375 protein-coding genes, 7 tRNA genes and 2 pseudogenes (1 of these 384 only partly in view) are annotated in these 461,373 nt (G+C 36.0%); 196 read left to right on the top strand and 188 right to left on the bottom strand.

What is annotated here, in order from left to right:
• Window positions 1-2,740, top strand: partial view of a PAS domain S-box protein gene (locus ABD692_RS04075; RefSeq protein WP_344765156.1) — the 3' portion only. The gene continues 1,736 nt to the left of window position 1, outside the view; only the last 2,740 of its 4,476 coding nucleotides appear in the window; its start codon lies off the left edge, out of view; the stop codon is at window positions 2,738-2,740.
• Entirely contained in the window at window positions 2,737-3,132 is a 396-nt protein-coding gene (locus tag ABD692_RS04070; RefSeq protein ID WP_344765154.1) for a response regulator, read from the top strand. The genes ABD692_RS04075 and ABD692_RS04070 overlap by 4 nt, the downstream gene beginning before the upstream one ends.
• A gap of 138 nt (window positions 3,133-3,270) precedes the next feature.
• Here ABD692_RS04070 and ABD692_RS04065 read toward each other — a convergent pair whose 3' ends face one another.
• A complete protein-coding gene (locus ABD692_RS04065) occupies window positions 3,271-3,444 on the bottom strand; it encodes a hypothetical protein (RefSeq protein WP_344765153.1) in 174 nt (57 codons plus the stop codon).
• 575 nt (window positions 3,445-4,019) lie between these two features.
• Window positions 4,020-5,090, bottom strand: a complete 1,071-nt coding sequence (locus ABD692_RS04060) for a fatty acid desaturase family protein (RefSeq protein ID WP_344765151.1) — start codon at window positions 5,088-5,090, stop codon at window positions 4,020-4,022.
• 963 nt (window positions 5,091-6,053) lie between these two features.
• On the opposite strand from ABD692_RS04060, the gene ABD692_RS04055 reads away from it, so the two are divergent.
• Together ABD692_RS04055 and ABD692_RS04050 are read left to right on the top strand one after the other, a co-directional pair.
• A complete protein-coding gene (locus tag ABD692_RS04055) occupies window positions 6,054-7,109 on the top strand; it encodes a chemotaxis protein CheB (RefSeq protein WP_344765149.1) in 1,056 nt (351 codons plus the stop codon).
• A gap of 55 nt (window positions 7,110-7,164) precedes the next feature.
• Window positions 7,165-12,372 carry a CheR family methyltransferase gene (locus ABD692_RS04050; protein ID WP_344765147.1) on the top strand — a complete coding sequence of 1,736 codons (5,208 nt, stop codon included), beginning with the start codon at window positions 7,165-7,167 and terminating at the stop codon, window positions 12,370-12,372.
• Between the two features lie 385 nt (window positions 12,373-12,757).
• Here ABD692_RS04050 and ABD692_RS04045 read toward each other — a convergent pair whose 3' ends face one another.
• Window positions 12,758-13,213, bottom strand: a complete 456-nt coding sequence (locus ABD692_RS04045) for a hypothetical protein (protein WP_344765145.1) — start codon at window positions 13,211-13,213, stop codon at window positions 12,758-12,760.
• Between the two features lie 12 nt (window positions 13,214-13,225).
• Complete coding sequence (locus tag ABD692_RS04040; protein ID WP_344765143.1) at window positions 13,226-13,582, bottom strand: response regulator; 357 nt, start codon at window positions 13,580-13,582, stop codon at window positions 13,226-13,228.
• Window positions 13,583-13,916: 334 nt separating this feature from the next.
• Between ABD692_RS04040 and ABD692_RS04035 the strand changes: the two genes are divergently transcribed.
• Together ABD692_RS04035 and ABD692_RS04030 are read left to right on the top strand one after the other, a co-directional pair.
• A complete protein-coding gene (locus ABD692_RS04035; RefSeq protein ID WP_344765141.1) occupies window positions 13,917-14,627 on the top strand; it encodes a response regulator in 711 nt (236 codons plus the stop codon).
• A gap of 1,437 nt (window positions 14,628-16,064) precedes the next feature.
• Entirely contained in the window at window positions 16,065-16,508 is a 444-nt protein-coding gene (locus tag ABD692_RS04030; RefSeq protein WP_344765139.1) for an SgcJ/EcaC family oxidoreductase, read from the top strand.
• Between the two features lie 207 nt (window positions 16,509-16,715).
• On the opposite strand, the gene ABD692_RS20915 is transcribed toward ABD692_RS04030, so the two are convergent.
• Complete coding sequence (locus tag ABD692_RS20915) at window positions 16,716-16,847, bottom strand: AAA family ATPase (RefSeq protein ID WP_425567321.1); 132 nt, start codon at window positions 16,845-16,847, stop codon at window positions 16,716-16,718.
• Between the two features lie 285 nt (window positions 16,848-17,132).
• Window positions 17,133-17,588: a DoxX family protein gene (locus ABD692_RS04025; RefSeq protein ID WP_344765137.1), complete on the bottom strand. Its 456-nt coding sequence runs from the start codon at window positions 17,586-17,588 to the stop codon at window positions 17,133-17,135.
• A 314-nt stretch (window positions 17,589-17,902) separates the two neighbouring features.
• Here ABD692_RS04025 and ABD692_RS04020 point away from each other — a divergent pair, with 314 nt between their 5' ends.
• From ABD692_RS04020 to ABD692_RS04005, 4 genes are all read left to right on the top strand, one after another.
• On the top strand, window positions 17,903-19,087 hold the full coding sequence (locus ABD692_RS04020; RefSeq protein ID WP_344765135.1) for a helix-turn-helix domain-containing protein: 1,185 nt from the start codon (window positions 17,903-17,905) through the stop codon (window positions 19,085-19,087).
• 225 nt (window positions 19,088-19,312) lie between these two features.
• Window positions 19,313-34,015, top strand: a complete 14,703-nt coding sequence (locus tag ABD692_RS04015; protein WP_344765133.1) for a DUF7507 domain-containing protein — start codon at window positions 19,313-19,315, stop codon at window positions 34,013-34,015.
• Between the two features lie 63 nt (window positions 34,016-34,078).
• Entirely contained in the window at window positions 34,079-35,050 is a 972-nt protein-coding gene (locus ABD692_RS04010) for a PorP/SprF family type IX secretion system membrane protein (RefSeq protein WP_344765131.1), read from the top strand.
• 33 nt (window positions 35,051-35,083) lie between these two features.
• On the top strand, window positions 35,084-37,030 hold the full coding sequence (locus ABD692_RS04005; RefSeq protein WP_344765129.1) for an OmpA family protein: 1,947 nt from the start codon (window positions 35,084-35,086) through the stop codon (window positions 37,028-37,030).
• A gap of 148 nt (window positions 37,031-37,178) precedes the next feature.
• Here ABD692_RS04005 and ABD692_RS04000 read toward each other — a convergent pair whose 3' ends face one another.
• From ABD692_RS04000 to ABD692_RS03855, 30 genes are all read right to left on the bottom strand, one after another.
• Window positions 37,179-37,799, bottom strand: coding sequence for a Crp/Fnr family transcriptional regulator (locus tag ABD692_RS04000; RefSeq protein ID WP_344765127.1), 621 nt, complete (start codon window positions 37,797-37,799; stop codon window positions 37,179-37,181).
• A gap of 149 nt (window positions 37,800-37,948) precedes the next feature.
• Complete coding sequence (locus ABD692_RS03995) at window positions 37,949-38,980, bottom strand: helix-turn-helix domain-containing protein (protein ID WP_344765125.1); 1,032 nt, start codon at window positions 38,978-38,980, stop codon at window positions 37,949-37,951.
• Window positions 38,981-39,338: 358 nt separating this feature from the next.
• The gene (locus ABD692_RS03990; protein WP_344765123.1) at window positions 39,339-41,063 is read right to left on the bottom strand and encodes a carbamoyltransferase family protein; all 1,725 of its coding nucleotides are present in this window, start codon (window positions 41,061-41,063) and stop codon (window positions 39,339-39,341) included.
• A 92-nt stretch (window positions 41,064-41,155) separates the two neighbouring features.
• Window positions 41,156-41,737, bottom strand: a complete 582-nt coding sequence (xrtY, locus tag ABD692_RS03985) for an exosortase Y (protein ID WP_344765121.1) — start codon at window positions 41,735-41,737, stop codon at window positions 41,156-41,158.
• A 131-nt stretch (window positions 41,738-41,868) separates the two neighbouring features.
• Window positions 41,869-42,723 carry a glycosyltransferase family 2 protein gene (locus tag ABD692_RS03980; RefSeq protein ID WP_344765119.1) on the bottom strand — a complete coding sequence of 285 codons (855 nt, stop codon included), beginning with the start codon at window positions 42,721-42,723 and terminating at the stop codon, window positions 41,869-41,871.
• A gap of 356 nt (window positions 42,724-43,079) precedes the next feature.
• Complete coding sequence (locus ABD692_RS03975) at window positions 43,080-44,375, bottom strand: XrtY-associated glycosyltransferase XYAG1 (RefSeq protein WP_344765117.1); 1,296 nt, start codon at window positions 44,373-44,375, stop codon at window positions 43,080-43,082.
• A complete protein-coding gene (locus ABD692_RS03970) occupies window positions 44,372-45,769 on the bottom strand; it encodes a hypothetical protein (protein WP_344765115.1) in 1,398 nt (465 codons plus the stop codon). The genes ABD692_RS03975 and ABD692_RS03970 overlap by 4 nt, the downstream gene beginning before the upstream one ends.
• A gap of 105 nt (window positions 45,770-45,874) precedes the next feature.
• Window positions 45,875-46,849, bottom strand: a complete 975-nt coding sequence (locus tag ABD692_RS03965; RefSeq protein WP_344765113.1) for a glycosyltransferase family A protein — start codon at window positions 46,847-46,849, stop codon at window positions 45,875-45,877.
• A 241-nt stretch (window positions 46,850-47,090) separates the two neighbouring features.
• Window positions 47,091-48,281, bottom strand: coding sequence for a glycosyltransferase family 4 protein (locus ABD692_RS03960; protein WP_344765111.1), 1,191 nt, complete (start codon window positions 48,279-48,281; stop codon window positions 47,091-47,093).
• Window positions 48,281-49,168 (bottom strand): FkbM family methyltransferase, encoded by an 888-nt coding sequence (locus ABD692_RS03955; RefSeq protein ID WP_344765109.1) that lies wholly within the window; start codon window positions 49,166-49,168, stop codon window positions 48,281-48,283. Before ABD692_RS03955 ends, ABD692_RS03960 begins: the two co-directional genes overlap by 1 nt.
• Window positions 49,169-49,259: 91 nt before the next feature.
• A complete protein-coding gene (locus ABD692_RS03950; protein WP_344765107.1) occupies window positions 49,260-50,528 on the bottom strand; it encodes a glycosyltransferase family protein in 1,269 nt (422 codons plus the stop codon).
• A gap of 5 nt (window positions 50,529-50,533) precedes the next feature.
• Complete coding sequence (locus ABD692_RS03945) at window positions 50,534-51,763, bottom strand: glycosyltransferase (RefSeq protein WP_344765105.1); 1,230 nt, start codon at window positions 51,761-51,763, stop codon at window positions 50,534-50,536.
• Complete coding sequence (wecB, locus tag ABD692_RS03940; RefSeq protein ID WP_344765103.1) at window positions 51,760-52,842, bottom strand: non-hydrolyzing UDP-N-acetylglucosamine 2-epimerase; 1,083 nt, start codon at window positions 52,840-52,842, stop codon at window positions 51,760-51,762. The genes ABD692_RS03945 and wecB overlap by 4 nt, the downstream gene beginning before the upstream one ends.
• A 25-nt stretch (window positions 52,843-52,867) precedes the next feature.
• The gene (locus ABD692_RS03935; protein ID WP_344765101.1) at window positions 52,868-53,821 is read right to left on the bottom strand and encodes a glycosyltransferase family 2 protein; all 954 of its coding nucleotides are present in this window, start codon (window positions 53,819-53,821) and stop codon (window positions 52,868-52,870) included.
• On the bottom strand, window positions 53,794-54,765 hold the full coding sequence (locus ABD692_RS03930) for a hypothetical protein (protein ID WP_344765099.1): 972 nt from the start codon (window positions 54,763-54,765) through the stop codon (window positions 53,794-53,796). Before ABD692_RS03930 ends, ABD692_RS03935 begins: the two co-directional genes overlap by 28 nt.
• A 1-nt stretch (window position 54,766) precedes the next feature.
• Window positions 54,767-55,894 (bottom strand): glycosyltransferase family protein, encoded by a 1,128-nt coding sequence (locus ABD692_RS03925; protein WP_344765098.1) that lies wholly within the window; start codon window positions 55,892-55,894, stop codon window positions 54,767-54,769.
• Window positions 55,895-55,899: 5 nt separating this feature from the next.
• Entirely contained in the window at window positions 55,900-56,868 is a 969-nt protein-coding gene (locus tag ABD692_RS03920) for a hypothetical protein (RefSeq protein WP_344765096.1), read from the bottom strand.
• The gene (locus ABD692_RS03915; RefSeq protein ID WP_344765094.1) at window positions 56,865-57,722 is read right to left on the bottom strand and encodes a glycosyltransferase family 2 protein; all 858 of its coding nucleotides are present in this window, start codon (window positions 57,720-57,722) and stop codon (window positions 56,865-56,867) included. The genes ABD692_RS03920 and ABD692_RS03915 overlap by 4 nt, the downstream gene beginning before the upstream one ends.
• Window positions 57,700-58,650 carry a glycosyltransferase family 2 protein gene (locus ABD692_RS03910; protein ID WP_344765092.1) on the bottom strand — a complete coding sequence of 317 codons (951 nt, stop codon included), beginning with the start codon at window positions 58,648-58,650 and terminating at the stop codon, window positions 57,700-57,702. The genes ABD692_RS03915 and ABD692_RS03910 overlap by 23 nt, the downstream gene beginning before the upstream one ends.
• 95 nt (window positions 58,651-58,745) lie before the next feature.
• Window positions 58,746-59,552 carry a glycosyltransferase family 2 protein gene (locus ABD692_RS03905; RefSeq protein WP_344765090.1) on the bottom strand — a complete coding sequence of 269 codons (807 nt, stop codon included), beginning with the start codon at window positions 59,550-59,552 and terminating at the stop codon, window positions 58,746-58,748.
• Window positions 59,549-60,265: a class I SAM-dependent methyltransferase gene (locus tag ABD692_RS03900; RefSeq protein WP_344765088.1), complete on the bottom strand. Its 717-nt coding sequence runs from the start codon at window positions 60,263-60,265 to the stop codon at window positions 59,549-59,551. Before ABD692_RS03900 ends, ABD692_RS03905 begins: the two co-directional genes overlap by 4 nt.
• Window positions 60,262-61,530 carry an ABC transporter ATP-binding protein gene (locus ABD692_RS03895; RefSeq protein WP_344765086.1) on the bottom strand — a complete coding sequence of 423 codons (1,269 nt, stop codon included), beginning with the start codon at window positions 61,528-61,530 and terminating at the stop codon, window positions 60,262-60,264. Before ABD692_RS03895 ends, ABD692_RS03900 begins: the two co-directional genes overlap by 4 nt.
• A 160-nt stretch (window positions 61,531-61,690) precedes the next feature.
• Window positions 61,691-61,855 (bottom strand): four helix bundle protein, encoded by a 165-nt coding sequence (locus ABD692_RS03890; RefSeq protein WP_344765412.1) that lies wholly within the window; start codon window positions 61,853-61,855, stop codon window positions 61,691-61,693.
• A 201-nt stretch (window positions 61,856-62,056) separates the two neighbouring features.
• Complete coding sequence (locus tag ABD692_RS03885) at window positions 62,057-62,914, bottom strand: ABC transporter permease (protein WP_344765084.1); 858 nt, start codon at window positions 62,912-62,914, stop codon at window positions 62,057-62,059.
• A complete protein-coding gene (locus ABD692_RS03880; protein ID WP_344765082.1) occupies window positions 62,904-63,038 on the bottom strand; it encodes a hypothetical protein in 135 nt (44 codons plus the stop codon). The genes ABD692_RS03885 and ABD692_RS03880 overlap by 11 nt, the downstream gene beginning before the upstream one ends.
• A 487-nt stretch (window positions 63,039-63,525) precedes the next feature.
• Complete coding sequence (locus ABD692_RS03875; RefSeq protein WP_344765080.1) at window positions 63,526-64,647, bottom strand: glycosyltransferase family 4 protein; 1,122 nt, start codon at window positions 64,645-64,647, stop codon at window positions 63,526-63,528.
• Window positions 64,648-64,883: 236 nt separating this feature from the next.
• Complete coding sequence (asnB, locus tag ABD692_RS03870) at window positions 64,884-66,683, bottom strand: asparagine synthase (glutamine-hydrolyzing) (RefSeq protein ID WP_344765078.1); 1,800 nt, start codon at window positions 66,681-66,683, stop codon at window positions 64,884-64,886.
• 466 nt (window positions 66,684-67,149) lie between these two features.
• The gene (locus ABD692_RS03865) at window positions 67,150-67,650 is read right to left on the bottom strand and encodes a UpxY family transcription antiterminator (protein ID WP_344765076.1); all 501 of its coding nucleotides are present in this window, start codon (window positions 67,648-67,650) and stop codon (window positions 67,150-67,152) included.
• Between the two features lie 502 nt (window positions 67,651-68,152).
• A complete protein-coding gene (locus tag ABD692_RS03860) occupies window positions 68,153-70,552 on the bottom strand; it encodes a GumC family protein (RefSeq protein WP_344765074.1) in 2,400 nt (799 codons plus the stop codon).
• A 301-nt stretch (window positions 70,553-70,853) separates the two neighbouring features.
• Window positions 70,854-71,669: a polysaccharide biosynthesis/export family protein gene (locus ABD692_RS03855; RefSeq protein ID WP_344765072.1), complete on the bottom strand. Its 816-nt coding sequence runs from the start codon at window positions 71,667-71,669 to the stop codon at window positions 70,854-70,856.
• A 1,116-nt stretch (window positions 71,670-72,785) separates the two neighbouring features.
• Between ABD692_RS03855 and ABD692_RS03850 the strand changes: the two genes are divergently transcribed.
• From ABD692_RS03850 to pgk, 10 genes and pseudogenes are all read left to right on the top strand, one after another.
• The gene (locus ABD692_RS03850) at window positions 72,786-73,184 is read left to right on the top strand and encodes a hypothetical protein (RefSeq protein ID WP_344765070.1); all 399 of its coding nucleotides are present in this window, start codon (window positions 72,786-72,788) and stop codon (window positions 73,182-73,184) included.
• A gap of 2,353 nt (window positions 73,185-75,537) precedes the next feature.
• Entirely contained in the window at window positions 75,538-76,050 is a 513-nt protein-coding gene (locus ABD692_RS03845; RefSeq protein WP_344765068.1) for a hypothetical protein, read from the top strand.
• Between the two features lie 124 nt (window positions 76,051-76,174).
• Complete coding sequence (locus tag ABD692_RS03840) at window positions 76,175-77,095, top strand: glycosyltransferase family 2 protein (protein ID WP_344765066.1); 921 nt, start codon at window positions 76,175-76,177, stop codon at window positions 77,093-77,095.
• 111 nt (window positions 77,096-77,206) lie between these two features.
• Window positions 77,207-77,473: a nucleotidyltransferase family protein gene (locus ABD692_RS03835; RefSeq protein ID WP_344765064.1), complete on the top strand. Its 267-nt coding sequence runs from the start codon at window positions 77,207-77,209 to the stop codon at window positions 77,471-77,473.
• A 116-nt stretch (window positions 77,474-77,589) separates the two neighbouring features.
• Window positions 77,590-77,775 carry a HepT-like ribonuclease domain-containing protein gene (locus ABD692_RS20910; RefSeq protein ID WP_425567318.1) on the top strand — a complete coding sequence of 62 codons (186 nt, stop codon included), beginning with the start codon at window positions 77,590-77,592 and terminating at the stop codon, window positions 77,773-77,775.
• Between the two features lie 181 nt (window positions 77,776-77,956).
• Window positions 77,957-79,051: an MraY family glycosyltransferase gene (locus ABD692_RS03830; protein ID WP_344765062.1), complete on the top strand. Its 1,095-nt coding sequence runs from the start codon at window positions 77,957-77,959 to the stop codon at window positions 79,049-79,051.
• A gap of 101 nt (window positions 79,052-79,152) precedes the next feature.
• Window positions 79,153-80,148 carry a type I glyceraldehyde-3-phosphate dehydrogenase gene (gene gap, locus ABD692_RS03825; RefSeq protein WP_344765060.1) on the top strand — a complete coding sequence of 332 codons (996 nt, stop codon included), beginning with the start codon at window positions 79,153-79,155 and terminating at the stop codon, window positions 80,146-80,148.
• Window positions 80,149-80,213: 65 nt separating this feature from the next.
• Window positions 80,214-80,651: a GNAT family N-acetyltransferase gene (locus ABD692_RS03820; protein ID WP_344765058.1), complete on the top strand. Its 438-nt coding sequence runs from the start codon at window positions 80,214-80,216 to the stop codon at window positions 80,649-80,651.
• 6 nt (window positions 80,652-80,657) lie between these two features.
• Complete coding sequence (locus ABD692_RS03815; protein WP_344765056.1) at window positions 80,658-81,851, top strand: phosphoglycerate kinase; 1,194 nt, start codon at window positions 80,658-80,660, stop codon at window positions 81,849-81,851.
• 490 nt (window positions 81,852-82,341) lie between these two features.
• A pseudogene (gene pgk / locus ABD692_RS03810) lies at window positions 82,342-82,539 on the top strand (phosphoglycerate kinase); the annotation flags it as partial.
• Between the two features lie 162 nt (window positions 82,540-82,701).
• On the opposite strand, the gene ABD692_RS03805 reads toward pgk, so the two are convergent.
• The 3 genes from ABD692_RS03805 to ABD692_RS03795 form a co-directional block, all read right to left on the bottom strand.
• On the bottom strand, window positions 82,702-82,899 hold the full coding sequence (locus tag ABD692_RS03805; RefSeq protein WP_344765054.1) for a hypothetical protein: 198 nt from the start codon (window positions 82,897-82,899) through the stop codon (window positions 82,702-82,704).
• 147 nt (window positions 82,900-83,046) lie between these two features.
• Complete coding sequence (locus tag ABD692_RS03800; RefSeq protein ID WP_344765052.1) at window positions 83,047-84,225, bottom strand: helix-turn-helix domain-containing protein; 1,179 nt, start codon at window positions 84,223-84,225, stop codon at window positions 83,047-83,049.
• 68 nt (window positions 84,226-84,293) lie between these two features.
• On the bottom strand, window positions 84,294-84,710 hold the full coding sequence (locus tag ABD692_RS03795; protein WP_344765050.1) for a DoxX family protein: 417 nt from the start codon (window positions 84,708-84,710) through the stop codon (window positions 84,294-84,296).
• 192 nt (window positions 84,711-84,902) lie between these two features.
• Here ABD692_RS03795 and ABD692_RS03790 point away from each other — a divergent pair, with 192 nt between their 5' ends.
• The 6 genes from ABD692_RS03790 (at window position 84,903) to ABD692_RS03765 (ending at window position 93,091) form a co-directional block, all read left to right on the top strand.
• Window positions 84,903-85,940, top strand: a complete 1,038-nt coding sequence (locus ABD692_RS03790) for a LacI family DNA-binding transcriptional regulator (protein WP_344765049.1) — start codon at window positions 84,903-84,905, stop codon at window positions 85,938-85,940.
• Window positions 85,933-86,673 (top strand): SDR family NAD(P)-dependent oxidoreductase, encoded by a 741-nt coding sequence (locus ABD692_RS03785; RefSeq protein ID WP_344765047.1) that lies wholly within the window; start codon window positions 85,933-85,935, stop codon window positions 86,671-86,673. The genes ABD692_RS03790 and ABD692_RS03785 overlap by 8 nt, the downstream gene beginning before the upstream one ends.
• A 67-nt stretch (window positions 86,674-86,740) precedes the next feature.
• Entirely contained in the window at window positions 86,741-87,865 is a 1,125-nt protein-coding gene (locus ABD692_RS03780; RefSeq protein ID WP_344765045.1) for an endo-1,4-beta-xylanase, read from the top strand.
• 1 nt (window position 87,866) lies between these two features.
• Window positions 87,867-90,728 (top strand): glycosyl hydrolase 115 family protein, encoded by a 2,862-nt coding sequence (locus tag ABD692_RS03775; protein ID WP_344765043.1) that lies wholly within the window; start codon window positions 87,867-87,869, stop codon window positions 90,726-90,728.
• Between the two features lie 29 nt (window positions 90,729-90,757).
• Window positions 90,758-91,858 (top strand): glycoside hydrolase family 43 protein, encoded by a 1,101-nt coding sequence (locus ABD692_RS03770; protein ID WP_344765042.1) that lies wholly within the window; start codon window positions 90,758-90,760, stop codon window positions 91,856-91,858.
• Between the two features lie 207 nt (window positions 91,859-92,065).
• Window positions 92,066-93,091 carry a LacI family DNA-binding transcriptional regulator gene (locus ABD692_RS03765; RefSeq protein WP_344765041.1) on the top strand — a complete coding sequence of 342 codons (1,026 nt, stop codon included), beginning with the start codon at window positions 92,066-92,068 and terminating at the stop codon, window positions 93,089-93,091.
• Window positions 93,092-93,995: 904 nt separating this feature from the next.
• Here the strand turns inward: ABD692_RS03765 and uxuA are convergent.
• Complete coding sequence (uxuA, locus tag ABD692_RS03760) at window positions 93,996-95,165, bottom strand: mannonate dehydratase (protein ID WP_344765040.1); 1,170 nt, start codon at window positions 95,163-95,165, stop codon at window positions 93,996-93,998.
• A 252-nt stretch (window positions 95,166-95,417) separates the two neighbouring features.
• On the opposite strand from uxuA, the gene ABD692_RS03755 reads away from it, so the two are divergent.
• Genes ABD692_RS03755 through ABD692_RS03745 form a run of 3 tightly spaced genes read left to right on the top strand, consistent with a single transcriptional unit; the run spans window position 95,418 to window position 102,018 of the window.
• Window positions 95,418-98,501, top strand: a complete 3,084-nt coding sequence (locus tag ABD692_RS03755) for a SusC/RagA family TonB-linked outer membrane protein (protein ID WP_344765039.1) — start codon at window positions 95,418-95,420, stop codon at window positions 98,499-98,501.
• Between the two features lie 26 nt (window positions 98,502-98,527).
• Window positions 98,528-100,336: a RagB/SusD family nutrient uptake outer membrane protein gene (locus tag ABD692_RS03750; protein WP_344765037.1), complete on the top strand. Its 1,809-nt coding sequence runs from the start codon at window positions 98,528-98,530 to the stop codon at window positions 100,334-100,336.
• Between the two features lie 23 nt (window positions 100,337-100,359).
• Window positions 100,360-102,018, top strand: a complete 1,659-nt coding sequence (locus ABD692_RS03745; RefSeq protein WP_344765035.1) for an endo-1,4-beta-xylanase — start codon at window positions 100,360-100,362, stop codon at window positions 102,016-102,018.
• Between the two features lie 294 nt (window positions 102,019-102,312).
• On the opposite strand, the gene ABD692_RS03740 is transcribed toward ABD692_RS03745, so the two are convergent.
• A complete protein-coding gene (locus ABD692_RS03740; RefSeq protein WP_344765033.1) occupies window positions 102,313-104,232 on the bottom strand; it encodes a sialate O-acetylesterase in 1,920 nt (639 codons plus the stop codon).
• 7 nt (window positions 104,233-104,239) lie between these two features.
• Entirely contained in the window at window positions 104,240-105,856 is a 1,617-nt protein-coding gene (locus ABD692_RS03735; protein ID WP_344765031.1) for a GH35 family beta-galactosidase, read from the bottom strand.
• A gap of 132 nt (window positions 105,857-105,988) precedes the next feature.
• Here ABD692_RS03735 and ABD692_RS03730 point away from each other — a divergent pair, with 132 nt between their 5' ends.
• From ABD692_RS03730 to ABD692_RS03595, 28 genes are all read left to right on the top strand, one after another.
• Window positions 105,989-107,629, top strand: a complete 1,641-nt coding sequence (locus tag ABD692_RS03730; protein WP_344765029.1) for a glycoside hydrolase family 43 protein — start codon at window positions 105,989-105,991, stop codon at window positions 107,627-107,629.
• Window positions 107,630-107,768: 139 nt separating this feature from the next.
• Window positions 107,769-109,247: a xylulokinase gene (locus tag ABD692_RS03725; RefSeq protein WP_344765028.1), complete on the top strand. Its 1,479-nt coding sequence runs from the start codon at window positions 107,769-107,771 to the stop codon at window positions 109,245-109,247.
• A gap of 17 nt (window positions 109,248-109,264) precedes the next feature.
• The gene (gene xylA, locus ABD692_RS03720; RefSeq protein ID WP_344765026.1) at window positions 109,265-110,596 is read left to right on the top strand and encodes a xylose isomerase; all 1,332 of its coding nucleotides are present in this window, start codon (window positions 109,265-109,267) and stop codon (window positions 110,594-110,596) included.
• A gap of 80 nt (window positions 110,597-110,676) precedes the next feature.
• Window positions 110,677-112,365, top strand: coding sequence for a sodium/sugar symporter (locus ABD692_RS03715; RefSeq protein WP_344765024.1), 1,689 nt, complete (start codon window positions 110,677-110,679; stop codon window positions 112,363-112,365).
• Between the two features lie 486 nt (window positions 112,366-112,851).
• Window positions 112,852-116,304 (top strand): PAS domain-containing protein, encoded by a 3,453-nt coding sequence (locus tag ABD692_RS03710; RefSeq protein ID WP_344765022.1) that lies wholly within the window; start codon window positions 112,852-112,854, stop codon window positions 116,302-116,304.
• Window positions 116,279-116,674 carry a response regulator gene (locus ABD692_RS03705; protein ID WP_344765020.1) on the top strand — a complete coding sequence of 132 codons (396 nt, stop codon included), beginning with the start codon at window positions 116,279-116,281 and terminating at the stop codon, window positions 116,672-116,674. Before ABD692_RS03710 ends, ABD692_RS03705 begins: the two co-directional genes overlap by 26 nt.
• Window positions 116,675-117,061: 387 nt before the next feature.
• Window positions 117,062-117,532 (top strand): division/cell wall cluster transcriptional repressor MraZ, encoded by a 471-nt coding sequence (gene mraZ / locus ABD692_RS03700; protein ID WP_316759743.1) that lies wholly within the window; start codon window positions 117,062-117,064, stop codon window positions 117,530-117,532.
• Window positions 117,522-118,427, top strand: a complete 906-nt coding sequence (rsmH, locus tag ABD692_RS03695; RefSeq protein ID WP_344765017.1) for a 16S rRNA (cytosine(1402)-N(4))-methyltransferase RsmH — start codon at window positions 117,522-117,524, stop codon at window positions 118,425-118,427. Before mraZ ends, rsmH begins: the two co-directional genes overlap by 11 nt.
• On the top strand, window positions 118,424-118,858 hold the full coding sequence (locus ABD692_RS03690) for an FtsL-like putative cell division protein (protein WP_344765015.1): 435 nt from the start codon (window positions 118,424-118,426) through the stop codon (window positions 118,856-118,858). Before rsmH ends, ABD692_RS03690 begins: the two co-directional genes overlap by 4 nt.
• A complete protein-coding gene (locus ABD692_RS03685; protein WP_344765013.1) occupies window positions 118,848-120,950 on the top strand; it encodes a penicillin-binding protein in 2,103 nt (700 codons plus the stop codon). Before ABD692_RS03690 ends, ABD692_RS03685 begins: the two co-directional genes overlap by 11 nt.
• A gap of 80 nt (window positions 120,951-121,030) precedes the next feature.
• Complete coding sequence (locus ABD692_RS03680; protein ID WP_316759731.1) at window positions 121,031-122,488, top strand: UDP-N-acetylmuramoyl-L-alanyl-D-glutamate--2,6-diaminopimelate ligase; 1,458 nt, start codon at window positions 121,031-121,033, stop codon at window positions 122,486-122,488.
• The gene (gene mraY / locus ABD692_RS03675; RefSeq protein ID WP_344765011.1) at window positions 122,488-123,735 is read left to right on the top strand and encodes a phospho-N-acetylmuramoyl-pentapeptide-transferase; all 1,248 of its coding nucleotides are present in this window, start codon (window positions 122,488-122,490) and stop codon (window positions 123,733-123,735) included. Before ABD692_RS03680 ends, mraY begins: the two co-directional genes overlap by 1 nt.
• 67 nt (window positions 123,736-123,802) lie before the next feature.
• Window positions 123,803-125,149: a UDP-N-acetylmuramoyl-L-alanine--D-glutamate ligase gene (murD, locus tag ABD692_RS03670; RefSeq protein ID WP_344765410.1), complete on the top strand. Its 1,347-nt coding sequence runs from the start codon at window positions 123,803-123,805 to the stop codon at window positions 125,147-125,149.
• Between the two features lie 15 nt (window positions 125,150-125,164).
• Entirely contained in the window at window positions 125,165-126,355 is a 1,191-nt protein-coding gene (locus tag ABD692_RS03665) for an FtsW/RodA/SpoVE family cell cycle protein (protein WP_316759725.1), read from the top strand.
• 97 nt (window positions 126,356-126,452) lie between these two features.
• Window positions 126,453-127,556, top strand: coding sequence for an undecaprenyldiphospho-muramoylpentapeptide beta-N-acetylglucosaminyltransferase (murG, locus tag ABD692_RS03660; RefSeq protein ID WP_344765008.1), 1,104 nt, complete (start codon window positions 126,453-126,455; stop codon window positions 127,554-127,556).
• A gap of 97 nt (window positions 127,557-127,653) precedes the next feature.
• Window positions 127,654-129,009: a UDP-N-acetylmuramate--L-alanine ligase gene (gene murC, locus ABD692_RS03655; RefSeq protein ID WP_344765006.1), complete on the top strand. Its 1,356-nt coding sequence runs from the start codon at window positions 127,654-127,656 to the stop codon at window positions 129,007-129,009.
• Window positions 129,002-130,129: a cell division protein FtsQ/DivIB gene (locus ABD692_RS03650; RefSeq protein WP_344765004.1), complete on the top strand. Its 1,128-nt coding sequence runs from the start codon at window positions 129,002-129,004 to the stop codon at window positions 130,127-130,129. The genes murC and ABD692_RS03650 overlap by 8 nt, the downstream gene beginning before the upstream one ends.
• A gap of 46 nt (window positions 130,130-130,175) precedes the next feature.
• Window positions 130,176-131,534, top strand: a complete 1,359-nt coding sequence (gene ftsA / locus ABD692_RS03645; protein ID WP_316759713.1) for a cell division protein FtsA — start codon at window positions 130,176-130,178, stop codon at window positions 131,532-131,534.
• Window positions 131,535-131,663: 129 nt separating this feature from the next.
• On the top strand, window positions 131,664-133,283 hold the full coding sequence (gene ftsZ, locus ABD692_RS03640) for a cell division protein FtsZ (protein WP_316759710.1): 1,620 nt from the start codon (window positions 131,664-131,666) through the stop codon (window positions 133,281-133,283).
• A gap of 166 nt (window positions 133,284-133,449) precedes the next feature.
• On the top strand, window positions 133,450-134,691 hold the full coding sequence (locus ABD692_RS03635; RefSeq protein WP_316759707.1) for an aminotransferase class I/II-fold pyridoxal phosphate-dependent enzyme: 1,242 nt from the start codon (window positions 133,450-133,452) through the stop codon (window positions 134,689-134,691).
• 258 nt (window positions 134,692-134,949) lie between these two features.
• Window positions 134,950-135,126, top strand: a complete 177-nt coding sequence (locus tag ABD692_RS03630; RefSeq protein WP_316759705.1) for a histone H1 — start codon at window positions 134,950-134,952, stop codon at window positions 135,124-135,126.
• Between the two features lie 419 nt (window positions 135,127-135,545).
• Window positions 135,546-135,761, top strand: a complete 216-nt coding sequence (locus ABD692_RS03625; protein ID WP_316759702.1) for a helix-turn-helix transcriptional regulator — start codon at window positions 135,546-135,548, stop codon at window positions 135,759-135,761.
• Window positions 135,758-136,090 carry a HipA N-terminal domain-containing protein gene (locus ABD692_RS03620; RefSeq protein WP_344765000.1) on the top strand — a complete coding sequence of 111 codons (333 nt, stop codon included), beginning with the start codon at window positions 135,758-135,760 and terminating at the stop codon, window positions 136,088-136,090. The genes ABD692_RS03625 and ABD692_RS03620 overlap by 4 nt, the downstream gene beginning before the upstream one ends.
• Window positions 136,080-137,075: a type II toxin-antitoxin system HipA family toxin gene (locus ABD692_RS03615; protein WP_344764998.1), complete on the top strand. Its 996-nt coding sequence runs from the start codon at window positions 136,080-136,082 to the stop codon at window positions 137,073-137,075. The genes ABD692_RS03620 and ABD692_RS03615 overlap by 11 nt, the downstream gene beginning before the upstream one ends.
• A 76-nt stretch (window positions 137,076-137,151) precedes the next feature.
• Window positions 137,152-137,697 (top strand): hypothetical protein, encoded by a 546-nt coding sequence (locus tag ABD692_RS03610; protein ID WP_344764996.1) that lies wholly within the window; start codon window positions 137,152-137,154, stop codon window positions 137,695-137,697.
• 983 nt (window positions 137,698-138,680) lie between these two features.
• The gene (locus tag ABD692_RS03605) at window positions 138,681-141,875 is read left to right on the top strand and encodes a SusC/RagA family TonB-linked outer membrane protein (RefSeq protein ID WP_344764994.1); all 3,195 of its coding nucleotides are present in this window, start codon (window positions 138,681-138,683) and stop codon (window positions 141,873-141,875) included.
• A 27-nt stretch (window positions 141,876-141,902) separates the two neighbouring features.
• Window positions 141,903-143,459, top strand: coding sequence for a RagB/SusD family nutrient uptake outer membrane protein (locus ABD692_RS03600; RefSeq protein ID WP_344764993.1), 1,557 nt, complete (start codon window positions 141,903-141,905; stop codon window positions 143,457-143,459).
• 130 nt (window positions 143,460-143,589) lie between these two features.
• Window positions 143,590-144,759, top strand: a complete 1,170-nt coding sequence (locus tag ABD692_RS03595) for an alpha/beta hydrolase-fold protein (protein WP_344764991.1) — start codon at window positions 143,590-143,592, stop codon at window positions 144,757-144,759.
• Window positions 144,760-144,834: 75 nt separating this feature from the next.
• Here ABD692_RS03595 and dapA read toward each other — a convergent pair whose 3' ends face one another.
• From dapA to ABD692_RS03580, 3 genes are all read right to left on the bottom strand, one after another.
• The gene (gene dapA, locus ABD692_RS03590; RefSeq protein WP_344764989.1) at window positions 144,835-145,713 is read right to left on the bottom strand and encodes a 4-hydroxy-tetrahydrodipicolinate synthase; all 879 of its coding nucleotides are present in this window, start codon (window positions 145,711-145,713) and stop codon (window positions 144,835-144,837) included.
• A 77-nt stretch (window positions 145,714-145,790) separates the two neighbouring features.
• A complete protein-coding gene (gene ligA / locus ABD692_RS03585) occupies window positions 145,791-147,803 on the bottom strand; it encodes an NAD-dependent DNA ligase LigA (protein ID WP_344764988.1) in 2,013 nt (670 codons plus the stop codon).
• A 51-nt stretch (window positions 147,804-147,854) separates the two neighbouring features.
• Window positions 147,855-148,529, bottom strand: a complete 675-nt coding sequence (locus ABD692_RS03580; RefSeq protein ID WP_344764987.1) for an ACP phosphodiesterase — start codon at window positions 148,527-148,529, stop codon at window positions 147,855-147,857.
• A 140-nt stretch (window positions 148,530-148,669) separates the two neighbouring features.
• Here ABD692_RS03580 and tyrS point away from each other — a divergent pair, with 140 nt between their 5' ends.
• A complete protein-coding gene (gene tyrS / locus ABD692_RS03575; RefSeq protein WP_316759674.1) occupies window positions 148,670-149,956 on the top strand; it encodes a tyrosine--tRNA ligase in 1,287 nt (428 codons plus the stop codon).
• A 44-nt stretch (window positions 149,957-150,000) separates the two neighbouring features.
• Here tyrS and ABD692_RS03570 read toward each other — a convergent pair whose 3' ends face one another.
• Genes ABD692_RS03570 through ABD692_RS03560 form a run of 3 tightly spaced genes read right to left on the bottom strand, consistent with a single transcriptional unit; the run spans window position 150,001 to window position 153,652 of the window.
• Entirely contained in the window at window positions 150,001-150,984 is a 984-nt protein-coding gene (locus ABD692_RS03570) for a LuxE/PaaK family acyltransferase (RefSeq protein WP_344764986.1), read from the bottom strand.
• A gap of 19 nt (window positions 150,985-151,003) precedes the next feature.
• Window positions 151,004-151,363: a hypothetical protein gene (locus ABD692_RS03565; protein WP_344764984.1), complete on the bottom strand. Its 360-nt coding sequence runs from the start codon at window positions 151,361-151,363 to the stop codon at window positions 151,004-151,006.
• 6 nt (window positions 151,364-151,369) lie between these two features.
• Window positions 151,370-153,652, bottom strand: coding sequence for a penicillin acylase family protein (locus tag ABD692_RS03560; protein WP_344764982.1), 2,283 nt, complete (start codon window positions 153,650-153,652; stop codon window positions 151,370-151,372).
• A gap of 337 nt (window positions 153,653-153,989) precedes the next feature.
• Between ABD692_RS03560 and ABD692_RS03555 the strand changes: the two genes are divergently transcribed.
• From ABD692_RS03555 to glgB, 5 genes are all read left to right on the top strand, one after another.
• Window positions 153,990-156,923 (top strand): TonB-dependent receptor domain-containing protein, encoded by a 2,934-nt coding sequence (locus tag ABD692_RS03555; protein WP_344764980.1) that lies wholly within the window; start codon window positions 153,990-153,992, stop codon window positions 156,921-156,923.
• A 227-nt stretch (window positions 156,924-157,150) separates the two neighbouring features.
• Window positions 157,151-157,777 (top strand): hypothetical protein, encoded by a 627-nt coding sequence (locus ABD692_RS03550; RefSeq protein ID WP_344764978.1) that lies wholly within the window; start codon window positions 157,151-157,153, stop codon window positions 157,775-157,777.
• 26 nt (window positions 157,778-157,803) lie between these two features.
• Entirely contained in the window at window positions 157,804-158,415 is a 612-nt protein-coding gene (locus tag ABD692_RS03545; protein WP_344764976.1) for a hypothetical protein, read from the top strand.
• Between the two features lie 156 nt (window positions 158,416-158,571).
• Window positions 158,572-161,034, top strand: coding sequence for a glycoside hydrolase family 31 protein (locus tag ABD692_RS03540; protein WP_344764974.1), 2,463 nt, complete (start codon window positions 158,572-158,574; stop codon window positions 161,032-161,034).
• Between the two features lie 63 nt (window positions 161,035-161,097).
• Complete coding sequence (glgB, locus tag ABD692_RS03535) at window positions 161,098-163,062, top strand: 1,4-alpha-glucan branching protein GlgB (RefSeq protein ID WP_344764972.1); 1,965 nt, start codon at window positions 161,098-161,100, stop codon at window positions 163,060-163,062.
• Window positions 163,063-163,195: 133 nt separating this feature from the next.
• Here glgB and ABD692_RS03530 read toward each other — a convergent pair whose 3' ends face one another.
• Window positions 163,196-165,382 carry a TonB-dependent receptor gene (locus tag ABD692_RS03530; RefSeq protein ID WP_344764970.1) on the bottom strand — a complete coding sequence of 729 codons (2,187 nt, stop codon included), beginning with the start codon at window positions 165,380-165,382 and terminating at the stop codon, window positions 163,196-163,198.
• A 58-nt stretch (window positions 165,383-165,440) separates the two neighbouring features.
• Window positions 165,441-165,779 carry a DUF6660 family protein gene (locus ABD692_RS20905; protein WP_425567317.1) on the bottom strand — a complete coding sequence of 113 codons (339 nt, stop codon included), beginning with the start codon at window positions 165,777-165,779 and terminating at the stop codon, window positions 165,441-165,443.
• A gap of 900 nt (window positions 165,780-166,679) precedes the next feature.
• Between ABD692_RS20905 and ABD692_RS03525 the strand changes: the two genes are divergently transcribed.
• Together ABD692_RS03525 and ABD692_RS03520 are read left to right on the top strand one after the other, a co-directional pair.
• Window positions 166,680-172,274: an Ig-like domain-containing protein gene (locus ABD692_RS03525; RefSeq protein ID WP_344764968.1), complete on the top strand. Its 5,595-nt coding sequence runs from the start codon at window positions 166,680-166,682 to the stop codon at window positions 172,272-172,274.
• A 2-nt stretch (window positions 172,275-172,276) separates the two neighbouring features.
• Entirely contained in the window at window positions 172,277-173,266 is a 990-nt protein-coding gene (locus ABD692_RS03520) for a PorP/SprF family type IX secretion system membrane protein (protein WP_344764966.1), read from the top strand.
• A gap of 46 nt (window positions 173,267-173,312) precedes the next feature.
• Here ABD692_RS03520 and ABD692_RS03515 read toward each other — a convergent pair whose 3' ends face one another.
• Window positions 173,313-175,670: a hybrid sensor histidine kinase/response regulator gene (locus ABD692_RS03515; protein ID WP_344765408.1), complete on the bottom strand. Its 2,358-nt coding sequence runs from the start codon at window positions 175,668-175,670 to the stop codon at window positions 173,313-173,315.
• A gap of 475 nt (window positions 175,671-176,145) precedes the next feature.
• On the opposite strand from ABD692_RS03515, the gene ABD692_RS03510 reads away from it, so the two are divergent.
• Window positions 176,146-176,892, top strand: a complete 747-nt coding sequence (locus ABD692_RS03510; protein WP_344764964.1) for a hypothetical protein — start codon at window positions 176,146-176,148, stop codon at window positions 176,890-176,892.
• 25 nt (window positions 176,893-176,917) lie between these two features.
• Entirely contained in the window at window positions 176,918-177,844 is a 927-nt protein-coding gene (locus ABD692_RS03505; RefSeq protein WP_344764962.1) for a hypothetical protein, read from the top strand.
• A 39-nt stretch (window positions 177,845-177,883) separates the two neighbouring features.
• Here the strand turns inward: ABD692_RS03505 and ABD692_RS03500 are convergent, their stop codons facing one another.
• From ABD692_RS03500 to pfkA, 6 genes are all read right to left on the bottom strand, one after another.
• Complete coding sequence (locus ABD692_RS03500; protein WP_344764960.1) at window positions 177,884-178,105, bottom strand: hypothetical protein; 222 nt, start codon at window positions 178,103-178,105, stop codon at window positions 177,884-177,886.
• A gap of 131 nt (window positions 178,106-178,236) precedes the next feature.
• Complete coding sequence (locus tag ABD692_RS03495) at window positions 178,237-178,989, bottom strand: class I SAM-dependent DNA methyltransferase (protein ID WP_344764958.1); 753 nt, start codon at window positions 178,987-178,989, stop codon at window positions 178,237-178,239.
• Window positions 178,990-179,190: 201 nt separating this feature from the next.
• On the bottom strand, window positions 179,191-179,436 hold the full coding sequence (locus tag ABD692_RS03490) for a hypothetical protein (RefSeq protein ID WP_344764956.1): 246 nt from the start codon (window positions 179,434-179,436) through the stop codon (window positions 179,191-179,193).
• Between the two features lie 354 nt (window positions 179,437-179,790).
• Window positions 179,791-180,792, bottom strand: a complete 1,002-nt coding sequence (gap, locus tag ABD692_RS03485; protein ID WP_316759613.1) for a type I glyceraldehyde-3-phosphate dehydrogenase — start codon at window positions 180,790-180,792, stop codon at window positions 179,791-179,793.
• A 9-nt stretch (window positions 180,793-180,801) separates the two neighbouring features.
• A complete protein-coding gene (locus ABD692_RS03480; protein ID WP_316759608.1) occupies window positions 180,802-181,644 on the bottom strand; it encodes a hypothetical protein in 843 nt (280 codons plus the stop codon).
• 3 nt (window positions 181,645-181,647) lie between these two features.
• Window positions 181,648-182,634 carry a 6-phosphofructokinase gene (gene pfkA, locus ABD692_RS03475; protein WP_316759603.1) on the bottom strand — a complete coding sequence of 329 codons (987 nt, stop codon included), beginning with the start codon at window positions 182,632-182,634 and terminating at the stop codon, window positions 181,648-181,650.
• A gap of 110 nt (window positions 182,635-182,744) precedes the next feature.
• On the opposite strand from pfkA, the gene ABD692_RS03470 reads away from it, so the two are divergent.
• On the top strand, window positions 182,745-183,434 hold the full coding sequence (locus ABD692_RS03470) for an NUDIX hydrolase (protein ID WP_316759601.1): 690 nt from the start codon (window positions 182,745-182,747) through the stop codon (window positions 183,432-183,434).
• Between the two features lie 171 nt (window positions 183,435-183,605).
• On the opposite strand, the gene ABD692_RS03465 is transcribed toward ABD692_RS03470, so the two are convergent.
• A complete protein-coding gene (locus tag ABD692_RS03465; protein WP_316759598.1) occupies window positions 183,606-184,466 on the bottom strand; it encodes a BadF/BadG/BcrA/BcrD ATPase family protein in 861 nt (286 codons plus the stop codon).
• A gap of 220 nt (window positions 184,467-184,686) precedes the next feature.
• Here ABD692_RS03465 and ABD692_RS03460 point away from each other — a divergent pair, with 220 nt between their 5' ends.
• The 4 genes from ABD692_RS03460 (at window position 184,687) to ABD692_RS03445 (ending at window position 188,342) form a co-directional block, all read left to right on the top strand.
• Window positions 184,687-185,709, top strand: coding sequence for a threonine aldolase family protein (locus ABD692_RS03460; RefSeq protein WP_316759596.1), 1,023 nt, complete (start codon window positions 184,687-184,689; stop codon window positions 185,707-185,709).
• Between the two features lie 16 nt (window positions 185,710-185,725).
• The gene (accC, locus tag ABD692_RS03455) at window positions 185,726-187,219 is read left to right on the top strand and encodes an acetyl-CoA carboxylase biotin carboxylase subunit (protein ID WP_344764949.1); all 1,494 of its coding nucleotides are present in this window, start codon (window positions 185,726-185,728) and stop codon (window positions 187,217-187,219) included.
• A 9-nt stretch (window positions 187,220-187,228) separates the two neighbouring features.
• Window positions 187,229-187,816 (top strand): riboflavin synthase, encoded by a 588-nt coding sequence (locus ABD692_RS03450; protein WP_316759591.1) that lies wholly within the window; start codon window positions 187,229-187,231, stop codon window positions 187,814-187,816.
• 64 nt (window positions 187,817-187,880) lie between these two features.
• On the top strand, window positions 187,881-188,342 hold the full coding sequence (locus tag ABD692_RS03445; RefSeq protein WP_344764947.1) for a DUF4268 domain-containing protein: 462 nt from the start codon (window positions 187,881-187,883) through the stop codon (window positions 188,340-188,342).
• On the opposite strand, the gene ABD692_RS03440 is transcribed toward ABD692_RS03445, so the two are convergent.
• Window positions 188,339-189,490 (bottom strand): tetratricopeptide repeat protein, encoded by a 1,152-nt coding sequence (locus ABD692_RS03440; RefSeq protein WP_344764946.1) that lies wholly within the window; start codon window positions 189,488-189,490, stop codon window positions 188,339-188,341. The two genes, ABD692_RS03445 and ABD692_RS03440, sit on opposite strands and share 4 nt — an antisense overlap.
• 134 nt (window positions 189,491-189,624) lie before the next feature.
• On the opposite strand from ABD692_RS03440, the gene ABD692_RS03435 reads away from it, so the two are divergent.
• The gene (locus ABD692_RS03435; RefSeq protein ID WP_316759585.1) at window positions 189,625-189,921 is read left to right on the top strand and encodes a hypothetical protein; all 297 of its coding nucleotides are present in this window, start codon (window positions 189,625-189,627) and stop codon (window positions 189,919-189,921) included.
• Window positions 189,922-189,945: 24 nt separating this feature from the next.
• Window positions 189,946-190,536: a porin family protein gene (locus ABD692_RS03430; RefSeq protein ID WP_344764944.1), complete on the top strand. Its 591-nt coding sequence runs from the start codon at window positions 189,946-189,948 to the stop codon at window positions 190,534-190,536.
• A 53-nt stretch (window positions 190,537-190,589) separates the two neighbouring features.
• On the opposite strand, the gene ABD692_RS03425 is transcribed toward ABD692_RS03430, so the two are convergent.
• Window positions 190,590-191,546, bottom strand: coding sequence for a YihY/virulence factor BrkB family protein (locus ABD692_RS03425; protein ID WP_316759580.1), 957 nt, complete (start codon window positions 191,544-191,546; stop codon window positions 190,590-190,592).
• 78 nt (window positions 191,547-191,624) lie between these two features.
• Window positions 191,625-192,023, bottom strand: coding sequence for an META domain-containing protein (locus tag ABD692_RS03420; RefSeq protein ID WP_344764941.1), 399 nt, complete (start codon window positions 192,021-192,023; stop codon window positions 191,625-191,627).
• Window positions 192,024-192,401: 378 nt separating this feature from the next.
• Here ABD692_RS03420 and ABD692_RS03415 point away from each other — a divergent pair, with 378 nt between their 5' ends.
• Window positions 192,402-193,184, top strand: coding sequence for a hypothetical protein (locus ABD692_RS03415; RefSeq protein WP_344764940.1), 783 nt, complete (start codon window positions 192,402-192,404; stop codon window positions 193,182-193,184).
• 5 nt (window positions 193,185-193,189) lie between these two features.
• Here the strand turns inward: ABD692_RS03415 and ABD692_RS03410 are convergent, their stop codons facing one another.
• The 13 genes from ABD692_RS03410 to ABD692_RS03350 all read right to left on the bottom strand — a co-directional run bounded on the left by ABD692_RS03410 (window position 193,190) and on the right by ABD692_RS03350 (window position 203,055).
• Window positions 193,190-193,798 (bottom strand): alpha-ketoglutarate-dependent dioxygenase AlkB family protein, encoded by a 609-nt coding sequence (locus tag ABD692_RS03410; protein WP_344764938.1) that lies wholly within the window; start codon window positions 193,796-193,798, stop codon window positions 193,190-193,192.
• The gene (locus ABD692_RS03405) at window positions 193,774-194,031 is read right to left on the bottom strand and encodes an Ada metal-binding domain-containing protein (protein ID WP_344764936.1); all 258 of its coding nucleotides are present in this window, start codon (window positions 194,029-194,031) and stop codon (window positions 193,774-193,776) included. The genes ABD692_RS03410 and ABD692_RS03405 overlap by 25 nt, the downstream gene beginning before the upstream one ends.
• A gap of 1 nt (window position 194,032) precedes the next feature.
• Window positions 194,033-194,878, bottom strand: coding sequence for a methylated-DNA--[protein]-cysteine S-methyltransferase (locus ABD692_RS03400; protein ID WP_344764934.1), 846 nt, complete (start codon window positions 194,876-194,878; stop codon window positions 194,033-194,035).
• A 78-nt stretch (window positions 194,879-194,956) separates the two neighbouring features.
• Window positions 194,957-195,370, bottom strand: a complete 414-nt coding sequence (locus tag ABD692_RS03395) for a DUF1801 domain-containing protein (protein WP_344764932.1) — start codon at window positions 195,368-195,370, stop codon at window positions 194,957-194,959.
• Window positions 195,367-195,747: an iron chaperone gene (locus ABD692_RS03390; RefSeq protein ID WP_344764931.1), complete on the bottom strand. Its 381-nt coding sequence runs from the start codon at window positions 195,745-195,747 to the stop codon at window positions 195,367-195,369. The genes ABD692_RS03395 and ABD692_RS03390 overlap by 4 nt, the downstream gene beginning before the upstream one ends.
• 314 nt (window positions 195,748-196,061) lie before the next feature.
• Window positions 196,062-196,385 (bottom strand): nucleoside triphosphate pyrophosphohydrolase family protein, encoded by a 324-nt coding sequence (locus tag ABD692_RS03385; RefSeq protein WP_344764930.1) that lies wholly within the window; start codon window positions 196,383-196,385, stop codon window positions 196,062-196,064.
• Window positions 196,386-196,390: 5 nt separating this feature from the next.
• Window positions 196,391-196,945 carry a DNA-3-methyladenine glycosylase I gene (locus tag ABD692_RS03380; RefSeq protein ID WP_344764928.1) on the bottom strand — a complete coding sequence of 185 codons (555 nt, stop codon included), beginning with the start codon at window positions 196,943-196,945 and terminating at the stop codon, window positions 196,391-196,393.
• 2 nt (window positions 196,946-196,947) lie between these two features.
• Window positions 196,948-197,868, bottom strand: a complete 921-nt coding sequence (locus ABD692_RS03375) for a helix-turn-helix domain-containing protein (RefSeq protein WP_344764926.1) — start codon at window positions 197,866-197,868, stop codon at window positions 196,948-196,950.
• Window positions 197,869-197,885: 17 nt separating this feature from the next.
• Window positions 197,886-198,683, bottom strand: a complete 798-nt coding sequence (locus ABD692_RS03370) for an SDR family oxidoreductase (RefSeq protein ID WP_344764924.1) — start codon at window positions 198,681-198,683, stop codon at window positions 197,886-197,888.
• Between the two features lie 159 nt (window positions 198,684-198,842).
• Window positions 198,843-199,121, bottom strand: a complete 279-nt coding sequence (locus tag ABD692_RS03365) for a YdeI/OmpD-associated family protein (RefSeq protein WP_344764922.1) — start codon at window positions 199,119-199,121, stop codon at window positions 198,843-198,845.
• Window positions 199,122-199,169: 48 nt separating this feature from the next.
• Window positions 199,170-199,424 carry a YdeI/OmpD-associated family protein gene (locus ABD692_RS03360; RefSeq protein ID WP_344764920.1) on the bottom strand — a complete coding sequence of 85 codons (255 nt, stop codon included), beginning with the start codon at window positions 199,422-199,424 and terminating at the stop codon, window positions 199,170-199,172.
• 171 nt (window positions 199,425-199,595) lie between these two features.
• Entirely contained in the window at window positions 199,596-201,644 is a 2,049-nt protein-coding gene (locus ABD692_RS03355; protein WP_344764918.1) for a TonB-dependent receptor, read from the bottom strand.
• Between the two features lie 79 nt (window positions 201,645-201,723).
• On the bottom strand, window positions 201,724-203,055 hold the full coding sequence (locus tag ABD692_RS03350) for a PQQ-dependent sugar dehydrogenase (protein WP_344764916.1): 1,332 nt from the start codon (window positions 203,053-203,055) through the stop codon (window positions 201,724-201,726).
• Between the two features lie 238 nt (window positions 203,056-203,293).
• On the opposite strand from ABD692_RS03350, the gene ABD692_RS03345 reads away from it, so the two are divergent.
• On the top strand, window positions 203,294-205,513 hold the full coding sequence (locus ABD692_RS03345) for an NADP-dependent isocitrate dehydrogenase (protein ID WP_344764914.1): 2,220 nt from the start codon (window positions 203,294-203,296) through the stop codon (window positions 205,511-205,513).
• Window positions 205,514-205,694: 181 nt separating this feature from the next.
• On the opposite strand, the gene ABD692_RS03340 is transcribed toward ABD692_RS03345, so the two are convergent.
• Window positions 205,695-205,949 carry a hypothetical protein gene (locus ABD692_RS03340; RefSeq protein WP_344764912.1) on the bottom strand — a complete coding sequence of 85 codons (255 nt, stop codon included), beginning with the start codon at window positions 205,947-205,949 and terminating at the stop codon, window positions 205,695-205,697.
• 188 nt (window positions 205,950-206,137) lie between these two features.
• Between ABD692_RS03340 and ABD692_RS03335 the strand changes: the two genes are divergently transcribed.
• Window positions 206,138-206,545, top strand: a complete 408-nt coding sequence (locus tag ABD692_RS03335; protein WP_344764910.1) for a hypothetical protein — start codon at window positions 206,138-206,140, stop codon at window positions 206,543-206,545.
• Between the two features lie 65 nt (window positions 206,546-206,610).
• Here the strand turns inward: ABD692_RS03335 and ABD692_RS03330 are convergent, their stop codons facing one another.
• Together ABD692_RS03330 and ABD692_RS03325 are read right to left on the bottom strand one after the other, a co-directional pair.
• On the bottom strand, window positions 206,611-208,440 hold the full coding sequence (locus tag ABD692_RS03330; RefSeq protein WP_344764909.1) for a DNA polymerase III subunit gamma/tau: 1,830 nt from the start codon (window positions 208,438-208,440) through the stop codon (window positions 206,611-206,613).
• Window positions 208,441-208,627: 187 nt separating this feature from the next.
• The gene (locus ABD692_RS03325; protein ID WP_316759526.1) at window positions 208,628-209,500 is read right to left on the bottom strand and encodes an AraC family transcriptional regulator; all 873 of its coding nucleotides are present in this window, start codon (window positions 209,498-209,500) and stop codon (window positions 208,628-208,630) included.
• Between the two features lie 172 nt (window positions 209,501-209,672).
• Between ABD692_RS03325 and ABD692_RS03320 the strand changes: the two genes are divergently transcribed.
• A complete protein-coding gene (locus ABD692_RS03320) occupies window positions 209,673-210,266 on the top strand; it encodes a hypothetical protein (protein WP_344764906.1) in 594 nt (197 codons plus the stop codon).
• 82 nt (window positions 210,267-210,348) lie between these two features.
• Here the strand turns inward: ABD692_RS03320 and ABD692_RS03315 are convergent, their stop codons facing one another.
• A complete protein-coding gene (locus tag ABD692_RS03315; protein ID WP_344764904.1) occupies window positions 210,349-210,903 on the bottom strand; it encodes a hypothetical protein in 555 nt (184 codons plus the stop codon).
• A 277-nt stretch (window positions 210,904-211,180) separates the two neighbouring features.
• Between ABD692_RS03315 and rpsF the strand changes: the two genes are divergently transcribed.
• From rpsF to rplI, 3 genes are read left to right on the top strand one after another with little or no spacing between them, the layout of a single operon-like run.
• Window positions 211,181-211,537 (top strand): 30S ribosomal protein S6, encoded by a 357-nt coding sequence (gene rpsF, locus ABD692_RS03310; RefSeq protein ID WP_316759519.1) that lies wholly within the window; start codon window positions 211,181-211,183, stop codon window positions 211,535-211,537.
• Window positions 211,537-211,800 carry a 30S ribosomal protein S18 gene (rpsR, locus tag ABD692_RS03305; RefSeq protein WP_056093004.1) on the top strand — a complete coding sequence of 88 codons (264 nt, stop codon included), beginning with the start codon at window positions 211,537-211,539 and terminating at the stop codon, window positions 211,798-211,800. Before rpsF ends, rpsR begins: the two co-directional genes overlap by 1 nt.
• An 11-nt stretch (window positions 211,801-211,811) precedes the next feature.
• Complete coding sequence (rplI, locus tag ABD692_RS03300) at window positions 211,812-212,255, top strand: 50S ribosomal protein L9 (RefSeq protein ID WP_316759516.1); 444 nt, start codon at window positions 211,812-211,814, stop codon at window positions 212,253-212,255.
• A gap of 102 nt (window positions 212,256-212,357) precedes the next feature.
• On the opposite strand, the gene ABD692_RS03295 is transcribed toward rplI, so the two are convergent.
• Window positions 212,358-213,062, bottom strand: a complete 705-nt coding sequence (locus ABD692_RS03295) for an SDR family oxidoreductase (RefSeq protein WP_344764900.1) — start codon at window positions 213,060-213,062, stop codon at window positions 212,358-212,360.
• Window positions 213,063-213,189: 127 nt separating this feature from the next.
• On the opposite strand from ABD692_RS03295, the gene mtgA reads away from it, so the two are divergent.
• Complete coding sequence (gene mtgA / locus ABD692_RS03290) at window positions 213,190-213,918, top strand: monofunctional biosynthetic peptidoglycan transglycosylase (protein ID WP_344764898.1); 729 nt, start codon at window positions 213,190-213,192, stop codon at window positions 213,916-213,918.
• A 73-nt stretch (window positions 213,919-213,991) separates the two neighbouring features.
• Here mtgA and ABD692_RS03285 read toward each other — a convergent pair whose 3' ends face one another.
• Together ABD692_RS03285 and ABD692_RS03280 are read right to left on the bottom strand one after the other, a co-directional pair.
• Entirely contained in the window at window positions 213,992-216,406 is a 2,415-nt protein-coding gene (locus ABD692_RS03285; RefSeq protein WP_344764897.1) for an AsmA family protein, read from the bottom strand.
• Between the two features lie 97 nt (window positions 216,407-216,503).
• Window positions 216,504-216,983, bottom strand: a complete 480-nt coding sequence (locus tag ABD692_RS03280; protein WP_316759508.1) for an ABC transporter ATPase — start codon at window positions 216,981-216,983, stop codon at window positions 216,504-216,506.
• A gap of 51 nt (window positions 216,984-217,034) precedes the next feature.
• Between ABD692_RS03280 and ABD692_RS03275 the strand changes: the two genes are divergently transcribed.
• The gene (locus tag ABD692_RS03275; protein WP_344764893.1) at window positions 217,035-217,499 is read left to right on the top strand and encodes a hypothetical protein; all 465 of its coding nucleotides are present in this window, start codon (window positions 217,035-217,037) and stop codon (window positions 217,497-217,499) included.
• 58 nt (window positions 217,500-217,557) lie between these two features.
• Here ABD692_RS03275 and ABD692_RS03270 read toward each other — a convergent pair whose 3' ends face one another.
• Window positions 217,558-218,346, bottom strand: a complete 789-nt coding sequence (locus ABD692_RS03270) for a (Fe-S)-binding protein (RefSeq protein WP_316759502.1) — start codon at window positions 218,344-218,346, stop codon at window positions 217,558-217,560.
• Window positions 218,347-218,401: 55 nt separating this feature from the next.
• The gene (locus ABD692_RS03265) at window positions 218,402-219,697 is read right to left on the bottom strand and encodes a 4Fe-4S dicluster domain-containing protein (protein WP_344764890.1); all 1,296 of its coding nucleotides are present in this window, start codon (window positions 219,695-219,697) and stop codon (window positions 218,402-218,404) included.
• Window positions 219,698-219,928: 231 nt separating this feature from the next.
• Here ABD692_RS03265 and ABD692_RS03260 point away from each other — a divergent pair.
• Together ABD692_RS03260 and ABD692_RS03255 are read left to right on the top strand one after the other, a co-directional pair.
• Window positions 219,929-220,001: transfer RNA gene (locus tag ABD692_RS03260), tRNA-Phe, on the top strand.
• A 126-nt stretch (window positions 220,002-220,127) separates the two neighbouring features.
• Window positions 220,128-220,200 (top strand) — tRNA-Phe (locus ABD692_RS03255).
• A gap of 48 nt (window positions 220,201-220,248) precedes the next feature.
• Here the strand turns inward: ABD692_RS03255 and ABD692_RS03250 are convergent.
• Complete coding sequence (locus tag ABD692_RS03250) at window positions 220,249-220,674, bottom strand: SRPBCC domain-containing protein (RefSeq protein WP_316759496.1); 426 nt, start codon at window positions 220,672-220,674, stop codon at window positions 220,249-220,251.
• Window positions 220,675-221,441: 767 nt separating this feature from the next.
• Between ABD692_RS03250 and ABD692_RS03245 the strand changes: the two genes are divergently transcribed.
• Window positions 221,442-223,028 carry a S41 family peptidase gene (locus ABD692_RS03245; protein ID WP_344764887.1) on the top strand — a complete coding sequence of 529 codons (1,587 nt, stop codon included), beginning with the start codon at window positions 221,442-221,444 and terminating at the stop codon, window positions 223,026-223,028.
• Window positions 223,029-223,280: 252 nt separating this feature from the next.
• On the opposite strand, the gene ABD692_RS03240 is transcribed toward ABD692_RS03245, so the two are convergent.
• The 3 genes from ABD692_RS03240 to ABD692_RS03230 all read right to left on the bottom strand — a co-directional run bounded on the left by ABD692_RS03240 (window position 223,281) and on the right by ABD692_RS03230 (window position 225,001).
• On the bottom strand, window positions 223,281-223,880 hold the full coding sequence (locus ABD692_RS03240) for an LEA/WHy family protein (RefSeq protein ID WP_316759492.1): 600 nt from the start codon (window positions 223,878-223,880) through the stop codon (window positions 223,281-223,283).
• A 66-nt stretch (window positions 223,881-223,946) separates the two neighbouring features.
• Window positions 223,947-224,255: a hypothetical protein gene (locus tag ABD692_RS03235; protein ID WP_344764885.1), complete on the bottom strand. Its 309-nt coding sequence runs from the start codon at window positions 224,253-224,255 to the stop codon at window positions 223,947-223,949.
• Window positions 224,256-224,359: 104 nt separating this feature from the next.
• Entirely contained in the window at window positions 224,360-225,001 is a 642-nt protein-coding gene (locus ABD692_RS03230) for a DUF47 domain-containing protein (RefSeq protein ID WP_344764883.1), read from the bottom strand.
• Window positions 225,002-225,101: 100 nt separating this feature from the next.
• Between ABD692_RS03230 and ABD692_RS03225 the strand changes: the two genes are divergently transcribed.
• From ABD692_RS03225 to ABD692_RS03205, 5 genes are all read left to right on the top strand, one after another.
• A complete protein-coding gene (locus ABD692_RS03225) occupies window positions 225,102-225,584 on the top strand; it encodes a GNAT family N-acetyltransferase (protein ID WP_344764881.1) in 483 nt (160 codons plus the stop codon).
• A gap of 205 nt (window positions 225,585-225,789) precedes the next feature.
• A complete protein-coding gene (locus tag ABD692_RS03220; protein WP_344764879.1) occupies window positions 225,790-226,797 on the top strand; it encodes a sensor histidine kinase in 1,008 nt (335 codons plus the stop codon).
• Between the two features lie 2 nt (window positions 226,798-226,799).
• A complete protein-coding gene (locus ABD692_RS03215) occupies window positions 226,800-227,513 on the top strand; it encodes a LytR/AlgR family response regulator transcription factor (protein WP_344764877.1) in 714 nt (237 codons plus the stop codon).
• Window positions 227,514-227,618: 105 nt separating this feature from the next.
• The gene (locus ABD692_RS03210) at window positions 227,619-228,086 is read left to right on the top strand and encodes a nucleoside triphosphate pyrophosphohydrolase family protein (RefSeq protein WP_316759479.1); all 468 of its coding nucleotides are present in this window, start codon (window positions 227,619-227,621) and stop codon (window positions 228,084-228,086) included.
• 150 nt (window positions 228,087-228,236) lie between these two features.
• Complete coding sequence (locus ABD692_RS03205) at window positions 228,237-231,623, top strand: DEAD/DEAH box helicase (protein ID WP_344764875.1); 3,387 nt, start codon at window positions 228,237-228,239, stop codon at window positions 231,621-231,623.
• A gap of 80 nt (window positions 231,624-231,703) precedes the next feature.
• On the opposite strand, the gene ABD692_RS03200 is transcribed toward ABD692_RS03205, so the two are convergent.
• The 5 genes from ABD692_RS03200 to ABD692_RS03180 form a co-directional block, all read right to left on the bottom strand.
• A complete protein-coding gene (locus ABD692_RS03200) occupies window positions 231,704-232,495 on the bottom strand; it encodes an NAD(P)-binding domain-containing protein (protein ID WP_344764873.1) in 792 nt (263 codons plus the stop codon).
• A 196-nt stretch (window positions 232,496-232,691) separates the two neighbouring features.
• On the bottom strand, window positions 232,692-232,928 hold the full coding sequence (locus tag ABD692_RS03195; protein ID WP_344764871.1) for a Rossmann-fold NAD(P)-binding domain-containing protein: 237 nt from the start codon (window positions 232,926-232,928) through the stop codon (window positions 232,692-232,694).
• A 2-nt stretch (window positions 232,929-232,930) separates the two neighbouring features.
• A complete protein-coding gene (locus ABD692_RS03190) occupies window positions 232,931-233,623 on the bottom strand; it encodes an NAD-dependent epimerase/dehydratase family protein (RefSeq protein WP_344764869.1) in 693 nt (230 codons plus the stop codon).
• A 128-nt stretch (window positions 233,624-233,751) separates the two neighbouring features.
• Window positions 233,752-234,351: a Crp/Fnr family transcriptional regulator gene (locus ABD692_RS03185; protein WP_316759469.1), complete on the bottom strand. Its 600-nt coding sequence runs from the start codon at window positions 234,349-234,351 to the stop codon at window positions 233,752-233,754.
• Between the two features lie 62 nt (window positions 234,352-234,413).
• A complete protein-coding gene (locus ABD692_RS03180; RefSeq protein ID WP_316759466.1) occupies window positions 234,414-234,995 on the bottom strand; it encodes a thymidine kinase in 582 nt (193 codons plus the stop codon).
• Window positions 234,996-235,181: 186 nt separating this feature from the next.
• Here ABD692_RS03180 and ABD692_RS03175 point away from each other — a divergent pair, with 186 nt between their 5' ends.
• Complete coding sequence (locus ABD692_RS03175; RefSeq protein ID WP_344764865.1) at window positions 235,182-236,333, top strand: hypothetical protein; 1,152 nt, start codon at window positions 235,182-235,184, stop codon at window positions 236,331-236,333.
• A gap of 79 nt (window positions 236,334-236,412) precedes the next feature.
• On the opposite strand, the gene rodA is transcribed toward ABD692_RS03175, so the two are convergent.
• The 6 genes from rodA to purH form a co-directional block, all read right to left on the bottom strand.
• Window positions 236,413-237,678 (bottom strand): rod shape-determining protein RodA, encoded by a 1,266-nt coding sequence (gene rodA, locus ABD692_RS03170; protein WP_344764863.1) that lies wholly within the window; start codon window positions 237,676-237,678, stop codon window positions 236,413-236,415.
• Window positions 237,675-239,684 carry a penicillin-binding protein 2 gene (mrdA, locus tag ABD692_RS03165; protein ID WP_344764861.1) on the bottom strand — a complete coding sequence of 670 codons (2,010 nt, stop codon included), beginning with the start codon at window positions 239,682-239,684 and terminating at the stop codon, window positions 237,675-237,677. The genes rodA and mrdA overlap by 4 nt, the downstream gene beginning before the upstream one ends.
• A complete protein-coding gene (locus tag ABD692_RS03160) occupies window positions 239,684-240,199 on the bottom strand; it encodes a rod shape-determining protein MreD (protein WP_316759457.1) in 516 nt (171 codons plus the stop codon). Before ABD692_RS03160 ends, mrdA begins: the two co-directional genes overlap by 1 nt.
• On the bottom strand, window positions 240,196-241,032 hold the full coding sequence (gene mreC, locus ABD692_RS03155) for a rod shape-determining protein MreC (protein WP_344764858.1): 837 nt from the start codon (window positions 241,030-241,032) through the stop codon (window positions 240,196-240,198). The genes ABD692_RS03160 and mreC overlap by 4 nt, the downstream gene beginning before the upstream one ends.
• 74 nt (window positions 241,033-241,106) lie before the next feature.
• A complete protein-coding gene (locus tag ABD692_RS03150; protein ID WP_056092903.1) occupies window positions 241,107-242,129 on the bottom strand; it encodes a rod shape-determining protein in 1,023 nt (340 codons plus the stop codon).
• A 490-nt stretch (window positions 242,130-242,619) separates the two neighbouring features.
• Entirely contained in the window at window positions 242,620-244,146 is a 1,527-nt protein-coding gene (purH, locus tag ABD692_RS03145; RefSeq protein ID WP_344765406.1) for a bifunctional phosphoribosylaminoimidazolecarboxamide formyltransferase/IMP cyclohydrolase, read from the bottom strand.
• Between the two features lie 646 nt (window positions 244,147-244,792).
• Here purH and ABD692_RS03140 point away from each other — a divergent pair.
• Genes ABD692_RS03140 through ABD692_RS03130 form a run of 3 tightly spaced genes read left to right on the top strand, consistent with a single transcriptional unit; the run spans window position 244,793 to window position 246,324 of the window.
• Window positions 244,793-245,365 (top strand): dihydrofolate reductase family protein, encoded by a 573-nt coding sequence (locus tag ABD692_RS03140; RefSeq protein WP_344764854.1) that lies wholly within the window; start codon window positions 244,793-244,795, stop codon window positions 245,363-245,365.
• A gap of 25 nt (window positions 245,366-245,390) precedes the next feature.
• Complete coding sequence (locus ABD692_RS03135) at window positions 245,391-245,846, top strand: nuclear transport factor 2 family protein (protein WP_344764852.1); 456 nt, start codon at window positions 245,391-245,393, stop codon at window positions 245,844-245,846.
• A gap of 58 nt (window positions 245,847-245,904) precedes the next feature.
• Window positions 245,905-246,324 (top strand): hypothetical protein, encoded by a 420-nt coding sequence (locus ABD692_RS03130; RefSeq protein ID WP_344764850.1) that lies wholly within the window; start codon window positions 245,905-245,907, stop codon window positions 246,322-246,324.
• Between the two features lie 73 nt (window positions 246,325-246,397).
• On the opposite strand, the gene purN is transcribed toward ABD692_RS03130, so the two are convergent.
• Window positions 246,398-246,976: a phosphoribosylglycinamide formyltransferase gene (gene purN / locus ABD692_RS03125; RefSeq protein WP_316759443.1), complete on the bottom strand. Its 579-nt coding sequence runs from the start codon at window positions 246,974-246,976 to the stop codon at window positions 246,398-246,400.
• A 241-nt stretch (window positions 246,977-247,217) separates the two neighbouring features.
• Between purN and rpsT the strand changes: the two genes are divergently transcribed.
• From rpsT to ABD692_RS03075, 10 genes are all read left to right on the top strand, one after another.
• A complete protein-coding gene (rpsT, locus tag ABD692_RS03120; protein WP_056871313.1) occupies window positions 247,218-247,472 on the top strand; it encodes a 30S ribosomal protein S20 in 255 nt (84 codons plus the stop codon).
• Between the two features lie 70 nt (window positions 247,473-247,542).
• On the top strand, window positions 247,543-248,241 hold the full coding sequence (radC, locus tag ABD692_RS03115; RefSeq protein WP_344764848.1) for a RadC family protein: 699 nt from the start codon (window positions 247,543-247,545) through the stop codon (window positions 248,239-248,241).
• Between the two features lie 73 nt (window positions 248,242-248,314).
• Window positions 248,315-249,151: an endonuclease/exonuclease/phosphatase family protein gene (locus tag ABD692_RS03110; RefSeq protein WP_344764846.1), complete on the top strand. Its 837-nt coding sequence runs from the start codon at window positions 248,315-248,317 to the stop codon at window positions 249,149-249,151.
• A gap of 307 nt (window positions 249,152-249,458) precedes the next feature.
• Complete coding sequence (gene pheT, locus ABD692_RS03105; protein ID WP_344764844.1) at window positions 249,459-251,858, top strand: phenylalanine--tRNA ligase subunit beta; 2,400 nt, start codon at window positions 249,459-249,461, stop codon at window positions 251,856-251,858.
• Window positions 251,859-251,889: 31 nt separating this feature from the next.
• Window positions 251,890-252,180, top strand: coding sequence for a hypothetical protein (locus ABD692_RS03100; RefSeq protein WP_316759433.1), 291 nt, complete (start codon window positions 251,890-251,892; stop codon window positions 252,178-252,180).
• Between the two features lie 33 nt (window positions 252,181-252,213).
• Window positions 252,214-252,504, top strand: coding sequence for a cell division protein ZapA (locus tag ABD692_RS03095; RefSeq protein WP_316759430.1), 291 nt, complete (start codon window positions 252,214-252,216; stop codon window positions 252,502-252,504).
• A gap of 290 nt (window positions 252,505-252,794) precedes the next feature.
• Complete coding sequence (gene rny / locus ABD692_RS03090) at window positions 252,795-254,366, top strand: ribonuclease Y (RefSeq protein WP_344764841.1); 1,572 nt, start codon at window positions 252,795-252,797, stop codon at window positions 254,364-254,366.
• Window positions 254,367-254,968: 602 nt separating this feature from the next.
• On the top strand, window positions 254,969-255,487 hold the full coding sequence (locus tag ABD692_RS03085) for an Mpo1 family 2-hydroxy fatty acid dioxygenase (protein ID WP_344765404.1): 519 nt from the start codon (window positions 254,969-254,971) through the stop codon (window positions 255,485-255,487).
• Window positions 255,488-255,598: 111 nt separating this feature from the next.
• Complete coding sequence (locus tag ABD692_RS03080) at window positions 255,599-258,394, top strand: TonB-dependent receptor (protein ID WP_344764839.1); 2,796 nt, start codon at window positions 255,599-255,601, stop codon at window positions 258,392-258,394.
• A gap of 86 nt (window positions 258,395-258,480) precedes the next feature.
• Complete coding sequence (locus ABD692_RS03075; RefSeq protein WP_344764837.1) at window positions 258,481-259,935, top strand: hypothetical protein; 1,455 nt, start codon at window positions 258,481-258,483, stop codon at window positions 259,933-259,935.
• Window positions 259,936-260,003: 68 nt separating this feature from the next.
• On the opposite strand, the gene ABD692_RS03070 is transcribed toward ABD692_RS03075, so the two are convergent.
• Window positions 260,004-260,300 carry a hypothetical protein gene (locus ABD692_RS03070; RefSeq protein ID WP_344764835.1) on the bottom strand — a complete coding sequence of 99 codons (297 nt, stop codon included), beginning with the start codon at window positions 260,298-260,300 and terminating at the stop codon, window positions 260,004-260,006.
• A gap of 142 nt (window positions 260,301-260,442) precedes the next feature.
• On the opposite strand from ABD692_RS03070, the gene ABD692_RS03065 reads away from it, so the two are divergent.
• A complete protein-coding gene (locus tag ABD692_RS03065; protein WP_316759418.1) occupies window positions 260,443-260,601 on the top strand; it encodes an LPXTG cell wall anchor domain-containing protein in 159 nt (52 codons plus the stop codon).
• A 2-nt stretch (window positions 260,602-260,603) separates the two neighbouring features.
• Here ABD692_RS03065 and ABD692_RS03060 read toward each other — a convergent pair whose 3' ends face one another.
• From ABD692_RS03060 to ABD692_RS03045, 4 genes are all read right to left on the bottom strand, one after another.
• Window positions 260,604-260,879, bottom strand: coding sequence for a hypothetical protein (locus ABD692_RS03060; protein ID WP_316759416.1), 276 nt, complete (start codon window positions 260,877-260,879; stop codon window positions 260,604-260,606).
• 112 nt (window positions 260,880-260,991) lie between these two features.
• Window positions 260,992-262,200 (bottom strand): hypothetical protein, encoded by a 1,209-nt coding sequence (locus ABD692_RS03055; protein WP_344764832.1) that lies wholly within the window; start codon window positions 262,198-262,200, stop codon window positions 260,992-260,994.
• A gap of 114 nt (window positions 262,201-262,314) precedes the next feature.
• Window positions 262,315-263,142, bottom strand: a complete 828-nt coding sequence (locus ABD692_RS03050) for a lysophospholipid acyltransferase family protein (RefSeq protein WP_344764831.1) — start codon at window positions 263,140-263,142, stop codon at window positions 262,315-262,317.
• A gap of 337 nt (window positions 263,143-263,479) precedes the next feature.
• Window positions 263,480-265,231 (bottom strand): bifunctional lysophospholipid acyltransferase family protein/GNAT family N-acetyltransferase, encoded by a 1,752-nt coding sequence (locus ABD692_RS03045; RefSeq protein WP_316759409.1) that lies wholly within the window; start codon window positions 265,229-265,231, stop codon window positions 263,480-263,482.
• A 94-nt stretch (window positions 265,232-265,325) separates the two neighbouring features.
• On the opposite strand from ABD692_RS03045, the gene ABD692_RS03040 reads away from it, so the two are divergent.
• Window positions 265,326-266,225, top strand: coding sequence for a ComEA family DNA-binding protein (locus ABD692_RS03040; protein ID WP_344764828.1), 900 nt, complete (start codon window positions 265,326-265,328; stop codon window positions 266,223-266,225).
• A gap of 212 nt (window positions 266,226-266,437) precedes the next feature.
• A complete protein-coding gene (locus tag ABD692_RS03035) occupies window positions 266,438-267,589 on the top strand; it encodes an acyl-CoA dehydrogenase (protein ID WP_344764826.1) in 1,152 nt (383 codons plus the stop codon).
• A 155-nt stretch (window positions 267,590-267,744) separates the two neighbouring features.
• On the opposite strand, the gene ABD692_RS03030 is transcribed toward ABD692_RS03035, so the two are convergent.
• Window positions 267,745-268,131, bottom strand: a complete 387-nt coding sequence (locus tag ABD692_RS03030) for a hypothetical protein (protein WP_344764824.1) — start codon at window positions 268,129-268,131, stop codon at window positions 267,745-267,747.
• Between the two features lie 517 nt (window positions 268,132-268,648).
• On the opposite strand from ABD692_RS03030, the gene ABD692_RS03025 reads away from it, so the two are divergent.
• The 22 genes from ABD692_RS03025 (at window position 268,649) to ABD692_RS02920 (ending at window position 291,816) form a co-directional block, all read left to right on the top strand.
• Window positions 268,649-271,822 carry a SusC/RagA family TonB-linked outer membrane protein gene (locus tag ABD692_RS03025; RefSeq protein ID WP_344764822.1) on the top strand — a complete coding sequence of 1,058 codons (3,174 nt, stop codon included), beginning with the start codon at window positions 268,649-268,651 and terminating at the stop codon, window positions 271,820-271,822.
• 17 nt (window positions 271,823-271,839) lie between these two features.
• Window positions 271,840-273,291 carry a RagB/SusD family nutrient uptake outer membrane protein gene (locus ABD692_RS03020; protein WP_344764820.1) on the top strand — a complete coding sequence of 484 codons (1,452 nt, stop codon included), beginning with the start codon at window positions 271,840-271,842 and terminating at the stop codon, window positions 273,289-273,291.
• Between the two features lie 174 nt (window positions 273,292-273,465).
• The gene (gene rpsU, locus ABD692_RS03015; RefSeq protein ID WP_231462547.1) at window positions 273,466-273,660 is read left to right on the top strand and encodes a 30S ribosomal protein S21; all 195 of its coding nucleotides are present in this window, start codon (window positions 273,466-273,468) and stop codon (window positions 273,658-273,660) included.
• A 139-nt stretch (window positions 273,661-273,799) separates the two neighbouring features.
• Window positions 273,800-274,684 (top strand): tyrosine-type recombinase/integrase, encoded by an 885-nt coding sequence (locus tag ABD692_RS03010; RefSeq protein ID WP_316759396.1) that lies wholly within the window; start codon window positions 273,800-273,802, stop codon window positions 274,682-274,684.
• 14 nt (window positions 274,685-274,698) lie between these two features.
• Window positions 274,699-275,046, top strand: coding sequence for a ribosome hibernation-promoting factor, HPF/YfiA family (gene hpf / locus ABD692_RS03005; RefSeq protein WP_316759395.1), 348 nt, complete (start codon window positions 274,699-274,701; stop codon window positions 275,044-275,046).
• Between the two features lie 230 nt (window positions 275,047-275,276).
• Window positions 275,277-275,349 (top strand) — tRNA-Thr (locus ABD692_RS03000).
• A gap of 38 nt (window positions 275,350-275,387) precedes the next feature.
• Window positions 275,388-275,470 (top strand) — tRNA-Tyr (locus tag ABD692_RS02995).
• Window positions 275,471-275,548: 78 nt separating this feature from the next.
• A tRNA-Gly gene (locus ABD692_RS02990) sits at window positions 275,549-275,621 on the top strand.
• Between the two features lie 86 nt (window positions 275,622-275,707).
• Window positions 275,708-275,779 (top strand) — tRNA-Thr (locus ABD692_RS02985).
• A gap of 126 nt (window positions 275,780-275,905) precedes the next feature.
• Entirely contained in the window at window positions 275,906-277,093 is a 1,188-nt protein-coding gene (gene tuf, locus ABD692_RS02980) for an elongation factor Tu (protein ID WP_316759394.1), read from the top strand.
• Between the two features lie 56 nt (window positions 277,094-277,149).
• Window positions 277,150-277,223 (top strand) — tRNA-Trp (locus ABD692_RS02975).
• A 91-nt stretch (window positions 277,224-277,314) separates the two neighbouring features.
• A complete protein-coding gene (gene secE, locus ABD692_RS02970) occupies window positions 277,315-277,512 on the top strand; it encodes a preprotein translocase subunit SecE (RefSeq protein WP_316759392.1) in 198 nt (65 codons plus the stop codon).
• Between the two features lie 9 nt (window positions 277,513-277,521).
• A complete protein-coding gene (nusG, locus tag ABD692_RS02965) occupies window positions 277,522-278,061 on the top strand; it encodes a transcription termination/antitermination protein NusG (RefSeq protein ID WP_316759389.1) in 540 nt (179 codons plus the stop codon).
• A gap of 245 nt (window positions 278,062-278,306) precedes the next feature.
• Entirely contained in the window at window positions 278,307-278,750 is a 444-nt protein-coding gene (gene rplK, locus ABD692_RS02960; RefSeq protein WP_132529141.1) for a 50S ribosomal protein L11, read from the top strand.
• Between the two features lie 20 nt (window positions 278,751-278,770).
• Window positions 278,771-279,469 carry a 50S ribosomal protein L1 gene (rplA, locus tag ABD692_RS02955; protein ID WP_316759381.1) on the top strand — a complete coding sequence of 233 codons (699 nt, stop codon included), beginning with the start codon at window positions 278,771-278,773 and terminating at the stop codon, window positions 279,467-279,469.
• Between the two features lie 2 nt (window positions 279,470-279,471).
• On the top strand, window positions 279,472-279,993 hold the full coding sequence (rplJ, locus tag ABD692_RS02950; RefSeq protein ID WP_231462586.1) for a 50S ribosomal protein L10: 522 nt from the start codon (window positions 279,472-279,474) through the stop codon (window positions 279,991-279,993).
• Window positions 279,994-280,058: 65 nt separating this feature from the next.
• Complete coding sequence (rplL, locus tag ABD692_RS02945; RefSeq protein WP_316759378.1) at window positions 280,059-280,433, top strand: 50S ribosomal protein L7/L12; 375 nt, start codon at window positions 280,059-280,061, stop codon at window positions 280,431-280,433.
• A gap of 157 nt (window positions 280,434-280,590) precedes the next feature.
• A complete protein-coding gene (gene rpoB / locus ABD692_RS02940) occupies window positions 280,591-284,394 on the top strand; it encodes a DNA-directed RNA polymerase subunit beta (RefSeq protein ID WP_316759376.1) in 3,804 nt (1,267 codons plus the stop codon).
• Between the two features lie 80 nt (window positions 284,395-284,474).
• The gene (gene rpoC, locus ABD692_RS02935; protein WP_316759373.1) at window positions 284,475-288,761 is read left to right on the top strand and encodes a DNA-directed RNA polymerase subunit beta'; all 4,287 of its coding nucleotides are present in this window, start codon (window positions 284,475-284,477) and stop codon (window positions 288,759-288,761) included.
• Between the two features lie 144 nt (window positions 288,762-288,905).
• Window positions 288,906-289,217 carry a DUF3467 domain-containing protein gene (locus ABD692_RS02930; RefSeq protein WP_316759370.1) on the top strand — a complete coding sequence of 104 codons (312 nt, stop codon included), beginning with the start codon at window positions 288,906-288,908 and terminating at the stop codon, window positions 289,215-289,217.
• Between the two features lie 77 nt (window positions 289,218-289,294).
• A complete protein-coding gene (locus tag ABD692_RS02925) occupies window positions 289,295-290,518 on the top strand; it encodes an OmpP1/FadL family transporter (RefSeq protein WP_316759367.1) in 1,224 nt (407 codons plus the stop codon).
• A gap of 11 nt (window positions 290,519-290,529) precedes the next feature.
• Window positions 290,530-291,816 (top strand): SGNH/GDSL hydrolase family protein, encoded by a 1,287-nt coding sequence (locus ABD692_RS02920; RefSeq protein ID WP_344764809.1) that lies wholly within the window; start codon window positions 290,530-290,532, stop codon window positions 291,814-291,816.
• Between the two features lie 51 nt (window positions 291,817-291,867).
• Here the strand turns inward: ABD692_RS02920 and miaA are convergent, their stop codons facing one another.
• From miaA to ABD692_RS02900, 4 genes are all read right to left on the bottom strand, one after another.
• Entirely contained in the window at window positions 291,868-292,791 is a 924-nt protein-coding gene (miaA, locus tag ABD692_RS02915) for a tRNA (adenosine(37)-N6)-dimethylallyltransferase MiaA (RefSeq protein ID WP_316759362.1), read from the bottom strand.
• Window positions 292,792-292,864: 73 nt separating this feature from the next.
• Complete coding sequence (locus ABD692_RS02910; protein ID WP_316759360.1) at window positions 292,865-293,509, bottom strand: IS1096 element passenger TnpR family protein; 645 nt, start codon at window positions 293,507-293,509, stop codon at window positions 292,865-292,867.
• Window positions 293,510-293,608: 99 nt separating this feature from the next.
• Window positions 293,609-295,063 (bottom strand): CCA tRNA nucleotidyltransferase, encoded by a 1,455-nt coding sequence (locus ABD692_RS02905; RefSeq protein ID WP_316759357.1) that lies wholly within the window; start codon window positions 295,061-295,063, stop codon window positions 293,609-293,611.
• A gap of 90 nt (window positions 295,064-295,153) precedes the next feature.
• On the bottom strand, window positions 295,154-295,720 hold the full coding sequence (locus tag ABD692_RS02900) for an L-threonylcarbamoyladenylate synthase (RefSeq protein ID WP_316759355.1): 567 nt from the start codon (window positions 295,718-295,720) through the stop codon (window positions 295,154-295,156).
• A 196-nt stretch (window positions 295,721-295,916) separates the two neighbouring features.
• On the opposite strand from ABD692_RS02900, the gene ABD692_RS02895 reads away from it, so the two are divergent.
• Window positions 295,917-296,477, top strand: a complete 561-nt coding sequence (locus ABD692_RS02895; protein WP_316759352.1) for a DUF4136 domain-containing protein — start codon at window positions 295,917-295,919, stop codon at window positions 296,475-296,477.
• 10 nt (window positions 296,478-296,487) lie between these two features.
• Here ABD692_RS02895 and ABD692_RS02890 read toward each other — a convergent pair whose 3' ends face one another.
• Entirely contained in the window at window positions 296,488-297,693 is a 1,206-nt protein-coding gene (locus ABD692_RS02890) for a glycosyltransferase family 4 protein (RefSeq protein ID WP_344764803.1), read from the bottom strand.
• A gap of 8 nt (window positions 297,694-297,701) precedes the next feature.
• Window positions 297,702-298,520, bottom strand: coding sequence for a 2,3,4,5-tetrahydropyridine-2,6-dicarboxylate N-succinyltransferase (locus ABD692_RS02885; RefSeq protein WP_344764801.1), 819 nt, complete (start codon window positions 298,518-298,520; stop codon window positions 297,702-297,704).
• 178 nt (window positions 298,521-298,698) lie between these two features.
• On the opposite strand from ABD692_RS02885, the gene ABD692_RS02880 reads away from it, so the two are divergent.
• Window positions 298,699-299,103, top strand: a complete 405-nt coding sequence (locus ABD692_RS02880) for an RNA-binding S4 domain-containing protein (RefSeq protein WP_344764799.1) — start codon at window positions 298,699-298,701, stop codon at window positions 299,101-299,103.
• Here ABD692_RS02880 and ABD692_RS02875 read toward each other — a convergent pair.
• From ABD692_RS02875 to ABD692_RS02865, 3 genes are all read right to left on the bottom strand, one after another.
• Window positions 299,100-299,873 (bottom strand): EcsC family protein, encoded by a 774-nt coding sequence (locus tag ABD692_RS02875; RefSeq protein WP_344764797.1) that lies wholly within the window; start codon window positions 299,871-299,873, stop codon window positions 299,100-299,102. The genes ABD692_RS02880 and ABD692_RS02875 overlap by 4 nt on opposite strands.
• A gap of 89 nt (window positions 299,874-299,962) precedes the next feature.
• On the bottom strand, window positions 299,963-300,445 hold the full coding sequence (locus tag ABD692_RS02870; protein WP_344764795.1) for a nucleoside deaminase: 483 nt from the start codon (window positions 300,443-300,445) through the stop codon (window positions 299,963-299,965).
• Window positions 300,446-300,510: 65 nt separating this feature from the next.
• Window positions 300,511-301,107 (bottom strand): OmpH/Skp family outer membrane protein, encoded by a 597-nt coding sequence (locus ABD692_RS02865; RefSeq protein WP_316759338.1) that lies wholly within the window; start codon window positions 301,105-301,107, stop codon window positions 300,511-300,513.
• Window positions 301,108-301,690: 583 nt separating this feature from the next.
• Here ABD692_RS02865 and gyrB point away from each other — a divergent pair.
• A complete protein-coding gene (gene gyrB / locus ABD692_RS02860) occupies window positions 301,691-303,649 on the top strand; it encodes a DNA topoisomerase (ATP-hydrolyzing) subunit B (RefSeq protein ID WP_316759336.1) in 1,959 nt (652 codons plus the stop codon).
• A gap of 235 nt (window positions 303,650-303,884) precedes the next feature.
• On the opposite strand, the gene ABD692_RS02855 is transcribed toward gyrB, so the two are convergent.
• The 9 genes from ABD692_RS02855 to mdh form a co-directional block, all read right to left on the bottom strand.
• Window positions 303,885-304,811, bottom strand: a complete 927-nt coding sequence (locus ABD692_RS02855; RefSeq protein ID WP_316759333.1) for a bestrophin family protein — start codon at window positions 304,809-304,811, stop codon at window positions 303,885-303,887.
• A gap of 26 nt (window positions 304,812-304,837) precedes the next feature.
• On the bottom strand, window positions 304,838-305,335 hold the full coding sequence (locus tag ABD692_RS02850; RefSeq protein ID WP_316759330.1) for a hypothetical protein: 498 nt from the start codon (window positions 305,333-305,335) through the stop codon (window positions 304,838-304,840).
• A gap of 200 nt (window positions 305,336-305,535) precedes the next feature.
• A complete protein-coding gene (locus ABD692_RS02845) occupies window positions 305,536-306,888 on the bottom strand; it encodes a sensor histidine kinase (RefSeq protein ID WP_316759328.1) in 1,353 nt (450 codons plus the stop codon).
• Window positions 306,888-307,565, bottom strand: coding sequence for a response regulator transcription factor (locus ABD692_RS02840; protein ID WP_344764791.1), 678 nt, complete (start codon window positions 307,563-307,565; stop codon window positions 306,888-306,890). The genes ABD692_RS02845 and ABD692_RS02840 overlap by 1 nt, the downstream gene beginning before the upstream one ends.
• A 174-nt stretch (window positions 307,566-307,739) precedes the next feature.
• Window positions 307,740-308,279, bottom strand: coding sequence for an SRPBCC family protein (locus ABD692_RS02835; protein ID WP_316759324.1), 540 nt, complete (start codon window positions 308,277-308,279; stop codon window positions 307,740-307,742).
• A 58-nt stretch (window positions 308,280-308,337) separates the two neighbouring features.
• Window positions 308,338-308,733: a group III truncated hemoglobin gene (locus tag ABD692_RS02830; protein WP_344764789.1), complete on the bottom strand. Its 396-nt coding sequence runs from the start codon at window positions 308,731-308,733 to the stop codon at window positions 308,338-308,340.
• A complete protein-coding gene (locus ABD692_RS02825) occupies window positions 308,717-309,157 on the bottom strand; it encodes a hypothetical protein (protein ID WP_344764787.1) in 441 nt (146 codons plus the stop codon). The genes ABD692_RS02830 and ABD692_RS02825 overlap by 17 nt, the downstream gene beginning before the upstream one ends.
• 59 nt (window positions 309,158-309,216) lie before the next feature.
• The gene (locus tag ABD692_RS02820) at window positions 309,217-309,642 is read right to left on the bottom strand and encodes an aspartyl protease family protein (protein WP_344764785.1); all 426 of its coding nucleotides are present in this window, start codon (window positions 309,640-309,642) and stop codon (window positions 309,217-309,219) included.
• 146 nt (window positions 309,643-309,788) lie between these two features.
• Window positions 309,789-310,727 (bottom strand): malate dehydrogenase, encoded by a 939-nt coding sequence (gene mdh, locus ABD692_RS02815; protein ID WP_344764783.1) that lies wholly within the window; start codon window positions 310,725-310,727, stop codon window positions 309,789-309,791.
• Window positions 310,728-311,023: 296 nt separating this feature from the next.
• Here mdh and ABD692_RS02810 point away from each other — a divergent pair, with 296 nt between their 5' ends.
• The 8 genes from ABD692_RS02810 (at window position 311,024) to ABD692_RS02775 (ending at window position 322,493) form a co-directional block, all read left to right on the top strand.
• The gene (locus tag ABD692_RS02810) at window positions 311,024-311,476 is read left to right on the top strand and encodes a lipocalin family protein (protein ID WP_344764782.1); all 453 of its coding nucleotides are present in this window, start codon (window positions 311,024-311,026) and stop codon (window positions 311,474-311,476) included.
• Between the two features lie 815 nt (window positions 311,477-312,291).
• Entirely contained in the window at window positions 312,292-316,725 is a 4,434-nt protein-coding gene (gene dnaE / locus ABD692_RS02805; protein WP_344764780.1) for a DNA polymerase III subunit alpha, read from the top strand.
• Between the two features lie 163 nt (window positions 316,726-316,888).
• Complete coding sequence (gene trxA / locus ABD692_RS02800) at window positions 316,889-317,209, top strand: thioredoxin (RefSeq protein WP_109923776.1); 321 nt, start codon at window positions 316,889-316,891, stop codon at window positions 317,207-317,209.
• Between the two features lie 117 nt (window positions 317,210-317,326).
• The gene (locus ABD692_RS02795) at window positions 317,327-318,538 is read left to right on the top strand and encodes a PQQ-dependent sugar dehydrogenase (RefSeq protein WP_344764775.1); all 1,212 of its coding nucleotides are present in this window, start codon (window positions 317,327-317,329) and stop codon (window positions 318,536-318,538) included.
• A gap of 157 nt (window positions 318,539-318,695) precedes the next feature.
• Complete coding sequence (locus tag ABD692_RS02790) at window positions 318,696-319,613, top strand: DUF58 domain-containing protein (RefSeq protein ID WP_344764774.1); 918 nt, start codon at window positions 318,696-318,698, stop codon at window positions 319,611-319,613.
• Between the two features lie 137 nt (window positions 319,614-319,750).
• Window positions 319,751-321,487: a thiamine pyrophosphate-dependent enzyme gene (locus tag ABD692_RS02785; RefSeq protein ID WP_344764772.1), complete on the top strand. Its 1,737-nt coding sequence runs from the start codon at window positions 319,751-319,753 to the stop codon at window positions 321,485-321,487.
• A 21-nt stretch (window positions 321,488-321,508) separates the two neighbouring features.
• Window positions 321,509-321,970: a redoxin domain-containing protein gene (locus tag ABD692_RS02780; RefSeq protein ID WP_344764770.1), complete on the top strand. Its 462-nt coding sequence runs from the start codon at window positions 321,509-321,511 to the stop codon at window positions 321,968-321,970.
• Window positions 321,971-321,974: 4 nt separating this feature from the next.
• The gene (locus ABD692_RS02775; RefSeq protein ID WP_344764768.1) at window positions 321,975-322,493 is read left to right on the top strand and encodes a DsbA family protein; all 519 of its coding nucleotides are present in this window, start codon (window positions 321,975-321,977) and stop codon (window positions 322,491-322,493) included.
• A 276-nt stretch (window positions 322,494-322,769) separates the two neighbouring features.
• Here ABD692_RS02775 and hppD read toward each other — a convergent pair whose 3' ends face one another.
• Complete coding sequence (gene hppD / locus ABD692_RS02770) at window positions 322,770-323,900, bottom strand: 4-hydroxyphenylpyruvate dioxygenase (protein WP_316759289.1); 1,131 nt, start codon at window positions 323,898-323,900, stop codon at window positions 322,770-322,772.
• 89 nt (window positions 323,901-323,989) lie between these two features.
• Entirely contained in the window at window positions 323,990-325,156 is a 1,167-nt protein-coding gene (locus ABD692_RS02765; protein ID WP_316759286.1) for a homogentisate 1,2-dioxygenase, read from the bottom strand.
• Between the two features lie 320 nt (window positions 325,157-325,476).
• On the opposite strand from ABD692_RS02765, the gene ABD692_RS02760 reads away from it, so the two are divergent.
• The 3 genes from ABD692_RS02760 to ABD692_RS02750 all read left to right on the top strand — a co-directional run bounded on the left by ABD692_RS02760 (window position 325,477) and on the right by ABD692_RS02750 (window position 328,265).
• Window positions 325,477-326,472, top strand: coding sequence for a fumarylacetoacetate hydrolase family protein (locus ABD692_RS02760; protein ID WP_344764764.1), 996 nt, complete (start codon window positions 325,477-325,479; stop codon window positions 326,470-326,472).
• Window positions 326,473-326,748: 276 nt separating this feature from the next.
• Window positions 326,749-327,636, top strand: a complete 888-nt coding sequence (locus ABD692_RS02755; protein WP_344764762.1) for a flavin reductase family protein — start codon at window positions 326,749-326,751, stop codon at window positions 327,634-327,636.
• Window positions 327,637-327,656: 20 nt separating this feature from the next.
• On the top strand, window positions 327,657-328,265 hold the full coding sequence (locus ABD692_RS02750; RefSeq protein ID WP_344764760.1) for a YdeI/OmpD-associated family protein: 609 nt from the start codon (window positions 327,657-327,659) through the stop codon (window positions 328,263-328,265).
• Window positions 328,266-328,268: 3 nt separating this feature from the next.
• On the opposite strand, the gene ABD692_RS02745 is transcribed toward ABD692_RS02750, so the two are convergent.
• From ABD692_RS02745 to ABD692_RS02715, 7 genes are all read right to left on the bottom strand, one after another.
• A complete protein-coding gene (locus ABD692_RS02745; protein WP_344764758.1) occupies window positions 328,269-328,817 on the bottom strand; it encodes a C40 family peptidase in 549 nt (182 codons plus the stop codon).
• Window positions 328,818-328,934: 117 nt separating this feature from the next.
• A complete protein-coding gene (locus ABD692_RS02740; protein WP_316759272.1) occupies window positions 328,935-329,309 on the bottom strand; it encodes a DUF4870 domain-containing protein in 375 nt (124 codons plus the stop codon).
• Window positions 329,310-329,382: 73 nt separating this feature from the next.
• The gene (locus tag ABD692_RS02735; RefSeq protein ID WP_344764755.1) at window positions 329,383-330,084 is read right to left on the bottom strand and encodes an SDR family oxidoreductase; all 702 of its coding nucleotides are present in this window, start codon (window positions 330,082-330,084) and stop codon (window positions 329,383-329,385) included.
• A gap of 54 nt (window positions 330,085-330,138) precedes the next feature.
• The gene (locus ABD692_RS02730; protein WP_344764753.1) at window positions 330,139-331,917 is read right to left on the bottom strand and encodes an aromatic amino acid hydroxylase; all 1,779 of its coding nucleotides are present in this window, start codon (window positions 331,915-331,917) and stop codon (window positions 330,139-330,141) included.
• A gap of 483 nt (window positions 331,918-332,400) precedes the next feature.
• Window positions 332,401-332,901: a GtrA family protein gene (locus ABD692_RS02725; RefSeq protein WP_344764751.1), complete on the bottom strand. Its 501-nt coding sequence runs from the start codon at window positions 332,899-332,901 to the stop codon at window positions 332,401-332,403.
• A gap of 102 nt (window positions 332,902-333,003) precedes the next feature.
• A complete protein-coding gene (locus ABD692_RS02720) occupies window positions 333,004-334,524 on the bottom strand; it encodes a catalase (protein WP_344764749.1) in 1,521 nt (506 codons plus the stop codon).
• 132 nt (window positions 334,525-334,656) lie between these two features.
• On the bottom strand, window positions 334,657-335,346 hold the full coding sequence (locus tag ABD692_RS02715; RefSeq protein WP_344764747.1) for a CAP domain-containing protein: 690 nt from the start codon (window positions 335,344-335,346) through the stop codon (window positions 334,657-334,659).
• A 137-nt stretch (window positions 335,347-335,483) separates the two neighbouring features.
• Between ABD692_RS02715 and ABD692_RS02710 the strand changes: the two genes are divergently transcribed.
• Window positions 335,484-336,680, top strand: a complete 1,197-nt coding sequence (locus ABD692_RS02710) for an NlpC/P60 family protein (RefSeq protein WP_344764745.1) — start codon at window positions 335,484-335,486, stop codon at window positions 336,678-336,680.
• A 110-nt stretch (window positions 336,681-336,790) separates the two neighbouring features.
• Here ABD692_RS02710 and ABD692_RS02705 read toward each other — a convergent pair whose 3' ends face one another.
• The 5 genes from ABD692_RS02705 to ABD692_RS02685 all read right to left on the bottom strand — a co-directional run bounded on the left by ABD692_RS02705 (window position 336,791) and on the right by ABD692_RS02685 (window position 341,852).
• A complete protein-coding gene (locus tag ABD692_RS02705; protein ID WP_344764743.1) occupies window positions 336,791-337,555 on the bottom strand; it encodes an SDR family NAD(P)-dependent oxidoreductase in 765 nt (254 codons plus the stop codon).
• 86 nt (window positions 337,556-337,641) lie between these two features.
• Window positions 337,642-338,046 carry a helix-turn-helix domain-containing protein gene (locus ABD692_RS02700; protein WP_316759251.1) on the bottom strand — a complete coding sequence of 135 codons (405 nt, stop codon included), beginning with the start codon at window positions 338,044-338,046 and terminating at the stop codon, window positions 337,642-337,644.
• A 53-nt stretch (window positions 338,047-338,099) separates the two neighbouring features.
• The gene (locus tag ABD692_RS02695) at window positions 338,100-338,945 is read right to left on the bottom strand and encodes a ThuA domain-containing protein (protein WP_344764740.1); all 846 of its coding nucleotides are present in this window, start codon (window positions 338,943-338,945) and stop codon (window positions 338,100-338,102) included.
• Between the two features lie 178 nt (window positions 338,946-339,123).
• Window positions 339,124-339,999 (bottom strand): DUF6252 domain-containing protein, encoded by an 876-nt coding sequence (locus tag ABD692_RS02690; protein WP_344764738.1) that lies wholly within the window; start codon window positions 339,997-339,999, stop codon window positions 339,124-339,126.
• 209 nt (window positions 340,000-340,208) lie between these two features.
• On the bottom strand, window positions 340,209-341,852 hold the full coding sequence (locus tag ABD692_RS02685) for a glycine--tRNA ligase (protein WP_344764736.1): 1,644 nt from the start codon (window positions 341,850-341,852) through the stop codon (window positions 340,209-340,211).
• 331 nt (window positions 341,853-342,183) lie between these two features.
• On the opposite strand from ABD692_RS02685, the gene ABD692_RS02680 reads away from it, so the two are divergent.
• From ABD692_RS02680 to ABD692_RS02640, 9 genes are all read left to right on the top strand, one after another.
• Window positions 342,184-343,104, top strand: a complete 921-nt coding sequence (locus ABD692_RS02680) for a glycerophosphodiester phosphodiesterase family protein (RefSeq protein WP_344764734.1) — start codon at window positions 342,184-342,186, stop codon at window positions 343,102-343,104.
• 54 nt (window positions 343,105-343,158) lie between these two features.
• Complete coding sequence (locus ABD692_RS02675; protein ID WP_344764732.1) at window positions 343,159-343,866, top strand: ATP-binding cassette domain-containing protein; 708 nt, start codon at window positions 343,159-343,161, stop codon at window positions 343,864-343,866.
• 3 nt (window positions 343,867-343,869) lie between these two features.
• Window positions 343,870-344,409, top strand: coding sequence for a porin family protein (locus ABD692_RS02670; protein WP_344764730.1), 540 nt, complete (start codon window positions 343,870-343,872; stop codon window positions 344,407-344,409).
• Window positions 344,410-344,538: 129 nt separating this feature from the next.
• Window positions 344,539-345,267, top strand: a complete 729-nt coding sequence (gene gldF, locus ABD692_RS02665) for a gliding motility-associated ABC transporter permease subunit GldF (protein WP_344764728.1) — start codon at window positions 344,539-344,541, stop codon at window positions 345,265-345,267.
• Window positions 345,264-346,946, top strand: coding sequence for a gliding motility-associated ABC transporter substrate-binding protein GldG (gldG, locus tag ABD692_RS02660; RefSeq protein ID WP_344764726.1), 1,683 nt, complete (start codon window positions 345,264-345,266; stop codon window positions 346,944-346,946). The genes gldF and gldG overlap by 4 nt, the downstream gene beginning before the upstream one ends.
• Window positions 346,947-346,979: 33 nt before the next feature.
• Window positions 346,980-348,104 carry a DNA polymerase III subunit beta gene (gene dnaN / locus ABD692_RS02655; RefSeq protein ID WP_316759227.1) on the top strand — a complete coding sequence of 375 codons (1,125 nt, stop codon included), beginning with the start codon at window positions 346,980-346,982 and terminating at the stop codon, window positions 348,102-348,104.
• An 83-nt stretch (window positions 348,105-348,187) separates the two neighbouring features.
• Window positions 348,188-348,868: a DUF4397 domain-containing protein gene (locus ABD692_RS02650; protein WP_344764724.1), complete on the top strand. Its 681-nt coding sequence runs from the start codon at window positions 348,188-348,190 to the stop codon at window positions 348,866-348,868.
• A 57-nt stretch (window positions 348,869-348,925) separates the two neighbouring features.
• Entirely contained in the window at window positions 348,926-349,618 is a 693-nt protein-coding gene (locus ABD692_RS02645) for a DUF4397 domain-containing protein (RefSeq protein WP_344764722.1), read from the top strand.
• A gap of 74 nt (window positions 349,619-349,692) precedes the next feature.
• On the top strand, window positions 349,693-350,370 hold the full coding sequence (locus tag ABD692_RS02640) for a DedA family protein (protein ID WP_316759218.1): 678 nt from the start codon (window positions 349,693-349,695) through the stop codon (window positions 350,368-350,370).
• Window positions 350,371-350,435: 65 nt separating this feature from the next.
• Here the strand turns inward: ABD692_RS02640 and ABD692_RS02635 are convergent, their stop codons facing one another.
• The 11 genes from ABD692_RS02635 to ABD692_RS02585 all read right to left on the bottom strand — a co-directional run bounded on the left by ABD692_RS02635 (window position 350,436) and on the right by ABD692_RS02585 (window position 364,379).
• Window positions 350,436-351,377: a zinc dependent phospholipase C family protein gene (locus tag ABD692_RS02635; protein ID WP_344764719.1), complete on the bottom strand. Its 942-nt coding sequence runs from the start codon at window positions 351,375-351,377 to the stop codon at window positions 350,436-350,438.
• A gap of 18 nt (window positions 351,378-351,395) precedes the next feature.
• On the bottom strand, window positions 351,396-351,602 hold the full coding sequence (locus ABD692_RS02630) for a VOC family protein (protein ID WP_344764717.1): 207 nt from the start codon (window positions 351,600-351,602) through the stop codon (window positions 351,396-351,398).
• The gene (locus ABD692_RS02625; protein ID WP_344764715.1) at window positions 351,595-351,819 is read right to left on the bottom strand and encodes a VOC family protein; all 225 of its coding nucleotides are present in this window, start codon (window positions 351,817-351,819) and stop codon (window positions 351,595-351,597) included. The genes ABD692_RS02630 and ABD692_RS02625 overlap by 8 nt, the downstream gene beginning before the upstream one ends.
• A 99-nt stretch (window positions 351,820-351,918) precedes the next feature.
• Window positions 351,919-352,371: a DUF1569 domain-containing protein gene (locus ABD692_RS02620; protein ID WP_344764713.1), complete on the bottom strand. Its 453-nt coding sequence runs from the start codon at window positions 352,369-352,371 to the stop codon at window positions 351,919-351,921.
• Window positions 352,372-352,396: 25 nt separating this feature from the next.
• Window positions 352,397-353,629 (bottom strand): hypothetical protein, encoded by a 1,233-nt coding sequence (locus tag ABD692_RS02615; protein WP_344764711.1) that lies wholly within the window; start codon window positions 353,627-353,629, stop codon window positions 352,397-352,399.
• Window positions 353,607-355,982, bottom strand: coding sequence for a DUF2339 domain-containing protein (locus tag ABD692_RS02610; RefSeq protein WP_344764709.1), 2,376 nt, complete (start codon window positions 355,980-355,982; stop codon window positions 353,607-353,609). The genes ABD692_RS02615 and ABD692_RS02610 overlap by 23 nt, the downstream gene beginning before the upstream one ends.
• A gap of 237 nt (window positions 355,983-356,219) precedes the next feature.
• Window positions 356,220-357,251: an Atu2307/SP_0267 family LLM class monooxygenase gene (locus tag ABD692_RS02605; RefSeq protein ID WP_344764707.1), complete on the bottom strand. Its 1,032-nt coding sequence runs from the start codon at window positions 357,249-357,251 to the stop codon at window positions 356,220-356,222.
• 280 nt (window positions 357,252-357,531) lie between these two features.
• Window positions 357,532-359,388 carry a molecular chaperone DnaK gene (dnaK, locus tag ABD692_RS02600; RefSeq protein WP_344764705.1) on the bottom strand — a complete coding sequence of 619 codons (1,857 nt, stop codon included), beginning with the start codon at window positions 359,386-359,388 and terminating at the stop codon, window positions 357,532-357,534.
• 150 nt (window positions 359,389-359,538) lie between these two features.
• Complete coding sequence (secDF, locus tag ABD692_RS02595; protein ID WP_316759200.1) at window positions 359,539-362,517, bottom strand: protein translocase subunit SecDF; 2,979 nt, start codon at window positions 362,515-362,517, stop codon at window positions 359,539-359,541.
• Window positions 362,518-362,966: 449 nt separating this feature from the next.
• Entirely contained in the window at window positions 362,967-363,455 is a 489-nt protein-coding gene (locus ABD692_RS02590) for a dihydrofolate reductase (protein WP_425567320.1), read from the bottom strand.
• A 129-nt stretch (window positions 363,456-363,584) separates the two neighbouring features.
• The gene (locus ABD692_RS02585) at window positions 363,585-364,379 is read right to left on the bottom strand and encodes a thymidylate synthase (protein ID WP_344764701.1); all 795 of its coding nucleotides are present in this window, start codon (window positions 364,377-364,379) and stop codon (window positions 363,585-363,587) included.
• 407 nt (window positions 364,380-364,786) lie between these two features.
• Here ABD692_RS02585 and ispE point away from each other — a divergent pair, with 407 nt between their 5' ends.
• The 5 genes from ispE to ABD692_RS02560 all read left to right on the top strand — a co-directional run bounded on the left by ispE (window position 364,787) and on the right by ABD692_RS02560 (window position 369,115).
• Window positions 364,787-365,590 carry a 4-(cytidine 5'-diphospho)-2-C-methyl-D-erythritol kinase gene (ispE, locus tag ABD692_RS02580; RefSeq protein WP_344764699.1) on the top strand — a complete coding sequence of 268 codons (804 nt, stop codon included), beginning with the start codon at window positions 364,787-364,789 and terminating at the stop codon, window positions 365,588-365,590.
• Between the two features lie 99 nt (window positions 365,591-365,689).
• Window positions 365,690-366,112 carry an OsmC family protein gene (locus ABD692_RS02575; RefSeq protein WP_316759190.1) on the top strand — a complete coding sequence of 141 codons (423 nt, stop codon included), beginning with the start codon at window positions 365,690-365,692 and terminating at the stop codon, window positions 366,110-366,112.
• Between the two features lie 160 nt (window positions 366,113-366,272).
• Window positions 366,273-367,445, top strand: a complete 1,173-nt coding sequence (locus ABD692_RS02570; protein WP_344764697.1) for an O-succinylhomoserine sulfhydrylase — start codon at window positions 366,273-366,275, stop codon at window positions 367,443-367,445.
• Between the two features lie 558 nt (window positions 367,446-368,003).
• Window positions 368,004-368,726 (top strand): pirin family protein, encoded by a 723-nt coding sequence (locus ABD692_RS02565; protein ID WP_344764695.1) that lies wholly within the window; start codon window positions 368,004-368,006, stop codon window positions 368,724-368,726.
• Between the two features lie 92 nt (window positions 368,727-368,818).
• Window positions 368,819-369,115, top strand: coding sequence for a response regulator (locus ABD692_RS02560; RefSeq protein WP_344764693.1), 297 nt, complete (start codon window positions 368,819-368,821; stop codon window positions 369,113-369,115).
• A gap of 59 nt (window positions 369,116-369,174) precedes the next feature.
• Here the strand turns inward: ABD692_RS02560 and ABD692_RS02555 are convergent, their stop codons facing one another.
• From ABD692_RS02555 to tgt, 6 genes are all read right to left on the bottom strand, one after another.
• Entirely contained in the window at window positions 369,175-369,567 is a 393-nt protein-coding gene (locus ABD692_RS02555; protein WP_344764691.1) for a GxxExxY protein, read from the bottom strand.
• A gap of 212 nt (window positions 369,568-369,779) precedes the next feature.
• Window positions 369,780-370,058, bottom strand: a complete 279-nt coding sequence (locus ABD692_RS02550) for a LapA family protein (RefSeq protein ID WP_344764689.1) — start codon at window positions 370,056-370,058, stop codon at window positions 369,780-369,782.
• 3 nt (window positions 370,059-370,061) lie between these two features.
• Window positions 370,062-372,866 (bottom strand): TolB-like translocation protein, encoded by a 2,805-nt coding sequence (locus ABD692_RS02545; protein WP_344764687.1) that lies wholly within the window; start codon window positions 372,864-372,866, stop codon window positions 370,062-370,064.
• 1,284 nt (window positions 372,867-374,150) lie between these two features.
• Window positions 374,151-375,029 (bottom strand): DMT family transporter, encoded by an 879-nt coding sequence (locus ABD692_RS02540; protein ID WP_344764685.1) that lies wholly within the window; start codon window positions 375,027-375,029, stop codon window positions 374,151-374,153.
• A gap of 1 nt (window position 375,030) precedes the next feature.
• The gene (locus ABD692_RS02535; RefSeq protein ID WP_316759168.1) at window positions 375,031-376,134 is read right to left on the bottom strand and encodes an LptF/LptG family permease; all 1,104 of its coding nucleotides are present in this window, start codon (window positions 376,132-376,134) and stop codon (window positions 375,031-375,033) included.
• A 1-nt stretch (window position 376,135) separates the two neighbouring features.
• The gene (tgt, locus tag ABD692_RS02530) at window positions 376,136-377,266 is read right to left on the bottom strand and encodes a tRNA guanosine(34) transglycosylase Tgt (protein ID WP_344764682.1); all 1,131 of its coding nucleotides are present in this window, start codon (window positions 377,264-377,266) and stop codon (window positions 376,136-376,138) included.
• Window positions 377,267-377,400: 134 nt separating this feature from the next.
• Here tgt and ABD692_RS02525 point away from each other — a divergent pair, with 134 nt between their 5' ends.
• Window positions 377,401-378,528 (top strand): glycosyltransferase, encoded by a 1,128-nt coding sequence (locus ABD692_RS02525; RefSeq protein WP_344764680.1) that lies wholly within the window; start codon window positions 377,401-377,403, stop codon window positions 378,526-378,528.
• A gap of 31 nt (window positions 378,529-378,559) precedes the next feature.
• Complete coding sequence (gene rsmG / locus ABD692_RS02520; protein ID WP_316759161.1) at window positions 378,560-379,195, top strand: 16S rRNA (guanine(527)-N(7))-methyltransferase RsmG; 636 nt, start codon at window positions 378,560-378,562, stop codon at window positions 379,193-379,195.
• 18 nt (window positions 379,196-379,213) lie between these two features.
• Here the strand turns inward: rsmG and ABD692_RS02515 are convergent, their stop codons facing one another.
• The 6 genes from ABD692_RS02515 to ABD692_RS02490 all read right to left on the bottom strand — a co-directional run bounded on the left by ABD692_RS02515 (window position 379,214) and on the right by ABD692_RS02490 (window position 389,965).
• Window positions 379,214-380,455: a M56 family metallopeptidase gene (locus tag ABD692_RS02515; RefSeq protein WP_344764677.1), complete on the bottom strand. Its 1,242-nt coding sequence runs from the start codon at window positions 380,453-380,455 to the stop codon at window positions 379,214-379,216.
• A 44-nt stretch (window positions 380,456-380,499) separates the two neighbouring features.
• A complete protein-coding gene (locus ABD692_RS02510) occupies window positions 380,500-381,783 on the bottom strand; it encodes a M56 family metallopeptidase (protein WP_344764675.1) in 1,284 nt (427 codons plus the stop codon).
• On the bottom strand, window positions 381,783-382,154 hold the full coding sequence (locus tag ABD692_RS02505; RefSeq protein WP_316759150.1) for a BlaI/MecI/CopY family transcriptional regulator: 372 nt from the start codon (window positions 382,152-382,154) through the stop codon (window positions 381,783-381,785). The genes ABD692_RS02510 and ABD692_RS02505 overlap by 1 nt, the downstream gene beginning before the upstream one ends.
• 180 nt (window positions 382,155-382,334) lie before the next feature.
• Entirely contained in the window at window positions 382,335-383,285 is a 951-nt protein-coding gene (locus tag ABD692_RS02500) for a M28 family peptidase (RefSeq protein ID WP_344764673.1), read from the bottom strand.
• 246 nt (window positions 383,286-383,531) lie between these two features.
• Window positions 383,532-387,071 (bottom strand): chromosome segregation protein SMC, encoded by a 3,540-nt coding sequence (gene smc / locus ABD692_RS02495; protein ID WP_344764671.1) that lies wholly within the window; start codon window positions 387,069-387,071, stop codon window positions 383,532-383,534.
• Window positions 387,072-387,667: 596 nt separating this feature from the next.
• On the bottom strand, window positions 387,668-389,965 hold the full coding sequence (locus ABD692_RS02490; RefSeq protein WP_316760120.1) for an ATP-dependent helicase: 2,298 nt from the start codon (window positions 389,963-389,965) through the stop codon (window positions 387,668-387,670).
• A 364-nt stretch (window positions 389,966-390,329) separates the two neighbouring features.
• Between ABD692_RS02490 and ABD692_RS02485 the strand changes: the two genes are divergently transcribed.
• Window positions 390,330-390,653 (top strand): DUF493 family protein, encoded by a 324-nt coding sequence (locus ABD692_RS02485; RefSeq protein ID WP_344764669.1) that lies wholly within the window; start codon window positions 390,330-390,332, stop codon window positions 390,651-390,653.
• Between the two features lie 162 nt (window positions 390,654-390,815).
• Here ABD692_RS02485 and ABD692_RS02480 read toward each other — a convergent pair whose 3' ends face one another.
• From ABD692_RS02480 to ABD692_RS02470, 3 genes are read right to left on the bottom strand one after another with little or no spacing between them, the layout of a single operon-like run.
• Window positions 390,816-392,321 (bottom strand): PH domain-containing protein, encoded by a 1,506-nt coding sequence (locus ABD692_RS02480; protein ID WP_344764667.1) that lies wholly within the window; start codon window positions 392,319-392,321, stop codon window positions 390,816-390,818.
• The gene (locus ABD692_RS02475; RefSeq protein WP_344764665.1) at window positions 392,321-392,866 is read right to left on the bottom strand and encodes a PH domain-containing protein; all 546 of its coding nucleotides are present in this window, start codon (window positions 392,864-392,866) and stop codon (window positions 392,321-392,323) included. Before ABD692_RS02475 ends, ABD692_RS02480 begins: the two co-directional genes overlap by 1 nt.
• Before the next feature lie 54 nt (window positions 392,867-392,920).
• Window positions 392,921-393,892 carry an SGNH/GDSL hydrolase family protein gene (locus tag ABD692_RS02470; RefSeq protein WP_344764663.1) on the bottom strand — a complete coding sequence of 324 codons (972 nt, stop codon included), beginning with the start codon at window positions 393,890-393,892 and terminating at the stop codon, window positions 392,921-392,923.
• 258 nt (window positions 393,893-394,150) lie between these two features.
• Between ABD692_RS02470 and ABD692_RS02465 the strand changes: the two genes are divergently transcribed.
• Window positions 394,151-395,521, top strand: a complete 1,371-nt coding sequence (locus tag ABD692_RS02465; RefSeq protein ID WP_344764661.1) for a dipeptidase — start codon at window positions 394,151-394,153, stop codon at window positions 395,519-395,521.
• Between the two features lie 196 nt (window positions 395,522-395,717).
• Window positions 395,718-396,698 (top strand): glycoside hydrolase family 43 protein, encoded by a 981-nt coding sequence (locus tag ABD692_RS02460; RefSeq protein WP_344764659.1) that lies wholly within the window; start codon window positions 395,718-395,720, stop codon window positions 396,696-396,698.
• A gap of 42 nt (window positions 396,699-396,740) precedes the next feature.
• Here ABD692_RS02460 and ABD692_RS02455 read toward each other — a convergent pair whose 3' ends face one another.
• The gene (locus ABD692_RS02455; protein ID WP_316759127.1) at window positions 396,741-397,967 is read right to left on the bottom strand and encodes an MFS transporter; all 1,227 of its coding nucleotides are present in this window, start codon (window positions 397,965-397,967) and stop codon (window positions 396,741-396,743) included.
• Window positions 397,968-398,445: 478 nt separating this feature from the next.
• Between ABD692_RS02455 and ABD692_RS02450 the strand changes: the two genes are divergently transcribed.
• The 5 genes from ABD692_RS02450 (at window position 398,446) to ABD692_RS02430 (ending at window position 401,177) form a co-directional block, all read left to right on the top strand.
• Window positions 398,446-399,129, top strand: a complete 684-nt coding sequence (locus ABD692_RS02450) for an NAD-dependent epimerase/dehydratase family protein (protein ID WP_344764656.1) — start codon at window positions 398,446-398,448, stop codon at window positions 399,127-399,129.
• A gap of 90 nt (window positions 399,130-399,219) precedes the next feature.
• Complete coding sequence (locus ABD692_RS02445) at window positions 399,220-399,438, top strand: bestrophin family protein (RefSeq protein ID WP_344764654.1); 219 nt, start codon at window positions 399,220-399,222, stop codon at window positions 399,436-399,438.
• 5 nt (window positions 399,439-399,443) lie between these two features.
• Complete coding sequence (locus tag ABD692_RS02440; RefSeq protein ID WP_344764651.1) at window positions 399,444-399,773, top strand: hypothetical protein; 330 nt, start codon at window positions 399,444-399,446, stop codon at window positions 399,771-399,773.
• A gap of 14 nt (window positions 399,774-399,787) precedes the next feature.
• Window positions 399,788-400,294: a helix-turn-helix domain-containing protein gene (locus ABD692_RS02435; RefSeq protein ID WP_344764649.1), complete on the top strand. Its 507-nt coding sequence runs from the start codon at window positions 399,788-399,790 to the stop codon at window positions 400,292-400,294.
• A 16-nt stretch (window positions 400,295-400,310) separates the two neighbouring features.
• Window positions 400,311-401,177: a glycoside hydrolase family 25 protein gene (locus ABD692_RS02430; protein ID WP_344764647.1), complete on the top strand. Its 867-nt coding sequence runs from the start codon at window positions 400,311-400,313 to the stop codon at window positions 401,175-401,177.
• Between the two features lie 123 nt (window positions 401,178-401,300).
• On the opposite strand, the gene ABD692_RS02425 is transcribed toward ABD692_RS02430, so the two are convergent.
• Window positions 401,301-402,398, bottom strand: a complete 1,098-nt coding sequence (locus ABD692_RS02425) for a mandelate racemase/muconate lactonizing enzyme family protein (RefSeq protein WP_344764645.1) — start codon at window positions 402,396-402,398, stop codon at window positions 401,301-401,303.
• 218 nt (window positions 402,399-402,616) lie between these two features.
• On the opposite strand from ABD692_RS02425, the gene ABD692_RS02420 reads away from it, so the two are divergent.
• The 3 genes from ABD692_RS02420 (at window position 402,617) to ABD692_RS02410 (ending at window position 406,594) form a co-directional block, all read left to right on the top strand.
• Entirely contained in the window at window positions 402,617-404,638 is a 2,022-nt protein-coding gene (locus ABD692_RS02420) for a thioredoxin domain-containing protein (protein WP_344764642.1), read from the top strand.
• 703 nt (window positions 404,639-405,341) lie between these two features.
• Window positions 405,342-405,848 carry an FKBP-type peptidyl-prolyl cis-trans isomerase gene (locus ABD692_RS02415; protein ID WP_316759108.1) on the top strand — a complete coding sequence of 169 codons (507 nt, stop codon included), beginning with the start codon at window positions 405,342-405,344 and terminating at the stop codon, window positions 405,846-405,848.
• Window positions 405,849-406,015: 167 nt separating this feature from the next.
• Window positions 406,016-406,594 carry a peroxiredoxin family protein gene (locus ABD692_RS02410; RefSeq protein WP_344764639.1) on the top strand — a complete coding sequence of 193 codons (579 nt, stop codon included), beginning with the start codon at window positions 406,016-406,018 and terminating at the stop codon, window positions 406,592-406,594.
• Here the strand turns inward: ABD692_RS02410 and ABD692_RS02405 are convergent.
• From ABD692_RS02405 to ABD692_RS02385, 5 genes are all read right to left on the bottom strand, one after another.
• Complete coding sequence (locus ABD692_RS02405) at window positions 406,591-407,892, bottom strand: hypothetical protein (protein ID WP_344764637.1); 1,302 nt, start codon at window positions 407,890-407,892, stop codon at window positions 406,591-406,593. The genes ABD692_RS02410 and ABD692_RS02405 overlap by 4 nt on opposite strands.
• Window positions 407,885-408,397, bottom strand: a complete 513-nt coding sequence (locus ABD692_RS02400) for an RNA polymerase sigma factor (protein WP_344764635.1) — start codon at window positions 408,395-408,397, stop codon at window positions 407,885-407,887. The genes ABD692_RS02405 and ABD692_RS02400 overlap by 8 nt, the downstream gene beginning before the upstream one ends.
• 206 nt (window positions 408,398-408,603) lie before the next feature.
• Window positions 408,604-409,332, bottom strand: coding sequence for a DUF4397 domain-containing protein (locus ABD692_RS02395; protein ID WP_344764633.1), 729 nt, complete (start codon window positions 409,330-409,332; stop codon window positions 408,604-408,606).
• A 139-nt stretch (window positions 409,333-409,471) separates the two neighbouring features.
• Window positions 409,472-410,128: a hypothetical protein gene (locus tag ABD692_RS02390; protein WP_344764631.1), complete on the bottom strand. Its 657-nt coding sequence runs from the start codon at window positions 410,126-410,128 to the stop codon at window positions 409,472-409,474.
• 79 nt (window positions 410,129-410,207) lie between these two features.
• Window positions 410,208-411,830, bottom strand: coding sequence for an ABC-F family ATP-binding cassette domain-containing protein (locus ABD692_RS02385; protein ID WP_316759095.1), 1,623 nt, complete (start codon window positions 411,828-411,830; stop codon window positions 410,208-410,210).
• A gap of 471 nt (window positions 411,831-412,301) precedes the next feature.
• Here ABD692_RS02385 and ABD692_RS02380 point away from each other — a divergent pair, with 471 nt between their 5' ends.
• The 4 genes from ABD692_RS02380 to ABD692_RS02365 all read left to right on the top strand — a co-directional run bounded on the left by ABD692_RS02380 (window position 412,302) and on the right by ABD692_RS02365 (window position 414,660).
• Window positions 412,302-412,880 carry a hypothetical protein gene (locus ABD692_RS02380; protein ID WP_344764628.1) on the top strand — a complete coding sequence of 193 codons (579 nt, stop codon included), beginning with the start codon at window positions 412,302-412,304 and terminating at the stop codon, window positions 412,878-412,880.
• Window positions 412,881-413,147: 267 nt separating this feature from the next.
• A complete protein-coding gene (locus ABD692_RS02375; RefSeq protein ID WP_316759091.1) occupies window positions 413,148-413,720 on the top strand; it encodes a nitroreductase family protein in 573 nt (190 codons plus the stop codon).
• Window positions 413,721-413,815: 95 nt separating this feature from the next.
• Complete coding sequence (locus ABD692_RS02370) at window positions 413,816-414,160, top strand: DUF1801 domain-containing protein (RefSeq protein ID WP_344764626.1); 345 nt, start codon at window positions 413,816-413,818, stop codon at window positions 414,158-414,160.
• Window positions 414,161-414,207: 47 nt separating this feature from the next.
• Window positions 414,208-414,660 carry a 3-oxoacyl-ACP synthase gene (locus tag ABD692_RS02365; RefSeq protein ID WP_344764623.1) on the top strand — a complete coding sequence of 151 codons (453 nt, stop codon included), beginning with the start codon at window positions 414,208-414,210 and terminating at the stop codon, window positions 414,658-414,660.
• Window positions 414,661-414,696: 36 nt separating this feature from the next.
• Here ABD692_RS02365 and ABD692_RS02360 read toward each other — a convergent pair whose 3' ends face one another.
• The 4 genes from ABD692_RS02360 to ABD692_RS02345 are packed head-to-tail and all read right to left on the bottom strand — an operon-like array spanning window position 414,697 to window position 419,086.
• On the bottom strand, window positions 414,697-415,857 hold the full coding sequence (locus tag ABD692_RS02360; protein WP_344764621.1) for an RsiV family protein: 1,161 nt from the start codon (window positions 415,855-415,857) through the stop codon (window positions 414,697-414,699).
• A gap of 44 nt (window positions 415,858-415,901) precedes the next feature.
• Window positions 415,902-416,792 (bottom strand): polysaccharide deacetylase family protein, encoded by an 891-nt coding sequence (locus ABD692_RS02355; protein WP_344764619.1) that lies wholly within the window; start codon window positions 416,790-416,792, stop codon window positions 415,902-415,904.
• A gap of 11 nt (window positions 416,793-416,803) precedes the next feature.
• Window positions 416,804-418,165 carry a M1 family aminopeptidase gene (locus ABD692_RS02350; RefSeq protein WP_344764617.1) on the bottom strand — a complete coding sequence of 454 codons (1,362 nt, stop codon included), beginning with the start codon at window positions 418,163-418,165 and terminating at the stop codon, window positions 416,804-416,806.
• 45 nt (window positions 418,166-418,210) lie between these two features.
• A complete protein-coding gene (locus ABD692_RS02345) occupies window positions 418,211-419,086 on the bottom strand; it encodes a polysaccharide deacetylase family protein (RefSeq protein ID WP_316759076.1) in 876 nt (291 codons plus the stop codon).
• Between the two features lie 176 nt (window positions 419,087-419,262).
• On the opposite strand from ABD692_RS02345, the gene ABD692_RS02340 reads away from it, so the two are divergent.
• Window positions 419,263-421,770, top strand: a complete 2,508-nt coding sequence (locus tag ABD692_RS02340) for a S9 family peptidase (protein WP_344764613.1) — start codon at window positions 419,263-419,265, stop codon at window positions 421,768-421,770.
• A 93-nt stretch (window positions 421,771-421,863) separates the two neighbouring features.
• Here the strand turns inward: ABD692_RS02340 and arr are convergent, their stop codons facing one another.
• The 4 genes from arr to ABD692_RS02320 all read right to left on the bottom strand — a co-directional run bounded on the left by arr (window position 421,864) and on the right by ABD692_RS02320 (window position 424,689).
• Window positions 421,864-422,292 (bottom strand): NAD(+)--rifampin ADP-ribosyltransferase, encoded by a 429-nt coding sequence (gene arr / locus ABD692_RS02335; RefSeq protein ID WP_344764611.1) that lies wholly within the window; start codon window positions 422,290-422,292, stop codon window positions 421,864-421,866.
• Window positions 422,293-422,427: 135 nt separating this feature from the next.
• Window positions 422,428-422,922 (bottom strand): SRPBCC family protein, encoded by a 495-nt coding sequence (locus ABD692_RS02330; protein WP_316759068.1) that lies wholly within the window; start codon window positions 422,920-422,922, stop codon window positions 422,428-422,430.
• Window positions 422,919-423,239: an ArsR/SmtB family transcription factor gene (locus tag ABD692_RS02325; RefSeq protein ID WP_316759065.1), complete on the bottom strand. Its 321-nt coding sequence runs from the start codon at window positions 423,237-423,239 to the stop codon at window positions 422,919-422,921. Before ABD692_RS02325 ends, ABD692_RS02330 begins: the two co-directional genes overlap by 4 nt.
• 487 nt (window positions 423,240-423,726) lie before the next feature.
• Complete coding sequence (locus tag ABD692_RS02320) at window positions 423,727-424,689, bottom strand: GlxA family transcriptional regulator (protein WP_344764606.1); 963 nt, start codon at window positions 424,687-424,689, stop codon at window positions 423,727-423,729.
• Window positions 424,690-424,828: 139 nt separating this feature from the next.
• On the opposite strand from ABD692_RS02320, the gene ABD692_RS02315 reads away from it, so the two are divergent.
• From ABD692_RS02315 to ABD692_RS02300, 4 genes are all read left to right on the top strand, one after another.
• Window positions 424,829-425,323, top strand: coding sequence for a DinB family protein (locus ABD692_RS02315; RefSeq protein WP_344764604.1), 495 nt, complete (start codon window positions 424,829-424,831; stop codon window positions 425,321-425,323).
• Between the two features lie 66 nt (window positions 425,324-425,389).
• Window positions 425,390-425,767 carry a DoxX family protein gene (locus ABD692_RS02310; RefSeq protein WP_344764602.1) on the top strand — a complete coding sequence of 126 codons (378 nt, stop codon included), beginning with the start codon at window positions 425,390-425,392 and terminating at the stop codon, window positions 425,765-425,767.
• 87 nt (window positions 425,768-425,854) lie between these two features.
• Complete coding sequence (locus ABD692_RS02305; RefSeq protein WP_316759049.1) at window positions 425,855-426,286, top strand: DUF2147 domain-containing protein; 432 nt, start codon at window positions 425,855-425,857, stop codon at window positions 426,284-426,286.
• A gap of 10 nt (window positions 426,287-426,296) precedes the next feature.
• Window positions 426,297-427,310: a WD40/YVTN/BNR-like repeat-containing protein gene (locus ABD692_RS02300; RefSeq protein WP_316759046.1), complete on the top strand. Its 1,014-nt coding sequence runs from the start codon at window positions 426,297-426,299 to the stop codon at window positions 427,308-427,310.
• Between the two features lie 120 nt (window positions 427,311-427,430).
• Here ABD692_RS02300 and ABD692_RS02295 read toward each other — a convergent pair whose 3' ends face one another.
• The 3 genes from ABD692_RS02295 to ABD692_RS02285 form a co-directional block, all read right to left on the bottom strand.
• A complete protein-coding gene (locus ABD692_RS02295) occupies window positions 427,431-429,020 on the bottom strand; it encodes a hypothetical protein (protein WP_344764600.1) in 1,590 nt (529 codons plus the stop codon).
• A gap of 19 nt (window positions 429,021-429,039) precedes the next feature.
• Entirely contained in the window at window positions 429,040-429,891 is an 852-nt protein-coding gene (locus tag ABD692_RS02290) for a dienelactone hydrolase family protein (protein WP_344764598.1), read from the bottom strand.
• Between the two features lie 78 nt (window positions 429,892-429,969).
• Window positions 429,970-430,974, bottom strand: a complete 1,005-nt coding sequence (locus tag ABD692_RS02285; RefSeq protein WP_344764596.1) for a phosphotransferase enzyme family protein — start codon at window positions 430,972-430,974, stop codon at window positions 429,970-429,972.
• 113 nt (window positions 430,975-431,087) lie between these two features.
• Between ABD692_RS02285 and ABD692_RS02280 the strand changes: the two genes are divergently transcribed.
• Window positions 431,088-431,681 carry a 2OG-Fe(II) oxygenase gene (locus tag ABD692_RS02280; RefSeq protein ID WP_316759033.1) on the top strand — a complete coding sequence of 198 codons (594 nt, stop codon included), beginning with the start codon at window positions 431,088-431,090 and terminating at the stop codon, window positions 431,679-431,681.
• Here ABD692_RS02280 and ABD692_RS02275 read toward each other — a convergent pair.
• The 6 genes from ABD692_RS02275 to ABD692_RS02250 form a co-directional block, all read right to left on the bottom strand.
• Complete coding sequence (locus ABD692_RS02275) at window positions 431,678-432,616, bottom strand: helix-turn-helix domain-containing protein (RefSeq protein ID WP_344764594.1); 939 nt, start codon at window positions 432,614-432,616, stop codon at window positions 431,678-431,680. The two genes, ABD692_RS02280 and ABD692_RS02275, sit on opposite strands and share 4 nt — an antisense overlap.
• A 23-nt stretch (window positions 432,617-432,639) precedes the next feature.
• Complete coding sequence (locus ABD692_RS02270; protein WP_316759029.1) at window positions 432,640-433,737, bottom strand: efflux RND transporter periplasmic adaptor subunit; 1,098 nt, start codon at window positions 433,735-433,737, stop codon at window positions 432,640-432,642.
• A 12-nt stretch (window positions 433,738-433,749) separates the two neighbouring features.
• Window positions 433,750-437,034, bottom strand: a complete 3,285-nt coding sequence (locus ABD692_RS02265; RefSeq protein WP_344764591.1) for an efflux RND transporter permease subunit — start codon at window positions 437,032-437,034, stop codon at window positions 433,750-433,752.
• Window positions 437,035-437,047: 13 nt separating this feature from the next.
• On the bottom strand, window positions 437,048-438,436 hold the full coding sequence (locus ABD692_RS02260) for a TolC family protein (protein ID WP_344764589.1): 1,389 nt from the start codon (window positions 438,434-438,436) through the stop codon (window positions 437,048-437,050).
• Between the two features lie 190 nt (window positions 438,437-438,626).
• A complete protein-coding gene (locus ABD692_RS02255; RefSeq protein WP_344764587.1) occupies window positions 438,627-439,052 on the bottom strand; it encodes an SRPBCC family protein in 426 nt (141 codons plus the stop codon).
• A gap of 83 nt (window positions 439,053-439,135) precedes the next feature.
• Complete coding sequence (locus ABD692_RS02250) at window positions 439,136-441,727, bottom strand: PAS domain S-box protein (RefSeq protein ID WP_344764585.1); 2,592 nt, start codon at window positions 441,725-441,727, stop codon at window positions 439,136-439,138.
• Window positions 441,728-441,934: 207 nt separating this feature from the next.
• Between ABD692_RS02250 and ABD692_RS02245 the strand changes: the two genes are divergently transcribed.
• From ABD692_RS02245 to ABD692_RS02185, 13 genes are all read left to right on the top strand, one after another.
• A complete protein-coding gene (locus ABD692_RS02245; RefSeq protein ID WP_344764583.1) occupies window positions 441,935-442,465 on the top strand; it encodes a sigma-70 family RNA polymerase sigma factor in 531 nt (176 codons plus the stop codon).
• Between the two features lie 102 nt (window positions 442,466-442,567).
• Window positions 442,568-443,215 (top strand): hypothetical protein, encoded by a 648-nt coding sequence (locus tag ABD692_RS02240; protein ID WP_344764581.1) that lies wholly within the window; start codon window positions 442,568-442,570, stop codon window positions 443,213-443,215.
• Complete coding sequence (locus ABD692_RS02235; RefSeq protein ID WP_344764579.1) at window positions 443,215-444,447, top strand: DUF4374 domain-containing protein; 1,233 nt, start codon at window positions 443,215-443,217, stop codon at window positions 444,445-444,447. Before ABD692_RS02240 ends, ABD692_RS02235 begins: the two co-directional genes overlap by 1 nt.
• Before the next feature lie 85 nt (window positions 444,448-444,532).
• The gene (locus ABD692_RS02230; RefSeq protein WP_344764577.1) at window positions 444,533-446,926 is read left to right on the top strand and encodes a TonB-dependent receptor; all 2,394 of its coding nucleotides are present in this window, start codon (window positions 444,533-444,535) and stop codon (window positions 446,924-446,926) included.
• Between the two features lie 22 nt (window positions 446,927-446,948).
• Window positions 446,949-448,151 carry a DUF4374 domain-containing protein gene (locus ABD692_RS02225; RefSeq protein ID WP_344764576.1) on the top strand — a complete coding sequence of 401 codons (1,203 nt, stop codon included), beginning with the start codon at window positions 446,949-446,951 and terminating at the stop codon, window positions 448,149-448,151.
• Window positions 448,152-448,187: 36 nt separating this feature from the next.
• Window positions 448,188-449,318 (top strand): PepSY-associated TM helix domain-containing protein, encoded by a 1,131-nt coding sequence (locus ABD692_RS02220; RefSeq protein WP_344764574.1) that lies wholly within the window; start codon window positions 448,188-448,190, stop codon window positions 449,316-449,318.
• A gap of 10 nt (window positions 449,319-449,328) precedes the next feature.
• The gene (locus ABD692_RS02215; protein WP_344764572.1) at window positions 449,329-451,818 is read left to right on the top strand and encodes a TonB-dependent receptor domain-containing protein; all 2,490 of its coding nucleotides are present in this window, start codon (window positions 449,329-449,331) and stop codon (window positions 451,816-451,818) included.
• Between the two features lie 81 nt (window positions 451,819-451,899).
• Window positions 451,900-452,085 (top strand): Sec-independent protein translocase subunit TatA/TatB, encoded by a 186-nt coding sequence (locus tag ABD692_RS02210; protein WP_344764570.1) that lies wholly within the window; start codon window positions 451,900-451,902, stop codon window positions 452,083-452,085.
• Between the two features lie 283 nt (window positions 452,086-452,368).
• On the top strand, window positions 452,369-455,356 hold the full coding sequence (locus tag ABD692_RS02205) for a SusC/RagA family TonB-linked outer membrane protein (protein WP_344764568.1): 2,988 nt from the start codon (window positions 452,369-452,371) through the stop codon (window positions 455,354-455,356).
• Window positions 455,357-455,368: 12 nt separating this feature from the next.
• On the top strand, window positions 455,369-456,958 hold the full coding sequence (locus ABD692_RS02200; RefSeq protein WP_316758993.1) for a RagB/SusD family nutrient uptake outer membrane protein: 1,590 nt from the start codon (window positions 455,369-455,371) through the stop codon (window positions 456,956-456,958).
• Between the two features lie 16 nt (window positions 456,959-456,974).
• Window positions 456,975-458,039: a phosphatidylinositol-specific phospholipase C1-like protein gene (locus ABD692_RS02195; protein WP_344764565.1), complete on the top strand. Its 1,065-nt coding sequence runs from the start codon at window positions 456,975-456,977 to the stop codon at window positions 458,037-458,039.
• 19 nt (window positions 458,040-458,058) lie between these two features.
• Window positions 458,059-459,462, top strand: coding sequence for an alkaline phosphatase (locus ABD692_RS02190; protein ID WP_344764563.1), 1,404 nt, complete (start codon window positions 458,059-458,061; stop codon window positions 459,460-459,462).
• A 61-nt stretch (window positions 459,463-459,523) separates the two neighbouring features.
• Window positions 459,524-460,747 carry a CehA/McbA family metallohydrolase gene (locus ABD692_RS02185; protein ID WP_344764561.1) on the top strand — a complete coding sequence of 408 codons (1,224 nt, stop codon included), beginning with the start codon at window positions 459,524-459,526 and terminating at the stop codon, window positions 460,745-460,747.
• Between the two features lie 55 nt (window positions 460,748-460,802).
• Here the strand turns inward: ABD692_RS02185 and ABD692_RS02180 are convergent, their stop codons facing one another.
• Window positions 460,803-461,033: a hypothetical protein gene (locus ABD692_RS02180; RefSeq protein WP_344764559.1), complete on the bottom strand. Its 231-nt coding sequence runs from the start codon at window positions 461,031-461,033 to the stop codon at window positions 460,803-460,805.
• 154 nt (window positions 461,034-461,187) lie between these two features.
• On the opposite strand from ABD692_RS02180, the pseudogene ABD692_RS02175 reads away from it, so the two are divergent.
• Window positions 461,188-461,301, top strand: a pseudogene (locus ABD692_RS02175) (transposase); the annotation flags it as partial.
• Window positions 461,302-461,373: the final 72 nt, after the last annotated feature.

Raw genomic sequence — 461,373 nt, 5'->3', positions numbered from 1 at the left:
CGCCGGTCAGAAAAAGGTATCTCTGAGCCCATTTCGCTTTCGGCATAATAATGGAAGCTGGAGATGGATCCAGACCGTCATAACCGATCTAAGGCAGACCCCTGCCATAAATGGTTTTGTTGCCAATTCGAGAGATGTCACAGGTATCGTTGAATCTCAAAAAGCATTGGAAGATAGTAACGAGCGGTACCGTTATGTAAGTAAAGCAACCTCGGATGCCATCTGGGATTATGATTTAGCTTCAGGTTCGCTTTTGTGGGGAGATGGATTTTTGAAGATATTTGGTTACTCCAAGGATATGCTGCATTCTGACATCCGGACCTGGATCAGCAGGATTCACCCGGATGATTCGAGGCGGGTGGAGAAAAGACTTAACGCATTCCTTAAATCGGCGGAGACCAATTGGAGAGACGATTATAAGTTTTTAAAAGCTGATGGAGACTATGCCCATGTAGTTGACAAGGGTTTTGTGATCCGGGATAAAGGAGGTTTTGCTTTAAGGATGATCGGTGCCATGCAGGATATTACGATAAGAAAAAAAGAGGAAGCACGCCTGAGGGTGCTCGAATCGGTTGTAACAAATACGATCGATGCGGTCATTATCGCTCAGATTCATCCTTCAGGGAAGGATATGACCCAAATTATTTTTGTCAACAAGGCTTTTGAACAAATGACAGGATACCTTGCCGGAGAAGTTGAGGGACGCAGCCCCTGGTTTTTGCAGGGGTCGGGTTCGGACCGGTCAGAACTTGAAAAGCTGATTAACAGTATCAGAACAAATAAACCCTATCAGGGTACGATTATAAATTATAAGAAAAATGGAGCTGAAATATGGGTGAGTTACTCAGTGACCCCCGTGGCAGACGGGCAAGGGGTTTACACCCATTGGATCGCCATACTGCGCGACTTCACTGAAGAAAAAAACCTAGAACTTAAGCAGTCTCTTTTGGCTGAAATCAATAGTGTTTTTAATAGTGGAAAAGGCTTGAGGGATACACTTTTGGCCGTTTTGTCCAAAATCTCTGAGTTCGGGAAATTTGGTTTTGCAGCGCTCTGGGCAAACGATAGTTCTAGTGAACAGCTTGAACTGGCTGCATCCCTCTTTTATTATCCTCATAAAGAAGAGCAGGTTAAAAGTCATTACCCTTTTGCTGCTGGAGCGTATTACGCGCTACAGATTAAAAATAATGGGAAACAGGGATTTTGGAAATTGACCGATGGGAAAGATGACCTTGTAAGGAACGATATCAGACAGGTCTGGGGCATTCCGCTTTATCACTACAAAACATTTACTGGTGTTCTGCTGCTGGGAACAACCAATGCTTCTGATCTTACCCCTTTATTGCCTGATGATCTTGGCAACCATTTGGGAACAGAAATGCACCGAAAAAAACTTGAACAGGACCTGGAGCATATATTTAACCTGGCGCCCGATATTATTGCGATTACAGATTTTTCAGGGAATTTCAAAAAACTGAATCCGGCTGCATCAAGGTTACTCGGGTTCAGCATGGAAGAACTCCTATCGCGTCCTTTCAGCAGTTTTTTACATCCGGACGAAAAACAGCCACAAGATGAACAGATCTCAAAACTCCGTGAGAGTGGCAAAAGCTATTACATCGAGGAAAGATACTTGACTGCGGACGGCAGAAGCAAATGGCTCGCCTGGACATCTCAGCCACTTAAAGATGAAAGACTTGTTTATTCGGTTGCCAAGGATATTACCGAAAAGAAAGAACTCGAGCAGCTTTTGCTCAACTCAAATAGCCTGGCAAGGATAGGAAGCTGGGAGATCGCTTTTCCTGAAAAAAGGGTAAGCTGGAGCACCATAACCAGAGAGATCATGCATGCCAAGCTTGATTATATTCCCGGCCGGGATATGCCTTTGGGAGAATTCTATCCGCACCATGCGATGGAAATGATGAATGAACGAATTCTTGCCGCTCTTGAGCAGGGTAGTCCATGGGATGAGGTGCATCAACTAAGGACAATATCGGGCGAGCTAAAATGGGTGCGAATTATTGGAAGCTCAGAGTCGATTGATGGCAAATGTCTCCGGATTTTTGGAAGTTTGCAGGATATTGATCTTCAGGTTCGTACAGAAATCTCGGCCAAAGAAGCTCGGGCGGAATTGGAAGAATCGGAGAAAAGATACAGTGAGCTTTTTCATTTAAGCCCGCTACCCATGTGGGTATATGATTTTGAAACTCTGAATTTTCTAGATGTAAATAAAACAGCTATAGCCAGTTACGGCTATAGTAAAAAAGAATTTCTTTCCATGAATATTAGGGATATCAGATCGCCAGAGGAGGTTGAGCAACTTGAAAAAACACTCATAAAAACCCGCAAAAATGAGGGAGTTATTTTTCGCGGAACCTTTAAGCATAGAAAAAAAAATGGAGAAAGCATTCAGGTAGATATCAAGAGTAACACCTTAATTTTTAAGGGAAGGAAGGCAAAAGTTATTATTGCAAGTGATATTACAGAACGCCTTAGGCAGTTTCAGGAAATCGAGCAGAGGAATGAAAAACTCAGGGAGGTTGCCTGGATACAGTCACATAAAGTGAGGGCGCCGCTAGCCAAACTCATGGGCCTTGTGCAGATGTTGTCCGGCAAGACAGACCAGGATCCGGCGGTTAAAAAGATTTTGGATTATATCGATAGCTCGGCCGAAGAACTTGATCAGGTTATAAGAGAGGTTGTATCCAAATCGGAAGAATTAGATAAATCTGGCATATGAGAGGGAAAAAAATACTCATCATAGATGATGATCCCATTATTTTGTTCATGCACCAGGGAATTCTCGAGGATATGGCACCTAATACGCAAATTATTACCCTGGAGAATGGTGCGTTGGCTCAGGATTACATTTTAGGACACTCGGAAGAAGAGTTTCTTTTGCTTTTAGATATTAACATGCCGGTAATGAATGGATGGGAACTGCTGGATTTTCTTTCAGGTTGTAACTTCCATTTAGAGGTATCGGTACTGATTGTCACATCATCTGTTAATAATTCGGATAAAGTTAAAGCGTCACTTTATCCGATGGTCAAGGGTATGTTAATTAAGCCATTAAATTTAAATAGTTTTACACATATTTTAAAGGTAAATGAGGTCAAAAATTTTTTTTGATAAACAACTTTTTATCAGCTGTAGATAATGGTCTTCAATCAATAACATTGTGATAATTTATTTCATGACATAAAAATAGCTCCGATGACTAGACCTAGGGGAGTGTAAACGATATCTTAATATGAACTTAGCACCAGGCTATCTCTTGGCTACTAACTGACTCAACTCCTCACTTGCATTATTTATCATTTTTTGCCTAACATGGTTATAGGTATTCGGACTAGAGAGTGCAGTAATTATATCGTCTGTGCCATCACGTGCAGTTTCCTTGGCAAGCTGATTATAATCTCTAACTAATATATATGAATTCATATCTCCATAACCACGAAGCTCCTTGACTTTTTTCAAGAATTCTTTAAGATCGTTTACCCTTTGTTGCATAATACAAAATTATAAATTTACTAATAAATCATACAGATTTGGCGCTTTGATGCAATTTTTCCACTTCTGATTTTAGACGCTTCATTGATATCCATTCCTTTGACGGCTAATATGCTCATCTACCTGACATAATTTTTTGACAATGTTTTCTTGAAATTCTGTGAATCTGAGTAAACACGGAAAGCTTCTGAGCTCTCATTGGCATTTCGAGAAGCAGGAGTTCGCGAAAGCTTAATTCCAAAATTTCTTCCGAAAGAGTTTTATTGCCAGTTTCCCGTAAAATTGACCCATAAATTGCCGCCCCATACATTTTATACAAATTGTGGACTTCTACATCCCGTACTGTTTGTCCTTTTTCTTTTCTCAACCACATGGGTGTTAAATTTTTGCTGTTGTTGCTCGCTTTGACCACAAATTATTTTGTCATCCAGTTTTAAACTAAAACGGGTTAAGAAAAAATGAATACCATATTCTCCGCATTAAGCATTTACAGTACCAGATTTGAGTTAAGAACTCCCCAGTCTCTTTAAAAGTCGATAGTGTGAACGCAATGCACACAAGAAAGTTTTATTCTCATGATAAGGTATCCCAAATTCTAGCGCGACCTGTTTTATAATAAGGGATATCCTGGGATAATGGACATGACAAACCTTTGGAAATAAATGATGCTCAATTTGACGGTTCAGCCCACCGAGAAAAAATGATGCCAGAACAGACCCCGTAGCAAAATTTGCAGTAGTCCTCATTTGGTGCTCTGCCCAGGCCTGCTTCATATTTCCATCGGCCTGCGGAAGTGGAAAATCCGTACATTCAACCACATGGGCCAGCTGAAAAACCAAGCCCATCGTTATTCCCTGCGCAAGGTGGAGCAGTAAAAATCCAATCAATACCATCCACCAGGAAACATCCATAAAAGCGATCGGCAAAAAGATAAAAACAGTATAATAAAGCACCTTATAAAAAAACAGATTAAAATATTCAATTCTGGGATGCGAGTTTTTCCTGCTGCCTATATTACTCTGGAAAAATTTTTTGTAATCTTTTCTCAGTACCCACGAGAGCGACGCTAAGCCATACAATGGAAATGCATATAGGTGCTGAAACCTTTGATGTGGCTTGCGCTGTTCTTCCCGGCATATGCGTATTAGACCCGGGGCAATTTCAATGTCCTCATCATGACCGGCAATATTGGTGTAGGTGTGGTGGACAATGTTATGTGTAATATTCCAAACATATGGATTGGCTCCGACCAAATGAAAGAGCATGCTCAAAACCTTATTTACTTTTTTGTTGTCAGAAAAGGAACCGTGGATAGCGTCATGACAGATGTTAAAGCCGATAAATGCTGAAACTACCCCTAATAACAGGGTCAGCAGGCAAAGCACATATGTGTTGAAACCCGACAGAAGAATAGTGAAATAAAGTGTCACAAAGGCGGCCAAGAATACGAAAAGCTTTATCCACATCAGCATATTTCCATTTGGGGCAATTCCCCTCTCAGAAAAATCCTCACTTACTCTCTGCCTGACCTCTGAATAAAAATTCGCTCCAACAGGTGCGTGGAATTTGATCTTCATTGAATTCTATTTGTGCAACTTAGCGCTGTTGCATGTTTTAAAAAGTTAGTTAAAAATTAAAAGAAAGCGTAAGCAATCATTCAACTATATGTCTAATCATTATTATTTCTTTTTGTTTGCCATTTGAGTCTTAACGATGAAAGTCAGGTAGTCCGCACACTTTTCCTTTCAGACCTAAAACCTTGGATTTTGTACCTGCCGTCAATAAGTTGGGCTGAGTAAGCGACTGGGAACTGAACATCTGCTGAGAAAAAAAGGGTATAGCGCTTGACAGGGCTGGTCAACTACGTATCTATTTCAAGTATGTCAGGCCGAAACTTACTGCTTGGATTAAAGGTTATGATTAAAAGACATTGTAGACATGAGCAAAACGCAGGCAGTTGCCAATTTTGAATATCCCAAATACAGGCGCAGATTATTAACACAGATCATACGTACGTGAAAATAAACAGGAGTTTTGTCCTGACGACATGTGCCCCTAGGATCATGAACAAATCACGGGCAGTGATACGAACACCAACAGCTAAACCAAACCGAACCCAGCTCCGGGAATCCTGCGCTGATCAGATTGCGGGTTCTGATGCGAATCTTGATAGACTATTTATAACGGACCGATCAATAGGCCTCAAAAATTGTCCATGAGATTAGCATCCCAGGAAATATTTTGTTGTAAATCGCTTTATGAATGCTTTTAAGATATTCTTCCGTTTAAAAGTTATTTTTCCTGAAATCAATTTTCAGCCGCTATTTTCCTAAATCCCAATAATAAATATTAATGTACATATTCCAATGCTCAACACTTCAACGATAATCAGCCTGACTGCTATATTTGGGAAATTAGAACCCATATTGATATTAATCGGAATATAATTCCTATATTCCTGTAGATTTGATGTTTCGGATCCAAACATATCTGATGCAGTAAGCAAGGTCTGGTGTTGATTGTTGTGGACCAGGCAGCTGATGAAAAAATTAAATGATATGATAAAACGCAACATTGTTGTAATCGGTGCATCTGCAGGTGGGTTCGAGGCATTAAAAAAGATCGTCAAGGAGCTGCCGTCCGATTTCCAGGCTTCGATCTTCATCGTATGGCATATGAGTCCGGATGTCAGGGGTATACTTCCCGAAATTTTCAATAAACTCAATTCCATTCATGCTGCAAATGCTTACGATCTGGAAGCCATTGTGCCAAACAGGATCTATGTGGCGCCCCCCGACCACCATCTTTTAGTTGAGGAGGGATTGGTACGGGTCACGCATGGCCCGAAAGAGAATCGTTTTCGACCAGCGGTAGACCCTTTGTTCCGAAGTGCTGCCTATGCTTATGGAAACCGTGTAATTGGCATCATTCTCTCCGGAGGTTTAGATGACGGAACAGCGGGACTTTGGCGCATTAAATCCAGTGGAGGAGTAGCGGTGGTACAGGATCCGGCGGACGCGGAGGTATCCTCAATGCCAGAAAGCGCCATGCGTGAAGTAGATGTGGATTATTGCGTACCGCTTGATGCCATTGCAGAACTACTTGTAAAACTTACGACCCAGGATATCAAGACAGATGGAACAACAATGAGGGACGATAAGACAAGAATCGAAATCAATATAGCTGCGGAAGAGAATGCGTTAGAAAACGGGTCTCTGGATATCGGCTCCCTTTCGCCATATGCCTGCCCAGAGTGTCACGGTGTACTTTCCAGAATAACCGACGGTAAGATTGTCCGTTTTCGGTGCCATACCGGTCATGCATATTCTTCAGATACCCTGATGGCGGCGCTCAGCGAAAAAATCGAAGATAGCCTTTATGGTGCCATTAGGGGGATGGATGAAAGTATTCTGCTCTTAAACCATCTTGGAGACCATTTTGCTGAAAACAACCAGCTCCAACTGGCCGCAATCTATTTCCGAAAAGCAAAAGAGGTGCAAGAAAGGTCAACTGCGATACGTCTTGCTGTTCGCAGTCACGAACACCTGAGCAAAAACAAATTGATGGAAGAAATTGACCAGGATTCCACTGTATAAATCAAATTGTTAGCAGGGATATAAATTAAACTAAAATATATACCATTAAATAAAAATGGGGAAAAGAAACACTAATCCTGCACAACGGGCACTCAACCATGTTGAGCAGTTACAGCAAAAGCCGTCAGAATTTCTTATAATTGGAATAGGGGCCTCGGCCGGAGGCATCCAGGCCCTGCAGGAGTTTTTCCGCCATGTACCGCAAGATTCAGGTATGGCTTACGTAGTTATTCTTCATCTTTCCCCGGATCATGACAGCCAACTGGCTGCGATACTTCAACAGGAAACAGGGATTCCGGTCTCTCAGGTTACCGAAAAAACGGCAATTCAGCCAGATCATATATATGTAGTTCCGCCGGACCGCCACTTAACAATCGAGGCTGAGAATATTTCGGTCTCGCCCAATTTACAGGTAGCAGAGCGCCGAGCGCCTGTGGATATATTCTTTCGCTCCCTTGCGGATAATCACGGGCCAAGGGCAATCAGCGTTATTTTATCCGGTACCGGGGCAAATGGCTCTATGGGGTTGAAACGGATCAAGGAGCGCGGAGGCGCCTGCTTTGTGCAAAATCCGCGCGAGGCAGAGTTCAATGAAATGCCCAGGAATGCGATCGCAACTGAGCTCATCGATGAAGTGCTGAATGTCGGGCAGATCCCTTCGCGCATTATCGCTTACCGTGAAAGTATGGGCGCGGTAAGCATCAGCGAGGAATCTGAAAACAGGCCAGAAACCCCGCAGGAAGCACTCCATGAAATATTTAAACAGCTCCGTATCCGGACGGGACATGATTTTTCCAATTACAAAAGGGCAACTTTGCTCAGGCGCATTGAAAGACGCATCAATGTGCATAACCTGCCGGACTTATCGACTTATTTAGCTTACTTACAGGAGAACCAGGATGAAACGCAGGCGTTGTTAAAAGACCTGCTTATATCTGTTACCAACTTCTTCAGGGACAGCAAGGCATTCGCTTACCTGGAGCAGGAAGTTATCCCCTCGATCTTTCTGGGCAAAACCTCAAGTGATCAGATCAGGATATGGGTGGCCGGATGTGCAACCGGAGAGGAAGCATATTCGCTGGCCATGTTATGTGCCGAAAGATCTTTGAAGATCAATGATGCACCAAAAATACAGATTTTTGCCACCGATATCGACGAGACAGCAATATCCACGGCCAGGGAAGGGCAATATACGCTGAATGATGCAGCCGATGTTTCCCCAGAAAGGCTAAGACAGTTTTTCACTCAGGACGGAGACGTATATCGGGTGCGCAGAGAGATCCGGGAAATGATCCTGTTTGCCAACCATAATTTTCTTAAGGATCCACCCTTTTCAAAACTTGATCTGGTTACATGCCGAAATGTGATGATCTACCTCAACAGTACTGCACAGGAGCGGGTTATAGAAACTTTTCATTTTGCGTTAAGGCCAAAAAAATACTTGTTTCTTGGTAACTCGGAATCTGTAGACGCTGCAAGTGACCACTTTGCCACACACAACCGGGAACACCATGTATTTCAGACAAGGGAAGTTACCCCCAGAAGCTATCCGCTACCCGATTCAGTCCCACAGTTTTTATCGTCAAAAACCAGTCTGATCCAAAGGCCAGAGGAAAGGGCGGACCGGGGGGAACGGATATCGTTTGGTGAACTCCATCAAAGGATGCTCGAGCAGTATGCGCCTCCCTCGGTAGTCATTAACGAAGAATACGAGATTGTTCACATGAGCGAAAGGGCGGGTAAATACTTTGAATTTGCCGGGGGCGAGCCTACTCAAAACCTGTTAAAACTGATACGCCCGGAAATTCGGCTGGAAATACGGGCGACCCTTTATCAGGCTGTACAAAATAAAACAGCCGTAGAACTACAAAACATCAAACTCTCCATCAACGGGCAACATCATTTGCTAAACATCCATGTGCGTCCGGTCATTGCGGAGGGAGATCCCGTGCGGGGATTTATACTTGTTGTTTTTATCCCGGCAGCTGATGGCTTGCAAGAAAGCAATACGCTGATGGTGACCTCTGAAGAACCTATGGCTAGGCAGCTTGAGGAAGAGCTAATCGGACTTAAGACGCAGCTGAGGTCCTCTATAGAACAATATGAATATCAGGCAGAGGAACTTAAGGCTTCCAATGAAGAACTTCAGGCGATGAATGAAGAGCTGCGTTCCGCGGCCGAGGAGCTCGAGACCAGTAAGGAAGAATTGCAGTCCATAAACGAGGAGCTCCGTACGGTCAACCAAGAACTGAAAGTCAAGATCGAGGAAACCAGTATAACAAGCAACAACCTCCAGAATCTGGTCAATTCAGCCAATGTAGGCACAATATTTTTGGACCGCAGTTTTGCCATACGCTTATTTACCCCGGCCGTACTGGATATATTTAATCTGAAATCCGGCGACTACGGCAGGCCAATTACCGATATTACCAATAAGCTGCAATACCATGCTCTGTTACAGGACGCAGAAATGGTGCTCGATAAGCTTAATGTAGTTGAGCGCGAAGTTACCACCAGTGATGGCAGTTTATATCTAATGCGCCTTTTGCCCTATCGAACCTCCGAAGACCGTATCAATGGTGTCGTGATCACCTTTTTTGACATTACCTCCCGCAGGGAATCGGAAGAGGCGCTGAGGATTTCCGAGGAACGCAACCGCCTTTTGATCGAAAGTGCGAAAGACTATGCCATCTTCACCATTGACGCCGAACGAAGGGTGGTGAGCTGGAGCAGCGGTGCGGAGCTGATTCTGGGCTATACTGAATCTGAAATGCTTGGGAAGCTCGAGGATCTGATATTTATCACCGAAGACAGAAATGCAGGTATACCAAAAAAGGAACTGGAGGAGGCTGAAAATGCCGGGCGTGCAGAAAACGAGCGTTGGCACCTGCGAAAAGATGGTTCGAACTTTTGGGGCTCGGGAATTACCCAGCCGTTAAAGGACACTAAAGGGGATACCGTAGGTTATGTCAAGATCATGCGGGATCTGACTATTCAAAGAGGACTGTTGGAGGAACTTCGTATATCAGAGGAGCGTTACCGCATCAATCTGGAAACAGAAGTCGTCGCCAGAACCTCCGAGCTTAAAGAAAGCCAAGAGCAATACGCAACACTGATCAGCAATACCCCGGATGTAATTACCAGGTGGGACAAAAACCTGAAACTGATTTTCGCGAATGCCGCTTTTGAAAAAAAGATGAATAAAGAAATCAAATCTCTTTTGCACAGGACCAATAGTGAAATGGGGCTTCCCGATACCTTTGTTTTATCCTACCTGCAAGATCTTAGACATGCTTTCAAAACAGGAGAAAGGGTGGAGCATTTCAGCTCAGCACAAACTTCCAGTGGCGTATCTTATTTTTACTCCCGATTAACTCCGGAAAAAAATGCAACGGGCGAAATCATAAGTGTATTGGCCATTGAAAGGGATATTACCGACCTTAAAAACTCAGAAATCGAACTTAAGGCAAACAGGGATTTGCTTCAGTCGATTCTGGACAACAGCTTTATCTCCATGTCGGTTCTCAAACCTGTTCGAAATGAAGAAGGAAAGATTATAGATTTTGAAATCATGCTCACCAATCATGAACTGGACAAAGAAACCCGGCGTGATGATCTCGTTGGTAAATTCTACGTGCAGGAATATCCCGGTATCCGTGCCGTAGGATTGTTTGAGTTGATGGAACGAGTTATCGAGACTGGTGTTGCCGAAGGCATGGAATATTTCTATCCGCACGAGGGCTTTGATAAATGGTATTCCTGCATGTTCGTAAAGATGGAAGACACACTGGTCGCAACGAATATGGATATTACCGAACGCAAAGTCGCCGAAGAACATTTGAAAAAATCTGAGGAACAGTTCAGAATGTTCGTAACTGCCAGTTCAGATCTTATCTTTCACATGAACACAGACTGGACCGAGATGTACGCGCTTCAAAGCGATAACTTTTTATCGGACATAAAATCACCAACAACTGAATGGATGCGCCGTTACATTCCTTCGGATGAACAGCAAAAAGTTAAGGCCATCATTAATGAGGCTGTTCTGCACAAACAGCTTTTCGAACTCCAGCACAAGGTATTGTTGTCAGATGGAGCGGTCGGCTGGGCAAACTCAAGAGCGGTTCCGTTACTGGATGACAAGGGGGAAATTATGGAATGGTTTGGCGTGGCTAGCGATATTACTGCACAAAAGGCATTTGAGGAAGAACGTGACAGAAATTATCTGCTCCTTCAGCAATCCGAGGAAGTTGCCTCAACAGGGACATGGGTTTATGATTTGTTGAACAGCAAGTTGAGCTGGTCAGAGGGTATGTACCGCTTGTTCAACGTTGATAAAGAAACTGAAATCGATCCGAAAATTTATTTCGTGAACGCAACCGAGGACAGCAAACGTACCGCCGAACAGCTAGCACTTAAGATAACAGGTGGTGCCGATCCGTTTGAAGAAACCTTGACAATACACGTTCAAGGTGAACAGAAAGTATTGAAGGTCAAAGCGACCGTAATAAGAGGCAGCGATGCAAAGATCACAAAAGTTCTTGGGGTGGATATGGACGTAACGGCGAGTCATCAGGCTGAGGAACGCTTACGTCAGGTTGAGGCCGAACAGCAACTTGAGATTTTCAGGGTCACCTTGCGCACACAGGAAGAAGAGCGCCGAAGAATATCAGAAAGCCTTCATAATGGATTGGGACAGCTGCTTTACAGTACTCGACTTGCCGTAAATTATTTAACTCTGGAAAGTGCCAGCCAAACGCCGGATAGGTTTGCCGAATCAAAGGGGTACACGACTTCCCTGTTATCAGATTCCATAAAGGAAACGCGTCGCATTTCCCATGAGCTGATGCCAACTGTACTGGCCGAATTTGGCCTTAATGCTGCAATAAAGGATGTGTGTGAGCAGCTTACCTCAGAGGTAAGGTTTGACTGTCAGGTGTTGTTAGACAAAGTGAAATTGGACAACTATGTCGAACTTGCCATCTTCCGGACTGTACAGGAGCTTATGGTAAATGTGGTCAAACACGCCCATGCAACCCGGGCCAAAGTGCGCATACTTGCTGAGAGTGATGAGGTACTGATTTCGGTTAAGGATAATGGTCAGGGTATAAATTCTGAGCTGAAGGATAAGCCGGGGATAGGGCTTGCTTCAATACGTAATAAAGCGTATCTGTTAAAGGGGACCGTGCTTTTGAAATCCAGTCCAGGAAAAGGTACCTTGGTTGAAGTAAGACTCCCGCTAAAGTTTGCACAGTCAGAATGATAGCCTTACCCGAACGGCATTCTTCAAGGGTTAAGAATGCCAGGATAATTAAAGGACAATTATGGACTGTAATCTTTAAACGGGTATGTCCATGGATACCCCATTATCAAGATATTAAAAACACGGTTTGATAATTAAGGGCAATCGAAGTTATTTAGACAGCATATTCTTATCGGACAACACTCTTGAAGTGGAATACTTGACATCCACGGCGGCTAGTGACCCGTTGAGGTATTCGATTTTGAAAGTCACAGTGCTTCCTTTCATCGGGATCACACTGGTGTTTGTGCGATGAAAAAGGATATGCTGTTGATTTGAATCCCTTATTAGGCCGATGCCTGCTACTTTGTTATAGGATAAAATGGTACCGTATCTCATGGTTTAGTTAATTTGAATATTTATCTAAATGAAGGGGAATCCACAAATTCTTTTGTGATACCTTCCAATCCTCGGTTTGAAGAGTTTCTATAATTAATGTAGGAACAGTGGTTCTAAGTTTTGAACGGGTGAGTGGCCTTTGCAGAAAGTGATCTCCTCCAACCTGAAAAGCCCTCCATGCAGACTCATTGTCATCCCCTATAAACACCATACACCGAACGCGGTCTCTGAGTTCCCTTGCAATCTCAAAAGCATGTGAGTTACAGGCCCCTGTCCCTAAAAAGACCACATCAACGTTATCATTTTTTGATAGAATTTCGCGAGCACCTCTTACATCGGTCGCCGTACCAGTTAATACAATCCAAGGCAGTTCGGTCAAGTAGCTTTCCATCTCATCCAATGCATAACGATCTCCATCTATAATTAAACAGGTGGTTGTAGTAGAAATATTTAGGTCTTTCATGAAAGAGATATATTAATTAAGCATTGTTTTTATCTTCCGCATAAGCACCATGTAGTCAAATGGCTTGAGCATTAGGTCGTCAGCCTCACAATTTACTAGCAGCGCTTGTGATTCCATCATTGCAGTTATAAGAAGGATGGGGATGTGGCAGGTCTTATGCTGCATTTTTAAAATGTTGGAAAGAATGCGTCCATCCGCGTTGTCCAATAGAATATCCATGATAATGAGTTCGGGTGAAAATCCTTCTATTATTGCTTCGAGCAAATTCGACTGTTGAATGGTGATGACTTCATAGCTTTCTTCCAGCAATATCAGTTCAATTACCTCAGCATTACCCAAATCATTTTCAACCACCAGTATCCTTGCCATTCGCCATATTTTAAACAAACATACCTTAACGCTAGTCGTGAAAAAAGACTTCTGGTCATTTCCCGTATCAAAGGTTGTAATAATAAGTACTCCGTATTCCGATACGCATCTGCACAGCCTTAAATATATAAAAGCCAGGTGTTTAGCAATCATGTACTCATAGCCGAAGACTCATTTAAGCATTCCAGCACAACTTTTTTTTAATATTCTGAATCATAGTGCAGGTATTTACGCCTGATTTATCTGTGATACATACGGGAAATCATATGGTCTAAAAATTTTAAACATAAAAGCTGTATATTTCAACTGTTATAGAAATTACTCTATTGTTAATTTGAGTTGCCAATCCAATGCTCCTGATATGATTGAACTTAGTGAAACAGAAAACATGAAAATTTTAAGAATTATTTTGGCGGAAGATCATGCCGTTGTTCGTCACGGAATTAAAAGGCTGATTGATGAACAGGATGATATGCAGGTTATTGCAGAAGCATCGAATGGACAGCAGGTTTTGGACTTTCTTGCATCGGGAAAAACGGCGGATATAATACTCTCAGATGTAAATATGCCAGAGTTGGATGGTTTCGGGTTGTTCAATAATATTAGAGTTTCCAGCCCAAACATAAAAACCGTGGCACTTTCCATGCTCGATTCAGAGCGGCAGATCAAAAAATGTTTCCTTGCTGGTTGTTCTGCCTATCTGACTAAATCAGCCGAGCCTCAGGAGTTGATCTATGCACTAAGGTGTGTCGGGCAAGGCAAAAAATTCGTGTGCTCCGAGTCGGTAGAGAAATTGGTGCCGTTCAGAAATCAGGAAATGAACCGCGATGAAGAGAATGCTGTAAATCTACCCGACTTTACGGAACGTGAAATGGAAATTCTGGAACTTATAGCTAAAGGGATGACGAATCAGGAAATTGCAGACAAGATATTTTTAAGTAAAAGAACAGTTGAAGGGCATCGTCAAAGTCTTATCGACAAAACTCAATCCAGGAATACAGCAGTTTTAGTTCACTACGCTATGATTCATAGTTTAATCGCATAGCTCAGGTGACAAGAGCGCTATGTGATAGAAAATAAATTCGTTTTGCGTCCTCCCTCGAGATTTTAGACCCACTGACCAAGCGATTCGATGACGAATTGATCAGTTCAGGAAAGTGATCTGCATTAATCGATTATCCTAGTCACCAATATGTTGTGGTGGTCAATTTTGACCGAAATACATAGATTCAAAATTCCGTAATGAGCTGATACATCTGTGCGAAGGCCCTAAATAGTGTCTCACAACCCAAAGGTCTACACTTTTATTCCATTCTTCCTAATTTTTTTTCACTAGTAACAGCTAGGTGAAAAGTCCATTTATACCAGGTATTTATAACCCTCAAATTTATCATTCACTCATTATCAGAAATGAATAAATCGTTTGATTAATGGATGGGTTTATGAATCAGGAGAAATAGTCAAGGTTGGGCAGGACCATCAGGGAGCAGTTTGGATAATTGGAGAAAAACTTTGGCTACACCCCTTAAATTTATTAAAAAACGAGGATATTCAATTAATAGATTTGAAAATCTTGTAGATGTATATAATAATCCTTAAATTACCTAAAATATTAGTTATGAAAAATCTTGTCTTTTTATTATTGCTTTTCGCTTTCATCCCCAGCGTTGCTATAGAGAAATTTAGTATTGATAGTGCCTTGTACTGGGGATTTCAGTGATAGTAGACACCGGATTTCAATCCAAAGTGTGCACCCGGCTGTAGTCCCTGGATCCAGGGAAATTTGATTCAATCTGTACCAAAGATAAAAGTTCATCCGAAATTTCAGCTTTCCGTTTTTAAGTGCAGCGATCCGCTCTGCCAGGTCTTCAGAATAGATTTTAGATCCCTGATTCTCTAAGAGGCCCAATAGGCATCATTCAAAGGGTGCCCAGGTACGAAAAAACAGTCCATCTAAACCAGATCACCTAGTACTATCTACACTTTCTTTTTAAGCGGATTTTAAAGCATCTGCAGCGCGTTTTATTACCCGGATGATAGAAGATTCCGGTAGGCTAAAAATCAAGTTTAAAAACGCTAAAAATCAGCCGACTGCACACTTTAAGCGGTAATCAGTGCACATTTTGGAGCGAAATGAGTGGTCATTTTGGTTAGGAATGAGTGGTCACTTTTCTGATAATCCCCAAGTAAATATCCGTTTTTAGAAACTTCTGTAATCTTTATTCAAGCTTGGTGAAGTTTGGTCTTTCGTCAATTGTACCATATATTAAAAAGGCCTAAACGAATATATATTAAAAGTTTCGGCTTAAATGTAATTGAAAATCCAAAACTATCCATAGTCTAAAAAAATAGAAGGTGTAGAGCGCTTTTAGATCATTTTAAAAAAAAACATTATCTTCAAAAGTTTGGATTTATTATATTTATAGTCAATATCTTAGCTGAAAAAAACTATGAAAAAACTAATGTTATATTTTTAGTCATCTTGAGTATCGACTGCTGGGCACAAACCTCACAAGAAGAAATAAACAAAATCGTTATCAAGCAAGAGTCGGATTGGAACAAAAATGATATGCTTTCCTATGCCAACTCATTTACTGACGATGCAACTCTTATTAACTTTCTAGGCTTGTTCTGGAAAGGAAAAGGCGAGATTATTACCCAATTCAAGCTGATTAATGATTGTTGTATAAAACCAACCCAAATTAAGTTAGACATTGCTGATACACGTTTTATAAACAGCCAGACCGCAATTGTATATATCAAAGAAACTCTGATCGCAAAACAAGACTATGAGGTTCCTGGAAAAATCGTTAAAAAAGGGAGCGTAGATCATAAAATGATTACCGCAGTATTTATTAAGCAAGAGAACATTTGGAAAATACTTTCTATGCAAGTCACCCAAATAGTACCACTTCCTCCTAGATAAAACATTTGCGGCTTGTTTAGTAGCTACTAATGCAACTAATAAGATATGGACTTTCTGAATAGTGAAGGTATCTATTCCGCAAATACTTTTTAAATTTTGATTTTATTTGCATCGATCACGACGAAAAGAAAAAGTATCTAATAAATCAAATCTTCTTGGTCGTATCAGCGAGAAAATAAGATCATATAGTATAAACAGATGTTGATTTTAAACTGAAGGTGGATTAAACAAGTCAAAATAGCGGAATTCAAAGTTAAAAAAAACTAAATCTCCATTCTCCTTTAACTCCTTAGCTAATTGTTTAACTAAAGTCGTCTTTCCAACTTGGCAAGGACCGATAAGAATAGTGCGTAGAGGTTTGATCCAAATGTACTTTTAACGATATAAGATAGTAACTAAAAATTATCCGATATTTTTGAGTTAGTTAAAGGAGTGGAGTAAGTTTTTTGTAATCCAAAATTCTTACTAATCTGGAAATGACGGGAGGGATGCATTTTTATTCTCTAATATTTTTATCTTAAAAACTATTAATGAGTTTTATCAGCGAGTATCCCTCAACAACTACTTCTAAGTGTTGTTGAGGGATATTTTGTTTTGGTACATTATAAACTGATATCTTCCTTTTTAGGATTTCGATGTAGACTTTTGAGGTGTGTTGCTAATTCTTTCTACTGAAAACATGCCATTGCCCTCAATTAAAAAGCAAAATAATCCAATCAGGACTGATAGTGAAAGCCAGAATTCAGCATAGGGGCGAAAAATCCCCCCTGACAGATTTACTAAAAAGGTGGCAACAAGAAGGATAGGTATATTAAGTAAGCAGAAAGTACGGGTGTGGGTGCCAATTGCTATCGCCAGCCCGCCAATGATGTGAAGCAGGATAATTAGGTGAGCAAGTATGCTGATGGAAACGGCGGTTCCTAACTGTTCTCCCCGCATCAAGGTGTTAAAAGCTTCCATGTTTGTCCAAAATGCTACGCCTTTCCAAATCAGTACAATACCTAAAGCAATTCTGAAAAAGTCTAACCAGGCAGGGTGATGACTATCGCCCCAGTCCTGAATTTTTTTAATTAAGCTCATATCCGTCTATATTTTGGTTATAAGCAATATACCTAAAAAAAAATGAAAGGGCAAATCACTTTATATTTACCTACTTGCTTCAACTGTTTTCGATATTATTGATTTAGTTTAACCAAGCTAATGTGAGCAAGTTGCAGGGGGCTAAACATTCACTAATCTTTGTTATTATTTGATGGTTTTGATACCTCAATTGCTGAGTCTCAGTGCAAAGCCTTTTTTGGGACTGTTGACAATTGTCAATATTTTTTATAAAAATAAGCACGATTTAAAAACGAATATTTGTAATTTTGCAGGAAAACCAATCATCCTAAATCTTGCATCCCGTATTTTTATCAGTTGTTGGCTCCATTTTTATACTGGGCTTAGTTATTGTTAAACTATTCCTGTTTGGTCGTGAAAAGAGCTATTTAAATCTTTTACTGACCACCGCTATTGCAGGAATTATGTGGTATGCGTTAATTTACCTGCTAACCAATTCTGGGTATTTGACGCGCTACCCGTTTTTATTCAACAAGGGGTTGCCACTTTACTATTTAATTGGACCATGCTTTTATCTCTATATCAGGGGATCACTTAATCCCGCTCACGTGGCGTTCAAAAAGCAGGATTTGCCCCATTTGATTATAATTATACCGGCAATAATTTCTATCATCCCTTATACGATTGCCAGCCAAGCTCAACAGCAGTGGGTGGTGGATCAGGTCGCACGTGACGTTCGTTTTGCTTTCACAGATAGCAAATATATTGTGGGGGCCTGGCACTGGTTTGCCTTTCCACTTTCCGCTTTCATCTATACAGTGATGCAATTAAAGCTAACTGTTAACACCGCTAAACAAAAAAAACATGATCCAAAGGTGATCAGGTGGATTTATATGTTCACCGCTGTCTGCGGTAGCATTTTTTTGGGTATGATTGCTGTAAATTTAACAGTCTTGGGCAACCTAAATGATACCTATGCTATTTTGCATTCAAGCAAATTGGTTTTAAGCCTGTGTTTGTGTTTGCTTTTCCTGAGTGGTCTGTTTTTTATAAATCCAGCATTTCTTTACGGTTTTGTGCAGGCAAATAAACTGGTGCCAAACGAAACACCAAAACGTAAGCGAAAATCCTTGGAAGAATTTGAAAGCATTCGGGTTAACATGTATGATAATACATTGGTCGTAAGGGTTGAAAATTATATCAATCGAACAGAAGCCTTCAGAAAAACTGGCTTTACTATAAGCGAACTCGCTTCAGCGCTTGAAGTCCCTAACCATAAGCTATCCGATTTGTTTAATAATCACTATCAACTTAATTTTAATACCTATATTAATAATCTCCGGATTGAATACGTGAAAGGAAGATTGGAGTCAGGGGAGTGGAGACAGTTCACGCTCGAAGCGATAGCCCAGGATGCGGGTTTTTCATCCAGAAATACTTTTTTTCTTGCCTTTAAAAAAGTGATGGATACCACCCCATCAAATTATCTTGCCATGCTAAAACAGGCTTCTGTTGCCTGATTTAATGTATTGATTTTCAAAATCAGTACATCTTGCGTAAATGTGCGTACAATAAGAATGAAATAATTGGTGAATTTTTGCGCCGTGTAAATCCACGGGAATGCTCTCTTTTTTTTGGAAGATGTTTACCATTGGGAATTAATTTTCCCCTTGCAGTAGACATTTTCTAATCAATCTGGAACAAACTTTTGGATGAGCTCAGAAAGCCAAACATCCCAATTGTTTATGAATAAACGTTTACTTCTACTTTTTGTTGTGCTGGTCATGCTATGGACCAAAAGTTCTGCACAATTTACCTTATCTGAAAATTTTAAAGGCAGCAATGCGCCAGGAATCAAGCTTGGTAATGACGCTTTGCTCACTTCGGGTAATGCTGATGCAGTCAATCAAGGCTGGCTCCGGCTGACTAATGATGTTGGCGACCAGCGAGGTTATGCTTTCATCGATAAATCTTTCCCTTCAACACTGGGGGTATTGGTCGATTTTGAATATAAAACCTGGCACAATTCCAGCGAAGGTGCGGACGGTATCGTAGTTTTTCTTTTCAACGGTAACATCACACAAACAGATTTCAGAACGGGCGGAAGTGGCGCAGGCCTGGGCTATGCGCCAAGGGGAGACCAAAGTCTTGCCGGATTGAAAGGCGCTTATTTAGGTATAGGTCTGGATGAGTTCGGAAATTTCTCTTCAAATTTTGGTGCAGGAGCGCCCGCAAATACGGGAACTACATATACAGAGAACACACCCAGCGCGGGGTTGACCCTGGGCCGCTATCCCAATAGTATTACCCTTCGTGGAAGCGAATCTGATAAATACAGATTGCTTGCGAAGAATACTTTACCGATAAGCGCAGGAAATACCGTTCAGTATACAACAGGAGGAACGACATCACGGCCTGCAGATGGTACTTTTTATAGACGGGTTCAAATTGAGATTAAACCAAATGCAAATGGGCGCTATGACATCATCGTACGATGGGCAACAACACCAGGAGGTGCCTACACGCAACTTTTCACTTACTCTTTAGTAGATCAGGGCGGGGTAAGCTATGCGCCGCCTTCAACATTAAAGCTTGGATTTGTTTCAGCAACCGGCGGTTCTTTTAACAAGCATGAAATCCGAAACGTCCAGGTTACTACACCTGGAAACTTAAGGGTTAATAAACGTGCAGATAAGGACTTTTTAAGAACGGTATCTACGGGCGATGCTAACAAAGTAACCTATACCATTGATGTTAATAATGATACGCCAACAGCAGTAAATAATGTACAGTTTAAAGATCGATTAACAGATGCTTCAGGTAATCTGATCAGCAATGCCGCATTCACCATTAACAGTATAACCCTATCAGGATTTAAAGCGGGAAGTTCAATACCACTTCCTACGACAAATGAGATTACAGGCTCATTGAATATGGATCCAAATACTACAGGTAAAGTAACTGTGATAGGAACCATTGGATCCATTCCTGCAGGTAATAACCTGGTCAACACGGTAAATATTGTACCGACTGACATTACTGATTTAGATATTGACAATAACACTTTTGTTGTTAATACCCCTGTTCTTGCCGAAAATGTGGATCTCACGATCAGTAAAACATCCGCAAATCCATGTCTTTCATCCACTGGAAATACGTTTACAACAGTAGTATCCAATGTGGGTACCCTTGCAACGACTTCTGGAAATAGTATCGTTGTGACCAAAAGTTACCCTACGAGTTACACTTTTACTCCTGGCACCAATACGGGCTGGACAAGGACCGGTCCAGTATTAACTGGTAGTAACAACGTGTATACTTATACCTATACTGGTGGCGTTCTTAATTCTGGAGCGAGTTCTTCCCCTATATTGTATACGGTTACTGCTCCAGCAGGATCGAGCACCTATGTGGATGATGTACAGGTAAAATACGTAAACTCAGGCGGCGCTAATATTGAAGTTGCAGCGAATCTTAACAATAATACTTCATCAAACACCCTTTCAACGGTCTCCGCAAAACCGGCGGTAACCACGCCAGTGACTTATTGCCTGAATGCTACAGCAACTGCGCTTTCTGCAACCGCTACCAATGGAAACACGTTATTATGGTATAGAACAAAAGGTGGTGTATCATCTGTAAATGCGCCCGTTCCCTCTACCACTGCAGCTGGAAATTCCAGCTATTTTGTAACCCAAACCAATGGAAGTTGCGAGAGTGACTATGCAGAGATTATAGTTACTGTACAGGCAGCAGTAAACGCTGGTAGTATTGGCAGCAATCAAACGATCTGCAATGGCGGTTCAGTTACCGCCTTAACTTCTTCCTCTGTTGGAAGTGGGGGTACAACGGGTTCTACCACTGCCTACAGATGGGATAAATCTGTAGATAATGGGACAACCTGGACAAGTATCCCAGGTGCTACCGGAACTACATATTCGCCTGGTGCACTTAGCCAAACAACCCAATTTAGAAGGGTTTATATCTCTACTTTAAATGGTGTATCTTGTGAGGCGGCAACAATTCCAGTTACCATTACGGTACAAAATGTGGTCGGAGCAGGTTCCATCGGAGCAGATCAGACCATCTGTACAGGCACAATCCCAGCACCTTTGAGTTCAGTTACTGTTGGAACAGGATCGACCGGTTCTACACTAAGCTACAGATGGGAAAGTTCGCTAAATGGCACACAATGGAATGTAATTACTGGCGCAACTGCTGCCAGCTACACTCCAACGGCTGCTTTAACAGCAACTACCCAGTTTAGAAGAGTTACAATTTCTACTCTTAACACTGTTGCTTGTTCTTCTATTCCCTCGAACGTAGTTACGGTAAGCGTTAACTTAAATCCAACTACTGCAATTGCAGGTTCAGATCTAGAACAGTTTAACTCAGGGGTATTTACCATGCAAGGAAATGCACCGACTGTAGGTTCAGGTAGTTGGTCAGTCGTTACCGGAACAGCAACGATTGCAGATCCTGCAGATCGCAATACTACCGTTACCATTGCCCAGAGTACCTCGGCAACATTAAGGTGGACAATTAGTAATGGTCCTTGTGCATCTTCTAGTGATGATGTGCTAATCACCTACACCAAACGTTCGAATTTACAAATCACAAAAACAGTTGATAAAATAAATCCAGTGGTAGGCGACAATGTGACCTTTACGTTGGTCGCTAAAAATAACGGGCCGAGTGATGCAAGCGCTGTAAAAGTTACCGATCTTTTAAAAGCTGGATATACTTTTGTAAGCAGTTCATCTGTAAATTACACCGCATCCAATGGAGAATGGCTGATTGGAACGCTTGCAAATGGCGCTTCTCAAACCCTTACCTTAATTGCCCGGGTTAATGCAAATGCAGCAACTGCTGATTATGCTAACACTGCAAGCATTATAGGGGCAGAAACAGATCCTGATGTAGCCAATAATACATCAACTTTAAATACAATTACCCCGATTCCTTCTGTTGATATCGAGGTAAACAAAACCGCAACTCCAAAACCAGCCATCGCTGGGCAAGCGCTCACCTATAGCATAACCCTAAAAAATAACGGTCCAAGTGCAATTAGAACTTCGGATGTATTTACCCTCACTGAAAACCTTCCGGCAGGATATACCGCAAATAATTTTAGCCCCTCTTCCGGGACTTATAATTCCTCAACTGGTAACTGGAGCGGTTTAGCTTTAGCTAGCGGTCAGCAGGCGACATTAACAATTACTGGAAACGTTGCCCCAACGGCTACAGGAACTTTGAGTAACACTGTTTCGATAGCGGTTCCATCTGGTATTTCAGATCCGAATATCAGCAACAACAGCAAAACCGATAACACAATAATTAGTAGGTTGGTTGATTTAGGAATTACCAAAACCTCTAATCCCAAACCAGTAATTTCTGGCAACAATTTAACATACACGATAACTTTAAGCAATAGCGGGCCATCTGGTTTATTACCTGCTGATATTGTGAAAATCAATGAAAACTTCCCTGCAGGCTATACCGCTTCAACTTTCACCCCATCGACTGGCGTTTTTGATAAAAATACAGGAAACTGGACTGGTTTAACCTTATCTCAAGGCCAAACTGCAACGCTAACCATTGTAGGGGTTGTAGCTGCAAATGCTAGTGGAACATTAAGCAATACAGCAAGTGTTGTCGCGCCATTAGGCACAACCGATAACAACAGCGCAAATAATAGTGCAACCGAAACTACGGCAGTAAGTCGTCAGATTGATTTTGAAATTACCAAAACTGCAACACCAAAACCAGCAGTTGCGGGTGAAACCCTTACCTATACCATCGCAGTAACCAACAAAGGCATTAGCTCGATGAATGCGACTGATGTTTTAAAAGTTGTTGATGCCTTACCAACCGGATTTACTGCTTCAAGCTACAACCCATCAAGCGGAACATACGATTCTGCAACAGGAAACTGGAATGGGTTAAGCTTAACCAGCGGACAAACAGCGAACTTGACTATTACTGGAAAAGTAGAAAGTGCTGCAACTGGATCTCTATCAAATAGAGTTGTGTTGACTCCTCCACAAGGAATAACCGACCCCATTACAAATAATAATGAAGCAACCGATATCACCTCGATTGTATCTAAACCCGTTTTGGCGATTACCAAATCCGGCGCCTCAGGTTTAACTGCAGGATCGGCGGTAAATTACACGCTTAAAATTGTAAACACCGGAAGTAGTGATGCGGTAAATGCGGCTATAAATGATGCTGTTCCAACAGGTGTCGAAAATGTAACCTGGACGGCCACGGCAAACGGAAGTGCAACTGTTGTTTCTGGAGCATCAGGAAGTGGAAATGCAGTTGCGCTGAAGGCCAATATTCCCTCAGGTAATGCAAATAACTTCATCTCGGTTAACATCAACGGAACCTTAAATCCTGCAGCAACGGGAAGCGTAAACAATACCGCTTCTGTTACGCCATCTGAGCCACAAGGTTCTGGAAGCAATTCCGCTGTGAACTCTAATGTAACCAGCTCTTCGGGAATTGTAATTTCTAAGGCAGGCCCTTCATCTGCATCTGCAGGAGATGCCATTAGTTACAGAATCGAAGTTGGAAATAATGGACCAAGTAATGCAACTGCAGTTCAAATCTCGGATAACGTGCCGGCTGGTTTAACCAATGTAAGCTGGACTTCGCAAACCCAAGGAGGCGCAAGCATTACAAGTGGAGTAACAGGCTCTGGAAATTCGATTAATTTGGTTGCCAATGTTCCAGCAGGCGCACAGCACAAAGTAATCTTGAATGTGAGCGGAACGATAAAACCAGATTTCAATGGCGCTTTAACCAATACAGCTGTGGCAACGCCCGGGGAAACTGGCAGCACACCAGTAAGCGCACAAGCGGTTACTAATATTAACAGTAAACCTTTATTTACCATAACAAAAAGCGGCCCGCCTACAGTTACAGCTGGCAATACGATTAGCTATACCATAACGGTTAGAAATACTGGACCTTCAAATAGTACTAGCACATCAATCACCGATAATATCCCAGCGGGAATAACAGGGGTAAGCTGGACAAGTACAGTCACTGATGGATCTGTTAACATTACAACAGGCGCAAACGGAACTGGAAATGCCTTAAGTTTAACAGGGAATTTCAATGCAAATAGTACCGTGCAAATTAATGTAACGGGAAAAGTGAGCTCGGATCTATTGGGTAACATCGTGAACTCGGCTGTTGTAAAACCAGCTGAGGCTGGAGTGGTCCCAGTTACCTCGAACGAGGTGAATACATCTGTTAGTACAAAATCTGGTTTAACCATCGCTAAAAACGGCCCTTCATCTATAGTTTCTGGAACAAATATTATCTATACCATTGAAGTTGGAAATACAGGGCCAAGTGATGCCCTTAGTGCTTCGATTGCAGATTTAATTCCTTCCGAGATATTAAGTCCAAGCTGGACAAGCACATCCCAAGGCACTGCAAGGATATTAAGTGGTGGAACAGGAAGTGGTAATACGCTTCAAACAGTTGCAAATGTACCAGCTGGCGCAGCCAACAAAGTAATTATCACCATAATTGGAAAAGCAAGTCCGTCTTATAACGGGAGCATTACCAACACCGCCAATGTTACTGCAACGGAGCTGAATAGCGCTTCTCCACAATCATCAGTAACCACCTCAATCAATAGAGTTCCTACAGTATCTATTACCAAAAACGGACCATCATCTGTAATTTCGGGTGCAAACATTAGCTATAGTATTGATGTGATAAATACCAGCACAGCTGATGCGCAAAATCTTGAAATCAAGGATTTGGTTTCAACTGAGATTAGTGGGGTAAGTTGGAACGCGGTTGCAGCAGGCTCTTCCAGCATAAATACTTCAGCGTATGGAACTGGAAACAACATCACCTTGAACGGAAATATTCCTGCAGGTGCAGCAAATAAGATAACGCTGAACATTACTGGAAAAGTAAGTGCAGGCTACAGCGGAATTCTAGGTAATACCGCATCGGCAACTCCTGCAGAAACTGGTACGACCGTTAAATCATCATCGGTAAATACAGCGGTACAAAAAATACCAGTATTGGCGATTGAGAAAACAGGGCCAGAAAATATTAGCGCAGGTCAGAATATAAGCTATACCATAAAAGTTAAAAATACGGCAACAGCAAATGCAGATTTAGCTACAATCGCCGATAATGTTCCTGCAGATATTCAAAATGTAACCTGGGGAGCTACAACTAGCGGTTCGGCATCAATTAATGGCGCTGTAAATGGAACAGGGAACACCATTAGTCTGGTTGGAAATATTCCGGCAGGAAGTGGAAACGAGATTTCTATAACCATAAATGGGACAGTAAATCCCTCAGCCAATGCCAATTTAGTCAACACCGCAACGGTAACACCTTCAGAAAATGGCGCATCAGCTAAAACTTCGAACACAATAACTACTCAGGTAAGTAAAACGCCTTCGGTTAGCTTAATTAAAACAGGACCAGCGAGCGCAAAAGCTGGAGAGAGGGTAACTTATATCATTGATGCAGTTAATGCAGGTCCATCTAATGCAAACAGTCTTGCTTTAGCGGATGTAGTACCTGCAACTTTGACCAACGTTTCCTGGACAGCGGTTGCTTCTGGAACTTCCACCCTTACTGCGACCTCGGGCAGTGGAAATGTTAGCTTAAACGGAAACTTAAATGTTGGCAATAGCAATAAAATCCAAATTAGAGTTAGCGGAACAATTCCTGCAAGTCAGTTAAATACAACAATTAACAATATCGCAATGGCAACTCCGGTAGAAACTGGAGTTACCGTTAATTCTAATGCAATTGCTACGGTAATTTCCAATAAGAGCAATATTTCTATTGTGAAATCTGCCCCAGTTTCTATAAATGCTGGAGAAATAGTAAACTACACTTTACTGGTTAAAAATACTGGACCAAGTAATGCAATAGATGCTACAATTGCAGATGCCGTGCCTGCAGATATTCAAAATGTGAGCTGGACTGCAGTTTCTAGCGGGACAGCTAATATAACTTTTGGGGCAAGTGGAACAGGAAATGCGGTAAGCCTGAAAGCTAATCTTCCAGTGGGGGATGCAAATACGATTTTAGTTCAAATTACGGGTAAACTAAACCCTGCTTTTATCGGGACTTCGTTAACCAACACCGCAACGGTGACACCGTCTGAAAATGGAAACCCTGCTGTAAACTCTAACACTGCAACTACGGCAGTAAGTAAACAGGCGGATTTAAGAATTTCTAAAACTGGCCCGTCAAATCTTTTTGCCGGAGAACAGGCAACCTACACCATTACGGTAGAAAATCAAGGTCCTGGGGATGTTGTTGGTGCTATAATCAGCGATTTGCTTCCTGCGGGCATAATCAATGCAAGTTGGACCGTTGCTACTCAAGGAGCTGCAACAGCGAATGTTAACAGCGGAACAGGAAATCTAAATTTATCCGCATCGCTAAAAGCTGGAGGAACAGATAAGGTTGTTGTAACCTTAATTGGAACAGTAGATCCTGGTTATCTGACAGCGAGTTTGAGCAATACCGCTACAGCAACTCCACCAACAGGCGTTACCGATCCAAGTCCCGCAAGCGCTTTTGTTACCACTACAATTGCGCGTAAAGCAAACGTTAGAATTGTAAAATCTGGTCCGGCAAATGCAAAGGCAGGAGAGCAAATTGATTATACATTAAAAATAACCAATCAAGGGCCAAGCAGAGCCATAGGAACGACAATTGTTGATAATTTGCCAACTGGAATCCTACCAGGCTCAATCACCTGGACGGCCACAGCAACTTCTGGCTCAACTGTTAGTACAACATCTGGAACAGGGAATGTAAACTTAACTGCAGATATTGCCCCAACATCGGGCATTATCGAGGTAAAGGTTAAAGCCACAGTTAGTCCTTCTTTAGCTGATGGTGCCTCTATTTCTAATATAGCAACAGCTACAATTGGAGCGGGTATAATCGATCCTGAACTAGCGAACAATACCTCAACTTTTAACACCATAGTAGATAACGATCCGAACTTTACCATTGCAAAATCGGGCCCTGCGAATGCTAATGTTGGCGATCAGATTACCTATACCATTCTGATTAAGAACACCGGCTCTGGAGATATAACTGATGCCTTTATTGTGGATAATGTTCCCGATGATGTTGAGGTTTTAAACTGGAGCGCAACAGTAAATGGTGTTGCTTTAATTAAATCTGGGTCTGCAGCAGCAGGTACAACAAACAATATCTATACTGTCGGTGATATTCCAACTGGAAACAATAGTATTCTAATCACCGTTAACGGAATTATTAAACAAAGCGCAGGCTCATCCTTTACCAATCGCGCGGAGGCAACCTCTGGAGTAGTGAAAGGGAGCTCAGTTACCACAAGCGTAAACCGTTCTACAGATATTGCGGTCATTAAAGCTGGTCCGCAAAGCGTTTCTGCGGGAGAGAATATCACCTATACTGTAAATGTATACAACAATGGTTCGGTGGATATTAATGATCTTATACTTGCTGATAATGTAAACCCTTTGTTAACTGGGGTAAGCTGGTCAGCAACTGCAACGGGATCAGCAAGCGTAAGCTCTACACCTAACGGCCTAGGCAATGCCATTGAGTTAACTGGAAATATCGCAGGGGGACAAGGTAATTTTATCACTTTAACCATAAACGGAAAAGTTCCTTCAAACGCAGTTGTAGGGCCATTAACCAATACCGCAACGGTAACTTTGCCTGCAGGGGTTACCGATTACAATACAGCAAATAATTCATCTTCGGTAAGTACAAATGTAATTGGTACGCCGACTTTAGTATTGCAAAAAACTGGTCCAAGTACAGCTTCTGCTGGCAACCAGATTACCTATAAAATCAAGGTGGAAAATACTGGTCCCAGTGATGCAATAGGGGTAAATATTACCGATGCATTGCAGGCTGAATTAGTGGTAGCATCATGGACAGCCACAAACAATGGTACTTTGGCAACAATTACAGGTGCGGCAAGCGGAACTGGAAATGTGTCTACTGTTGCAAATATCCCCTCAGGTTCTTACCTAATGATAGATATTAACGCAACGATTAATCCTGATTTCTCTGGAACAATTCGAAATGCCGCGAGCGCTAAAATTGGAACGAGTCCTGCAGTTTTATCACCAGAGATTGCGACAGTGGTAACCAAGGTAACCAATTTGACTATTGCAAAATCAGCGCCATCAATTTTAAGCGCAGGTCAGCCAATTGTATATACAATTGAGGTTAGCAATAACGGACCGAGCAATGCTGTAGCTGCAGTACTGACCGATAATATTCCAGCATCGGTTGTCAATCCGAGCTGGTCTAGTACAACCTCTGGCGGCGCAGTAGTTACTGCAAACCCAACTGGAACTGGAAATACCTTGTCACTAACAGCAAACATTCCATCTGGCGGAAAAGTCTTTGTAACCATTAACGGAACCTTGGCGTCAAGTGCAACTGGAAATATTTCTAATACCGCCACGATAACGCCATCGGAAACAGGAAATCTTCCTGTAGTTTCCACTCCAGCAGTTACGGTTATAAAACAGTCACCCAACTTGCTATTGACCAAATCTGCACCAACGGTTTCATCTGGAGGAAGAGAGATTACCTACAGCCTTAAACTTACCAATAGCGGACCATCTGATGCGGTGGGGACAATTTTAACGGATGCTGTACCTAGCGATGTAGTAAACGTGAGCTGGATTAGCGCTGTTGCAAACGGCGCAACGATAACTTCTGGAAGCACAGGGACTGGAAATAACGTTTCGCTAACTGTAAATGTACCAGTAAACGGAACAATTGATGTTACCATTAAAGGAACCATTAATCCACTGTTCAAAAATACATTGGTTAACATAGCAAATGCTTCTCCTTCTGAGCCTGGAGTTCCGCAAGCTCAGAGTACAACTTCTACTTTGGTAAGCCCATCTGTTGATATGGTTATTTCGAAAAGCGGACCAGCAAATGTGTCTGCAGGTGCAACGATAAACTATCAGGTAGTTGTTAGAAATAACGGGCCGAGTACCGCTTTAAATGCAATTATAGCAGATCTTGTTCCAGCAGAAATTAACAACGTGGAGTGGACCGCAACTGCAGAAGGTGCAACTACTATCTTATCTGCACAGCAAGGTACTGGCAATAACATTTCAGTAAATGCAGATTTACCTTCAGCGGCTGGGGATCGTATTGTAATTGATATTAAAGGAACGGTTTCAGCAGCATTTAATGGTAACATTAGTAATGCCGCAAGTGTTACACCAGTAGAAACTGGAAATGCTTTAATTTCTACTCCAGTTATAACTGCAGTCAGCAGACAACCGATCATTAAAATTACCAAAGGTGGTCCAGCAATTTTAAGATCTGGCAACAAAATCAGTTATTTAATTAATGTAGTCAATGAAGGAACTGGGGATGCCCAGAACCTTGCCATAAGTGATACTGCACCAACTGCTCTTAATAACCTAAGTTGGGCAGTTCAAACCCTGGGTACCGCAATAGCTTCAACGGCAAGCGGAACCGGTGACATCAATATCACAGCAGATCTTCCGGCGGGAGCATCAAATGGAATTAATATCTATGTTACAGGAGAAATTCCAGCATTGTTTGATGGAACAATCCTAAATACGGTCACCGCTCAACCTGCAGAAAGTGGAGCTTCCAGCTCAACCTCGTCTGTATCTACAACCGTTTACCGCTCATCTTTAACCTTGGTTAAAACAGCCTTGAACCCGGTGAGCAAAGCAGGTGATGTGATAAATTACGAATTAAGCATAAACAATACAGGCACATCTGTTTTAACCGATTTGGTTATTGATGATGCTGGCGCAGATGCTGGAAGCATTTCGCCAGCAACGATTGCCTCGCTCGCTGCAGGCAGTGTCGTGAAAGTAACGGCTAAACACACGCTTAGTCAGGCAGATGTAGATCGTGGAAGTTTCAGTAACAGCGCAATAGTACTGGCTAAAGCTCCAGATGCATCTGAAGTGCGTGATGTTTCTGGTGGCACTCCAACTGATGATCTTCCGACAATTGTACAGATCACACCAATTCCGGGGGTTACCCTAGTTAAAACGGTTGTGGGTGCAGTACCAAACCAAGCTGGTCAAAGCCTAAATTATAACTTAACGGTTAAAAATACAGGGAATGTTACTTTAAACAACTTAGTAATAACAGATGCTAATGCGCTTGTTGCTGGGAGCCCGATTGCGCAGCTTGCGCCGGGGGTAAGCGCAACCATTACCGCCAGCCACCTTCTTACGCAATCGGATGTTGATGCAGGCACCTATTCCAACTCTGCAGAAGTAACTGCAAGTCCTGCGATTGGCTCAAACATTACAGATAAATCTGGAACGGACGAAAGTAATGATAGCCCTACTGTGAGCGTAATTACGCCAAATGGCGCAATGAGTTTAAGTAAGGTGGCCAATAATACCGGCAGCAAGGCTGGAGATGTGGTTAATTATACTTTAGTAGTTAAAAATATTGGAAACCTAACCTTAGCCAATGTTGTGGTGAATGATATTGGCGCGGATGCCGGTTCTATTTTACCAGCAAGTATTGCTGTTCTAGCGCCAAATGCAGCTGTAACGATAACGGCCCAACATACTTTGACGCAGACAGATGTTGATCAGGGCACTTACAGTAATCAAGCTTCGGTAGTTGCTAGCGATACAAAAGGAAATCAGGTTTCCAACGCTAAGTCTGATGATCCAGGTACCCCGTCGGTAGATGATGCAACGATAGTTACCATTACCCCAATTGGAGCAATAGCGTTAACAAAAGCTGCAGATAACGCTGGTAGTAAAGCTGGAGACGTCATCAATTATACCATCGTGGCAACCAATACGGGTAATGTAACGCTAAATAATGTAGTCATTAGTGATACTGGCGCTGATGCGGGCTCAATTTTACCAGCAAATGTTACAAGTTTATCGCCAAATGCCAGCACAACATTTAAGGCTAAGCATACCTTAACACAAAGTGAAGTTGATAACGGGACATATAGCAATCAGGCTTCCGTTTCTGGAATGAATCCAAAAGGGACGATCATCACTGATCCAAAATCTGATGATCCTAATACCCCGACCTTAGACGATGCTACCGTAGTAAGCATTGCAGCAAATGGTGCAATGAGCTTAACAAAAGTTGCAGACAACACTGGTAGCAAGGCTGGAGATGTGATCAATTATACCATTGCGGTAAAAAATACTGGCAACGTAACTTTAAGTAATGTTGTGGTGAGTGATGCAGGAGCAGATAATGGGTCGATTACCCCAGCAGCTATAGTAACTTTAGCGCCAAATGCAACCGCTACAGTTACCGCTAAGCATACCTTGAGTCAAAATGAAGTGGATAACGGAAGTTACAGTAATCAGGCCTCTGTTTCCGGAACCGATCCTAAAGGAACGGTAATTGGAAATTTAAAATCTGATGATCCAAGTACTGCAGCTCCAGGGGATGCAACCGTGATTGCCATTGGTGCTAATGGATCAATGAGCTTAACTAAAGTGGCCAATAATACAGGCAACAAAGCTGGCGATGTAATCAATTATACCATCTTGGTTAGAAATACTGGAAATGTAACTTTGAGTAATGTTCTGGTAAGTGATAACGGGGCAGATGCTGGTTCGATAACGCCTAGTAGCATAACGAGTTTAGCGCCAAACGCAACTGCAACAGTTACCGCTAAACATACTTTAACGCAGGCGAATGTAGACCAGGGTGTCTACAGCAACCAAGCTTCAGTAGGTGCCACAGATACCAAAGGGAATCAAGTTTCAAATTTGAAATCTGATGATCCAAATACTGTAGCTGTAGATGATGCTACCATAACCGCTATTGCTGCAAGTGGATCGATGAGCTTAACTAAAGTAGCGAACAATACAGGCAATAGAGCAGGGGATATAATTAACTATACCATCGTAGTCACCAACACTGGTAATATAACTTTAAGTAATATTATTGTGAGCGATGCGGGTGCTGATACGGGTTCTATCTTGCCAGCAAATATTGCAACGCTAGCACCAAATGCTAGTGCATCAGTTACTGCTAAACATACCTTAACACAAAGTGAGATTGATAATGGAAGCTTTAGCAACCAGGCCTCAGTTTCTGGAAATAGTCCAAACGGAAGCGTAATCAGTAAGCAAAAATCTGATGATCCAAATACCACTCAGATTGATGATGCAACAACAACGCTAACGGTTTCCAGTCCTGCTATAACGATTGTTAAAACCGCAGTTTTAAGTACAGATGGAAATACAATTACCTACAGTTTCAATATCAAAAACACGGGTAATGTTACTGCATCAGGGGTAACCATCACCGATGCAAAAATTGGTTTGATTAGAAGGTTACCTGCAGCTTTAGCACCAGGAGCATCAATTGTCGAAACTGCTACTTATACCTTAACTCAGGCCGATAAAAATGCAAGATCAGTAAGCAACAGTGCAACTGTCGTAGCACAGGCGCCGAATGGACAGGCGTTTAGTGATATATCTGGAACTGCTGATAATAATGATACACCAACGGTAACCCTTGTGCCAGAAAAAGGCTTAATCTCATTGGTGAAAACGGCAAGTTTTACAGGCAACAAAATCACTTATACATTCACTATCAAAAATGTAGGTAATGTTAGCTTAGATGTAATTCAGCTTACCGATGCCAAGTTAGGCTTGGTCAATAAAGCCATTGCAGTTGCAGGTGGATTATTACCTGGAGCCTCGGTAGTGGCTACAGAGGTGTATACATTAACTCAGGCCGATAAAGATCTGGGAAGTGTAAGCAACACAGCCTCTGTACAGGCAAGTGCACCATCTGGAATTATCGTTCAGGATGTATCTGGAACCGCGGATGGAAACAATACGCCAACAATTATTACTGTACCAAAATCACCAATAGCCTTTGATGACAAAGGTGAAACAAAAGCTAACAGTCCACTGGTTATTGATGTCCTTGGAAATGACGATCCTGGAAATTCAACCTTAGATAAGTCAACTATTGAGATTGTTTCCTCGCCAACACATGGAACTGTGAAAGTTAATGCTGACGGAACGATTACTTATACGCCAAATCCAGGATATACAGGAGCTGATTCATTCCAGTACCGCGTTAAAGATGCCTTTGGCTATTCTACCAACGTCGCGACTGTAACACTTAATTCTAACTTTTTTGAAATAAAGGTTCCTAATTTATTTACACCGAATGGTGATGGAATTAATGATGTTTTTGAAATCAGAGGTTTAAATCAGTACGGCGAAAATCAGCTACAGATTGTAAACAGATGGGGCAATGAAGTTTTTCATGCAACCAATTATCAAAATAACTGGACAGGGGAGGGCTTAAACGAAGGTACATATTACTATCTGTTAAGAGTGAAAAGAATTGGAAGCAATGAATATGAAGTATTGAAAGGTTACATCACTTTAATAAGAGCGTTTAAAAAATAGGATGAATTTTAAGAGAAATCAGATGAGATAATCTGGTTTCTCCTTTATTCAAAAAGATATAAGATGAAGAAACTAATATTTTTAATAGCCGGATTAATATTTTTACTAATTCAGCCTGCATCAGCACAACAGGATGCACAGTTTAGTCAGTATATGTTTAATGGCATTTACATTAACCCTGCTTACGCAGGTTATCGGGAGCAGTTAAACTTACACGCTTTTTACCGCAGTCAGTGGACAGGTATTGAAGGCGCACCAAAAACGATGTCACTGGCTGTAGATGCGATTGCAAATGATGGTAATGTTGGACTGGCATTTCAGGTTTCCAGCGATAAACTGGGAGCTCAGCGTAACCTAGCCGCATATGGCAGTTACGCCTATCGCATCCGAATGAACGCGGATGGTTCTTCCAGAATTGCTTTTGGCATCAGTGCAGGTATGGTACAACTGGGTATTGATGGCGCATTGCTTAACCCAAATGATCCGGAACCATTTCAGCCAGTAGGTATGCAAAGTACTATTGTTCCCGATGCAAGGGCTGGGGTTTATTATTCAGACAATCGTTTTTATGCTGGCTTTAGCGCTGATAATCTGGTTTCTCAATACATTGATATTGATCGATACGCATTTATTCCACAGCCTAAACCTCATTATTACTTAACGGCTGGAATGCTAATCCCCTTATCTATGGATGTGCTGCTTAAACCATCTTTCCTGATCAAGGATGACCGAGGTGGGCCGACAAGTCTGGATTTGAATGCCTTTTTTATTTTGGCTGAAAAATTCTGGATCGGCGGCTCTTACCGCACTGGAGTAAAGCTGTATGATAAATCTTATCTGCAGAAAGAGCTCACAAAGGTTAATTCCGCAGTGGCTGCTTTACAGATTTTCCCATCCCAAACCTTAAGAGTGGGATACGCTTATGATTTTTCAATTGGTCCTTTGCAAGGTTACAGCAGTGGTACCCATGAAATTTCCGTTGGTTACTTCTTTAACCGTAAAAATGCCAGGATGCTAAGTCCAAGGTATTTTTAACCATTGAATAATATTTTAGATACTCGCGTTACTATGAAAAAAGGTTTACACGTAATTCTCTCTACCCTGCTATTGCTTTTATGCACAGCTAGCCTTAAAGCACAGTATGTTTTAAAGGAAGCAGTCAGGCAATATGAATTATTTAATTACAGTAAGGCTGCCGATTTATTTGCACAAGCCTACAAGAAAAAGCCAACGCTTTATGCAGCAGAGCACCTTGCGGCCAGTTATAGTTTTATGAGGGACTTTCCGCAGGCTGAAAAGTGGTATGGCATTGCCGCAAAACTGCCTGGAAGTAAGACTGAAAACACCCTGAAGTATGCAAAAGCATTGCAGCAGAATTCAAAATATACGGAAGCCAAACAGCAATATGAAAGCTATTTCCAGCAGGATGAAAAATTCCCCGCTAATCTTAAAATCAATCATCTCGCTTCCTGTGATTCTGCCCTGGTTTGGATGGCTAATCCTAAAAAGATAACGCTAGAAAATCAGCTTGAGCTGAATAGTATTTCCTCAGACTGGGCAGCTACAAATTACCAGGATGGAATTGTTTTTACTTCAGAGCGGAAAAATGCCATGCTTAGCTCAAAAGGGATAAAACCTTTCTTGAAATTTGATGGGGCCAGATTGCCGGACAGAAAACAATATGGCTGGACTGGGAAGGGTTATTTAAGTTTATTCCTTAAGCGGTCTAACGATAGTGTCAGCTTATTTCCTTTAGAGCTGCCTGAAGGCTACCATATCGGTCCTGCGAGTTTTACCAGTGATGGAAATACCATATTTTTTGCAGTAACCGAAATTCCTTCAGTTATTGAAGATAAGCTTACCACCATTAACATCGGTATCTATAGCTCGAGTAAAAATGCCGAAGGTAAATGGGGTAGGCCAATAGCTTTTCAGCACAATAAAATATCCGAATACAATTTGGGTGATCCTTTTATTTCAGCTGATGGAAACCGCCTATACTTCAGTGCAAACATCCCTGGAGGATTGGGCGGCACGGATATTTATTATGCCGATAAAACAGGTCCTGAAACCTGGTCTGCACCTATAAATTTAAGAATAATCAATAGCGAAGGTAATGAAAGAAGTCCGTTTGTAGATAGCAATGGGGCTTTCTACTTTTCTTCAGACGGCCGGATCGGAATGGGCGGATTAGATGTTTATGAATGGATCAAAAGCGATGGTGATTCTCTTGTGATCCGTAATCTAGGCTATCCCTTAAATTCGGCTCAGGATGATTTTGCTTTCAGTTTAAGCAATGCAGGTTCGCAAGGATATTTGTCTTCTAACCGCGCAGGCGGTAAGGGAAGCGATGACATTTATACTTTTGATAAACGGGCATTACTTGTCTTTAAGCTAAAGGGCAAAGTTTATGATAAAAACACTAACAAGCCGCTCAATGGTGCGATTTTAATTTTGGCCACTCTCAACGGAAAACCGACTAAGGTGGAAACAAACCAACAGGGTAGTTTCAGCTTCGATTTGGATAGTGATACAGATTATAGCCTTATTGCTGAAAAAACACCGTATGCTGCAGCAAATACCAGCTTATCTACAAAGGGCTTAAACAAATCAGCTTCGATAGAAAGAGATCTGTTTCTAGAACTTGTTGGACCGGAGAAAACGATTAGAATTGAAAACATATACTATGATTTTGATCAGTCGGTTATTCGCCCAGATGCAGCTATTGAACTGGATAAGCTCGTACATATTCTTGAGGAAAATCCAGCAATTAAGATCGAACTTGGATCCCATACCGATAGTCGTGGCTCAGATGCCTACAACCAGGTGCTATCTCAAAAACGTGCTGAAGCAGCGGTGGCCTACATCATCTCCAAGGGAATTGATAGTGAGAGAATTCAGGCCAAAGGCTATGGTGAACAACTGTTACTAAATCAATGCAAAAATGGTGTGAAATGCGCCCCAGTTGAGCATCAGTTGAACCGTAGGACAGAGTTTAAAATAATGGAAAAATAGAATATGGTAATTTGTAAATAAAAAAAATCCCAGGCTGATGCTCTATTTAGATGACCTTAAGTCATATTTTCAGATCAGAAAAAACCTGGGATTTTTTGATGTTGTGGGAGCGCGTTAATTTATGAGAAATATTAGATATATAGTAATATCAACAGGCTAGTCTGAGTGACTTATTCCGAATTCTACTCAGGGTTTCTAAACGAATACCAAGATAACTGGAAAGATGGCGAAGCGGGATTCTATTTGTATCCATTGAACTATCCTCCAGTTTTAAATACCGGTCAATTGCAGAAGGTATTCTTGCCAATATCGATCTTTCAGATGCAGCATGTAACTGTTGTTCCAAAAGTTTTCGACTTATTGGGTTTGCCTCAGGATAATGCTGGGCAAGAACATCGATGTTTTCGTAAGGAATACAAATCAGTCTGCAGTCTTCTACCGCTTGAAGATATTCCTTAGAATGGTTAGATGATCCATTTGGCTGGCGAATAGCAGAAATAAGTTCATTTTCAAAACTAAACCAGGTTGTGATGTCTTTTTGCCCTTCTCTTACAAATCCCCTCACCACTCCTTTAAGTACAAAGTAGATTAAATTATTATTATCGATGGGCGAGAGGATGAACTTATTCTTTTTAACATGAATGATCTCACATTTTTCGATATGGTAATTGATGAATTCATTAGATAGGGTATGGAATTGACCAAGGAAATTTATTAACGGTTGGATTAATAGACGATTTTCAGAATCTTTTGTCATGTGGTTCAGCAATGAAAATTTAGAGGACTATCTATTTGAGATTTTAAAAAATTATAAAACCTATCTCAAAATTACCTGTGATTTTTTGTAAACCTACCAAGAGTGCCAGATCTTAACCCCAACGATTCAACGGTTAGACCAAAAAGATGCTTTTCAAGGCGTTAGCTTGTGCTTTTTTGAAAGTAATCAGTAGGTAATACGCCTTTCTCTTTTTTAAAGGCGTTGTAAAAAGTAGCTAAACTTTTGAAGCCTGATTCTTGCGCAATCGCCTCAATTGTGATTCTGCCGCTAACAATTGGGTATTGTTTTAAAAAATGCTGGACGCGGTATCCATTGATCCAGTCCCTGAAGTTTTTTCCAATTTCATTATTCAGCACGTAAGAGCAGTGGTGAATTGGGATATTCAATTTAGTAGCCAGATCGATGATCTGTAAATCAGCTTTGAGATAAAGCTGGTCATTTTCCATGGTATCCTTAATCCTAATTATGTAGGAGGAAAGCTGCTGTTCGGAGAGGTTATTTTTTTTTGGTGAAGAGTTTACTGATTTTTCTCTAAATACTTTGGGTAGGTCAATAACCTGTCCTTCTGTTACTAATTGAAACGAAGCTATTTTTTTCCAATCTGCGGCTACTAACAAATAGCCATAAAACATATTGGGTTTGTGAAGCGCATAGAGTAAAATCCCGAGCAGAACTAAACAATTTATGGCAATAAAAGAAGTATGGTATAGCGGAATATGGAGTGCTTTAATAGCAATTGGCAATAGTCCGATCACCTGAAAAAGTGTTGCTGCACTTAATAAAAAAAATATCCAATCCTTACCAGGGTTATTGATATCCGTCTGCTTTCTGATCCCAGATTTATTTACAGCCAGCCAGCAAAGTGGTAAATAAATTAAAATTAATATTGTTCTGCCCCAGCTATGAAAGTAATTAGGAAATAACCCGCTCTTCGTATTTAAAGTATGGTATCCGTTTTCCGTAAGCTGACTGGCAATTATATGCCAATCTAGTTTAGGTTGTCCTGGCCAGGGAAAAACGTGAATAGCGGCAATCAGGAATGGGATAAAATGAAGCCATTCCCATTTTTTTATTCCTTTTCTATTGTTTAAAAAACCCGTAACATATAAATAGAGACAGGCAGGCGCAATAAAGTATATCGGTGTTAGGCTTTGAAAAAATATGGCTAACACTTTTTGATTACCACTTTTTATAATTATGGAAGTTAAAATCTGGCAGGCACGCGTAAGGAATAAAACTGAGAGCAAGGTGTTATTTGCCTTATTCCCCTTATTTGAAAAAAAAAGGTGAGCTGAAAACAATAACAAAAAAAAGCAGGTTGTGCTAACCAAAAAATTCAGAAAATACATAAGCATTGCTCACAAGGTACATTAGTTTTGTTAAACGATTGTAACTTGTCAATAAAGTTTTCGTGAAAAAAAATATTGATGAATTTCAGTAGGGATATGCGAAGATAGAAAAAAAAGCCTAATGATTTTAAATAGAAAAAGCCGCATTAGCGGCTTTAAAGCGGAGTGTATTTTTTATTTTTTATCTCACAATGATAATGTCTTCCAGAACCAGCATATCCATTTTCGTTCTTAAAAAACAATCCAGGGCTTCTTCTGGCGTATTAACAATAGGTTCGTTTTCGTTAAAAGAGGTGTTTAGTAAAATAGGGGTACCTGTAGCCTGGTAAAAATGGTGTATTAATTTATAATATTTTAAATTGTTTTCGGCCTCCACGGTTTGTAAACGCCCCGTTCCGTCGAGATGTGTAACCGCAGGAATTTCTGCTCTTTTATCTGCCTTAATTAAAAATACCTTTTCCATAAAAGGAACTTCATCATGCTGTTCGAAATAATCGGCAACAAATTCCTTTAAAACAGATGGCGCAAACGGGCGAAAAGATTCTCTTCTTTTGATTTTGCTGTTTAGTAATTCTTTAGCCAGTTCATTTCTGGGATCAGCAAGTATAGAACGATTTCCTAAAGCCCTTGGCCCAAATTCGGCCCTTCCCTGAAACCAGCCTATAACACCATTATTGGTTAAACAATCGGTTATAGTCTTATAGAAATCTGTTTCAACAGGTTTTCGATAGGAGATTTGCCTTTCCTGTAATAATTTCTCTATATAATCATTGTTAAAACAACTTCCAAAGTAACCATTTAACATCGGTTGGTTTCTATGGTGATGGAGCAATTGATTATAAACCCATAACGCAGCACCAATAGCTGTTCCCGCATCATGCCCTGCAGGTGGAATGTAGATATTTTCGAATTTAGTATTTAACTTAATTTTACCATTTGCAACAGAGTTTTGTGCGACACCGCCCGCTATACAAATTGAATTAAGATTGGTGGTACTTTGTAAGTGATTCAGAATGTGAAATATTGTATTTTCAGTTACTTTTTGCACACTTGCTGCAATATCTTTATGCTTCTGAGTAAGCGTTTCATCTATTTTTCTTGAAGGGCCTAGTAAATTAATAAGCTCCTTTGAAAATACAGATTCCATAGATGGTATCCCATCTTCCCAGGCCATTTGCACACCTTTTGTAGTATGGTTATAATATTTAAGGTCGAGTTCAAATAAACCGTTTGACTTAAAATTAACTATTTTCTGAACTTCTTGTTCATAAATAGGTTTGCCGTAAGGAGCCAGCCCCATAACTTTATATTCATCGCCATAATGCGGAAAACCTAAAAACTGGGTTAACGCTGTATAAAATAACCCCAAGGAATGCGGATAATTTACAGAATCGATCACAGTGATTTTGTTATTCTTTCCAGTGGCCGTCATGGTGCTGGTAAAATCACCAAAACCATCAATACTTAAAATAACAGATTCTTCGAAAGGTGAAGCAAAAAAAGCACTCGCCAGGTGCGAACGGTGATGCTCAATATTATGAATTTGTGCTTTTAGTTCATTCGGTTTTAATCCAAAGTGACTAATAAATTCTTCATCAATACTTTTCGCTTTTTGAAGATTTCGCATCCGATCGGCAATATTTTTAATACTCAATCTGTTTTTAACAGCCGTGAAAATTTTTTTACCAAAATTTGCTCTTGGATCTCTTGAAATAGCAATATGATCTACATCTCTGATATTTATTCCAGCTTCATCCAAGCAGAATTGAATAGCCATTGAAGGAAAGCCAGCCCAGTGTTTTATCCGCCTGAAACGTTCTTCTTCTGATGCCGCAATAATTTCACCATCTCTGTAAATGCAGGCGGCCGAATCGCCATGATAAGCGTTAATACCTAATATATACATATTTGGAGGTAGAAGAATTATTTATAAATGGGGAGTAAACGGCCGAAATTAAAAGATTATTAGTGTTTTTAATTTCAGATAAATGGAAATACTTAGTTTTTTATTTTGGTGTTCTTTCTAATCCAGATGTACAGCATAATGAAAATAATGATGTAAACAATTACATTAAAAATTTCATGATGGTATTCGAAGTAGTTTCTCTGCGATTGAAAAGTGCCAAATAAGACACCCAGGCCCGCAATACGGAAAATGTTTAAAACATAAATGCTGATGAGTCCGATAATAAGCATTTTAAAAGTCGACTTCCAGGATGCTGGAAATGATAAAACAAATGCAGCCAGGAAACTCATTACGCCTAATCCCAGGCAAGAATAGTTAATTCGAAGTAATGGACCCGAAACAACCATAACATCCATTTCATTGTAAATGGCATAAAAGCCAAAAAGCTTAATAATCCAAACTGCAGGAATTATTAATGCCGTTTTTAACCCTTGTATATAATCAAAATGCTCAGCGATGCACGCATTATAAAACTTCCCACCAGGACTCATAACACTATTCATGAATAAGTTACCCTGACTAAATAAAATGTAGAGTACAAATAAGGCAATAATGAATTTTATGGCTTTTTTATCAGCCTGTTTCTTAGCTTCTTTTTGCTGGATTTCGTTCATAATCTGTTTGATTTTTTAAAGATATACTAATCTTTTTATTCATCCCAATCTTATTAAATTGTAATAATTTAAAGCTTAATTTTTCTTCTTCCTTGCAAAACATTCTATTTCACTATTCATTTACCCTAAACCTAAACCCTATTCCGTTTCAATTCAGAAATCTTCTTATCAACCAATAACCTAAACCAAAGCCCCTGCAGGTAATGAAAACGAATGCCTGTTTTGCCATCGAGGATACCCATCTTAAAAATCATCCGATAGCTAAAATATAAATATGGTCTTAAGCCTAAGGGTAAATTTCTCCATTGCTTTTTAAACCAGGTCTTTTGTTCATCTGGATTTCCCCATAAATTGGCTTTAAGGGTTTGTGTTCGAAGTTTTTGTTCCCGCTCAATTTCTTCAACAGCAATTAAATCACTATAACGTTCGTGTTTAGCTTTCCAGAATGCAAGATTGTTTTCTTTTAAATTTTCTTCCAATAAATGCCCCTTTTTCCAGATAATGGTTTTTCCACCTGGTATAAATCGATGATCCATATTTTCATTTAAATCTGAATAAGCCATTCCCGTTCTAAACATTTTTAACATATAGATGGGGTAGTAGCCCCCAAAACGAATCCATTTTTCTTGAAAATAGTTTTTGCGGTTAAAATATATACCACTGATATCCGCGAAATCTTCATCTTTAAAGCCTTTAAGTAACTCAAAAAGCTCAGGACTTACAATTTGATCAGCATCTAGGCCAATAGTCCATGGCGTACTAACCTGAAAGTTTTTTAAGGCAAAATCCCACTGTTTGGGATGATTTACAAAGGGGTTGCTCTGAACAACTGCGTTAAACCTTTTAGCTATTTCCAGGGTTTTGTCCGTACTTCCACTATCCAAAATAAATATTTCGGCATTCAAATTTTTAATGGAATTCACTAACCTAGGCAAATGAATTTCTTCATTATATGTGAGAATAATAAAACTGAAATTTTTATTCATCGTTTTTGTTTTTGCTCTGTCATCCTGAGCGGAGTCGAAGGATAAACCATTCATTCAGACCATGTCATGCTGAGCTAAGCCTGCACTGAGCTTGTCGGAGTGTCGAAGCGCTATAATCAAAGCCATTTTTTCTCCGCTTTGTCATCCCGTTTTTGTTTTGTCCTGTCATCCTGAGCGGAGTCGAAGGGTAAACCATTCATTCAGACCATGTCATGCTAAGCTAAGCCTGCACTGAGCTTGTCGAAGTGTGGAAGCGCTTTAATAAATGTTATTTTCTCTCCGCTTTGTCATCCCGTTTTTGTTTTTGCTCTGTCATCCTGAACGTAGTCGAAGGATCAACATTCATTCAGACCATGTCATTCTGAGCGGAGTCGAAGAACCCTGTCGTACAATTCTATATAGCTCCTAACCAAAACCTCGTCATCGAAATCATTTTTAATGAGAATAGGAGCATTACGTTTTATGGTTTCTCTCTTAAGCTTATGATTATAAGCCAAATTAATTTTCTCAGCAATGTCTTTTGGTTTCAGGCTACAAACCCATCCAAGCTCATTAGCTTTTACATAGTCAGCAAGTCCAACATTTTTACTTACAAGCACAGGCGTACCAACACTTAAACTTTCGACAACAACATTGGCAAAGTTTTCATTATAGGAGGGAAGAACCAATAAATCATGATAAGCCATCATGGAAAACTTTTCATCATTGCTAACTTGCCCAATCCATTTAATGCGTTCACCCAGCTTTAGGCTTTCAGCTTTAAGCTTTAAGCTTTTAATATAGTTTTCGTCTCCTGTTCCTGCAATGGTTAAGCGATAGTCGAAATTAACATCTGATAGCGCATCAAATAAAAGTTCTAAACCTTTGATTCGATTTATTCGCGAAAGGAAAATAATTTTAAATTTTTGATTACATTGTTTCTCCTGATCAAACTTAATATTACTTTTTCCAAGACTTACAAGGTTCGAAATTACTATAATATTATTGGCATTGATAAAGTCTACTATTTCTGTCTTTTCTTTATTAGTTGTAGCATGAATTGCACAGTACTTTAGTAATTTTTTTCCTATTAAATGATGGATTATTTTTTTCAGAGTTTTATTGCCAGTACTATAAGTATGAAAATTCAACATACCTCTTGGCGATAATACAACTGGGATATTATACCATTTTGCGACTAAACAACTCAACACAGAAACTAGGTTCCACCAGGCATGGATGTGAATCACGAGTTTATTCGCCTCCTTTGGAGGGGTGCCTATAAGGCGGGGTGGTTCTTGTTCCCCTTTAACGCGTGGCGACTCACCTGGTGAAATAGAAGGAAGCGGATTTTTAAACTGACTTATTTTCTTTCTTAAATCCCACAACAAACCAGGCGAAAAATGACTGTGATCCTTTGTCCACCTCTTAAAATAATTAACCACAACACCATCTACCAATATAGGCTTCCCAACTTTTAACTCTAATTCAGCTTTGCCATTGGCAGTTGTTGTTAAGACCTGAAGTTCTAATTTCGCTTTCCCATTTACATTATCCTGAGAGGAGTCGAAGGACAATAATCTAATTGACTCACACAACATCGAGACTGAAGCGATCGGCCCGCCATAAATATAGGAAGGCTTGTAGGAAGGAGTAATATGCAGGATTTTCAATTTTTTAAATAATTATCCAATCTTTTGATCACGAATTTGTTTAGCAACAAAAAAATTAGAAAAAATGCAATAAGGCTACCTATTAATTTGTCAAGCGCAGTCTCAAATAAATTTATTTGAAAAATTAATGGAACCAAAAAAGCAAATCCCCAGATAAGATTGTAAGATTTTGTAATGATGTATTTGTATACAATACCAATTACCATACCCCAGGCAAACAGTGGAATTAACATCCCTGGAAATCCAAAATCAATATAACTCTCTGTAACATAGCCTAAACTAATTGAAGTTCCCGATTCAACTCCAGCAAATCCTATCCCCGTGTAGATATTTGTTTTTTCGGAATCGTTTATAGCGGTTTTATCTGGAAATAAAATTCGAGGCATAAATACCCTTTTTATTGCATCAAGCCACAATCTTCCATGTTCATGAGGTCGATTAAGTGGGACATATGAAGTTGTAGCTGAGAAAATATCTATGTATGTTATTCTATCTAATAATATAGTAATACCATCTTCATATTTTAGTTTTTCCGAATCACTAGCTAGCTCAAAAAGTTTTTCTAAAGCATTAGCTTTTGAAACTTTAACTACTTGTGCACGCTCCCCCCCTGAAAGAAATGAACGATACTGTGGCTTTACATATTGCCAAATAATAAGTAAATTAAAAAGTAGCGCAATCATTGATGCAAAAAAGAGGTAATTGACGAAAGTGTAAGATTTTTTTACAAAAAGGTATAGTAATAAAGAAGCTATAAAAAACTCTTTAAAAGAGCTAAAATACCCACTTAAACTAAATAGGATCTCGCCAACTAATATTATATAGAACAGGCGTTTGTTCTTTTTAAATACAAAATAGAAAGAAAAAAATATAAAAAATATTGCCCATTTTAAATCCTGAATTTTTACGAAAAACTGTTGTAATCCGGGAATGACATGTGATAATGCTAACAGGACTGGCATTAAAAAGATTGCAAAAGCATATAGAATTACTATTTTCTTTTGATTGTATTTTGCGAGTTGGTATTTAAAATCATCGAAATTTGATTTTGGTATTTTTTGAATGATAAGAAATATTCCGAGAGTTATAACGTATAAAGAAATTAGACCGTAGTAATAAGCAAGATGAATGTTTTGGTAGTAGATAAAGAGTTCTGAAAAATCTTTGTAAATAAAATCTGCATAAAAAACTTTTAGGCAAACCTGTAACCACTGCGTAAGCAATGCAAAAAAAAGTACTGGTGGTTCTCCTTTTCTCCACAAAAGTTTAGCTGCAAAGGGAACAAATAGCGCTGCCATAAATGTTGCAAAGGGGTTTATTGTAAAAAGCGATAACATAAGAATTACCCCAATTGCAATTTTTAAACTTCCTAATTTTATAGAATTTTCAAACAAGTTTTTTCGATCTAAGATTAATACGTATGTTGTTGTATGTAATAAGGTATACTGTCAAAAATATAAAGGACGAATAAGTGGTTGTCTGATTTTTAAGTTTAAATGTTAGCGGTTAAGAATTTTTTTATAGAATCCAATTTCTAGTTTTATTAAACGAAGTATTCTAATTATTAACCATTTAATGAACAACGAATACAGATTGAAATTTTGCTGTAATAGGTTATGTAGCTTTTTTGCTTCGAGTGGCAGCCCCTTGCGTTTTAAGAATATATAGTCGTTATAATAAGATACTTGAGTTTTCCAATTCCACCATCTTAGTGCTTTTATTTGGTCATTTTCAGATAACATAGTTATTATTTGGGAATGGATCGGTATGTCCTCCTTAACTCTTAAATATATACTCTTAAAACTGCGGCTTAATTGTTCCTGATGAATCCTCAGGTAGATTAGTGTAGAGTTATTTTTTCCTATAGAAGATATACTGGCTAAGCGTGTCCATAAATCAAAATCACCACTTACGATCATTTTATCATTAAATATACCAGTTTTCTTTAAAAAAAACCTATTAAGAGTTACGTTAGAAATATTTCCAGGAATACATCCCCACCTTATCGAAATATTTGCATATAGATGTGATGATATAATTTCAGGAGTTCCATCATTTTTTATATCTTTTATCTGTTTACTATCGTTATCGATATATTCAACTCCATGATAACTCATACTTATGAAAGGATATCTATTATGGAACAATTTGCAATTTGTTAAACAATCAGGTTTCATGATGTCATCTTGAGACCAAAGATGTATCAAATTGGTTGAGCTTTTCTCGATTAAGATATTTAAGGTTCCAAATAACCCTTTATTTACTTCGTTTTCTAATATGATAATTTTCCCTGGATTCTCATATGAGATTTTTTTTATTATGGCTAAACTATCATCAGTTGAACAGTCATCACAAACAATAAATTCGAAATTATTTAAGTCTTGCTGGAGTACTGAATATATTGACTCTTTCAAATATCTTGATCCATTGTAAACAGGTAATATTACGGATATTTCAAAACTGTTATTTCGCATTAGATACTGCTCTTCTCATTGGTTAATTTTTGAAGCTGATTTACTTCAAGCATGTTAATCTTTATTTATAACCAAAGATGTCACATATTTGCTTTAAAACACATATATGTAAATAAATTATTGAAATTTTACTCATATTAATTTTATTAGCTTTACGAAAATTAATCAGATTAGCTTAAGCAAAAGTAGTTTGCAGATTCAAAAAAAAAGTTAATGATAAGTTTTAATTAGCAATATTAACCTATCTAATCTTGTTTAACTCCCTAATTAAAGTATTTACTTGTTGATTAAAACACCAACTTGAAATAATTTCTCTGGATTTTTCTCCTAACATCATGCTTTCTCTTGGATTCTTAATAAAGTATGACATCAATTCTCGCAACTCTTTACTTTTTTTGAGTTTAAAAATAAAACCATTAATTCCAGGTTTGACTAAGTCGATAGCACATCCCACTTGATCTGAAACTATTATAGCCTTACCTGCAGCCATAGCCTCATTAACTGCTAAACCCCAAGTTTCGTTCATAGAGGGCAAACAAAAAATATCGCAAGCTTGGTACACAATGGGCATTTGAGTCTGGTTCTGAAATTCTAAGAAATGAACTTGAGAATTGAGATTTCCAACTTGAGATTTGAGCTTATCTTCAAGCACGCCATTACCCACGAAAAGTAAATGAGCTTTTCTTATATTAGAAATAAATCCCTCAGGCTGGTTTCTGTTTTCCTCAACAGCACTAGTAAACTCCTTCAATAACAATTTAGGATTTTTATTAGGTTCTAATTTTCCAGCAAACAAAAATACCAATTCTTGTTGTGGGATGTTTAATTTCTTGCGGAGTTCGGCGGCCTCTGCATTATGATGGATCGCAAATCTGTCATTGTCAATAGCATGCGGTGCAAAGACTAATTGCTCTTCTTTAAGGCCAAATTGTTTGAAATATGCTTTGTTATTTAATCCTACGTAAAAAGCTATATCAACTTGATTATAAATCCAGCGTAAGTAAATGTTTTTTATGATTTTTTTGTACAGTGGCAAGTTGTTTAATAAGGTAGAATCGCCTCTAAACCAAATAGGGATCTTACCTTTAAAGTGGCGCATAACTTGTAAATGACTATGGTAGATGTAACCATATACCAAAATAGCATCAGGTGTAAACGCATCAATTTTTTTAATAATATCAGGATTTACTATACCTTTTCCATGATGAGAGCCAGGATCAGGAGCTATATTCTCTAATAATTCATAGTCGTAATCTTCTAGAAAGGGCAAATCCCAAATGATCTCTTTGCGAAAATCTGGATCATATTTTGGGTCTACACCAGCTATGCCCCAGGTATAAAATACTTTTAATCGACATTGCTTTGCTAGTAACTGGAAAACAGGAAAGTGATATTGGATAGGATGTGTGGTTATAATGGCTAACTTTTTCATTAGAACTCAACTCCTAAAACTTTCACCTTCAGAGCCCTCTCACACCTTATTTTTGCAAAATTAATGTCTTTGATATATATAGTGTTATGTTTTCCAAAATATTCAATTTCAGTAAAAATTCGAGTAAAGGGGTCATATAAGTAGGGAGCAAATCCAACTGTTTTGAGATAATGATGTATATCTTGATCTCTAAAGTTGTATCTTTCCCCACTACCATTAAGTTCTATAATTATAGCTTTTGTAGTTTCGCGATCTAATAATTCTTTACCCCCTTCAATCACTTCTCTTTCAAAACCTTCAACATCTATTTTTAGCAAAATGGGTTCGTAATCAATAAAGTTATCGAGCTGCTCCATTTTCACATTGATGCTGTTTTTCTCAAATTCGTTTTCAGCAATCGCGTGATTTACAGTATCATAATCAACTGTGAATTTCATTTCTCCATTTTGATTTCCTAAAGCTTTGTTATGTAAGGTTACCTTCTTTTGCAGTTGATTAAGTAGTATATTTTTTTCTAAAATAGAAAAGGTGGAAGGGACAGGTTCAAAAGCAATGGATTTAGCACCAATATATCCACTGGCCAAAAGGGTATAAGCTCCAACGTTGGCTCCAATATCACAGAATTTGTCTTCAGTTCTCAAAAAATGAAGTAAGAAGCCCATATCATTAAATTCATGGAGACCAGCATAAATATTCCCCGTTATGCCATGTAATCCTTTCTTTGCATAAAAAAGTACCTTGCCTGCAAAGGTTTTAACAATTAATTTTTTACAAATAGAAGATTGGATTTGCCATATAATGATACGAATAATAGCTGAAATAGGCTTTCTTTTTGAAAGTGGATGGTTAGTGATGAATGAAAATAGCCTTTTGAATTGCTGGTCCATATAAGTTTTTTTAGAATCGAATATTATTTGTATTATAAAATTGTTTAATAACTATTTGTTATGGACTTGAACTGGTGATTTGCGTCAAATATCAAATTTTTTTTAATGCATCTGCTAAAATTTTTGTAGCTGCTTTTGCTGAATATTGCTCTAAATATTCGGCGTTAATGGTATGGGCATTAAAGCCAGATCTGAATGATAAAAATGAGTTCCATTTATTGTCAAAGCTATTGCTAATAGCTAAAAGATCATTTTCACCATTAAAAGCTAACACAATACCAACTCTGCTTTGTTCTATAATTTGACATGCAGTACTATCACTGTGAAGTATGGCAAATATAGGCTTCTGTGACAAAGCTGCTTGATAGACTTTCGAAGGAGTGTAATGTGGCTCGGTACTTCCTAATATAAATGCTCCATCCGCAGCTATTAAATGGGTGAGAACATCTAAATACGGGATACGTTTTGGATATTCAAAAAATACTGTCTGCCACAAATTATATTTTATAGCTAGTTTTTTTATGTTAAAGCCATGGGAATCATTTGGAGATTTACCAGACCCAATAAAGTGAATACGAATATTGCTGAAAGAGTTTGGAGCTTTAGATATCGCCTTCATAACCATTTCCAGGGGCTTAAACGCTTTTGGCAGCATTGCGCCACCGTAAACAAAGTCTAATATTTCATTTTTTTTTTCGAATAAATAAGGCTTCGACTTCGTTTTTTTTAAAATCTTAACGTCATTTTCTTCGCCTCCATATGGCATTGATGCGGTAATAACTTGAGTTTTTAATGCGGTGTTACGTTCAAGTACGCCTTCATAATAGCTGAGGGCTACACCAGTAATTAGACTAGCTTTTTTAACAGCTATTGGCTCTAACCATTCCCCGATTTTCATACTCCACCAGTGTTTGGAAAATTTTTTTTCTGTGCCTGGCCATTGGTGTACCCATGGATCGATGTAATCAATACCGTATTTTATGCCAGTTTTAAAGTGCGCCAAGCGCCCGATTAAAGCCGTGAAGTGGGATGGAATTGTAATGTAAAGAAAATCTATTTGTTCGGTTTCAATCAGTTTAACTACAGCTTTGTAAAGTTGATAAAATGCTCTTACACCTATATCCCCAATTAAACGAAGAGGTTTAGTTGATATCGCTTTCGTTTTTATAATTCTCAGGCTTTGAGGGAGCAAGCTTTCTAAATTGTAATCTAACGCTTCCTCATAGTATCGCTCATGTACCGTAACTATTATCGGCTCCCATCCAAACTCTGGCAAATGCTGGGCAAATAAGCGACTTCTGTGCACAGCTGCTAAATTAGACGGTGGAAAATGCGGAGAAATAATTATTATTTTTTTCAAACCGATTAATTGTGACTTGAGAGTTCAATAATGTTGGCTAATTCGTTTTCCCAAAAACAATCCTTCTCTCTAGCCTTAATAGAATTCATTTTTAAGTTGTTTAATAGTTCTCTATTTTTATGGAGTTTAACGATACATGCAGCAAGTTCATCTGCGTCACCTGGTGTGTATATTAATCCGTTGTGATATTCGTTAATAGTTTCCACAATACCAGCAGTGCTTGAGGTTATGATTGCCAAACCAGCACCAATAAAATCGAATAACTTGTTGGATGAAGTATATTCTTGATTAAGTTCTTTTGGCAACTCTCCTATAATGCCAATGTCATAGTGACTTATAGACTTTACAATTAAAGTAGGATCTGCTGAGGGTAAAAGGTAAATTGAGTTTTCACTCATGAATTCCTTCTTTAGCCTCTCAAGTAGTAGTATGTTACTTTGGTCAATCTCACCCTGTAAATATAAATCACATTTACACCTTGCTTTTAAAACGGCTTCTATAATAATATGCACTCCACGAATATTTCCAATGTTAATTGATTTGCCATGCCAGACTAATTTCAAAGTTTCATTATATTCGTGACCTTGGTTATAGGGTATTTCTTTTTTTATAGGAACATTCCGAACACGATAGATTGGATTAGTCAATTTATATTTTTTTTGCAATGCTGCTAACATCACATTAGTAGTTGCAAAAATTGCGTCAAAATTATTAAAGTGTTTTTGTTCAATAGCCTCAACCCAATCTCTTTTCTCTGATTGAAAAAGTTTATACTGTCCAGTAAAGAACTCTTGAGAGTCAAATATAACTTTTGCATCTGGGTTCAAACTATTTTTTGCTGCGATAGCATGGGGAAGGGTGTCAATTAAGCTTGTAATTATTAGATCAAACTTAATTTTTGGAAATTTACTTAGTAAAAGAGTTTTATTTAATATTCCCTTATTAGGTAGCAACTGTAATTTAAAAAAAGTCCAAACCTTTAAATTTATTATGTGTAACAAGCTACTCAAGAACCATATAATTCTAGATCTAAAACTTGTTTTAGAAACATCTATGATATGAAATCTAATAGATGGATATAATTTCTTTATTTCAACATATAGGTTTTTTTCTTTTTGAATAGTACGAGCAGTGAGAACATGTACTTCGTGCCCAATGCTATCTAAAAAGATTGCAGTTTTTCTTAAGCGTGGTTCCGAAAAAAGTTCATTCGGACAGATAATTAGTGTTTTCATTCTAGTCCAGCTAAAATTTTGGCGATTTTTATACTAGCCATGCCATCACCAAATGGATTAATTACTGTTTTTAATGAGTCAGAGTATTGTTTATCATCAAGTATTTGAATAGTTTTCTCTTTGATTAGTGCTTCATTTGTTCCGACCAAGAAACCTAAACCACAGGTAATTAGTTCGGGCCTTTCGGTTTCTTCTCGAAGAATTAGTACGGGTTTATTAAATTCTGGAGCTTCCTCTTGAATGCCCCCAGAATCTGTCCATATGATATGAGAATTATTAATTAATTCCAACAGTGACAAATAGTTAACAGGTTTAATCAAAGAAACCCTGTCAATTTGGCCTAACTCTTTGTAAACTATATCCATAACATGTGGGTTTGGATGTACTGGCCAGGTTACCCAAACATTTTCATAAATTGAAAGAATATCTCTAATTGCATTACAAATGTGTTTAATGCCCACTTTATGGTTTTCTCTGCGATGAGCTGTTACGAGAATATGAACTTTATTGTCTTCTACTTTAGTTAATAACCTTTTCTTTACGAGTTTTAAAGTGTCAATAATTGTATTGCCTGTTACGTAAATAGTCTCTGCTTTAACTCCATCCTGAATCAAATTTGTTTTCGCATTTTCAGTTGGAGCGAAATTGATATTGGAAATTAGACTAACGGTCCTTCGATTAAATTCTTCAGGGAATGGCGAGTTAATGTTTCTGCTTCTTAAGCCAGCTTCAAGATGGCAAATTTTGATGCTTTTATTAAAAGCAGCTAAAGCAGTACTCATAACTGTTGTAGTATCGCCTTGAATAAGCACAAAATCAGGCTTTAATTCATCGAACAGATGGTCACAAGCAAGTACAATTTTACTTACTATTGAATTTAATGATTGCCCCTCTGTCATAATATTAAGATAGATGTCTGCACTATAATTGAAAAAAGATTCTAATTCAAGTACCATATCTCTATGTTGACCCGTATTTATAACGCTCAACAATATGTTGTCTATTTTCAACAATTCTCTAATTAGAGGATAAACTTTTAAAAACTCTGGCCTAGTGCCATAAACTATTAAGATTCTCATAATTTCTAACAATGAAATCTCCCGATCAAACCTTTAGCCAATGTTTTAGTGTGGTGGTTAGTTTCCATCCAAATAATAGATTTAAAATTTTAGTGATGCCCCCTGCTGGAAATTTAAAATTTGGGCTAGGTAGTTTGGCTAATTCTTCATCTACTCTATTTATGAGCTTTGTATAGCTGGGATAAATTTGATATTTTAGATTTTGCCACATATTAGCGCAACATATTTTTATATTTTCACTGTTTGGATATTTCAATAAAGCTAATTCTATACCGCGCTTTAATGAGTAATAATTAGATAGGTAAAAAAATTCACTTTTTTTGCTAGATAAACCTTCAATACCACTTCGATAGTAAAAATCACTATTACTATAAATAATTCTATCGCAATGAAAAAACAATTCATTAAAGAACTGAAAGTCGTCATTTAAGGTCAAACTTTCGTCCCATAATGGGGTTTGTTCCACTAACTTTCGTGAAAAAAACAATCTTCCTGGCGGTGTGATATGGGCTGCCGTATGCCAGTATGCTAATATCCATTCTTCATAAGTTAGATTAACCTGCATAACGTTTGGATCACTTTTGAACGATGACAAATCATCACGATAAAATCTACCCCAGTTAGCTGCAACAATATCATTTTCAGATTTAATGCATTTTAACTGGCATTCTATAAAATCACTTGGTATCCAGTCATCCGCATCAAAAAATACAATATATTTTCCTGCTGAATTTAAGAAGGAATGATTTCTAGCTGAAGCTGCATTCTTTCTGGGATTTTGAAGTACCGCTAAACGTGTATCTGAATATGATTTTAAAATACTAAGAGTTTTATCAGTTGATCCATCGTCCACTACAATCAACTCTAAATTTCTATAGGTTTGATTAAGTAGGCAATCCATGGTTTGGTTGATGTATTTTTCTGCGTTATAAGCTGGTATGCAGATTGATATTAATGGTTCTTTATAATCTTTTTCCATGCTTTGGTAAAATAACCATATTTTGAAATATCGACATAGTGATGCAAAGCGCCATTCTGAAAATGAATATCCGTAGGACTAGGCCAGACGATATAGTCTGTTCGCGGAAAAACTGTTAGGTTTTTTTGACTAGTTAATAATAGCGAAGTAATGAATTGTTCCATATAATAACTACTGCCATAATTCTCCTCAATATCTTTTATCAATCTTTCAATTTCATCAAAATTTACATTCTTCGTATGGAGTCCATAAAAACCAGCATTAATTTGATGATCAATTGTTTTTTTTGCTATATTTTCTATTTGAGATTGATCATAACCATAACTTCTCATAATATCTTCTATAGCAAAAGCAGAATTTGAATTTCCGTAATTTAAGGTTAACCAATTTAAAAAATCGCTAGGCCTATTTACAAATAGCATATCAGAATCCAAATAAACTTTTAATCCCGGATCATTCTCAGAATGTAAGAAAAACAATTTGTTGAAAAAGAACAATTCAGTAATTTTTTTATTTATATATGGATAATCATTTTTAGGAAATTTATTTTTTACTTTTTCTACAGTTTCATTATAGGTAAAGATTTGTAGCTGAGGAAATTTAGCTTTTAAAAGTTCTATTGTTTTTTTTTTTAAGCTTTTATCATCATACAAGGATATAGAGAAATTTTTTGCTTCTTCATAAGTTAGCCACTTCGAAAAACTATAAATGCAAAAAAGTGTCTGATGAATAAACTTTTCTCCAGTTAAGAAATTTAGCTTGAATTTACCAAAATTATTGAAAGGACTTGAAAAAGCTAACTTATCAAAAGCGTAATTTCGCATTTCAGCTTCTCCATCTAGCATTTCAGTATATTTTATCTTACCACCGTATCTTTTAATAGTATCTCTTTTTTCTATTGGGCGATAATAATATTTGTAAAGTAACTTCCCTAAAAATGACATATTATAGGGTTAAATAGTTGACTAATTGTTTATGAATGTAATCTGGGTTAAACATCGTGCTACTAAATAATTCTATCATATTTAGCGTTTCTGTCGTTGTTATTTTTGTGGCTAAAAGTTCATATAGCTCTTTTTGGTTATACTCTTTTAAATATAATGGCCATTTATTTTTAATGCACCATTTACCTAAAGCAGACTCGATAGGTGCGATTATAATTGTAGGAATGCCCATTCTAGTATATTGAATAAATTTACTTGGAAAACAAGTTTTAATCCAAGGCATTTCTATTAAAAGTTGTGGATATGGAATAATACAAGCTTTGCATGTTGCTATAAGGAAATCATTTGATTCTTTTGCCGTTTCGAATAATGTTTGATAATGTACATTCTTATATGAATAAGAAAGGTATTTAGCGTTATCGTTATTTCCTATAATATAAAAAGGTACTCTAATATGATAAAGAAAAAGTGATACTTTCTCTAAATATGGAATAACCTCATTGTAAACAGATCCAGAGTATGCAATAGCTTTATTCTTTGTTGGAATTGGCAGCTTATCATTTTCTCTTGCATCTTCAGGTATAGGATAAAGAAGTTTCAATTTCTTGCTAAACTGTGGCCAATTATCTATCAAGGCCTCTGATGCAATGAACACAAACCGACTAACTTCTAATATTTTTTTTGAATTTTCAATAGAGATTTTTTTTGATTTGTGGCTATTTAATTCCGATGTGTCATCATGAAAAAAGCTATAAAGTGGCAAACCTGTTTTTATCTGAACAAATGAACAAAATGTAGCCAAAAAATCTCCATAAACGAAGCCAATTAAAGTATCAATTTGGTTATCCTCAATTATTGCTTTAGCATGCAGTTGATAATAGTCGAAAAATCTGATTTTTTGAAGTATACCATATGGCTTGTAAGGGGGATAATACCATTTACGATTTGGTAATAAATGAATTCTAAATACGGAATCTAAATCTTTTTTCCTGTTCGCATAAGAATTTACATCAGTTAAGATATGTATAGTGTGACCTTCGGATATTAATCTTTTAAAGTGCCGATGAAATACCACATCACTTGCATAAGTGTTTATTGGAAGAATTTCTGATATAAAAAGGATGTTCATGAAAACTATATTTTCATTTTAATTTCCCGTGATATTTTGGCTAATAGTCGAGTGATTAGAGAAGGCACCTTCTTTGGAATAGGGTAACTAGAGTTATAATATTTTACAGATTCGTAACTTACGTTGCTATGATAATTGATATCATTTAAATAGTCAAGATATAAAGATTTCATTTCTGGCCGATTTTGAAATGTAAATCTTCCATCAGCTCGAGGCATTAATTGTTCAAGTTTCTTATCGAAACTGCTGAAATGATAGAAAAAGAGATCTTCAGTAGTATTTACTATGAACTTTCCTGCTTCTAAATGAATTGTTCTATCATGAAGATTCCAATATGCTGCATTAAAACCCGGATGATCTATAACCAAAACCTCCTTAAATAGGGAAGGTACTAGATTAAGCCATATTTGATCAGTAAAATATCCTTCCTTTAAATCGATAATGCATTTTTCGTTCAACCTTTCGCACCACCAATGTAGAAATTTTTCAGATATCTCAGATCTTTTTAAGCCTAAGAAACCCAAATTATATATTCCATGATTGAGAAATAAATTTTCCTGTGGGAACAATCCATCAAATGGAACAGGCTTCAGGATATGTGGAGTTAGTAAAATAGACTTTTTTTTCCAGAATTTCTCAAAATTGTTTAATGACTGGTATACTTTGATATCTGGGTCAAAATAATAGATTGTTTGAGCATCAGTGTATTCAAAAAGATAATTAAAGGCGGCACCTTTGATTGCTGTATTAAATTCTACAATATTGTAGTTTTCCAGCTGCCATTGCAAATTCGGTATTTTTAACTGATCGGGTGTCAATATTTTGTCAAAGCCAAGCTGCTCGTAATTTATCTTATTCGATTTTTGGTCTGCAAGAAAAAGGTACACAACGGCTTCTGATTTTTTCTTTATAGAATTCACCAAAACCCTCGCTTTGCTTAAGTAGTTATTTGAACAAATAGTAAATGCAATCATTTCTTAGCCTTTAAAAACATTTTAAAAATAGTTTTCTTATATATTAAGACGCTATATAAGTAAAGACTCTTTAAAAATCTCCCATTCATTAATTGTTGATGGGCTTCTTTCTGGATTTTTATATTTAGTAAATTAAATTTGTGGACTCGATAAGGATGATGCTTAATTACAATGTTATCAAAATCTGATATAAAATTAGCGTCCGCTTGAGAACTTAATCCACCTCCTCGAAATTTTGCAATAATAAGATCAATATAGTGGAATCTAAATTGAGTTGCTAACCTAATATTTAAATCATGATCTGCACATATCTTGTATGATTGATTAAAGGTTTCGGAATTATTAAACATTCGTTTGTTATAAAAAATAGATTGATGACAGATGTTGTTAGAAATAATTTTCTCTATTGAGAAATGACCATCATAAACCTCTCCATCTTTTGCCCATCCTGCGTCTCCAACAACAAGAACGCTTCCGTATATAGCCATATTTCTTGAAGTCTTCAGCAGCTCATAAACATTATCAAATACACGGTTGCCAAACAATTCGTCATCACTACCTAAAAAATAAATCCATTCACCTTTAGCTGTTGTTATCCCCTTATTCATTGCATCATAAACACCTGAATCCATTTCTGAATAAACTTTTATTCGATTATCATTGAAAGAGTTGATACTTTTTAAAGTATCATCATCCGAGATGCAATCTCTTATAATAATCTCATAGTCCTGAAAGGTTTGGTTTAATATACTGGATAGGCATTTTTTTATATGTAGCTCGCTGTTTTTTGTGGGTATAATTACAGTAATGAAAGGATTACTTTTTACCAACTTAATATTTGGATCTGAATACAACGTAGTTAATTTTGAAGCAAAACATAAATGATTTTAAAAGAGGCTCATTGAAGGCTTTAGAAATTATCAAAGCAATTTCAATAAATTTATGCCAAGGAATTCCCTTATAATGCGACTTCAAAACCATAGCTAGATTATTTTTTGACTCGATGTGTATTTCGCTAAGCTTCACGCCATATATGTATTGATCTGCATTATTAAATTTGTTATTAATCCAAGATATGAATTCAAGGTGACCGAAGATTAAACGCGATTTATTTTTCGCGGCATTTGAAGAAATATTTTTACCACTTCTTCTCCACTCAACCCGGGGACCTTCAATTGTGTAAAGTCCTTTCGGATACGAAAAATTAATAGATGTCGCCCAATCACTTGCTTGTCCTTGAATAAAGTTAACAAAACCTCCGAGCTCATTATACTTCTGTTTTTTAAATATATGGTCTGGCATAGAATTTCCTCTTTTCCATTTTAGTATATTTATCGCTAAACTCATTGGGTTCTCTAATTTTGGACTAACTCTTGCTGCTGCAAGAAAGATATCATCTGCATCAATTATAGAGGTGTTGAATCTATACACATCGTAGAAAGAACTGGTAATGCTTAAGGCCTCGTAAAATTTTTCTACACAATTTGAGTCCGCCAAGTCATCGTCTGAAAAAAGCCATATCCATTTTTCATCTCCTGCCAAATTAACGCATCTTTCCCACTGTGCAACTAAGTCTTTCCCACCTAAATTTTTTTCAAACCTATGATAATTCAAGTTGATTCTATCAGCAAACTGATTGCATATTTCTTTCAATGAATAAGGACTGCAGTCATCTCCAACATATAAGTTGAAATTTTTATTTGTTTGAGAACAAATTGAATTTAAAGCCTTCTCAAAATATTCTTGCTTATATGCTGGAATTATAATGGCCAGTTCAATCATTTAATTTGCAAAACTAATATTCGATAACTTTACTCTAACTCTTAGAATTCCTTTTGAAAAATTAATTCTTCCCTTTTTTGACCTTAAAGTATTCACTATTTATAATAATTGAAAATGTTAAGCGATCTATATAAATACTTAAATATACTTCTGAAAGGATGTTGAATGTCATTTGAGTACATTTTAGACTTTGAATAATGGGACGCCAATTCACTAAGTATTTGATTTCCACGTTTACTCATTAGATAATTTATTGTAGCATTATTTTTATCCTCTGAATTTATTTGTGTAATCATCGAATCACTTAATATTCTATATTCATAAAGTTCTTCGTCGATAAAATGAAATTTGAAACCATTGAAGTAGCTATTTAACCAGAAATCCCAATCCTCTACTCCTTGATATGGCATTTTATCATCATAACCTTTATTCTTAAGCCAGACATTTTTTCTAAATACGGCACAGGCATCAATATAATTATGGAAAATTAAGTCGGATCCATTAAATTCTATAGGTTTGAATTTTCTATCGATTGTTACTTCGCCAAAGAAACTTGGTTTTGCATAAACAATATCGTAACTATTTGTATCTAAAAGCTGTATAGCTTTTTTAATATAATCGGCTTTAATTTTATTATCTGCATCTAGAGGCAAAATGTATTTACCTCTCGCTTTTGCTATACCTACATTCCTTGCGGTAGCTAGACCAGCATTTTTTTGCTGAATTATCTGATAATTAAGAACTTTGAGCTCCTCCATTTTATTAATAGTATAAAGGTCTGTGGAGCCATCATCTACAATGATAATTTCAACTGGTTGGTCTTGATAAGTTAAAACACTATCAATGGCCTCTTGTATGTATTGACCATGATTATAACATGGAATGACAACTGTTAGCATCATTGTGTTTTTTTTGCCACAACAACATAATTCATCGTATTAGAATTGTCATTGATCTCATCATCAATTTTCTGAAAAAAAGTATTAACTCCTTTAATCCCTCCAAATAATTGAAAAGATTTACGTAAGAATATTCCTTTTAATCCTTTGATATTATAAACGCTTGGCAATAATGCATGTAAAAATGCTTGTCCAGCTACAGACCATTTACCTCCGTTTGATTTTATTTCTACAATCTCAAAGCCAGCTTTTTCTAAAATGTATTTAAAGCCATGTTTGGTAAATCTAAAGAAGTCATAAGGTTCTTCATGTAACGGCCAGTACATTGGGCCGCTAACAATAAAAATTCCATTTGGCTTCAATAATCTATAAGCTTCATTTACTAAGCCCTGATGATCTTCCACATGCTCTATTGTTTGGGTTGAAATTACTGTTTCAAATAAACTGTTTTCTAAAGGAATTTTATTCGCAGGGCATAAATAATCAACTTTGTTATCACTAGATTGAATAATATCAACGCCTATATATTTACTAATTTTATGCTGTAATTTATTTTCGTAAGGCTTATTGCCACATCCAATATCTAATAAATTACCTAGAGCATACTTTTCAAATGCATCAAATAAATCTCGATGGTAATACTTATAATGTAAATAATATAAATCATCAATTTTTATATCTGTTGTGTTTAAACGGCCAAGCTTCTCTTCTCTCATATAGTTATTTTCTCCCAAATAAAGTCTTCAGTGTATACACAAGTGTCTTTTTGCCAGCCCCATTCGATGACCTTATTGGGCATAACCACTTCGAATTCACAAATTCTATGGACTTCTTCAAACTTGAATTTACCCTTAGTTTCAGCTAAGTGCATTATTAAATAATAGGTATTAGCGTAAAGCTTACATTTGGGGAGTATACAACGCATTTTGTTAACACCACTTTTTCTCAATAGGGGCAATTCTGTATCAAATAAGTAGGTATAAATTATGGGAATTTCCTTTGAATTGCAAATTTGTAATGATACTGACATGCCTTCTATAACCTCAGGCATGTTGATGTCAATATCTATAATTAGATCTTCTCCATTCATGTGAGTACCATCTTTTTCTGATGTTATAACTTCTACTTTCGTAAAAGATGGGCTGTTAGCATTTGGATCTTTGATATAAATACCAACTTCATTTGTATCTGTTTCTAAATATTTCTGAATAGTAGTTTCTGTCTTGTCGTATAAGTTTAATTCACCATTTTTTAGATAAAGTGATTTGGTTGTGAGTGTTGCTACAGCATCCATATTATGGCTCACAAATAATACGGTTCTACCTTCGCCTTTACTGACATCATCCATCTTGCCCAGGCATTTTTTCTGGAATTCTGCATCACCAACCGCCAATACTTCATCAACAATTAAAATTTCAGATTCTAGGTGTGCTGCCACGGCAAAGGCTAAACGAACATACATGCCAGATGAATATTTTTTAACTGGAGTATCCAAGTATCGCTCAATTCCCGCAAAATCTACAATCTCTTCCAATTTCCGCTGTATTTCTTTTTTGCGCATACCTAAGATTGCACCATTAAGAAAAATGTTTTCTCTGCCGCTCAATTCTGGATGAAATCCTGTTCCAATTTCCAATAAACTTGCAATCCTACCTTTTCCAGAGATCTTGCCTGTAGTAGGCGCAGTTACTTTGCTTAATATTTTTAAGAGCGTACTTTTGCCAGCACCATTCCGCCCAATAATGCCAACCGCATCGCCATGTTCAATTTCAAAATTAATATCCTTTAAACTCCAGACTACGTCGCTTTCGCTTTTTGTATTTTGGTTATTGTTTTCGCCTATTCTTAAAAATGGATCTTCTTTGCCTCGCATGCGGGCATACCAGCGTTCCAAATCACGACTGATCGTGCCTGTGCCGATTTGGCCAAGCAGATAGGCTTTAGAGAGGTTTTCTACTTTTATAGCAATGTTATTCGACAAGTTTGTTTAGGATTTGGCGTTTAATTTATTTAAATGTATTAAGTAAGTTGAGATTTTCTCAATGCACTTATTTTAGTCGTTATAATTTCTATTCTAGTTCTTAATGATAAGTATTCTGATTCAGAAATATAATCTAAGTCTATTGCAGCGACCAGATGATTCATTGTTTCAAGTGTAGTGTGTAGGCCATGTTGGTATAATGTGCTTTGTCCTTGGCGGTTATTTTTCCCGAACCTTCAGCTAAAAAAGCCCCAATACTACTTACCGATCTTTTAATCTGACTTGTTAATCCAAAAGTTTCTTCTTTAGGGAATTTTGAAGCCAGTTGATAAATGTCTTTTCTAAATGCTCTCGAAATTTGTCACACTTCCAGTTTTTTAAATGAATAAATGCATAATCTTTATTTAGTTACTGATGAAATAAATAAAGGATGATTTTTATTAAATATTCTATACCTACCAAAACTAACCTACCCCCAAACCCTAACCTCTAATCCCAAAACCCTAATCCCTTAACTCTTCCTAGCCTACACCGTATCCACAAAATTCCGTTCCACCTTCTTAAAAATCACAATTCCAAATAGGAGCAGGGCAGTAGTAACACCAGTTGCATAACCTAAGCTACCCCAGCTAAAACTTCCTTCACCTAAAAATCCATATCTAAAAGTTTCGATAATAGGGGTCATGGGGTTGTACTCAATAATCCATGCGTACTCTGGATATTTCGTTAGCGCCGTTGAGAGCGGATAGATTACAGTCGTGGCATACATTAATAATTGCACACCGAAACCCACCAAGAATGCTAAATCGCGGTATTTAGTCGTCATGGCGGAGATAATCATTCCTGAACCTAAACCCAACAAGGCCATTAATAAAACTACTAAGGGGAAAAGACAAATGGCCCAACTGATGTTAAAATGAGCACCTGTAAAATAGTAATAAGCCATAAGCATAACAAAAAGCAACATTTGCACACCGAAGCGAACCAGGTTGCTAACTACAATGCTCAGCGGCATAATAAATCGTGGGAAATAAACCTTGCCAAAAATACCAGCATTATCTCTAAATACCGTTGATGTCTTAGTTAAACAATCTGCAAAGTAATTCCAGGCCGTTATGCCTGCCATATAAAAAAGTGGTTTTGGTAAACCATCGGTAGAGATGCCTGCAAGGTTACCAAATATAAAAGTGAAAATTATGGTTGTGAAAAGTGGTTGTATAAAAAACCACAGCGGACCGAGAATGGTTTGCTTGTAAAAAGAAACAAAATCTCTTCTAACCAACAAAACCAATAAATCGCGATAAGCCCAAACCTCATTTAATTTTAAATCAAACAAGGAAGCTTTCGCCTCTATAGTCCAGTTATGTTCTTCTTTATGCTCCATTAATAATTTTCAGTTGTTTGTTATGTGTTGCCTGTTTTTTGTCTTTAATTAACCTAACAGCACCATCTATTTCCACCCAGCTAAGCCTTACCACCTCATCTCCGTTCAGCTTTTCGACCGGCATGGCCTAGATTTCGGGATGCAAAAACTAGCCAAACCAATAACTTCGACAGAAATCTAGCGAGCCAGCAATTTTGTGTTTTCACTAGTTTTTAGTTTTTTTATTTGTGTTCAAGCTTGCTTCGCAGGTCTTTTGTTGTCAAAAGAAAAAAGCCGTCTGGACAAGACAATAAACAACGCTTTGACAGTTTCTGAAATTTTCAATTAAAACATTAGCCAATAAATAATGCACCATCTATCTCCACCCAGCTAAGACTTACCACCTCATCTCCGTTCCGCTTTTCGACCGGCATGGACTAGATTTCGGGATGCAAAAACTAGCCTAACCAATAACTTCAAAAGAAATCTAGCGAGCCGGCAATTTTGTGTTTTCACTAGTTTTTAGTTTTTTTATTTGTGTTCAAGCTTGCTCCGCAGGTCTTTTATTGTCAAAAGAAAAAAGCCCGTCTGGCCAAGACAATAAACAACGCTTTGACAGTTTCAACAATTAATCAATTAACCAACGCAACCCTTACACGCTCCTTATATTTTTCATACACGAATGCCGCCAAACACTTTTGTTGTAAATCTATCTTGTTGTAATTCGAATTCACTTCATCAAGTATGACTGTTTTAAGGGCAGCTTTATCATGTGGATTAACCGACTGTCCCAGTGCTCCATTTAAGATTGCATCTGTACTTCCATCCATATTTCCTGTAACCGAACGACAGCCACAAGCTGCAGCTTCAATGAAACTGATTCCAAAACCTTCACCCTTACTTGGCATTACAAAAACATCAGCCAATAAATAATGGGCTTCTATTTCTTCATCTGGAACAAAACCTGTTAAAATTACTCTTTGCTGCAAATGGTTCTTAGCAATTAAGTTTTTTATTCTTTGCGCTTCATTTAAATCAGCCTTACCGCTAAGTATATAAATGATATGCTCAGGAAGTTCAGCGAGTGCTTCAATAACGTGATCATAGCCTTTATACTGTTCATCAGACGATAATCTACTCAGGGTAAATAGAACCCGATTTTCTTCTTTTAGATGATAACGGTTTATTAATTCCTGAGGTTTTTCGAAAGAAATAGGATTATTGAAAAATGGATCGAGGCAATTGTTTATCACCGTTATTTTGTTTGCCTGTAGTTGATGCACCTCTTCAATTTTTAGAGCAGTGTATTTACTTACCGCAATAATTTCAACCTGCTTTCTAATGAAATTCGTTTTCCACTGGCTCAGCTTTTCCCAAATTTCAATACCGTGGGCGAATAAAATAATTCGCTTTTTGGGCTGAAGCTTTTTAATTAGCCAGCCGAAAATTAAAAGGTTTACGTGACTTAAAATGATAACGTCCGAATGCAGTCCGCTTGTTAATGCTTGAATGGCGAAATTGATTCTTCTTCCGTTAAAACCAATATAGGATTTCTGATCAACGTAGTTTAAGTCAGGGCTTTGATCATACATGCTTAACACCTTATAACCGCTTATTTTTCGTCCAGTTAATAAATCTTGTAAAACTTTAGCAAAACTCCTGCAAACCTTTTCAATCCCTCCTGTTAAACTGAAGGTATATAAAGTAAGAAAGAGAATTTTTTTATTTGAAATCAATTTGTTGTCGGTTTCCATTTAACCAATCAATAATACTCTATCTATTTCCACCCAGCTAAGCCCAACCACTAAATATTGTTCTACTTAAATCCAACCTAACAAATTTTTCGGCTGGCATAAATTTACCATAGCTACTGACTTTAAAAGAAAAGTTTTCAGCTGGTTTTTTTTTGCTTCTTTTTGACATCAAAAAGAAAGACGCCTGTCTGGCCAGGACAATAAACTGCCTTCTAAACCCCTCGACAATTCATCATTCAATTGCCATCAACCACCTGATACAACGCCATCATCTTACTCCAATGCAATTTACCACTTCTAAAATCTTCCGTTAAATTTCTAACCTGCTCATTTTCATGGTTAGAAAGCTTATCCAAAAATTCATGATTATTACTCAACCACTTTTGAAAGGGAAAGGTGAAACCCATTTTTGGGCGATCCCATATTTTTTCAGGCAAAGCCTTTAAAAATGCATCAACCAATAAACCTTTAGGTTTTGCGCCTTTATAAACCAAATCGCTTTTTATTTGATGAACAAGTTTAACCAAATCTTTATCTAAGAAGGGTACACGCACTTCGACACCATGTTGCATACTCATCGCATCTGTATCTTTAAGTAGTTGATTTTGCATATAAAGATTATATTCCAGCCAGCCTGCTTGCTCATCGTTTTTTAATTCAGGATCGATATTGCCAATTTTAGCCGTTTGCAATACGGTATCTACCTGTGTTTTCGAACAGTTTAGTAAAGCTGCAATCTCATCCGGTGTATAAAAACCTCTTAAAAAAAGATATTTTCCAACGGTGTTTTTATAGTTTAAATAATAAGCTCTTTTTAGTGCTGGCCTACTAAAGCGTAAACCTAATTTTAGAATGAAACCAGGCAGCTTACTCAATTTTTCAACCAGCCCCATTCTTTTAAATGAAGGATAGCCTCCGAAAAGTTCATCGGCACCAATGCCTGATAAAACCGCCTTTAACCCATTTTCCTTGGCAAAATAAGTTATAAACCAGGAGTTAATTCCATCGGTTGTAGGCTGGTCCATGGCCGATAAAGCAGCCGGGAATTTATCGTTAAATATCGATTCATTGATTGTATATTCCTGATGATTGCTTTTGATTTGTGTGCTGATTAGATCTTGATAAGGCTTTTCTGAATAGCTAGCATCATCAAAGTTAACAGCTAGGGTTTGTAACGAAGATTGGTTTTTAAGAACACTACTCGCCAAAATGCTGATGATACTGCTATCAATCCCACCACTTAAAAAAGCACCAATGGGAGCATCAGAATATAGATGTTGCATAACCGAGTTTTTCAATGCCTTTTTTACCGCAAGAACAGCTTCGTTATAATCGGTAATTTTTGTTTCTCTCGAAGGATTATAATATCGTTTAATTTCGAAAGTCTGGCTGGCGTGCAGCCAAACTAAATAGCTTCCTTTTGGTAGCATTTCGATATCTGAAAAAGTGGTATAAGGCTCAGGAATATGTCCAAATGCCAGGAAGTAAATTTTCCAGTTTACATTTTCCGTAAAATGATAGTCGGTGTGATTAAACGCTCTAACCTCAGAGGCAAAAACCAGTTGTTGATTAGTGCTGCTATAATAAAGGGGCTTTATGCCTGCCGAATCGCGAACCAAATAGGTGTAGTCTAGCTCAGCATCAAAAAGCGAAAAGGCAAACATACCGTTAAGTTTATCAAAACTTTTTGTTCCCCAGGCGGCGTATGCAGCAAGGATAACTTCTGTATCGCTATTGCTATTAAATTCGTAACCGAGATTTAGTAAAGCCGCTTTTAAGTCGCGATAATTATAAATCTCTCCGTTAAAACTGATCACATATCGGTCCTGATCGTAAAACATAGGCTGATGCCCGGCTTTACTAAGGTCAATAAAAGCTAACCTTTGGTGACCAAAGGCAATTCCTTTAACAGCATTAAAATAGAAACCTTCATCGTCAGGGCCACCGTGAGCCATAACATCGCACATTGCCTTTACTTCAGCCTTCAACTGAACCTCAGTTTTAGTTTTGTCTACAATCCCCGCAATGCGACACATTTTTTATCTCAAAATATGTATTTACAAGAACTTGTGACTAATGAACGAATGAACAAAACACAGCTTCGCCCTTTCAGTCACATTTCTTTTAAAAAAATAACTGATTATTATATTTTTTTAGCTTAACCAGGTTTTCCATCTAGTCAGGCCTGCTTACAAAATCTCCGTTCTACTTTAAACCAGCCTAATAATTTTTTTTGGTTTGCACTATTTAGCCTTCCGACTAACTTTGCAAGAAAAATTTTCAACTGGCAATTTTTGTTTCCTTTTGTTGTCAAAAAGAAAGAAGCCCGTCTGGCTAAGACAATATAAAATCTATATCTTTTTCTACCTGGACACAGCTTCGCCCTTTCAGTCACATTCTTTTAAAAAAGTAAACTCATTATTTAAATTCTCCCCACCTCAAAATAATGGTACTCGTAACAAAAAACCAGTCACCAAAAAACGAACAAACTACTAATCCAATCTACATCTTCTCTACAAAAGCCATCGAAGTATTAATCTCAATGGCAACCCCCATATTCCCTAAACGCAAAATTAAGCGGCGTTTATTATGCAGGGCAACTATTTCAGCAAGCATCCCTTTAAATGGACCTGCCTTAATGATCACCTGCTCACCAGCTTTAATATCATATTCCAATACCTCTAATTCTGCATCAGTAGCAAGTAATAACTTTAAGTTTTCAATTTGCTGTTCAGGCATAGAAGCAATATTCCCTGAGAAATAAAGAAACCTGGCAATGCCATTTGTCATTAAAACTTCAGCATACTCCCTGGCCGAAATATACACAAAGACGTAAGATTTAATTAGAGGTTCTTCAACTATTTTTTTTCGATCACTCCATTGCTTAAGTATCTTTTTAAGAGGTAAATAGCACTTTATGTCCTTTTTGAGCAGTTCGTCGTAAGCTTTTTTTTCTGCTCGAGAACGGGTGCAAACAGGATACCACTTATAATTATTGTCCATTTTTCATTATCGGTTTTCGTTTACCGTAGTTCGATGATCGTCTGGGCAGAGTCGTTGTCATTCTGACCAGTAATAGCTATTGTCAGTCTGAGCGGAATCGAAGGCCATAATTAACAATTCAACAACCAACCAATTCACCAATTTTTGTTATTCGCTATCCGTTTTTCAGTTAGACCAATAACCATGAGCCAAATTTACACTAACCAATCGCCCAACAACCAAAATACCTGACAGTACCTTTTCTTATTTCAATATCTAGCTCTTGCAACCAACTAAGCATAGCTTCTAAATCTCCGTTACACTTAAATCCAGCCTAACAAATTTTTCGGTGAGTAACAACAAGCGTCATTACTGCCTTTAAAAGAAAAATTTTCAGCTGGTGATTTTTGTGTTTCACTAGTTCATATTTTTTGATATGTGTTCAAGCTTTCTTCGCAGGTCTTTTGTTCATGCAAAAGAAAGAGCCTTTCCGCGGCGGCAAGCGGAAGACGTCTTAACCAAATTACTTTTTCTTCCAAAACTGCCACCATCTTCTATTCTCATCATCATAATAACCAGAACCCGAATAACCCGAATAATCAGAATAGTAATAAGTACTGTTTCCGCCACCTCTGCTATAGTCGGTTGTGTAATAATTAGAGTAAAGTGCATCATCACCAAAGGCATTAAGAACAATAGCGAGATTACTCAATCCATATTCCCGCGATAAGCGCTCTGGAATATTAGCGGCCCTTTGCTGTGAAACACCCGAGCGGATTACAAAAAGGTTAACATCCGAAGAGCGAATAAGCGGAATCGCATCAGATACTAAGCCTACAGGGGCTGTATCGACCAAAACATAATCATAGTCTTTTTCCAGTTGCCTTAATAAGGCTTTCATCGCTTCCGTGTGTAATAATTCAGAAGGGTTAGGTGGTACTGGACCTGAAGGAATGAAGTCGATATTATGTACCCCATCGTGTGTTAATACATCTTCCAGTTTCGCCTGACCTGAAAGTAACGAGCTCAAGCCTTTTTTGTTATCATTTCCAAATGCACGGTGGAGTTTCGATTTTCGTAAATCGGCTGCAATTAGAACCACTCTTTTCTCGATTAATGCCAGCGTACTAGCGAGATTAACGGTAACGAATGATTTTCCTTCTCCTGAAATTTCAGAAGTAATACAAATAATTTTACTCGCCTTATGGCTAGCCAGAAAACTAAGGTTCGTTCGAACAGACCGAATAGACTCAGCAAATACTGATTTTGGCTTGGATAAAGAAAGTGCCTGTTTGCTATCCTGATCAATAAAATCAGGGAATTTGCGTATAACGCCAATGATAGGTGTGTGCGTTAAGCCTTCAACCGTTTCTTTATCGTAGATATAAGGATTTAGAAAACGTACCAACAAAATCAAACCAAAACCTGATGCTAAGCCAAGCATTAAAGCGGTGCTGTAAGCTTTATTTGAGTTAGGTGAAATGGCGAAGTAAGAAGGATAAGCTGGATTTACAATAGAAGCGGCGGAAACAACGGCTGCGGCATTCATTTCTGCTTCCAGTTTTTTCTCTGATAAATACGATCTTACCTTATTGTTAACCTCAAAATTAGTTTGCAGCTTTACAAAATTCTGTTCTTTAACAGGAATTGTACTCATGCTACGGGTTACACCAGCAATCTGCTGATCAAGGTAGGCGATGGTTTGTTCGTTTTGTCTCAACATTCCATCAACCGAACTTCTTATACTGGCCTTTACATTGGCAATCTGTTGTTCAATTTGTTTTACAGGCTGAGAATCGCTGTTAAACTGACCTAATTTTATTTCGCGGTTAGCTAAAAGTGTATTAAGCTGGTTAACCAATAGTCCTAAGCCAGAATTTATATCGCCTTCTAAATCCAGGCCAATTTCTACTTTTGATTTATTACTGTTTACCTGCTCTTGTAATTGCTTAATGCCCAGTTGTTTCAGTTTAAGTTCAGTTTTCTGCTTCTCAAAGTCAGAAAGTTTCCCAACCGTCATTGAGGTGGATGAGCTCATGTCAACCAGTTTATTTTGCGTTTTGAAATTCGCTAAACTGCTGCCAGATTTACCCGCTTCTGTGTCAATAAAATTTAATTGATTATCAATGAAGTCTACTGTTTGCTTAGCCGAACGCCTGCGTTGGATGATGTCATATTTAACATATTCCTTCATAATCGCATTCAGGATGTCGGCTGCAAAAACTGCATTTCCATCAGTTTGGCTTAAACTCATCACATTAGTAAAGCGGGCAGCTTCACCAATATATAAACCACCCATAGCCCGACCTATAAAATCTTCTTTGCTGTTAAATTTAAACTGATATTTACTATTTGCAGGGATTTTATCTTTAATGCGGAAGATCATGTTGCCGATGCTAATGCGCTGTCCGTATTGATAAACAGTTTTATGCTTATCGTTTTCGGCTAAATATAAATTGAAATGCTGCTCATCTGCAGCCGTCACTTCGTAAAGCGACCGATCAAAATTAACACTGTCTTGTTTTATAATTTCTATAACAAAGGGCACATTTGGATAAAGCTCTGTAGTACGTACGCGACCTTTTAAATAATAACTGATCTTATAATCCAGGGTTTTTACTGCATTTGAAATTACTTCATTACTGCGGATGGTAAAGCTTTCAGCCTGTATTTTATCGGTATAATTGTAATTTTGAGCGGCCATTTGATTGCCTGTACTCACACTCCGATCACTATCCTCGAGTTTTAAAGATGCACCAGTCTGATAGATCGGTGGCGTGTACCATAAATAGAGCCAGGCAATACAAGATGCAATACCAACTGTAGCAGCAATCCAATACCAGCGACTTAAAAAAACCCTGAAGATTTTATAGAAATCGATACTCTGGCTAATGCCTTTTTTTTCTTGAACAGTTTCAGTCAATGTTTTCTGTTTTTATTAATTATTTCTTATCTGTCAGTCTGAGCTTATCGAAGACCGTGGTATTTAATAGCCAATATCAATTTACAATAATCAATTACGCAATTCATAATCTGTAAGTTTTCCGTTTCTCCTTGTTCGTTATCTTTCTTTCAACAATTAACCAATTATCAAATTTCACTAGTGATTTTGTCATTCTGAGTTTTGTCGAAGCCTCATTTAATTAATAATCAATAAAACAATTTCTCCTAACCACTAACTACTAAACTGCTAAACAACTAACCCACTAACCAACCACAAAAAACTACCTCGTCACGGTAAAGATCAGTACCGCTAAATTGACCACAACAAGCAAGGGTTGTAAAAGATTATTATAACTCTGCAGTTTTTCAGTTGTGGCAGAACTTTTCGTCTGCTGTAAAACAATTATATCGTTATTTTGTAGAACGAGTTTCTTACTGGCTAAACTATTAATATCATTCAGGTTAACATAAATAATCTCGGGATTGGCACGATCACCTCGGATAATTTTTAAGGTTTTCGGGTCTGCAGTTTTGGTAATCCCCCCAGCTTCACCAATAATATCAATCAAGGTAGTATTATCTCTTTCCAATAAGAAATTACCTTGTTTACTAAACTCACCCAGCAGGGTAACTTTTAGGTTCACTACACTTAGTTCAATAATTGGGTCGCGGAGCAATTGTTTCGCATAAAGCTCCTGTATTTTAATCGCAGCTTCACGTCTGCTTAATCCTACAACCCCTACTTTGCCGATAGCAGGCAAATTTACTTGCCCATCTAAATCTACAGGGTAGGAGAGCACACTGTTAATAGCGCCGCTGTTGGAACTGGAAGTACTGCTGTTACTGATCGTCGATGCTGTTGCACCAAATTCTTTATTTTGTACGTTTCGAATAGCCAGCCTGTCGTTTATTTTAATCTTATAAAATGCTTCGCTGATACCCTGATCATTAACAACATAAACCTGCTTAATGGTATCGGTTACGATATCGCTCTTTGCATTGAACAAACTACGTTCTTTACGAGCGGCACAGCCGAACAAGCCAATAGTGATAAATAAAAGAACGAATGATTGTATTAAAGGTTTTTTAAACTTCATAATTCTGAAAGACGATGCCACTATATCCAAACAATGTGTATTTACAAAAATAACTCTTAAATATGCTAAAAAAAATGAATTGTACAAAAAACAAACACTTGATTATATATATCAGCAGGTTTGCTTTTGTGCAGCTGGTCCTTTTAATTACGGTCCCGTGAGTTCATCGGCTTCACTCAATATAAACTAGGTCGAAGGACTATTGCGTAATATCTTTTTTGTTTCCCTCAGCACAGCAGCAGAAGCTGTCGTAGAATTATGGGCTAGAAATACATTTAATTAGTATAATTGTAATAAAGACCGGCAACGGTTTCATCCCCTCGTTCTAATTTCCACATTTATTTATGGCATAAATCCATACGATTGCCATCTGGTCAAAACTAAAAGAAATTTTAGGTGAGTGTGCAGCATATATCTGTTTTTATAGAATAATTTTTGATTGTCCTAAATTTCTATTTTTTTACTGTTTCCTTTCTTATGTTGCTTTTCTGTCGAAGCTCAAAATCCAAGTTACTGTTGTTATATTTACAACGTAAATTATATACAAACTCAACTGTTACTTCGGCTAGTCTTACTCCTTAAAGTCAATGGTTAAGTTGTAGTACAGGTAGGCCTCATATTTACCAAAATGATACACCTTCTGTAAGCGGTACAGCTTGGTTAATAGATCGCCTATATGGAGGTAATTAATATGAGATGGCCTTCCGAAAAGATGCCTACACTCCACTTGTCCTTTTAACAAAATATGGTGTTGCATTTTTGATTTTGAGCAGAAAAAATAGCTTATCTCTAAAGAGATGTAATCTTCGTTTTAACTCGTAATCCTAAGTACTTCGGCTGTGCGCCATATATATTGAGTCGAAGTTATCATCCTGAGCGGAGTCAAAGGATGAATGAGTCTTCGCCTCCGCTTAGACTGAAAAGTCTAGGCTCAAGGAAAATGTTGTTGACTTTAATCAACTTAAAAACAGCTCATTGGTGCGGCGCTATTGGTGATTTAAAATATTATGATTATTAATTTTTGAAGTTTTTTAATTCCCAAGATTATGTTTTTGATTATTATCAAAAAAATTAAATTCTGTCTTTTTAAGAGTACAATTCAGTTTATTATTGTGCATGAAGAACTTTAAGTACTTAATTGGTTTTTTATCTTTTGTGTTTAGCAATTATGCAGTCGCTCAAGGATGTGCGTTAAATTATGGAACACCAAATGAATTGATTTACTATGGAGCCTTACCAACAGGAACCAGGAATTTCGGCACACCTATTGCATATAATGATGCTTCAAATACCGCCTATCCAAATGCTTGTCCAAAGTATGATTATCTGAGCGCTTCAACAAATGGGCAGTCTTGTCGTATTAATGGATCATTAGTTGGTAACTACTATATTCCAGCTTCAAGGCTTATTTTCGTGCCCTGCCCCCTAGATGACTATGTCTCGCATCTCATTTTAGCTTTTGGCAGTTTTGGCCTTATGGTTTTAAGACGAAGAAATCTGCTTAATATCACTTAGATATTTTTACATAAATACCATTTATTATAATTTTATTTTCAATTGAATACATTCTGTAAACTCTTACTCTTCAAACTAATTCCACTCTTTTAAATTGTATCTTTTCGTTTTTTCTCATCAAAAATCATAAAAATTGTATTATGATGTAGCTCATATGGTGTAATTATTACACAGTTCTATATTTTTGTGAATGGAAACTGTCCCATTCCAATTCTAATTATGATTACCAAGTGGTTTAAGATTTTCGTCCTTTTATCTTTAGTATCTATTTCGTCCTTTTTTTCAGTTGAATGTAAAGCTTACATAAGTCCTGCTAATATGCCAAAGCTTAACGGAGCAGATTTTACTTATGGATGCTTAGTTAGTGGTCGATTATATTATAGAACAATAGGGACTAATGTTGTTAGTCTTTATCAGAATGATATGAACAAGATTATTGATTATAGATTTCGGTTTGATCCGAATTACTCAGTCCCTTATACGTGTCAAGCAAAAGGGAGTGCTATCAGAGGAAGATTGCCTGGAAACGGTACGACAGATAATAATGCAAGCTCAACAACTGTGGCAGTTGGCTGTACAATTTACTTGGGAACAGATTATTCGATGTCTATAAATGGCGTTAATAGCAATATTAACGAAACGAATCCATATTCATACGTTCCCTGCCCCCTCGATGATTGCATCTGGCTATTAATTCTACCATTAGGCGCCTTCGGGTTTTATTACATGCGAAAACGGAGCATTCTCGCTCTAAATTAGTGTAGGTTTTAGATATATACGCATACTTATTGATCGAAATGGTCTTCGACAGGTTCAGAATGGCGCTTTAAAAAAATATTTAGTTTCCGGTATGCTTCAAATCGTCTTCAACCGTTTCTCTTCCAGATCAATCTGATATAATTGCTGGCGAATCAGTTTTTCATTGATTTAGGGTCGAGGTTAAGTTCGCTTCAATAAAGTCGTTGAATGTTCAGTATCTCTATGAAAACGGCTTTTGTTTTTTCATTCGTATAGTCGTCATCAGCAGCAACTTTTGTTTTTTCTTCCCAGTGCTGTAAAACCCTTTAACATGCATTCGCCCGCAGGGTCGTTATGGTATTTATTTTGCAAAAAACCTGTAAACATGCTGGCGCAAGCCTTTCTTCAGTGCCCGAAAATCTACTTCTTCGTTTTCTGCTGGATAAAATCAAATAATTTGCCTCTGGTGATGAACTAGGGTAGGGTAAGTCCCTGCACCAGGAGTGTAAGCAAAATGGCTACAGAATTGATGAATATCAGATTTCGGTGCGGGAGGTGCAATCATCACTACATAAGAACTGATCATTTGCGCGCAAATTAAAATGGCTGTTACCAGTACCCTGTAACCAATTGTGGTAGATAGAGATATACCTTCCAAACGCAAACCGCCTACGACCTCGGGAGCTTCTAGGCCCATAATGAGGAACACAATGTCGTTTAGGATGAAAACAAAGCTTTCCCAAACGCTGTAAGTTTTAATGCGGCTAGTGCTGTTAAGAAAAACCACTCTTTTAGTCGAGAGGGACAAATCGCCTGCTACTACCGCCCATACACCCGAACTATGAAGCTGTTCGGCTACCCAATAATGCAATAAGGGTAAACTGAACATCAGAGGTCAAGTCGGTTGGTAGGCGTTTACGTGCCTGAACAAATAACCAGCTCAATACCCACACCGCCAACCACTATCTAGGTAAAAGTAAAGGCGGCTTCCTTTAACACAAACTTGCCAGTACCAATGGCCACTAAGGCAAAGCGAAAAATAATTAACGAAGATGTGTAATTTAATAAACTCTCTCCCTCCAGAATGGCCCAAGTTGATTTGGATATTTCTTAAAATAGGCAGGGCTGGGACAAAACTGATTAACAGGCCCGCAGCCACCACCAATATGGGAAAAGCAACTTTTAATTTTGTCGCCCACATTTCTAAAAGTGTAGTAATGGCGACTAGCGCAAGTAAAAAGGGCAATATTCTATGAATTAAACGATGGTTTTAATTAAAAAAAATCTTCGGCCTCAAGTAAATTAATTAATAAAAGCAATACGATACAGCTACTTATTTTACATTTATTTTATGCAGAATATCGTTATTTATAGTGTTTATATTACAAAAATATTAAAGACCTTTCTCATGTTTGGAGTTGTTATCGCTCCATGCTTTCTGAAGAAATTTTAATAATTCTTATTAGCTTTTTATCTATTCATCCTGTTCATTTTTTTTGGCTGACTAATATTTTATCCGCCTTTATCATAAGGAGTTAATGTTGTATTTGAACAAAAAGAACGACTTTTTTTGTTTGTGCTGTCTTTAGATTTGTGATGTCGCTAAAGTATAAATATGAAGGATTTAAAATATATTCTTACTTTTTTTGCCTTAACATTTTTTTTTAAATCAAATGCTGCCATAGGATGTAGGATTTCGGGCGGCTCGGTAATTTACACTAGCTTCTCAGCTTACACATTAGGTGTTGATGTAGGTAGTGGGCTGAGCCTTACTTTAGGAGGAAGAATTTATCAATTAACTCCTATCATAAATTCAAATGTATCGTGTACTATCCCTTGGGCTAAAAATGTAACTCCAATAAACGTTAATGGTTGTATTTACGGTTCTCCAAGTGTAAATATTCCAGGAGTTTCGGCAGTTTGCCTAACATGTAAGTATGGCGATCTAGTAGATTACACATCAACTTTGGAATGTAACCTCGACGATTACAGCCTGCCCTTAGTCGCCGTTTCTGGTATTCTGGGTTTACTGATTCTAAAAAAAATAAACACTAAGCCATTTTTTAGACTAAACCTCATCCCTTTAACTTCCGTCATTATAATAAGTGGATATATTACTGATATATGAAACTTTTTTCCATTCGGGCTATACGGATTAAGTGCCTTAGGTTTGGAAAAGAGTAAAGATCTTCCCGTAAGGATCAAATCACCGTTTTCTAAATCAAAAAAGATAAATCATTGCCTTCAAAAAGATGCGTAAACTTTTCGATCAATATCGTTTGTGTTTGCAGCTGAAGTGTGCTTGTGGCGTGTTTTATTTAGGTTATTACGCCGTCGTAACAACCAATTGCCAGATTGACGATTATATCCCTGCATCTGTTATCTTTACGATTTTAATTGCAATAGGAAGACTTACGAAATTGGGCATGAAAATATCAATCATAACCGTTGTTTATAATGCTGAAGCTTTTCTGAAAGATTGTATTGAATCCATTATCGCACAAACCTATTCCAATATCGAATATATCGTGGTAGATGGTGGTTCAAAGGATGATACGATTTCGATTATTAAGCAGTATAGCGGCTTTATTACACATTTTATCTCCGAAAAAGATGAAGGGCTTTACGATGCAATCAATAAAGGTATAAAATTGGCAACGGGTGATGTAATTGGGATCTTAAATTCAGATGATGTACTTGCTGATCAAAATATTATCCAACAAGTTGTTCGGACTTTTGAGCAGAATAAAAACACAGATGGTGTTTATGGTGATTTGAATTATATTCATCCAACTAAAATGAGGGTTGTAAGGGGCTGGAAATCAAAACAAGCTAATTTTAATGATATTGAAGAAGGCTGGATGCCTGCGCATCCTACTTTGTACCTTAAGAAAATGCTCTTCGAAAAATATGGTAATTATGCCTTAGATATGGGGACTGCGTCAGACTATGATTTAATTCTAAGGTTTTTTCATAAATACAAAATTACTGCAACCTACCTATCCCTTTTAATGGTGAATATGCGTACTGGTGGTGTAAGTAATAAATCGATAAAAAGTCTTTTACTGGGATTGGCGAATGATTATAAAGCTCTTAAAAGAAATAAAATACCGAATGCGATAATTGTTTTGTTTAAAAAAAAGTTTGCAAAGTTAAGTCAGTTTAAGCGATAGGAGTAAGAACCGCTTAACGGGCTTTTTCTTATTGCTAGAATTAAAATAATAGAGTAAATTTGTAAAATGATCAATAAGGTTTCAAATAAGCAAGTTCTTTTTTCTACGCTATTGTCTAATAGTAAGACGATTAAATCATTTAGCGTAGCGAAACTTGGGGTTTTTGGTTCTCTTATTACAGGTAACCAGAAGGATGAAAGTGATGTAGATTTTCTTGTCGAATTTTATCCAAATCAGAAGAGTTATGATAATTACATTGATCTTTCCTACTACCTTGAAGGGCTGCTAGGAAGAAAAGTAGAATTGGTTACACCTCAGTCTTTAAGCAAATATATCGGTCCTCATATCCTAAACCAAACCGAATATGTTGCCATCTAATCTTGAGCTTTTAAATCATATAATAGATGAAATTTCTTTTATAGAGCATTCGTCATAAATAAAAATCGAGATGAAGTAAGTGATGATCCATATTATCTCGGACAATTATTAGAAGTATGGAAATCATTGGTGAAGCTTGTACTAAAGTTGACCTCGATCTCAAATTGCAATATCCACATATTGAATGGAGGAAAATGTCAGACACAAGAAATCGTATAGTTCTTGATTACTATGGAGTGGATTATAATATCGCCTGGAATATTATTATGGATAAACTGCCGGATTTAAATTTTTATATTTAAAAATAATAATGAATAACCTGAATAAATGATCTATTCTTCTATAAAAAGGTGATTTACGGTCCTCAATACTGGAATCAGAAACTGTTTACTTAAAATGCAATTGATTTTAGTCAAATCAGTTACAAACCAACACCCACACTTTAGTTACAATCCTTATATTTGCTAGTAAATCTTCTACAATTTGCTTACAGATTTACTAAATACCAATCCTGTATTTTTTTGCTTAGCGATCTTTCTGCTTGCTGGTGTAACTGTGGTTTTATCTATCCCTTCTATTATTCATACCTCGATTAAATATAATTTGTTTGATACAAATGATATGCATCGAAAAATTCATGGAGATAATATTTCCCGATTAGGCGGCCTGGCTATCGTTGCCAGCTTTACCATTGCCACGTTGCTGTTCTCGACGCTTACGGCATTCGAAGAAGCTAATTTTCTAATCACTTCTTGCATCATTCTGGCCGCATTAGGCTTAAAAGATGATGTCTATGGGAGTAATACCAGCACTAAATTTATTCTTCAACTCATTGTAGCAATTATATTAGTTTTCTTTGGTGGTTTCAGGCTAACCAGTTTATACGGCGTGATGGGTATTGGTGATATGAATCTGATCTGGGGCGGCGTATTCTCGGTAATACTAATTATTTTTCTGAACAATGCCTTTAACTTAATAGATGGTATAGATGGGTTAGCTGCCTCCATAGGAATAATTGCTAACCTGATTTTCGGGATTCTCTTTGCACTGATGGATCAAATACCCTATGCATTTATAGCTTTTGCACTGGCAGGTTCTGTAGCTGGGTTTTTAAAATTTAACTGGAACCCTGCAAAAATATTTATGGGCGATACAGGGGCTTTAATTATAGGACTCGTTACAGCTGCATTGTCGATAAAGTTTATTGAACTGAATAAGTTTTCTGGACAACTAGATCCATTTATTTATTCTGCGCCTGCAATCGCTGTTTCAATTTTAATTGTTCCCATTTTCGATTCGCTCCGCATTTTCACTGTTCGCATATTAAAAGGCAAATCTCCTTTTGATGGAGACAGAAATCACATTCATCATCGTATGGAGCGCTTGGGTATTAAAAATCCAATAATAATTCTTATAACTGCAAGTTTAAATATTGGAATGGTTGCAATGACGGTTATAATGCGGCATCTTGGAAATTTCTTTTTGATTTTTTTTATTATTGGCTTATGTGTTATTTTCGATTTTATCCTTTTCGTTCGTCTTCGAAAAATGGATAATAAGCAAATCATGAAACTCTAGATAAATGCTTCATCTTCTCATTAATCGCTCTATTGTCAAAGGCTTAATTTATCTTCTTCAATCTCAAAATAAACACTAATTTTGCGCTCTAATTTTAATAGATGAGAATTGCAATAAATGGTTTTGGAAGGATAGGAAGAACGTTCTTACGTTTGGCTTTCGCAGAAGGATTTGAAGTGGTGGCCATTAACGATTTGTCTGACCCAAAAACAATGGCACACCTTTTTAAATATGATACCGTTCATGGTGTATTTAAAGGTAAGGTTTCGGCTGTTCCCGATGCTTTGGTTATCGATGATGTTTCAATTCCTGTATTTTCAATTAAACATGCGATTCAATTACCCTGGGCAGCATTAAGAGTTGATATTGTTGTAGATTGTACGGGCAAAAACTTAACTCTGGAAGATGCGGAATGTCATCTTACCTCTGGCGCCAAACAGGTAATTATTTCTGCACCTGCAAACGATGATATTCCAATGGTTGTACTTGGTGTAAATGAAAATGAAATCGACTTAACCAGTAAAGTACTTTCTAATGCAAGTTGTACAACCAATAATATTGCACCAATGATTAAAATTCTGAACGATAACTGGGGAGTGGAAGAAGGTTATATCACAACCATCCATTCTATGACGGGCGATCAGAATCTGCACGATAGTAATCACAAAGATTTGCGTAGGGCAAGAGCAGCCTCAGCTTCAATTATTCCAACTACTACAGGAGCTGCGAAAGCCATTACCCATATTTTTCCCGAACTGGATGGCCGTTTAGGCGGGGCAGGTATCCGAGTTCCAGTATTAAACGGTTCATTAACAGATTTTACCTGTCTATTAAAGAAAAAAACAACCATCGAAGAAATAAATGCGGCCTTTAAAAATGCATCAGAAAACGAGTTTAAGGAGGTTTTGGAATATACTGAAGATCCAATCGTTTCTGTCGATATTATTGATAACCCACATTCTTGTATATTTGACGCGCAACTAACCTCCATAGTAGGCGATTTGGTGAAAGTAGTAGGTTGGTACGATAACGAATTTGGATACAGCAGCCGATTGGTTGACTTAATAAAAAAAATAAGCTTATTAAAAGCTGAATAAAAATAAGCTTTAGCAAATTACGGGAACGTTTGCATAGTTTTGAATATCCCTTTTTAAATGCAATTATGGTAAAATTCATCACCAAAGAAGAAGTACTTCCTTTAAGAAGCCTGGTCTTAAGAAACGGCAAGTCTTTTGAACACTGTCTTTTTGACGGGGATGATGCTTATGATACCTTTCACCTGGGCTATCAGCTGGGTGGTGAAATCCTTTCGATAGCTACTTTTATGCGGAACGATTTTTTTGAGGGCGCAGGAGAGGGCTATCAACTAAGAGGCATGGCTACGCATCCCGATTTCGGGGGAAAAGGTTATGGCGCAGCATTAATTTCTTTTGCGATAGAATATTTAAAAGAATACCAAACCAATTATTTGTGGTGTAATGCCCGATCGACGGCAGCAGCATTTTACAAAAAGATTGGATTTACAACCGAGTCTCCAGAATTTGATATTCCTGGAATCGGTTTCCATTATGAAATGAAATTAAACTTAAATCAAAAATAATAAAGCATGAAAACAGTAGACCAGTTTAACTTTAAAGATAAGAAAGCGCTAATCCGTGTAGATTTCAACGTTCCTTTGGATGATGAATTTAAAATTACGGATGATAAAAGAATGCGTGCTGCACTACCAACGATCCAAAAAATATTAAACGATGGTGGTTCAGTTATTCTGATGTCGCACTTAGGTCGCCCGAAAGATGGACCGACTAACAAATACTCTTTAAAGCATATTCTGGGCGATTTATCTCGCATGCTGGATTTAGAGGTGAAATTTGCAGATGATTGCATTGGCGAATCGGCAGTAAATCAAGCTAAAAACTTATTTCCAGGCCAGGTCTTGTTATTAGAAAACCTTCGTTTCTATAAAGAAGAAGAAAAAGGTGATGTTGCTTTCGCTGAAAAGTTAGCTGCTTTGGGCGATGTTTATGTTAACGATGCTTTCGGTACAGCACACCGTGCACACGCTTCTACAGCCGTAATTGCACAATTTTTCCCTGATGCAAAATACTTTGGTTATTTAATGGCATCTGAATTAGAAAATGCAGAGAAAATATTAAACCATGCCGAACGTCCGTTTACTGCGATTATGGGTGGAGCAAAAGTGTCAGATAAAATTCTTTTGATCGAAAAACTGTTGGATAAAGTAGATAATATCATTATAGGTGGTGGTATGGCTTACACCTTTGCTAAAGCGCTGGGTGGCGAGATTGGTACTTCACTTTTAGAAGCAGATAAGCAAGAACTTTCTTTAGAATTGATCGAAAAAGCGAAAGCAAAAGGTGTGAACTTAATCCTTCCTGTAGATACCGTAATTGCAGATAAATTTGCAAACGATGCAGCTAAAAAAGATGTAGATTCTGGTCAGATTCCTGCAGATTGGATGGGACTTGATATTGGCCCTAAATCCGCAGCTTTATTTGCTGAGGTGATTAAAAACTCTAAAACATTACTTTGGAATGGTCCAATGGGCGTTTTCGAAATGGAAAGCTTCGAAGTTGGAACAAAGGCAGTTGCTGAAGCAGTTGTTGCAGCTACTAAAGATAATGGCGCATTCTCTTTAATTGGTGGTGGAGATTCGGCTGCGGCTATTGCAAAATTCGGAATGGAAGATGCTGTAAGTTATGTTTCTACCGGTGGAGGTGCATTATTAGAATACATGGAAGGTAAAGAATTACCTGGCGTTAAAGCCATTAACGAGTAATTCTGATGTTACTTTTTTAAAAAAAGAATTATATAAAAGAAAGCCTGGATGTGAAAATCACAATTCCAGGCTTTTTTGTTATTAAGAGATCTTCTATTCTATTATTTACCCATAACGCCATAGCCGATAAAATATACATTTTCCCAGGATTTGATTATCGCCTTCACATTGATTTGGAAAAGATATTTAATTAAAATAACAAGATATATTGCCGAGGGTTCAATTTTAGCGGTCTGATTTTTTTTCCAAATTGAAAACCTATTATACTGATCTTCTATTTCTTTAATTTCGTTGACTTCGCTGAAAAATACTTATGAGATGTGAATTTTGATTATAATTATACATATATCGTGAAATAGGTTTATCAAATATAGACGAAAGATATTTGTTGGTTGTGAAAATGATTATAATTTTTGAATTATGCGAGCCTAACTTCCTTGCAAAATATTCAACGATCCTAATCGAATTTATAAATCTACTTCGTATTCGAAAGGGAGTTGCTGAAGCAGTTGTTGGAGCAACTAAAGATAATGGCGCATTCTCTTTAATTGGTGGTGGCGATTCAGCTGCGGCTATTGCAAAATTCGGAATGGAAGATGCTGTAAGTTATGTTTCTACTGGTGGCGGTGCATTATTAGAATATATGGAAGGTAAGGAATTCCCTGGCGTTATAGCCATTAACGAGTAATTCTAGTATTCCTTTCTTAAAAAAAGAATTTATATAAAAGAAAGCCTGGATGTGAATGAATCACAATTCCAGGCTTTTTGTTTAAGTGGGAGCGCGAGTATATTAACCCTTGTTTTTTTATAGCAGAACCAGGATCGCTTTCAATCTTTAATTTAGAAATGGTTAGGATGCGTTTTCAAATTCTTCGAACAACGTTTCCAGAATTGATTTCTCCTGAAAAATAGCGCCACTTGATACTTCGTCAACTGGGCTGAATACAATAAGAGAATTCTGATCACAATCTACAAAATTGGTCAGTTCTGTAAATTTATCCGATGCGATTTTAAAAACCATTATAGTTTTCTTCTTCGAATTAGGCATTTGTTTGGTTTTGTTTTATTAGTTTACTAAGTGGTTATGCTTTCGTAAAATCATATTCGAAGGCATTTTACAAATGTTGAATTTTTCATGCACAATTGATTGGAATGATCAACCAAGAATGTAATGAAATTATAAATCATTACATATTTATGCCTTTTTAAGATCTTTCAGATAGGTAGATGGAGTTTTACCAGTGGATTTCTTAAAAGCTACAAAGAAAGTGTTTCTTGATGAAAAGCCAGCATCAAGTGCTATAGCCTCCAGCGTCAATTGTTTCCAGGCTCCAGAATCTAATCTTTCCTTGATGTAGACAAGGCGGAGGTTATTAATATAGTTGTTGAAATTAAGCTGATAATGGTTATTAAATAAATCTGATAGTTTATGGCTTGGTACATCAAGCTGAGAGGCAAGCTCGCTAAGGGTGAGCCCGTTTTTCCTGAATATCTGTTTTTCAATGATAAATGTTTCCACCTGCTGAACCAAATTTTCGTCGACCATTTTTGCTTTCGTTTTCTCTAAAGCATTAATATCAGATTTATCTTCACTGGTCGAGAGGACTTGGCTTTCCTGTAATCGATCTGTTTTTCTCAATCCAAATATCAGCTCTGGATTAATAAAGAAGCTTAGGCTCAGTAAAAGTAAACAGCAGCAAAGCAATAAAATTATATTGCTCTGGTGAAGTATAAACCAAACCCTGTTCAGGTTTTTTAGTATCAGTACGTTAACGATTAGCATCCCGATAAATATGGTTAAACAGATACTAGAAAATAAATAAACCCAGTTAACAATTTTGGTGTTAGACTTTTTACGTGATGCTGCTCTGGCTAATTTGAATTGCAAACCCGTGTAAATTATAGCCGATATAGGAAAGGTAAACCAGTGCCATGGTTGGACAATATATTTATGCTCTGAGAAGGCAAATTTAACATCTGATGCAATTTTTCTTACAACCTCCAGCTGTGCAGGATAATCGAGTAAATTATAAGGTAAAACGGAAATAACCGCAGGAATAACAATTAAAAAATGAAGTAGATGGGTTTTCCTGAATTTTGCATGCTCAATGCTCAGCGATCCCCTTACATAAATATATAAGCATGGAGCGATGGCATAGTAGAGTGGTAAACCTTTGTTAAATAAAAATGGGTAATTCCTAATGTAACCAGAATTAGTCATCAGAAAAATTAATGCATACCAGGCGATTCCGAAAATGGCGGTAGCCAATAAAAAGTTAAGGTATTTTTTTGAGCCACCGTATAAAGAAAGCTGGATAATTACTAAAGAAAGAATAAATATTGCACCGATAACGGTGAAAAAAAAGGGATGCAAAGTTGGTGTCGTTTAGGGGTTACTAAAATATAAATAATATCTTATCAAAGCAGCCTTTATCACATTGGCTAAGTAATAGTTTTATCAAATTTCTTATCCAGATTTCTTGTGCTTTTTAAAGCCCAGTAAATTAACACTGGTTGAAAAAATAGCCTCGCCAACCTTTTGGCATCTGTGTCTAATCCAAAGGCACTTCTTCTATTTGTATATTGAGCGATATTGCCTGGAAAAACGGCTACAAACGTTGATGCAGCCATTAAGCCCAACAGTTTTTCGTGTTTTTTAGGCGCTAAAATTAATGCGGTGCCGAGTGCAATCTCTCCAAATCCCGAAATTAAAACCGTATCGTCTTTTTTTAAGGGTACCCAATTCGGAACCTGTGCCTGGAACGCTTTTCTGGCAAAACTTAAATGCCCAATTCCTGCAAATATAAGCCCTGCTCCTAAAAGAATTTTTGCCACTCTTTTTAAATTTTCATTTCCCATTTCCATGATGTTTTAAATAATAACAATAAATTTTGAATTATGTTCTTTTTCAATACATCACTTATTAGAGTGTATTATGGATTACAACAATAATGAAAAGCGTAAAACAATATTTATGCAATCGGTTGCAATTTTGAAAATATATCCATACTTTAGGCATACCAAATAGAATAATATCATATTGATTAGTGTATGCAAGATAAGGAAATTACAATTTACGATTTAGCTGAGCGACTGAATATATCTGCAACTACAGTAAGCAGGGGTTTGCAAGATCACCCCGCAATTAATAAAAAAACAAAAAAGAAAATCTTTGATTTAGCTACCGAGCTTGGTTACCGGTCTAATAAATTTGCAAGTAATTTACGCAAGCAGAAAACCAATACAATTGGTGTCATAGTGCCACGGCTAAACAGTTTGTTTATGTCGGCAGTTATTTCAGGTATCGAAAAAATAGTTAATAATTCGGGCTATAACTTAATTATCAGTCAGTCTTTTGAGCAGGAAAAGAAAGAAAAAGCCAATGCTGCAACCATGTTTAACAGCAGAGTTGATGCCTTAATTGTTTCGCTTGCTTCTGACACCCAGGATTTCAGCCATTTTGATAGCTTTAACAAGAAAAACATCCCCATTATATTTTTCGATCGCGTGGCAGAAGAAATTCAATCTACGAAGGTGTTGATTGATAACTTTAAGGCAGGTTATTCGATTACCAAACATTTAATTGAGCAGGGCTGTAAGGAGATTCTTCACATAACAGGTAATATCTCCAGAAATGTATATAGAGACAGATTTGAAGGTTATAAAAAAGCATTAGCAGATCACAAAATCGAGTTTAAGCCGGACCTGTTTATCTCTAATGATTTAACTGAACAGGCCTTACAGGATATTTTTGCGAATGATATTTTTAAAAGGGATAAAATGCCCGATGGCTTATTCATAACCAACGACTCTGCCGCTGCAGTTGCACTAACCATTTTGAAAGATGCTGGTTTTAGTGTACCCAAGGATATTGCAATTGTAGGTTTTAATAATGATTTAATATCTCGGGTTACAGAGCCTGCAATTACGACCGTAAATTACCCTGGAAATGAAATGGGCGAAAACATTGCCCGTATTTTAATCAATCATTTAGATGGAGAAGGAGATTTGAGCTTTACCAGTACAGTCATTTTAAATGCTGAACTAATCCTCAGACCATCATCACAAAGAAATAAAAATAATGAATAAACAAATAGCGGTTGTAACAGGCGGTGGGGCTGGATTAGGCTTGGCCATTACGCAGAAATTGGTAATAGAAGGTATCCAAACCGTGATAATTGGCCGGAATGAAGATAAATTGAAGACAGTAGCCAGGGAGCTTGGTCATTTATGTAGTTATAAAGTTTTCGATTTGCAGAATCTGGCAGCCATACCAGCGCTAATTGATCAGATACATACAGAATTTGGAGCGATTGATATTTTGGTTAATAATGCGGGTATCAATATGAAGAAACCTTTTATTGAAGTAACTGATGAAGACTTCGCGAGCGTAATCCAAACCAATTTAAGTTCGGTATTTGCAATTAGCAGAGAAGTGGTGAAGAAAATGCTGTTTGTAGGTGCTGGAAATATAGTGAATATAAGTTCGATGGCAGCTCAATACGGTATTCCAAAAGTTATTGCCTATTCTGCGGCAAAAACAGGCATTGAAGGCATGACAAGGGCTATGGCAACCGAGCTATCTCCGTTAGGCATTCGTATTAACTGCGTGGCGCCAGGTTTTATCAAAACAGCTATGTCGGCAAAGGCTTTAGATGCCGATCCAGAGCGTAAGAATAAGGTTTTTTCAAGAACACCAATGGGTAAAATGGGCGATCCCGAGGATGTAGCAGAAGCCGTATATTTCTTATGTTCGAATGCTTCCAAATATGTCACGGGTGTAATTATGCCTGTTGATGGGGGAAATTCCATCGGATTTTAGTTTAGTGAATAAATGTTTACGAGTATGAAGCACAAGTTGCTTTATACTCAAAAAATAACCAAATATTATGAGCAGTGGTTCTAGATTTTTAAAATTTATGGCGTCGGTGTGGATTTATTTAATCCTTTCAGGTGTCTTCTATACTGCTCAGGCTCAGCAATTAACTGGTGAACCTGGTTTGGGTAATCAAGGGCTGAAAGATTTTTATAGCAATTATTTTCCAGTTGGCGTAGCCGTTGGTTTGAGAAATCTAAGAGGAGATGAATCGGTATTAATCAAAAAACAGTTTAATAGTTTAACGGCAGAAAATGCAATGAAAATGGCTCCTTTACAACCAAAGGAAGGGGAGTTTTATTGGAAAGCTGCAGATTCGATCGTAAACTTCGCCATTAAAAATGGCATCAAAATACGTGGGCATAACCTTTGCTGGCACCAGCAAACACCCGATTGGATGTTTAAAGATGGTGATAAACAAGTATCTAAAGAAACCTTACTCAAACGTTTAAAAACACACATCAATACAGTTGTTGGTCGTTATAAAGGAATATTTTACGCATGGGATGTAGTGAATGAGGCAATTGACGATAATCCTGCAAATTCCCTGCGGAATTCTAAATGGTTCGAAATCTGTGGAGAAGATTTTATAACTAAGGCTTTTGAGTATGCGCATGAGGCAGATCCTGGAGCAAAACTTTATTATAACGATTACAATAGCGAATTACCCGAAAAACGAGAACGAATTTATAAACTTCTAAAAAGCCTTAAGGATAAAGGTGTACCAATAGATGGCGTGGGCTTACAAGCGCATTGGTCGTTAAAGTCACCAACAGAAGCAGATTTACGCACCGCTATAGAAAGGTATTCAGCGCTGGGTTTAAAAATTCAGTTCACAGAGTTAGATATTTCCATTTATCCATGGGAAAAGGATAGAAGAGCGAAAAGGCCTGGCGAGTCAGATCAATTTACTGCCGATTTGGAAGCCAGACAAGCGGCAAAGTATGCCATGGTTTTTAATGTCTTCAGAGCATATAAAGATGTAATTACCAATGTTACTTTTTGGAATGTTTCCGATCGCCACAGCTGGTTGGATGAATATCCGGTCATGGGAAGAAAAAATTACCCTCTACTTTTTGATGCTAATCTGCAACCAAAAAAAGCTTATTGGGAAGTTATCAATTTTAAAAGCAAATAATATGAAGAAACTTAGCCTGTTAATTCTTTTAGTCAGTTTTAAAGCAATTGCTTTTGCAGCAGGTGCAAATCCATTTGTAACAAAAGTTTATACACCTGGAAGTTTTCCAATTGCGAAAAAAGGCAAAGTTTCATCTATTTTGGTGAGTGGTAATGACTGGCCTGGGGTAATCAGAGCTGCTAAAGATCTTCAGTTAGATATAGAAAAGGTTACAGGTGTTAAGCCAGATTTTGTAGCCGATAAAAAATCGACAATGGCCATTATAGTTGGTACGATTGGAAAAAGTGAAATCATTAATCAACTTATAAGAGCAAATAAAATTGATGTGGCTGGCATTGCAGGGAATTGGGAAAGTACCTTAATTCAGGTGGTAAAGAACCCAGTTGCAGGTATAGATTCGGCGCTGGTTATTGCAGGGAGTGATAAGCGTGGTGCAATCTATGGTATTTACGAGCTCTCTACTCAGATTGGGGTTTCACCTTGGTATTATTGGGCTGATGTTCCCGTAAAAAAAAGTGAAACACTTTATGTTGTTGGTGGTCGACATGTAATTGCATCGCCAGCGGTAAAATACAGAGGCATATTTTTAAATGATGAAGCACCAGCTTTATCGGGTTGGAGCAGAAAGGAATTTGGTGGTTTTAATAGTAAATTTTATGGGAAGGTTTTTGAGTTAATTTTAAGACTAAAAGGCAATTATTTATGGCCTGCAATGTGGGGAAGTGCATTTAATGATGATGATAAAATGAATCCCGTTTTGGCTGATGAGTATGGAATAGTAATCGGTACTTCGCATCACGAACCCTTAACCAGAGCCCACGATGAGTGGAAGCGATACAATGGTGGGAAATGGAATTACGAACAAAATCCAGCGCAGCTAAGAGCGTTTTGGGAAAGTGGCTTAAAGCGGGTGGCGGGTAAAGAGCAGATTATTACCGTTGGTATGCGTGGTGATGGCGATGAGCCTATGACAGAAGGAACAGCAACTGCTTTGCTGGAAAAGATTGTTAAAGATCAACGGGAAATTATAGAAAAAGTTACAGAGAAACCAGCAGCTGAAACGCCACAGCTTTGGGCGCTTTATAAAGAGGTTCAAGCTTATTATGATAAGGGCATGAGAGTACCCGATGATATTACTTTGCTGCTTTGTGATGATAACTGGGGAAACATTAGGAAATTGCCAAAGTTAAACGAAGCACCAAGAAAAGGTGGTTATGGCATTTATTACCATTTTGATTATGTAGGCGATCCTAGAAATTATAAGTGGATTAATACCAACCCCATTCAAAAAGTTTGGGAACAAATGCATTTAGCTTACCAGTACAATGCAAATCAAATCTGGATTGGTAACGTTGGCGATTTGAAGCCTATGGAATTCCCAATTTCATTTTTTCTGGATTACGCATGGGCTCCAGATGCCATTCCTGCAGAAAAACTGAAACAGTACACCATTGATTGGAGTGCTGAACAGTTTGGAGAACAGTTCGCCCCGGAAATTGCTGACATATTGGATCGCTATTCGAAGTATAACGGCAGGATAAAACCCGAACTGCTTTCGGATAGTATTTATAGTTTAATAAATTATAATGAATTTGAAAACGTGGTTTCGGATTATAAAGATCTGGAGCAGAAAACCAGCCTGATTTACAGCCAAATTCAAGCGGACCAAAAAGATGCATTTTACCAATTAGTTATGCACCCGGTAGAGGCCAGCGCAAATTTATACGAACTATATTTTAATGTAGCTAAGAATAAACTTTATGCCAGGCAAGGTCGGTTTTCTGCAAATGCCTTCGCTGATAAAGTGAGTGTGTTGTATAAAAAAGATGAAGCCATAACGCATTATTATAACAAAATCTTGGCAGGTGGTAAGTGGGATCATATGATGGATCAAACTCATATAGGCTATACTTATTGGCAACAGCCTGAAAAAAACAGTATCCCTAAAACCATTACCCTTGCCTATAAAAGTAATTTGAATAAAGCGGAAATGGGTTTATCAATTGAAGGTAGTGATTCATCGTGGACGGGTAAATCAAAAGTTAATTTTACATTGCCTTCTTTCGATTATTATAGCAATAAACCTCACTATTTCGAGCTTTTTAACAAAGCTAAAGGCAGTTTCAGTTATGAAATAAAATCATCAGCATTTGTAAAAATTAAGGAGGTAAAAGGAACTGTAAATGATCAGAAGCGCATTTGGCTGAGTATTGATTGGGACAAAGCTCCTGCAGCAAAATCGCAAGCTTTTGTTACGGTTTCTGCAAGCGATGGTTCTAAAATCACGATGCTGTTAAATGTTGATAACAGACGGTTTGCTGATAAAAATATAAATGCCTTCTTACCAGATAATGGTTATATCGCAATCGAAGCACCTAACTATACCAAGGCTGTTGGCAGTAGACCCATCTTCTGGAAAAACATTCCAAATTATGGAAAAACCTTGGGTGGTATGATGCCAGTACCTGTTACTTCATCTACTCAAAATTTAGACCCCAATACACCACATTTAGAATATGATATTTACCTAAATGAAACTGGAACTTTTGAACTGAATAGTTTCATATCTCCAACCATAGATTTTACAAATGGAGATGGATTGAAATTCGCTGTTTCTGTTAACGATGAAGCCCCTGTTGTGGTAAATATTAGTAGCGATTATAAGACTGAAACGGCCTGGAGAAAATCTGTAGCTGATAATATTAAAATTTTTAAAACACCATTAAAATTTAGTCGGACAGGAAAACATACCTTGAAATATTGGATGATTAGTCCAGGTGTTGTGTTGCAAAAATTAGTTTTAAACCTTGGCGGCTTAAAACCTAGTTTTTTAGGTGCGCCAGAAACTTTTGTATTGAAGTAAAATAATCCATTTATAAATCTGAAAATAAGATGATGAATAATTTTAAAAAACTATCTGGCATAGCAATAATTATGGCTGTTGCTGCAACCAGTTCTTGCCAGCAAAATACTGGAGCTAAAAACGAACTGAAGAATGATATGGTTAAAAAATCGAAATTTCTTAGCGAACCTTTAATTAAAGAAATTTATACGGCTGACCCCTCAGCTCATATTTTTAACGGTAAAATATATATTTATCCTTCTCACGATATAGAATCGGGTACGCCAGAGAACGACAATGGGGATCATTTCGATATGAAAGATTATCATATTTTAAGTATGGATAGTATCAATGGTAAGGTTACCGATCATGGTGTGGCACTTAGTGTTAAAGATATTCCATGGGCAGGAAGGCAACTTTGGGCGCCTGATGTTGCTTTTAAAGATGGTACTTATTACCTGTATTTTCCAGTTAAGGATAAAAATGATATATTCCGTATTGGTGTTGCAACATCAAAGAGCCCAGCTGGTCCTTTTAAGGCAGAACCAAAACCTATAGAAGGTAGTTTTAGTATTGATCCTGCTGTGTTTACGGATACTGATGGCAGTAGTTATATGTATTATGGTGGTATATGGGGAGGCCAGCTTCAACGCTGGAATAATGGGAAGTATGATGCGAACGGCTCTAAAACAGATTCAGGTAAAGAAAATGAGCCTGCATTGACGGCAAAAGTTGTTAAGTTGAGTAAAAATATGCTGGGCTTTGATGAGGCTGTTAAAGATGTTGTAATTTTAGATGCTGCGGGCAAACCACTGTTAACCAAAGATCATGACCGTAGATTTTTTGAAGGCGCCTGGATGCATAAATTTAATGGGAAATATTATTTCACTTATTCTACCGGCGATACTCACTTTCTGGCTTCAGCAATAGGCGATAGCCCTTACGGGCCTTTTAAATATCAGGGTACATTTATGAATCCGGTTCAAGGATGGACAACCCATCATTCTATTGTAGAAGTAAAAGGTAAGTGGTATATTTTTTATCACGATACCCAACTATCAAATAAAACGCATTTGAGAAATGTGAAGGTTACCGAACTGCGCCATAAAGACGACGGCACAATTGCGCTAATCGATCCAATTAATAAATAAAAAAAATCCTGCTCCATTTACAAAACGAGCAGGATTTTTTTTAGAGCACTTTGAGGGTTAACCAGATTTTATTTTAGGAAGAATTCTCTTTTTTGAGCTAAAAAGAATTTCATCATTTCAGGTAAATACTTAAATTGCCGAAACAAGCTGTTAAGTTATATCTAACTTCATTGTCTTATTAGGTAACTTTGCTCATCACATTTAAATTTGAAAAAGAAAACAACCATATACGATATCGCAAAAGAGCTAAACATCACAGTTTCTACTGTATCAAGAGCTTTGAGTGGTTTCCCTGCGATAAGCGATACGACTAAAAAGGCGGTTGTGGAGATGGCTAAAAAACTAAATTATAGTCCAAATAAGCTTGCTTCTGCATTAAAATCTGGTAAAACCCATATTATTGGTGTAATCGTACCAAGTGTAGAGGCGCATTTTTTTGCATCGATTATTCACTGCATTGAAGACGGGCTAAAAGACAGTGGTTACCGGGTAATTATATATCAATCAAACGAATCTGTTGAAAATGAAATTAACGGGGTAAGAACTTTACTTGAAGCTCAGGTTGATGGGATTATGGCTTCTATGTCTCTGGAAACTGAAGACGTTTCACATTTTGCCGAAATTATTAAACAGAATAAACCTTTAATTTTATTTGATCGGGTTAACGTAGATTTAGCCGTACCTACAATAACTTTGGATGATTTTAAAGCAGGTTATCTGGCTACGCAACATTTGATAGACAGAGGTTATAAAAAAATTGCATTTATCACGACTATTCATCAAATTAAAATTTTTAATGACAGGCTTAAAGGTTACAAGGCTTGTTTGCAGGATAATAACTTGCCAGTATTAGATGAGCATATCGTTTTTGGTGGCTTATCCATAAAAGATGGCAGATTTGGTGCAGGTAAACTGATCAGAAGTGAGCATAAGCCAGATGCAATAGTTGCTGGCGATGATTTTACGGCATTGGGTGTAATTAAAAAACTTAAGGAAATTGACGAAACACCACCCGAAATAGGTGTTATTGGTTTTGCTAACGAAGCTTTTTCGGCCTACATAACACCGAATTTATCAACGATAGATCAGCACGCACCGCAAATTGGTTCCGAGTGTGCAAAAATGTTTCTAAAAATGATTCAGCAGGAAAATCCTTATGAAAATATAGAACATATTGTACTTGACCCAACCGTTGTTGCCCGGCAATCTACTGATAAAAATCATCAAGGGTAGCTTTAAAAAACTTCTATAAGCAATTTTACTAGAAATCTTTACTATCTATATTGTTAATTTAATCTTGTGTCGATAAACCAACTGATTTGGTCCCATTGTACTAACCCTTATTAATTTTCAAACAACTAGTACTTTCGATAGCGCTAATGAACGATTTCGTGGGCAATAATATGTTCATGCCGAATCTAGATTCAGCTTGCTAGTCAGAATTCATCACGGCAACAAGTTTATGGCTGAAATTATTGATTTGCGTAGCATAAATTCTTGAAGTGATCATTTCGACATGGAATCTTTTGATCCGTTACACTGCAATCCCCAGCCAGGTTAGGGCATATTTATTGTTTAACTAACCACTACAGTATTTAGGGAAACTGAAGTAGTAAATGCTTCGAATAGGATTTTTTTTTATCCATAGCCAAAACTCATAGTGCAAATATTTAATGCTAATTCGAATAAAATTTACAAACCAATCAAATTTTTAATGCTAATTAAGATTGTTTTACAAATTTTTAATGTTAAATACTCGATCGGATCGTTATAATCTTAAACTAAGCATTACGCATCTTTATAACAGCTTATTGTATATAATCATTTGTGCGATGATGCAAGTCAAATTAGGAAATAATATTTTTAACTTGAGAAAAAGAACTCTTTTGCAGAGCGCCTTTTGTAGAGTTGCTGTCGGTTGATATGATTGGTAATTTGCAATTGCTTCCCGAGGCGTAGATTATGGGGATTGTAATTCTTCGTCACTTTTGGTGAAATAAAGGGGTTCAGTTGCAAGCATGATCCTATAACAAAATCAAAACATCTTTAAAATCAAATTTCCTTCGAGTGATAATTAACTTTTTTTTTATTTCATCAAAAGTGACGAAGAACCAACGACGCTTGAATCTCCAGTTAATTATTTGAAAATACTTTTTTGTATGCCCATTTCTAACCCACGTATCTCTGCAAGGCCTTTTAACCGCCCAATAGCGGAATAGCCAGGATAAGGATTCTTATCTAAATCATCAAGCATTTGGTGTCCATGATCCGGTCGCATCGGTATTGCTCTATTCTCTTTGTGCATTAGTTTAACTGCCTGGGTAACCAAAGTAAACATATCTGCATTTCCTTCTAAATGATTAGCCTCGTAAAAATTCCCTGCATCGTCTCTTTGCGTGCTTCTTAAATGAAGAAAATATATTCTCGAACCTAATCTTTCCATCATGCCAGGTAAATCATTGTCTGGTCTGGCACCGAAAGAACCGCTGCAAAAACAAAGGCCATTTGATTTTGCAGGAACTTGTTCTATAATGAAACGGGCATCTTCTTCGGTACTCATTATTCTTGGTAAACCTAGTATTGGGTAGGGTGGGTCATCAGGATGGATAGCCATTTGCATACCGTTTTCATCGGCTACAGGCGTAATCTCTTGCAGAAAGTGAACCAGGTTCTCTTTTAGGTTACTTCTGGTAATTCCCTTAAAGCCATTAAGCAAGTTTAAAACCTGCTCAGGGGTAAAGCTATCCTTACTGCCTGGTAAGCCCTGTAAGCAATTGCCCATTAACTTCTCCCGCTCTTCAGGGCTAAGCTTTTCAAAATGAGCGGTTGCGTGCTCTACTTCGGTTTTAGAATAATCAGCTTCGGCGTTTGGTCTTTTGAGTAAAAACAAATCAAAAGCAATAAAGGCCGATTTTTCGAAGCGCAGGGCTAATGCACCTGTTTGGGTTTCGAACTTTAAATTTGTTCGCATCCAATCTAAAACGGGCATAAAATTATAAGTAATTACCTTAATGCCACATGAGGCAAGATTGGCTAAACTGATCTTGTAATTTTCTATCCAAGTTTGATACTGGCCTGCTCGTTTTTTAATATCCTCATGAACGGGCAAACTTTCTACAACGCTCCAAAACATTCCGTATTTTGCTATTTCGGCTTTTCTTTTTTCTATTTCAGCTATGGGCCATATTTCACCAACTGGAATATGATGTAGCGCCGTTACAACACCTTGGCAGCCTGCTTGTTTAATGTTGGTTAAGCTTACAATATCTTCTGGTCCATACCAGCGCATGGTCTCAATCATTTTCATAGTAAAAAACTCTATTTATTTAGTTTGTGCAATCGGTACAGCGTAAAAATACACCATTTTTTAGTGTTTTATAAGCGATTGTAAAAATAATTGAAAATATTTTATGCAATCGGTTGCAAATTGATTTTTTATTTCTACATTTATCATAACCAAATATAATTACGCACCATTCTTTGTCTCTAACTAGGCGAACGGGTGCTTAAGATTATTTAAAAACTACGGCTAAAAGCTGTGAATTAAATTGAACCTTTTATGAGAAAACCCAGACAAAAAATCTTTTTGCAGCGTATGGTTGTTCTGCTACTTCTGCTAGGACTAACTCCAACATTGCTGTTCGCACAAAACATTTTAAAGGGGAAGGTTGTAGATGAAAAAAATCTTCCTTTACCAGGTGCAGGCATTAAACTTAAACTTTCAGGTAAAAGCACCTTAACATTAGACGATGGAAGCTTTACCATCAGTGCGCCTACGAATGAAAAGACATTAATTGTGTCTTTTATAGGTTATCCATCGCAAGAAATTGAAATTAAAAATGGTGTGTCGAGTTACAATGTTGTGCTAACTCCAGATTCGAAAAACCTGAATGAAGTTGTTGTAATCGGCTATGGTACTCAGAAACGTAAAGATGTTACGGGCTCTGTTGTATCTTTAAGTGGTGCGGCAATTAAGGAAGTTCCCGTAGCGAATATTCAACAGGCATTGCAAGGTAGAATGGCGGGGGTAGAAGTTCAGTCGGTGGGTACCAGGCCAGGTTCTGGAGCTCAGATTAGAATTCGAGGAGAAAGATCTATTAATGCATCAAACGACCCTTTGTTTGTTGTAGATGGGATACCTTATGGTGGTACATTAAATGATATCAATCCAGATGATATTGCAAGTCTTGATGTTTTGAAAGATGCATCGGCAACTGCAATTTATGGTTCGAGAGGTGCAAACGGGGTGGTTTTAATTACAACAAAGCGAGGAATTGCTGGTGATACAAGAGTTTCATTTAATACTTATTATGGCGTGAGTAAAATTACCGATAAGTATAATGTTTATAATGCAGATCAATATAGAGCACTTCGTGATTATTCTGTTTATAATCAAGATTACCTGGCTGATGAGAAACAGGGTATTGCGACTGGTAGAAATACAGATTGGCAGGAATTACTCTATAAAGATGGTTACATGACTGACAATAATCTGAGCATTTCAGGTGGAAGCGATCAAAGTCAATTTTCTGTTGGCGGAGGTTATTTCAAACAAACTTCGGCTTTGCCAAGTCAGGATTTTACGAGGGCATCATTAAAAGCAACAGGCGATTTCAAAGTAGGTAAACGCGTAAAAATTGGTTTCAATAATTTAACCAATTATAGCATTACTAACGGTTCGCAATTCGGGCTAAATGTGTTTCCGTTGCTGGCTTTGAGTCCGTTAACCTCGCCATACAATACCGATGGAAGTGTAAATATAAAACCATCAGGTAATCTTGATGACTTAAATACAACCTATAACCCACTTATGTTATTATCTAATAATAATCAGTGGGTAGATCGGGTTCGACGTTTCCGTACATTTAATAGTCTTTATGGAGAAGTTCAGATTATTGATGGGCTTAAATATCGCTTAAATGCAGGTTTAGATTTTAATCAGGAAGAAGGAGCGCAATTTAGAGGAACCAACAGTTATTTCAGACCAGGTTTAGGGAATACGGCATCTGTTAATAACGGAACTGGAACAAAGTACTCTTTAGATAATTTACTTACATACGAGAAAACCATAGCACAGAAACATCGTGTTTCGGTTACTGCTTTATTTGGCTTTGAACGAGAACAATACCACAATACATCGGTAAGTAAGGATTCAATTACTGCTGATTTTGTACAGTTTTACAATCTTGGTCAATCATCTGTTGGTCCTGTTGCCATTTTAGGTGGAAGTGAATCTTCAGCAACATTGATTTCCATGATGTTAAGGGCAAATTATGTTTACAATGATAAGTACATGATTACTTTAACAGGTAGAAGAGATGGTTCATCACGTCTTGGTGATGGAAATAAATGGAAGCAATACCCTGCTGTTTCTGCAGGTTGGAGTATTACGAACGAAGATTTTATGAAGAACCAAAAAATTGTTTCGAATTTAAAACTTCGTGCTGGGTTTGGTGTTACCTCAAACCAGGCAGTGCCTGCATATAGTACTTTAGGTGGTGTGGCTTCGAATAGTGTTCGATATAATTATGGGCCATCATCGCAAATTGGTTATTATGTAACTAAAATTGTAGATCCAAAATTGGATTGGGAGTATACGCGGACGACAAATATCGGTTTAGACTTCGGGATATTAAATAACCGTATTACTGGTAGTGTTGATTGGTATACCGCTAAAACAGACAAACTTTTATACGGTGTTCCGCTACCGCCTACATCAGGAATATCAGAACCTTATTTGACCAATATTGGTAACGTAACCAATAAGGGATTAGAGGTAGCCCTATCAAGCCAAAATGTTAAAACCGATGGTGGTTTTTCTTGGAGCACGGATCTGAATTTTTATTTCAATAGAAATAAACTGGTTGCCTTAAATGGTAATATTACTCAGGTAACGAATGCGCAATTATTTGTTGGACAGCCTTTAACTGCGATTTTCGATTATAAAAAATTAGGTATCTGGCAAACAAGTGAAGCAGCCGAGGCGGCAAAATACGGATTTGTTCCAGGTCAGCTTAAATTAGAAGACCACAACGGCGACGGCAAATTAACCGTTGATGATAAATATGTTATCGGTAATGCCCAGGCAAAAATTCAAGGAGGTATAACTAACCGTTTCAATTATAAAGGTTTCGATTTCTCTTTTGTAGTTTATGCTCGTTTTGGTGGTACATTAATAAGTCAGGTGCACCAACCACTTGCGGGCTATTTAACAATTAATGATGGTCGTAGAAATCAATTAGCTGTTGATTATTGGACACCAACAAATCCGACAAATAACTTCCCATCGCCAAATGTTTCAGGAGGACAAATTACTTCAGCTTTAACTAGTGATGCGTGGTCTACTTTAGGTTATTATGATGCCAGCTTCATCAAAGTAAGAAGCATCAACCTTGGTTATTCCCTAAGTAATAAACTTGCGAATAAATTGGGTGCACAAAAAATTAAGGTTTATATAGCTGCACAAAATCCATTCATTTTATATTCTCCATACGTTAAGGCTGGTGGTTTAGATCCAGAAGCTACAGGAACTGGAAACCAGGGTGTTTCAAATCCAGGAAATATATCAAACAGAGCATTAACAATTGGCGCTACAATACCACCAACGAGAACTTTCCTGGCTGGTTTAAATGTTACATTTTAATAAACCTCAGTCATAATATTACAGATATGAAAACAAAATATTTTATACTCGCGGCATTTCTTTCGGTGGTAATTACGCTTGAAGGATGCAAAAAAGCACTAGAAGAAAAACCTTATACAGCCTTTACTACAGAATATTTAAGAACACCTGAAGGCCTGCAGGCTGCCATGACATCTGTATATGCAGGGATGCGTTACGATTTTGGACCAATTGGTGCGGTTCTATTGGCTAACATGGGTACTGATGAATGGACCTTTGGTGATCAGGGGAATTCTGGGCAAACCCTGGAATTGGGTACTTACCAAATTCCACCTACAAATGGTGCTATTTTAACACCATGGAATAGAAATTATTCAAATATTAATCTTTGCAATTTTATTGTAGATAATGCACCGAAAGTAACAATGGATAATGCGGCACGTAATGTTATTGTTGCTGAGGCCAGATATTTGAGAGCACATTATTACTTATTGTTAGTTGAGCAGTTTGGCGCAGTTCCATTAGATTTAGGATCGGGCGATCTGGTTTTTACAGACGTGGCCTATTACGGCTTTAATCGCTTGCCTTTCACTGACATTTTAAAGAAAAACTATCAGGCAATGGTTAACGACCTAACTTTTGCAAGTCAGAACTTGCCAGTTACCAGGCCAACAAATGCCTTTAAGCTGTCGCAAGCTGCTGCTTTACATTTACTTTCGAGGGTTTATCTCTACCGTGGTTATTCTGATGTAAAAGAGGCTACAGATTTCAATAATGCTTATAAAACTGCGATGGAATTAATCAATAATAAAGCAAAATATGGTACTGATTTATTACCAGATTATAGTCAGGTGCATAAACAAGGTAATGATTACAACAAAGAGGTTTTGTATTCAGTAGAACGTTTAGCTTTAAATAATTCGAATAACGAAACTACAAGTCCAGGCACCGAATTTGATGGTAAAGTAAATCTTGCAAACAATTTATTTAATGCCAACTATCAAAATGCGATTACGGTTGGGGGTGTATCACTTATTGATGATCGTCCTTTACAATATGGTCGTCCGTTGAGACAATTGGCTCCAACGCCTTATGTTTTTAATAAGGTTTTTGCAGAGAAGACTAATGATAGCCGTTACGATGCAACTTTTAGGGTGTTATGGCGGGTAGCAACTTTACGCACTGGTGCAGATTTAGAAACCTTTAAAACTAAACTGGCAGGGGTTGGCTTTGCTTTGGGTGATACCGCAATTTATTTGGCGCCAACCGATGCCCGAGCAGCTCAGCTAAAAGCAGCAGGTAAAAAGTATAAGGTTTTGGGTCCATCAGAATTCTGGAGTAATCAAAATAAAACCAATCAGCTTTATCCAAATCTTAAAAAATACGATGACAGTGTTCGTAATAACTTTCAGGATGTTTCTGGTCGCCCGTTTATAGTAGCAAAACTATCAGATGTTTACTTAATGGCGGCAGAAGCTGCATTGCAAGATGGTCATCCTGCAGATGCAGTACCGTTGATTAACGCTTTAAGAGAGAGAGCTGCCTTCCGATCAGGTTTATCGGCAACAGAACTTGCCAGTAGAAAGGTGGCAATGGATATTACATTAGCGCAAATTAACCTTGATTTTATTTTAGATGAACGCACACGAGAACTATGTGGTGAAAGCATTCGCTGGGCTGATTTAGCTGTTCGTAAAAAGTTGGTAGAACGTGTAAAGGCCAATAATCCAGATGGAGCTACTAACATAAAAGATTACCACAATTTAAGGCCCATCCCTCAAAGTCAGATTAATAGTGTTGTCGATCCAACAGGCGATCCGAACCGAAATAAATATCAAAACCCAGGTTATTATTAGTCAAATCATTAGCGTAAATTAAAATGAAAAATAAATTAATTATCCCTGGCTTACTGTTACTAACAGCAGTTGGGATGTATTCTTGCAAAAAAGATATTTATAACGGAGCAAATAGCCTGGTTGAAGATCAATTTACAGACAACGCTGCCCCTTTAAAATCTTTAGTTTCTTTTCCAATAGGTTTAGCTGCAGAATATCCATTATCATCAACCAACTCTTCATATTGGGAAACTATAAAAAGAGAGGCTGGATGGATTACATTTGGCAATGAGCTAAAAAACAATGCAATTGTAAAAGCTGATGGAACTTATGATTTTACAACTGCCGATAACTTCTATAATCTGGCAACTACAGCAGGCATAAAAGTGTTCGGGCATACTTTAGTCTGGCATTCGCAACAAAGAGCCTCTTACTATAATAGTTTAATTGGCGGGGGTGGAAGCGGAACTGGCCCAACAAATTTAGCGGTTAATCCAGGTTTTGAAACAACCACGATAGGTACCACTGCCGAACCAGCCGATGGGTGGCAGGTTTTAAATGGCCCAGGACAATTTGTAAGTACAGCAAGTAATGTGAATACTGGCTCAAAAGCTTTACAGGTTAATGTGCCTGCGGGCGGGCAAAACTATAATACGCAATTGGTTAGCAAAGCGCAGATTGCCGTTACAGCAGGTAAAACATATACGATATCTTTTTACATAAAAGGAGCGAGTGCACAAAGCATCCAATTTGAAATTAGACCTTATTCTGGTGCTACTGCTGGTTCTGTAAATTATCAGGGAGGAAAGGCTGTAACCACTTCTTATACAAAAATTTCTTACGACTATGCTATTCCCGCAGGCGTTACTGCTATGCAATTGGCCTTTGATTTAGGTGGAACGCAAAATACACTTTATCTGGATGATGTTAGTATTACAGATGCATCGATAGTTGCGCCTCCAACTGGTGGCGCTTTGACAACGATTGTAGATAATGCGTTGAAAAAACACATCCAAACGGTTGTAGGTAGGTATGTAGGTAAAATAACAGCCTGGGATGTTATCAATGAGCCTTTCACTGATGCAGGTGAAATCAGAAACAATACCAATACGCCTGTTCCAGCTGGGCGAACTGATATTTTTGTTTGGCAAAATTATCTGGGAAGAGATTATGCGTCAAAATCTTTTACCTACGCAAGAGCCTCTGATCCAAATGCAGATTTATACATGAATGATTATAACCTGGAATCCAGCACGGTGAAACTAGATGCATTTGTAGCCCTGGCTAAAGAGTTAAAAGCTGCAAATACTGGTATTACTGGCGTGGGCACGCAAATGCACTGTAACATCAATACTTCTTACAATATGATTAATGATATGTTTCAGAAATTAGCTGCAACTGGACTGAAGGTTCGTATATCTGAATTAGATGTTAGATTAAACCCATCAGAAAAGGTTGGGGCGGTTGCTACTTTCCCTGCTTTAAGAAATCTTCAGGCGGCGATGTATAATCACGTGGTTAAAGCTTACTATAAATATGTACCAGAAGCACAACGTGGTGGAATTACGGTTTGGGGTGTTACCGATGCCGATAGCTGGATTACAACAAGTTTAGCAAAAAATGATGGGCCTCTGCTATTCGATGGCTCATACAATAAAAAACCAGCTTTTGGAGGTTTTTCTCAAGGCCTCAAAGGTCAGTAATAAAATGGTTAGTTAGTGGTTAAGGCCATTCCGAGTTCGGAATGGCCTTTTTTGTAATCTACAGATGCTTTAACTCATTTTTTAGATGATTGTAAATTCTAACACTAAGATCAACATTACAAAACCATTTTTTTTAAAGTGTCGACAACAAGTGTGGGATCTTATGGTATTATTTGAATCTTTTATTATTAAGTTTTTTAAGGATTACAATTCATAATGATTAAGAACCATTCAAAAAACAAACCAGTTCTTTTTATTGGTGAAACTAATTGGCTTCTCCATCCTATGCGATAATTATTTTATTGAAGCTTCAAAAGGTTCGGTTGGTAAACCGTTTCTGTTGTAAAGGTTTGCCCCTTCAGGATTATCAGCCCAGGCATAACGAACATAAACAGGATTGGCTATTTCTTCACTCCAAACTAAAACTTTGTTATGTTGTATTTCTGCCTTCGCCCACACAAATTTTTTGTCGGCTCCTGCTACAGCAAAGTATTTTAATGCCGAACCTGATTTAATTACTAATCCATCACCAACATTATCAAAGCTCAAAATAAGTTTATTTTTATTCAAAATTAACGACTTAAAGGTTGGTCCGCTTGAAACTGTTTTTTTATCTCCATAAACCAAATGAGCAGCCTGCAGGGCTAATCTTTTACCAATATCCTGTTTATTCAACGGATGAATATCATTCCATTCGCCTAAATCTATTGCCACTGCCATTCCTGTGTTTTTAACACTTAACAAAGCTCGTTGCTGAAACCTTAATTCTGCCCAGTTACTTTCAGAAGGCTTATCCTTAGTTTCCATAAAATTAGGTAACTGAACATAGATAAATGGCAATAATGGCTTTTTCCAGGTTGCTCTCCAATCTGCAATAAGACTCTGCATAAGCTCTACATATTCTTTAGCGTTTCCAGTATTCGCCTCTCCCTGATACCATAATACTCCTTTAATTTTATAGTCTTCTAATGGAGCAATCATTGCATTATAGAGTCCAATAGGTTTCCATCTTATAAATGTTTGCGATGGCGCAGGAACTGATTTTGCGCCTAATTTATACTTCCATTTACCTTTTAAATTGATTGTATCTTGACCCGTAATAAGTTGGTAAGCCTTATCTTCTACAAAACCACCATTGCCCGAATTATTAATTAATTTAACTGTTACGGTATTTTTACCTTCTTTTAAAACGCCTGAATTAAAAAGATACCTTCTTGGCGGATACTGATAGCTGGTAGCGCCAACAAATTCGCCATTAATAAATACAGAATCCGCATCTACAATTCTACCCAATAGTAATTTTGCGGGTTTACCAATCATCGATTTTGGAATAATAATATCCTTTTTAAACCAAACAACACCATTGGTTTTTCCTAAAGAACCATTTGCCCAGTAGCCTGGGATATTCATTTCTGCCCAATCAGAATCTTCAACATTTGCTTTCCAGTTATTCTTTATGCCTAAATCATTTGTATTTAAGTTTTTGTACCACGCATTTGATAAGCTTTGATCATCCGTTTCAATTTGTTTGATAAGCTGATCATCTTTAAATTTTTGTGCTTCTTTATAATAGGCTGGAAATTTTTCGATTGCACTTTCACTAATCCATGCTTGCGCTGGTGAGCCACCCAATGCTGCATTAATAATTCCAATCGGGATGTGGTATTTTTTATTTATATCTAAAGCGAAGAAGTAAGCAGCGGCAGAAAAATCTAAAACTGTTTTTGGATTGGCGGCTTGCCATTTTCCACTTGATAAATCATTTCTTTTTTGTTTGAAATCATATTCATCAGGGACTAAAAATTGCCTGATTTGTGGGTGGTTTGCATTGGCTATTGCCTCTGGATATTGATCAATCAGCCTACCCATTGGCAATTCCATGTTCGATTGGCCACTGCAAAGCCAAACATCACCAAATAAAATATCCTTTAAAACGATTTTGTTACTAGCTGTAAAAATCATTTCGTAAGGCCCGCCAGCTTGTTGTGGCATTAGCTTTATTTCCCAGTTCCCGTTTTTATCTGCTTTTGTATTATACTTTTTTTTGTTGAAATCTAAGCTTATGTTTTCGCTGGCCGCCGCCCAGCCCCAAACTTTAATGGTATCCGATCTTTGTAAAATCATTCCACTACTAATCAGTTTAGGAAGTTTAATTTGAGCAGATCCGTATAAGAAGCTAAAAACTAATAGAGATAATATTGCTGTTTTCTTCATCTGGAGATTATTTATAAGCGTATAGTTTTATTTTTTGAATACTAAAATTACCTTCGGGGATTCTTAAATGCCTGCCTTGATGACTTTGATCGCCATTTAAACGCAAGCCAGGTATCCATTTCCCATCCTTAAAATTACCTTCATCGATTTGCGCAATACCTGCGTTTAGATTAGCAGCTAAGGGTTTGAAAGTTGCCACTATACCAGTTCCAGCTACAATAAATTCATCTGGTGCAAGTTGTATAACCAATCCACCAGTAATCGGCCAGTTATCTTCTTTTGATTTTGGTGACCAGCCCAAATTTAAATCATGCGAGAAAGTTAAAGTATAGTCGCCTAATTTAATTTCCTGCTTGTTATCTGTTTTATCAAATAAAACACCATTTATCGTTCCTTTACCTTGGTTTTGAAGAATTAATGGGCTTAATTTATCTAATAATTTATAAGCGCTAGAAATCTCCATATTCATTTTTTCATCTCCATTTTCGATTGAGAAGGGGGAAAAGCCAACGGCGTTATAGTGACCAATAGCATTGAATGCTTTACCCGCTACGCCTTGTTCAAATTTAATCTCAGGAATAAATAGGGTGTTATTGCCTCTTACATACAAATCATTCCAGTATTTAAAATTAGGATTATAAAAATCGGGAGAAAGCAAGTCGATTTTTGGTGCACCAGCTTTCCAAACGTCAATAATGTGCGGTAACGGACCAGCACTCGGGTATTCTCCGGGTTTAGCTTCTTTTTTATAATTCAAAGCAGCATTTAAATACATTGGTAAATTATAAGCTTGTTTGCCCGCATCTGTTAGTTTGTTAATAAAATCTGCATAATACCACGCCATAAAAATTTCATCAGTGGCTAAACTTTTGCCAAAAACGCTCTCCCATGTACCTGTGGTTTGGTAACCGTTTTTGGCCCAGGCAGCTTTAAATTCTGGCATCAGGTTTTCTTTGTTTAACTTTAGGTAATTGAATAATGGCTGCGGTACAGCTTTATTAAAAGCAGATGTAGCTATTGCACTATGATCTCTGGCATCGGGTAGCATTCCTATTTCATTTTCTACCTGTATCATAATAACAGTTTGCTCTTTGGCATCTATTTTTTTAATGTAGGTCATCAAAGCTCTAAATGCTTTAATATCTGAGGTTAAATTATTTTCAGAGAAAGGACTAAGGATTTCTTGTCCGACACCATTTTTATTTGTAGCTCGTGGAAATCTTTTCTGGTCTTTTTTAACCCAGTATGGCGCATAGCAAGACATGCTGTTTTTCCAGGCGCCAAACCACAGAAATACTAACTTGATGTCGTTTTTTCGGGCATTTTGTATAAGGCTTTCAATTAAGTTGAAATCAAACTTTCCCTCTTCAGGTTCTACTAATTCCCAATAAACTGGTGCTAAAACCGTGTTTAAATTCATGGATTTTAGTTTCGGCCAAATCGGTTGCATATATTCTACAGTCGATGAGCTCGAGTTACCGAGTTCACCTGCTAAAATTAGAAATGGTTTGTCGTTTACATAAAGTTGTTTTACGTTGCCTTGAGTTTTAAAATAGCTTTGCGAAAAAGTTACCGTTGTAGTGAGCAGGCTAAGGCCGAAAATCGATAGCGCCAGTTTTTTCATATTGATTTGGTTAGGGTAAAAATGAGCTTGAAACTTTTACTAAAATAAGAAAAAAAATAGTTTCTGCAATCGGTTGCATTTTTATTTCTTTATTTATATCTTTCCTCTTCTTAACCAAATAAAATTCTTCAAATGAGAAAGTGTTTCACTCTTTTTTTTCTATGTATAGCTATAACCTGTTCTGCACAAATTAATTTGGTTAATCCAATTTTATCTGGTTTTTATCCCGATCCAAGTGTTAAGAAAGTGGGCGATGATTATTATTTAGTTAATTCTACATTTTCATATTTTCCAGGTATACCTGTTTTTCATAGCAAAGACTTAAAAAACTGGAAGCAAATCGGCAATGTTATAGATAGGCCAAGCCAAATGAACTTTTTAGGAGATGGCGTATCGCGGGGCTTATTTGCACCATCTATAAATTTTCATAATGGAACCTATTATGTAACCTGTACGTTAATCGATCGGAAAGGCAATTTTGTAGTAACAGCCAAAAGCCCATCAGGCCCCTGGAGTAATCCAGTTTGGTTGCCAGAAGTTAAAGGAATAGATCCATCTTTGTTTTTTGATACTGATAAAGCATATATTGTTTACAATAGCGATGCACCTGATAATAAGCCGCTTTATAGTGGCCATAGAACAATTCGTGTTTACGAATTTGATCCCATTACCTTAAAAGTTTTAGGTGAAGAAAAACAATTGGTAAATGGGGGAGTAGACATTAGTAAAAAGCCTGTTTGGATCGAAGGACCTCATATTTTTAAACGAGGAGATTGGTATTATCTGTGCGCTGCAGAAGGCGGAACCTCCGTTAATCACTCACAGGTAATTTTAAGGAGCAAGCAGGCAACTGGTCCTTACTTAGCGTATGAAAAGAATCCAATATTAACACAACGAGATTTAGACCCGAAACGTAAAAATCCAGTAACTTCTGCAGGACATGCAGAGCTGGTTGAGGGGCCAGATGGAAATACATACGCTGTCTTTTTAGCCGTTCGCCCTTATGAAGACGATTTTTACAATATTGGGAGAGAAACATTTATTGCTCCCGTTAGATGGGACAATGAATGGCCAATTATCAATCCCGATTTTAAAGAAATTCAACCCGTTTACAAGACATCTATTAAGGAAGTTAAAGAGTTAAACACAATTCCTCAAAGTGGCAATTTTCAATACAGAATCAAATTCGAGGATAAAATTGACCCAGCCCTACTTTTTTTAAGAACCTTAGATAAAAGCTGGTTTAAGCTCAGTAAAGCCGACGGTATAACGATGAATCTTTCACCAGAAACTTGCATGGGGACGGGGAATCCCGCTTTTATAGGGAAACGGCAGCAACATTTAATTTGTAAGGCCTCAACTGAATTAAATTTTACAGCAAGGGCTAAAAACGAAAAGGCGGGTTTATTGATTTATCAAAGTGAATTTAATTTCTATTATCTCTGCAAATCTATCGAAGGTGGCAGGCAGGTATTGCAGATTTTTAAAGGCAACAAGCAAAATAATAATATGTCTTTAATTAAGCAGGTTTATGTTGGAAAAAGCAAGATATATCTTCAAATCGAAGCAGATAAAAGTGTATGTAATTTTTATTATTCAAATAATGCCAAAGATTGGAAATTATTAGCAGGAGGCTTAGATGGGAAGTATTTAAGTACAAAGGTAGCGGGCGGTTTTGTGGGCTCATTGTTTGCCTTGTATGCCACCTCTTCTGGCTTAACATCAGATAATAAGGCAAGCTTTAAGTGGTTGGATTATGCAGGTAAAAATTAGGCTTTTTTTCTTGAATTGATGATTAATAACAATAATTGTCTGTTAGTTACGCATGATTTTTTAATAAAAAATTTGCAGTTTATAAATTAAATCTCATATTTATGCAACCGTTTGCATAACATTATAAAATTTTAACCATATGTATTTATTAGGTATCGATATAGGCACTTCTTCCATTAAGGCATCTGTTGTTGATGCAGTTACGCAAAAGTGTTTAGCTACTGTTCAGTATCCTGATATTGAAACGGAAATTAAATCCATAAAGCCTGGCTGGGCAGAGCAATCTCCAATGGATTGGTGGAGAAATGCACAACAAGCCATTTTAAAGTTAAATGCCCTGGAGTTGTTTAATCCCAAAGAAATCGTTGCAATTGGTATTGCTTATCAAATGCATGGATTAGTTGTGGTAGATAAAGAACAAAATGTATTGCGAGATAGTATAATATGGTGCGATAGCAGGGCTGTTGAATCAGGAGAAGCAGCTTTTGATGCCATTGGGCAAGAGAAATGTTTACATAATTTGCTTAATTCACCTGGTAATTTTACAGCATCGAAACTGGCCTGGGTTAAAAACAACGAACCCGAACTTTACAGTAAAATAGATAAAATTATGCTGCCTGGCGATTTTATTGCAATGAAATTTACTGGGGAGATTACTACAAGTGTTGCTGCGCTCTCCGAAGGAGTTTTTTGGGATTTTAGAAAAAATGAAGTTTCCAAAGATGTTTTAAATTTTTATGGCTTGGATGAAAGTCTAATTCCAGATATAAAACCACTATTTTCTGAGCATGGTCATTTAAGCCCTGGAATTGCCCGATTATTAGGGTTAAAAGAAGGGATTCCAGTAACCTATAAATCAGGAGATCAACCTAATAATGCATTGTCTTTAAATGTACTTAAACCAGGAGAGGTTGCCGCAACTGCAGGAACTTCAGGTGTAATTTATGGCGTTAGTGATGAATTAACATATGATCAGCAATCGCGGGTTAATACTTTTGCTCATGTAAATTATTCAAACGATGCAAAACGAACTGGCGTGTTGCTTTGCATCAACGGAACTGGCAGTATGTATCGTTGGGCTAAATATAATTTTGCGCCAAATCTTTCTTATTCAGAATTAAATCAACTTGCAGCCTTATCGCCAATAGGTAGTAAAGGTATTCGCGTGCTGCCATTTGGCAATGGTGCAGAGCGTATGTTGAATAATAAATATACTGGAGCCCAGTTATTGGGGGTTGATTTAAATTTGCATAATCAATCCGATATTTTCAGGAGCGTTCAAGAAGGAATCGCCTTTTCTTTCCGTTATGGCTTAGATATTTTACGTGAAAACGGGATGCAACCAAAAGTAATCCGAGCTGGGATGGCTAATTTGTTTTTAAGTGATTTGTTCGCCCAGGCTTTTGTAGATGTAACAGGTGTGCCTGTAGAATTATATGAAAATGATGGAAGTGTTGGGGCTGCATTAGGTGCAGGAATTGGCGCTGGTGTTTTTAAAACTGCGGAGGAAGCTTTTGCTGAACATAAAGTATTACGTTACCTCGAGCCTAAAAATTCGAATGATTATGAACCATTGTATGGAGATTGGAAAAATATATTAATTAAAGCATTAAAATAATTACAAAATATAATAAAATGATAAAAGTAATAACAGGAGCTACTGAATTTTTTAAAGGAATTAAACAGATTCAATACGAGGGTTTACAAAGTGATAACCCGCTCGCATTCAGATGGTACGATGCAGATAAAATTGTTGCGGGTAAAACCATGAAAGAACACTTTAAATTTGCCTGTGCTTATTGGCACTCTTTCAACGGGAACGGGGCCGATCCCTTTGGTGGGCCAACTCATATTTTTCCATGGGATGAAAAGAAGGATGCAGTAGAGCGTGCTAAAGATAAAATGGATGCGGCATTTGAATTTATCACTAAAATGCAGCTGCCTTATTATTGTTTTCACGATGTGGATGTTGTGGATTATGGAAATGATATAGCAGAAAACGAACGTAGATTACAGACTTTAGTGGAATATGCTAAAGAAAAACAGGCACAAAGCGACGTGAAGTTACTTTGGGGAACTGCAAATTTGTTTAGTCACGGGCGCTACATGAATGGGGCCTCTACTAATCCAGATTTTCATGTTTTGGCACATGGTGCGGCGCAGGTTAAATCAGCGTTAGATGCAACAATCGCCTTAGGCGGAGAAAATTACGTGTTCTGGGGCGGCAGAGAAGGTTATATGAGCTTACTGAACACCAATATGAAACGGGAGCAGGAGCATTTGGCTAAATTTTTACATACCGCTAAAGATTATGCACGTAAACAGGGTTTCAAAGGAACGTTTTTTATCGAACCTAAGCCTTGCGAGCCTTCTAAACATCAATATGATTATGATGCAGCAACAGTTAAAGGCTTTTTGCAGCAATTCGATTTGTTGGAGGATTTCAAACTGAATCTTGAAGTAAACCATGCAACTTTAGCTGGCCATACTTTTCAGCATGAACTTCAGGTTGCAGTAGATAGCGGTCTGTTAGGCTCAATCGATGCAAATCGCGGTGATTCCCAAAATGGTTGGGATACCGATCAGTTCCCAAATGATATTAATGAGCTAACAGAAGCGATGCTTATTATTTTAGAAGGCGGTGGATTAAAAGGCGGTGGCGTTAATTTCGATGCAAAAATCAGACGTAATTCTACTGATCCTCAAGACTTATTCTATGCTCATGTTGGTGGTATGGATATTTTTGCAAGAGCATTAATCACTGCAGATGCTGTTCTTCAAAAATCAGATTATAAAAAAGTAAGAACAGATCGCTACGCAACTTTTGATAGCGGTAAGGGTGCGGAATTTGAACAAGGCAAACTTACACTCGAAGACTTAAGAAATTATGCAGCAGAAAATGGAGAACCAAAAGTAATCAGCGGTAAGCAGGAATATCTCGAGAATGTTATAAACCGATATATTTAAAAGCTTTGCGGAAAGTTTATATTTGTCTTACAGCTAATCCCTGGCTGTAAGACAAAAAAAATATTTAACCAAATAAATTAATGAAAAATAACATACTCGATACGAAGGATTACATTGTTTTTTTAATCTATTTCGTAATTGTAGCTGCTTACGGGCTTTACATTTACAATAAAAAGAAATCCGCTTCAACTGGTTCTAAAGATTATTTCCTGGCAGAAGGTTCTTTAACATGGTGGGCAATTGGCGCCTCGCTAATCGCGTCGAATATTTCTGCAGAGCAGTTTATTGGAATGAGCGGGTCGGGTTTTAAAATGGGTCTGGCTATAGCAACATACGAGTGGATGGCAGCTGCTACCTTGATTGTGGTTGCGGTATTTTTTATTCCTGTTTATCTAAAAAATAAAATATCGACAATGCCACAGTTTTTGCATCAGCGCTATAATGGCACTGTTGCCATGATAATGGCTGTTTTTTGGCTTTTATTATACGTTGTCGTAAATCTAACCTCAATTTTATATTTAGGTGCTTTAGCCGTTAGCAGTATTTCTGGTTTCAACATCGATTTCTGCATGTACGCCATTGCTGGATTTGCCATTATAATTACACTTGGTGGAATGAAAGTTATCGGTTATACGGATGTTATACAGGTATTCTTCCTGATTTTAGGCGGTCTTGCAACAACATACCTGGCTTTGAATTTGGTTTCTGATCATTATGGAACCAAAGGAATTTTAGAAGGCTACAGCCTGATGACTTCAAAAGCATCGGAGCATTTTCATATGATTTTGAAACCAGACAACGAAAATTATATTGATTTACCTGGTTTAAGTGTGTTAGTAGGTGGTATGTGGATTGTTAATCTGAACTATTGGGGTTGTAATCAATACATCACGCAAAGAGCATTGGGCGCCGATTTAAAAACAGCACGTAGCGGAATATTATTCGCGGCATTTTTAAAATTGCTAATGCCAATAATTGTGGTGTTGCCTGGTATTGCAGCTTATGTATTATATAAAGATGGCGCATTTCAAACGGAAATGCTTCAAGATGGTTCAGTAAACCCTGATAGAGCTTATCCTGTTCTGCTAAACTTATTACCAGCAGGATTAAAAGGTTTATCTTTTGCCGCATTAACGGCAGCTGTTGTTGCATCTTTGGCAGGTAAAGCTAATAGTATCGCGACTATCTTTACTTTGGATATCTATAAGAAAGTGCTTAAAACTGATGCAACAGAAAAGAACCTTGTTTTAACTGGGAAAATAACGATAGTTGTGGCAATGGTTTTAGGTGTGTTAATTGCGCCTCATTTGGGTATCGATAAAAAAGGTGGTTTCCAATATATACAGGAATATACAGGTTTTGTTTCTCCTGGTATTTTTGCGATGTTTATTTTAGGTTTCTTCTGGAAAAAGACAACTTCTAATGCCGCGTTATTTGCTACTATTGGTGGTTTTGGTTTGTCGTTGTTGTTAAAATTCCTGCCTAAATTAACTGATCTTTCCTGGTTATCTGGTATGGGTTTCTCTAAACTTGTAAAACAAGAAAACGGAAGCATGCTCTATGAAATTCCTTTTTTAGATCGGATGGGTTTTGTATTCGTTTTCTGTATAATTGGAATGTACATTATCAGTATGATAGAAAGCAAAAAAGTAGTGAACGATAAAGGCCTCGAGATTGATGTTAAAATGTTTAAAACATCAAGAAGTTTTGCAGTTGGTGCATTAATTATAATTGGTTTAATCGTTGCATTATATAGTGTTTATTGGTAGTAACTAAAGCTCAATTAAGCTTTTTAATATATTCATAGAGCGAGAACTTGCTTGTGATTAAATTTTTAACTTAAAATCGTAATAAGCTCTTAAAAATAAAACCCATACAAATCTAATGATGCGTATGGGTTTTGTTTTTTGTAGCTACATTAAATCCTAATGGCAAGTTGTGTATTGAGTATACATTCTGTTATTAAGGCTAGGTGAATCACTGCTCACTTGTTCAGTATGTTCTCTTCAACTAATTATTGCCGATAGAGTAGCGTTTGCTGACTAAAAATGGATTAATAAACTTTTAAAAATCAAAGGGATAATCTACGGTAAGGATGATGTGTTGTTCATTTTATTCAATAACACCATTAAGTAATCTATATCGGATATTGCTTGGTAATTTCAGCATTCATATTTAATTGATTATTGAATTTTTATTTGATTCATAAGGTCGATTACAAGAAAAACTAAGGATTAATTTTAAAGATATAGTGAATGGGAAATGATACGCAAGATGTTTTTCTGGAACTACCAATTGCTGTAAAGCTCTTGGCTTCCATTACTCAATCCGTTGCATTATTGAGGGTGAATAATTCCAAAATCACTATTGAGGGTACAAATGAACAATTTGTGCAAACGGCTGGATTAACAGCTCTAGATATTAATGGCGTCGATCTGAAGGAGTTTTATAAGACTTCGGATTCTTGCGCTCAAATTTTACGCTCGATCTTTAGTAGCGCAGAGAAAAAAAACTCAACGGAAGAAAGAGTAAGTCTTAATTTGGATAATATTTCAGCTCAATCTTTTTCCTTCTGCGTTAAAAATCAGTTTCTTTATAGTAAGGATGATAGCGTTTTTGTTTTGCACACATTATCGGCGGTTCAGGAAGCTGATGGATTGAAATTAAACAATCTTCCAATTGCAAAGCGTAATTCTGCGCTTCAGGAAGCGGAGAAAAATCTAAGCGCAGAAATTTTGCTGCGAAGTGAAAAACGATTTCGTGCGCTGGTTCATGACGGTTCAGATATGATTGCCATACTAGATGATAAGGCAAATTATACATACGTAAGTAATTCAGTCCGATTTGTTTTGGATTTTGAGCCAGAGATTTTTATCGGGAGTAATGCATTTGACTTTATTCATCCTGATGATATTGAAATTGCCAATTCAGAATTTAGTAATGCGGCGGGAAAACGGAAGTTTTCTTTAAGCCCTTTCAGGTTTCGCCATAACAACGGGAATTGGAGATGGGTGCAGACGGTTATTACGGATTTACGCCAGACTCCAGCTGTGAACGGCTTTGTTGCAAATTCTAGAGATGTTACCGATCTGATCGAAGCCCGAATGGCCCTTGAACGCAGCAACGAAAGGTATCGTTTTGTCGGCAGGGCAACCTCTGATGCGGTCTGGGACTGCGATCTAGTTAATGGCACAATGTTTTGGGGTGAGGGCTTTTTAAAGCTGTTTGGATATACTGATGAAACGCTTAATTCAGATTTGCAGACCTGGGAGTCCAGGATTCATTCCATGGATATTCAAAGAGTTAAACAACAATTGGATAGCTTTCTTTGCTCATCTGGTACCAACTGGAGTGATGACTACCGTTTTTTAAAATCGGATGGAACGTTTGCCTATGTATCTGATAAAGCTTTTGTGATTAGGGATGAATCTGGCGCTCCGTTGAGGCTGATTGGCGCCATGCAGGATATTACTTTAAAAAAACAAGAAGACATCAGACTTCGAATCATGGAATCTGTTGTGACCAATACCATCGATGCAGTTTTAGTGGCGGAGGTCGTTCATGGCGCAGATTTTTTCACTAAGGTTATGTTTGTCAATGCGGCCTTTGAAGAGATGACAGGATATACACTTCAGGAGATTGAGGGAACAAGTCCTTGGTTTTTGCAAGGGATCGATTCAGATCCTTTGGAGTTAGGTAAGTTAGTGGATTGCATTCGAAACAATAGGTCTTATAAAGGTGCGATTGTTAATTATCGAAAAGATGGTACAGCAATATGGGTAAATTATTCAGTGACGCCTGTTGCCGATCAAAAGGGAGAATATACGCACTGGATCGCCATTCTCCGCGATATTACCAAGGAAAAGCAACAGGAACAACAAGCTATGCTTCTATCCAGAATAACCGAGATTTTTAATGAAGATCCAGGTTTGAAAAGTTCAGCTCGTGAGGTGCTTTGCGAGATAGCTGACTTCGGAGATTTTGCCTTTGCTAACCTATGGCTATTGGAAGAGGTTCGTGATAATTTGGAGTTGATTGCAGAGTGCTTTGGTCCAGGTTTTATTAAACCAATCATCGGCCGCCAGTTTTCACAAAGTTTATTACAACAATATGTTGGGCAAATAAAATCGGGCGCAAAGAACGCGGTCTGGAGTGTAAAATCTCCTGATGGAGAAAATAAAAAGTATATAAAAGATCTTTTTGGTTTGCCGCTTTTTCATCATGATAAATTTATAGGTGCATTAATCCTTGGTTCATCAAATGAAGATAAAGTAGCTGCAAAAGCGCTGCCTGAATCATTGGGCAAGCATCTGGGTACCGAACTTCATCGTAAAAAACTGGAACAGGAATTAGATCAGATTTTCAGAGTAGCACCCGATGTAATTGCGATTACAGACTATCAGGGGAACTTCAGAAAACTTAATCCTGCAGCATCAAAAATACTTGGTTACAGCATGGAGGAGCTTTTGTCGCGGCCTGCTATCGATTTCTTGCATCCATTAGAACGCGAACAAACATTAGAACAACTGGATAAGCTCAAAGGGAGCGAAGATTGTTATTATATAGAGGCTCGTTACCTCACCTCATGTGGTAGGAGTAAGTGGCTGGCATGGACCTCTCAGCCAATTGAAAAAGATCAACTCATTTATTCGGTGGCAAAGGATATTACCGAAAAAAAGGAAATGGAAGAGCTGTTATTTCGCTCCAATAGCCTGGCACGTATTGGAAGCTGGGAGATCACAATTCCCGAAAAACGCATTCACTGGTCGGAAATTACCAGAGAGATATTAAAAGTCGGTGCTGATTTCGAGCCTCAGGAGGAAAACCCGCTTGGCGTTTTCTATCCAAAGGAAGCTATTGATAAAATGGACACTCGTATGCAAGATTGTATTCATTTTGGCATCCCCTGGGATGAGGTTTTGCAGGTGACAACCATTTCAGGCGAACTTAAATGGATTAGGAATATCGGAAGTTCAGAAATGGTTAATGGTCAGTGTATAAGGCTTTTTGGAAGTCTTCAGGACATAGATACTCAAAAACGAACCGAGATTTCAGAGATGAGGGTTAAGGCAGATCTTAAAGCCTCAGAAAAACGGTATAGTGAACTTTTTCATCTCAGTCCCCTGCCGATGTGGGTATATGATTTCGAAACGCTGAAATTCTTGGATGTAAATGAAACGGCACTTAGTACTTATGGCTTCTCTAGATCAGAGTTTCTTAAGATGAGCATCATGGATATAAGACCAAAAAGTGAGATTGATAAAGTTCAGAACGTAATAAACGAAACCAGAAAAAGCGGAAAATCGATCTATCAGGGATCCTTCATTCATCAAAAGAAAAATGGTCAATTAATGCACGTGGATTTGAAAAGCAATACGATTATATTTAAAGGTAAAAAGGCAAAGCTTATTGTGGTGAACGATATATCTGAGCGTATTGAATATTTTCATGCTATTGAAAAACGAAATGAACGGTTGCGGGAAATTGCCTGGATTCAATCTCATAAAGTACGGGCGCCACTAGCAAAATTGATGGGCTTGGTTAATATGCTTTCGAGTAAAACTTTTGAGGATGCTGGGGTAACTAAAATATTGGACTATATAGATTCTTCTGCAAATGAACTCGATTCTATTATTCGAGAAGTAACTTCCAAATCAGAGGACGTGGATAGATTAATGACTAATGGAAAAGAAAATTTTGATAATTGATGATGATGAGATCATACTCTTCCTGCATCAGACTATAGCTGAAGACCTCTTTCCAACGATACCCAGTATTAGCTTTAAAAGCGGTAAGCTGGCGTACGATTATATTTTGAAGAATGAAGGCGCTGAGTTCCTACTATTTCTGGATATTAATATGCCTGAGATGAATGGCTGGCAGCTTCTCGATTTATTAGTTGATTTACCTTATAGATCGCAGCTTACCGTTATTATGGTTACCTCTTCGGTAAACAATTCAGACAAATTAAAATCTTACAATTACCCTTTAATAAAAGGATTTTTAACTAAACCTCTACGAATCTCTGATTTGGAGGGGATGAGTATAGATCCCCAGTTTCCCAGTTTCTTCATTTGAGGTTTTGCATCTCAGTCTTTTAACCCCATATAGATGCGTAAATCTACATGGGGTTTCTTTTTTAGATAAATTTATCAGTCATCATTTAATTGTGAGTAAAATTTCACCCAAAGTGCTTCAATTGTGCTTAGATTTGACTCCGCTATAGACTAGGCAATAAATATTTTTTCTTTGTTTATAGGTTTTTAAAAAATTCGGTTTTTTAATCATAACTTGCTTTTTATCAGTATTTAAGCGGTTTTTTTAATTACAGAGACTGATTTTTCTTTCTTCATTTTAAAGGCAAAGTGGGAGAAAGAGTATGTGGAAAACTTTTTTGTGGTAAAAAGTGGTAAAAAGTGGTAGAACTATTTACTTTTACACTACATAAAAAGTGTAAAGACCACTATGTCCAAACTTTTCGGCGAATTTGATTGTAAACTTGATGCTAAGGGGCGCCTTATGGTTCCTGCTATGCTCAAGAAAAAATTGCCTGATGTTGAGCGTGAGGGTCTTATGATTTGCCGTGGTTTTGAGAATAGTTTGATTATTTATCCGATGAAAGTTTGGGAAAAGATGGAGCAGAGATTAGAGGAAGTGAATTATTTTCAAAAAGATGGGCGTGGTTTCTTACGTTCCATGCTTCGTGGTCTTACCGAATTATCTCTTGATGCTGCTGGTCGTGTTTTGCTGCCGAAAACATTATTGGATCATGCAGGTATAACTTCCGAATTAGTATTGGTTGGGCAGTTGGATAAGATTGAGGTTTGGGATAAGGCAACTTACGAAGCTTCGTTTGCTGAAGAGCAGGATGAAGATTTTGCTGAAAAGGCAGAACGTGTTTTAGGTAAACAGAAAGGAGGAGTAGATGGAGAATAATTACCATGTTCCTGTAATGTTGCAGCCTTGTATTGATGGTTTGAATATTAAACCAGATGGGGTTTATGTTGATGTTACTTTTGGCGGCGGCGGTCATTCAAAAGAAATTTTGAAACACCTTGGTCCGAATGGCAGATTGATTGCTTTCGATCAGGACCCAGATTCACAAAGAAATATTCCTGCTGATGATCGTTTTATATTTATTGATCAAAATTTTGGATTTCTAAAAAATAATCTTCGTTTAAAAGGTTTTAAGCAGGTTGATGGGATTCTGGCTGATTTGGGTGTTTCTTCTCATCAGTTTGATGTTCCTGAGCGTGGTTTTTCTATTCGTCATAATGCAGATTTGGATATGCGAATGGATAGAAATGGTTCATTAACGGCGTCCGAAGTTCTAAATACTTATTCGGAAGATAAGCTTCATAAAATTTTCGGAATCTATGGTGAGGTTAAAAATGCTAAATCTTTAGCTCGTGCAGTGGTTACCGCTCGCTTAGAAAAATCATTTACAGATATCGATAGCTTCAAATCGGCGATTTCAGAATATATCCCAAAAGGCAAAGAGAATAAGTATTTAGCGCAGGTTTTCCAGGCATTGCGAATTGAGGTAAATGCAGAAATCAGGGTGCTAGAAGATTTTTTACAGCAAACAGCTGATGTTTTAAAGCCTGGAGGCCATCTAGTTGTAATGTCTTATCATTCTTTGGAAGACAGGCCAGTAAAAAACTTTATGGCTAAAGGCAAATTTCAGGGCGAAGTAGAAAAAGATTTCTTCGGAAATCAGCAAAAGCCATTTAATGTAATTACCCGCAAAGCGATAATTGCCACTGATGAAGAAATTGCGCAAAACAACAGAGCTCGCAGTGCGAAATTAAGAATAGCTGAAAAGATATGAACAAGTTCAGAGAAGATATAGATGAAGAATTCGGACCTGAACCTGAATTAAAAGTTAAATCTGAAAAGATTAAAACTGAAAAAGTAAAATCAGAAGATGATAAAAAGTTTAGCGAAACATTTATCGGAAAGTTTTTTAATGAAGGTGTAATATCGAAAGAAGCGGCAACAGATGCATTGCCGTTTTTATGCTTTTTGGCACTTTTAGGTATGATTTATATTGCTAACAGCCATTTTGCTGTAAACAATGTTCGCCGAATTGATAAGTTAAATAAAGAAGTTAAAGAGTTAAGATGGGAGTATAAATCTTTAAAAGCAGACCTAATGTTTAAAAGCAAATTAACAGAGGTTGCTAAAAAGGTAGATACCCTTGGAATAAAAGAATTAATTGAACCACCCAAAAAACTAATTGTTAAAAGCAATGAATATTAGAGCAAACATATTGCTTCGTGTATATCTGGCATTTGGCTTAATTGTGCTTTTTGCTTTGGCGGTATTTTTACGTCTTGGCCAGGTGCAGTTTGTACAGGGGCATAAATGGAAAGCTATGGCAGATAGTCTTTCTACAAAATACATGGCTGTTGAAGCTACTCGTGGAAATATTTATTCTAATGATGGAAGTTTGCTTGCTACCTCTGTGCCAGAATACGAATTGCGTATGGATATGTTTGCGGGAGGTATAGCAGAAGATAAAGTTTTTAATGAAAAAGTTGATTCGCTGGCTTTTAAGCTTGCTCAGTTATTTCAGGATAAAACTGCAAAAGACTATTCGAGAATTCTTCGTAAAGGTCGTCAGGATAGTGCTCGTTACGTGTTAATTCGTCGTAAAGTAAATTATGCTGATTTAAAAACCGTGAGAACTTTTCCTTTATACAACATTGGTAAGTTTAGTGGTGGTTTAATTGCAGTACAACAAAATAAACGGATTTTGCCTTTTCAGGCTTTGGCTGCCAGAACAATTGGTTATAAAAATGCCAATGTTGCAAACGGTGTTGGTTTAGAAGGCGCTTACAATCAATACATAAATGGAGAAACGGGCAGAAGATTAATGCAACGCATTGCCGGCGGTGTTTATGTACCTGTTAATGATGAGGAAGAGGTTGCCCCAAAAGATGGTGCTGACATTATTTCAACCATTGATATTAATATGCAGGATTTAGCTCAGAGTGCCCTGCAAAAGCAATTGATCAAAAGTGATGCTGACCATGGTGCCGTAATTTTAATGGAGGTAGCTACTGGCGAAGTTAGAGCGGTTGCAAATTTTTCAAAAGTATCTACAGGGGTTTATCAGGAGAAATTTAACTATGCGATTGCAGGTAATCAGGATCCAGGATCTACTTTTAAACTCGCCTCTTACATGGCACTTTTGGAAGATAAATTGGTTGATACTAATTCGTTAATCGGTACAGGTTATTATCAAATTCCAGGTAAATTAATTACCGATTCTCACCCCAAAATAGAAACTGTTACGGTAAAAAGAGCGTTTGAAGAATCTTCAAATGCAGCAATTGCAAAATTAATAAACACTCATTACGGTAATGATCCGATAAAATTTACAGATCATTTGTATGACTGGCATTTAAATGAAAAAATGGTTTTGCAAATTCCAGGTGAAGCACAGCCTGTAGTTAAGAATCCTAAAACAAATAAAAGCTGGAATAAAAACATGACGTTGCCACAAATGGCTTACGGTTATGAGATGCAGTTAACCCCATTAAAAATGCTTTCATTTTATAATGCAGTAGCGAATAATGGTAAATACGTAGCGCCAATTTTTGTAAAAGAAATTAGAAGATTGGGTAACCCGATAGAGCAGTTTAAGGCTCGTGTAATTAACGAAGAAATTTGCTCGGAAGTTACATTGAGTAAAATTAAAAAGATGTTAGAGGGAGTAGTTACCCAGGGTAGTGGTAAGCAATTTGTATATAATCCGCTTTACAAAATCGCTGGTAAAACCGGTACTGCGCAAGTTGCGGATGGTAATAAAGGATATAAAGCAAAAAAACAATATCAGGCGTCTTTTGTAGGTTATTTCCCTGCTGATAAGCCCAAATACTCGCTTATAGTCGTAATCAACGATCCTAAAGGCGGTTATTATGGAGGTTCGGTATCAGGTCCGGTTTTCAGGGAAATTGCAGACCGGGTTTATGCCAGCGATATGCAAGTGTATAGCGATGTTCCGGTGAGATTGGTGGGAAATACAGGTAATCCGCCAACTAAGGCTGGTCAAAGTAAAGCCACTCAAAAGGTTTACAAAGCATTTGGATTTAAGCCACTTTTTGCGTCGAAATCAGAATATTACAACACAATTGATACCAGTGCCGGAACAATTTTCCAGGAAAATAGTGAACGCAAAGGCGTAATGCCAAATGTAGCTGGGATGGGTTTAAAGGATGCACTTTATTTACTTGGTAATGCAGGGCTTAAAACCAAAGTAACTGGTTCTGGAAAAGTAATCAGGCAATCGGTGCAGGCTGGGACAAAAGTTGGCAAAGGATTACTGGTAGATATACAATTAGATTAAAGAATTAGAGTGGGATGGATTGGAATGGTGGATATTAAATATTTGATCATCTGAAATTCAATCATTCAAAAATAAATAATATGCAATTACAGGATTTACTTTATGGCGTAACAATAAAAGAATTAGTTGGTAGAACCGACAGGGAGATTCATGCCCTAAACTTTGATTCGCGTAAGGTAACTGAAAATGATGTTTTCGTCGCGATAACAGGAACGGTATCAGATGGCCATCTTTTTATTGAGCAAACTTTAAAACAAGGTGCTAAAGCTATAATTTGTGAAAACCTACCTGAAATTGAAAATTTTGATGCTACTTACATTAAGGTCGAAAATGCATCAGTTGCCTTGGGTATTATGGCGGGCAACTTTTATGGAAATCCATCGGCTGATTTAAAGCTAATTGGAATTACAGGGACCAATGGTAAAACAACGATTGCAACTATTTTATTTAAGCTTTTTAGAGATTTAGGTTATAAAACAGGTCTTATATCAACCGTAGAAAACTATGTAAATGATGTTATTGTGCCTGCAACACACACTACACCAAATCCATTGGCGCTTAATGAACTATTGAAAGATATGGTTGATGCAGGTTGCGACTATTGCTTTATGGAAGTGAGTTCGCATGCGGTTGCACAACACAGAATTGAAGGTCTTACTTTCTCAGGCGGTGTTTTCTCGAATTTAACGCATGACCATCTTGATTTTCATAAAACTTTTGACAGTTATTTAAAAGCTAAAAAGGCATTTTTTGATATTCTGCCAAAATCAGCTTTTGCGTTAACAAATATCGACGATAAAAATGGTATGGTTATGCTACAGAATACCAAGGCGCACAAAAAAACTTATGCGCTTAAGCAGCTGGCCGATTTCAAAGCAAAAATTGTTGAAAACGGATTTAGCGGATTGCACCTTGATATTGATTACGAAGACGTTTTCTTTAAATTAATCGGTTCGTTTAATGCCTATAATTTACTTGCTGTTTACGGTACAGCAATTTTATTAGAACAAGATAAATTAAAGGTATTAACCCTTTTAAGTCGTTTAACAGGCGCTGAAGGTCGTTTCGATTACATCGTTTCTGAAGATAAGATTATTGGTATTGTAGATTATGCCCATACGCCAGATGCGGTTCAGAATGTATTAGGCACCATTGCCGATATCAGAAAAGGAACAGAGCAGGTCATTACAGTTATTGGTTGTGGTGGCGATCGCGATAAAACTAAACGCCCTGTAATGGCTCAGGTTGCCTGCGATTGGAGCGATAAAGTTATCCTTACTTCGGATAACCCAAGAACAGAAGATCCAGCTGCTATTATTTCAGAAATGGAAGCGGGTGTTTCGCCAAGCAACAAACGTAAAACAATATCCATTTTAGATAGAAGGGAAGCGATAAAAACGGCCTGCCATTTGGCAAAAAGCGGAGATATTATTCTTATTGCTGGAAAAGGCCATGAGAAATACCAGGAAATTAATGGCGTACGTAATCATTTTGATGATAAGGAAATTTTACTTGAACAATTAAACCCTGCCAGCTAATGTTATATTTATTATTCGAATACCTGCATAAGCATTATGATATACCTGGATTAAGGTTGTTCCAATACATCACTTTCCGTGCCTCAGTATCTATTATTTTATCATTGATTATAACCACTGTTTACGGGCGCAGACTGATTGATTATTTGCATAAAAAACAAGTTGGTGAAACAGTAAGAAACTTAGGTTTAGAAGGCCAAATGCAGAAACAAGGTACCCCAACAATGGGTGGTATTATTATTTTGCTCGGTATTTTAATTCCGACGTTATTGTTCGCAAATATCTCTAACGTTTACGTAATCCTGATGATCATAACAACCATCTGGATGGGCGCAATCGGATTTTTAGATGATTATATAAAGGTATTCAGAAAAAATAAAGAAGGTTTAGCAGGGCGTTTCAAAGTAGTTGGTCAGGTAGGTTTAGGTTTAATTGTAGGCTGGACTATGTACTACAACCCTAATATTGTTGTTAGAGAAACCGTTCAGGATAATGTGAAAACCACATCTTCTGCGCCAATGGTTTTACGTCAGAAAGGTGAAACTTTTTATTATACGCAAGATGTAAAATCAACCAAAACCAATATTCCTTTTTACAAGAATAATGAGTTTGATTATGCAAAGGTGCTTAAGTTTTTAGGTACAGGTTATGAGAAATACGCTTTCTTAGTTTTTCTTGCTTTCACTGTTTTTATTATCACGGCTGTATCGAATGGGGCTAATATAACCGATGGTATCGATGGTCTGGCAACAGGAACATCGGCAGTAATCGGAACTACGCTGGGTATTTTGGCTTATGTTTCGGGTAACGTTGGCTTCGCCGATTACCTTAATATTATGTATATCCCGAATTCGGGAGAGCTTATGATTTTTGCAGGCGCATTTGTTGGTGCTTGTGTTGGTTTTCTTTGGTACAATTCGTACCCAGCACAGGTTTTTATGGGCGATACTGGAAGTTTGGCTATTGGTGGTATTATCGCCTCGTTCGCTATTATGATTCGTAAGGAATTATTAATTCCGATACTCTGCGGAATCTTCTTGGTAGAACTCGTATCAGTTATTATGCAGGTTAGCTATTTCAAATACACGAAGAAAAGATTTGGCGAAGGTAGGAGGGTTTTATTAATGGCGCCTTTGCATCACCACTATCAGAAAAAAGGATATCATGAAGCTAAAATTGTTAACCGCTTTTGGATTATCGGAATCATGCTGGCGATTATGACAATAGTAACCTTAAAATTAAGATAAGTAACAAAAAATAATAAAAATGCAAACCAATAATTCTACACAAACGCCTAATCAACCTAAGTCAGCAATGGCAGGGCAAGGCCGTGTGGTAATTTTGGGGGCTGGTGAAAGTGGAGTTGGTGCTGCAAAATTAGCGATGCAAAAGGGTTTCGATGTTTTTGTATCCGATTATGGTGTAATTACTGATAAGTATAAAGCCGCATTAGAGAAATTAGGTGTTGCCTTCGAATCAGAACAACATTCCGAAGAACTAATATTAAATGCAATTGAAGTAATTAAAAGCCCAGGGATTCCTGCAACAGCTCCAATTATAGAAAAATTGCTTGCAAAAGGTATTTCGGTTGTATCAGAAATAGAGTTTGCTAAACGATACACTACCGCCAAAACAATCTGTATAACAGGTTCAAACGGTAAATCAACAACAAGTCTACTTACTTATCATATCCTAAGAAATGCTGGTGTAAATGTAGGGTTAGCAGGCAACATCGGACAAAGCTTTGCAGCGCAGGTTGCAGATGAAGAATTTGATTGGTATGTATTAGAGATCTCGAGCTTCATGCTTGATGACATGTTTCAGTTTAAAGCAGATGTAGCAGTTTTATTAAATATAACGCCTGATCATTTAGACCGATACGATTATAAACTGGAAAATTATGCTGCATCTAAAATGCGGATTATCCAGAATCAAACCTCAGCTGATGTATTTATTTACTGTGCTGACGATGAAGAAAGTTTAAAAGCGCTTAAAGGCGTATTGCCTTTAGCAAAAACATATCCCTTTTCAATTGTGAAAAAAGTTGATCAAGGTGCATACTTACAAGACGATACAATACATATTCACACAGAACCAAATAACGAACTAACCATGTCTATTTCAGATTTAGCCTTACAAGGTAAGCACAACATTTATAATTCTATGGCTTCTGGCATTGTTGCCAAAGTATTAGAATTAAGAAATGACACCATTCGCGAGAGCATGGGCAATTTCAAAAATATTGAGCACAGATTAGAACATGTGGCTAAAATTTCGGGAATTGATTTTATCAACGATAGTAAAGCAACCAATGTAAATTCTACCTGGTATGCTCTAGAAAGCATGACAACTGATGTGGTTTTGATTATGGGCGGCGTTGATAAAGGCAATGATTATAACATGCTTAAGGATTTGGTGAAAAGTAAAGTTAAAGCTATTGTTTGCCTAGGTAAAGATAATAAACGCATTCACGATGCATTTGAAGATGATGTGGAAGTTATTGTAAATACTTTTTCAGCAGAGGAAGCTACGCAGATTGCATTTCACTTAGCTAAACGAGGAGATGCAGTTTTACTTTCTCCAGCCTGTGCTAGTTTCGATTTGTTTAAGAATTATGAAGACCGCGGTAATCAGTTTAAAGCGGCAGTTAAAGAATTATAGAAGGAGGTTTTTATTATGCTTCAAGCACTATTAAATAAAACAAAAGGCGATAGATGGATCTGGTTGATCATCATCCTGCTTTCGCTTATTTCTGTAATGGCAGTTTATAGTGCTACGGGTACGCTTGCGTATAAAAAGGGAGAAGCGGTAGAGAAGTTATTGTTAACCAAACACTTAATTTTTGTTTTATTAGGTATTGGAATGATTTACATTTCACATTTACTCGATTACCGTTATTATGCTGGTATATCTAAAATATTGATGATTGTGACTGTTCCTTTATTGTTATATACTTTAGTGTTCGGTGCAAATGTAAACGATGCATCACGCTGGGTTAAAATACCAGTAATTGGATTAACGTTCCAGACATCCGATTTAGCAAAACTTGCCTTGATTACTTTTTTGGCCAGAATGCTTACCAAGAAACAAGAAAACATTAAGAATGTTAAAGAATCTTTTATTCCTATTATGGGTTCTGTTTGTGTGGTGTTTGTTTTAATTGCACTGGCTAACTTATCTACAGCATTAATGCTTTTTGGTGTGAGTATTTTGCTTTTAATTATTGGGCGTATCAGTATCAAACAAATTTCATTAGTTTGTGTTGGTGGTGCAATACTGTTAATGTTTGTAGTGTTTTTAGGTCCAAGAAGAGCAACGTACGCATCTCGTATAAAATCTTTCATGCATCCAGAGCAACAGCATTCTGATAAGACTTTCCAGGCCGACCAGGCAAAAATTGCTTTGGCTACGGGTGGAGTTTTCGGTAAAGGACCAGGTAACAGTACGCAGCGCAATTTCCTTCCACATCCTTATTCGGATTTTATTTTCGCCATTATTATTGAAGAATGGGGAACGTTTGGAGGATTAGTGATTATGATGCTTTACCTGGTGCTTTTGTACCGATGTATAAAAATAGTAACACGGGCACCCAAGGCATTCGGAGCTTTACTTGCCGCTGGTTTAAGCTTTAGCTTAACCATACAAGCTTTCGCAAATATGGCCGTAGCAGTAGGATTAGGGCCAGTAACAGGTGTGCCACTTCCATTGGTAAGTATGGGTGGAACATCCATGATTTTTACCAGTGTGGCTTTTGGCATTATTTTAAGTGTAAGCCGTGATGTTGAAGAGCACGTTGCTGGAAAAGATGCGACAGATAAAGTGAAGAATAATAAAGTAATTGTAGGTGAGATTCCTGCGATGGCATAGATGCTTAAGGCGAAAGCGGAGAGCAGAAAAAAGAAATAATATTTTACAAAGAAAGCTTTAGATTTTGGTCTTTTGGCTTCGAGTTTAACAAATAAAAATGAATAATTCCCCAAAAATTATCATATCAGGAGGTGGCACAGGCGGGCACATTTTTCCCGCCATTGCCATTGCCAATGCACTAAAACGCATTGTGCCGACTTGTGAAATTTTATTTGTGGGTGCAACTGGTCGTATGGAAATGGAAAAGGTTCCAGCGGCAGGATATAAAATTGTCGGTTTAAACATCAGTGGTATTCAACGAGGTTCTATTGTTAAAAATCTTGCCTTACCATTTAAAGTTATTGGCAGTGTGCGTAAAGCCATGCAGCTAATAAATGATTTTAAACCTAATGTGGTAGTTGGAGTTGGCGGTTATGCTTCTGGCCCTTTATTGTACGCAGCTTCGTTAAAAGGAATCCCATATTTAATTCAGGAGCAGAATTCTTATGCTGGTGTTACCAATAAATGGTTGGGTAAAAAGGCTTCAAAAATTTGTGTCGCTTTTGATGATATGGATCAGTTTTTTCCCTCTGATAAAATATTGAAAACAGGAAACCCGGTTAGACAGGAAGTTGTAGATATAAAAGGTAAGCACTATTCGGGCGCAGAACTGTTAAAGCTAGATCCTCAAAAGAAAACAATCTTGGTAACAGGCGGTAGCCTTGGTGCAGGAACATTAAATAAAAGTATAGAAAAACATTTAGCTGAAATTATAGCGCAGGATGTTCAGGTAATCTGGCAGACAGGTAAATTTTATTATAAAGGTATTATCGAAAGATTAGGTTTAAACTATCATCCTAATGTGCGTATTCTGGAATTTTTGAATAAAATGGATTTAGCTTATGCAGCAGCAGATGTTATTGTCAGTCGGGCAGGAGCAGGAACCATTGCTGAACTTTGTTTAATTAGAAAGCCGGTTATTTTGGTGCCATCGCCTAACGTTGCAGAAGATCATCAAACTAAAAATGCGTTGGCTTTAGTTAAGAATAATGCCGCTGTTTTGATCAACGATCGCTCTGCAGAGGACACTTTAGTAACTGAAGCGCTACGATTATTAAACGATAAAACTTACAGCGAAACGCTTTCTGAAAATATTTGGAAAATGGCACTGCCTGCAGCGGATGAAATTATAGCGAGAGAAGTATTGAAATTGATTAAATAAGCTAAAAGACTAAACCTAAATAAACTATAATAAAAATTAGTTGAACGAATAGAAAAGCAGCTTTAAGCTTTACCTTTTCTACTTTAACCTTAAAAAAATGGAATTAAGTAAAATAAATAGGGTGTATTTTATAGGTATCGGTGGTATCGGTATGAGTGCGCTTGCCCGTTATTTTGCTAAGAGGGGTGTTTTGGTTTGTGGTTACGATAAAACGCGGACTAAACTAACCGAAACGCTCGAACGCGAAGGTATTCTAATTTCTTATCTCGATGAATCTGGATCTTTGCCATGTGCATTTTTAGATAATCACGATGATACATTAATTGTTTATACCCCAGCAATCCCGAAGGATTCTAAAATTTTAAATCATTTTAAAAATCAAAGCTTCAGCTTAAAAAAACGTTCTGAAGTTCTAGGTATTATCAGTAAAGGAATGTTTTGCATCGCCATAGCGGGTACGCATGGTAAAACCACAACTTCTTCTATAGTTGCGCATATTTTAAAAGATACAGGTTACGATTGCACAGCCTTTTTGGGTGGGATAACTAGTAATTACAACAGCAATGTTTTATTTGGAGCTAATAATGTAGTTGTTGTAGAAGCTGATGAGTACGACAGATCGTTTTTAACCTTACATCCTGATGTTGCTGTAATCACTTCAATGGATGCGGACCACCTGGATATTTATGGCGATAAAAGCCAGCTGGAAGAATCCTTTCATCTTTTTGCAGGTCAGCTTAAAGCTGAAGGTAGCTTATATGTGCACGAAGGCTTGCCAGTTAAGAATGCAATTACTTATGCTGCAAATTCAACAGCCGACGCTAAAGCAGAAAACTTAAGAGTAGAAGGCTCGAAATTTGTTTTTGATTATTCAGACCAAACTCAACAGATTAAAGATTTAAACTTAATGTTGCCTGGTAAACATAATGTAGGAAATACTACTGTTGCCATTGCTATTGCATTAAAATTGGGAATATCGGCTGATAAAGTCAAGCAAGCGGTTGCAAACTTTAAAGGTGTTAAACGTCGTTTCGAATATATTGTAGATAACGAAAAGCAAATTTATATCGATGACTACGCGCATCATCCTGAAGAACTAAAAGCCTGTTTTGATGCCCTTAGACAATTATATCCAGAAAAGAAATTAACCGTTATTTTTCAACCGCATTTATTTACCCGCACCAGAGATTTTGCAGATGAGTTTGCAAAAGTTTTGAGTACAGCAGATGATTTGATGTTGTTAGATATTTATCCAGCGAGAGAACTGCCGCTTGAAGGAATCAATTCGCAGTTTCTTTTGGATAAAATTAGTTTAGCTGATAAACAAGTTTGTAGTAAAGAATTTGTAATTAATTATGTTGCCAAAACAAAACCAGAACTCGTATTAACAGTTGGTGCAGGCGATATTGATACTTTAATTGAACCTTTAAAAAACACATTAAACCATGTTTAAACGAATAAACTGGAGCGCAATTTTTACTGGCTTTGCCTGGCTAATCAGTCTGGCAGGATTGGTTGTGCTTTTGAGTTTTATTAACGTTAAAAAGCAAACGGTAAAATGCACCAATGTTAAAATATTAATTCCTGGAGCTGATAATTTTATCGAAAGAGAGGAAGTTGATCAGATTTTAAGAGAAGATCAAGGTGTTTTAATTGGACGTAGCCTGGAGAAAATAAACATCCATCAGATTGAGAAAAAACTACAAGCTAATCCATACATCGGTTTTGCGAAGGTTTATGTAGATATGGATGGGGTATTGCATATCGAAATTAAACAGAGACAGCCAATACTTAGAATTTTGAACTTAACGGGTCAGGATTTTTATATTGATAACGATGGTTTGAAAATGCCAATCTCGCCAAACTTTACGGCGAATGTGCTGGTTGCAACAGGTAATATTCAGGAAGTGTTTGGTACACGTGTTGATACTTTGAGAACGCAAATGGCTCGAGATTTATACAAAACCGCTCAATATTTTAAGAAAGATACACTTTGGGATAACCAGATTGAACAAATAATTGTTGATACTAAAAACGATATTCAATTGATACCAAGAGTAGGCAATCAGCGAATTATTTTGGGTACAGCAGATTCATTGGATAAAAAAATGAAAAACCTGTTGGTTTTTTATAAACAGGCTATGCCGCAAGTTGGATGGGAGACCTACAAAACGATTAACATTAAATATACCAATCAAATAATTGGTGAGAAGAGAGATTCATCAGCAATAAAGAAACAGGTAAAAGTACTTTCAGCTGCTGATAGTTCGAGGATAACAAGGAAAGTATCCGATTCACTAATAAGAGATGTAATCGGGAAATCAATTGCAGAAACAAATCCCGATGCTGATCGTAAAGAGAACCAGGTTAAGGCAATTGCGGCCAAGCCCGAGGTGAAAAAGCCTAAACCCACGATTACCAAACCAGAGGTGGTTAAAGAGAAACCAAAAGCGACTCCCGTAAAAACAGAAGCTAAAAAGGATAAACCAGCTTCAGCACAAACGGTGTCAAAACCAAAAACTGTAAAGCCTGATGCAAATCAGAAGAAACCAGTAGAGAAAAAGAATAAATAAGATCCCTTTCAAGAACAAAATATATAACTCAACAAAATTAACGAATATGGACAAGGCAAAATTTACCAGTCAGTCTCCAATTGTAGTCGGCCTGGATATCGGTACTACTAAAATATGTGTTATCGTAGGTCGCAGAACACAGCATGGCAAAATCGAGGTATTAGGCATCGGTAAGGCAGAATCGGCAGGGGTTACTCGAGGAGTGGTTTCTAATATTCAGAAAACCGTTCAGGGAATTGCTCAGGCTGTAGAAATTGCCAGCGGACAATCAAATGTAGAAATACAGGTGGTGAATGTTGGTATTGCTGGCCAGCATATTAAAAGCTTGCAGCATCGTGGCATTTTAACCAGAAGAGAATTAAATAACGAAATCGGTAAAAAAGATATCGATAAGTTAATTGATGATATGTTCAAGCTGGTTATGCCTCCTGGAGAAGAAATTATTCATGTGTTACCACAAGAATTTACTATAGATAATGAGCCAGGGATTAAAGATCCAATTGGTATGGCTGGCGTTCGTTTAGAGGCTAACTTTCATATCATTTCTGGTCAGGTAACTGCAGTTAAAAATATTATCAAATGCGTAAATAATGCGGGCTTACAAACTCAGGATTTAATTCTTGAGCCTTTGGCTTCTTCTGAATCGGTGTTGAGCGATGAAGAGAAAGAGGCTGGTATTGCTTTGGTAGATATTGGGGGTGGTACAACTGATATTGCAATTTTTCATGAAGGGATTATTCGTCATACCGCTGTTATTCCTTTTGGAGGTAACAGTGTAACTGAAGATATTCGCGAGGGTTGCTCGGTGATGCGTAATCAGGCTGAGTTATTAAAAACACGTTTTGGATCTGCTTTGGCCGAAGAAAATAAAGAAAACGAAATAATCTGTGTTCCAGGATTACGCGGTAGAGAGCCTAAAGAAATTTCAGTAAAAAATCTTGCTTACGTGATTCAGGCTCGTATGGAAGAAATTATAGAACACGTTTACTATGAAATTAAAGCTTCTGGATACGAGAAAAAATTAATTGGTGGTATTGTGATTACTGGCGGTGGTGCGTTATTAAAGCATTTATCTCAGGCGGTAGAATATGTAACTGGCTTGGATTGCCGTATCGGTTATCCTAACGAGCATTTATCTAAATATGAAGATATGCCGAAAACTATTTATGATGATTTGAAAAGCCCGATGTATGCAACAAGTGTTGGTTTGTTAATCAAAGGCATTCAGCGTGCGGAAGAGCAGGAAATTGAAATTAAGAAGGGCACTGTAATCGTTGATAAATCAAAACCTCAGAAAGAAAAAGAGAAACGCGGTCCAGGTTTATTTGATAAGTTACTTGCAAAAACAAAGATTTTCATCCAGGATGATATGGATGTAAGCGATGAAGATTACTTGAAAAGCTAATTTTTTTCCACAAAAAGTGAGTTTTCCACATTATGAACACTTGTGGAAAACGTCTGTTGAAAAAGTGTTAATATTACATTGAGTAATGAACAGAATTTAAGAATTTTTAAACAACTGATTCATAATATTATGCAGTTCGAAATGTTAAAAGATAAGTCGTCAATCATCAAAGTTATTGGTGTTGGAGGCGGTGGCGGCAACGCAGTGAACCATATGTACCTATCGGGTATTACTGGTGTGGATTTTATTATTTGTAATACCGATGCCCAGGCTTTGGAATCTAGCCCTATACCTAACAAGGTACAATTAGGTGCAAGTTTAACCGAAGGAATGGGTGCTGGTTCTATTCCCGAAGTTGGTAAAAATTCGGCAATAGAAAATATAGATGATATTAAAGCGATGTTGGGCAGCACAACCAAAATGCTTTTTATTACAGCAGGAATGGGTGGTGGCACTGGAACAGGCGCTAGTCCCATTATTGCAAAAGCCGCTAAAGAACTGGATATTTTAACCGTAGCGATAATCACAACGCCATTTTCTTTTGAAGGAAAAAGAAGAAAATTGCAGGCGGATGAAGGCATGGAAGAACTTAAGAAATATGTAGATTCTTATCTTGTAATTTCTAACGACAGATTACGTGAAATTTTCGGAAACTTAACCTTGGGCTCTGCTTTTGGTCAAGCTGATGATATTTTAACAACAGCTGCAAAAGGCATTGCCGAAATCATTACTGTTCCAGGTTATATAAACGTAGATTTTAAAGATGTACGTACCGTAATGAAGGAAAGTGGTGTTGCTATAATGGGTAGTTACGCTGCCGAAGGCGATGACAGAGCTTTACAGGCAGTTGAGGGTGCTTTGGCATCTCCATTGTTAAAAGACAACGAAATTGAAGGTGCAAGATATATTTTATTAAACATCAGTTCAGGTTTACGTGAGGTAACTATGGATGAGGTGTCTATTATTACAGATTACATTCAAGAAAAAGCAGGCTTATCAGCCGATTTAATCTGGGGTAATTGTACGGATGAATCATTAGAAAATAAGTTATCTGTAACCATTATCGCTACAGGTTTCCAAACTTCTGAGGAACGTGTACACGAAGAAAAAAACAAAAAGAAAATTTCTTTATTAACACCTGAGGAAGCACCCTTAGTACGTGTTGTTGAACCTGTTAATTCTTTTATTCAGCCTAAAGCTGCTCCTGTATTAGAGCCAGTTATGAAAGCTAAAGAAGAAACACCACAAGCAGATTTGTTTGGAGGTATGTTTAATAAAGCTGAAGCACCAAGATACCAGGAACCAGAAAATGATGTAATTCGTCATACTTTGATTGAAGAAGAGCCTCAGGCTGAAGCGCCTGCAGAAACAGGTTTCGAATTTGAGATTAAGCTTGCAGAAACTGAATTTGTTTTTGAAACACCGGTTGCTGAAATTCCATCAATACCAGAACCTGAAATGCCAGTTGTTGGTTTAGACGATAATCAAAACGATGAATCGGTTGAAGAACAACTTAAAAAATCAAGAGAACGTATTATGCGTTTAAAAGATTTGAGTATGAAACTTCGTACTACGAATGGCTTACAAGAATTAGAAAACGAACCTGCTTATAAACGCAAGCAAATGCAGTTACAACAGGTTCAGCATTCCTCAGAATCGCAGGTTAGCCGCTTTACATTAAGCAACGATCAGGATGGTGGTACAGAGATTAGACCTAACAATTCTTTTCTACACGATAATGTTGATTAAATTAATCTAAACATATTTTTAAGGCTCCGAATAAACACGGGGCCTTTTTGGCATAATATTAGATTGTTAAATATTCTTAATTGACACCTTACAGATGAATCGGGTTGATTTTAAGACGAATAAACCGTAAATTCGCAAAAATTATTACAAAAAAATACATAAAACATTGGATATATTTGATAAGATAGCAAAGCACATGGGCCCACTTGGTCAACACCAAAAATGGTCTCATGGGTATTTCTCATTTCCAAAATTAGAGGGAGAAATTGCACCACATATGCAATTTAAAGGAAAAGAGCATTTGGTTTGGAGTTTAAATAACTATTTAGGCTTAGCCAATCACCCTGAAGTTAGAAAGGCTGATGAGCAAGCTGCAGCAGAATTTGGTATGGCTTACCCAATGGGCGCCAGAATGATGAGCGGTAACTCAAAATATCACGAACAACTAGAGCAAGAATTGGCTGTTTTTGTAGGTAAACCTGATGCATTCTTATTAAACTATGGTTACCAGGGTATGGTTTCGATTATTGATACCTTAGTTGATAGAAATGATGTAATTGTATACGACGCAGAGTCTCATGCCTGCATTATCGATGGACTTCGTTTACACATGGGTAAAAGATTCGTGTATCAACATAATGATATTGACAGCGCTCGTAAACAGTTAGAGCGTGCTACTAAATTAACAAAAGAATCGGGTGGTGGCATACTTTTAATTACTGAAGGTGTTTTCGGAATGAGTGGAGCGCAAGGTAAATTAAAGGAAATCGTTGAACTTAAAAACGATTTCGAATTCCGTATTCTTGTTGATGATGCGCATGGTTTTGGTACTATGGGTAAAACTGGAGCAGGAACACATGAAGCGCAGGATTGTATCGACGGTATTGATGTATACTTCGGTACGTTTGCAAAATCTATGGCAGGTATCGGTGCATTTGTTGCTTCAACTGAAGAGATTACGAATTTTTTAAGATATAACATGCGTTCTCAAACTTTTGCTAAGGCGTTACCTATGCCGATGGTTATTGGTTTATTAAAACGTTTAGAATTATTGAAAAGCCAACCTGAGTTAAAAGATAAACTTTGGGAAATTGCTACAACCTTACAAAAAGGTTTACGTGAACGTGGTTTCGATTTAGGGGTTACAAACTCTGTTGTAACACCTGTTTTCTTAAAAGGCGAATTAACAGATGCAACTGCAATTACTTTCGATTTACGCGAAAATTACAGCATCTTCTGTTCAATTGTTGTTTATCCAGTGATACCAAAAGGTATGATCGAATTACGTTTAATTCCAACTGCAGTACATACCCTTGAAGATGTACAACGTACCTTAGATGCTTTCAGTGAAGTTTCTCAGAAATTAGAAAACGGTTACTATAAGGAAAATCAGTTTGCCATAGCTTAAATTGAAAATATTTTGAATAGCCCTTTAATTAACTTTAAAGGGCTTTTTTATTTTATTTCGTTTTGTATTTTATTGATTTACAGTATTTTGTCTTCGTTTTTGTCGCTGTTAATGTGTGTAAAACTATATAATGTGGAAAAAAACGGGTTTAAAGGCTGTTTTTTGTGCTCTGAAAAGTTTTTTATTTAATTAAAGCCTTGTAAATTAGACTTACAAATAATTAAAACTAAAAACCTAAAATTACAGGAGCCATTAAAAATGAAAAAATTTGAAGAAGTAAAAAGTTTGGTTGCAGCTTTAGAAGCTGACGCAGACAAGTTTTATAACAAAGGTAATAGTGCAGCTGGTACTCGTGTACGTAAAGGCATGCAAGATTTGAAGAATTTAGCACAAGATATTCGCTTAGAAGTTCAGAATACAAAAAACAGCGCTTAAGGATATATAAATATTATAAGATGGCTCAGAATTTTCTGAGCCATTTTTATAACTAGCCATTTTTGATTACCGTTGTCTAAATTACCAGATAGCATCTTACTTAAAATTCCTCACCTGGGGTATCCTCTGATCTTCCGCAACGCTACATGCGTTTGTTCTCCACGGGATGTGTCCCGCACTCATTTTAACTCATACCTCAATGGTGACGAATGATCAATTTGTCAAAAGTTTTACAGATCATCAGAGTATCTAAGATTAGCCCATAGATAGGTTACTTAAACTCTAATTCCATAGTATACTGTGAAATAGAGGATGAGCTCTACTGGAAATTTAATTTTTAAATCAAAAAACACATTATAGTATGTTTTTAGATTAATTATTAATTTTAATTATTATTTTTGATTGAAATTCATATTACAATGGGAAAAAAACTTGGTGATTCATTGAAAGAAAGAAGAAAGCAGTTGCGAATGACTCAGTTTGATTTGGCTGAACTCGCGGGTATCAGCGCAAATACCTTGTATAAAATTGAGCGTAACCAGGCAAACCCGACCCTGGCCGTCATTGAGAAAATTACACTCATCTTAGGCCTGGAACTATCCTTATCTATTAGACAAGTTAATATAAATCGATGAGACAGGCAGCCGTATTTTTGAACAACCTGCTTGCAGGTTATTTAACTGAAATAGATGATAGCAAGTATAGCTTCTCCTATGAAGAAAACTATTTTTTAGATCCCAAGCTGCCATCGATTAGTTTAACGCTTCCAAAGGATCAAAAAGAATATATAAGCGAATCGCTGTTTGCTTTTTTTTACAATATGCTTTCTGAGGGTGTAAACAAGAAAATGCAATCTAGGCAGTTCCAGCTAGATGAAAATGATGCGTTTGGTCTGCTGCTGAAAACTGCAGGATCTGACACCATTGGTGCTGTAACCGTTAAAGAAATTATAAATGGAAATTAAAACTGATCCTGGAACACTTGCTTCTGGCTTTGAGACCTATAGCCCGTTAGCTTTGCGACGATTGTTTGGCGGTAAGGTGGTCAGTCATATCCTGCCGTATCTTTCTCCTGATAAAAATGAAAAAGATGCAGAAATATTCCTGGAAAACCGAAAGCGCATCTCAATCTCTGGGGTACAGGAAAAACTTTCGATGATTCGGACAGGGAAAACCTTACGCCTGACTAAGGAAGGTGAACAGGGAACTTATCTGCTCAAACCTATTCCGCGGGATGTCCGGTTTCCCAGCCAGGTCCCAGCCAATGAACACCTGACTATGCAAATCGCAAAACAGGTCTATGGATTGCAAACCGCAGAAAATGCACTGATCTTTTTTGAAAGCGGTGAACCAGCTTATATCACCCTACGTTTTGATGTTAAGCCTGATGGAAAAAAATGGCGCATGGAAGACTTTGCCAGCCTGGCCGGAAAGGTGAGCGCAGATGGAAGCCCAGATTATAAATATGATTACAATTATGAATCCATTGCAGCCCTGATCAGGCAGTTCGTACCCGCATGGCGGATCGAAATGGAAAAATTCTTTGCACTAGTGCTGTTTAACTACCTGTTCTCCAACGGCGATGCCCACCTGAAAAATTTCTCCCTTCTTGAAACCCAGCAAGGTGATTTTATTCTAGCGCCTGCCTATGACCTGCTCAATACCAAAATACATGTAAACGATGCGAATTTCGGATTGAATGGAGGCCTATTTGCTGATAACTATCAGTCTGCCTATCGCAGAAACCATGGCCATGTGGCTGGTAGCGATTTTAGGGAATTTGCTAAACGGATCGGTATCCAGGAAAAACGTGTCGACAAACTTTTATTGCCTTTTGCCCAAAAGCAAGGGCAGGTGGAACAACTGATCGAAAATTCCTATTTACTGGCTGCCCAGAAAAAAACCTATCTGTTAAACTACAACCGGAAGCGTAAACTCTTAAGCTGCTGATACCAAATTATTTTATTACTGTTGTAGCGTTAGTGCAGCCCGCCCCGTTTAGAAGATAAACCTCAGGAACCAGATCATGAAAAACATAACGCTTAAAACCAGCATCTTAATGCTTGGCCTTATCATCCTAGTAAGCTGCAAAAAACCATTCGCTACACCCGCACCTGGAAGATCTGATTCTTTTTTGCCTATGCAAGTCGGTAACCTCTGGTATATGAATAATCAAAACTTTACCGAAATCAAGGACAGTGTTATGATTAGCGGAAAACTTTACTACAAATTTGTTTCACTCATCGGAGGCGATGCTTATGCAACCAGTTACCTGCGCATCGATGAAAACGGAAAACTCATTTCCAGCGATCCCAGATTTCCGGATTTAAAGGTCATTCGCGGAGATTTCAGCGCCAAAGTTGGTGATCAGTTCTTCACCACTGGAATAGGAAACGATACCGATCAGCAGGTGACCGTTACAGAGAAAACCGATACTAAAATGAGTTTTTCCTTCGACTACATCTATCACGTTAACTTAAAAGGACATCCTTATGTGAACACCTACATCAAAGGGCAGGGTTATCCGGGAGACTGGACGAGATTAAAGATCAATGGGGTGGTGCTGAAATAACCAGCAATGCTAAGTAAAAAAAAACAGATCCCTATTTACATCACAGCTAGCTGCTACTATGAGTCTACCCATTGCAGTTTCCCAGCCAATGATTTTCTGGGAAGGATCGACTAATTCGATGGATAACAACAGAGACCTGAGAACGTATACTTGATCGAAGACGATTTATATCTTATAGGTATTATAATTCTTTTCTGAACGCTGGCTGTGATGGAAGTTATTATGCCTTAAAAACATGGTGATGATATGGACTTTTTCTTCTGGTAATAGCGGACTAATCACAGAGCAGATATGAGCTTGATTTCATTCATGCTTTTTCAGTCACTACGCTTGTTTGCGGATAGATTCGAATTAATAAGCAGTTGGGTTCATAAGTTAGCCGCTAATGTTAGATTTCCATCCGATATATATCGGTCTTTTGTACTGAATTGCATGAAAGCAAAATCTCATTTCAGTGTTTATCAACAAAAAATCAAAAAGATCATGTTATTTTTAGAGCCAATTTCTTTTATTTTAGGATATGGTCTTAGAATCCAGTCTATAGGTATTTTAAGCTGTATTTTTTAATTATTAGTTGAAATCTTTAAGATAATAGATGACCTATTTTAATCTAATATGTATAAGTAATTATACGATATATTTTATGTTCTGTTTAGAAGTTTTTTTTTAAAATTTCTCTTGACTTTGTTAAGTTAATTATCTAATATTGAGTTAGTAAATCGTTTTAACTCTAACCAAGTATATTATGAAATCTAATTTAGGCCTCCAAAAGGATTGTCGATCTGTCTATTAATATGGCTTTTCCTGCTCAATTGTACCAATAATATTTCAGCTTTAATTTTATACTAAATCACTATATATTTTTGCTTGTTATTTATTTTAATTAATCACTAAATCGTTTAACTATTAAATCGTTTTACCATTAACAAATAGTACAATTATAAATTCAAACTAACCATTTACTAAATCTTAAACTAATGAAAATGAATCTACTAAAGATTTCAGGGCTTGCTGTGCTTTTTTCGCTCAATAACCCTGCTTTTTCAATGAATCCAGGAGGGGAGGAAGCCAAAGGATTTCCAACTGACCACACAAAAGCCTCAATTTTGAGCATTAGGGCAGTCATTGGCGGAACAGTCGTTGATGAGAAAGGCCAACCTATTCCAGGTGTGGGCGTTAAAAATTTATCTTCTGGAAAATCTGCCGTGACAGATGCCTCAGGTAAGTTCAGTATCGAAGCTAACGCAAGTGATGTACTTCGATTCAGCTATGTGGGCTATCAGAATAAAGATGTCACCGTAGGAAGCCAGACGAATCTGAATGTTAAAATTGAACCAGCCGAAGCCAGCAAGCTTGATGAAGTTGTTGTAATCGGTTATGGTCAGGTTAAAAAATCAGATTTAACAGGTTCGGTTGGCGTTGTTAAAGCAAGCGAATTACAGGAACGTCCCGCCTCCTCACTTAATCAGGCACTTGCAGGCAGAATTTCTGGTGTACAGGTAAACACCAACTCAGGTCGTCCAGGTGGGCAAACCAATATCAAAATTAGAGGTTTCAGTTCTATCAACACCAGTAATAATCCATTATATGTTGTTGATGGTGTAGCTTTACCTGTTGGGACTCAAACACAAAACAGTAATGCGATCGATTATATTAATCCAAGCGATATTGCATCTGTTGAGGTATTAAAAGATGCATCATCAACCGCTATTTACGGAGCAAGAGGTGCTAATGGTGTAATCCTCATCACAACAAAAAAAGGTACTGCAAATACGCAAAGAATCACCTACGATGCAGAGTTTTCTACTAATACTTTAGGACCAAAACATGTAGAAATGCTTGATGCATTCGAATATGTAAAGGTGCAGGATTTGGCTTATGACAATATAAAAGTTTACGATCCGGTAGGTTGGGCAGCAGGAAGCTATGCTTCAACTCCTGTTCCAAAAGCTGCAAGAATTGCTTTACCTCAATTCTTTGATGGTAATGGTAATCCTTTATATAATACCGACTGGTTAAAAGAATCAGTACAAAATAAGCTTTCTCAAAATCATCAGTTAGGTTTTACAGGTGGCAATGAAAACAGCACATATGGTGTTTTCGCGGGTTACCGCGATGATCAGGGGTTATTATTAAATTCCTATTTGAAACGCTATTCTGCTCGATTTAATTTCGATAGTAAAATTAAATCATGGTTAAAAGTTGGCGGTAACTTGAGTTACAACAATCAAAAAGAAAACATTGTAGATCAGGGAACTGGCGGATTAAACTCCGTTCGTATGATTACAGAAGCTTTTCCTTTTCTTCCAATTAAGTTAGCTGATGGCAAATGGGGTGATAATAAACTTATTCCCTGGGCAGAAGGTGGATCTAATCCTGTGCACATTCTAACCGATCAAAAATATGGTGTTGTTACCCAGACGCTATTGGGAAGTTTATATAGCAGTATCAGCTTAACCAAAGATTTAGAGTTTCGTACACAATTAGGATCAAATGTTGTAACCAGAGGCGTGAATGAATATAATGCAAAATTGCTATATGGTATATCTGATGGGCAGAACGGAACCGCTAATATCACAGATTCAAGAGAAACTTTCTGGTCGATTGAAAATTACTTAACCTATAATAAACGTTTTGCAGAAAAACATGCGATTAATGCTTTACTAGGTATTTCATGGCAAGAAACAAACTTTTTTAGTAATACAAGTCATGCAGAAAATTTTGTAACTGATTTTTATCAGGAGAATAACATTGGTTCAGGTAGTAAATCTATAACTGTTGGTTCGAACAGAAACCGTTCTGCGTTTAACTCTTACTTTGGAAGGGTAAATTATGCATTTCAGGATAAGTATTTGTTAACAGTTACGGGAAGGGTAGATGGTTCATCTAAATTTGGTGATAACCACAAATACGCATTCTTCCCTTCTGCAGCGTTAGCTTGGAAGGTTTCAGATGAAGATTTTCTTAAAGGCAATAAAACCGTTTCAAACTTAAAATTGCGTACCAGTTATGGTTTAAGCGGTAACTCAGAGCTACCAGCTTATCAGTCCCTAGCCACACTAGTTAACAATTCTGCAATTATTAATGATAGCAGAGTTACGGGTATTGGAATTGGAAGATTAGCAAATCCAGATTTAGTTTGGGAAAAAACAGCTCAGTTTGATGGTGGTTTTGAATTAGGATTATTTAATAATCGCATTAATATCGAAGCTGATATCTATTACAGAAAAACAACCGATATGCTTTTGGATGCACCAGTTCCACGTTCAACAGGTTATTCTGTAATTCGTAAAAACGTAGGCTCTATGGAAAATAAAGGTTTGGATCTTGGAATTACGAGCACAAACATAGAATCTGAAAATTTTACATGGAAAACTAGTTTTAACATTTCATTAAACAGAAATAAAGTACTCTCTTTAGCTACTCCTGATGATATCTTTGGCGTTGGTAATCCTAATTTCACTAATCAAACTGGAATTATCAGAGTTGGAGAACCAGTAGGCTCTTTCTGGGGTTTAGTTCGATTAGGAACTTGGAGCGAGGCAGAACGTGCGCAGGCAGCTCAATTTGTAAGTTATCGTGGTGGAAAAACACTTCTTCCTGGAGATATCAAATATCTTGATGTAAATGGTGATAAAGCTATTACTGATGCAGATCGTCAGATTATTGGTAATGGAATGCCTAAAGGTTGGGGCTCATTTTCGAACTCATTCCGCTACAAAAATTTAGATCTGATTGTTGAGTTACAATATTCTTACGGTAATGATGTGCTGAATATGACGCACCACTCTGGAGAAGACAGACAAGTACAGGCAAACAGTTTTGCTAGTGTGCTAAATGCATGGACTCCTCAGAATCAAAATACATCAATCGCAGCCATTCGCGATCAATCTGCGGGTTATGTAACCAATGTTGATACACACTGGTTGGAAGATGGCTCATTCATCAGAGGGAAAAACCTTTTATTGGGTTATACTTTTAACTCTTCAGTTGCACAAAAATTACACTTAAGTAAGCTTCGTATTTATACTTCTGTTCAGAATTTCTTCTTAGCAACCAAGTATACAGGAAATGATCCAGAGGTAACCACTTATGGTAATGCATTTGCGCAGGGACAAACATTTTTTGATTATCCGAAACCGACAACATTTATGTTGGGCTTAAACATCGGATTATAAATATTACTAATCAATAAGAATACTAAAATGAAAATCAACATAAAAAATACCTTTTTGTTATTGCTTCTAAGCGGAGCGATAATGAGTAACTCTGGTTGCAAAAAGTTTTTAGATGAAGAAGATCCAACAAATTTATCCCCATCTAGTTTTTATACTTTGCCAGAACATGCTGAGGCAGGAATTGCTGCGGTTTATTCAGAACTGAGATTTATTGGCGGCGGTGCAGGTATATTTTCGAATAACTGGCAAATGTTCGATGCTCCTAGTGGAATTCAATCGACAGAAACAGCTCAAAACTCTGATTTAAATAACCTTTACTCTTTGATTTACGATGGCTCTAATCTTCATATTAATCAAAACTGGAATGGCTTTTATAAAGTTATCGCTCAGGCCAATTTGGTTTTAGATAAAGTTCCTGGTATCAACCCAATGGATGCAGTTCAAAAGAAACGTATTTTAGGGGAAGCATCTTTTGTAAGAGCATGGGCATATTTTTACCTTGTACGTTTATGGGGCGATGTACCGTTGATTCTTAAACCAATAACAAGTCCAAGTGATCCAAATTTTGCGCCAGCCAGAACGCCACAGGCACAGGTTTATAAACAAATTGTTGATGACTTGGTATTGGCAGAGGCTGCAGGTTTACCTTTTATGGATGCAAGTGGAAGAACATCTACGGCAGCTATTAAAACAGAGCTTGCAAAAGTATACTTAACTATGGCTGGACAGCCCTTAAATTTGGGCGCTGCTTATTATAAGTTATCGGCAGATAAAGCTAAAGAAGTAATCGACTATTCGACCAGCAATCCTTCGAGTCTTGGTCTTTTTACCAGCTACGCGGCTATACATAATGCAACCAATGATAATAAGATAGAGCATTTATTTGGAATCCAATATAATGATGCTGCTGGAGCTGGTAATCCACTTCAATCATCTTATCTTCCATTACACCAACCATTAGTTTCTAAAATTGATGGTATCGGAACCTCTATTCCAACACCAGAATTTTATGCATCTTATGAAGCAGGAGATCTTCGTGCAAAAAATAGAGAAGGCTATTTCTTTACCGATTATTACACAGATGGTTTTAAATTGCCTCTTATCAACCGCGGCAAGCCGTTTATTTTCAAGCACTTTGATTTAGTTGCTAATGGTACGCTTGGTGTAGAGGGTACTAGCAGAAGTGATTTGAATATTCCTCAGATTCGTTATGCAGAAACGTTGTTAATTTATGCAGAAGCACAGAACAGAGCAGATGGCTCACCAAATGCAGCTGCTTATGCGGCAGTGAACGCAATTAGAAAAAGAGCGCAATTGGCTGATCTTACAGGTCTGGCTCAAACACAATTTGAAGAAGCTGTTTGGAGAGAGCGCTGGCATGAGCTATGCTACGAAGGCATTACCTGGTTTGATATGTTGCGTTTACGCAAAGCATACAATGAAACAACTAATGGCTTTGATAATTTTATCGGACATTTAAATAAAAGTGTAAATCAACCTTTACAGTCTAAAAACTTATTGTTTCCAATACCAACACCAGAAATTAAAAACAATCCTAAATTGGTTCAAAACCCTGGTTATTAGTAATCAGGTAACGATTCTCATCATGCGGGTGCCTTAAAAGCATCCGCATTTTTTTTGGCCCTTTTGTAAATTTAAGATGCTTGCTTCATTGCATAATTTCCTATCTTTAATAAAGCCAATTATCCCTTTTATGAAAAAAATACTAATCTTAATCCTTTTCCTCAGTACTCAGCTAATTCATGCTCAGGAAAATTTAAATTTTGGACGGCAAAAAGAAATCATTTCACCTCAAACTAATAATGATGGCACCTTTACATTTAGACTTAAGGCAAGTAATGCTAAAAAAGTAGAAATACAGGGTGATTTTTTGATTGCTAAAGGAAACGCACCCACAATTGAACCGATGAAGTTAGGTGCCGATAGCATTTGGACATTCACCTCTTCAATTTTACCATCAGAGCTGTACAGTTATAGTTTTATTGTTGATGGATTAAAAACACGCGATCCAAATAATGTATATCTAATTAGAGATGTATCATCAGTAGTTAATGTTTTTTTAGCAACTGGTGGTAAGGCTGATTTATATACAGTTAACGATGTTCCTCACGGAACTGTTGCAAAACGCTGGTATGAGTCGACAGGACTTAAAGCTAACCGCAGGCTTACAGTTTACACACCTCCAGGCTATGAATCATCAAAAGGAAATTATCCTGTTTTATACCTCTTACATGGTGTTGGTGGTGATGAAGAAGCCTGGATGCAGTTGGGTAGGGCTTCTCAAATACTGGATAATCTAATATCTTCGGGTAAGGCCAAACCTATGATTGTGGTAATGACCAATGGGCATACCAGTAATACCGCTGCTCCAGGAGAATCTTCGAAAGGTCTTTATAAACCAATTATGATGACTCCTGATGTATTTAATGGCGATATGGAAACTTATTTCAAAGAAATTATTGCCTTTACAGAGAAGAATTACCGTACTGGAAAAAATAAAGCAGACCGGGCAATCGCAGGATTATCTATGGGCGGATTTCACTCGCTTTGGATTTCTGCAAATTATCCAAACACTTTTGGTTATGTTGGTTTATTTTCTCCCGCAGTTTTACCACCCGCAAATGCAAATAGTCCGATTTATAAAGACTTAAATGCAAAGCTGGAAACACAAAAAAAGAACGGCTACAACCTTTACTGGATTGCAATAGGTAAAACCGATTTTTTATATAAAAATGTGAGCGATTATCGTAAGAAACTTGATGCCATGAATTTTAAATATGATTATAAAGAAAGTGAAGGTGGGCATACCTGGTCGAATTGGCGAGATTATCTATCTGCTTTTACACCAATGCTTTTTAAGTAAAAAATATCCAAAAGAAAAAGGCTTCCAAATATTAATTGGAAGCCTTTTGTATTTTAACTGTAAGTTTTAAGCTGGTTAGCTTAATTTTTTAAGTTCGGCAATTATAGATTGTTCTAAAGAAGCAGAAGCTTTTATCAGCGGTAACCTTACTGTATCGCCACATATATTTAAATGTTTTAATGCAGCTTTAACTCCTGCAGGGTTGCCTTCTGCAAATGCTAAACGGGTAAATTCTACCAAACTTAAATGAGCTGGCGTAGCAGCTTTAAAATTACCATCAAGACATAAGTTTACCATATCTGTAAATTGTTTCGGCAGTGCATTCGCAATTACTGAAATAATACCAGAAGCTCCTAAAGCAATCATCGGCAAAGTAATCGGATCATCGCCAGAAATCAGCATAAAATCTTCTGGCTTGTCACGCATAATTTGATTGAACTGGTCAAAACTTCCTGAAGCTTCTTTGGTTGCTATGATGTTCTTAAAATCGTGCGCCAATCTGCAAGTCGTTTCTGGGCTCATATTGCTCATTGTACGGCCAGGAACATTATATAAAATAAGGTCTAAAGGAGAAACTTCTGCCAGATATTTATAATGCTGATAAATTCCCTCTTGAGTCGGTTTATTATAATAAGGGCTAACCGATAATATGGCACTGTAACCCGTTGAATCGAATTTTTTAATGTCTTCTGCAACAGCTAAAGTATTGTTGCCACCAATGCCAGCAACTAGAGGTAATCTGTTATTGTTAATTTCAGCAGTATAGGCCCACACCTTCTTCTTCTCGTCCTTCGTCATTGTGGCGGTTTCGCCTGTTGTACCTAAAGAAACGAGGTAATCTATTCCTCCTTCTACCAAATGATTAATCAGGTTTTTTAAACCATTATAATCAACTGATCCATCTGTGTTAAAGGGTGTAACCAATGCTACCCCAGTACCCTGAAATTTGTTCATTATATAAATGTAATTATTGAATTATGACTTATAGACTGAGGGATGTTCAATCGTTTTTCTCTTTCTATAATTCTTTTTTATTTTATCATTGCTAAAAGTTCCGTATCGCTTATTATCGGAATATTTAGTTTTGTAGCCTTTTCTAGTTTTGAGGGTCCCATATTATCTCCTGCAACCAGGAAATTTAATTTAGCCGAAATACTGCTTAATATTTTTCCTCCGTTAGCTTCAATTAAGTCTTTCAGTTCATCGCGGCTATATTGCTCAAAAACGCCCGAAATTACGAATGTTTTTCCAATAAGTGTATCGCTATCGAGTGTAATTACCTTTTCTTCAATTTCAAAAGCTAATCCAGCTAATTTTAATAATTCTATCTGCTTTAAATGCTCCTGATTTCCAAAATACTCAATAATACTTTCGGCAATACGTTGCCCGATTTCATCAATTGCGATTAGTTCTTCTAGTGAAGCGGTTGCAAGTTTGTCGATATTCTTAACACCTGCCGCCAATTTTTTTGCGACGGTTTCACCAACATAGCGAATGCCCAACCCAAATAACACCTTTTCAAAAGGCATCTCCTTCGATTTTTCAATCCCTGCAAGCATGTTATCAATCGAGCGTTCGCCAAATCTTTCAATCCCTTTTAATTCTTCAGATTTCTGATGTAAAGTGTATAAATCACTGATGTGTTTAATTAAGCCTCTTTTAAAAAAAGTTTCGATAGTTTCATCGCCTAAACCATCAATGTTCATGGCTTTACGGCCAATAAAATGTTGAATTTTACCTACAATTTGTGGTGGACAACCTTCATCATTAGGGCAGTAATGAACCGCTTCGCCTTCTTTTCGAATTAATTCAGTTCCACATTCGGGGCAATTATGCAAATAATTTACTTTGGTAGCATTAGCTAAACGTTTATCCAGATTAACTTTAATTATTTTAGGAATAATTTCGCCACCTTTTTCTACAAAAACAGTATCGCCTTCATGTAAATCTAAACGCTCAATCTCATTCGCATTATGTAAGGTGGCCCGTTTAACGGTTGTTCCAGCGAGCAGTACTGGCTTAAGGTTTGCCACAGGTGTTACAGCACCAGTCCGTCCGACCTGATAAGTTACCTTTTCGAGAATGGTTTCTACTTCGGCCGCTTTGTACTTATACGAAATTGCCCAGCGGGGAGATTTTGCCGTAAAACCTAATTCCTGCTGTTGAGCATAGCTGTTAACCTTAATTACAATTCCATCGATATCGTAACTTAGTTTGAAACGTTCATCTTCCCAGTGGTGTATAAAAGCTAAAACATCATCAATGCTGTTAACCAAACGATTATGTTCACAAACATGAAATCCCCAGTCTTTTACAGCGTTTAGGCTATCCCAATGGGTTTTAAATTCGTTTTTATCAGTGTATAAAAAATATATAAATCCATCTAACGGACGTTTGGCTACTTCTTTACTATCCTGCATTTTAACCGTACCCGAAGCAAAATTTCGAGGGTTTGCATAAGGAATTTCTCCAAGTTCTTCGCGTGCAGCATTTAAACGTAAAAAGGCAGCCTTATGCATAAAAATTTCGCCGCGTATTTCGAAATGCTCAGGTGCGTTAGCATTCTTTAACTGATGAGGAATGGTATGGATGGTTTTAACATTGGCCGTTACATCATCACCCTGTGTTCCGTCTCCACGGGTTACAGCTCTGCTTAGCTTACCATTTTCGTAAGTTAAACTAATTGATAATCCATCAAATTTGAGTTCGCAAACATACTCGAAATTATCCCCGATTGCTTTACGGATACGTTCATCAAAATCTCTTAAATCTTGCTCGTTATAGGTATTTCCCAACGATAACATTGGGTATTTATGCTTTACCGTAATGAAGTTTTTGGTTACATCGCCACCAACGCGTTGAGTAGGCGAGTTCGGGTCGGCAAAATCTGGATTGGCTTTTTCCAGTTCCGTTAAATGCTTTAATTTTTTATCAAATTCATAATCACCAATTGTAGGCATCGCCAATACATAATAATTATAATTATGTTGGTTTAACTCCGCAACCAGCGTATCCATTTCTTCTTTTACTTCAAATAGCGACATAACACAAAGATAAAAAAAGGAAGGATGCTTGAAAGACTCTATCTTGATTAGTTAAGATAGTTTCAATTCTATTTCTTCGAATATATCCATGAAATCTTTTTCAAGCACTTCTTTAAAAAAAGCAAGCTGAAAAGTTAATTGATTAATCTGTTTTTCATCTAAAGTTTCGGGCCATAATCGCATGCAAATTCTATTTAAAGCATAGCTGATGTTTTCGAGCTTTTGATAACTTAAAAGATATTTACTGCTTATAAATTGCTCTAAAAATTTGAAGAAGATTTCGGGATTTTTAAGCTTGCAATGTTCCAGAAAATCGCTTAAAGATTCTTTTTTAACTGCAGCCAGTTTATCGTAGAAATGTTTAACCTGAATTAAATTGTGTTCGATGAGTAGGTGATCGAGTAATAATTCCAGTCCAATATGAGCTAAAAATGAAGGTCTAACCGGTGTGTTTTCAACAACGGGGATAATAAGCTGTTTTAACTCGGTTGTTTTTTGCAGAAAGAAATCAGAAGAATGAAAAAACAAATCGACAGCTAAATGTCGTTTCCAGCCAGCAAGCAATCCTTCTTCATCAGAATTACCCAAAAATAAGAACTCATTTTTTTGAGGATATAGGTTTGCTTCTTTTGATGCATTTTTGATCAAATCGGGCAAAACAACTCCCATTACTACATTGGCATCGGTATTTAATCTATCGAAGTAAAAATGAGAAAGGAAATTCATGTTGTAAATATAGTTTTTAAAGTTTCATTTGTGATTAATCTATCCTTAAGATCGTGCCAAGTATGCTAAAATTCAAGTATAGGATTTAAGTTTTCAGCTTTACAGGCAAAAAACTATCTTTGCCAAATTAATTTTATACCATGACAAATTTCGTTGAAGAGTTACGTTGGAGAGGCATGTTACACGACATTATGCCGAATACTGAAGAAAAGTTAAATGAAGGTATGACTTCTGGTTATATCGGTTTTGACCCTACTGCAGATTCATTACATGTTGGGCATTTAACTCAAATCATGACCCTTATTCATTTTCAAAATGCTGGTCATAAGCCATTTGCATTAGTTGGTGGAGCAACAGGTATGGTTGGGGATCCTTCTGGTAAATCTGATGAGCGTAATCTTCAAACTGAAGAAATGATTGAGCATAACCTTAAAGGCATGAAAACTCAATTAGCTAAATTTTTAAAATTTGAAGATGGCGGTAATGGTGCGGTAATGGTTAACAATGCCGATTGGTTTAAGGATATGAATCTTTTTACCTTTATTCGTGATGTAGGTAAGCACATTACCGTTAACTACATGATGGCTAAAGATAGTGTTAAGAGGCGTTTAGAAGGCGATTCTGGTTTATCCTTTACCGAATTTTGTTATCAGTTAATACAAGGTTACGATTTTTATCATTTATGGAAAAACAATAACTGCCTGGTACAAATGGGTGGTTCTGATCAGTGGGGAAATATTGTTACTGGAACAGAGCTAATTAGAAGAAAAGACCAGGGAACTGCTTACGCGATTACCACTCAGCTAATTAAAAAAGCCGATGGAACTAAATTTGGTAAAACAGAAAGTGGTGCCGTTTGGTTAGATGCAGAGAAAACATCACCATATAAATTCTACCAGTTCTGGTTAAATGCATCAGATGATGATGTTAAAAAATGGATAAGAATTTTTACCCTAAAAAGTAAAGAAGAGATTGAGGCCTTGGAAACAGAACACAATACAGCGCCTCACTTAAGAATTTTGCAAAAGGCGCTTGCGGAAGATATAACTGTTAAAACGCACTCAGTTGAAGCTTTGGAAACTGCAATCAAAACTTCTGAGTTTTTATTTGGCAATGGTTCCTTAGAGTTTTTAAAAAGCTTATCAGAAAATCAGGTTTTAGAAATGTTCGAAGGCATTCCACAGTTTAATGTTTCAAAAGCAGAATTAACAGAAGGAATTGATGCGGCAACATTATTAGCTGAAAAAACTGCTGTTTTTACGTCCAAGGGAGAGGCTAAAAAATTGATTCAAGGTGGAGGCGTTTCTGTAAATAAGGAAAAAATTGCCGATGCAAATCAGGTTTTTAATGCTGAAAACTTAATAAATGATAAATTTATTGTGATTCAAAAAGGAAAGAAAAATTATTTCCTTTTAATAGCAGGATAATAAAACGAAATAATTGAAAGCTCTGAGAATTTCTCAGGGCTTTTTTATTGCACTAATAAATTACAACCTCTAATATCTGCATTATCAAAACGGCCTAAAACCTCAAAACTTCCATCGGGGTAAATTTTACCTAAATCTTGCGTAGCAATAAAAGAGCAAGAATTTACATTTGCCAAATCGATAACATTAATACCGCCAGTTCTGCCTTGCGGAATTAGGGAAAGTGGATCGTTTGTATCGCGAATTAAAACCTGCATCCATTTCGGGCAGTTAAAAATGCCCGCTCCTAAAGAATAAGCCTGAGAAAGTAACTCGGTCATGCCATATTCGCTGTGGATAGCTTTAATTCTAAAACCTTTAGTAAGTTGCTCGTGCAACTCTTCCCGGACCATTTCTTTGCGTTTGCCTTTCATGCCGCCAGTTTCCATTACAATAAGGTTAGGGAAGTTGATTTCGTATTGCTCAATAAAATCGAGCAGGGCATAAGTGACGCCAATTAAGACGGTTTTTTGATTCTTTGCTTTTAAATCTTTTAATGTTTCAAAAAGCTCATCATGATTATAAAGAAAATAGCCACTTTGTGGATTCTTACTTTTCTCAATTAAATCGTTAACCATATAAATTAACGATGATCCAGCCCGTTGTTGGTAGGATGGAAGCAGGGCAAGAAAGCAATATTCTTCGATAGCTCCATAAAATTGATTAAAAGCCTGAAGATAACTTTGCTCGTACAATTTCACATTGGTAACCTGATGGCTGCTTTGAATCATGCCAGTGGTGCCAGAACTACTAAATGCGATTTGGATTGGGTTTTTACTGCTTAAAACCGAGTGTGTTTTAAAAAAACTGATGGGCAGAAATGGAATTTGAGTCACATCTTTTACCTCATCAATATTAATTTTTAAATGAAGTATATATTCAGCGTATACAGCACAGTTAGTTGCCTGATGTTTGAATATTTCTAATGCCAGTTGAGTAAACTGTTCATCATTTTGAATCGAAAAAATATTGTCCGCAGTAAAATTCACAGCACAAAAGTACGAAGCCTTATGCTATTTTCTCGTCAGTTTTTTTAACCAGCATCGTTTTACGGAATTGATATCCACAATAACCGCTTATGCCAGCGACCAAGCCGCTAATTAAGCCAGTAACTAAAAGCAAAATCCACCATATTTTTACACCCGTCATTACTGCTACACGACTTGCCAGTACATTATCATTCGGTAAACTTTTAAATAAAGCGTAGCCAATCCAAAGTAAAAATATTGCAAAAAATGATTGCCAAAATGAAATTTTGCCAGTTTTGCCAATAATGCCACAGGTTGCAAAAGAAATAACAATAATTACCCACCATGGAGCAACCATTTGAAGCAGAAAACAAATAATTAATATAACGATGAAAACCATTTTTAGCTATTTAGAAATTTTTAAACGAGAGATTATTGTACCCGATTTATCATCAGGAGTTTGCATATAAAACAAATCATAAAGTTTGCCATTTGCCCAGGTATCAACCATATTGTCGTAAAACTTACTTCCTGGATTACCCGATTGTCCGCCAGGGTAAACACCATGACCCTTAGGTGTTTTTCCTAATTCGATAACCATTCTCCATGAAGGCCCATTCGATTCGCTAATGGCATTAATGGTGCTTTTTGCTCCGCCAATTTGTAATACTTTAGAGCCAAAGCCAGGTAGTTTTGCCAAATGAGGCACATTGGTTTGCTTAACATTAGCCCAGTTCCAATCTTTATTAATTGGCCCGAACCTAAGTTCTAAACTATCGCAGCTATATTTGAAAGCTTCGTTAACCAAATCCGACAGCGTTTCTTTCTTTTCTGTTTTAATATTATCGTACCATTTTGCATTTGGTTCTTTTAATATCATTTCAACAGTTCGGTCTCTGGAAGGGTAACGCATCGGGATACCTTTAACCTCGAATTCATCATTCCAGATGTCAAAACTCAAACGCTTTGTCCATATTTCGAAAACACTGGCTGCAATTTCGTTCGCATCGTAACGCTTATTCCATTTCGATACATAAGCTAAAGCTTCCTTTTGTGTCGCATTTAACTGTTCGGTGTTAAGTAATGGCACTAATGCGGGTATAATATTTTGGGCAAGAATGCTGTAATTATCGGTTTGCATTAAACGAATGCTATCTGCAGTTGCTTTATTCATTGCTGCTAAGCGATCGTTAATTCTTTTTCCGCGTTCGTAAGGTGCAAACTCCCAGTTAATATAGTATGGGTAGGTTTTATCTGTAGAAGATTGATTAGCAGAACTTACAAAGCCTCTTGGCGGGTTTTTTACCGTTGGATTTTGAGCTGCGGGAATCCAGCCTTGCCAATCATAAGCTGGATCAGTTCCATCAAGAATAAATTTCCCCTGATCTTTCCATTTTAAAGGAAACTTACCATTCGGTGTAATTGCGATATCGTTATCCACACTGGCAAATACAAAGTTTTGTGCTGGCGCTGTATAAAAGGTTAATGCTTTTCTGTAATCGTTATAATTTTTTCCTCTATTGAGATAATAAAAGGTCATCAGTTCGTTCGATTCATCATGCGCAATCCATCGTAAAGCATCGCCTAAAGGCACATTATCAGCTCTTGAATATTTTGCTTTCTGAAAATAAACAACTGGACCATGATGTGTATAGTAAACCGTATCAATCTCATCTGCGCTGCCACGAATTTTTATGGTTTCTAATCTGGATTTAGTCGGCTTCCATGTGTTGTTATACCAGTATTCTTTATGAGAATTATCTTTAAATTTAATCTGATAAAAATCAAGAACATCGGCAGCAACATTGGTAACCCCCCAAGCGATTTTTTGGTTAAAACCAATAATTACTCCAGGCGCACCAGGTAAAGATACGCCGTAGGTATTTACCCCAGGTGCATGCAATTGTATTTGATACCAGATCGAAGGTAGCGTTAAGTCGAGGTGTGGATCGTTAGCTAAAATAGGGAAACCTGATGCTGTTTTATCTCCAGATAATGCCCAGTTATTACTTCCTATGCCCTCGATTTTCTCTTTAGTTTTAACATCACCAGTTTGTGCTTTTGTAAAGGATTCGGGTGTTTTAGGTGTTGGTAGAGGAGAGAAATCCCATTTTGTTCCAACAGGAATAATCGGGTCTTCACGGAATGGGTAATCAGGAAATAAGTCTTTGGTAATTTCAGGGCCAAATTTTTTCAAGATATTGGTCATGTAAAATTCATCAGAACCCATAGCTAAAACGGCCGACATTTGCTTAAGTAATAAAGCACATTTTACTGGCGACCAGTTCTCAGGCTTGAAATCTAAAATTTTATATTCGATTGGATATTTAGCATGAGAAAGCGTTTTGATGTAAGCATTTATCCCATCGGTGTAAGCTAAAATCATTTCTTTAGCTTTGGGGTCGGCCATCATGCCTTTTAAAGAGTTTTCTGCTCCATAAACCATGCCCATTCTACGTTGGTAACGATCAACTTCTATGGCCTTTTCGCCTACAACTTCACTAATGCGGCCAGCTGCAAAACGAGTTTGAAAATCCATTTGCCAAAGGCGATGCATCGCAGTAACATAACCCTGAGCCAAATAAAGGTCGTGGTCGTTTTTAGCGAAAATATGCGGAATCATTCTGTCGTCAAAAACAATTTCAATTTCATCAATAGCGCCTGCTATTTTTGCTTTATGGTTAAACATAAAATGATTATTCTCGGCATTTTGCCAAAACCCCATAAAAGGGTTCAAGAACTTTAAAAGTGGGGGGGTACTACCAATTTTTGTATTTAATAGAAACGCTAATGCTATTGGGATGAGGATACAAAAAAGAGCCTTAAGTTTATTCATAAAATGGTTAGCTAAATCAACAATGCATAATTTATTTGCAATATTATTTATCTGCAAAATACGACAAAGTAAATGTCAATCAAAATTATAAATTCTAGCAAAATTATTATGCTAACATAATTTGTTTAATTGAAAAAAAGGGTTTAAGTTTAACTAACTAAAAAATTACTCTAACCAAATAATTTATTTTATGAGCAGAATCTTTACACAGATCTTCTATGTGTTTATGCTTGTTTGTGCAACTGGATTTGCCTCACAAGCTCAGAACATAACGGTAAGCGGAACCGTTAAGGATAAACAAACCAAAGAGCCATTAAGTGGAGTAACCGTGATTGTTAAAGGACAATCGGGCGGTACTTCAACAAATTCAGACGGCGCATTTACTTTTACTACTTCTGCCAAAATCCCATTAACCATTTCTGCAAGTTACATCGGTTATGGTGTAGTTGAAAAGCAAGTTACTGGCAATACAGCTAATATTTCAATTGAAATGGAAGCTGCCGTAGTTTTAGGTGGTGATGTTGTTGTTTCGGCGTCAAGAACGCCTGAACGTATTTTGGAATCTCCGGTTTCAATTGAGCGAATGAGTGCAGCTACAATCAAAGATATTGCGGCTCCTTCTTTTTACGATGCGTTAAACAATATGAAGGGTGTGGAAAGCAGCATGCAGAGTTTGACTTTTAAATCAATTAATACGCGTGGTTTCAACTCGAACGGTAATACTCGTTTCAATCAATATATAGATGGTATGGATAACCAGGCACCTGGTTTAAACTTCTCGGTAGGAAATATTGTTGGTATCACGGAACTTGACGTTGATAATGTGGAGTTGTTGCCTGGTGCATCTTCAGCACTTTATGGTGCTGGCGGTATTAATGGTACATTATTAATGACCTCTAAAGATCCTTTTAAATATCCTGGCGCAAGTTTTCAATATAAAACAGGCGTTAATCATGTTAATGATGATAATACATCGACTAAACCCTTTAATCAACTGGATGTAAGATTGGCAAAATCATGGAATAACAAATTTGGTGTGAAAGCCGCGTTTTCATTCTTGCAGGCTAAAGATTGGTTTGCAAATAACTATAGTAACTTCGATCGTATTTCTCGCACGGTTAAACCAGGTGATAGAAACAGTGACACCAATTATGATGGTATTAATAGCTATGGAGATGAGGTTAGCCAAAACATGAGAAACGTTGCTCTAAGTGTTCAGAATGCAACAATTGCGGGTATCAATGCAGGTTCAGGCGGCGCAATACCAAATATTAAAAGCTTAATTGATGGTGCTTTTGGTGCTGCAATTCCTACTGGTCCACAACAAGCTGGATTTTTATCTAGTTTACCTGCGGCATTACGTCCTGCAGTACAAAATTATTTTCCGTTTTATGTTGGTTTAAAAGCAAACTTAATTCCTGATCAAAATGTATCAAGAACGGGCTATAATGAGGAAAACTTAGTTGATTATGATACTAAATCTTTAAAGGTTTCTGGTGCTTTATACTACAATTTTAGCAGTACAATACAGGCTGTTGCACAGGCAAACTGGGGTACTGGTACTTCAGTATATACAGGTTCCGATCGTTATTCTTTGAGAAACTTTAACATTGGTCAATACAAACTTGAATTAAAAGGCGAAGATTTCTCGTTAAAAGCCTATACCACTCAGGAAAGATCGGGCGATTCTTATATCTCTTCTATCTTAGGAAGTTATATAAACGAAGTATCTAAGCCATCAACAACTTGGTTTCCACAATATATTGGCAATTATGTAGGTGCCAGAGCTGCTGGTCAAACAGATGCAGCTGCACACGTATTTGCAAGAGGTGTAGCAAACACAGGTCGTTTTGAGCCAGGAAGCAATGGCTTCGCAACAGCGAAAGATCAGATCATGAACACGACGATTAGTGCAACTTCTATTAACGCTGCTGATCCAACTAAAAGTGTTTACGGTGCTAAATTCGATGATAAATCTAATCTTTATCACTACGAAGGAATGTACAACTTAACGAATGCATTTAATAAAGTTGTCGAGTTCCAGGTTGGTGCCTCTTACCGTATTTATGATTTAAATTCAGCAGGAACTATTTTTGATGATTTAGGCCGTCAGATTGACATTGAAGAATATGGCGCTTTTGCTCAGATTGGTAAAAAACTATTCAACGATAAGGTTAAAATTACTTTTGCAGGCCGGTATGATAAAAGCCAGAATTTTGAAGGTAGGTTTACACCAAGAATAACAGGTGTGTTTACGGTAGCTAAAAACAATAACATTCGGGTCTCGTATCAAACAGGATATCGTAACCCAACAACGCAAAATCAATACATCGATTTATCCGTTGGTGGTGGTTCTCAAAGGTTAATTGGTGGCTTACCAGAAATTATGTTCGGCAAATATAAGCTAGATGCAAACAAGCCATTTACGGATGTTAGTTATCGTGCTTTCTTAGCTTCTGCTGCTACCGGCACTCCAAACCCAGCCTTATTACAGCAGTATACTTTCGATGCGAAAGGTGTTCGCCCAGAAAGCGTTCAATCTTACGAACTTGGTTATAAAGGCTTAATTTTGCCTAATTTACTTATCGATGCTTATGGTTATTTTAATCAATATAAAGATTTTATTACCGCAGTAGATGTTTATCAAAATGTTGGAACTTTAGCAGCGCCTACATTTGTGAAATTCGGTGTTCCAGTAAATGCCCAAGGCAGTGTGAACTCTTATGGTGGTGCCTTAGGTTTAGATTATCTTGTTGGAAAATATAACATCAGCGGTAATGTATCCTACAACCAGATTGGCGATTTGCCAGTAAATTATATTAATGATTTCAATACGCCTAAAATCCGTTACAACCTTGGATTTGGAAATAAAGAAATTGTAAAAAACTTTGGTTTTAATGTTGCTTATCGCTGGCAAGACAGGTTTTATTGGAACTCGTCTTTTGCCTCAGGCGAGGTTCCAGCATACAGTTCTTTGGATGCTCAGGTTAGCTTAAAAATTCCTTCAGTGATGTCGGTTATTAAACTTGGTGGTTCTAATGTACTTAACAAATATTACACAACCTCTTTCGGAAACCCGATGGCAGGTGCAATTTACTATGTGGGGATAACTTTTAATCCATAAGAATATTTCGTTTATGGGAGCCTCCTTACAAAAGTATGGGAGGCTTTTCTGTTTACGGATTTTTTAAAAATCACATTAAATCGAAGGCGGAAAAATCTTTTCCCCAAATGTTGGCAATCTTAAAGCAGGCATTGTTTTTGATTAAGACGAGATTACCTGCAGATCAAGTATATCGATAAAAATGCAGGTGATGACTAAAAAAAATCAGACCATTCAATTAAATCCAAATGAAAAAAACACTTCTCATCCTAGCTATCAGTGCGACCATTGCATCCTGCACCAGTAAAAAAACAGAAAATGCAGAAACTAAACAATTAGATAGTGCAGCAATGACTTCCCAAAAAGAAGAGAAAGAAAGCATAACGGTTCCAGCAGATAGTATTGATTGGGGAAATGTTCCTGAACTTAGAGATATTGGCAAATTCCCATTTTATACGCCAACAGATGATTTAAAAATCATCGATGAGAAAAATGGTCTTTCAGAGTTTTTTGATTATGCTAAGATGGAAAATTATACCGGAAGCGGAATTAATACAACTAAAGGAAAGTTAGGGGTAATGGTTTTTGAAGATAATGGAGATAAAAAGTTTAACCAGCAACTATTTGAAGATATGGTTTATCCTTACTTAGATAAAATCGGAGCAAAAAAAATATTTAATGGTAAATTTCCAAGTGACCAGGCGTTGAGAGCAAAGCTCAACGAAAATATGTGGAACGGAAATAAAAGAACAGTTGGACTTGGGGATGATGAGCCGTTTGCTGTCTACGCATTTATTAATGATAACAAGAAGTATGTTTTGAATATTCAATCTAATTCTGCACAAGGTAAGGTTTTTATCATGGAACTGAAATAAACAGGCTGGTAATAAATAATGGATATATGAGAAATTTATTCTTAACAGCCACATTAGTTGTTTGCAGTCTGTTCGCTTATTCGCAGGAAAATGATTGTGATGACCCAAGTAAACAAGCTTGCTGTCAGGCAGGCAACTCTGCTGTAGTTGCGATTACCCCTTTGGCAGACCTGCAGTGCAAAGATCGCTCAGCGCACCTATATAAAATCTTTCCTAAAATTCCAATCTACAAGGGCTTTTTGTTTAATCAGGTCAACATGTGCGGTGCTGGAAAATCAAGCGGTATTTTAGAGTTCGAATACTGCATTGCAAAAACAAGGCAGCATATGACCGTAACCATTACCGATTGGGCAGATCCATTTTTTAAAACCGATGCAGGCCAGTCACAAGTGAATTTCTTTCAGACCATGTTCCTGGCAGGTACTTCGCCAATCTTAAAAACTTATCCAAGTAAGAATCAAAAATTCAATAAGTCTTTTATTGCTATGCAAGGAAATGAAACCAAGAAATATGTCAGTTTCGAAGGATTAAAGGATAACCGATTTTTAGTGCACATCGTAATTGATGGAGATCGGTTCAAGCTTGCAACAGAGGTTGATACTTTTCTGGCAGATTATATAAACGCTTTTGATTTTTAAAATTGATCGTCAGGTGCCCTGAAAAAACAAAAGAATTGACATTACGTTTTTTCTGATTTGTTACGAGCCTTTTATAAAATATTTGTATTATAGTACTTTCTTATTAAGTGATGCTTAGTTAAGAGAGGGTCGAATTAAATTTTTGAAATTATTAGGATGGAAGAGCAAAACGATAAGCCGCTTGAGACTAGCGAGCTGATTGAAAAAGAACAGGAAATACAGCATTTAAACAATCCTGTTGATATATCTGTAAAACCTATTGTTAAACAATATTTAGGTTCAGTAAAAAAAGTTAAAAAAGAAGGTAACCGTTTTTATTTTTCCGATGGAGATGCAAGAGTTGAAATAAGAGTTGTAAGCGATGAAATTATTCGCGTTCGCCTTGCTCCACATGGCGTTTTTTTAGATGATTTTTCTTACGCCGTACCAGCGGTTGATCAAAAAGTTTCTGTTTTTAAAATGCAGGAGCATGAAGATAGCTATACCGTTTCTACCCATTCGGTTACCTGTAGAGTAGATAAAAACAATTTCCATATTTCATTTTCTGATAACATTACCAATACATTAATGGTTGATGAAGCCAATTCAATGCATTGGGAAGAGAACACTGATTTTGGTGGATATTATATCTACGCAACTAAAAAATGTCAACCAGAAGAAAATTTTTTTGGTTTAGGTGATAAATCCGGAAATTTTAATCTTCGCGGACGCAGATTTGAAAACTGGAATACGGATGCCTATTCTTTTGGATGGAATCAGGATCCTTTATACAGGACTATACCATTCTACATCGGTTTACACGACAAGGCTGCCTATGGCATTTTCTTTGATAATACCTTTAAATCTTATTTCGATTTTGGTGGCGAAGATGTAAGTAAAACAAGTTTCTGGGCCGATGGAGGCGAGTTGCAGTACTATTATATTCATGGACCACACATGATGGATGTTGTTAAACGTTATGCAAGTTTAACGGGTACACATCCTATGCCTCCAAAGTGGACTTTAGGTTATCAACAATGCCGATGGAGCTATTATCCTGAATCGAAAGTAAAGGAAATAGCAAAACAATTCAGAGCCAGAAAAATTCCTTGCGATGCCATTTATCTCGATATCGATTACATGGATGGCTATCGTTGCTTTACCTGGAATAAGAAATATTTTCCAGATCCACGTAGAATGATTAAAGAGCTTTCTGATGATGGGTTTAAAACCGTAGTCATGATTGACCCTGGAATAAAAGTTGATGATGATTACTGGGTTTTCAAAGAAGGAAAAGAGAAAAGATTTTTCTGTCGCCGCAGCGATGATTATTATATGGAAGGGCACGTCTGGCCAGGCCGTTGCCAGTTCCCTGATTTTACCAATCCTAAAGTTCGTACCTGGTGGGGCAACTTGTATAAGGAATTGGTAGATATGGGCGTTGCCGGTTTTTGGAATGATATGAACGAACCTGCCGTATTTGGTTCAGGAACATTCCCTAACGATGTTCGCCATAACTACGATGGGTTCAGGGGATCTCACCGCAAGGCACATAACGTTTATGGCATGCAGATGGTTCGGTCAACCTACGAGGGTTTGAAAAAACTAATGCGAAATAAACGTCCATTTACCATCACTAGAGCAGGTTATTCAGGTATGCAGCGTTATGCCAGTGTTTGGACGGGGGATAATTTAGCTAGTTGGGAGCATTTAAAAATGGGTAATATCCAGTGTCAACGGTTATCCGTTTCTGGTGTGCCTTTTTGCGGTACTGATATTGGTGGCTTTAGCGGCGAACCTGATGGAGAATTATTTACTCGTTGGATTCAGCTAGGGACTTTCTCTCCTTTCATGAGAGCGCACTCCGCAGGTGATACCGCAGAAAGAGAGCCATGGAGTTTTGGGGAATTTTTTGAAGATATTAACCGCAAGTTTATCGAGTTAAGGTATCGCCTAATGCCATACTTATACTCTGTTTTCTGGGAGCACCATCGCTACGGTTTTCCAATATTAAGACCATTGGTAATGCTGGAGCAAGAAAATATCAGCAATCATTTCCGTCAGGATGAATTCTGTTATGGCGACAAATTATTGATCTGTCCAGTGTTAGAGCAAGGTGCAGTATCAAGAAAAGTTTATCTGCCAAAAGGAACCTGGTACAATTTCTGGACGAACGAGGTTCTAGCTGGAGAAAGTGAGCATTTGGTCGAAGCAAAGATAGACAGCATGCCAATGTTCGTTAGAGCAGGTTCAGTAATTCCTGAATATCCTGTTATGCAGTACGTTGATGAGAAAATGATAACTGAAGTAATGCTTAATATCTATTATAGCGATTACGAAGTGAATTCATTTATGTACGAAGATCATGGAGACACTTTTGCTTATGAGCAAGATATTTATCTTGAAAAGAAATTCACGGTAAAAGGTGATGGCCAAACTTTAAAAATTAACCAATTTACCGAAGGTTTATATACACCAAATTACGAGTTTTATGCTTGCAATATTTTAGGTGTAAATTCTCAGGTTAGAAAAATTATGGTTGATGGAAGAGAGGTAACAGACTTTTATACCGACGAGAAATCAGCATTACACTTTAAATGCAATAAAAACTTCAACGAAATACAGATTTTTAGTCTGTAATAAACATAACCCCGAAACTTTAGAAAGCTTTCGGGGTTATATCATATCTAACCTGAATTTACTATGCCCGCAGCTAAAAAAGTATCTGTTAAAAAAGCAGTATTACCTGAGATTGATCAAAGTTTAGCCGTATGGCCCTATAGTTTATTCACTGAATATGATATTGATTTATTTCTTGTAGGAAAACATTTTCGTTTATACGAAAAAATGGGTTCACATCTCCTTACAGTAGAAAATAAAACTGGTGCATATTTTTCTGTTTGGGCACCAAACGCCATTAAGGTAGCGGTTTCTGGCGATTTTAATGATTGGAATACTTCTTCACACGCTTTAAATAAAAGATGGGATAAATCAGGCATTTGGGAAGGTTTTATTCCAAATTTAAAAAAGGGTGATGTTTATAAATATTTTGTAAAAGGTTTTGATGAATCTGAACATTTAAAAGGAGATCCATATGCGGTTAGATGGGAGCATCCCCCGCAAACCGCAAGCATTATTTGGGATACAGATTACAACTGGAAAGATAAACCGTGGTTAAACAAAAGACCAAAGTTAAATGCTTTGGATCAGCCCATTTCTGTTTATGAATTGCATGTGGGCTCTTGGCAAAGAGACCCAAATAATCCAGAGCGGGTATTAAATTGTAGGGAGGTTGCTGCGGCATTAGTACCTTATGTTGTCGAAATGGGTTTTACCCACGTAGAGCTTATGCCTGTAATGGAGTTTCCTTTTTTTCCGAGCTGGGGTTATCAAATTACAGGTTATTTCGGTGCAAGTTCGCGTTACGGCTCTCCCCAGGATTTAATGTATTTAATTGAAGAATTGCACAAGGCAAATGTCGCTGTAATTCTGGATTGGGTACCTTCACATTTCCCTGGCGACAGGCATGGCTTGTATGAATTCGATGGAACGCATTTGTATGAGCACGCAGATATGCGCAAAGGATTTCATCCTGATTGGAAGTCGTATATTTTTAATTATGATAGAAATGAAGTTCGCTCCTTTTTAATTAGTAATGCCCTGTTTTGGCTCGATAAGTACCATGCAGATGGCCTGCGTGTAGATGCCGTGGCTTCGATGCTTTACTTTAACTTTTCCAGAGAAGATGCTGATGCCGCTACAAATGAATATGGAGGAAGTGAAAATTTAGGTGCCATTCAGTTTTTGCAAGATTTAAATGTTGCTGTATATGGTAATTTTGATGGTGTACAAACCATTGCTGAAGAGAGTAGTACTTATCCAGGGGTAACACATCCTGTTTATGCGGGTGGTTTAGGTTTTGGCATGAAATGGATGATGGGCTGGATGAACGATACGCTTAAATATTTCAAGGTAGATACTTTAGCAAGAAAACATCATCATCATAAGCTTAGTTTTAGTATGACTTATGCTTTTACCGAGAATTTTATGCTTCCTTTCTCTCATGATGAAGTTGTGCATGGGAAATCGCCAATGTTGTACAAAATGCCAGGAGATGAATGGCAAAAGTTTGCCAATCTTAGGGCACTTTATGGTTATATGTTTACACATCCTGGTGCAAAGTTGCTATTTATGGGTAACGAATTTGGCGACACAAATGAATGGAACTTTACCCAATCATTAGATTGGCATTTGCTGCAATATGCCCCGCATAAAGGCATGCAGGAAACAGTTAAGGCGTTAAATTTTTTATATAGAAAAGAACCAGCATTATATCATTTTAACTTTAGTTACGAAGGTTTTGAATGGCTTGATGCAGATAATAGCGATGAATCTATATTCGTTTTTATGCGCAAAGGTCCGAAAGCTAAAGATACCTTGGTTATTGCTTTAAACTTTACGCCTGTTGTAAGAGAAAATTATAAAATAGGTGTACCTTTTAAGACCAAGTGGAAAGAGTTATTCAATACTGATGCTAAAGAATTTTATGGCGGAGGAATTAATAATAAAGGCGATATTGTTCCTCATTTGCAGGGTTATAATAATCAGGAATTCTCGATTACTGTTGATTTACCGCCGTTAGCAGTCGTTATTTTCAAGAGCAAATAGATCAAATAAAAAAAGCCTTCCGTTACCAGAAAGCTTTTAATAACCTCGGAGTGGAAGCTTCCGAGGGTGGGCAAAGATACAATTAAGACCCTATCCGAACAAATTTTATTTAAAATAGCTGTAAGTGTTTCATTTACAGCTTTAATTTTACCCCTGCATTAAAAGTTCGACCTTCGGTATGCGTCCAAATATCATCAAAGGTAGGGTTGTTGTGCGGGCCGTTAACTACGCTTTTATATCTACTTTGTCTGGTATCGGTAAAGTTCTCGGCGTTAATAAAAACTGAAATTTTTCCAAATACTTTTTCGGCCATTAAGCCAAATTCCCAGAACGGATTGGTTTGAAAATTATTATACAGATATTGCTTGTCAGTGAAATAGCCTTCTAATCCAATTTTGAAATTTCTTTCTTTTTCGTATAGTAATGCCAGGTTCAATTTGTTTTTAGGTAATAAACGAATGTCTTGAATAACGGGTAAATATTTTGCTTTTGCATTTGTAAAAGTATAGCCTGCAAACAATTTGAAATATTCTCTAAAGATAATTTTTGCATTACTTTCAAAACCTAAGCTATTAACTGGTTGAGATGTATTACTGAAATAGAAAAAATTATTTATATCCTGCAGCAAAATAGTCGAATTTGATATTTTAGTGTAGAAAAACATCTGATTTAAACTTACCAGCCAGTCATCGCCAATGCTGGTTTTATAATTGATATCAGCCGTTCCGCCATAGCTTTTTTCTGATTTTATGTTGTTTAACGGCAGCAAATTTTGGTATTGAAAAGTTTCGGTTTGCTCGGTGAAAAGTGTAGGCGTTTTGTACCCTAAACCACCACCAATTCTCGAACTCCAGTGATCGTTAAATTTATATAATATCGAAACTCTTGGTAAAATGAAGAAATCAGTTTTGCTGTATAAGCTGTTATGAAAATTTGTTAAATCTGTTCTTATACCGCTTTCAAGCTTAAGCTTTTCCGTTGCATCCCAGGTTTGTTGAAAGTACAATCCAGCGGTTTTAGTTATGAAATCTTTTGCTAAAACGGTTTGATTTGCTTCTCTAAAATCATCATAAACTAAATTTGCCCCAAATATTAAACTTTGGGTTTTTAGGTTTTTTAAATAGCTGATATCTGTATAAACATTATAATTATCACCTTTAAAACTATAATTTGGAATACCTATATCACGCTTAAAATAGTTAAAACTTGATTTAACACGGAATAAATCCTTTTCCGCTGATTTTATGCTTAAGTCTACAGTTGAGGTATTTCTTAAGCTGGCATTATTCTCAAAATAAGTATGATTATTATCTGCTCCGTTTTTTATCAAAACAATATCACCACCAGTTCTGTCGCTTTTAGTAAAAGCGTTACCAATAATAAGGGTGGTTTTTTCGTTTGGATAGATAAAGAGTTTAGGATGGATGGTGAAATCCTTTGATTTAGGAAGTTCAGTGAAATCATCTTTATCAACATCGTAAGGTTTCTGAAAATTTGTAAGCGCAAGTAAGCTATAACCAATTTTCTTATTTCTTTTCATCGCAAAAGCACCAATATTGGTTTGCCCAACATTCGATTGGTTTATAATAAAATTGTAATCTGCTTTTTCACGCGGTGTTCTGGAGATGAAATTTACTACACCCGCTATCGCACCAGCGCCATAAAGGGTAGAAGCTGGCCCTTTTATAATTTCTACCTGACTCAAATCTAAAGGTGGGATTTCAAGTATGCTTAATCCACTGGCGAAATTGCCAAAACTTGCATATCCATCTTTTAAGAGTTGCGTATAGCGGCCATCTAAACCTTGTATTCTAATGCTTGCATTGCCGCTTGTTGCCGAAGTTTGCTGTACCGAAATTCCAGTGCTTTCATGCAATATCATCGAAACATTGGCTGGTCGCATATTGCTTTTTTCATCAATTTCTTCCAGTTCAATAGTTTCTACGCGTGTAGGTGTGTTTTGAATACTTCTACTGGTTCTGGTTGAAGAGATGATCACCTCTTCAAGCTCATCTTCGGATTGCTCAAGCAAAATTTCCATTGGATTTTGCTGATCAACAGGGAAACTTATAGTAATGTTTTTCTCCTCAAAACCAATATGATTTACCTTGAAAACTTGTTTCCCATCTGGAATGTTATTGAAGGTGGCTAAGCCCTCATCGTTGGTAACATTTTTAAGCTTTGTGTTATTAAGGGTAATTGTTGCGCCTTGTAAAACTGATTTATTATAGGCCGCTTTTACAGTAAATTTAAAACTGTTTTGCGCATAGGTAGTTGTTATGCACAGCATGGCACATAACAACAAATATATTTTTTGCATTTTTTTTATTGAATTGAATGAATAATATCGACTGATAGGCCGATTTAAAATTTAGGGATTAACCAATAAATTCCTTATTCAATTTTGGCGGTTGCCAGATACTTTGAAAAAAATCTGATGCAAAATGCTTTCTGTAAGCTATTATTTTTTGAGTACTTGCTACAGGTTTTAAAGATTTAAGCGAGATAGATTTTAAATTGAAAACCAAAGGCTGGCCGCAACAGTTGCATGTACAAAGTGGCGAACAGTAATCCGTATCGCTATGCGATTGGTTTTTACTTAGAGAAGTCGTTAAATTTTCAGCTTTGTCAATAGTTTTTAATTCAGTTACATCCTCGCAATTTAGGAAGGAAATAACTAAAATAGAAATGGTTAACAAAAGACTAATGATTTTCATTCTTGACAGCAAAGGTAAGCCAATAATTGAAATTATTCTAAATTTTATTTCCGATGATATATTCTTGGCTTTTATTTCAGTTACCCCTAATAGTTGTATTTTTTGAAGCGAAATACGTAAACAATACGAAATTACTAATGTTGATTCTTTGATCCTCTAAATGGATAACGCAAATGAAAGAAGTACACATTAAAAAAAATAAAAGTTCGGATGGGAGTGCACTTAAACCGCTTTATAATTTATTGCATACCAAAAATATGATTGCGCTTAATGTGGAGCTAAGATTGATGAATCCTGAATTATATTTTCGTATCCACCGAAGAAAACGATCAATTATACACTTACTTAATAACAGCTTTTAAATAAACGCATAAGAAACATAATTAGCTATTGTGATATCTCTGTAATTACTCATTTATTTTCTGGTTTATGTTGTCTAGGCTTTTATTTCTTCTTGAAATCCTATTGTATTTTTCGCTATTCATCAAATAATTTGCTTTTTTGATGCTGGTGTTGTTAAACAAAGGTGATTCTACGGAAACAGCTGATAATCAGATAGTTTTTCGATATGGTTTGTTAAAGAATTCAGCTAATATGTAGTATTACGATTACAAGCTTTGGTATTTATGTAATGCTCTGATAGATAGATGATTAATTACGTGTAAAAATTAACATTGGCCTAATAACAGAGGCTTTGTAATTGGTTATTTTCGCTTAAACTTCTGTAGTCGAATATTCTTATTTGACCTTAACAGACGCTCTTGTAAGCTTAGTATTTATTGTTTTAGATTATCTGTCCAGCGAGGATCTCTGTACAGATTTACATAGGGATTATTGTGTTTAGGATGTTTTATGGTAAATAGCTCGGGTTTTAAATTATCTGTATACTTATTATGCTTAATGTTATTAAGCTTTAGTAATCGTGTACACGCCGAAGTTTTACCTGCCAATTTAACTAAAGTACTTTCAAGTGCGCCGAATTCATTCAGTCCGCCCACCTATTCTACGCATTATATTGCTCCAGCGCCATGGCAATATTGGAGTAAGGCAAATCAAGTTGTAATTACTACCGAAAGCGCCACGATCGTGAGTGGGGTGATCAGAAAAAGTAATGGTGATTTCATAGCAAATTTTACCTGCAGTGCTAATTCGCCTTTTGTGATGCGTTTTACAGGGTTACCAAGCGCGGCACCTGTTCATCCGCTAAATACAGTGATTTCTGGAGCTGGGTTAGTCGTAATAGCCGATGCATCAATTTCTGTTAATTTAAGAAATATCGCTTCTGATAATTTAGGAAGTGATGGTTCAGATAATAACATCAAAGGAAATGCGTCACTTTTTAGTTTTGGAGATGCTGGTGTGGGAACTTCCTTTAGAGTAGGCTATTACAGGGATGGTGATCTTGCAGGAACCGAAAGGCCAATTTACAGCATAATGGCATTGGATGATAATTCAGTAATTAGGGTTGCTGGATTGGTCAAAGCGACTTTGAATAAAGGTCAAAGCTACCTTTTTCAGTGTCCTATGGGTACGTTGGTAGAATCTTCAGGCGCTGCGGTAATGAATACATCAGCAAGGTTGGATGCTCCTGGTGGTTGTGGAGATGGTGCATATAATCCAATTCCTCCGATAATTTCATTGGGTTCTGAGTATGTAATTGTTAGAGGTGAAGGAAATTTAATCGCTGAACAAACAACTGTAGTCGCGACTGAACCTAATACAGAAGTTAGCGTCCAGTTTTTTGACGATAATGGAGTGCAGCAAGGCCCGCCCTTAAAATTTACAATAGCACAACCAGGCCAATTTCAAACTTTTGGACATGGTTATATCAATGGAGGCTATAATTCTAGTAACAACACTGGGAAATATTCCTCATCAAGAATAGTAACCACTAAAAATGTTTTAGTTTTTTCTGGTACTGGCGGTGTTTCTGTTGGTGGCGGATGTGAGGTAGATATTGCAACTCTGGTTCCGATTGCATCCTGTGCAGGCTCAAGAAGGGTGGAGACTTATAAATTTACGGATTATACAGATCTGAAATTGCCATACTTTGGTTATATTCTTACTAAGTCTTCCGATCAGATTAATTTAACTACGCAAGGAACTGGTACAACTTATAACAACCAAAATATTGAATCCGTTCCAGGTATTGCTACAAGAAAACAATTGGGCACAACTGGTTTGTATCTGGTTAAGTTTACCGATGCAAATATTAATTTCCCGAATGTGATAACGATTAGTAGTGCAAGCCGTTTAACCGTTTCTATGGTTCAGCAGAGTAGCGCTTTCTCAATGTCAAATTTCATCTCTAGGTTCGCAGAAAAAGCAGTACAGCCAACTATTGATTTAACGGATTGTACTGCAGCAAAATTGACAGCAGATCCTTTGAGTTCAGGCCCCTATCAATGGTATTTAAATGGGGAATTAATAACTGGTGCAACACAAAATTTTTATGTTGCTACCGTTTCAGGTAATTATACTGTTTCCTCAATGCTTGAGTGCGGTATGAGTGCCCAATCTCTACCTTCGATTATTTCGCTTTGCAACATTGATCGATCCATCGAAAAAACGGTTGATATAGCTTTGCCTGAACTAGGTGATATTGTAAATTTCACCCTCACGGCAAAAAATTTAGGGGCTGGAAATGCTATTGGTGTTTCTGTTAATGATTTATTGCCCTCGGGTTATACTTATGAGTCTAGTATTGCCTCATCTGGTGTATATAATTCTTCTACTGGAGTTTGGTCAATAGGTGTGATGAATAGTAATGCCGTAGCAACCTTGTCAATTAAGGCAAAAGTAGCTACTACGGGTGTCCATGTTAATAATGCGGAAATTACTGGAACACAGCCAGATGTTAATCCAGGCAACGATAAAAGTTCCGCTTCAACAAGTACGACCGAAGGAACAGTTACTTTAATATCCGTAGGATCGAGCGATAGAAGTGTTTGTGTTGGTACATCAATTGATGAGATTGTGTATTTAATTGGTGGTGGAGCATCAGGTGCGGGAATAACAGGATTGCCTGCAGGTCTCAGCGCCAGCCCTTATGATCCTATTACTAAGCAAATCAAAATAACAGGAACTGCAACAGCTGCAACAGCGGCCTCTGGTGCAACTTATACCGTAACTACAACAGGTGGTATTATAGTTTCTAAAACAGGAATAATAACGGTAAAAGACAACGTTACTCAACCCGTTTTTTCTAGCTCATCTGTTGCAACACGCTGTGTAGGGGTTGGAAATAATGCTTATGTGGCAACCTCATCTAATAGCGATGGAATACTTTACAGCTTATCACCGGCTGAGGCAGGGTCAATCGATGTGGCAACTGGAACGGTAACCTGGGCGCTTGATTTCGTTGGTCAGGCGACAATAACGGCCAAAGCAATGGGCTGCGATCAGAAAACGAGTGACTTTATTGTTACGGTTAATCCACGACCTGCCGCTCCTGAAACTGCTCCAGTAAGTTATTGTCAGAATCAAACTGCGGTAGCTTTAACTGCTGAAGGAGAGAATTTGACATGGTATGATGATAATGGTGTGTTGCCTGGTGCGCCAACTCCAGTTACGACTTCGGTAGGAACCACAAACTATTATGTAACACAGAAAAATAGCAATGGGTGTGAAAGTCCAATTTCTACAATAAAAGTTACTGTAAATGCAGTTCCTTTAGCTCCAGTTGTTTCTTCATTAAGTTATTGCCAGAACCAAATTGCGATAGCTTTAACTGCTGATGGCACTAATCTAACCTGGTACAATGATAACGGTATTTTGCCTGGTGCACCAACACCTAATACGAGCTCAGTTGGAACAACCAATTATTATGTAACCCAGAAAAATAGTGAAGGCTGCGAAAGCCCGAGAGCAACGGTAACCGTTACGGTCAATGCAGTTCCTTTAGCACCAGTTGTTTCTTCCATAACTTATTGCCAGAATCAAACTGCGGTAGCTTTAACTGCGGTAGGAGATAATTTAACCTGGTATGATGATAATGGTGTTTTGCCTGGTGCGCCAACACCGAATACAGCTTCAGTTGGAACGACAAACTATTTTGTAACCCAGAAAAACAGTGAAGGCTGCGAAAGTCCAAGATCTACGGTAACCGTTACTGTAAATGCCGTTCCTTTAGCTCCAGTTGTTTCTTCCATAAATTATTGCCAGAATCAAATTGCAGTGGCTTTAACTGCTGATGGCACCAATCTAATCTGGTACAATGATAACGGTATTTTGCCTGTTGCGCCAACTCCGAATACGAGCATAGTTGGAACAACCAATTATTATGTAACACAGAAAAACGGTGAAGGCTGCGAAAGTCCAAGATCGACGGTAACCGTTACCGTAAATGCCGTTCCTTTAGCTCCTGTTGTTTCCTCATTAAGTTATTGCCAAAATCAAATTGCGGTAGCTTTAATCGCTACTGGAACCAATCTAACCTGGTACAATGATAACGGTGTTTTGCCTGGTGCGCCAACTCCGAATACGAGCATAGTTGGAACAACCAATTATTATGTAACACAGAAAAACAGTGAAGGCTGCGAAAGTCCAAAATCGACGGTAACCGTTACTGTAAATTCAGTGCCTTTAGCTCCAGTTGTTTCTTCATTAAGTTATTGTCAAAATCAAATTGCATTAGCTTTAACCGCTACTGGTACGAATCTAACCTGGTACAATGATAACGGTATTTTGCATGGTGCGCCAACACCGAATACGAGCGCAGTTGGAACAAAAAAATATTATGTAACACAGAAAAACAGTGAAGGCTGCGAAAGCCCAAGATCGACGGTAACCGTTACCGTAAATGCAGTTCCTTCAGCTCCAGTTTTTTCTTCATTAAGATATTGCCAGAATCAAACTGCGGTAGCTTTAACTGCTACTGGAACCAATCTAACCTGGTATGATGATAACGGTATTTTGCCTGGTGCGCCAACGCCGAGTACGAGCTTAGTTGGAACAACCAATTATTATGTAACACAGAAAAACAGTGCAGGCTGCGAAAGTCCAAGATCGACGGTAACCGTTACCGTAAATGCCGTTCCTTCAGCTCCAGTTGTTTCCTCGTTAAGTTATTGTCAGAACCAAACTGCGGTAGCTTTAACTGCTACTGGAACCAACCTAACCTGGTATAATGATAACGGTGTTTTGCCTGCTGCGCCAACACCGAATACGGCTTTAGTTGGAATAACCAATTATTACGTTACTCAGAAAAATAGCGAGGGCTGCGAAAGTATGAGGGCAATGATTAAGGTGACTATCAACTCCTTACCAGCGAAACCTGTAGTTGTAAGTTCAGGGCCAACTGTGTTTTGTGTGGGCGGTTCAGTTGTTTTAAAATCAAGCGATGCAAATCAGTATCAATGGTATAAAAATAATTCGATCATAACAGGAGCAGTTAATCAAACTCTTATTGTAGCAAGCAGCGGAAACTATAAGGTTTTAGCATTTAATGAAAATAACTGCGGTAGCATTTTCTCAGACGATATCGATGTAATTGTCGAACCAATTCCAGCTAAACCTGTAATTGCGTGGCAAAATTCTTTAGAGATTTGCGAAGGCAATACTGTTCAACTTAGTTCTTCTGCGACATCAGGAAATATATGGTATAGAAACGGGGTAATAATTCCAGGTGCAACAAATACAACTTTCAATGCGAGTTTAGCAGGGCGATATACTTTGGGTGTGATTTCCACAGGAGGTTGTGTGAGCCAGATTTCGGATCCAATAGATGTAATCATTAATATTCCACCGCCAATACCTACTATATCTACTCAAAGTTCTTTAGTTATTTGCAAAGGAAGTGCAGCACTTTTAGTCTCGTCTGCCAGCTCTGGTAATCAATGGTTTAAAAATGGAGTAGTGATCAATGGCGCTACCAGTCAAAATTATTTGGCAAATGCTGCAGGTAACTATAGCGTAAAGACGAAAAATAATTCTGGCTGTGAGAGTTTACTTTCAAATTCTATTTTAATTTCTGTTGAAGCCTTTGAGTTATCTTTAACTGCAAGTAAGACTATAGCTGAATTTGGATCGAAAGTAGAGTTAAAAACAAGTTCAAACTTAAAATACAAGGTATTAAACTGGTCTCCGGCAAATCTTTTTAATGATGCAGGGGCAATAAATCAGATTTTTGAATTTAAGAATGAAATTATAGTAACTGTAAATGCGATTTCAGAAAATGGTTGCCAGGCCTCAGCAACAATAAAGATAGATCTTAATAGAAAAAGAGACCTTTTTATCCCAAATACTTTCACGCCCAATGGCGATGGGAAAAACGATTTTGTAAAGGTTTATGGAACAGGTATAGAATCTATAGACTGGTCTGTTTACTCGCAATGGGGAGAATTAATTTATAAATCAAAAGAACGGGATGCCGCCTGGGATGGTAGTTACAGAGGGGTTATGCAGCCTGTTGGTGTTTATGTATATAAGTGTGTAGTGAGATTTACCGATGGTGAAGAGATGGTTAAACATGGCTCGATAAATTTGTTAAGATAGCTATGAAGAGGGGAGTGTTTGCATTTATTTTTTTGCTGGTTTATTCAAATTTGAAAGCTCAGGTTGATCCACATTTTTCCCAATATTATGCTTATGCATTATGGATGAATCCTGCATTAACAGGTGTTTCGCAAATGGATTATAGGGCGACTTTAATTCATCGAAATCAAAACTTTGGCAATGTAAATACTTTTAGCACTTCAGGATTATCTGCCGAAATGTCAACAAATCAGAATATCAATATCGGTTTAAATGTGCTCAATCAAACCGCTACCAGTGGTGGTTATGGTTATTTAAACGGAGCTGTATCTCTGGCTTATACTGGCGTTAAATTAGGTTATAATGAGGATTACAACATAACCTTTGGAATGAATGTTGGGTTTTTAAATAGAAGATTTGATCCAAGTAGATTTCAATTAGGTGATCAGTATGAACCTGGTGTTGGATTTACGCCGCTAATTCCAACGGCTGATAATTTCAATAATAGTGCATCAACAGTTCTGGATGCTGGTGCTGGAGTAACTTTTTTTGATACAAATCCTTTAAAACGAGCCAACTTTTATGCAGCATTTTCGATGAACCATTTAACAAAACCTGTTGATCCATTTGTCGATTCAGAGGGGAAATTATTTCTGCCAATCAGATACCTGTTTAATGCGGGGGTAAGTATAAAATTGGCCAATGATATGGTCGTTATTCCGCATCTTATGTATGCTCGCCAGGGCAATGCCCAAGAGCGTATGGTTGGAGTTTACTTTACAATACCCTATGGAGAAACTTCAGAATTAATTGCTGGGGCTAATTTACGATTGAAGGATGCAATTGTACCTTATGCTGGCTTTACATTTAATAATTTTACGCTTGGAATGAGCTATGATGTTAATCCCGGATTACGCAGTTCGGGAACGAGTACCAATACTTTCGAATTTTCTCTTACTTTTTTTCGACGTAAGTCTGGCAACTATCGCGGAATAAGGTGCCCAGTTTTTTAAGTTAAATTGGATATTATCAAGAATCCTAATGGTAATAAATGTCGATTTATGCTATTCTCAGATCGATGTTAGATTGATGATGAGCAGATAGAGCTGTTGTTATTTTTTTATACAGAATTTCTTCTTCCACAGGTTTATTCATATAGTCTGTAGCACCAATATTAAAAATCCTGTCTTTTGTTGCTTTTGTAATATCAGCAGTTAGAACAATGATTGGTACACTAATCTTGTTTATTCCTGCCAAACCGTTTCTTATAGAAGAAATAGCTTCGTATCCGTCCATAACAGGCATCTGCAAGTCCATCAATACCAAATCAATGTCTTTGGTTTTCATTGTTTCTAGGCATTCTGCTCCATTATCGGCAAGCGTTACGGTCGTGTTTTCCCAATCTTCTAGCATCATTTGAACAATCATTTGATTCATAGGGTTATCTTCTACAACTAAAATATTCTTCCCCATTAAATCGTAATCATCTTCAGGATACATAGTAATTGGTTTTTTAACACTTTCCTGAATAGGATATTTAATTTCTATCTCGCAGGTTGTACCTTCATTTAATTCGCTTTGAATTTTTATTTCACCTTTATGTAAATCAGTTAGCGCTTTTACAATGCTCAATCCAATTCCAAAGCCGCCATGTTTCCTTTTGTTGTTGAAATTGGTTTGAGAGAATAGATCAAATATTGTTTCCAGTTTTTCTTTTTCTATACCAATTCCAGTATCCTTTATTATAATTTTTAACAGGAGCATATTTTGCTCGGCCTCTGCTACAATTTCTAGGTTAATATTCCCTTTTGAAGTAAATTTTATTGCGTTACCTAAAACATTGTAAATAATTTGTTCAAGTCTTATGGGATCGCCAATAATTACCATTTCTTTATCTAAAGAAGAGTAAAAATTAAATTTCAATCCTTTGTTATGGCTCTGTTTTTCAGCACTTATAGCTAATTTATTCAAAAGTTCATGTAGTATGAATTCGCTTTTGTCCAGTTCCAGTTCACCCTTTTCAATTTTTGAAAAATCTAGAATATCGTTAACCGATGATATTAAACCATGCGAAGAGTACTTAATAATCTCACAATTTGCAATAACCTTAGGGTCATTACTCTCTTTTTCCATAATCGCAGCTAAGCCTAAAATAGCATTCAATGGTGTTCTCAATTCATGGCTCATGTTAGAAAGAAAGTAAGATTTCATATCATTCATTTCTTCTGATTTCTGTAAAGCTATATTTTGAAGCTCTTCCTTCCTGTTTCTTAGAATTCCAATTCGATTAGCCATAGATAGAGATAAGGCCATAATTTCTAAACCGATACCGAGTTTTGTAATATTATCCGTAAAGAAGTTTTCAGGAAAGACACCAAAATTCATAAGTACAGCCATAATTATAGTCAAAGCTAGAATTGCAATACCAATGGTGTAGAATAAATCGATTGGTTTTTTTTTGTAAATGATGACTGCGATAGATGCAAATATCAAAATCAAGCCAAAAAGAGTCAGGATGTTTATTATGGGGTAAGAATATTTTAAAAAGAAAGGGAAAATAATAATCCCTACTAGTACAACACCTAAAGCGATATACAATGGATTGAAAAGCTTGTGTATACGTTGGTTTTTGCGTTTAATTTCAAGGATGATTTCGCTATATTTTCCAAAGAAGAAACAGCTAAAAATAGCTGATATAATAACAATATGGAGATTGAACCAAGAATTACCAGTTCCTATATATTGATGATAAAATCCATCTAGTGCAAACTGACATAAACCCACAAATAATACATAAAGCGAATAATATAGGAATGAAATTTCTTTAATTGCGAAATAGAAGAAGAAGTAAGTAATGGCAATAAAAGCTAAGATGCCATAAAAAATCCCCATAATTAGCTGATCAGAATAGGTTGTTTCAAGAAACCTTTCCTGACTTATTAAAAGAAGTGGCAAGGTATTTTTCTCTCCGTCATTTTTCAATTCCAGGAATGCACTTTTAGTTTCCCCTCCGTTAAGTTCAATTTTGAATAATGTTTTTCGGTTTTTAAGGCTACGCTGTGAAAAATCTAAATTATCCCCACTTCGTTGAATCTGCGTTGTATTATTTGCATCAATCAAAAACAAATTTGCATTATCAGTAACAGGTTCTGCGGTTTGTAAATAATAAACTAATGGAGTTTTTAGGGTGTTTTTTATTTGAAATTTTACCCAAAAATTATTGCTTGTAAAGCCTAAATTGCCCAGCTGTCCGCTTAGTGGTTTAAATGGTAGTGTTTGTTTGCCATCTATTATTTTGCTTAAAGGCAGTACTTCCGATCCAGTATTTAGTATCGAAGCAAAATTGAGTATTGATACTTCTTCGGGTAAATTTTCTTCACGAAATTCGTATTGAGCTTTTGCCGTTAGTAAACACAACAGTAAAAACGATAAGGCATATAGTCTTTTCAAAATAGGATATTGAATCTAAAATATATTTAAATATTCGTATTATGGCAAGCAAATTCGAGGAGCGTAGAAGTTAGAATTTGTAGGTTTGGGTAATAAAAATGGTTGAACAATTATATGATTAAGATTCGGGAATTATTATTAACACATTGCCACTTTTATGTTATACAGAGGCATATTCGCACAACCCGTAGGAATGCAGAATTGCGGTAAAATGTAAGTCAATGCGAACGATATTCTGATTGGATGATGTAAGTAAGTGTTTATCTTCTGCTTAACATGTATAGCTTTAGTGGTGTTCGATATAAAATAAAAATTCTCGCTTCGAATGATTGTTGAGGCAACTAACAAATAATGAAAACCATTTAATTAAAATGAAATGGTTAACCTTAGGGTTATTATATTTAAAAACAAATAATTAATATATTTAATAAATTTAATTCAAATGAAAAGGTCTGCTTATTTGTTGTTCTTGTTTTTTTTCTTGTCTCTTTCACTTTTCGCACAAGAAAATTTAAATCACTATAAATACATAATAGTTCCTCAAAAATATGCTTTTTTAAAGCAACCAAACCAGTATGGTTTAAATGTTTTAACAAAAGAATTGCTGGAGAATAAAGGGTTTGCTGTTTTTTTTGATGATGCTCAATTACCAGCAGAACTTACCACTAATAAGTGTGATGGACTTATAGCCGAAATTTTAGAGAAAAATAGTATGTTTTCAACAAATTTAACCCTTATACTAAAAGATTGTGGCGGGCAAGTTGTATTTAAGAGTAAAGAAGGTAAGAGCCGAGAAAAAGAGTATAGTGAATCTTATAACTTGGCGTTACAAGATGCGTTTATCTCGTTAAACGATTTTAAATATGCTTATAAGGCACCTTCAAACCAAACACCAAAACCATTAGCGCAAGAGGTTATTTCAAAAGTTGAAATCACACCTAATCAAGCTACTCCAATAAGCAAACAAATTGAAGAAACATTATATGCCCAGCCAGTTGCAAACGGATACCAGTTGGTTGATAGCAGCCCTAAAAAAGTATTAGCCTTACTTAAAACCTCTGTACCAGATTATTATATTGCAAGTACTGAAACCGTAAATGGAGTGCTGCTAAAAAAGAATGGAGATTGGTTTTTTGAATACTATCAAAATGGTCAGTTAGTTTGTGAAAAGCTTCGTGTTAAATTTTAATACAATTCAGTTTTAAGTCCAATTCATGTTTAAAATAAAACAATATTGCCTGTTAATTTTTATTGCTTCAAGTCAATTGGTATTTGCGCAACGCCATAAGCATAGCGATAATACCAATAGTGTTTACATTATTCCGTTTCACCTAACCAGCTATAATAATTTATCGGTGCCTGCTATTTTAAATGGAAAAGATAGTTTGAATTTAATGTTTCATACAGCAGCCAATGCTATAACCCTAACAGAAGAAACGATTAAGCGATTAAATGACTTAAGCTTTAGCGGTGTTGATACAGTGAAAAGCTGGGGTGGATCAGACAATGAATCCAGATTTAGCAAGAACAATATCTTACAGATTGGTTCCTTAAAATGGGAGGGGCAGTCTATATGGGAAAATAAAAACTCAGGACAAGAAACGGATGGGAAATTCGGAACTGATCTTTTTGAAAATAAAGTGATCGAATTGGATTTTGAGGAAAATGTTATGCGAATCAGCAATAATTTACCTGGTAAAATTAAAAAATACCAAAAACTTAAGTTAAGTTTCGAAAACGATTATATGTTTATCGAGGCGGGTTTTAAAATTGCTGACCTAACGCTGAGTAATAAATTTTTAATACATTCTGGTTATTCAGGAGCCCTTTTGTTTGATGATAAATTTGTAGCTGAAAATAAACTCGATCAAAAATTAAAAATTGTTGATGAAAAGCAACTGAAAGATTCTTATGGCAATATCTTGAAAACTCAAAAAGCCGTTTTACCTTTATTATCTATTGGTAAGATGAACTTGCCAAATGTACCCGCTTCTTTTTTTACAGGCGGAATAGGCCGACAAAAAATGAGTATTATAGGTGGTGACGTTTTAAAAAGATTTAACATCATCATTGATGCAAATAGAACTTTTATTTATCTGAAAGCGAATAAGTTAAAAACCTTAAATTATTCCAATATATAACAATAATTTAGGTTTTTAACTGCAGAGATTCTTTATGCTTTAATCTTCGTCTGGGACATTCTCCGGCTTATCATCGGTATTTAAAGTATAAGCCGATTCCGAAGCACGGTAAGCTTCATCTAGTAAATCTTTATTAGTATGATTTTCTTCGACAATTTTTTCATCTAAACCATTAGAGTGTATGTCTTTTTGGCTTTGTTGATCTTCTGCTTCATTGCTTGAGCTATCGTCAACAGGTATTTTTTCATCTGGATTAATCATAATGCTGTTTTTGATTATTTAACAGTAAATAATGGAATTAGTTTTAAAAAGAAATAACATCAGCCTGCAAGTTTACTGGGGTATATACAGTTTCTTTTAATTGATCTGCATGCTGTGTTTGTACGAATTTTTTATACTTTACTTAATACAAAGCAAACCCCCCAGGTATTAGGCCCAGGTGTTTCGCCTGAAAGAAATTCTTCCGTCTTAATAATTTCAAAGCCAGTTAGTTTTGCGAGGAGTTCAATTTCAGGGATGCTAAAGTGTCTCATGTTATGTGTTTCTGATAAAACATAATCTTCTTTATTTTCCTTATCAAAGACATTAATATCATATATAACATCAATTATATTCTTATTCCAGTGATTAACGGGCGTTGCATTTCTGATAACTTTTATGTGATCATCTTCTGTAATCTTCGTGCGCTTTTCTGGTACCTGAGATAATACTGCAGGTGTATACCAGAGATCAAAAATGAACAAACCACCCTCATTTAGGTGTTTGTGAATATTCCTGAAAGAGTTAATAAGTTCCTCATTCTCGTTTAGATAACTAACAACATGAAATAGGGCAGTTGCTACATCAAACTTTTCAGCCAGTGCTAAAGATTCAATAGAAGCATGAGTAAAGGAAAGATTAGTATGTGAATTGCTTTGAGCAATTTTTAGCATTTCTGCGCTCGGTTCAACTCCATTGACTTGAAATCCTTTTTCGCAAAATAAAAGTGCGTGCTTTCCAGTTCCTGAGCCAAATTCAACTAATGTTTTTGCCTCAGGTTTATGCTGCTTGATTAAATCAACTATATAATCTGCTTCTGAAACGTAATCTTTATCCTTGTAAAGAAGATTGTAGTAAGAGCTGTAAGCGTTAAAGACTTTTTTCATTTATTTTCTTGTGGTTTGAGCATTTATGATTAAAATTTGTTTTATAACTGCGAGCTCAATTATTTCTGTGGTTGATTGGAGAGGGCAACATTAATAATAATTTTGTTTGTGCAAGTTGTTATAAACTTATTTATGTTAATTTCTAGCTCTAAGGTAAGATTTTAAATTATACTAATGAATACAAGAGGAGTGTATATAAGATTAGAAAACGTCATTAAAACAAAAAGGAGACCTCATCCAAGCGTCTCCTTTTTTTCTAACCAAATATAAACCTGTTATGAGCCAGGCTTTGTCTTTATTCTCCATTTTAGCATAACGCTTTTCAAGAGAAGATTTATCTTTTTTTATGGTAATAAATAATACTTCATTTATTACTCTACAAATATAGTAAAAAAAACGATAGTGTAAAAAATACACTAAGAAATTTTTAAGTATTTTTTTTGTCATTTTTTAATTGCGGTATCTTTTATATCAGATTATGCAACCTAAAATGACAGTGTTGCAAATATAAGCTGAAAAAGTGTTAACTAATTGTTAAATATTATCAAAATATGATATGATATATGCAAATCGTATCATAATGTCTGTTGATTAAGTTTTTTTTAACAAAAATGATTCTTTTTTGATGTGATTGCTGTTTCAATAGGTTGATTAATGTGTTTTTTAAACAATTAATTGTGAAATTTGACAATTATGAAAGGAAATTTATATCCAAAAAATACATTTAAATATAAAAGGCAACACTAAATGAATAATGTTGCCTTTTATTTTATAGAAATTAGCCGTTAGGCTACGTTTTTATTATAAGCTAGCGTAGTATTCTACGAATTTAGCAAGAGCAGAAGAATATCCCCACTCATTATCGTACCAAGAAACAACTTTTACGAAGTTATCATTTAATGAAATACCTGCACCAGCATCAAAAACAGAAGCGTGATCGTTACCAACGAAGTCAGAAGAAACAACCTCATCCTCAGTATAACCTAAAACACCTTTTAATGGTCCGCTTTCTGAAGCTGCTTTCATAGCTGCTTTAATTTGCTCGTAAGTAGCTGGTTTTTCTAAGCGAACTGTTAAATCTACAACAGAAACATCAGCAACAGGAACACGGAAAGACATACCAGTTAATTTTCCTTTTAATTCAGGAAGAACCATGCCTACTGCTTTAGCAGCGCCTGTAGATGATGGAATAATGTTAGAGAAACCACCACGGCCACCTCTCCAATCTTTAGCAGATGGACTATCAACAGTTTTTTGTGTTGCAGTTACCGCATGGATTGTACTCATTAAACCTTCAACAATACCGAAGTTATCGTTTAATACTTTAGCAATTGGTGCTAAACAGTTTGTAGTACAAGATGCATTCGAAACAATTGTTTGATCTGCAGTTAATTTGTCATGGTTAACACCCATTACGTAAGTAGGGATATCAGCATCTTTAGCAGGAGCAGAGAAAACTACTTTCTTAGCACCAGCAGCAATGTGTTTTTCAGCATCAGCACGTGTTAAGAATAAACCAGTTGATTCAATTACAACTTCAACACCAACAGCATCCCATTTTAAGTCAGCAGGATTACGTTCTGCAGTAACACGAATAGTTTTACCGTTTACCACTAAATTTCCATCAACAACTTCAATTGTTCCATCAAACTTGCCGTGAGTAGTATCATACTTTAACATATAAGCCATATAATCTGGCTCAATTAAATCGTTAATTGCTACAATATCTAAACCTCTTTTTAAAGCAGCTCTGAAAACCAGTCTGCCAATACGGCCAAAGCCGTTTATTCCAATTTTGCTCATTGTTTTTTGTTAATTAATGTAATGTTTTAATAAATTAAGTATAGGTTCTTTAGTTATGCTTTTTATAGTTAAATCGTATTTTTCTGCCGTATGTCTAAGCCTGTCTTCAAATTCTGCCGCTATAGTACCTACAAAATGTAAGTCCTCGTTGGGGTATTTTTCTACCATTGGTAAAATATATGTTTGAAAATGTTTTTCAAACCCTTCATCTACCATCCTAATAATATGGCCGTGTTTTTTATTCTGAATAAAAAAATCAAAAAACGAACTTAAAAAAATATTCGCCTGGGGCTTGTTATAAATTCTTTCAAATATTTGAGAACGCTCCAAAACATAAGTTCTGCTAAATTTAGTTTCAAGTTCTTTTGGTAATTTCTTATTTAAAAAACTTTTTAAAAGCATTTTGCCAAGATAGTTTGCCGAGCCCTCATCCCCTAAAATATAGCCCATGCCAAAATTATTATCCAGAGGCTTTTTGCCATCAAAGTAAGCACAGTTTGCACCGCTTCCTAACATAGCCACAATACCCGACTGATCGAAACACGCTGCCTTAGCGGCGCCAAATAAGTCATTTTCTACAACAACTTTGCTATATCTAAAAAAAGATGACAAAGTTTTTGCAAGTTCCTCTTTTCTATCTGGTGATGATGCTCCAGCGGCAAAGAAATAAATTTTCTTTATACTTTCTGCATTATTTACTAAAACTACCTTCTTGTTTAAAATTTGAAGAATTGTTTTAGGATCAACAAAGCAAGGATTGATACCAGTGGTGTTACAATGCGCTACAACCACTCCATTTTGGGTAAGTTTCCAAAAAGCTGTTCTCGAACCGCTATAAACAACTGCTATCATATTTTATATGGATAAAACCTCCGTCATCTCCATTAAATCGTTCTCTAATTTAAAAGTATGGCTACTTAATGCATCTGTAATACTGGTTAATTTAATCTCGTTACCGCGTAAACCAACCATTTGAGCACTTTCTCCAGCTATTAGTGCGTTTACAGCCGCAAAGCCTAATCTGCTTCCTAAAATTCTGTCAAAACTGCTTGGGCTACCTCCGCGTTGTAAATGACCCAAAATTGTCACTTTTGTATCGTAATGATCGAAAGTTTCTTTAACCTTTTTGGCAATTTCGTAAGCGCCACCTTGTTTATGCCCTTCGGCTACAATAACAATGCTTGATGATTTTTTAGTCGCTGCACCTAAAGTCAGTTTTTGAATTAACTCATCAACACTGGTTTCAAATTCTGGTAATAAAACAGCTTCAGCACCACTCGCTATAGAGCTTCTTAGGGCAATACAGCCAGAATCCCGACCCATTACTTCGATAAAAAATAATCTATCGTGTGCATCAGCGGTATCTCTGATTTTATCTACTGCTTCTATTACTGTATTTATTGCGGTATCATATCCTAAAGTAAAATCAGATCCGCTTAAATCATTATCTATAGTGCCAGGTATGCCGATAACTTTTACGCCATATCTTTCGCCAAAAAGTTTAGCACCTGTAAAAGTACCATCCCCACCGATCACAACTAAAGCGTCGATATCGTTTGCTTTTAAATTATTATAAGCAATTTCTTGGCCCTCAATTGTTTTAAATTCTAAGCAACGAGCTGTTTTTAATATCGTTCCGCCCAAATGTAAAATGTTGCTTACAGAACGGGCGTCCATTGGTTTTATGTTGTTTGTAATAAGACCCTGGTAGCCTTGCATAACACCAAACATACTGATGCCATGGTAAATTCCTGTACGTACAACGGCTCTAATCGCAGCATTCATGCCTGGCGCATCGCCTCCTGAAGTAAGTACAGCTATATTTTTAATATTTGGTTTCATCTTCGTACTACGAATATAGTGTGTATTTTCTACACTAAGTAATTTATTTTATTTTTTTTACTTAATATTGAAAGTCATACCTTTAACGCTTAAATTAACTAAATTTTACATTGGAACAAATTTTACCTCATTTAGATTCCGTTTTCTCGATTGACTGTGTGCTGTTTGGATTCGACGGTAAGGAATTAAAAATCTTGCTCATCGAAAGGAATGAAGAACCTTTTAAAGATTGGTGGGCTTTACCTGGAAATATAGTTGGTGCTGACGAAAGTTTAGACCAATCTGCTGCCCGTATTTTATATGAACTAACTGGTTTACGAGGGATTTATATGGAGCAATATTATGCTTTCGGAGATCCAGGAAGGCACCCGCAAGGGCGTGTGATTACTTTGGCTTATTATGCTTTAATTCGCTTAGGCGGAGATAAAGATCTTCGTCCGATAAGTAATTATGCAAAGCAGGCAAACTGGCTGCCAATTACCGATTTGCCAAAACTTGCTTTCGACCACCAAAAGATTTATGATAAAGGACTTGAAAAAATCAAGCGTAGAATTAAGCATCAGCCGATTGCTTTTGAATTGCTGCCTGAGAAATTTACATTAACGCAATTGCAGCATGTTTACGAACTGGTTTTAGGTAAAAAACTCGATAAAAGAAATTTTAGAAAGAAAATTGTAAGCTTTGGTGTTTTGAAAGAGCTTGATGAAAAACAAAAAGGTGTTTCTTACAGAGCTGCTACTTTATACAGGTTTGATAAACGCAAATATGCCAAGCTTTTTGGTAAAGAGATATCTTTTTAAGCTGATAGCTAAAGTAAAAAGTAAAAAGTAAAAAGTTGAAAGGCGTTAAGCCGATAGGCTATCAATAAAAAAGGTTCAGTTTGAAATTTCAAACTGAACCTTTTTTATTGATAGAACTTAAACTTTGTACTCTAAACCTTAAACTCTAAACTTTATACTTTTCACTCTAAACTATCCTTTTGGAGCTAACTCTAAATGGTAATGCACCAAATCATCTATAGGCGAACGGATAATTTTACCTACACCCATTTCGTAACGATCGGCAACAATACTTAAAATATCGCGGAAACTATAACCTACCGAACCTACACAGTTTAATTTATGATCCTTGTAGTTAGGGTAGTGTACAACCAAAGCTTCGAAAAATGCAGTGAAAGCATAATCAATCGTTTTGTAGGTGTAATCTTCGTAAGTATCTTTAAAATCGTATAAAAATTTACTAAAACTTGCGCAGAAACGGTTTGGCAATGGTTTATTGTAAATATTGTCGAAAATATCTTCGTTAGTTAAAGCATAATTATCATAAAAAGCCTCTCTTAAGCCTTTAGGCATGTAACCTTTCATGTAATCACTTAATATGCGTTTACCGATGTAAGAGCCACTACCTTCATCGCCTAAGAAATAACCTAATGAATCGATATTTAAAGTGATGTCATTTCCGTCATACAAACATGAATTTGTACCAGTTCCTAAAATAGCAGCAAATCCAGGCTCGTTTCCTAAAAGTGCTCTGCAAGAAGCGAGTAAATCATGACCAACGAAAATTTCTGCATTTAAAAAAATCTGTTTCATGGCATCAGCAACAATTTTCTTGTTACCAGGTGTAGAACAACCCGCACCGTAGTAATAAACCGCTGTTAATTTTTCTCTTTCTAAGTGGTCCGGAAGAGTTTCATTTAAAGATTGTACAATGTATTCCTCTTTTGAGAAATAAGGATTGTAGCCTTCGGTATTAAAGTAAATTTTTCTGCCGGCCTCGTTAATCAAACACCAATTTGTTTTGGTAGATCCACCGTCTGCAATTACTATCATTTTATTTATTTTTGGTTTTAGCACGATAAAAGTATAAAAACTCTTATATTTTGTATCTTTTTTTTTAATAATTTTTTAACAATTTGTTGTTGTTGAAATTTAAGTGTGTAAAAAATACACTATATAAGCTGTTTAATCAGCTTAAAACCTTAAAATTATACCAAATAAGGCATTGGTATTATTTTTTATACGTCAACAATATTTTACAATTTTTATCGATATGATTAATAAAATTTTGGATTTCAGGAGCGATACGGTAACCAAACCGACAGCTGGTATGCTCGATGCTATGATGAGCGCTAAAGTTGGCGATGACGTTTTCGGAGAAGATGAAACTGTTCATACTTTGGAAACAAAACTTGCAAATATTTTTAATATGGAGGCAGGTTTATTTTGCCCCTCGGGTACCATGACTAATCAAATCGGTATAAAGTGTTTTACCCAACCTATGGACGAGGTAATTTGCGATCAGACAGCGCACGTTTACCGTTACGAAATTGGTGGTATTGCCTTTCATTCTGCCGCTTCGGTTAGATTGCTTTATGGCGAACGTGGCATTTTAACGCCCGAACTTATAGAGCCAGAAATTAATGAGGATAACATTCATTATCCTAATTCGAGCTTGGTGGTATTAGAAAATACAGTAAATAAGGGTGGTGGAAGTTGTTATACTTTATCGCAAATTGCACCGATTCATCATCTTTGCAATATTAAAGGGTTAAAGTTACATTTGGATGGAGCCAGAATTTTTAATGCGTTGGTGGCTACTGGCGATAAAGCACATGATTATGGTCAATATTTCGACGGCATTTCAGTATGTTTATCTAAAGGGCTTGGGGCGCCAGTTGGTTCTGTGTTATTGGGCGATCGAGCCACCATTCACAAGGCAAGGAAAATAAGAAAAGCTTTTGGTGGCGGGATGAGACAAGCTGGTTTTCTTGCTGCTGCTGGTATTTATGCGCTAGATAATCATGTAGAACGATTAAAAGAGGATCATGACCATGCTAAAACTTTAGCCGCAACTTTAAGTGCGGTAAGTTATGTAAAATCGGTAATGCCAGTAGAAACCAATATTGTAATTTTTGAAGTTGAAAAAGGATCTGCAGATAAAATTGTTAACCAGTTTAAAGAAAAAGGCTTGCTCTGCAACACAACAAGCTCAAGTACGGTACGCTTGGTAACCCACCTGGATCTTAGTGCAGAGATGATTGACCGTGCGATAGAAATAATATTACATTTGTAATTCAGTATTTAACCAAATGTCTAAAATCTCAAAAATTCTTATTGCCAATCGTGGAGAGATTGCATTGCGTATTATGCGTTCTGCAAAAGAAATGGGTATAAAAACGGTTGCTGTTTTTTCAGAAGCCGATCGTAATGCCTTACATGTCCGTTACGCCGATGAAGCAGTTTGTATTGGTCCTCCACCGTCTAATCAAAGTTATCTTTTAGGAGAAAAAATTATTGATGCAGCCAAAAAAACAGGCGCTGAAGCAATACATCCAGGATATGGATTTTTATCAGAAAATGCTGGTTTTGCAAAATTGGTTGCCGATTCGGGTTTAATTTTAATAGGTCCCTCGCCACAGGCAATGGAGATTATGGGTAATAAATTGTCGGCAAAAGCTGCGGCTTTAAAATATAATATACCCATGGTTCCTGGAACCGAAGAAGCAATTCAGGATGTTAATGAAGCAAAACAGAGAGCCATTGAGGTTGGTTTTCCAATTTTGATAAAAGCTGCTGCGGGTGGTGGTGGCAAAGGAATGCGGATTGTAGAAAAGGCTGATGATTTTGAAGAGCAAATGCAATTGGCTGTTAGCGAAGCAACGTCTGCTTTTGGAGATGGTGCTGTTTTTATCGAGCGTTATGTTACCTCACCAAGGCACATTGAAATACAGGTTTTAGGCGATAATCACGGCAATATTGTTCATTTATTCGAACGCGAATGCTCTGTTCAAAGGCGACACCAAAAAGTGATTGAAGAAGCACCTTCATCGGTACTAACCGAAGAAATAAGGGCGAAAATGGGTGCCTGTGCCGTAGATGTTGCCCGATCAGTTAATTATTCCGGTGCAGGAACGGTTGAATTTATTCTGGATGAAAATCTCGACTTTTTCTTCCTTGAAATGAATACCAGGTTACAGGTAGAGCACCCAGTAACCGAACTGATTACTGGGATAGATTTAGTTAAAGAACAAATAAAAGTAGCCGCTGGCGAAACCTTAAGCTTTACGCAAGAAGATTTGAAAATAAGCGGTCATGCAATTGAACTTAGGGTTTATGCAGAAGACCCGAATAATAATTTCTTGCCAGATATTGGTACTTTACATACCTACAAAACTCCAAAAGGGAACGGCGTTCGGGTTGATGATGGTTTTGAGCAAGGGATGGAAATACCCATTTATTACGACCCAATGATTGCCAAACTGATCACCTTTGGGAAAGATCGGGAAGAAGCCATTGAACGAATGGTTAGGGCAATCGAAGAATATGAGATTACAGGGATAGAAACTACTTTAGGTTTTGGTAAATTTGTAATGCAGCACGAAGCTTTTAAAACAGGACGGTTTGATACTCATTTTGTAGGCAAATATTTTACTAGCGAAAGTTTAAAAAATGAGGATGAAACGGAAGCGTTAATCGCTGCAATTATTGCTGCAAAATTATTTCAAAAGGGTGGAAGCATTGAAACTGTAAAACAGGTTACAAAAACTTCATCCGATTGGAGAAAAAACAGATTGAAATTTTAATCATAAATAATGTTTACTGGAATTATAGAAACGCTTGGCGAAGTAACGGCCATTAAAACGGAGCATACAAACATTCACTTTACTATTGCCTCAGCAATTAGCCACGAGTTAAAAATCGATCAAAGTGTGGCGCACAATGGCGTTTGCTTAACCGTTGTGGCTTTAAATGATGGAAACCATACCGTTACCGCAATTGATGAAACGTTGAGTAAAACCAGTTTAGGGCAACTAAAAGTTGGGAGTAAGATAAATCTAGAGCGTTGTATGCAAATGAACGCCCGCCTGGATGGGCACATCGTTCAGGGCCATGTAGATCAAACTGCAATATGTATTAAGCGTGAAGAATTAGATGGTAGCTGGGAATATCGATTTAAGTATGATGCTTCATCTGGTAACGTTACGGTAGAGAAAGGCTCAGCTTGTGTTAATGGCATCAGTTTAACAGTGGTAAATTCACAAAGTGATGAATTTTCTGTCTTTATAATTCCTTACACATTTGAGCATACTAATTTACAGGAAGTTCAGGTCGGTGATACAGTTAACTTAGAATTTGATATTATTGGTAAATATGTTGCTCGCCTGATGGGCAATAAATAAAACAAAATTTATCTTGATCGTTATAAATCAGACGCTAAAAAATCGAAATCAGTAAATTAATTTAATGTATAGTAAAGAAGAAGCCACACGCTTGCGCCAGCAATTTTGGATAAGTTTTGGGCAATACATGAAACCTGTTCCATCAGCAAGTGGCTCAACCGTACACTGGATAAATTATAAAACTGGTGTAAAGCAGATTTTCTTCAAAATGGATGTCGATAATAAAAAAGCAGTTATATCGATTCAACTCACCCATCCTGATCCTGGAGTAAGGCATTTAATTTTCAATCAGTTCGAAGAATTTAAATCGATGCTAAGCGCTACATTAAACGAAGAGTGGGATTGGATACAAGATGCAACCGACGAATTTGGAAAAACCGTGAGCTTGATTACAACTGAATTAATCAATGTTAATATTTACAATCAAAAGCATTGGCCAGAATTAATCTCCTTCTTCAAACCCCGAATTATTGCGCTTGATGAATTTTGGGATAATGTTAAACCAGTGTTCGAAGATTTAAGTTAATCTGTTGATTTAATTTGTTCAATTCGCGATTTTACGAAGGCAATTTCCTCCTTGTTATCTTTTGCGTTAGGCTTGCTTTTTAGGTATAAATTATAGTACTTCCTTGCATTCTTCATTTGCTTTAGCTTAGTATCGTATAGAACTGCGAGGTGGTAGTAAATATTTGGAGTTGCCTTATATTCCAACCCCTTTTTATAAGCCGCATTAGCCTGACTTACTTTATCGCTTTCCGAATAAACTAATCCAAGTAAAGCATAATATTCGGCTGTATTGGTCGATATGCCCTCATCAATTGTTCTTTTGGTATATGTTGTTGCTAAAGGATAGTTTTTAATGCCTCTGTAACATAAAGCCGTTAAGTATAAGGTTGTTTCATTTTGCATGTTCGACAGTTCTAAAAGCTTAAATAAATTGATCGCTTTCTGATAATTTTTAAGATAATAATAAGCTTTGGCCACATCCTTTATCACATTCGGATCGGCATCTGCTAGTAAAATTTTCTCTCCTGATATAATAACTTCGTGGTATTTTTTTAGAAAATTAGCAACAGGAAGTATTGCTTTTTGTAAAACGATATTTCCAGTATCAGCAGCAATTGCAACATTCAAAACTTGATATGCTTTTTCCCGGTCTTGAAATTTCATGTAAACATCCGCTAAGTCGTATGCCACATCGCCTTCCTGTGGATTAATTTTACTGGCCTTTAAAAGGTAAATTAGTTTAGTAGAATCTTTATTTGAATTATATAAACCTGCCAAAAGCTTATAAACACTAAAATTATTACTATCAATTTTTACAATTTCGCCGTAATAGAATTTTGCTTTTTCAACATTTCCTCTTTTTGAATTTAACCTCGCAATACTAAAAAGTACTGGAAGATTTTGTGGTTGTTGCTGGTAAGCCCTAATGTAAAACTTTTCTGCTTCTGCATTGTCGCCATTCATTAAATAGCAGTAACCGATTTGAGTAATGATTTTAAAATCATTTACATCATCGCCATATACACTTTTTAGATAAACCGCAGCTTCGCCATATTTTTGAGATTGATATAAGTCGAAAAGTTTTTCTTTATCAATTGCAGGCTCACTTTGAGCGAAGAGTGCTAAACTCAATAACATCGAAAATAAAACTGAAAATAACTTTTCCATCGTTTTTTAATTTAAAACTAATTTATTAGTTGTTTTCGTTAATTCCAATTTTTAGTTTAAAATTTATCGAAAAAAAACAAAATTGGACTATAAGGGTTTATTATTTGAACATTTAAAAATTAAAATAAGAACCTATGAATACTTTAAAGAAGTTTGAATTAATGGAAAAGATTGTGCGTGAGTTAGAAGATTTACAAAATTCTCAACAGGCACTTATTCAAAAAATTGGTAAAATCGAAGTCGACAATATAGAGTTGGGCGAAAAACGCCTGGAAAAAGATTTACCAGATATTCATCAAAATCTTGCTGATAATTTAGATACTATATCAGGTATTTTAGATTACTTTGCAGATAAGACTCAAAACTTTGGCGATAAAAACAATGTTGATGCGCTTAAAGAGCAAGAGGCTATTAATAATGCAACAAGTTAAAAACTATTAATCATCCCTAATTTTATGAAATCAATTTATCTTACCTTAACCTGTTTGTTTATTGGCTTTTGTGCCAGTGCACAGGTTCTGCCTACTTTCCAGCTCGGAATAAAGGCTGGTGCAAATTTTTCGAAATTTGATACCGAAAATACTTTTAGCAGTGATAACCGAACAGGGTTTTACGGTGGATTGTGGGCAAGGGTAGGTGCTGCTGGTATTTATTTTCAACCTGAATTATATGTTTCAGGCAAAAAAACCAACTTAATTAGCGATGCAACTGGTGCCGTAAATCAGGTTCGCTTTACCAGTTTAGATGTACCATTACTAATCGGTACTAAATTCGGTGCTGCAGGTGTTGGTTTAAGGATAAATACTGGTCCAATGTTTTCTTTAATTTTAGATGAAAATCAAAGTTTAGGACAGGCAACTGGAAATGTTTTTCAGGGTAATTTTAAAGATCAGGCATTTGCCTGGCAATTTGGTGCAGGTTTAGACATCAAAAAGCTTAGTATCGATGCCCGTTACGAACTGGGTCTATCTAAGCTTAACAAAGACGGTTACCCACCAACAAAGTTAAATTTATTTACAATTGGCCTGGGCTATCGTATTTTGTAAATATTATATGAAGCTGTAAAAAACTCGGCTAAGTATAAAAAAAGGAGAAGCTATTATTTAGCTTCTCCTTTTTTATTTGCAATAATTTCTTCAATCTCATTTTCAACCTCCGTAAGTTCATAAGCAAATGCACCATTTTTAGGTACGATAGGTGTTTCTCTGCCCACGCTTAAGGCTTTGATAAATGATGCTCCAAAATAAAATATAAGTGAAGAATAAAATACGAAGAGCATAATTACAATTATGGAACCAGCCGAGCCATAAATGTTACTGATATTACTCAATGGCAATAAAATTCTTAAAATATATTTCCCTGCGGTAAAAAGACAGCCAGTTAATAAACCACCAGATATTGCTGCCCTCCAGGTTGGTCTTCCGTTAGTTAAAAACCTAAAAAGTATGCTAAACCAGGCAGTTACAATGATTACAAAAATGATCTGATTAATAATAGAGGTGATAACCAATTCGAAGGATGGCGAATTCGTTTTAAGATACGAACCAATAATTGCCTGAACACTATCAGCAAGTAAGCCAAATAAAAATAAAATACCTGCCAGCAAAATTATAGTTACAGAAATGGCTCTTGATTTTAAGGTATTTACAATTCCTTTTTTATCTTTCATAGCAATGTTCCAAATCTGTTCTAACGAATTTTTAATTACATTAAACAGTGTTGTAGCTACAAATAGAAAGAAAATAAAACTGAAAAGGGTGATGTACCAGGCTTGATCAATACCTCTGATGTTGCGCAACGTTAATCTGATTTGAGCAATGCTCTCATCATCAAGTATATTATTTAATCTTTCAAAAAGATGAGTAACCAGTAAACGCCTGTCGGTGAACATTCCAAAGAGCCTGATTAAAATGATCAGAATCGGAGGCAATGCGAAGTTGGTAAAAAATGCGGTTGCTCCTGCAAGTCTTAAAGGATCGTTTTTTTGAAATATATTAAACGCTTTCCTCAAGGTTGAGAAAAAAAACTTTAAGTCTTCTTTTAAAAGTAGGGGCATTCGGTGGGTTTAAAAACTGAAAAGTCCGAAAATACTAAAAATAGTTTATTCGGACTGATCAGCAAATGTTAATTTATATTAATTTACTTTCGTGAAAATTAGAATTGTTTCTTCGCCTTTTAACAAATGCAATTTACCATCCACCATTTTAGCCGAACTGGTTTCATTTAAAGCACTTAAAAAAGCATTTTCTTCTGATGCTGTTTCCTGACAAAACATTTTTGTTCCAAAAACGTTCTTAAGGCTAACTTTTTTATTTTCAATTACAGCCTGACCACCATAATTATTACAGAAAGATTTTCCACTAAATTTTAAGTCCTCAGCAAAATTAAGCGTTGCCATCGCATTAACTGGCAAAGTTTTACCTGTTAATTCTGTTAATTGCCAGTTTGTATTGGTTAACGATTTTGGGTCAATTTTTTCTAAACAAGAACTGAAAAGGCAGATAATAATGCCTAGGATGATTATACGTCTCATAATATTTGTTTTTCTTTTAAACGCAAAAATTAAACCAAATGCTACAGTTAAAGCTAAGTATTGTTTTCTGCCTTATTTAGGCGGTTTCAGTATTTTTCACAAGTTATTAAGAAATTCGATTGTTTACTTTTTGATACTTAATTTAAGTGAATAATGTTTTTGCTTTTTTTAGAATTTATATGCTAATTAAAATATTGAAAACAATAAAATAATCAATGAAATCCATAAAGGATTGAATTTCTATTTTTACTTGCTAAATTTAATTTTAAAACAATCTGTTTCTAACTAACCAAAAACTACAATCTTTATTTTTAACGTATTTCAATTTTTTAGAAACAAAAAAGGTAATAAATTAGCAAAAAAAACAACTTGCATTTTATGAAAACGACACTACTAGCTTTATTTTTATCCGTAACACTTTTGGCTTGCAAGGAACAAAAAAATGAAAAAGTAATGCATCCCAGAGATTTAAAATTAGGTGAAAGTTTTAACGAATTTCCAAAGGTAAAAGGAGAGGGTTTAGCTTTTGTTAAAATAGATTCAGGTAGAAAATTGGGCGATACATATGCGATTAAGTTTAAGGATACTTTAATCGCTGTTCAGGATGATCCGAAACCCTTAGCAGATAAGTTTTTCCTGATGAGGTTTTTAAATACACAGAAAACTGCAGTTTTGGCTCAGGTAGCAGATAGTTCAAATTTAGTTTCTCCATTTTATATTATTTCTTTAAAAGATGGCAAAACCGATGCAATAAAACTGGAGCGCGCTTCTAACGGAAGGGATGATAAAAAGGTAACTATAGGCTTACAGGAAATTAGTTTGAGCACAGTTTTAGTAAATAATGATTTTGTGGTAACGCTGATTAACGGAATGGTTTATCCGCTTAAAAGACAAAATGATGCAGAACGTATTCAAGGTCGTTTTCTATTAAATTCTGGCGATCGGAGTACATTGGTATTCGCAACATCGAACTCTTTATATCAGGTAAATTATAAAACAGGTGAAACCTTTAATTTGCCCGTAACACCAGGGAAATTAAATGCAGCTACCTTTACCAAAGATATTATGCAGAATTACAGCTGGGAAAAAAGTGCTAAGGGATCGATGTTTTTAAAAGAATACGACAGTAATAAAATTGTTGATTTAAGCGATTTCAAATAGGCAGGTTATACAACCATCGTTCTAAAAGTAAGATTTACCCTTGGCGTGTTTACTTTTTTAGTTGGCGGTAATCGATGAAGCCAATTGGTTTGGGTTGCACCTTTCATAATTAGTAAGCTTCCATGCTCTAAAAAGGTGGTTATGGTTTCTTTAGTTTGCTTATGCTTAAGCAGGAATCTTCTTTCGGCACCAAAACTTAACGAAGCAATTGCCGAATCTTTGGCTAAAGCTTTTTCATCGTCGCTATGGTAGGCCATGCCCTCATCACCATTGTGATATAAATTTAACAGACACGAATTGAAATTTGTGCCTGTTTTTTCTTCTGCTATTTTTTTTAATTCTAAGAGTTCTTTTGTCCATGGTAGAGCAAATTTTGATGCATTTGAATAAGTATAAGCGTAAGACTCATCTCCATACCAGGCAACTTTTCTTTTGGTAATAATGTGTTCACCCATAATAAAAGCCTCATCGTTTTTCCATTCAATTGTGTCCATTAATAGCTGGTAATACAGATTAGCTTCTGTATGGCTAAATAATTTGCCATAATAATTTACGGTTCCTCCGTATGGCAAAAGGTTTTTATTGATGTCTATTTCCTGGTTAAATAAATCCATTCTTTATATTTCATTTTAAGGCAATGGCCGCATGGCCGATAACCGTTTTCCAAAGCTTCTTTTTCTGTTTTAAAAAATACCCTGTTTTCAGGTTTCATACGCTTACCCGACTTGCAGCTTAGTTTGCCATAAATTTTTAAACGAAGGTTCCCACCAAAACAAATCTCTTTATTTCTTATTTTACTTTTTAATATTGATTGCGTTAATTCACTATGTTTTAATACATTAAACATGCTAAAAATCAGTTTCTGTTTTCGCGGCTTCCCAACCAATAATCGCACTTTTTCTATCCATTCCCCAATGATAGCCTCCTAAGGCTCCACTCGATTGAATTACTCGATGACAAGGAATTAAAAATGCGACTGGATTATCGCCTATGGCCGTTCCAACTGCTCTCGAAGCTTTAGGATTTTGCAATTTATCGGCAATTGCTCCATAAGTAGATACTTTTCCCATCGGGATTTTAAGTAATGTTTCCCAAACCTTTAATTGAAAATCAGTGCCCTTAAGATGTAATTTAATTTGATTTAACTTTTTCCAATCGTGATTGAAGATAAACAGTGCATTTTGCTGGTCCAAATCCATCATTTGCTTATAACTGGCTAAAGGGAAAAGTTTTTTCAGATTACTGAGAGCCGAAAGTTCCTCATTGTAAAATGCGATATGGCAAATCCCTTTTTGTGTAGAAGCAACGATTAAATTGCCAAAAGGACTTTCGGCGAAGCTGTAATTGATATTTAAATTTTCACCGCCATTCTTATATTCTCCAGGCGTCATGCCTTCGATATTTATAAATAAATCGTGTAATCTGCCTGTGCCCGAAAGTCCAGTTTCCAAAGCCGTATTAAATAAGGTTTCGTTCTCCTTAAGCAGCTTTTTCGCATGACTTATACTTATATACTGTAAAAACCGCTTCGGACTTGTACCAGCCCATTCGCTAAATAGTTTCTGAAAATGGAAAGGACTTAAATTTACCTTTTCAGCAATTTCTTCTAAGCTAGGTTGGCTTTTAAAATTAGCCTGAATATAGTTAATGGCAGCTGTAATCCGATTAAAGTTTATCTCGTCTTGAACTTTCATATGATCATTATTTATATACAAAAGTAGTGCTGATAAAAATTTTAAGCTACCCGATACTTGCGATATTTAAAAGAAATATTATTTCTCGATTAATTTTAGCCATTCTTTAATAATGGTTTGAAGCTTACCCGCTTTTGATTCTACATCTTCCAAATTCTCGAAGTTTATTAAACGCCTGCCGTCCGTGTATTTTCCTTCCAGCAAATTCGTAGTGTCACTTATTTTAGCACCAGTTGGTAAAACCAGCATAATTCTTCCTTTATGAAGATTTAGTACAATTAAATCCCTTTTATATTCTTTTGGATTGAAGGCTTTCATTGTTCCAGAATAGTAAAAACTCGGACTATTCCATTTTATATGCTCGGCTATTTCTTTATCGGTTTTTAAAATGATTTCCCTGATGCGTTGTACAATTTCAGCCTGTTCTTTTTCGAGGTTTTGAATGAAAAGATTAACCTGTTCCTTATCGCTTAATTGTACTGTATTTTTCATGAGTTCTTTTTGCCTTTAGTTGTCAGTTTCTGCTCATTTTGGACAACTCTGAATTTTGTAATTTCACTTACAAGTTTTAAAGGAAGCGGTTGATCTAAAGGGAATTGAACTGAGCCTTTCGCACCTTTGTAAACAGATAATTCTTCTTGGAATTTTTCTATTCCAGCTGCTCCAGGATAAAATCCAATATGATTTTTATAACCCGCATAATGAACCAAATTGCCATTTAATACAAATGTTGGAATCCCATAACCAATTTTTTCAGTGGCTGTGGGCGCAACTGACCTAATGGTTTGCCTTATTTGTTCAAGCAGTTTCTGTGTTTCTTTTGGGAAAGTTGCAATATAGCTTTCTACGTTTTCAATGCTCGTATCCATCTCTGTAATTTGATTAAAACAATTTAAAACTTAATTCATCTTAATCAAAATTAATACGAAATGTAGTTTGAGAAAAGGGTTGTTTAGGTCATATTGCAACACTATTCAAGACAGTTATAATTATGCTATTCTTAAAGATTTTAAAGACATTCCATAAGCACACTTTCTCCAACAAGTGCTGTACAACCTGTTTAGTCGCCTTAATTTAATCATAAATAATTAGCTCTTTTTAAAATAAAGCCAGCAGCTTATATACTAAATAATCAATTTCAATCTCCTAATAGCACATCTAAATTCCATAACCAAATAACATCTTAAGGCCGTAATAAATCTTCTGTCTTTGTTAAAAATTTTTCAATCGCATCGTTAATATCTAAATCCATTCGATTTGCCAATATAGTTAACCACCATACACACTCGCCGAGTTTATGCTCCAGTTCTTCTTTGGTATCCGCTTTTGGCCAGCGGCCTTGTTGCGACATGGTGTGCCTTCCAACCAAACCTGCATCTGTTAAGAACGCAAGTGCATCTTCTTCAACAGACCATTCACTGCCATGATGCGCTCGCTCCAGTTTATGATACGATTTTCTTATTTCTAAAGAACGATCAATTACTTCTTTTAAATCCAAATGCTCCATAATAATTACTTTTTAACTAACCACATCGGTTTTTGTTTCAGAATCTCTTTGTTAACCGGGCAGTTACTATCATGGCAACCAGGTAAGTAACCAATACTCATTAAGAACTCGTTAACAATTTCTCCTCCAGTAAATTTGAAGGTCTTTTTGAAAATCTTAATCCATTCTTCCCTTGTTTTTGGATGGTGGAAGGTTAACCAATTCTCAAATGAACCAAAGTCTTTCTGTAGCGCAAGTATCGTTTTTGCATTTTCAATGGCTGCATTAATTTTCAAACGATTTCTGATAATTCCTGCATCGCTCAATAATCTTTCCCAATCCGCTTCCGTGTAAGCTGCAATTTTTTCAATATTGAAATCGTTATACGCTTTTCTAAATGATTCTTCCTTTTTTAAGATAGTTTCCCAGCTCAAACCCGCTTGGTTAATCTCCATAATTAACCTGCCAAAAAGTTCATTGTCATCATGAATTGGGAAACCGTAATGATTATCATGGTAATTCTTATGCAAATCCTTTCTTTCTTTGGGCTCCATGTATTCGATGGCACTGCAATACGACATAGTTAATTTTTATAAAATGATTGTTTGAATTGGATTGGGGTAAGGTTTGTTTTCTTTTTGAAAACTTTGTTAAACGATTGAGGGTGTTCGAAGCCCAATTGATAAGCAGTTTCAGCTACAGATAAATGATCGGAAGTTAAATAATCCTTTGCTTTTTCTATTAACTTTTCGTGGATATATTGTTGCGTATTCTGACCTATTAATGAGCGAAGCATGTCACTTAAATATCTGGGCGAAAGGTTTAGTTTTTCCGCCAGGTACTCAACTGTTGGCAAACCAATTGTTAAGGGTTTTTCATCGATGAAATAATTATTCATTAAGCTTTCTAAATGCGTTAATAAATCGTTATTAACTGCTTTCCTGGTAATAAACTGTCGTTTGTAAAAACGGTTACTGTAATTTAAAATCAATTCTATCTGCGAAATAATTACATCCTGACTAAAATCATCAATGTTAGATTTTAACTCTTCTTCAATATTTTTAAAAATTGAAATAATAGTATTTTTTTCTTTATCTGATAAATGCAATGCTTCATTAGCCGCATAAGAGAAGAAACCATAGTTTTTAATATTTCGCCCTAAAACATGATTTCTAATAAAATCAGGGTGAATCAGTAATGTATAACCCAAATATTCAGTATCATCAGTAGTTGCCAGTATCTGATTCGGAGCTGTGAAAACAAGGCCACCCTCGTCAAAGTCGTAGTATCCCTGCCCGTATCTTATTTTTCCCTTAAGTGTTTTTTTATACGATATTTTGTAAAAATTAAATAGAAAAGCAGCGGGCAAAGCTTCTTTATCGACCGAAATATGTGTGTTATCAACCAAAGTTACCAAAGGATGCAAAGGCTTTGGTAAGCCAAGCATCCTATGCAAATCGGATATGGAATCAAACTGGTGAGGGGTAAAATCTTCTTTTTTCACTTTATAAATATAAAGATTTAGTTTTCTGAAATCATTTCAGCCATTTGTTTTCTAAACGCTTCATCGCCAAATTGCAAACGCTGAGCATAAAGTGCTTTTGCATCTTCACCTGCAACATACCTCAATTGCTCCTTCTCATCGGTTGCGGCTTCATAAACTACTTTTGCAATATCCTCGGCTTCTGTGAAATGATCTTCGTTTAAGCCATTAAACATTTTATCAACCCATTTTTGATAGGCAGGATGCGCAGACATATCAGCAGATCGGTTTAGAAAATCGGTTTTTATGCCACCCGGCGAAACCGTTTTAATTCCTACACCAATTTTCTTTAATTCAAAAGCCATGCTCTCACTCCATCCTTCTAACGCCCATTTTGTTGCGTGATAAACTGAACTGAAAGGGAAAGTGATTAAGCCTCCAATAGAGGTTGTGGATATAAACAAACCAGAACCTTTTTCTCGAAAGTAAGGGATGAAAGCTTGAGTTACTCTGATAACACCTAAAATATTGGTATTTAGCTGACGGGTTAATTGATTATCGGAGGTAGATTCTAAAGGTCCCATTAAGCCATATCCTGCATTATTAAAAACAACATCGATATTACCCGAAGCAATCGCAAGCTTTGTAGTTTCTGCAATCTGATCAATATTGGTTACATCCAGTGGTAACAAAGTTATGTTTTCGATTAAATTCAGCTCTGTTTCTTTTTCTGGGTTGCGCATAGTTGCGATAACATGCCAGCCTTTCGATTGAAATAACTTAGCTACGGCCTTACCTAAACCAGTAGAGGCGCCTGTGATAAAAATAGTTTTCATTGCTTTTTCTTTTTGTACAACAAAGGTGCACGGTAGAAGAAATTCCAATGTATCTAAATTGAGCAAGCTTGTAGCCAAAATGACGGAAGCAAAAATAACTTATTTATAGAAAATTTAAGTTTTAATAACTGGATAAACGCTGCGTTTTTAAATAACTTTTTATCTAAACTGCTTAGGCTTTAAACCTTGCGCTGCGAGTTCGGCAATTTCATTAATTCTTTTTTCTCTTGTTTCAACACGTTTGGCAAACATAAGCCATTGTAATATTGCTTTCCTTACAGATTTGCTCAACAACGCAAAATAATCTGCCGAACCCGCTTTGGTTTTAAATGCTAGTTCTAAATCTAAAGGTATTTTCAATTCCTCAACTTCATCTAAAATTGTCCATGAACCATTTTGTTTCGCAATTTCAATACTTTTATAGCCTGCCTCCGCCATCAGCTTTTGAGCTATTAATACTTTAATTTTTTCTTTATTGATTTTAGACTAGGTGCTTTTTGCTTTTCGTTTGCAGAAAAACTGCATAAACTTTTCATCGTCTATACTTTTTCTGATGCTATCGACCCAACCAAAACACAAAGCCTCATCAACAGATTCGCTCCATGAAATTGTTGGAATATTTGCCTTCTTTTTATACTGAATAACCCAAACTGATTGTTTAGTCTCGTGGTTTTTTTTAAGCCACTTTCTCCAATCGGCCGAACTCATTGGGTAGAAAGTTTCTACATCTTGTAGTGACATAACTTTTTTTTATTTAGAGAACACTAAAGTAAGTTTCTTTAATATTATTTCGATAAACCGCAGCTTAAAAGCTATCCCTTCCTTATCTGTCTCTACTTTTATTGATCCTTGCTAAGGAAAAATTGTCTCTATTTTTTGAGTCTTATCTGGTAAAACTACCCAGGTAAGGCTTTATAACTTTGCAGCTAAACCTGCGTAGAAATTTCGTGTTGCTGCGGCATTAAAATAACGATTGTTAGCTGCATTTAAATCGTTGCCTAAGCTGTACTTTTCATTCAGCAAATTATTCGCGCCAGCAAAAACTTCAAATCTGATTTTTCCAACTTTTAAATTTTTAATTCCAGCTTTAGCTTCAATTAAGTTGTACTTTTTTGCAAATACGGTATTTGCATCATTGAGCGGAATAGATGATGTATAATTATGTTGTCCAAAAAGATAAAAGCCTTTTTGAAAATTAAATTCCAAACTGCTAGCTATAACATTTCCAGGAACGCCAGTTAATTTATTGCCTGAAAAGCTAGTATTTCCATTTATAAAGTTTTTAAAACGATAGTGGCTTAACGTGTAACTGTTTTTCAATTGCAAATTTTTTAAAAAACCTTCATTATTTTGAAGAATCAAAATAGAAGTTTCCAACTCAATACCTTTTTGATTGGTACCGCCAGCATTTACAAAATATTCGGTATCGTTCGCATTAAGCCTTCTTACAATTGCATCTTCTAACTGATAGTTAAATAAATTTGCGCTGGCATAAAAGAGGTTGTTTTTTGTTTTATAGCGTAAACCCAATTCGTAGTTCCAGCCTTTTTCGGCTTGTAAATTATTGTTTATATTATTATCAGATGAGCGAACTTCTGCCAGTGTAGGAGGGGAGTACCCTTTACTGATTGAGCCTCGTACTGAAATTTCAGGACCTAATAAGTAGGACATGGCCAATTTTGGCATAAACGCTGCAGTGAATTTTCTTTTCTGTTCTGCAACTGTTAGCGGAAAAAAGCTTTCATATTTATAATGGAAAAAGTTTAGGCTCGAAGAGAGTTCAATGAGTATTTTGCTATTGATATCGAAGTTAAATCTCAGGAATGCAAAATTTTGATTAGCCTTTAAGTCATCATAAGCTTGCATAGCAGCTGGAAAGCCTGCATTATTATTGAAGTTTTTAACCTGTGTTCTCGTTCCCGAGCTTTCCACGCCACCCTGAGCATTCCATTTAAAATGCTCGTTAACTTCCGCGAATTCTAAAAATGTTCTTAAACCTAAAGTACTTTCGTAACGCTGCTCATAATTGGTAATAAATGGATTTTTGAAGTCGGTGTAAGAGGTAAATAATGCCACTACATGTCTAAAATTTTTATCGATTTGATATGTGTTGGATAGTCCTGCAAATATCGTTTTATTATAAATAGCTGCCTGCTGTGTTACGGCACCAGGAATGGTTGGTGTAGCGGGTCTGGCTTGTTTTGGGTTTTGCTCTAACTGTACGGCGGTTAAACCACCAGGAGTTTGGTAGGATAAATCACTATAAAAAATAAAAGCTTTTAAAAAGCCTGAGCCACTATAATTCCATTGTTGTGTAGTTTGGAAATATTTTCGGTTCATAGCGCTGTTTTCTCGATAGCCATCGCTTCGCTGATAACCCTGATTAAAGCTAAAGCTGTAATTTTTAAATTGCTGCTGAATACCAGTCGTTTGGTGCAGTAATCCGAAGGAACCACCAGTTATGCTTGCCTCGATGTTATTATTAATTTCTGCTGAATTTATAAGGATTGCTCCACCCGTATTTGCGCCGAAAATACTGGCTTCAGGGCCTTTGTAAACTTCTATAGAACCTATAGCAGCTGCATCCAAAAGATTTAGATAGGTATTTCCACCAGCATCTGTTAGCGGAAAATCATCCACATATATTTTAATATTTCTAATCCCGAATGGAGATCGAAGTAAACTACCCCTTAATGATAAACGATAGCTTCCAGGAGAACGTTCTTCCATTCTTACTCCTGCAACTATATTGAATGTGCTTACCAAGGAGCTATTTTGCTGGTTTCTAATCAAATTACTATCAACCAAACTAACGGCTGAAACGGAACGTAAAATAGGTTGACGATTGTAATAGCCATTAACAACTACCTCATTTAATTTCTTTACGCTATCGGTTTTAGAGATTTGTGCAGATACAGAAACGTATAGTACGAAAAGGACGGAAGTAAAAAGTAATTTCAAGAGGATGGTTTTAAGGGTTTCTGTAAAACAAAAGGCCGAATAAAATTACAATTTTATTCGGCCTTTTGAGTATTTTGATTTATTTGGCGGCTACACGCCAAACAATGCCACTTACATCATCCGCAACTAATAATGCGCCGTCTGGTGTTAGCGTTACCCCAACAGGTCGGCCGTAAACTTCACCTTTTTCTGCATTTGCAATAAAGCCTGTTAAAAAATCTTCAGGTTTACCAGTTGGTTTACCATTTTTAAATGGAACAAATGCAACCTTGTAACCAGTTAATGCAGAGCGGTTCCATGAACCATGCTGACCAATAAACGCACCACCCTGATATTTAGCAGGGAATTTCGTGGCTTTATAAAAAGCTAAGCCTAAAGATGCGGTATGTGAACCAACTGGAACATCAGGCGCAATTGCTTTTTTAACTAATTCTGGATTTTTACCTTTCATTCTTGGATCTTCATTTTGTCCGTAATAAGAAAACGGCCAGCCATAAAATGCGCCTTGCTTAACACTGGTAATGTAATCAGGTACAAGTTCATCACCTAAACCATCCCGCTCATTAACGGCTGTCCAAAGCATATTCGTGCCAGGAGCCCAATCAACGCCTACAGGATTACGTAATCCGCTCGCGTAAATTTTTTCTCCAGTTCCATCAGGATTAATTTCTAAAATATTCGCACGTCTAACTTCATTTTCCATGCCGTTTTCGCCAACATTACTGCCAGAACCAACGGTTACATAAATCTTACTTTTATCTGCATTGGTAATTAAATTTCTGGTCCAATGGTTATTATAACCGCCTGCGGGCAGACTCAAAATCTTTTTCCCATTAGCAGTAATTTTTGTATCGCCAGGCTTATAAGGGTATTGTAAAATGCCATCTGTATTGGCTACATAAAAATTATTTCCAATTATGGTCATGCCATAAGGCTGATTTAGTCCGCTCAGGAAAGTTGTAATCGTTTCAGCCTTACCATCTTTATCGGCATCACGGTAAAGCAGAATTGAATTGGCACTTTTACCTGGAACTTCCGATTTTGCTTTGCCAGTTACGGTATTGGCAACTGCTTCTACGGCACTTCGTTCAGAGTTTGTTAATACAATTAAAACATCACCGTTTGGCGTGATGATCATATTTCGGGGGCTTTTTATCCCAGTTGCAAATCTGCTTACTGCAAAACCTTCTGGCGCAATTGGTGTTTTGCCAGCGGGCCAGTCGATTACTTTGCTGAATTTATTTTTTGATGCTGCGGTATCTGGCGCTGGAAGATTCAATTCCTGAACAGATGTGGCTACAGTTGTATCGTTTTCGAGACTATCACTTCCTTTATCGGAATTTGAATTAGACTGGCAACTCACTAGCACAGCTGATGATAATAGGGCTGAGTATAAAATTTGTTTTTTCATCGAGTTTACTTAGGTGTTTATCGTACTGATTTATGCAAATGATAACACCGAAAACCAAAGCTATGTTTGTAACAATTAGAAAATACGGCGTTTTGTTTATCAAATGCACCTTATAAATAACATTACGATGTTCCTAAATTCAATCGATTATTTTATCTTTAGGCGATTTTAAAAAAGACCGGTTTTAAACAAAAATCCAATTGTTTCATTAAATAATTAGTAAAAAATCAAATATAATATGTCAAATACATCAAAAATAATCTACACCAAAACCGATGAAGCGCCAATGTTGGCTACTTATTCATTGTTACCTATTGTGCAAGCTTTTACTGCATCAGCTGGTATTGATGTAGAAACCAGAGATATTTCTTTAGCGGGAAGAATTTTGGCAAACTTTCCAGAATATTTAAAAGACGACCAAAAGATTGGTGATGCTTTAGCTGAACTTGGTGGTTTAGCCACTACTCCCGAAGCAAACATCATTAAATTACCAAATATTTCAGCTTCTATTCCTCAATTGGTTGGCGCAATTACGGAGTTGCAAGCACAAGGTTTTGCATTACCAAACTATCCAGATAATGCACAAACAGAAGAAGAAAAAGCAATCAAAGCTAAATATGCCAAAGTTTTAGGTTCAGCTGTAAATCCCGTTTTACGCGAAGGTAACTCCGATAGAAGAGCACCTAAGGCGGTTAAAAATTATGCTAAACAAAACCCGCACTCAATGGGTAAATGGTCTGCAGATTCGAAAACTAAGGTGGCAAGCATGAGCGAAGGTGATTTTTATGGTTCAGAGAAATCGACAACCGTTGCAGATGCGAGTCAGTTTAAAATTGAATTTGTTGCAGCAGATGGAACCGTAAATGAATTAAAAGGTTTAGCTCCATTAAAAGCAGGCGAAGTAATAGATAGCTCTGCACTAAGTTTATCCGCTTTAAAAACCTTTGTTGCTAAAGAAATTGAAGAAGCAAAAGCAGCTGGTGTTTTATTATCAGCCCATTTAAAAGCAACGATGATGAAGGTTTCTGACCCAATTATCTTTGGTGCAATAGTAGAAGTTTATTTTGCTGATGTTTTTGCTAAATATGCAGACCTTTTTAAATCATTAAATGTTGATACCCGTAATGGTTTAGGTGATGTTTATGCAAAAATTGCAGGCAACGCCAAACAGGCAGAAGTAGAATCCGCTTTAGCTTCGGCAATAGAAAACGGACCAGCTTTAGCAATGGTAAATTCTGATAAAGGAATTACGAACTTACATGTTCCAAGTGATGTAATTGTTGATGCTTCGATGCCTGCAATGATTCGTACTTCGGGCCAAATGTGGAACAAAGAAGGAAAAGCTCAGGATACTTTAGCATTAATACCTGACCGTTGTTATGCTGGGGTTTATACTGCAACCATCGAAGATTGTAAAGCGCATGGTGCTTTCGATGTAACGACAATGGGTTCGGTACCTAATGTTGGATTAATGGCACAAAAAGCTGAAGAATATGGATCTCATGATAAAACTTTTCAGGCTACTGCAACTGGCGTAATTCGCGTTACTGATGCTGATGGTAAAGTATTTTTCGATCAGAAGGTAGAGCAAGGCGATATTTTCCGCATGTGCCAAACTAAAGATGCTCCAATTCAGGATTGGGTTAAACTTGCTGTAAACAGGGCTCGTTTATCTGAAACACCTGCTGTTTTCTGGTTAGATGAAAACAGAGCACACGATAGAGAAATCATCGCTAAGGTTAACAGATACTTAAAAGATTTTGATACTACAGGTTTAGATATTCGTATTCTTGCCCCGGTTGAAGCAACTAAATTTACTTTAGAGCGTATCAGAAAAGGTGAAGATACTATCTCGGTAACTGGTAACGTATTACGTGATTATTTAACAGATTTATTCCCGATTTTAGAATTAGGTACTTCTGCTAAAATGCTTTCTATTGTTCCTTTAATGAATGGTGGTGGTTTGTTCGAAACTGGTGCTGGTGGTTCTGCACCTAAACACATCGAACAATTTATAGAAGAAGGTTATTTGCGTTGGGATTCATTAGGTGAGTTCTTAGCGCTTCAAGCTTCTTTAGAACATTTATCGCAAACGCAAAACAATACAAAAGCACAGATTTTAGCCGATGCTTTAGATGAGGCAAATGCTAAGTTCCTGGCTACTGATAAATCTCCAGGCCGTAAGTTAGGTACAATTGATAACCGTGGTTCTCATTTCTATTTAGCTTTATATTGGGCTGAAGCTTTAGCTGCTCAATCTAAAGATGCCGATTTGAAAGCAAGATTTGCACCATTAGCAAAAGCTTTAACTGAAAATGAAGCTAAAATCAATGAAGAATTAATTGGTGCTCAAGGTAAGCCACAAGATATTGGCGGTTATTACAATCCTAATGATGATTTAGCTGGTAAAGCCATGCGTCCAAGTGCAACTTTAAACAATGCTTTAGCAAGTTTATAGGTAAGCTTTAGGTATAAGAAAAGCGCTGGTAAAATTATTTTACCAGCGCTTTTTGTTTTTATGAAAGCCGAATAATTATATTAAGAATTTCTCCGCTACGGTCGAACTGACGACGATTAAAATCTGCTTAATCATCCTAATCAGCCGGAGGAAATTGGCTTTGTTAAGTTGAGCCCGTCTCTTATTGTAAGTTTCGTTCCTTCATGAGCATCCCTATTTCTTTTGCTTTTTTATTCTTTGGGTCATTTGTTAATTTATAAATTAAAAAAAGCGGTATTAGTAAAGAAAGGTTGTAAGCGCTGAAGTAAACGCTTATAAATAAAATGCCTGCCAAAAAGCCAATAATAAAGGCATTGATTATGGAGAAAGACTTCATGTCCTTTGCTTCCAGTAATAGCTCTTCGTTTGTTAATTCTGAGAGGTTTTTTTGTTCCATTTGTTTATTTTACTGTTGTTTGTAGTTAACCTGGGTTATTCTATTATTATAAGAATAATCATCGTAACTAGTTTTCTTAAACTACTAATATAATTAAATCAGTAGAATTAAGATTATATTTGTTAAGGTTCCAAAACCATCTACCCAACCAGTTGTTATAATTAAATACAAAATTAAGAAATACCATCATGGCAGATAACGAAAATAAAGGGTCGCAGGATAAGATTCATAGCACCACTCAAAATAGCGAAATCAATAAAGAAAATTTATCTTACGATAAGCATAAGCAAAGTTATGAACTTGATGTAAAGGGTGAGGATAAAGATTATGATCATCCGATGGGTTATGAAACAGTTGCAGCTGGTGCTGTTGATGATGATTCTACCTATGATGAAGCAAATCCTTATGTTGGTGATGAATACGCGAGAAAGGAAGAAATTGCTGATGATAATTTAGAAGAATTGGGCATGCATGTTGATAATGGAGAAAGTGTTAAGTTAAGTACAGAGGATGAAATTTTAGCTCGTACAGACGAAGATAATCGGGATGATTTGGATGAAGAGGGTTATCCAGTAAATGATGTACCTGCAAAATAACATTACAAAATGTTATAAAAGCACAATAATAAAAAAGCAGAATTAATGGTGTTAATTCTGCTTTTTTATGGATTTACATCTAAATTAAATCGTTTCCTCAATTCTTCCAGCTTTGGGTTTTTGTTAACCAGGTAATCGTATTTCTCCCGATTGCCATAAAGCCTGTTTTCCAACTTACGTTCCATTAGTTTAAAGGTAATGTCTACAGCAAAATTCTGTAGCTCATTCCTGAGGAAATTCATAAGATCTACAGATTCTTGTACAATAAATTGCTCCTGGGTTTTACTTTCGACAGAGATTTCGATTAAAACGGGGCTAAGTAAAGTCGGTGCAAAATTGTTTAAAATCGTAAACAAGTTAATCTTATCGCTTGCTTTTAAAATCTGGATGTAATTGTTCCATACCTCCAAAAGCCTTTCGTAAGTAAAAGTTTGACGGGCTTCTCCAGTAACAGTTTTCGGCTTTCCATCGTCTTCTCCATTAGCAACTCGCTCCAAATCATTTAATGATGGAATTAATGTGCTCGCAGGATTAGCTTTAGGAATTTTAATGCTTATCGATGTTGCCGAAGGTGCTGGATTAACTCTTTGTGTTTCTCTGGCTTGATCTGATGGAACACTTACAGGAACTTCTTGTTTTGTAATGTTTGTGGCCGTTGGAACAGAAGTTTCGCTTTCAGTTTTAGACTTTAAACTTTCTGCTTGTTGAGCTGTTTCGGCTACGACATTAGTTTTTTTTTTATCCTGATCTTGGTCAGTTGCTGTGTTACTAAGGTTTAAGGGTTGCTGCGCCAAATGGACGACAGAGCGGATATGGCACATTTTTATTAATGCCAACTCTACCTGCAGGCGCTGATTTTTAGAGTTTTTATAATTTAAATCGCAACTATTGGCTAGGTTCAGCGCAGTTAACAAAAACGAAAGTTCGGTTTGTTTACACTGCTCAAGATACTTTTGTTTAATATTTTCGCTTACTTCTAACAGTTTAATAGTCGCACTATCTTTACCCACCAACAAATTACGAAAGTGAGAAGCTAAGCCATTTATGAAATTGTTGCCATCGAAACCATTATTTAAAATCTCATCAAATAAAAGTAGCGTTTGGCTAACTTCTGCTGCAGTTAAGTACGAAGTTAATTTAAAAAAGTAATCGTAATCTAAAATATTAAGGTTATCAATTACCGCCTTATAAGTAATGTTCTTATTTGCATAACTCGCAATTTGATCGAACATCGAAAGCGCATCGCGTAAACCGCCATCTGCTTTTTGAGCAATAATATGTAAACCATCAGTTTCGAAAGCAATATTTTCGCGACCAGCAATTGTAGCTAAATGAGACGAAATATCTTCAACCTGAATTCTGTTGAAATCAAAAATCTGGCAACGAGATAAAATCGTTGGTAAAATTTTATGTTTTTCGGTAGTTGCAAGAATAAAAATCGCGTAAGAAGGTGGTTCTTCCAAAGTTTTCAAAAATGCATTAAATGCACTTTGCGATAACATATGAACCTCATCAATAATGTAGATTTTGTATTTGCCTGCTTGTGGAGGTATGCGAACCTGCTCAATCAAACTACGGATATCATCAACAGAGTTGTTAGATGCCGCATCCAGCTCATGGATGTTAAAAGAATGACCAGTTTGGAAAGAAACACAATTCTCGCACTGTCCGCAAGCTTCCATTTCTGCTGTAGGATTAGTACAGTTTATGGTTTTAGCTAAAATACGTGCGCAAGTTGTTTTACCTACTCCACGCGGACCGCAAAATAAAAATGCTTGCGCTAGTTGATTGTTTTTAATGGCGTTTTTTAGCGTACCTGTAATATGCTGTTGACCAACAACGGTTTCAAACGTTGCAGGGCGATATTTACGGGCAGAAACGATAAAATTTTCCATCGGCACGAAAATAGGAAAAATTTAGGTGTTGAGGGATTGAAAAGTTATAATGTTGAAAAGTTGGGTTTAATACTGCTATTTCGTTTATCGCTGGTCGTTGTAGATCTCAAATTTTCACTTACAAATTATCAAATTGCGATCGTCAAATAACAATGAAAATATACCATTAGAACAATTTTAGCCTAAGCTACTTAATTACAGCCTTCAGCTCCTGTCTATATTGTGAAGCACTTTTCCCTGTAAACTCTTTAAAAATCTTATTAAAATGGCTAAAGTTATTAAAGCCGCTTTCGAAGCAGATATTAGCGATACTCATTGGTTTTTCTGCCAATAGTTTAGATGCATGTACAATACGGTACTCATTTACAAACTTGGTAAAAGTTTTTTTGGTTATCTTTTTAAAATACCTGCAAAACGATGGAACAGTCATGCTGGCCATTTCTGCAATATGTTCTAAGCTGATTTCCTCTAAAAAATGATCCTTAACATAATTAAATACCATATTTATACGGTCATTGTCTTGTACTTGCATTTCGAGAGAGAAATTTTGTGCATTCAAGAGTTTGTAGTCAGAAGCCTGTTCTAATTCTCGTAATACACCAAGCAAGGCTAGTAATTTCTCTAATGGCCAGGCGTTATGCATTTTTTCTAATGTCGGGCCAACAAGTTTCATAGTGTCTTTACCAAAGGCGATGCCATACTTAGCCTTTTCAAATAAATTAGCTATTCCTCTGGTTTCTTTAAGTGTTAAAAATTCAGCGCCTAAAAAGTCGGGTTTCATTTGCACCACAACTTCTGTTTTATTACCAGTATTGGTATCCGTAAAGCCGCAATGCGGCAAATTACTGCCAATTAAGATCAAATCGCCATCTGTGTAATACGATACGTGGCTGCCGATTTGCCGCTTGCCTGAACCGCCATTAACGAAAACCATTTCTATTTCTGGATGGTAATGCCATAAATGCGCTTTATTGTTGGCATTCTCAATGTACTTTGAATAATAAAACGAGCTTCCGAAAGAAGGTTCTACAACTTCAAAACTGGGTCTGATTTTCTTCATTTATAAATCAAAAATACAAAATAAAATATGCTTTATTGTTTGGTTTATGTATGAATTTGATATTTAAGGGTAAAATAGCATAGTAATCGGTGAATATAGAATCAACTATGTGCCTGAAACAGTGGTAATTTAGCATTATCAAATAATTACAAACCCTTAAAAATTATTGATCATGAAAAATTTACTTAAAATCAGCCTTTTAGCAGCAACTATTTTTACTGCTTCAGCAACATACGCAAACGACGAAGTTTACACACTTAAGGTAAAAGCAGACGATAGCAAATCTATCCGTTTCTTTATCGATGAGGCTTCTGATATTAATTTATCAATCAGAGAAGTAAACAATGATGTTCTGTTTGAAGAAAGCATTCATTCGAAAGGTGCTTCTACAAAGACTTATGATTTAAATGCTTTGCCAAATGGCGAATATGTGCTTAAAGTAGAATCTGATTCTAAATTAGCAGAATACAAAATTGTTATTGCAAATAACAAAGCTGTTATATCGAAACCTACTATTAAAAATGTTTTCAAACCAGTAATCACAAAAGAAAACTCATTGATTACCCTTAGTCTTGATAACGCAGAAAAAGAGCCTGTTGAAGTTGCGGTTTACAACGAATATAATGAGGAACTTTATAAAGAAACTTTCACCAACAAATCGAAAGTGGTAAAAAGATTCGAAACATTAAAAACTTACGGAAAAGAACTAACTTTTCTAGTAAAGTCAAACAATCAAGAAGCTGTTAAAACTGTTCAAATTCGCTAATTCAATTAAATATTAAATTGATTAGGGATTATCTGAAAAGATAATCCCTTTTTTCGTTTTGAATGATATTTTCTACAATTACTTATTTGCCCCAATTAACCTGGATATTATGCTTTGCAGCGTATGCTTTGCCTTTGTTCATTAAGCTGTCGTAAGTTTGCTCGAAACGGGAACGGTATTGCTGATCTATTTTCTGTATAAGCGCATCTTTATCTTCCTGACTTCCCTTTTTATCGCAAATTTTAGCGTACGCGAGGTATTCATTTTTATAAACAGGAATTACCAATTCATAAAGTTGTATAGAGAATTTTTTAATTTCTTCCTCATCCGCTCCCGATGCAGAAAGTTTTTTCACTTTTTCCAGCGATTGCTCCAGGTATAAAATTTTATTGGTGAGATTTGTGGTGGCTTCGTTTCCTACTTTTTTACTCGATGGAATATCTGGATATTCTTTCGTTTCATCATTTATATGACGGGCCAAATCAGGGCTGGCAAAATCGTTAACCATATTGGTGTTCAGGATAGTGATGTCAAAGAATTTTTCAGGTGTTTCTGAACAAGCAGATAAGAAGAGGGTAGCAGAGGCTAAAAAATAAAAGAGTGTTTTTTTGGATAGTGTTTGTTGTTTAATCATCATCTAATTGGGTTTTGCGTTGAAATTATAATCAGGGTGGGAGCAAATATTGAGCCGATTTGTGATCGTATTGATGTGATATTGGACAAATTTCGTGATTTTTGTAGGCGTAAGTGATTGTTTAAAATCAAACGCTTATGAATCAATGATGATAAACAGTGGTTTTTAAGAAACTTATTAGCTCTTTTTTCTTATTAAAGGTTTGATTTTAAGAAATATATTGTTACTTTTGCCTCCCCGTAATATACCTCGGGATTAAAAAATTAAAAATTTTATAACAATGAATCAGTACGAAACTGTTATCGTTCTAACCCCGTTGTTATCAGAAGATGTTGCGAAAGAAGCTATGGCTAAATTCAAAGCAGTTCTTACTGATGGCGGTGCCGAAATTATCCACGAAGATAATTGGGGTTTAAGAAAATTAGCGTATCCGATCGCTAAAAAATCAAACGGATTTTTCAATTTAACTGAGTATAGTGCTCCAGGTGACTTGATTGCTAAATTAGAATTACAATTAAAACGTGATGAGCGTGTGCTTCGTTTCTTAACCATCAGGTTAGATAAACATGCAGTTGCTTATAACGCTAAAAAACGCAGCGGTGCGTTTAACAAAAAAACTAAGGAGGTTGCAGCGTAATGGCAAGAGAACAAATACAATACGTTACTGCCCCTAAAGTAGAGGATAACCGTAAAAAATATTGCCGTTTCAGAAAAAACGGTATTAAATACATTGATTACAAAGACGCAAACTTTTTGTTAAAATTCATTAACGATCAAGGTAAATTATTACCACGCCGTTTAACTGGTACTTCGTTAAAATTTCAACGTAAAGTGGCTCAGGCTGTTAAACGTGCTCGTCACATCGGTTTGTTACCTTTCGTTGCTGACCAATTAAAATAGGAGGATTTGATATGGAAATTATTTTAAAACAAGATATTAAATCATTAGGCGAGAAAGACGATATCGTTACGGTAAAACCAGGTTATGGTCGTAACTATTTAATTCCGCAAGGATTTGCATCTTTAGCAACTGTTTCTGCAAAGAAAGTATTAGCTGAAAACTTAAAGCAAGCTGCTTTTAAACAAGATAAAATTAAGAAAGATGCTGAAGGTATCGCTGAACGTTTAACTGATGTTAAACTTTCTATCGGTGCTAAAGCTGGCGAAAGCGGTAAAATATTTGGTGCTGTTAACACAATCCAAATTGCTGAAGCATTAAAAGCTCAAGGCTTTGATGTTGACCGTCGTCGTATTACTTTTGAAACTGAACCTAAATTTGTTGGTGATTATATCGCTAACTTAAACTTACACAAAGAAGTGAAAGTTCAGGTTCCTTTCTCAGTAATCGCTGAATAAGCATTTCTTTAAGAATATAAAAAAGTCCTTTCATTTTGAAAGGACTTTTTTCATGGGAAACATATTGATCTGGAACGTAATGTACTTCCTTTTTACATCTTTTTATCCTTTTGGCGTAGTAGGCCTGATTTCGACTTTACTCGGTAAGGTTCTCGCTGGCATTGCCAATAAATCAACAATTAGCTTGCCCATGTCTTCTGGCTGAATTTTCCACGCATCATTTTCGGCATCGGGATTATGATCGTTAAAATGACTGGCAACAGAACCTGGCATAATGGTGCTTACCTTTACACCATATTTTCTTAGATCGAGCATAACCGACTGTGTAAATCCTGTTAAGCCGAATTTACTTGCGTTATAAGCAGAACCACCAGCAAAGAAGTTTGTGCCCGCTAAGCTGGAAATGGTAAAAATAGTGCCTTTAGTTTTTTTAATTTCTTCAACAGAAGCTTTTATACTATAGAAAACTCCAGTAAGGTTGGTGTCGATAATTTCATTCCAAAGGTTAACATCCATTTCATCAATTGGTGCGAAATGTCCAACGCCTGCATTTGCGATCAGCACATCTAATTGTCCCCATTTTTCGACAACCAAATTCACGGCAGCGGTTTGCGAGTTAAAATCTTTCACATCAGCTTCGATCGCCAAAATATCGCCATGTTTAACTAATTCTGAAGCTGCCTGATTTGCACTTGCAATGGTTCTCGCTGTGATGGCAACCTGATATCCATTTTTTAATAGAGCTTCTGCAATGCCAAATCCAATTCCTTTGCTTCCTCCAGTAATTAATGCTACTTTCTTGCTCATAATTTTGTTTCTGATTTAACGAATAAGATGCAAATATGTTTAAGCTGATTTAAAAAAACGTTTAATTTTTGTCATTTACCACTAGATTGAAATTATAGCAAGATTAAGATTTTGCTAACTTTGTGTTATGGCTAAATCCCGAAATACTAAAGCTAAAACTAAAACAAAGCACCCACGTTTAAAACGCATTACTGATATCGCCACTAAGGTATTTATTTACTTTTTGTGTGTGTCGGTGTTTTGGGTGATTACGCTTCGCTTTATTAATCCACCAATTACCTTGTTAATGGTATTGCGAAACATTGAGCGTAAAGCAGATGGAAAGTCTTTTAAAACGGATAAAAAGTGGGTTAAATTCGAGGATATGTCTGATAATATGAAACGTGCAGCGGTATCGGCAGAAGATCAGTTGTTTTTAAAGCACATTGGTTTTGACTTTAAGTCCATCGAAAAGGCTTTTGCCAGTAATTCAAAAGGAAAAAAAGTAAAAGGTGGAAGTACAATCTCGCAACAAACGGCTAAAAATGTTTTTTTGTGGCCTGGTCGCTCATGGATTCGTAAAGGCTTTGAAGCTTATTTTACTTTACTAATCGAAATGTTTTGGAGTAAAGAACGTATTCTGGAAGTTTATTTAAATGTAATTGAAATGGGCGATGGTATTTATGGCGCAGAAGCTGCATCGCAAGAATATTATGGTAAATCCTGCCAGAAGTTAACCCGAAATCAAGCTGCCTTAATTGCTGCCTGTTTTCCAAACCCATTGCGGTGGACTCCTAAAAATGCGACACCATACATCAGGCATCGCCAGTACCTGATTTTAAGGAATATGAAAAGATTAGGGCCTTTGGATTTTTAGTTGGTTTTCGTTATTCTTTTCGTTTAATACAAGTAAGCTAAAAAACCAACCAACTAAACAACTAGCAAGCCAACTAATCGTGATCCTTGTTCCACCTCACCTTTAATTCACCATTTTCATCTACAGCTTTTAGATGTAAAACAATTCCGCGCATCCTGGCTTCGCGTTTTTGTTTTTTGTCGAGCACCTCATCGCCTTTAGGGTTTCTTAAAGGGATATCCATAGCAATGTCAGTGCCCGATGTTAAGCCGTAAATGCCTTTAACATTAAGGTTTAATACACTCGAATTAATCTGCATAGGACTTATTGCTATTTTATCTCCATTAATATTTAAGGTTCCATCGAGGTTATTAATTCGAATATCGGATAAATTACGGTTTGCAAAGGCCAGTTTGCCTACTTTTTCCAATGGTTCGAAATTAACCAAGGCGGCATTTTTAAGATTGAAAACTACTTTTCCGTTAATAGACCTTGGTAGAATTTTTCCGCCATGCGAAATCCGGCCACCGATATTAACCAAGGCGGATAAGTAGCCTCTTAAATTTTGATTGGTAATGCTTTTCTGACCGAAATTATCGAATGAATAAAAGAAATCTTTAACACTTACGTGGCTAATCTTTGAGTTAATTTTAAAGCGGTTTGAAGCTGACTCCTGGATGATGCTACCATTTAAAGAAAGCAAGCCACCAGCATGTGCAACACTTATTTTGTTGAGGAAAATACCCTCATCACGAAGCGAAATATCTGCATCAAGATTCTTGGCCGTAAATTTATCGTAGATAGCTTTATCTACAGTTAGCCGAATATTCATTTTAGAAACTTCTAAAACATTACTTAGTTCTTTCGATACTGTTTTTGTTCCTGCAGAGGATTTCGTTTTTTTCTTTACCGTCCTTGGGCCTAAAAATGGCAAAAACTCATTTAGATAAAGCTGAGGACTATGCATTTTTAAGTTAACTAAAATTTTCTCTGGATCGGTATAATATAGATTTGCAAAATTTGCAATGTTGCAACTTACATTAAGCTCGCTTTTACCTAATTGAAAGTGCCCGTTTTGAATTGATAAGTTGTTTTGATTGAAATCGATATTTAAAGCACTTTTAACTAAATGCATTTTTCTGGGGATGTATAGAATATCTGCATTTGCAATTTTAATTTTACCAGAAACTACGGGTTTGGTAAAACGGAAATTATCAATATCGGCCTTACAATATAAACTTAAACTGGCTGTTCCGTTTTTAAATTCAAAGTCGTTAGTTCCTATTGAGTTATTAAGGTTTGAAAGCGGAAACTGAGAGGTAATTAACCCTGTGGCAATGGGGCGGGCTAAATTGTTTACCGTAAGGGTATCGATTTTTAACGGAGCATTGAAGTACTTTGCTGTTAATTTCAAAAACTTTATAGAAGAATTTTCATCACCAATAATGCCACCAACTGTATCTTGATTGGTAAAAGAACCATCGAAATTTGTAGCCGTTAATGTTCCTGCGGGAATAGAAACGATGTTATCTCTTACTTTTATACCAACTCGAATTAAAGGGTCGCCATATTTTCCCGAGCCGTCGTCGATAATATTTCCTCTTACATCAATTGGTTTTTCGATTCCGAATTTTAAAAGTTTCGAAGAAATGTTTGGAGAAAGGAGCAAGGCTATATCTTTGTATAAAATTTGATCTACAGCTATACTTATGTTAAAGCCCGAGTTGGCTAAATCTATTTTCGCACCAATTTTAAACGGGTTAGCGCCAATTTTAAGTATATCTGGAGCTAGAATTACGGCATCTTCAACCCGACTGTAATGAGCTGATAAAGTACCTTCAAGTAATTTGTCTTTTAAAAAGCTCCCTTTTCTGGTGTTAAAAGCAAAGCTATTAACCATTGTTTTTAACTTGATCTTTCCTGTCCAACCACTATCTGGGTATTCCATTTTACCTTCAATTTGATCAATAGCGAAATTGAATAATTTAAAACGTTTTTGGTTATCGAGAACCAATTTTACATTGTTAAAATTTATATTTTTTATTTCAAGCGCTGATGATTTCGGAGATGATTTTTTTTCTGAAGCAGGTTTGCTTTTGAAAATGCTGGTATTGCTATAACCTGAAGAATCTTGATAGATGTAAACAGAAGCGTTATTTATGCTGATTCTATTTATATTAACATTGCCAGAAAACAAAGAAAATAGGTTTAAGGAAACATCAATATCTTGTGCTTTTAGCAAATCGTGTTTGTGTTGCGCCCACAAACTATCTCGAAGTAAAACATCATTTAGTGAAACAGATATACCTGGAAAACCTTTCAATAAAGTAGGTTCCATACTTTTGGCCGTTATTTTTCCATTAAGGTTTTTATTTAACTGCTCTAAAATAGAGGCTAAAACTTCTTTCTTATTTCGGTTGATGTAAAAAGCACCTGCAAGCCAAGTCAATATGATCAATCCAACAAATACCGAAAGAATTCTTAGAGAAATTTTGAGCCACCTTGCCATAGAGATCGTTTATATTCGGTAATATAAAGCTTTTCCTAGCGATTTTGTTTGGCTAAGGGCAAAATTATTTAAGAGATAAAAGGGGTGGAATTATATATTATAGGAGGTGAGCAAAAACATTTGCATGCCAACTGTTTTCAAACGGAACTTCCCATTTGGTTTCAAGCTCTTGTAAAGTTTGCACCATGTTGTTAAAAACAATTGTTTTTGTAGTAATCTGCTTAATATTTACCAAAGTTTCAAAATCTTCCTTGCCTTGTACATGTACCTCTTCACCTATTTTGTAAGCCATATTAAAACGGTTAAATAGATCTACATGATAACTTTGCTCAATATCTTTAATAATTCTTACTGAGCTATCAATAGAACAGCCAGTTACGTTGGCCTGGCTTTCATCAACTGTTAAAATGATAAAAAAGCCATATCTGATTTCGGCTTTCGCCATTAATTCATTTCCATGAGCTTTCCACTGGCTTGTAAAGGCTTCCAGTTTATGTAAAATCTCAATTTCTTCTACCGAAGAAAACTTTCTATTGCTTTGGTATATCCAAACTCTTGATTGTGGAGAAAAAATCATACTACAAATTTATCATTTTATTTAACTTGGTATATCCTAAACGCCATCCTTATGAAAAAGTTTACATTCTGCTTGAAATTACTTTGTATTCCTGCCATTTGTTTGCTTTTATGGGCTTTTTCGTTTAGAGATTCTTTAGAAGAATATGCTGAATTTCTTCAAAAAAGCCTGATTGAACATTACGATTCGAGCCAGGAAAGCAAGTTGGTTAAGAAGTATGAACTGAATGTTACCAACAATGGTTTTTGCAGGTATAAACGTTATTTTAATAATGGAAAAGTAGAATACTTTGCTTTTAAACTGGCTAAATTTAAGGATTTGGATTACTATGGAACCGCAAGCTCTGGACAATTATTTTTAAGAACTAAAATCGACGATGTTATTGTTCAGACTTATAATGATAAAAAAGGCGATGTAGATTCGATGGCTGCCTGTATTGTAATTCCTTTAAAAAACATTGAAGCAGAAGATTTAAATATTATGAAAGAACGCTTAACTAAAATTAATAATCCTTAAGTTTTATTATAAAGCTTTGCTGAGAAGGTTTTGTAATTCCTCAGCAAAGCCGATTTAATTACAGCCCATTTGCTCTTGCCGTAATTTCAGCAATATCTAAAACTTTAACTTCCTGTTCTTTATCTTTTAGCTTAATTCCATCGCTTAACATGGTCATGCAGAATGGACAGCCAGCGGCAATTACTTGTGGATTTGTTTGCAATGCTTCATCAATGCGTTCTACATTGATATCTTTGTTGCCTTTTTCGGGTTCTTTAAACATTTGTGCACCACCAGCGCCACAGCATAAGCCGTTACTTTTACAGCGTTTCATTTCAACCAGTTGCGCATCTAAAACTTCTAAAGCTTTTCTCGGAGCTTCGTAAATTCCGTTTGCACGGCCCAAATAGCAGGGATCATGATACGTAATTTTACGTCCTTTAAAGCTTTCGCCGCCTTCTGCTTTTAATTTGCCTTCATTTATTAAATCCTGAATAAGCTGGGTGTGATGAATGACTTCGTAAGTGCCACCTAAGCCTGGATACTCGTTTTTAATAGTATTAAAACAATGCGGGCAGCCTGTTACTATTTTTTTTATGTTGTATGCATTCAATACCTCAATGTTGGTCATGGCCTGCATCTGAAACAAAAACTCATTTCCAGCTCTTTTTGCAGGGTCGCCTGTGCAACTTTCTTCGGTACCTAAAACAGCGTATTTCATCCCAACGTGATGTAATATCTTGCAAATATCGCGGGTTATTTTTTGAGCTCTTTCGTCATAACTTCCAGCACAACCTACCCAAAATAATATTTCTGGTTCTTCTCCTGCGGCCATTAATTCGGCCATTGTAGGGACTTTAAATTCCATCTTTTAAATATCAAGTATCAAGTTTAAAAACCTGAGGTTTATTAATAATTCTAAACTAATTTTCCTGTGCCCAGTTAAAACGATCGGCAGGTGAATATTTCCATGGTGCCTGGTTGTTTTCGATATTGCCAAGCATGGCATTAATGCTCGATGGTGCCTGCGATTCTTCCATCACTGCAAAGCGACGTAATTCCATAATAATCTGCAATGGGTCTATATTTACAGGACAGGCCTCCACACAAGCATTGCAACTGGTGCAAGCCCAAATTTCTTCTCTCGAAATATAGTCGTCAAGTAAGGATTTGCCATCCTGATGTTCGGCGCCATTCTTATCTATATTTTTACCTACTTCAGTAATTCTGTCGCGGGTATCCATCATAATTTTTCTTGGCGATAATAATTTACCAGTAATGTTTGCTGGGCAAACAGAAGTGCATCGGCCACATTCGGTGCAAGTGTAAGCATTCATCAGGTTTACCCATGTTAAATCAGTTACATCTTTTGCGCCAAATTTACCTGGTTCAGTTTCTGCAGGAACAAAAGAAGGATCGAGCATGGCTTTAACTTCGTTGGTAACAGAAGCCATATTAGTAAATTCACCTTTAGGCTCCAGGTTTGAAAAGTAGGTATTCGGGAAGGCAAAAAGAATGTGGAAGTGTTTTGAGTAGGGCAGGTAATTTAAAAAAGCTAAAATGCCAATAATATGAAACCACCAACAACCTCTTTCGATCAATTCTAATGCATTAACTGTATTTGGCAACAGGCCTTGTAAAAACTGACTTACGGGAAATGAGCCTGCATTAACGTAATGGCCTGCGCCTAAGGCCTGTAGTTTTGCATCAGCTGCATTCATCAGTAAAAAAGCCGACATTAATAATATCTCGGTAATCAAAATATAATTTGCATCAGATTTTGGCCAACTAGTCATTTCGACACCTCTAAAGCGCTTTAATTTTAAAATATTTCTCCTAACTAAGAATATTGCGCATGACAGCCATACTGTAAAAGCTAATATCTCAAATGAGCCAATAAGGAAGTTATATAAACCGCCTAAGCCGTGAAAAATACGATGGGTTCCGAAAAGGCCATCGATCATAATTTCTAAAACCTCGATATTAATGATTACAAAACCAACATAAACGAAAAAGTGTAAAAATGCTGGAATAGGGCGGACCACCATTTTCGATTGGCCAAAGGCTACCCTAATCATGGTTATTAACCTTTTTTTAGGTTGATCGTTACGATCAACAGCTTTACCTAAGCGTATATTGCGGATAATTTTTCGAAAATTAACTGAAAATAGCGCAACTGCGGCCAATGTTATTAGGAGAAAAAGAATTTGGCTTACCATCTGTTTTTAGGTTTGTTAGTGCTAAATTAGGATATTTAATTCAAATAAATTACTATGCATGCATAAAAAAATAGGATAAATTGTTGTTTGTATTTATTCTAAATTTAGTTTTCGCATTAAATTTAAAGCGCTGTAAAAATTAATTAATTGATAATCAGTTAGTGAAAAGGTTTTTTTAGAAAAAGTTTTGCTTTTGAAAAAAGAACGCTACATTTGCAATCCCAAACGGAAGGTGCCTTAGCTCAGTCGGTAGAGCAAAGGACTGAAAATCCTTGTGTCGCTGGTTCGATTCCAGCAGGCACCACTTTCCAAAGCCTTTCAGAAATGAAAGGCTTTTTGGTTTTTAAAGTTGAGAACAGTAGCGAATATTTTTTCAATTCGGTTCTTGGATTTGAAAAAAAGAATATTACATTTGCAATCCCAAAAGGGAGGTGCCTTAGCTCAGTCGGTAGAGCAAAGGACTGAAAATCCTTGTGTCGCTGGTTCGATTCCAGCAGGCACCACTTCCTAAAGCCTTTCAGAAATGAAAGGCTTTTTTGGTTTTAACAGGTTTATTTTTCAGCCAATTCTTTTACAAGAGCCAATGCTTTCGGCCAGGTATCATTCATATAATCTTTCCAGTCGTTGCTAATATTTAGTTCAATATCTAAAATGGTATGTCCGTCTTTTTCTGTTAAGGTGTAATTTTCATACGCATCACCCCAATTTTTATCTAAATCCTCTTTTCCATCTTTAATTTCGCCCAAATGTTTTATAGATAAAAATTTAAAAGGTATATTTTCTTCAATTCTGGAAACCATACCATTTCCTGTTCCATCTCCGAATATTGCTTTACTACCTTTTTCCCAATCTGTTTCTACCGAAGAACCTTCTGCAAAAACTGAAGTCCATTTAGGATAAGTATCTGTGCCTAACAGAATGTCCCAAACTTTTTCTGCCGATGCTTTAACCTCTTTTTTAAATTCTATTTTTTCCATTTTCTGAGATTTTAATTTTCCAAATTAAATATACATTGTTCTCTATAAGTTATTGGGGTGTAAGAGAGACAAATTAAAAGGCATTTAGGTCTACTTATTTCTTCTGTAAAATACTAAACAAACGTTTGATTAGAGTGATAAAAGCATATTTCTACTATTCTTTGTAATATAGCTTTTAGCTCTAATCTTCGGTAATTCTATTTACCTCTACTATATTCAGGCCTTCATCTACTTTATTAAATTAGCTTCAAAGTATTATCTATTTTTATTATAGATAAATAAACAAGCGTATGATAAATGTAACTTATAAAACATCTCTACGAAAATTAAATCGGGTTAAAATCGGCGATGAGATCGTAGATGAATATGAGAACCAAGGTAAGGTTGTCAAAATAAACAAAACAAAATCTACCATAGGGAGAGAATATTTGTTTTTACTCGATAACAGGCAAATGATTTACATTTTAAGCGAAGCTATTTGATAAAAAAACTACTTAAACTATTCCTGTTTAAACCCATTTCAGTTAGTAGAAGAACTGAGATTCATTGTAGCATATAATGTCATCCCATTTAGCTACAACAAAAGCCTTTCAGGATTGAAAGGCTTTTTATCGTTAAATAATTGTTATTTAACGGTACATTGATTAAATATATTTGGAATAACCTTACATTAGATTATCTGTTTTTTCTGCGAAATTTTTTTAAAACAAACTTTTATGCCAAAAAAAACGTATTTAGTTTAATATCGTTAGAACATTGTATCAGCCATGAAAAGATCTACCCGACAATACCTTATGCTAATAACCCTTATTAGTATATCGGTGATTAGTGCTTGTAAGAAAAGCGAACCCGCACCAGCGGTTACACCGACTCCAACTCCAGTGGCTGCTACAAGAGATGAGCTAACAAAGGATTCGATTTTTTTATATGCTAAAGAACTTTACTACTGGAATACATCGTTACCAACGTACGAGGCCTTTAAACCCCGCAGTTACAGTTCTAATGAAACAGAATTATATGCAATTACGCAATTTTCTTTAAACCCAGCTACAGGAAAACCTTATGAATATGTTAATGGAAGTACATCGCCTAAATATTCGTTTTTTGATTATGGTACCACAGGGAAAACAGCATCTTTAAAAGCAGATATAAATGGCAGTGAAACCGATTATGGTTTTTCAGTTTTATATAACACGACTACAGATTTACGCGTTAAATACGTTTATCCAAATTCGCCTGCAAGTCAGCAGGGTTTATCAAGAGGGTGTAAGATTACAGCCGTAAATTCGCAAGCAAATTTAACTTACAGCTCAAGCAACGTTACTTTTTTAAATAGTGCCTTATTTGGTACAAATAGCAGTGTAACAGTAACCTTTACCGATTTGGCAGGTGTTTCTAAAACTGTTACCGTAAATAGAGCTACCTATACTTTAAATCCGATATTATACACAAACGTATATACGGTTGGTACAAAAAAGGTAGGATACATTGTTTTTAATAGCTATACCAATAATGCGAATGCAGCAATAAGTACAGCATTTGCAAATTTTGCAAGTCAGGGTGCAACCGAAGTGATTGTAGATTTAAGGTATAATGGAGGTGGTTATGTAAGTACTGCAACGCAAATTATTAACATACTTGGTCCTGCTGCGCAAACGGGTAATACAATGTATACCTCTTATTATAATGCTTATTTGCAGGGCCTAACTACAGCACAGCGAAAAGCATCTATTTTAGCTAAGCAACCGATAACCGATGATGCAGGTAAATTACAGCCATTTAAGGGTGGTGTAAATGATACTTATGCAACTTATGCCGACTTAAATTATTCATCAACTTCGGCAGATAATATTGAGAAATTTGCAAAATCTGGTGCATTAAACCTAAGTAGAGTATATTTTATTGTAACCAATGCAACTGCTTCAGCAAGTGAATTAACCATTAATAGTTTAAAGCCTGTTATGGATGTTAAATTAATTGGAACAACCACCTATGGTAAGCCAGTTGGCTTTTTCCCAATTAAAATTGATAAAGTAGATATGTATATTCCTGAGTTTGAAACCAAAAATCAAACTGGAACTGGTGGTTATTATGCAGGGTTAACTGTTGACAAAGAAGCTTTTGAAGATTTAACAAAAGCTTGGGGAGATGAATCAGAAACACTATTGTCATACGCTTTGCTTTACGCAAAAACAGGTAGTTTCGTAACTACAGCGGCTAAAACGTCAAGCTTAAGCGCCCAATCTACAACAATGCCAACAAGGTTATCAGTTGCAGAACTTAACTTAGTGTCAGAAACTCTGGACCAAAATAGTTTTAAAGGAATGGTAAAAGAACCACGTAAGAAGTTTTAATTATAGGTCAATAAACAAAAAAAGTCCTCAGATTTAATGAGGGCACTGAAAAACTAGCCATTTAAAAAGGGCTTATGGAATAAAACATTCATAAGCCCTTTTCTTTATGATATTCGCAATCTCTTAAATTCTATTTTCCATTTAGAGGATTCTAAGAGGCCTTATCTACCATTTTTTCTGAATATTTAATACGACATTTTTAACAAGGACTTTTTCAGTGCCCTCGATTTAATATCTGAGGACTTTTTTTGTTTATAATAGGATTTTACTACTGATATCCTTATTAATGGTAATGTAACCGGGATATTTTACTGGTGTATTCCCAATCATAATTGTTGGTTTAATTTTAATTGTCAATAAACCTAACTTTTCATCACTTTTAGAGCCTTTCTGAGCAGCTTTTATAATATCATTTAAAACGTTTCCGTTTGATATTAAACCATAAATATTGCTAGTCATTTGTACAGGTACAGAAACGGTTTGCCCTTGTGGAATACTTACGGCCTGATTTATAATACCTTCTGCTAAATCGGTATTGTTTACTAAAATTTTATATTCAAACTGATTAATTGCAGCTAAGTTTGATGAAGGATTAGTAATTTCCAGATTCAGTTTTGCGCTTAACGGAATATCTTTTCTCAATAAACCTAAGGCAACACCTGGTAAACTTGTCAAACTAAAATTCTGCTCATTAATTAATTTGGCTAAATCTGTACCAGCAAGACTTATTTGATTTACGTTTTTAACCTTATAGGTACAGGCTTCAAGTGCCTTTATTTGTTGTGCTTGCTTGTTAATGCCACAACCGAACATTGAAACGGTTAAGAGGCAAAGCAATAGTTTCTTTTTCATGCTAATCATAACGCCAAATTAGCAAAACTATTTCAGCATTGATTTAAATATAATAAGTTCGAAAATTTAAGGGGCAACAGTTTCGATCTGATCACCTTTGTCAGATTCATCAGTTTTTTCTTCAGCATTGGCTTCGGTGTCTTCAGCATCCGTTAAATCATCTGGATCAGTGACCTCATCTTTTTTTTTCTGAGATGCCACCTCGTTATTTTTATCCTCAGCTTTCTCGCTTGTATCCTCTTGTTTAACTGGCTTAACTTCGGTTGTTTTGCTTTCCTCGGTTTCAGTAGATGGAATTATAGTTTCTACCTGTGCCTGTGCATCATCAGATGGTTTTGGATGTGGATTGTTGGTGTTTTTATCTTGATTTTCCATAAATATCTTTTCTTTAACAAATGATTTAGGATCATCTTTTGTTTTAATATTTATCAATTATTTTAAATAAAAGGATATAAAATACCCCTTTAATTGGCGGAAAACTAAGCGTTTTTTAAAAAGATGGTTTCGATTACATTTGCTAAATCATCACATTTATCTGTCGCTTTTTCAAGTAAGCTCAAAATTTCAGATTGTCTGATTAACGAAATCGCATCTGTTTCGTTTTCAAATAATAGGGAGATGGATTGCTCGTAAAGTCGATCAGCTTTACTTTCCATCTGACCAACTTTATAACAAATATCTATAATGAGTTGCTTGTCTTTAAAGTGTTTTATTTCCTTAATTGCAACAGCAAGTTCGCTACACATTTTAGCAATAATTTCTGCAAGTTTTAACATTGCATCATTTGAAACGTTTAAATGATAAAGTTCCATATTTAGCATAATGGCAAGAATATCATCAGCGATGTCATCGATTTTAGTTGCTAAAGCATGTACATCTTGCCTATCAAACGGTACAATAAAGCTTTTATTTAATTCTTCATAAATCGCATCTGTAGCTTTGTCTCCAACCAACTCCAATGCCTTTATTTCTTTAGAAAGCAAGCTTCTTTCAGCCTCATCTTTCGAGCGGATGAAGTGAACAAGTGCTTCAGAAATTTTCGAAAGATTAACAGCGCCATCTTCAAACAATGGTTGAAAATTTTTATCTTTTGGAATAAATAAACTAAATATTTGATTCATGTCTTCGATTAAAATATTTGTAAATGTACCTTTGGTATATTAACAGAATATCAAATAAGTATTATATCGTAAAGTTTATACTCCCATAATTAATTAGAAAATGGCCATCAAGATTCGTAAAATAGAGGAAAGTGATAATAAAGAATTAGCAACGCTTATTCGTGTAATTTTCAGAGAATTTAAAATTGATAAGCCAGGCACTGTTTATACTGATCCGACTACCGACCACTTGTATGATGTTTTTAAGCAAGAAGGTTCTGACTACTGGCTGGCAGAAGAAGATGGCGTTATACTTGGTGGTTGCGGCATTTATCCAACAGATGGTTTGCCCGATGGTTGCGTGGAGTTGGTGAAGTTTTACCTTTCTGCGGATGCACGGGGTAAGGGTATTGGCAAAATTTTAATGCAAAAAAGTATAGAATCTGCCCAACACTATGGTTATAATGAAGTTTACCTAGAATCTTTCCCCGAATTGGCTACTGCAATTGGAATGTACGAAAAAGCAGGTTTTAAGAAATTAGGTCATGCGCTTGGCAATTCAGGTCATTTTGCATGTAACATTTGGATGTTGTTGGTACTTTAGTTAGTAGCATCGAAATATGTCCTCAACCTAAAGGGATAATAATCTTTTTATCTGTTGATTGGGTGATTTTTTGAACCAAAGAGTACAAGTATCAATTTCCTTATTAAAATAGACTTTGTCCTTAATAATGAGGTGTTGGGATAATTTTTTTTAGGTTTGGAATAAGAAGATTTAGCCTTTGAAATGCTTTGTCTAGCTTTAGAACATGAAAAATACAAAAGTCATTTTTATACACCTGCTCTGTTGGGTATTAATTCTTACTTACCAATATAGTGGCTACCTTATAGAATCAGCAAGTTTTGTTAGTATTGCCTTAGGCGTTTCCATGACAATTATTCAAATTGTTGAATTTTATATTTGCTATTTATGGGTGTATCCTAAGTATTTGAAAAAGGGTAAAATTCCTCAGCTAGTTTTAGGTGTAATATTTGCACTGGGTGTTTTTATAGCATTACGTTTTCTTATTGAGGAGATTTTGTATTTGAAATGGTTTAATTTTCATAATTACTCCGACCAAACCACTACAATTAGCTACATTATAGATAACATTTACTATGGTATTTCTTACATCACCATTTCGGCTGCGGTTTATAGTGTACAACAGAACTTTAAAACTGAAATTGCGAATAGAAAATTAAAGGATGAGGTTGTAAAATCAGAACTTGCTTTTTTAAAATCACAAATCAATCCACATTTTTTATACAACACTTTAAATTATGTGTATTCACTGGCCATTCCTATTTCCGATAAACTGGCTAATGCTATATTGCGATTGTCTGATTTAATGCGTTACACTTTAAACGAAAGCCCTGACGGACGAGTAAGCCTCGTTAAAGAAGTAGAATATTTGGAAAGTTATATTGAACTATTTAAAATGCGCTTTGAGCCTAATTTCTTTGTCGATTTTAATGCAGAAGGTATTGTAGAGCAAAAAGTTGCTGCTTTAGTGTTAATTCCTTTCGTAGAAAATGCTTTTAAACACGGGGTTTTAAACGATGAAAAACATCCCGTTAGGATAAAATTAAAAGTAAATGGAAAAAGGCTGAGTTTTGAGGTAAGCAATAAAATTAGCCATGCACAAAAAGATCATTCAAGTGGCGTAGGATTAGTTAATATTCATCGTAGGTTAGATTTAATTTATCCAGATCAACACGAATTATTAATTTCGAATAACGGAAATACTTATAAAACCACATTAATAATAAATCTTTAATTATGATTCGATGTTTAGCTGTTGATGATGAATCTTACGCATCAGATATTATTGCCGCATTTATTAATAAAACTCCTTTTTTAACTCTAGTTGGCACAACAACTAATGCTTTCGAAGCTTTAAACCTAGTTCAAAATGGCCAGGTAGACCTGGTGTTTCTGGATATTCAAATGCCTGAATTAACTGGAATTCAGTTTTTGAAAATATGTGGCGATAAATGTAAAGTAATTTTAACAACAGCATATCCAGAATATGCACTCGATGGTTTTGATTTGGATGTAGTAGATTACCTTTTAAAACCAATTTCTTACGAACGTTTTTATAAAGCTGCGCAAAAAGCACAACAAATTATAGTACCCGCACAAAACGAAGTTGTAAATCAACCTGCTACAACCAACGATTTTATCTTTATTAAAGGCGACACCAAAAACAAATTTATTAAGGTAAATTATAATGAAATTTTATACATCGAAGGCTTGAAAAACTACGTTTCAGTTTACACAGCAAATCAAAGAATCGTAACTTATCAGGCATTACGCGAACTGGAAACACAATTGCCGCAACCACCTTTTTACAGGGTTCACAAATCCTATATCGTATCACTCGAAAAAATTAAAATGATTGATGGCAATACGCTTTACATTGGCGATCAATCTATCCCAATTGGGGATACTTATAAAGAAGATTTTTTTAAAATCGTTAGAGAAAACAAATAAACTGATTTTTTGTAATTGTGATTAACCTGATTGATGTTTATAAAACGACAAAAATATTTATATCGATTTTTTTAAGTTTGCAGCATTATAAAACCAAACATTATTATGCAAGAAACGAATTCTTTAAACCAGGTTGCAGAATTTCACACCACATTTAAACATCCGATTTTAGAATCGCCTGTTATTCCATCAAAGCAACGTGCAAATCTTCGTATTTCACTTTTAGCAGAAGAATTAAAAGAATTACAGGAAGCGGTTGAAAATGATGATTTAGTTGAGGTTGCAGATGCACTTTGCGATTTGCAATATGTTTTAGCAGGCGCAATTCACGAATTTGGTTTGGGTGGAAAATTTAAAACCTTGTTTGATGAAGTGCACCGTTCGAACATGAGCAAAGCTTGCAAAACTGTAGAAGAAGCAGAACAAACTATTCAGTTCTATTTTGATAAAGACCAAACTGAATCATACTATAAAGAAATCGACGGATTGTTTTTAGTATTCAGGAAATCGGATGATAAAACTTTAAAATCAATAAACTATTCGCCTGCCGATATAAAAGGCTTGCTAGGCTAACCACTATAAATTGACGATTTAAGAAATATAAGTTCAAATTAAACCTATATTTCTTAAATGTCGTTGTAAGCCAATAAACGCTTAATGAATTTTTAAAGCCATAAATTTAAAAGCGTTTCCTTACTTTTATTCCTCAATATTTACTTTTAAATGCAGGAAAAAAACACCGAAACAGGCGAAAAAGAAATAAATCCATACGATTATATCTTATCGGATTTTAATCTTAAACACCTGAGTGATTTATTTATCCTGAAACACTTAAGGCAACAAATTCATACCGATACCAAAGGTTTTTTTAGTCTTTTCCCTGAACAAATTGAAATAGACTTCGGCGCTTTTAGTCATGAATCGGCTACTTTACCTTTTCCAATAGTACAAGTGCAGCAAACCGCAAACCTTGTAAAGTTATCTTGCCGTTGCGATACGCCTAAAAACAAACTTTGCGAACACCAGGCGCAGGTTTTGTATAACATTTTACAACGCCAGGATTTGCTGGTATTTTTTGATGAAAACCTTCGTAGGCAAAAACTTAAAAAGATTGCGGTTGATTATGGCTTGGAAAACGAAGAAAATCTCGACGCACGATTCAACCTTAAATTCGAAAACGGAGAATTAACAATAAAACCTAAAATTACTGCCTTGCAAGCTTTTAATACCGAAGCCAAGCAGCAACTCGAGGCGGTTTTGTTGCCCGATAAGAAACTAAAAATTCCGATTAGGAATCAAAAAGATGCCAATAAAATGATTCTGGTTTTAAGCCAGCATCGTTATTACAATAATCTGAATATAGAATTATTCGAAGCACAGATTACCAAAACAGGAAAGGCTAAAAATCCCTTTAAATCTGTTAGTCCTGCCGATTTAATATTTAAAGTAGAAGACAATACAGCACTTAAATATTACAGTGGGGTTTCTAAATTTCAAAATAATTATACACCAGGTCAGGTAGAAACCGAACTTGAAGCGTTAAAGGCGATCGCTAAAAACCCATTGAATATCCCTGTTTATTTGCACGATGCAAAGGCATCTGTAAATATCCAAGCGTCTTCAATTGCAGCAGTTGAGTTGATGGTTTTGGATGCAGATTTAAGGTTAACCGTTAATCAGAAAGACGATTTCTTTGAAATCAGTGGACGATTAATTATTGAAGGCAATGCCTATGCTTTAGAAAACTTAAGGATTCGTCATCAGTATTTTGTGCAGTTAAATAATAAACTTTATTTGCTGCCACGTGCCGACTTGGTTAAAGTCATTAGCTTTTTTATCAAACAGAGTAATCGTTTGGTTATTTATAAAAGCAAGTATGCAGAATTTCAAAAGAATATTCTTATTCAGCTCGAAGGCAGCATACAGGTAGATTATTCGTACTTAAAACCCGCAACACCAAAGCAGATTGAAGAAAAGGGCTTCGATTTAGAAAACGAGAAACTAATTTACCTTTCCGAATCGGAAGAATATATTTTGATTACGCCAGTAATGCGCTATGGAAATTTGGAAATACCCGTATTATCCAAAAAGCAAATACAGGCACAAGATAAATTTGGAAATCTCTTTACGTTACACCGCGAAGAAGATGCTGAATTACAATTTACGGCCGAAATTTTAAAGCAACACCCATTTTTTTACGACCAGGAAACGAACGATTCCTATTACCTTCATCGGAAACGTTTTTTAGAGGAAGCCTGGTTTTTAGATGCTTTTGAAACCTGGCGCAGTAAAGATATTCATATCCTGGGCTTTAATCAGCTTAAAAATAATAAGCTTAACCAACATAAGGCCGAAATTAATATTGAGGTTTTAAGCGGTACCGACTGGTTTGAAACCAAGGTTCAGGTAAAGTTTGGCAAGCAAAAAGTAGCACTAAAACATCTTCATAAATCCATAAGAAATAAAAGCAAATTTATTACCCTTGATGATGGAACACAGGGAATTTTACCTGAAGAATGGCTAGAAAAATTTACAGGCTATTTTAACGCTGGCGAAATTGTTGAAGACAGTTTACTTACGCATAAAATCAAATATGCTTCGATAGATGATTTATATGAAGATGCCTTGCTTGATGGACAGGTACGGAATGAATTGCAGAATTTGAAACAAAAATTTGATGGCATTAATGCTGCGGAAGAAGTAGAGCTACCAAAAGCTTTAAAAGCAACCCTTCGTCATTATCAAAAAGACGGCTTAAATAGGCTTAATTTTCTGGATGATTTTAATTTCGGCTCTATACTTGCCGATGATATGGGCTTGGGGAAAACCATCCAAATTATCGCCTTTATTTTATCGCAAAGAGAAAAGGTAGAAAATAATGTCAACCTTGTGGTTGTTCCAGCTTCGTTAATTTTTAACTGGAAAGCCGAAGTAAAGAAGTTTGCACCATCGATTAAAGTTAAAACTATATATGGTGCCGACAGAATCAAAAATACAAATGATTTTGAAGGTTTTGAAATCATCCTGACTTCTTATGGAACCTTACTTTCTGATATTCGTTTTCTAAAGGATTATCGTTTCAATTATATTTTCCTGGATGAATCTCAAAATATTAAAAATCCAGAATCGCAACGATATAAAACGGTAAGGATGTTGCAATCCAGGAATAAGGTGGCCCTTACAGGCACGCCCGTAGAGAACAATACTTTTGATTTATATGGACAGCTTTCTTTTGCCTGCCCTGGTTTATTCGGTAGCAAACAACAATTTGCAGATCTATATTCTACGCCAATTGATCAGTTTAAAGACAGTAAACGAGCTGCAGAATTGAGAAGAAAAATAAAACCCTTTATTCTCCGACGAACCAAAGAGCAGGTTGCAAAAGAACTGCCTGATAAAACTGAAATTGTTTTGTATTGCGAAATGGGTGAGGAGCAACGAGAAGTTTACGAGGCCAATAAAAAGGAAATTCAAGATTATATTATGGGTAAAAGCGAAGATGATTTACCCAAAAGCTCTATGCATGTGCTACGAAGCATTACACGTTTAAGGCAAATTTGCAATTCGGCTGCCTTACTTGCCGATGGCAAGTCCTATTTACAGGCTTCTTCAAAAATTGATGTATTGATGGAGCAAATAGAAAGCAAGGCAGGAAATCACAAAATCCTTGTTTTTTCTCAATTTGTTACCATGCTTGATTTGATTAAAAAACAGCTTGAAGCTAAAGGAATCCGCTACGAATATTTAACAGGTCAAAGCCGTAAAAGAGAAGAAATTGTTCAGTCTTTTCAGAATAATGCCGATATTCCTGTGTTTTTGATTAGCTTAAAAGCTGGTGGAACAGGCTTGAATTTAACACAAGCCGATTATGTTTATTTAGTCGACCCATGGTGGAATCCTGCTGTTGAAAATCAAGCCATTGATAGGGCTTACCGCATTGGGCAACATAAAAATGTGATGGCTGTACGCTTAATTTGTCCAAATACAATTGAGGAGAAAATAATGAAGTTACAATCCGTTAAGAAGGATTTAGTAAAAGATTTGATCCAAAATGAAGGTATTATATTTAAAAATCTAACTAAAAAAGCTTTGTTAGGACTGTTAAGTTAATCCTAGTAATTAGCGGGAGAAAAAATCTATTTTCTAAATCGACGTTTTTTTAATGCTTTGAAATCTGCGGACAATCCAATCTACAATGCTATCTGGAATTCATAACCCAAATAATTAGGCACATTTAAGCTTTCTACAATTTTCCAGCTTTGTTTTTCATCCAAAAATTCCGGTTCTTCGATTGCCGATTGTTTTGCTGCTTTTACATAAAAATCTTTCTTTGTCGGATGATCTGGAGAGCAGGCATTATAAATTCTTCCAAATGCTTGTTTATCCAGTATGGCTTCGGCTATACCTACTGCATCTTTTTGATGAATCAGGTTAACTGGAGCTAAGCCATTTGCAAGGTTCTTTTTTCCCGCAAAAAACCTTCCTGGGTTTCTATCTGGACCAATTAATCCCGCGAAGCGGATAACCGTAAAATCATTTGGGTAATATTCTTTTAAGATTTGCTCTGCCAATAAAACCACTTTTCCCGAATCTGTATCCGGACTAGTTTCGTTGGTTTCGTTTACTATCTTATTCTCGTCGTTGTAAACACTTGTCGAACTGATTAAAATAACTTTGGATGTTTTCCCTTTTGCAGCGTTTAAAATTGCTTTAATCTTATCAGGATAATTATGTAACTCGTTCGAATTCCTTTTAGGTGGAATGCAGATAAAAAGTGCCTCTGCTTCAAAGAAAATTTCCTCTGCCTGAATATGTTCAGCGGTGAAATTGATTAAGAAAGGTTTAATGTGGTTTTCACTTAGCAATTGAATTTTCTCATGCGTTGTAGTGGAACCATTAACCAAATAGCCTTCAGCAACCAACTTCTTTGCCAAAGCCAACCCAAACCAGCCGCAACCTAAAATAGAAACAGTTTTAATCATATATTAATATGGTCTTAAAATATTAATTGTTTCGGTCGGTGAGACACCAACCGATAGTTTAATTATTATCAATTATTTCGGTCGGTGAAGACACCAATCGATAGTTTAATTATTATCAATTATTTCAGTCGATGAAGACACCAACCGAGAGTTAATCGATGCTTTAAAGATAGGCAGTTTCACCATCAAATTCTGGTCAATTCTGCTTCTCGTACATCGTTTCAGATAGTTTTAAAATTCCATCGTAATAGCTCGTTGGTTTAAAGTTAAAGGCCTTTTCGAATTTTGAAGAATCGAAGTGATAATCATGATCATACTGATAATACATTTCTACCGTCCCTGCCACTACCTTTTTAAAGAAACCCACCAAACGTAACATTAGCTTATTAATGGTAGAATAGCTGGGTTTGGTTCCATAAATCTTTGCCGCCATTTCTATAAATTCTTTTCCTTTAAAAGTGCTGATGTTGGTAAATGCCAGATTTGGTTACCCGAATTCGGAGTTTGTCCGAGTAAAAACATGGCTTTACCTGCATCTTCAATATAAGTAAAGCTGTGTAGTGTATTAGGATTGCCGATCCATTGTGCACGGCTGTTTTTGGCAAATTTGTCCAGTACCATCATATCGAAAAAACTATTCATGGAGTCAGCACCATAAAAATCTGCTGCACGTGCAATGGTTACATTAATTGTACCTGTCTTGCTTTCTTCCATTAACTGTTGAGCTATTTTAGCCCTAACTTTTCCTTTTAAACTTTGCGGATTATATGGCGTGCTTTCAGTCATAGCGCCATTCACCAGTCCATACATATATACATTGTCAAAAAATATTAACCTCGCACTTGTATTTTTGCATAAATTAATTACGTTTTCGATAATAACAGGCCATTGTTCCTGCCATATTTTGGCATCGTAAACCAAACCTGCACATAGATAAATTACTGTCGAACCTGCTGCTGCGGCAAAAAGTTCCTGTTGGTTTAATAAATCGGCCTTAACCCAGCTTACTTTAGGATTGGTAGTGGAAACGGGTTTCCTGCTTACTAATCTAATCGTTTCATTGTTGGCTGTTAATTCTTTAGTAAGTGCGTTTGCTGTTGGCCCGCCAGCGCCTAATATTGTGTGCATATCTTTTTTCTTTTTGATTAAATCAAAGTTAGCGCACGCGTTAGGATAAAAACGTTAACAAAAGATAAGGATTACAGATGGAGTAATTATAATCAATAACTGCTCAATGGAAGCTATAGGTAATGCTTTTATTGTAATAGCGTCCGTTTGCGGATACGGGATAGAGAAACTGGTGTAATGCCTAAAAAATTGGCAATAAAGTGTTGGGGAACACGCTGAAAAATATCACTCCTTGTTTTTTCGAGGCTGGTATATCGCTCCTCGGGACTCTGGGTAATAAAAGAGGTTACCCGATCATCATAACAACAAATGTAATATTCGGCAACCAAACGGCCAAAGCGTTCTATTTTTAGGGCTAATAACGGCAGGCTTAACATTTTCTGAAAATTGTTATATGAGATTAGTACAAGCTCAGTTTCTTCCAATGCCTGAATATAATTTGTACTAGGTGTGCGTCTTAGAAAGCTTTTATAGGCACTTGCCAATTCATTTTCGAAACTGAAATAACCTGTAATTTCTTGTCCATCTTTTAGATGATAATAACGCAAAGCACCCTTCACAATGAAAGCCATGTGATCGCATACTTTTCCCTCAATGGCAAAATGTTCTTTTTTATTTAAGCTTGAGAAACTTAGATGTTGAATGAAAACTTCCCACTCCCTTTCGGTAAACGTTACAAATTGGGCTATACCAGTTCTAAAAGCATTAAGTTGAAATTGTCTATCCATATCAAGAATGAAATTCTCATTAAAATAATTAATCAATAAAACAATTTAACAATTGGCCAAATTTAGCCCTTATCTAAATTATAGCAAGCTCTGCAACGCGGTTCGTAGCTTTCCTTTTCACCAAGTAAAACAGTCGATTCATCGGCAACCGTACGATAGCTGTATAAAGCAGGATTACCACAGCAAACACAAACTGCATTCACTTTTGTTACGTGCTCAGCAATCGCCATTAAAGCGGGCATTGGTCCGAAAGGTTTCCCAGTAAAATCCATATCCAAACCAGCAACAATAACCCGAATGCCTTTCATAGCAAGTTTATTGCAAACATCGGGTAATTCGTCATCAAAAAACTGGGCTTCATCTATACCAACAACTTGGGTATTGGTGCCTAAAAGCAAAATTGCAGATGCGCTATCGACAGGAGTAGAATTTATTGAATTTAAATCATGAGATACGACGGCACTCTCGTGATAGCGTGTATCTGTTCGGGGTTTAAAAATTTCAACGTTTAATTTAGCAATCTGAGCACGCTTTAATCGGCGTATTAATTCTTCGGTTTTGCCCGAAAACATCGAGCCGCATACCACCTCTATGCTACCCGAAAATTCGCCTCTTCTTCTAAAATTTTGTTCACTAAATAACATGCTCAATACTTATAATGTTCAGTTTCAAATCTTTTAAAGCATTTGAAAATAGGATAAAACTTTCTTTTTTAAGTTAAATTTGATAAAGAAAGTATAATTTTTAAACCGAACAAATATGAGAATTATGTGTTATTTTTGAATACATAGTTACCAACATAAATCGGCAAAAAAATCGTTTAATATTATATGATGAATCAACAAGACATTTTCAGAAAGATAGGCAATATATTAACGGAACTAAATGAACAATACCAGTTTCTGGCTAAAAATGCTGAAAATCTTAATGAACTTGAAATGGAACTTTTTCTGGCTAATGCAGATTTCCTGTCAGATCATGTAAGAATTGCACAGAAACTAAATACCTTAACTGCTCCAACGCACCCAGCAGAAAGTGATCCAAATTTTTTATTGGAAGAACAAAATACCATTGTTTTACCCGAGATAACTGAAAGCTATGCGGCAGACCAAGAAGCGCCTAAGTCATCTTCTGAATTAGAAGCATTTGCAACGGCGGAGGAAGAAGAAGAACGTGTAGATATACAGCCTGAAGAAGAGCGCATCGAGGATGAAATTATTCACCAGGAAACCGCCGAAAAATTGTTGGAAAAGGATTTTTTTAAACCAGATCAGGACGATCATACCTTTGAATTTGTATTAGGGAATCATTCTGCCGATGATAAATTCGATTTTGAAGAAAAATCAGTTGATGAAATTTTCGACCGCCCCTTAAGCAGAGCTGAAGAAGAAATATTAGCGCAGAAGAAAAGAATTCACGAGAAAGAGCAAGAACCTGTAAACGAATCTTTAGAAGCAGAAAATGATGAAATAGGACCAGAGCCTTTCTTAATTCCTCATGAAGAAGAAGCTAAAGAGGAATCCCAAACGCTGTTTACACAAGTAGAATCAAAACCTATTGAAGATATTAAAGTCGAGAAATTTGATGATCCAATTATTTCTCCACCTGTAGAAGAACGCCCTGTTTTTGTTCCACAAGCAGTTCCTGTAAAACCTGTAGAAGAGCCAAAAGCTGATAAACCAACGCCAAGTTTAAATGATTTATTAGCCAAAACTAATGGGCAAACAGAAACCGTTAAAGCGCCAATTGCTGATTTGAAACAGGCCATTAATTTAAACGAAAAGTTATTGTTTATTAAAGATCTTTTTAGCGGTTATAATATGGCTTATTCTGAGGCGATTGATATCGTAAATAAAATGCCAAATTTTGAATCTGCTGATAGTTTCTTGCAAAATAACTATGCAATTAAAAATAATTGGGCCGGAAAACAAAATACAGTCGATCAGTTTTACGAATTATTAAACAGAAGATTTAGCAAATAGAGCAGGCATTAAAGAAAGAATGAATAGCTAAGAATTTAGTATATCTTTTTTAGTTGATATTTGTTTGTTAATCTAGCTCTTAAATAAAACCCATCCTGTTCGAATCCAGTTTAAGGAAAATGAACAGCAATATGGTAAAGCTCCAAAGCGACGAACCACCATAGCTAATTAATGGAAGGGGAATGCCAATAACCGGAATAATACCGATGGTCATGCCGATATTTATAAAAATGTGAAAAAATAAAATACAGGCTACACTATATCCATAAACCCTCGAGAAGGTAGATCGTTGTCTTTCTGCCAGGTTAACTAATCTTAACAAAAGAAAACAATATAAGCCAATTAAAACAGAACAGCCTAAAAAGCCCCATTCTTCGCCAACGGTTGAGAAAATAAAATCGGTACTTTGTTCGGGTACATATCCATACTTTGTTTGTGTACCCTGCATAAAACCTCTTCCAGTTGCCTGGCCCGAGCCGATGGCAATCTGCGATTGAATTACATTATAACCTGCCCCCTTATTATCGGTTTTCAAACCAAGCATTAATTCAATACGGCTACGCTGATGAGGAGCAAGAACTTTTTCGTAAGCAACCTTAATTAAAAACAGGTATCCTATAGCAAATAACGTAACGAATACTGTTGTAATAATGAGCTTTTGTTTGCGCTTATTTGCGTAGATAAATAAACCGCCAATAGTAGTTAAAACAATAATTAATATATATGTCGGAACCAGGAAATCAGCGATAAAAAGCACAATCATTCCTAAAAATATCAATAGAAAATAACCAGATAAACCTTCTCTATATAAAGGGAACATAAATGCAAGGAAAACCAATGCCGATCCTGTATCAGGTTGAAGCATGATTAATGCCAAGGGAGCCAATACGATTAGGGCGGCAAAAAATATCGATTTAAAATCTCTGAATTTTGGATTAAAAGTACTTACATAACGTGCTAAAAATAGTGCCGCTCCAAATTTTGCAAATTCTGATGGCTGTAGCCTAAAAGAACCTATAGGTATCCATGCCTGGTTGCCACCAACATTTCTACCAACAACAAGTACTGCAACCAAAAGCAGGAGGGTAATGCCATAAATAAATGGCGAGAATACATTAAATAATCTTCCATCGAACAGCAGGATAGATAAACCCAATATTAAGCCCGAAACAATATAGATTAATTGTTTACCATAACTGCTTGTAAAATCGAAAGCTGTAGCATTTTCTGGATGGGGAATAGATGCATAAATATTGGTAAAGCCAATGGCGCAAAGCGATATATAGATTAAAACAGTAATCCAATCTACGTTAAAAAAGAAACGATTTCCCTGTTGTTGAATCATTTTTTATTGATTTCTATTTTATTAGCATTAATAGTCGGTTTGTTAATCAATTTTACGGATTGGGGCTTTTTAGTTATTTGGCCTTTAATCCGTAAACTATCGTTAACTTTTTTAATAGAATCTGCTTTTTTTAATTTTAAGCTATCTGCGGCTGTTAATTTTATTTTTTTTGTTTTATCGATTAATGCAGGTAGTAAGTTTTGGTTTTTCATCCATTCTACCTGGTTAGCCCTTGTACCTGTTACTTTACCCTGGATATATTTTTCTACCATGTAACTGGCAATCGGAGCAGCGTAAGTACTGCCATAACCAGCGTTTTCTACAATAACCGCAATTGCAATTTTCGGATTGTCGCGAGGAGCAAAACCAATAAATACAGAGTGATTTTTACCTCTGGAGTTTTGAACGGTACCCGTTTTTCCACACATTATAATATCTGGAATACGCGATAAAACTGCCGTTCCCCACGGACTATTAACAGCATCCTGCATTCCATCAATTACAGGTTCAAAATGTTTTGCATCTACACCGACATAATTTTTGGTTACATATTCTTTTTTTACCAGCATTTTATCGCCCATGGCTTTAATTAAATGCGGCTTTATGTAATAACCCCTGTTTGCAATAATTGCCATTGCATTAGCAATTTGTAGGGGCGTTGCCGTTATTTCACCCTGACCAATAGCCTGTGAAATTACTGTGGTATAACCCCAGCGTTTACCATATATTTTATCATAATGATCCGCATTATAAAAATAACCTTTCTTTTCAAAAGGTAAATCAATGTCGAGTTTAATGCCAAAGCCAAATTTTGATACCCGATCACGCCAGTCTTGATAGGTTTGACGTTGGTTTTTCATGCCGTTTTTGGTAATCAGTTTTTGAAAAACATAACAGAAATATGTGTTACAACTTCTGGCAATTCCCCTCCGCATGCTGATGTTTCCATCAACGTGTTCGCATTTTACTTTATGATTTCCTGCCATGTAATAACCTGGACAGTTGAAAGTTGTATTTACATCGATAACACCTTCTTGCATCCCAATAAGCGCATCAATAGGTTTAAAAGAAGAACCTGGAGGATAATATCCTTGAATAGGCCTTACCATAGAAGGGCGATAGGGATTCCCGATCAAGCTCATATAATTATTTCCCTGGCTTTTTCCAACCAGCAAATTTGGGTCGTAACCAGGGCTACTAACCATTGCAATAATTTCGCCCGATGAAGGTTCTATAGCTACAATTGCCCCTACTTTATTTTGCATTAATTCTTCGCCCAGTTTCTGAACTTCAATATCAATTCCAGAAACTAACCGTTCGCCAGAAACTGCATTAATATCGTATTTTCCATCAGCGTAACTTCCTTGTGGTGTGTTTTTAGCATCGTAAACGGTATTAACTACTCCGCGTTCTCCACGTAAAACCTCTTCGTAAGAGCGTTCAAGTCCGCTTTTACCAATGTAATCACCAGATCGGTAGTAACCTTCAGATTTATCAATATCTACCTGACTAACCTCTTTTACGTAACCAAATAACTGTCCTGCAACACTGTCTGGGTAATGACGAATGGTTCTATCCTGTGTAGAAAAACCAGGGAATCGATACATAATTTCCTGCAAGCGGGCATAACTCTGAACAGAAATTTGCTTGGAAAAAGGAGTAGATTGATAATTAGATTTTCCTCTTGCTTTTTTTAAATTTTTGCGTACATCTTCGATCGAAATTTCAAGTGCATTAGCAAGGGCAACCGTATCAAAAGGCTTAACCTCATTCGGAATCACCATTAAATCGTAAACAGGTTCGTTTTGCACGATAACCTTATTATGGCGGTCTAAAATGGCCCCACGGGCAGGGTATTTAAATTTCTTCTTAAGTACGTTACTTTCGGCAGCAACAAAAAATTTATCGCTAACAATTTGTATATAAAAGAGTTTTGCCAGTAAAATAAGCACCACCACAACAAACAAGCCCTGTACTACATATTTTCGATTAAATAACTGTTCCATTAGCGAGATGTTCTTTTATAGAAGATAAACTCAACCAACAGGATAATTAGTAAGGTAAGAATACAGCTTAATCCGCATCTTACTAAAGTATAACCAATTTCTGTTAACCTAAATGTTTCTAAGAAAAATAGCACAAGGTGATGCGTAATTACACACAGAAAAGCATATAGCGAAAACCACTGAAAGCCCATATAACTTAAAGAAGGTTCAGGATCGTCAATTGCATCTTTGTTTAAACTTATCGAAATAAAAGAGATTCTAACAAACGCCAAAACTACACAGGCAGTAGCGTGTACACCCATTGTGTCGTAAAAGGTGTCGAGTGTTAAACCCGTTCCAAATGCCAGTAAGTACAATACAATATTTGGAATTCCAAATGGCAGGAGCAATAGAAATAATACGTAAATAAAAGGCGTAGACAAATCATAGAAACCCATGTTTTTGAGCAGAAAGATCTGCACAAATAAAAGGATGAACCATCTGATTACGTTAACTATGATTAATCTGCTGTTCATTTTAATTTAACAGGGTTTTCTAAAGTTTCTTGCTCCTTTGCTAATTTATCTTTTATAACGTAGACATATTGCAGTGTACCAAAATCGTTAAATAAACTAACCTCTCCCGATAAGAAATTATCATTTGTGGCAATATTTGTTTTGCTTAATCGGCCAACAAGAATTCCAGCTGGAAACTTTCCGTAACCCGAAGTAACTATTGTATCGCCAATACTCATTTTGATATGATTTGGCACTTCCTTAATAAATGCCTTTTTGATATCAAAATTTCCATCGCCCCAAACTAACGAGCCAATGGCATTATTCTTTTTAATAACAACGCTTATTTTAGTGTCTTTATGCAGTAGCGACTGAATGGTAGCCAGGTGTGGAGATACATCTCGTATAAAGCCAACCACGCCCCGCTGCGGAGAAATTACAGCCATATTAGCCTCAATTCCATCCAGCGTACCTTTGTTGACCGTCATTACGTTATTACGCAAAGTAATTGAGTTTTTAACAACTTTAGCTGCCAGATAAGTATATTGTTGGTTGGTTGTGGTATCGATAACTTTTGTGTCTTTTGCAGAATCAATCGTAGTTAAACCTAATAATGTTGTTTTAAGTTTAGCATTTTCTGCCGCAAGACTATCGTTTACCATTCCCAGATTTAAATATCTTTTAAAAACATTTAATCGTTCGTAAGCAGTACCGACAATTTCGTTGGTCGAGTTTAAAGTTACGCTACGTTGATATGAATTGTTTTTTACCGTTAAGTAAATCCCTACAATAAAGAAAATTATAAACAAGAAGAATGCGTTATATCTGCTTATGAAAATCCAAAGGTTACGCATTTTGTAATAAGTTATAAGTAATAAGTTGTAAGTTACAAGACTTAAAACTTATAACTTACAACGTATAATATGAATTATTGCATTAAGAATTTATAAGTTCCGATGTTTTTAAGGGCTATACCAGTTCCACGAACAACCGCACGTAACGGATCTTCGGCAACGTGAACAGGTAATTTTGTTTTAGCCGCAACACGTTTATCCAGTCCTCTTAATAATGCACCACCGCCAGTTAAATAAATACCAGTTTGATAAATATCTGCAGAAAGCTCTGGAGGTGTAATCTCTAATGCTTTTAAAATCGCTTCTTCAATTTTAGAGATCGATTTATCTAAACAATGCGCAATTTCGGTGTAAGAAACCGTAATTTGTTTAGGTACACCAGTCATTAAATCACGACCTTGAACCGCGAAATCAGCAGGGGCATCCTGTAATTCAGGCAAAGCTGCACCAACTTCGATTTTAATTTTCTCAGCCGTACGGTCACCAATCATAATGTTGTGCTGGCGACGAATGTAGTTTACAATATCAGAGTCAAAATTATCTCCCGCAACGCGGATAGACTGGTCGCAAACGATACCAGATAAAGCAATAACCGCAATTTCAGTCGTACCACCACCGATATCGATAATCATATTACCCATCGGTTCTTCCACGTCAATTCCAATACCTACTGCAGCAGCCATTGGTTCGTGAATTAAATAAACCTCTTTAGCACCTGCAATTTCAGCCGAATCACGTACCGCACGTTTCTCCACCTCGGTAATGCCCGAAGGAATACAAATTACCATACGTAAAGAAGGAAACATCCAGCCTTTACCGCCATTTAGCATTCTGATCATACCTTTAATCATAGCCTCAGCAGCATTAAAATCGGCGATTACACCATCTTTTAATGGGCGAACGGTTTTAATATTATCGTGGGTTTTTCCCTCCATTTGCATGGCCTGGCGACCAATAGCAATAACTTTGTTTGTAGTACGATCAAAAGCAACGATAGATGGTTCATCTACAACCACTTTGTCGTTATGTATAATAAGGGTATTCGCAGTGCCTAAATCGATGGCAACTTCTTGCGTAAACCAGTTAAATAATCCCATGTAGAAGGTGTCTTTATTTTAATTTTGTTAAATCTATACTATTCCTAATGTAAAAATAGCTTTTTTATTGCTTTAAGTTTTATTTTCATCCTGCATTTAACTGATTTTGTTGCAATTAAAATATTTCGAAAATCAAAACCTGTAATTCTTAGGTTAAATCAGCCCCGCTATCTGTTTCAATCTTTTTGTGCGTGTCAGTCTGATCTTGTCGAAGACCGCTATCAAAAAGTATTTCCACTTCAATCGGGTTTATTTTACTCGGGTTTGGTTTTTCAAATGCCATTCCCTTTCTAAAATCCCAAACATTTGTCAGTCTGAGAACGTCGAAAACCGTCGCCAAATTGACTAAAAGTTTTCTATCGCTTTAAGATTTTTCATCTCCTAATTTTGTTTTTAATGGTATTCAAGCTTGCTTCGCAGGTGCTTCGTGCCTCGCAATAACGAGCATGAAGGTAATCTCAAGTTAAGAACCCTAAGCCTTAAACCTAATCTAGTGTTTAAAGTGTCTCACGCCCGTTGTAACCATTGCAATGCCTTTTTCATTTGCTTTTGCAACCGAATCAGCATCTTTAATCGAACCTCCTGGTTGTAAAACAGCTGTAATTCCAGCTTCAGCAGCAATTTCCACACAATCAGGGAAAGGGAAAAAAGCATCCGATGCCATTGCACTTCCTTTTACACTGAAACCAAATGATGCCGCTTTTTCAATCGCTTGTCTTAAAGCATCAACTCTTGAAGTTTGACCAACCCCGCTTGCAATTAAAACATCATCCTTAACCAAAACGATGGTGTTCGACTTAGTATGTTTTACAATTTTGTTCGCGAAGTATAAATCTTTTAATTCTTGTTCTGTAGGCGCTTTATCGGTAACGGTTGTCATTTGCTCAGGACCTTCGATAATTAAATCTTTATCTTGCTCAATTACACCGTTTAATAATGTTTTAAATTGTTTTTTACTCAATTCAACCTCGTTGCGTTGTAAAATAACACGGTTTTTCTTTTTACTGAATAACTCAACAGCTTCTGGCTGGTAAGATGGCGCAATTAAAACCTCGAAAAACAAATTGTTAATTTCTTCAGCAGTTGCTAAATCAACTTCCACATTGGTAATAAGAACACCACCAAAAGCAGAAACTGGATCGCAAGCTAATGAATCAATCCAAGCTTGTTTAACAGTAGGGCGAGAAGCAATACCACAAGCATTTGTATGTTTTAAAATGGCAAAAGTTGGGTCTTCAAACTCATCAATTAAGGCAACAGCTGCATCAACATCAACCAAGTTATTATAAGAAAGTTCTTTTCCATTTAATTTGGTAAACATTGCATCTAAATCGCCATAAAATACACCACCTTGATGTGGGTTTTCACCATAACGCAAAGCTTTAGCTTGAGTTACACTTTGTTTGAAAACATCAAGTGGTTCTTCCTGATTGAAATAGTTGAAAATTGCGGTATCGTAATGAGAAGAGGTATGGAAAGCCGTTTTCGCGAAAGACTTACGTTGCGCTAATGTAGTTTCGCCATTTTGCGCCTCTAATTGGGCTTGTAAAGTTGGGTAATCGTTTTTAGATGCAATAATGACTACATCGTTAAAGTTTTTAGCTGCGGCACGAATTAATGAGATACCACCGATATCAATTTTTTCGATAATTTCTTCTGCTGTACCACCTGCTTTTACGGTTTCTTCGAATGGATATAAATCAACAATAACCAAATCAATTTCTGGAATTTCGTATTCTGCAATTTGTTGTTTATCGCCTTCTAAGCCTCTGCGGTTTAAAATTCCACCGAATACTTTTGGGTGTAATGTTTTAACACGTCCACCTAAAATGGAAGGGTAACCAGTTAAATCTTCAACCGCGGTAACAGGCAGGTTTAAATCCTTAATAAATTGCTCGGTTCCACCTGTCGAGAATAGCTGCACGCCCTGAGCGGCTAACAATTCTACCAACGGGGCTAAACCGTCTTTATAATATACTGAAATTAAAGCGTTTTTGATTTTAATGGACTGACTCATTCTACTGTAAATTTTGAGCCGCAAAGGTAGTAAAACAGGATTGTTTTTTTGTATGTTAAGCATGTAAAAATCGATTAAATAATTAAAATAAATTAATAAACCTGGCTTGCATAAAAATATTAATCATCTTCTGGTTCGAAAAACTAACTACAGGCTTTCTCCGCCCATTTTAGTGTCATCATTAATAAAAGAAAGATTCGGCAATTTTATCAGTTAATTGTGTGCGTTTTTTCGGTTATCTTTCTAGTTTATTTTCATAATAACATGGTGGAAGAAACCTGTTGTGATCGCCACTTAATCGGGTCAGCTATATCCTTTCTTCGCCTTCGCTTAGTCCTCTTGCTGTTCCCACACCAGTCTCAACGGTGATACCTGCTTCGGGCATACGTTTTCATCTGTTGAAGTATTCTCGAAGCGAACCCGAAGCATTGTGGGAGCATGGAGCAAGCATGCATAGCTAAAACACGGACGGGAGTCTGATTGGATACGGATTTGATATTTTAGAAAATGATGGAAAAGATATTATATTGGATTGATCAATGCCTTGATATTCAAATATAAAAAAATTCTTGGTCCTAAAATTTCAAGTTATTAAATATCTTAATCATGGAGCAATAAAAACAATATATCACTAAATTAGAATCCTATGGGGAAAATAATTTCATTTATGCATATATCGCTCGATGGGTTTGTAGCGGGTCAGAATGGAGAAATGGACTGGATTAAAGTTGATGAGGAAATTTTTGATTATGTAGGAAATCGCATTAGCAAAAGCGATACAGCCTTGTACGGAAGATTAACTTATCAGATGATGGAAAGTTATTGGCCGACGGCAGCAGACCACCCGACAGCAAGCAGGCACGACATTGAACACTCAAAATGGTATGGTAAAGTTCAGAAAGTTGTATTATCAAAAAAAATAAATAATGCGGGATTGATTAATACAGAGATAATTAGGGAAAACCTTACTGATCGTATAAATGAAATAAAACAGCAAACAGATACAGAAATTTTGCTTTTTGGTAGCCCGACTGCAACACATTCACTTATTCAACAGAATTTAATTGATGGCTACTGGTTATTTGTTAATCCAGTTATTCTTGGACGGGGCATTCCTTTATTTGTAGATGTTAAAGAAAAAATAAAACTCAGCTTATTGGATACCCGGCAATTTGATTGTGGCGTAACTGCATTAAGTTATATAGTCGAAAAAAAATAATTTAAATTTCGATAAATTAGTGAAAATGAAGATAATAAAACCTTTTTTGTGCCTTATATTGTTGCTGGTGGCTAATTTAGTTTTCGGGCAGACTAAACAAGATAGTTTAGCTATTAAACAAGCAGCGCTTGATTATATAGAATCTCAGCATAAACCAAATCCAAAACAAATGGAAGATGCATTACACCCAAGAATGGTAAAACGCACTTTTTGGAAAGATAAAGCAACGGGTAAAGATTATGTGCGAGAAACCACAACAGAATCGATGGTTTTGCTTGCGGAAACTTATAACAAAAACGGTGACAAATTTCCTAAACCACCTAAAAAAGAAATCTTATTGCTTGATGTTTCGGAACGTACAGCTTCGGTAAAGTTAATTGCCGACGAATGGATTGATTATATTCACATTGTGAAGCTTAATGGTATTTGGAAAATTATTAATGTTCTTTGGCAGTATAACGATATCAAGCAGCATGAATAATAATACTCAGTCGGAACTTTAAATAAAGATCTAAGATAAGAAACACTCCTAGTTTTATATGGATATAGAAGCACAAATTGAACAATATATTGCTGGCCAAAGCGTATCGAAACGCATTGATATGCAAGCATTACATCAAATTATTCTGCAATTAATGCCAGGTTGTAAATTATGGTTCCTGGATGGTAAAAATAGTGCGGGTAAAACGGTGTCTAATCCCAATATAGGTTATGGATCTCACACTATAAATTACGCTGACGGTAAAACTAAAGTGTTTTATCAAATAGGCTTGAGCGCAAACACAACTGGAATGTCTGTTTATATTTTAGGCATTAAAGATAAAAGTTATCTGGCTCAAACCTTTGCTGAAAAAATAGGAAAAGCAAGCGTGACTGGATATTGCATTAAATTTAAAGCATTAAAAGATATAAATATTGATGTTTTAGAAGAAGCAATACTTTACGGACTGAAGTCGTAATTAAATAAAACCTACAGTAATCGTTTTTTGAAGATAGCTTGCTATAATACTTCAGATTTTAATTCAATAAAAATTATTTCTTAATTTTTTTAACAATACTTTCTACAATTCTTGGATAATGCAAATGCTCTAGCTGTTGGCCTTTAAACTTAACCATTTCTAAATTATCGTTCTTATCTATTTTATACCTGGCCTGGTAAATGTATTCCCCTTCATCGTAGTTTTCATCAACATAATGAATGGTGATACCGCCTTCTGATTCGCCAGATGCAATAACCGCGTTATGGACATGATCTCCATACATGCCTTTTCCTCCAAACTTTGGTAAAATGGCTGGGTGTATATTTATAATTCTGCCTGGGTAAGCTGCAATTAAATTTTTAGGAATGAGCCAAAGAAATCCAGCGAGTACAATAAAATCTATATCGAGATTTTTGAGTAAATCAATAATTTCATCGGTTTTATAAAATTCGTTTTTATCGAAAATATGACTCGGGATTTCGAAATTATCTGCCCTTTGTAAAACATAGGCGTCGGCATTATTAGTTAATACCAAAGAAATTTCTGTATCGGTGCTTCTTTTAAAATGCTCCATTAGTTTTTGGGCGTTAGAGCCCGAACCTGAAGCAAATATGGCTATTCGTTTTTTCACTCAAAATTCGTTTTCCCCAAAAATAACATTTTTAGGCAGGTATTCTTAATAGATGATGTTTTTTATAACATTAATTTATTTGCTTAAAACTGCTAAAATTAATGTATTTTTGCAGTTCAAATAAAAGGATAAAAAAAATCAATAAAAAATTGAAAAGTGTTTTGTAATTTAAAAACATTAATCCTATATTTGCAACCCGAATTATAGGAAACGATTAGAAAAAAATAAAGGCTAAATTAAAATGGCAAATCATAAATCTTCATTAAAAAGAATTAGAGCAAACGCTACAAAACGTTTACGTAACAGATATCAGGCAAAAACTACACGTACTTTTATTAAAAGATTACGTGCAGCAGAAGATAAAAAAACTGCTTCAGATTTATTGCCTAAAGTAATTTCTATGCTAGATCGTTTAGCTAAGAAAAATGTTATTCACAAAAACAAAGCAGCAAACAACAAATCTAAATTAACGAAATTCGTTAACGGTTTGAAATAAGCTATTTTATTACGATATTAGTGAAAGGCATCCCAACCAAAAGTTGGGATGCCTTTTTTTTATCTAAAAAATGGCAGATTACGAACAAAAAATCGGTATTAAGCTATGGGCCGAAGAAGACCGACCAAGAGAAAAACTCTTAAAAAATGGCCGCAGACATTTAACTGATGCCGAACTTATTGCAATTTTAATTGGCTCTGGCAATAAAAATGAAACCGCAGTTGATTTAAGTAAGCGAATTTTAAGCTTTTACGAAAATAACCTAACCAAACTGGGGAAAGCTTCTATCTCTGAACTTTCTAAATTTAAGGGAATAGGGGAGGCGAAAGCCATTTCCATCGTAGCGGCGCTCGAATTAGGCTTAAGGCGTAAAGAAAGCCCAGTTGATGAAATTATTCAGGTAACGGCATCAAGCGATGTGTATAAATATCTGCGTAATACCTTTGTACATCTTAATCACGAAGAATTCTGGATATTACTTTTAAACCGATCGAATAGAATTATTGGTAAATATCTGATTAGTAAAGGTGGGCAAGCTGGAACTGTTGCTGATCCTAAAATTATATTTAAAATTGGCTTGGAAAATAATGCTGCCTACATTGTAATGGCGCATAATCATCCGTCGGGAAATTTAAAGCCAAGCGAAAGTGATGATCTCTTAACAAGAGATGCGGCAGCATCTGGACAAATGTTAAGTTTACCAGTTGTAGATCATATTATATTTACCGATAACGGGTATTATAGCTATAAAGACGAAGGTTTGCTTTAACTGTAAACAATAAAACAATTGTTACTTAACAATAAATCAATATTGAAATTAAACAATTTTGTAATTTGGCGGGATGAAAACTTTAACATCCTTCCTAATTTGTTTGCTTTTGTCTGCCGCCGTTTTTGCTCAGAAAAAAGAAACCCCGATTAATATAATTACTTACAATATCCGTTACAATAATCCTGGCGATGGAGTAAATGCATGGCCAAACAGAAAAGACAATGTTAAAGCATTGGTGAAATTTCATGATGCAGACATTCTTTGTGTGCAGGAGGCGCTTGCCGAACAATTTGATGCTTTAAGTGAAAATACAGATTTCGATTTTGTTGGGGTTGGTCGTGATGATGGTAAACGCAAAGGCGAATTTTCTGCAATATTTTTTGATAAAACAAGGTTCGATAAAAAAGATGGTGGTACTTTTTGGTTGTCGGAAACACCAGATGTTCCTTCAAAAGGATGGGATGCTGTATTACCAAGGATTTGTAGCTGGGTTAAATTATTCGATAAATTAAATAAAAAAGAGTTTATCGTTTTTAACACACATTACGATCATGTTGGGGTTAAAGCTAGAATTGAATCGGCGAAACTGATTAAACAAAAAATACAAGAAATTGCGCCAAAGCTGCCTGTTGTTTATACTGGAGATTTAAACGTAACCCCAGAAACTGATGCGATTGCGACTATAAAATCTTTCCTTCAGGATGCTAAAGAGATTACAACAGAACCTCCCTACGGTCCGACTGGCACTTTTAATAACTTTGATTTTAATAGTGAACTGAAGAATCGAATTGATTATGTTTTTGTAAACAAGGGGTTTAAAGTTCAGAAGTTTGCAGTGTTAAGCGATAGTAAAGACAAAAAATATTTTTCTGATCATTTACCAGTTTTTGTTCGCCTTTGGTTTTAGTGGCCATATCTAATTTTATTCTAGGGATTTCTTCAAGTCGTCCTTTCGACCGTAGTGGAGAAATCTTTGATTATATATTGGTCAAAGGTATCCCGTTTCGCTGCACTCGAGTAGAGATGGAGGCTGCTTTCCGGTGTTATAGGGTTGTGCTTTCGCCAAGATTATAATTTAGTAGTATTTATTACATCAAGATTTCTTGTTTAGCTTTCTGCTTTGGGCTTTAAATAATATCTTTGCATTTTATAAAATTTGATTATCAATCAGGCATAGTCTTGATGTTCGATACTCCTTACTTGATACTAAGCAAATGAAAATATCATATAACTGGTTAAAACAATTCGTTCAAATAGATAAAACACCTGAAGAGCTTTCATTAATCTTAACAAATGTTGGCTTAGAAGTGGAAAGTGTAGATAAAGTTCAGCCTGTTATAGGTGGCTTAGAGGGTTTGATTATCGGCGAGGTTTTAACTTGTGTGCAACATCCTAACGCCGATCGTTTACGTGTAACCACGGTAAATGTTGGTGGAAAAGAAAATCTGCAAATTGTTTGTGGTGCGCCAAATGTTGGTGCTGGACAAAAGGTTGTAGTTGCTACAGTTGGTACAACCGTTTATCCGTTAGAAGGTGAACCTTTTAAAATTAAAGAATCAAAGATCAGGGGCGAAGTTTCTCAGGGGATGATCTGTGCGGAAGATGAAATTGGTTTGGGTAAATCTCATGATGGAATTATGATTTTGGATGCGGATACGGAAATTGGTATCGAAGCTAAAGCGCATTTCAAAATGGACGATGATTTTGTATTTGAAATCGGTTTAACCCCAAATCGTGCTGATGCGGCATCACACCTAGGCGTAGCCAGAGATTTAGCGGCTTATTTCAGAAGTGAATTTGAAATGCCGGATCTTTCTGCTTTTAAAACAGATAACGAAAATTTAGTTATTCCAGTTACCGTTGAAGATACAGAAGCTTGCCAACGTTACAGCAGTGTAACTATTTCTGGTGTTACGGTAACAGAATCGCCTGATTGGTTAAAAGATAAATTAAAAGTAATTGGTCTTCGTCCGATTAATAATGTTGTAGATGTAACAAATTACGTTTTGCACGGCTTAGGACAACCTTTGCATGCTTTCGATGCCGATAAAATTACTGGCGGAAAAGTAATTGTTAAAAAAGTGGCAGAAGGTACTCTTTTTACAACGTTGGATGACGTAGAACGCAAATTAAGCGCCGACGATTTAATGATTTGCAATGCAGATGCACCAATGTGTATTGCAGGTGTATTTGGAGGTAAAACTTCGGGTGTTGATGCCAATACCAAAAATATATTCTTAGAGAGTGCTTACTTCAATGCTGTTTCTGTTCGTAAAACATCAAAAAGACACGGATTAAAAACCGATGCCTCTTTCCGTTTTGAGCGTGGTACTGATCCTGAAATTACCGTATCAGCTTTAAAGTATGCTGCTTTGTTAATTAAAGAAATTGCCGGTGGCGAAATCTCCTCATCAGTTTCCGATCTTTATCCAGTTCATATTAAGCCTTTCGAGTTTGAGGTAAGTTATACCAACATAAATACATTAATTGGTGCAAATATTCCATCAGCAGAGATTAAACAAATTATTACTGCTTTGGGTATTTCTGCAACCAATACATCAGAAGATACACTTGCTTTAAGAGTACCGTCATTTAAGGTTGATGTTACTCGCGAATGCGATATAACTGAAGAAGTTTTACGTATTTATGGCTATAATAATATAGATATTCCTGCTAAAGTGAACGCTTCGCTTTCTTACAGTTCGAAACCTGAGAAAGAAAATACGCATAATACAATTGCCGACATGCTTACTGCAAATGGTTACGCTGAAATTTTATGCAATTCTTTAACAAAATCTACTTATTCTAAAAATTTAGAAGAGGCGGTATTCATACTCAATCCGCTAAGTAGTGATTTAAATGTAATGCGCCAAAGCTTATTAATGCCTGCATTAGAAAGTGTTGCTTACAACCAGAACCGCAAAAATGCTGATGTTAAGTTTTACGAATATGGTAAAACCTATCATTTAATTAACGAGCAGTATGTAGAACGCCCAAGGTTATTACTTCTGATATCAGGAGCAAAACAAGGTGAGCAGTGGAACCAAAATAGTAAATCTGCGAGTTTCTATAATTTAAAATCGGCTGTTGATGCAATTATTTCGAGGTTAGGTATTTCAACTTATCAATCGGATGCTTTAACAGATGAAAATTTTGCCTACGGTATAAAATATTTCAGAGGAGATAAAACACTCGTAAGTTTTGGGGCTGCAACAAAAGAGGATAGAAAGAAAGCCGATGTTAATGCAGAAGTTTTTTATGCGGATTTTGACTGGGCAACTTTATTGGATATTGTAAGAAAGAATAAGATTGTAAACAAGGAAGTTTCCAGATATCCAGCAGTAAGAAGAGATTTATCTATGCTTATTGATAAAAATGTAACATTTGATACCCTTAAAGGGATCGCTTTTAAAACTGATAAGAAGTTAATTAAAGAAGTTGGTGTTTTTGATGTTTACCAGGGTGATAAATTACCAGAAGGCAAAAAATCTTATGCATTAAATTTTATTTTGCAAGATGAAGAGCAAACGCTTACAGATAAGCAGATTGAAAATACAATGCAGAAACTAATTGCTAATTTAAGTGGTCAGGCTGGTGCAGAAATTAGGAAATAAAATTTAAATTCGTATTTTTAGAAATAAATTCATGACTTCTGTTGCAGAACAATTAGGTACGGTAATACAAAAAACAACGCGATTAATCGAGTTGTGTAACGCTTTACAAGAAGAAAATGATTTATTAAAGCTTGAAAATCAATCGTTAAAAGTTGCGCTTGATACTTCAAAAGGTAAGCATACTGATCTGGAAGAGAAATTAAGGGTTACTAAACTTGCCAAAAGTATTGAGGGAACAAGCGAGAAGTCGCTTGATATTAAACAAAAAATTAACGATTTTGTGCGAGAGATTGATAAAAGTATCGCATTGCTTAAAAAATAGGTAATGGGAAAGAATCAGAAACTAAGCTAAACAATGGGAGAAATCTCTATTAAAATAACCATTTCCGACCGTATTTACCCGCTTAAGGTAAACATGGAAGAGGAAGAAATTGTGAGACGGGCGGCAAAAATGATTAATGAACGCATAAAAGACTATCAGGAAAATTATGCGGTCAGAGATAAGCAGGATCTACTCTCAATGTCGTTGTTGCATTATGCAACGGCTGCATTAAGAACAGAAAATAAAGTGCAAAACCAGGATACTGCTGTGGCTGATCAAGTTGAGGAATTGGATGTTTTATTAAGTGATTTCTTTAAAAAATAAGGTACGTTCTTAAGCGTTTCGTCACTCTGATAATACATCAGAGCCTTTTAATTTAAGATCCTTTATAGGATGATGATGCGATAAATTAGCATAAAGACATAGCCGCGGCTAGTTTTTTGAGTTTCAAATTTTATAAAACTTAACACTTCAATATCTATAGGGTTAAGAGGGCGTATTTCATCTGCTATGGCACCTGAAAATGGCTTAAACCCTAATTATGCTTAGTTGAGGTTTAAAATGTATGAGACTTTAAAAAATTAGTTGCGGTTTTTTTTTACATAAAAAACAAAATGGAGATAGTAGAAATATTAGGATACGTATTCGCCTTAATAGCCGGTTTAGGAATCGGTGTTGCAGTTGGAAGATTCCTGCTGCGTAACTTACTTAAACAACAGGAAGTTGCGGCTCAGAATAAAGTTAAGAAGATTTTAAAGGATGCAGAAAACAATGCTGAAATCTTAAAAAAGAATAAACTTTTAGAAGCAAAAGAGAAGTTTTTGCAAATGAAAGCAGAGCATGAACAAGAGGTAAATGCTAAAAACAACACCATTAACCAACGCGAAAATACGATAAAGCAAAAAGAGCAATCGGTAAATCAACGTTTAGAGAACTTCAATAAAAAAGAAGGCGAACTTGATAAACAAAAGGTTCAATTGGAAAAGCAAACCGAACTTGCTGTTAAAAAGCAAGAAGAAGTTGAAGTTTTGAAAAATCAGCACCTTACGCAATTAGAAACTATTGCAGGTTTATCAGCAAATGAAGCTAAAGAGCAATTGGTAGAAAACCTGAAGGAAGTGGCGCGTACACAAGCCATGATTCAGATTAAGGATATCGTTGATGAAGCAAAACTAACTGCAAGTAAAGAAGCAAAGAAAGTTGTTATTCAAACGATTCAGCGTACGGCTACAGAAGCTGCAATAGAAAATTCGGTTTCTATTTTTCACATCGAAAGCGATGAGATTAAAGGCCGTGTAATTGGTAGAGAAGGTAGAAATATCCGTGCTTTAGAAGCAGCTACGGGTATCGAAATTATTGTTGATGATACACCTGAAGCAATTATTTTATCGGGTTTTGACCCTGTAAGAAGAGAAATAGCTCGTTTAGCGCTACACCGCTTGGTAACTGATGGTCGTATTCACCCAGCTCGTATCGAAGAAATTGTTGCGAAAACTAAAAAGCAAATTGAAGATGAAATTGTAGAAATTGGTGAACGTACCGTGATCGATTTAGGTATTCATGGTTTGCATCCAGAGTTAATTCGTATGGTTGGCCGTATGCGTTACCGTTCATCTTACGGACAAAATTTATTGCATCACTCGCGTGAGGTGGCTAATTTCTGTGCTACAATGGCTGCAGAATTAGGCTTAAATGCTAAAATGGCGAAACGTGCTGGTTTACTCCACGATATAGGTAAAGTGCCTGATGATAACCCTGAATTGCCACACGCAATTTTAGGTATGCAGTTAGCTGAAAAATATAAGGAACATCCAGAAATTTGTAACGCAATCGGAGCTCACCACGATGAAATCGAAATGACTTCTATGATTTCGCCTATTATTCAGGCTTGTGATGCAATTTCTGGTGCTCGTCCAGGTGCTCGTAGAGAGGTTGTTGAAAGTTACATCAAACGTTTAAAAGACTTAGAAGAACTGGCTTTATCATATCCAGGTGTAGAGAAAACGTTTGCAATACAAGCAGGTAGAGAACTACGTGTGATTGTAGAAAGTGAAAGAATTACGGATGCACAGGCAGAATTGCTTGCAGCAGATATTTCAACCCGTATTCAAACTGAGATGACTTACCCTGGTCAGATTAAGGTTACTGTTATTAGAGAAACCCGTTCTGTGGCTTTTGCCAAGTAGTAAATGATTACACCGATTTAGGTGACAGAAATATTAAAGCGATGACCAATGTCATCGCTTTTTTTATACGTATGGATTTCTGAAGTAGTTTTTCCACCATTTCGACTTGATGAAGTGAGAGGGAAGGATTTTTAACTTTAGATAATAGAGAGATTTATTTGCCATGAGCACTTCTTGGTTTTCGGCTTTGCTGGAAATGACATGATCCACCTGTCCGTCATCTCGACTGTAGCGCAGCGAAATGGAGAGATCTTTGGATCAAATTAAACCTCATTATTTTTCGGTCGGTGAAACACCAACCGATAGAGTAAATGGAGAGATCTTTGGATCAAATTAAGCCTCATTATTTTCCGGTAGGTGAAGACATTAACGGATAGATTTTACTGATGAAAAAAGTTAGTTGAGGTGAGCACTTTATGGCGATCTATACACTCTAAGTAAGTTCGAAATATTATCTGAAATACTTTTCCTAAACTATTTTTCTTCAAAAAAAAAAGATTTACAGAGCGTACATTTATGGAAACCTGCGAAATCTCGTTGAGATTAATTCTATACTTATTATAATAAATAAATCACTCCAATATTTTTTTTATTTTTACATGATGAGCAAGCAAACCAAAAAGACCGTTGAAGTTAAAAGACCTGTTGATGTTTATTTTGATAAATACCAGGAAAGTCACCATAATCCAACCAACGAACTTATTCACTGGATTTGTGTTCCTTTAATTATCTTCAGTTTGTTGGGCTTGGTTTGGTCAATTCCATTTCCTCATTTAAGCTTTTTAGGCCGCTATAACGGTTTCATAAACTGGGCATCTTTTCTTATCGCATTTTCGATTTACTACTATTATCGTCTTTCGCCTATACTATCCTATTTCATGCTATTGATCATCGTATTATTCTCTTACGGAATCGTATCGTTAGAAAAATGGGAAATAGCTGGTGGGCCAGCAGTTTGGCTGGTGTGTTTGATTATTTTTGTTGTAGCCTGGATTGGTCAGTTTATCGGCCATAAAATTGAAGGAAAGAAACCTTCTTTTTTGGATGATGTTAAGTTCCTGTTAATAGGTCCAATCTGGTTATTGCACTTCATCTGCAAGAAAATGGGTTTGAGGTATTAAATTTTTGACAGGTAACATTAAATTAACCTTTAGCTAAACAAAGCTTAATTAACATCTAACATACAGCTAACATTGTGGTAATAGCTTTGCCTAAAATTAAATACAGGCAAATTGAACTTACTAACTACTCTTAAAAGAACAGCGCTAACGGTGCTGGTTTTATTCTTAAGCATAGCCTCTTATGCACAAACAGGTAAAATTTCAGGTATTGTATCCGATAAAAAAACAGGAGAAACCTTAATTGGAGTTTCTGTAAAAATTGCAGGAACAAATAAAGGCATTTCAACTGATGTTGATGGAAGATATGCGATAACAGCTTTAGCTAGCGGTAAATATACCCTTCAAATATCGTACGTAGGTTATACTACTAAAGAAATCAGCGATATTGATGTTACAGGTGGTAAAGCTGTAACCTTGAATGTAATTCTGGAAGAATCTTCATCATTAAAATTAAATGATGTGGTAATCAGAGCAACTTTTAAGCAAGAATCAGTTAACTCTCTGTATGCACAGCAAAAAAACAGTTCGGTAATATCGGATGGTATTTCAAGTGATCAGATAAAAAAATCACCAGATCGTAATACTTCGGATGTTTTAAAACGAGTAAGTGGTGCAACTATTCAGGATAATAAATTTGTAATTGTGCGTGGTTTAAGCGATCGTTACAATACAGCAACGCTTGATAATTCGACACTGCCAAGTACAGAAGCAAATAGAAAAGCCTTCTCTTTCGATATTGTTCCTTCAAATCTTGTTGATAAAATCACGATTAATAAGACTGCAACACCAGATCTACCTGCAGATTTTGCTGGTGGTGCCGTTCAAATTGTAACTAAAGATATTCCAGAGCAAAACTTTCTTTCATTTGGTGTGGGTTATGGCTATAACAGCCAATCTACTTTTAAAGATTTTTTAGCAACTAAGAAAAATGCTGTAAACTATTTGGGTTTTGAAGATGGCTCTAAGCAATTAGCTGAAAACTTTCCAACTAGTGACCAAATCGCTAAAGGAACACTTTCGAGTTCGAAAAACATTGCTGCCTTAAAATCATTACCAAATGATTTATCGGTAAGAAATAGAAGTGCCTTGCCTACTCAAAATTACCAATTAAGCTTAGGAAGAGTTAAACATTTTGAGAACGGAAATACTTTTGGTGCTTTGATTTCTGGAACTTACAGAAACTCACAAAATATAAATCAAGATGTTGAACGTAATTTTTATGTTTACAACTATACTGATAATCAATATAAATTCTCAACTAACTTAGGTGGTTTAGCAAATTTTGCATACACCTTTGGAAAGAACAAAATTAGCTTTAAAAACATCTACAACAGAAACTATGATGATACATATGCAGTAAGAACAGGTATAAAAGACGGAAACTCTTTAAATCAGTTCTATGCTTATGATGTTATGCAGAAATCACTTTTCAAAACTACTTTAGAAGGAGATCATCAGATTGGTGAGGGTAATAATAAATTGAAATGGACTGCTTCATACAGTAATATTGGTAATAATCAGCCAAATCAATTAAAAATTAACTACACAAAACCTTTAGCAGCTCAAAATGATCCAAGTGTTTTATATCAGGCAAATATTACTTCATTAGGTAAAGATAATACAAGATTGTTTTCGGATTTGAATGAGGATATTTATGCAGGTGATGTTAACTATAGTACTCCATTTAAATTATTTGATGCATCTACGATTTTTAAAGTTGGTTTAGGTTCTCAGTATCGCGATCGTAAATTTAGTGCTCGCTTTATTGGTGCAGAGTTAATTACTAACAACCCAACTTTACAAACTCAAATCAGAAGCTTACCTGTTGATCAAATATTTTCTCAATCTTTATTCGAATCAGGTGTTTACAGAATTGCTGAAGTAGGTGGAGAATTGGATAGCTATTCTGCAAATTCATTTACAAACTATGGCTATTTAATGCTTGACCAAAAGTTTGGTGAAAAATTAAGAGCAGTTTACGGTGTAAGGGTAGAAAGTTACAATGTTAAGGTTATGAGCATAAGCAAAACTTATGTTGATGATTCGCAGGTAGATTTTTTACCATCTTTAAATTTAACATATAGTTTAACCGATAAGGCAAACTTACGTGCATCTTATTATCGTACCCTTGCTAGACCAGAATTTAGAGAGTTATCACTTTCATCATATTATGATTATGAATTACTGGGTAATATTACTGGTAATCCAAACTTGAAAAGATCACTTATCGATAACGCAGATATCAGATACGAAATTTATCCAGAAGCTGGTCAATTATTTTCAGTGTCTGCATTTTACAAACATTTTACTAATGCTATTGAGTCTTATCGTTACGATGTTTTATCAACACCAGACGTTTCTTTCTTTAACACACCAAAGGCTTATACTTATGGTGTTGAGCTAGAGGCAAGGAAGAATTTAAACTTTGTAAGCGGAAGTAATTTCTTTAAAAATACAACGGCATATTTTAATTTATCATTAATAAAATCTAAGGTTACCAATCCAACAGATCAGAATTATATAGACAAAACCCGTCCAATGGTTGGTCAGTCACCATACGTAATAAATGCTGGTTTACAACATAGTGCCTTGGATAACAAGCTTAATTTCAATATTCTTTATAATAAAATCGGCAGAAGAATTGTTCAGGCAAGTGGTGTTAATTTCCCAAGTACATGGGAAAATCCAAGAGACGTACTTGATTTACAAGTTAGCTATAAAGTGCTTAAAACTAAAGGTGAAATTAAGTTAAACGCTGGTGATATTTTAAACCAAAGAAGTTTGATCTATTTCGATTATAACGGTGATAAAAAATACAATGGAAGTGTAGGTAACGGTGGTGATGAGACTTTCTCATCTTACAAACCAGGTACTAACATCTCTTTATCTTTTAATTATACTTTTTAGTCATTAACAATTTGGTAACAGGATATTAATCCTAAAGAAAAGTTAAAAAACTCTATTTGTAAAAAAAAATATTAAAACAAAAAAAAATGAAAAACCAATTCATACTACTTGCCTTATCGGTAGTTTTATTTTCAACTTCTTGTAAAAAGAATGTTATTGTTGAAGGTCCTTCAACTGAAACGCCTGGTGGTTCAACTGCAAATGTTGTAGAGGTTACTGGAGAAATTTCTGCAAGCACTACATGGTCTGCAAGTAAAATATATTTATTAAAAGGATTTGTATTTGTTAGTAATGGCGCAACTTTAACTATTGAGCCTGGAACAATTATTAAGGGTGATAAAGCAACAAAAGGAACTTTAATTGTAACTCGTGGTTCTAAAATTAATGCAACAGGTACAGTAGATAAACCGATTGTATTTACTTCGGCTTTAGCCGCTGGTGCACGTACTCAAGGAGATTGGGGTGGTGTAATTCTTTTAGGTAAAGCACCTGTTAACCAAGGTACAGATGTAAAAATTGAAGGGGGTTTAGTTCAGCCTACTGGAAAAGATGAAAAAGCTTACGTCTACTACGGTGGTACAGATGCTGCTGATAATTCTGGTATTATGAAATATGTACGTATTGAGTTTGCTGGTATTGCTTATTCTGTTGATAATGAAATTAATGGTTTAACGTTGGGTGGTGTTGGTAATGGAACAACGCTTGATTACATCCAGGTTTATCGTTCTGGTGATGATGCATTTGAATGGTTCGGTGGTACAGTAAATGCAAAACACTTATTGGCAATTGGTACTTGGGATGATGATTTTGATACTGACTTTGGTTACTCAGGTAATGTTCAGTTTGCTTTAGCGCAACGTGTTGCCACTGTAGCCGATCAATCTCAATCTAACGGTTTTGAATCTGATAACAATAACACAGGTAGTGATCAAACACCAAAAACATCTGCGGTTTTCTCTAACGTAACTGTTTTAGGTCCAATTAAAGCCAATGGAGGTGCATTTAATGCTAACTTCTACCATGGTGCTCAAATTCGCCGTAACTCTTCAATCAGCATTTTAAACTCAGTTATTTCTGGTTTCCCAATTGGCTTATATATCGATGATACTAAAGTTGTTACTGCAAATTCTACATCAGCTAACTTTACAGGTGGAAGTATGGTAATTGCTAATAACTTAATCTATGGTACAAAAACTACAGAAGTAAGCGTGAGCAATACAGCAGCAGCAGCTGCAATCGAAGCTAAATTACGTTTAGATAATACTTTCGCACAAACTTCATTTGCCTCAGCACTTTTAGTTAATCCTTATTTATACTTCAGTGATTTTGGTTCAGGTGTAACATTAGGAACTGCAAGTTTCTTAGTTGCTGCTAACTCTGCTGCTGCAACTGGCGCGGCTTTTACAAATGCTAAAGTTTCAGGTTCGTTCTTTACGCAAGTTGCTTATAAAGGCGCTTTCGGTACAGAAAACTGGGCTTCAGGTTGGGCAGAAGTTGATGCTCAAACATTGGCATATACAACTGCTGGCGCTGTTAAATAGTAAGCAAGTTTTTTTAATATAAAAAAGGCTGAAACTAATGTTTCGGCCTTTTTGCATTTATATCGTTTTTATTCAGCTGATTCTTTAACAGGAGACTTAGTTTTTTTAACTGTTGACTTTGCTTCTTTTTCTTTTGCGGCTACTGGTGCTTCAACTTCTTTAGCTGCTGACTTATCCAGGTTTGTTAAGGTGATTTTTTTGGTAAGTTGTTTGCTAAACTTCTCAATAATCTGATCTGCTTTTTTAACTTTTCCATATCCCGCTACAATTTCATTAAATGCTACGGATAATTTGGCTGTTAATTCTTTCTTTAATTGTTTATTTTTAGATGCTGCTTTTGATTTGAGCTTATTCTTTCTTTTCATTTGGATCTTAGGGTATTTCCAAAGATATATTATCGTAATATTAAATTCATATTATTCTTATGTTAACTAAGTTCGATTACTTAACAAACAAGTTATTTTAAATTATATTTGTTTGTATAGCAGCACTTTAATAAAAATAGATATGAATGTTAATTACCTTGTCGTTGGAGTTATTGTACTTGTTTTATTGATCTTACTCATTTTGTTTTTAAAACGAAATCGAAAAGATGAAAAAGAACTTAGAAATGATCTTAACCAAAATGAATTGGAAGAAGAGCAGTACAAAGAGGATAAAGCCTAAATTTAAATAACAGAACCTTTAGTTACACTTCCACCCATATCTAAAGCGCTTTGAAACTCTTCGAGGTATTGAAGTAAATGGCGTTCTGCTGTTGCGAAAGAAGTAAAGGAAGCAGAAGGTTCGTAAGCATCGGCGCTGTGATGGTTTTTATAGTATAAACTAGTTTGAAATACAAAAACATCTTCCTTGTTAATTGGCGACATAATCCTGGCTTTAACAGGGTTAGTATGTATTTCGGTAAAATATTCTTTTAATACATTGTAGATTACAGGTTGCATAAGTCGGCTTATTTAAATTAATCAACAGAAAATAAAAATAACTTATTTTATAACTACTTGTTTGGTGTTCTTAATTTAATAACATTTAGTTAACATTAAATTAATATGTATTTTACTTAACAGGTTCATAGTTGTAAACAACCTTATATTGCATGTTTTTTAATTGCGCCGAAAGCTGGCCAATCTTTAAATCTTTTTGTTGTGGCGTAGGTTCGCAGAAGGCGTATTTCTTGCCTTTGTAAATCAAGAAGTCTCCTTTTACTGGTTTATCAAACTGAACGGCCATTGTTAAGTGTGTAGGATAGAGAAGTGCTACCATAGGTAAATTGTAGATTTCTTTTACCAGATAAAAAAATAAGGCAGCGCGATCATCGCAGTCGCTGTATTTATTTAATAAAGTTTGTTCAGGCGATAAACGCTTTTCTTTACCAAAATTATCCTGATCATTCTCATAAAGGAAGGCATATCTGGTAAAACGCATCAGGTAATCTACTCCCTTTTTCTGTTCCATACCTTTTAAATTATTCTTAAGGATTGGGATCAGTGAGCTGTACGTTTCGCGACTCAATGGAATATTAAAGTAAGATTCAAAATCTACTCCAGGGTAATTGGCGAAAATGGTTTCCACGTCGTTATTAACCTTAAGTTTAAAATGATAGGTTTTTTGCTTGTAACTAAATTCTACGTCCTTCTCTACATAACTATCGGGTTTAAAATCGGGCATACGGGTTACTTTGTAAGAAAATGCATTTCTGGCTTCGGCTATTGCAATGTTAACCGGCTTATAGGTATTAGCTTGCTGAAATAATTTCCCGTAATCATGGTAATTTAGGCACATGTACTTTTTGTCATTAATCATAAAAAAGGGGATATCGCTAATATCCTCTTCATTCCTAACATAGAATATAATTTGGCCTTTGCCTACTGCAAGTCTTGCATCGTAGCCACATTTATTTAGCAGAAACCATTTATATAAAGTGTAGCGGCTGTAATTTTCTGCCTTAGGGCTAATCTGCTCGGCAGTTTTACGAATCAGCTGATAATATATCCAATCGTTTAGTTTATATTTTTCTTTATAAGAGATTAAAGAAGTAACGAGTTCATGGTAATTAGCCAAGTTTATATCGGTGTAAAATTTTTTTACAGATGATTCCGAAACACTATTGTCTGTTCGGATAACCATCGAAGTATCTACACTGAAATTAAAGGTGCCGTTATAAAAGTCAAAAGAATAGTTTTGGGCTTCCGTTTTTAAAAACGAAAATAGCAAGCAGAAGCAAAAAGCTGCAATTGAATAATATTTATAGGCCCGATTTTTCAATCTAATACATATTGTTAATATTGAATTTACCTATAATTAACGATAAATTAATAATTTCTTTATGTAAAGCTTAGCGATGTTGTTAATTTTAATTTAACACTATTGCCTGTAAGGCTATGCGAGCGGCATTTTTTTCTTATCGCCTAATGCATATAAATTCGTCCTCAAGAATTTTAATAATGAAATATTACATTCATTTGCTGGAATTTCTTTAGGTAAGATAGGCTTACCAATCTTTATTTTAAGGATATGGCCTTTTTTATTAAAGAGTTCGGAAATGAGTTTAGCTGTTTGTAAAGATGGATGTATCGTTTTAAGCAGACTAAACAAGAAACCATTATTGCCGTGGAAGTAAACAGGTAAAATGGGAACATCTGCTTTTGATATAATTTTACCAACAACAGGATGCCAATCCCGATCAGTAATTTTTCGGGTTTTAAGTTTAAACGATGAAACTTCTCCAGCTGGAAAAATCGCTACAGGGAAACCATCCTTTAAGGTCTTTAAGGTGATCTTCAATCCGCTTATGCTCGATGAATCCTGTACTTTTTCGAATGGGTTTACTGCTATAATGCAGTTAGATAGGTTTGGAATTTTCTTGAGTAAAAAGTTACCCATAAACATGGTATCGGGGCGATATTTTGCTAATGTACTTAATAAGGCTAGAGATTCTATTGCGCCGTAAGGATGGTTAGCGATAGAAATAAAAGCACCTTCAGTTGGTATATTCGCAATATCGCTTTCATCGATTTCTATGATTACACCAAGAGTATCTAATAAATAATTTGCAAACGGTTCTCCTTCTAAGTTATTGGCATCTCTAATAATATTGTTGAAACGATTTATCTTCATCATCTTCATAATCATTGAAGTTAAACCTGGGATGGGAACATGGCAAAGGCCAGTTGCTTTAGAGAAATCTTCCTTAGATATAAGTGTCATAGTTTGTTTTTTAACCTGGAGGGATTTACACCAGGTGATCGTATTTATACTAAATACAAGGAGAGAAAGCTTTTTTGTTTGATGGATAAAAAGCTAAACGATGCTTATAAGGAGTACCTAAAGGTAACAGAATAATGTTAACTACAAAGTTTTTGACAAGAATAAGGGCAGGCGTTGAGTGGCTGAATTGGTAATCAACAGATAACTTAGCATTAATAACAACTTAACAAAGTAAGCCTACTTTTGCGGTATAAATATTTGGTTAGTATTTATAAAGTTTAGGTTAGTTGATAAGAAAAAACCCAGGTGGATATCTGGGTTTTTCATTTTTGAAATTTTATAAGTTTTTGCCTAATTTTTCAATCATTTCTGGTGGAATATTATGGGTATCTACTACTAAAAATCCATCTAAGCAATCCGAAAATTTAGGATCGATATTAAAAGAAATAATTTTCGCATTTAAATTCATGTATTGCCTTAACAAAACAGGTATTTTAATGTGCGAATTCTCTATATCCCCAATTAAACTGTCCAAATCTTTAAAAGAATCGCTGCTATCTACCAAAGTATCGGTAGAAATTGGGAGTAAATCAGCTTTAAATTTATTTCTAGGCTTTACATATTTGGCCATTTCGTAATCGAAATGGTTTTTAGTAATATAATCTACAATAAGTGCTTTACTAAACTTAGAAAAATTATTACTTATACTAACTGGCCCAAACATAAAACGATACTGAGGATTATCAATAAGGTATTTTAAAATGCCTTTCCAAAGTAAGAAAAGTGGCAGTGGTTTACCTTGGTATTCTTTTCTTATCCACGAACGGCCAAGTTCGATGCCTTGCTTTAGCATTGGATAAAACTGATCTTTCATTTTGAACAACTCAGAAAGATAGAAGCCACGGCGGCCCATGCTCTCTAAAATTTCATCGCCTTTGCCAATACGGTATGCACCAACAATATTTTCTAAATCTTTATCCCATATAAAAAGATGGTTATAGTAAATATCGTAATTATCTAAATCGATTTTTTTATTGGTGCCTTCGCCAACTTCTCGAAAAGTGATTTCTCTTAAGCGACCAATTTCTCTTAAAATATTGGGTATTTTTAAGGTTGGAACAATATAAACTTCATAATTCTTTTCTGTCCATACTTTAAAATCTTCTAAAGTACTAACCTCTTCTTTAATCAGAACTCTCGAAGTTTCTTCAATTATTTCTTCTGCTTTCTTTTTAATCTTGAATAACTTAAGCGGATTGAAAAGTTTTTTATCTGTATCCAGCCCAACGCCTAATGCATAAGTACGGGCACGTAAAAAGTCCATAAGCTTATTGCTGCTATTCATGTTCGAAATCTCTGCAGGTGCTATAGATTTGCCAATTCTTACTCTAATGGTTCTGCCGTGTTTATTTAAAAACTCAGAAGGAAGTTTAGCCGTACGAAGGGTAGGATGGATAAAGCTTAAAATATTAAATAGAACCCCATTATTACCGTGGAAATAAATTGGTACAACTGGTACTTTTGCTTTAGCGATAAGTTTTCCAACTACAGGGTGCCACATTCTATCGGTTACCTGCTGCGCATCTAATTTAAAGGTAGAAACCTCGCCAGCAGGAAAAATGCCAATCGGTGTACCGCTTCTTAATAAATCGAAAGTTGTTTTTAAACCGCTGATACTTGATGAGTGCTGAACATTTTCAAATGGGTTTACAGCCACAAAAAACTCATCCAGATTTGGTATTTTTTTCAGAATGAAGTTTACCATTACCTTTGCATCAGGACGTACCGTGCATAAAAGTTTAACCAGGGCTAAGCCTTCTACACCACCATAAGGGTGATTTGCAATGGCTATAAATGGGCCCGTTTTAGGAATGCTGTTTAATTCGTCTTCATCAAAATCGATAGAAACACCAATCGTTTCTAAAATTTTATCTACAAACTCTAAGCCTTTAAAGTGCTGATTTTGAGAGAAAACGTCGTTGATGTCGTTCAGTTTCATGAGTTCCATCAGCAAGCCTGCCAAACCAGGAACGCCTAATTTATCAATCTTCGTCGCCTTTGCAAACTCTGAGGTAGTAATAATCTTCATAAAAAATAATTAGCTTGTTGATCTGCAAAACCCCAAGTGTTTTGCAATCCCAAAAATAAGATTTATATTTATAATAAGCATGTCATATCGCATTATGAGAATTTGGCTCAATAAATACTTCGGTTTTAGTAAAGGAGAATTCAACGGATTAGTGTTCTTAATCGTAATTATAATTGTTTTAAAATCCTTTCCGTTAATATACAATTATTATAAACCTGTTGAAAAAGATAACGCAAATTTGTTAGCCTCCATCCAAAAATTAACAATAGCAGATGAGCAAAGTTACAATTACACAAGAGATCGAATCGAAAACTCAAGTCCGAAAAGTGCACCTAAATTATTTAAGTTCGATCCGAATACGATAGATTTAGAAGGCTGGCAAACACTTGGTTTATCTCCAAAACAAGCTCAATCAATTGTAAATTATACAAAAAAAGGGGGGAAGTTTTTTAAGGCTGAAGATTTACAAAAAATGTATACCATTTCGCCCGAAATGTATAAAAAGCTCTTGCCGTATGTTGAAATTGATAATCAAAATTCGACTTTTCCCAAAAAAGATTTTCCATATGATAAAGAGGAATACGTTAAGAAAGCTTTGGTTGTGGTTGATGTTAATCGTGCAGATTCAGCCCAGCTTGATGAAATAAAGGGAATTGGACCTTCTTTTGCTTTAAGGATTCTTAAATACCGCGAAAGGTTAGGCGGTTTCCATAAAAAAGAACAGCTTATGGAAGTTTATGGTTTGGATTCGTTAAAGTATGCAGAAATAAAAGACCAGATTTCCATTAATTCTGCTGTTATAAGAACTGTTAACATTAATGTTGCCGATTTTAATACATTAAAAAGTTCACCCTATTTATCTTACAAACAAATAAATGCTATTATTCAATTTCGTAAACAGCATGGTAATTATAATGATGCAAACGATTTGAAAAAGGTTTTAATTCTTAGTCCTCAAATTATTGAGAAAATTGCTCCATATCTTACTTATTAGTATGAAAAGCAGTTTAATGCTAAATTGTAGCATTAAGGCAATAAAAAAAATATTTATTTTTTTTGATATCTTTTGGGGGGTTTAAAATTAATGTATAAACTAATTGAACCAAATACCATTTCATTCTGCAATTGCACAAATATTTAATGGTAAACAACTATGAAATAAATGTTTATCATTGCCGCAACTAACTACATAAAAAATATAAATTAATGAGCGTAAGCTATAATTTTTCAGAAACTGAAACGCAGGTAAATGTTAAGGCAATGGTTCGGGATTTTGCCGACAAGCACATTCGTCCGAATATAATGGAATGGGATGAGGCACAGATTTTTCCTGTGGAGTTGTTTAAGCAATTAGGGGATTTGGGTTTAATGGGCGTGTTGGTGCCTGAAGAGTATGGTGGCTCGGGTTTGGGTTATCAGGAATATGTTGATGTTATTGTTGAAGTTTCTAGAGTTTGTGGTTCGATAGGTTTATCGCTTGCTGCACATAACTCACTTTGTACTGGGCATATTTTAGCTTTTGGTAATGAAGAACAAAAACAGAAATGGTTACCAAAACTTGCAACAGCAGAATGGATTGGGGCTTGGGGTTTAACAGAGGCAAATACAGGTTCTGATGCTTTAAGAATGATGACAACTGCAGTTGAAGATGGTGATGATTATATTATTAATGGATCAAAAAACTGGATCACTCATGGTAAAAGTGGAGATATTGCAGTAGTTATGGTTCGTACTGGCGAGCAGGGGAGTTCGAAAGGAATTTCAGCAATAGTTGTAGAGCGTGGTACACCTGGTTTTTCTGCAGGGAAAAAGGAAAATAAATTAGGTATGCGTGCATCAGAAACTACTGAAATGATTTTTGATAACTGCCGTGTACCTAAAGCGAATTTGCTTGGTAACGTTGGTGAAGGTTTTAAACAGGCGATGAAAGTTTTAGATGGTGGAAGGATTTCTATCGCAGCTTTAGGTTTAGGAATTGCAAAGGGTGCTTTTGATGCTGCGGTGTCATACTCCAAACAACGTCAGCAATTTGGGCAACCGATTTCGAGTTTTCAGGCTATTAGTTTTAAGCTTGCTGATATGGCAACGGAAATTGAGGCGGCAGAGTTATTGATTCGCCAGGCAGCAGATTTAAAAAACAGGCATTTACCTATGACAAAGGAATCGGCAATGGCAAAATACTTTTCATCTGAAGTAGCTGTAAAGGTATCGACCGAGGCCGTGCAGATTTTTGGAGGTTATGGATATACAAAAGACTTCCCTGTAGAAAAGTTCTATCGCGATAGTAAGTTATGTACAATAGGCGAGGGTACGTCCGAAATTCAGAAGATTGTAATCGCGAGAGAAATATTAAGCTAACGGCTTAAACACCAAAGCAGAAAGCTTGGTTAATAAAGAACAACAAACCAAATATATTATGAGTAATCCGGATCGTTTAATTGCGTCCGGATTTTTTTTGCCTGGATAATTTATGTTTTCTACTAATGAATTGTATTTCGAAGAGAAAGAAATGACTATTGCGGTAAATCTTTAACTGAAATTACACTATCTACAACATATACTGTGAAACCTCTCCATGGTAAAGTATTTTTGTATTCTTTATAATGTAACTCGTAAAATTTGCCACTATTGGCCATCATCTTTTCTGCAATTTCTTTACTGCCGATAGAAAACTCGAATTCGTTATTCTGTAATGTTCCAGTCTGTCTTGATTTTATGCCGCTTTGAATCAGTTTGCCTTCATATGTTTTAAACATATAGCCTTTTTTTACTACATAGTTAAGTTCTCCTGCTTTTACGCCTTCTCCGAAAACAAAAAAGTAGCGGTAGTATGCTATTCCTGCAATTATTAAAACTGCAATTAAGATAATTAGGCCGATAATTTTTTTTCCTGAGGTCATTTTTCTGCTTTTTTTACAACTAAAAGTAAGAAAACTATATAATATTACTACAAATTGGAAATAATAAATATTATGATAGGTTATTTCGCTTTTATTAGTTGTTATTTTTTGATTAAATGATGTTTGATGTTAAGTTTTGCATTTATTTTTTGTCTTTTTGGTTTTGTTGTGGGTGTTGTTTGTTTTATTTTTGATTCTATCACTAATAATTAGATATTTTTTTAGTTAAATTTTATATTTTATTCTTTTTTTAAATTTATTTTTTGTTTTTTTAGAAAACCAAACCAAAAACAATCTATTTTTAGCCAAATATTACATATTTTGAAGAGAATTTAACTAGTTTTCTACATATATATGTGATATTTTTTTGTTTATAGGTGTTTTTTAAATCAGATAGGGGAGTTTTTCATGTGTTTAGTGAGTCTTAGGGCTTGCTTAGGTAATTTGATGGGTTTATTTTGTGCTAGAATACAATTTTCCTCAATAAATAATTAATCAATAACCTAAAATTAAACGTATGAAAGAAAAACTACTAGTTTTGTTTCTTCTTGTTGTGCTGAGCTTTTCAGTTCGGGCACAGCAAAAAACGATTACCGGAAAAGTTACAGCCGAGAAAGATGGACTTCCAATACCTGGTGTTTCAGTAACTGTTCCAGGAGTTAGAATTGCGGCTCAAACTGGGGCAGATGGTGTATATTCCATTTCCGTACCCAGTAACACAACTTCACTTACCTTTAGGTTTATCGGTTATGCTGGTAAAACACTCCCTTTAAAAGGCGCTACGTTAAACGCACAGCTTGAAGAAGAAAGTAATTCATTAACTGATGTTGTTGTTACAGGCTATACAACTTTAAGAAAAGCAGATAATATTGGTTCAATCTCAACCATTACTGGGAAGCAACTAGAAAATAAACCAGTTCAAAGCTTTGACCAGGCTTTGGGTGGTAAGGCTGCGGGTGTTCAGATAACTATCCCAAATGGAGTTTTAAATAATCCTCCAGTAATCCGTATCCGTGGTACAAATTCAATTTCATTAAGTTCTTATCCTTTAATAATTGTTGATGGTGTAGCTACTTATACAGGTGATGTAAGTGGAACAAGTGCACCAGGTAATGCACTATCAAGTATTAATCCTAATGATATTGAGCGACTCGAGGTTTTAAAAGATGCTGCAGCTTCAGCTATTTATGGTAGCCGCGGTGCAAATGGTGTAATTGTTATTACCACTAAAAAAGGCAAGCCTGGTAAAGCTGTTGTTTCATACGATTCGTGGGTAGGTTCTACCAAAGCCAGGGGTTTACCTGAACTTTTGGATGCATATCAGTATACAGATTTAAAAAACGAAGGTTTAAGAAATGCAGGAACTTTCGATAACACAAATGCAAACCCAGCTAACAGAAGATATTTTGCTTTGTCGAATGATGCCGCTGGGAATGTAATTAACACAAATTGGTATGATTATATTTATAGAACAGGCTATTCGCATAATAATTCGGTAAGTATTTCTGGTGGAACCGAATCCACCAATTACTATATGTCTGGAAGTTATACCAAACAACAGGGTATTGTAGTAAATAATGATTACACCAGGAAAGCAGGCTTGTTTAAAGTTGATCACCGGGAGGGTAAAATTTTTACTATTGGTGGTAAAATATCTTATTCAAATGAAGAAAATTTATCGGCGACCTCTACAGGTTCTCTTGCAGGCGAAGCATTTGGAACTGGCGGTCTTGGTCGTTTAGCGATTGTAACTGCGCCAAACGTTTCTCCTTATAATAATGATGGAAGTTATAGTGTTTTTAATGCGACTACGATTGGCAGAGGGGCAAATGTTGGTTCCGATGTTGGTTTTTATAATCCTGCTGCTGTCTTAAATCTCGATCGTTCCAATAACGAGATCAATCACATCCAATCGAATATTTATTTACAAGCCAATATTACACCTTGGTTAAATGCAAAATCTGTTTATGGTATAGATTATATCTTTTCAGACAATGATTCTTTTGCAAACCCGATCAATGGAGGTTCTGCTGCTTCTGGTGGTTCTGCTGCAGAAAGTTTAAATAAGAATAAGCGTTGGGTATTAACGAATACTATCCAGGCAGATAAAACTTTTGGAGAAAAACATAATTTCTCACTTTTGTTGGGTAACGAACAACAGAGAAGTACTTCATTAGGGTTTGGCGCTTCCCGTACAACCTTATCCGATCCAGCATTTAATGTATTTGCAGCTGGTTATGCAACCCCCGCTGTAAATGTTGCCAACATGGGCGAAAATTATCTGGTGTCTTTTTTTAGCGGTTTAACTTATAATTACGATAAGAAATATTACGTTAATGCTAACGTACGTCAGGATGAATACTCGGCTTTTGGAGCTGATAATAAAAAAGGTGTGTTCTATGGTGTTGCCCTAGGATGGGAAATTGCAAGAGAAAAATTCTGGTCGAAAATTGGACTTGATAAAACCTTTACAAGTTTCAAAATCAGAGGATCGTATGGTACTGTTGGTAATACAAGTGGCTTAGGGAATTTGGCTTCGTATTCATTCTATTCAACGGGCTTATATAATGGTGCTTCAACGTTAGTTCCTAATCAAACGGGAAATGATCAGATTGGTTGGGAAGAAAGTAAAAAGTTAGACCTTGGTTTTAATTTTGGAATTTTAAATGATAGGATTACTGTAGAAGCGGCATATTACAAAAACACACTTGATGGCTTGATCTATAACGTGCCTCAGGTTCCTTCGGCTGGTTTACCAAGTACTCCACAATTAAACATTGCATCTATGTATAATAAAGGGCTTGAACTGGCTATTAATGCAGATGCTGTGCGAACTGAAAGCTTCAGCTGGTCTCCATCTTTTAACATCTCTTACAACAAGAATGAAATCTTGTCATTATCAGAAGGTTTAACTCAGTTTATTCAGGCTACATCTTCATTGGAATCTGCAAGTATTTCTAAAGTTGGCGGTCCGTTGGGTATGATTTATGCAGTTCAAACCGCTGGTGTTGATCCTGCAACAGGAAGAAGAATCTTTATTGAAAAATCAACAGGGAGAAAAGTATTATATCAACAAGTTGCGCCTGCAGGCCAATTTAGATATTCTTATGAAGACGGAACTGAAGCAAGAAACGGTATTTCATTAAATAACGATGGTATTCCCTATAAAAACACTCAACCAAAGTTTTCTGGAGGTTTTAATAATACATTCAGATATAAACAATTCGATTTAGATTTAACCTTTACCTACCAATTAGGTTTCTACATTTATTATGGAACGAACTCTGGCTTAAGAGATCAGCGTTTCTGGAATAACTCAACCGATATGTTGAATAGATGGACTACTCCAGGACAGGAAACTGATATTCCGAAAATCGTTAACGGAGATAACGTATCAAACGGGTCATCGTTTCCGATTGATATTAATGTTTTTAAAGGTGATTTCCTAAAACTTAGAAGTGCGACTTTTGGTTACACCATTCCAAAAAGTGCTGTTGCAAAATTGAAGCTTGCAAGTGCAAGACTGTACGTTAGTGGTAGTAACCTTTTAATTTTAACTAAATATCCTGGTTCAGATCCCGAAGTTTCATCAAACGGAAACTCAGTTGGAGGTAATGCTTCTCCAGGTGTTGAAAGGAATTCTGTTGGAAATGGACGTGCATTTACTGCAGGTTTATCGGTTAAGTTTTAAATTTTTAATCAATAGATATGAAAAAGAAATTAATATATATTGTTTGTGTATCGCTTTCGTTATTAACAAGCTGCAAGAAATCGTTGCTTACGCCCGAATCGCAAACAGCTGTTGCAACATTAGACTATGCGCAATTCTCTACTGTTGGAAGAATTCAGGGACAGGTTTTAGGCTTATATGCAGGTTTAAGAGCTGGCGATTTTTATGGAAGCAGATACCTTATTTATAATGAGCTTCGTGCAGATAACTTTCTTGCTCAAAGCAGTAACTCAGTAACGGCTTATCAAACTTATAACTATACACTAGGTAATGGTGCTCAAGAAGTAACTGATTTCTGGGCTTCGGCTTATAGTACAATAAATAGATGCAACCTTTTTATTGATGGTATGGCCGTAAAAGGAGTATCGGTAGTTGGTGCAGATTTGACAAAGAATTATGTGGCCGAAGCCAAATTGGTTCGTGCTATAAGTTATTATAGTTTGCTCCAGCTCTACGCCAGGCCATATTATGATGGCTTGGGTAGTAAACCAGGATTACCTTTGCGTTTAACAGGAAATTCCGTTGCTGGTAATTATGATTTAGCAAGAAGTACAGTTGCTCAGGTTTATACTCAGATTTTAAAAGATTTAAATGAAGCAGAAACCGAATTACCACTTAGCTACGGTACAACTGCAGTTACCAATGTAACCAGAGCGCATAGAAATACAGCAATTGCATTTAAAACAAGGGTTTATTTAACGATGCAGCGTTATGCAGATGTAATAACCGAAGCCAATAAAATTGTAAGTACAACCGCACCATATGTTGCATCGAGTGGTGTGTCACTGGCTTTGCAAAGCGATATTACCAATGTATTTAAGACACCATACACAACCAACGAATCTATTTTATCGATGCCGTTTGTAACTGGAACAGAAGCAGGAGGAGGTCAAAGTGCTTTAGGTTCTTACTTTTTTGGAGTAAAATTATATTCCTTAAATCCAACAGGAATAATTGGTGATGCAGGATATAAGGCAACTGATAGAAGAAGGAGCTTTATTACTTTATCAGGAGGTTTGCCGTATATGTCGAAATTTCCAACGCTTGCTGCTGCGGGTTATGCAGATTATGTTCCAGTAATTAGATATGCAGAAGTATTGCTGAATCTGGGCGAGGCAAGAGCCAGAAGTTTAAATGCTTTGGATGCACAGAGTATAGGTTTACTAAACGCCGTAAGAGGCCGATCGGATGCGACTACTGTTTTTACTGCAGCAAGTTTTGCTAGTCCACAGGCTTTGTTTGATGCTTTTATGACGGAACGTAATATCGAATTTTTAGGCGAAGGTTTGCGTAGTCCAGATTTGTTACGTTTGGGTCTAACAATTCCAGGTAAAGGAAATGTTTCGGCAGTTCCAGCAAGTTCTTCGCAGTACATCTGGCCAATATCAGGTACTGAATTATTATACAATAAACTTATGACGGATAACTAATTTAACCATCTTAAATAATAAAATGCCCTGAACGAAATTTCAGGGCATTTTATGTTATCAGCCATTGATGAATATTTTTTTTGAAATACTTTCTCATTTTCAATTATTTGCTTACATTTGCAGCCCCGATAACACGGGAAATTTAAAAACCACGAGAGGAGGTATTTCAGCGTTATGATCATTATCAACATTAAAGACGGCGAATCATTAGATAAAGCCCTTAAACGTTTCAAGAAGAAATTCGAAAAAACTGGAGTTTTGAGAGAACTACGTAGCCGTCAGGCATACGAGAAAAAATCTGTAGCTCGTCGTACTGAAATTAAACATGCTGTTTATATTCAAAACATGAATCAAGATACAACTATATAGTTGTTACCGATATAAGTTATTAAATGCCTTCAGGATTTTTTCTGAAGGCATTTTTTTTGTGTAAAATTTTCAGTTAATAATTTCTTAATATTAAAACTATTAGTAACTTCATTCTAAGTGCCGAACTAATATTTACTAAATGCTGTTAAATAGTTTTCTAACTTATATATCACACGAGAAACGTTATTCTCAGCACACCATAAGTTCTTATCAAACTGATTTAGGCCAATTTGAAACTTATATCCAAAGCACATTCTTATTAAGTATTCCAGAAGTTAAGCACACGCATATAAGAAGTTATATGGTCGATTTAATGGAGTCGAAATCTTCGGCTGCTACCATTAACCGAAAAATATCTGCATTGCGTAGCCTTTATAAATTTTTGCTTCGCGAAGATAAAGTTTCCCAAAACCCGATGCTTTTAGTTAAAGCGCCAAAAATCCCTAAACGTTTACCAGTTTTTATCGAAACACAAAAAATCGATAATCTTTTAGATTCTTCTGAGTTTTTCGACGATAGCTTTAGCTCTGTCAGGGATCATCTTGTAATCGAATTACTTTTTGGTACAGGTATGCGATTATCGGAATTATTGCAATTAAAAGAAACTGATGTTGATGCTTATGGCGGAACGATAAAAGTTTTAGGTAAAAGGAATAAAGAAAGAATTATACCTATAAATAAACAGCTTATTAATCAGTTAAATAGCTATGTTGAGGCAAAAATGGTGCAGAATTTCAATAACAATTTACTTAATTTAATCGTTACCAATACAGGTAGTGCCGCATACCCTAAGTTAATATATCGTATTGTAAGTTCTTACTTAAGTCTTGTATCAACCAGTGATAAAAAAAGCCCGCACGTATTAAGGCATAGTTATGCAACGAGTTTGCTTAATGCTGGTGCCGATTTAAATGCTATTAAAGAGCTTTTAGGGCATTCTAGTTTGGCTGCTACACAGGTTTACACACACAATTCAATCGAAAGATTAAAAACAATTTATAAACAAGCCCATCCAAAGGCGTAAAAAAAGGAGGAAAAATGAAAATCGGAGTTCAATCAATCCACTTCAGTGCAGACAGTAAGTTGTTAGATTTTATACAGAAGAAGGCAAACAAGCTGGATCAGTTTTTTGATCAGATTATTAGTGGCGAAGTGTATTTAAAATTAGAGAACGTAGAAGATGAGGCTAATAAAATCAGTGAAATAAAGCTGATTGTACCAGGCGGCACCTTATTCGCTAAAGAACAATGTAAATCATTTGAAGAGGCCACCGATCTGGCTATCGAATCATTAAGAAAGCAAATAACGAAGCATAAGGAGAAAACTAGAAAAAAAATTAGTGAACAAAAAATAATATTAAGCGAAGGCGAAATATCTGATTACTAAGCAACTATTTTCTTAAAAAATGAATAAAAAATTAGCGAGCCATCAAGCTCGCTAATTTTTTTTCAAATTTATTTTGAATAGAAATATAAGTGTGTATATTTGCATTCCAATTCGGAAAGGGGGTTACCTCAAAAAAGAATTGGATAAGTTCTGTGAAAAGATAAATATTTTAAAAAACACGTTAATAGTATGAAAAATTAAGTTTTTTCGTATCATTGCGCAAAATTAAAGCCTCCTTAGCTCAGCTGGTAGAGCAACTGACTTGTAATCAGTAGGTCATTGGTTCGATTCCGATAGGAGGCTCTATTTATTGTAAAGTGTTCGCATTTTAGGATAAAGTTGGGGAGATTCCAGAGCGGCCAAATGGGACAGACTGTAACTCTGTTATCGCAAGATTTCGAAGGTTCGAATCCTTCTCTCCCCACATTAATTTTAGATTTGAAGATTTTAGGTTTACGAATGAAAGTTTGTAAACCTAAAACCAACAATCGGAAATTGATAAGCGGAAGTAGCTCAGTTGGTAGAGCGATAGCCTTCCAAGCTATAGGTCGCGAGTTCGAACCTCGTCTTCCGCTCTTTGGTTCATTGGGTAGTTTGTTCAGTGGTTCATTTGTAACCTAATGAACGATGAATAATTGAGCTGATGAGCTAAAAGAAAAAAGCCGACTTAGCTCAGCGGTAGAGCACTTCCTTGGTAAGGAAGAGGTCATGGGTTCAATTCCCATAGTTGGCTCAGGTAAATAGCTTTGTTAAATCTGTTATAAATACAGAAGAGGCAAGGTTTTTTGTGTTGCATTGCATCAAAACAATAAATAAAAAAAATAATAAAAAGTTAACCTACTAATTAGTTATAAATAAAATGGCAAAAGAAAAATTTGACCGCAGTAAACCGCACTTAAACATCGGTACAATCGGTCACGTCGATCACGGTAAAACAACTTTAACAGCAGCTATTACAAAATGTTTAGCTGATGCAGGTTTATCTGAGGCACGTTCATTCGAATCTATTGACTCTGCTCCAGAGGAAAAAGAAAGAGGTATTACAATCAATACAGCTCACGTTGAGTATTCAACAGCTAACCGTCACTATGCACACGTTGACTGTCCAGGTCACGCGGATTACGTGAAGAACATGGTAACTGGTGCTGCTCAAATGGACGGTGCAATTATCGTTGTTGCTGCTACTGATGGTCCAATGCCACAAACTCGTGAGCACATCTTGTTAGCTCGCCAGGTAGGTGTTCCTTCATTAGTTGTATTCATGAATAAAGTGGATATGGTTGATGATCCAGAATTATTAGAATTAGTTGAAATGGAAGTTCGTGAATTATTATCATTCTACGATTTCCCAGGTGATGATATTCCAGTAATCCAAGGTTCTGCATTAGGTGGATTAAACGGTGATCCGAAATGGGTTGGTAAAATTATGGAATTAATGGAAGCTGTAGATAACTACATTCCAATCCCTCCACGTTTAACTGATCTTCCTTTCTTAATGCCTGTTGAAGATGTATTCTCAATTACTGGTCGTGGTACTGTTGCTACTGGTCGTATTGAGCGTGGTGTAATCAACTCTGGTGATCCAGTTGAAATCTTAGGTATGGGTGCTGAGAACTTAAAATCTACAGTAACTGGTGTTGAGATGTTCCGTAAAATTTTAGATTACGGTGAAGCTGGTGATAACGTAGGTTTATTATTACGTGGTATTGAGAAAACTGATATCCGTCGTGGTATGGTAATCTGTAAACCAGGTTCAGTAACTCCTCACTCTGATTTCAAAGCTGAGATCTATGTATTATCAAAAGCAGAAGGTGGTCGTCACACACCATTCTTTAACAAATATCGTCCTCAATTCTATTTCCGTACTACAGATGTAACTGGTGAAATTTCATTAGCTGAAGGAACTGAAATGGTAATGCCAGGTGATAACGTTACAATCTCTGTAAAATTGATTTCTCCTATCGCAATGGAAAAAGGTCTACGTTTCGCAATCCGTGAGGGTGGTAGAACAGTAGGTGCTGGTCAGGTAACTGAAATCTTAGCTTAATTTTAAGCTATAATAATATTAAAAGAGCTAGTTTAGGCTAGCTCTTTTTTATACACACGGGAATAGTTCAACGGTAGAATAGAGGTCTCCAAAACCTTTGATCAGGGTTCGAATCCTTGTTCCCGTGCCAAAAATAATGATTGAATTAGTGAATGTTTTAATGATTGAATGTTAGGCATTCTCTCACTCACTAACTCAATCATTTAATCATTATAATAAATATGGCTAAAGTAGTTGAGTTTATAAAAGAATCATACGAAGAAATGACCAGTAAGGTTACGTGGCCTACTTGGGGAGAACTTCAAAATTCGGCAGTTCTTGTTTTAGTAGCCTCTTTAATTATTGCATTAATTATTTTTGCAATGGATAAAGGTTCTGTTTTTGTTTTAGATACTTTTTACAAATCACTTTCTAATTAATATACTATAATGAGCGAATTAAAGTGGTATGTTGTAAGAGCGGTAAGCGGTAAAGAGAAAAAGGTAAAACAGTATATTGATGCTGAGATTAGCCGTTTAGGTTTTTCTCATTTGGTACCTCAGGTTTTAATACCTATGGAAAAATATTACCAAATGAAAGATGGAAAAAAAATTGCTAAAGAACGTAACTTTTATCCTGGATACGTTTTAATTGAAGCAACTTTAGATGGTGAGTTAGAACATATTATTAAAGGCATTAATAGTGTTATCGGCTTTTTAGGTGATAAAGCAGGCAATCCAATTCCAATGCGCCAGGCAGAAGTTAACCGTATTTTAGGTGTGGTTGATGAGATGAGTGAGCAGGGGGAAATGATGAATGTTCCTTTCTACGTTGGCGAGAACATTAAAGTAATGGATGGTCCTTTTAATGGTTTCACTGGTGTAATTGAAGAAGTTAACGAAGAAAAGAAAAAATTAAAAGTTATGGTTAAGATTTTTGGTCGTAAAACACCTCTTGAACTTAACTATATGCAAGTAGAAAAAGAATAATTTAATTTACGATTGTAGATTTAAAATTATTAAAATATTAAAAAGCTTTCCTCAAAAGGGAGAGCTTTTATATTATATTAGTGTTACACAAATAAACTAATATAATTATTTTCTGTATTCTATTGTAGGACTGCAAGATTATTCATATCTTTGCAGTCCTTTAAGCTTTATAGGAGTTAAAAGGAATTAAATGTTACATGCTTCCAATATTTAACATTGAGTTTTAAATAAACAAAAAACACAAAATGGCAAAAGAAGTCAGTGCAATGATCAAATTACAGATCAAAGGCGGAGCGGCAAATCCATCGCCACCAGTAGGACCTGCATTAGGTGCTAAAGGGGTGAACATTATGGAGTTTTGCAAACAGTACAACGCTCGTACCCAAGATAAAGCAGGTAAAGTATTGCCGGTTGTAATTACTGTTTATGCTGATAAGTCATTCGAATTCATCATCAAAACCCCTCCAGTAGCTATCCAATTAAAAGATGCTACTAAATTACAGAGTGGTTCTGCTGAGCCTAACCGTAAGAAAGTTGGGTCGGTGACCTGGGACCAGATTAAAGTTATTGCAGAAGATAAAATGCCTGATTTAAATGCATTTACAATCGAATCTGCAATGAGTATGGTTGCTGGAACAGCACGCAGTATGGGAATCACCGTTTCTGGTGACGCACCCTGGAACAATTAATTAAAAAACAGTTTACAACAGTGGCGAAATTAACTAAAAATCAAAAAAAGGCACATGCTAAGATAGAAGCTGGTAAAGCTTATACCTTAAAGGATGCGGCTGCTTTGGTAAAAGAAATCACTACTACTAAATTCGATGCTTCAGTTGATATTGATGTATCTTTAGGAGTAGATCCGCGTAAAGCCAATCAAATGGTACGTGGTATTGCTACTTTACCACACGGAACAGGTAAAACTGTACGTGTTTTAGCTTTAGTAACTCCTGATAAGGAAGAAGAAGCAAGAGCGGCTGGCGCAGACTTCGTAGGTTTAGACGAGTATGTAGCTAAAATTGAAGGTGGTTGGACCGATGTAGACATTATTATCACTACACCAGCTTGTATGGCTAAGGTAGGTAAATTGGGCCGTGTTTTAGGTCCAAGGAACTTAATGCCTAACCCAAAATCAGGTACAGTAACTAACGAAGTTGGTAAAGCTGTAACTGAGGTTAAAGCAGGTAAGATTGATTTTAAAGTAGACAAAACGGGTATCATACACGCCTCGATAGGAAAAGTATCATTCCCAGCAGATAAAATTTATGAGAATGCACTTGAAATTATTCAGGTTATTTCTAAATTAAAACCTTCTGCTGCAAAAGGAACTTATTTTAAAAGCATTCACGTGTCTTCTACAATGAGTCCTGGGATTGCAATTGAAACTAAATCAGTAGCGGGGATCTAATCATGAACAGAGAAGAAAAAAACGAAGTAGTTCTAGAACTACAAGGACAAATGCAAGAGTTTGGCAATTTTTATATTGCTGATACATCTAGCCTTTCTGTTGAGCAGATCAATAACATCCGCCGCAAATGTTTCGAAGGTGATATCGTAATGAAGGTTGCTAAAAACTCTTTAATTCGCAAAGCGATTGAAGGTTTAGATGGTGATGCTTCTGAGATATACGAAGCCCTTAAAGGTTCTTCATCATTATTATTCTCAAAAACAGCTAACGCTCCGGCTAAGTTGATTAAAACTTTGAGAAAAACTTCTGATAAACCAGTGCTTAAAGCAGCATATATAGATTCATCAGTATACGTTGGTGATGATCAATTGAATAACTTAGTAAGCTTAAAATCGAGAGAAGAGCTTATTGGCGATATCATTGGATTATTACAATCACCAGCGAAAAATGTTGTATCTGCGCTTAAATCAAGCGGAGGCAAAATTGCAGGAATTGTTAAAACTCTACAAGAGAGAGAAGGTTAACGAACACCTTAAGTTCGCAAATTAAACAAAATTATTACACACGTAAATTTTAAAATCTTAATAAAATGGCAGATTTAAAAGCGTTTGCTGAGCAATTAGTAAACTTAACAGTAAAAGAAGTTAATGAATTAGCTCAAATCTTAAAAGATGAGTATGGTATCGAGCCTGCAGCTGCTGCTGTAGTTGCTGCTCCTGCTGGTGGTGATGCACCTGCTGCTGCTGCAGAAAAAACATCTTTTGATGTAATCTTAAAAGAAGCTGGTGGTCAGAAATTAGCAGTTGTAAAACTTGTTAAAGACTTAACTGGTTTAGGTTTGAAAGAAGCTAAAGACTTAGTTGACGGTGCACCAAAAGAATTAAAAGCTGGTGTTGCTAAAGACGAAGCAGAAGCTCTTAAAAAACAATTAGAAGAAGCTGGAGCCGTAGTTGAAATTAAGTAATCACTTAATTTAGCTAAGCTAAAAATGTATTAGACACCGACTGAAAATGTCGGTGTCTTTACCTGTTTATAAACATCTCATTTTGCTTGGTTAATGAGAATGTTTCAAACCCGAACCAAACAAATAGTTTATTCTTAAACTAAAATCTTTTAGTCCATTGGCAAAGACAGTCGAACAAAGAGTAAATTTTGCAACTAGTAAGCACATTATAGACTATCCGGATTTTCTGGATGTGCAATTGCAATCATTCAGAGAATTTTTCCAGATAGATACCACATCAGACGATCGCTCTAGCGAAGGTTTGTTTAAAGTGTTTGCTGAAAACTTTCCAATAACAGATTCAAGAAATATCTTCGTATTAGAGTTTCTTGATTATTTTGTTGATCCGCCACGTTACGATATACACGAGTGTATTGAGCGTGGATTAACTTACAATGTTCCATTAAAAGCAAAGCTTAAGCTTTCTTGTAACGATGTTGAACATGAAGATTTTGAAACCATTATTCAGGATGTGTATTTAGGTACTATCCCGTATATGACACCAAAAGGTACATTTGTTATCAACGGTGCAGAACGTGTTATCGTTTCGCAATTACACCGTTCTCCAGGTGTGTTCTTCGGCCAGAGCCGTCACACAAACGGAACCAAATTGTATTCTGCTCGTGTTATTCCTTTCAAAGGTTCATGGATCGAGTTTGCTACAGACGTTAATAACGTAATGTATGCGTATATCGATCGTAAGAAAAAATTCCCGGTTACCACTTTATTACGTGCTATCGGTTACGATTCTGATAAAGATATCTTAGAACTTTTTGATCTTGCTGACGAAGTAAAAGTTAGTAAATCAGGTTTAAAGAAATATATCGGTCGTAAACTTGCAGCAAGAGTTTTAAAGAAATGGGTTGAAGATTTTGTAGATGAAGATACAGGTGAGGTAGTTTCTATCGACCGTAATGAAGTGATTCTTGAAAGAGAAACCGTTTTAGAAGACGAACACATTGATATGGTTATCGAAGCAGGTGTTAAAACTATTATCCTTTCTAAGGAAGATGGTGCTAGCCAGGCAGATTATACCATTATTTATAATACATTACAAAAAGATACATCAAACTCAGAAAAAGAGGCTGTTGAAAACATCTATCGTGCTTTGCGTAACGCAGAACCACCTGATGAGGAAACTGCTCGTGGTATCATTGATCGTTTATTCTTCTCGGATAAACGTTACGATTTAGGAGATGTTGGTCGTTACCGCATCAACCGTAAATTGAAAATGAATACACCTGATGATGTAAAGGTTTTAACAAAAGCGGATATTATTGCAATCGTTAAATACCTGATTAAATTGATCAACTCTAAAGAAGAGGTGGATGATATTGACCACTTATCAAACCGTCGTGTACGTACGGTAGGTGAGCAGTTATATGCACAATTCGGCGTTGGTTTAGCTCGTATGGCTAGAACAATCCGTGAGCGTATGAACATTCGCGATAACGAGGTGTTTACACCAACTGATTTGATTAACGCTCGTACGTTATCATCAGTAATCAACTCTTTCTTTGGTACAAATCAGTTATCTCAGTTCATGGATCAAACGAATCCATTGGCAGAGATTACACACAAACGCCGTTTATCAGCATTAGGCCCAGGTGGTTTATCACGTGAGCGTGCTGGTTTCGAGGTACGTGACGTTCACTATACTCACTACGGTCGTTTATGTACTATTGAAACTCCTGAGGGACCAAACATTGGTTTAATTTCATCACTTTGTGTGCATGCAAAAATCAATAATTTAGGTTTCATTGAAACACCATACAAACGTGTTGAAGAAGGTAAAGTAGTTGTAGATTCAGATGTTATTTATTTATCTGCTGAAGATGAAGATGGTAAAACCATCGCCCAGGCTAATGCGGAATATGATGATAAAGGGGTATTTACAACACCACGTGTTAAAGCACGTTATGAGGGTGACTTCCCGATTATTGAGCCTGAGAAATTAGACTTGATGGACGTTGCACCTAACCAGATTACTTCAATTGCTGCTTCGTTAATTCCGTTCTTAGAACATGATGATGCGAACAGGGCTTTGATGGGATCGAACATGCAACGTCAGGCCGTACCATTGTTACGTCCTGAAGCACCAATCGTTGGTACAGGTTTGGAAGGTCGCGTTGCTCGTGACTCAAGAACATTGATCAATGCTGAAGGTAACGGTGTTGTAGAATATGTAGATGCTAACGAAATCACTATTAAATATGAACGTAACGAAGATGATCGTTTAGTTTCATTTGAAGGTGATAGCAAAACTTATCGTTTAATTAAGTTCAAAAAAACTAACCAGAATACTTGTATCAACTTGAAACCAATCGTTAAGAAAGGTCAGAAAGTTACTAAAGGACAAGTACTTTGCGAGGGTTATGCAACTGAAAATGGTGAATTAGCATTAGGTAGAAACTTGAAAGTGGCATTTATGCCTTGGCAAGGTTTCAACTTTGAGGATGCGATTGTAATTAACGAGCGTATTGTTCGTGATGACGTTTTCACTTCATTGCATATTGAAGAGTTTGAATTAGAAGTACGTGATACTAAACGTGGAGAAGAGGAATTAACACCAGATATCCCGAACGTTTCTGAAGAGGCTACAAAAGACTTAGATGAAAACGGTATTATCCGTATCGGTGCTGATGTAAAAGAAGGTGATATTTTAATTGGTAAGATCACTCCAAAAGGAGAATCTGATCCATCACCAGAAGAGAAATTACTACGTGCAATTTTTGGTGATAAAGCAGGTGATGTTAAAGATGCGTCTTTAAAAACTCCTCCTTCAATCCAAGGTGTGGTAATTGATACTAAATTATTCAGCCGTGCTAAGAAAACTACAAAAGCTGAAGAGAAATCGGCGATTGAGAAATTAGACAAAGGATATAACAATATCACTGAGAAATTAAAAGCAGAATTAGTTGACAAATTATTCACGATTGTAAATGGAAAAACATCTCAAGGTGTATTCAACATTTACAAAGAATTATTAGTTGCTAAAGGCGCTAAATTTACTCAGAAAATTTTAGCAGATCTTGAATTTGCGCACATTAGCCCTAACAAATGGACTACTGATGACGACAAAAATGAGATGATTAAAATGTTGCTTCACAACTACGGTATCCGTGTTAACGAAGAGCTTGGAGCTTACAAACGCGATAAATTTGCGATTAGTGTAGGTGATGAGCTTCCATCGGGAATTGTACAAATGGCAAAAGTTTATGTTGCTAAAAAACGTAAGTTAAAAGTAGGTGATAAAATGGCGGGTCGCCACGGTAATAAAGGTATTGTAGCACGTATTGTACGCGATGAAGATATGCCTTTCTTAGCCGATGGTACTCCAGTTGATATCGTGTTGAACCCACTGGGTGTACCTTCACGTATGAACCTTGGCCAGATTTACGAAACTATTTTGGCGTGGGCTGGTCAGGAATTAGGTGTTAAATTTGCAACTCCAATTTTCGATGGTGCTACACACACTGAAGTAGAAGAGTGGATTGCTAAAGCTGGTGTTCCTGCTTCGGGTAAAACTTACTTATACAATGGCTTAACTGGTGAGCGTTTCGATCAGACTACAACTGTAGGTATTATCTACATGTTGAAATTAGGTCACATGGTTGATGATAAAATGCACGCCCGTTCAATCGGACCATATTCATTAATTACACAACAACCATTGGGTGGTAAAGCTCAATTCGGTGGTCAGCGTTTTGGTGAGATGGAGGTTTGGGCATTAGAGGCATTTGGTGCTGCTAATATTCTTCAAGAGATATTAACCGTTAAATCGGATGATGTTATCGGAAGAGCTAAAACTTACGAAGCCATTGTTAAAGGTGAAAACTTGCCAACTCCTGGTGTACCAGAATCGTTTAACGTATTGGTACATGAGTTACGTGGTTTAGGTTTAGATATTACGTTAGACTAAAGTATAAAGTTAAAAGTTGAAAGTTTAAAGCTCCGGCTACTTTCAACTTTGCACTTTTAACTTTTAACTCAAAAAAGCATATGTCTTACAAAAAGGATAATAAATTAAAAAGCAATTTCACATCAATCACGATTAGCTTATCGTCTCCAGAAATTATTTTGGAACGCTCGAGCGGTGAGGTGTTGAAACCGGAAACCATTAACTATCGTACTTACAAACCTGAACGTGATGGTTTGTTTTGCGAGCGTATTTTCGGTCCGGTAAAAGATTACGAATGTCATTGCGGTAAATATAAACGTATCCGTTATAAAGGTATTGTTTGTGATCGCTGTGGTGTTGAGGTAACTGAAAAGAAAGTACGTAGAGAGCGTATGGGACACATCGCTTTGGTGGTTCCTGTTGCACATATCTGGTATTTCCGTTCTTTACCTAACAAAATCGGTTATTTATTAGGTTTGCCTACTAAAAAATTAGATTTAATTATTTATTACGAGCGTTACGTAGTTATTCAATCAGGCTTAATGGCTGAAGAAGGTATCAACTATATGGACTTCTTAACAGAAGAAGAATATTTAGATATCTTAGATAAATTACCTAAAGAAAACCAATACTTAGACGATAAAGACCCTAACAAATTCATCGCCAAAATGGGTGCTGAAGCATTAGAGGATTTATTAAAGCGTATTAACTTAGATACTTTATCTTACGATTTACGTCACCAGGCAGCTAACGAAACTTCTCAGCAACGTAAAAATGAGGCTTTAAAACGTCTTCAGGTTGTTGAAGCTTTCCGTGGTGCTAATACACGTATTGAGAATCGTCCTGAATGGATGATTGTTAAAATTGTTCCGGTTATTCCACCAGAATTACGTCCTTTAGTTCCATTAGAAGGTGGTCGTTTCGCTACTTCAGATTTAAATGATTTATACCGTCGTGTAATTATCCGTAACAATCGTTTAAAACGTTTGATTGAGATTAAAGCACCAGAGGTAATTTTACGTAACGAAAAACGTATGTTACAGGAAGCTGTAGATTCGTTATTTGATAACTCACGTAAAGTTAACGCGGTAAAAACTGAAGGTAACCGTGCTTTGAAATCACTTTCAGATATCTTGAAAGGTAAACAAGGTCGTTTCCGTCAGAATTTATTAGGTAAACGTGTGGATTATTCAGCTCGTTCGGTAATTGTTGTAGGGCCTAGCCTTAAATTACACGAGTGTGGTATTCCTAAAGATATGGCTGCTGAGCTTTACAAACCGTTCATTATTCGTAAGATGATTGAGCGTGGGGTTGTAAAAACAGTTAAATCTGCTAAGAAAATCGTTGATAGAAAAGATCCATTAGTTTGGGATATTTTAGAAAATGTATTAAAAGGTCACCCAGTATTATTAAACCGTGCTCCAACCTTACACAGACTAGGTATTCAGGCTTTCCAGCCAAAATTAATCGAAGGAAAAGCAATCCAATTACACCCATTAGTGTGTACTGCATTCAACGCCGATTTTGATGGTGACCAGATGGCTGTCCACTTACCGTTAGGTAACGCAGCAATTTTGGAAGCCCAAGTATTAATGTTGGCTGCACATAACATCTTAAACCCTGCAAACGGTACGCCAATTACAGTACCTTCTCAGGATATGGTTTTGGGTCTTTATTATATTACTAAAGGCCGTAGAACTGATGAAACAAGAGTTGTAAAAGGACAAGATTCTAATTTCTATTCACCAGAAGAGGTTATTATTGCTTATAACGAGAAAGAATTAGACTTACACGCATTTATCAAAGTAAGGGTAAATGTTAAACAAGCTGATGGTTCTATCGTTAATAAATTAACTGAAACTACTGTTGGTAGAGTGTTATTCAACCAGTTGGTTCCAGAAGAAGTTGGATATATCAATGAGTTATTAACTAAAAAATCGTTAAGAGATATTATCGGTGAGGTAGTAAAAATAACTGGTATGGCTCGTTCTTCTCAATTCTTAGATGATATCAAAGAATTAGGATTCCGTATGGCATTCCAAGGAGGTTTATCGTTCAATTTACAAGACGTAAACATTCCTGTAGAAAAACATACTTTATTAGAACAAGCAGCTGCTGAAGTTGAAGAGGTAAGAAACAACTATAACATGGGTTTCATTACCAACAACGAACGTTACAACCAGATTATCGATATCTGGACTCGTATCAACAACAGGTTAACTACTTTCGTTATGACTCAGTTATCTTCAGATAACCAAGGTTTTAACTCAGTTTACATGATGCTTGATTCGGGAGCTCGTGGTTCTAAGGAGCAGATTCGTCAGCTTTGCGGAATGCGTGGTTTGATGGCTAAGCCTCAAAAATCAGGTTCAGGTGGTGACATTATCGAGAATCCAATTTTATCAAACTTTAAAGAAGGTTTATCGGTGTTAGAGTACTTTATCTCTACTCACGGTGCTCGTAAAGGTTTGGCGGATACGGCATTAAAAACGGCGGATGCGGGTTACTTAACTCGTCGTTTACATGATGTTGCTCAGGATATGATTGTTAATTCAGAAGATTGTGGTACTTTAAGAGGTATGTACACTACTGCATTGAAAGATCAGGAAGATATCGTTGAGCCGTTATTTGATAGAATTTTAGGACGTACTTCATTGCATGATGTTTACAATCCTTTAGATAATACATTATTAGTAGGTGCTGGTGAAGACATCAACGAAGAAGTTGCAAAACTAATCGAAGAATCTCCGTTAGAAGGTATCGAAATTCGTTCTGTATTAACTTGTGAAAACAAGAGAGGTGTTTGTTCATTATGTTACGGTCGTAACTTAGCATCTGGTAAACGTGTTCAAAGAGGTGAGGCTGTAGGTGTAATTGCTGCACAGTCGATCGGCGAGCCAGGTACACAGTTAACACTTCGTACTTTCCACGTGGGTGGTACTGCATCGAACATTGCTGCAGAATCGAACATTGTAGCTAAGTTTGATGGTGTTATTGAGTTCGAAAACATTCGTACTGTTGATACACAAACAGAAGATGGTACAGTTCAGGTTGTATTAGGTCGTTCAGGTGAGTTCAAAATTGTTGAACCAGGAACTGGACGTATCATTGTAACTAACAACATTCCTTACGGTGCATTCTTATTCGTAAAAGAAGGTGATAAATTATCAAAAGGTGATAAAATCTGTTCATGGGATCCGTACAACGCGGTTATTCTTTCAGAATTTGCTGGTAAAGCACAATTTGACGCAATTATAGAAGGTGTTACCTTCCGTGAAGAGTCAGATGAGCAAACTGGTCACCGTGAAAAAGTTATTATCGATACACGTGATAAAACGAAAAACCCTTCAGTTCAAATCGTTGATAAGAAAGGTGAATTTATTAAAGGATATAACATTCCAGTAGGTGCTCACGTTTCAGTTGATGAGGGTGAGGCTATCCAAACTGGTCAAATTATTGCGAAGATTCCTCGTGCTACTGGTAAAACCCGAGATATTACAGGTGGTTTACCACGTGTAACAGAGTTATTCGAAGCTCGTAATCCATCTAACCCAGCTGTAGTAACTGAGATTGATGGTGTGGTAACTTTAGGTGGTGTTAAACGTGGTAATCGTGAGATTACAATCGAATCGAAAGATGGTGAAGTTAAAAAATACCTTGTTCCATTGTCTAAACACATCCTTGTACAGGATAATGACTTTGTGAAAGCGGGTATGCCTTTATCAGATGGTTCAATTTCTCCAGCGGATATCTTATCAATTAAAGGCCCTGCAGCGGTTCAAGAATACTTAGTAAATGGTATTCAAGAGGTTTACCGTTTGCAAGGTGTAAAAATTAATGATAAGCACTTCGAGGTAATTGTTCACCAGATGATGCAGAAAGTTCACATCGAGGATCCAGGTGATACTATTTTCTTAGAAAACAATGCAGTTGACCGTTGGGATTTCGCTGACGAGAATGATGCGATGTATGACAAGAAAGTTGTTGAAGATGCAGGTGATTCAAACGAAATCAAACCAGGACAAATTATTTCATTACGTAGATTAAGAGACGAAAATTCTCAATTGAAACGTAAAGATTTAAAACAAATTACGGTTCGCGATGCGAGACCAGCAACAGCAAGTTCTATCTTACAAGGTATTACAAGAGCATCATTAGGTACTAAATCTTTCATTTCTGCGGCTTCGTTCCAGGAAACTACGAAAGTATTAAATGAGGCAGCAATTGCAGGTAAACGTGATAACATGTTAGGCTTGAAAGAAAACGTAATTGTTGGTCACTTAATTCCTTCGGGAACGGGTGTTCGTGGTTACGAAAGAATCATCGTTGGTTCTCAAGAAGAGTACGATAAATTATTAGCTTCGAAACAAGAAGAAGTAGAAGCTTAATATAGCATATCATTTTATAAAAAGGGTTGTTTCGATAAGGAACAACCCTTTTTTGTTTTCAATAAATTTTAAAGCTTGGCACTTAAGTATTACCTTTAAAGGCTCTTAGTTTAATATCAATTACAAATTTTATTTAAAATCTTAATGGAAGAACAACAGAACGAAAACCAGTTAAATATAGAGTTATCAGAGGAAATTGCTGAAGGAATTTTTTCTAACCTTGCAATTATTACCCACTCAAACACCGAGTTTGTTTTGGATTTTATACGCGTTATGCCAGGTATTCCAAAGGCAAAGGTAAAATCGAGAATTATTTTAACTCCAGAACACGCTAAGCGGTTATTAGCGGCTTTAGAAGATAATCTTCAAAAATTTGAGGCTATAAACGGACGTATTAAAACACAAGAAGAACCACCATTTCCAATGGGTTTTGGCGGGCCAACTGCTCAGGCATAATTTCTTTTAAAGAAACTTAAACAAATATTTGATTACTATGTTAGCATAGTATACATTTGTGCTATAACCATATATAAATGAAAAAAATTTTATTGAGCGTATTACTTTCCGCCCCATTATGGGTTTTGGGGCAGGGTTTCCAGGTTAACTTACAAGGGCAAAAACAAATCGGTATGGCAGGAGCAGGTTCTGCACTTGCATTAGATGAAGCCTCTGTATTTTTTAATCCTGGTGCAGTTAGTTTCTTAGAGAAAAACTCAATTTCAGCAGGCGTTAATCCATTATTATTTAAATCAGCTTTTCAACAATCAGGTTCTAATATTACGGAGAACGTAAAAAACAAAATAGCTCCACCATTCGAAGCTTATGCTGTTTGGGGGCCAAAATCAAACAGGTGGAAATTAGGCTTAGGTGTTTATACGCCATTTGGTGGATTAGTGGATTGGGGAAATGATTGGTCGGGTAAATACGCACTAACCTCTTTAAATTTAAAAGCAATATATTTTCAGCCAACCTTAAGTATTAAAATTACTGATCGTATAGGTATTGGCGCAGGTTTTGTTTATAACCATGGCGAGGTAAACCTACAACGTGCATTGCCTGTGAATTTTCCTGATGGACGTTCTGGTCATGCAACATTAGAAGGTACTGGAAGTGGGTATGGCTGGAATGCTGGTATATACATTAATACTCTGAGTAATATTACTTTTGCTGTTGTTCATAAGTCTAAAGTTGTAACTAAATTGGATGGTGGAACAGCAACTTTTGATGTTCCAAATTCTTTGAAAACATCTTTTCCAGATGGGAATACATTTAACGCAGAGCTTCCTTTGCCATCTACAACAACTCTAGGTATTGGTGTTCCGCTTTCATCAAGTACAACATTAGCATTTGATGCGAGTTGGGTACAGTGGAGAGTTTATAAAGAATTAGCATTTGATTATGCAATAAATACACCTGCTTTAGCAGATACAAAATCGGCTCGTAATTATCGTGATGGCTCTTCGTTTAAGTTAGGTGTTAATCACAAAGCTTCAGATAAGTTAGCACTTAGAGCGGGTGTTGGCTATGCTTTCTCCCCAGTTCAAGATGGTTATGTTACGCCCGAAGCACCAGATGCAGATCGTTATATATTGAGCGCCGGTGTTGGATATGCCCCTACTAGTCGCTTTGAGGTTAACGCATCGTTTTTCTTTGAGGACGTTAAGTCGCGTAAGCAAAAGAATTTGGAAACAGGTTTAGACGGTACATTTAAAACGTTAGTTTATGCTCCTGGTATTTCGTTAACTTATAAATGGTAGGAGAAAATCACATGAAAAGATATATATTAAATAGTTTAGCAATTGCTGCATTACTTTTTGCAGCTTCTTGCAAGCCTGAAATTGAAACTACCGCAGGTACTTCTACAGGGCAGGCTAATTTCACTAAATACATTGCAGTTGGTAATTCCTTAACTTCGGGCTTTGCTGATGGTGGTCTTTATTTGGAAGGTCAAAAAGTGGCTTATCCAAATTTAATCGCTGCAAAAATGACAACTGTTGGCGGCGGAAGTTTTACTTCTCCTTTTTTTACAGATGCGCAAGCAAATGGTTCAGGTTATTTATCATTAACAGCTTTAGTTAATGGAACACCTACATTAACGCCCGTAACCACTAATCTGGCAGTAAGAGATGCGGCAGGTCATTTAACAAAATATACTGGCGAGGTACAGAATTTAGGTATACCTGGTATGCGTGTTGATTTGGCTTTTGCTGCTCCGTTTGGTGCTGCAAATCCATATCTAGAGCGATTGTTAACAGATACACAAGTTGGAACAGTCAGTTACTTTCAGTTTATTCAAGGTAGAAACCATACATTTTTCTCACTTTGGTTGGGTAATAATGATGCGCTTGGTTATGCAACTAACGGCGGTGTAACTACTGATGCAACTAATGTTTTAACCGATAAATCTACTTTTGCTTTATTATACTCAAACTTAGTAAATTCTTTAACTGCAAATGGGCAGAAAGGCGTCGTGGCTACAATTCCTGATGTAACTTCTATCCCTTATTTTAATACAGTAACGGTTGCTGCTTTATTAAATGCCGCAAAGGCGATAAATCCAGCTGCTGCAGCTATTTATATTCAAACAGGTGCAGGTACAGTAAGAACAGCTACAGCTGAAGATTTAATCCGTTTACCATTTCAAACAGCAGGTTTGTTTGGTGTACCGAACGCTGGTGGCATTCCTTATGGTTTACACCCTTTAAATCCTATAGCAAACAATTGGGTGTTAGACAAAGATGAAGTTATAAAGGTTAAGGATTATGTACTTAGTTATAACAGTACAATTAAATCGTTAGCAGATAGTAAAGGTTTAGCTATAGCTGATACTTATAGTTACCTTAATCAAGTTAAAACAGGAATTGTAATTCAAGGAATTGGTATTAATTCATCATTTATTAGTGGTGGTGCTTTTTCTTTAGATGGCGTTCACTTAACACCTCGTGGAAATGCGGTAATTGCAAATGTATTTATCGATGCAATTAATGGGAAATATGGTTCTAACATTCCTGTAGTGGATGTTACACAATTCAGAGGCGTTAAATTTCCGAATTAAGATTTTATAAGTATTGTAAGGTCTGCCGATTGGCAGGCCTTTTTTTTTGTTTTATACGGTTTTTAGGTTTTTAGCAATCAGATTTAAAACTTGCTCGGTTTGATTGGGTTCAAACCAATTAATTTCTTCATCCCTTCTAAACCAGGTTAGCTGTCTTTTAGCAAAGCGACGTGTATTTTGTTTAATTGCTGAAATTGCATCATTTAAGGAAATTGTCTCATCGAAATAGTCAAATATTTCGCTGTAGCCAACTGTATTTAAAGCATTATTTTTTCTAAAGAAAATTAAAGATCTAACTTCTTCTACCAATCCATTTTCAACCATTTTATCAACTCTATTGTTGATTTGCCCGTACAACTTAGCCCTATCGGTATTTAAGCCAATTTTAATTATTTCAAAAGGTCTTTGTTTTTTTGTTGCAGATAACATTGACGATAGCTTTTGACCCGTTGATAGAAAAACTTCTAAACCTCTAATCATTCTTTGAGGATTATTCTGATCTACTTTTTCAAAGTACTCTGGATCGTATTCTTTAAGCTGGTTTTGGATAGCTGAAATTCCTTCTTCTTCAAACTGTAGGTTTAATTTTTCCCTGATTTGAAGATTAATTTCTGGCATTTCATCCAAACCATTTACAACCGCATTAATATACAAGCCCGATCCACCAACCATTATTGCCACATCATGCTGTTCAAAAATCTGTTCTATCGTTTTTAATGCTTCCAGCTCGAAATCTCCAGTGCTAAAAAGTTCATTAACAGAATGAGAGTTAATGAAATGGTGTTTTGCCGCTAAAAGCTCTTTTGCATTTGGTTTAGCAGTACCAATTTCCATTTCCCTATAAAACTGTCTGGAATCTGCTGAAATAATTTCTGTGTTGAAATACTTTGCCACTTCAATAGCAAGGGCAGTTTTTCCGATAGCGGTAGGGCCAACAATTACAATTAATGTTTTAGAATTTAGACTTTCAGGCATGTGGATAAGGTATAAAAAAACTGTCGGGTAGTGTATCCGACAGTTAAATATTTTTAAAAAGAAAAGCTACAGCCTAATAATCATCTTTGTTGCCATCCTCTTCGTAACCTTCGTTATCAGAGAATTCATCACCAAACTCATCTCCATCTTCTGATTCTTCTTCGTCTCTTTCTTGTTCATTAATCCCCATTTCACCCATCGCTTCGAGTTCATCCGTATCTTCAGGGATAAAGTTCAATTCATTCAAGAAATCGAATTCGTTTGCCGTTACAGCTGCTGCACTTGCATCAGCAGCAACGCTATTCTGCTCTATAATTTTAGGTGCTTCACCAGTACTTTTTGCTAAAAAAGGATATTCTATATGTGGATCAGCGTCTAAAATAATTTTAACAAGTTCAACGTGAAAATCGTAAGGACGATCAAAATTATAGATGTAGTAAAATTTCTGATGTGGATCTTCGATAAAACCACTTAATTTCGAGTTTTCCATTAAAACCACTCTATCTTTTTTACGTTCACTTGGTAAATAAGCTATCTCATCACCTTTTAACCAGTTATCGGTACTTACATAAAATGATGAAGATTTTTCTGCATTATAACCTGTAGATTTATGAATAGCCTTGTGCAGGTCTTCAAATGTCTGATTTGATTTAATGTCGATCTCTCTCACTACATCATCAAAATCTTCGAAAGTAATTTTAAATTTATAAATAGCCATTATTGTTATTTGGAGCTGTAAAAATAAAGTTAATTTGTTTTATCGCAAAACAGGAAACGGTACAAATTGTTGCCCTTTTCATCTATTTTGGTAATTAAATTATTTATTAACAGGATTTAATCCCATTTGTTTTGCCAGATTTAGCATAAAATTAAACGCTTCTGTGTAGTCGTTTGTTATCTCACCTTCTAAAATTGCTTCTCTAATTGCACTTTTAATCGTTCCAACTTCTTTACCGGCTTCCAGTGCAAAAGTTTCCATAATGTCGTTGCCAGAAATAGGAGGTTGCCAGTTTCTAATTTTATCGCGTTCTTCAACATCTTTGAGCTTTTGCTTTACCAACTCGAAATTGTTGCGATATTTTGTTTTTTTATACTCGTTTTTAGTGGTTACATCTGCATTGCAAAGCAACATTAAACTCTCAATTTCCTCACCTGCATCGAACAATAGTCTTCTTACAGCCGAATCTGTTACGGTATCTTGAGCAAGAACAATTGGGCGTAAATGCAGCTGAACAAGTTTTTGAACAAATTTCATTTTTTCGTTCAAAGGCAATTTTAACTGATTAAAGATTTTTGGAACCATCCTGGCACCTTTATCTTCATGACCATGGAAAGTCCAGCCATGCCCTTCTTCAAAGCGTTTTGTAGCAGGTTTTGCAATATCGTGTAATATGGCAGCCCATCTTAACCACAAATCATCCGTATCAGCACAAATATTATCTAAAACTTCGAGTGTGTGGTAAAAGTTATCTTTATGTCCCTTTCCTTTGACAATATCAACGCCGAAAAGGTTGGCCATTTGAGGGAAAATGATGTGAAGTAAACCTGTATCGAAAAGAAGTTTAAAACCAACAGAAGGTTTTTTAGACAAAATAATTTTATTCATTTCATCGGTAATTCTTTCTTTTGATACGATGCTGATGCGTTCTTTTTGCGTTTTTATTGCGTTTAAGGCATCTTCATCAATATTAAAATTTAATTGTGATGCAAAGCGTATTGCTCGCATCATTCGCAACGGATCGTCGGAAAAAGTAATTTCTGGATTGAGCGGTGTACGGATGAGTTTATTTTCTAAATCCTTAATGCCATCAAACGGATCGAGTAATTCGCCAAAATTTGCTGCATTTAGGTTTATTGCAAGGGCATTTATGGTAAAATCTCTACGAAGCTGGTCATCCTTTAGCGTTCCATCTTCTACAATTGGTTTGCGAGATTCTGAGCGATAAGACTCTTTTCTTGCCCCAACAAATTCGACCTCTAAATCCTGAAATTTAATATTTGCTGTTCCAAAGTTTTTAAAGATGGCAACCTTGGTATTTAGCTTTTTTCCAACTGCTTCCGCATACGCTATACCACTTCCTACAACAACAACATCAATATCTTTTGATGGACGCTTTAAGAATAAATCGCGTACAAAACCTCCGATAACGTAAGCTTCGGTTTTATCTTTATCGGCAATTGCCGACAGAGTTTTGAAAATTGGATTTTTTAAATGAGCCCTTAAATCCTCTGATGGGGATTTCTCATTTTCATCACTTAAATTAGAATTCATATATAAGGGCAATAAGCCACAAAATTAAGAAAAACATTCGGTGCACAAAGTCTTTTAAGCTTTTAAAAGCCCCTTTGAGGGTTTTGGTATTTACTTACGAATAAATTCAAACTGTCCGCCAGGTGAAAGTTTCATTATTGTTGAAGGTTTTTTAGAACTTTTGTTTTCCTGTTCAAAATCGACAATGTAATCAACTGCTTCCGTAATTTCGGAACTTACATCATCAAAATTCTTTGGCGAAGGTGCTCCACTTATATTTGCAGAGGTAGAAACAATTGGCTTTCTAAAGCGTTGAATTAATGGTGTACAGAAATCATGTTTTACAACTCTTATGCCCACACTGCCATCTTCGTTTATAACATTTGCTGCCAGATTTTTAGCTCCCGAAAAAATAATAGTTAATGGGTTCTCTGCATATTCTATTAAATCGTAAGCAACTTCAGGAACTTCATTAATATAGCTTTGGATTTTATTATCGACATCCAAAAGAACAATAAGGCTTTTTTCAGCTGGTCGGTTCTTAATTTTAAGCAATTTATCAACCGCTGCCTGATTTGTTGCATCGCAGCCTAAGCCCCATATTGTATCGGTAGGATAGAGAATAACGCCGCCTGATTTTAAAACTTCAAGTGCTTTATTAATTTCTTCTTTTAGCATGCTGCAAGGTAATCTTTAAAATAATATGTTAAATATAGTAAAAGCTGATTATTTAACATTTACTATAAAACAAAGGCATTTATTTAACGTTTTTAGATAATCAATCTCATTGTCAAATTGGTTAATTTAAAAATCGTTTTTGTTTATTTTTTCGTATTTTTAAATAGGTTATTATCAGACAATAAACGCAAAGCAAATGAAAACACTTCAAAAATTATCAATGTTGATTACCGTTGTAATTGCATTGGCTGGGTGTACATCACTCAGAACCGCATCAGACTATGACAAAAATGTAGATTTGAACGCCTACAAAACCTACAATTTTTACGATAAAGGCATAGCTAGAGTTAAACTTAATAATCTTGATAAAAGAAGATTATTAGCTGCAGTAGAATCTGAAATGAATGCTAAAGGATTTACTAAATCAAACCGACCAGATTTATTAGTTAACTTGGTTGTTGTTGCCCGAGAGAAAACTGATTTCTACGGACCAGGCTACTACGGTGGATGGGGTTGGGGCGGCGGCTGGGGCTGGCGTGGTGGTTGGGGCGGCTGGGGCGGCTCAAACTATATAAATCAATATATCGAAGGAACAATTATTGTTGATTTCTTAGACCCAGCTAAAAAGATTTTATTTTGGCACGGACAAGGCTCAGGCTTTAATCTTGATAACTTTAGCAAAAGAGAACAACGTTTAAATACAGGTGTTAAGGAGATTTTGGCTCAATATCCGCCAAATGCGATAGCTGCAAAATAAGTAGAAATTCTTATCTTAAAATATTTATATAGCAATCCATTAATTGCTTAGTTACTACAGGGCTGTCGAATTTTTGTACAAATTCCAGCCCTTTTCTTTTCATCTCAGCTTGCAGAGCTGGCGATTCAAGAACCTGATTAATTGCAGATGATAAACTCGGAGAATCTACTGGAGAAATGTAGATACTAGTTGGCCCGCCCGCTTCTTCCAAGCACGATCCTGTTGCAGCAATTGTTGGAATGCCTGAATATAAAGCCTCTATAATCGGAATGCCAAAGCCTTCGTAAAAAGAAGGATAAACAAAGACAGTTGCTAATTGATATATTCCTGGTAAATCTGCAAATGGAATATTTTTTAGGAATAGAATTCTGTTTTTTAATCCGAGTTTTTCTATTTCGTCTTCAACGCTTTTAAAGTATGGCGTTTGTTTTCCTATAACAACCAGTTTATAATCTTCGTTTACTGTTTTTAAAGCCTGAACAATAAGTTTAAGGTTTTTTCGCTCTTCTATTGTTCCAACGTTGAGAATGTATTTTTCAGGCAGCTTATAGTTTAAACGAATTTTATCCAAAACTGATTGATCCAAAAAAGTTTTAAAACTATCATCACAAGTTTGATAAATAACTTCAATTTTTTTAGGGTTGATCTTGTAAAACTTTACAATATCAGCTTTGGTTTTTTCACTTATAGCAATAATTTTATCTGCATGATTACAAGCCGATTGGCTTTTCCATTTGTAAAGTTTCCTATCAATAAATTTATAATACTTTGGAAAGCGAAGGAAAATCAAATCATGTATGGTAACAATAGATTTAATTTCGGTTTTCTGAATAGAAAATGGGATTTCGTGGCTTAAACCATGAAATAATTGAATGCCATCGTGCTTTAAATCTTTTAGAATATTTAAACTCCGCCATAAGAAATTACTTTTCGACGGAAGTTTAAGTTGAATGTTTTCTTGCTCAAAAAAAGTATCGATCTGTTTTGAAGATTTTACTTTTGGAGAATAAACGAAATATTTATTTTCAGGAAATTGACGGGCAAGCTGCTCTATTAAGGAACGACTGTAATTGCCAAGTCCGGTTAAATTATTTGCAGCCCTTTTTCCGTCGAAGCCAATTTTAAACTTAAAACTTAAAGCCGAAAGGCCAAAGCTTGACTGGTCAAGTTCTGTACTTTCGGCTTTTTTATTTTTTATTTTGCTATCAGCTTTCACTTTTCAGCTTAAACTGCTACATTATTTTCTCTCAACGCATCGTTAAGCGAAGTTTTCTTATCTGTACTTTCTTTACGTTTACCAATAATTAAAGCACATGGAACCTGATATTCGCCAGAAGGGAATTTTTTAGTATAACTACCTGGGATAACTACTGAACGTGCAGGAACAATTCCTTTATACTCAACAGGCGTTGGGCCAGTAACATCAATAATTTTTGTTGATGCAGTTAAAACTACGTTAGCACCAAGAACAGCTTCTCTTTCTACTTTAACACCTTCAACAACAATAGCTCTTGAGCCCAAAAAAGCATCATCTTCAATAATAACTGGAGCAGCTTGAACAGGCTCTAAAACGCCACCAATGCCAACACCACCACTTAAGTGAACACGTTTGCCGATTTGTGCACATGAACCAACAGTGGCCCAGGTATCAACCATAGTACCTTCATCTACGTAAGCACCGATGTTTACATACGATGGCATCATAATTACTCCTTTAGCTAAATAAGCGCCATAACGAGCACTTGCCATAGGCACAACACGTACACCAGTTGATTTATAATCGGTTTTTAAATCCATTTTATCGTGGTAAACGAAAGGGCCGCTTTTAATTTCTTTCATCTCACGAATAGGGAAATATAAAATTACAGCTTTCTTCACCCACTCATTAATGCCCCAAGAGTTTAAAACGGGTTCAGCAACACGAATTTCACCCTTATCAAGGCCCATAATAACGGCTTCGATGGCTTCGCAGTAGTTGCTGTATTTTAAAAGGGTTCTATCTTCCCAAGCGGCTTCAATTAATTTCTTTAAATCTGAATACATGATGTTTTTAAATTTTACGCAAAATAACTTAAAATTTTTGGTTTTTTAGTTTTTTAGGTGTTTGGTTTTTTTGGTTAGGGTTGCTTAACTTTGGTTTTTAGAATTTTTATGTTTTGGATTTTTAAGTTATGGTTGTAAACCACCAAACTAAAAAAAACAAGCAATTAACAAACCACTAATGGCAGAAACAGAAAAACTTAGGATTGATAAATATTTGTGGGCGATTAGACTGTTTAAAACCAGAAGTTTGGCTACCGATGCTTGTAAGGCAGGTAGAGTGAAGTTGAAGGGACAAAATATTAAACCATCGGCTATTGTGAAAATTGGCGATGTTTATTCTGTATCAAAAGGGATTGAAAAAAAGATAATCGAAGTTGTAGAGTTTTCATACAATAGAACAGATTCGCCAATTGCATTAACTAAATATAAAGATTTAACTCCTGTAGAAGAAACCCACGCCTTTAAGTCGATGTTTCATTCACCAAATTTAAAGCGTGACAGAGGCACAGGTAGGCCGACTAAAAAAGATAGGAGACAAACGGATGATTTAATCGGAGGACTTTTCGAAGGTGAAGACGATTAGTTTTTTGCTTTGATTTGATGAGTTTCTACAGCCTGCACACTTGTAATCGCATATTGTAAACTGAAATGCCTCATTCTATAGCTCATCATGGCAGTTTTGCCAAGCTTTTCGATTAATTTATAATTAGCAACCGCCCCAACAGCTGCGCCTATAAACGGTAACATTTGCGCAAGCTTCGCTAAATCTATATAATCGCGATATTGTTGTTGAAAGGTAAGCCAATCAAATTCATCAATATTTGTTGGCAATTTATGTGCTTTGTCATCCCAATCTAGCATTTTCAGGTAAACATTTTTGCTTTCCTCTTTACTCGAAAAAGCTAACTGAAAGATATGTAAAATGTATAAACGTTCACGGTAATCTTTAACATCGTAACCATAAGTTGCCGCAATATCGAAAAGCATTTTCATTTTAATACTCAACAGTAAAGGGAAATCGGCAAGGCTCATTAAAAAACCGCCTGCGCCAGTAATTCCACCTTCTGCTGCACCAGTTTTTTTATAATTTTCAATCTTTTGTTTTATTAAAGCTTCGCGATGCATTAATGTTAAATCTAAAACGGGCTTAGAAGTTGTAAATGCAGATCCAAAAAGTACGGCTTTAACCATTTGCTTAATGGCAGTTGTTATAGCACTATGAACTTTATCTGGGATAAGACTATTAATTTTCTTTTGAACTTTATTGGTAGTTTTATCTAAGAAGGATGGTTTTTGCAAAGTTTTAAACTTCCAAAACTCCAACTCACTAGTAATTTTTTGTTCGTAGGTCATACACTTATAAGACGCTAATCGTAAAGTTTTGTTTCAAAAGAAGATTATGTATTAATTGACTGATTAAAAACTTTTCCGCTAATCACTTTTTAATATTCAATTCGCATAGGCGATGTTTCCCAAAGTTTAAAAGCTTGCATAGCTTCGTCACGCATCATTTGCACAACAGGCAATGTTCTTTCCTCCATTGGTTTATCCAATTCTTCATAAATAAATTTATCGCTAAAGCCGATATCCTCTGCATCTATTTTTGTGTTGGCATAATAAATCGTCTCAATTTTGGCCCAATAAATGGCGCCCAAACACATCGGACAGGGTTCGCAACTGGTGTAAACAACGCAACCGCTTAGATCGAAAGTGTTTAACGCTGTGCAAGCCAAACGTATCGCCGAAACTTCTGCATGTGCAGTTGGATCGTTTGTTGATGTTACTTTGTTAGCCGAGCCAGCAATTAGTTTTCCATCTTTAACAATGACAGCACCAAATGGCCCGCCAATACTTTCGCTAACATTTTTTACCGATAGCTCAATAGCCATACGCATAAATTCTTCGTGTTGTTTTTTATTCTCCATTGTAAAATTTAGAGCAAAAAAAATGCCCCGTTTTTGCGGAGCATTTCTTAATCTATAATTGTAAATTATTTTTTAGCGTAATCTGCGTTTAAGCCTTTAATAACTTCAGAAGTTACATCTAAGCTTTCATCAGCAAATAAGATAGCGCTATTACCTTTAGAATAAGTTAAAACCATTTTGTAACCTTTTTCTTTAGCGTATCCTTTTAAGTAACCAGCAACTTTATCGTAAAGTTTTTCGTTTTCTGCAGCCTGCTCATTTTGTAAAGCGCCACCAGCATTTTGCTGATAAGCTTGTAATTCTTGTTGTTTACGAGCTAAACGATCTTCTGTAGTTTTGCGAACATCAGCAGCTAAACTAGCTGCGTTTTGTTGGTATTGAGCAACTTCTCTTTGGAAAGCTTCACCTTTAGCTTTCATGTCATCTTGCGCTCTCTTGCCTTTACCTTCAAATTTAACTTTAAGGTCTTTGTAGTAATCGTATTTTGTTAATAACGAATCTGAATTTACAAATACAATTTTCTCATCTGCAGAAACAGCTGCAGCGCTATCTGTTTTTTTAGTTTCAGTTGTTTTAGCTTCTTTGTTTTGGCAAGCAGAAAAAGCTGTAATAAGCGCTGCTGTTGCAAATAAACCAAAGGTTTTAAAGGTTTTTCTTTCCATTATTGTTTAATAAATTTTAGCAAACTTATATAAATTAGTTTTTATATGCAATTTCAATGCAAGTTTGTGTGGTTAAGGTATTTTCATAAAATAAATTAGTTAAGCGTAAAATTTAAATTATTAGGAAAAATGGTTTAGCTATTTTATTAAAGTGTTTGATTGGTGGAAAATCATCATTTTCGTTCCTTTAGGAACGTTTGATGGGTATAAAAAATGGTTTATCCATTTTGTTAGGAGTGTTTGATTGGATGAAAAATCATCATTTTCGTTCCGTTAGGAAAGTAGAAAAAACGCAATGTTTTTCGTTTCGTTAGGGACGTTTGGTGGGATAATTGCATTCATTTTAGTAGATTTTTTGCCTTCTAAACCCGATTGAAATGTAAAGCCGCCGAATTTTCTCGGCGCTTGTAATAAAAAGCGGGACTAACACATGATTGAAACGCAGGTTTTGCTTTTAAAAAGCTTATTTAAACCCCTTTTAAGGCATTATATTTCTCATGTTTCAACAAGCTAAAACTTATCCACATATTAGTTTATGTACCAAAAAATGCGTATTTTTGATGATTATAGTTTTAAACAAAATATGAGCGAAGAACAGGATTTAAAGTCAAATTATTCGGCAGATAATATACAGGTTTTAGAAGGTTTAGAAGCGGTGCGTAAGCGCCCTTCGATGTATATAGGTGATACAGGTGTAAAAGGCTTGCACCACTTGGTTTACGAGGTTGTAGATAACTCGATTGATGAAGCATTGGCTGGCCATGCGGATACAATCGACGTTAGAATTTTAGCAGGAAACTCAATCAGAGTTGAAGATAACGGACGTGGTATTCCGACAGGAATTAATACGAAAGAAAATAAATCGGCGCTTGAAATTGTAATGACGGTTTTACACGCGGGTGGTAAATTTGATAAAGATACCTATAAGGTTTCTGGTGGTTTGCACGGTGTTGGGGTAAGTTGCGTTAATGCTTTATCTACCGATTTAAAAGCTGAAGTACACCGCGAAGGTAAAATCTGGATGCAGGAATACAAAATTGGTGTTCCGCAATATGATGTAAAAGAGGTTGGAACAACCGATAAAAGAGGTACAATTGTAACTTTTACGCCAGATGCTACAATTTTTACGCAAACAACCGAGTATAAGTATGATACCTTGGCTGCTCGTTTACGCGAACTGGCTTTCTTAAATAAAGGGATTAAATTAACATTAACTGATGAACGTGAAACTTTAGAAGACGGGACATTTTTGTCGGAAGTTTTCCAATCAGAAGGTGGTTTAAAAGAATTTGTTTCCTTTTTAGATGGAACAAGAGCATCTTTCTTACCTGAGCCAATTTATATCGATGGTATAAAAAATGGTGTACCAGTAGAATTAGCTTTTCAATACAACGATAGTTATTCGGAAAACGTTCACTCTTACGTAAACAATATTAATACGCACGAGGGAGGAACCCACATTGCAGGTTTCCGTAGAGGTTTAACACGTACTTTAAAAAGTTATGCAGATAAATCGGGTTTGTTAAAAAACCTGAAAATGGAAATTACTGGTGATGACTTTAGAGAAGGCTTGACAGCAGTAGTTTCTGTTAAAGTTCAAGAACCGCAATTTGAAGGACAAACTAAAACTAAACTGGGTAACAGTGAGGTTATGGGTGCGGTAGATATTGCTGTTGGCGAAGCTTTGGGGGCTTACTTGGAAGAGAATCCGAAGGAAGCTAAAATGATTGTTAACAAGGTTATTTTAGCGGCTACGGCTCGTGCTGCGGCTCGTAAAGCCCGCGAAATGGTTCAGCGTAAGAGCGTAATGGGTGGTTCTGGTTTGCCAGGTAAACTTGCTGATTGCTCGGATAGTGATCCAGAAAAATGTGAAATTTACTTAGTAGAGGGTGACTCGGCGGGTGGTACTGCTAAACAAGGTCGCGATAGAAACGTTCAGGCTATTTTACCTTTAAAAGGTAAAATTTTGAATGTTGAGAAAGCGATGGAGCATAAGATTTACGAAAACGACGAGATTAAAAATATGTTCACAGCTATTGGTGTGAGCATTGGTACGCCAGAAGATGATAAGGCTTTAAACTTAACAAAACTTCGTTACCATAAAATCGTAATCATGACGGATGCGGATATCGATGGTTCTCACATTACCACTTTGATATTAACTTTCTTCTATCGTTATATGAGAGCATTAATTGAGGCTGGTTATGTTTATATTGCCTCGCCACCACTTTATCAGGTGAAAAAAGGTAAAGATTTTGAATATTGCTGGAATGACGTACAACGCGATGCTGCTGTACAACGTATTAAAGGTAATGGTAAGGAAGAGAGTGTGCACATACAACGTTATAAAGGTTTGGGCGAAATGAACGCTGAACAGCTTTGGGATACAACTTTGAATCCTGCTACTCGTACTTTATTACAAGCTACAATTGAAAGTGCTGCAGAATGCGATCATACTTTCTCTATGTTAATGGGCGACGAAGTTGCTCCACGTAGAGAATTTATTGAGCGTAATGCTAAGTATGCGAAAATTGATGCTTAATTGAGCTAAGGTTAAAAGACTCAAGTAGAGAGCGAAACATATTAAAAACCTCTTCAAGTTTTAACTTGAAGAGGTTTTTTTATTTAATAACAAAAAAGCCACCTGAATAAATCAGGTGGCTATAGCTCACTCGTTTTTATAAAAATTTTGCCATTTCCGCTCTCTATCCAAAGAGCAGAAGTTGGCTAACTAACCATCCCACAAAGCAGGATTAAACTAAGAATTAAAGAGTCTCTTATAAAATGTAATACGAGCCTATTGGAGCTAATTCTGTTTGAGGCTTATCCTCATATATTTTATTATCATCAAGCATTTGGTATAAATCACGCTCAATAGTTCTGCAAATTGTAGTGGTTGGTGTATCTGTCGGTTTATTCTCAAATGGATCTTGCAGATGAACAGCCATTTTTTCGACTAATAAGAAAAATGCTGCAATTGCTACCACCAACGGCACTTCCATATATCCAAAGTATTCGATTAAGCCAAAAGGCAATAACACAATAAATAAGTGAATAGACATGCTTATATATTTACTATAAGTTACTGGAAAAACGGTGTTTTTAATTCGCTCAGAGCCACCCATACTATTGCATAAAGCGTTTAAGGATTTATCGATTTCAATTTGCTGATACTTATTTATCCAACCTTCTCGTAAAGCTTTTTTCAAATCCATTGCATGCAATTCCAATAGTGAGGTTGTTACATTTTTGCGTTTTTTAATAAAAGCTACTTCTTCAGCAGAAAGATATTCTTCTAAACCTTTACGGGGATTAAAACCTCTTAACGATTGGCTAAGCGCATAACACCAGGCAATTTGTCGTTTAATAAATCGTTCTTTAAACTCTTCTATTTCCTCTTGCCCGTAAGGATTTTCTACAAATGATATTATTTGGCGAGAAATGGATCTGGAATCGTTAACGATTGCACCCCAAAGTATTCTGGCTTCCCACCATCTATCGTACGCCTGATTAGAGCGAAATGCTAGTAAAAGTGAAATTATTGTGCCTAGTAATGCTGGTACTGCAACAGGAATGGAGATGCGTGTAACATGAAAATTTTGATATAGAACTACAATACCAACCGAATAGGCGATAACAAAAAGTAGTTCTTTTTTTACTTTTCCAAATATGTATGTGAGCGGAATATTATTTCGTAACAGCATGATATAAAATCTTATGTGTGAATAAATTAAACTTTAAGCTCTTGCAATTGAGCCTCGTGAATTTTGGTATCGATTAAATTTTCTGTGGTATGAACAGTTAGCGTATTTAACTGAATGGTTTCGCAGCCCGAACGTTCGGTTAAATATTTAGGATCGATACTGTACTTATTTATAGGTGTAAATTTGTAATCTTTTAAGTAAGCAACACTATTAACATCAAAAGCCTCGATAAAATTTTTAAATGCGGCAACCGTACTTCCGTAGAAATATTCTATACCTATGGTTTTAATTTTACTAGGATATTTGTTTTTATAATTATTTAGTGCCTGATAAAATTCATCACTTATATTTTCGTAATCGCGGCTGCGGCGACTAAGCATTAACATGTCAGTTATAGAATCTGAAAGTTTAAATGCGTGTACAAAAATGATATTTAAATTTTCTTCGCCTTGATTTTGAACAAGTGCATCGATAATTTTAGTGCTTTCTAAATTGAAATCGGTTGGTACTAATACTGTTTTCATGGCCTTATGTTTAAATAAACGATTAAATTATTTATACAAGTTTAAGGCGATGTTATTACAGCGAAATAAGAACGAGATTAAAATTAGATTAGAATTTCAAATTGTTTATTAGAAATTTCATTATTATGGAGAGTTTTTACTCGTTGAAGAAGGAGTAGAGGTTATTGAAGCATTAAATGATATATTATGATAAGATTTTTTTAGCCTTTTATTGGCAGTAGAACTTTAATTTCAGTTCCGATTCCTTCTTGAGATTTTATGGCAATGCTACCTCTATGTAAACGAATAATATTTAACGATAAAGGCAAGCCTACTCCGTAACCTTTAAAATCGTTGGTGTTCGAGGCTCTGTAAAATGGCTCGAAAATATGTTGAATATCAGTTTGCGGTATTCCAATACCAAGATCTGTTACAGCAATTGATAACGTGTTTGCCTTGCTTTCAAGATTTATAGTTACGGGATTATTATTCGAATATTTACAGGCATTACTTACAATATTACTAATGGCAAGCTTTATTAGGTTTTTATTTATCTTAAGTGTTAACTGTTCATCATCGTCGGGTAGGGTATTCAAATCAATATCAATTCTGCTATTTGGATGTACTTGATTTACTGAAGCTTTAATTTCCCAAAGTAATTCATCTATTCTTACTTCTTCCCATGGTTGGTTTTTTCCGTTAAAACCAGATTGGGCTAAGCCTAATAAACTCGTTAAAATATGCTCCAATCTATCCGATTCATCTTTAATTTTAGTTAAGGCTTTATGCTGTTTTTCTGCATCATCTTTGGATTTGATTGCCAATTCTACCTCTCCGCTAATAATCGTTAATGGTGTTCTTAATTCATGCGAAGCATTACTAATAAAATTATTTTGAGTTTCGAAAGCCGTTTCCAGCCTGTTAAGCATATTATTAAAGGTTTGTGCCAATTGCGACATTTCATCGCTCCCGCTTTTAACATCGAGCCTTAAATGTAGATTTTCTGCCTTAATTTTTTTTACACTTTTGATGATATTTCTTAAAGGCATCAACATATAATTAGAGAATCGCCAGCCAACTATAAATGATAAAATTATTGAAAGAAAGAACCCAATAATCAATATTTTTTGCAAATCTTTTAATTCTCTAAAACCAAAAGGATCGTTTGCGGAAACAATCACTACGTAACCTTGCTGCGAATTTTTAAAAAATTTACCTGCATAAAAATGATTATCAACACGGTATCTGGCCATAAAACCAGCATTTATCCTATCATAGAAAACCTTAGGCAGTTCTCTATCAACTGTAGATTGGTTGGAGCCTGCTTCGATTATAAATTCTTTTTCTGATGGTAGACGTTCCAGGTATTGATTGCGCATTTTTGCGTAAACATCGTTATTGTCGTCTTCGTAAAGTTTTATTTGTGCCGCAATGTTTACCCTTGCCTCTAATCGCTTATAAAAATCCTCGAAAGCAAATTCATTAGAAAAATACCATACAAAACCACTTAAAAGCGAAATGATAACTGCTGATAAAATGGCAAAGAGTAACGTAATTTTCTTGGCTATTTCCATTATCGATCTTTTAATACATAACCTAATCCAACTGCAGTATGTATTAATTTTTGCGTTGAGTTTTTATCTATTTTTTTGCGAAGGTAGTTTACATAAACATCAACTACATTCGTTCCGAGGTTAAAATCAATATCCCAAACACTTTCTAAAATATCTATTCGAGATAATATTTTAGATTTATTCTTCGCCATAAATTCTAGCAAGCGATATTCTGTTGCTGTTAATATAATTTCCTGATCATTTCTTTTTACACTTTTGGCGCTTAAGTTAATTTGCAAATCGGCTATTTGGATAATCTGATCAAGCGCTGCTACGCCATTGTACCTTCTTAATAGTGTTCTGATTCTGGCGAAGAGTTCAGCAAATTTGAAAGGTTTTATCAAATAATCATCAGCACCGTTATCTAAACCGTTAACTACATTTTCGGTCGTTCCTAAAGCGGTTAGCATGATAATTGGTGTAGTAGGTTTTTGTTCTTTAATGATTTTGCAAAGCTCCAAGCCGTTTATGCCTGGTAACATAATATCAAGCATAATTAAATCGAAATTATGCTCTAAAGCCATCTGTTTCCCTATAATGCCGTCTGGCGCAATACTAACTGTAAAGCCCTCGTCGGTTAACCCACGCGAAACAACTGAAACAATGCTTGGCTCGTCTTCTACTATTAACAAATTCATCTAATGGCAAGTAATCTAAAAAAATGCGAATAACAAAATCTAAATCGACAGAAATTAATAAATGTTGCTTTTTTAACCAAAAGCCGACACAATTGTTTGTTTAACAAAAAAATAGTAAAAAAAAACTTCCTGATTTACGTCAGGAAGTTCAAAAAAGGATTTTGCTAGTTGTTATTATTTTCCAGCTTCTGATTTTTCCTTTAGGCTCACTAGTCCGCTTTCGAAGTCTTTACCAATCATTTTATCCATACCACCCATAACCAGGCACATCCACTTGCTTATAAAATTGTTTTCACCACTCATTGTCCAGGTAACTTTATTTCCCGTTCCTTCTGTCGTGATATCAAATTTAGTATCGGCATGACTTTCAAAAGGTTCTTTGAAAAACAAATCGATATCAACCTGTTTGTATGGTTCTACCTTTAAAATTTTCATTTCCCCACTTCCAGTTTCTTTACCTGCCCATTCGTACAAATGACCTGGTTGTGCCACTGTACCCGAAAAAGTTGTTTTAGCAGTTGGTTCCATTTTAGCCCATGGATTCCATTTGTAGAATTCGTTAAAATCTGCAATGTTTTTGTAGATTACACTATCAGGTGCATTAATAGTTGTACTTCTGCTTACCGAATAAGTTTTAGGAAGAAAAAAACTTCCAACTACGAGAATTATTGCGATTACAACAATAATCCCGACTAAGATTCTTAAAAATTTCATATTTGATTTGTTTGGTTACTTAAATTTAAAAAGAAACGGTTTAAATCAAAATAAATATTTAAACTATATTGATGCGTTGGTTCGGACTGTTTAATTTGTAATGCATTAAATCGGCTATGGATTGTGCTTTTTGTTTTATCATTTCTGCATACTCACCTTCAAAAAGTTCATCAACGGTTTCAAAGAAAAGTTTTTTCCAGGTATTAAATTCTTCCTGGTGCATGTTAGCTTTTTCTCTTAATGCAAAATGTGTAAGCATTGGGTTGCCTTTGTAAACTGCTTTGCCAAATAAAATACTTTCCCAAAAATCGTGCATTTTAGGTAAATGGTGCGACCAATCTACTTTAGCAATCTCTGTAAAAATAGGGCCAATTTTATTATTCTGTTGTACTTTGGTATAAAAAGTATCAACCAAAAAAATAATATCTGCTCTGTTGCTAATGTCGATTTTCATGTGATAAATCTTTTAAGTTTAAAAAGCCAAGTATTACTAGCAATATGAATTTAAAACTCTCGATTACTATATAAAGGATGTGATGAAAGCTTTCGGTAATTGGTTTTCCGCCTAATACCAATTTTGCTCTTTCATCTAATAATGGTAAAAGCCAAAAAGTATCAGTTAACAATAAAATTGTAATGAAGAGTAAAAGTAATCCTTTTAGGTTTTTTAATGATGTTTGGTAAGTGCAAATCAAAATTAGTACTAATAAAACTATTTCAATTTTATTTAGGGCCTGAAAAACAAGCTGCCCTATTCCTAAACCTAATGGTATGGTAACTCCAGGAGCTTGAAATTTTAATGGTGCTTCTAAAAAACTAATTCCAGCAATTAATCCGCTCCAAAAAATAATACAAAAGCAAAGAATATACTTTTTCATTTGATACAAATATCTGCTAAAAAGATTAGAGAAAAATGATATGTATCAGAAAATGGTTATTATTTGTATAACCTTAAAATTAATTTATCGTAATTAATAACCGCTTTGTATTGCATCAATATATCGCCGCCAATAATGCCACCAATTGGAGGATGACCAAATTGCTGGTAAGTATCACTCACCGATTGCAAATCGAAAGCCACAGTTTCGTAGTTCTTTAACTTTAATGTGCCGATTTTTAATTCGGGAATTGTAGCCTGAATGGTTGTCGTAGTTGTAAATAGGGTAGCGGCATTAATTTCTTCTGATACTTGAAGGGTTTCTGAAAGATGCTGTTCGATTAATGATTTATGGAATACACTTCTTGATGCACCAGTATCTAAAACAGCGTAGTGTTTTTCTTTAAAAACAACAATTTCTACCAAAAGATGAAAACCGTCGTCTTGTAAGTTTATGAGTTTTAAAGGAATTGAAATTGTTTTCATAGTTATTTATGTCTACTACCTTCGACTACGCTTAGGATGACAATTACTAAATTGAAAAAAAATGCCACCAAAGCACAGGATTTACGGATGATTAGCATATTCCGTGCTTCTGTATTCGGTGGCAAAAATAAGTTTACAAATAAGGATTACACCAATTTCATTTCGGCAAGCACGCTATTCATATTTCTAACCGCATCTGCGCTTTTATTAAATGCAGCTTGCTCATCCCCAGTTAATTTAAAATCTATAATTTTTTCCCATCCATTGCGGCCAATAATTACTGGCACACCTAAGCAAATATCATTTTGGCCATATTCACCTTCAAGCGATACGCAACAAGTAAAAAGTTTTTTCTCATCCCGTAAAATTGCTTCTACTAATGCTGCACCAGCAGCACCAGGCGCATACCATGCAGATGTTCCAATCAAACCAGTTAAAGTTGCACCACCAACCATTGTATCAGCTGCAACTTTATCAAGTGTAGCTTTATCCAATAAATTGCTTACTGGTAAACTTTGGTATGTAGCCAAACGCGTTAAAGGAATCATGGTTGTATCGCCATGACCACCAATAACAAAACCTTGTAAATCGTTTGGATTACAATCTAATGCTTGCGATAAATAGAATTTAAAACGAGAACTATCTAAAGTTCCACCCATCCCAATAATGCGGTTTTTAGGTAATCCTAAAGATTTCAATGCTAAATAAGTCATCGTATCCATTGGATTACTAATCACAATGATAATCGCCTCTGGAGAAAATTTTAATATATTTTCTGCAACACCCTTTACAATACCTGCATTAATTCCAATTAATTCTTCACGAGTCATTCCGGGTTTACGTGGTAAGCCTGAAGTAATTACAACTACATCCGAACCAGCAGTTTTGCTGTAATCGTTTGTTACACCCGAAATTTTTGTATCGAAGCCCAAAAGAGTAGCGGTTTGCATCATATCGATGGCCTTGCCCTCGGCGAAACCATCTTTAATATCTAATAATACAAGCTCATTAGCCAGTTCTTTACGTGCAATGTTATCTGCACAAGTTGCGCCTACAGCGCCCGCTCCTACAACCGTTACTTTCATATATCTAAATTTTAATGGTTTGCTGTTAATTACCAATCGAAGGTATAAATAAATATAAGGTTAAAAAATCCTTTTCAAAACTTTATAATTATATCTGATCGTTGCAGGTTTGCGGTAGGCAAATGTACATTACAATAGGCTTATACCGATTTGCAGTAGACAAACGCAAGAATGCAGTTATTTTCTACAAGTTTTGATGATGGGTATTTTATAGAAAATTTACTCTTTTAGAGAATAGATTGTAATAACTAAAACCTTATCAATACTAAATTGGTTACTTCTAAAAATAATAAGCAATGGAAAATAGACCTATTTCGAATATCGATTATAAAGCTTTTGAAGGAAAATGGTATTCTCTTTACTCTATTCCTACTCTAATGGATAAGCATTGGAAACAAACTACTGAAACCTATACGTTAGCAGATAATGATCATTTTGATGTTCTAACAACTTATCATAAAGAAGGAAAACCTGAAGAAAAATCGATCACATCTAAGTTATTTTTTGAGGAAGAAAAACCTGATGGTGATATGAAAGCGCAATTTTTGTGGCCTTTTAAAATCGGGTATTGGATTATCGAACTAGCTGATGATTACAGTTATGTTGTTGTTGGGCATCCTGATGAAAAATATCTCTTTATAATGGCTCGTGAACCAAAGATGGAGGCTGATTTACTGGTTGATATTATCGAAAGATGCCGCGAAAAAGGCTATGATGTAAGTGAGTTGGTTAGCCAGGAGCATTTTTAGGCAATTATTACAATCGTCCTCCGTTAGTCGGGATTTATAATCCCGATTTTAGCGCTGTGGATTTCAAATCCACAATACATAAGGTCGAGATTATAAATCTCGACCAACCAAGGTTGGAATTCCAAATTTAAACCTGCAAAGTGTATCAACCCTTTACTCTTTTGTTGATAATTTACTGACAACTTAAGGCTTCAAATTCCTTATTTTCTGTTAGTCGGGATTTGTAATCCCGATTTTAGCGCTGTGGATTTCAAATCCACAATACATAAGGTCGAGATTATAAATCTCGACCAACCAAGGTTGGAGTTCCAAATTTAAACCTGCAGAGTGTATCAACCCTTTACTCCTTTGTTGATAATTTACTGACAACTTAAGGCTTCAAATTCCTTATTTTCTGTTAGTCGGGATTTATAATCCCGATTTTAGCGCTGTGGATTTCAAATCCACAATACATAAGGTCGAGATTATAAATCTCGACCAATCAAAGTTGGGGTTCCAAATTTAAACCTGCAGAGTGTATCAACCCTTTACTCTTTTGTTGATAATTTACTGACAACTTAAGGCTTCAAATTCCTTATTTTGTGTTAGTCGGGATTTATAATCCCGTTTTTAGCGCCGTGGATTTCAAATCCTCAATACATAAGGTCGAGATTATAAATCTCGACCAACCAAGGTTGGAATTCCAAATTTAAACCTGCAGACTGTATCAACCCTTTACTCTTTTGTTGATAATTTACTGACAACTTAAGGCTTCAAATTCCTTATTTTTGAAGAACCGTTAATATTCTACAACGGTTAATTCTTTTCAATAAAATATGTACTTAATTTTTGATACTGAAACCACGGGTTTACCACGTAATTACAACGCACCAATCACCGATACGGATAACTGGCCACGTTGCATCCAAATTGCGTGGCAGCTACACGATGAGATGGGGCGATTGGTTGAACATCAAGATTATCTGGTTAAACCAGAAGGATTTAATATTCCTTACGATGCAGAAAGAATTCACGGTATTTCGACTGATTTAGCAATAGAGCAAGGTATTTCATTTGATGAAATGCTGTATAAATTTAATGAAGTTTTAAATAAGGCAAAGTTTATTGTTGGTCAGAATGTTGGCTTCGATGTAAACATCATGGGTTGCGAATTTCATCGTTTTGGTGTTGCAAATCGCATGGCCGAAATGCCAGTTTTAGATACCTGTACTGAAGTTACCGCACAACTTTTGCAATTACCAGGCGGTAGAGGTGGTAAGTTTAAACTACCTACCTTAACCGAGTTACACGCTTATTTATTTGGTGCGCCATTTAACGAAGCCCACAACGCAACCGCCGATGTGGAAGCAACTACGCGTTGCTTTTTAGAGCTGGTTAAACGTGAAGTTTTTAAAAAAGAAGAACTACTGGTCGATGCAGAATATTTTCCTCGTTTTAGAGAGGTAAACCCTGCAACAATTGAGGGTGTTGGTTTAAAGCACATCAATTTAAAATCAGCTTCTGATGAAATTCGTAAACGAATACAAAAAGCTGAAGGTGGCGGAATTTCACAACAAGAACTTGAAGGGAATAAGCAAGAACTTGCTGCGGCAACTTTTGTTCACTTGCATAACCATACCCAGTTTTCAGTTTTACAAAGTACCATAAGTATTCCTGCTTTGGTAAAAGCTACAGCTGCACAAAAAATGCCTGCCGTTGCAATGACGGATCATGCAAATATGATGGGAGCATTTCACTTTGTAAATGCAGTTTTAAATCATAATAAGGCAGCAGAGGCTAAAAATGCTGAAGCTATTGAAGCTGGACAACGCCCTACAGAAGTGGTTATGACACCGATTGTTGGGGTAGAATTTTTTGTTTGCAACAATCACTTAGATCGAACGGCAAAAGATAATGGCTACCAAATGGTGCTATTAGCAAAGAATAAAAAGGGCTATCATAATTTAGCTAAAATGTCTTCTATTGCTTATACTAAAGGGTTTTATTATGTTCCTCGTATTGATAGAGATATAATCGAACAGTATAAAGACGATATTATTGTGCTTTCTGGCAATTTATCGGGAGAGATTTCGAATAAGATTTTGAACATGGGCGAAACCCAGGCCGAAGAAGCCTTATTATGGTGGAAGGAAAAGTTTGGTGATGATTTCTATATTGAAGTTATGCGCCACAATCAGGAAGATGAAAATCGTGTAAACGAATCATTAATTTCATTGGCAAAAAAACATACGGTTAAACTCGTTGCAACAAACAATACCTATTACATCAATAAAAAGGATGCTAATGCACACGATATTTTGTTGTGTGTAAAAGATGGTGAGAAACAGGCAACGCCAATTGGCCGTGGTCGTGGCTATCGCTATGGCTTACCCAACCAAGAATATTACTTTAAATCGCCTGATGAAATGAAATCGCTTTTTGCGGATTTACCCGAGGCTATTTTAAATATTCAGGAAATTGTAGATAAAATTGAAACCTATAAACTTGCTCGTGAAGTACTCTTGCCTAAATTTGATATTCCTGAGGAATTTTTAGTTACCGAAGACGAAGCGGATGGCGGAAAACGAGGCGAGAATAAATTTTTAAGGCATTTAACCTACGAAGGTGCTAAAAAACGTTATGGCGAATTAACGCCACCAGTAATTGAGCGTCTAGATTTCGAATTGGCTACAATTGAAAAAACGGGTTATCCTGGTTATTTCCTAATTGTACAGGATTTTATTGCCGAAGCTCGCCGAAGAGATGTTTCTGTAGGTCCTGGTCGTGGTTCGGCCGCAGGATCTGTAGTTGCCTATTGCTTGTGGATTACCAACATTGACCCGATTAAATACGATCTCCTTTTTGAGCGTTTCTTAAATCCCGATCGTGTTTCCATGCCCGATATTGATATCGATTTTGATGATGAGGGTCGTGGTCGCGTAATGGAATACGTAATCAACAAATACGGCTCGAGTCAGGTTGCGCAAATTATCACTTATGGAACGATGGCTGCGAAATCATCAATCCGAGATACCGCAAGGGTATTGGATTTGCCTTTATTTGAAGCCGATAAAATTGCCAAGCTAATTCCAAATATGAAGCTGGCTAAAATCTTCAATCTGGATGAAAAAACTTTAAAAGATGCTTTGCGTCCTGATGAATACGAACGCGTTCAGGAATTAAAAGCATTGGGACTTTTAAAGGATTTGAGTGGCGAAACCATTCAACAAGCTCAGGTTTTAGAAGGTTCGTTAAGAAATACAGGTATCCATGCCTGCGGGGTAATTATTACGCCGAGCGATATTACGAATTTTGTTCCAGTTGCAACAGCTAAGGATTCTGATTTATACGTAACTCAATTCGATAACTCCGTTGTAGAAAGTGCTGGCTTATTAAAAATGGACTTTTTGGGTTTGAAAACCCTTACGCTTATAAAGGATACGGTTAAACTGGTAAAGAAAAGACACAATATCGATTTAGACCCAGATACGTTTCCTATTGATGATGTAGCAACCTACGAACTTTTCCAGCGTGGAGAAACCATTGGGATTTTTCAGTACGAAAGTCCAGGTATGCAGAAATACATGAAAGAACTTAAACCTACAGTTTTTGATGATTTAATTGCCATGAATGCATTATATCGTCCAGGACCTATGGAATATATTCCAAGCTTTGTTAAGCGTAAAAACGGAGAGGAAGAAATTAAATACGATTTAGATGCTTGTGAAGAGTATCTAAAAGAAACATACGGAATTACCGTTTACCAGGAACAGGTAATGCTTTTATCGCAAAAGCTAGCTGGTTTTACCAAAGGTGAGGCCGATGTTTTGCGTAAAGCTATGGGTAAGAAACAGAAGGATGTTCTGGATAAAATGAAACCTAAATTTGTTAAGCAAGCGGCAGAAAAAGGCCATGATGCGACAACTTTAGAGAAAATCTGGAAAGATTGGGAGGCTTTTGCATCTTACGCCTTCAACAAATCTCACTCTACTTGTTACGCATGGATTGCTTATCAGACTGCATTTTTAAAGGCACATTATCCTGCAGAATATATGGCTGCGGTACTTTCCAACAACATGAGTGATATTAAACAAGTTGCTTTCTTTATGGAAGAATGTCGCCAAATGGGTGTTGTGGTTTTAGGCCCAGATGTAAACGAATCTGATCTTAAATTTTCTGTAAATACCAAAGGTGAAGTTCGTTTTGGTATGTCGGCGGTTAAAGGAGTAGGTGAGAAGGCTGTAGAAAGTATAATTGAAGAACGATTAGCAAATGGGCCATACGGAACAGTTTATGATTTTGCTAAGCGTTCTAATACGCGTATAGTAAATAAAAAAGCTTACGAAAGTTTTGTTTACAGCGGTGCATTCGATGCCTTCGGCGGACACAGAGCGCAATATTTTTATATCGGTCCGAACGATAAAATGAATGGCATTGAGAAAATTATTAAATATGCCAACGATTTTCAGAATAATGAAAATACATCACAAGCTTCGTTATTTGGAGGTTCGAAAGCCGATTTGATATTAGAACCATCGTTACCAGTTTCGCCAGAATGGGCTTTAATGGATCGCCTAAAATATGAGAAAGATGCGATCGGAATTTTTCTATCTGGTCATCCTTTAGATAATTATAAACTAGAACTTGATAAATTCTGCACGCATGGTGTTAGGCAACTCAGTATTATCAATAAGGTGAGAATGGGTGATATGAACGAAGAAGTTCTTGCAGAGTTTGAGAAACTTAAAAACCGTGAACTTTGTGTTGGTGGTTTGGTTGTAACTGCATCACAAAGAATAACGAAAACAGGCAAGCCATTCGGCACATTTGTATTCGAAGATTATGACGATGCTAGTGAAATGGCACTTTTCGGAGAAGATTTTCTAAAGTTTAAATCATTTTTAACGGAAGGTTATTTTTTACAGATAAGAGGAAGAGTTGGTGAGCGTTTCGGAAAAGCAGGGGATTGGGAGTTTAAAATCACTGCGATCAATTTAATGTCTGAATTGAGGGATAAATTAGCTAAAAGCCTAACGATTCAGGTTCCTATCGAAAGGATAAATGAAGAGTTAATGAAGCAGATAGATGAGATTTTAGCAGACAATAAGGCAAATTCTGAGCAACAAAACTGCCAACTTAACTTTGCTATTTTTGATAGTGAGAAGCAGATTATGTTAGATATGCCATCTAAAAACCTTAAAATTAATCCAAACAATAAATTTTTGGAACAATTAACAGGATTGAATGTTGTTAACTACAAACTGAATTAGTTTTTTGGCTGTTTAGTTAGTTGTTTCGTATTTGTAACGGATGCCTAAAAACGAATCAAGTAAAAAAACAACCAGCTAACAAACCACAATAATGTCAAATTGGCATTACAGTATAGGTGGCATTAGAATTGAATACATATATTTGAATATAAAAAAATAAATTATGGCATTAGAAATCACAGATGCAAACTTCGAGGAGCTTGTATTAAAGTCAGATAAACCCGTATTAGTAGATTTTTGGGCAGAATGGTGTGGCCCTTGTCGCATGGTTGGTCCAGTAGTAGAGGAAATTGCGAAAGAATATGATGGTAAAGCTATCGTTGGTAAAGTAAACGTAGATAATAACCCACAAATTTCTATGCAGTTTGGTATCCGTAACATTCCAGCTTTATTATACTTTAAAGATGGTCAGGTTGTAGATAAACAAGTTGGTGCTGTTCCAAAATCAGTATTAGCTGAAAAATTAAATAAGCAATTAGCTTAAAGCAAAAAACTAAAACACAACGCTTTATTAAAATATATCACCCGAATTCGTTACAGAGTTCGGGTTTTTTATTACAATTTTTTTTTGTTCTTTTATTCTTCTAACAAAATCATAACTATGAACCTGTTCAACAACAAAACATCCAAATTAATATTAGCTGGTTGTTTATTAAATATTGGTGGAATTACTTTAGTTTCTGCACAAAATCCTGTAGAAACTGGAACACCTTCGGCAGATTACAAACCTGCTTTTGCAGGCCAAACACGTATTGCAAGTGTTAAAACTGCTACACCTTTAAATATTTCTATTATAAATGATAAACTGGAACGTCCTTGGGCAATTTCCGTAATGCCTGATGGAGGTTTTTTAATTACACAGAAAGAAGGAACTATGGTTACCCTTTCTGCCGATGGGAAGTTAAAAAGTAAAATTGTGGGTTTGCCACAGGTTGATGATTCGGGACAAGGTGGCTTATTAGATATAACTTTAGATCCAGATTTTGCTAAAAACAGAATGGTTTATTACGCCTACTCGGAGCCTCAAAGCAAAGGTGTTTTGCTGGCAATTGCTAAAGGTAAGTTATCTGCAAATGAAACTGCAATAGAAAATCAAACTGTAATCTATCGTGCTACACCAGCTTATAGCGGTAAACTTCAATATGGTTCGAGAATTGTTTTTGATAAAAATGGAAATCTATTTGTTAGTACTGGCGAGCGCTCAGGCTCTGATATCAGAATCCAGGCACAATACTTAAACTCTTCACTAGGTAAAATTTTACATTTAACTACAGATGGTAAGCCAGTTGCAGGCGGCCCGTTTGTAGGTAAAGGAGACGCGAAACCTGAAATTTACGCATACGGACTTCGTAATCCTGATGGTTTGGCAATCAATCCGCAAACAGGCGATTTATGGGAAGCAGAATTTGGACCAAAAGGTGGTGATGAAGTAAACATTATTAAACCAGGTAAAAATTATGGCTGGCCAATTATTACCTATGGAACTGAATATAGTGGTAAAAAAGTTGGCGATGGTATTCAGCAGAAAGAAGGTATGGAGCAGCCCGTGTATTTTTGGAATCCAAGTATTTCGCCTGGTAGCATAGCTTTTTACAACAGCAACCATATTGCAGAATGGAAAGGCAATTTGTTTGTAGGCGCTTTAAGTGGTTCGCACATTATCCGTTTAGTTATTAAGGATAATAAAATTGTTGGTGAAGAAAGACTTTTAGAAGGTAAAGGCGAGCGTTTCCGAGATATGGTAGAAGGTAAAGATGGTGCTTTTTATTCGGTTACCGATAATGGTAAGTTATATAAGATAGACAAGAAGTGAGTCTGAAAACTGAATCAAAGAAGCCCCGATTTCGATGGAGAATTCGGGGCTTCTTTGATTAATTAAGCTTGTTAGAATTATAATTTTAGTAATTAAATGCATTGATACTGTTTTTACAGATTCTGTTTATTAAGAAATCTTTCGTTAGCTTTACTTTATGCCAGCAGTAAATTACGAAAATGAAACCAACTTTGGCAATTTAGAATTGCTCGCTCAGCAAGTTGTTGAAGGTTTTATAACAGGTTTACACAAAAGTCCGTTTCATGGTTTTTCTGTAGAATTTGCCGAGCATCGCCAATATAATAACGGCGATAATGTAAAAAATATCGACTGGAAATTATACGCCAAAACCGACAAGCTTTACAGCAAGCGCTTTGAAGAAGAAACCAATCTACGATGTCAATTTGTTATTGATGTTTCTTCATCTATGTACTTTCCTGAACCAAAAAATAATAAATTAACTTTTTCTATTCAAGCTGCGGCTGCTCTAATGTATCTCTTAAAAAAGCAAAGAGACGCATTTGGGTTGAGCTTATTTACTGATGAGATTTTAATGAATTCGCCTGCGAAATCTACCACAGTCCACCAAAAATATTTATTTACACAGCTAGAGGAATTGCTTCAAAAGCCAAAAGTAAATGCACAAACAAACTTAAGCGAAGCGTTACACCAAGTTGCAGAATTAATCCATAAACGTTCATTAGTTATCGTGTTCAGCGATTTATTTAATACACAAACAAGCCCTGAAAAAACAGATGAACTTTTTGATGCTTTACAACATTTAAAGTTTAATAAGCACGAAGTAGTTATTTTTAACGTAGTTGATCAATCGAAAGAAGTAGATTTTAATTTTGAAAACAGACCTTATGAATTTATTGATATGGAAACGGGCGAAACAATTAAAGTCCACACCAATCAAGTAAAGGAAAATTATGTGGATGCTGTATCTGCTTACAGGCAACAAATTACATTAAAATGTGCTCAATATAAAATAGATTTAATTGATGCAGACATAAATGAGGGTTTCTATCCAATTCTTCAATCCTATTTAATTAAAAGACAAAAACTGGGTTAAAATACTATACTAAACCTAAAGTTTTAAAAATTACAAAATACTGTAATTTCAAAGCAAACAATACCATCGTTATTAAAGTATAAATAGTATTAATATTTAAATCAAGGTCCAAACGATCTTAACTTTAAGAAATATATATGGCTAAAAATGTTGCAGAACAATTAGTTGAAATGCTGGTTGAAGCAGGTGTAAAAAGAGTTTATGCGGTAACAGGCGATAGTTTAAACTATTTTAATGATGCTGTTCGTAGAAATGGAAAAATAAAATGGATTCATGTTAGAAATGAAGAAGTTGGTGCTTTCGCTGCAGCAGCAGAGGCTGAGTTGGATGGTTTAGCTTGTTGTGCAGGAAGTTGTGGACCAGGGCATGTTCATTTAATTAACGGATTGTACGATGCACATCGCTCTCATGTTCCTGTGATAGCCATTGCATCAACGATTAATACCAATCAATTTGGTATGGATTATTTTCAGGAAACCAATACGACAAAATTATTTGATGACTGTAGTTCTTATAATCAAATAGCTACTACCGCAGAACAAGTGCCCAGAATGTTTCAGTCTGCTATTCAACATGCGATAACCAAAAAAGGCGTTGCTGTTTTTGGATTACCTGGCGATGTTGCACAACTAGATGCAGTAGAAAGCGAAACTTCAATGCAGCTGTTTAAGTGTAACCCTATAATCAGACCATCAGACAATGAGCTTCAGCTGCTTGCAGACTGTTTGAATGAAGGTAAAAAAATAACAATTTATTGCGGAATAGGCGCTGCAGAAGCTCATGCTGAGGTTATAGCTTTGGCAAAAGAATTAAAGGCTCCAATAGGCTTTTCTTTTAGAGGTAAAATGGGCATGCAATATGGAAATCCTTACGAAATAGGAATGACGGGATTGCTCGGACAACCATCAGCATATCATAGTATGCACGAATCGGATGTGGTTTTACTTTTGGGAACAGATTTTCCTTACCAAAATTTTATGCCTGAGAAAAATGAAATTATTCAGATTGATGAAAATCCTGAACGATTAGGTAGAAGGGCGAAATTACACATGGGATTATGCGGAGATATTAAAGATTCTATTTCAGCATTACTGCCATTAATTAATAATAAAGAAGACGATAGCTTTTTAAATGCACAACTTGCATTCTATGAAAAAGTTAAAGCTCAACAACAAAATTATGTTACTGATCAAGGAGAGGAAAATAAAATACAACCAGAATTTGTTGCCGATACAATTGATAAGTTAAGCAGTAATGATGCGATTTTTACAGTTGATACTGGAATGTGTTGTGTTTGGGGTGCAAGATTTATTAACGGAACAGGTAAAAGAAAAATGTTAGGTTCTTTTAATCATGGCTCAATGGCTAACGCGATGCCGATGGCTATTGGTGCCGCACTTGCTCATCCAGAACAGCAAGTAATTGCGCTTTGTGGCGATGGAGGACTTTCGATGTTGCTAGGTGATTTGGCTACGATTAAGCAATATAATTTGCCAATTAAAATTATTGTGTTTAATAACAGGGCATTGGGAATGGTTAAACTTGAAATGGAGGTTGATGGTTTGCCCGATAACGAAACGGATATGATAAATCCTGATTTTGCATTGGTTGCTGAGGCAATGGGATTTAAAGGTGTTACAGTTTCTAAACCAGAAGATGTTGAGCATGCAATTGCAAATGCGATGAGCCATGATGGACCAATTTTGTTAAATATATTAACCAATCCAAATGCTTTAGCCATGCCACCAAAAATAGAATGGGAACAAATAAAAGGTATGACAGTTTCTATGACAAAACTAATGCTTGGTGGAAAAATGAGCGAAGTATTTGATACTATTAAATCGAATTATAAACACTTAGGTGAAGTTCTTTAGCCTAAATTAAAAGATAAAACTATGTTAGAAAAAGGCGCTACAGCACCCGATTTTGAGTTGAATGCTACTCCTGATCAAAAAATAAAACTTAAAGATTTTCTTGGTAAAAACGTAATTCTTGCTTTCTACCCAGCAGATTGGAGTCCTGTTTGCAGCGACCAAATGGCACTGTATAATGAAACGCTAAAATATTTTACAAAACATGATGCGCAGATTTTCGGAATCTCTGTAGATAGTGTTTGGTGTCATTTAGCGTTCGAAAAGGATAGAAGTTTACACTTTCCGTTACTGGCAGATTTTGAACCAAAAGGAGCGGTTTCTAAAGCCTACGGTGTTTATGATGATGAAGTTGGGGAATGCAAGAGAGCGCTTTTTGTTATCGATAAAAAAGGTAAAGTTGCCTGGAGTTATTTGTCGCCAACTGCCGTAAATCCTGGCGCCGATGGAATTTTAGACGCACTTGAAGAATTAGATAAAAAATAGAAACATGAGTACATTAAAACCCGAAATCAGTAATCAAGATCATATTCAAGGCGCAGATTCTGCCGCTATTTCTATTGTAGAGTTTGGCGATTATCAATGCCCGCATTGTGGAGATGCACATCCAATTATGAAAGAAATCGAGGATGTTTTTGGTAGTCAGATAAAATTTGTTTTCCGAAATTTTCCTTTGCAATCATCACACGAATTAGCTTTGCCTGCTGCAATAGCTGCAGAAGCAGCTGCAATGCAAGGCAAGTTTTGGGAAATGCATGATGCACTTTTCGAAAACCAATATCGCCTAAGCGAAGCACTTTTTGATGAACTTGCAGAAACAATTGATCTTGATTTAGATAAGTTTCAAAAAGATTCTTTACTAAAAGAACTAACAGAAAAAATCGAAAACGATTTTGAAAGTGGTGTTAGAAGTGGTGTAAATGGAACGCCATCATTTTATGTTAACGGTACGAAATTCGATGGTGGAGCAACTGATTTGTATCAAATGCTAAAAGAAAGCGCCGAATAAAATTAAAAAACCTCATGTATTTTGCAATACATGAGGTATCAGATAAGGGTAACCGGAAAACTAAAAAACTAATTATGAGTTTTTAGAATTTAACAAAACGGAAATCGCTTCTTGTGTTTTGTTATTCAAAGGTGCATTTCAATTATGAAGTTTTAGTGAAGATTTTTAAATAGAGAAACAAGGAGTAAAGGCGAAGTATTAGTATGCGTGGCACTAAAAGCGGCCTGTGCTCTTTCATCTTTGTTTATTTCCCTTAGTTTCTCAATCTTACTCGTCCTACAAGTTTCCTCTTAATTCTTGTTCTCTTTCTAAAGATTCGAAAAGCGCTTTAAAATTACCTGCACCAAAGCTTTGAGCGCCTTTACGCTGAATAATTTCGAAAAAAAGCGTTGGGCGATCTTCTACAGGTTTAGTGAAAATTTGCAGTAAATATCCTTCTTCATCACAATCAACCAATATCCCCAAGCTTTCCAATAGAGCAATTTCTTCATCAATTTTACCAACCCGTTGTGGCATCATGTCGTAGTAAGCTTCTGGTGGCGCACTTAAAAACTCTACTCCCCGCGATTTTAATTCTCTAACTGTTTTAACGATGTCTTTAGTTGCAACCGCAATATGTTGTACACCTTCGCCTTCATAATATTCTAAGTATTCTTCAATCTGCGATTTCTTTTTACCTTCTGCAGGTTCATTAATCGGGAACTTAGAAAAGCCATTTCCATTGCTCATTACTTTACTCATTAATGCAGAGTATTCTGTGTTAATTTGCTTATCATCGAAAGATAAAATGTTTACGAAACCCATTACTTCCTCGTACCATTTAACGGCTTCATTCATTCGGTTCCAGCCTACATTACCTACGCAATGGTCGATGTATAAAAGACCTGCATCGGCTGGTTTATAATCGCTTTCCCAAACGCGATAACCAGGCATAAAAGTTCCATTGTAGTTTTTACGCTCGATAAACATGTGGATGGTTTCCCCATAAGTGTAAATGCCACTCATTTTAACTTCGCCATTGTCGTCGGTTATTGTTTTTGGCTCCATGTACGATTTTGCACCGCGTTTTGTAGTTTCTTCGTATGCACTGTAAGCATCATCAACCCAAAGGGCTAAAACCTTTACACCATCGCCATGTTTTTTTACATGTTCAGAAATTGGATGATCAGATTTTAATGCAGTGGTTAAAATTAACCTGATTTTTCCTTGTTGCAGAACATAAGAAGCTCGGTCGCGTACACCAGTTTCGGGGCCAGCATAAGCCAAACTTTGAAAGCCAAAAGCCGTTTTATAATAATGAGCCGCTTGTTTGGCGTTGCCCACATAAAATTCTATATAATCTGTTCCGTTAATTGGCAGAAAATCTTGTGCTTTTGCTATTTTTTCTGCGAATGTTTGTGTGCTCATAGTTATTGTAATATTTATCCCAAATGCTTTTGGGAGTTGAAGTGTTTTATTTTAAATGCTGTAATCCTAAATCTGTTTAATACTGATATTTATTCTATGTTTTCCTGCCAGCTTTTGTGGTAGTTTTCATCTTCAATATCTAAGGCATCTTGCGTTAGCATTAGTGGTTTAAACGGATCGATCATGACTGCTAATTCATCCGTTTTTTCTTTTCCTATTGATTTTTCTACCGTTCCAGGGTGTGGGCCATGAGGGATTCCGCCTGGATGTAAAGTGATCTGGCCTTTTACAACACTTTTACGGCTCATGAAATCGCCGTCGACATAATACAGTACTTCGTCGCTATCTACATTACTGTGATTGTAAGGTGCTGGAATAGAATCAGGATGATAATCATATTTACGAGGAACGAAAGAGCAAACAACAAAATTATGTCCTTCGAAAGTTTGATGTACAGGTGGTGGTTGATGTAAACGACCTGTTATAGGTTCAAAATCGTGGATAGAAAATGCATAAGGATAATGATAACCATCCCAGCCAACGTAATCGAACGGATGGGTGCCATAAGTGTATGGATAAATTAAACCTTGTTTTTTTATAAGCACTTTAAAATCACCGTACTCATCATGCGTTTGCAAATTTTCAGGCAATCTCAAATCGCGCTCGCAATAGGGCGAATGTTCCATTAATTGACCATACTGGTTTAAATATCTTTTTGGTGGCCTTAACGGGCTGAAACTCTCTACAATAAACAAACGGTTATCTTCATTGTCGAACTCCATTTGGTAAATTGTACCGCGAGGAATAATCAAATAATCGCCATAGCCAAATTTGATTTCTCCAAAGCCAGTCTTTAGTTTGCCTGAACCTTCGTGCACAAAAATCATCTCATCAGCCTGACTGTTTTTATAGAAATAATCAGTCATCGATTTTCTTGGCGCAGCTAAAACAATATGTAAATCGCTGTTAACCAAAACAGGTTTACGGCTTTTTAAAAAATCATCTTCAGGCTTAATTTTAAAACCAATTAAGCTGGTATGTTTAAGGTGTTTTTCTCGGGCAATTTTTGGCTCAACATTATAAGGTTCACCTAAATGTTTTACAATAGTAGGCGGGTGGCAGTGGTAAACCAGCGAATAAAGACTCGAAAAACCTTCGGTCGATACCAATTCTTCTGCATATAATTTTCCATCAGGTTTGCGAAAAACCGTATGTCGCTTTGCAGGAATTTGCCCCAATTTGTGATAAACAGGCATATTAATTATTTTTTGGTTAGGAAAAAATCTTATTGAATAAACAATTAAAACGACAATGCGTTTCAATTAAAAGGAATAGTAAAAGAAATTACAGAGAATATTGAGCCATGATTAATTTAGATAGCATTTTATAGCGACGTGCAGCAATGGCGTCGTTCACTAAATTGATATGTAATGCTTTTAAAATCATGGTTTTGATGCTGCTAAAGTAAGCAATTTATTTAAAAGATTAAATTTTTTAGATTTCAATAAATTTTAAATTATTGTTTTAATTCTTAAGCTAATTATTAGCTTTACCATGTATTTTAACCAAATGATATATGAAATTAGTATCGTACAAAACAGAAGACAGAGAGCATCTTGGCGTTTACATAAACGGTCATATCTATAATTTAAATAGTTGCGATAAGTTGCTTCCAGATAACATGAACGAATTTTTGCAAGGTGGGGAAGTGCTAATGGAAAGAGCAAAAAAGGTTGATTTACAAATTAAGGATGAAAGCTTGCAGGCTAAAGAAGAAATTTTTTACGAACTTTTAGCACCAGTTCCGCACCCAACCAGTTGTAGAGACGGATATGCTTTCAGGCAACACGTAGCGGCTGCTCGCCGTAATCGTAAAGTCGATATGATTCCTCAATTCGATGAATACCCGATTTTCTATTTTACTAACCACAATGCTATTCAAGGTACTGGCGAAATCGAATGTATGCCCGATCACTTTGAAAAGCTTGATTTCGAACTGGAAGTAGCAGTTGTTATTGGTAAAAAAGGCCGAAATATTAAAGCTGCCGAAGCAGATGAATACATTGCTGGTTACATGGTAATGAATGATATGAGTGCCAGAACGCTTCAAATGGAAGAAATGTTGTTAAATCTGGGCCCTGCAAAAGGAAAAGATTTTTCTACCGTTATTGGCCCTTGGTTGGTAACACCAGATGAATTGGAACAGTATAAAGTTGCCGCAAAAGCTGGTCATACAGGTAATGCGTACGATTTGAAAATGACTTGTCGCGTAAACGGCATCGAAGTATCTAAAGGTAACACTGCAGATATGGACTGGACTTTTGCAGAAATTATAGAGCGCTGTGCTTACGGCGTAGATATTCTTCCTGGCGACGTAATTGGTTCGGGTACGGTTGGTACAGGTTGCTTTTTAGAACTTAATGGTACTGGCTTACTAAACGATCCAAATTACAAAACACAATGGTTGCAACCGGGCGATGTTGTTGAAATGGAAATTACTGGTTTAGGTGCTTTAACTAATAATATTACCAAAGCCGGTACCGATTTTTCCATCCTGGCTTTGAAAAAATAATATAATTTGAAAAGCAGGCTTCGGTTTTCATTGGTTTAGAAAGCCCTGCCATTCGCTTTACTTCATTACATTCCGTGTTCGCTGCTGTTAGGTTTAAATTACTTAGGTTAACCTTACTATAATAAACCCGACAGCAGCGATTATCCTTTTTTGGAGTACTAACTGTTGTTTAGCAACAACTTTTATCAAAAAAGATAATGCGTATGGCGGGACTGACAATAAAAAGTAGCTTCTGCCATCGATTTTCTTAATGCTAAATTTTTAATAAATATTATCGTGTTAACCCTAAAAACCGAAGATTTAACAGCTGTTCAATTACAGGATTATTTGCAGTATGCTATTGCGCCGCGGCCAATTTGCTTTGCATCTACTATCGATGCTGAAGGAAATATTAATTTAAGTCCTTTCAGTTTCTTTAATATGTTTAGCACTAAACCACCAATTTGCGTTTTTTCTCCAGCAAGGCGTGTTCGCGATAATACAACAAAACATACTTTACAAAACGTATTAGAAGTTAAAGAATGTGTTATCAATATTGTTAATTACGATATGGTGCAGCAAATGAGTTTAGCCAGTACCGAATATGCAAAAGGGGTAAATGAGTTTGAAAAAGCAGGTTTTACCATGTTGAAATCGGATATTGTAAAACCACCACGAGTTGCCGAAGCGCCAGTTCAGTTTGAGTGTGTTGTAAATCAAGTGATTCCGTTAGGTGATAATCATGGCGCAGGAAATTTAATTTTGGCAGAAATAAAACTCATTCATATTAACGAAAACATATTAGATTCCAGTGGCAAAATCGATCAGCAAAAAATAGATTTGGTTGCTCGTTTAGGCGGCGATTGGTACTGCAGAGTTACAGAAGATAATCTTTTTAAAGTAGCCAAACCATTGGCGAAACTTGGAATAGGGGTAAATGCTTTACCTCAATCTGTTCGTTTATCTAAAGTTTTAACGGGTAACGATTTGGGTATGCTTGGTAATGTAGAGTATTTGCCCAGCGATGAAGAAGTTGATTTAATTAGCTTAAATCCACAGGTTAAAGAGGTTTTGGATGCAACAATTGGCGATGTAACGAATAGGGAAAGAGAATTGCACGAACTTGCTAAAATTTTTCTTAACCAAGGCGAGGTAGAACTTGCATTAAAGATTGTTTTGCTTTAAATTTATTAAAAAATACGGCCATGCATACCATTGTTCAGGTTGATCAATATATTATAAATTCAGCAGAATTTGCAATCCCTATTTTGGAACACTTACGTAATTTAGTACATAAGGCAGATGCCCGAATAGAGGAAAAAATGAAATGGAGTATGCCTTTTTTCGAGTTAAAAGGCCCAGTTTGTCATTTTGCTTCGTTTAAAAATCATTGTGCTTTTGGTTTTTGGAAAGGTTCATTAATGAAAGATGAGTATAATCTTTTTAAAGATAGAAGCAATGCGATGGGTTCGCTGGGTAAAATAACATCTTTTAAAGATTTACCAGCAGATGAAATTCTTATTGCCTATATAATTGAAGCAATTAAGTTGAATGAAGATGGCATAAAGTTACCTCCAAAGCCAAAAGCACCCGAAAAACCTAGTCTTGTAGTCCCTAAATATTTTATTGATGCCTTGCAGGAAGACCCTAAAGCTTTAGGTGTTTTTCAAAATTTTAGCGAATCTAATAAGCGTGAATATGTAAATTGGCTAGAAGAAGCCAAAACTGAGGCTACCAAACAAAAACGTTTAGATACGGCGGTAGAATGGATTGGAGAAGGAAAACCGAGAATGTGGAAATATATAAAAAAGTAGATACTAAATTATACTTACAATTTTCATAAAACGAGTTCTGTAATGGCCATTAAGTGGTGTAATGGTAACGCTATGTGTTTTTCCTGACGATGCGTGAATGAATTTAATTCCATCATCATCTATCGAATATACGATCCCAACATGGCCAACTCGTCGCACTTTCGAATTACTTCCAGTAAAAATTAATACATCGCCAACTTTAGCATTTTCTAAAGTTGTTTCTTTCCCAGTTCCGCTAAATTCTCTTGATGAACGTGGAACTTTGAAGCCAAAATTACTGAAAACATAACTTACAAAACCCGAACAATCGAAACCGATTTTAGGGTTGCTAGTAGCATAACGATAACGAATGCCGAGCATACTTTTTGCAAAATCGATAAGTGTTTCGGAATTTGTATTTTCTGTCTTTTTAATTGATTCTTCAGCGCTTTTTGGAAGATTTGCTGTAAGTTTTTTAACCAATTCCTGATATTGTGCAGGTATGACTGTTTGTGCTTTTCCTGCAGTTGCAGACAAAATGAAAAACGAAATTAAGATTAATATTTTCTTCATATGTTGGCGCCAAAGATATGGAAAATATTTTAAGCGCATTAAAATGTTGAAAACCAGTTAAAACAAAAAAGACCCAGGTAAAACCTGGGCTCTTTTTTGAAATATTTTTTTCAATAATTAAATACCTGGAAATAAGGTCTGAGCTTGCTCTCCAATCAGCGGAATAGGTTTTTTCTGAGCCTGAATTGCTCCAATTAAACCAATTAGCCAAAGAATAAACAGAACTAAATATATTATCGAAAATAAATAATACAAAGTGGTTGATGCAGTAGCAATTAGTACCACTCTTTGAATTATATTTAAACCGATATAAATCAAATTTATTAAAAGAGATTGTCTAAGATGAAAACTTCCTAGCGAGGTTTTCTTGTCTTTATGTAAGGCGAAATACGAAATCAGCCAGCCAATAATTGTAAGATAGCTGACTATGCTTGCTGTTTTTCCATCTTCTGCAGTAAGTGGAGCTTGTTGAAATGGGTTATTTGTTTCCATAGATTTAATTTTAGATTATTGATTATCAATACTCTAAGTAACACATAATTTAAATAAAATCATTCATTTTATTTTACGGTGTAGTAACTGCTACAGGTAATATTTTCCCATTAAAAAATTTATGAGCTGTTTTAGCAAAGTCAGCTACGTATTTACCCATTTCAAAAGCCATTACAGGACTTTGATAACCAGGAAAAGCAGTTTCTAACATTTCTGTTTGAGCAGAACCTAAGGCCAGGCAATTAATTTTGATGCCTGTTTCGGCTAATTCAAAAGCTAAGCATTCTGTAAGTGTATGTAGTGCTGCTTTACTAGCCGAATATGCTGATAAGCCTGGAAATTTAACACTTCCCTGAAATCCTCCCATGCTACCGATGTTAACAATGTGGCTACCAGCCTGCATTAGGGGCAAAGTATTTTTAATCATTCGGAAATGAGAGATTACATTACTTTGCAGCATTTCGCCTAAATCTTCCTCAGTAGTTTCTAAAAAAGGCTTATTAATTAAAGATCCAGCATTATTTATTAAAATATCAATTGTACCTAAACGTTCTTTCAGGAAAGGTATTAAAGCTCCATAGTCATCATTTACAATATCGAATTCTACAGGTAAAAGTGTACAATCGGGGTTAATGCCTTTGGCAATTTCTAAAAGTTTACGCAATTTATCTGCAGAACGGGCAATTGCTACAATTTTATTATCCTTTTGTAAACTAAGCTCTAAAGCTGTTTCAAACCCAATTCCGCTACTGGCGCCTGTAATTATAATATTCATTTTAATTTTTTTTTGAAAAAATAGATTCTTATAAACCGAATCTGCACAAATTTACTATTCTGTAATTAACTGGCTAACTGGATTTTTAATTACATGCAAACCATCGTTAATTAGTTTTGTATGTTCAGCTTCTCTTCCTGCCTTAATCTCCAGATATACAAGAACTTCTTTTTCCAATTGATGATAGATTTTTTTGTGATAAACGAGTTCTAAAATTTCAAGCGCACAAAGCCAATCTTGCCTATGGTTAGTTTTAAGTTGTTCGAAAATGTAGCTTAGGTTATCAATATGTTCGCCATTTTCTCGTATCGTTCTAACCTCTTTGTATAGATTATGCAATTTAATGATTTTCTCATCATAGGTTATCTTATGCGTTTTAGCTTCGCTAATTAAAGTTATTTCTTCGTAAGCATCTTTATCGGCAGCGCCATTAAAAACCGAAATAATTTCTTCCCCAACAGCCATATCGTAAATGCCCCATTCGGGTTTAAATAAAATATTTCCATTACTTTCAGTAACAGTACAATCGTTAAAAGTGATTAAAATGGCTTTTCCATCTGCACGCAAAATATTCTCAACGTTACCATTAACCGTAATTCCACTTTCGAAAACCAATTGAGATCTGCCACCTGAAGAATAACCTAACATTTTTATTTCTTCATTGGTAAAATCTTCTAAAGGCTTTTCGGCGCTTTTTAATTTGCCAACAGGCGAAGAAAAACCATCGGCATGGTAATTTTTACCATGATTATTTAATTGTTTGTTGTGGTATGCCAGAGCAGATGGCCCAGTTGATTTAATAAAAGTAACTTGATCGGTCGGGCTTACGCCTAAATCTGTAAAAACTCCGCTTACCTGCAAGCCCGAACTATAAACAGCCGTAGCAACGTTTTTACAGGCAATAGCTTTCATAATACTCTCGGTTCCACCTTTTCTAAATGCCATTGTATCAGCAAATTCTTCTAAAACATCAATCAAATTTTGAAAGGTGGCTGTTACAAAAAGCTGCGGTTGAGTTTTAGTAATATCATAAGAATAATTGATGGTGTCTTTATTATACCAGATTTTTTCTACTTCCGTATTCATACAACTGGCACTTTCGCCAATTGACGATAATAAACCTGCACCATAAATTTTAGGATTTTCGAGCGTGCCAATTAAGCCATATTCAACAGTCCACCAATGTAAACGCCCAAGCAAAGCCATTTCTGATGGTTCACCCATGTTTTCATTTATAAAACGAAGCTCTTTTTCGGCTTTAACAATATCGTATTCATTCGCATCGGCCGATTCTTTTAAAATAGAAAGTTTTCTAATGGCTTCATATAGTTCAAAATCTTTGGCCGAAAACATGGCTTTTGCGCCAATAGAGCCAAAATAACTTAAATAATTATTGTAATCGGTATCGGCAATAATAGGTGCATGACCAGCGCTTTCATGAATAATATCTGGAGCAGGCGTATATTCTATATGATTTATTTGTCTAATATCAGCAGCAATAACCAAAACTCGGTAAGCCTGATACTCCATAAAAGCAGCGGGCGGAATAAAACCATCAACGGTAACGGCACCCCAGCCAATTTTGCCCAAATTATCATTCATGGTTTGCAAATCGGGAATATGCTCAATACTTAAGCCAGCTCTTTGTAAACCTTTAATGTATGGGTAGTAGGCAACATTTTTAAGATAACTATAATTTTGGCGCATAACATAACGCCAAACCGCCTGATCTATTGGGGTGTATTTTTCGTAATTCTGGTCAACAATAAACTGCTTTAAATGGTTAGGCAATTTTGCAACCTGCGCATTATTAAAGTCATTAAAATGGCTCATAGGTATTAAGAAAATAAGTTGGTCGGCAACTAAGTTACAGCCTTGATTTTAAGTAAGCAAGAAAGTAACTGCTTAAATTGGCCGAGTATATTAATAAAGGTTTTGTAGAGATAAATGTTTGGTTAAAAAGCTTTATTTGAAATTTAATTTCGAATAATTAGAAAATGTTTGTTTGCATTTCATCGGAAAATTCAATCGGGCTGTACGCTAAATTTTTTGGCTGTTCTTAGGCTTCGCTCAGAACAAATGCCAAAAAGATATCGCTGCCATCCCGTTTACAAACAAAGTTTTGAGCCACAAACGGGTTATATGCAACCAGCGGGTAATAGAATTACAAATGTAAGCCACCTAAACCCGACTTTAGTGAGAAATACTTTTTTGGTGCAGTACTTAGACAAGCGCAGCATTACATTGATAAAAAGATTGAAACGAAGGCGGGACTGCTGTACCCTAAAAGCTTAGAAACTTGCTTTTCAAATTAAATTAATGCTTTTTATCGCCAATTTTTTTCACGCTAAAAGTAAAATAGTGTTGGTATATGTAGCTAAAAAGCGCCATTAAAACAGAAACGGCAATTCTAGATAACATGGCTAAGGTTGGATAATCTCTTAAAAGCTCGAGTAAAAATTTTAACAATACGTAGTTGGCCAGGATATTAATGATTTGGAGGTTTAAAAACCTGAAAAACTGAACACGCCCTTTTAGCTTACTATGGGTAAATATTACATATTTATTAAGTAAAAAACTGGTCGGAATTGCAACTAAATAATCTACAAATAATGATGCAGTTTCTCGCTGAACTACAATTAAGCCAAAATTTACTTCATCAGTTTTGAATATAAAAAAGTAGGCAAAGTAATAACTTAATATACCTAATAACAAGGTGCCGCCACCTGTTGCTAAATACCTGAAATTGTGTAATGAAATATATTTTTTAAACGGTGGGTGAAAAAAATCTATTATTGCTAAAATTAATTTGCGCATTATTTGTACCTAAGCCTGCAAAGGTAATTTTTTAAAATATTTATTTTAGATAGAAAACAAAAAAGTCCTGATTTTAAAATCAGGACTTTTCATATTTAAAAATTAATTGTTTGTTGCTTTATGCGTAGGATCTGCATGTACCATGCCCTCCATTGCCTTATCGAGATTTAAATCAAGTCCTTTTGCAATGCCTAAACCTAAATTCATATCGGCTCGAAACCAGTGGCAAAGCTGGCGATTAACAATTTCGTCTTTTTTAACGCCATTTATACCGCCCATTGCGCCAACAATATTTGCAATTGTATTCTTTTTAGCTTCAGGATCCATTAATCTAAACAGATTTCCTGGTTGCGTGTAATGGTCGTTTTCACCTTCAGCGTTTCTATCGTATTGATCTGCCATAAGCGAATCTAACGGCCATGCTGGTTGCTTATAACTTTCGTCAACCTCGATATCGTCGAAGCTATTCGGGAAATAATTGGGATTAGAACCACCATTGCCATTTACAGCCATTAAGCCATCGCGTTGATAATTATTTGTCATAAAAGGACAACGGTTTACTGGGATTTGTTCGTAATTACCACCCAAACGATAACGTTGTGCATCGGGGTAAGATAAAATACGACCTTGAAGCATTTTATCAGGAGAGTAATAAATTCCATCAACCACGTGTGCAGGTGCAAAAGCGGCCTGTTCTACGTGTGCGTAATAATTGTCAGGGTTTTCGTTTAATTCCAATTCTCCAACTTCGATTAAAGGATAATCGCCATGTGGCCAAACTTTAGTTAAATCGAAAGGGTTTAAATGGTAAGTTTTTGCATCTGCGAAAGGCATAATTTGAACTTTTAATGTCCATTTTGGAAATTCGCCTCTTTCAATCGATTCAAACAAATCGCGTTGCGAATGATCTGGGTCTTGCGACTTCATATCCACAGCTTCGTCATTTGTAAAATTTTGAATGCCCTGTTTTGTTTTAAAATGAAACTTTACATAAAAGCGCTCATCGTTTGCATTGTAAAAAGAAAATGTATGACTACCAAAACCATCCATGTGGCGGTAAGAGAATGGTGTTCCTCTATCGCTCATTAAAATTAAAACCTGATGTAAACTTTCGGGATTTAAACTCCAAAAATCCCACATCATAGTTGGGCTTTTCATATTGGTTTGAGGATCTCTTTTTTGGGTATGAATAAAGTCGCCAAATTTTTTAGGGTCTTTTACAAAGAAAACGGGGGTGTTATTTCCAACTAAATCCCAGTTACCATCTTCGGTGTAAAATTTCAATGCAAAACCACGAGGATCGCGTTCGCTATCTGCAGAACCTTTTTCGCCACCTACGGTAGAGAAACGCAAAAAAGTTTTGGTTTGCTTTCCAATTTCAGAAAAAAGTTTAGCCTTTGTGTACTTTGTAATATCGTGAGTAACGGTAAAAGTGCCGTAAGCGCCAGAACCTTTAGCATGCACAACGCGTTCAGGTATGCGCTCACGATTAAAATGAGCCATTTTTTCATGGAGAATGAAATCTTGAATTAATATCGGGCCGCGTGGACCAGCTGTCATACTATCTTCATTACTTGCATACGGTATGCCCGATGCTGAAGTAAGTTTTTTCTTTTCGCTCATAGTTTATGTTTTATTATGTTGCTATAAAATTGAGGTTATTTAATCGCTAAAGCAAACTGTTATTATCTATTTCAACATAGATATTATTGATATGTTCTAGCTCAAAAAAGTATAAATTAAATTTAAGAATTTTTAGCGATTGTTGGTGTAAAAAGTAGGTTGCGAAACATAATCTATTACAGCGCACCAACTATAGGATGGATGAGGCTGAATACTAACGCCAACCGTGTTTAGTTTATTTTTTTGATCTAGAAGATTAAACCTATGCCCAAGTGTTGGAACGCCGCAATCTAACAGTAAATGACATACGATATCTAAGCTGTTAGAAAAGCCAAAATCTATGTTTTCACTCATTGTCTTGTTTGGGAAGTCTTTAGCGAGGCGTTTTGAAAACTTATCACCATTACTACTATCATGCGATTCTAAATTATTTCGGTTTAAATCTATTGCATGGCTTCGGCTTAATGATGTTAGTTTTTCATCAGGATAAAACATTGGAAGGTTTTTTACGCCTTTAACATGTTTTAATAAGGATAAATAATAGGAGTTATTGCGTGCGATTTTTAACTCGTTGTAATTTCTATATTGCCTAACTTTTGAATTGTAATTATTAATGTAATCTTCTAAAAAGGTGTAATAAAATTTTTCGCCATCGAGGCGGATGAGGTTCATGTACAAAACAACATTTTTTTCTTCATTAGTTAAGTAATCAGCGTTTACGGCTGTATTGGCTTTTTTAAATTCGGCATCTGTCCAATTTTGCCCTAAAGCAATGCCCGTGTTAAACAAAAAGAAAATGAAGATAGAAATTGGACGGTACATGTTTGGCATTTTATGGATAACGCCTTTTAAAATTATTTATTTTTAGATTTTAAAATTTAACTGGAATTAAGCTCGGTGAGCAATTAGTTACAGGTGGTGAAAAGTATTATTAGTATTTTTAATTTTTGTTAAAAACTATGAAAAAACCAATTATTCTGTTCTGCTTTTTTTTAATTTCCATTGCAGTAAAGGCGCAAATTGATACGGCAAGTTTCAAAAATGTTTTCAATCAAATAAAAAAGGAATATGCTCCAGATAAGAGGTCTATTTACTTTAATACACAATTTAAGGGTGATAGTATTTTTGTAGAAAGTACTTCGGCAGAAGCTTTGGCTGCTTTAGATAAACAAGTTTCAGGCGTTACAGGTTATACAAAGGTAAATTCGTTATTGCCTGCTAAAAATCTAAACGGACTTGAGTATGGATTGGCAAATCTTTCTGTTTGCAACAATCGGGCTGCGCCACAAAATGCAGCCGAAATGATGACGCAAATGATTTTAGGAACGCCTGTGGAAGTTTTGAAAAAACAAAGCGGTTATTATTTGGTTCGCACACCTGATGGTTATTTATCTTATACCGATGGAACCGCAGTTAGTTTAATGAACAAGCAAGAATTTGATGCCTGGAAAAAATCCACACGAATAATTTATTTAGAAGATTTTGGTCATGCTTTTAGTAAGCCTGATGTAAATTCTATTCGAGTTTCTGATTTGGTTAAGGGCAATATTTTGGTTTTAACAAGTGAGGAAAAAGGTTTTTACAAAGTAAGTTTTCCTGATAAGAGAATTGGGTATATTAAGAAAGCGGATGCTAAGTTGTTCTCAGAATGGCAGAAGAAGCCAAATCCTGACGCTGAGGCAATTCTCAAAACGGCCAAAACACTAATCGGTGTTCCGTATTTGTGGGGCGGAACATCGGTGAAAGGGGTAGATTGTAGTGGATTTACTAAAACCAGTTACTTTTTAAATGGGGTTGTGATTCCAAGAGATGCCTCTCAACAGGCTTTAGTAGGCGTAGACGTTGACGTATTGGAAGGAGATTCTACAAGTCTTGATAAATGTTTGAAAAATTTAAAAGCTGGCGATTTGCTTTTTTTTGCTGCAGCTAAACTTCGCGGTAATATGGGCGGAAGAGTAACGCATACCGCGATATACATGGGAAACGGCGAATTTATTCAATCAGCTGGAATGGTTAAAATTAGCAGCTTATTACCAACATCTTCAAATTATGATGAGCGTGAGTATAAAACCTTAGTTAGTGCGAAAAGATACTTAACAGAAATTGGAAAGGCTCAGATTACTCGTGTCAATCAGCACGATTGGTATGGGAATTAAACTTAGATTAGTCATTCCGAGTTCTAATACAATTGACATTTCAAACTCTCGGTCGGTGATTAACCGACCGAGAGTAATTAATCTAATTTTCTTTGCTTCCGTGGCCAAAATTATAAAAACATACCACCTGATGCTTCAATGCGTTGTGCATTAATCCATTTTGCATCTTGTGTACATAAAAAGGCTACTACGCCACCAATGTCATCTGGTAAACCAACGCGGCCCAAAGCAGTTTGCGATGCTATCATTTTATTTAATTGTTCATTGTCGCGAACCGCACCTCCACCAAAATCTGTTTCTATTGCGCCAGGTGCAACAATGTTTACATTTATCCCGCGTGCACCTAATTCTTTAGCCTGATATTTTGTAAGCGTTTCCATGGCGCCTTTCATCGATGCATAAGCCGCATAACCTGGTAAAGCAAAACGAGCCAATCCACTCGAAATATTAACAATGCCACCACCATCATTTAAAAGAGCCAATGCTTTTTGAGTTAAAAAAAATGCTCCTTTAAATTGAATGTTTACTAAAGTATCGAATTGTTCTTCCGTAGTTTCTGCAAATGAATTATAAATTCCAACTCCAGCATTATTAACCAAATAGTCGAATTTTTCTGCATTAAAAACAGATTTTAAGACTGTTTTCACTTCTTCAAAAAAAGAATCAAATGTTTTGCTATCTGCTACATCTAACTGTAAAGCCGCTGCATTAACACCAATTGCTTTTAATTCTCTAACAGTTTCATCTGCATCATCTTTTTTCGATTGATAAGTTAAAATTACATCAAAACCTTTTTTTGCTAAATGTGTTGCTGCATTTTTGCCTAAACCGCGACTACCGCCAGTTACCAATACTATTTTATTTTGTTTTTCCATTTTCTTTTAATTTGATAAACAAAGTTAAATGGAAAGTAGTGATGAAAATGGTGATACGTTAAGGAAAAATGGTGAGTACTTAAGTTTTATATGGTGACAGTTTCCTTTTTTGTTAACGAATTGAAGTATTCTTCGCGATATTGCTTTGGCGTTTTGCCTTCAAAGTGTTTAAAAAACTTGGTGAAGTTTGATGGATCGTAGGTTAAAATTCGGGCGATTTCAGAAATTGGTGTGCTTACATTTTGCAACATCGATTTTGAAATTTCCATTAAACGCTCTTCGAAGAAAAAACATGGGGAATGGCCTGTTGCCGATTTAATCGTGTTACTGAAATGTGTTGGATGTACAAATAACAGAGCAGCAAAATCTCTAACCTCAAACATTTCTGTTGCCCTGCCCGAAACGATGTCATCAAGGTGCTTATCCAATTCCTTTAAATAATCGGCTGCAATTTCATGTTGACGAGCAAAGAATTTCTGTGGAATTTTCATCTATAATTTTGAGTATTCATCAAATATAAACCCGATGATGGATAAATTAATGATTACTTTATTTTTTTACCTGTACCCAACCAAATTAAACTATTCAAAATCATTTTATTTTGAATTTCATTATCAAAAGTAAAGGATAATGTTTTGTTTGTATTATCGTATTTATGTTCATAATCCATATCGTTATGGCCCATGTTTACATAAACCATTTTATATTTTTTATTGCTCCAAACTACAGGGTAGTAACCACTTTTCCATATTTCATGTTGTTTTGGCCCAGTTCCTAATGGAAAACTTGTTGAATCGATGGCTATTAAAATTTTAATATCTGGATTTTTAGTTAAATCATTTTGCCAGCGATACCATTCGTTGGGTTGCGATTTGAATGTATTTGGAAGGTTCTTAGTTACTGGGTGTTTCTTATCCTCGAGCCTTAAAATGGCAGCTGTTGGTCGCCATGTATTACTACCATAACCACCAGATCCTAAAAATGTGTTGTGATACCAATCCCAATTCATGTCATAAGCTGATTTTTCTAAAGCAAAAGCAGAAAAATGGAAGCCTAGCCATGCACCTCCGTTTTCCATATATTTTTGAAATGCGGCTCTTTGTTCGGGTTTTTCTGGTCTTGTATCCAAAAACAGCACCACTTGGTACTTAGAAAGAAATTCTGCGTTTAAATTATTCCAGTTCGAGGTAGAATCATATCCGAAATTATTTTTACTGGCCATTTCTGGAAACTGCTTATTAGCTTCGTGCACAAAACTAATATGCGCTAAGTCGTTTTTTGCAGTATAAAAGGCAATTACTTTGAATTTAGTCTTTTTGGTTTGTGCAATTGCAATAAAAGAAGAACACAGAAAAATAGTGATAACGAAAAATAATTTGATCTGATTCATAGTATAAATTTGGTTAACTCAAATTTAATTATTTCCAAATCATTAATATTTCAATTCTATATTCTTTGTGTGTTTTAGGTTAAACGGTTAAATTCAATCGATTGATATAATTGAAAATACGATAATTTTAACCAGATCTGGCCCGTGAATTTGAGCAAATCTGGTTAAAAGTAAAGCCTTATTTTTTACTGAAAGGTAAATCAAAAGTTCCCTCAGTAATATTTACCGATGTTTTTATCGAACTATCATCATTTGGGGCTTTAAAAGCAAAGGTTCCTTTCAACTTATTATTTGCATCACTGGTAATTATTAAAGTACCACTGTCTGATGAAAATGAGCCAGTTGCTGTTTGATCTTTCATATAACCGCCAGTTCCATCACTTGCTAAATTATAAGTGCCAACACCCTTGTAGCCAATAATTCCTATTATTATACGTTTATCGCCGTTAATACTTGTTATTGTTAGCACATTACCAAGAAGAGGGACGTTAATTTGAACTGCTTCGCCAGTAAAACCAGTTAAAACTCCATCTACCTTAGCACTTAAGTTATTTGTACTATTGTTCGTTTCTGGAAGTTTAACAGGTGCTAAACTTATGCTAAATTGCCCTTCAGTAATGTTTTTTGTTGTTGAGTTTGATGGATTTTCGCCTTTAAATTCGAATGTGCCAGTAATTATGTTTTGATCGGTATAGCTCGTAATCTTTATTGTTCCAATAGAGTTTGCCATATACGATTCTGATGGGCCTGTATTGCCAGAAAGATATGTTGCGATATTATTATCGGCAACATTATAAGTGCCAACGCCTTTAAAATCATTGATCATTAAAGTAAAACCACTTGTTCCTTTAAGACCAGAAATCTGAGCAGTTGTTTGTGCCCCAACATTATAAAATTGAGCTGTAGCTAGGGTGCATTCTAATAAAATACCATCAATTTTTGCACTCATTGATGAGGTATTCCATTCAGGATGATAATTGATTTCTTTTTTACAAGATGAGGTAAAGATAAGACAGGTTAATGCCAATAAGCATAATTTGAAAAATACTTTCACGAGCGTAACTTTTTTAGTGTTAATTAATTAGTTGGCTAAGATAAAATAAATTAATAAAGCCTCAATCGAAAATCTATGTAAATCCATCAGATTTTTTATTATTCGATAGGATTTATTGGATTTTGCATGAAAAAAGCCGCAAGTTTAAACCTGCGACTTAAATATTATAAATATCTAACCTAAAGTTCTTAGGTTTCGAAAACGGTAAATTACGCTAATAAATTTTTCCAGCTAACTGCTTTTCCAATAATATTTGTTAAATCGGCAATGGCAACACGTTCCTGTTCCATGCTATCGCGATGACGAATCGTAACCGTGTTATCCTCTAAGCTTTGGTGATCTACAGTTAAGCAGAAAGGCGTACCAATTGCATCCTGACGACGGTAACGTTTACCAATTGCATCTTTTTCTTCATAAATACAATTGAAATCGAATTTCAATGCATCCATAATTTCACGAGCTTTTTCTGGTAAGCCATCCTTTTTTGTTAAAGGGAAAACAGCCACTTTGTAAGGTGCTAAAGCAGGGTGTAAACGTAATAAAGTACGGCTATCCTGTTTGTCTTCAGTGCTTAAATCCTGTTCTTCGAAAGCATTAATCATCGTTAACAAAAACATTCGATCTAAACCAATTGAAGTTTCGATTACGTAAGGAACATAATTTCCGTAAGGTTTACCTTCTTCGTTTAAATCGTTATCGAAATATTGCATTTTCTTTCCCGAAAACTCCTGATGCTGTGTTAAATCGAAATCAGTTCTACTGTGAATACCTTCCACTTCTTTAAATCCGAAAGGGAATTCAAACTCAATGTCAGTAGCCGCATTTGCATAATGCGCTAACTTAACATGGTCGTGGTAACGATATTTGTCAGGAGATGTTCCTAAAGCTTGGTGCCATTTTAAGCGAGCTTCCTTCCAATATTCAAACCATTTTTTGTCTTCACCTGGGCGAACGAAAAATTGCATTTCCATTTGCTCAAATTCACGCATACGCATAATAAACTGGCGGGCAATCACTTCATTTCTAAAAGCTTTACCAATTTGCGCAATACCGAAAGGAATTTTCATCCTTCCCGATTTTTGAACGTTCAAGAAGTTTACGAAAATACCTTGTGCCGTTTCAGGGCGAAGATAAACTTCATCACTACCTTCTGCCATTGCACCAAATTGCGTGCTAAACATTAGGTTAAACTGGCGAACATCCGTCCAGTTAGATGTTTTCGAAATCGGGCAAATTACTTTATAATCTACAATTAAATCTTTCAGCTGTGCTAAGTTTTCAGCTTTTAAAGCCAGGTTCATTTCAACTTCAAGCACCAAGCCTTTTTTCACAAATCTCCAGCTAGCCTCATCAACAAAAGGATATTTGGCGTTATCTAAAATCGAAACTTCTTCCTTAAATCCAGGAATCCAGGCCGCTTGTCCTTCATCACTTAATCCTAAAATTTCTTGTTGAAATTCCTCAAACTTAGCCTTGTTCTCTGTACTAAAATTGGCTAGTTCAGAATATAACTCATCAATTTTATTTTCTAATAATTGATCGGCACGGTAACGTTTTTTCGAATCCTTATTGTCAATCATCGGGTCGTTAAAACCATCAACGTGTCCGCTGGCTTTCCAAACTTTCGGGTGCATAAAAATTGCAGAATCAATTCCTACAATGTTTTCATGCATTTGTACCATGGCTTTCCACCAGTACGATTTAATGTTGTTTTTTAACTCGGCACCCAATTGGCCATAATCGTAAACGGCACTTAAGCCATCATATATTTCGCTGCTTTGAAACACGAAACCGTATTCCTTAGCATGTGATATTACATTTTTAAATTGTTCGTCGTTATTCTTTTGAGCCATAATGGAGGCAAAGATAATTATTTTGAGCTGAAAGACTAAAGCAGAAAGATTAAAGTAGAAATGCTTGGTTTGATGTTCGTAAAAATGCTTTACAGCTCTAAATTTTTTAGAAAAGCAATTGTAGTGCTAGTCAGGTTCTGTAGTCCCGCTTTTTGCTGCAATCTTTTAAAAACTTCTGACAGCTAGTTTATCGTTGTTGCAATTTTAAAAGTATTTCCGCTGCAATCGGGTTTAAGAGGCAAAAAATATAAATCTATTTATGTTTTAAATGCATACCGCTAAGAATTCTGTTTTACATCTTACATCTTCCATTTTTTCCTATTTTTGAAGCATGAAATTTTATCATTTGATTTTATTAGCCTTGGTATCGGTTTTTACATCCTGCAATCAAGAAGAAAAAGTTCATCATTATATTAAATTTAACAACACCCAAGAATTGTATAAATTCTTAAAATGGTCGCCAGAAAACCGTTTTCCGTTAATTAGTGCCCATCGTGGCGGCCCAATGCCAGGTTTCCCTGAAAACTGCATCGAAACTTTCGAAAATGCCACAACTTATAATCCGATGGTAATCGAATTCGATATTGCTTACAGTAAAGATTCGGTAATGGTAATCATGCATGATGATAATCTTGACAGAACATCGACAGGTAAAGGTCCAATCGGAAATTATACTTACGAGGAATTAAAGACTTTTAATTTAAAAGACGACGATGGAAAGGAAACAAAATTCAAAATACCAACTTTGGATAGCGTTTTAAGCTGGAGTAAAGGAAAGGTTTTACTAACCATCGACTTAAAGAAAGGCGTTTCTTATGCAAAAGTTATCGAAAAAGTTAAGCAATATAAGGTACAAAGCAATTCAATAATTATCACTTACACCGCTAATCAAGCTCAAGAGGTACATCAGTTGGCACCCGATTTAATGATTTCTGCATCAGTACAAAAGAAAGCCGAACTAAAAAGATTAAATAGTTTAGGTATTCCTAGTGATAAAATTGTAGCTTTTGTAGGGGTTTCTGCACCTGATAAAGAACTTTACAAATACCTTCACGACAAAGGTATTGCCACTATTTTAGGTACAATGGGTAATATTGATAAAAGTTCGATTGCAAACCCTGCTAAAAACGTTTATTATCATTTGGTAAATAATGGAGCCGATATTTTATCATCAGATAATATTGGTCAGGCTGCAGAGCAATTAGATAAGTTTAGGTATAATAAAAAGATAAGTTCAGTATACGTTAATTAAAAGCATAACGATCGTTTAAAAAACTTTGTATTCTTTGCGTTTAAAATTTTTACCATGAGTATTTCAGTTAAAAACCTTTCCAAGCATTACGATAAACAAATAGCAGTCGATTCGATAAGTTTCGATGCAAAACCTGGTCGTATTTTGGGTTTTCTTGGTCCGAACGGAGCTGGTAAATCTACAACAATGCGTATGCTTACTGGCTATCTGGAACCAACATCAGGGGAAGCTCAAATTTCGAATAAGAATATTTTAACGCAAGCAATTGAAGCAAAAAAGCATATTGGTTATCTGCCAGAGAATACGCCACTTTATGCAGATATGTATGTAAAGGAGTTCCTCAACTTTGTTGGCCAAACTTATGAACTGAAAAATTTAAGTGTAAGGATTGATGAAGTAATTAAAATGGTAGGTTTAATTCCCCAACAACATAAAAAAATTGGCACGTTATCAAAAGGCTATCGCCAAAGGGTAGGATTAGCGCAGGCAATTATTCATAATCCTGATGTTTTAATTTTAGATGAACCTACATCGGGTTTAGATCCAAATCAGTTGGTTGATATTCGTGCTTTGATAAGAGAATTAGGAAAGAATAAAACGGTTGTAATTTCCACACATATTATGCAAGAAGTGGAAGCCATTTGCGATGACATCATAATTATTAATAAAGGTAAAATTGTGGCAAACGATTCACTTGAAGGAATTAAAAAGGCTTATAATGAAAATTCGTTAGAAGATATTTTTAGAAAACTTACCGCATAATTTATGTTGAAAATTCGTTTTGCTTTATTTGCATCGATGCTTTTTATTTCTTTTGTAATTAAAGCTCAAAATGCTGTTAAAATTGATATTGGTGCAGAGTTCGGACTTCCGTCACGTAATTTTGCTGCGATTTCTAATATTGGTTTAGGTGGATCGATTAAAGCAGAATTTCCAATAGCTTCATCGTTTGCATTAACTTTAAATGGTGGTATTACAAATTTCTTTGGTAAGAGAAACCAACTATTAAACGTTCAGGATTTAACCTACGCTCCATTAAAAGCAGGATTAAAATACTATTTAAGCGAAACTTTTTACGTTGAGGGTCAACTTGGGGCAGCGTTGGCTTTAAATAACGGTCAAAAAACATTGTTTGCCTGGTCACCAGGTTTAGGAAATATATTCAACTTATCGGGCAAAAATAAACTGGATTTAGGTATAAGATACGAAGGTTGGACAGGCAAGAATGAAAGTATGACATTTCTCAATACATCGAGCACAAAAGGTTTTCTGGGTGTTCGTTTTGCTTACGTTTTCGCTTTATAGCAAAAACATACCGTCTTAATTAATCAGCTGTTCAAAAACCTTTTCAAATAACTTTATTTACCTAATTACCCTTTTTTTACGTCTTTAATTTGCCCAATTATTTAGTTAACTTCGGCATTTTAACATTGTATGTACGCAGTATTTAAACGCGAATTATTTAGTTTTTTAAATTCGATGGTTGCTTATGTAACCATTGGAGTTTTTTTAGCCGTTTCTGGACTTTTACTTTGGTTTTTTCCGGATACTTCGCTACTTGATTATGGCTATGCAGAACTAAATGGTTTTTTTAGTCTGGTTCCATATCTTTTTATGTTTCTAATTCCAGCAATTACTATGCGCTCTTTCGCCGAAGAAAGGAGAGAAGGAACTTATGAACTTTTAATTACCAAGCCAATTACACTTTGGCAAATTGTTATTGCAAAGTATTTAGCCTGTTTAGTATTGGTTCTTTTAGCATTAATACCAACATTGGTTTACTATTATTCTATTTCAAAATTAGGTTTACCAGAAGGTAATATCGATTCAGGTGCTGTAATTGGCTCTTATATTGGTTTGTTTTTATTAGGCTCAGCCTTTACCTCAATCGGAGTTTTTGCTTCTGCCTTAACCAAGAATCAGATCATCGCTTTTGCAATTTCTGCTGCATTATGTGCTTTTGCCTTTTTAGGTTTCGATTATTCCAGCCAGCTTTTATCCATGCAAAGTTTTGAAACTACAATAGCCTCTTTTGGTATTAATCAACATTACCAATCTATTAGTCGGGGCGTGTTAGATACACGTGATTTAGTTTATTTTATTAGTTTTTCAACAGTGTTTTTATTGTTTACAAAACTTGCAGCGGGAGGGAAGAGAAAATGAAAATCAATAATAAATGGATAAATTTTGGATTGGTATTAGTCGCTTTAATATTGTTAAATATTGGAGGGAAATACATTTTTCATCGTTTCGATTTTACTGCCGATAAGCGCTTTACTTTAAGTGATAAAACTAAAAAACTACTGAAAGGTACAGAGAAACCGATCATAATTACTGTGTTTTTAAATGGAGAGTTACCTGCGGCCTTTAAGCGTTTGCAAGCATCTGTTAAAGATTTATTAACCGATTACAAAGCTTATTCAAACACAGATTTAAAAGTTGTATTTATCGATCCACTTGCAGGCTTTAATACTGCAGATCAGGATACGGTAATTAATAATCTTTATCAGCAAGGTATAGAAGCTACTAATTTAAGCGTAAAAACAGAAAACGGATTAACTCAAAAATTGGTTTTTCCGATGGCAATGGTAGAAAGCGATGGCAAACAAATGCCAGTTAAATTGTTTCAAAATTTAGATGCTGGGGGCAGTTATGAAGACAATATCAATCGCTCTATCGAAAATTTAGAATATATTTTTACTTCAAGCATTAAAAAAGTAATTGGCGGAAATAATCCTCGAATTGGATTTACTGAATCGAACGCAGAGCCTTCCGATTTACAGCTTTATGATGCCATGCACACACTGGCAAATAGTTACGAAGTTGGGCGAGTTAACCTAAATACCATAGATAAAGCAGGCTTGGATAAATTAAAAATGCTAATTGTAGTTAAGCCTCAAACCGCGTTTACCGAAGCTGAAAAATATAAAATCAATTACTTCGTAATGAATGGCGGTCGGGTGCTTTGGAGTATCGATCAAATTTCGGCAGAATTGGATAGCTTAAGAGGAAAAGGCAGCCAGATGGTTTTAAATAAAAACCTGAACCTAGATGATATGCTGTTTATGTATGGAGCTAGAATTAATTACAATGTAATTGCCGATAAGAATAGCGCCGAAATTCCTGTTTCTACTGGAAATGTTGGTGGTCAGCCACAAATACAGCTTGTACCTTGGTTGTACTACCCAATTTTATTGCCTGATACCGCTGCGAGTTTAGTAAAAAATTTAGATGGAATTAAATCCGAATTTCCAAGTACCGTTGATACAATTGGTTCAAAAGGAATTAAGAAAACTTATATTTTAACTACTTCTGCATTTAATAGGGTATTTAACGTGCCTAAACAGTTCTCCTTACAAATGGTTGCAGAACAGCCCGACCCCAAAACATTTCAAAATCCAATGCAAAGTGCAGGCGTTTTATTAGAAGGGAATTTTCAGTCAGTTTTTGCAGGAAGACCTTTGCCAGCGGGAATTTCTACACCTTTCACAAACGTTGCAGTTGGTAAGCCAAGCAAAATGGTAGTTATAGGCGATGGAGATTTATTTAAAAACCAGGTTGTCGCTAAAGATAATTCGCCATTGCCATTAGGCTTTGATAGATATACACAGCGGACTTACGGAAATAAAGCACTACTTTTAAATATTGTTGATTATTTTACTGATGATGATAACTTAATTGCGTTAAGAAACAAAGACGTTAAAATCAGATTGCTTGATAAGGCAAAAATTAAACTGGAAAAAACCAAATGGCAGGTTTTAAATATTATAGTTCCCTTATTATTGTTAATATTATTTGCAATTTTTCAACATTATTACCGCAAGTACAAGTACGCTAAATAATTTTTATATTTTTGAAGAAGACTAATTGATATCATGAGATTTATTGTATCCACATCAACTTTATTAAAACATCTACAAACTGTTAACGGTGCATCTAGCAGCAGTACAGTTTTACCTATACTAGAAAATTTTCTTTTTGAAATTAAAGATGGTAATTTAACCATCTCCGCTACTGATTTACAAACCAGTATGACTACTGCCTTAGCTGTAGAATCAAAAGAAGAGGGAAAAGTTGCCGTTCCATCTAAAATTTTATTAGATACGCTTAAAACTTTACCAGATCAGCCAATTGCTTTTAATATTGACGATGCAACTTTCGCAATCGAAATTAGTGCAGGCGAAGGTAAATATAAATTGAGCGGTGAAAACGGTGATGATTTTCCAAAAATTCCTGTTGTAGAAAACGCTTCATCGGTAAATTTACCAGCATCTGTTTTAACAGAAGCAATTACCAAAACTATATTTGCGGTTAGTAACGATGAGTTACGTCCAGCAATGACAGGTGTTTACTGTCAGTTATCGCCTCAGCACATTACATTCGTAGCTACCGATGCTCATAAATTGGTTCGTTACCGTCGTATGGATAGCAAAGCTGATAAAGCAACATCGTTTATTTTACCAAAAAAAGCTTTAACACTTTTAAAAGGCGCCTTGCCTTCAAATGATATTAATGTATCAGTTGATTATAATGCAACCAGCGCTTTCTTTAAGTTCGATAATATCAATTTAGTGTGTCGTTTAATAGACGAACGTTATCCTGATTACGAGGCAGTTATCCCGCAAAATAACCCTAATAAATTAGTAATTGATAGAAGTTTATTTTTAAATACGCTTCGTAGAGTAGTAATTTTTGCTAATAAAACTACTCACCAGGTTAGGTTGAAAATTAATGGAAGTGAGTTAAATATATCGTCAGAAGATTTGGATTTTGCAAACGAAGCACACGAGCGTTTAAGCTGTCAATATGATGGTGAAGACTTAGAAATCGGCTTTAATGCACGTTTCTTGATTGAAATGCTAAGTAACTTAAGTGGCGATGAAGTTACTTTAGAACTTTCTACACCAAATAGAGCAGGCTTATTAATACCGCAAACTAATGATGAAAACGAAGATGTTTTAATGTTAGTTATGCCAGTTATGTTAAATAATAGTTATTAGAAACTACTAAATCTTTAGTTTTTATAGGGAAATGGCTTGGTTTTTGACCAAGCCATTTTGGTTATAACCAAGTACAACTACCTATGAAAATCTTTACAAAACGTGTCTCAATCACCCAGGCAATTCTGCTTGCAGTTTGCTTTTTATGTATTACTTCCTGTAGTAAGAAAGATCCCGATTTAATTGTTCAGGGACAAACTAAAATTAAAGTTACTAATGCCGTGCAAACAGAAACTAAACAAGATGTTTACATTGATAATGAAAAGTTAACTTCTGCCGCTTTAACCTTTGGTGAAACAAGCGATTATTTAACAATCCCATCTGGAAACAGAAACCTGAGCTACCAGGCTTCAAATAATTTAAATACAAGTACGAATTTAAATTTTACTCCATCATTAACTTATAGTACTTTTTTAGTTTCTGATAGAAATGCGAATAGAGAAATAGTTAGTTATGAAGATAATTTAAGTATTTCTGATATGGCGACTGCAAAAATCAGGCTCATAAATTTATCGCCAAATTTTGCAACGGGTATTAATGTAACTGTACAAGCAGGTGCGCAATTTGTTAATGGCTTACTATTTAAAGAAGCATCCAATTATTTTTCATTAGATGCAGGTGCTGCATTAAGGTACAATGTTGTGGGCTCAGGAAGTATTAAAACTATCGCTGCCACAGATTTAATTCCAGGTAAAATTTATACAATTTGGTTTAGCGGCTTAACTGCTGCAACATTAGAAGCTCATCTTATCGAGTATAATTAGTTACAGTTTACCTAATTGAAATACAAAAGCTATCTTTGCGTATAAGATATTACCTGTATGAATTTCAAAGCCTTTAACTTTTTAAAACTATCTTTTCTATTTACAGCAGTTTGCTTAATTACGGCCTGTGTTAAAAACGATAATTTAATTAAAGGAGATACTAAGGTTCGGTTCTTCAATAATGTTGATCAGCTTTCTCAGGATTTCTATTTAAACGGAATTAGAAGAACGACTACTACAGGAATATCTTATGGTAACAGTACAGATTATCTGGTTTACGAGGGTGATAAGGAATACAACATTTTAGCCAAAAACACAGGAACTACGAAAATTGGTGATTCTATAAAATATACTTTTGGTATAGGAAAAAATTATTCAGTTTTTTACGCTAAAACTTCAGAGATAGATTCTTTGCTAACGATTTATGAGGATAATTTGACTCCTGATCCTACTAATGCAAGGCTATTCTTTATAAATTTAGGATACACTTTGGATTCAAAAGTTAATATCAGGAACAGGACATCATCTTTTACAGCTTCTTTAGCAAATGGAGAAAATTCTGGATACATTGTATTAAAACCAGATTCTAACGCTAAAATATTTTTAAATCTTGTTGATTCAACAAGTGTAATTGACACCATACCTGCTACCAATTTTTATAAAGGTAAAACCTATACCATAATCATTGATGGTGTTAATAAAGGAGTAAATAAAGGGAAGTTAAGGGAGCGATTAATTGTCAACAATTAATCAAATTCAATTAATATTTCAGAAACGGCTTTTTATCAAATTGATATTCCTATTTTTGCTCAAAATCAGATACATTGGAATTACTACAGCAACTCATAGATTTTATTCTTCACATCGATGTCCATTTAGCACAAATTGTTAACGATTATCAAACTTGGACTTACTTAATATTATTCCTTATAATTTTTGCTGAAACAGGATTAGTTGTTTTACCATTTTTGCCTGGTGATTCCTTATTGTTTGCAATGGGTGCATTAATAGCTGGTGAGCATGAAACTGGTTTAAATATTTGGGTTATGCTATTGATTTTAATTGTTGCGGCAATTTTAGGTAATACAGTTAATTTCAAATTAGGAAGTGTTTTAGGCGCTGGTGTATTTAAGGAAGATAATAAGATTTTAAAACTTAAATATTATGAACAATCGCATGAATTTTTCGAAAAACATGGTGGTAAAGCAATAATTTTTAGCCGCTTTTTGCCAATTTTCAGAACGATAGCTCCGTTTGTAGCAGGCATAGCTAAAATGCCATTTGGTAGATTTACTTATTTTAACATTATAGGTGGCATAACTTGGATCGTAGCTTTATTATTGGGCGGTTATGTGCTGGGTCAAATTCCGATCATTAAAAATAATTTCGAACTGGTTATTGTTTTTATAGCCGTTGTAACCTTTGTGCCTGCAATTTGGGCAGCGGTAAAAAGCCGTCTTCAACCAAAAAAAATAGAAAAAATTATTGAGGGTGAGAACTAAACTCAACTATAAGTATTAAAAAAGGCGAGCAATAATGCTCGCTTTTTTTGTTTAAATCTCTCTTCCTAATATTTTACCATTCTGGTATTTCTTTTCCGCTTCTTCTTCCTCTTTTTTATGCCTTTGTTAACCTCAATTTTAATGAGATTTTTGAGTTCGGGTTGCCCTGCATCAACCCAGGCAGAATACCAGAAAGAGCCAATTTCTAATATTGCAGAACGCATTTGTTTTTCTACCATATTATTCATTTTATCGTGATAGGCTTTTGAATATGCTAAAGAATATTGCTTCAAAACTGTATTATTCCGTTCAGAGAAACTATACTTCTTATCCGATGGAAATGATATGCTTAATTCTTTCTCAAAGGTTAAAACGGTATCAAGTAAGGTATGAGTGTGTTTTGTTATTTTCCAGGCTTCTTTTAAAGGGTTTTCGATGTAAGTTGCCCTGCCCACAATAAAGCTGTAATTCGTCGAGAATAATTCAGGTAAACGGCTTTCCCAAAAGGCATGTATACCAACCTGGTTAGTTGTTTGACCATTGTGATTAGAAGTGGTATGTAAAGGAACATGAGCATCGCCAATATAATGACCTAAATCGGCAGAATACTTTAAGATTTTAATGGAAACTCGGGTTTCGAAAGCTTTAACTAAACTATAATACGTTCGCTGAATTTGCCATGGAACAATGCCATTTTCATTTAAATGCTTTTTACCGTACTTAGCTAAAGCATCGTTCCATTTTTCGGGAATGCTATCGATACTTTTCTCATAGTTTTCTACGTCTAAGTAATGCCTTGGTGCTTCCAAAGTATCAGCATACCTACGTTTATCAGGATCTACAGCATGTTCGGTAATGTATTTTACATTCTTTTTGTAGAAACCAATCATGCCATTTGGTAAAGTGAAAACAGCCAGGTTATTTATTCTTTGGTGTGCAAAGAAACCCCAAGAGGTACAAAAGAAAAGCGGGATGATTAACGCAATAATTATCGTTAATCGCTTCATTCACTGTAATTAGGTTATTTAAGCATTTTCAATTTTAGCTATATCCAGTTTTTTCATTTGCATCACTACATCCATTACCCGCGTAGCCTTTTCAGGGTTGGATAATAGTTCGACGATATTAGCGGGTGCAATTTGCCAGGAAACTCCAAACTTGTCTTTTACCCACCCACACATGCTTTCTGCTCCACCATCTTTGGTAAAAGTTTCCCAATAGTAATCATTCATCTTGTGTATCACAACTCACCACAAATGAAATTGCTTCATCAAATTTTAATTTTGGGCCACCATTTAAACCCATAAATTTGTTTCCGTTCAACTCAAAAGTAACTACCATTGGTGTTACCTGGGTAATTTTTGAATTTTTGAAAACTGTACAATAAAATTTTGCTGCTTCCTCTGCTTGTCCATCAAACAAAAGACAGGTAACTAGTGGTTTTGCCATTCTTAATGTTTTGGTTAGAATTTTGTCTATACAAGTTAAGCAACAATTTGCTTTTTTGCGGTTTTATTTAGGACTTATTTAGGGGCAGTTGAGACTTTTTTAAACCCCAAATTGTCCTAAATGATGATCTAAGTGTTTGTAAAACATATTATTCCATTCGGTTTTTGTAAGCTTTCCAAATGAATGTGATTCTTTTCCATCAAAATGCGTCTCTCCTAACTCTTGTGTTTTATTAATATAGGCAATCAGTCTTGCTTTTTCATTATCAAATTCCTTTTGGTCTGAAATTACAAATGCTGGCGCTGTTTGACTGTTTTTCTTGTACGGTTTCTCACTAACTACTAAATTTTTAACCACTACTTTCATAATAAGTCTCATAAAAGCGTTTGGTTTTGGGTGTGTGTTCTCATAAACCAATTCATAGCTTACATTGCAGTGCGCTAACATTTGCGCAACATTCATTTTACCCCAAAGTTGAGGTGTTGATGAGGTAAGATTGTTAATCCTACTAATAACTTCGCCAGTTATTGCGGATTGAAAAATGTTTTTCATGTTTTGTTTTAATGGTATATATAAATTAATTCTTAAGCATTTTAAAAGAAAACCAACCCAAAAGTGCTATAATTACCGCCATTAAAGCCCATAGCCAAACTTTATTTTCGAATAATGGTTTTTCTATTTTAGTAGTATAGGTGGAATTTTTCTGTTCTTCTCCAATAGTTAATGAGGTTAAATTTTCAGGGATTTTACTTTCAAACTTCTCAATTTCATAGCTAGGAGCCTTTATTTTATCATTCCCATAAAATATCGCATAAGTTAGTTTCGGTTTATCAAAACGAGCAATAATCTCGTAAATGTTTCCTTTTAGCTCTAATTTACCTAAGCGCAATGGTTTGTTATCATTATTTTGAATAGTGATTTTTAACCTTGAAGCAATGGTATTCTCAAAATTATATTCAGGTTTTTCTAATGAACTTAAAGTTCCTTGATAAAGACTTGCATAATTATACTGCATTCCTTTATCAGTTTTAAAACTATCTGTGGCATATTCAATTTTTATTGAGCGGTAAAAATCGAAATCGCTTTGCGCATTTAGCGATAAATTGGAGAGCGGTACAGGATTTTCTAAAGTAACATCTATAACTGTTTCCTTATTAACAGCATCATTATTTAAACGGAAAGTTTTATATTTTACATCCTGATAAGTGCCTTTGATGGTATCGGTTTTATTAATTAATGCCTCCAATAAACCAGGTTTTTCGGCGCTCCTGATCATCAACCTATAATACAAATATTTAGAATCTGGAAAACTAAGTTTTGTAAATTGGTAATCGGTATCGTTGTTTTTAATGGATAAAATGCGGTAGTCTTTTAAAATTGTAAACCATTCGGTGTTGGTATTACTGCCTTCGAGGGTAATTTGCCAATTAAAATTACCTTCTTTAAAAGCCAAGTTAATTTGGTTAATAGTAGAAGCACTGTTCAGCTGAAAGGTGTAAAAAAAGCCATTAGAATTTGCGCTTTCGTTAACGGGTTTAAAATCAACTTCTTTTGATATAACTTTGTCTGCTCTTTGCTTTAAAAGGTATGGTACTTCTAAGGTATCTTTTCCATCGACACCAAAAATTCTTAAATCATCAAAGCCCGAATTTGCATTTTTATAAAGTTGATTCGGCAATTGTAGTTTGTGCCAAGCCGAATTGACCCCAATTATATTCCGTTTAAATTTAAAGGCATCTGTTTGTGCACTTGCGATATAAAAACACATCGAAAGCAATAAAAAGATATTAATTTTCAGCTTTAGCATCATCAATAATTAAATGTTTATACTTATTGTAAAGAAAGGAAATGATTAATAATAATATGCCAAGCGACACAAAAACAATGGTTTTTGAAATCGTACTTAAGTAAGCAATATCATAAATAAATAGTTTTATTAAGGTAATGCCAAATAAAACCATAGCCCCAATCCGCAAATGTTTTTTGTTTTTAGCTAAGCCCATGCTAATTAAAAACAGTGAATAAATGCCCCATAAAATGCTAAGCCCTAGCTTATAGCTTCCATCTAAATCTGCTAATTCTAAAATGTTAATTAATTCACTACTAATTAACCACAAAATGGAAATATAAAGCAAGTAGTCAAACATCACTTTCAAATCCATTTTAAATAAGCCAGAGTTGATTAATTTATAACATTGGATAATAAATAGGCCAAAGAATACAATGCTTAAATACCTAATGCCAATATTAAATGAACTGATATTGAAGTATTTATCTGTGTGGGATAAATATGCGTCCCTCAGTTCGCTCAAATTATAAAGTCCATGGGTTAAAAAAGCAATAACAGCTATCAAATTTATAACTAAACATGCAATAGCTAATTCATTGCTTTTAAGTTTTCTAACATTAAAATAGCTCAAAATTGATGCAAAGAATAAGGTATAAATATAAATCCAGGCAGTTTGGAGCTTTTCGTAATTATAATTGTACTCATAATTTACGTAGGCAGATTTACCGTTTGGATTGGTATTAATTTTGGTTAGCTCGAAAAGGTTATTGAAATATTTGGAAATCTCTATCCTAAAAGTAACGTACACTACTAACAATAAGATAGATGGTATTGCATAGTTAAGTATTTGTCTTGCCCACGCCCATTCTATAGGTTTCTCTATTTCTTTTTTGCTGATGTTGTATATCCAGATAAAGCTTATTATAAAAATAACTGCAGTTAAAAAGCCAACATTTAATATTGGTGTAATGAACTCTGAGTCATAATAAAAATTATAATATGTTGTCCAATCTTGCAGTAAACTGAAGAAGGCAAGGAATATTAATGGAAAAGAAAGTTTTTCGTAAATCGCGATGTTTTTAACTCTTGCTAGATAGAACAATACAGCAGCCTCAACGGTCCAGAAAATTGTAACCCAGCCACCATTTAATTGTACTGGTGCAGCCATTGTAATAAAAGTAATTACCATTGCCAGAATCAAGTAGAATAAATTTCGATCAGCAAGTTGTTTTTTGTAGATAATTAAACTTACTACAAAATGAATTACAGCGTTTGCTAGTGTAAATAAGCCTAATAATTCTGCGCTATTTTTATTCCCTAAAAGGATAAAATAGCCAATTCCGTAATAAATAAATGAATTTAAAAGAATAATTACAACATCGCTCAGCCCAAAAATTTCTTTCTTTGCTACTTTATAGGCAAGGTTTGTAATGTAAAAAATAACAAAAAACAAGGTCGAAAACAGGACCGATAGACTAAAGAAAATATTTGCAGAACTCAAATCTAACCGCCAGGCTAAAAAGATAATCCAGGTTAATCCAAAAGATGCATAAAACAAAGGTTTCCAATATTTTTTGAAACTCAAAATCAAAATCCCGATGTTGATAATAGCCATGTAGGTGAATAATACACCAACTTTTCCAGAACCATCACTTAGTAAAAAAGGAACGGCATAAGCACCAACTAAACCAATGTGTGCTATAACCTGCTTATTATATTTTATGGCGGCCACAACAGTAAAAGATGTAAATATCACCATTAATCCAAACGCTAATACCTGCGGAATGAGGGCATAGAAATCGTATGCTGCATAAGTTATGAAATACATAATAGCAATTGCCCCACTAACCAAAACCGCCGAAAAGTTTTCGTATTTTTCTTTGAGTTTAATTGCAAATGCCATTAAACCAGCACCAACAGCATAGCCTAAGATAATTCTGGTTAATGGACTAATCATATCGTGGTCGATAGCATATTTGGCCCCAATGGCTACACCAATTATTAGAATTAGAATCCCGATTTTACTAATTAAGTTTTCACCAATAAACTTTTCGAAATCCGACTTAACTATGTTGTCACGTTTAAATCTATCAGCAAAATTAGGTTGCTGCTGATTTGTATTTGATGAAGAAAAACTCGGAACGGGCCTAGAATTATTCGTGTTTTGGATAACCTGAGATGGAGGCGTGTTTCTTGGTGGTGGCGCAATAACTGGCCCTTTAACTATTACATCGTGAGTGGGAGTGGCTCCAGGAGATTGCAAAGCTCTAACTTCATCTCTCAAAGCTTTAATTTCAGCATCGAAGCCTTGCTGTCTGAGCAACAAGTTTTCTAACTTAATTAAAAGCAGGTTTATTTTTTCCGAATTATCCATTCTATATTTTATCGTGCGTAATTTACTTTAATAAATATAGGGATGAATTTTTACAAGGTTAGGGAAATTTATTTGAACTGATTTATTAATTATCTCTTTTTATGATTTCAATGGTGTGCATTCATTCATCTGTTAGAAAGGTATCTTTTGCAATTAAGCTTAACGGGAAGCCTATTAAGAGTATATAAGCTATTATATATACTCTTAATTTTATATGTTGAAAAAAACAAGTGTTAATTATTTTTTCAAGGCTGCTCTTACTTTTGGTGCTATTTTAGTTCCGAAAATTTCGATGGATTTCATCATCGCGGCATGTGATGGGCCGCCAACATCCATATGAGCTGAGAAGCGCGTTAAGCCAAAAGTTTCTTCCATTTCTAAAATTTTATCAACTGATTCGTTCGCATCACCGATAATTAATGCACCACCTTTACCAATTCCAGCGTCGAACTGATTACGTTGATAAGATGCCCAACCACGAGTTTTGCCAATTCGGTTCATTTGCGCAGAGTAAAGCGGGTAATAATAATCAGCAATATCTTTGTTGTTTTCGCCAAATAAAGAGTGCATATGAACGCCTACTTCAAATTTATTCATATCATGACCATAAGCCTGATAAACCTTTTTGTAATAATCGAAAAGTGGCTTAAATTGTATGGGTTGGCCGCCAATAATGGCAAACATTACAGGTAAACCTAATCTTCCTGCGCGTTCTACAGATTCTGGCGTGCCACCCACAGCAACCCATATTTTTAAATTATCGTTTACCGCACGTGGCAAAACTTCCTGATTAACCAATTCTGGACGGAAATTACCTTTCCAGCTTATTTTGGGTGATGAATTTATTTTTAAAAGTAATTCTAATTTCTCTTCATAAAGCTCATCATAATCTTGCAGGTTAAAGCCAAATAGTGGAAAAGATTCGATAAAACTTCCACGGCCAGCCATTAATTCGGCTCTGCCATTCGAAATTAAATCTATTGTAGCGAAATTTTGGTAAAGTTTAACTGGATCGGATGAACTCAAAACCGATACAGCGCTACTTAACTTAATGTTTTTAGTTATGGTTGCTGCAGCAGCTAAAATAATTTCGGGACTGGAAACTGCATAATCCGGGCGATGGTGTTCACCGATTCCGTAAAAATCTAAACCCACTTCATCCATGAGTTTAATTTCTTCTATAATTTCCTGAAGTCTTTGTTGTGCGGGTTGAATTTCTCCCTTTGCATTAATCTGCAAATCGCCAAACATGCCAATACCTAATTCCATAATTGCTAAAATTTGTTAAACAAAGTTAATGGGTTAGGAGCAGAGAATTTTTGATGTATGGTAAGAAATTTTAACCACAAAGCGCACAAAGCTTCCGTATAGAAAGCAGAGTAAAATAATCTCAAGCATTATTTTGTGCGGTTTTTTATGGGCATCATTGTCAGGTACGAAGCAACTCTAACGCCTTGAGTTTTGTTCCCCGCTATAGTCTTAGGATTGCTTCCTGCATCGCAATGAGGAAAAAAATTAATGAATCAGGCAATCAACTTCAACCTCAGATTTACTCGATTTTCTTTCCCTTCATTGCAGTAGAAATCGCCGCATCCATCACACGTTCTGCAAAAGGACGCGTAAATTCATTCAGTTCGTCAGCCTTCTTTAAAATCGTATCTTTTTCTTGAGAAGCTAAAGCGGTTTTCAAGGCCTCAATATGAACTTTAGTTTCAGAGATTTCTTCAGCTGTTAAATGCTCAGAATGTTTTTCAATAAAACGTTCGGCAGTGTAAAGTAATTGCTCACCTTCGCTACGCGCCTCGATTAGCATACGTTGTTCTACATCACTTTTAGCATGGGTAATGCTGTCGATTAACATTTTTTCAACCGTATCGTCGCTCAAACCATAACTTGGCGTAATCTCAATTTCTTGTTTTACACCAGAGCGTAATTCAATCGCCTGAACAGTTAAAATTCCATCTGCATTAAGCAAAAAGTTAATGTCAACTTTAGGCAAGCCAGCTGGCATAGCTGGTATGCCTTTTAGGTCAAACTCAGCAAGCTTTCGGTTTTCTTTAACCAAATCGCGTTCGCCCTGGTAAACCGAAATTTTCATGTTTATCTGTCCATCAATCGAAGTGGTATATTGGCGACCAGCTTTCGTCGGAACCTTGCTATTACGGGCAATAATTACATCCATTAAACCACCCATGGTTTCAATGCCAAGCGAAAGTGGGGTAACATCTAACAATAAAATATCAGAACGATTTCCTGCTAGAACATCAGCCTGAATAGCTGCTCCAAGCGCCACAACCTCGTCAGGATTGATATTATCTTGTGGCTTTTTACCAAAGAAATTTTCTACTTGTTGCTTTACGAATGGTGTGCGGGTAGAGCCGCCAACCAAAATAACTTCATGAATATCTGAAGCCGTTAAATCCGCATCTTTTAAAGCGTTTTTACACGCAGTAATGGTTTCCTCAACCTTTGTAGAAATCAACTGCTCGAAAGTTTGTTTATCCAGCGTACACCAGATTTCACCAACTTTTTCATTATATAAATTTTGAGTAGATAATGCTTTTTTAGCGGCTTCAGCTTGCAAACGTAAGGTTTGCATTAAAATATTATCCTCTGCTAAAACCTTAATATCTAAATTGTTTTTCTCAATCCAATGATCTAAAATGGCTCTGTCGAAGTCATCACCACCTAAATAAGTATTTCCATTAGTTGCCAAAACTTCGAAAATCCCATTTTGAATTTGAAGAATAGAAACATCAAAAGTTCCACCTCCTAAATCGTAAACGGCAATGGTTTTTTGTTGCGATGGGTCTAAACCAATCCCGTAAGCCAAACTTGCAGCTGTAGGTTCGTTCACAATACGCATAACATCTAAACCTGCAAGTTTACCTGCATCACGTGTGGCTTGTCGCTGGCTATCGTTAAAATAAGCTGGAACGGTTATTACAGCTCTGTTAACAGGTGTTTTCAAAGCATGTTCTGCTCTGGCTTTAAGCTCTTTTAAAATCTCAGCCGATAGCTCAATCGGTGTATAAAAACGATTTCCAGCCTGGATTTTAACTAAGGCATCGGTATCGTCATCAATAATTTTATAAGAGAAAATATCTTTATGGTCGGCAACATCTCTGTAAGAACGGCCTAACAATCTTTTAACAGAAAAGATTGTATTTGCAGGGTCGGTAGTTAAAAACTCTTTTGCTTCATTACCTACTATTGCATCGTTCTGATTATTGAAATATACTACAGATGGCACTAATAATCCCTTTCCAGCATCGTTTATCACCTGCGGATTTTTATCAGGATTGATGAAAGCAACCAAACTATTTGTGGTGCCCAAATCGATTCCGACTATTATTTCTTCCTTTTGAAACGAACCTGTAGCAAGGTTAATTGATATTTTTGCCATAGGGCGAATTTACAGAGATTGTAGCAATGTTTTAAGTCTGAAATGTTTTAATGTTGTAAAGATTGGAGTGATTGTTAACATTTTTAGCCTAAACAAAAAAACGCCCCGATAAATATCGAGGCGTTTAATATATCTAAAGATTAAGAAATCTTATTTTCTTTTTTCAGCAGAGCTACCCAAATCGATTACGATAGGAGTAGAGATACATAATGATGAGTACGTACCAATGATACGACCGATTAACAATGCGAAGATAAATCCGCGGATGCTATCGCCACCGAAAATGAAGATTACCAATAACACGAAGAATACCGTTAATGAAGTTAAAATGGTACGACTTAATGTACTGTTCAACGCGAAGTTGATTAAGTTGTTACGCTCTTCACCATGTAAATCGTCTTTACCAGCTTCTTTCAATTTCTCACGAATACGGTCGAATACAACAACTGTTTCTGTCATGGTGTAACCCATAACGGTTAAAATCGCTGCAATAAAATCCTGACCAATTTCTAATGAGAATGGTAAAACGCCATCTAAAATTGTGTAGAAAGACAATACCATTAAAACGTCATGCGCTAATGCAAGTACTGCTCCTAAACCATATTGCCATTTTTTGAATCGTACTACGATGTAGATAAACATGAATACACATGATACCAATACCGCGTAGAAAGCACCGTTAACAATATCGCTAGCAATAATCGGCGTTACTTTTTGTGAGCTTACAATTTCGTATTTAGAACCTGCTAAACCTTTATTTAAAGCGTCCTCAACAACTTTATCAGTTTTAGGATCTTGATCTTCAATATGAAAAGTAGTTGTAATTTTTACTTGACTATCGCTACCAGCGGTTTTAACTTCAGGCGTTTCATTATCAAAAACAACAGTCAATTTAGATTTTAAATCTTCAGTATTAACTGTTTTATCGAAATGAACCAAATAAGTTCTACCACCTTTAAAGTCAACACCTAAGTTTAAACCACCATGTTTAAAATACATACCAATACCAGCAATAATAATTACTGTAGAGATGATGTAGTAAATTTTACGACGGCCAACAAAGTTGAAGGCTAAGTTTTTAAATGCGTTACGTGTAAATTGGTTATCGAAACTGATTTCCATTTTACGATCCAACATCGCTTCGAAAACAACTCTCGAAATAGCAACGGCAGCAAACAAAGAAGAAAGGATACCAATACATAATGTAGTTGCGAAACCTTGAACTGGTCCGCTACCAAATAAGTAAAGAATAGCACCTAAAATGAATACGGTAATGTTAGCATCTAAGATAGATGGCATTGCATGTTTGAAGCCTTCTCTAATTGCAGTAGGGATGTTTTTACCTAAAGCAAGTTCTTCACGTACACGTTCGAAAATTAGAATGTTCGCATCTACCGATAAACCAATTGTTAAAACGATACCAGCAATACCAGGCAATGTTAACACAGCACCTAATGATACCAAGATACCAATAATGAAGAATAAGTTAATTAATAACGCAAAGTTAGCAACCCAACCAGCACGGTGATAATATAGCGCCATGAAGATTAAGATTACAATAAATGCAATTATGAAAGATATTAAGCCATCGTGAATAGCTTGAGCACCTAAAGTAGGACCAACAATGAAGCTACCAGCGATACGAGCAGGAGCAGGTAATTTACCAGCTTTTAAGATGTTCGATAAATCTTTAGTATCTTCTTGTGTAAAGTTTCCAGAGATAGAAGAAACACCATTAGGAATTTCGTTTTGTACCGTTGGAGCGGAGTAAACCTGATTATCCAATACAATAGCGATAGATTTTAAGTTATTTCTATCAGCAGAAGCTTCAGCAGTAATTTTTTTCCATTTTGCAGCACCTTCGCTGGTCATGTACATGGTTACTTCTGGTTTACCTTTTTGGTCAAAATCGTTACGAGAATCACTTACTGCTTCGCCACCTAAATCTGGTTTGCCATCAGCACTGGTAACTTTAATAGCATAAAGTTCGAATACTTTAGAACCTTCCATTGGTTTAACGCTCCACATAAACTTCATAGTAGAAGGAATAGCGGCAGCAACCTCAGGCGTTTTAAAATATGAATTTACTTTTGCAGTATCTTTTTGTGCAACCCAACCAACAATTGGTCCTGGACGTAAAGCAGGTTGACCATTTTCTCCCTGATAAGTAGGAATACTTAAAATTGAGAATAAAGGATTTGATTTTGCAATTGCTGCTTTAGCAGCTGTCGAATCTTTTTTGCCTAAGCCAGCAAGTTTACCACCTTTAGTAGTATCTGCTGCAGTTTTCTCTAAACCAGCTAATTTACCACCCGCAGCAGGAGCTGTAGTAGTTTCTTTAGCAACAGCAGTAGTATCTTTTAAAGTAGATGCTAATGTTTTGTTAATGTTTTCAAGTAAAGAAACAACTTCTTGTACTTGGTACACTTGCCAGAATTGTAATTCTGCAGAACCTTGTAATAATTTAGAAACACGTTCTTTATCTTGTACACCTGGCATCTCGATTAAGATACGGTTACTACCAGGTTGTTTTTGCATGTTCGGACTCACAACACCAAAACCATCAATACGAGAACGTAAGATTGTAAATGAACGATCGATAGCACTTTCAGCTTCTTTCGATAAGAAAGACTGAACTTCGCTATTACTTGCATTTGGTTTTAACTGTGAAGCATTATCTTGATTAGAAAAATAATCAGCAAGTTTTACACCTGGATTCAATTTTTCAAAATCATCAACAAATAATTTGATGTAATCTTTACCTCCTGCGTTTAATTGTGTTTGCGCATTTTGTAACGCTTTGTTAAAATTAGCATCAGTTGTGTTATCTGCTAACGATTTAACTAATTCCGCCAACGATATTTCCATCGTTACGTTCATTCCACCTTTTAAATCCAGACCAAGATTAATCTCTTTCGATTTTACGGCCTGATAAGTAAAGCCCAATAACGGGTAAACTTTTTCAGTACTCATCGAATCTAAGTAAGCCTTTTCCTTGGCTAAATCACCTTTCGCATAGTTTTTTGCGTCTTTTTCCACACTGGATGATACCAAAGTGAAAGAAAGTGCATACGCACAAACGATAGCTAATACTATCGCTATAAACTTAATAAAACCTTTTCCTTGCATTGTTTGTTTAAAATAATTTGTCTTCGCTGTTTTTTTAACAAGTCGGCAAATCTAATTAAATTTTTAAATTATAGAACCCCTTAATTGATAATTTATTAAGATTAATTTTTAACGACGAATAATCGCTATACATTCGTTACACAGATCTTGTTTTGGATACGAAATTATGCTTTGATTTATTTGGAAAGCAATAACAGTAGCTTTTAGCTTTGGTTCGGTCCTGCTAACCGCTTTAGCTCCGAATAGAAAAAATCGGAGGCTGCCGCTAATATCAGGTTTAGGTGGCACAAGAAGTAATTCTATTTTCGGCTAAAAGCATAACGCTTCCTTCCTTGTGAGGTATGATGGAATCCTGCAACAGTGGATGGAGTTTTTAAAAATTATAAACACGGGCCTTAATAGTTAATACATTAAGATTGCTTCGTACCTCGCAATGACGACTTTTCAGATTACTTTCGTTTTAAAACCTCAAAAGTATAATCGTACTTATTCTTTTCATCAGCTTTATGCGGATCACTACTCACAACTTCCCACACGCTTCTATCAATCTCAGGGAAAAACGTATCAGCATCAAAAGTATGGTGTATAGTAGTTAAATAAAGGGTATCAGTTTTTGGTAAAGCCTGTCGATAAATCTCTGCTCCGCCGACAATAAAAACAGGTTTCTCTTCTGCTTTAGTAATTTCTAACGCCTCATCTAAACTATTTACTACTTCAACTCCGTCGATTTTTAGTGATGAATCTCTGGTTATTACAATATTTCTACGGTTTGGCAAAGGCCTGCCAACAGAATCAAATGTCTTGCGACCCATCACTATAGTATGCCCCGAAGTGGTTTGCTTGAAAAACTTCAAATCTGCAGGCATGTGCCATAGAAGCTGGTTGTTTTTGCCAATGGCGAAGTTTTCGCCTACTGCAACGGCTATTGATAACCCCAACCCCTGAAGGGGCTTTTCATTGCCATTGTTTAACCCCTCAGTTTCTATGGAGGAACTTGAATTTGTCGTATTCATTTGATTTTGATAATTTCCAATTAGGTTTCAGCCCCCCTTTAGGGGGCAAGGGGGTTATACCGCCACAACACCTTTAATATGCGGATGCGCTTCGTAATTCTCCAAAGTAAAATCCTCAAACTTGAAATCAAAGATGCTTTTCACATCAGGATTGATTTTCATGGTAGGCAATGGTTTTGGCTCGCGGCTTAACTGCAAATGTGCTTGCTCAATGTGGTTATTGTATAAATGCGCATCGCCTAAAGTATGTACGAAATCGCCAACTTCTAAACCACATACTTGTGCAACCATCATGGTTAATAAAGCATAAGATGCAATATTAAAAGGAACACCCAAGAAGATATCTGCACTTCGTTGATATAATTGGCAACTTAATTTGCCATCGGCTACGTAAAACTGAAAGAACGCATGACAAGGCGGCAAAGCCATATTTTCTATCTCTGCAACGTTCCACGCTGAAACAATAATTCTACGCGAATCGGGATTGTTTTTTATGGTGTTAATAATGTTGGTAATCTGGTCGATTTGTTGTCCGTCTGGTGTTGGCCAGCTTCTCCATTGTGAGCCATAAACTGGGCCAAGGTTTCCATCTTCATCAGCCCATTCATCCCAAATACGAACGCCATTATCTTTTAAGTATTTAATATTGGTATCTCCAGTTAAAAACCAGATTAATTCGTGTATGATAGATTTTAAGTGCAGTTTCTTGGTGGTAACCATCGGAAAGCCCTCTTGTAAATTGAAACGCATTTGATAGCCGAAAACGCTGATGGTTCCAGTTCCTGTACGGTCGTGTTTTTGTGCGCCGTTATCCAGCACATGCTGCATTAAATCTAAATATTGTTTCATAACCCTTAATCCCGAATAATCTGGACTTCCAAAATCTTAAATAAATAATTAATTACAAATATCTAAAATTTATGATTTGTTGATGCTCCTTTTTATGCACACTAATAATTTACTAACATTGAAATGATTTGGGCTTTACGGTTTTTTAAAAACTTTAATAGTTGTACAAATTTTGGGTATAGCCCTGGGTGCAGCGATTACCCTGCAGCAAGGAGGTACGACGAAGCGAAGCGTAAAAGCGAAACACAGGTACAAACTTAAAGTTGGTTTGCAGGTTTTGCGCTTCAATTTAGCTTGAGAATTGTTAAGAAACATAAATCACTAAAAACACTTTTGTATGTTTGTGATGTGTTGTAGCGATTGAAGAAAATCTTGATCCTCGATACTTATTGCTAGATACTTAGAAAATGTTATCCTTTCCAAACGCAAAAATAAATTTAGGCTTAAATATTACAGAGAAGCGCAGCGATGGCTACCATAACCTAGAAACTGTTTTTTACCCGATCAATATTAAAGATTCAGTTGAAATTACCGACGCCGATTTTACCTCCTGCAAAATTCATGGCATCGATATTCCTGGAGATGCGAATGATAATTTGTGTGTAAAGGCTTATCAGCTGATTAAAAATGATTTTGATATTCCTGCACAGCAAATTAATTTGTTGAAAAATATTCCAGTAGGAGCAGGTTTGGGAGGAGGTTCGGCAGATTGTGCTTTCCTCATTAAATTGTTAAATGATAAATTCAGTTTAGATTTATCAATTATTCAGATGGAAGATTACGCCCGTCAGCTCGGCGCTGATTGTGCTTTTTTTATCGAGAATAAACCTGTTTATGCTTTTAATAAAGGCGATGAATTTGAAAAATGCGAAGTTGATTTGTCAGCTTGGTTTAAAGTTTTGGTAAAACCGCCCGTACATGTGAGCACGGCGGATGCTTATGCGTTGGTAAAACCTGAAAAGCCTTTGCAATCGTTAAAAGAAATCATACATTTGTCGCCAACAACATGGAAAAATAAGGTTATCAACGATTTCGAGCCATCGGTATTCGCAAAATATCCCCAAATTCATCAAATAAAAACCAGTTTATACGATGCAGGCGCTACATTCGCTTTAATGAGTGGTAGCGGTTCGTCGGTTTTTGCAATTTTTAACGCACCCGTTAAACTGCCTGAACTGGAAAAAGACAACTTAGTTTATTATAATATTTAAAAAGAGCTGAAAGGTTAAGGCAGAAAGCGCAAAGACTAGAGCTGAAAGGTTTGAGCAAAATGTCTTGATACTTGATACTAAATACTTGAATACTAAAAAATGAATATAAATCTAATCCGTAAGAGCGGAAAATTTAATTTCGAGGCAGAAAACGAGAGCGGTTTTACTGTTGAATTAGATGCAAAAGCTGCTATTGGTGGCGAAGGCAAAGGTTTCAGACCAATGGAAATGTTATTGGTTGGCCTTGGTGGTTGCAGTGGAATTGACATGGTAAATGTGTTAACTAAGCAAAAGGAACCGCTTGATGATATTAAAATTGCTATAAACGCGACTCGCAAAGATGAGGAAATGCCGCCGATTTTTGACGTAATTGAAATTCACTTCGAATTATATGGAGATTTAAGTACAGCAAAAGTAGAGCGTGCTCTGGCCATGACTTTCGATAAGTACTGCTCTGTGTCGAATATTTTAGGTCGCTCTGCAAAAATTAATTTTACATACACAATTAAAGGTGATAAGTAATACGTTTTAAGTTATGAGTATCACATGCGCTAAACTTAATTACTTTACCTACATTTTTATAATCTAACATACTCAACTAAGGTAATAAGTTGTGTTTAAGCTAAATTAACCCACTTTATTTTAACTTATTACTTAGAACCTAAAACTTACAACTTTATACATGAAATCCCAAAATTTTGAAACCATAGCGATCCGCACTCAAACCGAACGTAGTTCGCATAAAGAACATTCTGCACCAATTTACTTAACCTCGAGTTATAAGTTTGATGATGCCGAAGAAATGCGTGCTTTATTTGCGAATGAGAAAGAAGGAAATGTTTACAGTCGTTATTCAAATCCTAATACCTCAGAATTTATAGAAAAAATGTGCCTATTAGAAGGTGCTGAAGATGGTTTTGCAACCGCAACAGGTATGGCTGCAATTTTTACAACTTTTGGTGCATTTTTAAAAGCGGGCGACCATATTGTTTCCAGTCGTTCGGTTTTTGGTTCTACGCACCAGCTATTAACCAATGTTTTCTCTAAATGGGGCGTAACTTTCGATTATGCCGATTTAGATAAACCAGAAGAATGGGAGGCTTTGATTAAGCCGAATACGAAAATGATTTTTGTTGAAACGCCATCAAATCCTGGAATTGATATTATCGATTTAGCTTTTCTTGGCGATTTGGCCAAGAAACACGATCAGCTTTTGGTGGTTGATAACTGTTTCGCAACGCCGTATCTTCAACAGCCAATTAAATTAGGCGCACATATTTCTATTCACTCTGCAACTAAATATATTGATGGACAAGGTCGCGTTCTAGGTGGAATTATTTTGGGTACAAAAGAGCTTATAGCTGAAGTGGTAGGTTTCGCCCGTCATAGCGGACCAGCTTTATCGCCTTTCAACGCTTGGATTTTATCTAAAAGCTTAGAAACATTAGCTGTGCGTATGGACCGCCATTGCGAAAGCGCTTTAAAAGTGGCCGAATATTTAGAGCAACATCCGAAAATTAAATTGGTTAAATATCCTTTTTTGCCATCGCACCCACAGTATGAAATTGCCAAAAAGCAAATGAAACAGGGCGGAGGTATCGTTACCATCGTGGTTGAAGGTGGTGTTGAAGGCGCCAGTAAATTTATGGATGGCTTGAAAATGTTCTCCATCTCTGCAAATCTTGCCGATACACGTTCAATTGCGACGCATCCAGCAACTAGTACGCATAGCAAATTAACAGAAGCAGAGCGTAATATTGTTGGTATTGAGCAAGGTTCTATTCGGTTATCCATCGGTTTGGAGCATATTAATGATATTTTAGCAGATATTGAGCAGGCTTTAGAAACTCCCTAGCCCCTAGAGGCGGGAATTACAGGCGAGGTGGAAAAGCAATATCAAAGAGCGATAGAAAGTTAATGTCCACTTTAGTCGATTTAGAGGTAAAGCAATTTCAGTGGCGCATCGGTTTCGATAGCCCCGCTTTTTGTTTCAAGCTTTTTATTAACTTCTGTCATGCTGAGGCACGAAGCATCTGTTTCATCGGTTACAGATACTTCGTTCCTCAGTATGACAGCGTATTCTCGGCTAGTACAAATTAAAAAGGCTTTCCGAACTAAAAGCCATTAGCAAACCTGAATATTTTTTTAAAAAAAAGGCGCATTTTGGAATTGATACTTCAAAAAAATAGCTAACAACATCTTATCCCAACCAAACAAAAAAAGCAAATTGGATGGCTTTTGATGTAATACGAGGACTCAATAGCGATACTGTTATAGCAAAACAAAACTAGCATTTAAGCGCCGCAATCTTGTAATCCTAAAATCTAATTAAATCCTGGTATTACTTACCCTACATCAATGCACAGGTTTAAAACCTGTAGTAAATTTGTATCATAAACAAGAAAGGAAATTTATGTCACAGTTTATTTTGTACAAAGAAAACACCAGAGGCCATGCAAACCATGGTTGGTTAAACGCTCACCACTCATTCAGCTTTGCTAATTATTACAATCCTGAAAGAATGCATTTTGGAGTTTTACGCGTTTTAAATGATGACTTGATTGATGGTGGAATGGGATTTGGATCGCATCCACATGATAACATGGAAATTATTACCATTCCATTAGCTGGAGCCATTGCGCACAAAGATAGTATGGGAAATTCGGCAGTAATCAATGCTGGAGAAATCCAGGTAATGAGTGCAGGTACGGGCGTTAGCCACAGCGAATTTAATGCGCTAGAAGATGTTCAGTTAAACTTATTGCAAATTTGGTTGTTTCCGAATAAAAAGAATGTTGCACCACGTTACGATCAAAAAACTTTAGATGTTGCTGCTCGTCACAATAATTTTAAACAAATTTTATCGCCAAATGCCGACGATGATAATGTTTGGATTCATCAGGATGCCTGGTTCTCTTTAGGTAAATTTGATGCTGACTTTGAAACTGAATATAAAATCAAAAAAGCTGGAAACGGTGTTTATGCTTTTGTAATTAGCGGAGAAGTTACCATTAACGGACAGGTTTTAAACAAAAGAGATGCAATTGGTATTTGGGATACAGATAGCATCAGCTTTAAAGCAAATTCTGCAGATGCAGAGGTATTGTTGATGGATGTTCCGATGGAATTGAATTAAATCAATTATTAATTGTCATACTGAGCTTGTCGATGTACTTACATTTCGACAAGCTCAACGTGACAATTCTATTTAAAACTATTTGATAATTTATGCAAACTACCATACTTTATATCGGCCGAGATACAGAAATTACTGTTGTGATGAACCGCTTGCTTAATGCCCGACCAGAATGGAAAGGTATTTGCGTTTGTACCGATGAGGAAGCGATATCTATTTTAAAAGCGCAAGATGTTGATTTGGTGCTTTTAGGAAATGGTATTAGTCCTGAATGCGAAAAAGTGCTTAGAAGCGATATAATTGCTTTAAAACCTCAAATCAAAATTATTCAGCACTACGGTGGTGGAAGTGGTTTGCTTTACGGGGAAATTATGACCGCTTTGGGCTAATTGTCTTTGACTAGGATTATTAAGATTAAAGGATTTTAGGATTTTATTTTCTGATTCCATTAATCCTGATTTCTGTTTTCAGGATGCTTTGTGTTGTAGACTCTTTTAAAAGATAAACTTTTGCTTCCGAAGTTTATCAGTAAGCCAACTGGAAGATTGTAGGCTTCCAAATAATTTATTGCTTGATTTAAATGTGTATCGTTCAATTCAGAAACAGCTTTCAACTCAAGCATAATAGTATCCTGAACAAAGAAATCTACTCTTCTTATATCGATTTGAATGTTATCGTAAAAGATTGTCATTTCCATTTCTCTGCGAAAACCTAAATTTTGTTTTTGCATTTCTATGGCAAGTGCTCTTTGATAAATTACTTCTTGAAAGCCCGAGCCTAAAGTTGCATGTACTTTCATAGCGCAGCCGATAATTTTTCCAGTTAAATCGCCATATTTCATTTTAGTAGAATTGAATTTTACTTTTTAGAAATAGGGATAAACTAATATCGATTAAATTTTTAATCCATTGCAATTCACTGCCAAATTATTTTTAAGCATAATATTTTGGAACTTTGCTGAAATTATTGATTAGTACTTTGGAATCTGGATTTGAGGACACTATTAATCCTAAAATCATTTAATCCTTAAAATCCTGGTAAACCTTTCTGCACCTAGGATATATAATCCCTGTCCTCGTCACTCAGCTCCTTTTTGTTTGAAATAGGTTGGTGCTTTTCAATTTCAGCATCATAGCTACTCACTGTTTTTCTTGGTCTTCCTACGATGAAACCGATAATAAAACCAATAATAATGCATATCCCGATTACCAGAAGTTTGGATACCGCAACAGTTGACACGAGGAAGTCGAAGTCGACAGGTTCGGTGTTTACCATCAAAAATATGGTTAATAGTGCCGTTAGGATGATGATGAAGATGGTTTTTCCGCTCATGGGTTAAAAGCTATAATTAAATGAAAACTCTAATATCGGATTTTGATTGTAAATTTTGTTAACAAAAACCAATCTCGCTCCCACATCAACAACAGGTTGATACCGCAAAATGTTTAAGCTACTGTTCAATTCTACGCCATAAGTTTTCGGTTGGCCAATATTTGTGTCTATGCCAATGTTCTCATAATGGCAAAACAAACCAGCTCGGAAGTTACGTACATAGGCCAGTGAGCTCAACTCCCAATCGGGGAAAGCAAATGGAAAACGATAATTTAGAAGCAAACTATTTTGCAGTTTAGTTCTTGCAAGAATATTGTTGTAGCCATAAACCGTTGAAATTTCTGTTGCATATTGATTTACGCCAGTAGCTTTTTGGTAATTGAAACTTGTAAGTAAGGAATGATTTTTTGCAAGTCCAGGAAAATATAAGAAACTTTCGAGCGCTATAATTTTACCGCCAAGATTTTTATCGAAAGGTTGATGGTTATAAGTTGCCCGAAAAATCTGAGCCCATTTTGGAGCAATATCTCTTTCTGTTGTACGAACACTATGATTAAACGTGGCGCCGTACTCCATCGGGAATTTAAGTGCAGTGATAAAATTGCTGGGCATATTCTCTGTCATGTAACGTTGCGTAAAACTGGTAGCCGCATTTAGTGAAAAAGAATAATTTTGATTTCTTGCGTTTACAGAGAAGGGAAGTGATGCATTAAGTTTAACAAAGTTCTCTCTCCAGTCCCCTTGTTGTATCACATTTTTAGCTCTGTAGAACGTCCGTTTTGGTCGGTTTCGATACGCAACACTAAAAACAGGGTAAAGCGCTTTATAACTAATATCTGCGGTGTACTCAAAGCGTTTTAAATCGCGATGGTATTTTGCACCCGAATAAAAATCCATGGTGTTTAATAAATTGTTCGATTGAAGTTCTAAGCCGAAAATATATTCGTTATCGATTACTGGAATTATACTGTGAAAACTAAAAAGATTTAGTCCATGACGAAACCGTTTAGATTGAAATGCGCTATCTGGAATGTTATTGAAAACGTTGCCTACATTTTCTTGTTTTTCTGCGGCTGCGGTAAAATCTATAAATACATTTTTGCCTACAGGTTTTTCAGAGATTTTCTTCTCAGTGATTTCGTATCCGTTAATTTTGTAATTGTTAAAAATTATTTTTCCATCTTCAGTTTCTGTTGCATTAAAGGCTCCGTACCTCGATGCACTTAGGGCACTGATCTTCTTTGTTTGGATATTAATGCTGTAAATATTATCGATGCCATTGAAGTGTGCATTGAACACAATTTTGTCGCCAACAAAAATTGGTCTGCTTAATTGTTGTCTGCTGTTAGAAATGACTCGTGTATTTTTTTTGTCTTCCATTAAGCACAAACTTTTCCCACTTTCGCTTACGCTGATATAAGCAATTCTAATTCCTGTTTTATCAAAACTGGGTGTTTGCAAAATTTCATTTTTAGGGTTGGGATAAGTTTTTAAAATTTGGCCAGTTGAGGCATCAAGTTCAACAAGATTAAACTGGTTGTTAAGTTCTACTTTTGCAGCGATGATTCTCTTGCCATCTTCAGAAAGACTAGGGGAGAAGAGGCGGCTTTTGCTACTTAGTTTTTTGAATTTTTTTGTTTTTAAATTGTAGCTGCAAATTACACTATAGCTTCTCTGTTTGTATCTCGGATCATAGCGAATTTCATCCCAAACTAAGAGGTTGTTTTTTAGGCTAAACCAAGGCTGTTCCTGATAGCCTATTCCAAATAATTTTTGTTCAGATTTATCCTCATTTATCACTACAAAATATCGGGCATCTGTTTTACTTTCTTTAAGTGCTAAAATCTGATTTTTATTCAGTCGGGTTGGTAGAAAATAGTTAGTGGCTAATGAAGTTTTTTGATTGAGGCTTTCATACTCTTCAAAGGATAATTTCTCTTCCTGAGCTTTCCAGTTTTTAGTTAACTTTTCCTGAGTTGATAAGAAATATTTTTTTGTGTTTTCTCTAGTAAATTTTTTCAAACTCTGCGAAAACGGATAAAGTCTGATTGGCCTTTTTCTAATGTCGGCAAGTAAGCTATCAGAAATGAATTGGCCGTATTTTTCTTTCATATCGGCAACCATTAAAAATCCAGTTTGATAGTAGCCAGGAGTTACGTCTTTGTTCGAGCCAAAATATGCTTTGCTGTAAGAAATTTTTTTGCCACCCAAAAGTGAGGTCCGAAAAGGCATAATCCATTTTGGTTGTCTTCCTCGTCCTGATTCGGTTAAGGCGGTTTCGTTTACGACTGCATCTCCTTCAAAAAACCAGATCGGTAGGCCAGCTCCGAAGTAAGCGAAATAAACCAGCTCGGGGAAAGGGCGTGCTTGTGTTCCTGTCAATTTGTCAAACTGTGCAATGTGTCTTAACTCATGAACAGCAAGGTTGTTTAACCAATCCTGACTGTCGAAATATTGTGGGGGAGTTGTATAGAATTCCGACTTCTTGGGGCCTAACTGAACAAAGCCATTTGCTATGGTTCCCTGGTTTTGCAACAACAGCGGAATGGATGCTTTTTGCTGTCTTAAACTTAGTCCTATTTTGGGATAGATATAGGGTAGGGTATTGGCCATTCTTTGTGCTTCTTTTTCCAGTTCTTTTGGGTAGATGATTTTAAAGCCTCCCGATTGAATGTAGTTCCATTTTACACTAAGTGGGTTTTGTGCAGTGCTGAAAACTTGCCCAAAAACTGATGATGAAATAAAGCTTAATGTAAATACGTGTAAGTATCTGAAAAATAGTTTATTGTTATGTTTTATTGTGTTCATCTAAAATGTTTGCTAAAATACTTAGTTTTTTATTTTTTAAAAGATTCTATTTTTGTAAATTTTAACTTTATTTAGAAATATTTAATTTATTGTTTTTCAATTTGTTATGTATTTTATATGAATTGCGATATTTTATTTTAATGTAGTTTAAATAGTGTGGTAATTGTTGCTTTTACATCAAAATACAGTATTTTTTTAATCCATTAATTTATGCCCTTAATTTACACTTATTAATCGATTTTCCTTAAATTTTTTCACTCCGTTTTTGAGTTTAGGTTACGGAAATTGGAAATCAGAATTTATTTTTTAGCCTTAAAATATTGAGTTTTTAATAGAATTTTTCAACTTAATTAAGCTGTATTTATTAGGGATTATCATTTAAAAAAAATGAAGATAAAGGCTTATAGAGATGACTGGTTTCGCAAATTTTTTTGTTGAAAATTGATGATTTTTCGTCGCATCAACTGGTGTATTTTTTCCTTTTTTTATTCAGCTATTCTCATAGTTTTAGCTTAAAAAATTTGGAGTAGAATAATTATAGCTGACTAAATGGCGTTAATTTAATCGGGCCTCGATAGAGTTACTGCTCAAAGGATAATCATGATATTTGGTTAGAATGGATGTAACCCGTAGGTATTTTGCTTTGTTTTTTAGACCAGATATTATGATGATTTTGACTTTCAAAAGCCTTTTTTTCCTTACAATTTAGCCGCTTTTTGATACTGTTAAAAGTTTGTATGTTCAATAAAACGTATATAAAACACCACATATTAGGCTAAAAATATGCTCGTTTCAGCCTCTTTAATTGAATTTCTTTGCAATATTCGCTTTCTAATAGCTGATTTGTTGACTTTATAGCTAAAATCCATTTTTGCTGTTAATTTGCTGATTATTAGTATTTTGTGTTGTGTTTTTGAGGTTAAGACTTTCAGTTTGAAATTAACTACCTTGTTGTTACAACCACCTATTTCTTGCAATTTTATTAGCTTTATAAGTAGTAATTTTAACTAATTAATGGTTCGAATTAAGCAAAAACAAACCGCTTAAAAGGCGAGCTAAATACTCCGTTTTAATGGGGACATCTCAATTTCTAATTAATTTCGTTAGCTTTAAAACCGAGCTTTTTAGGGTCGTAATGTTTGTGAGTATATTACAAAATTGGTGTGTTGTAGGTGTTTAGAATTGTTCCGTAAACCGAAGTTTTTTCTATTACATTCAATGGTAAATATCTTGCCTTTTGGCTAATAGATTAAGCCGTTAAAATGTGTTTGAGTTTATCGAAAACTAAAGATTATTCTTCCTGTTTTTATAGATAGGGTAAAGGAAAACAGAAGCCAAAATTACAATGGCACCGATGTAAAAACCGCCCGTCATTTGCTCTTTATTTTTGAAGAAAATAAAGGCCAGGATAATGCCGTAAACTGGTTCTAAATTGGTTACAAGTGCTACTCGAAATGCAGATAAAGTTCGCATAACAGAAACACCTGCAACGTAGGCAACTGATGTGCAAAGCGTGCCTAAAATGGCGATATAAAACCAGTCTTTTGTGTTAAGATTGAAATGAGTATTTAATAAAGAACCATCATATAAACGATACAAGGTTATCCAGAATAAACCTCCAACGAGTTCGTAAAATCCGATAATTGAAGGTTCGCTTTTTTGAACAAATGTAGAGTTTATTGTAGAGAATAAACTGGAAGCGACTGCGGCTAAAAGGCCAAAAATTATTCCTAAAGTGTATTGACTTTCAAATTTGAAAATCATATATATGCCAACAATAATTAACAATCCAACTAAAATATCGCCCATGTGAATAGGCTGTTTTTTAATTAAAGGTTCTAAAATTGCAGTAAATAAAGTGAAGGATGAAAGGCAAACTAAGGTTACAGAAACGGTAGAAACTTTGATAGCGTGGAAGAAAAAAATCCAGTGGATAGCCACGATTCCGCCAGTCAAAAAAAACTGTATGAACTGTTTTCTTGTGATTTTTATATTCTTTTTGGTTAATAAAAACCAGGCAAAAAGTGTTGATGTAGCAATTAAAACTCGGTACCAAACCATAGGTACTGCATCAATAGAAATTACTTTTCCAAGTACGCCAGTAAAGCCCCAAATAAAAACAGTAAGATGAAGAATAAGGAGGTTTTTTTTGTTGGCTTCCATGTTATTTTGGTGCACGTTTGAGTAGGTACAAACCTAACAAACCGAATACAATTGTTGGCGATAAAACTGCTATAAAAGGAGGTAAGCCGCCTTTGGTAGAAAACATTTGAGTGAATTGATTAAATACAATATAAGCGAAGCTTAAGAAGATGCCAATACCAAGCGAAACGCCAACGCCACCACGTACTTTGCGTGATGATAATGCGACACCGATAAGGGTTAACACAAAGGCTGATAATGGTTGGATATAGCGTTTATATTGCTCAAACATTAAGTCGTTCATTATACCCGTTCCGCGGGTTCTTTCTTTACGAATTTTCTCGGCCAATTCAGGGGTAGAAAGGTTTTGAACTACGTTATCATATGCCGAAAAATCATCAGGACGCATATCCAAGATTGTATCTTTTAGCTTTCCATTTCCATAAATCATGCTCTCTTTTAAACCATCAATTTTTCTAATGGAGTAATTGCTTAACTGCCATTTTCGCTTAGTAGAATCCCATTTTATATTATCAGCAACTATTTTTTTTACCAATACATCGCCATTAAAATTATCTAAGGAAAAACGATAGCCGTAATTAGTTTTGTTATCAAAACTTTGAATATATATGTAAGTTTTATCATCCAGTTTCATGTGGATGTTTGATTTCGTAGAAGGGTCATTTCTTTTAACGTAGGTATTTTCGAAGGTATTTTTTAGCGTATTTGTATAAGGCAGTATATATAAATTCGACGCTAGATTTGCCGAAAATATAATACTTGCCGATATAAAATAAGGAAACAAGAATCGGTTAAAACTAACGCCACCACTTAAAATAGGCACAATTTCAGTTTGGTCGGCCATTTTTGCCGTAAAAAATATTACCGCAATAAAGTTAATAAGGGGCGAGAGCATATTTATATAAAAAGGAATAGAGCCAGCGTAGTATTTAGTTAATACGCCCCAAAAGCTCAATCCGCTTTTTAAAAAATCATCAAGTTTTTCAGATAGATCGAATACAACAATTATAATTACGAAAATAGCGAGTGTATATACAAATGTACCCAGATATTTGCCAATAATATAGCGGTCGATAATTTTTATGTTGCCCTTTATTAAATTCATTTTATAGCTTATTGCCCAATACTTTAACCATTTGGTTTTTCCATTCGTAAAACTCTCCGCTGATTATTTTTTCCCGAGCTTCTTTAACTAACCAAAGATAAAAGTGCAGGTTATGCAAGGTAGCAATTTGTGCGCCAAGCATTTCTTTGCTATGTACTAAATGTCGTAAATAAGCCTTGCTGGTTACTAAATCGACATGTAAATCGCTATCAGCTTCTATTGGAGAAAAATCTTGCTCCCATTTTTTATTTCTAATATTTATAATACCGTTTTTAGTAAACAACATGCCGTTTCTGGCATTTCTGGTAGGCATAACGCAATCAAACATATCAACACCAAGTGCAATGTTTTCGAGCAAGTTAATCGGCGTACCAACACCCATTAAGTAACGAGGTTTATCGTATGGTAATATATCGCAAACAACTTCAGTCATTGCATACATTTCTTCGGCAGGTTCTCCCACCGATAATCCACCGATTGCATTACCCGCTCTTCCCATGCTTGCAATAAATTCTGCTGATTTTATTCTTAAATCTTTATAAACAGAACCTTGTACAATAGGGAATAAAGTTTGATCAAAACCATATTTTGGTTGTGTATTATCAAAATGAATACAGCAACGTTTTAACCAACGGTGCGTCATTTTAACGGATTCAGCAGCATATGTGTAATCGCACGGATAAGGTGTACACTCATCAAAAGCCATTATAATATCTGCACCTATTGTACGCTGAATATCCATTGCATACTCTGGTGTAAAAAGGTGCTTAGAACCATCAATATGCGAACGAAATGTTACGCCCTCTTCTTTTATTTTTCGTACTTTACTTAAAGAATAAACCTGATAACCACCACTATCAGTTAAAATTGGGCGATCCCAACCTATAAATTTATGCAGGCCACCAGCTTTTTCTAAAGTGTCTAATCCTGGTCTAAGGTATAAATGATAGGTATTGCCTAAAATAATCTGCGCATCAATATCCTGTTTTAATTCGCGTTGATGAACAGCCTTAACCGTTCCAGCAGTACCCACAGGCATAAAAATTGGTGTTTGTATTTCGCCATGGGCTGTTGTAACTGTGCCCGCTCTGGCTTTAGAAAGCGGATCGTTAGCCTTTAAAGTAAATTTCATATGGTGTTTTTCTCGTCACAAAAATCTGCCAAAAATAAGAAAATAAGAGGGTATATTTTTGTTTAATTTTTTATCAAAATAAAAGCGTATTACAGATTAAAAATGAGAAATTTGCGCTTATTTATTTTAACGTTGTGATATTATCCATACCCGAAATTTCTTTACTTTCTATTTTAGTTCTTTGTCTTTTTGTACAGCTCTATTATGTGCTTTTTGTGCACTTAAAATTAGCTCAGGTCCGTGTTGAAGAAATACCTGAAACAGCAAAAGAGCCAGTAAGTGTAATTATTTGTGCACGAAATGAGATTACAAATCTTGAAAGATATTTACCAAGTATTTTAAATCAAAATTATCCTGATTTTCAGGTAGTTGTTGTTAATGATCGCTCTTGGGATGGTACTGAAGAATTTTTAGAGCAATTAGAAAAGCAATACTCAAAACTAAAAGTTGTTAAAATTTTAGATAACGATAAATTCATTGCAGGCAAAAAGTTTGCCGTAACTATGGGAATAAAAGCTGCAAAACACGATTGGCTGGTTTTTACTGACGCTGATTGTATACCTGAAAGCGATAACTGGCTATTGGGTATGCAGCAGCCTACCGACGAAAATGTTGAAATTGTTTTGGGCTACTCGCCATATTTAAAAAGAAGAAGCCTGCTAAATGCACTTATTCGTTTCGAAACATTTTTTACTGCAGTAAACTATCTTTCTTTTGCCCTAAAAGGGATGCCGTACATGGGTGTTGGTAGAAATATGGCTTACAAGAAATCATTATTTTTCAAAAATAAAGGTTTTGCAGCTCATATGCACATCCCTTCGGGCGATGATGATTTATTTGTAAATGCGCATGCAAATAAACATAACACACAAATTAGGATCAATAAAGAAAGCCAGGTTTGGAGCGAACCAAATCAAACCTGGAGTGGCTATTTAAAACAGAAAAAGCGCCATTTTGGAGCAGGTAAATTTTACAAGTCAGAACACAAATTTATTTTAAGTCTGCAAATTATTGCTCAGTTTATGTTTTATGCTGCCTTTGCAGCTTGTATGTTTTTTAGTCTCGAAACGAGATATATTGCTGCAGGAATTCTTGGATTTAGTATCCTCATCAGATGCCTGATTTATCCGAAATTATTGAACCGTTTAAATTATAGAGATTTACGTTGGTGGTTCCCGATATTAGATATACTTTTGTTCTTCTTTTTAACCTTAAATGGATTTTTATCCATGTTTGGCAAAAAGAAAGTTAGTTGGAAATAAAATTAAACAGCCATTTTAAGGCTCCATCATTATGCTTGAAGTTAAACCAGACCTAATTCTTAAATATTTTAATAACTTAACTGATAAACAAATTGCACAGTTTTCGCAACTTTTTGACTTATACAGTTATTGGAATGCGCAAATCAACGTAATTTCAAGAAAAGATATCGAAGAATTGTATGAACGTCATGTACTCCATTCAATTGGAATTGCAAAGGTTTGTACTTTCAAAGCTGGCGAAAGTGTGCTCGATGTGGGTACTGGTGGTGGCTTTCCAGGTATTCCTTTAGCTATTTTATTTCCTGAAACTCAGTTTCACCTAGTAGATTCTATTGGGAAAAAAATTAAGGTTGTTAAAGAAGTTGCTTCTGCTTTAGGTTTAGATAATGTTAAAGCCGATCATTTAAGGGCAGAACAACTTAAGGATAAGTACAATTTCGTCGTTTCCAGAGCGGTTACTCGCCTAGGTGAATTCTACCCTTGGATTCAGGGAAAGTTTAAAAAGGAATCTCTAAATGCAATTCCAAATGGAATTTTATATTTAAAGGGTGGCGATTTAGCCGAAGAAATTAAAGAATCGAAACTGAAAGCAGAATTATATCCGCTTTCAGCCTATTTTGAAGAAGATTTCTTTGAGACTAAATATGTGGTTTATGTGCCGCAGTAAGTCTATTCGATATTCTAATTAATCAATTGGTTTTCCAGGAGGCGGTGGAGAAGGGACATTTAGAATTTTTATGTTTTTTCCGACAGCTTCAACTGCCCCAAATTCAGCCTTTTTGCCGTATTTTTTCATTCCATTCTCCGAATCTAAATCTATAAAATAATCTGCATTTTCAACACCACCAATACTTCCAGATTCAATCGATTTACCATTTACAATAAAGAGTTTTTTTGATACTGGCATACCCTTTTTTAGTAAGTCATTATATCTAAACGTTAAAGTAAATTTTGTGCCTTCATCTAGAATCGTTAATCCTTCAATTATACTATTAGCTTTTATGGTGTCTTGTTTTACCAATGCATGTGAATATAAATCCAATACACAATAGTCTTTTGTAAACGCCATGGTTGATAAGGCTAGTACCCCGCCAATTAAAGGTAAAAGAATTAGCATTTTGAGCCTTGCCCAGTTAGCCGATTTTTTTTGATTTAGCATTGTAATTCTTTTTTTTAAAATAGATGAACTAAATATTTGGTTAGTAAGTTTAAAATTTTGAAAGCCAACAGAATTTTGAATAAGAAACATTGCATAGGGATATCGTTCGATTTCTGCCTTAGTGGTTTCTTCGTCAGCCAAGTATTCATGTATTAGTTTTACATCCTTTTTAAGGAAATGTAGAATGGGGTTAAACCAATTTACAATTTGTAAAATCTCAAAAAATAAAACATCGAAACTGTGTTTCTGATTAATGTGCGCTAACTCATGTTTAATAATGGTATGTCTGTCAGGTAAATGAGGGTCTAAAAAGATTGAATTAAAGAAAGAAAATGCCATCTTTGAATTTTTCAATTCAATTAATTCAACTCCGTTTTCCAAAGTTGTTGATGGCAGATTTTTTATTTTAACAATGTTTTTGATCGTTAAAATCAATTTTATAAGTAATGAAAAAGCAACTAAAATATATATAGCAAACACAATATGATCAGCCGTTAGAAAATCTTGCTTTACCTCCTGCAAGGGTAAAATATCAGAATATTGAGGTTCAGATGCACTTGGTTGAACAATTAAATCGTTCAGGATCAGAATTGGTTTTTTTAAAAACCCTAATTGGATGAATGGAAAAACTAAAGCTAAAACTGAGCTTGTAATTAAATAGAACCTATTTAATTTAAAGAAAGTGTCTTTTTGCAGGGTTATCTTATAAAATCCATAAAATAATACGAGGTACAAATTAGCCTCAAGTAAATAATATAGCCAGCTCATAATTTTAGATTTAGTTTTTAAATTTTTCTAGGTTCTAATGAATTTTACCTAGTTCCTGGTATTGGATCTCCGTAAATTACATCGTCTTTACCAGCTTGCTTTTTAGGTGCAGATTCAATTGGCGGTGGTGGTGGGGCTAATTTTATACCTTTTACTTTTTTTATAACTGGTTCTTCTATAGTAATTGTGGTTCCCGATATCACATCACTTTTGCTAACTTTTTTCTTTGGCGCTGGCTCAATTGGCGGTGGAGGTGGAGCGATTTTTTTTAGTCTCAGTTTAGTTGGTTCTTTTGGTGGCGGAGGTGGAGCTATTGGCTCAACAGGTGGTGGAGGTGGCACTTGTTTTATACCTTTTACCTTCGATTTTTGGCCTGGTGCTGGTGGAGCAGGTAAAATTGTAATCTCTTTAACTTTTTTCTTTTTCAGGCTATCTTGCGGACTAGCAGCGTATTTGTGAATATTTTTCGGATACAAATCAACAACTCCATAATCTTTAGTAAATGCCATTGTAGAAGTACAAAGCATAAGTCCTGTAACTGGTAATACAAGTAACAATTTGAGCCTGGCCCATTTTGCCGATTTTTTCTGATTTAACATGTTTATTCTTCTTTTTAGAATTGATGAATTAAATATTTGATTAGTAAATTTTATTGACTGGTCACCGTAAGAATTTTGTATTAAAAAAATAGCATATTCATATTTTTCTATCCCATTTTTAGTTGTTTCTTCATCAGCTAAATACTCATGCAAAAGTTTAATGTCGCTTTTTAAGAAATGAACGATCGGATTGAACCAGCTTAAGCTTCCTATTAGTTCAAAAAACAACACATCTAAACTATGTTTTTGCTTTATATGAGCCATTTCGTGATTTAAAATGGTATTTCTTCGAGGCAACTGAGGATCGATAAACAAGAAGTTGAAAAAAGAAAATGCCGTTTTGGTATTAGATAATTCGATTACAGTTACGCCATTTTCAATCCTTTTTCCTGATTTCTTTAATAAGTGAATGATATATCTTAAACCCCATATCATTTTTGAAAGAAAAAACATAGCCGTTAATGTGTAAGTGAATAACAATATGTTTTCAACTGTAAATAATGATTTATCTATTTGAATCTGCTGATAAATAACCTGTTCATTTTGAATAATGTCTTTATTTAAAAAGCCCAGTTGTAAGAACGGAATTAAAAAAGCTATAAGTGAGCTTAATATCAGATAATATCTGTTCAGTACATAAAAAGTTTCCTTATGCAAGAACAATCTGTAAAAGCCGTAGAATATGGAGAGGTATAGATTAGCTTCGAGTAAATAATATAACCAGTTCATTATTTATCTTTTTTAAGTTTTTCTGCAAGCTGGATGATTTCGTTAAGCTCATCATTGCTCATGATTTTATCCTTTACAAGAAAGGAGACTAAACTCTCGTAAGAATTTTCAAAGTAATTGTTCATTACTTTTTCTAACGCAAAACGCTTATAATCAGCTTCTTTAATAATAGGAAAATAGATGTACGTATTACCGATTGCTTTATGATCTACAAAACCTTTGCCCTCTAAAACCCTAATTACCGTTGATACCGTATTATAAGCAGGCTTTGGTTCATTCATCTTTTCGATTACATCCTTTACCAATGCTTCTTCCATTTCCCAAAGGATGAGCATAATCTGTTCTTCTGCTTTTGTGAGTTCTTTTATCATAGTAACTATTTTTATAGTTTGGTTAAATGAAGTTACTACTATATTTATAGTTTGCAAACTATTTTTGTAGTTTAAATTTTAAGATATTGATTTACAGTTATATAATTTTATTTTTAAAATCTAAGGCATAAAAAAACCTGCCCAAATGAGCAGGTTCAGATTCGTTATGAAGAAATAAAATTAATTTTTCATAATCATTTTATCTTTTAAAGATTTCTGTAATTCGGATTGTTTATCAATACTTTTAACAACATCTAAAACTGCATTCGCTGCATCACTGAAAAACTGTTTGGTAATGGTCGAATATTCATCGGTTGCTTTATGGTAATCTTTGTGGTCTTCTACGCCAAAGTATAGAAACGGAATATTTTTAGCATTAAATGCGCCTTGATCACTTTGGTTAGTCCAGTCATCATGACCAAGTTTAGGATCATCGTGACCTAAAATAACTTTGATTTCCTTTCTTGTAGTATCTACATATTTCTTCAAATCAGGATACTTAAATGTACCAGCAACATAAAGTTCGCCTTTATCACTATGACTAATCATATCCATATTTAAATTAACAGCAATGGTATTAATGTTAACTGGTGGATTAGCCACAAATGCTTTTGCGCCCTGTAAACCCATTTCTTCTGCATCGAATGAAGCAAAAATGATGGTATTGGTTGGTTTATTTTTGGCGAAATATGCCGCAATTTTTAGTAAGCCTGCAGTTCCTGATGCATTATCATCTGCACCATTAAAAACTTCGTCTTTAACTACGCCTAAATGATCGTAATGTGCTGAAACCACGATTACGTTTGATGTTTTACCAGGTATATAGCCAATTACATTTGTGCCATTAACTTTTGCTCCACCTCTTGAATTAAACGTAAACTCCTGTGCGTAATTTACGTGCTGAGGATAAGATTTTAATCCAAGTTTCTGAAAGCGTTCGATGATGTAAGCTCTTGCCATTTCTGCGCCTTTTGTTCCTGTTTTTCTACCTTGGTATGCATCTGATGATAATATTTCTACATCTTTTAAAAGCTGGTTATCTAATTTGCCTGCTCCAGTTGAAGATTGGTTTTTAACTGATGAACAACAGCTGAGCATCATCGCTAAGGGGATAATATATAGGATTTTCATTTTTTATGATATTTGGCCTTAAAGATATTAATTATTGGGATATTGAAAGGAAAACGTAGTTTTTTATACTGTATTGCGTAGTTGAGGCTTTGTCATGCTGAGGCACGACGCATCTGTTTCATAGGCTGCATATACTTCGTGCCTCAGCATGACAGAAGTTCAGAAAGATTTGAATTTACCAATGTTATAATATAGGGTCTCTTGTAAAAGGAATCTGTTTCTCACTTTTACTTTAAGACTTTCGTTTTAGGCCGCAACTTCCCTTAAATCTACTGCTACAACCCTCGAAACGCCCTGTTCAACCATGGTTACGCCATAAATAATATCAGTACTGGCAATGGTACGTTTATTATGCGATACGATAATAAACTGCGATTGATCGGAGAATTTACGGATGATATTGTTGAATTTATCAATGTTCGTATCATCCAGCGGAGCATCAACCTCATCGAAAATACAGAATGGGGCAGGTTTTAATAAATAAAGTGAAAATAGAAGTGCAGTGGCGGTTAAGGTTTTTTCTCCTCCAGATAATTGATTAATAGATAATGGCCTTTTGCCTTTCGGTCGGGCGATAATATCGATATCGGCTTCTAATGGGTTATTTACATCCGAAAGAATCAAGTCGCAACTATCTTCTTCATTGAAAAGTGAACGGAAAACCACAATAAAATGTTCGCGAGCTTGGGTAAAGGCTTGCATAAATTTATCTTTTGCGGTATCATCAATCTCTTTTATGGTCTGCAAAAGATCGGTTTTGGCTGCATTCAAGTCTTTTTTCTGATTCTGAATAAAAACGTAACGCTCTTCCATTTCTTTAAAAGCTTCCATTGCCATGGAGTTGATTGCACCAAATTCATCCAGTTGGCGTTTCATTTTCTCTACTTTCTGGCGAATCTCAAACTCACTTTCTAAAACTTCTACCTCAGCTTCAGTTTCTAAAAGATCGTTAATGTCGATGTTAAACTCAACAGCCAAACGTTCTTTCAATGAATTTAAATCAATCTTAAGCGCATTCTTTTTGTCCTTGATTTCTGTTAAAAGAAAGTCTGTTTCCTCACGATTTTTACGAATATTTGTGAGGCTATTTTCCATTTCGTTGATATTGCCTTTACGCTCAAAATACTCCTTTTCCAATTCAGTCAAGCCTTTTTCCATATCTTCTCGTTGCTGGTACATCTCTAAAAGTGTATCATCGCTTAAATCGGTATGTTGCAAAGTAGCTGTAATTTGGGTTAAGGTTTCCTGAAGTTCCTTGTCATTTTGAGCAATTCGTTTATTTAAGGCTTCTTCCTGAACAAAACGATAATCCAAATCTTTTTCCAAACCCGAAAGCTTATTTTGTTGCTGATGGAAACGGATATTATCCTGATTATATTTTCCAGCAGATTCATTTACCAGATCAGCCAAGTCTTGATAGTTCAGTTGCTGTTCTTGCAGGTTAACATGATCTTGTTGTTGCTTTTTCTGCAATTCAACCAAAGCTGGTAATTTTTCTGATAAAGATTTTTCAATAGAAACTATTTTCTGTGCGATATTTGTTTTTCGATTTTCGCTGGTCGTAATAAATTCCTGATATTGATCTCGACGTGTTTGAACCGAAATTTGCTCGTTACTGATTCGATTTAATTCTTGCTGAAAAGTATTAATCTGATTGATTTTTGAGGATTCTTTCAGATTTAAAATTTGTTCAGTTTCGGTAGTTATTGCAATATTATATTGATTAATCAGCGATTCGGATTGATTAATTTCTTTAGCTAAATTCTCTAAATTTTTAGCACGACCGATTCTTTTTCCTTCAAATAAACCAACCGAGCCACCTGAAAGCGTAAATTTAGTTTGCGCATATTTTCCGTTTTTGGCTAAAACAGTTAAACTTTCGGTTGGCGCATTCTTGAAAATATTTTCTTGCTCTGCAATAGCGATGTACACATTTTGCAAAAGCAAATTACAAAGCTGCTGGTATTTCTTATCTACCTCTACAACTGAAAGGGCAGAAACCAAACCTTCATGTGTAGCAAAGTGTGGGTTTTTATCTGGAATATTTTCTAAAATAAAGAAATTAGCTCGCCCACGGCTGGCGTCGGTCAATAAGTTAACTGCTTGAACAGCATCTGCATAACGATCGACCACGTAGTGATTCATTACAGGCTCAAGATAATTTTCTATTGCAATTCGATAATCTTCGTTACAAAACAAAATATCAGATAGGAGCAAAGCACTTTTAGCAAAAGCCGTATTTTTTTTTAAAAAGCGGATAGATTCGGGAAAGCCCTCTAAACTATCTACAAGCGATTTTGTAAGGTTGTATTCGTTCTGCTTAGCATCTTTTTTACGATTTTCTGCAGTAAGTTTTTCTTTATTCGAGCTTAAATTAACTTCCGATTCAGCCAGTTTTTCTTTTAAGATTTCTTCTGCTTCTTTAAGCAATTTAATGTTGGATTGCCTTTCATTAACTTTCAAATCTAGCTCCGCCAAAGCATGATCAAAAGCCTTTAATTCTGATGTTTTGGTTTCAGTATCATCAACATTTCTGTTGGTTTCTTGTATCAAAGCATCTTTTTGAATATTTAAAATATCGATTTCTTTTTGAGACTGATAAACCTGATTCTGCAAATCGTTAACCGATTTTACCAGATTATCAATCCTGTTTTTCTCTATTTGTTGTTGCTCGCGAAGAGTATCAAGAGAAGTTTTAAGAAGTTTTAAATCTGATTCGACTTTATTAAAAACCTCCGTTTCTGTTAAAACTTCCTCGTTTAAACGCTTAATATTGTATTTAATGTGGTTAAGCTGATTTTTATCTTTTTCCAGTTCTCCACTTAAACGACTTTCTTTTTCTTGTAAAAAACGCATTTGCTCATTTTTTACCTTCTTCTCGCTTTCGTACGCTCGAATTTTAGAAACAAGTTCATTGGTTGCTTTTTGTTGTATCGAAAGGTTCTTCTCCTGATGAATACTTTCCAATTTAGTTTTTTGAAGTTCAGCTTCCTGGGTATCAATCTTGGTGCTTAATTCAATTCTCAAAACTTGCTGACTTTGCTCTTGGGTTTCCAGAGCATTTAAATCGGTGCGGAAAAAGGCAATTCGATGGGTAGCCAATTGAACACTCAATTCGCGGTATTGTTCCTTTAATTTGTAATAACGCTCAGCTTTTCTCGCCTGACTTTCCAAGGTTTTCAGGTTCTTTTCGATTTCGAAAAGTAAATCATCCACACGTTCTAAATCCGCTTCAGTATCTTTCAATTTATTGAATGTCTGTTTCTTGCGTAGCTTGTATTTCGAAATTCCTGATGCTTCTTCAAATAACGAACGTCGACTGTGTTCCTTATTGGTAATGATTTCATCAACCATTTTTAGCTCAATGATCGAATAACTATCAGAGCCTATTCCAGTATCTAAAAATAGATCGGTAATATCTTTTAAACGACATTGAACATCATTTAAACGATATTCGCTATCCCCATTTCTATATAGTTTTCGGGTAACTGTAACCTGAGAATAAGCAGTAGGTAGGATGTTTTTGGTATTATCAAAACTCAACGAAACTTCGGCTAGTTGTGCCTGCTTACGGTTTTTGGTGCCATTGAAGATGATGTTTTCCATCTTTTCAGAACGTAAAGCTTTGGTGCTTTGCTCGCCCAAAACCCATCGCATGGCATCAATCACATTGGATTTTCCACAACCATTCGGTCCAACAATAGCCGTAACGCCCTCATTAAAATTGATGGTTACTTTATCGCCAAAGCTTTTGAATCCTTTAATTTCTAATCGAGTAAGCTGCATGGTTTTTCTGCGGGAGAAACAGTCTCAATAATAAGGATAATTTTGGGCTTTTTCAAACTCAAAATTGGGGTTAACTTCTAAGGAAAAGGTTTTACCACAGAGCGCACAAATGTTTCACAGAGAGGAAGACGATTAATTAGTACGATTAAAAGAATTGCCACGGAGGTAAAAAATCCACGGAAATTAAAACCTAGCTCCGTGTCTTTCGTGTTTCCGTGGCAAACAAATTTTAAGCAAAAAGTCGAAACCTACTTCGAAATATTTAAATATAAATTGCCACGGAGGCACAGAATCCACGGAAATTAAAACCTAGTTCCGTGTCTTTCGTGTTTCCGTAGCAAACAAATTTTAAGCAAAAAGACGAAACGTACATGGAAAGATTTAAATATAAATTGCCACGGAGGCACAGAATCCATGGAAATTAAAACCTAGTTCAGTGTCTTTCGTGTTTCCGTGGCAAACAAATTTTAAGCCAAAGAAGAAACCTACATGGAAAGACTTAATTATAAATTGCCACGGAGGCACAGAATCCACGAAAAATTAAAACCTAATTCCGTGCTTCCGTGGCAAATAATTTTTTTTTTGCAAAAATATACTTACCTCACAATCATCAATTTCGCAAACTTCAGTAACAATTGCTTATTACCCAGTCCTTGAAAAAATACCGTTGCTTTAACATCAGGCAAAGCGCCTTCCAAACTAATAATCTTTCCGAAACCGAACTTTTCATGCTCCACTTCCATACCGCCTTGAAATTCATGTGGTTGGGATGGTGCAAAACCAGGCGTAGGCACGTGAGCTTTTGCCAGTAACGAAGTAGTTTTTGGGCGTGGAGGAGGAGCAGAACTTGTACTTGCAGGTTTCGGTTTACTAAAGAAATCACGCGGTTGCGAAGTCCATGTTTTACGCTCATCATCAAAACTGCCCTCAATCATATTGCTTTTAGCAGGTTTAACTTCCAATTCTAAAAACCGCGGATTAATTTCGTTAATGAAACGACTTGGCTCACAGTTAGTTAAAGTTCCCCAGCGATAGCGAGAGGTGGCATAAGTAATGGTTAGTTTTATCTCGGCTCGCGTGATGGCTACATAAAACAAACGACGTTCCTCTTCTAAGTCAGAACGCGAATTAACCGACATTTGCGATGGGAAAAGGTTCTCTTCCAAACCAACAATAAATACATTTTTAAACTCTAATCCTTTGGCCGAGTGAATCGTCATTAACGAAACCGTATCCTTGTTTTTATCGCCATCCTTATCGTCATTGGTTAAAAGCGCCACATCTTGCATAAAAATATCCAGACCTTTCTCTTCAATATCCTCACGCTCGGCAAACTCTTTTATACCATTTAACAACTCTTGGATGTTTTCATATCTCGCCCTGCCTTCAACACTATCATCGGTATAAAGTTCCTTTAAAATACCAGCGTGTTGCGCAATAAACAAAGCCGAATCGTAAGCATCAAGCTTTTTTGCTTCCGCCTGAAAGCTTTGAACCATCATCGAAAAATCGTTCAACTGGTTTGCTAAACGGCCATCAACATATTGATGTGCGTTGGAAATCACATCCCACATCGTTACATTATTTTGATCTGCCGCAACAATAATTTTATCAATAGAAGTATCGCCAATTCCACGTTTAGGATAGTTAATCACCCTTTTAATCGCTTCCTCATCCTTCGGATTAAAGGTTAAACGGAAGTAGGCAATTAAATCCTTAATCTCTTTGCGTTGGTAAAAAGATTGACCACCGTAGATTTTATAAGGAATGTTTAGCTTGCGCAAACCTTCCTCCATCGCTCTGCTTTGGGCGTTTGTACGATATAAAATAGCAAAATCGCTATGCTTGTAACCTTTTGTTGTACGCTCCTGAATAATCGATTCGGCAACCAATTTGCCTTCTTCATTATCTGTAAAAGCACGTGCAACCTTAATTCGATCACCTTCGGCATTTTCAGAGAAAACATTTTTCTCTAACTGATTTTTGTTGTTTGCAATAATGCTACTCGCTGCATCAACAATATTTTGAGTAGAGCGGTAGTTTTGCTCTAATTTGTAAACTTTTAAATCAGGATAATCGCGTTCGAAGTTCAAAATGTTTTGAATATTCGCTCCACGGAAAGCGTAAATACTTTGCGCATCATCACCTACCACACAAATGTTTTGATAAGCAGCAGCCAGTTTTTTCACAATTGTATATTGCGAAAAGTTAGTATCCTGGTACTCATCCACCATCAAATACCTAAATTTTTGCTGGTATTTATTTAAAACATCCGTATGTTCTTTCAATAAAATGTTGGTTTTGAATAATAAATCATCAAAATCCATGGCGCCAGCCCTAAAGCAACGTTTGGCATATTGCTCATAAATCTGTCCAATCAATGGACGTTTATTTTGAATATCTTCCGCCTGAATTTGGTCGTTAGCCTGGTATTCACCCCACGAAATCAAATTATTTTTAGCCGAAGAAATCCTTCCGAACACGAAGTTAACCGCATAAAGTTTATCATCTAGTTGCATTTCTTTCAAAATGGCACGCAATACGCTTTTGCTATCATCGGTATCATAAATGGTAAAATTGCTTGGATAACCAATTTTCTCCGCTTCAACACGTAAAATTTTTGCAAAAACAGAGTGAAAAGTACCCATCCAGATGTTTTTCGCCTCCGCACCAACCACTTTACCAATACGCTCACGCATATCCTTACTTGCTTTGTTGGTAAAGGTTAAAACCAAAATGTTAAAAGGATCGGTTCCAGTTTGAATCAAATGGGCAACCCTATACGTAATTACCCTCGTTTTGCCCGAACCAGCACCCGCAACAATCATTACTGGTCCTTTAGTGTTCTCTACTGCTGCTCTTTGTTGTGGGTTTAATCCTTCTAAATAATCCAAATCGGCTCCTGTTTTTTTGAGGCTCAAAAATAACAATTCAAAAGTTTTTTATTGAATTTGTGGAGAAATAGAGGGCCGATTTTTTTGAAAAGCAAAACCTGTGTATCCACATAATGTTAGCCCTTTGCTTTGCTCATACGCTTGCAGGCCTTACGCTCAAGGCAGGTATCCGCTACGCCAAGGTTTAGAAATGATGGGTTTCTGCTACTATCCAGGGTTTAATTTGCAAAATGCATTTCTATAATTACATTAAAGCATTGCTAGTTTGTATCGAACTTCAGTCGTTTAATGGTTAAACTAAAAACAGCTTTCTGCCATAATTGCACCTAAAATATTTAGGAATAGAATTTGATATATTGTAAATATGGAAGATAAAAAAATAAATAAAAACATAGAATTTACAGATATCCCAGAGGGAAACAATACAGATATTTATGCCAACCTTAAAGAGAAACTAGAAAGCGTTGAGAAGTTTCCAGGTTTGTATCATTTTAAGTTTATTATCACTGGTGGACTTGATAAAATTGAGGATTTGAGAAAGGTTTTGCCGAATGACGAGTTTTTTGAACAGCCATCTAAAACAGGCAAATATGTATCAATTACTGTTAAAAAGCAAGTGCAGAATGCTGATGAAGTAATTGCAATTTACAAACAGACAGCAACCATCAAAGGAATTATGACATTATAGAATTTCCCGCAGAAAGAAAGTGATTTTGTAGAAGATCTGCGTTAATCTTTCTGATCTGCTGGAAATATTATTAACTAAATCACTTAATACGCCTACAGATTGAAGATGATTTGCGCAGAAACAGCTGCGTTATTTGTAAATTCCGAAGAAATAAACCATCAACTACATCCAATCCTCATTAGCGCTTTCCACCTGATATAGCCAATAGTTAACCAATTGCTTAATCTCAGTGTAATTGCCGTATTTAAAATGAATTTGACCAGCGGCAGTATGCAAACAAAGGTGGCCAACATCTACACTTTTATGCCAGGGATATTGAAAAGTAGTGATAGCTTGTATCTTAACTGGCGAAACAATTTCGTTAGAAATGTCCCAAATCCCACTTTGCTTGATAATAAAATCGCGATTTACGGAAATTCGATGCCTTCGATAGCTAATATAAATCATTAAAACTCCAATAATAAAATAAGCAAAGGCAAAACCAACAAAAGGTTTCACTTCTGGTGTATTAAATGCTAAAACTAGAAAAACAGCAACAGGTAAAACCAATTTAAAGAAGATGGGCAAATTTAGGAAACGCCAATCGGGTATAAACGTTTTGCCTTGTTCTGGGATTTTTCCTAAAATCATTTTCAGTAAGTCATCTCGTTCTGTTGGGTTGCAACCTGGAATTTCCAATGTAGATCCATGCATTTCATGCCCTTTTTTACTTTGACCAAAATGTGCCTGCTTTAAACTAAGATTAAGCATGTTTAGTTTCTTTTGGAAATAATTCTGACTGTATTTGGTAATTTGAACTTTCTTTGGACTTACCAAAGTGTTTTTCTTAGCGATTAATCCTGATGATAGGAGCAGGGAATGTTTGTGCTCACTAATTTCCAGTTCGAAATACTTATAAAAAGTTCTAACCAGGTTAATAATTAGTAAGGTAATTAAAAGAGCAGCAACTAAAATAGCAACCGTTAATATGGTAAGCATGCCAGTTACCGTGGTTTGTATTTCATCTTTATCAATTTGAAAAGCATCTATTAATTGTCTGCCTTCATATATTATAGTGTAAAAGAAAGCAACCAATAAAGCTACGCTTTGCCCATAGTTAGAGGTTAAACCAACTTTAAGTAAGGTCCATGAGCTTATTTTCAATAAAGGTACTTCCGCAGTCGAAGAATGCTGTTCAGCGGTTTCCAAGTCATCAATAGCCAATGCTTTTCTGTTTAAAAGATGCTCTTTTAAGTTATATGCAGATGTTTCGTCAATTGCTTTAATATCTACCTCTTCGCTGTGTGCACCAGCAGTATCTATTTTTAAGCCATAAACGCCGATAATTTTTTGCAGTATCGATTGATTAATGTTAACCTGTTGTATCTTATCGAGTTGAATCGTTACCTGGTCACGATTAAAAATCCCCTTGTTTACTACGAATTCCTGCTTTTCCTTATCTAAAAAGAAAGTAAACTTAATGTACCATAAATAAGCAAATAAGAAACTAACTAATAACATTAAGGCCAGGGCCAATAAAATGTATAACAAGTAATTACCCTGAGATTTAACAAGGGCAATAACGATCAAAAATGCAAAGGCTCTACCTATTTTAAAAGCGGTATGGGCTGCCATTACAATAATACCAAAAGCCGATTGCCTTTGCGGTTTACTAAAGTCGCTGTTCATTATTGTTCGATTTCAGTTGTCGGTTTTTCAATCAGCTCGAGTTTATTCAAAAGTAAATCGCGAATACTTTTTGCTTCGTTAATTGGTATTCCCGCAATATGTAAATGTCCGCTTTGGCCTCCAGCTGTAAATATTTGTAAAGAACCTAATTTGTAAATTCTGGATAATAAACCTTCATTTAGCTCTATATGCTGAATTCTGTTTAAAGGAACAATCGTTGTAGATTCGGCTATAATTCCGCTTTTGTAAATTACATCTTTTGTTCTAATAGCATAGCCACGTTTCTTAAAGCTTGCCCTGAATAGTAGAAAAAGAAGTACTGCCATTACAAAATATATACCAATAATAAGCAAAGCATTTGGTCTGATTTCATCAATAAAAATTATCAATATTGTAGCACCAATTGCAGCTAAGCCTAGCACGGTTAAAAGATTAATGCAAATGATTTTCCAATAATCGGAGTGAGGTTGGATTAGTTGGATTTCTTCATATTTAGGAAGCTTTTCTATATCAATTGCTTCGTTTGTGAAAGTTTCTGTAGGCATGGTTAAAGATATAAAACTATTAATCCACTATGTGACTAACAAATAAATCTTTTGTTACCTTGATACGATGAACTTTTTCACAGAATTATACTGACCAGAGTCTGATGATATTTTGAAAAAATAAACCCCAGGAACGAAGTTGCTTGTATTAATGTCGAAAGTGTGTTTTCCTGTGTTTAAGTATTCATTTACAACTGTTTTAGTCAAGCGCCCCATAATATCATAAATCTGTACATTTACTTTATCCGATTCGGGAAGAACAATATCAATAAAAGTTTGTACCGATGCTGGGTTAGGGTAGTTCTGGGTTACAATAAACTTCAGAAATCTATCGAAAATAGCCTTGTTTATAGCGTCGAAAATTACATAGCTTATAAGTCGGTAACCTCTCGCGTTTGGATGAAAAGCATCCTGATAAAGGGAGAAATCTCTACGCATAGCTGCGTTTACATCGGCGAGATAAATTTTATACTCTGCGGCCAGTTTTCTATATGCTGCATTAATGTTTCTAATGTTTACGTTAACAGCTACAAGAGGTGTATTATTTCTATCATCAACATTTTGTAATGTACATAATATAGGAACGAGTTTCTGTTTAAGGCTAGTAGTAATCAGAAGCCTCATGTTTGCGGTAGTTTCGGCAACACTTCCTTTTCCTGAAGCAATGGCTATGGCGTCGTTTACACCCATCGAAATTACAATAAAGCCCGTTCTGTTTTGTACAGCCTTATCAATTCTAAGTAAGCCCTGTAAGGTGGTTTGTCCGCCAATGCCCTGATTTGTGATGTTTACAACCTTGCCGCCATAGCAATTTAAAAAATTGGATTCGAGCATGCTTTGAAAACCAAGACCTTTTACTCCTTCTACAGTGCTTGCTCCAAAAGTTACAATATTAATACTATCCTTTGCATAATACTGAGCCGCTTCAGGGCAACTAACTTTTACGTTAGTTTGAGCCATCGTAATTAGTGGCATTAAAAATGAAAACAGCAGCAGGGTATGCGGTATAATTGCGCTTAATTTCATTTATAACTTTCTTGTTTTGAGGTTTGTATGTAGGGGTTTAAAGGGCGCAATTTAGCAAAAAAATGAAATAATAATGTTCGGTTAAACAATTTATCTAAATAAATAACAATAAAATTATTTTACCAAAAAAAGAACAACTTGTAGTTTTACTATCACAACATTTTCTAGGTAATGTTTCCTGTAATTTTGTGTTCATTTATGCCGAAAATTTCAAGGCTTATATACTAAAACCCTATATTTGCCCAAACTAATTTTGTTATGCAAGAGATTAAAAATTATGTAGAAACGCACAAACAACGTTTTTTAGATGAGCTGTTTGAATTATTGCGCTTTCCATCGGTTAGTGCCGACCCGAAATATAAAGGCGATGTTTTAAAAACTGCAGATTATGTAGCGCAAAAGCTAAAAGATGCAGGTGCTGATCAGGTTGAAATTTGCGAAACAGCAGGATATCCTATTGTTTATGGCGAAAAAATTATAGATGCTTCTTTACCAACTGTTTTAATCTACGGTCACTACGATGTGCAACCTGCAGATCCATTGGAGCTTTGGCATACTCCACCTTTTGAGCCAACCGTACGAGATGGTAAAATCTACGCTCGTGGTGCTTGCGATGATAAAGGTCAGTTTTATATGCATGTTAAAGCATTCGAATTGATGATGGAAACCAATACTTTGGCGTGCAATGTAAAGTTTATGATTGAGGGGGAGGAAGAAGTTGGTTCTGCTAACCTTGGTATTTTTGTTAAAGCAAATGCAGAGCGTTTGAAAGCTGATGTAGTTTTAATTTCAGATACTTCGATGATCAGTATGGAGCATCCATCAATTGAAACAGGTTTACGTGGTTTAGCCTACATGGAAGTAGAAGTTGTTGGTCCGAACCGTGATTTACACTCTGGGGTCTACGGCGGTGCAGTAGCAAACCCGGCAACAATCCTTTGCAAAATGATTGCTTCGTTACACGATGAGAACAACCATATTACCATTCCTGCTTTTTACGATAAGGTTATCGAATTAACAGATGAAGAAAAGAAAGCTTTAAATTCTGCTCCTTATGATGAGGAAGAATATAAAAAAGACCTTAATATAGAAGAAGTTTGGGGTGAAAAAGGTTATTCTACGTTAGAACGTACTGGTACTCGTCCTACTTTAGAAGTTAACGGAATTTGGAGTGGTTACATTGGCGAAGGTGCTAAAACAGTATTGCCAAGCAAAGCAAATGCAAAAATTTCTATGCGTTTGGTTCCCAATCAAAGTTCAGAGGAGATTGCAGAAATTTTTACTAAACACTTTGAAGGCATTGCACCTAAAAATGTGAAAGTAAAAGTTACACCTCATCATGGTGGCGAACCTGTAGTAACTCCAACAGATAGTGTTGCTTACCGTGCTGCGGAAAAAGCTATTGAAGATAGTTTTGGTAAAACGGCTATTCCAACACGTGGTGGCGGAAGTATTCCGATCGTTGCATTGTTCGAAGATGTTTTGGGCATTAAATCTGTGCTTTTTGGTTTTGGTTTAGATAGCGATTCGTTGCACTCACCAAATGAAAAATACGATATTTTTAACTATTACAAAGGAATCGAAACTTTACCTTTATTCCATAAATATTTTGCTGAATTGAGTAAGTAATTTATTAATACATCAGTTGTTGTAATTTGCAACAATTCAAAAATCCCTGTAAATAGCAGGGATTTTTTTATTTGTTCTCATCATATCGAACGTAGCGGAAAGATTTTTGATCTTTAAAAATCTTTACATCGCAGTCGAAGCAGTTAGGTATCCCAGCATTATTTTTTTTGAAGGGATTTTTTTATAAATTGTCATCATGAAATACATAACCTCATCTCTTTTACTTTTATTGGCTTTTAGTTCTTTTGCTCAAAGTACTAAAACGATTAATCAATATGGAAACCCTATCTTTGAGGGCTGGTATGCTGATCCGGATGCTACAGTTTTCAATAATAAATACTGGGTATACCCAACCTATTCTTCCAAATATAAAGAACAGGTTTTCTTGGATGCTTTCTCATCTGATGATTTGGTGAAATGGAAAAAACATCCACATGTTTTAGATACTTCAGCAGTTAAATGGGCTAACAAAGCAATGTGGGCGCCTGCAATTGTTGAAAAGGATAAAAAATACTATTTATTTTTCGGTGCGAATGATATCCAGAATGATAACGAAGTTGGTGGTATCGGGGTAGCTGTAGCTGATAAACCTGAAGGGCCGTTTAAAGACCATTTAGGCAAACCTTTGGTAGATAAATTTCATAATGGGGCTCAACCCATCGATCAGTTTGTATTTAAGGATAAAGACGGACAGTACTACCTAATTTATGGTGGTTGGAAACATTGCAACATTGCTAAGCTTAATAAGGATTTTACAGGTTTCTTGCCCTTTGATGATGGAACAATTTTTAAAGAAATTACACCTGACAAGTACGTAGAAGGACCTTATATGTTTATCAAAAATGGTAAATACTATTTCATGTGGAGTGAAGGTGGCTGGACTGGTCCAGATTATTCTGTTGCTTATGCCGTTGGCGATTCGCCATTTGGCCCATTTAAACGGGTAGGTAAGATTTTAGAGCAAAACGATACTATTGCTAGAGGAGCAGGGCATCATTCGGTTATTATCAATAAGAAAAAAGACAAGTATTATATTGTTTACCACCGCAGACCAATTGGCGATACCGATGGCAATCATCGTGTTACCTGCATAGATGAAATGAATTTCGATACTAACGGAAACATTCTTCCTGTAAAAATTACGAACGAGGGAGTTAAAGCCGAAAAACTTAAATAGTTGCTGTTTTCCGTTTTCAGCTATTCGGTTGAAAACGGAAAACTAATCTGCATTTAGAATGGCTTTTTCCTGTTTCTTATCCAGGATGCTAAAGCCATAGGCACAAAGTAAAAGTATGCAAGCCAAGCCAAACCAAAGCCAGTTGTAGCCTAAGTGTTTGGCAATAAAAAAGCCAGCTAAAGGACCAACAACCTGTGCACACGACCAGCTTAAAGTATAACCAGCCGCATATAAGCCACGGTTATGTTCGTTACTTCTGCTAATAACAACGGTATTTATAAATGGTAGCACGAACATTTCTCCAACAGTGAAAATTACGATTGTTAATACAGCTGTTAATACATGAAAAATAATCGGTGCGCTTAGCAATAAATAAGATACTGCAAAGAAAACCGATCCAATGATGATGAAAAACATGGGCGATTTTTTCTTCTCTATTTTATTAATCATAATCATTTCGAACAGGGCGATGATTGCGCCATTTATACCGATAATAATCCCGATCGCAAATTCGTCAATATGCCATTCTTCTTTAAAAAACACTGGAACAACTCTAAACATTAAGAAAGCACAGGTTATGAATAAGGTGGTTAAAAGAATAAATTTTACATAAAAGGCATCTTGCCAGGGTTTCAAAATTACCATCGTGCTGCGGTTTTCCTTCGCTTTTTTTATAAAGTCTTGTACTTTAGGTAATAATAATAAAATCGAAATGCCCACTAAAATACTCACCGAACCTTCTACAATAAATAAGAGTTTATAGTTGATCGACGCAATGATGCCCGCCATACTTATGCCAGCTGACCAACCAATATTTACAGCCAATCGGTTTAATGAATAAGATCGTGTTATGGTATTTTCCTTTGCATAATGTGCCACTGCCGTGAAATTGGCAGGGCGAAAAGCTTCAGAAAAAAAGCTGATTACCACAGCTAAAATGCATAGCGTAGAAAAATGCGTAATGGTGGAGAATAATATAAAAAGTAAGCCACCAATAATCGACGATAGAATTTGTACTGGCCTGAAACCAATTATATCTGTGAGTTTCCCGCCAGTTGCCGAGCCCAAAATTGAGCCTACACCAAATAAGGTAATGATTAAACCTGCATCCATTTCGCTTCTGTGCAGGCTTTGGGTAACATACAAACCCATAAACGGAACTGCCATACTGCCGCATCTGTTAAACATCATCACAATACTTAATAACCAGGTTTCTCTGCTCAGGCCACTGAATGATGTTTTGTAGGTGTTTAATATGAGTTTGAACATGGATTTTTCTGGTAATGCAAAAGTAGAAATTATCAGCTAATCTATAGAGGTTTTAATGGCCTTTCTTTATCAGCGATGCTGATTTACGGTGTAGGGTAATATGGTTTGTAAGTTCTATCTTTTATCTTGAATAATTAGTTAAACCTACTTCTTAAGAAATTTCTTTTGGACTCGTAACCAAAAAACAATGAGGAAGCTATTTTTGCGACTGCAAATAGCTTAATCGATTTAAAAATTGTAAACATATAAAGAAGGTTACGAATTAGCATTAGTAATATTGTTATTGAATTGGGATTTGAGGATTCGCAGAGCTGTCGCATAATTGTTCAAAGCAAAAAAATCACCAGAGTTTCTAGCGGCCAGTTAAAGGCAAAATAAATTCGGTTTACCTGAACTTCTCAACAAATAAATCTGGACTTGTCAACAAAAGAATATTATCTTTCATTATTGAAGTTTGTACCATTAAAACCTTAAAAAAATGAAAGTAATATTAACAGGCGCAACAGGAATGGTAGGCGAAGGCGTTTTATTCGAATGTTTGGAAAATCATGCAGTGACAGAAGTGCTCATCATCGGAAGAAGAAATTACGATTTAGAACATCCGAAACTGAAACAATTAGTTCTAAAAGATTTTTCCGAAATCAAAAACCATTCAGACCTACTCAAAAATTATGATGGTTGCTTTTTTTGCGCAGGTGTAAGTTCTGTTGGCGAAAACGAGGAAAGTTTTACGAGGAAAACCTATGATTTTGCCGTTCCGTTTGCAAAGGCATTATCAGAAATCAATTCAGAAATGACTTTCATTTACGTTTCTGGCAACCGTACAGACAGCTCTGAAAAAGGAAAAGTAATGTGGGCAAGGGTGAAAGGCAGAACCGAAAATGCTTTGATCAAATTGCCATTTAAAGGTCAGTACAATTTTCGCCCAGCGATAATGACTGGAACCAAAGGACAAAAAAATGTGAAGACCATTTACAAAATATTGGGCCCATTAATGTCGCCATTTTTATCTGCTAAAACATTGAAACTTTCTGAAGTAGGGAAGGCAATGATTAATGCTGTATCAGAAGGTTATATTAAGCAAATTTTGGAAGCAGACGATATTTTTGACCTTTCAAAAAATATGCAAAGCGGAACGCATCTAAAAATTTCCATTACCTAGACTATATGCCAATTTAAGTTTTGTATTTGTCTGCATCTTTATCATATGTTGCCCTTTTGTCTTATGGGCGAATTTTCAAAATTAGGAGACATGGGCATTTGGATATCGGTGCCATTGGTAGTGATTTTAGGTTGGGTTTACGTAAGCATGGAATTGGTGGGCGACTACAGCGAAAATCCATTTGAAGGCTCTTACAACGATGTGCCAATGCTTTCTATTTGCCGTACCATTGAAATAGATCTATTGCAAATGCTGGGCGAAACGGATGTACCAGAACCCATTCTGCCTGTTGGAGATATATTAATGTAGAACAGATGAAAATAACGGAAATAAAATCCTGCATTATTGGTCCAGCTCTCTCGGCAGAGCAATTTATAGCCGAGCATTTTTTTCTTTTTCTGGCTCAGGGAACGATGAATGGTTATAACGGCAACAAACATTATGTGTTGAAGCAGGGTGAAAGTTGTCTCGTTCGTAAAAACCGTTTGGCTCGTTACAACAAAGTAAAAAATAACAACGAATTGGAGAAAGTTATCATTTTTTTCGATGAAACATTTTTAAAGATATTTCAGAAAAAGTATTCGATTTTATTTAAAAATTTCATCTCAAAGGATGCTTTTATTAAGTTGAAAAAGATGATTTAATCAATAGTTTTTTGTTGTCATTAGAGCCCTATTATAATAATTCTGGAAATATCAGTTCAACATTCTCAGATATTAAAAGAGAAGAATTATTACTCATTCTACTACAACTTCAACCAGAATTATCAGATATTTTGTTTGATTTTGGCCTTCCTGGAAGATTGGATTTGGAAAAATTTATGCAACAAAATTATAAGTTCAATGTAAATATAGAACGTTTTGCGTTTCTAACAGGACGAAGTTTATCAGCATTTAAAAGAGATTTTAAAACCATTTTTAATGAAACACCCAATCGTTGGTTGATAAAACGACGTTTACAGGAAGCTCGGTTTCTCATCGAAGAAAAAACGTTAAAGCTTGCCGATATTTATATTGATTTGGGCTTTGAAGATTTATCGCATTTTTATTTTGCTTTTAAAAGGGAATTTGGGATATCGCCAAGAGAAAGAACGAACGATACAAAAAAAAACATCTTAGCTGCAGTTCTTTCGTTTTTTTATTTCCCTTCATTTTCCTCAACTTAGCAGAATCAAATATGCTATGCCACCAGAGAAACGAAATCCTGTTGCTAAAAAAACTGTAACACGAAAAGCAACACCAAGAAATAAAAAGTCGAAACCTTTTCCTACACAGTGGAAAGTAGCTATTGCTGGTCTGCTTTTAATTTTGCTTTCTCCGTTTTACTATGGTTACATTGTTAATGGCTTTGTATCTACCTGGCGATGGATTAAGGATTGGGGGCAAGACCCGAACTACCGCACTTACGAAAGTTTTAACATTAAAATACCAAAGAAATATTCGATACATGGCATTGATGTTTCTTATTATCAGGGTAAAATTAACTGGCAGAAGGTTAAAAATATGAAAGAGGACGAAGTAAGCATTCGTTTTGCTTTCATTAAAGCCACGGAAGGTATTTTGTTAGTCGATCCTTATTTTCAACGCAACTGGCGTGAGGCTCCAAAAGCTGGAATTATTTGTGGTGCTTATCATTTTTTCAGACCCAAACGTGATGGTAAAACACAAGCAAAGTTTTTTTTACAAGTTGTTAATATTGAAAAGGGTGATTTGCCTCCTGTTGTAGATATTGAAACGCTTGATGGGGTTTCTCCTCTCAAAATGAGGGCGGAACTGTCTGATTTTCTGAATTATGTAGAAATGAAAACTAAAGTAAGACCTATTATTTATACAGGTTTGAAGTTTTACGAAGATTATTTAGATGGAAATTTTGACGATTATCCGCTGTGGATTGCGCATTACTATCAACCAAAATTACGCTTATCTAAAGATCGATGGAAGTTTTGGCAACATTCTGATAAAGCAAAAATTAATGGTATTGGTCATATTGTAGATTTTAATGCTTTTAATGGGGATAGTACGGCCTTGGCGGAGATGGTTGTAAAATAATATCCGCAAGGGGTCTTTGCCCTGCAAATGCTTTTATATAATTTTTTAGCGTGTTAAACTTCTTAAATAAACTTTAAACTTTTTTATAATTGACCGGTGCTTTCCCCCTAAGAGATTAGGGAGTTAAATAGTCCAGCTTTCACATTTTTCCAAGAAAAATTCATCTGCTTCTGCACCGATACCAATTTCATCAGAAACATCAAGAAAATAGCCATTATAGGTTAGTCCACCAACGCAAGGATCTGCTAAATGACCTAACAGGGCTGTATCTAAGTCGAAAAATTCTACATTTGGACTGGCTAATGCAAAATGTAAATTTGCACTTAGGGCAATTCTACTTTCCAGCATACTTCCAATCATGCATTTAACACCAGTCTGCAAAGCTTCTTCATGGATTTTTTGTGCTTCTAAAATTCCACCCGATTTTGAAAATTTAATGTTTAAATACGTGGTAGATTGACTGTTAATTAACTTCCTGGCGTCGTGGTGATTATAACAACTTTCATCGGCCATTAGTTTGATCGGAGAATTTACATTCAATTCGGGCAATTTATCATCGTACCAGGTGCGCATGGGTTGTTCGCAAAACTCGATGTTGTATTTTTCCAATTCTCCTAAAGCGAATAAAGCATTATCAAAACTCCAACCCTGGTTTGCATCTAATCGCAAAATCATTTCTTCACCAACTGCTTCGCGGATATGTTTTACACGCTCGATATCATCGTTTACCTTTTTTCCGAGTTTAATTTTTATAATTCTGCAACCCTGACTCTGGTATTTTAAAGCAGTTTTAGCCATTCCTTCTGGGGTATCGATACCGATTGTCATGTCGGTTTCTATGGTCCGCTTAGTACCACCTAAAAATTTATAGAGTGGTAACCCCGCATCTTTAGCGGCAATGTCGAATAAAGCCATATCAAAAGCACTTTTTATTGTGCTGTTGTGGTCGGCATAACCTAATAAATCATTCATTCTTTCAGGAATATCTAAAGGATTCTTTCCCTTCAAAATGGCAGCAAAATCTTTAGCCATTGCTATACAGGTTTCCTGCGTTTCACCAACAATCATTGGGAAGGCGGAGCATTCGCCAATACCATGTATACCTGCATCCGTATAAATTCTAATCAACACATTCTGAGCAAAGTGCATAGTACCAGTTGCAATTACAAATGGTTCCATTGGGATGCTAAAGCGATATATTTCAGTGTGTGTGATTTTCATGTTTTAAAGGTTTTAGGTTGAAGATTAAAAGTTGAGGTGTTTAATATAGATAGACAAATTTGTTAGTCGATACTAGGTATTACAAATTTAGTGATGCTAAAGAACCATAATAATTAATCTATAAATATTAAACTAAAGTATAAAAACAAAAACTAAAACCGAACAGGTTTGTAGATAATTAATAGCTTTACAGTTTCAATTCTCATATCCAAAAAGCCATGTCAAACACTAATTCTGAGCCCAATAACCTAATTAACGCTTCATCTCCTTATCTGTTGCAACATGCTTACAATCCTGTGCAATGGCACGAGTGGGGCACTGAGGCATTAGAAAAAGCTAAAGCAGAAAATAAATTGATTTTGGTAAGTATTGGTTATTCGGCCTGCCATTGGTGCCACGTTATGGAACGCGAAAGTTTCGAAAATCATGAGGTTGCCGAAGTGATGAACCGACATTTTATCTGTATAAAAGTGGATCGGGAGGAGCGACCTGATATTGATCAGATTTATATGTATGCTATTCAGTTAATGACTGGAAGTGGTGGCTGGCCATTAAATTGCATTTGTTTACCCGATCAGCGACCGATTTATGGCGGTACATACTTTAAAAAAGACGACTGGATTAATATTTTAGAAAATGTTGCAGGTTTGTGGGCAAACGAACCAGATAAGGCTACTCAATATGCAGAGCGTTTAACTTCAGGTATCCGCGATAGCGAAAAAATAATTCCATCGGTTAGCCTGGAAACTTGTACTAATGAACATTTAACAGAAATTATCGAGCCCTGGAAGCGACATTTCGATATTGGATATGGAGGCTATAACCGTGCTCCGAAATTTCCTTTGCCAAATAACTGGGTTTTCTTGCTTCGTTATGGTTTTTTGAGTGATGATGAATCTGTTTTCACAGCCGTTTGCCATACGCTTGAGGAAATGAGTCGCGGCGGAATTTACGACCAGATTGGTGGTGGTTTTGCCCGTTATTCTGTTGATGATCAATGGCATGTTCCGCATTTCGAAAAGATGCTCTATGACAATGCCCAATTGATTAGCCTATATATCGAGGCTTACCAATGCACAAAATTCGATTCTTTTAAACAAACTGCAGTAGAAACGATAGACTGGGTATTTAATGAAATGACATCGAATGATGGCTTGTTTTATTCGGCGCTTGATGCAGACAGTGAAGGTGTAGAAGGTAAATTTTATATTTGGGATCAGGAAGAATTTAATGCGATTTTAGGGGAGGATGCAGCATTGATTGGCGCCTACTTCAATATTACCGAAGATGGAAACTGGGAAGAGGAGCAGACTAATATTTTACGTAAAACAATTAGTGATGATGTTTTAGTAGAAAAATACAATCTTGATGCTGAAACGCTTTTAGATAAAGTAAAACAAGCAAAAGTAAAATTGCTGGAGATAAGAAGTAAACGCATTAGACCTGGACTGGATGATAAATGTTTAACCGCCTGGAATGGATTGATGATTAAGGCCTTGGCCGATGCTGGCCAAATTTTGAGTCATGATTTATATTACAAAAAAGCAGCAGCGGCGGCCAGTTTTATGCTGTTAAACTTAAAATCTAAAAATGGAGGCTTATATCGTAATTTTAAAAATGGCAAGGCTTCAATTACTGCATTTTTAGATGATTACGCCTTCTTTATCGAAGCCTTAATTGCACTTTATGAATATGATTTTGATGAAAAATGGTTAATGGAGGCGAAATCACTATCAGATTATGTTTTAACCAATTTTACAGATACCGATTCACCGATGTTCTTTTATACTTCGGCCGAAAGTGAAGATTTAATTGCCCGAAAGCACGAAGTAATGGATAATGTAATTCCAGCGGCAAATTCTACAATGGCTTTAAATTTGAAAAAACTGGGTTTGCTTTTTGATTTAGAAAGTTATAGAGCAAAATCGTCAGAAATGCTTGCTGCGGTATATCCAATGATAAAAAGTTATGGCTCTGCCTATTCGAACTGGGCCATTCTATTGCTTAACGAAGTTTATGGAATTAATGAGATCGCTATAACAGGATTAGAAATCGATGTAATTAAGTTGGAGTTGAATAATCACTACATTCCAAATAAAATTATATTAGGTGGCACAGAGAGTAGTTTGCCCTTGTTAAAGGGTAAACAAAGTAATGAAACCAAGGTTTATGTTTGCCGAAATAAGGTATGTCAGCTTCCAGTTAAAACAGTTGAGGAAGCATTGGAGCATATGCAATAGAGGAGTTATTGAAGATGATTTAAATCATTTTTTTGGATAAAACGCTTTCTATTTGATTAAAGTCAAATTCTATGGATTATTTAAAACAAATGGGCTTAATGGAAGTTAAAAATTCGGACATCTGGCATTAACTGATGTCTAGTTTAGATTAAACCTCAAACATCTACCGAAAAAAATTAAGAGCAGCTACATTAAATTTGTAGCTGCTTTTTGTTTAAACAAACCAAATAGGAGTACTTTTTTGTAAAACCTTTATCTGTAAAGGGTGTTAATAGTATATTAAATTTAAGTAATAGAAGTATGGATGTACTTCGTAAATTAGTTTGTTTCAAGGTGCAGGGTTGTGATAAGCTTTGCACCTTCTTTTTTTTAGCACGAAGTGATTTTAGTGTTTAACGATCAGCGAGTGCTTCGTTTGTTCGGCTTAAACCTAGCTTCTTTAAGACAAAAGAAAATTTAGACCCCTTTCCCAAACAACCCTTAGATATAATACCAAAGTGATTGATCATGAAATTTTATCATAGTTTTGTTCTTTTCTGAACAAAAGGCGCATCTTTTTTGTTAGGTAAATAATTAACTTATCTTTGCCACGCAATATTTAAAAGGCTTAATCAGTTTAATAAACATTTGCCAAAATAATTATGCCAGTTGCGGGTTATAACTGTTGAGGAAGCATTAAAGTATTTACAAAAAATTAATTTAAATGAATATTTCACCAAACTCTGTAGTATCGTTAACTTACGAATTACATACTACTAACGAAGAAGGACAACAAGTTTTTGTTGAAAAAGCTGATGAGCAAAATCCTTTAGTATTTTTATATGGCGTTGGCATGATGTTGCCTAAATTTGAAGAACATTTAACTGGTTTAAAAACTGGTGATGAATATGGCTTTGAATTATCGGCTGTTGATGGTTATGGAGAAATTGATCCAGGTGCTTTTGCAGACCTTCCAAAATCTATGTTTACTGATGCAGGCGGTGAAGTTCCAGCTGTGGGAGATGTTATTCCTTTACAAGATAACAACGGTAACCAATTCAGAGCTGGCGTAACTGCTGTACACGATGAAACAGTTGCTGTAGATTTAAATCACCCAATGGCTGGTAAAAACTTAGTGTTTGCTGGTACCATTTTAAGTGTTCGCGAAGCTACACAAGACGAATTGGCTCATGGTCACGCTCACGGTGCCGATGGTCATTCAGGTCACTAATTTACAATTCGAATCGATCAGTTTCAGCTGATTACATATATCATAAAAAGCCCTGAATTTATTCGGGGCTTTTATTTTTGCTGATTTTTTTTAATATTTAACTGTAAGGTAATGGAGTTATGAACGACTAAAAGTTTAAACTACATTTATAAATTAAATTAATCAAAATGAAAACCTTAATCCTTTCGCTTTTTGCGTTACTTTTTTCTTACAGTTTACAGGCACAAACTGGTTTAAAAGTTGGCGATAAAGCGCCCGAATTTATTGCCAAAAATAGTGAAGGCAAAGAAATTAACCTGAAAGAGTTGTTGAAGACGAACAAAAGTGTTGTACTATTCTTCTATCGTGGTCAATGGTGCCCTTATTGCAATAAACACATTAAAGATTTGCAAGATTCGTTAACGAGCTTAAGTGCAAAAGGTGCTTATGTACTTGGTGTAACTCCAGAAAGTGATGAATCTATTACTAAAACAAAAGACAAAACGAAAGCGTCTTTTTCTCTTATATCTGATAAAGGATATAAAATTATGAAAGCTTATAAGGTTGATTTTGTGATGGAGGAGGGCCTTGTTTCAAAATACAAAGGCTATGGCATTGATGTTGCTAAAAATAACGGCGCACTCGATGCAGTTTTACCAGTTCCTGCAACGTACATAATTGGTAAAAATGGTCGGATTAAATTTGTACAATTTGATAAAGATTATAAAAAAAGGGCATCAGTAAAAGAATTGGCTGCTATACTTTAAAAATCGAGCTTTAATCTTAAACCGCCATTGGTAAGGTTTAAGTTATCCTTTGAAAAGTTTTTCATTGGTACTCTTAAAAAAGGCTCAACCGCTATATTTTTCTTTGGTGATATTTTCTGTTTATATCCCAAAGAAAAATTATAGAAACCTAAATACTTGTCTGGGGCTGCAACTGATTCTTTTTGTGCTTCTGAAACTCTTCCAGTTACCACTAACATTTTCTGTTCTGAGAAGCCCATCGAATTTACAACGGTTGTATTTTGTGTCTGGCTTACGATGTAATTGTTTTCTTGTCTGTTATTTAAAATGGCCAGTGCCGAAACGCCAATTCCCGTATAAATTTTATCGCTAATATTGTATTTCAGTTCTAACGGAATGTTTATTCCTCGAACTCTAGCATCAACAGATTCTAAGCTTTTGCTGTCTGTAGATAAAGATTGAGATGATGCAGGCGAATTCATTGCTCCCGAATAAACATTTGATAAATCATTTTTACCACTTAAAGCCGTGTAGGCAATGCCAGAACTAATCGATAATTTTTTAGCCAAGCTATAAGATAGCGAAAAGCCATAGTTCATATTTACCTTATTATCATTTCCCATTGCAGGGGCTACAAAAACTCCAGGTTCCCATTTATCAGCACTTTTATCTTTCTCTGTTTTTGCAAATTTGTTATTATGGCTATCGGCTGCAAGTATTTGTTCGAATGTAATTTTAGCCGACGATGGTTTTTTCTTCTCTGGTACAAATTCGATATTCTTGCCCGATAAATTTTGGGCTATTCTTTCTGATTTGATTGTGTTTAATAGTGTAGGCTGATTTTTCAAATCAATTAAAACAACAGCCGAAGACGTATTTTCGACTTGAGCATAAGGCAAATTAGATGCGTTAATCTCAGTCAAGTTCGTTTTTTCTATTGGAGAAACTGATGCAAGTTGATTTGAACCATAATTATTTGGAACAATCGCTTTTTCGTGAGTTAAAAGATTTGATTTTGATACTTTGTTTTCAGTATTTACTGGTTTCGGTTTGTTTTCCTGTATTGTTGCTTTCGAATTTTCAGTAGCTTTTATGGGTTTATTTACAACTATTTTGGTTTGATTTTGCTCCTCGTTTCTAAAGAAAAATAAACCGCCAGCAATTAAAATAATGGCAGCAGCAGACCATAGAGGCCAGTAAATAAAGCCTCTTTTTTTCTTTTCTTCTTGCACAGCAAAGCGCTCCCACGCTCCAGGCGTGTAAGCCTCTTCATGTGCATGAAGATTATCCTTAATCTGGTCAATTAATTCTTTATCCATTTTTCTCATACGAATTAACCATTGTTTTTAAATACAGCGTTCGAAGCTTGTTTTTTGCTCTTGTTAAGTAAACTCTGCTCGAACTCTCGGGTATATTCATCATCTTCGATATCTCATCGTGCGCAAAGCCTTCAATTTCATAAAGGTTAAATACTAGCCGGTGTGTTTCTGGCAAATCATTTAATAGTTTTAAAATATCCTGAACGTGCAAATCAGAGGTTACTGAAACGTTGCTTACAGGATGTTCAGCTTCCGATAAATCATCAACATAGGATTGGTTCTTTAATGTGCGAAGTTTATCTATTGCCGTTCGAGATGCAATTCTGGCTATCCAACCCTTAAATGTTTTTTGTAATTCGACTGAATTACTTGGCGGTTGGAAACTTTCTATATTCTTGAAAATCTTTATAAAACAGTCATTTACAAGCTCTTCGCCGTCGTAACTGTTGTTTACATACCTTAAAATAATACCCATTAAATAGCCGTAAAATGATTTATACATCATTTCCTTGCAGCTGTTATCGTTCTTTTTGCAGCCTTTTATTATTTCCTCAATAGTGAGTATTTTTTTGATCAACCTGTAAGAACTTAATTAAGAGTAGCTTTTATGTAACATTGCCTGTATGGCATTCTGGTTTCCAAATTAATGAAAATAACACCATCCTTTTTTTAGAATTAGGATGATGTTAATTTTCGTTTCATATGTAGGTGTTATTTATTAGTCATTATGCCTATAGATAGTTTTGTACTATCGGTTGCCGCTTTCAGGCCTTTTGCCCAAATGGTATAAATTTTTCCTTTTTCTATTTTAACATTAGATATAGTTGCAACAGTAGCCGCAGAACCTGTTTCTTTCAATGCAAAATTATAGCTAATTGATGGATTGATAGAAGCAAAAGCACTAAAATCTTTAAATGCTTTATTAGTTGTTAACAGGTAAGGAGCGGTAAGCGCTGCAGGGTCGGTATTACTCACTTCTAAATCGAAAGGAGTAGAAGCTGGGCTCAAATTAATGAAACGAATTTTAGCTTTATCCGTTTCGGGTGCTTTCAAATCATCTTCTACCAATAAAATTTTCGGAGCTGGTAAAACATCAATAACAAAAGCCGAGTAAAATAAACCAGAGCGTAACGTTAAGCTCGAGGTAGCAAGGTACCTTGTAGAATCTTTTTTAACGACACCAAATAATCTTGTTCCAGGGTATGCACCAAAGTAACCTAAATCGTTGGTATAAGTAAAATCTTTACTGTTAACCTTCTGGTTATCTACAACCAAATCCAAAGCGCCAGTTCCTGGTGATGCGTGTACAAAGCCAATGCCTGCAACGGTAACGGAGTTAGAATCGCCCCAATCTTTTTTACAGGCAGATATAAATATAGTTAAAGCAAGTAGAGAGAATATAATCTTAATTGTACCGAATTTTTTCAGAGTAGTTTTCATTTTAATGTTTTAAATCAATTTTTAATAAAATTGGTTAATGGCCATTAACACTTTTTCTAATAAAACGAGAGGCGTTAGAGAAACGCTACAGTAGAGCTATTTTTTTTAATAAATTATTCGATTCGCTTGTTAAGGATACTTAATGGCCGATTCTTACTCTAACTTTTAAAATCATTTGACTGTCTACAGCATTTCCATTTGCTATTGCAGGAGAAAATTCGAAATCCTTATATCCATGAGTCTGGTCAACCAATTCATAACTTTTGCTAATGTTATTTGATTTATAGTTTACCTCCTGTTTGGTTATTTTTCCAAATTTACTGATACTTATTACAAAGGTTACCTGATATTCACCTTTTATCTGCTTTAGCTCATCAGGTACTTTTGCAGTTGAAGCCAGGTACCAATACAAATTATTCATAATACCAATTTTTATTGGATAGCTTACTTTGTCGCCTTGATTTAATGAGTCTATATTATAAGCCAATGTGGTATCAGGAACATTATATTCTATTTTTTTTGATTTGTAATCGTAAACTTGCGAAATGCTGTCTCTATTAAAAAAGCGCCATCTACCAACTCTTTCATTGTCTTTGTATAAGCCAGTAGCAACAAGCTTCTTGTGAAGAAAAACTTCGGCCGAACCGTTTTTTACATGCGGCTTTGATTTTAATTCGGTGCTTTCTTCTATTAAATTATAGCCAATTGCGGTTTTTCGAATACGTGTAGAATCGCTCTTTTGAGCAAAAACCGAAAAGCAAATTAAAGATAAAAGGAGTGAGGCGAGCGTTTTCATAAAATGGATTAGTCTTATAAAGAAAAAGAGTTTTGATATCATATCAAAACTCTTTTCAATTAAATTTTTATTAAATCTTTTACGAATACATTTCCTCGCGAAGTTTTGCAACATCGGGACTGTTGATGTACTCATCATAAGTCATTAACTTATCAATTGTACCTTTTGGTGTAATTTCGATAATGCGATTTGCAACGGTTTCTGTTAACTGGTGATCTCGTGAAGTAAACAAAACGGTACCTTTAAAATCTTTCATCCCGTTGTTTAACGCTTCGATAGATTCCAAATCCAGGTGATTGGTTGGCTCATCAAACATTAATAAGTTTGCTTGTTGTAACATCATTCTCGAGAACATACAACGCATTTTCTCCCCACCTGAAAGCACTTTTACATTCTTCAAAACTTCTTCACCAGAAAATAACATACGGCCTAAAAAGCTGCGTACAAATTGCTCATCAGCATCCGTTCCCGAATATTCGCGTAACCAATCAACCAGGTTTTCATCTTTTCCAGCAAAATATTCAGAGTTATCATTCGGTATATCAGCTGTGCTGATGGTAACGCCCCATTTAAATTCGCCTTTATCAGCAGGTGTTCTACCTGTTAAAACATCGTAAAATGCTGCAGTAGCCAAACTGTTTTGAGATAAGATTGCAATTTTATCGCCTTTATTTACCATGAAAGTAACTTTGTCGAATAAAACGCCATCATTGCCAGATTTTCCCAAAGCATCAACCTGTAAAATTTGATCGCCTGCTTCGCGACCCGTATTATTGAATATAATTGCAGGATATTTACGGCTCGATGCCTTTATCTCGGTAATATCAATTTTATCTAAAGCCTTTTTACGCGAAGTTGCCTGCTTTGATTTCGATGCATTTGCACTAAACCTGCGGATAAACTCCTGTAACTCCTTCACTTTGTCTTCCATTTTCTTGTTCTGGTCGCTACGTTGTTTTAACGCCAGCTGACTAGACTCATACCAGAAAGTATAGTTACCTGTATAAGTACTCATTTTTGCGAAATCGATATCCACAATATGTGTACAAACAGCATCTAAAAAGTGCCTGTCGTGAGAAACCACCAATACAATGTTTTGGTAATCCGCCAGGAAATTTTCTAACCATGCAATCGTTTCGATGTCCAAATCGTTGGTTGGCTCATCCAGTAACAAAATATCAGGATTACCAAATAACGCTTGCGCCAGTAACACACGTACTTTTTGCGTATTATCTAGCTCTTTTAATAATTTAGTATGGTTATCTTCTGTTATGCCTAAGTTGCTCAACATGGTTGCAGCATTGCTCTCCATGTTCCAGCCATCCATTTCAGCGAAAATATTTTCCAATTCTCCAGCACGTTCGCCATCTTTTTCGGTAAAATCTTCCTTCATATAAATGGCATCTTTCTCTTTCATGATGGCATAAAGCTCTTTATGACCAATCATTACGGTTTCTAATACCGAAAACTCATCAAATTCGTAGTGGTTTTGTTTTAAAACCGCCATTCTTTCTCCTGGAGTAAAAGCTACGCTACCCGATGTCTGACTTACTTCGCCCGATAAAATTTTCAGGAAAGTAGATTTACCTGCCCCGTTAGCGCCAATTACACCATAGCAGTTGCCTTGGTTAAACTTGATGTTAACGTCTTCAAATAATGTGCGTTTGCCGTATCGTAAAGATAAATTAGAAACTGAAATCATACTGTAAATAAATAAGCCGCAAAGATACGGAAAAAGGTTGAGGGTAAAAAGGTTGAAGAATTATAATTTGAAAACGATTGCGCAGCATTTCATAGATTCTGTAGTCCCGCTTTCACTTCAATCTTTTATAAATAACGTCTGTCATGCCGAGGTACGAAGCACCTGTTTTATAGGTTAGAGATGCTTCGTGCCTCAGCATGACAGCCTATTGAAGGTTGCTACTATTTATAAAAGTATTCAGTTCAATCAGGTTTATTTAACAAAAGATTGTGCCTTTTAATACGCTTGTTTTCTTCTTTGCTAACTCCATTCCGTTCTTCAGTCTTCTCGACTGTAATGCGGCGGATGGAGAGATCTTTTAAATTAATATACATTGTTCAAAGATTTCTTGGCTCCGCTCGAAATGACGGCTTGTTGGTGCTATTGCTTAGCTATTTCATTGCGGTCTGCTTCAGCAGGCAGTTATTTCAATTGATTTTTTTATTTTTATGGTTCATGCAATTTTTAATAAATATCATACAAAAACCTATTGGCAAAATAGAAGTTGAAAAATTGGCATCTAATGTATCAGATCAAACTTTTTCTGCAAAAAATTTAATTGATTTGAGTTTTCATCATGATGAGCAAATTGGATTTAGAGCTGCATGGATTTTAGAACGGGTTTATTCCAATCATCAAGTTAACTTCCTGCCGTTTGCTGATTATTTTTTAGATAAACTTCCTCAACAAAATAATCCTTCTGCTTTACGCCATTTTGTTAAAATTCTGGCTTTTATGACAAATAAAAAAGCTTCAAGAGAAGTAAAAGATATTTTGCAAGATTACGATACTAAAGGTTTTGTTGAAGCAGTTTTTGCCTGGTTAATTGATGAAAATATTCCTGTTGCGGTAAAATCACACTGTTTAAATATTCTGGCTAATTTAATTTCAAAACACCAGTGGATTAAAGAAGAACTAATTGATACTATGGAATTTTTAGTTGACAAGGAAAGCATTGGGTTTTTTGCAAAGGTTAAACAAATTAGGAAGCAGCTGAAAAGTATCAAGTAGTAAGTATCAAATTGTAAGTATCGAGTATCAAGAGATTAAAGCGGCAAATGTTTTAGTTTTAACAATTTTGCTATTGGCTTTCAGCCTTAATCTTTTCGCTTTCAGCTTTTATCTTTTGGCTTTCAGCTTTTATCTTTTCGCTTTCAGCTTTAGTCTTTTTGCTGTTTATAGCTTATCAAGACATTAAAAAGTCAAATATTTTAGTTTTTAACAATTTTGCTTTTGGCTTTCAGCTTTAATCTTTTTGCTTTTAACTATTTTTACCAGATGAGTAATTACGAAATCATATCACAAGTTATAAAAGAACGCCGCAGTATTTTTCCTGCCAGTTATATAAAAAAAGAAATACCTGTTGAAGTTATTAATCAAATTTTAGAAACGGCCAATTTTGCACCAACACATAAGTTAACCCAACCCTGGCGTTTTACTGTAATTAGAAAAGCAGGTTTGGCAAAATTGGGAGCGGAGCTTGGAAAACTTTATAAGGAATTGGTGTCTCCTCAAAATTTTCTTCAAAAAAAGTACGATAGCTTTGCAGAGAAAACCAGTCAGGCTGATTGTATTATTGCCATCAATATGGCGGTTAGCGGAAAAATTCCCGAATGGGAAGAACTGGCTGCGGTATCTTGTGCAGTTCAGAATATGGCTTTAACTGCCGAAAGTTTAAAAGTTGGTGCTTATTGGAGTTCGCCACCATTAATACACGATTTAGGCAGTTTCTTGGGCTTGAAAGAGAATGAAAAATGTATTGGCTTATTCTATATGGGCTACCATAACGAAAAACCATGGGCACCAAACCGTACATCGATTGAAGAAAAAGTGAGTTGGATTGAGGAGTAGGTTTTTGGGTTTATTAGTTCATTGGTTCATCAGTTCGCTGGCTGGGAAAATGCACAAACAATTTAGCAATAAAACAAACCATCAATCCTTAAAATATGCTTAATCCATTAGATCATTATTTCGAACAGAAAGATGAACCAATAAAGAGCTGCCTTCAATATTTAAGGTTGCTTTTAACTGGTTATGATAACGTAACTGAACATTGGAAATATGGAATGCCGTTTTATTACCATAAAGGAAAAATGTTCTGTTATCTTTGGATTCATAAAAAAATCCATCAGCCTTACATTGGTTTGGTAGATGGAAATAAAATTGACCACGAAGATTTGTTGCAAGAGAAAAGGGCCCGAATGAAAATTTTACTAATCAATCATTTCGAAGATATTCCAGCGGAAAAGATAAAATCTATTCTGGAAAAAGCTTTTGCACTTCGCAGTTAATCCATTAACATCTTAAATCGCCCGTTTTACATTATCTATTACAAATTATGTCTGCCTTAAAAACTCAACTCTATCAGCTTTGCTTAACTTTTATTCAAAATAGAATAGAAAATATCGAATATTCTATGCAACAGGCTCGGCAGGCATCGAATGATGATACTAAAAGCAGTGCAGGCGACAAGTACGAAACTACCCGAGAGATGATGCAGCAGGAAATGGACAGAAATAGTAAACTTTTGTACGAGGCGGGGCAACAAAGAATCGCCCTGCAACAACTGGAAAACGTTGATGTTGCAAAAGAAGTTAAGAACGGAAGCTTAGTTTTAACTACTGAAGGAAATTTCTACATCAGTATTAGTGCTGGAGAATTAAATCTTGATGGGCAAAAGTTTTTTGCAGTATCTCAGGCTGCACCGATTGGCAAGCTTTTTATTGGAAAAAAGCTTGCTGATGAATTAAGTTTTAACGGCAAAACGTATTTAATAAAAGAGATTCTTTAAGATCGTTATGTTGGCGTGTGCGGATAAAAAATTAAGCTATTTGAGTTTCATTCGTTGAACAAAATCTGGCGTTAAATAGCTTTTAATATCAGCAAAGGGAATAAAAACTACGATTTGTCCTTGCGCATAACTGGCAACCTCGTAAGGATTGTACATAAAAGCTATTCCATTTGAGTTGAAGTAAAAATTGTTATTTGGTTTTAAAAAGTTATCAAATAACACGGTGCTTAATTGCTCGTTAGGCTTTATGTTATAATTTTTTCTTAAACCTTTTTCCAAAATTTTCTGCAAAGTATTGCTATCTATTTTAACAATATCGCTTAAAACAAGCTGTTTTTTGTTCTTTACATCGAGGCAGTACATTGTACTGCTGTAATTTCCGTGCGCACCACCTGTGTAAGCATCGGCAAGAAAATCTATAACCACATAGCCATTATCGTTATAATCGATAGATTGCTGACTATTGTTGGTGTAATTCATCCATTGCATAAATCCTCTATCGGGGCCAGTTTTTTTCTGCTCCTTAATTTGTTGTTCGTAATCAGAGAAATAAGCCTGGGCAATTTTTTTAAAGCCCGTTTCCCGATCTTCAGCACTTAATTTAATACCCGAGATTCGCTTTAATTGATTATCAAGCCATTTACCCGAATCGTCATTTTGTTTTGGCTTAAGGTACTCAAAACTGATTTCAGCCACTGGAGATTTGGCATCGCCTGCAATGGCTTTTACCGAATCCTGATACATTCCAGCAGTAAACTCATAACTGCCTTCAGGATATTTTTCCTGTAATGCTACAGCAAACTTTTTGGTTTCGTTAAACCAATTTCCGTCGAAACCATTGCCGTTCCATTTTAAAGCAATTTTTGATTGCTTGGCATCTTTATCAAAATAATAATCATAAAAACTATTTTCGAAAAGAACAATGCTATCCTTTCCAATTAATGTATCGGTCGATAAATTTAACCAAGATGCATCATAATAGTAAACGCCGCTGTAATCATCATCGGCATTTTGCAAATGCATAACCACAGGTTTACCAGCAATTGTGCCTTCCAGTCTTTTATAAAATGTGCTTGTTAAAACGGTACTCGCATTTTTTGTTGATTCAGCGGTTTCTGCATTTTTATCCGTTTTCGGGTTGTTGCAGGCGGTAAATATAATTAAGGCTAAAAAGCTGGAATAAATTAAGTTTTTCATAGTATGTGGGCAATGCTAATTGTGTTTCCTTAATTAATCTACACTTACGATTTGGCTTTTGTTTTATTAAAACTTTTATTAATGCTGAAATAAAGGTTTTTTGCAGTGTATCTGCCTGGATCGATTATTCTTCTAATGGTAAGCAGAGGGAAATTTTCATCACTTGCCGTGGATAAGATAAATGCTGCTTTAAAGCCATACTCTTTTAATTTATGGAGATTGGCAGCCTTGTAAACACCGTATGGATAAGCAAAATATTCTACTTTTTTTTCTGTTATTTCTTCCAGTTTTTTAGTTGGTTCATCTATCTGGGTTTTCCAATCTTCCTCGTTAAACTGAGCGAAGTTTTTGTGGTCATAAGTATGACTTGCAATAGTATTGCCTTCATCAGATAATTGTTTAATTTGCTCTTTCGTCATATAGTTAATCCGACCCTTTCTCCCGATAGATACTGTCATGATGAAATAAACGCCTTTATATCCATATTTTTTTAAAGTGGCATTCCCAACGGTAAACTGATCCATGTCCGTATCATCGAATGTGATCATGATTGGTTTTTCAGGTAATTTTGCACCATAGACCAAATAATTATATAGCTGATCGGGTAGAATGGTATGGTAACCACTATCGGCAAGCATTTTTATATGTTCTCTAAACTTATCTGGCGCAATTATGTCATCGTGCGCTCTTTTGCTATCACTGGAAATATTATTTCTTATTTGATGATAACATAAAACAGGAACCTCCCTACGGGCTAAAATGGTTTTAGCATCAGCTGGTTTTTGCTTGGTGGTGTCTGCTTCACTTTTTTCTAAAGCACTGGCTTGTTCAATTGATTTTTCTTTAGCCTGATTATTTGAGCATGAAGTAAAAATTAATCCCGAAAAAATAAAAGATAAAAGGGAATAAGTGATTGATTTTAGATTTGTGTTCAATTTATTTGATATTATTTAATCAAAGATACTGCGTTTTCAGAAAGAATAAATTCTTTTTCAAAAGTTGACCATTCCGCTTCAGAAATGCCAGATTTTTTTGCATTCTGCTTCAGAAAATCATAATTGGTGAATGATTTATCGGCTTTTAAAATCGTGGTTAAGTATTTAAACATTCTTTTTTCGCCAATGATTTGCTCCAATCCTCTTAACAAAAATGGACCATAATAATATCTGTAAGTTCCAGAAATCTGGTTCATTTCAGTAATTTTATTTAGTGGTACTGCTTTAAAGTTCTTGAGTTCTTTTCCACGTTCTCTAAAATATTTAGCCGTAAATTCCTTTCCAAATTTTGCCTCTGCAGCCTTTACTGATAAATATTCTGCTGTTGATTCTAAGAAAAACCAAAATAATGTAGAGTTTGGTTGCAAAACATCACCAAAGTAATAATGGCCAATTTCGTGTGCAATAAAAGGGTAATCTGACGAATCTTTTAAAGATGATTTTTCTTCGCTAACCATATCGCCAAGCTTAATTCCAGCAAATGCTATAACAGGGAAGGATACAAAACCCCAACTTCGGCCTTTATTAAATTTTTCTATAGGTTCATGCTCTATAAATACATTTTTTGTTTCGTATGGTATATTCAAATTTTTTGAATAATAAGACTTAATTTCTGCAATGTTTTCTTCAAATACTTTAAGTTGTTTGGCATTCATTGCTGTATTTAGAAACATTGCATTTTTCGTATTTTGAACATCATAGTTACCCACAAATAACATCGGCGATAATGGTACTTTTGATGTAAACGTTGCTTTTGGTGCAGCTTTTGGTAAATCTCCGTTAACAAATATCGTTTTAGCATCCTTACTAATTACTTCAATATCGAAAGTCAATTGCTCAATTTGCCTGTCGTTTTTTACATCATAAATAATTGGATACCATTTCGACTGGTCGGTTGCCCGCATCGTTTTACCGTTAAAAGCGATTAAACCCTTAAAATCAGTAAAATTTAGGGTATCCGTGTAAATCGGGAAAGAACCTACATAATTAATGTGCAAGGTTTTAGGATTTGTTAATACATCATTTCCAGCTACTGGTATGTAAGTCAAACCTTCGCCACGCATTTTGCCATTGTAATAACCAGAGTAGCTTAAAGTTTTATTAACAGAATCCTTTATGTATTTGATGTTAAAGCCCTTATTTAGTAAAATCTGATATTCTTTACCTAAATCGGGTATGTTAGAAATTGTAAAGTTACAGGTAATCTGGCCATTAGACATCGAGATTTCTACCTGACCGCTAAGGTGGGGTACTTGTGCTTTTAGCGTAGCTATACAGCAGAAAGTAATTAAAAGTGAGAGAAGCTTTTTCATAATTGGGCTTAAAAAGAAACCCCAGCATTTGCCAGGGTTTAAAGGTTAAAAACTATTTTTAATGCTGTTGCTTAATGTTTTTGGCGACCAGTAACCACTGGCTATAATTCTGCGAATGGTAAATAACGGGTCTTTTTCATCGCGTTTGGTTGAAAGTTGGTAAGCCATTCTGAAACCACGTTTTTTTAATTCAGGAATACCTTCTGCATTCCATAAGCCGAATGGATAAGCAAATTCTGTCATTTTTTTACCCGTTATCTCTTCTAATCTTTTGGTAGGTTTATCTAATTGCTCTTCCCAATCCTTACCTGCATATTTTTTGAAATTTTTATGATCGTAAGTATGAGAGCCGATTATATTTCCTTCATCAGATAACTGTTTAATCTGATCACTGCTCATATAATCAACAAACTTTCCTTTTTTGCCAATCGAAACCGTCATGATGAAATAAACCGCTTTGTAACCAAGTTTTTTTAAGGTTGGATTTACTATCGTAAATTGATCGAGATCCGTATCATCAAAAGTTAGCATAATTGGTTTGCTTGGCAAGGCTGCGCCAGTATTTAAGTAAGCATATAATTGATCTGGTAAAATGGTATGGTAACCGCTATCGGCTAACATTTTCATTTGATCTTTAAAGTTTTGAATTTCTACGATATAATCTTTACCCACTTTTCCATCAGTTGATTTCCAGTTTCTAACCTGATGATAGCACAAAATAGGCACTTGTTTACGATCCAATATAGTTTTTGCATCTGCAACTTTAATTTTAGAAACGTCAACAGGAGTTGTAGTTTCGTTACCTTTTGTAACTTGTTCAGTAGAATCTGCACTTTTTTTGTCTTCGGCCTGAGAATTAGATTGGCAACCGCTGAACAAAATAACAGTAGCCGTGATAATCGTTAAAAAATTGAATTTCATAGTTAAGTATTTTGTACAAAACTAAAAAATACTCTAATTATTTAAGCTTCAAATAAAAGGGTGTTGATAAGTATTTGAGTTTGTTGCTTTTTAAGCTAACTAACGCATTTATTACATGTATAATGCATTGTAATTGCAATTATTAGATAGTTTTGGCTTCTCAAAATAAATCCTTAATGAATAAAATTTACAAACTGTTATTAGGAGTTCAGCTTTTATCATTTACGGCTGTTGCCCAAACTAAAACCTTTACCATAACCGAAAATATACAGGCTGGCCCTAAAGCTAATTACCAGCTGGCATCAAGGTTTTCGCCAAATAAATTAAAAAAGATGGTGTATTCTACATCAGTAGATCCACATTGGCTTAAACTAAGCAATCGTTTCTGGTATACCTTCGAAAGCCCGAAAGGTAAATTTTGGTATTTGGTTGATCCAGCTACGAAGAGCAAAAAAATAATGTTCGATAATGCGAAAGTTGCGGCAGATATTACGCTAATTGTTCGCGATCCTTTTGATGCAGAGCATTTACCTTTAGAGAATCTGAAATTTGCTTCTGATGAAAAAAGTATCACTTTCGAAATTAAAAGCACTGTTGATGAATTAAAAAAAGACAGAAAGGATAAAAAAGCTGCAGATTCGATGCAGAAAAAAATCTATTCGTTTAAATATGATTTAGCCACAACCAAACTTAGTGAGGTAGCCAATTTTAGCAAGCCAAAACCGAAACCATCCTGGGGTTCTGTAGCGCCAGATTCGTCGGCTATTATCTTCTCCCGCAATTATAATTTGTATTGGATGGATAAAGAAAACTACAAAAAAGCGGTTAAAAATGAAGAAGACAGCACTATTGTAGAGCATCAGCTAACAAAAGATGGCGTTAAGTTTTATTCTTACGGAAGTGACGGCGATGGCGAAAACAATGTAGAGAACGAGAAAAACAACAAAAAACGCCGCGGTGCTTATGTACTGTGGTCGCCGAATGCGAAATATTTTGTTTTAGATAGAACCGATTCCCGTAAGGTAAAAGATTTATGGGTAATTAACAGCGTAACACCTGGTCGCCCGACTTTAGAAACTTATAAATATCAAATGCCAGGCGAAGCTGAGGCACCACAGGATGAAGTATTACTTTTTGATTTTGCTGCAAAATCTTATAAAAGATTAAATGTTTCTGCTTTTAAAGATCAGAGTGTTTCGGTTTGGAGCAAACCTGTTTTGGCAAAAGACCGCGATAACGAATTCCGTCCGTCGGTTTGGTTAGGTAACGATAGCAGGTTTTATTTTTCTCGTACAAGTCGCGATTTAAAACGTATTGATGTTGGTACCATTGATATTACTACAGGAAAAGTTTCAGCATTAATTGATGAAAGGTTTAATTCATATGTAGAAGTTAATCGTCCAGGATTGGTTAACGATGGTAAAGAACTTATTCACTGGAGCGAACGCGATGGTTGGGCACATTTTTATCTTTTTGATGGAGACGGGAAACTAAAGAATCAAATTACAAAAGGTTCTTTTCATTGCGAAAGCATTGTAAATATTGATGAGAAAAACCGCGTACTTTATTTCACCGCAAATGGGAGAGAAGGGAAAGAAGATCCATATTATTTACACCTTTACAGCATTAATTTCGATGGTTCGAATATGAAATTGCTTAATGCAGGCGATTTTGATCACCAATCGAGCATGAATGATAATAATACCTTTTTCGTAGATAACTATTCGAGGGTAAATACGGCACCAAAATCGAGCGTTTACGATAGAAACGGTAAAAAGGTAATGGATTTAGAAACAACTGATTTATCGTTACTAATCTCGGCTGGATACAAGTTCCCTGAACCCTTTAAAGTTAAAGCTGATGATGGAGTTACCGATTTATACGGTGTAATGTATAAGCCGTTTGATTTCGACCCAAATAAAAAATACCCGATTATAGAGTACGTTTATCCTGGACCGCAAACTGAAGCCGTGAATAAAGCTTTTAGTAAAAGTATGGATCGTACAGAGCGTTTAGCGCAGTTTGGCTACATTCTAATTACAGTAGGTAACCGTGGTGGTAATCCTTCACGTTCTAAATGGTACCACACTTACGGTTATGGTAACCTCCGCGATTATGGCTTGGCTGATAAAAAAGCGGCTATTGAGCAATTGGCTTCGAAATATGCTTATATCGATGATACAAAAGTTGGTATAACTGGCCATTCGGGTGGAGGTTTTATGTCTACTGCAGCGATGTTGGTTTACCCAGAGTTTTTTAAAGCGGCGGTTTCCAATGCAGGTAATCACGATAATAGTATTTACAACCGTTGGTGGAGTGAGAAGCACCATGGTGTAAAAGAAATTGTGTCTTTAAAAGGCGATACCTCATTTAAATACAGTATTGATAAAAATCCAGATCTGGCTAAAAATTTAAAAGGTCATTTATTGTTAATGCATGGAGATGTTGATAATAACGTTCATCCGGCAAATTCGATTCGTGTGGCAAATGCTTTAATGAAAGCAGGAAAACGTTTCGATTTCTTATTAATTCCTGGCCAGCGACATGGTTTTGGTGATATGACTGAATATGCATTTTGGAAACTGGCCGATCACTTTAATAAATATTTAATCGGCGATTTCTCAAGTCCAGAAAATGTAGATTTAATAGAAATGGATAGAGACGTAGAACAAAACGGGAAGTAAAATTTCCTCTTTTAATTTAAAATGGCCTGCTTTTTAGCAGGCCATTTTTGTTATAGCAAATCTTAAAGTCGTTTTATTTTGCACTTAATATCTTTATAAATCGTTCAACGAATCAATTCCTTGTTCTTTTAGTTTTTGTAGATGCCCTTTCATCGTTTCAACTTGTTCTAAAGGGTGGCCTTGCCATAAAGTAATTTCGCCAACCACTTTAAAAGGATGCTGCGAACGGTAAGACTTTGTCGGATTACCTGGGAATTTTTTGTCGGTTAAATCAGGATCGTCTTCAATTGGACCAGTAGGCTCTACTAAATAAATTCTTCCTAGCCCATTACCTAAAGAGAGTTCGGCACCCCAAATTGCGGCATCTAAAGTTGCTGATAAGAAGATATATTTAGCGTTTATTCTTTTTCCAAAGTTCGAGTTGTAACCAACAACAATAAGTTCACCTAGTTTTAAATCGGCTTTTGTTCCATGGAAATAAGTTTGACTAAAAGGGCTTGGGGAATTTTGATTAGAATCCATTTCGGTTTTTTAAATTATTAAGAATGGGTTATAACGTTTTTAGGTTTCTACAAATTACTACAAAAGCCGAATGATTTACTATTCGGCTTTTGTTAATTATGGCAAAGTTAGATAACTGCCAGCAAGAATGTATTCTTACTTCAAAGTTTCCAATAACTCATCAAGGCTATTCAGCGTCATAGTAAAGCCTTCTTTGAAGCCCATTTCGATCATTTGCTCCAAACGTTCCAACGATTCGTTGTAAATCGAAATATTAACCTTTGTCTTTCCGTTTTCTTCACTAAAATTTAAATCCCATTCAGAACCAGGTAATTGCAGGTTTTCATGCTCGTCTGCAAAAGCATTTAGCATTTTAAAGTTGGTTTTCGGTGTAATCGAATTATATTTCTGAACAGACCAATGTTCTTGTCCTTCGGGGCCTACCATAGCGTAAAATCTATGGCCGCCTACTTCAAAATTCATAACTTTGGTTCTTGATTCCCAGGGTTTCGGTGCCCACCATTGATCTAAAATTTCCTGCTTGGTGTAAGCATCCCATACCAAAGAAAGATCAGCATCAAACTCTCGGGTTATTGATACCGTTTTGGTCGCTTTGTCAACGGTAAAATCAAATAGCAAATCATTTTTCATATTTTCTGTTTTTTAATGGTTGATAATACATGGTCAAGCTGATTAAATCGGGTTTCCCAAATTGCCCTAAATTGATTTAACCATTGATCAATTTCCTTCATTTTTTCAATTTCAAGCGAGTAATAAATCTCTCTTCCTTTGTACTCCTGTTTTACCAGATTTGATTCTGTTAAAATTCGGAGGTGTTTAGAAACAGCCTGTCTGGTAATGTCGAAATGCTCAGCAACCGTATTGGGCGTCATAGCCTGCAAGGCAATCAGCGTAATAATTGCCCTTCGGGTTGGATCGGCTATGGCTTGGAATACATCTCTTCTCATTTCGGATTTTGTAAATAGGAAACTAATTGGTTGCAAATATATGTGCAACTATTCGGTTTCGCAAGTTTTTAACGAAATATTTTTAAGAAAAGAAAAACGTTAGGACGGAGGTCGACTAATAATTAGTAATAGAAATAGAATTTTAGCTATTTAAGCTAAGATCTAAGGCTTAGAAAATTAAGAATGTAATTTCTCGTTTTAAATAAACAACTTGAGAAATTTCGCTTAACTCAAGTTGTTTATTTATTTGAATCTTTTATGTTATTCGTAATCATAAGGCATTTGCTCTGCTGAATAATAGCAGTAGATCATCGAACAGAGAGAAATTAAATAGAAGGAACCAATGATTAACAGTAGTGTGCTCATAATACAATTCGGTTAGATTACTATAACGTTAAGTTAACAACAATTATTTTGTTATTTAGAATTATTTTTAATTGTATTAGAATGATTACAATATTTTGATCTTAATGTTGTGTTTCTGAGGTTATCTAGCCTGAAATTTATCTCTGTATTGAGAGGGTGTCATACCTACTGTTTTCCTGAATATTTTTCTAAATGCTTTTGGATCGTTATATCCAGAGTTATAGATTACTTCAGTCATCTGCTGTGCAGTTTGTTCTAGCAATTTTTTTGCTGCCTCTATTCGGGTTTGCTGCAGGTATTCAATTGGTGTAATTCCTGTAACTTGTTTAAAACGTCTAACAATATTTCTTCTGCTAGATGGAATATCCTTTATCATTTCTTCTATAGTAGAAACATCGTGATAATTACTTTCAATTTTCTCTTGAGCTGATGCAACTATTTCATCGTTATGGTGCCTAGTGGGTTGAAATGAACTAAAGTACGATTGATTTTGCCTATCCATGTCAATTGCAAAAATTTTAGCTGTTTTAATCGCTAAATCTTTTCCGCAATGAATTTGCAATAAATATAACAACAAATGAAAGGTAGAAGTAGCGCCTCCACTGGTAAAAAGATTACCATCGTGTGTAACCGTTTTATCTGCTTTTAGCTGAACAGCAGGGAAGGCAGCTGAAAACGCAGTGCAAGCATCAACATGTGTAGTTGCAGCTTTTCCATCTAACAAACCAGTTGCGCCGAGTAAAAATGCTCCAGTACAAAATGTTGCAATTTCTGCATCTGTACGATATTGTTTAATTAACCATGGGATGTAAGCCCGATTTAGCGAAATGGTGCTTTTAATATCATCGGTAGTAAATGAAGGAATTAAAATAAGCTGAAACTTTTCTTCCGTATTGATGGTATCTGCCTTATAGGTGTTAAAGAAACCATCAACAGTATTATTTATGGTTAATAAGGTGATGTCGAAAGCCTCTTCAAATTTTTCTGCAATTTGAAACTTGTTTGCTGCTTCGAGAACCTCTAAAATGGCGGCTACGCTTAATAATTTATATTGCTCGGGTATAAGAAGGCCTGTTTTAATCATATGGTTAGCTTTTTGGCAAGCTAAATATAAAATTTTTTGTCTTAAATAACCCCTATAATTGACTTTTACGGCAACGCGAATTTTAATGCAATCCGCGTAATTTTAATATTAACTAATTAAATTAAAGAAAAATAACGTTATGGAAACTAAGCCAGTTAGCAGTAAACTGTACGGATTAATTGTTTTATATGAAATGCACACCGATTTTTTAATAAGGGCATTGGATGGAATTGAAGAAAAAGATGCGGAAAATAGGATGGATACGAAAGCAAATCATATTGCATGGATTACAGGCAGCGTAATTTCTGGACGTTACCATTTAGCGAAATCTTTTGGTATCGATTTACCTTCATCAACAGGCGAATTATTTAAAGACAATAAAGGAATCATCGACGATCAGGCTTATCCGAAATTAGAGGATTTTAAAAAAGATTGGCAAAAAATATCGCCACCGTTATTAGCCGCATTAACAAACGCGACAGATGAAAAGTTAGAAGAAGCTTATGAAATGCCTGGCATAAAAATGACTTTGTTTGAAATGATTTCATTTACTATATATAGAGAAGCAAATTGTATAGGTCAAATTGCATTGTGGCGCAGATTGTTGGGTTATGCTGGAATGAATTATCTGTAATCCATAGAAAATAAATAGTTACAAATCATTATAATATTAACCACAACTAAAAACTAACCAAGAATTATGAAAATTGCAATTATTATTGTTCGGGTGCTTCTCGGCTTAATGTATCTTTTTGCTTCCGTTGTTTATTTTATAAACTATACACCCGAAGCTCCAAAACTGAGCGCCGATCAAACTACATTTTTGGCTGGTGTTATGGCGTCGGTTTACTTAATGCCTTTAATTAAAGTAACCGAACTCGTATCTGCTATTTTACTTTTAATTGGCCGAACTGCTCCGCTGGGAGCCATTATTATATTTCCCGTAACCTTAAACATATTTCTTTATCATGCATTTTTAGGGCCGCAACAATTACCAATGGTAGCAGTTATGCTTATATTCAATTTATTTTTGCTTTTTGCCTACCATAAAAAATATTTGCCTATCATTTCTAAGTAATAAAACCTACTCCTATTTTTTCTATTTATTATGTTTGCATAGAAAAGTCAATTTGTTATATTTAAAAACACTAAATAGAAATCAATTATGAGAAAGTTTCAATTATTTATGCTGCTGTTTGTAGCCGTTAGTTTTAATGCGATTGCACAAAATAAGGACGCAATTGTTGGTAAATGGCTCAATGCTTCGGGCGAAGGGCAAATAGAAGTTTATAAAAAGGGCGACAAATATTATGGGAAGCTGGCTTGGTTAAAAGAACCAAATCTGAATGGTAAACCAAAAATGGATTCGAAAAATCCAACCGCTAGTTTGCAAAGCAGACCTTTACTAAACTTAGAAATTTTAAAAGATTTTGTTTTTGAAGATGGTAAATGGACGGATGGAACAATTTACGATCCGAAAAGCGGAAAAACTTATAGCTGTAACATATCTTTAAAAGGGAATGATGTTATGAATGTTCGAGGTTATATAGGAATTTCACTACTAGGTCGTTCAGAAGCTTTTAAAAGAGTGAAATAAATCTAATAAAATGAAAAAAATAATCTGGTGCCTTTTAATGGCACCTTTTTTTTGCGATGCGCAAACGTTTTCAGTAAAAGCTTTAACAGAAAATACGAAAACCAGTTTAAGGGGCTTAAGTGTGGTAACTGATAAAGTTGTTTGGGTAAGTGGAAGTAATGGTTCGGTTGGAAAAACTTTAGATGGTGGCGCCACCTGGCAATGGATAAAACCAAAAGGCTACGAAAAGCTCGATTTTCGTGATATTGAAGCCTTTAATGAAAAGGAAGCTGTTGTAGTAAACGCAGGATCGCCTGCCTATATTTTGAAAACTGTTGATGGTGGCGAAAGCTGGACAGAAAGTTACAAAAATGTTGATACAGCTATATTTTTAGATGGTTTAGGTTTTTGGGATAAAAATAAAGCGATCATTTTTGGAGATCCGATAAGTAATAAAATGCAGTTACTGAAAACCATCGATGCTGGGAAAAGCTGGTTAAACATTTCGGATAACTTAAAGTTTCCTTTAGCAAAGGGAGAAGCTGCGTTTGCGGCAAGCGGCACAACGGTTAAAACATTACCAGGCGGTAAGGTTTGGATTTCGAGTGGTGGTACCGTTTCTAATATTTACTATTCTGGCGATTATGGTTTAAACTGGCAGGTTTTTAAATGTCAGATTTGGCAAGGCGAAAATAGCACAGGTCCGTTTGGAATGGATTTTTACGATGCTAAAAACGGAGTAGTGGTTGGTGGTAATTATGTTAAGGATAAAGAGAACAGCAATAATGTTTTGTTAACAGCTGATGGTGGTAAAACCTGGACAAAACCAGAATCTCCAGTATTAGGTTATCGCTCAGGTGTTACCTATCTAGACAAAAACACACTAATTGCTACAGGAACTTCAGGAACCGATATATCTACAGATGGAGGCAAAAACTGGAAACATATTTCTGATATCAGTTTTAATTCTGTTCAAAAATCTAAAAAAGGTAATTTGGTAGTTTTTGCTGGAAACAAGGGCTTTATTTATCGGTTATTTTATTAGAAGAAGAGGCCGTTTCGAAATAACATAAATTTTTCTTGACTTCTGAGTTTATCGAATGGATTTATTATAAATTACCCTTCGATAAACTCAGGATGACAACTTGAATTTTATTAGTTTTAATTATATTTTCTCTACAAAAATTGGTGTTTCAGTAACCTGAATTGTTAATTTTCCGTTCGCTACATTTACAGTTTTGTGCGACATTTCATCCTTACCAATCTGTAAAGTATGAATGATCGCTTGCGTTGATGTGCCTAAATCCAATTGATAATTTACAGTTCTATCTTTTTGGTCGGGAACAGTGAGTACATAGATTTCTTTTTTATCAAGTTTATACAAATCAACTATGGGGTCTTTATTTAGAGTAGCAGCATAATAATAGCTTCCAAGCAGGTTTTTTGTTTGTGATATGTAATCTGCTGATGGTCGTTTAGATAAATCGTCGTTATGGAAGCCTGAGGAGCTATACTGGGTTGTACTGTTAAGTCCGCCAGCATCATCTAGCATGTAAAACATGCATCTGTTTAAGCCATGTCGAGCATATAGAAGAGCAGTTCTTAAATTCCAGTCTGCCTGTGTAACATACTCGGTTTTAGAGCCTATAGCTATCGCTTTTTGAGGCGTATTCCCAACATCATAACCCGTTTCGGTCATCCAAACCTCTAAACCTGGCGCATTTGTTTTTGTCATTTTAATAAAACTATCTGCAACAGTTCCGATATTGGAAAGCTCTGGTGCCACGCCTGTAGTTGCGTTTCCGTTGTTGATGAAAGCATTATTGGCGTATAAATGATAATTTATTACATCGAAACATAAATCTACAGTTCCGTCTGCTTTTAAGCCTCTGTTTTTTCTACACCAATCAATCATCTTAACTACATATTCGGGATTTGCGGTTGATAGACCAGCCATAACAACTATCATCTTCGGATCCGCATTTTTTACCCCGACATTTTTACCTAATTTTCCTTTATGGCCATCGTAAAATGCAGACATATTCGCTGCATATTCTTCTGCGGTTTGTTCGGCTTGTTTCCCCTTCCACCATTTATCGCGTTCATTATCACATTCAATATATTTTACCAAATCAAGACCAATTTTTACTGAATTTGCATCATCGCCAGTCCACCTTATTGAGGTATTTACTGTTACTAGGCTTGGATCTAAGGTTTTATTTGACCCGTATCTAGCAGCAAACTGAAAGCCGGTTTTTGCTTGTTTTAAATAAGAAGTGGGATCGCTTTTATCCAGACCGTATGGAGCTGGTACATTTTCTGCGTCCCGCTGGTTAGCTGGGTAGGTGTTCATCAACCAGTCTGGAATCGTTTTTAAACAAACCAGAAGATCTAACCCTTCGGTTTTACATCTTTGATAAATTATGTCGTAATACCAGCCACCTGAGTGAGATGGATTAAAGGTATATTTTCCTTCTGATTGCTCTATTTTACTCCAATCGAGATAATGACGTACTCCTCCAAATGACTTAATTAATGAAATTTGAGGATTAGTAATTATGCTCGGCTGACTTGGCGATACAAAATCCCATTCGAAGGCATTCACTCCCAAATAATTTTTAAAAGGGATGTTTGATGTTGTTAAAGGATTTGCAGTGTCTGGAACATATATTTCAACCTCATCCAGTTTACTTGGAGATTTAGAACAAGCATAAATTAGTAATAGGGTGATTATGCAACTTAAATAGTATCTCATGATCTGTTTATATCAATGTCTATGCTAATTTACTTTTAAATAAATCGATTGTTCTTTGCCAGGCCAGTTTTGCTGCGGCTTCATTGTACCGTGTTGGCGATGTGTTATTATTAAAGGCATGATTTACACCATCGTAAATAAAGATTTTATAATCGATGTTACTAGCTTTTAAGGCTGCTTCGTAAGCTGGGACACCTGCATTAATTCTTTCATCTAAACCGCCATAATGCATCATTACGCTGGCTTTAATTTTAGGTACATCAGCAGTTGCAGGTTGAGCGCCATAATAAGCAACGGCCGCTTGTAATTTTGGGTCGTTTACAGCCAGTTTATTTGCCATACCACCGCCCCAGCAAAAGCCAACACAGGCAACTTTACCATTTCCACCTTTAATTTTACGAAGGTATTCTAGTCCCTTTAAATAGTTTTGAAGATTTTTTTCAGCGTCTAGCTTGCCAATTAACTCGCGACCTTTATCTTCATCGGCAGGTGTACCACCTAAAGGCGATAATGCATCAACTCCAAGCGCAATAAAACCTTCTGCTGCAATGCGTTTGGTTACATCAATAATATGTGGGTTTAAGCCTCTGTTTTCGTGGATAACCAATACGGCACCTAAATTCTTTTTGCCTTTTGGTTTAGCCAAAATGGCTTTCATATCACCTTCAACACCAGGATAAGTAATTTCTTCTGCTGTAATTTCATCACTTTCAAATTCGGCAGCAGATACGTAATTGTTTTCGAGCAAAGGTAAAACGGTAAGCGCTAAAGCTGTACTTCCTGTTAGGATGGCTAGCTTTTTCATAAATTCTTTTCTGCTTAGCTGACTGTGTGTGTACCTATCGTACAGCGTGATGATTTTTTGATCCATGAGATGTGAATTAGTTATTTAGCTAAGTTAACATTCTGATTTTGAATATTAAAGAATGCCTTTGATAATGTTGCGTAACTAAAACTCACAATACATTTCAACCCATTTCTTAATTAAGCCAACCCTGTGTTTGGTGTATCGCGGTGTTAGAAAAACATTCGACCAATCATCGTAATTATCATAAAAGAATTTTAGAAAGAAAATATGAAAAGTAATGCCTAAGTATGGAATTGCCTTTATTTCATCTGCCGTTAATACCCTGATTTCCTGATAAGCCTTTAAGCAGGTTTGGAAGTCTTTTTCTGCTTGTTGAATGGTGGTGAGATTATTTAAAATATGAAAGAAGAAGTGGTTTAAGAACGACATTAAGTCGTTAATTAAATATCCTTCGCCAGCAAAATCGAAATCGAAAAAAGTAATTTTTCCTGCTGAATCAAAATGAAAGTTTTTAGGAAATAAATCATAGTGGCAATAACCATAACTAAAGTTTTTAATATCAAATATTTCGAATTTTTTAACCACTTTATCAGCAACTTCTTCCAGATAAACGAACTCCTCTGGCATATCTTTAAAATGCGGCTTCAGCGTTTTCAAAGGCTCAAATAAGGTGGTTTCAAAATTAAACTCCTGCCTTTGGTTTTTTAGCTTTAATGATGCTGTCGTGTTGTGCAATTTCGCAATCGATCTACCAATATTTTGAAGCTGATCGTCATTTAAATCAAGAATTACATTTCCTTCGGCATAAGAAAATAAAATACCATTTCTTATGCCTTCTATTGCATTAAATTGTTGGATTTGATTTCCATGAATGTCGTTTATCGGGTAAGAAACAGAATTTCCTTCACCTTTTAAAATGTTTAACAACTCTACCTCAGCTTCAATTTCGCTTAATTTACGATGTGAATCACGGTAAATTTTGAATATAAACTTTTCATCGCCACTTTCTAAAATATAAGTGTCGCTAACATTTCTGATTAACAGTTTGCAGTTAAAATCCTCCAGATTATAAGTTTGAGCAATATATTTTTTTAAAGCTGTAGCAGATAGGGTAGAGTATTGAGCGGGGAAAATGTCTTGCTTCATCAAAAGGAATAGTTTTGGTTATCAAAAGTAAAATTTTATAAAGCTTTTCTACCATTAATTAAGACTACCTTACCAAAAGATTGGATAGATTATCGAATCGATAAACCAAAATATTGGAAAAAATCTTTAATACATTAATCGATAGTTTTATTGATAATGAAATAGGCATAGCCGAAAATTTCCTGAGCCTTTCTCTAGCAGGCCATTTACGAGATAATATTTTCGATTTGTACAAAGGTAATCAGCTTTTAGCAGCTGGAACAGGAAATAATTCCGTTGTAAATCATGATAAACTGGTACGCAGCGATGTAATTTACTGGTTAGATCGAAAGCACGACAACCAGTATGAGAATGATTTTTTTGATTTAATGGATCGCTTTGTACTTTATTTAAACCAAACTTGCTATACTGGGATAACAGGTTACGAATTTCATTATACCATGTATGAGAAAGGAAGTTTTTACAAAAAGCATTACGACCAGTTTCAAAATAGCGGTAGCCGTAAATATTCGATGATTATGTATTTAAACATTGGATGGAAACCTGGCGATGGGGGAGAACTCTGTATTTATCAAGAAGGTGTTCCGCAAAACGTTGCGCCAGAAAATGGCAAAATAGTATTTTTTAAAAGTGATGAGTTAGCACACGAAGTACTTTTAACAAATGTAACCAGAATGAGTATTACAGGCTGGCTAAAGGCAGATTAGTTTCTGAAAGATTTTGGAGTTGAGCCCATTTGGCGTTTAAAGAAAATATTAAAATTGGCTGGATATTCAAAGCCCAGGCAATAAGCGATCTGGGAAATATTCCACTCTGTATGCTTCAACAAAGCCACCGCTTCTGTAATTATTCGTTTCGCAATGTGTTCTGAGGTAGTTTTGCCAGTAACTTCCTTAACTGCATGATTTAAATGATTTACATGCACCAAAAGTCGGCATGCAAAATCATTAGCTGTTTTTAATTCTAAAACGTGTTCGGTGGCACCAATTGGAAACTGACGTTCTAAAAGTTCGATAAACTGGGCCGTTAAGCGGGCTGAAGCATTATTTAATTTAAAAATATTTCCCTTCGGAAGTACTTTCAAAGCTTCATGAGCAATTAACTGGACATAATTCCTTAACAAATCATATTTATGAATGTAATCGCCATCCATTTCTTTAATCATCTTTGAGAAAATATCTTTCAGTGTTTCTTCCTGCTCGTCATCAATATGGATGACAGGGTTCTCATTAATTTTCCACAGCAAAGATTCTCTTAAAGTTTCGTTGCGATGGTGGATAAAGTTTTCGGTAAATAAACAGAAATAACCATTTGGCTTCGGCGATGTGCTTTCCCAGGAGTATGGTACATTTGGGTTTGTAAACAATAATGCTTTTCCATTAATTTGAATTTGCTTATCAGAATAATGCAGAATACCATCTCCAATGATCAGCGAGATTTTATAAAAATCGCGTCGGCTAAAGGCAGATGGCATATTTGTACAAACGATTGAGCGATTGAAAACGTTGAAATGCCCAATGTCGTTTATTAAGCCTAAGTTAGGCATCGGGATTTCGGGAAGACGAATAGTTAAATTATTGTAGAAATCCTCGAGGGTTTCATTTTTCGTTAACGGATTTACTTCCTGATTTCTGGCTAACATTTGTACAAATTCTTTAAGTAAAGTTAAGGGTTAATGGTCATTCCCTCATGCATTTCCTCTGTAGGTTCTGCAATTAATTTGTCACCTTCTTTAATATCACCGAAAATTTCAACTTTATCGTCGGTTTCTCTGCCTTTTTTTACGGCAACTTTTACCAGTTTATTGTTCTCAGCTCTTAAAATGTATAATCCTTCACTAGTATCTAACAAAGCTTTTTTTGCGATAACAAAAGTGCTTGCATTTGCTGGCAGGGGAATGTTAATTTCAGCGACCATTCCTGGTAATAATGCTTTATTAGCATTTGCCACATCAATTTCAATTCTTTCAGATCGTAAGCGTAAATCTAAGGCGCCCGACAAGCGCTTAACTTTTGCTTTAAAAGTTTCGTTTGGAAGTGACTTTACCGTAAAGCTAACTTCATCGCCCAGTTTTAAGTAACCAGTATAAACCTCGGGAATGGAAACCGCTAAACGTAAGTTTTTTTGATCTTGAAGGGTAAATATTGGCAATTCTGAACCTTTTCCCGATGGACCAACATAAGCACCTAAGTTTACATTTCTGGCAGAAATTACACCACTAAAAGGAGCTCTTATTTCTAAATAATTTTGAATGGAACCAACCTCTTTGTATGCAGCCTTTGTTGCTTCAAATTGTGCTAAATCAGAATTACGTTTAGCCAGTGCCTGATCCAAATCATTTGTAGATATGGTTCCAGGGGTTTTACTGGTTTCGTATAAACGATTGTAATTTGCTTTACTGGCGGTGTAGATTGCTTCCTGTGCTTTCAATCTCGATTGAGCGGCAGCTAACTGCGAATTCATTTCAGGAGCATCTAAAGTCATCAATAATTGCCCTTTTGTAACTTCAGAGCCAATATCCACCTTCAGTGCTTTTACAAAGCTGCTTACTTTTGCATATAAATCAACTTGTTGCAGTGCGATTAGCTCTCCAGGTAAAGTTAGGGTAGTAGATAATTTATCTTTCTTCAAAACGAATGTGGCAATTGCTGCCCGAACTTCTTTTTTCTCTTCCTTTTTTTCTTCGTTACCACAACCGTAAATTGTAGTAAATAACAATAAACCAGAACCTAAAATAGCCGTTGAAAATATTTTTGTTTTCATTTATGATGTGCGTTATGCGTTTTCTTCTAAACCTTTAATATAATGTAAACTTTCTTTATCCTCTGGATCAAGGGATATTGAATCTGTTGTTTGTTTACCCTGAACCCAGGCAAATACAAGCGGTAAAACAATTAATACCGCAAATGTTGAGGCTAATAAACCACCAATTACCGCACGGCCAAGCGGCGAAACAGCACCACCGCCTTCACCATGACCAATTGCCATTGGTAACATACCTGCAATCATTGCAATACTCGTCATAATAATTGGGCGTAAACGTAAGGCTGCCGCTTCTCTGGCAGATTCTAATGCATTACCATTGTGTTTTCTGAGTTGCTCAGCATTGGTAATTAGTAAAACAGCATTTGCAATAGAAACCCCAACCGACATGATAATTCCCATGTAAGATTGCAGGTTTAAGGTGGAGCCCGTTATTCTTAACAATAAAAGTGAACCCAATATTACCGCTGGAACAGTAGCCAAAATAACCAATGGTACCTTAAACGATTGGAAGTTTGCGGCAAGCATTAAAAAGATAACAACTATGGCTACCAATAAACCCGATTGTAAGCTATCTAAAGTTTCGGTTAATACTTTGCTTAATCCAACAGCTGCAACATTTAAACCTCTTGGCAATTCTCCAACATTTTTTATTGCTTTTTCAACATCTTTTGATGCTGTTCCTAAATCAGTGTGATAAAGATTTGCGGTAACAGAAAGGAAAGGCATTGCACCAATATTATCGTTTTCGCCATAAGTGGTGTCGGCTGTGATTTTCGCAACATCACTTAAAACAGGTCTTGCCGAATTTTTTAGAACAGGTATTTGTCCAATGTCATCTTTACTTGTCATTTGATTTAAAGGAACCTGAACCTGGACGCTATATGGCAAAGCAGCTTTTTCATCAAGCCAGATGTTTTTATCTGTATAGCGAGATGAAGAAGTAGAAGCGATTAGCGAACGCGAAATATCGGCCATATCCACACCAAGCTGTGCAGCTCTAGTTCGATCAATATCTATATTTAACGATGGGTATTTAATTGGCTGTGCAATCTGAACATCCCGCATGTATGGAATTTCTTTTAATTCTGCCAGAATTTTGCTTGCATATTTTTCGTTTAACTTTTTGTTTTTACCCGAAATCCGAACCTCAACAGGAGTAGGAGAACCCTGACTTAAAACCTTATCGGTAAGCTCAATAGGTTCGAAGGAAAGTTTAACATCAGGTAAAACCTTCTTAATCCTGGCACGGAAGTTATCTTTAAAATCATCCATGTCTTCCTCATAATCTTTTAAGCTTACCTGGAAAACGGCCTCGTGAGGGCCCGTCATGAATAAATAAATAGGGTTTACAGAGAACTGCGCAGGATGCTGACCAACATAAACCGATGAAATGCCAACGTGTTCTGCCCCAACCATTTTTTTGAGTTCTGCCAAAACGGTATTTGCTTTTTCTTCAGTACGCTCTAAACGTGTACCGTCAGGTGCACGCAACCTTAATTGAAACTGACTGGAATTTACTCTTGGCAAAACATCTCTTCCGATATTTGCCAATAATAGGGCCGCCAAGCCAATTATAGCAACTAAATAAATTAATACAACCGATTTTCTGTAAGGCAGTATCCTATCCAGAAAGCGCATAAAACGGTTTCTAAATTTATCGAAGAAGCTTATTTTCCCATCATCGTTAAAATCCTTACGCTCTACTAAAATCTTTTTCTGATTCAGTGTATCCTTTTCAGATTCTATGGGAATTCCTGTCGCTATAAAATCGGCTTCATCTTGTGTAATTCCAGGATGATGGGTAGCACCTTTTTTAGGGTGGGCAATCATTAACCAATTTGCCATAATGGGCACAAAGGTTTGCGATAGCAGGAATGAAACCACCATAGAGAAGCCAATAGCCAATGCCAGCGGCAAAAATAATGCTCCAGGAATACCTGTCATGGTAAAAGCAGGCGCAAATACAGCTAAAATACAGAACAGAATAAGGAGTTTTGGGAAAGCAATCTCTTTACAGGCATCCCAAATGGCTAAAGCCTTGGGTTTGCCCATATCGAAATGTTGGTGAATGTTTTCTATAGTTACTGTTGATTCATCGACTAAAATACCAATTGCCAAAGCCAGGCCACTCAAAGTCATGATGTTGATGGTTTGCCCGAACAATTTGAGGAATAAAACACCTGCTATAATCGATGTTGGAATGGTTAGAATTACGATTAATGCTGCTCTTTTATCACCCAGAAAAAGTAAAACCATTAAGCCTGTTAAAATAGCACCAATTGCGCCTTCGTAAACTAAACTTTTCACGGCATTAATTACGTAAACCGACTGATCAAATTCGTAAGAAAGTGTAACATCTTCTGGTAAGGAGCTTTGAATATTTGGTAAATTTTTCTTTAAGTTTTTAACAACATCCCAGGTCGAAGCATCGCCAGATTTTGCAATACTTAGATACACCGAACGTTTTCCATTGATTAAGGCATAACCCGCAACTAAATCTGCACCATCTTTAACAGTTGCTACATCGCGAAGCTGAAGGTTCTGAACGCTCCCTTTAAATAATGGAATGTTCTCGAAATCTTTAACCTTTTTAATGGTATAATTAGTTGGTGTGATGTAGTTTTTATCTCCAATTCTAATATTGCCTGATGGAGCCGTTTGATTATTTAGCCTGATGGCTTCTACAACCTGATCAACCGTTAAATTATGAGATCGCAATAAGGAAGGATTAACATTAATTTCGATCGTTCTTGGGCTACCACCAAAAGGAGCTGGAGAAAGTAAGCCTGGTATTGCTGAAAAGCTTGGTCTGATGTAAGTATTGGCCAAATCCTGTAATTCGTTATTGGTACGCGTTGGGCTACTTAAAACCAGCTGACCGACAGGAAGGGAAGAAGCATCGAAACGAATTACAAAAGGCGGCTGCGAACCTGGAGGGAAAATTGCCTGAGCCCTGGATGATAGTGCGCTTAGCTCTGCAGCAGCCTGCGCCATGTTCGTGCCTTCGTAATACGTTAACTTCATCAGCATTAAACCTTGGGTATTTTTGGTTTCGATGCTTTTTATGCCATTAGCAAATAATAAGATGTTAACGTATTGTTTGCCAAAATAAGCCTCCATTTGGTTGGGCGTATAACCCCCAAAAGGGTGTGCAATGTAAATTACAGGCAAATTCATTTTAGGTAAAATATCAACCTTAATCTGGTTAATGGCACCAATACCAAAAAAGAATAATCCTGCTACTAAAACAAGTATGGAAATGGGTTTTCGGAGTGCGAAACGTATTAAATTCATTTATATAGCTTGATTAAAATTCGTTGATAAATAGATTGTAATTGCCCAAAGCCGCAGATTTTAAAAGTAAAGCTTGCCATACATTTGTATAAGCAATATCTCTATCGGTTTCAGCTCTGTTTAAAGTAAATAGTGCTTGTGTTAAATCGACCAATGTGGTTAACCCATTTTTATACAAAACGCTTTTTTGTCGGTAAGCATCGGATGCTGCCTTAACCTGAATGGGTACTTCATTGTAATTATCGAGGGCATTTTTTAGTTTGGCTTCGGCAAGGGCGAGTTGCGATTTCAGTTGCTGATCAACCAATTCGTACTCATTTTTTAAACCTTCGGTAGTATATTGTTGTGCTTTAACCTGCGAGTGGTTTCTCAGTAAAGAAGTTAAGTTCCAGGTCATTCCTATTCCAATCAAATAGTTACCCCGTTTTGGATTTATACCGTCGCTATAACTTTTTGAGTACAAGGATTGGTTTAAAATATAGTTCGGATTAAAGCCAGAGCCACGACCTTGCATTACGCCAAAAAAGGAGAATGTTGGGTAATATAATTTTTTAAAGTAATCTACCTGTTGGTTGCTAACGTCGATTCTGTTTTGGTAAAATTTTAGTATCGGGTGCGAGGTTTTTATGGTGTCGTTAAGTAAACTGGCAGGAATTCTATTAATTGATGCGGTATCTAACTTATATTCGGTTGATGTTAATCCCATTAAAACGCCTAAACGATTGGCTTGCTCTTGCTCTAAATCTTTAGCCCTGGTTAAGGCAATTTTGGCACTAGATACTTCAGCTTTAGCAAAGGAAGAATCTACACCAGCAATTAATCCGTTTTTTGCTCGAACAGCAGCTGTATTTTTAAAAGTTGTGGCTCTTTCTAAGTTTTTTTCCTGCGATTTGGTTAACCGTTGAGCGGCTAATAAGTTTAGGTAAGCAGCCGAAACTCTAATTTCTTGTTGGAACTTTTCTTGTTCCAAATCATTTTGATCTCTTTGAAAAGCCGCATCGGCTACTTTAATACGTTGTTTGATCCGCCCAAAGGTGAAAAAATCCCAGTTGACATTTGCCAGGTAAAGCGCTCCAAAAGCAGCGTTCCAGTTTTGCTGCTCTAATGCAGGTCCTGATGAAGCGATTCCTAAACCGCCAAGACCGTAAGATGGCCCATTTTGACCATTAATAGTACCGTAATCTTGTTGGGCACTTATGCTGAAGTTAGGTAAGTAATCTCTCTTGGCCTGTTGTATAGTCGATTTTGATGCATTTGCATAATTCTGCTTCGCTTTTATGGTTGCATAATTAGTTAACGCGGTATTTACAGCCTCTTTAAGGGTTAAGGTTTGCGCTTTTGAGCTGTATGCAGAAATAAAAATTAAAAAAAACGTTGAATAAACAAATGATATTCGATGCATAGTGTGAAATTTACACCACAAATGTAAATTATGAAAGGAACATCGAAGTATTAAAGTCAAACCAATTATTATGCAAATCAAATAATAATCGAATTGTTACTTAATTATGGTTCAGGAATTATAAAATCTATAGTTTTTAAAAAGTTAGACCAGTTAAAATAGCTAACTGATCTAACTTTTATCAGAAGTTTTAGTTTTCCTCTGTATGTTTTTTAAAGTTATCCAAAATTGCCTGCCAGCCACCTTTTTGCATTTCAATAGGGTTTTGGGTTTCTGGATCGAATGTTTCTGTAATGTTTGTTGTATCGCCAGCAGCTTCGAAAACTATTTTTACTTTTCTTCCATCTTCAAGCGTATAGGCTATAAGTCTGTTTTCCTCTACCGTATCGTAAGTTCCTCCAAAATCAAAACTCATACTTCCATCTTTTGCGGTCATGGTTGTAGAAAATACTCCACCTACACGTAAATCGTTTTCTGCTTTAGGAGCATGCCATTCTGGTGACGCAAAAGCCCATTTTTTGATATGTTCTGGGTTATTCCAAAATTCCCAAACTTTTTCTACGGGTGCATTTATTGTTGCCTCAATTGTAATTGGTGTGATATTCTCAGTTGCCATATTTCTATTGGTTTATAGAATAAAGGTATTAGAAGATTCTAAAAATCAAAAAGGGTAAATGAGACAAATTTAGGGTTAAATGGTTAAGCCTGTTCTATTGGTATTTCGAAATAGAAGGTAGAACCTTCTCCAGCTTTGCTCGTTACACCAATTTTACCATTATGTCTTTCTACAATTTCGGCACTTAAATACAAACCGATTCCGAAGCCAGAAACTGTATGATGCTTACCTACACGATAATATCTATCGAAAAGTTTTTCTAAGTCTTCCGCATCAATTCCTATTCCCTCATCGGTTACAGAAATTATAGCTTTGTCGCCTGATATTTGGCAATCGACACCTATTTTTGTGTTTGCAGCAGAATATTTTACTGCATTACTGAGTAGATTCGATATTACACTACCAATTTTATCGCGATCGGCGTATATGGATATTGGTTCTTTAATCGATAGTGTAATCTCATGAGAGAATTGTACAAGATCACTTTCATCAATTAATTCGTTTAATAATTCATCTAACTGAAAGTGAGATTTTTCTATTAATAACTTGCCTGATTCCAGTCTCGAAACATTAAGGAAACCATTAATCATGGTTGTCATTTTCTTAACCTGATTATAAGCTCTGTTTAAAGCAAGCAGAGCATAATCATCATCATTCTTTTTAGCTCTCGATTGCAAAACCTGTACAAAACCACTAATGGCTGTTAAAGGTGTTTTAAGTTCGTGGCTTACCATTCCAATGAAATCGTTTTTACGCAATTCATCTCTTTTGAGCTCCGAAATATCTATAGAGGTGCTGATATATCCAGCAAATGTACCATCAGCATGAAAACGTGGCGTTCCTTTAGCTAAAAGCCAAACGTATTCACCTTCTTTATTTAGCAATCTAAACTCACCAGTAAAGGGAAGTTTATTTTCAAAGGCATTTAAATATATGTTTAAATATCGTTCTCGATCTTCAGCGTGTACCAAATCAACCCAGCCAAATTCAAGCAGGCTTTCCATGGTTCGGCCAGTAATATCGCTCCACGAGCTATTAAAGTAAGTTGCATTACTGGTTTCATCGCCAACAGCAATAAATACATCAGTTGCTTCGGCCATGTTTCTAAAACGGTCTTCACTTTCTTCCAGCGTGTGTCTATATTCAATTTCTGATGTAATATCGATAATGACGCCTAAAAATCTTGCTGGCCTAAGTTTTGTTTCGGATACGCTTTTACCAACTACACGTACCCATTTAATGGTTTTAGTTGAACTTTGAATAATTGGGTATTGTACGTCGAAAGGTAATTGATTTTTTAATGCGTTAATTCTGGCTTGTTCAATAATGTGCAAATATTCTGGAACAACAGTATTCGTTACATCAATCCAGGTAATGGGGCCTTCGGGCGCCAATCCATAAAATTCTCTGGCTTTTGAAGAAATATCAAATTTTCCAGTAGATGGCTCGATGCTGTAAATACCTAAATTACCAGAAGCTAAGGCTAATCTCAAACTTTCTTCTGTTTCCGATAATTCATCAATTTTTAACGATAAATTTTCTTGTGCCTCCTGTAATTCTTCGTTCGTGGTGGCCAGTTCTTCATTTGTAGCCGATAATTCTTCATTTGATGCCGCTAATTCTTCGGTTGTTGCCTGAAGTTCCGACTTGCTCTCCTCAAGCTGTTTTAAGTTCTCAACCTGCTCTGTAATATCATTAACAGAAGCTAAGATATATTCAACTTTACCATCCTTGCTAAATATCGGGTCGTAAGAAAAATCTACATAAATAAGTTTAATCTCGCCATTCGGATACGAAATATCTACGGGAACCTGAGGCATGGCAATTCGCTCTCCAGTTCTGAATACATCTGCTAAAAGCTGAGGAAATCTTTGATTTTTGAGTTCTGGAAATACATCTGTGATTTTTTTTCCTTCAACTGCTTTTAAATCTCTTTGCCAAATGTGAAGCATTTTCGGATTAGGCAATTCGATTATTAAATCTTCACCCTTTAGTAAAGTCATTGCAATATTGGCCGTACTAATTATGTTCTGGAGCAAAAGTTTACTAGCCTGAACATCTATTGTGCGTGCTTCAACACGGTTTTCGAGTTCCCTATTTAAGGATTGGAGTTCATTTTGCGATTGACTTAAAGCTTCATTGGTAACTAATAAATCTTCCAGGTTAGCTAATAGTTCCTCATTAGAAGCAGCAAGTTCTTCGTGTGTTTGAGCCAGTTCGTTACTTAAGCTTTGTTCACGTTCTATGTAATTGCTTATCGTTTTATTTCTCTTAACTTGCTCCGTAATATTAATGGTTTTTACAAGCAAAGAGTCGGCTTTTTCACCATTACTCGAAATCGGTTCGATTTCAATTTGCCACCATCTTGTTTCGTTAGTATTTTCATCTGCTGAAGGAATATCATAACGAAAAGGAGGTAGAACAATTTTTTTGTTTTTGTCTGTCGCCTCTGCCAATCCTCGTTCTAAAATCTCAGTTCCACCGTGTATTTCATCTTTAGGAAATGCAACCCATAAAGATTGACCTCTAACCTCGCGATTGGTGGTGTAAGTAGCCTTTTTATAAGTTTCATTATAAGTTATAATGGTATAATCGGGTACATTTGCCGCAAGAATTATTCTTGGAACATCATCTTCAAAAAGACTTTTAAAAAGTGGGGAGTCTAAAACGTTCATCAAGGATTTCTACTTCGAAACTGGTTTTACAGCGAAGATAACAAGTTCAATTAAATTATTGTTTCAGTCACAGCCCTTTTTAAAATAAAATATTAAACATGTAAGTTGTCATAACAAATAAGCTAAGGCTGCGATTCGTATTGATTGTTTTTATTTATAATTGTTCTAAATAATGTATATTCGCAGCAATTTACCTCATAATATCCCTTGGCAAATAAATTAAATAGCGATAAAATCACCATCATTAATAAAGCGATGTTCGAAAGAACGTATGAACTTTATTGGGAAAAACTTTATGCTGTTTGTTTTAACACCATCAGGGAAGTTGAACCTGCCAAAGAAATGGTTCAGGATATTTTTAAATCCCTTTGGGAACGCAGGGCTGAACTCGAAATTCAAAAAATAGAACATTATCTTGTTCGTTCGGCCAAGTTTAAAGCTTTCGAATACATTAGAAATCAGGTTAGCAGGCAAAAACATAGCGAATTGGCTATGCTCGATTGTTTAACTGCCCACAATTGTACCGAAGAAAAGGTTTTATTTAATAATTTAAAACAACAGGTTAATCTTTTGGTTGATGAATTGCCTTGCCAGTGTAAAAGAGTTTACAAACTGAGCAGGGAAGAAGGGATGCCAAATAAAGATATTGCCACTTTACTATCAATTTCAGAGCGTGCAGTAGAGTATCACATTACTAAAGCGATGGGTAAATTAAAATCGGGTTTGGCTAATTATTAATTTTTATAAAACATACTTCGTAAATTGTTAGCTTATGCTACTTATAATTAAAAGGAGTATTTTAATTAAGTTTGTTCAACCTAAAGCTATAAGTAAAATCTGATGGAGATTAATAGAAGACTGATAGAGAAATATCATCTAGATGAATGTACGGAAGAGGAACGTAAGCTTGTTGAAGCCTGGCTTTTTAGTACTGACATCGAAGATTTAGCTATCCTTCCGTTAAATGAAGATAAATTAGACCATAAAAAACAAATGTGGGCTAATATTGATGCATTTATAACCCCAGATTTAAAAGCTGATCAGGCAAAAAATACGACTATCGTTTTTTGGCAAGGGGCAATTGCTGCATCATTGGTTATCGGCTTAATTTGCGGCCTCCTTTATCTTTTTGTGAATAAGCAAGAAAAACTTCCTGATTTTGTATCCGTTAATAATGCGTATTCAGAAAATGTAAAGCATGTTAACTCTTTAGAATTTAATGCCGCAATCGGGCCCAATACAATAGCGAAAATTAATAAGGATGCTGGTGTTATCAATCTAAACGGCAGTATCTTACTGTCGCCCAAAAAAGATATTGAACTTATTTTTGAAGGAACCCATAAAAAAATTACCCTTAAAAAAGGACAAACTTATATCATCCTCGACAATAAATCGGGTAAACAAGGGATTATCGTGGTAAGCCAAAAGAATCTGCTCGATTTACCTCCTGTTATTCAAAAGCAAATCAGTTCTCAATTTGATATTTAATGCGCTCTTTACCTGTTCCATTTATGCCGATTTATAAGCAATTCGCAATCTTATTTTTGTTTGTTGCTGTATTGCTAACCGCTTGCGCTGAAAAGCCAAAAAGTGTAAACGGTAAATACAGCTTTTACATATTGGGTAAAAATGGCAAAGAGTATTTAATGCAAAGCGATAATCTGAGCAATGGCGAACTTAAGCCCGAAATATCGGGAACTGAACTCGATGGAAGTGAAATGGATCGCGATGTTTTTGTAAAAAACGGATTCTATTACCATTTAAACAGAAAATCGCCATTATTTACAAAATTTAAGCTCGAAAAAGGAAAATTTGAACGTGTTGCTGCGGTTAAGCTCGAAAACTTTTCGATTGAAAACTTTAATTGGATTAGTGCCGATACCTTACTTTTAACAGGATTGAATGTTAAAGGGTATAACCAACCAGAATATGCTTTGATAAGTGTTGGAAGCATGAAATTAATTTCGAGAGGTTTCAGCGGTATCCCTAAACCGAAAGGAAAATTTACCTCGATGTCTATCGGTTTTTTAGAAAGAAATGAAGATAAATTATTCGTTGGTTATACCTACCATGTAGCTGTCGAAACTTCGAACTACCTAACAAGCGATACGATGTATTTTTCTACGCTAAGTTATCCGGCAATGAAACTGCTAAAAACAGAAAAGGACAGCCGATCTACCTATCCAGGCGGTATAAATACCATTCAACCTTACAGTTTTGCAGATTTTAAGGGCGATCATTATTTTATGTCGTGCCCAGGAATTGCCTTGGGTAACCGACCAGATATGCCAACCGCAATATTTAGAATTAAGGCAAAAGAAAATAAAGTAGATCAGGATTACTTTTTTAATATATCGAATTCTGCAATTCAAAACCATGCTTATGGAATGTGGTATTTAGGTGGGGATGAAGCGATCATCCGCTCAGAACGAAAAGATCTTTTTAAAGGTTTGGGCGATCATTACAGTACGGCACACTTCGAATTTTATATCCTTAACCTCAAAACAAAATCGGTTAAAAAACTTAATCTTCCTTTAGATAAGGGTACCAGAAAGCAATGCGTTATTGTAGAAGGCAATACGGCTTATATAGCCGTTAACTCTACCCAAGAAGGTAATTATGTGTGGCTTTATGATATAAAAACGGGGACTTTAAAAAAAGGAATCCGTTTATCGGGCGATACCGATTTCATACTTAGAATGGATAAACTAAGAGACTAAAAATAAATTTTAATATTTTTTCATTTTCCACCTTCGGAAAATTGAAAGTTGTGCTACTACCTTATATAAGCACAATATTAAAATAATGTCTATTAATAAAATTTTACTTTCATTATCACTCTCGTTTCTAACTTTTTCTGTAGTTGCGCAAACCTCAAAAATTTCTGGTCAAATTTCTGATGATTCTGGTTTTATTTCTGGAGCTTCGATAGCTTTAAAAAACAGTAAAGTTGGTACTACTACCGATTCTTTGGGTATTTATCAACTTACCAAACTTAAAGCAGGAACTTACAGAATAACAGTTTCGTTTGTTGGTTTATTAAGCGAAATCAAAGAAGTTACTTTAAGAGATAACGAAGAAATTCAGTTAAACTTCATCCTGAAAAGAAGCAAAAACGACTTAAATACGGTAGCAATTAATGGTAAAACAAAATCTGCAGTTTTAAAAGAATCAGGTTTTAGTGTAAATGGCATCGAAACCAAGTTGTATGTAAATATGACTTCAGATCTCAATCAAATTTTAAACCGAAGTACTGGTGTTAAGGTTAGGGAACAAGGCGGGATGGGTTCTGATTTCAATTTTTCGCTAAATGGTCTTTCAGGCAAACAAATTCGTTTCTTTTTAGATGGGATCCCAATGGAAGGTTTCGGAAAAGCCATGTCGCTCAACAACATTCCTGTAAATCTGGCCGAAAGAATAGAGGTTTACAAAGGTGTGGTACCAGTAGAATTAGGTGCCGATGCGCTTGGTGGAGCAGTTAATATCATTACCGATCAACACACCAGGAAGTATTTGGATGCAAGTGTAAGCTATGGTTCGTTTAATACCTCAAGAGCTGCATTATCTGGGCGATATACCGATGCTAAAACAGGTTTGGTTTTCGATTTTAATGGTTTTAATAACTACTCGGATAACAATTACTTAATGCGAAGTAACCCGAAATACGATGCCGCAATTAAGGTTACCGAAAATGGCCAGGTTGTCGAAAAGGATGTTCGTCGCTTTCACGATGCCTATCGCTCTACAATGGGGCAAATAAATGTGGGGTTGACTGATAAATCGTGGGCTGATAAAATCACCATAGGTTTGGTTTATTCGAATTTGTATAAGGAAATTCAGACTGGTTCAAATCAGAATAAAGTTTATGGTGCCGTAAATAACCGCGAAAATTTCCTTATGCCCAGCATAAACTATAAAAAGAAAGATTTTCTTTTGAAAGGTTTAAGTGCTAACCTAATGGCTTCGTATTCAATTACACGTTCAAATGTTGCAGATACATCATCCTATCTTTATGGTTGGGGTGGAAAAGGAAGATTCGAACCTATTCAAGGAGAATTAAGTGATATAAAAACCATTTATCATTATAAAAATACATCGGCTATTGCCAGGGCAAATTTTGCCTATCAGTTAAACGATAATAACAGTTTAAATCTTAATTATAACTATAACCATTACGGCCGCAGTGCGGTAGAAGATTTAGGAACGGTTAAAAACAATGTATTTGATATTCCGAACACCATTTCAAAAAACATTGTTGGATTAGCTTATCAAAATAACTCATTCAATAATAGGTTAACAACCACGGCTTTTGCCAAATATTACAATCTTGGGGCTTTTGTTCGTAACGCTGTATATTTTGGGGGTGAGCAAGGTTGGGTAAACTCCGATTCCAGAACTCAGGAAGGTTATTTAGGTTATGGGATAGCTTCGAGATTTAAAATAACAGAACAGTTTGGATTAAAGGCTTCTTTTGAGCATGCCTATCGATTACAGGAAGGTGAAGAACTTTTTGGTAACGGAATAGATATCGCCTCAAACAATAAGTTAAAACCAGAACAAAGTGATAATATTAATCTCGGTGCATATTACACTTACCGCATTGATCAGCACAAGTTTGCCTTCGAAGGTGCTTACTTTTTCCGCAACGCGAAAGACTTTATCTACTTTATCCCATCGGGAGGGATTTTTTCTACCTATGATAACATTGGCGCAGCTAAAATAAATGGTGCCGAAGCCGAAATTAAATATAACTATGGCGATGTTTTTGAAATCGCATTTAATGCTTCTTACCAAAATGCGGTTAATAACCAACGCTACGAGTTAGGCACAGATATTTTAGACATTACTTATGGCGATAGAATTCCAAATCAACCGTGGTTTTACGCAAATGCTAATTTTAGTATTGGTAAGAATGATGTTTTTGCCAAAGATTCGAGAATTCAATTTAACTACTCGAGCCAGTTTGTAAATTGGTTTTACCTAAACTGGGAGAGCAGAGGAAGTATCGAATCGAAAAATAAAATTCCTAATCAGCTCATTCATAATGTTGGCCTTTCTTATGCCTTAAAAAACGGAAGATATAATCTTTCTGTCGAATCGTTAAATGTAACCAACGAGTTGGCCTACGATAATTTCAGGTTACAAAAACCAGGAAGGTCTTTTTTCGTGAAGCTTAGATATTTCATCAAATCATATTAATTCATTCTATACAATTAAAGTCATGTTAAAAACAAACTCAAAACGATTCGTTTTATCTGCTCTTGTTTTATTTGTTGCAGGTTTTTCTGCCTGTAAAAAAGGAGGTTCAGCAGAACCCGAAGTTCCATCTACAACAAATAATTTTAGTTTATTTGTTGATGCAGGAACGCCATCAGGCGCTTATATTCTTCGTACATCGTCATTAAGTGAAGGTTCTGTAACTACAACTGGAAATGGCGTTGAAACCAGTTTAACCGTAATTACTTCAAAAGATGGTTATTACTATGCAACTAACGATGCGGGCAACCTGGTTAAATTTTCATCTGATAATAAAAAGATTACAGTTGCAAAAGAGATTCCATTTACTCAAATCAGTTGGGCGTATTGGTCTAGTTTTTACATCTGGAAAGATGCTAAAACGCTAATCTTCTTTAGTGTAAATTCTGGTCTTCAGTACGAATATGCTACCCTTAATGTAGAAACAATGGCTTTTACCGCGAGTGGTAATATCAATATACCAAAACCACCAGCGGGTTATTATTACTGGGGAAATAGTGCAACTTTTATCGATAATAAATTATACATAAGCTACACCAGAAATGCAGATGCTGATGATATTTCTGTTAACGAATCTTATTTAGCTTCGATCGATTATCCAGCGATGAACAACATTGTTGTAACAACTGATACCCGTTTTAATTTTCCTAGCCATTATACTTTACACATGCCTGGTGCATTTACAGATAACGGAACGGCATATTTCTTAAACTCGCCAACCATTTGGGCAACAAAAATGACGAACAAGCCATTTGGCGTTTATCGTGTAAAAAGTGGTTCGACACAAACCGACGCTACTTATTTCTACGAACTTACCGACAGAACTAAGGAAGAGGCTTTAGGTCTTTATCATGTAGGTAACGGAAAAGCAATTGTTAAGATTATGGATAAAACCCAAATCGATGGTTCATCAGCATACGGTTCTAAATACATCACCGATTATTATTTAGTAGATGTAGCTAACCAAACCAAAACTAAAATCAATATCCCAAAAAGCATTAGCGGTGGTTATTCTGAAAATGTTTTGGTTGATAACGGCGTGGTTTACATTGCTGCAAAAACTGCCAATGGATTTTATGTTTATGTATATAATGTTGCAACAGGAACAGTTACTCGTGGCTTAAAATTAGAAGGTATTACAAGTCTTCGTCGTCTCGAAAAATTATAATAATCCTTGTTCGAAAAAAAAATTAAAATAAAATTTATGCTTAAAAAACGCTTAAAACAACTTAATGCATGGCTTCATTTGTGGCTCGGACTAATATCTGGAATTGTTGTGGTTATTTTAAGTATAACGGGCTGTATTTTAGTTTTTGAGCATGAAATTAAAAGTTTAAATGCTCCCTGGTTAAAGGCTGAAAAGCCTGCTGGGGGCATTTTACTTCCTCCATCAAAATTGCATAAAAGTGTATCGCAGGCATTGCCAGGTAAAGAAATTCATTCGATTTGGTATCATGGCGAAAATAAAACCGTACAGTTTTCTGTTGATTCAGATTCGCTTATTTACGTAAATCCCTACACTGCAGAAGTTGTCGCTATGGTTCATCACGAAGATTTTTTCGAATTCATAGATGAAGGACACCGCCGTTTATGGTTACCCGATGCAATTGGTAAACAGGTTGTTGGCTGGTCTACTTTTATTTTTTTTCTGCTCCTTATTACGGGGATAGTTCTTTGGTGGCCAAAGAAATGGAATAAAGCAGGTAGAAATCAGAGTTTTAAAATTAAATGGAAAGCTCGTTTTAAACGGGTTAATTATGATTTGCATAATGTACTTGGCTTTTATTCGCTTATTGTTGCACTAATTTTTGCAATAACAGGCTTGATTATGAGTTTTAGTTGGTTTAACAAAGGTGTTTACTGGTTAAGCGGAGGCAATGTAAATCAGAAATTTGAACAATCAGTTTCAGATACAACCGTGCACAAACAAGTTGCTTCAATACAGGCTATAGATAAAATCTGGAAAAAGGCGACCAGCGAATTGGCCGAATATAACAGAGACGAGGTCATAATTTCATTTCCCGAGCAGGCGTCTGATGCAATATATGTTTGCGTAGATATGATTAATGGGTCGTGGAGAGATATTTATTTAGATCAGCATACACTTCAGCCTTTGCCAGGCTCTCAAACTAAACTAAAGGATGCCGCCATTTCTACCTGGTTAAGGCGTTCTAATTACGGATTGCATGTTGGTGCATTTGCTGGATTAACCACGAAGATCATTTACTTTTTGGCAAGTTTAATTGCCGCCAGTTTACCAATAACAGGTTTTTACATCTGGTGGGGAAAGCAAAGGAAAGTAAAATCCAAATCAAAAACTTTTTCAATACAATAAATTTCAGGAGATGATGATTAATCTAAATATTTCATCGGCTAAAAAAGCCGATGCAGGAATTCTTTTGTCTATGTTTTTTACAATGATGCTTTTTCTGGGTACATCATTATCGGTAATGGCTCAAAATAATTCCTCAATAAAAGGCACAGCATTAATGGCCGATGGACAGGCTTTGCCTTTTGCTTCTGTTGCGCTACATCAGGAAGATGGAACTCGTATAAAAGCTGTATTGAGCGATTCTCTAGGTACTTTTTCTATTGCTTCGATACCCAAAGGGAAATTCCATGTAAAAGTAAGCAGTATGGGTTTTATAACACACCAAAGCGAAATTATTCAAATTACCGATGTTAACAGAATGATAGACTTAGGCCTAATTTTAATGAAAGAAGAATCCCTGAGTTTAGGCTCGGTGAATATTCGCTCGCAGAAAAAAATTATAGAACAACATTTAGATAAAACGATTATTAATGTAGAAAATAGCATTCTTTCTGAAGGAAATACAGCACTCGAATTATTAGAACGGGCACCTGGAGTAAAAGTTGACGATCAGGGAAAGATTACCCTAAAAGGAAGGCCAGGGGTTTCTGTAATGATTAATGGAAAACTCACGTATCTAAGTCCCTCCGAGTTAAGCATCCTGTTAAAAGGTACAAATGCGGCATCCATATCAAAAATTGAAATTATCTCCAACCCATCTTCCAAATTCGATGCCGCAGGGAATGCTGGAATTATCAATATTTTGATGAAAAAGAATCAAATGCAGGGATTGAATGGTTCGGTATCGGTTAATGGCGGGGCAGGACGAAATTCCAGATATGGTTCAGGATTAAACCTAAATTACCGCAATAAAAATGTAAATGTTTTTGGGAGTTATAATTATGCGTATCGTGGTGAAACAGAATACCTCGATTTTACGCGAAGGTTTTATACAAACGGAACCGCAGTTGGCAACCCTGACCGTATTTCTAATCAACATACCAAAACGAACGAACCTTTAAACACACATAATTTTAGAATGGGGCTTGATTTGGATTTAGATAGTACAAATAATTTAAGCTTTGTGGTGAACGGTAATATTGGCAAATACCTTCACGATAGTAAAACAACAAATCAACTGAATGGATTTAGTGGAAACTTGATTAGCGATATGTTAACCACAAATTACGACCAGCAGAATTGGAAAAATCTTACCTATACGGCAGGTTATCTTCACAAATTCGAGAAAAAGGAAAGAGAATTTTCTGCTGATGCTGATTACGCATCTAATAGTTTTACCTCAAACCTAAATTTAGATACTTACAATTATCCTGTAGGAACAAGTTTAGGACAAAGAAACGTAAGGAGAGGTTATGTGCCAGCCAAAACCAATGTTTACATTTTTAAAACAGATTATAAAGACCAGTTTGGAACACAATTAGGCTTCGAAAGTGGCTTAAAAAGTTCGTTTATTAATTCTGATAATAACTTGGTTTACGAAAATTTATCAGGAAACGATTGGATTTACGATGTTGCAGGAAGCAATCATTTTCGATATAAAGAACAAATCCATGCAGGTTATATCAGTTTAAACCAAAAATTCAATACGCTAACCATTCAGGCAGGTTTACGCGGAGAGTACACGCAAACAGTTGGAAATCAAATTACCTCAAATACAGTTTTCAATCGGAATTACTTTCAATTATTTCCTAATGTTAATATTACCAAACCCCTATCAGAAAATCACCAGCTACAACTTGCCTACAGTAAAAGAATAGAAAGACCTGATTACGGCGATTTAAATCCTTTTCGTGTATTTAGAGACCCATTGTTGTATTATGAAGGAAATCCAAATTTAAAACCTGAGCTGACGCAAAGTTTAATGGCCAATTATGTTTTTAAAGAAAAATACACCGTATCGCTAAACTATAGCAGAACTAAAGATGTGATTACCTGGATTACAGGGCAGAATGATGCTACAAATACAACTTTCGAAAGTCCACAGAACCTAAACCGATTGGTAAATTATGGCTTAAGTTTAACTGGGCAAACCACTTATTTCTCATGGTGGAATGCGAGTAACTTTGCCAACGTTTTTAAAAATATTTATAACGGCGATTCTGGAGACGGAACTTTTGATAACAGCAGATGGAGTTACAGCTTTAATACACAAAACTCGTTTAAGGTAGGAAGTGGTTATTCTTTTGAACTCAACGCTTATTTTAACTCAAAATCTGCTTATGGCATATCAACTGAAAATTATTACTGGGCGGTATCTACAGCCATGCAGAAAAATGTACTTGGCGATAAAGGAAGTTTAAAGGTATTGTTTAACGATATTTTTCAGAGCAGTCAATATAAAACCGTAACCAGATATCAGAACATAGATATGAACAGCCATGTAAATGTAGATAGCAGAAGGTTAATTCTTTCCTTCTCGTACCGATTCGGAAATCAAAAATTACAAAAAGAACGGAAAACTGGTGGCGATGATATTTTAAAACGCGTTAAAGGCGGGCAATAGCCAGTTAATTCTAAAATAAAAAACCAATTGTAGTTTAACTGCGTATATGAGTTAAATATCCTTTACTAAAACTATTTAATTATGTTAAACTATACAATTGCCGCACTATTGGGCGGACCAGAAATGATTATTGTAGCTATTGTTGTACTTCTATTATTCGGTGGTAAAAAAATCCCTGAATTGATGAAAGGTTTAGGCAAAGGCATTAAAGAATTTAAGGATGGCCAAAATCCTGAAGAAGCTAAAGTACCAACTAAGGAAGTATAACTTCTTAGAAGTAGAAATTTCAAAATTTTACTATTATATAAAAGCGAGTTGCATCAAAAAGCAACTCGCTTTTTTTTATACCATATTAAATTAATCTCTTTTACAGCGCCTTAAGCTCCCAATTGCTTAATATTCTCTTTAAACAGCCACCTGCCTTTTAACAATTTCATAATTCTAACTGACTAAATTCCTAACGAGGCTCAGGCATCTTTGTGGCAATTCACCACAAGATAAAATTAGGTTGTTTTTGTGGATGAATCCAAACAATTATAACTAATCATTCATGAAACAAAATTACAAACGGACTTACTTGTCTTTGATGAGCAAATGGCATTGTCTCGTTGCAATCCTGCTTTTCTTTTCCCTCAATGCTCATGCTCAAGGTAGTAAAACGATTACTGGTAAGGTAATCGACGAAACCAATCAAGCTTTGCCTGGTGTAACTGTGCGGGTAAAAGGCAGTGCAGTCGGAACTTCAACCAATACCGAAGGTACTTACACCATTCAGGCAAAAGCTTCAGACGTACTTACTTTTTCCATGCTTGGAAGTTTAACAAAAGAAATTTCTATAGATAACCAAAGTAAAATTAATGTAACGTTGATGCCTGATAATCAGACTTTAAAAGATGTTGTGGTTATTGGTTATGGAACTGCAAACAAGAAGGACTTAACTGGAGCAGTAACTTCCGTAAAAGCTGAAGAATTTAATCAAGGTGTTATGGTAAACCCAGCACAATTGCTTCAAGGTAAAGTTGCTGGTTTAAATGTGACTAAAAGTGGAGATCCAAATGCAAAACCTTCTACTATTTTGCGTGGTCCTTCTACCTTACGTGAAGGTGCAGCGCAAGAACCATTTTATGTTATAGATGGTGTTCCTGGTGCATCTATTGATTTACTTGCTCCTGCTGATATCGAAAATATTGACATTTTGAAAGATGCATCTTCTACAGCTATTTATGGTTCAAGAGCAGCAAATGGAGTAATCATTGTTACTACAAAACGTTCTAAAAACGGCCAGTCTCGCTTAAACTATAGCGGTTATGCAGCAGTAGAAAAAGTTTCGAGAAAATACGATATGCTTTCGGCGCCTGAGCTAAGACAATATCTTTCAGATAATAAGCAAACCTTAAATGCGGTAGATGATGATGGTTCGGATACGAACTGGCAATCCCTTTTAGAGCGGACTGGTTATTCTCAAAATCACAACCTTTCTTATGGTGGTGCGGGTCAAACTTCAGATTATGGTGCAAGTGTAAATTACCTGGATAATAAAGGAATTCTTAAAAATACATCACTAAAAAGAACAATTGTTCGTGCTTTTCTTAACGAGAAATTCTTTAGCGATAGGTTAAAATTAGGTTTAACGATTACCAACAGTAACTCAAAAAGTTCTGATGTGTACCAGTCGCAGGCACTTCCAAATATGCTTTTCTATTTGCCAACGGTAAATCCTTTTAATACTGATGGTAGCTATAAGGAAAATTACAACCGTACTGGCAGTGGTACCAGAAACCCGTTGTCTATTGTTGATAATAACGTAATTGATAACCTGAACAACAAAACCTTAATTAATGGTATGGCTCAGGTAAATATCATTGATGGATTAAAATTTACAGCAAGCGTTTCCACTCAAAGAGACCAAAATAATTACAGCACCTATTTAAACAGTCAATCGGGATTAGCCCGGGGTGTTAACGGACAAGCACAAAAGATTGATGTTTTAAATAAAAGTCAGGTTTTAGAAGGCTATTTTAACTATGATAAAACTTTTGGAAAGCATAGCCTAAAATTACTTGGAGGTTATTCATGGCAAGAAGATCGAACGAATGATGGATTTGGGGTAACTACTCAAAATTTTTCAAACGATAATTTGGGGTATAACAATCTATTTCTTTCTAACCCAAGTTTGCTTTCGCAAATCGCTTTCAATAATGCACCCATATCTACTTTAAGATTGATTTCTTACTACGGTAGGGTTCAGTATAACTACAATGAAAAATATTTGTTCCAGGCATCGTTAAGAAATGATGGTTCTTCGGCATTCGGAAGAAATAACCGTTGGGGTTTATTTCCAGCAGTTTCTGCAGGCTGGAGAATTATTGGTGAAGATTTTATGCAATCAGTTCCTGTTTTCAGCGATTTAAAACTTCGTGCAGGATACGGAGTATCGGGTAACAGCTTAGGTTTCGATGCTTTCTCTTCTTTACTAATTTACGGAACACTTTCGGGTAGTAATAAATTTTTAAATAACGGTTCAATCAGTAATGCAATTGGACCTGTTAGAAATGAAAATCCTAATTTAAAATGGGAGAGTACAGCAACCACTAACATTGGTTTAGATTTTGGTTTGTTTAAAGATAGAATTACGGGTTCGATTGATTATTACGTAAAACAAACTTCTGATTTGATTTACGACCGTTATGAAGTTTCGACCACACAATTTTTCTTACCAACGATTACCGCGAACGTTGGTAAAATCAAAAACACAGGGGTTGAGTTTTCGTTAAATGCTACCGTTTTTAAAACAGATAGCTTTAGATGGACAACCTCGCCGAATGTTGCACACAACAAAAACGTTGTCGAAACTTTATCTGATGATTTTTACAAAATTTCGGCAATTCAAACTGCTCAGCTTGGTGGTAAAGGCCAGTCAGGTAATTTTAGTCAGCTTATCCAACCAGGTTATGCATTAGGTACCTTTAACCTTTGGCACTATGCCGGTAAAAATGCTGCAGGTGTGAGTACTTATTTAAATGCTGCGGGCCAAACCATTGCTACGCAACCTTTAACAACCGATGCTAAAATTGCAGGTAATGCTCAACCAAAATTAATTTACGGTTGGGGCAACAGTTTCAGCTATAAAAACTGGGATTTTAACTTTCTGGTAAGAGGCGTTTTAGGAAATAAAATTCTTAATGCCACAAAAGCTTCTCTAAACAATCCAGCAGATGCTAAGCTCCAAAACATCCCAAGATTTACATTGGGTGAGTCGTTTAATGATATTAATGCTTACCTGATATCAGATCGTTTTCTCGAAAGTGGTTCTTACTTACGTTTAGATAATGCTACACTTGGTTACACCATTAAGCCAAAAACGCCATCGATCAAAGCCATCAGATTTTATGTTACCGCAAATAACTTGTTTGTAATTACTAAATACAGCGGCTTAGATCCAGAAATTAACATCGGTGGTTTAACACCAGGGATTGATAACAACAATTATTATCCAAAAACAAGAACCTTCAGTTTTGGTGTTAGCGCATCATTTTAAAAAAATATAAAGATGAAAAAGTTTATAATCCTTTTTAATATCCTGGCTTGCCTGATGGTTCTTGAATCATGCAGTAAGTTAGATGTCGACGTAGAATCGCAGTACGTTAAAGATAATTTTCCTTTTACCAATTCAGATTATGCGGCACTATTTGGTACCATGTATTCTAATCTTTCTTCTCAGTACGGTGTTCCGTATTGGAGAATGCAAGAACTTTCTACCGATGCGGCAATTATTCCAGCACGTGATGGAAATTTTGATGATGGCGGTCAGTATCGTCAGCTTCACTACCACACCTGGACTATCGACCACCCAAATGTTAGAGATATCTGGCAATGGGGATTTGGTGGTATTAATAACTGTAACCGTCTAATCAACCTTACAAATGAATCATCAGTTTCTGCAACTGCAAAAAATAGCAGTTTAGCCGAAGTAAAGGCTATGCGGGCTTTATACTATTACTTTATGATGGATTTATACGGTAATGTGCCTATTATCGATACTTTTCCAGTGAGTTCACTTCCAGGTAACCAAACTCGCGATAAAGTATTTGAATTTATTGAAAAAGAGTTATTGGCAGCTATTCCAAACCTGCCTGTAAAAGATAATAACAACCGTGTATTACTTTACGGCCGCCCAACACAGGCAATGGCTTATGCTTTATTAGAGAAAATGTACCTGAATGCAGAAGTTTATACAGGAAAACCTAGATATGCTGATGCGGTAACCATGGCAGATAATATCTTGAAAAACACCAACTATGCATTAGATAATAAGTATTCGGATATTTTCGATGTAAATAATGGCCCTCAAATTAACGAAACCATTTTTGCCATTCCTTACGATCAGCAAATTCCAGGTAACCAGATTACAAGGTTTGGTTTTTATCCTGCATTAGCGCCAGCTTATGGTATTAACGTAGGTTTCAGTATCGCGATGAGTACAACGCCAGAGTATTACAACCGCTTTAATCTGAACAACGATATCCGCAATAGCTTTTGGTTAATTGGTAAACAATATGCACCAGATGCCAATCGTAAACCTGATTTAACGAAGCCCGTACTTGTTGCAGGAACAACAACTCAAATAGAAATTACACCTGATTTAACATTAAAACCAGGCAAGCCAATGGATTTAGGTAACACGGTTGCCGATCAGGCCAAAGGTGTTCGTTCGGTAAAATATTGGCCAGATGTAAATGCCATTCAAGCAACTCGTTTAAATGGGAATGATATGCCTTTGTTACGTTTAGCTGATGTAATGCTAATGAAAGCAGAAGCCATATTAAGAGGTGCAACAGCCACCACAGTTAATGGCGAATTGCAAACCCCTTTATTATTGTTGAATAAAATAAGAAGTCGTGCAGGTGCTGAACTGGCAAACACCGCAACCTTAACCAATTTATTAGATGAAAGAGCTCGTGAGTTTAGTTGGGAAGCCTGGAGAAGAAACGATTTAATCCGTTTCGGACAGTTTGAAACAGAATACCCCTTACCAAACGATGTACTTTTTATGAACAAGGATTTAACCAGAAGAATTTATCCTATTCCTGCAAACGAGCTAAAGCTTAATGCAAACTTGAAACAAAATCCAGGTTATTAATAATCAAAAACTGCAAATGAGAATCATCAGTTGTATAGGGCTATTGTTGGTGTTACCAGCAATAGCCTTAATTACGGTTAAAGAAGACCCAAACATTAATCAAATTCAGGTTATTGGTTCGCACAATAGTTATAAACAAGCTATCGAGCCAGCGCTATTTTCTGTATTCAAGAAAACAGATTCAGTTTCTGCAAGCAAGATCGATTACGAACATATTTCCTTGCCAAAACAATTAGATCTGGGATTGAGAAACCTTGAAATCGATGTGTATGCGGATTCAGCAGGAGGAAAGTATGCACAACCGAAAGGTTTGGGTTGGGCTAAAGGACAATCAGCTTTTGATGCTGCTGGAATAATGGAAAAACCAGGGTTTAAGGTTTTGCATATTCCAGAACTTGATTTTAGGAGTTCGGTTCCGACTTTTGTAGAGGCTTTAAAGGCGCTTCGAAAATGGTCAAAAGCCCACCGCGATCATACTCCAGTTTTTATAACCCTTGAAGCTAAAGACGATTCAATAAAAAGACCAGGCTTTACACAACCTGAGCTTTTTACAGCAAAAGTTTTTGATGAGCTGGATAAGGTGATTACCGAAAATCTAGGTAAAGAACATCTGATAGCTCCAGATGATGTAAAAGGTAAGTACAGGACGCTCGAAGAAGCTGTTCTTCATCAAAACTGGCCGAAATTAAGTAAGGCGAAAGGCAAATTTATTTTCGTGCTCGATGCTACAGGTAAAAAAAGAGCAACCTATATTCAAAATCATCCTTCATTAAAAAGCAGGGTAATGTTTGCCAATGCAGATCCTGGCACACCAGAAGCTGCGTTTATGATTCGCAATAATCCGAATGATAAAGAGATTCCAGAACTGGTAAAGAAAGGATACATCATTAGAACGAGAGCTGATAATGATACGCAGCAGGCACGAAAAAATGATAAAAGTGATTTCAATGCCGCTTGTAGCTCTGGTGCGCAGGTTATTACTACAGATTATTATCAAAAAAGTACGCATTTCAGTTCCGATTACTTTGTAAGCTTTGCTGATGGAGCGTATTTCAGGGCTAATCCTTTATTTAAAAAATAAGGGTAGAAAAATAGAATATATGAATAGAAGATCATTATTAAAAGGTGGCTTGTTAGCGGGTTTGGCCGCTCCTTTTACAGGTATAAAAGATGTAATTGCAAAACCTATTGGCGGCTCTAAAAAGGCGAAAAATATCATTATGCTGGTAAGCGATGGTATGAGTACTGGAACACTGAACATGGCCGATATTTATTCGAACAGAATTTTAGGCGTTGGCAGCAAGTGGTTAAACTTATATCGTGATAACAAAGGCGTAAGAGCATTGATGGATACGGCTTCGGCGAACTCTATGGTAACGGATTCGGCAGCGGCAAGCTCGTCCTGGGGTGGCGGAATGCGCATTAACAATGGCTCCTTAAACGTAGGGCCAAAAGGTGAAAAGCCACAACCAATCCTACAAAAGTTTAAAGAAAAAGGTAAAAAAGTAGGTTGTGTTACCACCGTGCCAATCACACACGCAACGCCAGCTGGTTTTTGTGTAAACATTGATAATCGTGGTGGGCAGGATATTATTGCCGAAATTTATTTAGGGCTAAAGTTCGACGTAATGATGGGCGGCGGACATAAATATTTTGGAGATAAACGTCCAGGTGGAAACTTAATTCCAAAATATTTAACTCAAGGTTATAAAGTTGCTGAAAATAGAAACGAAATGCTGGCTTTAGATAATTCAAAGCCTGTATTGGGTTTGTTTGCTGAAGATGGGATGCCTTATGAAGTGGATCGTAAGCATGATGAAAGTCTGTTGAAATCGACGCCTTCATTGGCAGAAATGACAGTGAAAGCCATCGACTTGATGAAAGACCACAAAAATGGTTTCGTACTGCAAGTAGAAGGTGGTAAGGTAGATTGGGCGGCACATTCGAATGATGTAAGCGGTTTAATCTTCGATCAGCTGGCTTTCGATGAAGCGGTTGGGAAAGCCCTTGAATTTGCTGAAAGAGACGGAGAAACGTTAGTGATTATTACCACCGATCATGGTAACTCGAACCCAGGTTTGTTTAATGCGAATGATAACAACAGAAAATTCGATGGTTTGAAGAATTTCAAACGTAGCAATACCTGGTTGCTAGCGCAGCTTAACCAATCTTTTAGCGAGCAAAAAATAATAGACCTTATTAAGGAGAATCAGGGTTTTAACATGAAATCCGAAGACGTAAAGTTCTTGATGAATCATTTTAAAGATATTACGCCAGATCAACTTTATAACGAGTCGAATCTTCCATTTTATGAATACGGAAAGATTTTAGGGAAATATACCGATGTGCAATGGGCTGGAATGAACCACTCAGGCGATTATGTAGAACTTACCATGTTCGGTCCTGGTTCTGAAAGCCTTAAGCCTTTCGTTAAAAATTATGAACTGCATAACTTCATGCTAAAAGCTGCAGAAATGCCCGAATCATTTCTGGTAAAATCATAAATCAAATTTTAAAATAACAAACAAATAATCAGGCGCTTGCATCAGCAGGCGCTTTTTAGTAATGGAGGAATTTAAAATGCTTTTTAAAAATAAAACAACAATTCTAAGCAAGTGTAAACTGTTTATTTCCAGTTTTAAACCTGTAATTTTTGTGGCTTTGGTTTTAGTTACGAGTGCAATTAGAAGTCAGGAAACTCTAAATAAATCAGTTTCACCAGCATCAGTTGGAGTGTGGTTAAAGGGAGATTTGCACGTCCATTCTAGGCATAGTACCGAATCTTCAAATAATTCCATTTCCAAGATCATTAACTTTTCTAAATCGGTTAAAATGGATTATGTGTGCATTACCGACCACGATAATCATGTACATGGCGATGTGGAACACCATACCTGGTCAGATCCTGAGTTTAAATCAGATTCATTGCTTCTACTATACGGCGCCGAATGGACAACAACCAGAGGGCACGGGAATGTTTTTTCGGATAAACCTTATAATCACCAAAAACTATTCGATGTTCGCGATCAACGCGATGTAAATATTGGTAAAGTTAAAAAATTACTAAGCATTCATTTGTCGGCAAACCATCCCAGCGGAAAAGATAATTTTGGTTTTTCTTACGACTTAGTCCAATCGATCGAAGTATGGAATTCGGCCTTTTGGCCTAAAAATGCAAATGCGATAATGATTTGGGACGATATGCTTTCTTCGGGCAGAATGATGACCGGAAGGGGTGGTAGTGATGCCCACCACGGAGTGCCTAATGGCTCCGAAAAGCCAACTTCAAATACTTATCAGGCAGAATATAATTATGTTGGAACACCTACTACCTGGGTTTTTGCAAAGGAAAGAAGTTTGAAGGCCGTTGTTGATGCGCTAACACAGGCAAAGGTTTCGGTAAGTTCCAATCCTTTTGCACCAAGAGTTGAATTTTATGCCGATGCCAATGGCGACGGGAAATTCGAAATGATGATGGGCGATAACATCAAGTCGAATGGCAAGCCAGTAAAATTTAGAGTTCAGTTAAATGGAAATCTGCTGCCAGATGCCGATTATACAATAACTGTGATTAAAAACGGTGGAAAATTTGATACTTACAATCTTAGAGGTTCAACACCTATGATCGAATTTGAAGATACACCGAATCCGCAAGGGCGAACTTATTATAGGGTTACAGTTGAAGGGACTAATACGCCGTATCCGCAAGTACCTAAATCAATGGCCTTAAGCGAGAAAATGGTTGCCTTGTCAAACCCGATTTATTTTAACTTCAACCCTGATTTTTAAATTTCAGGTTTAATTCAAATCGGGCACATAATTATTTGCCCGATTTGGATTAGCATTAAATATTATTTACCTCGATACCTTTGTAGCTCAGCATTTCTGCGTTATGAGAGACAATAAGTTTCAACTCTAACCTTTCAATAATTGATTTCGCTTCCAATATATTGCTGTGCAGGTTGTTTATTCCCCTCACTTCAATTCCTTTAGCCATTACCTTAAATTTATTGGGTTCAAATTTGTTAATAAAGGTTTGCAGATCTGAACTTACATTCAATAAAGTGTTTTCCATGTTGATTTTTTATTATGCGCAAAACAATGGAAATCGTTTTAAGTAATTGCGTACTTGATGTTATGATATTAACAATTGTTGAAACGCAATTTTAATTTATCCTACATCGAACTTGTAGATACAGGTGTTGTTTCTTTAGCGTAAGCACGGATCAACCAATGCCTCGGCAGAATCCTTTAATGCAAAGATAAAGGCTTTTAGAGCGCAGTTTCGAGGGGTTAGAAACGTAAAGTTCTTCCTATTTAGACTAACAAAAATTTATGCATAGAATTGGGATCAAGCAAAAAAGTTGGGGAGTTGAGAAGTTTATTTAATTTTGTTCAACATTATTATTTTGGAC

The sequence above is a fragment of the Pedobacter ginsengiterrae genome (assembly GCF_039537385.1).
Lineage (GTDB): Bacteria > Bacteroidota > Bacteroidia > Sphingobacteriales > Sphingobacteriaceae > Pedobacter > Pedobacter ginsengiterrae.
This window is presented reverse-complemented; position numbering and strand designations above follow the sequence as displayed.

What these genes read in the sequence shown, in the direction of transcription:
- ABD692_RS03680 (WP_316759731.1), top strand. Translation starts at nt 121,031, where the DNA reads ATGCAATTACAGGATTTACTTTATGGCGTAACAATAAAAGAATTAGTT.
- ABD692_RS02455 (WP_316759127.1), bottom strand. Translation starts at nt 397,967, where the DNA reads ATGTTCAAACTCATATTAAACACCTACAAAACATCATTCAGTGGCCTG.
- ABD692_RS02615 (WP_344764711.1), bottom strand. Translation starts at nt 353,629, where the DNA reads ATGATGCTAAAGCTGAAAATTAATATCTTTTTATTGCTTTCGATGTGT.
- ABD692_RS03440 (WP_344764946.1), bottom strand. Translation starts at nt 189,490, where the DNA reads ATGGAAAAGTTATTTTCAGTTTTATTTTCGATGTTATTGAGTTTAGCA.
- ABD692_RS03490 (WP_344764956.1), bottom strand. Translation starts at nt 179,436, where the DNA reads ATGACAAAAAAAATACTTAAAAATTTCTTAGTGTATTTTTTACACTAT.
- ABD692_RS03505 (WP_344764962.1), top strand. Translation starts at nt 176,918, where the DNA reads ATGTTTAAAATAAAACAATATTGCCTGTTAATTTTTATTGCTTCAAGT.
- ABD692_RS03770 (WP_344765042.1), top strand. Translation starts at nt 90,758, where the DNA reads ATGATGAATAATTTTAAAAAACTATCTGGCATAGCAATAATTATGGCT.
- ABD692_RS03420 (WP_344764941.1), bottom strand. Translation starts at nt 192,023, where the DNA reads ATGAGACGTATAATCATCCTAGGCATTATTATCTGCCTTTTCAGTTCT.
- ABD692_RS02465 (WP_344764661.1), top strand. Translation starts at nt 394,151, where the DNA reads ATGCAAGAGATTAAAAATTATGTAGAAACGCACAAACAACGTTTTTTA.
- accC (WP_344764949.1), top strand. Translation starts at nt 185,726, where the DNA reads ATGTCTAAAATCTCAAAAATTCTTATTGCCAATCGTGGAGAGATTGCA.
- ABD692_RS02385 (WP_316759095.1), bottom strand. Translation starts at nt 411,830, where the DNA reads ATGATTTCAGTTTCTAATTTATCTTTACGATACGGCAAACGCACATTA.
- ABD692_RS02325 (WP_316759065.1), bottom strand. Translation starts at nt 423,239, where the DNA reads ATGAGAAGAGATGTATTCCAAGCCATAGCCGATCCAACCCGAAGGGCA.
- ABD692_RS03230 (WP_344764883.1), bottom strand. Translation starts at nt 225,001, where the DNA reads ATGAATCAAATATTTAGTTTATTTATTCCAAAAGATAAAAATTTTCAA.
- ABD692_RS02200 (WP_316758993.1), top strand. Translation starts at nt 455,369, where the DNA reads ATGAAAAAGTTTATAATCCTTTTTAATATCCTGGCTTGCCTGATGGTT.
- ABD692_RS02210 (WP_344764570.1), top strand. Translation starts at nt 451,900, where the DNA reads ATGTTAAACTATACAATTGCCGCACTATTGGGCGGACCAGAAATGATT.
- ABD692_RS03710 (WP_344765022.1), top strand. Translation starts at nt 112,852, where the DNA reads ATGGGAAATGATACGCAAGATGTTTTTCTGGAACTACCAATTGCTGTA.
- ABD692_RS02565 (WP_344764695.1), top strand. Translation starts at nt 368,004, where the DNA reads ATGTCACAGTTTATTTTGTACAAAGAAAACACCAGAGGCCATGCAAAC.
- gyrB (WP_316759336.1), top strand. Translation starts at nt 301,691, where the DNA reads ATGAGCGAAGAACAGGATTTAAAGTCAAATTATTCGGCAGATAATATA.
- ABD692_RS02440 (WP_344764651.1), top strand. Translation starts at nt 399,444, where the DNA reads ATGAAAATAACGGAAATAAAATCCTGCATTATTGGTCCAGCTCTCTCG.
- ABD692_RS03065 (WP_316759418.1), top strand. Translation starts at nt 260,443, where the DNA reads ATGAATGTTAATTACCTTGTCGTTGGAGTTATTGTACTTGTTTTATTG.
- ABD692_RS02470 (WP_344764663.1), bottom strand. Translation starts at nt 393,892, where the DNA reads ATGAAATTAAGCGCAATTATACCGCATACCCTGCTGCTGTTTTCATTT.
- ABD692_RS02795 (WP_344764775.1), top strand. Translation starts at nt 317,327, where the DNA reads ATGAACCTGTTCAACAACAAAACATCCAAATTAATATTAGCTGGTTGT.
- ABD692_RS03160 (WP_316759457.1), bottom strand. Translation starts at nt 240,199, where the DNA reads ATGAACAGCAGATTAATCATAGTTAACGTAATCAGATGGTTCATCCTT.
- ABD692_RS02780 (WP_344764770.1), top strand. Translation starts at nt 321,509, where the DNA reads ATGTTAGAAAAAGGCGCTACAGCACCCGATTTTGAGTTGAATGCTACT.
- ABD692_RS03235 (WP_344764885.1), bottom strand. Translation starts at nt 224,255, where the DNA reads ATGGAAAATCAAGATAAAAACACCAACAATCCACATCCAAAACCATCT.
- ABD692_RS02405 (WP_344764637.1), bottom strand. Translation starts at nt 407,892, where the DNA reads ATGGATAAAGAATTAATTGACCAGATTAAGGATAATCTTCATGCACAT.
- ABD692_RS03225 (WP_344764881.1), top strand. Translation starts at nt 225,102, where the DNA reads ATGGCCATCAAGATTCGTAAAATAGAGGAAAGTGATAATAAAGAATTA.
- xrtY (WP_344765121.1), bottom strand. Translation starts at nt 41,737, where the DNA reads ATGAACGAAATCCAGCAAAAAGAAGCTAAGAAACAGGCTGATAAAAAA.
- ABD692_RS03070 (WP_344764835.1), bottom strand. Translation starts at nt 260,300, where the DNA reads ATGAAAAGAAAGAATAAGCTCAAATCAAAAGCAGCATCTAAAAATAAA.
- xylA (WP_344765026.1), top strand. Translation starts at nt 109,265, where the DNA reads ATGATAAAAGTAATAACAGGAGCTACTGAATTTTTTAAAGGAATTAAA.
- ABD692_RS02905 (WP_316759357.1), bottom strand. Translation starts at nt 295,063, where the DNA reads ATGAATTCTAATTTAAGTGATGAAAATGAGAAATCCCCATCAGAGGAT.
- ABD692_RS03795 (WP_344765050.1), bottom strand. Translation starts at nt 84,710, where the DNA reads ATGGGAAATGAAAATTTAAAAAGAGTGGCAAAAATTCTTTTAGGAGCA.
- mraZ (WP_316759743.1), top strand. Translation starts at nt 117,062, where the DNA reads ATGTCCAAACTTTTCGGCGAATTTGATTGTAAACTTGATGCTAAGGGG.
- radC (WP_344764848.1), top strand. Translation starts at nt 247,543, where the DNA reads ATGGCAGATTACGAACAAAAAATCGGTATTAAGCTATGGGCCGAAGAA.
- ABD692_RS02920 (WP_344764809.1), top strand. Translation starts at nt 290,530, where the DNA reads ATGAAAAGATATATATTAAATAGTTTAGCAATTGCTGCATTACTTTTT.
- rny (WP_344764841.1), top strand. Translation starts at nt 252,795, where the DNA reads ATGGAGATAGTAGAAATATTAGGATACGTATTCGCCTTAATAGCCGGT.
- ABD692_RS02540 (WP_344764685.1), bottom strand. Translation starts at nt 375,029, where the DNA reads ATGGAAGCCAACAAAAAAAACCTCCTTATTCTTCATCTTACTGTTTTT.
- ABD692_RS03395 (WP_344764932.1), bottom strand. Translation starts at nt 195,370, where the DNA reads ATGAAAAATACAGTACAATTAAGCGATAAGGAACAGGTTAATCTTTTC.
- ABD692_RS03510 (WP_344764964.1), top strand. Translation starts at nt 176,146, where the DNA reads ATGAAAAGGTCTGCTTATTTGTTGTTCTTGTTTTTTTTCTTGTCTCTT.
- ABD692_RS03685 (WP_344765013.1), top strand. Translation starts at nt 118,848, where the DNA reads ATGAATATTAGAGCAAACATATTGCTTCGTGTATATCTGGCATTTGGC.
- dapA (WP_344764989.1), bottom strand. Translation starts at nt 145,713, where the DNA reads ATGAACAAATTTCAGGGTACTGGGGTAGCATTGGTTACACCCTTTAAC.
- ABD692_RS03495 (WP_344764958.1), bottom strand. Translation starts at nt 178,989, where the DNA reads ATGAAAAAAGTCTTTAACGCTTACAGCTCTTACTACAATCTTCTTTAC.
- rplL (WP_316759378.1), top strand. Translation starts at nt 280,059, where the DNA reads ATGGCAGATTTAAAAGCGTTTGCTGAGCAATTAGTAAACTTAACAGTA.
- ABD692_RS02515 (WP_344764677.1), bottom strand. Translation starts at nt 380,455, where the DNA reads ATGAGCTGGCTATATTATTTACTTGAGGCTAATTTGTACCTCGTATTA.
- ABD692_RS03960 (WP_344765111.1), bottom strand. Translation starts at nt 48,281, where the DNA reads ATGAAAAAGTTAGCCATTATAACCACACATCCTATCCAATATCACTTT.
- ABD692_RS02785 (WP_344764772.1), top strand. Translation starts at nt 319,751, where the DNA reads ATGGCTAAAAATGTTGCAGAACAATTAGTTGAAATGCTGGTTGAAGCA.
- ABD692_RS02850 (WP_316759330.1), bottom strand. Translation starts at nt 305,335, where the DNA reads ATGAAAACAGTATTAGTACCAACCGATTTCAATTTAGAAAGCACTAAA.
- ABD692_RS02555 (WP_344764691.1), bottom strand. Translation starts at nt 369,567, where the DNA reads ATGAAATATGGCGATTTAACTGGAAAAATTATCGGCTGCGCTATGAAA.
- ABD692_RS03340 (WP_344764912.1), bottom strand. Translation starts at nt 205,949, where the DNA reads ATGGAACAAAAAAACCTCTCAGAATTAACAAACGAAGAGCTATTACTG.
- rpsT (WP_056871313.1), top strand. Translation starts at nt 247,218, where the DNA reads ATGGCAAATCATAAATCTTCATTAAAAAGAATTAGAGCAAACGCTACA.
- ABD692_RS02410 (WP_344764639.1), top strand. Translation starts at nt 406,016, where the DNA reads ATGAAAACCTTAATCCTTTCGCTTTTTGCGTTACTTTTTTCTTACAGT.
- ABD692_RS02340 (WP_344764613.1), top strand. Translation starts at nt 419,263, where the DNA reads ATGAATAAAATTTACAAACTGTTATTAGGAGTTCAGCTTTTATCATTT.
- ABD692_RS03945 (WP_344765105.1), bottom strand. Translation starts at nt 51,763, where the DNA reads ATGAAAACACTAATTATCTGTCCGAATGAACTTTTTTCGGAACCACGC.
- ABD692_RS02430 (WP_344764647.1), top strand. Translation starts at nt 400,311, where the DNA reads ATGCCACCAGAGAAACGAAATCCTGTTGCTAAAAAAACTGTAACACGA.
- ABD692_RS03880 (WP_344765082.1), bottom strand. Translation starts at nt 63,038, where the DNA reads ATGCCGGTCGAAAAGCTGAACGGAGATGAGGTGGTAAGGCTTAGCTGG.
- ABD692_RS02510 (WP_344764675.1), bottom strand. Translation starts at nt 381,783, where the DNA reads ATGAACTGGTTATATTATTTACTCGAAGCTAATCTATACCTCTCCATA.
- ABD692_RS02365 (WP_344764623.1), top strand. Translation starts at nt 414,208, where the DNA reads ATGTCTGCCTTAAAAACTCAACTCTATCAGCTTTGCTTAACTTTTATT.
- ABD692_RS02575 (WP_316759190.1), top strand. Translation starts at nt 365,690, where the DNA reads ATGAATATAAATCTAATCCGTAAGAGCGGAAAATTTAATTTCGAGGCA.
- ABD692_RS03240 (WP_316759492.1), bottom strand. Translation starts at nt 223,880, where the DNA reads ATGAAAAAGAAACTATTGCTTTGCCTCTTAACCGTTTCAATGTTCGGT.
- ABD692_RS03865 (WP_344765076.1), bottom strand. Translation starts at nt 67,650, where the DNA reads ATGGACAATAATTATAAGTGGTATCCTGTTTGCACCCGTTCTCGAGCA.
- ABD692_RS02695 (WP_344764740.1), bottom strand. Translation starts at nt 338,945, where the DNA reads ATGAATCAGATCAAATTATTTTTCGTTATCACTATTTTTCTGTGTTCT.
- ABD692_RS03715 (WP_344765024.1), top strand. Translation starts at nt 110,677, where the DNA reads ATGAAAAATAACATACTCGATACGAAGGATTACATTGTTTTTTTAATC.
- dnaE (WP_344764780.1), top strand. Translation starts at nt 312,292, where the DNA reads ATGTACTTAATTTTTGATACTGAAACCACGGGTTTACCACGTAATTAC.
- ABD692_RS20910 (WP_425567318.1), top strand. Translation starts at nt 77,590, where the DNA reads ATGGAAATCATTGGTGAAGCTTGTACTAAAGTTGACCTCGATCTCAAA.
- ABD692_RS02740 (WP_316759272.1), bottom strand. Translation starts at nt 329,309, where the DNA reads ATGGAAACAAATAACCCATTTCAACAAGCTCCACTTACTGCAGAAGAT.
- ABD692_RS03805 (WP_344765054.1), bottom strand. Translation starts at nt 82,899, where the DNA reads ATGCCTAATTCGAAGAAGAAAACTATAATGGTTTTTAAAATCGCATCG.
- asnB (WP_344765078.1), bottom strand. Translation starts at nt 66,683, where the DNA reads ATGTGTCGCATTGCGGGGATTGTAGACAAAACTAAAACTGAGGTTCAG.
- ABD692_RS02680 (WP_344764734.1), top strand. Translation starts at nt 342,184, where the DNA reads ATGAAATTTTATCATTTGATTTTATTAGCCTTGGTATCGGTTTTTACA.
- rodA (WP_344764863.1), bottom strand. Translation starts at nt 237,678, where the DNA reads ATGATTCAACAACAGGGAAATCGTTTCTTTTTTAACGTAGATTGGATT.
- ABD692_RS02375 (WP_316759091.1), top strand. Translation starts at nt 413,148, where the DNA reads ATGAGTAATTACGAAATCATATCACAAGTTATAAAAGAACGCCGCAGT.
- ABD692_RS02255 (WP_344764587.1), bottom strand. Translation starts at nt 439,052, where the DNA reads ATGGCAACTGAGAATATCACACCAATTACAATTGAGGCAACAATAAAT.
- ABD692_RS02605 (WP_344764707.1), bottom strand. Translation starts at nt 357,251, where the DNA reads ATGGAATTAGGTATTGGCATGTTTGGCGATTTGCAGATTAATGCAAAG.
- mrdA (WP_344764861.1), bottom strand. Translation starts at nt 239,684, where the DNA reads ATGGAACAGTTATTTAATCGAAAATATGTAGTACAGGGCTTGTTTGTT.
- ABD692_RS03925 (WP_344765098.1), bottom strand. Translation starts at nt 55,894, where the DNA reads ATGAACATCCTTTTTATATCAGAAATTCTTCCAATAAACACTTATGCA.
- purH (WP_344765406.1), bottom strand. Translation starts at nt 244,146, where the DNA reads ATGAGTCAGTCCATTAAAATCAAAAACGCTTTAATTTCAGTATATTAT.
- tuf (WP_316759394.1), top strand. Translation starts at nt 275,906, where the DNA reads ATGGCAAAAGAAAAATTTGACCGCAGTAAACCGCACTTAAACATCGGT.
- ABD692_RS03600 (WP_344764993.1), top strand. Translation starts at nt 141,903, where the DNA reads ATGAAAATCAACATAAAAAATACCTTTTTGTTATTGCTTCTAAGCGGA.
- mraY (WP_344765011.1), top strand. Translation starts at nt 122,488, where the DNA reads ATGTTATATTTATTATTCGAATACCTGCATAAGCATTATGATATACCT.
- murD (WP_344765410.1), top strand. Translation starts at nt 123,803, where the DNA reads ATGGCAGGGCAAGGCCGTGTGGTAATTTTGGGGGCTGGTGAAAGTGGA.
- ABD692_RS02840 (WP_344764791.1), bottom strand. Translation starts at nt 307,565, where the DNA reads ATGAATTTGTTAATAGTAGAAGACGAGCCAAGCATTGTTTCAGTTGTT.
- ABD692_RS03780 (WP_344765045.1), top strand. Translation starts at nt 86,741, where the DNA reads ATGAGCAGTGGTTCTAGATTTTTAAAATTTATGGCGTCGGTGTGGATT.
- ABD692_RS02835 (WP_316759324.1), bottom strand. Translation starts at nt 308,279, where the DNA reads ATGAAATTTTTAAGAATCTTAGTCGGGATTATTGTTGTAATCGCAATA.
- ABD692_RS03130 (WP_344764850.1), top strand. Translation starts at nt 245,905, where the DNA reads ATGGATATAGAAGCACAAATTGAACAATATATTGCTGGCCAAAGCGTA.
- ABD692_RS03650 (WP_344765004.1), top strand. Translation starts at nt 129,002, where the DNA reads ATGTTTAAACGAATAAACTGGAGCGCAATTTTTACTGGCTTTGCCTGG.
- ABD692_RS02180 (WP_344764559.1), bottom strand. Translation starts at nt 461,033, where the DNA reads ATGGAAAACACTTTATTGAATGTAAGTTCAGATCTGCAAACCTTTATT.
- ABD692_RS02735 (WP_344764755.1), bottom strand. Translation starts at nt 330,084, where the DNA reads ATGAATATTATAATTACAGGCGCCAGTAGCGGAATTGGGTTTGAAACA.
- ABD692_RS03845 (WP_344765068.1), top strand. Translation starts at nt 75,538, where the DNA reads ATGAAGGATTTAAAATATATTCTTACTTTTTTTGCCTTAACATTTTTT.
- rpsR (WP_056093004.1), top strand. Translation starts at nt 211,537, where the DNA reads ATGGCAAGAGAACAAATACAATACGTTACTGCCCCTAAAGTAGAGGAT.
- ABD692_RS03545 (WP_344764976.1), top strand. Translation starts at nt 157,804, where the DNA reads ATGAGAAATTTATTCTTAACAGCCACATTAGTTGTTTGCAGTCTGTTC.
- ispE (WP_344764699.1), top strand. Translation starts at nt 364,787, where the DNA reads ATGTTATCCTTTCCAAACGCAAAAATAAATTTAGGCTTAAATATTACA.
- rpsF (WP_316759519.1), top strand. Translation starts at nt 211,181, where the DNA reads ATGAATCAGTACGAAACTGTTATCGTTCTAACCCCGTTGTTATCAGAA.
- ABD692_RS04025 (WP_344765137.1), bottom strand. Translation starts at nt 17,588, where the DNA reads ATGAGCTTAATTAAAAAAATTCAGGACTGGGGCGATAGTCATCACCCT.
- ABD692_RS03705 (WP_344765020.1), top strand. Translation starts at nt 116,279, where the DNA reads ATGGAAAAGAAAATTTTGATAATTGATGATGATGAGATCATACTCTTC.
- rplI (WP_316759516.1), top strand. Translation starts at nt 211,812, where the DNA reads ATGGAAATTATTTTAAAACAAGATATTAAATCATTAGGCGAGAAAGAC.
- ABD692_RS03900 (WP_344765088.1), bottom strand. Translation starts at nt 60,265, where the DNA reads ATGAGAGAAGAGAAGCTTGGCCGTTTAAACACAACAGATATAAAAATT.
- ABD692_RS03385 (WP_344764930.1), bottom strand. Translation starts at nt 196,385, where the DNA reads ATGGAGCATTTGGATTTAAAAGAAGTAATTGATCGTTCTTTAGAAATA.
- ABD692_RS03840 (WP_344765066.1), top strand. Translation starts at nt 76,175, where the DNA reads ATGCGTAAACTTTTCGATCAATATCGTTTGTGTTTGCAGCTGAAGTGT.
- ABD692_RS02185 (WP_344764561.1), top strand. Translation starts at nt 459,524, where the DNA reads ATGGAGGAATTTAAAATGCTTTTTAAAAATAAAACAACAATTCTAAGC.
- ABD692_RS03930 (WP_344765099.1), bottom strand. Translation starts at nt 54,765, where the DNA reads ATGTCATTTTTAGGGAAGTTACTTTACAAATATTATTATCGCCCAATA.
- ABD692_RS03820 (WP_344765058.1), top strand. Translation starts at nt 80,214, where the DNA reads ATGGTAAAATTCATCACCAAAGAAGAAGTACTTCCTTTAAGAAGCCTG.
- ABD692_RS02675 (WP_344764732.1), top strand. Translation starts at nt 343,159, where the DNA reads ATGAGTATTTCAGTTAAAAACCTTTCCAAGCATTACGATAAACAAATA.
- murG (WP_344765008.1), top strand. Translation starts at nt 126,453, where the DNA reads ATGAATAATTCCCCAAAAATTATCATATCAGGAGGTGGCACAGGCGGG.
- ABD692_RS03560 (WP_344764982.1), bottom strand. Translation starts at nt 153,652, where the DNA reads ATGTTTAACCATAAAGCAAAAATAGCAGGCGCTATTGATGAAATTGAA.
- ABD692_RS03910 (WP_344765092.1), bottom strand. Translation starts at nt 58,650, where the DNA reads ATGATTGAACTGGCCATTATAATTCCAGCATATAAGCAAGAATATTTT.
- ABD692_RS03425 (WP_316759580.1), bottom strand. Translation starts at nt 191,546, where the DNA reads ATGCCCCTACTTTTAAAAGAAGACTTAAAGTTTTTTTTCTCAACCTTG.
- ABD692_RS03245 (WP_344764887.1), top strand. Translation starts at nt 221,442, where the DNA reads ATGAAAAGATCTACCCGACAATACCTTATGCTAATAACCCTTATTAGT.
- ABD692_RS02475 (WP_344764665.1), bottom strand. Translation starts at nt 392,866, where the DNA reads ATGCCTACAGAAACTTTCACAAACGAAGCAATTGATATAGAAAAGCTT.
- ABD692_RS02305 (WP_316759049.1), top strand. Translation starts at nt 425,855, where the DNA reads ATGAGAAAGTTTCAATTATTTATGCTGCTGTTTGTAGCCGTTAGTTTT.
- ABD692_RS03525 (WP_344764968.1), top strand. Translation starts at nt 166,680, where the DNA reads ATGTTATTAAGCTTTAGTAATCGTGTACACGCCGAAGTTTTACCTGCC.
- ABD692_RS03140 (WP_344764854.1), top strand. Translation starts at nt 244,793, where the DNA reads ATGGGGAAAATAATTTCATTTATGCATATATCGCTCGATGGGTTTGTA.
- ABD692_RS03110 (WP_344764846.1), top strand. Translation starts at nt 248,315, where the DNA reads ATGAAAACTTTAACATCCTTCCTAATTTGTTTGCTTTTGTCTGCCGCC.
- ABD692_RS02865 (WP_316759338.1), bottom strand. Translation starts at nt 301,107, where the DNA reads ATGGAAAGAAAAACCTTTAAAACCTTTGGTTTATTTGCAACAGCAGCG.
- ABD692_RS03465 (WP_316759598.1), bottom strand. Translation starts at nt 184,466, where the DNA reads ATGATAGTAATTGCAGACGGTGGATCTACCAAAACAAATTGGTGTTTG.
- ABD692_RS02275 (WP_344764594.1), bottom strand. Translation starts at nt 432,616, where the DNA reads ATGTTAGCCAGAAATCAGGAAGTAAATCCGTTAACGAAAAATGAAACC.
- trxA (WP_109923776.1), top strand. Translation starts at nt 316,889, where the DNA reads ATGGCATTAGAAATCACAGATGCAAACTTCGAGGAGCTTGTATTAAAG.
- ABD692_RS03295 (WP_344764900.1), bottom strand. Translation starts at nt 213,062, where the DNA reads ATGAGCAAGAAAGTAGCATTAATTACTGGAGGAAGCAAAGGAATTGGA.
- ABD692_RS03580 (WP_344764987.1), bottom strand. Translation starts at nt 148,529, where the DNA reads ATGAATTTCCTTTCTCATTTTTACTTCGATAGATTAAATACCGATGCC.
- ABD692_RS02830 (WP_344764789.1), bottom strand. Translation starts at nt 308,733, where the DNA reads ATGAAAATCGACATTAGCAACAGAGCAGATATTATTTTTTTGGTTGAT.
- ABD692_RS02745 (WP_344764758.1), bottom strand. Translation starts at nt 328,817, where the DNA reads ATGAAGAAAATATTAATCTTAATTTCGTTTTTCATTTTGTCTGCAACT.
- ABD692_RS03610 (WP_344764996.1), top strand. Translation starts at nt 137,152, where the DNA reads ATGAAAAACATAACGCTTAAAACCAGCATCTTAATGCTTGGCCTTATC.
- ABD692_RS02265 (WP_344764591.1), bottom strand. Translation starts at nt 437,034, where the DNA reads ATGAATTTAATACGTTTCGCACTCCGAAAACCCATTTCCATACTTGTT.
- ABD692_RS02360 (WP_344764621.1), bottom strand. Translation starts at nt 415,857, where the DNA reads ATGAAAAACTTAATTTATTCCAGCTTTTTAGCCTTAATTATATTTACC.
- ABD692_RS03205 (WP_344764875.1), top strand. Translation starts at nt 228,237, where the DNA reads ATGCAGGAAAAAAACACCGAAACAGGCGAAAAAGAAATAAATCCATAC.
- pfkA (WP_316759603.1), bottom strand. Translation starts at nt 182,634, where the DNA reads ATGAAACCAAATATTAAAAATATAGCTGTACTTACTTCAGGAGGCGAT.
- ABD692_RS02870 (WP_344764795.1), bottom strand. Translation starts at nt 300,445, where the DNA reads ATGGAGAATAAAAAACAACACGAAGAATTTATGCGTATGGCTATTGAG.
- ABD692_RS03430 (WP_344764944.1), top strand. Translation starts at nt 189,946, where the DNA reads ATGAAATCAATTTATCTTACCTTAACCTGTTTGTTTATTGGCTTTTGT.
- ABD692_RS02390 (WP_344764631.1), bottom strand. Translation starts at nt 410,128, where the DNA reads ATGAAAACGCTCGCCTCACTCCTTTTATCTTTAATTTGCTTTTCGGTT.
- ABD692_RS02825 (WP_344764787.1), bottom strand. Translation starts at nt 309,157, where the DNA reads ATGAAAAAGTATATTCTTTGCTTTTGTATTATTTTTTGGAGCGGATTA.
- ABD692_RS02215 (WP_344764572.1), top strand. Translation starts at nt 449,329, where the DNA reads ATGATGATTAATCTAAATATTTCATCGGCTAAAAAAGCCGATGCAGGA.
- ABD692_RS02480 (WP_344764667.1), bottom strand. Translation starts at nt 392,321, where the DNA reads ATGAACAGCGACTTTAGTAAACCGCAAAGGCAATCGGCTTTTGGTATT.
- ABD692_RS02625 (WP_344764715.1), bottom strand. Translation starts at nt 351,819, where the DNA reads ATGGCAAAACCACTAGTTACCTGTCTTTTGTTTGATGGACAAGCAGAG.
- wecB (WP_344765103.1), bottom strand. Translation starts at nt 52,842, where the DNA reads ATGAGAATCTTAATAGTTTATGGCACTAGGCCAGAGTTTTTAAAAGTT.
- ABD692_RS03400 (WP_344764934.1), bottom strand. Translation starts at nt 194,878, where the DNA reads ATGAAAGTTCAAGACGAGATAAACTTTAATCGGATTACAGCTGCCATT.
- ABD692_RS03625 (WP_316759702.1), top strand. Translation starts at nt 135,546, where the DNA reads ATGGGAAAAAAACTTGGTGATTCATTGAAAGAAAGAAGAAAGCAGTTG.
- ABD692_RS03450 (WP_316759591.1), top strand. Translation starts at nt 187,229, where the DNA reads ATGTTTACTGGAATTATAGAAACGCTTGGCGAAGTAACGGCCATTAAA.
- rplJ (WP_231462586.1), top strand. Translation starts at nt 279,472, where the DNA reads ATGAACAGAGAAGAAAAAAACGAAGTAGTTCTAGAACTACAAGGACAA.
- ABD692_RS02400 (WP_344764635.1), bottom strand. Translation starts at nt 408,397, where the DNA reads ATGATGTATAAATCATTTTACGGCTATTTAATGGGTATTATTTTAAGG.
- ABD692_RS02635 (WP_344764719.1), bottom strand. Translation starts at nt 351,377, where the DNA reads ATGAAGCGATTAACGATAATTATTGCGTTAATCATCCCGCTTTTCTTT.
- ftsA (WP_316759713.1), top strand. Translation starts at nt 130,176, where the DNA reads ATGGACAAGGCAAAATTTACCAGTCAGTCTCCAATTGTAGTCGGCCTG.
- ABD692_RS03920 (WP_344765096.1), bottom strand. Translation starts at nt 56,868, where the DNA reads ATGATTGCATTTACTATTTGTTCAAATAACTACTTAAGCAAAGCGAGG.
- ABD692_RS03180 (WP_316759466.1), bottom strand. Translation starts at nt 234,995, where the DNA reads ATGTTATTTAGTGAACAAAATTTTAGAAGAAGAGGCGAATTTTCGGGT.
- ABD692_RS03210 (WP_316759479.1), top strand. Translation starts at nt 227,619, where the DNA reads ATGCAAGAAACGAATTCTTTAAACCAGGTTGCAGAATTTCACACCACA.
- ABD692_RS02195 (WP_344764565.1), top strand. Translation starts at nt 456,975, where the DNA reads ATGAGAATCATCAGTTGTATAGGGCTATTGTTGGTGTTACCAGCAATA.
- ABD692_RS02285 (WP_344764596.1), bottom strand. Translation starts at nt 430,974, where the DNA reads ATGAAGCAAGACATTTTCCCCGCTCAATACTCTACCCTATCTGCTACA.
- ABD692_RS03390 (WP_344764931.1), bottom strand. Translation starts at nt 195,747, where the DNA reads ATGGATACGAGCATTGAAAACGTAGAAAGCTATATTGCAACTTTCCCA.
- ABD692_RS03175 (WP_344764865.1), top strand. Translation starts at nt 235,182, where the DNA reads ATGATGAATCAACAAGACATTTTCAGAAAGATAGGCAATATATTAACG.
- ABD692_RS03360 (WP_344764920.1), bottom strand. Translation starts at nt 199,424, where the DNA reads ATGTCACTACAAGATGTAGAAACTTTCTACCCAATGAGTTCGGCCGAT.
- ABD692_RS03480 (WP_316759608.1), bottom strand. Translation starts at nt 181,644, where the DNA reads ATGATAGCAGTTGTTTATAGCGGTTCGAGAACAGCTTTTTGGAAACTT.
- ABD692_RS03135 (WP_344764852.1), top strand. Translation starts at nt 245,391, where the DNA reads ATGAAGATAATAAAACCTTTTTTGTGCCTTATATTGTTGCTGGTGGCT.
- ABD692_RS02420 (WP_344764642.1), top strand. Translation starts at nt 402,617, where the DNA reads ATGTCAAACACTAATTCTGAGCCCAATAACCTAATTAACGCTTCATCT.
- mreC (WP_344764858.1), bottom strand. Translation starts at nt 241,032, where the DNA reads ATGCGTAACCTTTGGATTTTCATAAGCAGATATAACGCATTCTTCTTG.
- ABD692_RS04060 (WP_344765151.1), bottom strand. Translation starts at nt 5,090, where the DNA reads ATGAAGATCAAATTCCACGCACCTGTTGGAGCGAATTTTTATTCAGAG.
- ABD692_RS03965 (WP_344765113.1), bottom strand. Translation starts at nt 46,849, where the DNA reads ATGCGAAATAACAGTTTTGAAATATCCGTAATATTACCTGTTTACAAT.
- ABD692_RS03630 (WP_316759705.1), top strand. Translation starts at nt 134,950, where the DNA reads ATGAAAAAATTTGAAGAAGTAAAAAGTTTGGTTGCAGCTTTAGAAGCT.
- ABD692_RS02765 (WP_316759286.1), bottom strand. Translation starts at nt 325,156, where the DNA reads ATGCCTGTTTATCACAAATTGGGGCAAATTCCTGCAAAGCGACATACG.
- rsmH (WP_344765017.1), top strand. Translation starts at nt 117,522, where the DNA reads ATGGAGAATAATTACCATGTTCCTGTAATGTTGCAGCCTTGTATTGAT.
- ABD692_RS04070 (WP_344765154.1), top strand. Translation starts at nt 2,737, where the DNA reads ATGAGAGGGAAAAAAATACTCATCATAGATGATGATCCCATTATTTTG.
- ABD692_RS02315 (WP_344764604.1), top strand. Translation starts at nt 424,829, where the DNA reads ATGGAAACTAAGCCAGTTAGCAGTAAACTGTACGGATTAATTGTTTTA.
- ABD692_RS03460 (WP_316759596.1), top strand. Translation starts at nt 184,687, where the DNA reads ATGATTAATAAAATTTTGGATTTCAGGAGCGATACGGTAACCAAACCG.
- ligA (WP_344764988.1), bottom strand. Translation starts at nt 147,803, where the DNA reads ATGTCGCTATTTGAAGTAAAAGAAGAAATGGATACGCTGGTTGCGGAG.
- ABD692_RS03730 (WP_344765029.1), top strand. Translation starts at nt 105,989, where the DNA reads ATGAGAAAGTGTTTCACTCTTTTTTTTCTATGTATAGCTATAACCTGT.
- ABD692_RS02225 (WP_344764576.1), top strand. Translation starts at nt 446,949, where the DNA reads ATGTTAAAAACAAACTCAAAACGATTCGTTTTATCTGCTCTTGTTTTA.
- ABD692_RS02710 (WP_344764745.1), top strand. Translation starts at nt 335,484, where the DNA reads ATGAAAAAACCAATTATTCTGTTCTGCTTTTTTTTAATTTCCATTGCA.
- ABD692_RS03380 (WP_344764928.1), bottom strand. Translation starts at nt 196,945, where the DNA reads ATGTCGTATTGCAGTGCCATCGAATACATGGAGCCCAAAGAAAGAAAG.
- ABD692_RS02220 (WP_344764574.1), top strand. Translation starts at nt 448,188, where the DNA reads ATGCTTAAAAAACGCTTAAAACAACTTAATGCATGGCTTCATTTGTGG.
- ABD692_RS02925 (WP_316759367.1), top strand. Translation starts at nt 289,295, where the DNA reads ATGAAAAAAATTTTATTGAGCGTATTACTTTCCGCCCCATTATGGGTT.
- gap (WP_316759613.1), bottom strand. Translation starts at nt 180,792, where the DNA reads ATGAGCAAAATTGGAATAAACGGCTTTGGCCGTATTGGCAGACTGGTT.
- ABD692_RS02415 (WP_316759108.1), top strand. Translation starts at nt 405,342, where the DNA reads ATGAATATTTCACCAAACTCTGTAGTATCGTTAACTTACGAATTACAT.
- ABD692_RS02250 (WP_344764585.1), bottom strand. Translation starts at nt 441,727, where the DNA reads ATGAACGTTTTAGACTCCCCACTTTTTAAAAGTCTTTTTGAAGATGAT.
- ABD692_RS03555 (WP_344764980.1), top strand. Translation starts at nt 153,990, where the DNA reads ATGAGCAGAATCTTTACACAGATCTTCTATGTGTTTATGCTTGTTTGT.
- ABD692_RS03095 (WP_316759430.1), top strand. Translation starts at nt 252,214, where the DNA reads ATGGGAGAAATCTCTATTAAAATAACCATTTCCGACCGTATTTACCCG.
- ABD692_RS03200 (WP_344764873.1), bottom strand. Translation starts at nt 232,495, where the DNA reads ATGATTAAAACTGTTTCTATTTTAGGTTGCGGCTGGTTTGGGTTGGCT.
- ABD692_RS20905 (WP_425567317.1), bottom strand. Translation starts at nt 165,779, where the DNA reads ATGAAAATCATTAGTCTTTTGTTAACCATTTCTATTTTAGTTATTTCC.
- ABD692_RS02720 (WP_344764749.1), bottom strand. Translation starts at nt 334,524, where the DNA reads ATGAGCGAAAAGAAAAAACTTACTTCAGCATCGGGCATACCGTATGCA.
- rpoC (WP_316759373.1), top strand. Translation starts at nt 284,475, where the DNA reads ATGTCTTACAAAAAGGATAATAAATTAAAAAGCAATTTCACATCAATC.
- ABD692_RS02585 (WP_344764701.1), bottom strand. Translation starts at nt 364,379, where the DNA reads ATGAAACAATATTTAGATTTAATGCAGCATGTGCTGGATAACGGCGCA.
- ABD692_RS03035 (WP_344764826.1), top strand. Translation starts at nt 266,438, where the DNA reads ATGAGCGTAAGCTATAATTTTTCAGAAACTGAAACGCAGGTAAATGTT.
- tgt (WP_344764682.1), bottom strand. Translation starts at nt 377,266, where the DNA reads ATGAAATTTACTTTAAAGGCTAACGATCCGCTTTCTAAAGCCAGAGCG.
- ABD692_RS03100 (WP_316759433.1), top strand. Translation starts at nt 251,890, where the DNA reads ATGACTTCTGTTGCAGAACAATTAGGTACGGTAATACAAAAAACAACG.
- ABD692_RS03785 (WP_344765047.1), top strand. Translation starts at nt 85,933, where the DNA reads ATGAATAAACAAATAGCGGTTGTAACAGGCGGTGGGGCTGGATTAGGC.
- ABD692_RS02550 (WP_344764689.1), bottom strand. Translation starts at nt 370,058, where the DNA reads ATGAGCGGAAAAACCATCTTCATCATCATCCTAACGGCACTATTAACC.
- ABD692_RS02370 (WP_344764626.1), top strand. Translation starts at nt 413,816, where the DNA reads ATGCTTAATCCATTAGATCATTATTTCGAACAGAAAGATGAACCAATA.
- ABD692_RS03725 (WP_344765028.1), top strand. Translation starts at nt 107,769, where the DNA reads ATGTATTTATTAGGTATCGATATAGGCACTTCTTCCATTAAGGCATCT.
- ABD692_RS02845 (WP_316759328.1), bottom strand. Translation starts at nt 306,888, where the DNA reads ATGGAAATAGCCAAGAAAATTACGTTACTCTTTGCCATTTTATCAGCA.
- ABD692_RS03735 (WP_344765031.1), bottom strand. Translation starts at nt 105,856, where the DNA reads ATGAAAAAACTGGCGCTATCGATTTTCGGCCTTAGCCTGCTCACTACA.
- ABD692_RS02485 (WP_344764669.1), top strand. Translation starts at nt 390,330, where the DNA reads ATGGAAGATAAAAAAATAAATAAAAACATAGAATTTACAGATATCCCA.
- murC (WP_344765006.1), top strand. Translation starts at nt 127,654, where the DNA reads ATGGAATTAAGTAAAATAAATAGGGTGTATTTTATAGGTATCGGTGGT.
- ABD692_RS03075 (WP_344764837.1), top strand. Translation starts at nt 258,481, where the DNA reads ATGAAAAACCAATTCATACTACTTGCCTTATCGGTAGTTTTATTTTCA.
- ABD692_RS03775 (WP_344765043.1), top strand. Translation starts at nt 87,867, where the DNA reads ATGAAGAAACTTAGCCTGTTAATTCTTTTAGTCAGTTTTAAAGCAATT.
- gap (WP_344765060.1), top strand. Translation starts at nt 79,153, where the DNA reads ATGAGAATTGCAATAAATGGTTTTGGAAGGATAGGAAGAACGTTCTTA.
- ABD692_RS03990 (WP_344765123.1), bottom strand. Translation starts at nt 41,063, where the DNA reads ATGTATATATTAGGTATTAACGCTTATCATGGCGATTCGGCCGCCTGC.
- ABD692_RS02350 (WP_344764617.1), bottom strand. Translation starts at nt 418,165, where the DNA reads ATGAAAAAGCTTCTCTCACTTTTAATTACTTTCTGCTGTATAGCTACG.
- ABD692_RS02310 (WP_344764602.1), top strand. Translation starts at nt 425,390, where the DNA reads ATGAAAATTGCAATTATTATTGTTCGGGTGCTTCTCGGCTTAATGTAT.
- ABD692_RS02345 (WP_316759076.1), bottom strand. Translation starts at nt 419,086, where the DNA reads ATGAAATTCAATTTTTTAACGATTATCACGGCTACTGTTATTTTGTTC.
- smc (WP_344764671.1), bottom strand. Translation starts at nt 387,071, where the DNA reads ATGCAGCTTACTCGATTAGAAATTAAAGGATTCAAAAGCTTTGGCGAT.
- ABD692_RS03410 (WP_344764938.1), bottom strand. Translation starts at nt 193,798, where the DNA reads ATGGATTTATTTAACCAGGAAATAGACATCAATAAAAACCTTTTGCCA.
- ABD692_RS04040 (WP_344765143.1), bottom strand. Translation starts at nt 13,582, where the DNA reads ATGGCAAGGATACTGGTGGTTGAAAATGATTTGGGTAATGCTGAGGTA.
- secE (WP_316759392.1), top strand. Translation starts at nt 277,315, where the DNA reads ATGGCTAAAGTAGTTGAGTTTATAAAAGAATCATACGAAGAAATGACC.
- ABD692_RS03320 (WP_344764906.1), top strand. Translation starts at nt 209,673, where the DNA reads ATGAAAAATTTACTTAAAATCAGCCTTTTAGCAGCAACTATTTTTACT.
- ABD692_RS03790 (WP_344765049.1), top strand. Translation starts at nt 84,903, where the DNA reads ATGCAAGATAAGGAAATTACAATTTACGATTTAGCTGAGCGACTGAAT.
- hpf (WP_316759395.1), top strand. Translation starts at nt 274,699, where the DNA reads ATGAAAATCGGAGTTCAATCAATCCACTTCAGTGCAGACAGTAAGTTG.
- ABD692_RS02500 (WP_344764673.1), bottom strand. Translation starts at nt 383,285, where the DNA reads ATGAAAATCCTATATATTATCCCCTTAGCGATGATGCTCAGCTGTTGT.
- ABD692_RS02820 (WP_344764785.1), bottom strand. Translation starts at nt 309,642, where the DNA reads ATGAAAACAATTTCAATTCCTTTAAAACTCATAAACTTACAAGACGAC.
- ABD692_RS02700 (WP_316759251.1), bottom strand. Translation starts at nt 338,046, where the DNA reads ATGAAAATTCCACAGAAATTCTTTGCTCGTCAACATGAAATTGCAGCC.
- ABD692_RS03615 (WP_344764998.1), top strand. Translation starts at nt 136,080, where the DNA reads ATGGAAATTAAAACTGATCCTGGAACACTTGCTTCTGGCTTTGAGACC.
- ABD692_RS02260 (WP_344764589.1), bottom strand. Translation starts at nt 438,436, where the DNA reads ATGCATCGAATATCATTTGTTTATTCAACGTTTTTTTTAATTTTTATT.
- ABD692_RS02395 (WP_344764633.1), bottom strand. Translation starts at nt 409,332, where the DNA reads ATGAAAACTACTCTGAAAAAATTCGGTACAATTAAGATTATATTCTCT.
- ABD692_RS03435 (WP_316759585.1), top strand. Translation starts at nt 189,625, where the DNA reads ATGAATACTTTAAAGAAGTTTGAATTAATGGAAAAGATTGTGCGTGAG.
- uxuA (WP_344765040.1), bottom strand. Translation starts at nt 95,165, where the DNA reads ATGAAAATGATTGAGACCATGCGCTGGTATGGACCAGAAGATATTGTA.
- ABD692_RS03520 (WP_344764966.1), top strand. Translation starts at nt 172,277, where the DNA reads ATGAAGAGGGGAGTGTTTGCATTTATTTTTTTGCTGGTTTATTCAAAT.
- ABD692_RS03530 (WP_344764970.1), bottom strand. Translation starts at nt 165,382, where the DNA reads ATGCAAAAAATATATTTGTTGTTATGTGCCATGCTGTGCATAACAACT.
- ABD692_RS02240 (WP_344764581.1), top strand. Translation starts at nt 442,568, where the DNA reads ATGGAGATTAATAGAAGACTGATAGAGAAATATCATCTAGATGAATGT.
- ABD692_RS02725 (WP_344764751.1), bottom strand. Translation starts at nt 332,901, where the DNA reads ATGCGCAAATTAATTTTAGCAATAATAGATTTTTTTCACCCACCGTTT.
- ABD692_RS03265 (WP_344764890.1), bottom strand. Translation starts at nt 219,697, where the DNA reads ATGGTAAGCCAAATTCTTTTTCTCCTAATAACATTGGCCGCAGTTGCG.
- ABD692_RS03550 (WP_344764978.1), top strand. Translation starts at nt 157,151, where the DNA reads ATGAAAAAAACACTTCTCATCCTAGCTATCAGTGCGACCATTGCATCC.
- ABD692_RS03855 (WP_344765072.1), bottom strand. Translation starts at nt 71,669, where the DNA reads ATGAAGTTTAAAAAACCTTTAATACAATCATTCGTTCTTTTATTTATC.
- ABD692_RS03500 (WP_344764960.1), bottom strand. Translation starts at nt 178,105, where the DNA reads ATGATTAATCCAGATGAAAAAATACCTGTTGACGATAGCTCAAGCAAT.
- ABD692_RS02650 (WP_344764724.1), top strand. Translation starts at nt 348,188, where the DNA reads ATGAAAATCTTTACAAAACGTGTCTCAATCACCCAGGCAATTCTGCTT.
- ABD692_RS02535 (WP_316759168.1), bottom strand. Translation starts at nt 376,134, where the DNA reads ATGAATTTAATAAAGGGCAACATAAAAATTATCGACCGCTATATTATT.
- ABD692_RS03885 (WP_344765084.1), bottom strand. Translation starts at nt 62,914, where the DNA reads ATGGAGCATAAAGAAGAACATAACTGGACTATAGAGGCGAAAGCTTCC.
- ABD692_RS02205 (WP_344764568.1), top strand. Translation starts at nt 452,369, where the DNA reads ATGAAACAAAATTACAAACGGACTTACTTGTCTTTGATGAGCAAATGG.
- ABD692_RS03325 (WP_316759526.1), bottom strand. Translation starts at nt 209,500, where the DNA reads ATGAAGAAAATCAGACCCAGTTTTGAAGTTGTAGAACCTTCTTTCGGA.
- gldF (WP_344764728.1), top strand. Translation starts at nt 344,539, where the DNA reads ATGTACGCAGTATTTAAACGCGAATTATTTAGTTTTTTAAATTCGATG.
- ABD692_RS02705 (WP_344764743.1), bottom strand. Translation starts at nt 337,555, where the DNA reads ATGGAAAAACAAAATAAAATAGTATTGGTAACTGGCGGTAGTCGCGGT.
- ABD692_RS03335 (WP_344764910.1), top strand. Translation starts at nt 206,138, where the DNA reads ATGGCAGATAACGAAAATAAAGGGTCGCAGGATAAGATTCATAGCACC.
- ABD692_RS02505 (WP_316759150.1), bottom strand. Translation starts at nt 382,154, where the DNA reads ATGATAAAAGAACTCACAAAAGCAGAAGAACAGATTATGCTCATCCTT.
- ABD692_RS03010 (WP_316759396.1), top strand. Translation starts at nt 273,800, where the DNA reads ATGCTGTTAAATAGTTTTCTAACTTATATATCACACGAGAAACGTTAT.
- ABD692_RS02900 (WP_316759355.1), bottom strand. Translation starts at nt 295,720, where the DNA reads ATGCTAAAAGAAGAAATTAATAAAGCACTTGAAGTTTTAAAATCAGGC.
- ABD692_RS03280 (WP_316759508.1), bottom strand. Translation starts at nt 216,983, where the DNA reads ATGATTTTTTCTCCACAATCAAGAGTTTGGATATACCAAAGCAATAGA.
- ABD692_RS02620 (WP_344764713.1), bottom strand. Translation starts at nt 352,371, where the DNA reads ATGAAAAACATTTTTCAATCCGCAATAACTGGCGAAGTTATTAGTAGG.
- ABD692_RS03250 (WP_316759496.1), bottom strand. Translation starts at nt 220,674, where the DNA reads ATGGAAAAAATAGAATTTAAAAAAGAGGTTAAAGCATCGGCAGAAAAA.
- ABD692_RS02560 (WP_344764693.1), top strand. Translation starts at nt 368,819, where the DNA reads ATGCAAACTACCATACTTTATATCGGCCGAGATACAGAAATTACTGTT.
- rsmG (WP_316759161.1), top strand. Translation starts at nt 378,560, where the DNA reads ATGCTTGAAGTTAAACCAGACCTAATTCTTAAATATTTTAATAACTTA.
- ABD692_RS03905 (WP_344765090.1), bottom strand. Translation starts at nt 59,552, where the DNA reads ATGATGCTAACAGTTGTCATTCCATGTTATAATCATGGTCAATACATA.
- hppD (WP_316759289.1), bottom strand. Translation starts at nt 323,900, where the DNA reads ATGAGCACACAAACATTCGCAGAAAAAATAGCAAAAGCACAAGATTTT.
- ABD692_RS02750 (WP_344764760.1), top strand. Translation starts at nt 327,657, where the DNA reads ATGCATACCATTGTTCAGGTTGATCAATATATTATAAATTCAGCAGAA.
- gldG (WP_344764726.1), top strand. Translation starts at nt 345,264, where the DNA reads ATGAAAATCAATAATAAATGGATAAATTTTGGATTGGTATTAGTCGCT.
- ABD692_RS02235 (WP_344764579.1), top strand. Translation starts at nt 443,215, where the DNA reads ATGCGCTCTTTACCTGTTCCATTTATGCCGATTTATAAGCAATTCGCA.
- mtgA (WP_344764898.1), top strand. Translation starts at nt 213,190, where the DNA reads ATGGCTAAATCCCGAAATACTAAAGCTAAAACTAAAACAAAGCACCCA.
- ABD692_RS03025 (WP_344764822.1), top strand. Translation starts at nt 268,649, where the DNA reads ATGAAAGAAAAACTACTAGTTTTGTTTCTTCTTGTTGTGCTGAGCTTT.
- ABD692_RS03955 (WP_344765109.1), bottom strand. Translation starts at nt 49,168, where the DNA reads ATGGACCAGCAATTCAAAAGGCTATTTTCATTCATCACTAACCATCCA.
- ABD692_RS02855 (WP_316759333.1), bottom strand. Translation starts at nt 304,811, where the DNA reads ATGCTGTTACGAAATAATATTCCGCTCACATACATATTTGGAAAAGTA.
- ABD692_RS02760 (WP_344764764.1), top strand. Translation starts at nt 325,477, where the DNA reads ATGAAATTAGTATCGTACAAAACAGAAGACAGAGAGCATCTTGGCGTT.
- ABD692_RS03665 (WP_316759725.1), top strand. Translation starts at nt 125,165, where the DNA reads ATGCTTCAAGCACTATTAAATAAAACAAAAGGCGATAGATGGATCTGG.
- rplK (WP_132529141.1), top strand. Translation starts at nt 278,307, where the DNA reads ATGGCAAAAGAAGTCAGTGCAATGATCAAATTACAGATCAAAGGCGGA.
- ABD692_RS03405 (WP_344764936.1), bottom strand. Translation starts at nt 194,031, where the DNA reads ATGTTTAATGTATTAAAACATAGTGAATTAACGCAATCAATATTAAAA.
- ABD692_RS02930 (WP_316759370.1), top strand. Translation starts at nt 288,906, where the DNA reads ATGGAAGAACAACAGAACGAAAACCAGTTAAATATAGAGTTATCAGAG.
- ABD692_RS03365 (WP_344764922.1), bottom strand. Translation starts at nt 199,121, where the DNA reads ATGGCGGAGGCAGGCTATAAAAGTATTGAAATTGCGAAACAAAATGGT.
- ABD692_RS03350 (WP_344764916.1), bottom strand. Translation starts at nt 203,055, where the DNA reads ATGAAAAAACAAATTTTATACTCAGCCCTATTATCATCAGCTGTGCTA.
- ABD692_RS03935 (WP_344765101.1), bottom strand. Translation starts at nt 53,821, where the DNA reads ATGGAAAAAGATTATAAAGAACCATTAATATCAATCTGCATACCAGCT.
- ABD692_RS02570 (WP_344764697.1), top strand. Translation starts at nt 366,273, where the DNA reads ATGAAATCCCAAAATTTTGAAACCATAGCGATCCGCACTCAAACCGAA.
- ABD692_RS03085 (WP_344765404.1), top strand. Translation starts at nt 254,969, where the DNA reads ATGAGCAAGCAAACCAAAAAGACCGTTGAAGTTAAAAGACCTGTTGAT.
- ABD692_RS02545 (WP_344764687.1), bottom strand. Translation starts at nt 372,866, where the DNA reads ATGAACACAATAAAACATAACAATAAACTATTTTTCAGATACTTACAC.
- ABD692_RS03605 (WP_344764994.1), top strand. Translation starts at nt 138,681, where the DNA reads ATGAATCTACTAAAGATTTCAGGGCTTGCTGTGCTTTTTTCGCTCAAT.
- ABD692_RS03050 (WP_344764831.1), bottom strand. Translation starts at nt 263,142, where the DNA reads ATGACACTTATATCTAAGGAAGATTTCTCTAAAGCAACTGGCCTTTGC.
- ABD692_RS03020 (WP_344764820.1), top strand. Translation starts at nt 271,840, where the DNA reads ATGAAAAAGAAATTAATATATATTGTTTGTGTATCGCTTTCGTTATTA.
- ABD692_RS03445 (WP_344764947.1), top strand. Translation starts at nt 187,881, where the DNA reads ATGTATAGTAAAGAAGAAGCCACACGCTTGCGCCAGCAATTTTGGATA.
- ABD692_RS03190 (WP_344764869.1), bottom strand. Translation starts at nt 233,623, where the DNA reads ATGCACACAATATTAGGCGCTGGCGGGCCAACAGCAAACGCACTTACT.
- ABD692_RS03740 (WP_344765033.1), bottom strand. Translation starts at nt 104,232, where the DNA reads ATGAAGAAAACAGCAATATTATCTCTATTAGTTTTTAGCTTCTTATAC.
- ABD692_RS03215 (WP_344764877.1), top strand. Translation starts at nt 226,800, where the DNA reads ATGATTCGATGTTTAGCTGTTGATGATGAATCTTACGCATCAGATATT.
- ABD692_RS02645 (WP_344764722.1), top strand. Translation starts at nt 348,926, where the DNA reads ATGAATTTCAAAGCCTTTAACTTTTTAAAACTATCTTTTCTATTTACA.
- ABD692_RS03195 (WP_344764871.1), bottom strand. Translation starts at nt 232,928, where the DNA reads ATGGCGGCAAAGATTTATGGAACCAAACCCAGCTATTCTACCATTAAT.
- dnaK (WP_344764705.1), bottom strand. Translation starts at nt 359,388, where the DNA reads ATGGCAAAAATATCAATTAACCTTGCTACAGGTTCGTTTCAAAAGGAA.
- ABD692_RS03750 (WP_344765037.1), top strand. Translation starts at nt 98,528, where the DNA reads ATGAAAACAAAATATTTTATACTCGCGGCATTTCTTTCGGTGGTAATT.
- ABD692_RS02450 (WP_344764656.1), top strand. Translation starts at nt 398,446, where the DNA reads ATGAAAGTAATATTAACAGGCGCAACAGGAATGGTAGGCGAAGGCGTT.
- ABD692_RS02790 (WP_344764774.1), top strand. Translation starts at nt 318,696, where the DNA reads ATGCCAGCAGTAAATTACGAAAATGAAACCAACTTTGGCAATTTAGAA.
- pheT (WP_344764844.1), top strand. Translation starts at nt 249,459, where the DNA reads ATGAAAATATCATATAACTGGTTAAAACAATTCGTTCAAATAGATAAA.
- ABD692_RS03595 (WP_344764991.1), top strand. Translation starts at nt 143,590, where the DNA reads ATGAAAAAAATACTAATCTTAATCCTTTTCCTCAGTACTCAGCTAATT.
- ABD692_RS02685 (WP_344764736.1), bottom strand. Translation starts at nt 341,852, where the DNA reads ATGGCTCAAAAGAATAACGACGAACAATTTAAAAATGTAATATCACAT.
- mdh (WP_344764783.1), bottom strand. Translation starts at nt 310,727, where the DNA reads ATGAAAGTAACGGTTGTAGGAGCGGGCGCTGTAGGCGCAACTTGTGCA.
- ABD692_RS04005 (WP_344765129.1), top strand. Translation starts at nt 35,084, where the DNA reads ATGAAAAAAGGTTTACACGTAATTCTCTCTACCCTGCTATTGCTTTTA.
- ABD692_RS03045 (WP_316759409.1), bottom strand. Translation starts at nt 265,231, where the DNA reads ATGAAGATTATTACTACCTCAGAGTTTGCAAAGGCGACGAAGATTGAT.
- ABD692_RS03620 (WP_344765000.1), top strand. Translation starts at nt 135,758, where the DNA reads ATGAGACAGGCAGCCGTATTTTTGAACAACCTGCTTGCAGGTTATTTA.
- ABD692_RS04045 (WP_344765145.1), bottom strand. Translation starts at nt 13,213, where the DNA reads ATGAAAGACCTAAATATTTCTACTACAACCACCTGTTTAATTATAGAT.
- ABD692_RS02610 (WP_344764709.1), bottom strand. Translation starts at nt 355,982, where the DNA reads ATGGATAATTCGGAAAAAATAAACCTGCTTTTAATTAAGTTAGAAAAC.
- ABD692_RS02320 (WP_344764606.1), bottom strand. Translation starts at nt 424,689, where the DNA reads ATGATTAAAACAGGCCTTCTTATACCCGAGCAATATAAATTATTAAGC.
- ABD692_RS04015 (WP_344765133.1), top strand. Translation starts at nt 19,313, where the DNA reads ATGAATAAACGTTTACTTCTACTTTTTGTTGTGCTGGTCATGCTATGG.
- tyrS (WP_316759674.1), top strand. Translation starts at nt 148,670, where the DNA reads ATGACAAATTTCGTTGAAGAGTTACGTTGGAGAGGCATGTTACACGAC.
- ABD692_RS02230 (WP_344764577.1), top strand. Translation starts at nt 444,533, where the DNA reads ATGTCTATTAATAAAATTTTACTTTCATTATCACTCTCGTTTCTAACT.
- ABD692_RS03370 (WP_344764924.1), bottom strand. Translation starts at nt 198,683, where the DNA reads ATGAAAACTATTTTTATCACAGGCGCCTCTACTGGTTTAGGTAAGGCC.
- nusG (WP_316759389.1), top strand. Translation starts at nt 277,522, where the DNA reads ATGAGCGAATTAAAGTGGTATGTTGTAAGAGCGGTAAGCGGTAAAGAG.
- miaA (WP_316759362.1), bottom strand. Translation starts at nt 292,791, where the DNA reads ATGCCTGAAAGTCTAAATTCTAAAACATTAATTGTAATTGTTGGCCCT.
- ABD692_RS02330 (WP_316759068.1), bottom strand. Translation starts at nt 422,922, where the DNA reads ATGAAAAATGATTTGCTATTTGATTTTACCGTTGACAAAGCGACCAAA.
- ABD692_RS02630 (WP_344764717.1), bottom strand. Translation starts at nt 351,602, where the DNA reads ATGAATGATTACTATTGGGAAACTTTTACCAAAGATGGTGGAGCAGAA.
- ABD692_RS02810 (WP_344764782.1), top strand. Translation starts at nt 311,024, where the DNA reads ATGGAAAATAGACCTATTTCGAATATCGATTATAAAGCTTTTGAAGGA.
- ABD692_RS03185 (WP_316759469.1), bottom strand. Translation starts at nt 234,351, where the DNA reads ATGGATAGACAATTTCAACTTAATGCTTTTAGAACTGGTATAGCCCAA.
- ABD692_RS03565 (WP_344764984.1), bottom strand. Translation starts at nt 151,363, where the DNA reads ATGGTTTTCATCGTTATATTAATTATTTGTTTTCTGCTTCAAATGGTT.
- ABD692_RS02445 (WP_344764654.1), top strand. Translation starts at nt 399,220, where the DNA reads ATGGGCATTTGGATATCGGTGCCATTGGTAGTGATTTTAGGTTGGGTT.
- ABD692_RS04010 (WP_344765131.1), top strand. Translation starts at nt 34,079, where the DNA reads ATGAAGAAACTAATATTTTTAATAGCCGGATTAATATTTTTACTAATT.
- ABD692_RS03330 (WP_344764909.1), bottom strand. Translation starts at nt 208,440, where the DNA reads ATGGAAAATTTTATCGTTTCTGCCCGTAAATATCGCCCTGCAACGTTT.
- ABD692_RS03315 (WP_344764904.1), bottom strand. Translation starts at nt 210,903, where the DNA reads ATGATGATTAAACAACAAACACTATCCAAAAAAACACTCTTTTATTTT.
- ABD692_RS02460 (WP_344764659.1), top strand. Translation starts at nt 395,718, where the DNA reads ATGAAATACATAACCTCATCTCTTTTACTTTTATTGGCTTTTAGTTCT.
- ABD692_RS02895 (WP_316759352.1), top strand. Translation starts at nt 295,917, where the DNA reads ATGAAAACACTTCAAAAATTATCAATGTTGATTACCGTTGTAATTGCA.
- ABD692_RS03270 (WP_316759502.1), bottom strand. Translation starts at nt 218,346, where the DNA reads ATGGAATTTAAAGTCCCTACAATGGCCGAATTAATGGCCGCAGGAGAA.
- ABD692_RS03030 (WP_344764824.1), bottom strand. Translation starts at nt 268,131, where the DNA reads ATGACCTCAGGAAAAAAAATTATCGGCCTAATTATCTTAATTGCAGTT.
- ABD692_RS02730 (WP_344764753.1), bottom strand. Translation starts at nt 331,917, where the DNA reads ATGAGCCATTTTAATGACTTTAATAATGCGCAGGTTGCAAAATTGCCT.
- ABD692_RS03980 (WP_344765119.1), bottom strand. Translation starts at nt 42,723, where the DNA reads ATGAATAAAAATTTCAGTTTTATTATTCTCACATATAATGAAGAAATT.
- ftsZ (WP_316759710.1), top strand. Translation starts at nt 131,664, where the DNA reads ATGCAGTTCGAAATGTTAAAAGATAAGTCGTCAATCATCAAAGTTATT.
- ABD692_RS04065 (WP_344765153.1), bottom strand. Translation starts at nt 3,444, where the DNA reads ATGAATTCATATATATTAGTTAGAGATTATAATCAGCTTGCCAAGGAA.
- ABD692_RS02190 (WP_344764563.1), top strand. Translation starts at nt 458,059, where the DNA reads ATGAATAGAAGATCATTATTAAAAGGTGGCTTGTTAGCGGGTTTGGCC.
- ABD692_RS02670 (WP_344764730.1), top strand. Translation starts at nt 343,870, where the DNA reads ATGTTGAAAATTCGTTTTGCTTTATTTGCATCGATGCTTTTTATTTCT.
- ABD692_RS03415 (WP_344764940.1), top strand. Translation starts at nt 192,402, where the DNA reads ATGAAAACGACACTACTAGCTTTATTTTTATCCGTAACACTTTTGGCT.
- glgB (WP_344764972.1), top strand. Translation starts at nt 161,098, where the DNA reads ATGCCCGCAGCTAAAAAAGTATCTGTTAAAAAAGCAGTATTACCTGAG.
- ABD692_RS03060 (WP_316759416.1), bottom strand. Translation starts at nt 260,879, where the DNA reads ATGCAACCTGTAATCTACAATGTATTAAAAGAATATTTTACCGAAATA.
- ABD692_RS02290 (WP_344764598.1), bottom strand. Translation starts at nt 429,891, where the DNA reads ATGGATCAAAAAATCATCACGCTGTACGATAGGTACACACACAGTCAG.
- ABD692_RS03755 (WP_344765039.1), top strand. Translation starts at nt 95,418, where the DNA reads ATGAGAAAACCCAGACAAAAAATCTTTTTGCAGCGTATGGTTGTTCTG.
- ABD692_RS03345 (WP_344764914.1), top strand. Translation starts at nt 203,294, where the DNA reads ATGTCAAATACATCAAAAATAATCTACACCAAAACCGATGAAGCGCCA.
- ABD692_RS03875 (WP_344765080.1), bottom strand. Translation starts at nt 64,647, where the DNA reads ATGGAAACCGACAACAAATTGATTTCAAATAAAAAAATTCTCTTTCTT.
- ABD692_RS04055 (WP_344765149.1), top strand. Translation starts at nt 6,054, where the DNA reads ATGAAAAAATTAAATGATATGATAAAACGCAACATTGTTGTAATCGGT.
- ABD692_RS03540 (WP_344764974.1), top strand. Translation starts at nt 158,572, where the DNA reads ATGGAAGAGCAAAACGATAAGCCGCTTGAGACTAGCGAGCTGATTGAA.
- secDF (WP_316759200.1), bottom strand. Translation starts at nt 362,517, where the DNA reads ATGCAAGGAAAAGGTTTTATTAAGTTTATAGCGATAGTATTAGCTATC.
- ABD692_RS03040 (WP_344764828.1), top strand. Translation starts at nt 265,326, where the DNA reads ATGAGAATTTGGCTCAATAAATACTTCGGTTTTAGTAAAGGAGAATTC.
- arr (WP_344764611.1), bottom strand. Translation starts at nt 422,292, where the DNA reads ATGGATTCTAATCAAAATTCCCCAAGCCCTTTTAGTCAAACTTATTTC.
- ABD692_RS03150 (WP_056092903.1), bottom strand. Translation starts at nt 242,129, where the DNA reads ATGGGATTATTTAACTGGTTTACGCAAGAAGTTGCCATCGATTTAGGC.
- ABD692_RS02425 (WP_344764645.1), bottom strand. Translation starts at nt 402,398, where the DNA reads ATGAAAATCACACACACTGAAATATATCGCTTTAGCATCCCAATGGAA.
- rpsU (WP_231462547.1), top strand. Translation starts at nt 273,466, where the DNA reads ATGATCATTATCAACATTAAAGACGGCGAATCATTAGATAAAGCCCTT.
- ABD692_RS03815 (WP_344765056.1), top strand. Translation starts at nt 80,658, where the DNA reads ATGAAAACAGTAGACCAGTTTAACTTTAAAGATAAGAAAGCGCTAATC.
- ABD692_RS03285 (WP_344764897.1), bottom strand. Translation starts at nt 216,406, where the DNA reads ATGGCAAGGTGGCTCAAAATTTCTCTAAGAATTCTTTCGGTATTTGTT.
- ABD692_RS03220 (WP_344764879.1), top strand. Translation starts at nt 225,790, where the DNA reads ATGAAAAATACAAAAGTCATTTTTATACACCTGCTCTGTTGGGTATTA.
- ABD692_RS02885 (WP_344764801.1), bottom strand. Translation starts at nt 298,520, where the DNA reads ATGTATTCAGATTTAAAGAAATTAATTGAAGCCGCTTGGGAAGATAGA.
- ABD692_RS03690 (WP_344765015.1), top strand. Translation starts at nt 118,424, where the DNA reads ATGAACAAGTTCAGAGAAGATATAGATGAAGAATTCGGACCTGAACCT.
- ABD692_RS03745 (WP_344765035.1), top strand. Translation starts at nt 100,360, where the DNA reads ATGAAAAATAAATTAATTATCCCTGGCTTACTGTTACTAACAGCAGTT.
- ABD692_RS02875 (WP_344764797.1), bottom strand. Translation starts at nt 299,873, where the DNA reads ATGACCTACGAACAAAAAATTACTAGTGAGTTGGAGTTTTGGAAGTTT.
- ABD692_RS02715 (WP_344764747.1), bottom strand. Translation starts at nt 335,346, where the DNA reads ATGTACCGTCCAATTTCTATCTTCATTTTCTTTTTGTTTAACACGGGC.
- ABD692_RS02880 (WP_344764799.1), top strand. Translation starts at nt 298,699, where the DNA reads ATGGCAGAAACAGAAAAACTTAGGATTGATAAATATTTGTGGGCGATT.
- dnaN (WP_316759227.1), top strand. Translation starts at nt 346,980, where the DNA reads ATGAGATTTATTGTATCCACATCAACTTTATTAAAACATCTACAAACT.
- ABD692_RS03275 (WP_344764893.1), top strand. Translation starts at nt 217,035, where the DNA reads ATGAAAAAGTTTACATTCTGCTTGAAATTACTTTGTATTCCTGCCATT.
- ABD692_RS04050 (WP_344765147.1), top strand. Translation starts at nt 7,165, where the DNA reads ATGGGGAAAAGAAACACTAATCCTGCACAACGGGCACTCAACCATGTT.
- ABD692_RS02775 (WP_344764768.1), top strand. Translation starts at nt 321,975, where the DNA reads ATGAGTACATTAAAACCCGAAATCAGTAATCAAGATCATATTCAAGGC.
- ABD692_RS03850 (WP_344765070.1), top strand. Translation starts at nt 72,786, where the DNA reads ATGAAGAACTTTAAGTACTTAATTGGTTTTTTATCTTTTGTGTTTAGC.
- ABD692_RS02300 (WP_316759046.1), top strand. Translation starts at nt 426,297, where the DNA reads ATGAAAAAAATAATCTGGTGCCTTTTAATGGCACCTTTTTTTTGCGAT.
- ABD692_RS02910 (WP_316759360.1), bottom strand. Translation starts at nt 293,509, where the DNA reads ATGGCTATTTATAAATTTAAAATTACTTTCGAAGATTTTGATGATGTA.
- ABD692_RS02270 (WP_316759029.1), bottom strand. Translation starts at nt 433,737, where the DNA reads ATGAAAACAAAAATATTTTCAACGGCTATTTTAGGTTCTGGTTTATTG.
- ABD692_RS02295 (WP_344764600.1), bottom strand. Translation starts at nt 429,020, where the DNA reads ATGAGATACTATTTAAGTTGCATAATCACCCTATTACTAATTTATGCT.